Below are 449,221 nucleotides of genomic sequence, written 5' to 3'. Positions count from 1 at the left end.
AGCTTCCTACGCCCCTGCGGCTTCCGCTCCCCGCGGATCTCGAAGTCCATCGCACCCCTTGAGCTGAGGTGTTGCGACGACCGTTAGAACCCAAGCAGATGGGCAGCGGGGTCTTCCGTTGCTACGTCCAGGCGTTGGCGCGGTGGGTGGGTGCGGCTGTCGTCGGGTCTTCGGGCCAGGGCGGCGGCGGGGGTATCGACCCCTGACATCGGCGCGGTAGCCGTCGTGCCAGAAGGACTCCCAATCACCGGTGACGGTGGCGGAGTGGAAGGCGGGGGGAGAAAGTTGGGGAAAAGTGGCGGCGCGGTCGGTGGGCCAAACTGGCAGGGACTGGTGGACACCTGCCGGGATGCTCCGAAACGACGGCATTGATCTGCGGGTCGGGCGGGGTCGTGGTGGGAGCGGGGCGTTGCCTCTCTCGGATCCGTACCTGCTCCGGGTCATGCAGGTTGTATCGGTGCGGTGTCAGCGGGTGAACGGGTTGATGCCGAGGATGCCGCCGAGCTTCCGCAGGCGGGTGGCGCGGGCATGGCCGACGCGTTGCATGATTGCCCCGGGAAGGGCCTGGTGGCGGGCCCAGTCGGGGTGTGCGCTGCACACCTGGAGAAGAGTGTCCAGGGCGGCGTCGTACTGGCGGGTGTCGGCTTGGGCGAGTGCGATGTCAAGGCCGAGCCGATTGCGGGCGGCCTGCGGCAGCGGGGACAGGTCGCCGAGGTTGCGGGCGAGCGCCAGGGCCTTGCCGGGATCGCCCATGACGGTGTGGATGCCGATGGCCTGCGCGGTGACCGTGGTCGGCCCGTAGCTGGTGCCGTTGACCATCACATCGCGGCCCATGCGGGCGGCAACCGTTTGTCCCTGGGCGAGCAGATCCTGGGCGCGGTCGGTGTCTCCGCGGCGGGAGGCAATGACGGCGGCGAAGGTAACGTGCCAGCCGTAGGTGGCCAGCCTCTCCAGATCCCTTTCCGCATAGTGCGGTTCGATCGACGCGAACGCTTCCTCGGCGGTGGTGGTGGCCTGGTCGAGGCGTGCATCACGCATGTAGAGCCAGGACCGGCCGCAGTCCACCATGGCGGCCCGCAGCGGGTCGGCGGCCTTGTGGACGTGGTGGCGGGCATGGCCGATCGCCGCGTAGGCCAGGTCTCGGGCGCCGTGGAACTGGGCGGTGTAGGAGGCGAGTCGGTAGGCGTCGGCGAGGAGGCCATGAGCGGCGCACTGCTCGCTGTCCGGGGCAGAGCGCAGGAGGGCGGCGGCCTCGGTGATGGCGGGGGCCGCGAGACTGCCGGCGCGGGTGTAGTCCCCGGCCCGGTAATCCGCCCATGCCCGAGCCAGATCGGCGCGCAGTACTGCGGCGTCCGGAGGTTCGACGTCGGTTCCGACCCCTGCGGCGGTGTCGTGCACGGTGCGGGAGAGCCCTCGCAGCATGGCCCTGTCGCCGATCAGCGAGGCCCTTCGGGGTGCCTGCTGTCCGAGGATCACCGACACGTCCGCATGCAGTGCGGCGGACAGTTTGAGCAGTGACGGCAGGCCGATGCTGCCCCCCTCCTTCTCGGCCTTGCGAACGGTCGGCACGGACACCCCGGCGGCCTCGGCGAGTTCTTCCTGCGTCATGCCTGCCCGCAACATCTTGATGCGCTGGCCGGTGGAGTAGTCGGACCACTGCGTCATGGGAGCCTCCGAAGGTGAGCGGCCTCAGAACGGACCGTACCCCCGCCACTCCGCTCCCGGTGCCGGAACGACCTGGCTGTCAGCCGTGTTGGCGGCAGCTCGGAGAGTGTCTGGGCTTCGAGGACGGCAGTGATGCCGAGCGCTTCGACGGCGACATGATCATGACGTTACCGCTGCTCGGTAGGATCGGCCATGACGCCCGGATGGCGCATCTACGGTGGGCCCAGGACGACGGTGTGTCCGATCGCTGTGGTCGACGAGGCCACCTCGCTACTCGCGATAGTCCTTCAGGGCTCTTATCCTCCTGCACATGAGCAACGGTGCCGGGAAGACGCCGCTCCACTCGGTGTCCGTCGCCGGAGTGGTGGTGCGCGAGGACGGCTGCGTGCTGGCGATTCGTCGGGCTGACAACGGAACTTGGGAACCCCCGGGTGGCGTGCTGGAACTGGGCGAGGCCATCGAGGACGGCGTGCGCCGCGAGATCTACGAGGAGACCGGGATCAAGGTCGGCGTGGAGCGGCTGACCGGCGTCTACAAGAACGTGAGCCGAGGGATCGTCGCCCTCGTCCTTCGCTGCCGACCGGAGAGCGAGGCGATGCGGCTCTCGGAGGAGTCGGTCGAGGTCGCTTGGCTCTCGCCGGCCGAGGTCTCCGAACGCATGGCCGAGGTCTATGCCGTACGTGTCCTGGACGGGCTTCGGGGCGACGCTGCGCCAAGTGTCCGGGCTCATGACGGTCGTCACCTGCTGTGACAGGCCAGGCGGCGGAGGTGGTGGGCCATGTCCAGGTGTGTCTAGGAGGGTGCCCCGGACGCTCCGCGGCGGACTCACTGGTTTTGGCCGCTTCCATGGTCGTCCCGACATCCGGAAGCGGTTGGCTGACTGGCGCTCCGGGGCGATTCTCGTGGTGCGCCAGCCACTGTTCGTTGTTCGGCCGCAGGTCCAACGCGCTGTGAAGGCTCAGAGCTCGGCAGGGAATCCCAGCAGAGCTGCGATCCGGGCGGGAGCGCCAGGCTGCCCGTCGGCGAGGATGGTGGTGATGCCGAGGGCTTCGGCCGGGGGCAGGTTCCTCGGGTGGTCGTCGACGAACAGGCAGGCCTCGCCGGGCAGTTCGAGTCGGTCCAGGGTGAGCTGGTAGATCGCCGGATCGGGCTTGGCCAGACCCTCCCGCTCGGAGATCACCGTCACGTCGAACAACTCCCACACGCCCAGGGCCTCGTACGGGTCGTACGGATCGAGGCCGAAGGAGTTGGAGAGCAGAGCGACCTTGAGGCCGGCCCGCCGTGCCGAGCGGGCGAGCGTGATCATGTCGTCGGCGGGCCGGACGCCCGACCATGCCCGGCCCATCAGGTTCTCGTGCTCCGGCACGCCGAGGATGGGAGCCACCCGCCGGTTCCACTCCGCCTGGCTCAGTCGGCCGGCTTCGAGTTCGGTGTACAGGCGGCTGGCTTCCGGCTCGTACCCGAGCGTCTGCCGCCACGCCCCGGCATCGAGGCCTTGCGCGAGGCACCACTCTCCGTGTGCGGGGCCGGCATTGGCGGTCAGTACGCCGACGAAGTCCAGGATCAGAGCTGCGAAGGGGAGTCCGGCCTCGCCGGGGCGAGTGACGGTCGGGGTGGTCAGTGTCATGCAGGGGTCGTCCTCTCCTGTCACTTCCGGGCGTTGAGGCGGCGGGTAGGTTCGGCGGTGGTGGGGTCTTCGGGCCAGGGGTGGCGGGGGTAGCGGCCCCTGAGGTCGGCGCGGACGGCGCGGTAGCCCTCGCGCCAGAAGGACTCCAGATCACCGGTGACGGCGGCGGGGCGGCCGGCGGGGGAGAGGAGGTGGATGGTCAACGGTATGCGGCCGGCGGCCAGGGTGGGGGTCTTGGTCCAGCCGAAGAGTTCTTGCAACTTGGCGGCCAGCACTGGGCGTTCGGTCGTGTAGTCGACTCGTATCTTCGAGCCGGACGGGACGGTGATGCGCTCGGGGGCCAGCTCGTCCAGGCGGCCGGCTTCACCGGTGGCCCAGGGGAGGAGGCGTTGGAGGGCAGCGGTCGTGTCGATCCTCGCGAGGTCGGTGCGGCGGCGGGCGCGGGAGAGTTCGGGCTCCAGCCACTCGTCGGCGCGGGCGAGGAGGGCCTCGTCGCTGACGTCCGGCCAGGGGGCGCCGATGGCACTGTGGAGGAAGGCGAGGCGCTCGCGCAGGTTCGACCGGAATGTCAGCAGGGTGCTCACTCCCTCGCGGGCGAGGCCTTCGAGGAGGGCAGACCGGACGAGCAAAGGGTCGGGGCGGTTGAGCGGCTTCTCGGCCAGCTCGATGGCGCCCAGTGACTCGACCCGGCGGGAGACGACTTCGCCCCGCCGGGTGTCCCAGTGGACCTCGGCACGGTTGCTGAGCAGCGGCGCCCCGGCGGCCAGGGCGGTGGCCTCGTCCAGCGCCGCCGCGTGCAGGATGCGCGCCGAGTGCGACCCCGCCGGGCGGTCGGCTACGGCGACGGCGAGCCAGGGCAGGGCGCCGAGCACGGTGCCGGGGGCGAGTTCGGCGGCTGTGCCGGAGGCCATCAGGTACGGGCTGCGCTCGCCGGGGGCGGGCCGTTCGACGCGGGCGCGGGCGATCCGTTCCGGGAAGGCGAGGGCGACGACGAGTCCGGCGGCGGCCGCGTCGGGCAGGTCGGTGGCGGGTTCGTCGGAGGTGGCGCGGAGCAGGCGGCGGACTTCGTCGCGCCAGCGGCCGGCGTACGGGTCCTTCGTGGACCGGACGGTCCGCCAGACCGCGCCGAGGTCGTCGCCCATTGCCCGCGGCGGCTCCTCGGAGAGCAGTGCGACGACCTCGGCCGCCCGTCGCGCTCCGACCGCCGCCGCCCCGTCGACGAGGGCGCGCCCCAGTCGGGGGTGCAGCCCGGTGCGGGCGAGCCGGACGCCACGCGGCGTGGCCCGCCCGTCCGGGGAGACCGCGCCGAGGGCAGTCAGGGTCTGTCGGGCGGCGGCCATCGCCCCGGCGGGCGGGGCGTCGGGCAGGGCGAGGCCGGTGGCGTCCGGGTCGCCCCAGCAGGCGGCCTGGAGGGCGAAGGGGGTGAGGTCGGCGAGCGCGATCTCGGGGGTGGGGAAGCGGGCGGCGAGGGCGTCCTCGGCTTCGTTCCAGCAGCGGTAGACGGTGCCGGGGGCCTCGCGCCCGGCGCGGCCGGCGCGTTGGCGGGCGGCGGCGAGCGAGGCGCGGACGGTGACCAGTCCGGCCAGGCCGCGGGCGTGGTCGGTGCGGGGCTCGCGGGCCAGTCCGGCGTCCACCACGACCCGGACGCCGGGCACGGTGAGCGAGGATTCGGCGACGGCGGTGGTGAGCACGACCCGCCGCGAAGGGGATGGGGTGAGGGCGGCGTCCTGGACGGCCTGCGGGGCGCGGCCGTGCAGTTGGAGGACATCAACGGAAGGCAGGCCGCCCAGCTGCCCGGCGACCCGGGAGATCTCGCCGACGCCGGGCAGGAAGCAGAGCACGTCCCCGTCCCGCTCGCTCAGCGCTCGCCGCACCACCGCCGCGACGTGGTCGAGCAGCGCCGGGTCGACCCGGGTGCCGTGGGCGGGCCGGACGGCGCGCGGCGGCGGCGCCCAGATGACCTCGACCGGGTGGGAGGTCCCGTGCGCCTCCACCACCGGGGCGCCGCCGAGGAGTTCGGCCCAGGCCTCGGTGTCGGAGGTGGCGGAGGCGCAGACCAGCCGCAGTTCGGGCCGCAGCGCCGCCCGGACGTCCAGCAGGAAGGCGAGCGCGGTGTCGGCGTCGAGGTGCCGTTCGTGGCACTCGTCCAGGACGACGACGTCCACGCCGGGCAACTCCTGGTCCCGCTGGAGGCGTTGCAGCAGGACGCCGGTGGTGACGACCTCGACGACCGTGTCCGGCCCGGTGCGGCGCTCGCCGCGCACCGTGTACCCGACCTCGCGGCCCACGGACGAGCCGAGCAGCCAGGCCATCCGCCGGGCGGCGGCCCGTACGGCGAGCCGGCGCGGTTCGGCGACGAGCACCCGCCGTGCGGGCCGGCCGTCGGCGAGCAGTCCGGCCAGGGCGAGCGGCACCAGGGTGGTCTTGCCGGTGCCGGGCGGCGCGGCGAGGACGGCGGTGCCGGGGCCGTCCAGCGCGTCGTGCAGGGCGGGCAGGGCGGTGCGGACGGGCAGTTCGCGCCAGGCCGGGTTCAGCAAGACATCAGCCCCGTTCGGCGACGAAGATCGCGGTCCCGGGGATCAGCCGCCCGCGCAGCGGGGACCAGCCGCCCCACTCCTGCTCCAGGCCGGCCGGCCACTCGGGCTCGACCAGGTCGACCAGCCGGAAGCCGGCGGCGACGAGTTCGCGGACCCGGTCGCCGATGGTGCGGTGGTGCTCGACGTAGGTGGCGCGGCCCTGTTCGTCCTGCTCGACGTAGGGGGTGCGGTCGAAGTAGGAGGAGGCCGCGGTGAGGCCCTCGACGCCGGGCTCGTCCGGGAAGGCCCAGCGGATCGGGTGGGTCACCGAGAACACCCAGCGCCCGCCGGGCCGCAGGACCCGGTGGACCTCGCGCATCAGGGCGGCGGTGTCGGCGCTGAACGGGACGGCGCCGTAGGCGGAGCAGGCGAGGTCGAAGGAGGCGTCGGCGAAGGGGAGGACGGCGGCGTCGGCCTGGACGACGGCGACGGGCGTGGTGCCGCGGCCGAGGTCGATCCGGCGGGAGTGCTGGAGCTGGCGGTAGGAGATGTCGAGGGCGACCGGCCGGGCGTCCCGGGCGGCCAGCCAGCGGGAGCACTGGGCGGCGCCGGCGCCGATCTCCAGCACGTCGCGGCCGGCGACGTCGCCGAGCAGGCGGGCGTCGGCCTCGTCCAGGCCCTCGGGGCACCAGGTGAAGCGGTCGTCGCCGAGGAACTCGCCGTGCTCGTCCTGGTACTCGTCGGCGTTGCGGTCCCACCAGTGCCGGCTGGCCCGGCTGCTCTCCCCGGTGCCGGCCGCGCGGCGCACCGCGTCGTCGCCCTCTTCCTCGACCTGCGCGGCGGAGGTGTCAAGATCGTGCAGGTCTGCTTGGGGGGTGGTGGCCACGGTGACAATGCCCATCGCGTAGGGTATGGAGTGCGGAAGCGCCGCTGCCGCGAACCGGCCCGTCAGGGTCCGGATCCTGGCGGTGGCATCCGGGGACGTGGCCCCTTCGGGCGCCGCCGCGAGGCGCGCATTCGGAGGATATGGCCTGATCCGTACCGGGCTCCACCGTCTTGCCGTCCTTCGGCATTGACCGTGCCTGGCCGTCCCCGTATGCTACAAGTTGCGCTGCGGGCCTGCGCGCCTCGGACGGAGCAGGTCGCGCTCGCATCTGTCGAAGACCCCACGGTCGCAAGACGGACGCCGGTTCTCGTTGTTACGGGACCACCGGTGTGCCGTGTTCTTGGCTGTCCGGCTTTCGGTGGGAGCGATACGGGCCCTCCGCGTGGCATTACCTACGACTTTCATGTCCGTACCGGAGCCCTTTTCCTAATGACGAGCCCCACCGACTCCTCCCTCAGCACCACCCCGCAGGTCGCGGTCAACGACATCGGCGACGCGGAGGCCTTCCTCGCCGCCATCGACGAGACCATCAAGTACTTCAACGATGGCGACATCGTCGAGGGCGTCATCGTGAAGGTCGACCGTGACGAGGTCCTCCTCGACATCGGTTACAAGACCGAGGGCGTCATCCCGTCCCGCGAGCTCTCGATCAAGCACGACGTTGACCCGCACGAGGTCGTCGCCGTCGGTGACAACATCGAGGCCCTGGTTCTCCAGAAGGAGGACAAGGAGGGTCGTCTCATCCTGTCCAAGAAGCGCGCTCAGTACGAGCGTGCCTGGGGCACGATCGAGAAGATCAAGGAAGAGGACGGCATCGTCACCGGTACCGTCATCGAGGTCGTCAAGGGTGGTCTCATCCTCGACATCGGCCTCCGTGGCTTCCTTCCGGCCTCGCTCGTCGAGATGCGCCGCGTCCGCGACCTCCAGCCCTACGTGGGCAAGGAGCTCGAGGCCAAGATCATCGAGCTGGACAAGAACCGCAACAACGTGGTCCTGTCCCGCCGTGCCTGGCTGGAGCAGACCCAGAGCGAGGTCCGCCAGACCTTCCTCACCACCCTGCAGAAGGGCCAGGTGCGCTCCGGCGTCGTCTCCTCGATCGTCAACTTCGGTGCCTTCGTGGACCTGGGTGGCGTCGACGGCCTGGTGCACGTCTCCGAGCTGTCCTGGAAGCACATCGACCACCCGTCCGAGGTTGTCGAGGTCGGCCAGGAGGTCACCGTCGAGGTTCTCGACGTTGACATGGACCGCGAGCGCGTCTCCCTGTCGCTGAAGGCGACCCAGGAGGACCCGTGGCAGCAGTTCGCCCGTACCCACCAGATCGGCCAGGTCGTTCCGGGTAAGGTCACCAAGCTGGTTCCGTTCGGTGCGTTCGTCCGCGTGGACGAGGGCATCGAGGGTCTGGTCCACATCTCCGAGCTGGCCGAGCGCCACGTCGAGATCCCGGAGCAGGTCGTCCAGGTCGGCGACGAGATCTTCGTCAAGGTCATCGACATCGACCTCGAGCGTCGCCGCATCAGCCTGTCGCTCAAGCAGGCCAACGAGGCCCTGGGTGCCAACCCGGCCGAGGTCGAGTTCGACCCGACCCTGTACGGCATGGCCGCCTCGTACGACGACCAGGGCAACTACATCTACCCGGAGGGCTTCGACCCCGAGGCGAACGACTGGCTGCCCGGCTTCGAGAAGCAGCGCGAGGAGTGGGAGCGCCAGTACGCCGAGGCGCAGTCGCGCTTCGAGCAGCACCAGGCGCAGGTCATCAAGAGCCGCGAGGCCGACGCCCAGGCCGCCGAGGAGGGTGGCGACGCCGTCGCCGCTGCCGCCGGTGGTTCCTACTCGTCCAGCAGCGACGAGGGCTCGGGCGCCCTGGCCTCCGACGAGGCCCTGGCCGCTCTGCGCGAGAAGCTGGCCGGCGGCCAGAGCTGAGGCTCTCGCTTCCCGCTAGCCGATAGCTAGACGGTGGGCCCCGCCCGGATTTCCGGGTGGGGCCCATTTGTTTTTCCCCATGCGCTTTCCGTCATTTGCTTTTCGCCCTGACTTATCACGCCCTGACTTATGTGTGGTTTATGTGAAGGAAAGTGTGAGATGGGGCTCATTGCCCATCTATAGGCCGTAGTTCGGGTTGCCCCTAGATTGAGGGGAGCCGCCCGAAAGGCTCCTCATGCGCACTCCCTCTCCCGCCGCCCCCACCGCCGTGGTCGGCGGCAGGCTCGCGGCCGTCGGCCGGTTCTGCTTCCGCCACCGCCGCTGGGTGCTCGGCCTGTGGGCCGTCGTCCTGGTGGTCGGCGTCCTGATCGGGGGCCGGGTCTTCGAGGGCTCGGTGGCCGGGGCCTCCTCCGCCAGCGCCGAGGCCGACCGGGGCGGTGCGGTGGTCGCCGCGGCCGACCCGGCCAAGGGCACCGTCACCGCCGTGGTGGACGGCAGGCCGGTGGACGATCCGCAGGTGAGGGCCGCCGTCGAGCGGGCCACCGCCGAGATCGCCGCCCTGCCCGGGGTCTCCTCCGCCCTCGACGCGTACGGCACCGGACCGGCGCCGGCCGCGCTGCGCTCCGCCGACGGGACGGCGAGCCTGGTCACCGTACGGATGGCCGACACCGCGAGCACCGCCCAGACCGACGCCGTCACCCAGCGGCTCGCCGCGCTGAACGGGGCGGGCGGCGCCCACGTCACGGTCGGTGGGGACCTGGTGCTCCAGCAGGAGGTCAAGAAGCAGACCGAGAAGGACACCCGGTTCGGCGAGCTGGTGACGCTGCCGCTCACGCTGATCGTCATGGTGCTGGTCTTCGGCGGGCTGGCGGCGGCCGCGCTGCCGGCGATCGGGGCGGTCGCCTCGGTGGGCGGCGCGCTGCTGGCGATGTTCGGGTTCAGCCGGATCATGGACATCGACACCAGCGTGCTGCCGATCGCCACGGTGCTGGGGCTCGGCCTCTCGATCGACTACGCGCTGCTCATGGTGAATCGTTTCCGCGAGGAACGCGGCCACGGCGCGGACATCGCCGCCGCCGTCGAACGGACCGCGGCGACCGCCGGACGCACCGTGGCCTTCTCCGGACTGACCGTCGCCGTCGCCCTCTCCGGCCTGTTCGTCTTCACCAGCCCGGTGCTCGGCGCGGTGGCCGCGGCCGGGGTGAGCGTCGTGGTGATCGCCGTCGCCGCCGCGCTGACCCTGATCCCCGCCCTGCTCGGCTTCGCCGGCGCGCGGATCAAGGCGCCCGCCGCGCCCGTGGCCGACGAGGGGTTCTTCAGCCGGACCGTGCGCCGGGTGCGCAAGCGGGCGGTCCTGGTCACGCTCGCCTCGGTGGCCCTGCTGCTGGCGGCCGGGGCGCCGTTCCTCCACGCCGAGATGCGCAGCTCCGGCGCCGCCGTCCTGCCCGCCTCCTCGGCCGGGCGGCAGGTCGCCGAGACGATCGACCAGCGCTTCCCGCAGGCCTCGGCCGCGCCGATCACCGTGGTGGTCGAGGGCGGGGCGCCGGTGGCGCAGGCGTACGCGGACGAGGTGGTCGCCAAGCTGCCCGGGGTGAGCGGGGTGCGGGCCGTGTCGCCGGTGGGCGACGCGGTCTCCACGATCGACGTCCTGGTGCCCGGGGACCCGCAGGGCGGGCAGGCCAAGCAGGTGGTCGAGGAGCTGCGGGCCGACCGCGGCGGGCTGACCACCTACGTCACCGGCGGTGCGGCCTCGGTGGTGGACTTCCAGGACGAGCTGCTCTCGCGCGGACCGTGGGCGCTGGGCCTGGTCGCGGCCGGGACGCTGGTGCTGCTCTTCCTGATGACCGGCTCGGTGGTGATGCCGGTCAAGGCGCTGCTGATGAACCTGCTCTCGCTGGGCGCCTCGCTCGGCGCGCTCACCCTGGTGTTCCAGGACGGCTGGTTCAGCGGGCTGCTCGGGTTCAGCCCGACCGGCGGGCTGGAGACCTTCATACCGGTGCTGGTCTTCGCCTTCGCCTTCGGGCTGTCGATGGACTACGAGGTGTTCCTGCTCGCCCGGATCAGGGAGCTGACCCTGCGCGGGCACGACTGCGTCCGGGCGGTGGAGCTGGGCGTGCAGCGCAGCGGTCGGATCATCACCTCGGCGGCGCTGCTGATGGTGATCGTCTTCGCCGGGTTCGCGCTCGGGGACATGCTGATGGTCAAGCAGATGGGCATCGCGCTGGCCGTCGCCGTCGCGGTGGACGCCACCCTGGTGCGGTGCCTGCTGGTGCCCGCCGCGATGAGCCTGTTCGGCGAGTTCAACTGGTGGGCGCCCGCCCCGCTGCGGCGGCTGCACCGGCGGTTCGGGCTGAGCGAGCACGTCGACCTGCCGGAGATCGGGGCGGCGGACGTCCCGGCGCCGCGGCCGGTGGTGCCGGCGGCGGAGAGCGGGTCGGTGCCGGAGATCGGGGCGGCGGTGGTCCCGGCGCCGAGGCCGGCCGACGGGGAGGCGGCGGCCCGCGACGGCCTGGTGGGCTCAGCCCAGCCGGCGTAGCAGGTCGACCGCGGCGCGGAGCCGGTCCCGTTCAGCGGGGTCGAGGCGGGACTCGATGGCGGTGGCGATCCGGTGTTCGCGGCGGGCGCGCTGGTCGAGCAGGGCGGTGCGGCCGGCCCCGGTGGCGGTGACGAGCAGCTTGCGGCCGTCGGTGGGGTGGGGCTGCTGGACGACCAGTCCGGCCTCGGTCATCAGCGCGACGGTGCGGGCCATCGACTGGTGGCGGACCCGCTGGAGGGCGGCGAGTTCGGCGACCGTGCAGGAGCGTTCGTCGCGGACCAGCAGGCCGAGGACGGCGGCCTGGTTCTGCGGCAGTTCATCGCTGTCGCGCAGGGAGCGGACCAGGCTGCCGAGGGCGGCGCGCAGGTCGGCGGCGAGTTCCAGGGTGTCCGGGTGCGGGGCTTCGCTGGTCATGGGGGAAGTCTATCGGCAAAATATCCAGCACTGCTGTACAGCCTTGCTGTAGGGTTTCGAGCATGCGAATCACCAAGTTCGGACATGCCTGCGTACGTGTCGAGCACGGCGGCAGCACGGTCGTCGTCGACCCCGGGAGCTTCACCGACCCCGCCGCCCTGGCCGGGGCGGACGCCGTCCTGATCACCCACGAGCACATGGACCACTTCGAGGAGTCCCGGCTGCGCGCCGCGCTGGAAGCCGACCCGGCGCTGCGGGTGTGGACCAACCGGGCCGTCGCCGACCAGCTGGACGGCGTGGCGCAGCGGGTCGGCGTGGTCGGCGAGGGCGACGCCTTCGAGGTCGGCGGGCTCGGCGTCTCGGTGCACGGCGAGTGGCACGCGGAGATCCACCGGGACCTCCCGCCGGTGCGGAACATCGGCTTCCTCTTCGACGGCCGGCTGTTCCACCCCGGCGACGCGTTCACCGTGCCGCCGCACGCCGTGGAGACCCTGCTGCTGCCGATCGCGGCCCCCTGGAGCAAGGCCTCCGAGGTGGTCGACTACGTCCGGGAAGCCTCGCCGCGCCGTGCGGTGCCGGTGCACGAGGCGGTGCTCAGCCCGATCGGGCTCGCCGTGCAGACCCGGCTGGTCGGGCCGGACGGGCCGGGGACGGGTGCGGAGCTGTTGGTGCTGGGGGAGGGCGAGAGCCTGGAGCTGGGCTGACCGGGCCTGTGCTCGACCGGATCCGGGCTTCGCCGGGCCTGTTCGGATCGGAGCCGGGCCTGTTCGGGTCGGAGCCGGGCCGACCGGGCCTGGGCCGGCCGGGCCTCTGCTGACGGGTTCGAGGGGGCACCGGTAGCCTGACGCCATGCTGAAGATCGGACTGACGGGCGGCATCGGTGCGGGCAAGAGCGAGGTGTCCCGGCTGTTCGCCGCGCACGGCGCGGTGATCGTGGACTCCGACGTGATCGCCCGCGAGGTGGTCGCCCCCGGAACGGACGGTCTGGCGGCCGTGGTCGCCGAGTTCGGACCGGGGGTGCTGCGGGAGGACGGCTCGCTGGACCGTCCGGCGCTCGGCGCGGTCGTGTTCGCCGACCCGGAGCGGCTGAAGGCGCTGAACGCGATCGTCCACCCGCTGGTGCGGACCCGCTCCGCCGAGCTGGAGGCGGCGGCCGCGCCGGACGCGGTCGTGGTGCACGACGTGCCGCTGCTGGCCGAGAACGGCCTGGCGCCGCTGTTCGACCTGGTCGTGGTGGTGGACGCGGCCGACGACGTGCGGCTGGACCGGCTGGTGCGGCTGCGCGGGATGGCCGAGGAGGAGGCCCGGGCCCGGATGGCCGCGCAGGCCTCCCGGGACGGGCGGCTGGCGATCGCGGACCTGGTGATCGACAACGGCGGCGGCCTGGCGGAGCTGGAGGCGCGGGTGGCCGAGGTCTGGGCGGAGCTGGTGCGGCGCGCGGCGGCCTGACGCCGGGTCGGCCCCCGGTGGCCGATCGGGGCGGCCGGCGCCCGGCGGACCGAGTGGCCGGGAAGGGACTGGTGGAAGGCTCCGGCGGGAGGGGAGCATGGCGGAATGGATGATCGTTTCTCGCCCGCGCCGCCGCTCGCCGGACAGCCTCCCGCCGGACAGTCTCCCGCCGAACAGCCGCTCGTCGGAGCGCCCGTGGTCGAACGGCTCGCGCAGTACGGCCGCGCCGAGCAGGCTGAGATCCTCGGCCCCGGGGACGACCCGTACGGCGTCGCGTACACGGGGCTGACCTTCCGCCCCAAGGAGATCCACTTCGGCATCCGGGCCGCCGACGGCCGGCTCGTCGCCCACACCGGACTGGTGCCGCTGCCGCTCACCGTGGGCGGCACCGACCTGGCCGTGATGGGCGTCGGCGGGGTCTGCGTCGCGCCCGACCGGCGCCACGGCGGCCTCGCGCAGGCCGTGGTCGGGGCCGCCCTCGACCACGCGCGCACGCTCGGCCACCGGTACGCGCTGCTGTTCTGCCGCCCGCCGCTGGCCGCGTTCTACCGGGGGCTCGGCTTCCGGGAGGTGGCCGAGCGGGTGACGGTGGAGCAGCCGGAGGGGCGGCTGGCGGAGATGCCGCTGCGCACCATGTGGGCGCCGCTGGCCGTCGGGGCCGGGTGGCCGGAGGGGCCGGTGCGGCTGCGGTCGCTGCCGATGTGAGACGCGCTCGCGCATGAGGCGCGCTCAGGTGCGGGGCTTGATCAGGCCGTTGTGACCGTTGTGACCGTCGCGGCCGGGGTGCCCGCGTCCGCGTCCGCGTGCGTCACGGCGGCGCCGGCCAGGGCACGGATCATGGGGTGCGCCCGGGTGCCGTCGCCGGACAGCTCGGGCTGGAAGAGCGAGGCCAGGAAGAACGGGTGGCCGGGCAGCTCCAGGACGCGCACCTCGCCCGACTCGTCCGCGCCGCTGAACCGCAGGCCGTGCGCGGCCAGCCGCTCCAGGTAGGCGCCGTTGAGTCCGTACGCGCAGTGGTAGCGCTCCAGGGTGCGGGTGGCGCCGAGGACCCGCTCGGCGAGGCTCCCCGGGGTGACGGTGACGGCCCCCTCGTGGCCGACCAGCGAACAGGCCAGCGGGACGATCACCTGCTGCTCCGCGTCCGGGTGGTCCTCGCCGTTCACGGCCCCGGCCAGGCCGCAGACGTTCCGGGCGTACTCCAGCACCGCGTGCTGGAACCCGGCGCAGGTGCCGAGGAAGGGGATGCCGCGCTCGCGGGCGGTCCGGACGGCGGCCAGCGCGCCGACCTCGCTGCGGTACGGGCTGCCGGGCAGCAGCCAGACCGCGTCGAAGCCGTCCAGGGCGCCGGGCGCGGCGGCGTCCCCGGTCGGGATCCAGTAGGCGTCCAGGACGAGGTGGTCGTGCTCGGCGAGGGCGTCCAGCAGGCCGGGGATCCGGGCGTGCGAGCGGACGGCGGGGGAGCGGTCGCCGACGAGGGCGACCCGGGGGGTCTGATGCGTCATGCGGCTATCCTGACCCCGCACCCGAGATCAGCGCCAACGATGATTCCTTAAGCTTCGATCAGAACGGTTGATGTCCACCGTGGACCCGCAGCAGCTGCGCACCTTCGTCACCGTCGCCCGCCTCGCCTCCTTCTCGGAGGCGGCCCGGGAGCTCGGCTACACCCAGTCCGCGGTCTCCCAGCAGATCGCCGCGCTGGAGGCGGACCTCGGGACCGCGCTGCTGCTCCGCCGCCCGGTCGGCCCGACCGGGGCCGGGCAGCGGCTGCTGGAGCACGCCGCACCGCTGCTGGTCCGGCTGGAGGCGGCGCGCGCCGACGTCGCACGCCTGGCGGGCGCGCCGAACACCCGGCTGGTGCTCGGGGCCACCGCGCTGGCGGTCGGTGCGGCACTGGGGCGCGCGCTCGGCGAGGTGCGCCGCGCGTACCCGCGGGCGGAACCGGTGGTCCGGGTCCTCGCCCAGGACGTGCTGCCCGCCCAGGTCGCCACCGGCGAGGTCGACCTCGCCCTGGTCGACGGACTGGCCGCGCCCAGCGACCCGCTGCCGCTGCCCGACGTCGGCCCGCTGCGTACCGTCGCGGTGGCCGAGCGGCCGGTCGCCGTCGCGCTGCCCGTCGGCCACCCGCTGGCCGGGCGCGCCGGCCTCGCGCTCGCCGACCTCTCCGCCGCCCGCTGGCTGGACGCCCCCGACCTCACCCCGCCCGCGGCCCGGCTGCGCGCGGCCGCGGGCGTCGACGGCTTCCGGCCCGCGACCCGCTACCAGGGCACCGACCTGCACGGACTGCTCGCGCTGGTGGCGGCCGGGCACGGGCTCACCCTGCTGCCCGAGCCGGTGCTCGCGGCGGCGCCCGGGGTCGGGTACGCGCCGATCGCCGCGCCCCGGCTGGTGCACCGCACCGAACTCGTCCACGGCAGCCTGCCGGAGGGGCCGGCGGCGCTGCTGGCGCGGCTGCTGGAGTCGTCCCGGGGCTAGAGGTCTGCGGCCTTGGAAATCGGTTGCGCGGGCCAATGGTGCCGATGGAATGATCAGGCGATGAGCACCGGAATCATCATCAGACAGGTACGGGTCGAGGATTGGCAGCGGGCCCGGGACCTCCGGCTGGACGCGCTGCGGGACCCGGTCGCGGCCGTGGCCTTCCTGGAGGTCTACGAGCAGGCCGTCACCAAGCCCGACGAGTTCTGGCAGGACCGCACGACCCGGGCGGCGACGGACCCGCACGCGGCGCAGTTCATCGCGGAGGCCGAGGACGGGCGCTGGCTCGGCAGCATGACCGGCCTGGTCGAGCCGGCCGGCGGGAACGGCGCCCTGGAGGGCGACCTCGTCGAGGTCGACCAGGTGCACGTGGTCGGGGTGTTCGTCCGCGCGGAGGCGCGGGGCACCGGGCTGGCGCTCGACCTGATCCGGACCCTCCAGGAGTGGGCGTGGTCGCTCACCGGGCCCAGGATCGAGCGGGTGCGGCTGTTCGTCCACGAGGACAACCCCCGGGCCGAGGCGATGTACCGGAAGGCCGGCTTCGAGCCCTCCGGGGTGACGCTGCCGGCGCCCGACGGCCTGGCCGGCCGGGAGGTCGAGCTGGCGGTCCTGCGGGGCTGACCGCACGGCCGGGAGGCGGGGGCGGGGAGACGGGGGCGGGGCGCTCGCGCGGGGTCCTCGCACGGGGCGCTCGTCGGGGCGCGGTTGTAGAGACGCGGTCACCAGGCGTTCACGTCACGGATCTGACGGTGGTCGGCCGGGTGGTGCTGTCATGAGCACAGTCGCCCGGCGAGAGGCCGGGCCGGACCAGGAGTGCTTCCCCCATGATGCTCCGTCACCGTCTCACCGTCACCGCCTCGGCGGCCGCCCTCGCCGCCGCCGGGCTCGCCGCCGGCACCGCGCAGGCCGCCGCCCCGGCCCACGGCACCGCCCAGAAGGCCCGTACGCTCGCGGCGAGTTGTTCGCAGGCGTACCTGCCGCTGCCCGACCCGTCCTGCACCCCCGGTGCGTACAACCCGGACGTCACCCAGGCGACCATCGGCCAGACCATCTGCGTCTCCGGCTGGACCGCCACCGTCCGCCCGCCGACCAGCTACACCAACGCGCTGAAGGTGCAGCAGATCGCGGCCTACGGCTACGCGGACACCAGCACGGCGGACTACGAGGAGGACCACCTCGTCCCGCTGGAGCTCGGCGGCGCCCCGCGCGACCCGGCCAACCTGTGGCCCGAGCCGCGCTACGGCAGCCAGCCGGCGCAGAGCAAGGACTCCGTCGAGACCAAGCTCAAGAACGCGGTCTGCGGCGGCCGGGCCGGCCTCGACGACGCGCGCGCCGCGATCGCGAAGGACTGGACCACCGCGCTCAGCGTCCTGGGGCTGTGAGCCCGGGCCTGATCTGATCGGGCCGCCCGGTCCGTCCGCCCCCGTCCCGGTCCTCGGGAGGGGTCGGGCGGACCGGGCGCGCGCTGGACGTCAGCGCCCGTCGCAGCCGGGGAGCGCCTCGCACATCGCCGCCGTCATGCCGGTGCCGACGGCCTTGTCCTCGGGGGCCTTCCAGGCGTCCTTGGGCTGGGCACCGGCCTTGGTGGTGGCCCAGACGGCCAGCTCGCTGACCGTACCGCCGTCGCCGACCACGTACTCGTGCAGGGTGACGGTGCCGCCGTCGGCCTGCGGGACGGTCAGCACGGCGGCGAAGTACGGCGCGTCCGGGGCGCTTTCGACCTTCACGGTGGCGCCGGGCGCGGTCTTGGCACAGGACTTGAGCGCCTCCGCCAGGCGCGCCTCGGCCATGTTGGTGGACTGCTTGGCGGCGCTGCTGTGGACCGGGTCGCCGTGGAACAGCAGGGTCTGCTGGGCCGCCCAGCGGTCCCCGCCGAAGCCGACCTCGGACTTCGCGGCGGCGGTGCCCGTGAACAGCGGCTCGTCGTCCTTGGCGATCGCGGCGCGGCACAGCTCCAGGCCCTTGAACTGGACCGGCCCGGAGACCTGCTTGGCGTTGGCCGCCAGCGGCGTGTAGTGGTAACTCTCGTCCATCGGGATGTTCTTGGTGTCCATCCAGGCCTTGTCCGGGATGCCCTTGTCGGAGCCGGCGGGCTTGGTGGGGTTGGTGCTGGGCGTGGGGGCCGCGGCGGGGAGGGCGGTCTGGCCGCCGTCCCCGTTGTCGGGCCCGCAGGCGCTGAGCGCGCCCAGGCAGACGAGGGCGGCGGCGGTGGCGGTGACGACTCTGGTGGTGCGCAACTGACTGTTCCTCGGGTGTCCGGTGGCGTGGAACGGGGTCGGCCGCGCACCGCCCTGCCGTTGGGGGCGAAGGGCGGGGTCGGCCGCGGGCCGCTGGTGCGCGGCGCCGGCCGTCCGTCCTCGCCGCCCGCGCGACGCGCGGTCGCGGGCACTCGGCATGGCGGGCCTCCCCCTGTGCGTTAGGGCCGTCGGCTCCTCGGCCCGCCGCCCGCCTCGGAGATGAGGGGCGGTCAGGGTCGTGGCGGCGCATCGGCGGCGGTCGAAACCTATGCCACCGAACGGCCGCTCGCAAAGCCGGGTTCCGGCCGGAGGCCCGGATTCCCTTTGGGGTTGATGGGTCCTGTGGGGTGGGTGGGGTCAGGTGGCGGACGGCGTGCGGGGGATCCCCGGGGCGCGCGACCGGCACCGCGCGCGGGCCGGGTGCGGCACATCCGGGCTGGTGGGGACGGGTGTGCCGGGCCCGGCGACCGGCGGCGAAGGGGTGCGCGAGGTCAACAGCCGGAGCTGAACCGCGCGACGGGCGGCGGCCGTCGAACGGGGAGGAGGGAGCGCGCCGTTATGCGGGTGAGCCGTTACGCATGGGTGCCGTTACGCATGGGTGCCCGGGACGCCGAGCTGCTGGGCGAGCCAGGGGAGGGCCTGGGCGAAGGACGCGGCACCGGTCTGCCAGGTGTGCCTGCCGGAGCCGACCACGTTCACGGTGCGGATGCCGTCCTTCCGGGCCGCCGACTCCAGGGCCTTGGCGGAGTCGATCTGGCCGTGCTCCTCGTCGCCCTGGGCGAAGTAGCCGGAGACGCCCTGGTACTTGGGGTGGTGGGCGAGCACGGTCAGCGGGTCGTGGGCGGCCCAGGCCGCGGCGTCACCCCCGTACAGCTCCTGGACGGTGTGGTCCTTGTCGCCGGTGGACGGGCCCTTGTCGCCGGAGAAGTCGCCGAAGTGGGTGAAGACGTTCGGGTGCTCGACGGTGAGGTCGACCGCGCAGGTGCCGCCCATCGACCAGCCGGCCACGCCCCACTTGTGCGGGTCGGTGGCGGCGTTGAAGGTCTTCTGGACGAACGGCGGGACGTCCTTGAGCAGATGGCTCTCGGCCTGGCCGTGCGGGCCGTCCACGCACTCGGTGTCCACCCGGAAGCCGCCGGTGGCGTCCACGAACACCAGGATCGGGGCGAAGCCGTTGTGCCGGGCGGCGAAGGCGTCGGCGGTCTTCACGGCGTTGCCCGAGCGGATCCAGTTGTCGGGCGCCGCGAACTCGCCGCCGATCATCTCCAGGACAGGCAACTTGGGCCGGGTCTGGCTGCGGAACCAGGCGGGCGGCAGGTAGACCAGCTCCTGGCGGTGGGCGAAGCCGCCGGCGGTGTCCGGTATGTCGACCTGGACGATGCGGCCCGTGCCCGTCCGGCCGTGGATCGACTTCAGCTCGTCCAGGGTGATCTGCTCCGGCAGCGGCTGCCCGCCGAGCTCGCCGATCGCGTCGTCCAGCGTCGGGTAGTAGCCGGTGGCGATGTTCACGCTGTTCGCCGCGCAGAACAGCGCCAGCAGCACGGTCGGCGCCACCAGCGCCCGGCGCCACCACCGCGCGCCGCGCCAGCCGAAGCCGAGCACGCACAGCGCCGCCACCGCCACCCCGCTCCACAGCCAGACCCCGAACGGGACCGGGTCGGTGATCCCGCCCAGCGTCAGCACGGCGACGGCGCCGGCCGCGGTGAGCGCCAGCGCCGTCCCGAGCGCGATCGGCCCCCGCCTCCGCAGCCACGCCCGCTCCCGTCGGGCGGCGGTGGCCAGGAGCAGCGCGAGGGCCGCCGCCTGGACCGTCCACGGGAACCAGCCGTCGAGCAGGGAGACGTTCATAGGGCCGGAGGCTAGGGGCGGAGGATGAGAGGCTGGTTAGAGGCTGGCAGTTCGCTGGAAGAGCGCTGTGAGGAGGAAGGGGACGCCGAAGGCCTCGAAATCCGGGCCGTGCGCCGCCATCGGGCGGATCTCCAGCGGCTCGAACTCGCGGAACAGCGACCGCAGTTCGGCCGACGAGTAGGCCAACCCGCCCTCCAGCGAGCCGAGCCGGTAGAGCTCCTCGTCGGGCCGCTCGGAGCCCATCGCCCCGGCCGCGAAGGCGGTGACGGCGAAGTGCCCGCCCGGGGCGAGGACGCGGTCCAGGAGGGCCAGGTAGCCGACCCGGCGGTGCGGCGGCAGGTGGTGCAGGCAGCCGGAGTCGTAGACCAGGTCGTAGGAGTCGCAAGGGAGTTGGACCTCGAAGATGCTCGCCCGGTGGAAGCGCGGGCGGGCTCCGGGGCCGGCCTCGCGGGCGCGCTCCTCGGCCCAGGCGAGGGCGGTGGCGGAGAGGTCGACGGCGTCCACCTCGAAGCCGAGCGAGGCCAGGTGGATCGCGTTGCGGCCAGTGCCGCAGCCCAGGTCGAGCACCCGGCCGGGGGCCGGCGGCAGCAGGCCGGAGTCGAGCCAGGAGACCAGGTTCTCGTCCGGCTTCGGCGCGAAGAACGGGCGCTCGGCGGACCGGTCCTCGTAGAACCGGTCCCAGAACGGTTCGGCCGGCCGGAAGAAGCCGTCGAGGAGGGCGAGGACGTCTTCGGTGGTGCGGATCGTACGGTTCATACGGCCGAGCGTAGGACGCTTGGAGGGCGGACGCGATCGTGGCAAAAGCCGCTGGGTGGTGGGCTGTTGGGGGCACTCTGGTTCTGGTGTGGACGGGTGCCTCGGGGGCGTGGAGGAGGGCGGCGTCGCTGTCGCCGGAGGCCGGGACAGGCCGTTTCCGGCGGGCGGGGAGAGGCCCCGGGGAGGGGGCCGACATCACGCTTCGATCAAGGATTCCCGGCAGGGATTCCCAGGCTTCCGCCAGTGAGGTGGTGTACGTTCGAAAAGTTTTGCCCGCTCCACGCTCCGCCCACCACGCCCACCGCCGACTCGGAAGACGTTTGCCTGCCGTGATACAGCCGACGACCGCTCCGTCGCACGAAGCCCGACCGACCCGCCCCTCCCACCGGAGGCGGGCGACCGCCCTCGCCGCCGCCGCGCTGGCCGCCACCCTCCTCGCGGCCGGGTGCAAGGCCTCGGCCGACGAAACGTCGTCGGCGGCGACGCCGATTCCGATCCCGAGCGTGGTCGGAATGCACGGGGACAAGGCCAAGGACACCCTCCAGCAGCCGGACGCCCGGGCCGCCAAGACCGTGACGTTCCAGGACGTCCACGCGGGCGAGTCCCACGCGCGGTCCGTCCTCATGCCGAGCCACTGGAAGGTCTGCTCCCAGCAGCCGGCCGCCGGGGAACCCTCGGCGAAGGACACGACGGTGACGCTGTCCGTGGTGAAGAACGAGGAGGACTGCCCGGGAGGCGCCGCGCCCGCCCCGGCGGACCCGGCCCCGGCCCCGGCCTCCCCGACCGCGACCGCACCGGCCGATCCGGCGGCACCGAGCGCCCCTCCGGCGACCCCCGCCCCGGCCGCCCCTGCTGCCCCCGCCGCCCCGCCCGCCCCGGCCCCGGCCCCGACGCACGCCCCGCCGGCGCCGCAGCCCGCCGCACCCTCGGAGCACCAGGCGTCAGCCTGCACCACGGATTCCAAGGGCAACTGCATAGTCCGGGGTCGCATCTGCCCCAACAGCGCCCACGGCGACACCGGCAGCGACGCCAACGGCCGTGTTCTCACCTGCCGGGACAACAACGGCTGGCGCTGGGAGTAGCCACCCGACTTAGCCGGGGCGGCTTATCGGCCGCCCCGGCTCGGTCGCGCGCTACGGCACCCGGCCGACGGCGGCGGTCGGCTCGTCGAGGAAGACGAGCTGTTCCTCACCGGTGATACGGAGCCCGAACCGGTCCGGGCCCGGCCGGTTCTGCTTCTCCCACCAGGCGTGGGCGTCCTCGATCTCGGTCCAGAGGCGGCGCGGGCCGTACTGCCGGACGGCGAAGCGGTCCTCCTGCCGGCCGTCGTGGTCGACGGCGGCCCACGAGCGCGCGTCCGTCGTGGCCACCCAGAGCCGGGAGGCCACTCCTTCGGCATCCGGCTCGTGCTGCCAGGCCGTCCACACGTCGCCGAGCTTCAGCCCGAGGGCGAACCGCGCGTCCAGGTCCTCGCCGCTCACCTGCCACGGTGAGAGCCGGGTGGTGGACTCCTCGGGTTCGTGGTCGTCACGGACGATGTCCCGGAAGATGCGCAGGTCGATCCGCTGGCCGCGCATCAGCATGAACGAGGCGTCCGGGCTGAACCGCCCGGTCGCGCGCCCGCCTTCGACGGTGAGGGTGAGCAGTCCCCAGGAGAGCATCGGGCTCTCCCACGGCGTCACGATGGTGCCGCCGGGGCGGGTCTGCTCGATCCACGCCGTCGGCACCCGGCTGACCGAGCAAGTGGAGACGACCCGGTCGTACGGCTGCCGCCGGGCCCAACCAAGGGCTCCGTCCCCGCAGACGACCTCCACGTCCACGCCCGCCGCGTTCAGGGACGAGTGGGCCCGCCAGGTGACCGCGGGGTCGATCTCGATCGAGACGACACGGCCGGGACCGGCCCGGTGCGCGAGCAGAGCCGCGTTCCAGCCGGTGCCGGTGCCGACCTCCAGGACGGTCTGGCCGGGGCGGGCATCGAGTGCTTCGAGCATTCGCACGACCATCGCCGGTGAGGACGCCGAGGACGACGGCCAGGCGTCGGAGCCGTCGGCCGGCTCCACGCCGTCGTTGACCTGGGTGACGACCGGAGCGTTGTCGTAGGCGGCCGCGAACCAGCGGTCGGGCTCGGAGCGGATGTCGCACGGTTCGAGGTCGCCGCTGTCGTCGGAGAGCCAGATCCGCTCCGGGAGGAAACGGTGGCGCGGGACCGCCGTGATGGCGTCCTTCCACTCCGACGGGACGGGACGACCGAGCTCTTCGCTGATGGCCCGCAGCAGGCCGCGCGAGGCGGCCTGCTGCGGGTGGAGGCTCTCCGTCACTTGTCCTTCTTCTCGTGCTTCGGGGCGGGCGCCGGGCGCGAGGTGTCCTTCGACGGCTTGTCCTTGCCCGGGTCCTGGTCGCCCGCGTGCTTCCCTGCCACCCCGATCGCGGATCCGCGGTGGCCACTGCTGCGGGTGTGCGGCCCGGTGGGCCGGTACCGGTCCGGCGGACGCGGTGTCGTCGGCCTGGGCTCGGACTTCGGTTTCGGCTGCGGTGGGTCGGTGACCTGCAAGGCACTGCTCCGCTCAGCTCGTAGGAGTGACAAGGCCTCTCCTTGCGCTCGTGGACGCTCCGCATGGCGGAGCACTCATGACGCTACGGAGCAACAGATCGCTCTTTCAAAGAAGTTGCGCCATCTTGCGCCGATTCACCCGAGTGCGTCGACCGCCGAGGTGATGACCTGCCGAGCCTTCGTGCCGTAGACGGCCATTCCTGCCAGGGCGGTGTAGGTGCGCAGGTAATCGGCGATCTCGTGAGGTCGTGTGATGCGCAGATACCCGGAAGTCAGCTCGACGGCGACCTCGGCCTCGTCGAACATGTAGAAGTCCTCGACCGGAAGTTGGGATCGGTGGCAACCGGTGGGGATGACGCCCAGGCTGACGAAGGGGCTGGCGGCCGCTGTGATGAGGTGGTCGAGTTGGTCCGCCATCGTCCTGGCGTCGCACACGGCGGCGCGGAGCACGTACTCTTCGACCAGCAGCCCGAGTCGATGCCGGCCGGAGAACAGCATGCGCTGGCGGTCCAGCCGCGCCGCCACGGCCTCCTCTACGTCATCGACGGGCACTCGGTCGCGTTGGATCGAGCGCAGTACGGCAGCGGTGTAGTCGGTTGTCTGCACCATGCCGGGAATGACTCGGCTCGCGTACACACGGAAGACCTCGGTGCGCTGGTAGAGCGTGCCGACGGACTCCTGCGCGGCCCGCAGCCCGGCGTGCTCCATCCGACGCCACTCGGTGTACATCGATTCGACGGCGCGGGCGGTGGCGATGACGTCAGGGAGCTGCTCCTCGGCATCGCACGCAGTGCACCAGGCGCGGAGATCGTCCTCGGAGGGTGCGGACTTGCCGCTCTGGATACGACTGGTCTTGGCGGGGTGCCACCCGCACCGGGCAGAGAGCTCCTCGCCGGTGAGTCCGGCGTCCTTGCGGATCACGACCAGCCGATTGGCGAGGGCCTTGCGGGCCTCGACGACACTGGACGACGGAGACGACGACATGTGATGGACTGCCCGGTGCTGACGGTGGATCAGACAGCGTACTGCGCGTGCGGCCTGGCGCGATCCCACACCGCTTCGAATGCCGTGGTGACCTGCCTCACTGTGGCAGGGTCCTCGGTGAACTCGTGGCCCGCCCAGTCGCCGTCGCCGGTGAACCAGTGGAAGAGGACCAGGCGGTCATCGATCAGCCAGAGATCATTTCCAGGCAGCGAGAGATCGGACGCCAAGCGACGGGGGAGCCAGCGCACGTGCTCGCCGAGGGCGATGTTGTGCCGTTCGGTGATGGCGTGTTCCCAGCGGATGTAGTCGGTGACGGGTTCGGAGACGATCCGGGCGCGACGCATCGCCACGCCCCGAGCCACGGTCTCCTTCACCAGCTCGGCCCAGGCCTGGTACTCCGCTGGGAGCTCGTAGGCGTCGGGTCGGTCGACCGGTAGTCCCGCGCGCCAGTCGGCGAAGACAGGGTCGTCCGCATAGGAGTCCCGCATCTCCAGGTGGACCGCCGAGCGCTCAGCGCTCCGCAGCAGGGCGCCAAAGTCCGGCACGTTCTGCGTCATCGCACACCTTCCGCAAAGCCGGAATCATCCGGACAGGGACACGGACGACGCCCTCGTGGTTCGGGACGCCGGCAGGGTGATCAGGAGCCCACTCGGTCTCGGTGATGGTGCGGAGCATGTCCGGGGAGGGGAGCCACCCCTGTACGACGATCTCCGCGGCTTCGTCTTCGAGCCAGACCGTCGGAGAGCCACCGTTTGGCGAGTCCGGGTCGATCCCGATGAGGCGAAGTGTCATGACTGCCCCTTCCGTGAAGTCGGTTGCAAGTCCGTGTGAGTGACACCGTGTCGTGACGCCGCTACAGACGTCAAGTGAGGGTGGCCTCGTGCTCGGCACGAGGCCACCCGAAAAATGACGGTCGGATACCTGCCGGAATGCTCTCGCCGAGCGGGATGCCGGCGAGCCGGGATCAGACGGTGTACCTGTCGTGGTCGATTCCGCGCTCCCAGACGGCCTCGAAGGCCGAGGCGCAGAGAGCCAGGGTGTGAGAGTCGGTGCTGACTTCGTCGTCCACGAAGTCGCCCTCGCCGCTGAAGTGGTGGACCAGGAGGTACTGGCCGTCGATGAGCCAGAAGTCGTTGCCCGGGAGCGCCAGATCGGTCGTCTGGCGGCGGGGGAGCCACCGGACCTGTTCGCCGGAAGCGAGGTTCCGGAACGTGATCTCGTGCTCGAAGCGGATGTACTCGCTCGCCGGTTCCGAGGCGATGCGGGCTCGTCGCACGTCGACTCCGCGACCGGTGGTCTCCTCGATCAGCTGTAGCCAGGGGCTCCACCATGACGAGCGGTCGGCCGGATCGTCCCGGTGCCCGCTGAGCCAACGGAGGAACAATGGGTCGTCGCGCATGTAGCCGTCGCGCATCTCCAGGTGGAGCGCCGACCTGGTGCAGCTCCGCAGTAGATCCTCAAGCGTGGGGGCCGCCACCGTTCACCTCCGGGAAGGACTGCATCGTGTGCCTGGGGAATTCGAGCACGGTCTTGCCGTGCGACGCAGCGCGCTAGGAGGCGGGCGGCCCCGCGGGGTGTGCGGGGCCGCCCGGGGGAGGCGGGTCAGGGGGTGGTGGGGAAGTCGTTGGTGCGGATGCCGGTGAGGAAGGACTGCCAGGCTTCGGGGGTGAAGCCGAGGGCGGGGCCGTGGGGGTCCTTGCTGTCGCGGACCGGGACGGTGCCGGTGATGCTGTCGGCGACCTCGACGCAGTCGTCGTTGGGGTTGCTGGCGGTTGCCTTCCTCCAGCGGGTGGGGAGTGCGGAGGCGACAGGGAAGTGGGTCACTTGAGCGTTTCTCTCTTCTGTGCGATGAGGTTGCGTGACTGGTCCAGATCCAAGGCGGTTGCCATGATTTCGTCGAACGCCGCTCGATAGATGTCGACTTGGTCCGGATCCTCCACCCAGTCGCTGCTGAGCATTCCGCTGAGCAGGACCAGGTCGAGATCGCGCTGTCGAAACTCCAGGAGTGCGAACGGCCCGGTCATTCCGGGGTGCGGCGGAGCCATGGCCGGCATGATCTGGACTTTGATGTTGGGGAGTTGGCTGAACTGGAGCAGCTTGTCCAACTGGTCGGCCATCACGCCCGGGGCGGCGCTCATCGTCAGGGCCGATTCATGGATCACGGCCCACAGCTTCAGCGGGTTCTCGGACCGGGTGAGGACGGACTGCCTGTTGATCCGGACTTCGACGCGCTCTTCGACGCTGGGCTTGTCTATCACGCCACTGGCGATGATGGCGTGGGCGTAGTGGCGGGTCTGCAGGAGTCCGGGGATGTAAGCGGACTGGTAGGACTTGTTGCCGACGGCCGTCTCTTCGAGGCGGATCAGATCCGTGTAGAGCGGGTTCAGCTGCTCGTAGCCGGCCATCCAGCCGGGCCGGCGCTTGTCCCGGAGGATCTCGACCAGGACCTCCTTGAGCTCCGGGTCGCACTCGTAGAAGTCGAGCAGCGCCCGGACGACGTCGGGCTTCAGCTGGACCCGGGCGTTCTCGTACCTGCTGAGCTTCACCAGGTTGACGCCGTCGACCTTGCTGGCCACCTCTTCGGCCGACAGGTTCTTCAGCTCGCGGAGCCTCCTCAGCTCGGCGGCGATGCGTCGATACCGCACGGCTGGCACTGCGACTGCCATCTACGTAACCCCTCCAGGACGTTCAGCTACCAGTGTGCATGCGAGTGGTGACGGTTCGCCACCACCGACTGGAGCGTAGGGCAGGCACCTTGCTGCCAGGGATGAAAGTTTTCATATTTAGCTGATCTGCCTTGCGATGCACTCTCGATTTACTGCATGCTGTGCGTGACCGAGTGATGGCTATGTGTCACAGGCTTGTCGCGTGACTGTGCCGCACTCTCGTTTTGGCGCTTCGTCCGATGCGTACGGGCTGCCATGTCGGCTGCTCGACCTTCTCCGCTCCATGCCTGGAAGGTGATTCGCCATGTCCACCCCCACCAGTGCCGCCTCTGACGCCTGGCTGCCGCGCAGCCGGCGCTCGCCCGGCAAGGCTCGCCACCTCCTCTCCTCCCTCCTCTCCGCCTTCCCGGGCGGGGAGCGGTTCCATGACCCCGGGCTCCTGGTCGTCTCGGAGCTCGTGACCAACGCCCTTCTGTACGGGACGCCGCCCGGGCACCGCATCTACCTCGCGCTCGACGTCGACTCCACCCGCCTTCGGGTCGAGGTGCACGACGCCATGCGCGACCGGCCGCCTGTCCTTGTCGCGCCCGGCCTCCATGTCGAGGCCGGGCGCGGTCTGCACCTCGTCAAGTCCATCGCCAAGTCGTGGGGTTGCAGCCCGCGTGAGCCGATCGGCAAGATCATCTGGTGCGAGGTGGCCGCATGAGGGCCGATCGCGACATCCGAGTGGAGATCCCCGGGCTCCGGCCGTCGGACGTCCACACCCTCAATCCCGGGACCCTCGCGATGATCTGGGACGCGATCCGCCGCGTCCCGATGCCCCGCTTCGAGTACTGGCGGCTGGAGCGCCGCCTCACCGGCCCCTGTGCCGAGCGGGATGCCATCCGCGACCTCGCCGAAAACCCGGTGGTCGTCATCCCGGTCGGCGACCGCGAGGTGCGGATCCGCTGGGCGAACTCGCCCACCGGGGAGCCCTTGTGATCGACCGCATCCTGGGCTGGTGGTTCCTGCGCTGCTCCCGCACGCGCCTCGCCCGGCTCCTCCGTGCCGAACGGCGGCGTCTCGAAGCGGAGTTGGCGTACTGGCTGCCCGAGGCCTCGGCCACCTTCCGGCGGCGGATCCTGGCGGCGATCGAGGCTGAGCGGTTGCCTCGGTAGCCCGTGTCCCTGCGTGCTCGTGGCCGTTCCGGCTGTGAATGGCCCGGCTGATCCCCCCGGCCTTCGCCGGTCAGTGGGGGATCAGGCGGTGCAGGAGGCGGACGTACGGGCTCCAGTGGGCGGGGTGGGGGACGGTGCCGCCGACTGCCCGTACCGCCCGGTCGAGGCAGTCCTCCAGGAGGGCGTCGTGCAGCCAGCGGAAGGCGAGGGGCCAGGCGAGCAGGGCCGGGCCGTGCAGGCGCATGGCGATGGTGTGGCGGAGGACGGTGGTGTCGCCCGCCGGGTGGACGGTGAACTCGTGGTGGCCGTCGAAGCCGCGCGGGCCGTCGAAGCGGAAGCGCACCCACTGGCCCGGTGCGTAGTCGGAGACGGTGTAGCGGACCGGGCCGTGGCCGCCGGTGGCGCCGGGGGCGAGCGGGCGGTCGAACCGCATCCGGGGCCAGCGCGGGCCCGGCCAGAGCCGGTCGTCCGGGCTCGCGAGGCTGTCGATGAGGGCGCCGACGGTCTCCGCCGGTGCCGGGACGGTGCGTTCGTGGATGTTGAGCACGGCCATGCCGGGGCTCCCCTCCTGGTTTTGGATGATCCCCTCCAATTGAATTGGAGAGTACTCTCCACTACATGCCCAGGCCACCCCGCCATGACGAATCCGCCCTCCTCGACGCCGCCGTACGGCTCGCGGCCGCCGGTGGGCCGGCCGCCGTCACCATGTCCGCCGTCGCCCGGGAGAGCGGTGCGCCCAACGGCTCCGTCTACCACCGCTTCCCCCAACGCGCCGCCCTGCTGGCCGAGTTGTGGCTGCGGACGGTCGGGGAGTTCCAGGACGCCTGCCTGCCCGCCATCGACGCGCACGAGGAGCCGCACCTCGCGGCGGGCGCGCTCGCCCGGCAGGTCGTCGCCTGGTGCCGGGCCCACCGGGAGCGGGCCGTCGTCCTGCTGCACGGCCCGGAGGCCTTCGGTCGGGCGGAGTGGTCCGAGGAGCAGCGGCTGCGCGACCGGCAGGGCGGCCTCCGGGTGCGGGAGGCCCTGGCCGGGCTGGCCGGGCGGCTCGGCGCCGCCACGCCGCTGGACCTCGACCGGGTCACCCTGGCCGTCACCGGCCTGCCGCTCGCAGTCGTCCGCGGTCCCCTGCACGCCGGTGCGCCGCTGCCGCCGCACGCGGAGGAGCTGGCCGAGCAGTCCGCGATCGCCCTGCTGCGGGGCGCCGCCTAGGATCGGTGGATGATCACCGTTCCGGCCGGCCGCGTCACCCTCTCCGACCGTCGTACCCAGCGCAGTTGGGCCGTCGACGTGGCCGCGTACGAGCTGGCGGCCTGTCCGGTGACCCGTGAGCAGTACGAGGGGGCGAGCGGCGACCGGCGGCCCGCGCACAGCGTCTCCTGGTTCGACGCCGTCCACTACTGCAACGAACTCTCCCGGCGCGAAGGCCTCGCCCCCGCCTACCGGGTGGACGGCGAGGAGGTCTCCTGGGACCGCGCCGCCGGCGGCTACCGGCTGCCCACCGAGGCCGAGTGGGAGCACGCCTGCCGCGCCGGTACGGACGGCCCGCGCTACGGCCCGCTGGACGAGATCGCCTGGCACCGCGGCACCTCGGACGAGCGGCCGCACCCGGTGGGCGAACTGCTCCCCAATGCCTACGGGTTGTACGACCTGCTCGGCAACGTCTGGGAGTGGTGCTGGGAGCGCTACGACCCCGAGGTGTACGGCGACTACCGCGTCCTGCGCGGCGGCGGCTGGTTCGACGAGCACTGGAGCTGCCGCGCCTCCGTCCGCCGCCGCAGCCACCCGACCCTGCGGATCGACGACGTCGGATTCCGGCTCGCCCGCTCGATCGTCAGGTGAAGGCGGCGCCGACGTCGTGCCCGGCGCGGTGAATCGCGAGGCGATGGGACAGACGCGGGGCAGGCGCGCGGAATTTCCGACGGAATGAGGAACCGGTGCCACCGGATCCTGCGTTGACGCCGACATGAGCGAAGAAAGCGTCACCCTGCGCCCGATGGTCGAGGCCGACCTCGGCGCCCTCGAGGAGCTGGTGAACGATCCGCAGGCGCTGGGTGAATTCCAGTGGTACGGCTGGCGGGACCCGCAGCGGCACCGTCGTCGCTGGGCGGCGAGCGGGCTGCTGGAGGACGAGCAGGTGATGCTCGCGGTCGTCGTCGACGGCGCGTTCGGCGGCTTCGTCGCCGCCAACCGCAGCGGGGTGCGGCCGTCCGCCCCGTACTGGAGCCTGGGTGTGCAGCTGGTGCCGGGGGCACGCGGGCGGGGGATCGGCACCCGGGCACAACGGCTGCTGGTGGACTACCTGTTCGCGCACTCGCCGGTGATGCGGCTGGAGGCGGACACCGAGGCGGGCAACTTGGCGGAGCAGCGCGTCCTGGAGAAGCTCGGCTTCACCCGGGAGGGCGTGCAGCGCGCGGTGACCTTCCGCGGCGGCGAGTGGCGCGACGTCGTCCGGTACAGCCTGCTGCGCACCGACCCGCGTCCCTGACACGCGTCGCAAAGTGTCCGCAAAACGTCCCTAGGAAACCCCGAACCACTCCTCGGCGAGGGCGTCCAGCGTCCGCGCCGAGGGCTTCAACTCCCGGAGGTACCACGGCAGGTTGCTGTAGACGTGGAGCAGCGTGTACGCCATCAGCAGGTGCGGGTCCACGGCGCGGCCGTAGGCGTCCAGCAGGTGGCCGAGCAGGTGCGGGTCGGCCCGGGTGGTGAAGAGGCCGACGGCGACCAGGTCGTAGGCCGGGTCGCCGATCATCGCGGGCTCGAAGTCGAGCAGGCCGGTGAGGCGCCAGTCGTCGGCCGGGTCGGTGAGCAGGTGCTCGCGCATGAACTCGGTGTGCAGCAGCGCGCGGCCGGGGGCGGTGGGGAGCGGGGCGGCGGCGAGGAAGTCCGGGATCTGCTCCAGCCACTCCTCGGCCAGCCCGCGCTCGCGCTGGCGGTCCACCGCGCCCGCCCGTTGGCGCGCGAGGAAGGCCGGCCAGTCGCCGGGCCCGAGGGTGTCGGCGAGCGGTTCGGGGTCGAGGGCGTGCAGGGCGGCGAGCGCCTCGCCGCAGCGGCGGGCGATCCGTTCGCGGTCGGGCCGCGGGATGCGCGGCCAGGCCGGGGCGAGGCCCTGCCCGGGCAGCCGGGACATCAGGAGGTAGCGCCAGCCGTTGGCGTCCTCGCCGGCCTGGTGGAGGGTCGGGGTGGGGATCGGCAGGGCGCCGTCCAGTTGGGTGAGCACGCGCTCCTCGACGATGCCGTCCCGGGCGCCGGCTGCCGGGAACAGCTTGAGCACGAGCGCGTCGCCGACCGCGTACACCGGGACGGAGCCCTCCGGGAAGCGCTCCAGGGGCAGGCCGGCGAGGCCCAGCCGGGCGCAGAGCGCCTCCGCGCCGGGGCGCATCACCGTCTCGTCGGGGACGACCGCGTCCCACTCCTCGTCCGTCAGCACCAAGGGCAGCACGGCGGCACCGTAAGCAGGCGGGCACCCGTGGCGCAAAGGCTTTTCAGCACCGGCTCCGGCGGTCAGCGCCGGCTCCGGCGGGTGCCGCAGGCCTCGACGGCCGGCGGGACCGGCTCGGGCCCGGTGTCCGGGTCGCGGGTGAGCAGGTAGCGGGCGCCGGGGCCGGCCTCGCCGGCGCGGTCGGCGGCGTTGTAGAGGGCGCAGCGGGTCAGCGAGAGGCAGCCGCAGCCGATGCAGCCGGTGAGCTTGGCCTTCAGCCGCTCCAGTTCGGCGATCTGCTCGTCGATCCGGCTCTGCCAGGACCCGGCGACCCGGTCCCACTCGGTGCCGCTGGGGGCCGGGCGTTCGGGGAGGCGGTCGAGGGCGACCCGGGCCTCGTCCAGGGAGAGGCCGACCCGCTGGGCGGCGCGGATGAAGGCGATCCGGCGCAGCGTGCCGCGGGTGTAGCGGCGCTGGCCGCCGGTGGTGCGGGTGGCCTGGATCAGGTCGAGGCTCTCGTAGTAGCGCAGCGCGGAGGGGGCGAGTCCGCTGCGGTCGGCGAGTTGGCCGATGGTGAGCAGGTCGGTGTGGTGCGGGCCGGGGGTCCGGCGGCCGTCGGAATGGGCGGTCATGGGAGCCCACTGTAACCGCTTGACCTCAAGCTGGCTTTAAGTTGCACCATCGTGGTCATGACGACGAACGCGACTGCGGGCACCGCCACCGGGGCCCGGTTCGAGGACCTTTCGGCCCTGATGGGCCTGATGACCGGCGACGAGAAGCACGGCCCCGCCGCCACCTCCACCCTGGACGCGCTCTGGGTGCTGTACGACCGGGTGCTGCGGGTCACCCCCGCCACCGCCGAGGCCCAGGACCGGGACCGCTTCCTGCTCTCCAAGGGCCACGGCCCGATGGCCTACTACGCGGTGCTGGCGGCCAAGGGCTTCATCTCCCCGGAGGTGCTGCCGAGCTTCGGCGGCTACGACTCGCCGCTCGGCCACCACCCGGACCGCACGCTGGTCCCCGGCGTGGAGATCGCCTCCGGCTCGCTCGGGCACGGCCTGCCGCTGGCCGTCGGCACCGCGCTCGGGCTGCGGGCGCAGGGCCTGACCGACCCGGCGGTGTGGGTGCTGGTCGGCGACGCGGAGTTCGACGAGGGCTCCAACGCCGAGGCGGTGGCCTTCGCCGGGGCGTACGGACTGGACCGGCTGCACGTGGTGGTGATCGACAACTCCTCGGCCACGCACGGCTGGCAGGGCGGCCTCGCCCAGCGGTTCGCGGCCGAGGGCTGGTCGACCGCGACGGTGGACGGCCGCGACCACGAGGCGCTGCACCGCGCCTACACCGCCGAGCACCCGGGCCGCCCGCACGTGGTGGTCGCCCGGGTCGAGCCCAAGGACTCCTGAGCGGGCGGCCCGCCCCCGCCGGACCCGACCACCGACCACCGACCACCCCAGTAACGAAAGGCACTTCACCGATGGACACCATGCGCGACCGCTTCGTGGACGTCACCACCCGCCTGCTGGACGAGGACCCCCGGCTGGCCGTGGTGCTCGCCGACATCACCGCGGCCGCCTTCGCCCCGGCCCAGGAGCGCCACCCGGACCGGGTCGTCAACGTCGGCATCCGCGAGCAGCTGCTGGTCGGCGCGGCCGGCGGCCTGGCCCTCACCGGGATGCGCCCGATCGCCCACACCTTCGCCAGCTTCCTGATCGAGCGGCCCTTCGAGCAGGTCAAGCTGGACCTCGTCCACCAGGGCGTCGGCGCCGTGCTGGTGAGCGCGGCGGGCTCGTACGACTGGCCGGCCGGCGGCCGTACCCACATGTCCCCGGGCGACGTCGCCCTGCTGGACACCCTGCCGGACTGGACGGTCCACGTCCCCGGCCACCCGGACGAGGCCGAGCGGCTGCTGCGCCACGCCTACGCGGACGGCGACCGCAACGTCTACGTGCGGCTCTCGGGGCACCAGAACGCGGCCGCGGTGCCGGTCGAGCCGGGCCGCTTCGCCACCGTCCGGACGGGCTCGCGCGGCGTGGTGCTCGCCGTCGGGCCGATGCTGGACGCGGTGCTCGCGGCCACCGGGGGCCTGGACGTCACCGTGCTGTACGCGGCGACGGTGCGCCCCTTCGACGCCGCCGGGCTGCGCGCGGCGCTGGGCGACCGGGCGGACGTGGTGCTGGTCGAGCCGTACCTGGCGGGCACCTCCGCCAACGAGGCGCACGAGGCGCTCGCCGACCGCCCGCACCGGGTGCTGGGCCTGGGGGTGCCGCGCGAGGAGCACCGGCACTACGGCTCGATCGAGGAGCACCTGGCCGCCTACGGCCTGGACGCCCCGTCGCTGCGGGAGCGGATCGGCACCTTCCTCTGGTAGCCGGCCGGGTGAGCCGGTCAGGTCGGCCGACGGCTCAGGTCAGCACGATCGCCACCGCGTCCGCCGCCACCCGCACCGCCGTCCCCTCCAGTTCCGCCGCCCCGAAGGCCGCGACCACCTCGCGCCCGGCGGCCCCCAGCGGCAGTGCGGCCTCCCGCGGCCCGAGGTTGACGGCGATCCGGTACGGCCCCCGGTGCACCACCAGCAGGCCCGCCGCCTCGTCGTACGTCGCCCGCACCGCGCCGAGGTCGGGGTCGGACAGTTCCGGCCGCTCGCGCCGCAGCCGGATCAACTGCCGGTACCAGGCCAGGAGTTCGCTGTGCGGGGCGCGCCGGAGCTCGGTCCAGTCGAGGACCGAGCGCAGTACGGTGGCGGGTTCCTGCGGGTCGGGGACGGCCTCGGCGGCCCAGCCGTGCTCGGCGAACTCCCGCCGCCGGCCCTGTCGGACGGCCTCGGCGAGGTCCGGGTCGGTGTGGTCGGTGAAGTACTGCCAGGGGGTGGCGGCGCCCCACTCCTCGCCCATGAAGAGCATCGGGGTGAACGGCGAGGTGAGCACCAGGGCCGCGCCGCAGGCGAGCCGGCCGGGGGAGAGGCCGGCCGAGACGCGGTCGCCGAGGGCCCGGTTGCCGACCTGGTCGTGGGTCTGGAGGTAGCCGAGCAGCCGGTGGCCCGCGTCGAGCGGGGTGAACGGGCGCCCGTGGGTGCGGCCGCGGAAGGAGGACCAGGTGCCGTCGTGGAAGAACCCCCGGGTGAGCGTCCGGGCGAGGGCGGCGAGCGGCTCGCGGGCGAAGTCCCGGTAGTAGCCGTGGGATTCGCCGGTGAGCGCGCAGTGCAGGGCGTGGTGGAAGTCGTCGCTCCACTGGGCGGTGAGGCCCTGCCCGCCCGCCTCGCGCGGGGTGGTGGTGGCCGGGGTGTTGCGGTCGGACTCGGCGACCAGGAACAGCGGCCGGTTGGTGGCGACCGCCAACGTCCCGACCTCGGTGGAGAGTTCCTCCAGGAAGTGGACGGCCCGGTCGTCCGCGAGGGCGTGTACGGCGTCCAGCCGCAGTCCGTCGATCCGGTAGTCGCGCAGCCAGGCCAGCGCGCTGCCGATCAGGTAGGCGCGCACCTCGTCCGAGCCGGGCGCGTCCAGGTTGACCGCCGCGCCCCACGGGGTGTGGTGCCGGTCGGTGAAGTACGGCCCGTACGCGGGAAGGTAGTTGCCCGACGGGCCGAGGTGGTTGTGGACGACGTCCAGCACCACGCCGAGGCCCTTGCGGTGGGCGGCGTCCACGAAGCGCTTGAGCCCCTCGGGTCCGCCGTAGGGCTCGTGGACGGCCCAGAGCGAGACCCCGTCGTAGCCCCAGCCGTGCTTGCCGGGGAACGGGCAGACCGGCATCAGCTCGACGAAGTCCACCCCCAACTCGACCAGGTGGTCCAGGTGTTCGGCGGCGGCCTCGAAGGTGCCGCGGGGGGTGAAGGTGCCCACGTGCAGCTCGTACAGCACCGCGCCGGGCAGTGCCCGGCCGTGCCAGCCGGTCCGCGACCAGCGGAACCCGGCGTGGTCCACGGCGCGGCTGGGCCCGTCCGGGCCGTACGGCTGCCGGGCCGAGCGCGGGTCGGGCAGCGGCGGGCCGTCGTCCAGCCGGAAGGCGTAGTCGCCCGCCGGGGCCTCGCCGGACCACCAGCCGTCCCGGTCCGGGCAGCGGGCCAACTCGTGGGCCGTGCCGTCGACTTCGACCCGTACCCGGGTGACGGCGCGGGGCGCCCACACCTGGTAGACCGGCATCAGCCCCTCCTCGTCAGCAGCGCCACCGGCAGCGCCGTCAGCAGCTCCGCGACCGGTACCGCGCCCGCCGGGAAGCCCCGCCCGGTCAGCTCGTCCGTCCACGGCCCGCCCGCCGGCAGCTCCAGCACGGTGTCGCGCCAGCCGCCGGCCCGCTCCAGCCCGTACGGCAGCCGGGTGACGGCGGTGACCACGTCCGCGCCCCGGGCGAAGGCCAGCAGGTGGTCGCCGGCCGGGCCGGTGGCGGCCAGCGGGCGGTAGGAGCCGAGCGGCCGGGAGCGGCGCAGGTGCAGCGCGGTGGCGGTGAGGTGCAGCTTCTCCCGGGCGAGGTCGCCGGGGCGCGGCGCGGCCGCGTCGGTGAGCCGCACGGCCAGCGCGCCGAGGTCCACCACGCCCCGGTTGTCCGGGTCCACCAGGGTGTACAGCGGCTCCTCGCTGCCCTGGTAGAGGTCCGGCACGCCCGGCACGGTGAGGTGCAGCAGCGCGGCGGCCAGGGTGTTGGCGCGGGCGTACCGGGCGAGGGCGTGCACGGCACCCTCGACCCGGGGGAGCAGCCCGGGGTTGCCGTGGACGGAGCGGGCGCGCTGCTCCAGGGCCCGCTCGTAGCGGGGGTCGGGGGCGGTCCAGGAGGTGTGCAGCTTGGCCTCGCGGACGGCCTTGAGCAGGGCGGCGACCAGCCGGTCCGGGTCGATCGGCCAGGCGGCGACCAGGGTGTGCCAGAGCAGCCAGTCGGCGTCCCGGTCGAGGCCGGGCGCGGCGGGGCCCGCCGCGGTGGACCAGGCGTCGACCTCGGCGGCCCAGGCGTCCGGCCGCTCGGCGAGCACGGCGAGCCGGGCCCGGGCGTCGGCGCTGCGCTTGGTGTCGTGGGTGGAGAGCACCGTCATGCCGTGCGGCCAGGTGCGCTCCTGGGCGCGGCACCAGTCGTGGAACTCCGCCGGGTGCAGCCCGGGCCGGGCCGGCTCGCCGCCGACCTCGTTGAGGCCGGGCAGGGCGTTCCAGCGGTAGAAGGCGGTGTCCTCGACGCCCTTGGCGGCCACCGCGGCGGCGGTCTGGGCGAAGCGCGCGCAGAACTCGTCCTTGTCCGCGCCGCGGCCCAGCTCCCCGAGCGCGAGCGCGGCCACCAGCCGGTCGGTCGGGTCGGCGGAGTCGTCCAGGGCGGCCCGCAGCTGCCGCGCCGAGGCGGCCGGGACGGCCTCGCCGGGCCGGGCGTACGGCCGGTACGCCGGGTAGCCGGTGAGCAGCCGGCCGAGCGCCGCGCGCAGCTGCCCCGGCGCGTGGTCGGCGTGCGCGGGCTCGGCGGCGCCGATCCGCAGCGCGATCCGGACCAGCCGCTCGACCTCGGCGGCGAGTTCGCCGTCCGGCCCGGTCATGTCGGCCCGCCCGCGCCGGGCCTCGGCGACCGCGGGGTGCGGGTCCGCGCAGAGGTCCCGGACCGGGCCGCCGTGCAGGAAGGACTCGTACGCCCCGGCCAGCCGGCAGGCGCCCGCGTGGTCGAGGAGCACGCCGTCGATCCGGCGCAGCGCGTCGTAGCCGGTGGTGCCGGCCACCGGCCAGTCCTCGGGCAGCCGCTCCTCGCCGGTGAGGATCTTCTCGACCACCACGTACGCGCCGCCGGTGGCGTCGGCCAGGCGCCGCAGGTAGCCGCGCGGGTCGGCGAGCCCGTCCGGGTGGTCGATCCGGAAGCCGTCCAGGACGCCGTCGGCGTGCAGGGCGAGCAGGACGGCGTGGGTGGCGGCGAACACCTCCGGGTCCTCGGCGCGCAGCGCGATCAGCTCGTTGACGGTGAAGAAGCGCCGGTAGTTGAGCTCGGTGCGGGCCAGTCGCCACCAGGCGAGCCGGTACCACTGGCGGGCGAGCAGCTCCTCCAGCGGGAGCCCGGCGGTGCCGGGGCGCAGCGGCAGCTCGTGCTCGTGGTAGCGCAGGGTGTCGCCGTCCACGGTGAGCCGGTCCAGCACGGCGCCGAGCCGGTCGCCGAGCAGCGGCAGCAGCACCCGTCCGCGCCCGGGGGCGTCGGCGGGGCCCGGCTGGGCGGTCCAGTCGATGTCGAACCAGTGCGCGTACGGCGAGTCGGGCCCGTCGCGCAGCACCTGCCACAGCGGCCGGTTGAGCCGTTCGGGGGCGGGCACGGCCATGTGGTTGGGCACCACGTCGGCGATCAGGCGCAGGCCGTGGCGGTGCGCCTCGGCGGCCAGCGCGCGCAGCGCCGGTTCGCCGCCGAGCTGCTCGCTGATCCGGGTGTGGTCGACGGTGTCGTAGCCGTGGGTGGAGCCGGGGACGGCCTCCAGCAGCGGGGAGAGGTGCAGGTGGGAGACGCCGAGGGCGGCCAGGTAGGGGACGGCGGCGGTGGCGTCGCGGAGGGTGAAGCCGGGCTGGAGCTGGAGGCGGTACGACGACGAGGGGACGGCGGCGGCCGGGCGGGGCTGCGCGGGCTCGGCGGCGGGGGTCATAGCTCCATAGGTACCCGGGGAGGCCGCCGCCAAGACCCGCTGCTGACCCGAACAGGTGACCGCCCCGGCCGTCCGACGGCGCCGCGCGCCCCCGTACGAGCCGGTCCGGGGCCGCCGTCACCGTGCTACGCGGGCCGTTGCAGCACCATCAGCGAGCGGTCGGTGAGCCAGAGGGAGTCCCCGGCCTTGACCCGGGCGCCCGTCCCCGGGGCGGGCAGCCGGGACCGGGCGGTGTCGACCACGACCTGCCACTCCTGCCCGTGGTCGGCGGGCACGGTGAACTCCAGCGGCTCGAAGTGGGCGTTGAACAGCAGCAGGAAGGAGTCGTCGACGATCCGCCCGCCGCGCCGGTCCGGTTCGGAGATCGCGTAGCCGTTGAGGAAGACGGTCAGCGACTTGGCGTAGCTGGCGCCCCAGTTGCGCTTGGTCATCTCCTCCCCGGCCGGGGTGAACCAGGCGATGTCGGTGAGGTCGTCGAACCCGCCGACGGCCGGCCCGCCCGGGCCTTGCGGGCCGGGGCCGTGCCCGCCCCGGCCCGGTACGGCGGAGGCGGGCCCGGCCGCCCACGGCCGCCCGGACACCGGCCGGCCGTGGAAGAACCGCCGCCGCCGGAACACCGGGTGGTCGCGGCGCAGCCAGATCATCCCCTGGGTGAACTCCAGCAGCCGCGCCTGCGGCCCGTCGTCCTCCGGCCAGTGCACCCAGGTGAGCTCGTTGTCCTGGCAGTAGGCGTTGTTGTTGCCCAGCTGGGTGCGGCCGAGCTCGTCGCCGTGCGAGAGCATCGGCACGCCCTGGGAGAGCATCAGGGTGGCGATGAGGTTGCGCTGCTGGCGCGCCCGCAGCTCCTCGACGGCCGGGTCGGCGGAGGGGCCCTCGACGCCGCAGTTCCAGGAGCGGTTGAAGGACTCGCCGTCCCGGTTCTCCTCGCCGTTGGCCTGGTTGTGCTTCTCGTTGTACGAGACCAGGTCGCGCAGGGTGAAACCGTCGTGGCAGGTCACGAAGTTGATCGAGGCGATCGGCCGGCGGCCGTCGTCCTGGTAGAGGTCGGAGGAGCCGGTGAGCCGGGAGCCGAACTCGGCGAGGGCGGCGGTCTCGCCGCGCCACAGGTCCCGCACGGTGTCCCGGTACATGCCGTTCCACTCCGTCCACAGCGGGGGGAAGTTGCCCACCTGGTAGCCGCCCTCGCCGAGGTCCCAGGGCTCGGCGATCAGCTTGGCCTGGGAGACCACCGGGTCCTGCTGGACCAGGTCGAAGAAGGAGGAGAGCCGGTCCACCTCGTGGAACTGCCGGGCGAGGGTGGCGGCGAGGTCGAAGCGGAAGCCGTCGACGTGCATCTCGGTGACCCAGTAGCGCAGCGAGTCCATGATCAGCTGGAGCACGTGCGGGCTGCGCATCAGCAGGCTGTTGCCGGTGCCGGTGGTGTCCTCGTAGAAGCGCTGGTCCCGGGCGAGGCGGTAGTAGGAGACGTTGTCCAGGCCGCGCAGCGACAGTGTCGGCCCCAGGTGGTTGCCCTCGGCGGTGTGGTTGTAGACGACGTCCAGGATCACCTCGATCCCGGCCGCGTGCAGCGCCTTGACCATGGACTTGAACTCCTGCACCTGCTGGCCGCGGTCGCCGGTGGAGGAGTAGGAGGAGTGCGGGGCGAAGAAGCCGACGGTGTTGTAGCCCCAGTAGTTGGCCAGGCCCAGGTCCCGCAGCCGGTGGTCGCGGACGAACTGGTGCACCGGCATCAGCTCGATCGCGGTGACGCCGAGCTTGGCCAGGTGCTCGATCACCGCCGGGTGGGCCAGGCCCGCGTACGTCCCGCGGATCTCCTCGGGGATGCCCGGGTGCAGCCGGGTGAGGCCCTTGACGTGGGCCTCGTAGATGACGGTGCGGTGGTAGTCGGTGCGCGGTGGGCGGTCGGTGCCCCAGTCGAAGTACGGGTTGATGACCACCGAGTGCATGGTGTGCGGGGCGGAGTCCAGGTCGTTGCGGCGCTCGGGGGCGCCGAAGTGGTAGCCGTAGACCGACTCGTCCCAGTCGATGTGGCCGCTCATCGCCTTGGCGTACGGGTCCAGGAGCAGCTTGGCGCTGTTGTGCCGCTGGCCCAGGCCCGGGTTGTACGGGCCGTGCACGCGGAAGCCGTAGCGCTGGCCGGGCTGGATGCCCGGGAGGTAGGCGTGCCGGACGAAGGCGTCCGTCTCGCGCAGCTCGACGGCCGTCTCGGAGCCGTCCTCGGCGATCAGGCACAGCTCGATCCGGTCGGCGCTCTCGGAGAACACCGCGAAGTTGACGCCGGCCCCGTCGTAGGTGGCGCCGAGCGGGTAGGGAGTACCGGGCCAGACCTGCATGACTCCTCAACTTCCTTGCTGCCGACGGAAACTGACGTGTAGTCCGATGAATGGCCCGGCCGTCCGCCCGGACCCGGACGCTCTCTTCCCGGCCGGACGGCCGGGCATGTGCGCAAGCGTGCGCCGTGACGCACGGCACAGTCGCCGTGACGCGCGGCACAGCGCATACTCCCCGAGCCCTCCCCCGGCGTCCGGGAGATCCGGCCCGGGTTGGGCCGAACGAGCGCCCGTCGGGCATTCGTGTGAAGAGTGCTCCCGGTGGTGCGGGAGAGCCCCCGGGCATCCGGCTGCGGGCGGCTCGCGACGGGCAGTACCCTTGATCGTCCGGCCGCCTGGGCCGACTCCCGACAGCCCGTCAACGGTCCCCGCGCCCGCGGGGGTCGGTGCGGCGACCAGATGAGGTGGCGCATGGTGTTCCCCGCCGGCGGCCGCGGCACCGGGCCCGACGGGCCCGGCCGGGGCGCGGCCCGCAGCGAGGCGCCCACGGTGGTCATGCGCCCCACCCTGACCGGCCGGGCCCTGGTGCCCGCCCAGAGCGGCCCCGTCGAGATACCCGCCCTGGCCTGGTCGGCCGCCGAGTGGGAGGACGCCTACCAGCGGGTCCGGCTGTCCGGCCGCGCCTACGTCTGGCTCAACCTGGTCGAACAGCGGCTGCGCGCCCTCGTCGACGAGGTGCTGCACCCGATCTACGCCCCCGCCCACGGCGAGGACTGGGTCACCGCCGCCGCAGGCCCGGCCGGCGAGGAGTGGGCGCACCGGGCCGGTGCCGTGCGCGAGGTCAGCCGCCGCAAGGGCTACCTGCTCGACCCCGCCGACGACGACCCGCTGGTCTTCCTCACCCTGCCCCAGCTGCGCGAACTGATGGTGCAGCACTGGCCCTGCTTCGAGCCGTACCTCGCCGACCGGCGCGAGATCGAACTGGCGCTGGACGAACTGGAGGTGGCCCGGCACGTCGTCTCCCGCAACCGGGTGCTCACCCAGACCGTGCTGGCCCAGACCGAACGCGCCGCCGCCCGGCTGCTGGCCGTCCTGGACGGCGGCGCCGGCGGGGTGCCCGCCGACGTCGTCGAGTCCCTGGTGGCCGGCCGGTACGCGGACGTCGTCGCCGTCCACGCCGACCGGGTCCGGCTCCAGCGCGACCTGCCCGTCGAGGACCTGCTGGACGGCGCCCGGCGCCTGGACGCGCTCGGCATCGGCCTCGGCATGCTCTGCCAGAACTACACCGGCAAGCGACTGGTGCGGCTGGCCGGCGAAGGCTGCCGGGTCCGGCTGCTCTTCCTCAACCCGGCGAGCAGCGCCGTCCGCCGCCGCGAACGCGAACTCGGCCTCGGGCGCAGCGAGTTGTCCCGCTCCATCGAGATGAACATCATGCACGTACGGCGGGTCCGGGCCCGGCTGCGGGACCAGGGCGGCTTCGAGATCCGGGTCTTCGACGAGACCCCGCGCTTCACCGCCTACCTGGTCGAGGGCCCCCGCACGCCCGGCCAGGCGGGCGGCCGCCGCCAGGGCCGCGACCTCGGCGTCATCCAGCCCTACCTGCGCCGCGCCCGCGGCATGGAGTCCCCGGCCCTGGTGCTGCGCGGCGGCGCCGGCCAGCAGCCCGGCGGCACCGAGCCCGGACTGCTGGAGGTCTACCGCGAGGAGTTCGAGGGCATCTGGGCCGACTCCCGGTCCGTCTCCTAGGCCGGTTGGTCGGGGCGGCGGCGCGGCTGCCAGACTGCGGGCCGTGAACAGCGACCCCGCCTGGAGCCTGCGCCCCGCCACCCCCGACGACCTCGAACCCGTCACGGACCTCAAGGCCCGGGTCATGCGCGCCGACCTGGAACGCCTCGGCCGCTGGGACCCGGCCCGCTCCCGCGAGCGGGTGCGGGCGTCCTTCTCGACCAGGTACACCTCCGTACTCCTGGTCGACCGGGCCTTCGCGGGCTGCGTCACCGTCCGCCCCGACGAGCGGGGCGGACGCCACCTGGAGCTGTTCTACCTGGCCCCGCACCTCCAGGGGCGGGGCCTGGGCTCCGCGGTCCTGCGCCACCTCCTCGCCGAGGCCGACGCCGCCGGAGAACCGTTTCGCCTCGTCGTCCTCCGCGGCAGCGCCGCCCAGCGGCTGTACGAACGCCACGGCTTCACCGTCGTCCACGAGGACCCGGTCGACGTCCACCTGCACCGCCCCGTCGGCGGGACCGGAGTCCGCGAAGCCGAAGCCCGCGCCGAAGTCCACGTCGGGGCACGGCGGCTGACGGCGTAACCGACGGCGTAACTGACGGCGTAACTGGCGGCATAACGATTCCCCCAAACGTCCTGGTCAGGGCCGTGACCCCCGTGGTAGGTGTAGCCCCCGTGAAGATCACGGGGGAGAGCGGGGCCGTACTGCGCCTCGACGACGTACACCGCACCTACGGAACCGGGCCGGAGGCCGTACGGGCACTCAGAGGGGTGGACGTCGAGTTCGCCCGCGGCGGGTTCACCGCCGTCATGGGCCCCTCCGGCTCCGGCAAGAGCACCCTGCTGCAGTGCTGCGCCGGCCTCGACCGGCCCGACAGCGGCCGGGTCACCCTGGACGGGACCGACCTCTCCGGGATGGGCGAGACCGAACTGACGGTGCTGCGCCGCGAACGGATCGGCTTCGTCTTCCAGGCCTTCAACCTGGTCGGCTCGCTCACCGCCGAACAGAACGTCGGCCTGCCGCTGCGGCTGGCCGGCCGCCGACCCGACCCCGCGCAGGTGCGCCAGGCCCTCGCCCAAGTCGGCCTCGGCGAGCGCACCGGACATCTGCCCTCCCAGCTCTCCGGCGGCCAGCAGCAGCGCGTCGCCATCGCCCGCGCCCTGATCACCCGGCCCCGGATGCTGTTCGCCGACGAGCCGACCGGCGCCCTCGACTCCGCCAGCAGCCGGGACGTCCTCGCCCTGCTGCGCGACCTCGTCGACCGCGAGGGCCAGAGCACCGTCATGGTCACCCACGACCCCGTCGCCGCCGGCTACGCCGACCGCGTCCTCTTCCTCGCCGACGGCCGGATCATCGACGACCTGCCCCGCCCCACCGCCCAGCAGGTCGCCGAGCGGATGACCGCCCTGGAGACGGCGGCATGACCTCACCGCTCACCCTGCTGCCCGTCGCCGCCGCGAGCCTGCGCCGCCGCAAGGCCGCCTTCGTCGGCTCCTACGTCGCCCTCACCCTCGGCGTCCTGCTCGTCGCCACCACCGGCAGCCTGCTGAACGAGACCGCCGGCGACGACTCCCCGCTCGGCGCGCCCTCCCTGCACAAGGTGCTCCAGTTCACCGCCGCGATGGCCGCCTTCGTCGCGGTCTTCGTCGTCGCCGGAACCTTCGCCTTCGCCGTCGCCCAGCGCCGCCAGGAGATCGCGATGCTGCGCGCCGTCGGCGCCACACCGCGGCAGATCGTCCAGCTGATCACCGGCGAGGCCGCCGTCGTCGCCCTCGCCGCCGCCGTCAGCGGCTGCCTGCTCTCACTGCCCGGCGCCCCCGCCCTCGCCGCCTGGCTGGCCGCCCGCGGCGCCGCCCCCGACGGGTTCACCGCGCGCCCCGCCGCCGGGCCGATGCTGCTCGCCGCCGCCGTCGGCCTGCTCGTCGCCCTGCTCGGCGCCGTCACCGCCGCCCTGCGGGCCGGCCGGGTGCGCGCCGTCGAGGCGCTCGGCGACGCCGCCGCCGACCGCCGGGTCATGACCCCGCTGCGCTGGACCGGCGCGCTGCTCGGCCTGACCGCCCTGGCCGCCACCGTCGGCTACTACCTGGCCGCGCCCACCCTGCCCGCCGCCCCCGGCGACCAGCCCGCCGACCCGCAACTCGCCTCCCAGTGGGTCCTCGGCGCCGACCTGCTCGCCATCACCGCGCTCGCCCTGTTCGCACCGGCCGTCGTACCGCCGCTGCTGCGGCTGCTCAGCGCCCCGCTCACCCGGGCCGTCGCCGCCGCCCCGCTGCTCGCCCGGCAGAACGCCCTCACCGCCGTGCGCCGCACCGTCTCCACCGCCACCCCGGCCTTCCTCACCATCGCGCTCACCGGCACCGTGATCGGCTCCACCGCCGCCTTCGCCGACGCCATGACCGCCCAGAACCGGGCCACCGCCGCCGCCCGGTACGTGCTGCGCCCCGCCGCCGCCCCGCTGCCCGCCGACGCCGCCCGCCGGCTCACCGCCGCCCGGCCCGACCTGCACGCCACCGCCACCACCGCCACCGTGGTCACCGGCCTCGGCGCCGCCACCGCCGCCTTCGACGACCACGGCGAGGACTCGCCCGCGAGCGTGCCCTCCGCCGCCACCGTCGTCGACGGCGACCTCGCCACCGCCTGGACCCTGCCCGCCGTCGACGGCAGCGCCGCCGACCTGCACGGCGCCACCCTCGCCGCCTCCACCGACCAGGCCCGCGGCCACGGCTGGAAGCTCGGCGACCAGGTCAACCTGCGCCTCGCCGACGGCACCGTCACCAGCCTGCGGCTCGCCCTGGTCTACCGCACCCAGCTCGGCCTGGACGAGGTCCTGCTCAGCGGCGAGGCCGCCGCCGGCCACCTCGCCGACGCCCGCCCCGCCGCCGTCCACCTCGACGCCGAACCGGCCGACCGGCTCGGCGGCACCCTCACCGACGCCCGCGACCCCGGACCCGACCCCGGCGCCCACTACGCCTGGATCGCCACCACCACCATCCTCGGGCCCGCCCTGCTCTACGCGCTGATCGCCATCGTCAACACCATGGTGATGAGCACCGCCGACCGCCGCCGCGACTTCGCCGTCCTGCGGCTGGCCGGGACGGTGCGCCGCCAGGTGACGTGGATGGTCGCCCTGGAGGCCGTCCTGGTCGTCGCCACCGCCGCCCTGCTCGCCCTCGCCGTCACCGCGCTCACCCAGTACGGCACCACCGCGCTGCTCGACCACCGCGTCCTGGCCGGCCAGGCCGCCGTCCCCCTCCGCCTGCCCTGGACCCCGCTCGCCGCGAGCACCCTCCTGTGCCTGCTGCTCGCCGTCGCCTCCAGCGTCCTCCCCACCCGCCTCGCCCTCCCCACCCGGCCCCGCTAGCGCGCCGCCCAACGGCCCTACAGGGCCGGGCGGTTGCCCCTCCCGGAGGCCTCCCGGACCGGCGCGGCGGGCCGTCCGGCGGGCCGCGCCCACGGCTCCCCGCGGGACGGGTTGTCGGTGGGGCGGGTGATGATAGGGGCTGTTTCGAGAGGCAGGACGGAAGGACACACCTGATGAGCTGGTGGCAGCAGCCACTGGTCGGCTTCGACCTGGAGACCACGGGCACCGACCCGGCCGTGGACCGCATCGTCACGGCCGCGCTCGTGGACACCGTCGGGGCCGCCCGGGTGGACGCCGCGCACTGGCTGATCGACCCGGGGGTGCCGATACCCGCCGAGGCGGAGGCGATCCACGGGATCGGGGACGAGGTGGCGCGGAGCAAGGGCAGGCCGGCGAAGGAGGCGGTGGAGGAGATAGCCGCCGCGCTGTGCGAGCGGATCGCCGCCGGGCGGCCGGTCGTGGCGTTCAACGCGCCGTTCGACCTGTCGCTGCTCGACGCCGAGCTGCGCCGGCACGGGCTGGCGACGCTCGCCGAGCGCCTCGGGCGGCCGGTCGGGCCGGTGCTGGACGCGCTGGTGATCGACCGGGCCGTGGACAAGTACCGCAAGGGCTCGCGCACCCTGCAACGGGTCTGCGAGCTGTACGGGGTGGAGCTGACGGATGCCCACGAGGCGGGCAGCGACGCGCTGGCCGCCGTCCGGGTCGCCGTCGCGCTGGCCGGGCGCTACCCGGCCGAGGTGGGGGCGGTGCCGCTCGCGGAACTGCACCGTCGGCAGATCGACTGGTACCGGCAGTGGGCCGAGGGCCTCCAGGCCTGGCTGCGCCGCGGCAAGGACCCGCAGGCGGTGGTCGACCCGCGCTGGCCCGCCCGGTGAGGCCCGCCGGCCGCGTCCCCGACCTCACGGGACGGAGCACCTAGGCCCGCGGTCGGACACCCTCCGGCGGGGGCACGATGGCGGCCTCGGCGGTGTCCGGCGCGAGCGGGTCGTAGCGGACGGTCATCAGCTGTCCGACCCTCGGCGCGAGGTAGGCCTGGATGCGGATCGCGCAGACCAGGCTGCGCTGGACGCCGTCGGGGGTGGTGTAGCCGACGGTGAGCCGGAACTGGGGCTGGGCGTAGCCGCTGGGCTCGCCGGGTTGGACGGCGGTGACGGTGCCGGCGGTGCTCACCCCGTGGGCGGCGAGCCGGTCGGCGACCGTCCGGGCGGCGCGGTACGCGCGGTGCTGCGCGCGGAGCCGGGACTCGGAGTGGACGACCAGCGGCAGGGTGAGCGCCGCCAGGATCACGAGGGCGGGCAGGGCGGGCCGGTACGGTCCGCCGGGGCCGAAGGCCGCGCCGAGCGGCCCGAGCAGCAGGGCGAGGAACAGCACGCCGCCGGGGGGAAGCCGGTTCGGGGCCCCGGCTCCGGGGGAGCGGCCGACCCGGCCCGCCGCCAGCATGCCGGTCAGCCAGCAGAACAGGGCGCCGGCCCAGTACGCCTGGGTGGCGGCCGAGCCGAGGCAGAGCTGCTGGGTGCAGGTCTCCGGCTCCTGGTAGGCGACCACCCCGGCCGCGAACAGCCGGCCGGCCACCGCGCACAGCGCCAGCAGGAGCAGTGCCGCGACCGCCCGGCCGAAGCCCAGGCGCGGTTCCAGGTACGGGAGTTGCTTGCTCGACGGGGGACCGGCAGTCATGCCCGGAGGCTAGTGCGACGGCCGGGGCGGGCGGTACGCGCGCCCGCGGTCCGGTCGGTGAACGAGGGGGAAACTCCGCGGCGGCGGGCCCCGACGGCCCTACGCGGCCGGGAAGTCGAAGGTGTAGCCCTGGGTGACCAGCCAGGGCAGCAGCTGCTTGAGCGCGGCCACGGTCTGGCCGCGGTCGCCGCCCCCGTCGTGCATCAGGACCACGCCGCCGGGCTTGAGCTGCTTCTGCACGGCCGAGACGATCGCCGGCGTCCCCGGGCGGGCCCAGTCGCGCGGGTCGACGGACCAGCCGAGCGAGGACATCCCGAGGCTCGCGGTGATGTGCTCGTTGTCGGCGTTGAAGCCGCCGCCCGGGGCGCGGAACCAGCCGACCTCGGTGCCGGGGCCGCCCGCCTGGAGGATCATGTTCCGGGCGGCGGTGATCTCGTACGCGGCCTTGTCGTGGGGGAGCTTGGCGAAGGGCTGCGGGTGGTGGACGCTGTGGTCGCAGAGCCGGTGTCCGGCGGCCAGGATCCGCTTGACCATGGCGGGGTTGGCGGCGGCGTTCTGGCCGATCTGGCAGAAGGTGGCCTTGGCGTGGTACTGGGCCAGCAGGTCGAGGATCTGGCCGGTGGCGGGGCCGGGGCCGTCGTCGAAGGTGAGTGCGACGGTGCGGCCGCCGGAGGCGGTGGAGCCGATCACGGTGCCCGCCCCGGTGTGCGGGGGCGGCGCGGCGGGCGAGGACGGGTCGCCGGCCGGTGCGGTCGGGGTGGCCGGTGCGGTGGGCGTGGCGGAGAGAGGGGTGCCGGTGGCCGCGGTCGGGTGCGGCTTGGCCGGCGCCGACGGGGAGGAGGGGGAGGAGGGGGAGGCGGCCGGGGAGCCCGCGCCCGGCGGTACGGCGTCGGAGCCGGGGGTCGGCGTGAGGGCGGTCGCCGCCGTCCCGCTCGGCCGGGCGTCGGCCGGGGACGGTGTCCCGGAGGTCGCCGCCGCGCTCGGCGGCTGGAGCGCCCCGCTGGCGGTCCCGCACGCGGCCAGCCCCAGGGCGGCGGCCACCGCGGCACAGCCCGCGAGCAGCCGGCGCCGGGATCGGGACAGTCGGTTCGGGGCGGAGGGGCGGCGGGCGGTCCGGTGCATGGCGGCGGCTCCTGAGGTGCGAGTACGGTGCCGATCTCTCGGGTCAGGATGACTGTCCGATAGGACGCCGATCGTACGTGCACCGGTTGCCGACCGGACCGAACCGCCGTAAGAGTCTTCTCACACTCGCCCCGGTGGCGGCCCCGCGCCGCCGCGGGTACCGGAGGCGCCCGTCAGAACGGGTACCAGCGCACCTCGGTGGCCCCGTCCCGCAGCGAGTCGACCCGGCGCCGGAACTCCTTCAGCGCGGCCGGGTTGCTGGCCGCCTGCTGCGCCACCCAGGAGGCGCTGGCCGTCTCCCGGGCGCCGCGCAGCACCGTGAAGCCCGGCCACTCGCGCACGTCCCAGCCGTACGCCTCGGTGAACGCGCGGTACTCCTCGGCGGGCACGCCGTACCGGTCCTGGCTGAGCGCGAGGACCACCAGGTCGTGCTCGCGCAGGTCGTTCGCCATGAACTCCAGGTCGAGCAGCACCGGCCCGTCCGGGCCGACGTGGATGTTGCGCGGCAGCGCGTCGCCGTGGATCACCCCGGGGTGCAGCCGCGGGACGAGGTCGGGCAGGGCGGCCTCGAAGGCGTCGCGGCGGTGGCGCAGGAAGGCGACGTCCGCCGGGTCGACGTGACCCTCGGCGGAGGCCAGCCAGCGCTCGACCGGGGCCAGCAGGTCGCGCCGGCCGAGCGTGAAGGGCGGCGGTGGCAGCTGGTGCAGGGCGCGCAGCAGCGGGGCGAGGTCGACCGGGCGGGCGGGCCGGACGGCGGGCGCGAGCCGGTGCCAGAAGGTGACGGGGTGGCCGTCGGCCAGCTGCGGCTCGGGCGCCACCGCGTCGTACGGGCGGACCACCGGCACGTCCTGGCCGGCCAGCCAGTGGGCGAGCGCCAGCTCCCGGTGCGCCCGGTCGTACAGCTCGGGACCGCGGCCGACCTTGGCGACCACGGCCGGGTCGCCGAGGTCGAAGACGGCGTTCTCGCCGAGCGCGAGCAGTGTGGCCCCGTCGGGGGCGGCCAGCCCGGCCGACTCGCAGGCCTGGGCGAGGAGCAGCCGGGCGCGGCCCTCGTCGAAGGGGATCATGACTGGGGTTCCCATTCCGCCGACGTTCATCCGGGGGACCCCGGACGGTGATCATCATGACGCACGGACGCCGGGCCCCGCGCGCTGCGGGGCCCGGCACCGGACGCGTCGGGCGGGTGGGACAAGCCGGACAGGTCGGACGGGTCGGGGAGGCCGGGGGCCGGTGGCGGGGGCTCAGACCCCGGCCCGGCGGTGGCGGGCCCCCTCCGTCGGCCCGACGGGTTGGGCGGGCAGGCCCCGGTCGGCGCCGGCCGGCGGGACGGGCTCGCCGTGGGAGAGGTCCGGCAGCCAGTTCAGCCAGCGCGGCAGGTACCAGTTGCGGTCGCCCAGCAGGGTCATCACCGAGGGCAGCAGCACCCCGCGGATCACCGTGGCGTCGATCAGCACCGCGACCGCGAGGCCGACGCCCATCTGCTTCATCACCTGCATGGACAGCGAGCCGAAGACCGAGAACACCGCCACCATGATCACCGCGGCGCTGGTGACCACCCCGGCCGTGGAGCGGATGCCGTCGGCGATCGCGGCCCGGGTCGGCAGGCCGCGGTCGTGGCCCTCCTTGATCCGGGAGACCACGAACACGTGGTAGTCCATCGAGAGCCCGAAGAGGATCACGAAGAGGAACAACGGCACCCAGGACTCCACCGCGCCGACCCCGGCGGTGCCCAGCAGCGAGGCGCCCACGCCGTGCTGGAAGACCAGCGTCAGCACCCCGTACGCGGCGCCGACCGAGAGCAGGTTGAGCACCACGGCGGTGGCCGCGACGACCGGGGAGCGGAAGGTGGTGAGCATCAGCAGGAAGGCGAGGACGACCACGAAGCCGAAGACCAGCGGCATCGAGTCGCCCATCTTCCGGTTGAAGTCGTACGACCCGGCGGTGTCGCCGGTGACCGGGGCCTCGGTGCCGGGCACCGAGAGGACGGTGGCGGGCACCAGCTCCTCGCGCAGGGTCCGCAGGGCGTCGTTGCTGGTGGCGTCGTTGCCGGTGCCGTTGAGCGGGATGTCGACGGTGGCGACGTTCCTGTCGGCGTGCACCGTGACCTCCACCGGTCCGTGCATCCGCCCGCTCGCCAGGGCCTTCGCCTTGAGGTCGGCGATCGCGGCGGTCATCGCGGGGGAGTCGATGTCGGCGGCCTTGATCACGACGGTGGCGGGGGCGGGGCTGCCGGGGAAGGCGGCCTCGATCTTCTGCGAGGCGGCGACCAGGGCGTTGCCCGCGGGCAGCTGCTGCTGGAAGGTCAGCTTGGCGGTGTGCATGGTGAGCAGCGGCACGGCCAGGGCCAGCAGGAAGGCGCCGGCGAGCAGGGTGGCGGCCAGCGGGCGGCGCAGCACCGGGGTCAGCACCGCGTTCCAGAAGCGTCCGCCGGTCCGTGCGGCGTCCGGGCGGCGCAGCTTGGCAAGGAACGGCACCCGGCCCTTCTCGACCCGGTCGCCGAGCATCGACAGCAGCGCGGGCAGCACGGTGAGCGAGCCGAGCACGGCGGTGATCACGACCAGGATGGTGGCGAAGGCCATCGCCTTGAAGGTGGCGATCCCGGTGAGGAACATCCCGGCCATGGCGACCACCACGGTGACGCCGGAGACCAGCACCGCCCGGCCGCTGGTGGCGGCGGCCACGGCCAGCGCGGTGGCGGCGTCGCGCCCGGCGGCCCGCTCCTCGCGTTCGCGGCGCAGGTAGAAGAGGCAGTAGTCGACGCCGACGGCGAGGCCGACCAGCAGCATCACCGAGGAGGCGTCGCCGCTGGTGTGCAGGAAGCCGCTGCCGAGCGCGACCAGTCCGGCGGCCGCGACGAAGGCGGTGAGCGCGAGCACCACCGGCAGCACGGCGGCGACCAGCGCGCCGAAGGCGACCAGCAGGATGCCGAGGGCGAGCGGCACGGCCGTCCACTCGGCGCGGGCGAAGTCGTTCCCGACCTGGTCCCGCATCCACTTGCCGGAGCTGGCGTCGCCGAGCTGGACGACGGTGAGGTCCGGGTGCTGCCTCTGCACACCGGCCACCGCGTCCAGCACCGGCTGGACCTGGTCGGCGGCCTCGGTGCGGTCGCCCTTGAGGGTCAGCGTCACGAGCGCGGAGTGGCCGTCGGCGGAGACCGCCTTGGTGTCGTACGGCGAGCGGACCTCGGCGGCCCGGCCGGTGCCGTTCACGGCGGCGACCACCTGGCCGACGGCGGTGCGGAACTCCGGGTCGTCGGCGGTGCGGGTGGCGCTCTGGACCAGGACGGTCTCGCCGGCCGGGCTCTTCAGCCCGGCCTCGTCGAGGATCCGCGCGGCCCGGGAGACCTGCCCGGGGACCGACTCGGCGTCGGTGATCTTGACGCTGCCGTGGGCGGAGCCGAGCGCGGCGGCCAGGACGACGAAGAGCAGCCAGCCGAACACGGCGGTCTTGCGGTGCCGGGCGCTCCAGGCGCCCATCGCGGCCGCCAGGCCGAGTCTGGACTTCACGGGCTTCACGGTGGTTTCCCCCCTGGGAGAGCGGCGGTCGTCGCCGGACGGGAGCGGCGGGGGCCCTGGGTCGGGGGACCGCCGGTCTGGGGTGCGCCGGCTGCGCTCCGGCGTCCCGATCGACAGTAGGGAAGCCGGTCCTGACGGGTAATCCGGCTGGCGGGTGGCCGTTTCCTGGTGCTTCCTTCGGGGCCCGGGTGGGGTTTTCCCTACCCTCCGACCCCGAGATCTCCTCCTGGGGGGTAGGGGATGCTCCTCCACCCTGAGGGGGAGATGACTCCACCCGGAGCACGAGGTCAGGAGGGGTGCGTCCGGGAGAGACTGGGCCGGGGCCGCTTCGGGCGGCCCGACGGGGGTTGAAGCACACGGGGGCTCCTTGCCGGGCGGCAAGCAAGTACTCGTAGGATGATGCCCCAAACCTACTTACCTGCCGACCGGCAAGGGAGTGCCCTCGGCACTCCCCGCGCCGGTCCTGCCGTCGCCCAGCGTCCCGTCCCCCAAGGGCTGCGGTGAACCATGCCCAGGAGGCACACGAGCATGTTCCACCGACTAGGACAATTCGTCGTACGCCGCCCCTGGTGGGTGATCGGCGCATGGCTGATCGCCGCGGTCGCGATCGTCGCGACCGCCCCGCCGCTGAAGGCGAACACCGACGAGGCCGCCTTCCTGCCCAAGCACTACGAGTCCATCCAGGCCGCCGAGCTCCAGCAGAAGGCCTTCCCGTCCAACATCTCGCCCTCCGCGCTGCTGCTCTTCGAGCGCACCGACGGCGGCAAGCTGGACGAGGGCGACGCGGCGACCATGGCCAAGGTCACCCAGGGGCTGGCCGACAAGAAGATCCCGCTGGTCGAGCTGGTCGTCCCGGTCTCTCCGGCGTCCTACTCCCAGGACCACAAGTACGCGATGTCGATGGTCTCCATCGACAAGACCAAGATGCAGTCGGACGAGTTCACCGACGCCGCGAAGAAGCTCCGCGACGAGGGCACCGCGCTCGCCTCCGGCAGCACCCTGAAGTTCCAGGTCGGCGGCCCGGCCGCGATGAACCTGGACCAGAAGGACGCCGGCAAGACGGCCGGCATGCTCATCGGCCTCGGCACGGTCGTGATCATCCTGCTCACGCTCGGGATCATCTTCCGCAGCCCGATCATCGCGCTGCTGCCGATCCTCTCGGTGATCATCTACTCGATGGTCGCCAACGGCCTGATCGCGGACGCCAGCAAGCTGTTCGGGCTCAAGGCCGACAACTCGATGGAACAGATCCTCACCGTCGTGCTCTACGGCGTCGGTACCGACTACTTCCTGTTCCTGATGTTCCGCTACCGCGAGCGGCTGCGGGCCGGTGACGACCGCAAGCAGGCCGTCGCCAACGCCGTCGGCCGGGTCGGCGAGGCGATCGCCTCCGCCGCCGGTGCCGTCGTGGTCGCCTTCGCCGTGCTCGTCCTGTCCAGCCTCGGCATGTTCAAGGCGCTCGGCCCGTCGCTGGCCATCGCGGTGGCCGTCACGGCGATCGCCTCGGTCACCCTGGTGCCCGCGATCCTCTGCCTGATCCCCGAGAAGGTCCTGTTCTGGCCCTCCAAGGCCTGGCAGCGCGAGCCGTCCAACGCCCGCTTCGCCGCGATGGGCCGCAGCGTCGGCCGCCGCCCGGGCGCCGCCGCCCTGCTCTCCGGCCTGGTGATGGCCGGCCTCGCGGTCGCCGCGCTCGGCTACCAGGGCACCTTCGACATGGCCGGCAGCTCGATGCCGAAGACCAAGGAGTCGATGGTCGTCCAGGACACCATGATCAAGGCCTACTCGGCCGGTGCCGCCGACCCCGCGCACATCTACCTGACCAGCCAGAACGGCAACAAGATCGACGTCGCCGGCCTCAAGGGCTACGTGGCGGACCTGGGCAAGGTGGACGGCGTCTCCAGCGCGGCCCTGCCGGACCCGGAGCACGGGGTCAGCAAGGACGGGCTCACCGCCGACATCACCGTCGTCCTCAAGGACGAGGCGGCCAGCAACAAGGCCATCGACACCATCGGCGAGGTCCGCAAGGTCGCCCACGACCACGCGCCCGCCGGCACCAAGGCCTACGTCGCCGGCACCACCTCCGTGTACAAGGACATCAACACGGCGATGGCCCACGACTACAGCCTGGTCTTCCCGATAGCCGCCGTCCTGATCATGGTGATCCTCGGACTGCTGCTGCGCAGCGTGGTCGCCCCCTGGTACCTGATGGCCTCGGTCGGCCTCGGCTTCGGCGCCACCCTCGGCGCCACCACCCTGCTGTTCCAGAACATCAAGGGCGAGCAGGGCCTGATGTTCATGCTGCCGATCCTGATCTACCTGTTCGTGGTCGCGCTCGGCACCGACTACAACATCCTGATGATCGCCCGACTGCGCGAGGAGGCCCAGGAGGGCCGCAGCCCCCGCGAGGCGGCGAGCCAGGCGATCAGGCACGCCGGCCCGACGGTGGCCGCCGCCGGGTTCATCCTGGCCGCGACCTTCGCCACCATGCTGCTGGCCGGCAACACGATGATGAGCGAGATGGGCTTCTCGATCGCCATCGGCATCCTCATCGCGGCCTTCGTGATGGCGATGTTCTTCACCCCGGCGCTCACCGCGCTGCTCGGCCACCGCGCCTGGTGGCCCGGCCACGCGGACGCCCCGGGCCACGGCCACGGCCACGGTCACGGCGAGGGCCCGGCCCCGGTGGCCGGCGCCCACGGGATGCCGGAGCCGGCCGGCCGGCGCTGAGCCGACCGGGTCGGTGTGAACGGTGCCCTGACCCGGCCCTGACCGGGTCGGTACGAACAGGCGGCGCCCCGCTACGGCGGGGCGCCGCTGCCCCGTTTCCGAGGCCACCAAACGTGATCTCCTGGGCGGGAAAATCCCCGGTCAACCCCCGTGCCACCGTGCTACAGTCGAAGCAGTTGCAGTTTTGGTTCCCATGAACGTGGTGTGCGCCTGCTGGTACCAACCGACAGGCGCATTTGTTTTGTCCGGTGTTTCAGTCTCCGGATGGGGATCGCGGCTACCACGGGGATCCACGAGGTGTGGATCCCTGATGCCCCCAGGATTTAGAGGAGACGGTTATGGCTACCGGCACCGTGAAGTGGTTCAACAGCGAGAAGGGCTTCGGCTTCATCGAGCAGGATGGTGGCGGCGCCGACGTGTTCGCCCACTACTCGAACATCGTTGCCCAGGGCTTCCGTGAGCTGTTCGAGGGCCAGAAGGTCGAGTTCGACGTCACCCAGGGCCAGAAGGGCCCGCAGGCCGAGAACATCCAGATCATCGGCTGACGTCAGCCTCCACGCTGACTCGCGATCATCGCGAAGCGGGGGCCCGCACCGCACGGTGCGGGCCCCCGCTCATGCCGCCGTACGGCCGGGGCGGCGCACTCCATGCATCCGACGGCCGACTCCAGCCCGCAGCCCGGGCTGTAGACCGACGGACGGAGAATCCGTGACCACCCCTGCCCGCTCGCCGCGCGACCGCGGCCCCCGCACCACCGACCAGGCCCGCCGCACCGCCGGCGGCGACCGCCCGCGCAAGCCGCGCGGCCGCAGCGGCGCCCCCAAGCAGGCCCGCCCCGCCGCCGCCCCCGAGGCCACCGACTTCACCGTGGTCCAGGGCACCCCGGCCCGGCCCCCGGCGGCGTCCTTCGCCGAGCTGGAGATGCCCAAGGCGATCCTCTCCGCGCTCGGCCGCCAGGGCGTCACCGAGCCCTTCCCGATCCAGGCCGCCACGCTGCCCGACTCGATCGCCGGGCGCGACGTCCTCGGCCGCGGCCGTACCGGCTCCGGCAAGACCCTGGCCTTCGGCCTCCCGCTGCTCGCCCGCACCGCCGGGCGCCGCGCCGACGCCCGGTACCCGCTGGCGCTCGTCCTGGTGCCGACCCGCGAGCTGGCCCAGCAGGTCACCGAGGCGCTCACCCCGTACGCGACCGCCGTCAACCTGCGGATCACCACCGTCGTCGGCGGCATGTCGATCAACAAGCAGGCCAACGCGGTGCGCCGCGGCACCGAGGTCCTGGTGGCCACCCCGGGCCGGCTGGACGACCTGATCGGGCGCGGCGACGTCAACCTCTCCGACGTCGCGATCACCGTCCTCGACGAGGCCGACCAGATGGCCGACATGGGCTTCCTGCCGCAGGTCAGCAAGCTGCTGGAGCAGGTCGCCGAGGGCGGGCAGCGGATGCTGTTCTCCGCCACCCTGGACCGCAACGTCGACCGGCTGGTCAAGCGCTTCCTGACCGACCCGGTGACCCACTCGGTCGACCCCTCGGCCGGCGCGGTCACCACCATGGACCACCACGTCCTCCAGCTGGAGCAGGCCGACAAGGCCTCCGCCACCGCGCACATCGCCTCCCGCGACGGCCGCGTGATCATGTTCGTGCACACCAAGCACGGCGCCGACCGGCTGGCCAAGCAGCTGCTCGCCAACGGCGTGAAGGCCGCCGCGCTGCACGGCGGCAAGTCCCAGCCGCAGCGCAACCGGGTCCTGGACCAGTTCCGGGACGGCCACGTCACCGCGCTCATCGCGACCAACGTCGCCGCCCGCGGCATCCACATCGACGGCCTGGACCTGGTCGTCAACGTCGACCCGCCGGTCGACCACAAGGACTACCTGCACCGCGGCGGACGCACCGCCCGGGCCGGCGAGTCCGGGACGGTCGTCACCCTGGTGCTGCCCGAGCAGCGCCGCGAGGTCAACCGGCTGATGACGACGGCCGGCATCCGCCCGACCGTCACCAAGATCCGCCCGGGCGACGCCGACCTCACCCGGATCACCGGCGCCCGCACCCCCAGCGGCGTGGCCGTGACGCTGGCCGTACCGGTCACCGCCGACCAGGCCGCCGGGGCCAAGGGCGGCGCCGACAAGCCCGCCGGGGCCAAGTCCGGCACCCCCCGCCGCCGGCCCGGCAAGCGCTCCGCGCTGCCCGCCGACGTCGACATGAACGGCAACCCGCGCCGCCCCCGCCCCAAGCAGCGCATCGGCGGCGCCGCCCAGGGCGAGCGCCCGCAGGCGGCCGGCTTCATCGGCCGCTCCTCGGGCCGCGCCAAGCCCGGCAGCGGCACCAAGTCCGGCTCCAACTACGGCACCGGCCGCCAGCGCCGCAAGGCCGACTGACGGCCGTCCCGGCCGCGCCGTACGGGCCCCGCACACCCCCTCGCAGCAGGGGGCGTGCGGGGCCTCCGGCTTTTCCGGGACCGGCGCCGTGCCGTGCCCCCGGCGAAACTGCCGCCCGGACCGACCGCCCAGCTCAGCCCCGGCGCACCCGGCAGCTGCCGGTGCCCTGCCGGTTGACGGCCGACCGCGCACCCCCGAGTCTCTGACGCGGCCCACACATCCGACGCCCCGTCACCACGGAGGCGCGGATGGTGAGTCCACGTGATCCCCCCACTCGGAAGGACGACCGTCCCATGCGCCGAACCTCCGCCCTGCTGACCACCGCCCTGCTCGCCGGGGCCGCCGCCCTGGCCGCCCCGGCCACCTCCGCCCAGGCCGCGCCGGCCTGCGGCGCCTGGGCCTCCGCCTGGAACGCCGTCGGCAGCTGTACCGGCCTCGACCCGATGCAGACCTGGACCGTGACCGCCAACTGCCTCTACTGGAACTCCAACCACACCGTGCAGTTCTCCCGCCCCGCCATCGGCGGCATCGCGATCGGCGACGGCACCATGTCCGCGTCCTGCGGCATCGGCGACAGCGTCCAGTTCCCGCGCGTCGTCCTCGGCGCCGTCCCGCCGGCCGGCCCGACCGGCCAGATCTCCGGCTACGCGAGCAAGTGCGTCGACGTGAAGGGCGCCAACGTCGGCAACGGCACCGCCGTCCAGATCTACGACTGCAACGGCTCCGTCGCGCAGAAGTGGCGGATCGGCGTCGACGGCACGATCCGCGCCCTCGGCAAGTGCATGGACGTCTCCGGCGGCAACACCGGCAACGGCACCAAGGTCCAGATCTACGACTGCAACGGCAGCGGCGCCCAGCAGTGGCAGGCCCGCCCCGACGGCTCGCTCCTCAACCCGCAGTCCGGCCGCTGCCTGGACGACCTCGGCTTCTCCACCGACAACGGCAACCAGCTCGGTATCTGGGACTGCAACGGCGCCGCCAACCAGAAGTGGAACCTCCCGGCCTGACGCCCGAGCCGGCCAGGGCGTACGGCCCGTCCGTGCGCGCTGCCGGTGCTCCTGGCCGCCGTCACTCGCCCGAGTGACGGCGGCTTGAGTCGTGCATGGCGTTTGCAACACGCTGCTGCTCGTGTGCCGGACGAGGTGGAGGTGACGCATGGCCGACAGCGCCGCGGATCCCGAGGCGATCGCCGAGTACTACGAGACGCACGAGCTGACCGAGGACGAGATCATGAGCGCCGAGCCGGGCGAGCCGGTGGCGGCCGAGTCGGTGATGATCACCACCTCGCTGCGGCTGCCCAAGCCGGTGATGGACGAGGTCCGGCGCCGGGCGCGGGAGCGGGGGCTGAAGCCGACGGCGATCATGAGGGAGTGGATCGAGGCCGCCATCGCGGACGTGGACGAGCCGGTGCCGCTCAGTGTGATCACCGCGGCGGTGGCGGAGTACCAGCACCGTCGGGCGTCGTGAGGGTCAGGCGGTGAGGGCCGGGGTGGTGTCCGCGGCGTGGCGGGCCTGGTCGTAGCGGCGGAGGAGGAGGGCCGCCAGTTCGGGGGACGGGCCGAGGACGTCGGCCACGAGGTCCGCGCCCGCGTCCTCGGCGGCGGCCGCGATGCGGTCGGGGAGGAGGCCGGGGGCGAGCAGGTAGGGGGCGACGGCGGTGCGTTCGGCGCCGGCGGTGCGCAGGGCGGCGAGGGCGTCGGGGACGCGGGGGCCGGCGGCGGAGGCGTAGGCGACCTCGACGGCGGCCCAGCCGCGGGTGCGGCGCCACTCGGCGGCGACGGCACGGGTCGCGGCGTCGGCGGCCGGGTCGGAGGAGCCGGCGGCGGCCAGGACGACGCCGGTACGGGCCCGGGCGGCGGGTGAGCCGACCGAGAGGCCGGCCTCGGCGAGGCGGCGGTCCAGGGCGGCGAGCAGCAGGGGGGAGGGGCCGAGCACGTCGGCGACCGGCAGCCGGGAGCCGGCGGCGCGCAGGGCGGCCGGGATGTCGTGCTTGGCGTGGAAGGCCCGGTTGAGCAGCAGCGGCACCGCCACCGCGTCCGCGAGCCGTCCGACCACCTGGGGGATCCGCGGCGCGCAGTGGTCCAGGTAGGCGGTGGCGACCTCGGTGCCGGGCCGCTGGGCCCGCACCTCCTCCACGAGCGCGGCCACCGTCGCGGCGTGGCGCGGGTCGCGGCTGCCGTGGGCGATCAGGAGGAGGGCGGGCATCAGCGCTGCCTCACTTGCCGGTGGCCAGCAGGCCGCGGTTGCGCAGCACCCGGCGTTCGACGGGGGTGAAGACGAGGAGTTCGATGGCGATGCCGACGAAGAGGATGAGGATGATGCCGAGCAGGACGCCGGACATGTCGGAGAACTCGCGCTGGTCCTCCAGGAAGCGGCCGAGGCCGCGGCCCAGGTCGGGGGAGGAGGCGACGAGTTCGGCGGCCATCAGGGAGCGCCAGGAGAAGGCCCAGCCCTGCTTGAGGCCGGCGAGGTAGCCGGGCAGGGCGGCGGGGATGAGGACGTGCCGGGCGCCGGTGAGGCCGGTGGCGCCGAGGGTGCGTCCGGCCCGCAGGAACAGCGGGGGGACCTGGTCGATGCCGGCGACCAGGCCGTTGGCGATGGAGGGGACGGCGCCGAGCAGGATGACGGCGTACATCATCGAGTCGTTGATGCCGAGCCAGATGACGGCGGCGGGCACCCAGGCGACCGAGGGCAGCGACTGCAGGCCCTGCAGGACGGGCCCGATGGCGGTGCGCACCGGTCTGATGCGGGCGACGACGAGGCCGATCGGGGTGCCGATCACCACGGCGAGGAGGAAGCCGGACAGGCCGCGCCAGACGCTGGTCCAGATGATCGAGAACAGCGTGCCCTGGTACCAGAGGTCCTGGGCGGAGCGCCACACGTCGGCGGGGCTGGGCAGCTTGTAGGAGGAGGTGAGCTCCAGGCTGTACGCGCCCTGCCAGAGCGCGAGCACGACGAGCACGCCGATGAGCGGCGGCAGGGCCTTGCTGCGCAGGGCCTCGCCGAGGGAGCCGCGCTGTGCGGTGACGGCGTCGAGGGCGTCCAGGCCGGCGCCGACGCCCGCGGTGTCGGCGGTCCTGTCGTTCCGGTCGTGCTTGTCGTTCCTGTCGTTCTTGTCCAGGACGGGGGTGGTGTCAGTGCTGGCCATGGCGACGGATCTCCCCACGCAGTTCTTCGGTGATCTCGATGGACAGGTCGGCGACGCCGGCGGACTCGATGCGGCGCGGCTGGGGCAGGTCGATGTGCCATTCGCGGGCGACCCGGCCGGGGCGGGAGGAGAGCAGGACGACCCGCTGGGCGAGGCGGACGGCCTCGCGGACGTTGTGGGTGACGAACAGGACGGTCAGCTGCCGTTCGGCCCAGATCCGGGTGATCTCGTCGTGGAGGACGTCGCGGGTGATGGCGTCGAGGGCGGCGAAGGGCTCGTCCATGAGCAGGACCTTGCTGCCCTGGGCGAGGGCGCGGGCCATGGCGACGCGCTGGCGCATGCCGCCGGACAGCTCGTGGACGCGCTTGCCGTACGCGCCGTCCAGGCGGACGAGTTCGAGCAGCCGCTCGGCTTCGGCGCGGCGCTCGGGGCGGGCGACGCCGGCCAGCTTGAGGGCGAGTTCGATGTTCCTGCCGGCGGTGAGCCAGGGGAAGAGCGCGTGCTCCTGGAACATCAGCGCGGGGCGGCCGCCGGGCACCTCGATGCCGCCGGCGGTGGGCCGGTCGAGGCCGGCGACGAGGTTGAGCAGGGTGGACTTGCCGCAGCCGGAGGCGCCGAGCAGGGTGACGAACTCGCCGGGGGCGACGTCGAGGGTGATGTCGTCCAGGACGTGGGTCTGGGCGCCGGGGCGGCCGAAGGACTTGTGCACGTGCGAGATCCGGACGGCGGGCGCACCGCCGTGGGCGTCGGCGCCGGGGGCGTCCGCCGAGGTGGTCAGTGCCGGGGTCATCCGGGCACCTCCTGGATGAGTGGTCTGGCGAGGTCGGGGCCGTGGCCCGGGCCCCGCCCGTCCCGGTGGGCATCGATCGGGGATCGACCGGGCGGGCGGGGGCCGGACCGCGGAGTCGTGACGAACGGCCTTGCTGCGGGCGCTACTTGGCGCCGAGTCCGGCGTCCGCGACGGCGGGCCGGCCCTCCGCGGCGAGGACCTTGTTCAGCAGGGTGAGGTCGTAGATGCCGTTCAGGTTGGGCTTCTTGAGGAGCCCGGCGGTGACGGCGTGGTCGGCCTCGGCCTGGAGGGTGTTCGCCAGCGGGTCGTCCAGGAAGTCGATGTCGGCCCAGGCCGGGTCGAGGATGGCGGGCTCCAGGGAGTTGCCGGCCTCCTTCTTGATCGCCTCGTTGGCGTCGGCCTTGGCCTTGTCGGAGTTGTCCTTGATGAAGGCGTTGGTCTTCACCGAGCCGCGCAGCACGGCCTCCACCACGTCCGGGTGCTCCGTGAGGAACTTCTGCGAGACGATGATGTTGGTGATCACGAACTTCTTGTCGGGCCAGACGTCCTTCTCGTTGAGCAGGACCTTCGCGCCGAGCGTGACCAGCTTGGAGGCGGTGGGCTCGGGCACCCAGGCGGCGTCGATGGAGCCGGACTTGTACGCGTCGGGGGTGACCTTGTTGTCGGTGCGCACGACCGAGACGTCGCCGGCGCCGGTGGCCGCGTCGACCTTGTAGCCCTTGCCCGCCAGGTAGTTGAGCAGGGCGACGTCCTGGGTGTTGCCGAGCTGCGGGGTGGCGATCTTCTTGCCCTTGAGGTCGTCCAGGGTGGCGATCTTCTCCGGGTTGGCGACCAGCTTGACGCCGCCGGAGGCCGAACCGCCGATGATCTTCAGGGACTTGCCGTCGGACTTGGTGTAGCCGTTGATCGCGGGGGAGGGGCCGATCCAGCCGATGTCGATGGAGCCGGCGTTCAGCGCCTCGATCTCGGCCGGGCCGGCGTTGAAGACCTGGGTCTTGACCTGGGTGGCGCCGAGCTCCTTCTGGAAGAAGCCCTCCTGGAGGCCGACCAGCGGGGTGCCGTGGGTGAGGTTGGCGAAGTAGCCGATCTTCACCGTGTCCGCGGACAGCTTCGCGCCGGAACTCCCGGCGGTGGCAGCGGTGTTGGCCTTGGCGTCGGAGGACTTGTCGTCCGCCTTGGAGCCGTAGCTGCAGGACGACAGCAGGGCCGCCACGGTCAGGCCGGCCGCGGCGGCGGCCGCGGAGCGTCTGATCCGCCCGGCGTCGGGGCGGGTGCGGGTATGCGGGAGGGCCGGGTTCGGTGCCATGGCGAGAGTCCTGTTCGCGGACGGACCGTCAGGAGGCGGTCTCGGACGGACGGTTGGAAGGTGGTGCGCGCGGCAGCGGTGTGCCGGGGGCAAGCCGGGCGGCTGTGGGGGGAGACAGCCCGGTGACAGGGCGTTCTCAGCCCCGTCGGCCCGCACATCGGGTCAGGCCGCCCTGGCCGCTGCCGAGGACGCCGCTGCCGATGCGGCCGCCTTCCTTGTCCATGCCCGAGAACGCCTCGCTGGGCATCAGACCCAGTCCTCCTCGTCGGGTGTGCCGGTGGTGGGTACGGTGGCGAAGGCCTCGCCCGCCATGCCGGCGGTGAGGGTGGTGCCGTCGGCCGGGTCGATGAGCAGGAACGACCCGGTGCGGCGGTTGTCGGAGTAGCCGTCCAGGGCCAGCGGCTCGGCGGTGCGCAGGACGACCCGGCCGATGTCGTTGACGTTCAGCCCGTCGGGGGCGGGGCGCTGTTCCAAAGTGTCGATGTCGATCCGGTAGGCGACGTCCTTGACCAGCGCCCGCACGGTGCGGGTGGTGTGCTTGAGGAGGACCTTGTCGCCGGCGCGCAGCGGCCGTTCGCTGAGGTGGCTGACGGTGGCCTCGATGTCCTTGGTGGGGACGGGCACGGGCCCGGCGGCGATGAGGTCGCCGCGGGAGACGTCCAGGTCGTCGGCGAGGCGGACGGTCACCGACTGCGGGGCCCAGGCGGCGTCGGCCTGGCGGCCGAGGGCGTCGATCCCGGCGACGGTGGTGGTGTGGCCGGACGGCAGGACCGTGACGGTGTCGCCGACGCGCAGCACGCCGGACGCCAACTGGCCCGCGTAGCCGCGGTAGTCGGGGTGCTCCTCGGTCTGCGGGCGGATGACGTACTGGACCGGGAAGCGGGCCGGCTCGGCGCCCGGGTCGCTGCCGACCGGCACCGTCTCCAGGTGCTCCAGCAGGGTCGGGCCGCCGTACCAGTCCATGTGCGCGGACGGCTCGACGACGTTGTCCCCGGCGAGGGCGGAGATCGGGACGGCCAGCACGTCCTTGACGCCGAGCGAGGCGGCGTAGGCGGTGAACTCGGCGGCGATGGCGGCGAACACGGGCTCGGCGTAGTCGACCAGGTCCATCTTGTTGACGGCGAGGACGACGTGCGGCACGCGCAGCAGGGCGGCGACGGCGGCGTGCCGGCGGGTCTGCTCGACGACGCCGTTGCGGGCGTCGACGAGGACGACGGCGAGTTCGGCCGTGGAGGCGCCGGTGACCATGTTGCGGGTGTACTGCACGTGCCCGGGGGTGTCGGCGAGGATGAACCGCCGGCGGGGCGTGGCGAAGTAGCGGTAGGCCACGTCGATGGTGATGCCCTGTTCGCGCTCCGCGCGCAGGCCGTCGGTGAGCAGGGCGAGGTCGGGCGCCTCCTGGCCGCGGCTGCGGGAGGCGTGCTCGACGGCCTCCAGCTGGTCGGCGAGCACCGACTTGGAGTCGTGCAGCAGCCGGCCGACGAGGGTGGACTTGCCGTCGTCGACGGAGCCAGCGGTGGCGAAGCGCAGCAGCGAGGTGGCGTTGGTGGCGGTGCTCATTAGAAGTATCCCTCGCGCTTGCGGTCTTCCATCGCGGCCTCGGAGAGCTTGTCGTCGGCCCGCGTCGCACCGCGCTCGGTGAGGCGCGAGGCGGCGATCTCGGCGATGACGGCCTCGATGGTGGTGGCGTCGGAGTCGACGGCGCCGGTGCAGGACATGTCGCCGACGGTGCGGTAGCGGATCAGCCGCCGCTGGACCGGCTCGTGCTCCTTGGGGCCGCCCCAGTCGCCGGCGGTCAGCCACATGCCGCTGCGGGCGAAGACGTCCCGCTCGTGGGCGTAGTAGATCTCCGGCAGCTCGATGCCCTCGCGCTCGATGTACTGCCACACGTCGAGCTCGGTCCAGTTGGACAGCGGGAAGACCCGCACGTGCTCGCCCACCGCGTGGCGGCCGTTGTAGAGCGACCACAGCTCGGGGCGCTGGCGGCGCGGGTCCCAGGCGCCGAACTCGTCGCGCAGCGAGAAGACGCGCTCCTTGGCGCGGGCCTTCTCCTCGTCGCGGCGCCCGCCGCCGAACACCGCGTCGAAGCGGTTCGTCTCGATGGCGTCCAGCAGCGGCACGGTCTGCAGCGGGTTGCGGGTGCCGTCGGGGCGCTCGCGCAGGACGCCGCGGTCGATGAAGTCCTGGACGTGGGCGACGTGCAGGCGCAGGCCGTGCCGCGCGGCGACGCGGTCGCGGTAGTCGATGACCTCCGGGAAGTTGTGCCCGGTGTCGACGTGCAGCAGCGAGAAGGGGACGGCGGCGGGCGCGAAGGCCTTGAGCGCCAGGTGCAGCATGACGATGGAGTCCTTGCCGCCGGAGAACAGGATCACCGGGCGCTCGAACTCCCCCGCGACCTCGCGGAAGATGTGCACCGACTCGGCCTCCAGCGCGTCCAGGTGGGACAGCGCGAAGGGCCCCCCTGAATTCTGGTTGGGGTCGCCGGCGGTGCGGACCGGGCTGTCGGTCTCGGTGGTCATGCCAGACCCCTCTCGGTCAGGAAGGCGTGCAGCTCGGCGGCGGACTCGGCGACCGCGCGGCCCCGGGTCTGGAGGCGCAGCTCCGGCCGCTCCGGGGCCTCGTACGGGTCGTCCACGCCGGTCAGGCCGGAGATCTCGCCGGCCGCCTGCTTCGCGTACAGGCCCTTGACGTCCCGTTCGGCGCACAGCTCGACCGGGGTGGCGACGTGGATCTCCAGGAACTCGGTGCCGGCCGCCGCGTGCCGCTCGCGCACCGCGGCGCGGGAGTCCGCGAACGGGGCGATCACCGGGGCGAGCACCTTGACGCCGTTGGCCGCCAGCTTCTCGGCGACGAAGCCGATCCGGGTGACGTTGGTGTGCCGGTCCTCGCGGGAGAAGCCGAGGCCCTTGGAGAGGAACTCGCGGATCTCGTCGCCGTCCAGGACCTCGACCTTGTGGCCCTCGGCGCGCAGCCGCTCGGCGAGGGCGAAGGCCAGGGTGGTCTTGCCCGCGCTCGGCAGCCCGGTCAGCCACACGGTGGCGCCGCGCTCGCACGGGGCGGCCGTGCGGGCCGCCTCTGCGGCTCCGTCGGCGGCCAGGGTGTCAGCTGTCACGGTTCTTTCCTTACACGAGGATGGACGGACGATCAGAACGGATCGAATCAGAGGTGGATGCCGCACTCGGTCTTGCCGGAGCCGGACCAGCGGCCGGCCCGGGCGTCCTCACCCTCGCCCGGCTTGCGGGTGCAGGACAACGGGGAGCAGCCGATCGAGGTGTAGCCCTCCCACAGCAGCGGGTTGAGCAGCACGCCGTGGGCGGCGACGTAGGCGTCCACGTCCTCCTGGGTCCAGCGGGCGATCGGGGCGATCTTGACCTTGCGGCGCTTCGGGTCCCAGGACACCACGGGGGTGTTCGCCCGGGTCGGCGACTCGTCGCGGCGCAGCCCGGTCGCCCAGGCGTCGTAGCCGGCCAGGCCCCGGTTGAGCGGCTCGACCTTGCGCAGCGAGCAGCACAGGTCCGGGTCGCGGTCGTGCAGGGCCGGCCCGTGCTCGGCGTCCTGCTCGGCCACCGTCCGCAGCGGGGTGAGCGTGATGACGTTGACCGGCATGGTCGCGGCCACCGCGTCGCGCGTCCCGAGGGTCTCCGGGAAGTGGTAGCCGGTGTCCAGGAACACCACGTCCACCCCCGGGAACACCGAGGACGCCAGGTGGGCCACCACCGCGTCCTCCATCGAGGAGGTGACGCAGAACCGCGCGCCGAAGGTGTCCGCGGCCCACCGCAGGACCTCCTGCGCGGTGGCCTCCTCCAGCTCGCGGCCGGCCCGGACGGCTATCGCCTCGTGGTCAGTCGCGGTGCTGCTCATGTGACGTACCCCCGTGGTTGGTCGGTGACAGCAGGCCGAGGAACTTCAGCTGGAAGGCGCGGCGGCACCCGTGGCACTCCCAGGCGCCGTGCCCGGCCTCGGAGGGGCGCAGGTCCTCGTCCCCGCAGTACGGGCAGAAGAAAGGGGCAGCGCGCTCGCTCACGACAGCTGCTCCTCGGTCGCCCGGGCCGCCCACTGGGCGAAGCGCTCGCCCTCGGTGCGGTCGGCCTGGTAGCGGGTCAGCACGCGCTCGACGTAGTCGGGCAGGCCCGCGCTGGTGACCTTGAGGCCGCGGACCTTGCGGCCGAAGCCGGCCTCCAGGCCGAGTGCGCCGCCGAGGTGGACCTGGTAGCCCTCGACCTGCTCGCCGTGCTCGTCGGTGACCAGCTGGCCCTTGAGGCCGATGTCGGCGACCTGGATGCGGGCGCAGGCGTTCGGGCAGCCGTTGATGTTGATGGTCAGCGGCTCGGCGAACTCCGGCAGGCGCTGCTCCAGCTCGTCGATGAGCGTGCGGCCGCGCTCCTTGGTCTCGACGATGGCGAGCTTGCAGTACTCGATGCCGGTGCAGGCCATGGTGCCGCGGCGGAACGGCGAGGGGGTGACCCGCAGGTCGAGCGCCTCCAGGCCGGCCACCACGGAGTCGACGTGCTCCTCGGTGATGTCGAGGACGATCATCTTCTGCTCGGCGGTGGTGCGCACCCGGTCGCTGCCGTGGGCGGCGGCGAGGTCGGCGATCCGGCCGAGCAGCTTGCCGTCGACCCGGCCGACGCGCGGGGCGAAGCCGATGTAGTAGCGGCCGTCCTTCTGCCGGTGGACGCCGACGTGGTCGCGCCAGCGGGCGGCGGGCTCGGCCGGGGCGGGTCCGTCGAGCAGCGGGCGCTCGAGGTACTCCTCCTCCAGCACCCGGCGGAACTTCTCCACGCCCCAGTCGGCGACCAGGAACTTCAGCCGGGCGCGGTTGCGCAGGCGCCGGTAGCCGTAGTCGCGGAAGATGCCGATGACGCCGCCGTAGACGTCCGCCACCTCGTCCAGCGGGACCCACGCGCCCAGCCGCACGCCCAGCTTGGGGTTGGTGGACAGGCCGCCGCCGACCCACAGGTCGAAGCCGGGCCCGTGCTCGGGGTGGACCACGCCGACGAAGGAGACGTCGTTGATCTCGTGCGCGACGTCCAGCAGCGGGGAGCCGGAGACCGCGCTCTTGAACTTGCGCGGCAGGTTGGAGAAGTCCGGGTTGCCGATGAAGCGGCGCTGGATCTCCTCGATGGCGGGCGTGCCGTCGATGATCTCGTCCTCGGCGATGCCGGCCACCGGGGAGCCGAGGATGACGCGGGGGGTGTCGCCGCAGGCCTCGGTGGTGGACAGGCCGACGGCCTCCAGCTTCTGCCAGATCGCCGGGACGTCCTCGATCCGGATCCAGTGGTACTGGATGTTCTGGCGGTCGGTCAGGTCGGCGGTGCCGCGCGCGTACTGCTCGGAGACCTCGGCGACCGCCCGCAGCTGGGGGACGGTCAGCCGGCCGCCGTCGATGCGGACCCGGAGCATGAAGAACTCGGCGTCCAGCTCGTGCGGGTCCAGGATCGCGGTCTTGCCGCCGTCGATGCCCTCCTTGCGCTGGGTGTAGAGCCCCCACCAGCGCATCCGGCCGCGCAGGTCGGCGGGGTCGATGGAGTCGAAGCCCCGGTGCGCGTAGATCGTCTCAATACGTGTCCGCACATTGAGACCGTCGTCGTCCTTCTTGAACTGCTCGTTGGCGTTCAGCGGGGTGTAGTGGCCCATGCCCCACTGGCCCTCGCCGCGGTGGCGGGTCACCTTGCGGGCCGCTGCGGGGCGCCGCTCGGCGGCGCGGTCGGCCGTGGGCTCGACGGTCTCGGGGGAGGTGGCCATGGTGAAGTCCTTCTGGGCGGATGGCGCTGCTGCCGAATGGGTCGCGGGGCGTGTCCGGCCGTGCGGTACCGCTCTGACCTGCGGATTTCAAGGTCTTGAGGGCGGTGGCCGGGACCGGGCGGGCGCCTGCGCATCCGCTGCGGCGGGGATGGCGGGAAGGTCGGCGCCGGGTGCGGTGGTGCGGCGGAGACGGGGGGCTCAGGTCACCGGACAGATGGCGCTGGACACGCGAAGGAGATCGACGTGGAGTCGACCTACTAGGGTGGTTCCGGCGCTAGGCATGGCAAGAGATTCGCACGGCGCGGGACTCGCGGTCCACTAACATCCAGATACTGGACTCTGAGGTTTCGTCATGTGGGACATCCGGATGTTCCCGCCGCTCCCCGCCCGGACGTCCGGCGACGCGCCCCCACCCCGCCCGGCCACGCGCCCGTACCCCCGGGGAGATCAACCGCCGGGCCCCGGCCCGATACGGTTGGCCCTGTGCAAGCAGCAGGCGATACGAGCAGAGCGAACGCCGAGCGGCCCTCCCGGCGGCGGGGCAAGGGCTCCCGGCGCGCGGCCAAACAGGCCACCTGGCGCCGCACGGCGTGGGAACTGATCAGGGACACCACCAACACCTGCGTCGAGTACCGGGTCACCGGGCTCGCCGCGGAGGCGGCCTTCTTCACCCTGCTGTCGATCCCGCCGCTGCTGCTCGGGCTGGCCGGCACCCTCGGCTACCTCGACGAGTTCGTCGGCGCGGGCACCATCGCCGGGCTCAAGAAGAGCATCCTCTCGGCCTCCGGGACGGTGCTGTCGGACTCCTCCGTCAACGAGGTCGTGGTCCCGCTGCTGGACGGGGTGTTCGACCGCACCCGGCCCGACCTCGTCTCGATCGGCTTCCTGCTGTCCCTGTGGTCCGGCTCCAGGGCCCTCTACATCTTCATCGACACCATCACCGTCATGTACGGGCTCGACGGCAAGCGGGGCATCGTCAAGACCCGGCTGATGTCGCTCAGCCTCTACTTCGGCGCCCTGGTGATCGGCTCGCTGGTGCTGCCGCTGCTGATGGTCGGTCCGGGACTGCTGGAGAACGCCGTACCGGGGGTGTCGGGGCTGGTCGGCGCGCTCTACTGGCCGGTCGCCATCGTGCTGCTGACCGTCTCGCTGACCACCCTCTACCACCTGGCCGTCCCGGTCTCGACCCCGTGGCGCGAGGACATCCCCGGCGCCCTGGTCGCCCTGGTGGTGCTGGTCTTCTGCAGCGTCGGCCTGCGGGTCTACCTGGTCAGCTCGGTCGAGGGCCCCTCGGTGTACGGCTCGCTGGCGGCGCCGGTGGCCGTCCTGCTGTGGATCTTCGTGGTGGCGCTCGCGGTGCTCATCGGCGCCGCGATGAACGCCGCGATAGACCGCCGCTGGCCCACCCTGGAGACCGCCGACGCGCGCGCCGAGAACGAGCGCGCCCACGAGGAGGCCGCCGCCGCCGTGGTCCGCGAGGTCGCCGCCCGGCGGGCCGCCGAACGGGCCCGGCGCGCCCGCGAACTCGGGCTCGCCGAGGGCGTCGAGGAGGAGTGGGGCGAGGACGAGGGCGAGGACGTGCCCTCCGAGTACCCGGAGCGGTGGGCCGACGTGCTGGCCGCCGACAACGTGCGCGGCCGGCTCACCGCCCGCGGCGGGCCGCACCACCGGCCCGGGCCGCCGCCGCCGGACAGCGACCGGCCGGCCGGGCCGCCGCAGGCGGGCGGGGCGGGGGCAGGGCAGCCGGGGTCGGGCGCTGGGCCTGGGCCTGGACCTGGGCCGGGTTCGGGGCCGGGGGCGCCGTCCGGGCCGGGGCTGGGGCCGGTGCCGCCCGGGCAGCAGGTGCCGGGGTACCCGCCGAGGCCGCCCCGGCCGCCGTGGGAACAGCGGTAGGCGGGGCGGACGGACGGTGACGGCAGGGCCTCTCCCGCGGGTGCGGGGGAGGCCCTGGTGCGTCGGGGCGTGGGGTGCGCCGCGGGTGCGTCGTGGGTCGGGCGGTGGGTCGGGCGGTGGGTCAGGGGGCGGACGGGTTCGGCGGGTGGCCGTACGCGGGGCGCAGCTCGGTCGGGGCGGAGGGGTCGGCGGCGCCGGGGGTGGAGGAGAGCGGTCCCGCCGGGGTCGGGTCCGTCGGGCGCTGGGCTGACGGGTCGTGCGGGGCGTCGGGGTCGGTGGGGCCGTACGGGCCGGGCGCGGACGGCTCGGCCCGTACGGACGGCTCGGCCGGGCGGGCCTGGGCCGGGAGCGGCTCGGGGGAGGGCTGGGCCGGGTCCAGGGCGGTGCGCCCGGAGGAGTCGCTCAGCTTGATCAGCAGCGCCACCATCAGCCAGTTCGCCAGCAGCGACGAGCCGCCGGCGGCCAGGAACGGCAGCGCCTTGCCGGTCAGCGGGACCAGCCCGCTCACCCCGCCGACCACCACGAACACCTGGAGCGCCAGCGCCGCCGACAGACCGGTGGCCAGCAGCTTGCCGAACGGGTCGGTCAGGCCGATCGCGGTGCGCAGGCCGCGCTGGACCAGCAGCACGTAGACCAGCAGGATCGCCGTCACCCCGGCCAGGCCCAGCTCCTCGCCGATGGTGGTGAAGATGAAGTCGCTGCGCCCGGCGAAACCGATCAGCCAGGGCCGCCCCGAGCCCAGGCCGGTCCCGGTCATGCCCCCGGTGCCCAGGCTGAACAGCGCCTCGGCGGGCTGCTCGGAGATCGCCATGTCGTGCACCGGCTTGTAGTAGTCGAGCGGGTGCAGCCAGGCCTCGACGCGGCCGTGCACATGGGGCTCCACCGTCCCGACCACCGCCGCGCCGCCGACCGCCATCAGCAGGCCGAGCACCACCCAGCTGGTGCGCTCGGTCGCCACGTACAGCATGACGATGAAGACGCCGAAGAAGATCAGCGAGGTGCCCAGGTCGCGTTCGAAGATCAGCACCAGCAGGCTGACCACCCAGATCGCCAGCACCGGGCCGGCGTGCCGGCCGCGCGGCAGGGTCAGCCCCCAGACCTTCCGCCCGGCCAGCGCCAGCGCGTCCCGGGAGGCCATCAGGTACCCCGCGAAGAAGATCGTGATCGCGACCTTCACGAACTCGTCCGGCTCGAAGGAGAGCCCGAACAGCCGGATCCAGCGCTTGGCGCCGAAGCTGTCGCCGGGGGAGAGCACCGGCGCGGCCAGCAGGATCAGCGCACCCGCCATCAGCAGGTAGACGTAGCGCTGGAAGAAGCGGTGGTGCTTGACGAAGACGATCAGCGCGAGCGCCGCCGCCACCGAGATGAACACCCACATCAGTTGGGAGGGCGCCGCCGGGAGCTTCTGGTAGTCGCCCTTGGCGGCGTGCGCGGCCTTGTAGCTGAAGTCCAGCCGGTCCAGCAGCACCAGCCCGAAGCCGGTCAGGAAGACGCCCAGCGGCAGGATCAGCGGATCGGCGTACGGGGCGAACCGGCGCACCGCCAGGTGGGCCGCCCCGGCCAGCGCGCCCAGCGACAGGCCGTGCACCAGCAGCCCGGGCGGCATCCTGCCGGTGAGCGCCAGGTCGGCGTCGATGTGTCCCGCCAGACAGACGGCCACCGCGAGGGCCAGGAGGCCCAGTTCGATGTTGCGGTGGCGCGCCGCCAGCCGGCGGCCGTCGCCGCGTGCAGTGGTTCGCACCCTTGTCATCCCCTTGTCGGCCACGTGGCGGGTCTCGCCGACGGGGCATCCTGCCAGACGTTTGTGTCTTCGCCCGCGGTTGCGGAAAAGAGGGGACGGAGGGCAGAACTTTGCCTGGGCAAAGCTTTGTTGGGGCTTGGTAAAGCTTTGTTCAGGCCCGGGTATAGAGGCGGGCCCCGGGTGCGGCGGGGGCGCGGCCGAGGGACATCATGGCCGGGCGCCGGGGTGCTCCGGTGTCGGGGTTCCCGATCGGCGGGTTCCCGGCCGATGGGTTCCCGACCGATGGGATTCGCGACAGGCGGGGACCACCGGGACGAGCGAGGTGAGCGGGCGGATGGGCGCGGTGCTGGACGGCGCGATGGGTGCTCCGGTGGGCGGCCTGGTGGGCGGTCCGGTGGGCGGTCCCGCCTCGGTGCTCGCCTACAGTGGCCCGCCGCCGTGGCAGTGGTCCGACCTGGCGACCTCCTGGACGGCCGAGCCGCTGGTGCTCGCGCTGTCGGTGCTGCTCGGCGCCTGGTACCTGGCGGCGGTGCGCCGCGTCAACCGGGCCGGCGGGGCCGGGAGCGGGAGTGGGGCTGGTTCCGGGGTCGGGGCCGGGTCCGCCGGCGGGCGCTGGCAGCCCACCCGTACCGCCGCGTTCCTCGGCGGGCTGCTGCTGTGGATCTGGTGCACCTGCTCCGGCCTCGGCGTGTACGACCGGATCCTCTTCACCGACCGGGCCGTGCAGGTCGTGCTGCTGCTGATGGTCGTCCCGCTGCTGCTGGCGCTCGGCGCGCCGGTCTCGCTGCTGGTCGAGGCGGCGCCGGCGGCCCGGCGGGAGCGCGTCCTGCGGGCGCTGCGCAGCCGGCCGTCCAAGGTGCTGATGTTCCCGGCGGTCTCCACCGCGCTGCTGATGGCGCCGCCGTGGCTGCTCTACTTCACGCCCTGGTACGAGTGGTCGGTGTCCAGCGGGCTCGGGAACGTGGTGCTGCACCTGGCGCTGGTGCTGCTCGGCCTCGCGTACTTCTGGCCGCGCCTGCAGCTCGACCCGGTCGGGCACGAGTACCCGCACCTGGTCGGGCTGTTCATCACCTTCGCCGAGGTGATCTTCGACGCGGGGCTCGGGATCGTGCTGATCTACGGCGGGCACCTGGTCGCCGAGCACTACTACCTGGCGCTCGGGCGGCCGTGGGGGCCGAGCCCGGCGCAGGACCAGACCTGGGGCGGCAACGCGTTCTGGGTGCTGGGGGACCTGGTCGGGCTGCCGTTCCTGGCCGCCCTGGTGCGGCGGATGGTGGTGCAGGGGCGGGAGGAGACCGAGGCGGTGGACGCCGAGCTGGACGCCCGCTTCGCGGCGGCGGCCGAGCGGGCGCGGGAGACGGGGCAGCCGGAGGAAGAGGAGACCGGGATGCGGCCGTGGTGGCTGGACGACCCGAACCTCAAGCACCGGTACGGGGGGTAGAGCGCGGCGGGGGCGGGTGTCTGGTGGCGGGGTGGCCGGGTCTGGCAGGGGTGGCCGAGTTTGGCGGGGTGGCCGGGCAGCCGGGTGGCCGGGTCTGGCGGGGTGGCCGAGCGGCTGTTCGCGGCGGGCCAATTATGGCCCTTCGAGGCCTTCCCGACGGCCTCTTGCCCGCATTTCCGCAGGTCAAAAATAGGTTGGCCGGGATCCCCCGCTCCGCTAGCGTGTGACACATCCGGTTCGGGGGCCATTGGGCCGCCCGAGGAGTAGAGAGCAGGAGGTGAACCCCGTGGTCGTTGTCGCCCCGATAGCTGCCCAGGGCAGCACTCGCGTTCACCTCCTTTTCCCGGCCGCCGGCTGAGCCCTTCGCGCCAGCCGTAGCCCGCCGGGACATCTCCTCCCGAAGGGCCACTGCGTTGTTCAACGCTGCCTCCGTTCCGTCGTTCTCCTCTTCTTCCTCCTCTTCCTCGACCTCCGCTGACGTCTCCGGGCTGACCGGCTACGGCTGGACGGCCGAGCTCGCGGAGCTGTTCACCCCGTTCGGCGAGGCCGGGCTGCTCCCGGCGCGGATCGTCCGGGTCGACCGCGGCCAGTGCGATGCCGTCATCGCCGACCCGGAGACGGGCGAGCCACGCACCGTCCGGTTCGACACCCGGCCGGTGGGCGACGCCGACATGATCAACTGCCCGTGCACGGGCGACTGGGCGGCCGTCGACCTGTACGCCCAGCCGATGGCCTCCGTCGCCGCGCTGCTGCCGCGCTCCACCGCGATCATCCGCAAGGTGGCCGGCAAGCGCTCCGACGGCCAGGTGCTGGCCGCCAACGTCGACACCGTGCTGATCGCCTCCTCCCTCGCGACCGATCCCGACCTCGGCCGGATCGAGCGCTTCCTCGCCCTGGCCTGGGAGTCCGGCGCCGATCCGCTGGTCGTCCTCACCAAGGCCGACCTCGTCGACGACGCCGACTTCATCCGGGCCGACGTCGAGGCGGTCGCCCCCGGGGTCACGGTGGTCGTGGTGAGCGCCGAGACCGGCGAGGGCATGGACGTGCTCCGTGCCTGTACCCCCGGCACCACCGCGGTGATCGGCCAGTCCGGTGTCGGCAAGTCCACGCTCACCAACGCCCTGGCCGGCTCCTCGGTGATGACTGTCCAGGAGGCCCGCGAGGTCGACCAGAAGGGCCGCCACACCACGACCACCCGCGAGCTGATCCCGCTGCCCGGCGGGGGCGTGCTGATCGACACCCCCGGGCTGCGCGAAGTCGGCCTCTACGGTGGCGAGGGCGTGGACCTGGCCTTCGCCGACATAGCCGAGCTGGCCGAGGACTGCCGCTTCCACGACTGCGGCCACCACACCGAGCCCGGCTGCGCGGTGCGGGCGGCGCTGGCCGACGGCACCCTGCCGCAGCGCCGGATGGACAGCTACCTCAAGCTCCAGCGCGAGAACGAGTGGATCGCCTCGCGGTCGGACGCCCGGGTGGCCAAGGCGCGGCTGAAGAAGTGGAAGACGATCAACAAGTCGATGCGAGCCGCGGGAGGTCCGGTGAAGCGCTGAACCCCGACACCGGCCGGCCGTCGCGCCGCGGCCGCCGGCCTCCGCCGGGCCCACCCGGTTCAGCGGAGGTCGGCCGCCAGGCGGAAGCTCTGCAGGACCACCGGAGTGCTGTCGTCCACGGTGAAACCCGGGTCGTCGAGGGCGTCGAGCATCTCCGGACTGCGCCAGAACCGCTCGTGCACCGCACGCCACTCGGCCACGCTGGTGCACCCCTCGCCCTCGTCCAGGGCGTGCTGGAGGTCGACCTCCGCGAGCGGGACCACCCGGACGTCCGTGGTCTCGATCACGGCGACCCTGCGGCCGTCCGAGTCGAGGACCGCGGAGAGCTCACCGGGCAGCGGCAGGGGCTCGCCCTCGTGGTCGTAGTCGGCGACCAGGCCGGTGGTGCTGGTCTTGGCGCCGTCGAGGATCGCCGCGACCAGCTGGTCCCGCAGCGGGCCGGGGAACGCGAACTCGGCCGGAGGCAGGGCGACGACGCGCGGGTCGTCCGGACCGGTGTAGGAGTGCTGCTCGCTCATGCCGCGAGGGTAACGGCGGGACGGCTGGCGGGCCCGCGAATTTCGGGCCCGGGGCTCTCGGTGCCCGGCCGCTGGAGCCCGGGGCCGGGAGCCCAGGCTCCTGCTGCCCGGTGCCCGGCCGCTGAAGCTCGGTGCCTGGTGCCTGGTGCCTGGTGCCTGGTGCCCGGTGCCTGGGCTCGGTGCCCGGTGCCTGGGCTCGGTGCCCGGTGCCTGGGCTCGGTGCCCAGGTGCCCAGGCCCAGGCCCAGGGCGTGCAGGGGTGCCGTGCCGTGCGGGTGGTCTCGGGCGCGGGCGGGCGAATGGGCGGGTCGGCAGGCTTCCGGGCCAAGGCGCCATGGGCTGCTGGGCCGATGGGCCATGGGGTGAGGTGGTGGGTGGGCGGGCGGGTGGTGGGGAGGGTGGGGGCGGGGGGAGGGGGAGGGCCCCCCGAAGCAGGGATCGGCGACGATCAACGGTGATGTCCGATTCCCGCCAGTCACCCCCCGCCCAGTGCCGCAAACTGGACAACGTGATCGACGACGACATCCGGTACCGAGCCGTGGACAGCCGCGACTCCCGCTTCGACGGGGTCTTCTTCACGGCGGTCACCTCCACCGGCATCTACTGCCGTCCGAGCTGCCCCGCCGTGACCCCCAAGCGGGTCAACTGCGTCTTCTACCCCAGCGCCGCGGCCGCCCAGGGGGCGGGCTTCCGCGCCTGCCGCCGCTGCCGGCCCGACTCCGTGCCGGGCTCGCCCGAGTGGAACCAGCGCGCCGACCTGGTCGGCCGGGCGATGCGCCTGATCGGCGACGGCGTGGTGGACCGCGAGGGCGTCGCCGGCCTGGCCGACCGCCTCGGCTACAGCTCCCGCCAACTGCAGCGCCAGCTGACCGCCGAGCTGGGCGCCGGCCCGATCGCGCTGGCCCGCGCCCGTCGCGCGCAGACCGCCCGCCTGCTCCTCCAGACCACCGAACTGCCCGTCACCGACATCGCGTTCGCGGCCGGCTTCGCCTCCGTCCGCCAGTTCAACGACACCGTGCGGGAGGTCTACGACCGCACCCCCAGCGGCCTGCGCGCCGAGGTCGCCGCCGGTCGCCGCATCGCGACTCCGGCCGGCGGTCTCACCCTGCGCCTGGCCTACCGCGGTGCGCTGGACAGCGAGCACCTGATCGACTTCCTTGCCCTGCGCGCCGTCCCCGGCGTGGAGGAGGTCGTCCCCGGCGCGCGCCCCGGCGTGCGCGTGTACCGCCGCACCCTCGCGCTCCCGTATGGCCACGGCATCGCCGAGGTCGAGGGCCTGGCGCCGGGCGAGCCGCCCACCCGGGGCTGGCTGGACTGCCGCCTGCTCCTCGCCGACCTGCGCGACCTGCCGACCGCCGTCCAGCGCCTGCGCATCCTCTTCGACCTGGACGCCGACCCGCTCGCGGTCGACGAGCAGCTCGGCGCCGACCCGCTGCTCGGCCCGCTGGTCCGCGAGCGCCCCGGGCTGCGCTCGCCCGGTCACGTGGACCCGCACGAGCTCGCCGTCCGCGCCGTCCTCGGCCAGCAGATCACCGTCGTCGCCGCCCGTACCCTGGCGGGACGGCTCGCGGAGAAGTACGGCACCGCGCTGCCCGAGCCCAGCGGCGGTCTGCGCCTGCTCTTCCCGACCGCGGCGGCCCTGGCCGCCGCCGATCCGGAGGACTTCGCGATGCCCGCCGCCCGCCGTCGCGCGCTCATCGGCCTGTGCGGCGCGCTGGCCGAGGGCACGGTCCGGCTCGACAGCGGGGTCGACCGGGAGGAGGCCGCGGCCGGCCTGCTGGACCTGCCCGGCATCGGCCCGTGGACGGTCGGCTACCTGCGGATGCGGGCCCTGGCCGACCCCGACGTCTTCCTCCCGAGCGACGTGGGCGTCAAGCACGGCCTGCTCCGCCTCGGCGCCGCCGGGGACCCGAAGTCCGCCGCCCGCGCCGCCGAGTCCTGGGCCCCGTGGCGCTCCTACGCCGTCCACCGGCTGTGGGCCGGCCCCGCGATCACCGGCCCCGCAGGCACCGGGACCGCAGACACCGGCCCCGCAGGCACCGGGACCGACACCGACATGAGCACCAGCATCAGTACCAGCGACACCAGTAGCACCAGCACCGGAACGGAGATCGGACGAGCATGAGCACCACCGTCTACACCACCATGGAGAGCCCCTTCGGCCGGCTGCTGCTCAGCGGGGTGCTGCCGGAGGGCGGCGGACCGGCCGCGCTGGCCACCGTCACCGTGCCCGGCCAGAAGTACGCGCTGGCCGAGCCCGCCGACGACTGGGTGCGCGACCCCGCGGCGCTCGCCGAGCCCGTCGCCCAGCTGACCGACTACTTCGCCGGCAAGCGCACCGGCTTCGACCTCCCGCTCGCGCCCGAGGGCACCGAGTTCCGCCGCAGGATCTGGGCCGCGCTGGACGAGATCCCGTACGGCACCACCGTCACCTACGGCGAACTCGCCGAGCTGGCCGGGCAGGAGCCGCGCATGGTCCGCGCGGTCGGCGGCGCGGTGGGCGCCAACCCGCTGCTGATCGTCCGGCCCTGCCACCGGGTGCTCGGCGCCGGTGGCGCGCTCACCGGCTTCGCCGCCGGCGTGGACCGCAAGCGCTGGCTGCTGGACCTGGAGGGCGGCACCCTGTTCTGACCGCCGGCGCCCCAAGGCCCCTGCCCCAGTAGACCCCGAGGGCTCAACTCCGAAGGTCCACCCGCCAGTTGTTGCTCCGCATGAACCGCCCGGGCGGGAACTCGAAGTCCGTCTCGCCGAGCAGTGTGAACCCCGCCTTCGCGCAGACCGCGTTGGAGGCGGGGTTGTCCACCGAGGGGAAGGCGTGGAGGTGGGGGTGCGCGGCCTCGCGGCGGGCGGCCGCGACCGCCGCGCGGGTGGCGGCAACCGCGATGCCCCGGCCCTGGAAGCCGGGCAGCACGTTCCACCCCATCTCGTGGACGGTCCGGCCCTCCCACGTCCGGGTGCCGTAGCCGACCGTCCCGACCGCCTCGCCCTCGGGCAGCAGCACGATCCGGTACATGCAGCCGAGTCCGGACGGGACGAAGTCCAGGTAGCGCCGGTGCCGTACGAGCAGCCGCTCCTCGCTCTCGGGCCCGCCGACGTGCTTCTTCATCTCCGGTGTGTTGACCCGGCGCAGCAGTGCGAGGTCGTCGTCCGTCCAGGGCTCGATGCGTACGTCCGCGGTGGTCATGCCGGGGACGGTAGCGCCGGACGGGCCCCGGCGACCAGTGATTTCCGGCCGGCCGGCTTCCCGCAGGGCGGTTTCCCGCAGGCCGGTTTCCCGTCGGTGGCTTCCTAGCTGGCGGCGGGCCCCTGCTCGGGCCCGGTGCCCGGTTGGGCGAGGGCGCGGGCGAGCTGTTCCAGCGCGGGCAGCGCGTCGACGACCGCCGTGCGGTCGGCCGGGTCGAGGGTGCCGAGCGCGGCGGCGATCCGGCGTTCGTGGGCGTGCTGCCAGTCGTCCAGCTGTCGGCGCCCGGCCGGGGTGAGGGCGATCCGGGCGGTGCGGCGGTCGCCGGGGTCGGCCTGGCGGTCGACGAAGCCGGCGTCGAGCAGCTTGCCGACCAGTCCGCTGACGGTGTTGGGCGCGAGCCGCTGTCGCGCGGCCAGTTCGCCGACCCGCAGCGGTGCGGCGGCCAGGGTCTGGAGGAGTTCGACCTGCGCCATCGGCAGGGACTCCCACGGGTAGTCGGTGCGGATGCTGCTGCGCAGCGCGCGGCGCAGCCGGGTGACGGTGTCGGTCAGCCGCCGGGCGTGCTCGACCGCCGGGTCGGGACTTCCGGTGGCGGGGTCGGGAACGTGTGGTGACGACGGCATGGCGGACAGCGTATCGCCTGGTACGGGGCGGTTCGGCGGCCGGTTCGGGCCTCGGGGCCGCACTGTGTTGCGGCTCTGTTGCGGGCCTCGCGGCGGGGGTCCCTCCGGCACCGTCCGTACCGTGGGACGGCTCCTGTCGCAGAGCGAGCTGCTCGTAGAAAGAACATATCTGTATCCGATATATTCGTGTCATGAATGCCACTGCCCTTGCCGCGAGGCTGCTCACCGAGCGGCCCCGGCCGCGTGGCATAGCCGGCTGGCGCCACGCCCACTGGCTCGCCGTCGGCACGGTCTGTCTCGGAGCCTTCCTCGGCCAGCTCGACGCCAGCGTCATCGCCCTGGTCTTCCCCGCCCTCGGCCGCCACTTCGGCGCGGGCTTCGCCGCCGTCGAGTGGGTCGCCCTGGCCTACCTGCTGGTCCTGGTCGCCCTGCTGGCCCCGATCGGCTGGCTCTCCGACCTGGTCGGCCGCAAGACGATGTACATCGGCGGCTTCGCGGTCTTCGGCCTCTCCTCGCTGGGCGCCGGATTCGCCGGCGGCCTCTGGGTCCTGGTCGGCCTCCGCGCCGTCCAGGCGGTCGGCGCCGCGATGATGCAGGCCAACAGCGTCGCCCTGGTCGCGCGCGGCGTCCCCGGGCACGCGATGCGGCGCGCGCTCGGCATCCAGGCCTCCGCCCAGGGCCTCGGCCTGGCGCTCGGGCCCATCCTCGGCGGGATGCTGGTCGAACACGCCTCGTGGCGCTGGGTTTTCTGGGTCAACGTGCCGATCGCGGTGTTCGGCATCCTGGCCGGCTGGTACCTGCTGCCCCGCACCCGGACGACCGGCGCCCCGACCGATGCCCCGGCCGCCGTACCGGGCCCCCGCGAGGGCCGGACCGGCACCCACCGGACAGCCGCCCACCGGACCGCCCCCCGCGAGGCCGCCCGCTTCGACCTCCCCGGCCTGCTGCTGCTCACCGGGGCGACCACCACGCTGCTGCTCGCCCTGTCCACCGCCTCCGGACTGCCCCTGCCCGGCTGGGCGGTGGCCGCCCTGCTGCTCGCCTCCGCCGTCCTGGCCCTGGCCCTGGTGCGCCAGGAGCGGCGGGCCGCCCGGCCGATCCTGGCGCCCGGGCTGGTCAACACCCCGGGCGTGCGCTCCGGCCTGGTGGTGGCGCTGATCGGCTACCTGCTGCTGTTCTGCCCGCTGGTGCTGGGCCCGGTGCTGCTCACCGGCGCGGGCGTGTCGACGGCCCACGCGGGCCTGGTGGTCACCCTGCTGCCCGCCGCGTTCGCCTTCGCCGCGACGGTCGGTGGCGGGTGGCTGCCCCGGGGCTGGTCGGACGTGACCAGGTGCCGCTTCGGCGCGCTGCTCACGGCCGTCGGACTGCTGCTGTTCGCCGTGCTGCCGGCCTCGGACGCGGTGGCGCTCCCGCTGCTGGTCGCCGGTTACGGGCTGGGCCTGCTGCTGCCCGCCAACAACGCCCTGGTGATGCGGGCGATCCCGGCCCAGTGCTCGGCGGTCGGCGGCGGCATGGTCAACATGGCCCGCAGCCTCGGTACGGCGCTCGGCATGGCGCTGTCCGTCCTCGGTGTCCACCTGGCGGGCGCCGCGTCCGGTGGGCGGACGGTGCTGCTCGCCCTCGCCGCCGTCGCGGCCGCCGCCGCGCTGCTCACCCGGCCCGTCCGCACCCGAAGGACCGGACCCTAGGCGTCCGTACGGGCGTTCAGGGTGTCCTGGGCGCGGTTGAGGCCGCGCCGGACCAGGGTCTCCAGGGCGTCCGCGCAGCGGTCCAACTCACCCGGCATGGCGGCCAGTTCCTCCTCCGAGAACTTCTTCAGCACGAAGTCCCCGACGCTCCGGCCCTTCGGGGGGCGGCCGATGCCGAAGCGCAGCCGGACGAAGTCCCGGGTGCCGAGCACCTCGCCCACCGAGCGCACGCCGTTGTGGCCGCCGGGGCCGCCGCCGCGCTTGAGCCGGGCGGAGCCGAAGGGGAAGTCCAGGTCGTCCTGCACGACCACCAGCCGTTCGACCGGGACGCCGTGGCGGCGCAGCAGCGCGGCCACCGGGCGTCCGGACAGGTTGATGGACCACCACAGCGGCTTGGCCAGCAGCACCCGGTGGCCGTCGATGCCGATCTCGGCGGTCAGGCCGGCGAGCCCGCTCCGGCGGAAGCGGGCGCCGTGCCGTTCGGCGAGCCGGTCCACGGCGAGGAAGCCCGCGTTGTGGCGGGTGAGCCGGAACCAGGGGCCGGGGTTGCCGAGTCCGGCGATCAGCCAGGGGGCGTCGGGGGTCATGCGGGGGTGCTCCGAAGGGGGTTCTGAAGGGGGCGGGGAAGAACGGCGGACGGCCGGGGCGCGGCCGGGACGGTACGGGACCGTCCCCGCCGGCGCCCCGGCCGTCCGGGGAACGCGCGGAACGCGCGGAACAGGTGGAACAGGTGGAAGAGACCGGACAGGCCGAGCGGGGCGACCGCTCAGGAGGCGGGCACGCCGGGTTCGGCGCCGCGCTCCTTGAGCATGTCGGTCATCAGCTGGAGCTCGGAGGTCTGGGCGACCACCATCGACTGCGCCAGCCGCTTCTCGGTGTCGTTCCGGGCCTTGTCGACATAGCCCTGGGCCATCTCGACGCCGCCCTTGTGGTGCTCGATCATCAGCTGGAGGTAGAACACCTCGGCGTCCCGCCCGTTGAGCGTGCGCAGCTTCGCGATCTGGGTGTTGGTGGCCATGCCGGGCATCAGCGAACCGTCGTGGGCCTGGTAGTCGTGGCCCATCTTCATCCACGCCATCGGCGTGGCGGTCGAGTGCTGGGACAGCCCCCACTGGTCCAGCCAGCCCATCATCATCCCGCGCTGGTTGGCCTGGGTGTTGATGATGTCGAAGGCCAGGGTGCGGGTCGGCTCGTCGGCGGTGCGGTCCCGGACGACGAACGACAGGTCCACCGCCTGCTGGTGGTGGGTCGCCATGTCGCGGGCGAACCCGGCCTCGGGGGAGTCGTCGGCCGGGACGGACAGCGTGGACGAGCCGGACGCCGAGGTCCCGCTCGCCACCAGGGCCGGCACCCCGAGCGCCAGCGCCACGGCGGCGGCCAGCGCGGCCGGCCACCACAGGCGACGGCGGCGCGGGGCCGCGCCCTCCTCCGTACCGTCCAGGTCGTCCGGGCGGTCCGCGTCGGCGGTCACATCTGCCCCATGGTGCAGGAGGCGCCCGGCTCCTGGGTCTGCTTGCCCTGGACGTACTTGGTGAAGAACTCCTCCACCCGCGGGTCGCTGGCGCTGTCCACGGTCAGCTGGGTGCTCCAGGCGTTCAGGGTGATGGTGCCCTGCTCGTCCGGGTACGGGCTCATCATCGAGTACGGGGTCTTCTTGACCTTGTCGGAGAGGGTCTTGATGTCGTCCGGGGTGGCCTTGCTGTTGTACGTCACCCAGACCGCGCCGTGCTCCAGCGAGTGGACGGCGCGCTCGTTCTCGAGCGGCTGGTCGTAGACGTGGGCCATGCAGTCCGCCCAGATGGCGTTGTGGTCGCCGCCGACCGGCGGGGTCATCGGGTAGGTGACCTTGTCCTTGACGTGGGTGCGGCTCAGCTCGCCGAAGGTCTTCACGCCCGGGATGTCCGCGTTGGCGGCGGCCTGCTTGTCCTTCTTCTTCTGGTTCTGGTCCATGACGATCCAGGTGCCGGTGGCGATCGCACCGACCACCAGCACACCGGCCACCACCGAGGCGACGATCTTGTTGCGGCGGTCGCGGCGCTGCTCGGCGGCGCGCAGCTCGGCGATCCGGGCACGGCGGTCGAGGCCGTCCTGCTTGCCGCCGGGCTTGTTGGACTGCTTGGAGGAGGAACCCATGGTGGTCGTCCTTGTCCCCGCCGCACCGGTCGGTGGCGGCGGTCAGGTGGAGTGAGAGGAGGGACGGATCCGTCGGCGGCTGCGCCGGCGGTGGGTTCCGCTCAGGACCGGTGGACCTGGAGTTCGTGCAGGTCGGGAACCGGGTGCGCGCCGTCCAGCAGGCCGGCGGGCACCACCCGGGGCTGCGCGTCGGGCGCGGTCGGGGTCAGCGGTGACACGGCGGGCTGCGGCTGCGGCGGCGGGTTCGGCAGCTGGGCGTCCTGCGGGCAGTACGGGTGGCTGGAGCAGCCGTTGTTGCGCGGCGGCTGGCCGTCGGCGGTGCAGAGGATCCAGTGCCCCTGCTCCTCGGCCGTCCGGTGGTGGTCCGAGGGGTTCGCGGACTTGGCGACCTTCGCGGCACGGCCGGTGTAGGAGGCGTGCCCGGTGGCGACCTGGACGCTGACCACGCTGACCACCGTGACGGAGCCGGCCGGGGCCGCGGCCGCCGTCGGATGGCCGGAGCCGTCCACCGCCTTCGCCTGGCCCGCGCACGGCAGCAGCGTCAGCAGCGCGACGAGCAGCAGGACCAACAGCCCACCTGCCGGGCGGCCCGCGGATGCGGCCCTCCCCGGTCGGGGCGAACTGGGGGCCGACGCGGTCATGCGCACATTTAATCAGCCGAACGAGTGATGCGATGCCCCCCACCGGCCCCCATTTTCGGCGGCCCGTACGCCCGGATGACCAGGAAACACCCTGCTCCGGACACATCCGGCAAGCACGGACGGAACGGAAGCGGACGAACGGATGACGCGCCCGGGACCGGGCTCGCGAACCGGCAGGTGAGCGCGGTGGCCGGGACTTTCCGGTGGGTGACCGGTTGTCGCCGAAACCCGGACAGGGTCCTCGCGGGTGGAGAACAATGTCGTCAGCCCGGCCCGCCCGGGGGCGGCGCGACCACGGAACGACCAGGAGCCGCCAGATGAGCAAGCAGGGTGCACCGGCACAGCCGCACCGGCCGGACGACGGCTGGTGGGACGCCGTCTACGACGGTCCGGCGGGCACCCTCCCGGACACCCCGCACGCCGACCCGGGGGACGGCAGCGTGGACGACTGGTTCGACACGGCGGTCGGGCTCATCGGGCAGCAGCGGTCGGCGGAGCCGGAGGTGCGGCCGGAGCCGGAGCCGGAGCCGGTACCTGAGCCGGAGGTGGCGGCTGCGGCGGCTGTGCCGGAGGTCGAGGTCGGGGCTCCCGCGGAGCCTGACGGTTCGGAGGGCGCGGACAACCGGGACAGCATCGACGACTGGTTCGACACCGCGGTCGGCGTGATCGGCGGGGCGGAGGGGATCGGGCTACAGCGGACCTCCTCCGAGACCCACCACGTCCCGGCCCCTGCCTTCGCCGAGGACGCGCCGAAGCCCGCGCCGGAGCCGGAGGTACAGCCGGAGCCGGTACCTGAGCCCGAGCCGGTACCTGAGCCGGAGGCCGTACCGGTCCCGGACCCGGTCTCGCTGGAGAAGCCCACCCCGCCGCCCGCCCCCGAACCGGAGCCCGAGCCGGAGCCTGAGCCCGAGCCGGAGCCCGAGCCGGAGCCCGAGCCGGAGCCCGTCGTCGCCGAGGCGCCGGCCGAGCCGGAGACGGCGGAGCAGCCGGAAGCCCCCGCGCCCGTCCCCGACCCCCGCCTGGCCATCCGCGCACCGCTCGCCGACGGCGGCGCCGCCGTCCCGCACGTCGGCGAGCGCCCGCCGACCTACGGACCCGAGCCGACGGCCGTACCCGAGGCGGACCCGGGCGCACTGCGCGCGCTCGTACCGGACACCGTGCTGGACGGCGCCCAGTACGGGCCGTCCGTGCTGCGCGCCGCCTCCGTCCGGGGCGACTCCGCGCGCTACCGGGGCGAGCCGCGCCGCGACGCCCTGCTGGTCACCCGGTTCGGCGAGGGCCCCGACGGCCTGCTGCTCGCCGTCCTCGGCGGCTTCGACCGTACGGGCGGCCCCGAGGAGGAGGCGCTCACCGCCGAGGCGGTCGCGGCGGCCACCGGGGAGGCGTGCCACCAGCTCGCGGCCGCGATCGGACGCAGCCGGGCCGGGCTGGCAGCCGACCTGCGCGCCGGCGCCCGCGACCGGCTCCGCTACGGCCTCCAGCGCCTTGCCACCGGTGCCGCCGCCCCGCTGCGCGCCCTGGTGCCCCGGGAGGAGGAGGACGCGCCGTCCCCGGCGCTGCTGCACTGCCTGCTGGTGTCGCTGGACCCGGAGGCCGGCTACCGGGCGGCCTTCGGCGTCGGCCCGGGCGGGCTCTACCTGCTGCGCTCCGGCCACTGGATCGACGCCTACGCGGCCCGCCTGCTGCACCACCCGGACGGCCAGCCGCCGGTCCCCGAGGCCCCGGTGCCCGGTCCGCGCCCGTTCCGCTTCCGGCTCGTCCCCGTGACGCCGGGCGACATCCTCCTGCTCTGCACCCCCGGTCTCGCCCGCCCCATCGCCGACGAGCCGGCCGTCGCCCACTTCCTCTCCACCCACTGGACCCACCCCCACCCCCCGGGCACCGTCGACTTCCTCCGCCAGGTCCAGGTCCGCGCCAAGGGCTACGCCGACGACCGCACCGCCGCCGCCGTCTGGACCGAGTGACCGGGGAGGGCGGCGGCGGGATGCGGAGCGGCGGGGTGCGGTCCCGGGCCGGTCAGGCCGGCAGCCGGCCGTCGAGGAGGAAGGCGGTGAGCGGGTCGCGGATCCGGGGGTCGGTGAAGTCGACGCCGTGCCCGGTGGCGTCCACCGTGACCATCGCCGCCCGGTGGCCGAAGGCCGACCGGACCTGACGGGCCCCGGAGTACGGCGTCGAGGCGTCGTAGCGGTTCTGGAGCATCAGGATGTTCCGCGGCCCGTCCGGGTTCGGGCGCACCGGCGGTTCCTCGGGGCGGTAGTGCCAGAACGCGCAGGGCCAGACGTTGCCGGACATGCCGGCGGTGAGCGGGTAGCGCTGCCGGTCGGCCGCGGTGCGGGCGGCGTAGACGGCGGGGTCGCGGGGCCAGGCGGAGTCGCCGCAGATCACCGCGGACTGGGCGGCGACGAAGTTGTCCGGGATGACCGACGGGAGGCCGCTGCCGGGGGAGCCTCCCGGCGGCGGTGCGGTGCGGGTGGCGGCCATCCGCAGCACCGTGGCGGCCAGCGGGTAGTAGCGAGGTTTGGTGAGCGAGGCGTAGACGACGGCCCGAAGGGTGTTGCCGGTGAGGGTCCGGCCGTCGGGCAGGCCGAACGGCGCGCGGTCGAGCTCCTCGGCGAGCCGCAGGTAGGCGGCCCGTACGGCTTCGGGGGTGGCGCCCAGGTGGAGGGTGTCGTCGCGGGCGGCGAGGTACCGGGCGAGGGCCGGGAAGGCCTCCTCGGTGCCCTCGCTGAACAGGCCGATCGCCTGCTGCTCCCCGCCGGGGGCGACCGTGCTGTCCAGCACCAGGTGCTCGGCGCGGGTGGGGAAGAGGCTCGCGTAGACCTGGCCGAGGTAGGTGGCGTAGGAGGAGCCCAGGTAGGAGATCCGGTGGACGCCGAGGGCGGCCCGGATCCGGTCGAGGTCCCGGGCGGAGTCGGCGGTGGTGATGTCGGCGAGGTACGGGCCGCTCGCGGCGGCGCAGGCGTCGGCGATCCGCCGGGCCAGGTCGAGGTTGGCGGTGATCGAGCCGTCGGGGGCGGGGAAGGGGTAGTTGAGTTCGGCGGCGCGCTCCTCGGCGGGCAGGTCGCAGTGCACGGGGGTGCTGTTGCCGACGCCGCGCTCGTCGAAGCCGATCAGGTCGTAGGAGCGCAGGACGTCGGGCGGCAGGAAGGCGGTGGCCTCCCCGGGGTAGTCGAGGCCGGAGCCGCCCGGTCCGCCGGGGACCACCACGAGGTCGCTGCGGCGGTGGGCCGGGTCGGCGGTGCGGATCCGGGAGACGGTGAGCGTGAGGGTCCCGGCGCCGGGGTGGCGGTAGTCGCGGGGGACGCGCAGCGTGGTGCACCGCTGGCGCGGGTCGCGGGGGAAGGGCGTGCCGTTGGCGTTGGGGGTCGGGGCCGGGCAGGGCCCCCAACGGAGGGCGGTGGGCGCGGCGTCGGCGTCGGCCGTCGGCGGGGCGACGGCCGCGGGCAGGAGCAGGAGGGAGAGCAGCAGGCCACCGGTCGCGGCCGTGCGGCGCAGGATCGCGGTCATGCTCTGACGGTAGGTCGGCTCGGCGGCCCCGGCTTCGGAGCGGGGGTGGAGGTCGGCGGCCGGTTCTCCACCCGCCGTTCTCCACCCGGTGGTTGAGCCGAAGCCGAAGCCGAAGCCGGATCCGGGGCCGGGGCCGGGCCGGGGCCGGAACCGGAGCCGGTCAGGCCGCGGGGCCGCTCAGGTGCGCAGGAGGATGCCGGTGACGGCGGTGGCCTGGGTGAGGGCGGTGTCGCGGTGGGCGTCGGGGAGGCCGATGGCGACGGGGACGGCGAGGCCGTCGAGCAGGGCGCGGATCTGGGCCGCGCGGTCGGCGGCGGGGCCGGGGGTGAAGCGGCCGGTGGCGGTGCCCTCCTCGATGAGGGCGACCAGGTCGGCCTGCCAGGGGGCCTCGATGTCCTGCTGGCCCTGGCGGATCTCGGCGCTCGCGGGGGAGCGGCCCCACACCTCGACCCAGAGGATCCAGCGCGGGTCGCCCGCGCCCTCCGGCAGGTAGAGGCGCAGGTAGGCGTCGAGGCGCTGCCAGGGGTCGAGGGTGTGGTCGGCGAGGGCCTCGCGGCGGCGGGCGCCGAGCTGGTCCTCGCTCCAGCGGAGGGTCTCCAGCAGCAGCTGGTCCTTGCTGCCGAAGTAGTAGAGCAGGTGTCCGGCGCTCATCTGGAGCTGTTTGCCGAGCCCGGCCATGGTGAGCTTGGCGAGCCCGTGTTCGGCGATCGCGGCCCGGGCGGTGGCGAAGACCTCCTCGCGGGGGCGGGCCGGCCGGCGCGGGCGGGGGTCGGCCATGTGGGGTTCTCCTCGGTGGGCCGGAACGCGGGAAGGCGGCGCGGGGCTCGGGAAGCGGCGCGGAACGCGGGAAGGCGGCCCGGGCGGGGGCGTACGGCCCCCGCCCGGGCGGGGCGTCAGAGCGCCTTCGGCTGCTGCTGGGTGATGCAGTGGATGCCGCCGCCGTTGGCGAAGATCTCGCGGGCGTCGACGAGTTCGACGGTGCGGCCCGGGTAGGCCTCGGCGAGGATCGCGGCGGCCTCCTGGTCGCGCGGGTCGTCGAAGGCGCACAGGACGACGGCGCCGTTGGCCACGTAGTGGTTGATGTAGGAGTAGTCGACCGGCTCGCCGTCCTCGTCCAGCAGGACGGTGGGGGCGGGCAGTTCGAGGACCTCCAGCGGCCGGCCCTGGGCGTCGGTGGAGGCGCGCAGCACGGCGACCAGTTCGCGGCAGACCTCGTGGTCCGGGTGCGAGGGGTCGGGCTGGACGTGGGCGACCACGACGCCGGGGCGTACGAAGGAGGCGACGATGTCGATGTGCCCGCGGGTGCCGAACTCGTCGTAGTCGCGGGTGAGTCCGCGCGGCAGCCAGATCGCCTTGGTGGTGCCGAGGAAGGCGTGCAGCTCGGCCTCGACCTCCTCCTTGGTCCAGGTCGCGTTGCGGCCCTCGCCGAGCTGGACGGTCTCGGTGACGAGGACCGTGCCCTCGCCGTCGACGTGGATGCCGCCGCCCTCGTTGATCAGCCGGGAGGCGAAGCGCTGGACGTCCGTCAGTTCGCTGATGTGCTCGGCGATGTGCTGGTCCTTGTCCCAGCGGGCCCAGGACTGGGCGCCCCAGCCGTTGAAGATCCAGTCGGTGGCGGCCAGCGAGCCCTTGCCGTCGATCAGGAAGGAGGGGCCGATGTCGCGCATCCACGCGTCGTTCAGCGGGCGCTCGACGATCTCGACCTTCTCGGAGACGTACGTGCGCGCCTGCTCGGTCTCGCCGGTGTTGACGATCAGCGTCACCGGCTCGTACCGGACGATGGTGTCGGCGACGGCGGCCCAGGCCTGGCGGGCGGCGTGCAGCTGCTCGGGGCCGTCGAAGGTGGGGTTGGTGGTGGGGAAGGCCATCCAGGTGCGGTCGTGCGGGTGCCACTCGGCGGGCATCCGGTAGCCGAGGGAGGCGGGCGTGGCGGTGGTCATCGTGAAGTCCTAAGCGGTCAGAGGAAGTAGAGGCGGCTGAGGGAGACGCTGTCGGCGGGCTCGGAGCGCAGCGGCGAGCCGTCCAGGGAGACCAGGCCGGTCTCGGTGACCTCGACGTGGCCGATGCGGGCGTTGCGCACCATGTCGCGCGGTCCGATGCCGCGGGTGTTCCGTACGCCGACCCGGCGGCGGCGGGTGGGCAGCCCGTCGGCGGCCTGGTCGAGGTAGGCGCCGTCGGCGGCGGCCTGGGCGACGAAGGCCACCGAGATGTCGGCGGCGGTCGCGCCGTGGGCGCCGAACTGCGGCCCCAGGACGAGCGGTTCGCAGCGGTCGGTGGAGGCGTTGGGGTCGCCGACCACGCCGTAGGCGGGGAAGCCGGCCTTGAGGACCAGCTGGGGCTTGGCGCCGAAGTGGTCGGGGCGCCACAGCACGATGTCGGCGAGCTTGCCGATCTCGATGGAGCCGACCTCGTGGGAGAGGCCGTGGGCGATGGCCGGGTTGATGGTGAGCTTGGCGATGTAGCGCAGCACGCGCTCGTTGTCGTCGCCGCTCTCCGTCGTCCCGTACGAGCCGGCGCCGTCGAGCGGGCCGCGTTCGGCCTTCATCTTCCCGGCCATGGCGAAGGTGCGGCGCACGGTCTCGCCGGCCCGGCCCATGCCCTGGGCGTCGGAGGAGGTGATGCCGATGACTCCGAGGTCGTGCAGCACGTCCTCGGCGCCCATGGTGCCGGCCCGGATGCGGTCGCGGGCCATCGCGGCGTCGCCGGGCAGGTCGGGCTTGAGGTCGTGGGCGGAGACGATCATGTCGTAGTGCTCGCCGAGCGCGTCCCGCCCGAACGGCAGCGTCGGGTTGGTGGAGGAGCCGATGACGTTCGGCACGCCCGCCATCTTCAGCACGTTGGGGACGTGTCCGCCGCCGCAGCCCTCGATATGGAAGGCGTGGATGGTCCGGCCTTCGAGCACCTTGAGGGTGTCCTCGACCGAGAGGCACTCGTTCAACCCGTCGGTATGCAGGGCGACCTGGACGTCGTACTCCTCGGCGACCCGCAGCGCGGTGTCCAGGGCGCGGGTGTGCGCGCCCATGTCCTCGTGCACCTTGAAGCCGGACGCGCCGCCCTCGGCCAGCGCCTCGATCAGCGGGGCCTCGTCGGAGGACGAACCGCGGCCCAGGAAGCCGATGTTGACGGGCCAGGCGTCGAAGGAGTTGAAGGCGTGCCGCAGCGCCCAGGGGGAGTTGACGCCGACGCCCCAGACCGGGCCGAACTCCTGGCCGATGATGGTGGTGACGCCGGAGGCCAGCGAGGCCTCCATGATCCGCGGCGAGAGCAGGTGGACGTGGGTGTCGACGGCGCCGGCGGTGGCGATCAGGCCCTCGCCGGAGACGATCGTGGTGCCGGTGCCGACGACCACGTCGACGCCGTCGAGGGTGTCGGGGTTGCCGGCCCGCCCGATCGAGGCGATCCGGCCGCCGATCAGGCCGATCGAGGTCTTGCGGACGCCCTGGACCGCGTCGATCACCAGCACGTTGCTGATCACCACGTCGCAGGTGTCGCGGACGGCGGCGGGCTTGAGGTGCAGGCCGTCCCGGGCGGTCTTGCCGAAGCCGGCCAGGAACTCGTCGCCGGGCGCCTGGGAGTCGGACTCGACCCGGACGATCAGTCCGCTGTCGCCGAGCCGGACCCGGTCCCCGGCGCGCGGGCCGTGCACGGCGATGTAGTCGTGCGGGGTGATCGCGCTCACGAGGGCACCTCCGCGTCGTCGAAGCCGGTCAGGTAGCCGGTCGCGCGGGCCTTCGCCAGGGCGGCCTCCTTCGCGCCGGGCGCGTCCAGCGGCCCGTCCACGAGCCCCGCGAAGCCGATCGCGACCCGCTCTCCGCCGATCGGCACCAGGCCGACCTCGACGGTGGCGCCCGGGTCGAAGCGCACCGAGGAGCCGGCCGGCACGGCCAGGTGGGTGCCGTAGGCGGCGGCCCGGTCGAAGGCCAGCCGGGGGTTGGCCTCGAAGAAGTGGAAGTGCGAGGTGACCGAGATCGGCACCCCGGAGGTGTTGTGCACGGGGAGCAGCAGCGTCTCCTCGACCGGGTCGTAGCCGGCGCCGTCGCCGATCAGCGCGCCGCCGGGGGCGTCGTCGCCGAGCGAGCCGGCGCCCTTGAACGGGTCGGTGACGACGGCGAGGCGGGTGCCGTCCTCGAAGACCGCCTCGACCTGGACGACGGTGACCACGTCCGGCACGCCGGGCAGCACCTCGTCGGCGGTGAGCACGGAGCGGCCGGCCTCGATGGCCTCGGCGAGGCGGCGGCCGTCGCGGGCGGCCTCGCAGACGGTGTCCGCGATCAGGGCGGTGGCCTCGGGGATGTTGAGGCGCACGCCCCGGGCGCGGCGGGCGCGGGCCAGTTCGGCTGCCGTGAAGATCAGCAGCCGGTCCCGCTCGGTGGGGGTCAGTCGCACGGTTCCTCGCTCGCGGTCGCCGGGAAGGGGGTCGGCTCGGGTCCTCGGGGGCTGTCGGGATCGATGTTAGAACGGCGTTCAAACACCTCGGGGCCATTGAACCCGCAGCGGGCCGCCCTGTCCAGCGTTGCCGCTCCGCGGGCGTTCGGCCCGCCGGGCGGGGGGCGGGGGTGAGCGGGCGGGAGCGGGGGGCGGGGGCGAAGAGGTCCGGGTGGGCCGGTGCCCGGACCCCGGCGCGCGGCGGGAGCGGGGCAGGGGGCGCGTGGTCGGGCGCACGGTCGGTACGGGCGCCGGGTGTGCGCGGGATCGGGTGGGGGCTTCTTCGAAAACAGCCTCTGCGCTTCGCAAACCTGTCCGGCGCGGGCAGTTGGATCACGCGAACCACCCCGTGCCCCTTTCACCCCACGTGATCGGACGCACACTGTTGCAAACGCCGTCAACTGGGCATGAGGATGAGTGGTCAGAACGAGGGGGCCACCCGGCCGGCGGGGGATCCGGAGGCGGGGGCCCGGATTTCAGGGCGGGGGCATGTGTTGATGGACGGTCAGTCGCGATTCCCGCGGCAGCGGACGAGTTCCGGCGACGCCTACCGGTCCGGGCCGGTCCAGGCGCCGGTCGCCGGCACCGGGACGACCCTGCCGGGTGCGCCGGCACCGGGGTGTGCCGTGCACCGGAGACTGCACCTCACGCTCGATCCGGCGGATCTCGTCGGGGTGGGCGCGGTGCGGCGGCGGTTGCGCTCGGCGCTGAGCCACTGGGGGGTGCCGGAGCTGTCCGACACCGCCGAGCTGCTCTCCTCCGAGCTGGTCACCAACGCGCTGCTGCACACGGGCAAGGGCGCGGTGTTCGACGCGGAGCTCGGGTCGGACCACCGGCTGCGCATCGAGGTGCAGGACGGCACCAGCAGACTGCCCGGGCGGCGGCGCGATCCGGAGGGCGAGTACGCGACCTCGGGGCGCGGCCTGCTGCTGGTGGAGGCGCTCGCGGACTCCTGGGGCGTGCAGCTGCGCGGCGACGGCAAGGTCACCTGGTTCGAGCTCGCCATGCCCTGAGCCCCGCCTCCGGGCGGCGTGCTCCGGGCCGTGCGTTCCGGGCCGTGTGTTCCGGGTCGGCGGCAGGACGTACGATTGTTCGCCGTCGATTGATTCGCTGTCGAAGGAAGCCCAGAACAGAAGGCGGAACGGAAGATTTCCGGCCCGTTGGCATTGCCGCTCGGCCGAACATTGGCCAGGATGGTGGGAATGTGTGTCCACGTGCGGGAAGCAGCGGGGAGACCGAACCTCGACTGGCGACCGTCCGTCGCACCGTCCTATCCAGCACGACCCATCACAACGCCACGCGGCCCGTCCGGACGGTCGGCGCGGTCCGCCACGGCAGCGGCAGGAGCAGCATGCCCACTGAGCCCGAGTCGCCGGGGCCGGCGCTTCCTCCCGGCGCGGCGCCCGTCGTCGAGCCGCGAACGGTGGCGCCGCGAGCCGTAGAGCCGAGGACCGTGGAGCCGCGCACCGCCCGGCCGAGAGCCGTCGAGCCGCGTGTCGCCGAGCAGCCGGGCGCCCCGGAGCCGCGCACCTCCGCGCAGCCCGCCGCCGGCCCCACCACCACCGGGACGGGCCGGGCCCGGCCGCCCGCCCAGTCCTCGCGCCGCGGCTCCGCGGTGCGCCCGTCCCCGAGCCTCGCCGCCGCCCGGCTGGCGCCCGTGCTGTCGGGCGGCCTGCCGCCGTCCTCCGCGGACACCATGCCGGACTGGCTGGAGCCCGCGATGGCGGCCAACGGCATCGGCTCCTTCGACTGGGACATCCGCCGCGACGTCCTGGAGGGCGACCAGCGGGCCTGTGCGATCGTCGGACTGGACGCCCTCGGGCAGAGCCGCTTCGACCGTACGGCCGCCTCCTTCCTGGCCATGCTGCACCCCGAGGACGCGCCCGTGGTGCGCCGCCGGGTCGAGCGCGCGGTGTCCGAACTGGGCCAGTGCGGCGCCTACTACCGGACGGTCGGGGCGAACGGCGGCATGCGCGCGGTGCGCTTCCGCGGCCGGGTGCTCGCCGACGCCTTCGGCCGGGCCTCCCGGATGGTCGGCTTCGTCTGGGACGCCACTGTCGAGCTGCACAAGCGGGACCACGCCGACCGGATGGCCCTGCTGCGCGAGGAGCGCTCCCGGTTCATCAAGGAGGCGGCGCGCGCCCTCTCCGAAGCCGTCACCGTGCGTGACGTGGCCCGGGTGTTCACCGAACTGCCGCTGCCCGGACTGCCGCCGGACGGCCTGGTGCTGGCCTCCTTCGAGGCCGGACGGGCGCAGATCCTCGGCGCCTCCGGCTACCGCTCCGACTCGCTGGCGGTCTGGGACCGCACCGTGCTGCCGCCCGGCCACCCGGCCGCCGAGGCGCTGCGCCACCGCGCGCCGGTCTTCGTCTCGACCCGCGAGGACTTCCGCGACGGCTACCCCGAGGTGTGGGAGCAGACCAGCCGCACCGGCCGGGGCTCCTGGGCGTACCTGCCGCTGGTGGCCAGCGGCCGGGCGATCGGCGTCTGCGTGGTCAGCTTCGACGACGAGCGCGAGCTGGACGCCGACGAGCGGACCCTGCTGACCACGCTGGGCGGGCTGGTCGCCCAGTCGCTGGCCCGGGCCCGGCTGCACGACGCCGAGCACGAGCTCGCGGCCGGCCTCCAGCGGGTGATGCTGCCGCGCACCGTCCCGTCCGTCCCGGGCGTGACCACCGCCGTGCGCTACATCGCGGCCGGCTCCGGCCTGCAGATCGGCGGCGACTGGTACGACGTGGTGCCGCTGCCCGGCGGACACGTCGGCCTGGTGATCGGCGACGTCCAGGGCCACGACGTGCACGCCGCCGGGATCATGGGCCAGCTGCGGATCGCGCTGCGCGCCTACGCGGCCGAGGGCCACCCGCCCGCCGCCGTGATGGCCCGCGCCTCCCGCTTCCTCGCCGACCTGGACACCGACCACTTCGCGACCTGCACCTACGCCGAGGTCAACGTGGACTACGGCGTGGTCTACGCCGTCCGGGCCGGTCACCTCGACCCGCTGGTGCGCCGCGCGGACGGCACCGCCGCGGTGGTGCCGGTGGCCGGCGGGCTGCCGCTGGGCATCGACCCGGACCAGGAGTACCGGGTCACCCGGTTCAGCCTGGACCCGGGCGAGACCGTGCTGCTCTGCACCGACGGCCTGGTCGAGGCGCGCGGCATGGACCTGGACGAGGGCATCGCCCGGCTCGCCCGGGCGCTCGCCCGCCCGCTGCCGGACGCCGGGCAGGCCGCCCGCGACCCGCTGGAGGAGCTGGCCGAGCGGATCGCCTCCCAGGCCGCCGACTCCAGCGAGCGCGAGGACGACATAGCGCTGCTGCTCCTGCGCTGGGACGGCCCGGCCGGCGGGCTGGCCGCCCAGCAGCTGCGCCGCCGGATCGGCCAGGCCGACCTGGCGCGGGTCGCCGAGGTCCGGGCCGAGCTGCGCGACGCGCTTCGCCGCTGGGGCGTGGCCGAGTTCATCGACACCGCCGAGCTGCTCTCCTCCGAGCTGGTCACCAACGCCATCCGGCACACCGACCGGGACGCCATGTTCACCGCCCGGCTCTACCGGGAGCCGGAGGCGGACGGCGGCCGGGCCCGGCTGCGGGTCGAGGTGGAGGACGAGTCGGACCTCTGGCCGACCCGCCGGACGCCGGGGGAGCAGGCCTCCTCCGGGCGGGGTCTGATGCTGGTCGAGGCACTCGCGGACTCCTGGGGCGTGGAGCCGCGCGGCTCCGGCAAGCGGATGTGGTTCGAGCTCAGCGGGACGTCGGCGGCCTGAGCCCCAGGCCCCGTCTCCGTACTCCGGGGGCGTCGGGGCGCCGACGGGGGAGCGGTCAGCCGAACTGCTGCTCCAGGTCCTTCAGTTTGCGTTCCATCTCGTCCAGCCGGGGCAGCGTGACGGTGTCCTCCTCCAGGGTGAGGTCGATGGTGCGCCGCTCCGGACGGGCCGGCAGGCCCGGCTGGACGACCGTGCCCTCGGCCGGTTCCACCTCGCGCGGACCGGCGGGGCGCTCCACCTCGGGACGCTCGGCCCCGACGCGTTCCGCCGGCACCCGTTCCGTCGACACCCGTTCCGCCGACACCCGCTCCGTCGAGACGCGTTCCACGCCGGGGCGGTCCGCCGCGGCGGCCGTCGCGGGCTCCGTGCCGGACCCCAGCCGCCGCGCCGTGCCGCCGCCGCGCCGCCAGGCGCTGTGGGAGCGGTTGATCGCCCGGATCTCGGCCCGTTCCCGGCGCCCGGCGAGCTTGCGGCGCTGCTTCTCGTCGGTGCGCTCCCGCTTGTCGTCGCGCACCTCCTCGACCGCCTCGTCCAGGCTGCGGACGTTCTCCAGCAGCATCAGCGACCAGGCCGCGTAGGTCTCGCGCGGGGCGCGCAGCCAGCGGACGATGCGGATCTGCGGCAGCGGGCGCGGCACCAGGCCCTGCTCGCGCAGCGCGGCCCGGCGGGTCTGCTTGAGCGCCCGGTCGAACAGGATCGCCGCGGAGAGGGACATGCCGGAGAAGAACTGCGGGGCGCCGGCGTGGGTCAGGCCGCGCGGGGCGTGCACCCAGTTGAACCAGGCCGAGGCGCCGGCGAAGAGCCAGACCAGCAGCCGGGAGCCGAGCGCGGCGTCGCCGTGGCTGGCCTCGCGGACGGCGAGCACCGAGCAGAACATCGCGGCGCCGTCCAGGCCGAACGGGACGAGGTACTCCCAGCCGCCGGACAGGCCGAGGTTCTGCACGCCGAAGCCGACCAGGCCGTGGAAGGAGAGGGCGGCCGCGACGCCCGCGCAGCAGAACAACAGGGTGTAGGAGGCGCCGCCGTACAGGGATTCCTTGCGGCGGCGCCGTTCCTCGGACCGTTCCCAGGAATCCGTGCCGGCGGTGGAGGAGGCGGACCCCCGGCTGCGGAGCAGGGCCACCAGGAGTGCGCTGACCAGCAGCCCCACGACCACGGTGATCGCCCATCCGAGCGGTATGTCGGACAATTTCATCGCCGAAACCAGCCTCGCTTTCCTGCGTCGCTTTTCTGCGTCGTGACGGCGGGGACCATCATGGCGGACGCGCGGCGAGGAAATGGCCGATTCGCCGTCAATGCGCTGAGGAGAGGGATTTCTGACCCGGTTACCATCGCATTGTCATGCGAATTTGAAGCGGGCTTTTCCCGGAATCGCGGGCTTTTCGGACCTGATATCGGACAGGTTTTCGTCAACGCCGCGTGACGCGCGGACAGCCGCCGCACATGTCCTTCGGATCGGCGGTGTAGACGAGGCAGCAGCTGGCCCGGGACCGCTCCAGGACCGGAGCGCCACCGCCCCCGGGCGCCGGGGGCGCGAATCCGGCGCCCGGGATGAAGGGGGCCGGGGCCGGAGCGGGGCGGTCGCCCGCGCCGGGCGTGCGCGCGGGGTCGGGGGGCCCGCCGGGCGCCAGCAGCGCGGACAGTTCGGCGCGCGCCCGCTCCTGCTCCCCGAGCAGCCCGCCCGCGTAGCAGAGCCCCTCCACCACCGCGTCGGTGGCCATCGCCCACAGCACCCGGGGCCCGCGCCGCGCCTCCGGGCCGAAGGCGGTGAGCACCGGGGCCAGGAAGGCGCCCAGCGCGGACCGCAGGGCGGCGGCCAGCGCCGCCTCGTCCGGCACCGTCCGGGCCCACTCCGGGCCGACGGCCGTCCCGGGCTTCGAACCCGCCCCCGACCCGGCCGCCGGGTCGTCCGGAAGGCAGGCGAACTCCGCCGGGCGGACGGTCAGTTCGACCGCGTCGGGGCGCCGGCGCAGCGCGACGTCCCCGAGGCCGAGCAGCGGGACGCGCCGCTCCAGGAACCACGGCAGCGTGAACAGCAGCGAGACCGGCCAGACGAAGCGGTGCAGCCCGAAGCCGGCCGCGACGTCCGGGCGCAGCGGCTGCCCGTAGCGGGTGAGGCCCTGCCGGGCGTCGTGGGCGATCAGCTCGCGCACCGCCTCGGGGCGGGCGGCGAGGTCGGCGACGGGCAGCCAGCCGCCGCCGCGCCGGGGCGGGGCGCAGCGCACCGTCAGGACGGGGGTGAGTCCGGACAGCCGGTGGTACGAGGGGGCGCCCGGGGCGGTGGGGGCGGGGGTGCGCGCCCCGGTGGCGCGGGGGACGCGCGGCCTGGGGCCGGGCCGGGTGCTGCTCGCGGTCATGGACGGCCCCATCGGGTCGACCGGGGCGCCCATGGTCCGCCCGGCGGTGCCCGGCCGGGTGGTGGCGGCGCCGGACGCGGCCGGACCGGGGCATGGCGGTGCCCGGGGAACGGCAAGGCGACCTGGCCGGGGTACTGCTCCCCCCGGCCAGGTTAGCCTCACCTTAGCTGATCGTCCCCCCGGTCTCGCTGGTGATGCGCCCGTCCGGGGGAGCACCGGTTGTGCGGAGGGCGTTCAGCTGGCGCGCGAGCCAGACCGGCACGCCGCCCAGGGCGTCCACCAGCCGGGTCGCCTCGGCCCGCAGTCGCGCGGCCTCGGGCGGCTCGGACACTTCGGCGAGCGCCGCGAGCGCCGGCGCCACCCCCACCGTGAAGCCGAGTTGCTCGCGCAGCCGCAGGGAGGCGTCGAAGCCCTCCCGGGCGTTCCCGCGCTCCCCGCGCGAGAGCGCCAGCGCGGCCAGGTGCCGCCAGGTGTACGAGCGCAGCAGCTCGTCCCCGCGCTCGCCGGCGCCCTCGTGCGCCCGCCGGTAGGCGATCCAGGCGGCGCTGCGGTCGCGCAGCAGGTTCTCGGCGACCAGTCCGCGCCGGAAGTCCAGCAGCGGGCGGCCCGGGGCGTCCGGCGGCAGCAGGGCCGAGGTGCGGCCGAGCGCCGCCTGTGCCTCGTCCAGCCGGTCGCGCGGGCCGAGGACGCTCGCCACGTACGCGAGGAAGCCGCGGGCGCAGGCGGCGGCCGCGCGCTGCTCGGTGCCGGAGGCCAGGGCCTCCGCCAGGCGCAGCGCCTGTTCCGCCTGGGTCCAGTTCGCGGCGGTGAACAGGCACTGCTCGATGAGGAGTTCGGCCCGCCCCAGGGCCGCGTCCGGGTCGTGCTCGGCGGTCGGTCGCAGTAGTTCGGCGGCCTCCTGCCAGCACCCCCGGGACCTCAGCCGCCACACGGTGTCACCCGGCTCCTCCGCTGCCGCCCGCCCCCGCCCCTCCGGGTTGCTCGGGTCCCATCCGTGCTCCGACAACGCCACCTCCTTGTGTGCGCCATCCGGCATGGGCACGGACCTGCCCCTGAGGCCCTGTCGCCACGACCCGCACGCATGGCGACGACAGGGCGAAAGGCCCGCGCTGTGGCGGCAATTCAACACGGGGGTGAGCTTGTGCACCAGATCACGAGCGAAGGTTGTTGCTTTTGGAAGAGAAATGATCTAGGGGTGCGCGAGGGAAAGGGGCCGGAGGGGGCCGGTGGGGCGGCCCGGCGGGGCCGCCCGGTGGGTCAGGAGGTCCAGCCGGTCTCCATCAGGGCCTCGGCGGCGCCGTTCGCGGGCTGCGGCACGCCCGCCAGGTCCAGGCTGAACAGGGCCACCAGCAGCTGTTCGCCGCGTACGGTGGCCTGGTGCGAATAGCCCGCGAGGGTGAACATCGCGGCGGCCATCTCCTCGGCGTGCAGGGTCTGGAGCCAGAGGCACTCGACCGACTTCACGTCGGCGGGCTCGGTCCAGGTGTCCACCTGGGCGACCATCCGGCCGCCCAGCAGGGTGACCCCGTCGCGCTCCTGGGACTCGGTGAGCTCCAGGTCGTCGAAGCCGAGCCACTCCAGGTAGCGGGCGGCGGTGAACACCGCGTCCTGCGAGGTGCGCACCGGGTGCGGGCGGAACGGCGCGCGGTGGCGGAACGGGCGGGAGCGGCCGGTCGGGGACGGTGCGGGCGGGGCCGGGGCGGGGGCGTTCGCCGGGTGGGCCGGGAGCGGGCGGGCGGCCTGCGGGCCGGGGGCGGCGAGCGGGGCGGCGGTGCCGGTGCCCAGGCGGGTGGCGCGGTCCACCGGCAGCCGGACGGTGGCGCCGCAGTTGCAGGTGAACTCGGGCTGCGGCCACTGGTCGGAGCGGCCGCAGTGCGGGCAGCGCATGCTCAGCCAGGAGTCCTCCCAGGACCGGAAGCGCACCTGCACCGGCACTCCGCCGCGCAGCAGCGGCACCTTGAGCGAGGCCCCGCACGGACAGGGGAGGGAGGGCGGTTCGTAGAGGTGCTCGCGGCGGCAGGCGGGGCAGCGGATCGCCCGGGCGCCACCGCCGGGCCCCGTCCGAGCGGGGTCGTGTCCGGTGAAGTCGTCGGGCAGTCCGGCCATCGCGGGCTCCGTCCGTCGGTGTCGGGTGGGTGGGACGTCTCCCATGCTCCCCGAAATGTCCGGCGCAGGACGCGGAATGGGGCAATCCTCAGGGACGGATCAGGGGATCCTGCCTGCTCGGGTAGGGAAGGAATCCTTCCGGAGGGGGATGCCCGGCGGGGCGGACCGGGACGTTCAGCCGGCGGACCAGCGGGCCAGGTCGGCGGGGGTGTCGAGGTCGTCCGGGGCGGCGACGTCGGCGCACTCGACCAGGACGAGCTCCGCCGCGTGCGCCGCCAGCAGGGCGCGGGCCCCGGCGTCGCCGCGGGCGCCCGCCGCCGCCTCGGCGAAGTGCCGGGCGCCGATCAGCACCGGGTGTCCGCGCCGCCCCTGGTAGGCCGCGGCGGCCAGTTCGGCGCCCGCCCGGTGGGCGGCCAGCAGCCGGGCCACCGCGGCCGGGGTGACGCCGGGGGTGTCCACCAGCATCACCAGCGCCGCCGAGGCGTGCGGCGGCAGCGCGGCCAGGCCGGCCCGCAGCGAGGAGCCCATGCCCTGTGCCCAGTCCGGGTTGCCGACCAGTCGGCAGCCCGGCAGGTGCGCGGTGGCCCGGACCCGTTCGCCCGCCGCGCCCAGCACCACCGTGACCTCCGTGCAGCCGCCGGCCCGGACCACCGCCACCGCGTGCTCCACCAGCGGCCGGCCCCGGTACCGGAGCAGTGCCTTGGGCCGCCCGCCGAGGCGCCGCCCGCCGCCGGCGGCGAGGACCAGGGCGGCGACCGGGCCCGGTCCGGCGGGTGTCGGCGCTGTCTGCATGGGGCCAGCCTGCCCGGTCGGGGCCGGGGCGCGCATTGTGGGAAGCCACAAGCGGAGGCGGTGCGCGGCGGCCGCGCCCCGGCGGTTCGGCCGCTGGCCGGGGCGGGCCCGGCCCGCCTGTACTGGGCCGATGAACACCGCCCCGTACAACACCGCCCCGCGCACCGCGCCTCCGTACGACACGCGACCGCACGACACCGAGGCCCGCGACCCCGCCCCGCCCCCGCTGGTGGACCGCTTCGGCCGGGTCCACACCGATCTGCGGGTCTCGCTGACCGACCGCTGCAACCTGCGCTGCACCTACTGCATGCCGGCGGAGGGGCTGCCCTGGCTCGGGCGCGCCGGGCTGCTGGGGGACGACGAGGTGGTCCGGCTGGTGCGGATCGCGGTGGAGCGGCTGGGGGTGCGGTCGGTCCGGCTGACGGGCGGGGAGCCGTTGCTGCGGCGGGGGTTGGCGGGGCTGGTCGGGCGGATCGCCCCGCTGGGGGCCGAGGTGTCGTTGACCACGAACGGGATCGGGCTGGCGCGCGCGGCGGCCGGGCTGGCGGCGGCGGGGCTGGGGCGGGTGAACGTCAGCCTGGACACGCTGCGTCCGGAGCGCTTCGCCGCGATCACCCGGCGGGACCGCATCGGTGACGTGCTCGCGGGGCTGGCGGCGGCGAGGGCGGCCGGGCTGGGGCCGGTGAAGGTGAACGCGGTGCCGGTGCGCGGGGTCAACGACGACGAGATCGTGGAGCTGGTGGAGTTCGCCGTCGGGCACGGGTACCGGATGCGGTTCATCGAGTCCATGCCGCTGGACGCGCAAGGGGCGTGGGACCGTTCGGCGATGGTGACGGCGGCGGAGGTCCTGGCGGCGCTGGGGGAGCGGTTCGACCTCGTCCCCGTCGGCCGGTCCGGCAACGCCCCGGCGGAGGAGTGGCGGATCGCCGGTACGGACGTGGTCGTCGGCGTGATCGCCTCCGTCACCCGGCCGTTCTGCGGCGGCTGCGACCGGGTGCGGCTGACGGCGGACGGGCAGCTGCGCGCCTGTCTGTTCGCGACGGAGGAGTCGGACCTGCGGGCGCTGCTGCGCGGCGGGGCGGACGACGCGGCGATCGAGGCGGCCTGGCGGGCCGCGGTGGCGGGCAAGGGGCCCGGACACGCCGTCGGCAGCGCGGAGTTCGTCCGGCCCGACCGCCCGATGTCCGCCATCGGCGGCTGACGGCGCGGCCGGGGCTGGGGCCCGGACCAGGGCATGAGCGGGTGTGAGCTTCGACATGCTCGGCGGGATCGCGTGGCGTCGGCTTGACCTGCCCCCGGGCGGCTGGTCTGCTGGCTTGCCGTCAACCCGCCCCTGACCTCCGGAGTTCCCCGTGCCCGCCCGCCGCTCCACCCTGTCCGCCGCCACCGTGTTCCTGATATGCGCGCTCGCGCTGGTCGGCTGGCTGATCGGCGGCCGCGACCACAAGTCGACCGGCCCCAAGGCCAACGGCGGCACCGCCGCTGCCGGGGCCACCGGCACCAGCCCGCTGCAGAACCCGGACGGCACCAAGCCCGGCCTGGCGCCGCTGACCACCCCCGAGGAGCAGAAGGCCGGGCGGGACGTCATCGCCAAGGTCACCACCGCCGCCGTCGGCACCAAGGACGGCTACGACCGCAACGAGTTCGGCCCCGCCTGGACGGACAACGTCGAGGGCGTCCCGTTCGGCGGCAACAAGTGCGACACACGCAACGACCTGCTGGCCCGCGACGGCACCGCCGTCGAGCACAAGGACGGCTCGGACTGCACGGTCACCGCGATGACCATCTGGGACCCGTACACCGGCAAGAGCGTCCAGTGGACCAAGCAGCAGGCCTCCAAGATCCAGATCGACCACGTGATGCCGCTCTCCTACGACTGGCAGATGGGCGCCAGCAAGTGGGACAAGGCCAAGCGCGTCCAGATCGCCAACGACCCGCTGAACCTGATCCCCGCCGACGGCTCGCAGAACGCCTCCAAGGGCGACTCCGGCCCGGCCTCCTGGCTGCCCGCCAACACCGAGATCCGCTGCTCCTACGCGGTGCGCTTCGCCCAGGTCTCGCTGAAGTACCAGCTGCCCGTCACCGAGGCGGACAAGAAGACCATGCTCCAGCTGTGCGGCGGCTGACGAAGCGTCAATCCCAGGCCTCGAAGGGCGGGCGCGGTGTGCCCCCGGTGACGGCCGGGCGCGGGCCGGGTGGTATTCGTGGGCGGTGGCCCCGATGATCTCCCCGCTCCCCCGGTCGGCCGGGCGCGCCGTGCCCGCCCTCGCCGCCGCCCTCGCCCTCGCGCTGTCGAGCGGCTGCACGGGCTCCGCCCGTCCGGCCGTCCGGCCGCCGCTGGACGAACGGGTCGCGGCCACCGCGGCCCCCGCCCTGCGCGCGCTCTACGACCAGCGGATCGACTGGCGGAGCTGCCCCGGCGAGGACGACGGCGACCAGGACGCGGCCGCCGTGCGGTGCGCCACCCTCAAGGTCCCGCTGGACTACGCCGACCCGGGCGGCCGCACCGTCGACGTCGCCCTCGCCAAGGTGGCCGCCGCCGACCCGAAGCGGCGGCTCGGCGCCCTGCTGCTCAACCCCGGCGGCCCCGGCAACTCCGGTGTCGACATGGTCCGTTGGGGCTGGCAGAGCTACCAGGGGCCGCTGCACGACCGGTACGACCTGGTCGGCTTCGACCCGCGCGGCGCCGGCGACACCACCCCCGTCCACTGCCTGGACGACCGCACCCGCGACCAGTGGAACGCCACCGACGACCCGGCCTACGACCACGCCCGGATCCTCGCCGAGGCCTGCCGCGCCCGGTATGCCGACCTGCTCCCGCACCTCGGCACCCGCGACACCGCCCGCGACCTCGACGTGCTGCGCGGCGCCCTCGGCGAACGCCGGCTGGACTTCCTCGGCTTCTCCTACGGCACCCACCTCGGCGCCCGCTACGCCGAGGAGTTCCCCGACCGCACCGGCCGGCTCGTCCTCGACGGCGCCGTCGACCACAGCGCCCCCGCGGCGCGGCTCGGCATCGAAGCCGCCGTCGCCGCCGAGACCGGGCTCCGGGCCTTCGCCGCCGCCTGCGCCACCGAGGACGGGGCGGCCTGCCCGCTCGGCGCCGACCCGGCCGCCGCCCCGCAGCGCCTCGCCCGCTTCCTCGACGGCCTGCGCGACCACCCGCTGCGCGCCGCCGACGGCCGGACCCTCACCGCCGCGCTCGGCTGGGTCGCCGCCCTGGACGTCCTCTCCGACGGCCGCCGCTCCTGGCCCCGGCTGCGCGAGGCCCTCGAACCGGCCGTCACCCGGGGCGACGCCGACGGCCTGCTCGCCCTCGCCGACGGCGCCGACGGCCGCGGTGAGGACGGCCGCTACCGGACCCCGGCCGACGCCTTCGCCGCCATCTCCTGCGCGGACGGCCCGCCGCCGCCCACCGAGGCGGAACTGCGCCCGGCCCTCGCCGAACTCGCCGCCCGCGCCCCGCTGACCAGCGGGCACGACCCGGTCGGCACCCTGCTCGAAGCGGACTGCCGCTCCTGGCCGTACCGTCCGGCCGAGCCGCCGCGACCGGTCCGGGCGCCGGGCAGCGCCCCGCTCCTGGTGATCGGCTCCACCGCCGACCCGGTCACCCCGTACGCCTGGGCCGAGCGGCTCTCCGCCGGGTTGGAGCACGGCGTGCTGCTCACCCGGGAGGGCGACGGGCACACCGCGTACGACAAGAGCGGCTGCGTCCGGGCGGCCGTGACGGCGTTCCTGGTGGACGGGCGGCTGCCGGCGGCGGGCACCCACTGCGGGTCGGACTGAGGGCGCCAGGGTCCGGCTGAGCTCGGCGGGGGTCGGCCGGGGACAACGCGGAGGGGGCGTGCCGCTTTCGCGCGGCACGCCCCCTCCGGGGTCGCGGCCCCCCGGTCAGGAGGTGGGGGCCGTCAGGTCGTAGAAGGTGGTCGAGCCGATGGTCTTCGCGGTGAAGTGGGCGGTCACCCAGGACTCGATCTGGGCGGACTCGCTCTGCTGCCCGCCCTCGCCGCCCGCGCCGCCGCCGAAGCCGCGGCGGGAGCCGCCCGCGCCGATGAACCAGTGCACCTTGCCCTCCTGGACGTACTTCTGGAAGCCGGCCAGGGTCAGCGAGGGGTCGGTGCCGTTGAAGCCGCCGAGGGCCATCACCGGTTCGCCGGTGGCGAGTTGGTAGCCGGCCGCGGTCTGCGAGCCGATCGCGGCGGCCGCCCAGGTGTAGTGGTCGGCGTTCTGCTTGAGCATGGCGGCGACCTCGTCGGTCACCTTGGGGCCGTCGAGCAGGCCGCCCATGCCGCCGGGGGGCGGGCCGCCGGCCGTGCCGCCGGGGCTGTTCGTGCCGTCGGTGCCGGTGCCCTCGGGATCCTGGGTGCCGGGGAGGCCGGTGCCGCCGCCGGTGCCGCGCTCGTGGCGGCCGTTGGCGCGGTCGCCGCCGTTGCCGGTGCCGCCGCCCGGGAAGCCCTGCCCGGGCGCGAAGCCCTGCTGACCGCCCTGACCGCCCTGACCGCCCTGACCGCCCGCGAAGGCCCCCTGGCCACCCGGAGCACCCGGGCCGCCCTGGCCGAACCAGTGCCCGTTGCCGTTGCCGGTGCCGCCCGGGAAGCCCTTGCCGCCTCGGTGCCCCATGCCGCCCGGCCCGGACCCGCCCTTCACGCCCGGCCCGGCGGTCACGATCGAGCCGGTGTGCGGGGAGTCCACGGTGTCCACCGCGTACGCGGCCGGACCGCCGAGCGCCGCCGCCAGGCCCACCAGGCCCGCCACCGAGGCGATCCGCGCGCCGGCCCGGCCGGAGACCCGCCCGACGAACGGCCCGGCCGCCAGCGCGGCCGCCGCGAGCAGTCCGCCGGCCAGCACCGCCCAGCGCAGCCACGGCAGGAAGCCGGAGCTGCGGCCGAGCAGCACGAACGCCCAGACCGCCGTCACCGCGAGCGTCCCGGCCAGCACCAGCGCCCAGGGCACCCGGTGCCGCGCCCGCCACAGCCCGTCCACGCCCATGCCGACCAGTGCCGCGACGGCCGGGGCCAGCGCCACCGTGTAGTACTGGTGGAAGATCCCGGACATGAAGCTGAAGACCAGCGCGGTGGAGAGCAGCCAGCCGCCCCAGACCAGGAAGGCCGCGCGGGCGGTGTCGGCGCGGCCGTAGCGGCGGGTCGCCCAGAGGCCGGCCAGCAGCAGGATCAGCGCGGCCGGCAGCAGCCAGGCGATCTGCCCGCCGATGTCGGTGCCGAACATCCGGGTCAGGCCGGTCTGGCCCCAGCCGCGACCGCCGCCGGGAGCCGCGCCGCCCGGCAGGTCGACCCCGGCCGGCATCCGGGCGCCGCCGCCCACGCTGCCGCGCTCGTTGCCGTCGACCCGGCCGAGGCCGTTGTAGCCGAAGGTGAGCGAGAGGAAGCTGTTGTCCTGCGAGCCGCCGATGTACGGGCGGGCCGAGGCGGGCATCAGCTCGACGACCGCCACCCACCAGCCGCCCGAGACCAGCAGTGCCGCGCCCGCGAGCAGGGTCTGCCGCACCCGCCGCCAGAGGCCGGTGGGTGCCACCACCAGGTAGATCACCGCGAAGGCGGGCAGCACCAGGAAGGCCGCCAGGGTCTTGGTGAGGAAGGCGAGGCCGAACATCACCCCGGTGAACACCAGCCACCGGGTGCCCGCCGCCTCGACGGCCCGGACCATCCCGTACGCGGCCAGCGTCAGCAGCAGCACCAGCAGCGCGTCCGGGTTGTTGAAGCGGAACATCAGCGCCGCGACCGGGGTGAGCGCCAGCGCGGCGCCCGCCAGCAGGCCGCCGAGCGGGGAGAAGCGCCGGCGCACCGTCGCGTACAGCACGCCGACGGTGGCCGCGCCCATCAGCGCCTGCGGGGCCAGCACCGACCAGGAGGAGAGGCCGAAGATCCGCGCCGAGAGCGCCATCGGCCACAGCGAGGCCGGGGGCTTGTCGACGGTGATGAAGTTCGCCGCGTCCGAGGAGCCGAAGAAGAAGGCCTTCCAGCTCTGCGAGCCGGCCTGCACGGCGGCCGAGTAGAAGGAGTTGGCCCAGCCGGAGGCGCTCAGGCCCCACAGGTAGAGGACGGCGGTCGCGGCCAGCAGCGCCAGCAGGGCCGGGCGCACCCAGCGCGGGTCGTCAGCGCGCCCGCGCCAGGCGCGGGCGGGGAGGGTGCGCAGCCGGTCGGGCCAGGTGGCGAACCCCTTGGGGCCGGCGGGCGGCAGGGGCTGTTCGGGGAAGAGCGGCGCCGGGTCCGGCCGGACCGGGTCCGGCCGCGGCACCTCCGGCGGCGGGTAGTGCGCGGCCTCGGGCCACGGTTCGCCGGCCGGAGGGGAGTAGCTGCTCGTGGTCATGCGCCATACCGTCGGTGGCGTGCCTGAGAGAACCGTGAGACGGGAGTGTGAGGCGCGTGTGATCTGGAACGTCAGGCGGATGGCGGTACGGCGAGGTGCTTGCCCAGCCACTCCAGGGCCGGGGGGATCTCCCTGGTCCAGGTGTGGAAGTTGTGGCCGGCGGTGTCCAGGGTGATGGAGGACATCGTGGTGGGGGCCTTGAAGGCCGCGATCATGGCCTTGGTCTCGTCGTAGTTGTTCTCGTCGTACGCGGTGGTCAGCAGCAGGTTGACCGGGGCGGGCGGCTGGTTCTTCAGCCGCCACAGCAGGTCGTTCTCCTGCTTCAGCCGGTCGTTGCCGCCGAACAGGTCGCCGGTGGTCGCGTCGTGGGCCGCGTCGTAGTAGCCGGAGAGCGCGACCGCCGAACGGTAGGCGTCGGGCTTGCGCAGCGCGAACTTGAGCGCGCAGTAGCCGCCGGTGGAGTTGCCGATGACCGCCCGGCTGGCCGGGTCGGTGCCGATCCGGTAGGTGGTGGCGAGGGCCTTGGGCAGGTCGCTGGTGAAGAAGGTCTCCACCTGGGGGCCGTTCGGCACGTCCACGCACTCGGTGTCCCGGTCGCCGACCAGGGTGGGGCGGGTCATCACCAGGACGGTCGGCGGCAGCTTCTTCTGCTCGATCGCGTTCAGCGTGGACGCCGGGTACTGCATCAGCGAGATCAGCTTCTCCGGGGTGCCCGGGTAGCCGGTGAGCACCAGGGCCATCGGGAAGCGCTGCTTGGCGTAGTCCGGCTGGAAGTACTGCGGCGGCAGGTAGACGTACGCCTCGGTGGTCAGGCCGCTGCCGGCTCCTTTGACGTCGACCTTCTGGATCAGGCCGGAGCGCTCCGGGTCCGAGCCCTGCGCGGAGTAGAACTTCTGCTCGCCGGTGACGGCCACCCCGGAGGCGTTGGGCTGGTGGTCGACCACCGTGCCGAGCCCGCCGCTGGTGCCGAGCAGGTCCGTCCAGGAGCTGTAGAAGCCGAAGTAGCTGTTGGCGATCAGGCCCATCGCGGCCAGCACCGACACCTGGGTGGCCAGGAACGCCCCGAGCCGGCCCAGCCACGCCTTCCAGCCCTTCCCGCCGAACCGCGGCCAGAGCCACATGGTGGCGGCGAAGACGGCGATCGCGAGGAGCGAGGCGATGATCTGGAGGGGGAGTCCGGTGAGACTGAGCACGGGCCCGATCGTAGTTGACCTCCGGAGACGGCCTCGGAGGGCCCCTCGGAGGTGACCGCCGGGTAATGGGTTGACGGGGTCGTTCGTGCTCGGGACCATGTGTGACCGCACGGCTGCGCGGTGTGCGCGCGGTCCGGCTACCCGGGGGTGGGGCATGAGGTTCACGGGGTCCGAGAGGTTCGTGGGGAAGGCCGGTCTGGCCGTCGGCACGGCGCTGGTGCTGGCGGCCTGCTCCGGTGGCGGGGGTGGTGGTTCGGCGGGTGGCTCGTCCGCGCCCGGGGCGGCGGGGACGGGGGTCTCGGCGAAGCCGACCGCGACGCCGACGCCGACCCCGACCCGGGCGCCGTACGGCCCGGTGCTCAGCGCGAGCGTCGACCCGGTCACCGTCGCGCTCGCCCAGGTGGCCGGCGCCAAGGACCTGGGCGACCTCGACACCGTGCTCGGCGGCATCGTCACCAGCGCGCAGGGCGCCGCCAAGTCCCTGAGCGTGGCGGACGAGCCGCCCGGGGTGACGGCGGCGCGGAAGGAACTGGTGGCGGCGCTGACCTCGCTCGCCACCGACGCCGGCAAGGTCCGCAGCGACATCAAGTTCCACGACGTCTGCGCGCTGAGCTCGGCCGAGGCCGAACTGGGAGCCTCCCAGGGGCTGGCGGCGGTGTCGGCGGCCCTCGTCACGATGACCGCGGCCGGCTACCAGACCACCTTCGCCGTCCCGCCGCTGCCCCAGCAGCAGTCCCGCGCGCTGGACAACGGCACCATGGTCCGGAAGGGGAAGCTGCGCGGCGAGGGCGTGTTCAAGGTCGAGAACGGCGGCAAGGTGGACGCCGTGGTGTCGCTCGCGCTGAACGGCAAGGCCGTGCACTCGGTGTTCGTCGGCAAGGGGCAGCACGCCAGTGTCGACGGCGTGGAGGACGGGACGTACGAGGTCTACGTCTCCGGGGGTGCGGACTGGGACTCCGACGCCAAGGGCTTCACCCAGAACTGCCAGTTCACCAAGTTCGAGGACACCTTCCCGTTCGAGACCGGCCGGACCGCGACCTCCTGGGAGATCACCCTCCAGCCGGTGGCCGACGGCAACGCCAAGACCAACGACGTGGACCCGAACGCCTTCCCGCAGCCGTAGCCGTAGCCGCAGCCGTACCCGCAACCGCAACCGCAGCCGCAGCCGTATCCACTGCCCCGGCCCGTAACGGGCATACCGGGACGGGTCGTTGCCGTCGGATGGCACGGCCCGTGCCGGGCAGTGGCGAGTTCGGTCACACTCCTTGACCTCTTGAAGTGGCCATGGCACTTTCATGCGGCGCGGGCGTCGGCGACCAGTCGTACACCCCGCGATCCCCCACAAGGAGAGCCATGTTCAAGAGACTTGTCGCGGTGGCCGGTACGAGTGCCGTCGTCGCGGGCGGGCTGGCCTTCGCCGCCGCCCCCGCGCACGCCGTCCAGGCGGCCGACCTGACGTCCACCATCGCCCTGAGCAACTGCTCGGCCTCGCTGGTCCGTTACCCCACCTCGGCGGCCGGCGACCGGGCGCTGATGCTCACCAACGGACACTGCCTGCCGACCATGCCCTCGGCCGGCCAGGTCATCCAGAACACCACCGCCAGCCGCAGCGGCACCCTGCTGGACGGCGCGGGCAACAGCCTGGGCACCGTCCAGGCCGACAAGCTGCTCTACGCGACCATGACCGGCACCGACGTCGCCCTCTACCAACTCACCGACACCTACGGGTCGATCAGCTCGAAGTACGGCGCCACCGCGCTGACGATCAGCGACGCCCACCCGACCGACGGCGCGTCGATGTACATACCCTCGTCGTACTGGAAGCAGGTCTGGAACTGCTCCGTCAACGGCTTCGTGCCGACCCTGCGCGAGGACGCCTGGACCTGGCACGACTCGCTGCGCTACAGCTCCGGCTGCAACACCACGCACGGCACCTCCGGCTCGCCGATCGTCGACTCCGCCAGCGGGCGGATCATCGGCATCAACAACACCGGCAACGACGACGGCGGCATGTGCACCCTCAACAACCCGTGCGAGGTGGCCGCCGACGGCACCACCAAGGCCTACAAGGGCCAGAGCTACGGCGAGGAGACGTACTGGTTCACCACCTGCCTGAACTCCTCCACCCGGGCCATCGACCTCAACGTGGCCGGCTGCCTGCTCACCAAGCCGGCCGGCAGCGCCGTCTCGGTGACCAACCCGGGCAACCAGTCCACCGCCGTCGGCGGCGCGGTGAGCCTCCAGATCAACGCCTCCGGTGGCACCGCCCCGCTGTCCTACGCCGCGAGCGGCCTGCCCGCCGGGCTGTCGATCAACTCCTCCACCGGCGCGATCACCGGCACCGTCTCCACGGCGGGCAGCTCCACCGTCACCGTCACCGTGACGGACGCCGCCGGCAAGTCGGCCTCCACCAGCTTCACCTGGGCCGTCTCCACCGGTGGCGGCGGCTGCACCCCGGCCCAGCTGCTGGGCAACGAGGGCTTCGAGTCGGGCACGGCCACGCCGTGGACGACGTCGAGCGGTGTGGTGGACAGCAGCGCCTCGCAGGCGGCCCACAGCGGCTCCTGGAAGGCGTGGCTGAACGGCTACGGCTCCACCCACTCGGACTCGCTGTCGCAGACGGTGAGCATCCCGGCGGGCTGCAAGGCGACGCTGAGCTTCTGGCTACACATCGACACCGCCGAGTCGGGCACCACCGCGTACGACAAGCTGACTCTGTCGGTGAACGGCACCGCGCTGAAGACCTACTCCAACGTGGACGCCGCGGCCGGCTACCAGCAGCGCACCTTCGACCTGTCGGCCTACGCGGGCCAGACGGTCACCGTGAAGTTCGCCGGGACCGAGGATGCCTCGCTCCAGACCAGCTTCGTGATCGACGACACCTCCATCCAGACCAGCTGACGCCAACGCCCGGGCGCCGGTGGCCAGTTCGACGGCCACCGGCCTCCGGGCACGGGCACCGGCCTATGCTGGTGGGATGATCAAGCCGATTGAGCTGGTGATTTTCGACTGCGACGGCGTCCTGGTGGACAGCGAGGTGATCGCCGTCCGGGTGCTGGTGCGGCTCGGCGAGGAGTACGGCTGGCCGCTGACCGAGGCGGAGGCGATCGAGCTCTTCGTCGGACGGTCCGAGGCGGCCAACCGGGCCACGGTCACCGAACGGCTCGGCGGCGAGACGGCGACGGTGTGGAGCAAGCGCTTCGTCGAACTGCACGCCGAGGCGGTGGACGCCGGACTGACCCCCGTGGACGGCCTGCCGGAGGCGCTGGCCGCGATCACCCTGCCCACCTGCGTGGCCTCCAGCGGCACCCACGAGAAGATGCGCCACACCCTGGGCCGGACCGGCCTCCACGACCACTTCGCCGGGCGGATCTTCAGCGCCACCGAGGTCGAGCGCGGCAAGCCCGCACCCGACCTCTTCCTGCACGCCGCCCGCTCGATGGGCGTCGACCCGGCCGCCTGCGTGGTGGTCGAGGACAGCCGCCCCGGCGTCGAGGCCGCCCGCGCCGCCGGGATGCGCGCACTCGGCTACGCGGGCGGCGTCACCGCCGCGGAACGGCTGGCCGGGCCGGGCACCGTGGTCTTCGACGACATGCGCGAGCTGCCCGCCCTGATCGCGGCGGGCGCGGTCCGCCAGGGCTAGCCGCCGCCCTCCGGGCGGCCGTCGGTCCGGCGGCAAATCGGTTGCCGGGCGCGGCCCGTGGCTGGCAGGGTCGGTCGCTATGGCCTCCTCCCACAAGTTGCACGCCGACGAACTGGACATCGACGAGGCGCTGGTGCGCCGGATGGTCGCCGAGTGCTTCCCGCAGTGGGCCGGTCTGCCGGTCGAGCCGGTGGAACCGGCCGGGACCAGCAACGCGATGTACCGGCTCGGGGCGGAGCTGGTGGTGCGCGTCCCGCGGATCCCCGGGGTGGTCGAGGAGATCGCCAAGGAGGACGTCTGGCTGCGGCGGCTGGCCCCGCGGCTGCCGGTCCCGGTGCCGGTCCCGCTGGCCGTGGGCGGACCGGTCGACGGTTGCCCCTGGCCCTGGTCGGTGCTGCGCTGGCTCGACGGCACCACACCGGTGCCCGGCCGGATCGCCGAACCCGGGGCGCTGGCGCGGGATTTGGCGGACTTCGTGACCGCGATGCGCGGGATCGACCCGGCCGGCGCCCCCGCCGCCTACCGCAGCGAGTCGCTGGCGGACCGGGACGCCGGGACGAGGAAGGCGATCGCGGCCGTGCCGGACCTCGTCGACGCTGCTGCCGCGACCGCCGCCTGGGAGCGGGCCCTGGCGGCCCCCGCGCCCACCGGCCCGCCGGTCTGGCTCCACGGGGACCTCCAGCCCGGCAACCTGCTGGTGTCCCCGGACGGCCGGCTGAGCGCCGTCATCGACTTCGGCTGCGCGGGCCTCGGCGAACCGGCCGTCGACCTGATCCCCGCCTGGTACGTCCTGCCCGCCGCCGCCCGTGAGACGTTCCGCGAGGCTGCGGCCCCCGACGACGCGGCCTGGGACCGCGCCCGCGGCTGGGCCCTGTCCGTCGCGCTGATGGAAGTCTCCTACTACCGGGACAGCGACCCGCGGATGACCGCCATCGCCCGCCACGTCATCGCCGAGGTGCTGGCCGACCACGCGTAGGCGTACGGGCCGCTCCCCGCCCGCGAGGCGACGGGTGGGGAGCGGGCCGGGCCGCCAGCAGGTCAGCCGATCGACAGCCAGCCCGAGTACGTGTCGGTCAGCACCAACAGCCCGGTGTCGCCGTCGTAGAGGGCGTTGTTCAGCTGGATGTGCCCCGTCTCGCGCATGTCGTAGTTGCACTCCGCCCAGTGGCCGACGCCGAGGGCGTTGCGGCACGCGCCGGTGCGGCCGTAGTCGGTGCTCCACCGGCCGACGGCGGAGAAGCCGTCCTTTGCGGTGTCGAGCACGAGCACCTTGTCGCCGGCCTTGTCGAAGCAGGTCTTGACCCCGGGGCTGGTGATGCACGGCAGGCTGGCCGCCGTGATCGCGGACTCCGACATGGTGACGGGCGTCCCGATCGTGCGCGGGTCGTCCTGCGGCGCGGCGACGGCCTGACCGCCGCCGAGGCCGGTCAGCGCGAGCGCCAGGGCGGCGAGGCCGATGACGGCGGCGGAGCGCGGGTTCCTGCGGAGTCCGTTGCTGGACATGGATGGTCCCCCTTCGAGGGTGTCGGTGTGTTCGCGTCCACCACCTGATCCCCCGCGGTGGACACAGCATCAGCTTGCCGAGACCCCAGGGGGGTTGTCGTTAGCAGCCGGTCCACGTCCGCTTCGCTCAGCGTCCACCCGCGGCCGTCGCGGCGGCGCCGTGCCGGAAGTCGCGGGGCGGCAGCCCGTACGCGCCGCGGAAGGCGCGGCTGAAGTCGGCGGCGCGGGGGAACCCGCAGCGGGCCGCGATGACGTGGACGGGGGTGGCGGCCAGGGCCGGGTCGGCGAGGTCGCGGCGGGCCCGTTCGAGGCGCTGGTGGCGGATCCAGGCGGCGACGGTCTCCTCCTCGCCCTCGAAGAGGCGGTGCAGGTAGCTGACCGAGATGTGGTGCGCGGCGGCGACGGCGCCGGGGTCGAGGTTCGGCTCGTGCAGGTGGGCGCGGATGAAGGCCCGGATCCGCTGGACCAGCGCCCGGCGCCGGCTCTCCGGCGGTACGGCGTCCTCGGCGTCGAGGTGGTGGGCGAGCAGCGCCGACACCAGGTCGAGGGCGACGGTGCCCAGCCGGGGTGCGTCGCCGGCCCGGTAGGCGCCGGGGTCGGCGGCGATGCCGGCGAGCAGTTGGACGAGCAGGGCGCCCACGCCCGTGCCCCCGGGCATCCGGCGGGCCGTGAGCGTGCCGATCCGGTCCGGCGACAGCGGCAGCGCCTGCCGGGGCACGGTCAGCCAGCCCCCGCGGACCCGCTGGCGCGGATCGTCGGTGCTCGCCTGGAGGAGGAGGGGCCGGGCGCTGTCCTGCAGGACCACGTCGTGCGGGCGGTAGGCGCCGAGGCCGTCGGAGCGGACCGCGGTGGCGGAGTCGCCGAACGGGAGCGAGAACAGGTACAGCTCGGGGTCGGTGGACGAGCGGATCAGGCGTGGTGACCGCCTCGCGGCGAGCGGCGGGTGCTCCATCGTCCAGAGCGCCACGTCGCCGAGCGGCAGGATGTGCACCTCGGACCGGAAGTCGGCCCTGTGCTCGGTGCGGACGTCGAACGGCGCGATCAGCCGGACGAGTTGCTGCTGCCAGTACTCGAAGCGGTCCCGCGGTTCCACGTCCTCGGTCCGGTACACCGACTCGGTCAGCATGCTCGCCCTCCCCTGGCTCGCCTTCCCCGTCCCGGCATTCTCACACCGCCGACGGATCCGGCCCGGGGAAGGAGGGGAGCGGCCGGCGGGGCCGCCCGAAGAGAGCAGGCCTGAAGAGCGGCAACAGCCGGCGGCCAACTCCCGCACGGCCTGCGGGATCTCGGCGACGGTGACGGTCGACATCGGCAGGTCGGCAGCCGAGCAGCGCTTCACCCCACCATCCGGCGCCGCTACCGCTGCGCAGGAAGTCGGCCCCACCGACTTCCTGCGCAGACGATGAGCGAACCAAGTCAAGGCCGAGGTCGGAACCTCGGCGAACGTGAGAAATCGCCAGAATCGATGATCTGACCGGAGTTCAGTGAATCCAGAGTCGGCGGCATGCATGCGGGATCGCTTCGCTACGGGATGACCAGCTGAGCCCGTTGCCGCTTCGGCCTGGCCGAAGCGGCAACGGCACCACCACACCTGTGCAGGAAGTCGGCGGGGCCGAAGTCAACCGTGGCTTTCAGGACTCCGCCGGAACTCGGCGCTCCGGGGCCAGTACCTGCCACCGTCGGACGGCCATGCCTCTCAGCGGCAGCATTCCGAGCTTCTCGTAATACGCGCGCAGCGGCTCGTCGCAGGTCAGGTCCACGGAGTACAGATGTTCCGCCTCGGCGAGGACCCGCCGGACCAACTGCCCGCCGATGCCTTTCCCCTGGTATTCGGGCAGGACCTCCAGCCACGGGATGAAGCCCGTGAGGACTCCGTCGCTGATCATGTTGACGAAGCCCACGACGCGCCCCGTCCCGGCATCCAGGGCAACCACGACCCGGTAACTGCCCTTGAGCACGGCAAGGTGCTGCGCGGCCGTCGGCGGTGCGGGCCAGCCTACGAAGAACCCGGAAAGGTCCTGCTCCGCAAGACCGGAGAGATCGGTGCTGTAGTTGATCACCGGCGCATCCTGTCAGAGCGAAGTACGCGTTCTGGAGGAGACCGTCAGCCACGGCTGTCCGCGACCGCGATGTCAGCGATGCTCCGTACCGGGGCGTGGAGAGCCGGTCTTCGAGAAATCGTCGACAGCCAGGCTGCGTTGGCCCTGATCGCGAGAGTCGGCATGACGCACAACGCGCCGCCCGGATCACCATCCGGACGGCGCGTCACACAGGGCGAACGTTGCTTGATGCGGCACTCGGCCGACGACGGTTCGGGTGGTGTACGTCTCCCGTGACTCTTTCCCGGTTTCCGACATAACGTCGGAAACCGGGCGTGTTCGATGCGGGTAGCATGCGGCCAACGCCTTGTCTGATACCGGGAGTTGGCTTATGAGCACACTGGTGGTGGGGTCGCGGGCCAGTCACCTGGCACGGGCTCAGGTCAGGGAGTTCCTGGCGCCGCTGCGGGAGCGCTTCCCCGGCGTGGTGTTCCGCCGGCGAGTGATCACGGAGGCCGGTGATCAGGACCGCAGGTCGGCCCTGAGGGACGTCTCGGAGCGTGGCGGCGGCTCGGCGTTCTCGGTGAACCAGGTGAAAGCGCTGGTGTCCGGTGAGGTCGACGTGATCGTGCACTCGCTCAAGGACCTGCCCACTGCGAACCCGCCCGGCCTGATCCTCCTGCCCCCACCCACCCGTGCGGACGTGCACGACGCCCTGTGCGGCTCGACGCTGGCGGACCTTCCGTACGGGGGCAGGATCGGGACGTCGGCGTCGCGCCGGATCGCCCAGCTGCTGCACGTCCGTCCGGACTTGGTGCCGGTGGAGATCCGAGGGAACGTCCCGACCAGGCTCGGCAAGCTCAGGACCCAACAGCTGGACGCTGTCGTCCTGGCGGCCGCCGGGATCAAGCGGCTCGGCCGCGGCGACGAGATCAGCGAGATCCTGCCGGTCGGGCTGTTTCCGCCGTCTCCCGGGCAGGGCGCGCTGGGCATCCAGATCCGGGAGGACAACGAGTGGGCCCGCGAGGTCCTGGCCGGTTCCGGTGACCCGGTGACCGACGCGGAGGTCCGGGCCGAGCGGGCGATGCTGGCGGAGCTCCACGGCGGATGCTCGGTGCCGGTCGGTGCGTTCGGCAAGGCCGACGGCGACGTGCTGACCCTGCACGGGCAGGTCACCTCCGTGGACGGCGGGCGGCAGGTGGAGGCCCGGCTCTCCGGCCCGGTGAGCGAGCCGGAGAAGCTGGGCGCGCTGGTGGCAGGCCTCCTGCTGGACCAAGGCGCGGAGGGCATCCTGGCGGAGGTCCGGCCCACTGCCGCCGCTTACTGATCGTTTCAAAGTGAGGCCCGGCCTGCTCGATGTCCCGGGTGGAGGCACCTGTTCACTTGTCGTGGGAGCCCTATGCTCGCGGAGACGGCAGAACTGGGTGATGGGGGACGAGATGGACCGTGTGCCTGGTGGTCCGCTGAGGAGTGTCCTTTCGGAGGCGGAAGTTCGGTCCTTCGAGCGTGACTACGGGGTGGCCCTCCCCGCGGATTACCGAACGTTCTTGATGACCATCGGCGACGGTGGCCCGGGGCCCTACCACGGCATCTGGGCGCTGAGCAGGTCGTACGGCCCGAAGGACGAAGCCTGGTGGCCGGGATACCTTTCGACGCCGTTCCCGTTCACCCGGGCGGTGGGCCCGGACGACCTCGAAGACGACTACGACGAGGACGGGATCGTTCCGGGCTCAATGATCATCTCGGACATGGGGTGCGGCGCGTTCGTCCGACTGGTGGTCACCGGAGCGGCCAGTGGCCAGGTCTGGTTCGACACCCTGGGGATAGACGACAGGTTGACCCCCGGCCCAGCCTTCGGGGACTGGTATCGGACGTGGGCGACGAGCGTGGTCCCAAGCTGACGCGGTCTGGATGCGTAGCTGCTCAAGCTGCACGGAGGCGTCGGAGGCAGATGAGACTGCAGGCCAGTTCGAGTAGGCCCTGGTGGAGATCCGCGCGGCGTTCGTAGCGGATGCGCAGGCGCTTGAACTGACGGCATCCCCGGCTCCAGCAGCAGCATGTCCGCCCCCTCGTCGAGGAGGGCGAGTCCGGTGTCGACGGCGGTCTCCGGACTGCGAGGGCTGATCCGGAACGGGCGGCGGGCGGCGGGGGTGGGGACGGCCCGCATGGTGGTGCGGTAGCCCTCGTAGAGGGCGGAGTCGACGATCAGGTGCGGCATGGTCGCCACGTCCCGGTGACCGGCCTCGTCCAGCGCCTGCCGCACGGCCCGGGTGGTACCCCGGGTCATCGCGGCAAGGCCGACGATGTCGGCGCCGGCCCCGGCCTGGATGACGGCCTGGGCGGCGGTCAGCGCGGCCGTCGTTTCCAGATTGATCCGGGCGCCGACGGTCAGGTGGCACTCGCCGGTGTCGGTGTGGCCGCACAGGCAGTTCTCCGTCATCACGGCCATGCCGGGCTCGGTGTCCTTGACGGCGCGGATGGCCCGCACCATCAGGCTGTCCGACGCGACGGCACCGGCGGCCCGCTCGTCGCGGCGCGGACTGTTGGCGAACACCTCCACCGAACGGATGCCGACGGCGGCCAAGTCCCCCACGGCCTGCGGGATCTCGGGGACGGTGATGGTCGACAGCCGAATAGCGCTTCACCCCACCAGGCAGCGCCGCTGCGGCTGCGTAGGAAGTCGGCCGGGCCGACTTCCTGTGCGCGGCGAGGCGATCCGCCGGGCGGGTCCGGCGGCCGATCAATGTCGTCGGGCGGGCCCGCCCGACGACAAGAGAAGGCGAGGGAAGCACCCCGCTTTCCGTCCCTTTCAGGAACCCGCAAGAGCAACGGCGGCCCCGGCCACGCATGGCCGGGGCCGCCGAAACCACCGCCGAGCAGCACTCGCTTCACCCCATCATCCGTCGCCGTTTCGGCCTGGCCGAAACGGCGACGGGCCCCTCCTGCACAGGAAGTCGGCGGGGCCGACTTCCTGTGCTTACGGGTGGGTTGCCCGGGTGCGGCAGTGGGTGAGGGCGTAGGTGATGCGGCGGTCGGAGGGGAGCGTGGTGGCGAGGAGTTCGCCGGCGGTGACGAGGGTGCTCCAGTAGAGGGTGGGGTCGCCGGTGCGGGGAAGGGGGTGGGCGGCGGTGAGGGAGAGGTAGGCGGTGGCGAGGTTGCCGGTGGTGAACCAGCGCTGGAGGCCGTGCCGGTGACCGGGGCGGAGGCTGCCGTGGGCGTCGACGGCGGTGAGGAGGTGGTCGACGACGGCGAGTTCGGTGTCGGTGAGGGACTTGGGGACGTCGAAGACGCCGAGGGCTTCGAGGAGTTCGCCGGTGTCGGTCTCGCTGGCGGGGTGGTGGTCGGCGAGGAGGGCGTCGTAGCACTCGGCCAGGCGGCGGGTGGTTTCGGCGTGGGGGATGTCGAGGGCGAGGCAGACGGCGCGCGCGACGGGCAGGGGCGGGTGGCCGAGGCGGGCGATGAGGGCGTAGGTGGCGGCGGGGGTGGCGCCACGGGAGAGGGTGTGCCGGGCGAGGGTTGCGAGGTGCATGGGGAGTCGGGCTTTCAGGCGGTGGCGGGGGCGATGTGGGCCCAGAGGAACTTGCCGATGCCGTACGGGCGGGAGGCGCAGCCCCAGCGCTCGGCCAGCTCGTTGACGAGGTAGAGGCCGCGCCCGTGCTCGTCGTCAGGCGCGGCGGTGCGGACCGAGGGGCGGCTGCTACCGGCGTCGTGTACCTCCAGTCGCAGCCGGGAGCCGGTGAGGGCGAAGCGGACTTCGATGTGGCAGTCGTCGGGTCCGTCGGAGTGCTGGACGGCGTTGGCGAAGAGTTCGCCGAGGAGCAGTTCGGCGGTGTCGCGGTAGCGGTCCCCGGAGGGCAGACCGGAGAGGTAGGCACGGATCAAGTACCGGGCCAGGGGCGCGGATTCGGCCCGGGAGGAGAGCCGGGCGACGAAAGCCCGGGGGCGACGGGAAGTGGGCATGAGGGAGCACCTTGGAAGCAAAGGAGAGGGGGTCATCCACGTCATCGTTGGTGATCTGCCAGCGATAGACAGTCAATTGCCCATGGCAGTAGCAGGTTCGCCACCGGGCGGTTGTCTGATCTGCTCGTGTCCCGGTTCGGGCGATCCGAGGGCGTAGGTCTGAAGCCGGCGCGCTCGCCGGTCGGGATGAACCCCGTTTTGCGGAGGACGTGACCGGAGGCGGGATTGTATGGGTGCCCGGCCCAGGTACTTCGTCGACTCCGCGCTGTAGATCCGGAGCAGGGCTTCCTCGTCGCCGGGGCCCAGCTCCCGCAGCTCGATCATCCGTCCACCGATTCGATGAGCTCGGCCAGTTCGGCGGCGGTGGGCCGCTCGTCGGGGGCGGCCAGCAGGACGCAGCGCAGCCGGGCCTGGAGGGCGGGCCAGGGCATCGCGGTGGACATCGGGATGGCCCGGTGGGCGATGGCCTTGCGGATCTCCTCCACGGGCGTGCCCTTGGGGAGGCCTGCGGTGTCGTAGTCCAGCGGCCACGTGCCGGTGGTGCAGGTCCACAGAGTTCCGGCGAGGGCGTAGACGTCGGCGGTCTGGGTCGTGGTGACGGGCTGGGGGCCGTTGATGATCCGGGCGGCCAGTTCGGGCGCGGTGAGGTGGATCATCGTGCCCTCGAACGTCGGCCACGGGGTGCTGTCGATCCTGCGGGACCAGGCGAAGTCAATGAGGCGCACCTTGTCTTCGCCGTGGATGCCGTGCGCGGGCTGAAGGTCGCCGTGCACCCACCCGTCGGCGTGGAGGTCCGCGACGGCGCGGCACAGTTCGACGGCGGCGGCGAGGGCTTCGTCCTTTCCGCCGTCGCCCTTGCGCACGGGGCGGAAGACCTGCCAGGTGGAGGGGCCGGTCAGCCAAGGGGTGACGTACCAGATGCCGTCGGCGAAGCGGCCGGCGGTCACGGTGTAGCCGGGGAGCTGGTCCAGCACGGAGGCTTCGCGGGCGGTGACCTCGGCGGCCCCGCCGGTGCCGAGCTTGATGCTCGCGGAGCCGCGCGGACCGCTGGCCTTCCACACCGCCGATCCCCGGCGGTTGCTGACCTCCGTCAGCTCGACCGGCCCACAGAAGGCCTCCGCCGCCCTCAGCGCTTCGCGGGCCTCGGCAAGGAACTCGCCCATTCTCGAACTGCCTTCCATTCACAAGGGATGTGCTCGAACACGTCGCGGCCGTCGTCGGCCGAGACCGCCAGCGCCGCCGCGAGGTCGGGGGTGGTCTCCAGGAATCGCGGGTCCAGCGGCCGTACGCCCGCCCGTACCGGGAGGAACGAGAAGGGCGGCGGCGGGATCCGCTGCCCGCGCTGGCCGGACTCGACGGCGCCTTGGGGGAACTTGCCGAACATGACCCCGACCGGGGCGTACAGGTGCTTCAACGCCCAGTGCGGCCAGGCCATCAGCTCGCGGTGGTCCGCGCCTTCGCAGTGCCCGCGCAGCACGACGTTCTCGCACGCGAGGAGACCGAGCGGCCCTGGAGCCAGCCGGTGGTGGCGTGTGCAGTGGCGCGCTGGATCGTGGTCATCTTGGCCTCTCGATGTCTGCTGCGCAGGAAGTCGGCCAGGCCGACTTCCTGCGCTTACGGGTGGGTTGCGCGGGTGCGGCAGTGGGTGATGGTGAGGGTTCCGGTGGTGAACCAGCGGGTGGGGCCGTGGTGGTGGCCGGAGCGGAGGCTGCCATGGGCGTAGGTGGCGGCGGGGGTGGTGCCACGGGAGAGGGTGTGCCGGGTGAGGGTCGTGAGGTGCATGGGGAGTCGGGCTTTCAGGCGGCGGCGGGGGCGATGTGGGCCCAGAGGAACTTGCCGATGCCGTACGGGCGGGAGGCGCAGCCCCAGCGTTCGGCCAGCTCGTTGACGAGGTAGAGGCCACGCCCGTGCTCGTCGTCAGGCGCGGCGGTGCGGACCGACGGGCGGCTGCTACCGGCGTCGTGTACCTCCAGCCGTAGCCGGGAGCCGGTGAGGGCGAAGCGGACTTCGATGTGGCAGTCGTCGGGTCCGTCGGAGTGCTGGACGGCGTTGGCGAACAGCTCGCCGAGGAGCAGTTCGGCGGTGTCGCGGTAGCGGTCCCCGGAGGGCAGCCCGGAGAGGTAGGCCTGGAGCAAGTACCGGGCCAGGGGAGTGGATTCGGCCCGAGAGGAGAGCCGGGCGACGAACATGCGAGGACGACGGGACGTGAACATGGGGGTACCTCGGAGGGGCGGGGCGGGAGCATGCGAAGGAAGTGCGACGTACGCCAGGCCTGCCGCCGATCGGGGGTTTGGACACCCGACCGGGGCGGGGCGTGCTGCAAGCGGGGAGAGAGCCGTCTCCGAACTCACGAGGCCCGGCGGGCCCGGGGGTCGGCGGTCGGGGCGAACTCTGCCCAGCCGGCCGCTGCGGTGGCCAGGGCGTTCCGTCGGAGGCGGTCCTCGGCGGATCTGCGCGGCCCGGGTGTCGGCGTCTGGGCAGGACACGAAGGGCGGGGTGCGGCGGCCATCGCGGGCTCCAAGGGATGCGGCAGTGGTGTGTGCGAGCCCGGACCCGACCGGGCTTGCACCCCGAGGCGTCGCTTCTCGGGGTGCTGAGCACCACGATGCCGCTGCTGGAAGGCCTTGAATTTCACCAGAAGTGAAAGATCGTCATATGCCCGTTCGGGTGATCCAGGTTGACAGCCGCAGACTCCGGCGGCTAGCGGAGCGTGACAGTGCGGTCACGGTCTCGCGGGCGAGCGGATGCCGGGATACCTGGTCGGGTGCGACCGCGTACGCGGCGTCGAGCTGGTCGAGTGCGGCCTCCGGTCGGGCCATCCATCGGTAGGCACGGGCCAGGTCGATGTGGTGGTGCCCGATCCTGGTCGGGGCCCATCCGGCGGGGAAGCGCAGCCCCTTCGCGGCGGCCACCGCCCGGTCGTGCTCGCCGGCCTCCACCAGGGTCATCACCCGGTGCACCCGCACGTTGGTGGGCCCGAAGTGCAGCGACAGGTCCGGCTGCTCGCCGGTCCGGGCGGCTACGTGTTCAGCCTCGTCCAGATGGTGCTGCATCAGGTCCTTCTGTCGGGCGCGGGCGGCGACCACGGCCGAGCCGAGGTGCAGTTGCCCGGTGGTGACCAGTGCGCTCGGAGTCTTGGCGTCGGTCCCCTCCAGGTGGCCGCGGCCGGACTCCTGGAGGCACCGGCAGGCCGCGAGGTCGCCGACGCGCAGGTAGGCGGTGACCCGCAGGTACTCGCGGGCGGCCCGTAGCGCGGGTGCCTGGTCGCCGGCCCGCTCCGCGGCCCAGTCCATCCGGGCCAGTGCGGTCGCGGACAGGTCGCTCAGCCCGATGGCGATCCCGACCGAGTGCCCGCACCGGTAGGCCTCCGCCAGCAGGCCCCACGCCTGCCGCTGCTGCTCACCGGTGAACTCGTGCGCGGCCGTGTGCAGTTCGACCAGCAGGCCCGGCAGCATCGCCACCATCGGCTTGTACTTCGCGGCCTGGGCCAGCGTGTTCACCTGTCGTACCGCTGCCCGAAGCGCGGGCAGGGCGCGAGGCCGAACGGCCTCCTGCGGCGGCAGGTCGTACAGATCGAGCACCGTACGGATCGGGCCCATCAGCGGGACCAACGGGTCATCTGCCGTCCCGTCGCTGTACGGGGGCGGTTGGAGGTCGCCGGGCTCAACTCCCAAAGCCCTGGCCACCGCTGCCACGAACTCCGGCGTCGCCGGCTTGTGCCCGGCCACCACCTTCGTGAGCAGGCTGTACGAGACGTGAGCACGATCAGCGAGTTGCCGATGGCTCAGGCCTCTCACATCTTCGTAGGCGGCGATGCGCTGGCCGGTGCTGATTCCGTCCGGAGGTGCCACGCTGGCCCCATCTCGTGAATTCCTTGAACCCTGCATAGGGGACCGTACCCTCGAACTCGCCTGGTCACAGATCATTCGGTCAAACAACGTTGACGTTGGTCGGCTGGTGCGCGGCCGGGTTCCATGAGATAGCTACTTCCGCCGGCCAGTCGACGGATACGGTGTCAGGACTGATCGACGTGGGGAGCCTCGGCGGCCCAGTCCGTCGCGGCGATGACCGAACGGATCAGGGTCCTGGACGACCAGTTGCGGACGTCCTCACCGGCGTCCGCCCGCAGGTACCGCGAACGGTACGGGAGGCCATGACATGAGCAGCGACGAACCGGGCGTGCCCGTGCAGGCCGCACCCGCTCCCACGGGTGAGGACTACTCGGGGGTCTGGGTCAGCCATTACGAGTTCTTCAGCAGCAGCCGGGAGAACACGTTCACCGGCCTGCACCACGTCGTCCTGTCCCAGAGCGGGAACCGGATCACCGGCCGGTCGCTCCCCGGTGCGTCGTCCAATCCCGACTCGCCGCTGTCGTTCGACCTCACCGTCGACCGGAACGTCGTGACGGGCTCGTGGGTGGAGCAGACCGCACAGGACGGCTACTACCAGGGGGCCAGGTACCACGGCGCCATTCAGCTGCTGGTCGACCCGACCGGGCGCCGCATGGCCGGCAAGTGGGTCGGCTTCGGCAAGGAGTTCGACGTCAACACCGGGCCCTGGGAGCTGCGCCTACTGGAGAAGTCCATGGCGGATGAGGTCTTGAGTCGCTACAGCGTGCCGCCGGAGGCGTAGCGCGCCTCACCACGCTGGTATGGCGAGCCCCTGTGTCGATTTGATGGTGACGGCCTTTCGCGGTGGCCCGTCGAGAGTCGGAGTCTGTGCACTACGGTCTGTGGGTAGGCGGTTACCGCAGCAGCCGATCCGGCAGCGAAGGGCAGTCATGACGGACGACAAGCAGGCGAGGGGCACCGCGAGCTACCTGTTCGAGGCGGGCATGCTCAAGCGGGCGAAGCGCCAGGGCTGGTGGATCGCCGGCGTCAAGGATCCCGAGTCGATCGCCGAGCACTCGTTTCGGACGGGTGTCATCGGCGCGGTGCTCGCGATGATGGAGGGTGCCGACCCGGCCAAGGTCGCCCTGCTGTGCCTGTTCCACGACACCCAGGAGACCCGGGTCAGCGATATCCCGCACATCAGTCGGCGCTACCTCACCGCCGCGTCGAACGAGCGGGTGACCGCCGACCAGGTCAGCGCCGCTCACCCGGCCGTCGTTGCCGGACTCCAGGCCCTCGTGGAGGAGTACGAGAACGCCGAGAACCTGGAAGTCACCGTCGCCCACGACGCGGACAAGCTGGAGTGCCTGATCCAGGCCGTGGAGTACCGCGAGCAGGGCTACCGGAATGTGCAGCCGTGGATCGACAGCAGCCTCGGCAGCCTCAAGACCGAATCGGCCCACGCCCTCGCCGAAGCCGCGCTGACCATGACGTCCCTGGAGTGGCAGAAGGTCTACCTCGCGTGACGCCACCGACACTCGTCTTCGACCGCTTCTCGGCGCTTGACAGTGCCATCTGACAAAGGAGTTACGCATGTCGACTGATGGGCGGATCTTCCGCGAAGCTTGGATCGCGGGCGTGTCGAAGCACTACCCGGGTGAGCCGAAGGCGGGCTATGTCGCCCCGTGGGAGGAGACTCCCGAGTGGGAGCGGGAGTGCGCCGCTGCCGTGTTCGGCCAGGTCCGGGACTTCATCAGTGTGAGCGGCGGCAACACGTCCAAGCTCTCCCGGGAGCAGAAGGGCCGCTTCGTCGCGACGTGCTGGATCGCTCAGATCCACAAGCACATCGAGAACCCGAAGCCGGGCTATGTCGCCGACTGGGTCGACCTGCCGTCGTGGCAGCAGGAGACCGATGCGGACATCTTCGAAGCGATCGAACGCGCCCATTCCTGAACACCGTGCTCGGCGTGGGAAGTCGGCCCCGCCGACTTCCCACGCAGAAGGTAGGGGCGTGCGTGATGTGGGGGCTTGGGCTTCACGCTCGAACGGTTCGCACTCTTCGTAGTCGCTGTGCTACTTTCCGCATCATCAACAGAACATAGGAGACCCCGGCGGTGCTGTAACACCCCGGGGTCTGGCACCAGGAGCAAGGACTCCAGATGCGGATTCATCGTAGCGTTCATTCGCGCGCGTTCAGCGTGCTTCCAAACGGCCTGTTGCAGGACCGGCGGCTCAGCTATACCGCTCGTGGCCTCCTCGCCGACCTGCTCTCCCGCCCCGACGGGTGGCGGGAGGACGGGCGGCAGATGGCGGACAGCAGTCCGCAGGGGCGGGGCGCCGTCCGGCGGGCCCTCAAGGAGCTGAAGGACGCCGGGTACTACCGGGTCGACAGGGTCCGGATGGCCGACGGGACGGTCCGGTCCGAGGCCCACGTCTTCGACACCCCGCAGTCGGCACCGGCTGTCCCCCGCCCGGCCTCCGGTGGAGGGAGTTCCGGCCGCGCTGTCACCCCTCCCGTAAAGGACCCGGGGCAAGAACCCACCCTCCCGGATGAACGGACGCGGGCCGCCGTGGCCACCCTGTTCCGGGTGATCCGGCCCGAACCCCGCCTGCGCCTCGGCGAGGCCGAGGCCCGCGCGCTGGCACCACTCGTCACGCAGTGGCTGGAACGGGGCTGCGACGAAGCCGAGTTGGCCCACGCCCTGCTCCCCGGACTGCCGCAGCCAGTGCACTCCCCGGTGGCGATCCTCCGGGACCGCCTGCAACGGAAGCTGCCACCGGAACGCCCTGAAATCCCACCGGCCTCGTACGCCGAGTGCGGTCGCTGCCACGACCCGGTGCCCCGCCAAGGCATTTGCCGTGCCTGCGCGGGCTTGGGCACGAGAACCGTCGCCGTCGGCACCGGGGCCGGGGCCACCCCCGGAGGCGTCGCCCGCGCCCGCGCCGCTCTGCGCGGGTGGCCCGGGCGGCCGGTCGCCGCGAACTCCTAGCTGGCGAAGCCGCCTTCGGGGCGGATGATCTCCAGGTTGGTGCCGTCCGGGTCGTTGAAGTAGGCGACCCGGGTGCCGAGCGCGGCGTCCGGGGTGACCTCGCCCTCGATGAAGGTGTAGTCGTCGCCGAGGAAGTCGTAGCCGGCGTCCTTCATCCGCGTGTACACGGCGTCGAAGTCGTCGACCCGCAGGCAGAGGTGCATCGAGCCGGGCCGGTTGGCCACGCCGCCGGTCCGCTCGCCGACCGGCTCCTGGAACTGGATGAGGTCGATGCCGAGGCTGTTGTCCAGGTTGATCGTGGCGTAGCGCAGCTTCGCCACGGGCAGGCCCTGCGACTTCCCGAACGGCACGCTGTGCATGGTGCCCTGTGCGACGGGCTCCCGCCCGGTGAGGGCCGTGTAGAAGGCGATCGACGCGTCCAGGTCGGAGACCGAGATGCCGACGTGGGCGGCGAGGGTGAGGTTGATCGGGGTGCTGGAAACGGCCATGGTCGTCCCTCTCGTTCGCGCCCCGTGGCCCCCGGTTTCGGGGTGGGCGGCGCGGGGCGGAGTGCTGGAGAAACCGGTCCGCTCACCATTGTCCCGGTGCCCGCCGACCGCGCACCTCAGGGCGGCGGTCGGGGTTCAGGGGCCGGCCAGGGCGGCGTCGACCGCCGCTTCGGCGTGCAGCCGGGTGGTGGGGAAGACGGGGACCGGGCTGTCCTCCGGTCGGACGAGCAGTTCGATCTCGGTGCAGCCGAGGACGATCCCTTCCGCGCCCCCGGCCACCAGTTCTCCGATCACCCGCCGGTAGGCCGCCCGGGACTCCTCGCGGACCAGTCCGACGCACAGTTCCTCGTAGATCACCCGGTGGACCAGGGCGCGCGAGTCGGCTTGCGGCACCTGGACGTCCAGGCCGCCCGCCGCCAACCGGCCGCGGTAGAAGTCCTGTTCCATGGTGAAGGCCGTCCCGAGCAGCCCGACCCGCCGCAGGCCCGCTGCCCGGACGGCCGCCGCCGTGGTGTCGGCCAGGTGCAGCAGGGGGACGGAGACCGCCGCCGCGACCTGGTCGGCGACCTTGTGCATGGTGTTGGTGCAGATCAGCAGCAGGTCGGCGCCGGCCGCCTCCAGTGACCGGGCCGCGTCGGCGAGGACCTGGCCGGCCTCCTCCCACCGGCCGGCCGTCTGCAGTCGCTCGATCTGCGCGAAGTCGACGGAGTAGAGCACGAGTCGGGCGGAGTGCAGTCCGCCGAGGCGCTCGCGGGTGAGTCGGTTCAGCAGGCGGTAGTACTCGGCGGTGGATTCCCAGCTCATGCCGCCGATCAGGCCGATGGTCTTCATGGGGCCATTTATAAGTCGGAATCGAAATACAAGGCAAGTGCATAAGTAAATCTTTGATCAGCTCTCCCGGGGCACCCGGTGCTGCCACTCCCGGGCGAACACCTCCGATCCGCCCTCCAGCGCCCGCAGTTGGACGATGCTGAGGAAGTGCCCGGCGTCGCAGCGCAGTTGGGTACGGGTCTGGACGGTGACGTCCCAGCCGATGTCGGGGCGCTCCAGGCGGACGGTGTGGTCGGTGCGGGCCTGGGCGCTGAGCGGGGCGCCGGTGAGCACGCGGTAGGCGGTGACGGTGTGTTCGTCGCGGACCAGGCCGTCGGGGTGGGTGCGGGTGCCGTCGGTGGCGGGGGAGAACTCGGCGCGCCACTCGTGGCGGCCGATGTCGTGCACGGTGAGGTGCTCGGGCCGGGCGGTGAGCGGTTCGGTGAGGTGGACGGCGAGCGGTTCGGGCAGTATCGGGGGTTCGAAGGTGACGGGCCGGGTGCCGACGTCGGCGGCGAGGTGGCGCACCGGCAGGCTGAGGGTGGAGCGTGACGGGTCGACGCCGTACCCGGTGTCCTCGGCCGGGGGCCACACCCAGGGCCAGTAGACGGAGGAGAGGGCGAGCCGCAGCCGGTGCCCGGCCGGGATGGTCGAGGCGCAGGCCGCGAGTTCGACCTCGGCGTCCGGGCCCCCGGCGGCGAGGACGCCCCGGGTGACCAGGTCCGAGGTGCCGTCCGGGCCGACCGCGCACAGCCGGACGGCCACCTGGGCGGGCGCGTCGTCCTCGCGCAGCCGCAGCCGTACGGTCGGGGTGCCGAGCAGTTCGACCGGTTCGGGCAGCGGCTGGGAGTCGAAGCAGACCGAGCGGCCGTCCTCCTCCCGCTGGTCGGGCGGCTGGTCGGCGGGGCGGCCGTGCGGGACGTAGGCGCCGGCGTTGAGGCCGGTGTGCTGCGGGGAGCGGACCCGGACGTACCGCTCGTCGGAGGCGGTGCCGGCGGTGCGCAGCGGTCCGTCCAGGCCGTAGTGGATCGCGCGGACGTCGGGGGAGGGCCAGGCCTCGTCGCCGGTCCAGCGGGTGGTGAGCCAGCTGCGCAGGGCGGGTTCCTGGAGGGCGTCGGTGTCGACGCCGCGCAGCCAGTGGTCCCACCAGCGCAGGGTGTCGGGCAGGGCGGCCTCGGGCAGGCCGTGCGGCCAGGGGCCGATCAGGGCGCGCGCGGTGGGGGACTCGGCGAGCAGCCGCAGCACGAAGGAGCAGGACGGGTCGCCCCAGCCGGCCACCGCGAGGGTGGGCACGGACACCGGGACGGTGCTCTCGCCGGCCGCGAGCCAGTCGTCGACGGGCGGGTTCAGGGACTCCAGCCGGGCCAGCCAGGCGGCCCGCCAGGCATCGCCGACGTACCGCGGGTCGGGCGGCAGGGCGGCGTCGGCGACCAGGGCGGTGAGCCGGGTCTGCAGGTCGGCGGCGAGTACGGCGCCGCCGGTCCGGTGCCCGCCCTCGGGGCAGGCGGTGACCACGGCGCCGACGGTCTCGGGGGTCCGGGCGGCGAGCCGCAGCGCGGTGGTGCCGGCCGTGCCGACGCCGAGCAGGCCGAGCCGTCCGTTGCACCAGGGGCGGCGGGCGAGCCAGTGGACCACGGCGGCGCCGTCGGCCAGCTCCTGGTCGCCGCCGGGTTCGCCGGGGACGCCCTCGGAGTTGCCGTGCCCGCGGGTGTCGACCCGGACGGCGGTGTAGCCGTGGCCCGCGTACCAGGGGTGGCGGCGGGCGTCCTCGGCGGCGGTCCGGTCGGTGAGGCGGCCGCCGGAGTACTCCAGCAGGGCGGGGCCGGGCTCGTCGCCGACCGGCCGCCACAGCCGGGCGGCCAGCCGCGTGCCGTCGGGCAGCGGGACGCGCAGGTCCTCGCGGGTGGTGTGGAAGGGGTAGGACGGCATCGGCCGCTCCTGTCGGTCCCGGGCCGGTGGAGCACCGGCGGGCCCGCGGCGCGTACGGACGGGGTGCCGCTCCGTACGAGCGCGCCGCGGGCGTCGGTACTCCGACAGTAGGGGAGGCAGCGGCCCTTTTCCTGGCGAGCAGCCCTGGCGGGGGCACCCCGGGGCCGAGCCGCCCCGACCCGGGGCGCGGCCGGTCAGGCCTTGCTGAGCCAGGCGGTGGCGTTGAGGGCGAGGGCGGCGTCGGTGCCCGCCGGGTCGTCCCAGCCGTTGTACAGGGTGTTGCCGGACTGGCCGGTGCCGTCGTCGATCGGGGAGCTGTCGCCCCAGACCGCGACCCGGCCGGAGCCGAAGGTGCTGGTGACGAAGAAGGCGCCGGTGTTGCCGCTGTAGCCGGTCCGGTAGACCAGGCCCTTGACGTTCGGGTTGTCGGCGGGCTTGAGGGTGAAGGTGGTGCCGTTGCGCAGGATCGAGCCGGTGACGGTGCCGAAGGGGCCGTGCAGCACCGGGTCGGTCGCGTCGTTGACCGCGCGCGGGTTGTCGGTGGTGATGTTGAGCAGGTCGACCGAGAAGCCGAAGGGGTCGTTGTTGTTCACCCCGTTGCTGGTCAGCAGGTCGTTGATGATCTTCGGGGAGTCCCAGCCGTCGTTGTTGCGGTCGCTGTTGACGTGGTCGGAGACCAGGAAGAGCCCGCCGCCGTTCTGGACGAACTTCATGATCGCGGTCTTCTCGCTCGCGCTGAACCGGATGTTGGGCTCCGGGATCACGAAGGTGTCGAAGTTGGCGAGGTCGAGCGCGGCGCCGGTGCCGTAGCTGATGGTGGAGCCGGCCGGGAGGGTCTTCAGGCTGTACTGGCCGGTCTTCTGGAGGGCGACGCCCCAGGCGGAGAGGGCGCCGGTCCAGCTCTTCTCGGTGGTGGGGTTGGCGTTCTGGGCCAGCGGGTCGGGCTGGCTGGTGCTGATGATCCAGTCGGCGTTGCCCGCGGTCTCGGCCTTGCTGTTGTCGAACAGCACCCGGTGCGGGGTGGCGCCGGCTCGGGTGGTGGGGGCGGTGGGGCCCGGTGCGGCGGTGGCGACGGGGGTGGTGAGACCGGCCGCGAGCAGCGCCGCACCGGGCAGGGCCGCGGCGGTTCGAATACGGATCGTCATGAGCCGTTCCTCCGTGGGGAGTTGAGGGGTCGGCGCGCAGGTTTTCGCGCGTAGAACGGGAGTATCCGCGCGTAGAGCGCACGGTGAAAGCCCTGGGAGGTTACGAAGCCTTGTACGGGTGGTGACGATCTCCGGGGGTCGATCGGAAGTCGGGGGAAGCCGGGGGGAAGCGGTGTGAAAGCGGGGCGGAAACGGTGCGGAAGCGGGGGGAGACGAATCCGTAATTGCGCATGACTTGCAACTGCGCGCGTCAAGGCGGAAAGATGGCCCAGCTTCGACCGCCCGACCGAAAGGACACGACGATGACCGCCCCCCGCTGGCGCGACCGGCTCACCCGTGAGGAGTGGATCCGCCTGGCCGGAATGGGCGGATTCATCCTCGCGCTGCACGTCGTCGGCTGGTTCACCCTGCTCGCGCTGGTCGAGCCCGAGCACTACACCGTCGGCGGCCAGGTGTTCGGCGCGGGCATGGGCCTGACCGCCTACACCCTCGGCATGCGGCACGCCTTCGACGCCGACCACATCGCCGCCATCGACAACACCACCCGCAAGCTGATGGGCCAGGGCAAGCGGCCGCTGTCGGTCGGCTTCTGGTTCTCGCTCGGGCACTCCTCGATCGTCTTCGGCCTCTGCGCGCTGCTGGCCTTCGGCATCCGCTCGCTGGCCGGCCAGGTGGAGTCCGACGACTCGACGCTGCACGAGATGACCGGCCTGATCGGCGTCACCGTCTCCGGCACCTTCCTGCTGCTGCTCGGCCTGATCAACCTGGGCGCCTTCAACGGCATCCTCAAGGTCTTCCGCCGGATGCGCCTGGGCGACTACGACGAGGCGGAGCTGGAGCGCCAGCTGGAGCGGCGCGGGCTGATGAACCGCATCCTCGGCAGGGTCACCAGGGCCGTCACCAAGCCCTGGCACATGTATCCGGTGGGCCTGCTGTTCGGCCTGGGCTTCGACACCGCCACCGAGGTGTCCCTGCTGGTGCTGGCGGGCGGCGCGGCGGCCTTCTCGCTGCCCTGGTACGCGCTGCTCACCCTGCCGATCCTGTTCGCGGCCGGGATGAGCCTGCTGGACACCATCGACGGCTCGTTCATGAACTTCGCGTACGAGTGGGCCTTCTCCAAGCCGGTCCGCAAGATCTACTACAACCTGACCGTCACCGGGCTGTCGGTGCTCGTCGCGCTGGTGATCGGCTCGATCGAGCTGATCGGCCTGCTCGGCGAGAAGCTGGACATCACCAGCGGCCCGATCGCCTGGATCGGCGGGCTGGACCTCAACTTCGTCGGTTACGCGATCGTCGGACTGTTCGTGCTCACCTGGGCCGCGGCGATCGCCTACTGGAAGCTCGGCAACGTCGAGGAGAAGTGGTCGGCCGGGCTGGCCGCCGCCTCGGCCACCGGCTCCGGCTCGGCCTCCGGCTCCGCCTCCGCGAAGTCCGAGTAGCGCGCGCACGAGAACCGAGGGGCCGGTGACCGGGGTCTGGTCACCGGCCCCTCGGGGCTTTTCCGACGGCACCGTTCCCCGCGCCGCCCCGCCGCTACTTCAGCGCGGCGAGCACCGCCTGCGCCATCACCTGCTCGCCGGTCGCGTTCGGGTGGAACGGCACGGCGGGCGAGCCGGGCAGCGCGCCCTCGATCCAGCGGTCGTCCGAGCAGACGTCGTGCCCGAGGGTCGGCGTCGCGGTGTCCACGTAGGTCGCGCCGTTCGCGGCCGCGGTGGACTTCAGGGCGGCGTTCAGCTTGTCGAGCACCCCGTGCATGTACTCGACGTCGCCCGGGGTGACGGGCTGGCGCAGCACGCAGGTCGAGCCGTCGGCGGGCAGTACGGACGGGTAGCCGACCAGCAGCACCCGGGCCCCGGGCGCCTTGGTGTGGATGCGCTTGAGGGTGTCGGTCAGCTGCGGGGTGATGGTGGTGCGGATCCGCTCGGCGAGGTCGTCGGTGCCGTACTGCCAGGACATGGTGCTCCAGTCCCAGTGGCCGTGGTGGTAGACGTCCTTGCAGGGCGTGCCGAACGGGTTGACGACGGCGCCGGCGATGCAGGTGGCGACCAGTTCGCCGAGGCCGAGGTCGCTGGCCGCGAGGTCGTTGCCGCCGATCCCCAGGGTGACCAGGTCGGTGTCGGCGGTCACCGCGTCCAGCTGCGGGTCGTTGACCCGGATGAAGGCGTCGTACTGGGGCTGCGTCATCGCCTTGATCTTGGCCGCGGCACAGGTGACGTCGGTGTACCGGCCGGCCTTGAGGGCGCCGGCGACCAGGTGGCCGTAGTTGCGGTCGGAGCGCAGGCACAGGCCGGCCGACTGGCCCGGCACTCCGGCGCCGGCGGCGTAGGAGTCGCCGAGCGCCACGTAGTGCCCGGGCGCCTGGGTGGCGGCTTGGGCGGTGGTGGAGGTGAGCGCGAGCGCGGCGCCGAGGGCGACGGCGGCGAGGGTGGTGGAATTCCGGAGGTGCCGGGATTTCCGGGCAGGACGGAGCACGGTTCCTCCTGGGGGAGAGAAACGACGGGTGGGGGTTCGTGCGGAGCCGGACTACGGCTACTCGCAGGTAAGTTACTGCCGTGTTTCCCGGACGTCCATGGTTCGCGCGGAAATCGCCGACATTCCGTCAGATGTGGTCGAACGGTGTCGAACGGCATTTCGCATTTCGCTCCACCGGGTATCGCTCGGCAATCGCGCGGGTATCGCCCGGCCGTCGACGGCAATTCCGAAACGGCGTGGAGCGGAATTCACGCCGGCGGTTGTTACCCGCCGGTTGACCGGACGTCACCGCAGGCCGCAGTATCGGGCGCACAGCGACGGCGCGTCCCGGGCGCGCCGCCACCGCGAGCCGCCACGGAGGACTGCGCATGGCCCTGGACGCCGACGTCATCGTCATCGGGGCGGGCCTCGCGGGCCTCGCCGCCACCGCCGAACTCGCCGACGCCGGACGGAAGGTGATCCTGCTCGACCAGGAGCCCGCGGCCTCCCTCGGCGGCCAGGCGCACTGGTCCTTCGGCGGGCTCTTCCTGGTCGACTCGCCCGAGCAGCGCCGGATGCGGATCCACGACTCGCACGCCCTCGCCCGGCAGGACTGGTTCGGCACGGCCGGCTTCGACCGCCCCGAGGACGCCTGGCCGCGCCGCTGGGCCGAGGCGTACGTGGACTTCGCGGCGGGCGAGAAGCGCTCCTGGCTGCACGGCATGGGCGTGCGGTTCTTCCCGGTGGTCGGCTGGGCCGAGCGCGGCGGTCAACTCGCCGACGGGCCGGGCAACTCGGTGCCGCGCTTCCACATCACCTGGGGCACCGGACCGGGACTGCTCGCTCCCTTCGTCCGGCGGGTCCGCGCGGCCGCCGCCCGCGGCCTGGTGGACCTGCGCTTCCGGCACCGGGTCACCGGGCTGTCCGCCACCGCGGGCGCCGTCGACACCGTCACCGGCGAGGTGCTGGTGCCCAGCCCGGCGGGCCGGGGCGAGGCCAGCTCGCGCGAGGCGGCCGGCGGCTTCGAACTGCGCGCCCAGGCCGTGATCGTCACCTCCGGCGGCATCGGCGGCAACCACGACCTGGTCCGCAAGGCCTGGCCGGCCCGGCTCGGCACCCCGCCCGCCAGGCTGCTCTCCGGGGTGCCCGCGCACGTGGACGGACTGATGCTGGACGTCGTCGGCCGGGCCGGCGGCAGCCTGATCAACGGCGACCGGATGTGGCACTACACCGAGGGCATCGAGAACTGGGACCCGATCTGGGCCCGGCACGGCATCCGCATCCTGCCCGGCCCGTCCTCGCTCTGGCTGGACGCCCGCGGCCGGCGGCTGCCCGTCCCGCTGTTCCCCGGCTTCGACACCCTCGGAACGCTCGAACACATCATGACCACCGGGTACGAGTACACCTGGTTCGTGCTCAACCAGCGCATCGTCGAGAAGGAGTTCACCCTCTCCGGCTCCGAGCAGAACCCCGACCTGACCGGGAAGTCGGTGCGCGGCGTGCTCGGACGCGCGCTGCCCGGCGCCCCCGGCCCGGTCCAGGGACACCTGCGGCACGGACGGGACTTCGTGGTCGCCGGGAACCTCGCCGACCTCGCCCGGGGCATGAACGCCAGGACCGCCGAGCCGCTGATCGACCCGGACGAACTGCGCCGCACCGTCGAGGACCGCGACCGGCAGCTGGCCAACCCCTTCGCCAAGGACCTCCAGGTCACCGCCATCCACGGCGCCCGCCGCCACCTCGGCGACCGGCTCATCCGCACCGCCGCCCCGCACCGCATCCTCGACCCGGGCGCCGCCCCGCTGATCGCCGTCCGGCTGAACATCCTGACCCGCAAGTCGCTGGGCGGCCTGGAGACCGACCTCTCCTCCCGGGTGCTGCGCCCCGACGGCGAGGTGCTGCCCGGGGTGTACGCGGCCGGCGAGGCCGCCGGGTTCGGCGGCGGGGGTGTGCACGGGTACCGCTCGCTGGAGGGCACCTTCCTGGGCGGCTGCCTGTTCTCGGGCCGCACGGCGGGCCGGGCGGCGGCGCAGGCGGTCGGGTAGCGGCGCCCCCCGGCCCCTGCTACCGGGCCTGCGGCATGTCCCTCAGCCGGACAGGGGAGGGCCCCGGCGGTCGGAAGGCGGTACCGGACCGGCCCCTGGGGGAGGACACTGGTAGCGGTCCCGCCCGCACGAGACGTTCGGAGGAACGGTGAGCGCAGCACCCCTGCACGGTCACCACGACAGCCGCCAGCCCGTCCCCCGCACCCAGGACGGCGTGGCCGCGGCCCTGCCGCCCGCGCAGCGCATGGAGTTCTACCGGGAGATGGGCGAAGCCGACATCGAGACGATCGGCGGCGTACTGAAGCGGTGGTGGCTGCGGGCGGAGCTGTACCGCGACCCGGAGGGCGACCGGATCCACGCCGCCGTCCAGGCCGGCACCGCTCCCGGCACCTCCGCTTCCGCGGTCCTGCGCCGGCTCGGGGCCCGGTGAGCGGCTACGACGAGTTCCCGGACGACGACGACCCGATCACCGTCTCCCCGGCCGTGGAGGAGTTCCTCGGCGACCCTGGCACGCCGGCCGACGTGTTCTCGGCGGTGGTGGCCTTCCTGGTCGACCTGCGGGAGGATCCGTTCCCCCGCCTGAGCATGCCGGTGCCCGGCCGGCCCGGGATGCACTCGGCCCCGCTGCGCCGGGACCTCGGGCTGGTGGAGTACGCGGTGAACGAGGACGCGGACCCGCCCCGGGTCTACGTCTCCCGTGTCCTGCGAGCGGACTGACCGGCCCGCCGTCGGCGAGACCGAGGGCCGGCCGGTCGGGAACCGGCGGTCAGGGCCTGGCTGCGTAGTGCTGGTCGACCGGGCGCCGACGGGTGGCGACGGCGTCAGAAGGTGGCCGGCGGCTCCAGCCCCAGCGGCCGGGCGGCCCGGCCGCGGACGGCGAAGACGATCGCCGCGATCAGGCCGATGACGGCCAGCAGCAGCCCGAGCGCGGCCACGACGAGCGCGCCGGCGAGCTTGCCGGGCAGGGCCTCGGAGTCGGCGCCGCTGTGCCACACCACCCGCTCGCCGACCTTGGCGAGGTCGACGGTGCCCTGCTGGTCGGCCAGGTTGATCCGGGAGTCGAAGGCGTCGCCGCGGACGTCCCCCATCAGGAAGGCCCGGCCCGGCGGGACGGTGACGTCGAAGTCGAGGTAGCAGGTGTGGACCTGCCGGGCCGGCGGCTCGTCGACCGGCTTCCCGTTGAGGCTGAACTGCCCGTTCACGCAGGCGATGCGGTCGCCGCCCAGGGCCATGGCCCGCTGGATGACGATGCCCTGCAGCGTCCAGGGGGAGTCGACGGCGTAGACCTCGCCGTGGCGCACGTCCGCGGGCTGGACCCGTTCGGTCCAGAGCCCGGTGCCCGACCGCAGCTCCGGCGACATCGTGTCGCCCGTCATGCGGTGGTAGCCGTAGCCGGAGCCGACCACGGCGAACCCGAGCACGGCGCACAGGACCCCGACCACCCCCACGGCCACCGATATCCATGTACCGCGGCGGCCCCTTCGCTTCGGCATCAGGCCGTCCTCCCCTTGTTGTTCGTGAGTCGTGTGGTGGCCCGTGGGCCGTGCGCATCCTAAGGGTCTGGGATGCCCGCTGGCCTGCGGGTACAGTGCGGGGGCCGGTGCGGAGCGCGCCGCCGACCACGAGGGGGAGCAGAGCCGATGAGCCGCCGAGAGCGCGACGGTGCCCGGGACCGCAAGCGGGGCGCCGGTGCCCCCGTGACCGTGACGGTCTGCCGGGGCTGCTGCTGTGGCACCGAGGCCAAGCACCCCGGGGTGGACCACGCGGGCCAGTACGAGCGGCTGCGGACGGCGGTGGGTTCGGCGGGCCGGGTCCGGGCGGTCAAGTGCCTGGACGTGTGCACCCAGTCGAACGTGGTGGTGGTCGGCCCCTCGGCGGAGGGCCGGGCGGCGGGCGGCCGGCCGGTCTGGCTGGGCTTCGTGCTGATGGACGACATGATCGACGAGATCGGCGCCTGGGTGCGCGCGGGCGGCCCGGGCCTGGCCGATCCGCCGGGGCTGCTGGACCTCCAGCTGATCTCGGTGTCCCGGCGGGTCCGCGAGGGCCTGCCGGAGTGAGGACGGGTCTGCCGGAGTGAGGTCGGGCCCCGGCTGAGGTCAGCCGTTGGTCCTACAGGATGATCGTCGGATCATGTCTACCCGGGCCGAACCCGGGTCGGCCCGGGTGCCTTCACCACTACCATGACCGGTGGTGTCGGGCCCTTCCGGACGGCGCCGAGCCGTTTCCGCGCGAGGGAGGAAGCCGATGACGACGGTCTGCCGCATCTGCGCGGGCACCGGCCGGACCGCCGGCCTCAGCTGCCGGACCTGCCAGGGCACCGGCACCACCGAGGTGGGCGGCGGGGGCGGCAACTGCTTCCTCTGCGACGGCACCGGCGTGTACGTGCGCTACCGGGTCGACGCGACCGGCGCCAAGCACGCCTACCGGGACGAGATCTGCCGCACCTGCGACGGCACCGGCAACCGGACCGCCACCCAGTGGGACGAGCGCTCCGGCTGACCAGGCCCGAACGCTGTCCGCGCTTCCGCCGACGCCCGCTCAGGCCACGGGGCGGATGGGGGCCATGATGCGGCGTCGGAACGGTGCGGACACGGCCTTTGCCAAACCATGGTCGAACATTGGTGTTCGAATGGGCGGTACGCTGCGACCCGTTCACCCGGCGTCCGTGCGCGATCAACGCGCCGCTGGAAGAGTCCCGCGCATGGATATCCCCAACATGGGCGTGCCGGCCAAGCTTGCCGACCGCATGAGCATGGCCGAGCAGCACGAGTACCTGCGGGCCCGCTTCTCCCGCCGCCGGATGCTGCGCGCCGGTGCCGTGACCGTGGGCGCCGTCGCCGTCGGTGGCGCGCTGGGCAGCGGCACGGCCTTCGCCGCCCCGGCCGGCCCGCAGCTGCTGACCGGTGGCACGACCAGTGGCATCGACGGCTCGCTGGTCGCGCCGATCGGCCGTCACCTCCAGTTCGGCCCGGAGCCGGACACCCAGTTCCGCATCTCCTGGCAGGTCCCGGCCCCGGTCAAGAAGCCGTTCCTGCGCTTCGGCAAGACCCCGTGGGAGCTGAGCCACAAGGTCCAGGCCGAGGTCCGCGCCCTGCACACCCCGGCGCTGACCCCGAACAGCCAGCCGGTGGACCAGTACTACCTGCACGTGGCGCTGGAGGACCTGCGCCCCGACACCACCTACTACTACGGTGTCGGCCACGAGGGCTTCGACCCGGCCGCGCAGCAGCAGATCTCCACCCTGCACACCTTCCGCACCGCGCCGTCCCGCGACCACCGCTGGGGCAAGGTGTACGAGCCGTTCACCTTCACCGCCTTCGGCGACCAGGGCGTCAGCGCGCACGCGGCCGGCAACGACCACATCATCAAGGCGCAGAACCCGGCCTTCCACCTGCACGCCGGCGACATCTGCTACGCCGACCCGGCCGGTTCCGGCACCGACCCGGACAAGTCCGTCTTCAACGCGAAGACCTGGGACGACTTCCTGGTGCAGACCGAGACGGTCGCCGCCGAGATCCCGTGGATGGTCGCGTACGGCAACCACGACATCGAGGCCTGGTACTCGCCGAACGGCTACGGCGGCGAGAACGCCCGCTTCTTCCTGCCGAACAACGGCCCGGACCCGCGCCAGGTGCCCGGCGTCTACACCTTCCGCTACAAGAACGTCGGCGTCATCTCGCTGGACGCCAACGACGTCTCCTACGAGATCCCGGCCAACCTGGGCATCTCGGCGAACAAGCAGACCAAGTGGCTGGAGCGCACCCTCAAGGACCTGCGCAACGACGAGACCATCGACTTCGTCGTGGTCTTCTTCCACCACTGCGCCTTCTCCACCACCGTCGCGCACGCCTCCGAGGGCGGTGTCCGCGAGGCCTGGGTGCCGCTGTTCGAGAAGTACCGGGTGGACCTGGTCATCAACGGCCACAACCACATCTACGAGCGCACCGACGCGATCCTCGGCAACAAGGTCTCGAAGCAGGTGCCGAGCGGCGCCACCATCGAGCCGGCCAAGGACGGCGTGGTCTACGTCACCGCGGGCGCGGCCGGCCGCAGCCTGTACAAGTTCGACGTGCCGGACACCTACGAGGGGCACGAGAACCACCAGGACGAGGTCAAGACCTACTACTGGAGCAAGGGCAAGGTGAAGACCCCCGAGACCATCCAGTGGTCGCGGGTGCGCTACACCGGCTACTCCTTCATCAAGGTCGACGTCACCCCGAAGCACCTGGGCCAGAAGTCGGTCATGAAGGTCACCGCGCTGGCCGAGGACGGCACGCAGATCGACAACTACACGATCCTGCGCACGGTCGGCGAGGGCTGGGACTCGGACCGGGACGACGACGGCCAGGGCGGCGGTTGGGGCTGGTAGTCCCCGCCGGTCGCGACGGTGCCCCGGCGAGGGTGACGGGGCCCGGCGGTCGTGACGGTGCCCCGGTGTCGGACGTGGGTCCGACACCGGGGCACCGGTGCGTTCAGCGCCGGGGGCCGTACATGATGACGGCGACCCCGGCCAGGCAGATCAGCGCGCCCAGCACGTCGTAGCGGGTCGGCCGGAAGCCGTCCACGGCCATGCCCCACAGCAGCGAGCCGGCCACGAACACCCCGCCGTACGCGGCCAGCACCCGGCCGAAGTGGCTGTCCGGCTGCAGGGCCGCGACGAAGCCGTACGCGCCGAGCACCACCACGCCCACCCCGGCCAGCCACCACGGCCGTTGCTCGCGCACGCTCTGCCAGACCAGCCAGCAGCCGCCGATCTCGGCGAGGGCGGCGAGGACGAACAGGGCGATGGAGCGCAGGACGGTCACGACCCAGAGCCTAGGCGGTCAGCTCTGCCGGTACGTCGCGAGGAAGCGCCCGATCCGGTTGATGGCCGTCTCCAGGTCGTCGGCCCGGGGCAGGGTGACGAAGCGGAAGTGGTCCGGGCGGGGCCAGTTGAAGCCGGTGCCCTGGACGACGTGGATCTTCTCGCGCAGCAGCAGGTCCAGCACGAACCGCTCGTCGTCGACGATCCGGTGCACCGCCGGGTCCAGCCTGGCGAAGGCGTACAGCGCGCCCTTGGGCTTGACGCAGCTGACGCCGGGGATCTCGTTGAGCGCCTTGACCGCGATGTCGCGCTGCTCGGTGAGCCGGCCGCCGGGCAGCACCAGGTCGTTGATGGACTGGTGGCCGCCGAGCGCGGCCTGCACGGCGTACTGGGCGGGCACGTTGGGGCACAGCCGCATGCCGGAGAGCATGGTCAGGCCCTCCAGGTAGTCGGTGGCGTGCTGCCGGGGCCCGGAGACGACCAGCCAGCCGCTGCGGAAGCCGGCCACCCGGTAGGCCTTGGAGAGGCCGTTGAAGGTGAGGGTGAGCACGTCGTCGGCGAGGGCGGCCAGGCAGTGGTGCTCGGTGTCGTCGTAGAGGATCTTGTCGTAGATCTCGTCGGCCAGCACCATCAGGTGGTGGCGGCGGGCCAGGTCGAGGATGCCCTCCAGCAGTTCCTTCGGGTAGACCGCGCCGGTGGGGTTGTTGGGGTTGATGACGACGATCGCCTTGGTGCGGGCGGTGATCTTGGCGGCGATGTCGTCCAGGTCCGGGTACCACTCGGCCTGCTCGTCGCACAGGTAGTGCACGGCCTTGCCGCCGGCCAGCCGGACCACGGCCGTCCAGAGCGGGTAGTCGGGCATCGGCACGAGCACCTCGTCGCCGTCGTCCACGAGCGCGGTGACGGCCATCTGGATCAGCTCGGAGACGCCGTTGCCGAGGTAGACGTCGTTGACGGTGACGCCCTCGACCCCGCGCTGCTGGTAGTACTGCACCACCGCGCGACGGGCCGGCAGGATGCCGCGCGAGTCGCTGTAGCCGTGCGCCTTGGGCAGGTTGCGGATGATGTCCTGGAGGATCTCCTCGGGCGCCTCGAAGCCGAAGGGGGCGGGGTTGCCGGTGTTCAGCCGCAGCACGCTGTGCCCGGCCTCCTCCAGGGCGTTGGCCTGGTCGACCACCGGGCCCCGGATCTCGTAGCACACGTCATTCAGCTTGCTGGACTGTCGAAACTCCATCTGCGGCCTCCCGACCGTCACCACCGCTCCGTTGCTTCAGCTTTGTTCTACCAAGTGAGTACTTGGAAAGTCCAACCTCTTGGCTATGCTGATCCGCATGTCACGCCGAAGCTACGACCAGTACTGCGCCGTCGCCCGCGCCCTGGACGCGGTGGGGGAGCGCTGGAGCCTCCTGATCGTCCGTGAGCTCCTCGGCGGCCCGCGCCGCTACACCGACCTGCACGCCGACCTGCCCGGCGTCTCCACCGACATCCTGGCCGCCCGGCTCAAGCAGCTGGAGGGCGACGGACTGATCGCCCGCCGCCGACTGGAGCGGCCCGCCAACGCGACCGTCTACGAGCTGACCGGGCGCGGCCGCGAACTGCGGCCGGTCGTCGAGGCGCTGGGGGAGTGGGGCCTGGCCGCCCTCGGCGAGCAGCGGCCGACCGACGCCGTGCGCGAGCACTGGTTCATGCCCCGGAAGGCGGGCGAGGAGGCGGGCGAGGAGGCGGGCGAGGAGGCCGGCGAGGAGGCGGTGGCCGTGACGGGCTGACCGTCGCGGTTGCCTGAATGGGGCGGCGGCAAGGCCCCCGTCGCCGACCGCCGCCCCGTGGGCTCAGGATGGCCCGGGCCGATAAACGAACGATCGGCGTGTGATGAGCGCCGAGGTTCGCCGGTGGTCGCCGGGGACCGTCGGGGGTCCGCCGGAGCCGCCGGGGCCCGCTGTGGTTCCGGACGGGCACGCACGTACGATCGTCGGATCGTCGAACCGCCGGAGTCATCCCGGGAGAGCGGAGGCCAGCCCGTGCCCACCCCCTACCGCAGCTACGTCGCCCTCGGCGACTCCTTCACCGAGGGCATGTGCGACGACCTGCTGCCGGACGGCCACTACCGGGGCTGGGCCGACCGGGTCGCCTCGGCACTGGCCGCCGAGCACGCGGAGCACGCCGAACGCTCTGGGCACGCCGAAGGCTCTGAGCAGGCCGAGCGCGCCGAGCCGGAGTCCGCGGGCACCGGCTTCCGGTACGCCAACCTCGCCGTCCGCGGCAAGCTCATCGGCCAGATCCACGACGAGCAGCTCGCCCCCGCCGCCGCGATGGGCGCCGAGCTGGTCACCCTGGCCGGCGGCCTCAACGACGTGCTGCGCCCCGGCTGCGACATCGACGCCGTCGAGCGGCTGCTCGGCCGCTGCGCCGACGGGCTGCGCGCCACCGGCGCGACCGTCGTGCTGTTCACCAGCACCGACCCGACCCGCAGGATGGCGGGCGGCGCCCGGCTGCTGCCCGCGATCCTGCGGATGAAGGCCTTCGTCCAGGAACTGGGCCGGCAGGACGGCTTCGTCGTGGTCGACCTGTTCTCCGCGCCCTGCTTCGACGACCGCCGGCTGTGGGCCGAGGACCGCCTGCACCTGTCGCCCGAGGGGCACCGCCGGGTCGCCGAGGGCGTGCTGGAGGCGCTCGGCCGCCCCGCCGCCTTCGACTGGCGCGCCCCGTTGCCCGCCGCCGCCCCGGCCGGCCGCGGCGAGCGGCTGCGCGAGGACGCCCGCTGGCTGGGCACCCACGTCGGCCCGTGGATCGGCCGCCGCCTCACCGGCCGCTCCTCGGGCGACGGCCGCCCGGCGAAGCGGCCGGAGCTGCTGCCGTACCGCTGAGGCCCGCCGCCCGGGTGCCACGGGCCCCGGCCTACTCGGTGTCGTAGACGCCTGGCGCGTCGAGGACCAGGCTCGCCATCGGGGCGTGGGTGGCCCAGCCGAGCGCCGTGTAGAGCGCCTGCCCCTCCGGGGTGCCGACCAGCACGCCGGTGCGCGCGCCCCGCTCGTGCGCGGCGGACTGGAGCGTCCGCATCACCAGGGCGCCCAGGCCCCGGCGGCGGTGCTCCGGCGCGGTGGTGATCTGGTCCGGTACGGCCACGGGGCCGGCCAGGCCCGCCTGGCCGCGGGCGGCGAGGTGCCCGTCCCCGGTGCGCACCAGTGCCCGGAGGATCCCGCCCCGCTCCCAGGTGGTCACGGTGTACCCGGCCGGGGCCTCGGGCCGCTCGGGGACGAGCGGGACGCTCATCAGGAAGCCCGGCGCGTCCAGCCGCCACCGTTCGTCCAACCAGGGGCGCACGGTGGCGTCCTCGGCGAACAGCTTCAGCCAGGTGGTCGGCGCGGTGACGGTCTCGCCGAGCTTGCGGACCTCGGCCTCGGTCGGCTCCGGCAGCACGTGCCGGCCGACCTCGCCGACCGGCGCGCCGACGTCGATGCTCCAGCCCCAGGGCTGGTCCACCGGCTCGGCGGAGCCGCGCGAGACGGCCCAGCCCGAGATCCACATCCGGACCAGTTCCCTGATGTCCGGTTCCCGCATGGCGCCCACCCCCGTGTGTAATGGTCTCTAATGTGCTGGGCAGCTTACCGGCGCCGAGGGCCGTCTGCCCAGTAGGATTCCGGGGTTCACCGCGCCGACCGGCGCCCCGCTGCTGGAAGGACCCCGGAACGTGCGCGAGACCGAGTCGCCGCAGGACCAGACGGCGGCCGCGCCGACCCCGCCACCGACCCCGCAGCCGACCGCGCTCCGGGCCGACTGCGGCAGCTGCTTCGGGCTCTGCTGCGTCGCCCTGCCGTTCGCCGCCGGGTCCGACTTCGCCATGAACAAGCAGGCCGGCAGCCCCTGCCACAACCTCCAGACCGACTTCAGCTGCGGCATCCACGTGCGGCTGCGCGACAAGGGCTTCCAGGGCTGCACCGTCTACGACTGCTTCGGTGCCGGGCAGCGGGTCTCCCAGGTGACCTTCGGCGGCCGCAGCTGGCGCGAGGAGCCGGACAGCGCCAAGGCGATGTTCGACGTCTTCCCGGTCGTGCGGCAGCTGCACGAGCTGCTCCGGTACCTCACCGAGGCGCTCACCTTCGCCCCCGCCCAGCCCGTCCACGACGAACTGCGGCAGGCGCTGGCGGAGACCGACCGGCTGGCCGGCGGCACCCCCGAGGAGATCCTCGCCGTCGACGTCCCGGCCCACCGGCAGCGGGTCAGCGAGCTGCTGCTGCGGGCCGGCGAACTGGTCCGCGCGGCCGTCCCGCGCCGCCGCGAGCTCCGCGGCGCCGACCTCTTCGGCGCCCGCCTGCGCGGCGCCGACCTGCGGGGCGCCAACCTGCGCGGCGCCCTGCTCGTCGCGGCCGACCTCTCCGGCGCGGACCTGCGCCTCGCCGACCTGGTCGGCGCCGACCTGCGGGACGCCGCCCTGGCCGGCGCGGACCTCAGCACGGCCCTCTTCCTCACCCAGGCCCAGCTCGACGCCGCCCGCGGCGACGCCACCACCCGCCTCCCGGCCGGCCTCACCCGGCCCGCCCACTGGCCCGAGACCGCCCCGGCTCCCGCCGCGGGCGCCGGGGCCGGGCCCCGTGCGGGCAAGGGCGGCGGCCGCCCCGGTCGGAGCGGCCGCCGGCGCTGAGGCGCTACTGGCCCACCCGGCCGTCCACGCACTCGCGCAGCAGGTCGGCGTGGCCGCAGTGGCGGGCGTACTCCTCGATCCGGTGCACCTGCAGCTCCCGGATCGAGAGCCGGTCCTTCCCGACCCGCTCGCCCAGGTCCTGGTACCCGGCCAACGCGGCGTCCAGCGCGGCCTGTTCGCGCTCCAGGTCGTGGAACGCGGCGTCCACCACGGCCTGCTCGCCGACGGCCCCGTCGAAGTCCGCGTCCCGCCCGCCGTACAGCTTGGGCAGCGGCTCGCCGTCGGTGATCCAGTTCCGCCAGTCCCGTTCCACCCGGGCCAGGTGCCGGACCAGGCCGAGCAGCGACATCGTGGACGGCGGCACCGAGCGGCGGGCCAGCTGCTCCGGGGCCAGGCCGTCGCACTTCATCCGCAGGGTCAGCCGGTAGTTCGTCAGGTAGTCCTGGAGGGTGGCGAGTTCGCCGTCCGGGCTCGGGCCCTCACTGTTGCGGGGGTCGTCGTCCGGGTCGGCCCACATGTCGGGGTAGACGGTCGCCTCGGTCCATCGCACGGGTTGCTCGGTCATGCCCGGCATCCTCCTTCGCAACCACCCCCGGCCGCCACCGGGTTATCGCACCCCCGGCCCCCGGAGCAGCCGCTCGCCCTCCGCCCCGAAGACGGCCCGGAGCACGGTGGCGACGTCGGCCTCCGGCACGGCGGCGCGGACCTCCGCCAGGACGCCCGGGAACCCCTCGTCGTCGATCACGCCCTGGTGCTCCCGGCGCAACCGGCGGACCAGCGCGACGAGTTCGGGGCGCAGCCGCATCCAGACGCGGACGGCGTCGACCTCCTCCTCGACCAGCCGCAGGAACCAGCGCATCACCTCGTACGGGATGTCGACGGCCCGCCCCCGCGGGTCGAGGCTGATCGTCGGCTCCCGCGCCTGGTCCTCGTCGGGGACGACCGCGGCGACCAGGGCCCGCGGGACCGCCCTGAGCCGCAGCTCCAGGAAGTAGGCGTCGTCGGACGGGTCGTACCCGGTGGTGACGCTGTAGTCCGGATCGGGGCTCGGCGCGGGCATGGTGGGCATGCTGCCAGGCGCCGCTCCCGCCGGGCGAGGGCGTTTTCGGGGGCGTCCGCGCACGGGACGTCGGACCGGCCGACCTCCCGTGCGGGGTGGCGGGGCTCAGGCGGTCAGCAGACGGGCGCGCAGGGTGTCGATCTGCGCGCGGTCGATGCCGAGGACGCCGGTGAGGTAGGCCCCGACCGAGCCGTGGCGGTCGGCGAGGTCGGCGAGGGTGAGCCGGATGACGGCCTCCGGGGCGCGCCCGTAACCGGGCCAGCGCAGGGTGCGGCCGGGGTGGGCGGCGTGCCACTCGGCGACGAAGTGCGCGGTGGCGAGCTCGGTGAGGGCGAAGTCGGCGGCGATGTCGTCCTCGCCGACGCCGAGCAGGGTGAGCAGCAGGGCGGCGATCAGCCCGGTGCGGTCCTTGCCGGAGGCGCAGTGGAAGACCACCGGGGCCTCGGCGGCCGTGATCACGTCCAGCGCCTGGCGGATCTCCTTCACCCCGTCCTCGGCGACCTCGGCGAAGCGGTCGGCGAGGTGGCGCCAGGGGTCGACCTCCGGGTCGATCTCGGCCTGGTCGTAGGGGCGGTGCTCGATCGAGAGGTTGTGGTACTCCAGGCCCTCGAACCCGGGCACCCGGCCCTTGGCGTCGATCTCCCAGGGGTAGCGGAGGTCGATCACGGTCCGCACGCCGAGCGCCCGGAGCCGGTCCAGGTCGGCGGGGGAGCCGAGCTTGCCGAGCGAGTCGGAGCGGTACACCAGCCCCCACCGGACGGACCGCCCGCCGGCGCCCGGGTAGCCGCCCAGGTCGCGGAAGTTGTGCAGGGCCTCGAACTCGATGTGACGTGTGGTCATGCGCGGCACTCTAACCAGCGCGTCAAGCGCCGCCGGGCCGGGGGAGCGGCGGCGGCCGGCCCGGGCGCCGTCGACTGTCAGTGGCGTCGGGCAGGATCGGCACGTCGGCACGTCGGCGGGACGGAAGGGGCACCATGGCGATCACGAACCAGCGGGTGGCGGAGCACGAGTTCCTGATAGGGCTGTACGAGGACCCGTACTTCCCCGATCACGTCCTCGACCGGGGCAAGGCGATCCTGGTGCTGCTGTGCGAGCGGATCGAGGCCGAGCGGCCGGCGGACCTGGCGGCCCTGTACGTGCTCACCCACGCCGCGACGGAGGAGTTCAACCTCCTGGAGGCGGAGTTCGAGGCGGCCGGGAGCGAGATCGAGACGTGTGCGCGGGAGGAGATCGGCGAGGCCTTCTGGGCCGTCGCGCTGGCCTACGGGTTCACGGACGCGGATTCCGAGGAGCTGATCGCGACCCGGGAGTGGTGACGGGCACCGCCCGGCCCTACACGCTGCGGTCGGCGAGGACCTCGCGGACGACGTGGCGGGCGTTGGCGGTCAGGGCCTGGTCGGTGTGGCGGTAGTACGGGATCGTCACCAGGGCGAGGGAGAACGCCCAGGCGCGGCCGCGGGCCCACATGGCCTCGTCCGCGTGGAGGGCGGCGCGGAAGGCGGGGCGGGCGGTGGCGGGCAGCAGGTTCCAGGCGGCGATCAGGTCGGCGGTCGGGTCGCCGACGCCCATCAGGGCGAAGTCGATGACGGCGGCGAGCCGGCCGGCGCCGGTGAGCAGCAGGTTGCCGGGGGTGAGGTCGCCGTGCAGCCAGACCGGCGGGCCGGCGTAGTCGGGCAGTCGAAGTGCCTTGTCCCACAGGGCGGTCGCGGCCTCGGTGTCGATCGAGCCGGAGAGCTGGGCGATGGCCGCGCGGGTGGCGCCGTCGCGGGAGGCGAGCGGGACGCTGCGCTGGGAGACGGGGGCGTCGGCCGGGTCGACGGCGCGCAGGGCGTTGACGAAGCCGGCCAGGTCGCGGGCCAGCGCCTGGGGTGCGGCCAGGGCGTGGACGACCGGGTTGGCGCCGTCCAGCCAGTGCAGGACGGACCACTCCCACGGGTAGCCGGCGGCGGGCCGGCCGACCGCGAGCGGTGCCGGGACGGGCAGCGGCAGCCGCGGGGCCAGCCGGGAGAGCCACTGCTGCTCCCGCCGCAGGCCCCCGGCGGCCCACTCCACCCGGGGCAGTCGGACGGCGAGTTCGGGCCCGAGGCGGAACATCGCGTTGTCCGCCCCGGAGGTGGCGGCGGGGGTGACCGGGAGGCGCTCCCACTGCGGGAACTGGGCGGCGATCAGCCGCCGCACCAGGGCCGCGTCGACCACCGGCCCGTCGGGGTGGATCCGGGTGGCAGCGCACATGCCCGGCAGCGTACAGCTCCGGTCGTCGCCGTTCAGCCGGATTGCCGAACTGCTCACATTCCGACGGTCGTTCGAACCGGAACGCGCGATTTCGGCCACCCGGCGACGGCCCTGACGGCCCTGACGGCCCCGACGGCCCCGACGGTCACCCGAAGGTGATCCGCACCCCGATGGTGCCGCCCTTGCCGAAGCGCAGCACGTTGGCGGTCAGCGCCACCGCGCACAGCAGGCCGTACTTGCGCCGCAGCAGCTTCCGGTAGGCGGGCGCCCGGTCGGGGTCCAGCACCGCGGTGGCCGGCACCTGGGCGCCGAGCAGGTTCCCGCGGATGTCGCTGGGCCCGACCAGCACGTCCGAACGGTTGCGCAGGCGCTTGACCTTGCCGGTCTTGGTGACGGTGGTGAAGACCAGCGCGTCCCCGTCGCGCGCGACCCACACCGGGGTGGCGACCGGAGTGCCGTTCCTCCGGTAGGTGGTGAACAGCAGGTACTTGGCGGCGGCGAGCCGCTCCAACTCGGCGGCGGCATCCAGAGTGTCCATGCCCGCCAGCCTAGGAAGCCGCAACTGGGCCCCGCTCAAGCCTCGGTGGAGCCCCGGGGCCGTCAGCCGGAGGCGCGCGCCACGCCCGGCCGTCCCGGGGGCGGCCGGTCGGTGTCGTCGGCACCTGCCAGAATGCAGGGCGTACGGCGCAAGCACTGATGGAGAAGGTGACCGGCTTCGTGACCACGCCAGTCGAACAGGTGGCCCGGCAGGCCCAGCAGGCGATCGAGCGGAAGATCGCCGAGGAGCTGGGTGTCCGCGAGGGGCAGGTGAAGGCGGCCGTCGATCTGCTCGACGGCGGCTCGACCGTGCCCTTCGTGGCCCGCTACCGCAAGGAGGTCACCGGCTCCCTCGACGACGCCCAGCTGCGTGCCCTGGAGGAACGGCTGCGCTACCTGCGCGAGCTGGAGGACCGCCGGGCGGCCGTGCTGGAGTCGATCGAGGCCCAGGGCAAGCTGGACGACGCGCTGCGCGCCCGGGTGCTCGCCGCGGACTCCAAGGCCCGCCTGGAGGACATCTACCTGCCGTTCAAGCCGAAGCGGCGCACCAAGGCGCAGATCGCCCGCGAGGCGGGCCTGGAGCCGCTGGCGGACACCCTGCTGGCCGACCCGGGGCAGGACCCGGCCGCGCTGGCCGCCCAGTACCTCAACGAGTCGGTGGCGGACGGCGCCGCGGCCCTGGAGGGCGCCCGGGCGATCCTGGTCGAGCGCTTCGGCGAGGACGCCGACCTGGTCGGCTCGCTGCGCGAGCGGATGTGGACCCGCGGCCGGCTGGTCGCGAAGGTCCGCGACGGCAAGGAGGGCGACGGCGCCAAGTTCGCCGACTACTTCGACTTCGCCGAGCCGTACACCCGGCTCCCCTCGCACCGCATCCTGGCGATGCTGCGCGGCGAGAAGGAGGAGGTGCTCGACCTCGACCTCTCCCCGTACGACGGCGAGTCCGAGGGCGACCTTCCGGGCGAGAACGACTACGAGCAGCGGATCGCCGCCCGCTTCGGCATCGCCGACCGCGGCCGCCCGGCCGACAAGTGGCTGGGCGACACCGTCCGCTGGGCCTGGCGCACCCGCGTGCTGGTCCGGCTCGGCATCGACCTGCGCGCCCGGCTGCGCGCCGAGGCCGAGGAGGAGGCGGTGCGGGTCTTCGCCGCCAACCTGCGCGACCTGCTGCTCGCCGCCCCGGCCGGCACCCGCGCCACCATGGGCCTGGACCCGGGCTTCCGCACCGGCGTGAAGGTCGCCGTGGTGGACGCCACCGGCAAGGTCGTCGCGTACGACACGATCTACCCGCACCAGCCCGCCAACAAGTGGGACGCGGCCCTGGCGACGCTGGCGGCCCTGGCGAAGAAGCACGACGTCGACCTGGTCGCGATCGGCAACGGCACCGCCTCCCGGGAGACCGACAAGCTCGCCGAGGACCTGCTGGGGCGCCACCCCGAGCTGAAGCTCACCAAGGCGATGGTCAGCGAGGCCGGCGCCTCGGTCTACTCGGCCTCCGCGTTCGCCTCGCAGGAGCTGCCGGACCTGGACGTGTCGATCCGCGGCGCGGTCTCGATCGCCCGCCGGCTCCAGGACCCGCTGGCCGAGCTGGTCAAGATCGACCCCAAGTCGATCGGCGTCGGCCAGTACCAGCACGACCTGAGCGAGGTGAAGCTCTCCCGCTCGCTGGACGCCGTGGTCGAGGACTGCGTCAACGCCGTCGGGGTGGACGTCAACACCGCCTCGGCGCCGCTGCTCACCCGGGTCTCCGGGGTCACCGGCACGCTGGCCGACAACATCGTCGCGCACCGCGACGCCAACGGCCCGTTCCGCACCCGCCGGCAGCTCAAGGACGTCTCCCGGCTCGGCCCCAAGGCCTTCGAGCAGTGCGCGGGCTTCCTGCGCATCCCCGGCGGCGAGGACCCGCTGGACGCCTCCAGCGTGCACCCCGAGGCCTACCCGGTGGTGCGCCGCATCCTGGCCGCGACCGGCGGGGAGCTGCGCGAGCTGATCGGCAACGGCGAGCGGCTGCGGGCGCTGCGCCCGGCGGACTTCGCCGACGACACCTTCGGCGTGCCGACCGTCACCGACATCCTCGGCGAGCTGGACAAGCCGGGCCGCGACCCGCGCCCGGCCTTCCGCACCGCGACCTTCAAGGAGGGCGTCGACAAGATCGGCGACCTGGAGGTCGGCATGGTGCTGGAGGGCGTGGTCACCAATGTCGCCGCCTTCGGCGCCTTCGTGGACGTGGGCGTCCACCAGGACGGGCTGGTGCACGTCTCGGCGCTGTCGAGGAACTTCGTCAAGGACCCGCGTGAGGTGGTCAAGCCCGGCGACATCGTCAAGGTCCGGGTGCTCACGGTGGACGTGCCGCGCAAGCGGATCGGGCTGACCCTGCGGCTGGACGACGAGGTCGGGCGCGAGCGCGGCGGGGACCGCGGCGACCGCGGCGACCGCCAGGCCCGCCCGCCGCGCCAGGAGCGCCGGGGCGCCGGCCAGGGCGGCCAGGGCGGTCAGGGCCAGGGCGGTCGCGGCGGCCAGGACCGGCGCGGCGGCGGTCAGGGCGGCGGCGGTGACCGCGGCGGCTCCGGCGGCGGTGCGCCGGCCAACAGTGCCATGGCGGACGCGCTGCGCCGCGCGGGCCTGACCGGCGGCGACGGCGGCCGCGGCGACCGGCGCTCCGGGCGGCGCTGAGCGGCTGAGCGGAGCCGAACCGGCACCCGGAACCCGACAGCGGCAGCGGCCGGGGCCGGTGGACGTCACGGTGCGTCCACCGGCCCCGGCCGTCCGTGCGGGTCAGGCCAGGAGCTTGTCCTTGGCCTTCTGGTACTCCTCGTCGGAGATGGCGCCCTTCTCCTTCAGGGCCGCCAGTTTCGCCAGGTCGTCGACGTGGCTGCCGCCACCGCCTCCGCCGCCCGCCGGTGCCGTTCCGGCGGCGTCCCGGATGTAGGACTTGAACGCGGCCTCGGACCGCTCCGCCTGTTCGACGTCCCGCTTGCCCATCGACTGCCCGCGGGCGATCAGGTAGGCGAGGACGCCGATCAGCGGCAGGATGATCACCAGGACCAGCCAGCCGGCCTTGGCCCAGCCGCCGAGGTCGTGGCTGCGGAAGATGTCCGTGATGATCTTGAACAGCAGGAAGAACCAGAGGATCCAGAGGAACAGCTCCAGCATCGTCCAGAAGATGTGGAGTGCCGGGTAGTCCACGGCCAGCAGTTTGGTGTCCATGGCCGAGTCATATCACCGCAAAACGGACATGGCCTGCTGCTGTTCGGCTGTTCCGGTGGTCTTCCGTCCCAGTGGGAATATCCCGGCGGGGAGCGGTTTCAGCCCAGCCCGGCCCGTCGGCGCAGCTCCACCGCCAGCGCGACCAGCTCGCCCCACCAGGCGTCGTGCCCGGCCAGCAGCAGCCGCTGGGCCTCCGCGGGCGGCACCGGACGGACCTCGACCACCTGCTCGCCGTCCGCCGGGTTGGTCGGCGCGGAGTCCAGCGCGACCTCGCCCCAGCCCCACAGCCAGGCCTTCTCCGGGTGCGGCTGCCACGGCCGGTACGGCACCGGGTCCTCGGTGCGGCAGCGGTGCGCGCCCAGCCAGTGCGGCTCGCCGAGCAGCCGGGCGCCGGCCTCCTCGCGCAGCTCCCGGGCCAGGCAGGCGACGATGCCCTCGTCCTGCTCCCGGGTGCCGCCGGGCAGGAACCAGTGGTCCCGGTCGTCCCGGCAGAGCACGACCTGACCGTCCGCGAAGCCGACCAGGTGGATGTTGGTGACCAGGGCGTCCGGCGGCGGCTCGGTGGAGAACTGCGCGTCGAAGCGGCCCCAGCTCCAGTACTGCGGCGCGTGCAACGCCGGGAACAGGGCGGCGAGTTCGGCTGATCTGGCAGAGGTGTCGGTGCGCTCCGTGGTATCGGTCATCAGGAGATCGTAGTGCCGGTCGGGAAACGGCGGGGGACGGTCGGATGGACGAGCGCGATGTCGGAGGTGGAGATGGCGCGCGGCCGGCGCGGACGCGCCCCTTCGGCCGGTGCTCCGACCCAACTGCCCAGCGAGATCTCGGCGGTGATGCCCGGTCCGAAGCCCGCGATCAGCCCGGTGGTGCCCTCGGGCACGCCGCCGTCGGCGAACAGCCGGGCCAGGGCGTCGAAGACGACGGCGCTGGCGATGTTGCCGCGCTCGGTGAGCGTCGCCCGGCTGTAGCGGAAGGTGGCCGGCTCCAGGCTGAGGAAGCGGCACAGGTCGTCCAGGATGCGCGGGCCGCCCGCGTGCACGATGTAGAAGCCGAGCCCGGAGACGTCCCAGCCGTGTTCCCCGGCCAGGCCGCGCAGCGCGGGCGCGAGCAGCTCCATGGTGCCGGGCACCCGCCGGTCCAGCTGGAAGTGGAAGCCGGTGTCCTTCACCCCGTACGAGATCCAGTCCTCGGTGTGCGGGACGAGGTGCGAGCCGTTGCGCTCGACCTGCACGCCGTGCCCGCCGTTCCCGCGCATCACCACGGCGGCGACCGCGTCGCCGAACAGCCCGTTGGAGAGCAGCGAGCCGACGTCGAGGTCGGTCGGCTGGTAGCAGAGCGAGCAGAACTCGCAGGCGACGATCAGCACGTTGGCGCCCGGGTAGGCGCGGCAGAAGTCGTGCGCCCGGTTGACGGCGGCGCCGCCGGCCGCGCAGCCGAGCTGGGCGATCGGCACCTGGCGGGTGTCGGAGCGGAAGCCCATGGTGTTGATCAGCCAGGCGGTCATCGACGGCATCATGAAGCCGGTGCAGGACACGTAGACGATCAGGTCGATGTCCCGGGCGGTCAACTCGCCGTGGGCTAGGGCGCGTTCGACCACCTCGGGGACGCGCCGCTTGGCCTCGCGCTCGTACACCTCGTTGCGGACGGTGAAGCCCGGGTGGGCGAGGGTCCGCTCGATCGGCTGGACCAGGTGCCGGGTGCGCACCCCGGTGTTCTCGATCAGCCGCAGTGCCAGGCCGAGTCGGGGGTGGTCGGCGTGCAGGGTGCGGGCCAGGGCGAGGGTCTCGTCGAGGGTGATGACGTGCTCGGGTACGGCGATGGCGGGGCGGCAGAGTGTTGCCATGGGTACGGGTCTCCCCTGGGGGCCTGGTGGCAGGCATGGTGGATGCGTGGAGCGGTGCGGACGCCGCGGCGGCCGTGGGCGGCGGGCGGCGGCGGGTGGTGGTGACGGGTGGCGGCGGCAGGCGGGGAGTCGGCTACCAGGCCACCGGCAGGGTGCGCGGGAAGCGCCAGATCGAGCCGGAGTTCCAGTCGAGTTCGGACGGCTCGACGGCCAGCCGCAGGCCGGGGAAGCGGCGCAGCAGGGTGCCGATGGCGACCTGCAGCTCCATCAGGGCCAGGTGCGAGCCGAGGCAGCGGTGCTGGCCGTACCCGAAGGTCATGTTGACGGGCCCGGCGTCGCGGTCGAGGTCGAGTTCGTCGGGGCGCTCGTAGGCCGCCGGGTCCCGGTTGGCGGTCAGGTAGGAGACGTGCACGGCCTCGCCGGCCCGGATCAGCACGCCGCCCAGTTCGACGTCCTCGGTGGCGACCCGGGCGATGCCGACGCCCTGGCGGAACGGGATGAAGCGCAGCAGCTCCTCCAGGGCGCGGGGCAGCGTCTCGGGCCGGGCGCGCAGCTTGGCGAGCTGCTCGGGGTGGGTGAGCAGGGTGTAGGTGAGGTTGCCGAGCTGGTAGGTGCTGGTGTCGTGGCCGGTGACCAGCAGGACCATCGCCATGACGGTCAGCTCGTCCGGGGCCAGCAGTTCGTCGCCGTCGCGGGCGGTGGCCAGGGCGCTGATCAGGTCCTCGCCGGGGCGGGCGCGGCGCTCGGCCGTCAGCCCGGTGAAGTAGTCGCGCAGCGCGCTCTTGGCGGCCTCCTGGCCGTCCCGGCTGCCGGGGCCCATCCGCATCATCGCCACGGCGTGGCCGCGCAGTTCGGCGCGGTCGGCGGCGGGGATGCCGAGCAGTTCGCAGATGGTGGTGAGGGGAAGGCGGCCGGCCAGGAAGTGCATCAGGTCGGCGGGGGCGCCGTGCTCGGTCATCTCGTCGAAGTAGCCGTCGACGGTCCGCTGGGTGGCCGGGCGCATCCGTTCGACCTGGCGGTTGGTGAAGCCCTGGGCGACGAGCCGGCGCAGCCGGTTGTGGGCGGGCGGGTCCATCAGGTTGATCGCCTCGGCCTGGGCGATCGGGGCGGGCGTCATCCGGGGCAGGTCGCGGCCGATGCCGGCGGCGCGGCTGAACCGGCGGTCGCTGGTGACCACCTTGACGTCCTCGTAGCGGGTGGCCAGCCAGGCCTCGCCCTCGCCGTGCGGCAGCCGGATCCTGGCGACCGGGGCCTCGGTGAGCAGTCGCTTCAGGAGGGGGTCGAACTCCAGGCCGTCGGTGTGGTGGAAGGGGCAGTCCCACACGGGGGCGGTGGTGGTCACGGGCCGGTCCAAGTGTTCTCGTCATGCCGGGGGGTGGCGCCCGAGGTGGTGGTCACGTTCGGGCGTGGACATGCAGATGGTGCCCCATGAACTGGCAAAAAGGAGAACGTGGTGAAGAGAGTTAACTCCAAGGAGTGAGATTGGGCTGATATTCATGCCAATCAGCATGAGGTCAAGGGAAGTTGACGTTCAGTCGGCGCCGCCCGGCGCGACCAGCCCGGTCTCATAGGCGAGCACCACCGCCTGCGCCCGGTCCCGCAGGTTCAGCTTGGCGAAGATCCGGGCCACATGGGTCTTCACCGTCGACTCGCTGAGCGTCAGTTCGCGGGCCAGCTCGGTGTTGGACAGCCCGCGCCCGAGCAGCGTCAGCACCTCCGCCTCGCGCGGGGTGAGCGGCGCGAGGTCGCGGTGCAGCGCCGGGCCGTCGGCGCCCGGGGCCGGGCGCGGGGCGCCGGCCGCGAACCGCTCGACCAGGCGCCGGGTGATCGAGGGGGCGAGCAGCGCGTCCCCGGTGTCCACCAGCCGTACGGCGGCGGCGAGGTGGGCGGAGGTGACGTCCTTGAGCAGGAAGCCGCTGGCCCCGGCGGACAGCGCGGCGTAGACGTAGTGGTCCAGGTCGAAGGTGGTCAGCATGATCACCCGGCAGCCGGGCACCTGGGCCAGGATGCGCCGGGCGGCCTCCAGGCCGTCCGTGCCGGGCATCCGGATGTCCAGCAGCGCCACGTCCGGGCGGTGCAGGACGGCGGCGGCCACCGCCTCGGCGCCGTCCGATGCCTCGGCGACCACGTCGATGCCGCGCGCGGTGAGGATCATCCGGAAGCCGGTGCGGACCAGCTCCTGGTCGTCGGCGATCACCACCCGGGGGCGGCGCTCCTGGTCCTGGGGCACGTTCTCCTCCGTCACGGCCGGTCCAGCGGGATGCGGGCGCGGACCCGGAAGCCGCCGCCGAGCCGGCGCCGGGCGTCCAGGTCCCCGCCGTACACCGCGACGCGCTCGCGCAGGCCGATCAGCCCGCGCCCGGCGCCGTCCGGCCTCGGCCCGTCCGGTGCGGCTCGTCCCCCTGACGCGGCGGCCGCCCCGGAGAGCACGCTCGGACCGCTGTTGAGCACCTCCACCCGCAGGTAGTGGTCCGCGTAGCGCACCGTCACCTCCGCCGTCACCCCGTCCCCGTGCTTGAGCGCATTGGTCAGCGCCTCCTGGATGATCCGGTACGCCGTCACGTCGATCCCGCCCGGCAGCGGTCTCGGCTCGCCCGAGACCCGCACCTCGACCGGCAGCCCGGCGAAGGCGAACCGGTCGATCAGCGGGCTCAGCCGGCTCAGGCTGGGCTGCGGCGCGAAGCCGTCCGGCGCGGGCTCCTCGCTGCCGTCCGCGGCGGGGGCCAGCAGGCCGAGCAGGTGCCGCAGCTCGGTCATCGTGTCCCGCCCGGCCGCCTCGACCGCGGCCATCGCGGCCGCCGCCTCCGCGGGCATGGTGGCCAGCACCTCGCGCGCGGCCCCGGCCTGCACCACCATCAGGCTCACGTTGTGGCTCACGATGTCGTGCAACTCGGCGGCGATCCGCGACCGTTCGGCCTCCACGGCGGTCCGGGCGGCGCTCTCCCGCTCCCGTTCCAGCAGCCAGCCGCGCTCGCCGATGGCCGCCCGGTGCAGCCGCCGCGCGCGGGCGAGCGCCACCGCCAGCCAGCCGGCCGCCGTGCCCGCCGCAGCGGCCGTCGCGACGGCCGCCCACTCCCACCCCGTTCCCCACACGGCGACAGCCTCCCAGGTCACCGCATGATCCACATCATCCGGGGGTGCCGCCCCCGTACATCCCGGGTACTACGGCCGCCGCGGTTACACCCGGGGTGGGACGTGCCGGCGGCGGCCCCGCGCCTACGGTCGTCCACCATGAGCAACGACCACGACGGGACCTCCCGGCCGGACGACGCGCAGGTCGTCGTCGAGCTGTCCGGGGTGCACAAGGAGTTCGGCGACGCCAAGGCGCTCGACGGCGTCGACCTGCGGATCCGCGCCGGCGAGGCGGTCGCCGTGATGGGCCCCTCGGGGTGCGGCAAGTCCACCCTGCTGAACATGGTGGCCGGACTGGACCGGCCCACCGCCGGCACCGTCCGGGTGCAGGGCCAGGACCTCGGGCGGCTGAACGAGAACGGGCTGGCCCTGTTCCGCCGCCGGCACGTCGGCATGATCTTCCAGTTCTTCAACCTGATCGACGACCTCCCGGCCCTCGACAACGTCGCCCTGGCCGCCCAGCTGACCGGCACCGGCGCCCGCCAGGCCCGCCGCCGGGCGCTGGAGCTGCTGGACGAACTCGGCGTCGCGCACCGCAAGGACGTCTACCCGGCCACGCTCAGCGGCGGCGAGCGCCAGCGCGTCGCGGTGGCCCGCGCCCTGATGAACCGCCCGGCCCTGCTGCTCGCCGACGAGCCCACCGGCGCCCTGGACAGCCGCTCCGGAGAGCAGGTGATGGACCTCCTGATCGACCTCAACCAGATCGGCCAGACTCTGCTGATCGTCACCCACGACCCCGCCCTGGCCACCCGCTGCGCCAGCCGGCTGGTCGAGGTCGCGGACGGCCGGGTGGCCGGCGACCGGATGCTGGAGGCGTCCGCATGACCGGCGCCGTCTGGCGTGCCTCCCGGGCGGCCGTGAAGCGCCGCCGGGTGCAGACCATCGTGATCGGTCTGGTCGTCTTCTGCTCCACCACGACCGTGCTGCTCGCCCTCGCGGTGATCAGCGCCGCCCGGGCCCCCTTCGACGACGCCTTCTCCCAGCAGCGCGGCGCCCACGTCGTCGCGACCTTCGACCCGGCCGGGGCCACGCCGGAACAACTGGCCGCCACCGCCCACCGGCCCGGCGTCGAGGCCGCCGCCGGGCCGTTCGACCAGGCCGTGGTGGAGATCCCCACCGACTGGGTCGGCAGCCCGCCCGGAGCGCTCACCCTGGTCGGCCGCTCCGACCCGGCCGGCCCGGTGGACCGGGTGCAACTGCTGGGCGGCCGCTGGGCGAGCAAGCCCGGCGAGGTCGTCATCAACGAGCCGTTCGGCGGCTTCTCGCCCGCCAACCTGGACTACCCGCTGCCCCTCAGCGGCGGCCGGACGCTGACCATCGTCGGCTACGCCACCAGCATGAGCCAGAGCGCGGGCGGCTGGGTCACCCCCGAACAGGCCGCCGACCTGCACCCCAGCGCCCGGCAGATGCTCTACCGGTTCTCCGACGCCTCCGACGAACAGCGGCTCACCTCCGCCCTGGCCACCGCCACCGAGGGCCTGCCGAAGGACGCGCTCACCAACGTCCAGTCCTACCTGGTGCTCAAGGACGCCTTCTCCGCGGGCGCCGACGCCTACCTGCCGCTGATGACGGTCTTCGGCGTGCTCGGCCTGGTCGTCGCCGCGCTGATCGTCGGCAACGTGGTGAGCGGCGCGGTCGTCTCCGGCTACCGGCACATCGGCGTGCTGAAGGCGATCGGCTTCACCCCGCGCCAGGTGGTCACCGTCTACCTGACCATGGTCTCGGTACCCGCCGTCGCCGGCACCGTCCTCGGCACCGCGGCCGGCTGGGTGGCGGCCCACCCGATCCTCCAGTCCGCCTTCTCCGGGATCACCACCGGCACCGCCGTGATCGAACCGGCCGGCTGGCTGCCCGCCGCCACCCTGGTCAGCGTCCCGCTGCTGGTGGTTCTCGCCGCCCTCCTCCCCGCCTCGCGCGCCCACCGGCTGTCCGCCGCCCAGGCCATCTCGGCCGGCAGCGCACCGCGCGCCGGGCGCGGACTGAAGGTCCAGCGCCTGCTGAGCGGCACCCGCCTGCCGCGCGCCGTCAGCCTCGGTCTCGGCCAGCCCTTCGCCCGCCCCGGCCGCACCGCGCTCACCATGTCGGCGATCGTGCTCGGCGTGCTCACCGTGACCGTGACGTCGGGACTGGGCACCACCCTGACCAGGCTGGTGGGCCACAACGACGGCCACACCCACGTCAGGGTGCAGACCGCCCACTTCGCGGGCAACAAGACCGAGCCCCGGCTCACCCCCGCCCAGACCGAGACGATGCTGCGGACCACCCCCGGCGCCGACCAGGTCCACGTCCGCGGGCTGGTCAAGGTCGGGCTGGTCGGCTTCACCCAGCCGGTCTTCGCCGACTTCCTCAGCGGCGACGGGATCACGGACCAGCTGCAGCGCGAGGTGGTCAGGGGCCGCGCGGCGACCGGGCCGAACGAGATCGAGGCCGGGCCCTCCTTCCTCCGGGAGCACGGACTCAGGCTCGGCGACCGGCTCACCCTCGACCTCGACGGCCGCCGGCTGACCGTCACCGTCGTCGGCGAGGTGGTCCAGGGCAACGCCCGGGCCTTCACGTCCAACGACCTCACCCGGGCCGCGCTCACCGACGACCCGCACGCGGTCGAGTACGACATCAGCCTCGCCGAGGGCGCCGACGCCCAGGCGTACCAGCGGGCCGTGACGGCCGCCGACCCGAGCCTCTCGGCCCAGGTGTTCGCGCCCGACCCGTCCGGCCCGATCGTCGCGGTGATCAGCTTCGCCACGATCTTCACCGTCCTGCTGTCGGTGGTCGCCGCACTGGGCGTCTTCAACACCCTGCTGCTCACCATCCGCGAGCGCCGCCGGGACCTCGGCATGCTCAAGTCGATCGGCATGACACCCCGCCAGGTGGTGACGATGACGATCACCTCGGTGGCCTGGCAGGGCGTGGTCAGCGCGCTCATCGGCGTCCCGGCCGGCATCCTGGCGCACCGGCTGCTCATCGAGAACGTCGGGAGCATCCTCTTCCCGGAGTGGACGATGGACGTCTGGAGCGCCCCGCTGCTCACCGGCGTCGGCGTCGCGGGCGTCGCCATCGCCGTCCTCGGCGCGCTCGTCCCGGCCCGTTCGGCCGCCCGGCTGCCGATCGCCGAGGTGCTGCACAACGAGTGAGTCCGGGGTGGGCGGAGGGCTGGTCGGATCATCCGACCGGCCCTCCGCCGTGCGCGGGTCCGCCGCGTTCCCGTCACGGAACTGACGCATGCTCAGTCCGTGCCGTGAGGACGCCTATCATCTGCGCCATGGCCACCGCTGAGCTGATCCGCATCGTCTCCCGCTCCTCGCCCATGGCACTGGCCCAGGTCGAGCGGGTCCGCACCGAACTCGCCGCCCTGCACCCGGGGCTGCGCACCCAGGTGGTGCCCGTCACCACCTCGGGCGACCGCTGGACGGGTGATCTCGCCGCCCTCGGCGGCAAGGGCGCCTTCACCAAGGAGGTCGACGCCGCGCTGCTCGCCGGGGAGGCCGACGTCGCCGTCCACTGCCTCAAGGACGTGCCCGCCGACCGACCGCTGCCGGCGGGCACCGTCTTCGCCGCCTACCTGCGCCGCGACGACATCCGCGACGCCCTCGTCCACCCCGGCGGCCTGCCGCTGGCCGCCCTCCCGCCCGGCACCCGGATCGGCACCTCCTCCGTCCGCCGGGTCGCCCAACTCGCCGCCTCCCACCCGCACCTGGAGTGCCTCCCGATCCGCGGCAACGCCAACAGCCGGCTCGCCAAGCTGGACGCCGGGGACGTCGACGCGCTGCTGCTCGCCCTCTCCGGCCTGGAGCGGATCGGCGAGCAGGCGCGGATCACCGAGGTGCTCGGCATCGAGGCGATGTGCCCGCCGATCGGCGCCGGCATCCTCGTCCTGCAGTGCCGCGAGGGCGACACCGCGACCATCGAGGCGGTCACCGGCCTCGGCCACCACGACACCTGGCGCGAGGCGGCGGCCGAGCGGATGTTCCTGCACGCGCTCCAGGGCCACTGCAACAGCCCGATCGCCGGGTACGCCAGGGCCGAGCGGGACGGCCGCCTCTCGCTGCGCGGCCGGGTCTTCACCCCGGACGGCAAGCAGGTGCTGGACGCCCACGAGTGGGCGGGCGCGCTCAGCCCGGAGGACCTCGGGACGTCGGTGGCGCTGGCGCTCAAGCGGCAGGGCGCGCAGGAGCTGATCTCCTCGATCCCGCACTGAGCGGCTATTCCGCTTCGGCCGCGGCCCGTTCGATGATGCCGGCGATCACCTCGGTCTTGGCGTCGGCGTAGTTCTGCAGGTACTCCCAGGACTGCTCGGCCAGGGCCCGCTTGGCGTCGGCGTACAGCTCGCGGTCGCCGCGGTGGCGGCGCAGCCGGTCGCGGAAGCGCAGCATGCGCCCGATCTCGGGGCATCCGGCGGACAGCACGTGCAGGTTGGCGTAGTCGGCGCTGGGGTCGATGGCGTACCGGCGCAGGACGCGGTGCTCGTACCAGTCGGGTTCGCGGACGGCGAGCCGGTAGCCCAGGGCTTCGAGGGCGGGCACGTAGGCCGCCTCGTCGGCGGAGTCGGGCACGATCAGCAGCATGTCGACGACCGGTTTGGCGGGGAGGTCGGGCACGGAGGTGGAGCCGACGTGCTCGATCCGGTGGTCGAGGTGGGCCAGGGACTCCGCCATGCCCGCGGCCTCCCGCTCGTAGGCCGCGGGCCACCGCGGGTCGTGGTCGCGCAGGACGATCCGGCCGTCGGGCCTGGTGGGCGCACCCAGGTTGGCCGCCTCGATCTCCTCGGTGGTCATGGGGACGCGCGGGATCTCCTGCTCGGGCACGGCCGGCTCCTGTTCCTCGGGTGCTGGTCAAGGGGGTCCTCGTCGGGGACCGACCCAGTAGACCAGGACGCGTCGGCTTTCGCGCGGCCGTCGGGTCGGGGCCGCGTCGGCTTCCGCGCGGTCGCCTGACGGTCCGCGCGGTGAGCGGATGGTGACGCTCCGGAGGTTTTTCTCCTCCGGGTGAGAACCGGCCGGGTGCGCGGGGCGTCCGTTTGAGGCGTGATCAGTGCGGTGCTCGGCGGGATGCCGATGTTCTGGCCCGGGTTGCTGCTCTCGCTGGTGCCCGCGGCCCTGTTGAACCGGCCGGTGGGGCGGTTGCTGCGGGCCCACTGGGTGGTGGGCTTCGTCCTGCTGCTCGGGCTCGGCGGGGTGGTCGTGGCGACCCTGCTGCCGGAGGCGTTCCGGCTCTCGGAGGGCGCCGTCCGGCACTGCGCCGTGGCGGGCGGCCGGCCGCGGTCGCCGTACGAGCTGCTGCACGTCCGGCACATCGAGCTCAAGCTGGCGACCTACGCCCCGGTCGGCTTCGCGGCGGCGCTGGCGGGCCCCCGGCGGCGGGCGGCGGCGCTGCTGGGTGCGGCGGTGCTGCCGTTCGCGGTGTCGGCGGTGCACTACGCGCTGCCGGCGATCGGGCGGGCCTGCGACGTGCAGGACGTCTGGGACGGGGTGCAGGGGGTCGCCTTCGGAGCGGCGGCGGGGTTGGCGGCCGGGCCGCTGGTGCGGGCGGTGCGGGCGCGTTCGCGGGCCGTCTGACGGCCTGTCCATCCGGCGGTCTACTGGTCGAGGAGCGGGAAGAGCCGGGTGACGGCGGCGACCGGGCGGGCCCCGGCGGGGCGGGCGGCCGGGTCGGTCTCGCGGCCCCGGTAGCGGGCCAGCATCCGGCGGACCTCCTCGCCGACGGCGGCCAGTTCCTCGGGCGTCAGGTAGACGACGGCGCTGAAGGCCTCGTCCTGCCGCCACTCGGCCGGGGCCTCGGCGCGCCGGGCGAGCCAGCGCTGGTAGCTCTCGTCCTCCAGGCCGCGCGCCAGCTCTCCGAACCCGCCTTCCACGGCCTCCGGTTGGGTCGTCGGCAGCCGCCAGGGCCGGGCCCGCCCGTCGGTGGCCGGGGCCTCCTCGATCAGCCCGTACCGGGCCAACTGCCGCAGGTGGAACGAGCAGAGGCCGGAGCTGAGGCCGAGCCGGGCGGCGGCCTCGGTGGAGGTGACGGTGCCGTGCTCGCGCTCGGCGAGCAGGTCCAGCAGTGCGGTGCGGACGGCGTGCTCGGGGAGGGGGCCGGTTCTGACGAGGTCTTCGGTCACTTTGCAAAGTCTGCTACTTTGCAAAGTCAGACCGCAAGTACCGTCTCTCGAAGGAGTGCCCTCCCGTGTCCGAGCTGCGCGAACGGCCGACCGTCCTGCGGATCACCGAGGTGGGGGAGGAGATCCTGAGCCGCACCTGCCGGACCGCCACCGAGGAGGACTTCGGCAGCGAGCGCCTGGCCCGGCTCATCGACGACATGTTCGCCACCATGCACGTCGCCGACGGCTGCGGCCTCGCCGCCAACCAGGTGGACGTCGACCTGCGCCTGTTCGTCTACGACTGCCCCGACGACGACGGCGTCCGACACACCGGCCACGTGCTCAACCCGGTGGTCGACGAGCAGGAGCCCGGCCGCGCACTGATCGAGGAGACCGAGGGCTGCCTCTCCGTCCCCGGCGCGAACACCAAACTCGCCCGCCCCGCCCGCACCGTGGTGCGCGGCGTCGACCAGCACGGCGACCCCGTCGTGATCGAGGGCACCGGCTACTTCGCCCGCTGCCTCCAGCACGAGACCGACCACCTGAACGGCGGCCTCTACATCGACCGCCTCTCCGCCCGCGACCGCAAGCGCATGCTGAAGCAGACCGCCGACCGCCGGGAGAAGGTCTTCGCCGAACGCGCCACCAGGGCTGCCAAGATGGCGCGGTGAACGAACCCGCGCACCTCGCCGCCGTCCGCGCCTCGTACGACGCCGTCGCCGCCGACTACCTCCGCCTCGTCGTCCCGCCGGAGGGCATGGACCCGGTGTCCCGCGCCATGCTCGCCGCCTTCGCGGAGCTGGTACGGGAGTCGGGCGGCGGCGAGGTCGCGGACCTCGGCTGCGGCCCCGGGCGGGTGACGGCGTACCTGTCCGGCCTGGGGCTGCGGGCCTTCGGGGTGGACGTGTCGGGCGAGATGGTCGCGCTCGCCCGCCGGGTCTACCCCCGACTGCGCTTCCTGCACGGCTCGATGGACGCCCTCGACCTCCCCGACGGTGCCCTCGGCGGCATCCTCGCCTGGTACTCCGTCCACCACACCCCGGCCGCGCAACTTCCCCGCCTCTTCGCCGAGTTCGCCCGCGTCCTCGCACCCGGCGGCCACCTCCTCCTCGGCGGCCACGTCGGCGAGGCCCAACTGCTGCGCCCGACCCAGGCGTACGGCCACCCGGTGTCGTACGCCTCGCACCTCGTCCCGACCGGGCGCCTCGCCGAACTCCTCGAACAGGCCGGCTTCACCGTCACGACCCGCCTCGAACAGCCGCACCCGCAGCGGGAAAACCGGTCCCACGCCTGTCTGCTGGCCCAGGCGCCCGGCCGGCGCTGAGCCCGGACATCGGCGCGGCCCGCCGGACCAGGGAGAGCGTCGGCGGCTGACACACGCCGGATTGGACCCGTACAGAGTGGATCTGTCGGGTGGGGCCAGGAGGCAGCGGGTACGCCAACGGCCCGCCGCCGGGAAGGCGGTGGGCCGTTTGGGGGAGCTCTGGTCGGTCAGACCTCGGTGGTGGCGGCGAACTTCACGAAGGCCGCCCACGTGGCCGGCTCGAAGGCCAGCTGGGGGCCGCTCTTGTCCTTGGAGTCACGCACGTGGACGGTGCTGGGGGTCTCGGCGACCTCGATGCACTCTGCGCCCTCGTTGCTGCTGTAGCTGCTCTTGAACCAAGCCAGCTCGGCCATGTTCATCGCTCTCCCAGGATCATTTCGATCAAGGCCAATGACGCCCTCATGTTGAGCGCCTGCCCCCTGAGGGTGCCGTACCGTGCAGCCATCTTACGGACTTCTTCCGGCTCCGTGATCAGCCTGTTGACGTGCTGGACTTCCACATACGCGATCGGCGGCCGTCCGGGAGGGGTGAGGAGCGTGAAGGGCCCGCCCATGCCCGCGTTCTCGGGTGCGTCGAGCGGCATGATCTGCAGCTCAAGGCCGCGGATTTCCGCTACTTTGAGAAGTCGTTCGAGCTGCTCTCGATGCACATCCCAACCTCCGATCGGGCGCCGGAGGACGCTTTCGTCGATTACCCAGCTCATGGTTGGCAAGGGCCACCGGGTGAGGATTTCCTGGCGAGCGAGCCGTGCCGCAACCCACGTGTCGATCTGCCCCACCGAGAGCCACGGCCTGCGCATCTCGTAGAGCGCCCGCATGTGAGCTTCGGTCTGAAGCAGTCCAGGAATGAGCAGGGTGCTGTAACTGTGGATCTCCAGGGCCCTGCCTTCCTCCTGGGTGAAGGCCTTGTTGTAGGCGGGGTGCCTCTCGGACACGCGCACCTTCGCCTTCATCACGTCGTCCGCGACGACCTTGAGCAGCCCGCCTGCGTCAAGGGCGTCGTCCACCACCGTCAGGTACTCGATCCTCGGGGTCCGCACGCCCCGCTCCACGGCCCCGACGTGGTCTTCGCTGTAGCCGGTGGTCTTGGCCAGCTGCTTCTGCGTGATTCCCGCCCGCTCGCGGAGGAGTTTGATCATCTTCCCGACCGCGCTGTAGAACTCCGCGACGCCGTCGAAGCCCTCCGCCGTCTCGCCGTCCTCGAAGACGGTTCCCTCAAGGCTCATCGCAGTCCATCTCTTTCGATCTTGGGTCGACCGGCAGGCCAACTATGTGCACCCGTACAGATACTCTCTGTGTCCGCCGGGCTGCTGGCCAGCGTACGTCCGCCCGACCACGCTTTACTCCCATGACGACCGAAACCCCCCTCGAAGACCCCCGGTCCCGTACCGCCCTCTTCGCCGCCACCCCCAAGGGCGCCGCCATCTGTCGACGCCTGGCGAGGCGTCAACTCACCCACTGGGGGCTGGACTCCACGCACACCGAGCCGTTCCACTGCGCGCTGCTGATCGTCACGGAGCTGGCCGCCAACGCGATCACGCACGGACGCGTTCCGGGGCGCGGGTTCGAGCTTCACCTCTCCCTCACCACCTCCGTGCGCCGGGGCACCACCCTTCGCATCGAGATCAGCGACCCCCGGGGTGACAGACTCCCCGTCCTCCCCACCGTCCACACCCCCAGTGCCCAGACCGGGCGCGGCCTCACCCTCATCGACGCCCTCAGCCACCGCTGGGGCACCATCCCCCGCCACCCCAACTCCAAGACCGTGTGGGCCGAACTCGACCTCGTCGCGCCCGCCGCGCCCGATGTCCCCGATGCCCCCGATGTCCCCTGAACCCCGCGATAGCCCAACACCCCACTGAACCAACAGGAGTGGGAAGTCGACCCCTCCGACTTCCCACTCCTCTCCCTTCCTCGCCGACGCCCACCGCCGGTCCGGGGACATCCCAGGTTTGTGGGATACCCCCAGGTCGAGGGGCATTGCCAGGATGTGGCGCACGGAGCCGACCACTCCGGCCGGGCTCCGTCGGAGCGTCCGGCCGTCTCGAAAGAGGGATCCACACCCATGAAGATCCGCCGACTTGTCGCCGCCTCGGCCGTTGCCGCCGTGCTGGCCCCGGTGCTCGTCCTGGCCACCGGGACCCAGGCGAACGCCTACCCGCGGCAGCTGTCGAAGAGGGAGCAGTGCACCGCGGCGTGGAACGTCAACTACTGGTCCGGCGGCGCGTCCTTCGCTCGCGGCCAGTGGGCCGCCTGTATGGCGGGCTGACCGTCTCCCGCGGCCCCCGGCCCCGGCCGGGGGCCGCGACCCACCGGCCGCTGTCGTCCGGTGTATCGGTGACGCCGGCGCCCCCGTGCTCCGGTCCACCGCGGGGACCAGCCCGACAAATTCGCTGTCCGGTGGCCGGAGTGCCGTGATACACAATCCGGCGTGCAGAACATAGTGGAGTTTCCCGAGGTCCTGAGGCTGATCGAGGACCGGTCGGCCGCTTTCCGCGCCGCGATCGCGGCCGCCCCCGACCTCGACGTCCAGGTCCCGACCTGCCCGGACTGGACGCTGCGTGAACTGGCGCAGCACCTCGGCGACGGCCGCCGCCGCCAGGCCGCCATCGTCGCGGCGGGCCCGGGTGCCGAGCCCCCGGCGAAGACGTCCCCGAAGGGCGCCCCGACCGCGCCCCGTGACCGCGAAGCCCTGGACGCCTGGCTCGCCGAGTCGACCGGGCTCATGCTCGACGCTCTGCGCGAGGCCGGTCCGGACCGCGGCTGCTGGACCTGGTGGGGCCGTTCGCAGGCCCCGGAGACCAGCGGAGCCCTGGCCCGGCACCAGATCCAGGAGATCGCCGTCCACACCTACGACGTCCAGCTCATCCTGGGCGCCGCACAGCCGCTGCCGGCGGACGTCGCGGTCGAGGGCGTCGACGAGTTCCTGACGACCGTCTCGGCGACGACCGTCCCCTGGCCGTTCAAGCCGGCGACCATCGACCTGCACGCGACCGAGGGCCGCTCCTGGCGCCTGACCCTCGACGCCGACGGCGTCCGCTGTGACGGCCTCGCCGCCGACGCGGAGCCGGGCGACATGGTGATGCGCGGGGCGGCGAGCGACCTGGTCCTCTACTTCTACGACCGCATCCCGCTCGACAGCCTGGACAACTCCGGCACCACCGAGCCGATGGAGCAGCTCGCGGAGTGGGACCCGACCGCGTAGAGGCGGCATCCGGTGGGCTGGCAATCGGTGAGAGGGCGGGCGATGGCCGAGGCGTGGGACCGACTGCGGGCGATCATGGGGGAGCCTGTGTACGCCCCGGCGCGGGTTCCGTGGGAGTTGGCGCCTGCCGAGCTGGGGGTCCAACTGCCCTCGGACTACCGGGCGTTCATCGACCTGTACGGCGGGGTGAACCTGAACGGCGAGTGGGGTGTGTACACGCCGACGGAGACGCCGGTCCACGCCGGCGAGCCGACCGGTCTGGCGGGATGGCGCTTCAGGACCGACACCGATCTCCGCGATCAGCTCGAAGGCGAAGAGGTGTGGTGGGAGCTGCCGGGCCCCACCCCGGTGTTCCCGGACCCGGGCGGCCTGCTGCCCTGGGGCTGGAACAGCAACCACAACCAGTGCTGCTGGCTGACCACCGGTCCGGACCCCGAGCAGTGGCCGGTGGCGGTGTTCTACGAGGACCGGCTCGACCACTTCGACGGTGGTTTCGCGGAGTTCCTGGTCACCGTGCTGACCGGCGGCTACGCGGCGGAGGACGAGTTGCTGGTGCGCGCGGACCCTGCCGTGTGGGGGCCGCAGCCGGCCCGGCCCCTCTGGTCGCCGAAGGGGGACTGGGCGGGCAGGAACTGGGGCGCCGAGTGGGGGATCGACGGATTCCTCACGGCGCCCGGGTCGACGGAGATGCCCTGGGTCAGGACGTGAGGGCGCCGCACGCACGCGCACCGCGGACGGGAGGCGGTTCCCGGTGAAGCGCCCTCATTGGCAGCCGTACTGGTGGCGGCTGCGGTTCCGTGCGGACGGCGAGCCGGAGTTCGCGGTGCTGGGGCCCGAGCCGGTCAGCCGGGTTCCGAACGACGCGCTGAGGAACGTGCCCCTGGAGGTGTGGGCGGACGCCCTGCTGGAGGAGGCGCCCGACGAGCTCGACGACCTGCGTGGCGACCTGCTCCTGGAGTGCTTCACGGAGCCCGCCCCCACGGAGGGCACCCCGCCGGTGTACTCGCGCCAGGTCCGGCTGCCGGGCCCCGCCCTGCCTCCGTACCCCGGGAGACGGCTCTCCTGAGCCACCGCCCCGGCGCCACTCCCCGGCCGTGGAGCGCTGCGTCGCTCGTGCTGAGGACGATCGTGGACCGGGGAGGTCTCAGGCCGGCGGGTGTCGGTCCCCGGTCGTACCGCTGGGGCCGGGTCCGTTTCCGGGTGGCGCGGTCGGTGCCACGCGCTCCCGTAGTTCTCGCAGGTCCGCCGGGGTGTTGACCGCGCACCAGTAGCCCTCGGCGCGGTACCCCGCCAGCTGCCGCAGCCGCACCAGGTGCGGCAGGGTCGTGGTCGCGTGGTCTCCCCGGTCCGGCAGCAGGGGGACGACCCCGGGCGCGAAGGCGTACACGCCGCCGTTGACCGTGCAGGCGGGTGGGGGCGGTGCGGCGAGTTCGGCGACCCGGCCCAGGGCGTCGCAGCGGACCGTGCCCCGGGGCAGCCGGGGCGGGACCAGGGCGACCGTGGCCAGCGCCCCGCAGCGCAGGTGGTGGGTGCCCAGCGGGGTGAGCGGGAAGTCGGCCCAGATGTCGCCGTAGACGGCGAACCACGGTTCCCGCGGCGCCGGTAGCGCGCGGGCGGCGAGCTTCAGCCCGCCGCCCCGGCCCAGCGGGGTGGACTCCACGACCACGGTGGTGCGGACGGGCAGGGGCGCCGTGCGGACGTAGTCGGTGATCACCTGGGAGCGGTAGCCGGCCGAGACGACCACCGTCTCCACGCCCGCGTCGGCGAACCGGTCGAGCTGGTGGCGCAGCAGCGGTGCGCCGTCGACCTCGACCATCGCCTTGGGGCGCAGGTCCGTGTGCGGGGCGAGCCGTCTGCCGCGTCCGCCTGCCAGGATCACGGCTTGGCGGATCGGGAAGCACGTGTCCGGCGATGGCATTCCCGACCTCCCGGGAGCGACGGCACGGCTTCGGAGCCCCGGCCGCGCGGTGCGGACGGAGCGTACGAATGCGACGAGGGTGGCCCCGACGCGCCGCTGGAGAGGCAACCGATCCGATCGCCGTGAAGTCACGCCGATGAGCGGGTGATCGGTGTGATCGGTGCTCCCGTCCTGCGGAGTGATCGGTCGGGTCCTCAGATGTTCGAGTCGGACTCCGCCCACAGCCTCCTGTGTCGCGCCTCCGGGTGAACCCTGACGGAAGATCAGGGGACGGCGGCTCCCCGCCCCTGATGCCCCGGGCGAGCGGGATCGGAAGACTCGTCGTCCGGGCCGGGAACCACTGGCCCGGACGACGACCAGTCTGGAGCCGGACCGCACGTGAACGCGCACACGAACCGCAACCGTTGGGCCGTCGTGGCCGCCTCCGCCGCCCTGGCGGCCGCGCTGACGGCCGCGCTGACGGTCGGGGCGGGCACGCCCGCCCTCGCCACCACCTCCGCCGCCACCGTGTCGGCGACGGCGGCGAGCCCGTCCGCGCTGTCGCCGTTGGACCCGGCGGCGCTCCGGGCCGCCCTCGCCCAGCGGCCCGCCGCCGACGTCTCCGCCGGGTTCGTGCGGGTCACCGGCTCCGGCGGGAGGTTCGAGGGCAGCTCGGCGGAGGGCGGGGCGGCCGTGGACGCGCGCGGGAGGTTCCGGATCGGGTCGATCTCGAAGGTCTTCACCGCCACCGTCGTCCTCCAACTCGCCGCCGAGGGCCGGATCGACCTCGACGGCAGCGTCCGGCGGTACCTCCCGGACCTCCCCGCCCAGTTCGGGGCGGTCACGGTCGGGCAGCTGCTCAACCACACCAGCGGACTGCCCACCGGCGACAACACGTACTGGGGCGACGGCACCACCGGCTGGTTCGCCGAGCACCGGCTCGACGCACCCACCCCCGAGGAGATCGTCGCCTCGACGGCCGGGCAGTCGTTGGCCTTCGACCCCGGCACCGCCCAGCAGTACAACGGCATGAACACCTTCGTCGCCGGGCTGGTCGTCGAGAAGGTCACCGGCCACCGCTACGCCGAGGAGCTGCGCCGGCGGATCATCGGCCCGCTCGGCCTGCGCGACACCTCCCTCCCGGACGCCGACGACCCGGCGCTGCGGCGCCCCGCGACCCGCCCGTACCTGACCGTCCCCGACGCCGACGGCGGCTCGCACCGCGTGGACGTCACCGAGCAGAGCCCGTGGCCCTGGGCCGAGGGCGGCATGATCTCCAGCGCCCCCGACCTGGACCGCTTCATGACCGCCCTGTTCCGGGGCCGCCTCCTCCCGCCGGCCCAGCAGGAGGAGCTGTTCACCGTCCCGGAGGTGCCCGTCGCTCCGGGCAACCGCTACTGCCCGGACGACACGGCGTGCCTGAGCATGGGCCTCGTGCGCCTCGCCTCCGGCGGCGTCGTGGCCTGGGGCAAGACCGGCTCCCGGCCCGGTTCCACCAGCGGCGTCTTCGCCACCCGCGACCTCTCCCGGACGGTCGTGTACTCGGTCGACCCGACCACGCTGAAGGGCACCGAGACCCCGTACGCCCTCGGGCTGCTGAAGTCCGCCTTCGGGTTGGGGTCCATCAGCTGACGGCCCGTCTCCGACCTTGGGCGGACGGGCGGCTGGCTCGCGCGGGGGAGGGGGACGGGCCGAGCGGTGGACGTGCGGCGGGGGCGGTGTCCGGGAGCGTGGACGCATGCTGAAGACCATCCCGGTGGGCGACACCGAGCGCCCCGTTCCCCGGTGGGCCCTGCGGCTCGCCAAGGCCCTCCCGTTCATCGTGCTGCCGCACTGCCTGTGGCGGCTGCCGTTCGCGTTCGACTTCCGGATGGGCACCGTCGACCCGCAGGCCCCGGCCTACGTCTGGTGGGCCGCCCCGTACGTGATCGGTCTGAGCGTGCTCACCGAGGCGCTGACGCTCCTGACCCTGGGGCTGGTCAGCGGTTGGGGCGAGGTGTTCCCGCGCTGGGTGCCCGTGCTGCGGGGCCGCCGGGTGCCGCCGCTCGCGGCGGTCGTCCCGGCCGTGCTCGGGGGGCTGGTCCTGGCGGCCCTGTTCGACGGGATGCCGCTCGGCTGGCTGGGGGTGTTCGAGGAGGTGGGCTACAGCAACGGCTGGTGGCTGCTCCTGGGGCGGGTCTGCACCTCGACGGCGATGTTCTGGGGCCCGATCACCCTCGCCCTGGCCTGGGCCTACCACCGCCGCCGTCGCCCCGCCGCCGCTCCGGCCCGTTGACGCCCGGCCGCGGGCGGGCCGCCGTGCGCGGGAAGTCGGCCCGGCCGACTTCCCGCGCTTCCGCGGCGGGCGGCTCAGTGGGTGCGGTAGTACTCGGCGACGGCGGAGAACGCCTCCTTCGGGTCCCAGGGCAGGCCGGGGTAGGTGATGCCCGTGCGGTCCTCGTAGGTCCTGACGACGCCGTAGCTGGCGAGGTCGAGGTCGTCGCGGGGGTCCCCGTCCGGGCGGTGGACGTGGTCGTAGAGGGCGAAGGTGAAGACGAAGGCGGCGTCGATGCCGCCGGCGTCGAAGGCCTCCAGCAGTTCCCGGACGTACGCGGCCTGCCCGGCCTCGTCCCGCTCGTAGACGCCGTCCAGCCGGACCGGGCCCCCGTCGGCGTACTCGACGATGTCCAGGCCGTTCGCGCCCCGGTCGCCGGCGCCGCGGAAGGTGGCGGAGCCGAACTCGGTGACGGCGACCGGCTTGCCCTGGGCGGTCAGCTCGCGGACGCCGCCGGCGAAGCGGTCGGCGGTCTCGGCGGAGCGGTACAGGTCCAGGGAGACCAGGTCGAAGGGCTCCCAGTCGACGCGCTCCAGCGGTACGGCGGCGTACGTGACGCGCCCGCCGAAGCGGGCCCGGACGGCGGCCACCGCCTCGGCGAGGAACGCGTTGACCCGGCCGCTCACCGCACCGAGGTGTTCGCGCACCTGCTCGGGCCGGGCGAGCAGGGCGAGGCGCTCGCCGATGCCGGAGCCGGGCAGGAATCCCGGGTTCATCAGGCTGAGTTCGGCGCCGGTGACGAACACCACCTCGGCGCCGCGCCGCCGCAGCCGCTCGGCGCGCTCGGCGCAGTCGGTGAGGAGCGCGAGCATCGCGTCGGCGGTCAGTTCCAGCGGGTAGGGCGAGAACCAGGCCTCCAGGCCCAGGTCGGCGGCGTGGCCGGCGGCGAGCTCGATCCGCTCCGGGTCGCCGCCCATGATGCGGACCGCGGTGCAGTGCAGGTCGTCCCGGATGATCCGCAGCTCACGCTCGACCGCCTCGGAGTCGAACCAGGCGCGGGAGTACGCCCCGTCCCTGATGAAGCCGGTGTCGTAGCTGATTCCCTTGGTGCGCACGTTCTTCCGCCTTTCCGGCGAGAGAGAATTTACGGTACGGCCAGTACCGTAGTTGCCGACGGGCCGGCACGGCAAGAAGGATGGGGAGGGTATGGGCGGTATCGGCGGGCGGACTGGGCGGAGCGAGGGCATGGCCGGGCAGACGCGGCGGCGCGGAGCGGCGCTGGAGGAGGCGATCCTGAGCGCCGCGGTCGAGGAGCTCACCGGGGCCGGGTACGCCGGGCTGACCATGGGCAAGGTCGCCGCCCGCGCGGGCACCAACAAGAACGCCATCTACCGCCGCTGGCCCAACCGGCTGGCACTCGGCATCGCCGCGTACAAGCAGCTCGCGAAGACCGCCCCGCTCCCCGACACCGGTGAACTGCGCGGCGACGCCCTGGAGTTGCTCCGCCAGGCGAACCGCCACTGGAGCTCCCCGCTGGGCGCCGTACTGCGCGAGCTGCTGGCCGCGGCCGGCGGCGCCACGGAGTTCCTGGCCCAGTTGCAGGACCAGTCCGGCGACGCCGTGGCCGCGCCCTGGCTCACCGTCCTGGGCCGCGCCGTCGCCCGCGGCGAGGCCGCCCCCGAGGTGCTGCACCCCCGGGTGGCGACGGTGGCGATGGTGCTGCTGCGCAACGAGTTCATGGCGCGCGGGGTGCCGACGGCGCCGGACGACGTGCTGGTGGAGATCGTCGACGAGGTGTACCTGCCCCTGGTGCGCGGGCGCGGCCAGGGGCGGCAGCGGGGCTAACGGCCGCGGTTCCCCTCGGTGTTCGCCTCGGCGTTCCCGCTGGCGTTCCCCGTGAGCAGTGAGTCGGCGAGCCGCTCCGCGGTGCCCGCGTCCAGTGGCCCGTGCCCGAGCAGGAAGCGGTACCAGAACACCCCGTAGACCTGGTCGGCGATGAGGTCCGGATCGGCGTCTGCGGACAGTTCGCCGCGCTCGCGTCCCCGGGTGAGGAGTTCGCGCAGCGCGTCGCGGCGGGTGGCGGTGAAGCTCCGCATCAGGTCGGCGAGGTGCGGGTCGCGCGCGGCCTCGCGGGCGACGGTGCGCAGCGCGGGGGCGGTGGTGTCGCGCTGGGCCGCCTCGAAGGTGGTGCTGACGAAGGCCCGCAGGTCGGCGCGCAGGTCGCCGGTGTCGGGGCCGGACACGTCCTGGTCGGCGCGGTCGGTGAGGGCGTCGAGCAGGACGGCGCCCTTGGAGGGCCACCAGCGGTAGACGGTCTGCTTGCCGACGCCGGCCGCGCGGGCGATGGCGTCGATGGTGACGGGGGTGCCGTCGGACTCGGCGAGCAGGCGCAGCGCGGCGTCGAGGATCGCGCGGTGGGCGGCCTCGTTGCGGCGGCGTCCGGTGTGCGGGCGTGCCGCCGGGGCGGCCTCGGCGCCCTCGGTGCCCTCGGTCTCGCTCATCGTGCTCCCTCTCCTCCGGCGTGCCTCTCCCCGATCCCCCTTGACAAGACTATCAGTCTCGACAACCATCATTTCCGGAACCGACAGTCTCGACAAGTCGAAAGGCCCCACCACCATGAGCACTGCGTCAACCCCCTTCGCCGGACAGCGCGTCGTCGTGATGGGCGGCAGCTCGGGCATCGGCGAGGCCACGGCCACCGCCTTCGCCGCCGACGGCGCCGAGGTCGTGGTGACCGGCCGCGACCGCGACCGGCTGGACGCCGCCGTCGCCCGGATCGGCGGCAAGACCACCGGGCACCCGCTGGACGCGACCGACCCGGCCGCCCTCGCCGCCTTCTTCGCCACGACCGGCCTGGTCGACCACCTGGTCGTCGCGGTCAGCGGCGCCGCCGGCGCCGGCCCGTTCGCCCAGCTCGACCTGGCCGAACTCGCGGCCGGCTTCGACGCCAAGTTCTGGCCGCAGGTGCGCGTGCTCCAGGCGGCGCTGCCGTACCTGCGCGAGGACGGCTCGGTCACCCTGATCACCGCCGCCTCGGCCCGCGCCGCCTTCCCCGGCACCGCCGGACTGGCCGCCATCAACGGCGCGCTGGAGGCGATGGTGCCGCCGCTGGCCGTCGAGCTGGCCCCGCTGCGGGTCAACGCCGTCTCGCCCGGCGTGATCGACACCCCGTGGTGGGACCGCGTACCGGCCGAGCAGCGGGCCGCGCTGTTCGAGGGCCTCGCCGCCACCACCCCGGTCGGCCGGGTCGGCCGGGCGGAGGACGTCGCCCGGGCGATCCACCTGCTGGCCGCCAACGGCTTCGTCACGGGCGTGGTGCTCGACTGCACCGGCGGGGCGAACCTCCCGACCGGCCGCTGAGCCGGCCGCTGGGCTGCGCGGAGCCGGCGGTGCTGTCACAGCTCACCCGTACGGTTCGACCGTGAACGTTCCCGAGGTCATCCCCATCAGCCACCGGCCCGACTACCGCACCGACACCATCGGCCGCTGGCAGGGCGGCCAGTTCCTCGCCTCGGCGCTCGGCCTCGGCGCCGGCCGGTACTACGCCGTCCTGCACCGCTTCGACGCCGCCGGCCGCCACCTCGACTCGCGGATACACCCCGCCGGCGAGGCGCCGCAGGCCAGGCTGCTGCTGGCGGAGTGGCTCGACGCCCTGCCCGGCCGCGAGTACGGGGACATCGCGATCGCCCCGTTCGCCGTGCACGTCGACGGCGAACTGTTCGGCCTGGTGCGCGAGGACTACGAACCGGACGAGGTGGACGACGAGGAGGATCGGGTCCACTTCGAGCTCTACCCCGACGGCCTGGGCTTCGACGCCCCCTGGTGCGGCTGCTACGACACCTGAGCCGCCCCGGGGCGCGTCACCACTCCGCCTCCCGGTAGGCGGGGCCGGTGGCCGGCCGGCCACCGGGCGCGTGGTCGACTGCCCGGCGGCCGGCGGCCGGTGCGCTCAGCCCGCGTACTGGCCGAGGATCTTCGCGAACTCGTACGGCTGCTGCGGGATGTTGGTGCACTTGGACAGCGAGCCGCCGGTGCAGGCGTTGGCGTCCCGGGTGGCGTCCCAGAAGGAGAGCATCCCGAGGTGGTTCTGCCGGGCGAAGGCCACCAACTGCTGGGCGTCGGCCTGGTTGTAGACCTGGTGGTCGTCGTTCTCGCCGATCATCGGGGTGACGCCGACCATGGCCCACAGCTGGGCGTCGGTCTTCGCCGGGTAGAGCGCCTTGAGCTGGCCGAACAGCGACTGGGCGGCCTGGACGGCGGCGTTGCCGTAGTCCGTCCCGCTCCGGTAGTAGTCCATCGCCATGATGTTGACCAGGTCGACGGCGACCCCGGCGTCCCGGGCGGACTTGACGATGGCGACGCCCTCGGAGGTCAGGCCCTCGGGCAGGACGGGCAGGGTGAAGGAGACCCTGAGGCCCGGGTGGGCCTGCTGGAGCCTGGCGAGGGCGGCGGAGCGGCGGTCGTTGGCGGCGGTGTCGGCGATGGCCGCGCCCTCGATGTCGAAGTCGACGTAGCGCAGGTTGTAGGCGCTCACCACCGCGTCGTACTCGGCGAACAGCGAGTCCACCGTGGTGCAGGCGGCGGCGAGTTCGGTGCCGGCGGCGCCGCCGAAGGAGACCTTGACGTCGCCGCCGGCCGCGCGCAGCGCGTCCACCTGGTCCTTGGCCCAGGCGGTGCGCGGGTCGTAGGCGTTGAACCAGCTGGCCTTGCAGCCGACGCCGGTGACGAAGCCCATCGTGTAGCCCTTGAGGCCGGCGGCCTTGGCCAGGTCGGGCATCGAGGGGGTCGGCCAGGCGCCCATGTCGATGAACGGGGCGACCGGGAGCGCGACGTTCGGCGCCGGGGTGCCCGGGCCGCCGGTGGGCGTGCCGGTCGGGGTGCCGGTCGGGCTCGGCGGGGTCGAACTCGGCGGCGGGGTGGTCGGGTTGCCGCCGCCCGGGCCGGTCAGGGCGATGTCGTCGGCGAGGTAGCCGCCCTGCCCGTACCAGCCGTGCAGGTACACGGTGACGCTGGTGGTGGCCGCCCCGGTGGTGAAGCTGGTGGACAGCTGCTGCCAGTCGGCGCCGCCGGCGGTCCAGGTGGCCGGGTCGGTGACGCCGCTGCCGGTGGCGCCGAGGTAGACGTACCGGCCCTGCACCCAGGCGCTGAGCGTGTACGTGGTGTTGGGCTGGACGCTGACGGTCTGGCCGCACTGCGCGGTGTCGCTCGCGCCCACCGCCCCCTTGAGCGCGTACGTCCCGCTGTGCGCGCCGGAGTCGACCACGCTCCCGGTGCCGGCCGAACAGCTCCACGGGCCGAGCGCGCCGCTCTCCAGCCCGCCGTTGGCGAGCAGGTTGCCGTCGGCGGCCCCGGCGTTCCCGGCGAGGACGGCCAGGCCGCCGGCGGCGAGCGCGGTGGCGGCGGCGAGGCTCAGCAGGGTGGTCCGGCGGGCGGGGCGGCGGTGCGTGGGGGCGTGCTGGGGCGCGCTGGGCATGGGGGTGCCTCTCGGGACGTGGGGGCCGCCCGCGCCGCGAGGGGGAGGCGCGGGGCGGGCGGCGGCCTGGGGTGGTCCGGGGTGGGGGAGCGCGGTGCTGAGCATCAAACTGGACTAGACCAGCTGTGCACGTCAAGCATTTCCGGGCCTCGGACGCCCCGTCAGGGACAGGTTTTAGGAACGGTTAAGACGATGCCGGGCGGCGGTCGCGGCGGGCCCGGGGATGAAGGGGCTTGACCTTGAGTGCACTCCAAGGTGAAAGCTGAAGGCGTTGATCACGCACCACCACGCGAACACCGCGGCCACCCCACGGGAGCCGCGGAGACCACGACGGGAGCACCACCATGCGCAACGCTTCGTTCGGCACGAGCGGCCCGGAGATCGGCGTCATCGGTCTCGGCTGCATGGGCATGACCTGGGCCTACACCGAGCGGGACCGGGACGACGAGAAGTCGGTCCGGGTGATCCGGCAGGCGCTGGACCTCGGCGTCGGCCTGATCGACACCGCCGACATGTACGGCCCGTACACCAACGAGGAGGTGGTCGGCGCCGCGCTGGCCGGCCCGTACCGGGAGCGCGCCTTCCTGGCCACCAAGGTCGGCATCGTGCCGGGCGGCGCGGGCCAGCAGGAGCGCAACGGCCGGCCCGAGCACGTGCGCCGCTCGATCGACGAGAGCCTGCGCCGGCTGGGCACCGACCACGTCGACCTCTACCAGCTGCACCGGGTCGACCCCCAGGTCCCGATCGAGGAGACCTGGGGCGCGTTCGCCGAGGTCGTCGCGGCGGGCAAGGCCCGGAGCATCGGCCTCTCCGAGGCGGGCGTCGAGGAGATCAAGCGGGCGCAGAGCGTGCACCCGGTGGCCTCGGTGCAGTCCGAGCTGTCGCTGTGGACCCGGGACGCGCTGGCCGAGGTGCTGCCGTACACCGAGGAGCAGGGCATCGCCTTCCTGCCGTTCTCGCCGCTCGGCCGGGGCTTCCTGACCGGCGGGATCACCTCCATCGAGGAGCTGCCCGCCGACGACTTCCGCCGCCGGCTGCCGCGCTTCCAGCACGACGCGCTGCGGGCCAACCTGGCGCTGGTCGGGAAGGTCCGGGCGGTCGCCGAGCGGATCGGCGCCACCCCGGCGCAGGTCGCGCTGGCCTGGGTGCTGGCGCAGGGCCGGTACGTCTTCCCGATCCCGGGCACCAGGACGCCGCGCTACCTGGTGGACAACGTGGGGGCGGCCGGGATCGAGCTCTCGGCGGCGGACCTGGCCGAGCTGGACGCGCTGCCGGCCGCGACCGGCGAGCGCTACTGACGGCGGCGCTGCCCCCGTACCCGCGCCGTCAGCGCTCCCGCACCCACACCAGCTGCCGTCCGGTCTCGCCCGGAGCCCGGACGGCGGCCTCCGCGACCCGGTCCAGCCGGTAGCCGAGCTTGCGCGGGACGGCCGCGCTGGCGCCGTTCGCCCGGTCGCAGCGGATCTCCACCCGGGTGATCCCGGGCAGGGCCAGCGCGGCCTCGGTCAGCGCCCCGGCCGCGGTGGTGGCGATGCCCCGGCCGACGTGCCCGGCGGCGACCCAGTAGCCGATCTCCAGCGCGCCCGGGCCGATCCGCCCGTGCAGGCCGAAGGCGCCGATCACGCCGCCGGGCTCGGCGTCCAGGCCGGCCAGGTACATGAAGTCGGTGCCGGCCTCCCAGGCGGCCGCGCCGGCCCGGGTCAGCTCGGCGGTCCGGGCCCGGGAGGGGGCCTCGGCCGCCCACTCCATCCAGGGCCGCAGGTGGTCCAGGTTGGCGCGGACGGCCTGGTTCAGCGCCGCCGTGTGGCTGCTGCGGCGGCGCCGCAGCCAGAGGCCGCCGGGCAGCCGCAGCCGTTCCGGCGGCCGCCCGGCGGTCGCCTCCACCAGCGGTGGGGCGAGGCCGCAGGGCCGTGGCTGTGCTTGGCTCATGGCGGCGATTATGTCCTTGGCCGGGACCTGTCACCATCGGATATCCCTCTGGTGGCGGGCGCGTCCCCCTGGTGGCGGGCGCGCCCGGCCGCACCCCGGCGCGTCAGAGCCGGACCATCACCTCGTCGAGCTCCTTGCGCCGCAGGTCCGGCACGCGCGCCCCCTCGGCCGGGTAGCCGACCGGGATGACGTACGCGGCGCGTTCCTCCGCCGGGCGGTCGCACACCTCGTTGAGGAACTTCATCGGGCTCGGGGTGTGGGTCAGCGTGGCCAGGCCGGCCTGGTGCAGCGTGGCCAGCAGGAGCCCGACCGCGATCCCCACCGACTCCTTGGTGTAGTACGGGCGCGGCGACTCGGGGCCCTTGTGCACCTCGAACACCACGATCACGGCCGGCGCGTCCTCCAGGAACGGCTTGCGCCAGTCGGTGCCGATCGGGGCGAGCGCGGCCAGCCACTCCTCGGACGCCCGGTGGCCGTAGAACTCGCGCTCCTCGGTCTCGGCCGCCTCGCGCAGCCGCCGCTTGCGCTCCGGGTCGGTGATCACCACGAACCGCCAGGGCTGGACGTGCGCGCCGCTGGGTGCGGTGGAGGCGGTCCGGACCGCCCATTCGACCACCCCGTCCGGGATCGGGCGGGTGGAGTAGTCGCGGACGGTCCGGCGCTGCGCCATCACGTCGTGGAAGGACCTGCTGCGGGCCTCGGCCTCGTGGGCGGGCACCGTCATGGGGGTGAGCGGGACGGTCGGGTGGGACGTCCCCGCCACGGCGCTGTCAGTGCTGTCAACCATGGCGCACAGCACAGCACATGACGGCCCCTCCGGGAGGGGGTTTCCGGGAAGAGGTAGAGACCAATCCCCGGAGACCGATCCCGGAGGCCGATCCCCGGAGACCGATCCCCGGAGGCCGATCCGGCCGGCGGCCGATCCCGCTCCCCGGGCCCGGCAACCCCTACAGCTCGTGCGCCCGCCCGTCCCGGACCTCGATCCGCCGGTTCACCGCCACCGTGTCCAGCATCCGCCGGTCGTGGGTGACCAGCAGCAGGGTGCCGGTGTACGAGCCGAGCGCGGACTCCAGCTGCTCGATCGCGGGCAGGTCCAGGTGGTTGGTGGGTTCGTCCAGCACCAGCAGGTTGACCCCGCGGGCCTGCAGCAGCGCCAGCGCGGCCCGGGTGCGCTCGCCGGGGGAGAGGGTGCCGGCCGGGCGCAGCACGTGCACCGCCTTGAGGCCGAACTTGGCCAGCAGGGTGCGCACGTCCTCCGGCGCGAGCTCCGGCACGGCGGCCGCGAAGGCCTCCAGCAGCGGCTCCCCGCCGAGGAACAGCCCGCGCGCCTGGTCCACCTCGCCGACCACCACGCCGGAGCCCAGCGAGGCGCTGCCGCCGTCGAGTTCGAGCCGGCCGAGCAGGGCGGCCAGCAGCGTGGACTTGCCCGCGCCGTTGGCGCCGGTGATGGCGACCCGGTCGGCCCAGTCGATCTGCAGGTCCACCGGGCCGAAGGAGAAGTCGCCGCGCTTGGCGACGGCCGCGCGCAGGGTGGCCACCACCGAGCCGGAGCGCGGCGCGGTGGCGATCTCCATCCGCAGCTCCCACTCCTTGCGCGGCTCCTCGACCACGTCCAGCCGCTCGATCATCCGCTGGGTCTGCCGGGCCTTGGAGGCCTGCTTCTCGGTGGACTCGGTGCGCTTCGCCTTGGCGTTCTTGTCGTTGTCGCTGCTCTTGCGGCGGGCGTTGCGGACGCCGTGCTCCATCCAGTTGCGCTGCATCTGGCCCCGGGCCTCCAGCGAGGCCTTGGTGTCGGCGTACTCGTCGTACTCCTCGCGGGCGTGCCGACGGGCCACCGCCCGCTCCTCCAGGTACGCCTCGTAGCCGCCGCCGTACAGGTTGACCTGCTGCTGGTGGAGGTCCAGCTCCAGCACCTTGGTCACGGTGCGGGCCAGGAACTCGCGGTCGTGGCTGATCAGCACGGTGCCCGTGCGCAGGCCCTTGACGAAGGACTCCAGTCGCTCCAGGCCGTCCAGGTCGAGGTCGTTGGTGGGCTCGTCGAGCAGGAAGACGTCGTAGCGGGAGAGCAGCAGCGAGGCGAGGCCGGCCCGGGCGGCCTGGCCGCCGGACAGGGCGGTCATCGGCAGGTCCAGCGAGACCTTCAGCCCGAGCGAGTCGGCGACCTCCTCGGCGCGCTCCTCCAGGTCGGCGCCGCCGAGGTCCAGCCAGCGCTCCAGGCCGACGGCGTACGCGTCGTCGGCGCCCGGCCGGCCCTCGACCAGGCCCTCGGTGGCCTCGTCCAGCGCGGCCTGCGCGGCCGCCACACCGGTGCGGCGGGCCAGGAAGTCGCGCACCGACTCGCCCTCGCGCCGCTCCGGCTCCTGCGGCAGGTGGCCGACGTTGGCGCTCGCCGGGCTCAGCCGCAGCGAGCCGCCCTCGGGGGTGTCCAGGCCGGCCAGCAGCCGCAGCAGGGTCGACTTGCCGGCGCCGTTCACGCCGACCAGGCCGATCACGTCGCCGGGGGCGACGACCAGGTCCAGGCCGGAGAAGAGGGTGCGTTCGCCGTGGCCGGCGCTGAGGTCCTTGACTACGAGTGTGGCGCTCATGATGAGCCCGATTGTAGGAGGAGCCGGGCGTCCGGCCGAAAAGACGGGGGCCGCGGCCGTCGCGGCCGCGGCCCCCGGATCACCGCTCAGCGGGTCACCGCGCCGCTCGGAAGACCACTCGGCCTTCGTCGGAGCGGGTCACTCGGCCTTCTTCACTTGGCCTTCTTCGAGAAGTACTCGAACATGTGCTGGGCCACGTCCTCCAGGTACGGACCGGCCTCGTAGGTGTTCGCGCCGTTGCCGATGGAGGTGTCGCTGACCAGGGCGGGCTTGCCGTCCTTGGTCGCGTACCAGCCGCCGCCGCTGCTGCCGCCGGTCATGTTGCAGCCGATCAGCAGCATCGCCGGGCGGCTCGGGTCGCCGGTCTTCTTGGACGGCTTGCCGCCGTCGCAGTGCTCCAGCTCCACGCCGTCGAAGGGCTTGCCCTCCGGGAAGCCGTAGTTGCTGACGGCGCCGACCTGGTCACGCGGGGCGTTGAACCAGAGCGGGACGGAGCCGCCGACGGTCTCCTCCAGCGACTTGCCGCCCGGGCTGGGGTTGGCGACCTTCACGATGCCGAAGTCGTACTGGCTCCACGGGCCGCCCTTCTCCGGGTCGGCCTCCGCGGCCCACTGCGGCGAGACCATGCCGGAGGTGGCGGTCCACTCGCCGTACGGCTCGGCGTCCTCCAGCTTGGCCTGCTTGTTGCCGTTGCTCAGCACGCCGTTGCTGTTGAAGGCCGGGGCGAAGGTGATGTCGGTGTAGTACTTGTTGCCCTTGCCGCCGTGCAGGCAGTGGCTGGCGGTCCACACCAGGTTGCTCTTGCCGGGGTTGGCCGGGTCGGAGACGACGGTGCCGGAGCACACGTAGTCCTCGTTGCCGTCCTTGAAGAAGATCTTGCCGTTGACGTGCATGTTCTTCGGGAACGGGTGCGCCACGGGCTTGGCCGGGACCATCGCGGGCAGCTGGTCCGCGCCGCCGCCACCGCCGGGCTGGGCCGCGGTGGGCTGGGCCGTGGGCGCGGCCGAGGCCGAGGCGGGCGCGCTGGTGGCCGGCGCGGCGCCGGTGGGCTGCGCGGGCGGCTGGGTCCCCTCCGGGGCGGGCTGCGGCAGCGGCTTCGGCTTGGCGTCCAGCAGCTTCTGCAGGGTCCAGTAACCCTTGACCGCCGGGGTGATCACGTTGGCCTGGGCCCACTTGTCCCAGTCCTCCAGCTTCCAGGTCTTCAGCTCTTCGAGCGTCGGAAGCTTGATCGGAGCCGCGCCCGGCGTACCGGAGGCGCCGGCCGTGACGCCGGGAGCCGCGGTCACGGCCGGGTCGGCGTTGTCGGGGCCGCACGCGGTGGCGACCACCATGGTCAGCGCGACGACGGAGGCGCCCAGGACGGCACGGCCCGGCCGGGATATCGGTGACATGAGTTCAAATCCCCCTGTTGACTACCGCCATGCGGCCCGTTCCCCGGGTGCGGCCCCACTCGGCCGCAGGCATGGCAGGTGAGGAGTCTGCCATGCGTCCGGGGGACTCCCGAATTCCGCACCGGACCGGGACGGGGCCGTCACCGGATGGGCACGGGATCGGCACCGGGGGCCCGTCGCGGGGCGGTCCCGGGGGGTGCGCTCGGCGGGTCGCGCGGTGGTCCCGGCGGGCCCGGCGGCCGGTAAATCGGTTGCACGCCCCGGGCGGGCTGCCTAGCGTGGTCCGGGTCATCAGCCAGACAAGGAGAAGGCCGTTGCTCTACTGAGGTCCCGGGACACCGCCCCCGCCGCGCAGGCCCTGCTGCCGTCGCGCGGTGCGCGAGTGTGCGACCTCAGTCACGGCCCGTGGCACTCCTCTGCGTGACGCCACCCCTTCGTTCCCCCGGCCGTGCCCGGTTTCCGCACCCGCGGTGTCTCCCCGTGTTGCTCACCACCCCTTCGGCAACCACCCCGGGAGGCCTGTATGGCACACCACCCCACCACCACCGCCGTCCTCTGCACCGAGCTCTCGTTCGAGTGGCCCGACGGCAAGCCCGTCCTGGACGGCTTCCAGCTCGCCGTCGGCCCCGGCCGCACCGGCCTGATCGGGCTCAACGGCGCGGGCAAGTCCACCCTGCTGCGGCTGATCGCGGGCGAGCTCGCCCCGACCGGCGGCACCGTCCGGATCGACGGCGAACTCGGCTACCTGCCACAGGGGTTGACGCTCGACACCACCCTGCGGGTGGACGAGGCGCTCGGCATCCGCGCCGCCCGCGAGGCCCTGCACGCCATCGAGTCCGGCGACACCGACCAGCGCCACTTCGACGCGGTCGGCGACGACTGGGACGTCGAGGAGCGCGCCCGCGCCACCCTCGACCGGCTCGGCCTGCACCGCCTCGGCCTCGACCGGACCACCGGCGAACTCTCCGGCGGCGAGGCCGTGCTGCTGCGGCTGGCCGCCCTGCTGCTGGCCCGCCCCGACGTCCTGCTGCTCGACGAGCCCACCAACAACCTCGACCGGGCTGCCCGCGAGCGGCTCTACGAGACGGTGGCCGGCTGGAACGGCGTGCTGCTGATCGTCAGCCACGACCGCGAGCTGCTCCGGCACGTCGACCAGATCGCCGACCTCCGGGATGGCGAAGTCACCTGGTACGGCGGCAACTTCGAGGAGTACGAACGCACCCTCGCGGCCCAGCAGGAGACGGCCGAGCGGCTGCTGCGCAACGCCGAGGCCGACGTCCGGCGCCAGAAGCGGGACTTGGCCGAGGCCCGCATCCGGCTGGACCGCAGCGCCGCGTACGGCAAGAAGCGCTCGGTCACCCGCAACGACCCGCACATCTTCGCCGGGATGCTCAAGCGCAAGGGCCAGGAGACGGCCGGCCGGCTCCAGGGCATGCACACCGAGCGCCTGGAGGAGGCCAAGGCCCGGCTCGACGCGGCCGAGGAGGCCGTCCGGGACGACGCCGAGATCCGGATCGACCTGCCGCGCACCGCCGTCCCGGCCGGGCGCACCGTGCTCACCCTGGACAGGGTCCGGCTGCCCCACGGCACCACCGCCGACCTCGACCTGCGCGGGCCCGAGCGGATCGCCCTGGTCGGCCGCAACGGCGCCGGCAAGACGACGCTGCTGCGCACCATCGCGGGCGAACTCGCCCCGCCGGCGGGGGAGGTCATCACCCCGGTGCCGCTGCGGCACCTCCCGCAGCGGCTCGACCTGCTGGACGAGGAGCGCTCCGTCGTGGAGAACGTCAAGCTGTTCGCCCCCACCGCCGGGGACAACGCGGTCCGCGCCCGGCTCGCCCGCTTCCTGTTCCGCGGCGCCCGGGCCGACCAGCCCGCCGCCACCCTCTCCGGCGGCGAGCGGTTCCGGGCGACGCTGGCCGCCCTGCTGCTGGCCGACCCGCCGCCGCAGCTGCTGCTGCTCGACGAGCCGACCAACAACCTGGACCTCGCCAGCGTCCGCCAGCTCACCCAGGCGCTGTCCGCGTACCGGGGCGCGCTGATCGTGGCCAGCCACGACCTGCCGTTCCTGCGCGGCCTGGGCCTCACCCGGTGGCTGGAGCTGGACGGCGAACTGCGGACGGTGGGGCCGATGTAGCGCCTACTGCTGCTCCTGCCGTTGCTGCTCCTGGTCGTTCTCGGCGTTCCCCTGGTCGCCGTGGTCGCCCTGGCTGCTTTGGTTGCCTTGGGCGTCCTCGGTGAGCATCCGGCGGGCCGTGCTCAGGGCCGAGTCCCTGAGCGCGGCCAGCTCGTCCGGGGTGAACACCGGCGTGCGGACGTTCGGCGGGATGCCTGGGCCGTCGAAGGTACTGCCGTTCCTGGTCAGGTACTTCTCGTTCGGCAGGACGGCCATGAACTCCGGCGAGAGCGACTTGATCATGATGTCGGAGAAGACGCCCTGGGTGTTCTCGCCGACCCGGAGCACCCGCGGGGAGCGGCCCGTCATGGCCTGGGTGAAGGTCTCCGCGGCGCTGGTGGAGATCGAGGAGGTGAGCACCGCCACCGGCCCGGTGAAGTGCCCGCCCGCCGACGGCCGTACGGTGATCGGCTCGGGCCGGGTGAACTTCGTCGGGTCGGCCGGGTCGTTGCGCGCCACCTTCCGGTAGGCGACGTACGGGCGGTCGGTGAGCCGGGCGGCGATGTGCAGCCCGAGCGCGTCCGAGCCGCCGCCGTTCAGCCGCACGTCGACGACCAGGCCGGTGGGCCGGTCCGGGCCGGCCAGCACGGCGTCCAGCGCCCGGTCCAGCTCGTCGACCTGGCTCCGGAAGTCGCCGTCGGTGTAGCCGTCGAAGCTGCTCACCCGGAGGTAGCCGAGGCCGTCCGGGAGCCGGCCCACGCCGAGCCGGCCGCCCGCGAACTGCTGCTCCGGGCCGGTGAGCTGGGCGGCCGAGGCCTGCAGGGCCCGCGCGGTCAGCTCCGGGGTCTGCACCGTCGAATCCGGCCGCTGCCCGCCGAAGACCTCCTTGGCGTGCCCGTCGACCACCCGGGCCAGCCCGGTGTGCGCGTCGCCGAGCGGGCGGAGCATGTCCGTGAAGACGTCCTGCAGCCGGTCGGCGGTCGTCGCCGGAGTGATCGTGGGCCGCTTCTCGTCCCGGACGGCGTGCCAGTCGATGCCCTTGGCGGCGAAGAACGGGTAGTTCTCCTCGAAGTCCTCCCAGAACCGGTCGAAGACCGCGAGCGGGTCGTTGGGAGCAGGCCGCGCGCACAGCGGCGGCAGGGCGTCCAGGCGGGTGAGCGACTTGGTGCCGACCCCGCTCTCCTCGCGTTCCACGGCCTGGTTCCGGCCCTTGGGGGTGAGCGTCATGGCGAGGTTGCCCACGGTGTAGCGGGTGGTGCCGTCCGGGCCGGGCGCCGAGGCCTGCGTCCCGGTGACCCACCCGGGCAGGCAGCTGTGCGCGGTCACGTCGTAGGTGGTGACCCGGCCCCCGGAGACCGCGATCAGCAGGCCGTAGCCCTCCGTCCGCCAGACCCCCTCCAGCGGGTTCCCCCGCCCTTCCTGCGCCGCGGCCGCCCCCGGTGCCGCCAGCCCCACCGCCGTCGCGAGTGCCAGTGCCGCGGCCGCGGTCCTGCCGACGCCGCTTCCGGTCCTGCTGCGCGCCGTTCCCGTCGTGCGTCCTGTTCCCGTCCTGCGCGCCGTTCCCGCCGTGCGCGTCATCCGTGACCTGCGTGCCATTCCTGACCTGCGTGTCATCTCCGGCCTCCGCCGAAACCCCGGTCTCCCCCGCGGAACCCCTCCGCCACCGCTCCCCGTCGACGCTACGGCCGGCCCCACCGCCCGGGCGTCATCCGACGAGCCGCACCCGCTTCCTCCTCCGGGCGCACCGGCTTCCTTCTCCGGGCCGACCCGGAGCCGGGCGCAATGGTCCTCGGCGGTCTCGACAGCGACCGTTTTGACTGCGGGTGAAAAACCGCCGTCCGCGGCCCCAACTACCCGTCGCTCCAGTACCATCGGCGGCATGCCTGCGCTCACCATCGAGTACACGGAGCACGAGCTCGCCGCGATCCGCGAGGCCGCCGCCGCGGACGGCAAGACCGTGAAGGCCTACGTCCACGACCTGAGCGTGCGCGAGCAGCAGCGCCGGGTCTTCGTGGACCACGCGGTGGCGTTCTGGAAGGCGCACCGGGCCGAGTTCGACGCCGCGTTCCCCGAGGACGCGCCCGCCGCGTGAGCGACGGGGGAGCGTGAACTCCCGGGGCTATGCCTGCGGCGTCGACCGCAGCCTTCCCGCGATCCGCGTCCCGAGCCGGTCCAGCCCGACGACGAGTGCGGCGAGCGCCACGAACTCGACGGTCAGCAGGGCTATCTGGCCCCAGACGTAGCCGTAGCCCTTGGTGGTCGGGTCGAAGAAGAAGTACGGGTAGGGCATCGGGTAGTCGTCGAACAGCGCGTTGCGGGTGAGCACGATCGCCGCGTAGCCGAGCGGGAAGCCCAGCCAGAGCGGGATGTCCTTCCACGCCGAGGCGTTGCGCGGCTTGAGCACCAGCCAGTCGGCGATCACCATCACCGGCGTCACGTAGTGCAGGAAGAACGACGACCAGTGCGCCAGCTTGTCCGGCCCGCTGACCAGCCCGGGCAGCGGGTTGGCGCCGTGTTCGAGCAGGATGTGCGAGACCAGCCCGGTGATCAGGATGTACAGCGTGGCGGCGCCGCGCAGCCGGGGCGCGGGCGCGTCCACGGTGCCGCGCTTGAGCATCCAGTACACCGCGCCGATGAAGTAGCCGAACACGATCACGTTGCTCTGCACGGTGAAGTAGACCAGCGGCGCGGTCCCGAGGGTCAGGCCGAGGCCCGCCGAGAGCACGATGCCCATGCGCCACCAGAGCGCGGGTCGGGTCCGGACTGTCATGCGGCCACCAGTTCGTTCCAGGCGATACGGGAGGTATCGGACGTCGAGGGGGAAACCCGCACTCTACTCGCTGGTACCGATCGGATGGAATCCACGTTCGAGGCGCTCGGGCGTACCGGGGGCACGGGGGGATGGTCGCGGTGGATCCTGAGCAGGCGTCAGCCCGGCAGCACGAAGCCCGACTCGTACGCCGCGATGACCGCCTGGGTGCGGTCCCGCGCGCCGAGCTTGGCCAGCACGCTGCCGACGTGCGTCTTCACCGTCTCCTGGCTCACCACCAGCTGCCGCGCGATCTCGCCGTTGTTGAGCCCGGTGGCCATCAGCCGCAGCACCTGCCCCTCCCGCTCGGTCAGCCGCCCGATCGGCCCCCGGTCGCCCGACCCGGCCTCCCGGCGCCGGTCCGCGCCGTGGCGCAGCGCGAGGTCGCGGACGGCCGCCGGGAACAGCAGCGAGTCGCCGCGCGCGACCAGCCGCACCGCCTGCACCATCTCCTCCGCCCGGGCCCGCTTCAGCAGGAACCCGGCGGCGCCCGCGCGCAGCGCGTCGTACACGTGGTCGTCGTGCTCGAAGGTGGTGACCACCAGGATGCGCGGCGGCGGGGCCATCCCGTTGACCAGCTGTTCGGTGGCCCGGATGCCGTCGATGCCGGGCATCCGGACGTCCATCAGCACCACGTCCGGGCGCAGTTCGCGCACCAGTGGAACGACCTCGGCCCCGTCGGCGGCCTCGCCGACGACGGTGAGGTCCGGTTCGCTGTCGATCACCACCCGCAGGCCCAGGCGGACCAGCCGCTCGTCGTCCGCGATCACCACCCGGATGCCGTCGGCGCCCTGCCGTGCACCCTCGTCCACGGCGTCGTACCCCATCTCGTTCATGTCCTCGTTCACGTCGCCCCTCCCACCGGCAGCCAGACGGCCAGCCGCCACGTCGTTCCGTCCCCGTCCGGCCCCGCCGCGCTGCCGCCGTGCAGGGCCGCCGCCCGCTCGCCGATCCCGCGCAGCCCGCGCCCGCCGCCGGGGCGGCTCGGCCGGGCGGGGCCGAGCGGATTGGTCAGGTCGATCTCCAGCCGGCCGTCGGCGAGCCGGACCCGCAGCCCGGCCGGGGCGGGCCCGGCGTGGCGCAGCACGTTGGTCAGGCCCTCCTGCACGATCCGGTACGCCTCGCGGGAGACCGGCTCGGGCAGGCCGGCCAGCCCGGGCGCCAGCTCGGCGTCCACCGCCACCCCGGCGCGGCCGAGCTGGCGCAGCAGGTCGTCCAGCCCGGCGAGGGTCGGCCCGGCGGGCCCGGCGGCCTCCGGGTCCTCCTCGCGCAACAGCCCCAGTACGGCGTCGAGTTCGGCGACGGCCGCCCGGGCGGTCTCCTCGATCGCCGCGAGCGCCTCGGCGGCGAAGTCCGGGTTGCTGCGCAGCACCCGGGCGGCGGCCGAGGCCTGGATGCCGACGGCGCTGAGCGCGTGGCCGACCGAGTCGTGCAGCTCGCGGGCCAGCCGGTTGCGCTGGGCGAGCACGGTGGCCCGGCGCTCGGCGGCGGCCACCCGCTCCTCCGGGGTCGGGCCGAGCAGGGCGGGCGCCCAGCGGGCGAGCAGCGCGCCGCAGACGGCGTTGGTGCCGACGATCAGCAGCAGAACGCCGAGACCGAGGGCCGGGCCGGTGACCAGCCAGCCGGGGAAGTGCCGCTCCCACATCCGGACGAACTCCCTGGTCCCCGCGAAGCCGCAGACCAGCACCACCGCGAACGGGGTGCCCGCCAGCGTCATCCCGGCGACCACCCCGCCGAACAGGACGTGCAGCACGTACCAGAGCGCGGTGCGCCACCGGGCGCCCCAGGAGCGGGCCGGCCCGGTGGCCAGCTCCTCCGGCCGGGCCGCCGAGCACAGGGCCCGCGCCGCCGCGCCCTCCAGTCCCCGCACCATCGGCACCAGCGCGGTGACGGCGGCCATCGGCAGCGAGGTGAGCAACGACAGGACGTAGAGCAGCAGTTGGCGTCCGGGCGGCTGGTTCGGGTTGAGCGCCCCGTACAGCACCACCGACAGCATCCAGTACGGCATCAGCAGCGCGCCGCCCAGCACCAGGTGCACCCAGCGCAGCCGGGCCCGCCGGCCGACCGACGCGCCCGCCGCACGCCGCAGCCGGACGCCCACCTCTCCCGTACGCCGCAGTCGCATGCCCACCCCCGTGATCACCCGCGCGACTCTACGGCAGCGGTGCGCCGGAGGGTGCCGCGTTCGGTGAGCGCGACCGCCCCGACCGCCAGGACCAGCACCGCGGCCACCACCTGGGCACCCTGGACCAGGGGCGTCAGCCCGGGGACGGCCGTCCGCAGCTCGGTCACCCGGGTCGTCGTCGCCCCGAAGGCCACCAACTGCCAGGCGCCCCAGCCGAACAGCGAGCCGGCCGCCGTCCAGACCACCAGCAGCGGCCCGAGCAGCCGGCGCCCCGGACGGACCCGGAAGACCAGGACCAGCAGCGCGGCCGCCGCGGCCACCGCCATCACCGCGGTCACCCCGTTCATCACTGCCACGCCCCGGGACCGGCCGTCCACCAGGTCCTGCGGCACTCCGGCGGTGCCGCCGAACGCCCAGTAGACCCGGGCCGCCGCGACACCCGCGGCGAGCAGCGCGGCGACGCAGGCGAGGACGCGCTGCACGGTCAGGGTGGGGGAGTCCGGCAGGTCGCCGATCCGCTCCCGCAGCAGCCCGGCCCAGCGCTGGCGGGCGTACAGCACGAAGGCGGTGATCAGCGCGAGGCCCTGGACGGCGAAGCCGCCGTACACCACGGGGAAGACCCAGCCGCCGAGGCCCTTGTCGTCCGGGTCGGCGCTTTCCGGCCCCAGGACCAGGAGGCTCAGCAGGTACAGCGGCAGCGCGACCAGGATCGTGCCGAGCAGACCGGTCGCCACCCACATCGGGAACGCCACCAGCCCGGCCGGCGCCCGCCGCCCCCACGGCCGGACGAACGCCAGCGCCAGGGCCACGGCGATCGCGTCCATGCCGAAGGTCAGCAGGTTCACCAGCCACAGCCGGTCCATCTCGCCGGGATCGCCCGCCCCCACCGGATGCCCGGTCAGCCACAGCAGCTTCAGCGTCAGGTACGGCCCGGTCGCCGCCACCGCCGTCCACGCCGCCCCGGCCCGCACCACGTGCTCGTTGATCCTCATGCCCCCACGGTCCCGCCGGGCCGGGCGCCGGGGCCTCCGCCCGGGGCGCGATCCCGCTCCCCCTGGCGGGGGATCTCGGCGGGCGGGGGATCCTCCGGGGGGCCTCTCCGGGCGGCGGGCTCCGGTCTCAGGCCATCCGGTGGATCACCCGGTCCTCCTCGTCGGTGCGGCCGTCCGGGTCGGCGACCAGCCCGAGCCGCTCGGCGAGCCGGCGCGAGGGCAGGTTGTCCGCGTGGATCAGGGCGACCACCGGGACCCCGGGGTGGCGCGGCAGCGCCTCCGCCATCGCCGCCCGGGCCGCCTCCGCCGCGTACCCGAGGCCCCAGGCGGACGGCCGGAACCGGTAGTAGAGGTTGAACACCCGCTCCCCGTCCAGGGTGTGCAGGTAGAGCCCGGCGAACCCGATCACCGTCCCCGGGTCCTCCCGGGTGGCGACGGCGCAGTACCCCACCCCGTCCCGCACCCAGTCGGCGACGAACCCGTCCAGCATCTCCCGCGCCTGGACGAGCTCCCGCTGCGGCCCGTGCGGGTTGTACCGGTTGGTCTCCGGATCCCCGTGGATCGCGAACACCGCCCCCACGTCCCCCTCCCGCGGCCGCGTCAGCACCAGCCGCTCGGAGACGGCGACGACGGTGCGGGCGGTGTGGTCGGTACGGTCGGTGGTGGTGGTGCTCATGGTGCTCCCCCATGTCTCACGTAATAGGTCCATCGCAAGATAGACCATTACCCCGACACCCGCCCGCCCATTTCCGCCCGCTACAGGATCGGCTCACACCCGATCGCCTGGCCGCCGGCCGTGAGGAACTGCTTCCAGGCCTCGTCGGAGGTGGAGAACAGGTGCCCCAGGTGCCTGATCGCGCCGATCCGGAAGTAGACGGGGCGACCGTGGCAGGTCACCACGATCTCGTCCCGGGGGAGGGACCCCACCCAGCGGGCACGGCCGAACGCCGGCCTGGTGTCCCGGTCGGTGGCCTCCGGCCGGAGCCGGGACTCGGTGGCGATGACGAGGGAGGAGGTGCTCCCGTGCGCATCCTCAGGCGTGATCTCGCAGGTCCACAGGGGATCGGATCCGACGGTCACGGCCTCCCTGTAGCGCTTGTCGGGCGAGCGCTGGACGGAGACCCCCGGCAGGCCGCAGACCGCGTCGCCGTCGGGCTCCCGCTCGGTGGCGGCCGGGGCCAGCTCGTGCAGGACGGGCAGCGGCGTCTTGCCGCAACCGCGCTGGTCCGCGATGCGGTCGGCCGCCGACACGGCGAGCCGGGCGAGCTTCAGCGGGTCGGGATCCTTCCCGGAGTACGCGGTGACCCTGGCCCAGAGCCCGTTGGGGCAGCCCTCGGGGAGCAGTGCCCACGCCTCGTCGCCACGGACGGCGCCGACCGCGCCACCGTTCGCCGAGGCGGCGAACGTCCGGGCGCCGGGAGGGATCGGGAGGTGGAACACGTCCTTGCTCTCGCCGAGGGACACCCGGATGTTCCGGTCGTCACCGAACATCCCGCCGGCCACCTGCACGGTGCAGACCGCCGTGCCGCGGCTGACGTTCCCCTCGTACGGCTCCGCGCTGACCTTGCCCGACCCGAGCGCTTCGTTCACCGCCCGTGAGCTCACCACCTCGTCGCACACGCTGTCCGGCCCGAACCTGTTGGTCATGTCGTCCGCCAGCAGCGCCCACCCGGCGACCCCCAGCCCGGCCACCAGCCCGACCGCCGCCACTGCCATGACCCCGGCCCGCACCCGCAGCCCCCGCGTGGTGAACCCCCGCCGGTCGAGCGCCGCGTCCATCCGCCCGACCGGGCCGCTGGCGGAGCCGTTCTTGTCTTCCATGGTGTGTCGTTCCCCGGTTGCTGCTCGGTCGGTCGGATTCAGGCGTGCTCCTGCGGGCGGCCGGTCATCAACCGGCCGCCCGCAGGAGGGGAGGCGTCACAGGATCGGCTCACAGCCGATCGCCTTGCCACCGGCGGTGAGGAACTGGCGCACCAGGTCGTCCTGGTCGGGGAAGAGGTAGCGCTTCTCAAGCTGAGAGGAGTACCCGCCGGTGACGGTGAAGAAGACGTCCTTGCCCTGACAGCTCGTGACGAGCGTTCCGCCGGCCACCCACTGGGCCCGACCCAGATCGGAGGCCGTACCGTTCTTCCGACCCAGGGCGGTTGTCTGCGGCTCGGTGGTGATCGCGAACTGCTGCACCCGGCTATCGCGTCGCGGGTCCCCGCCGATCGTGCAGGACCAGATCGGGGCGGTGGCGGTGGTGACCTGCTGTGGCATGCGCCACCGGGCCTCGGGGTTCTTCGCGGGTGCGAACCCCGGCAGGCCGCAGAGGTTGGCCCAGTCCGGGTCCGAATCGATGCCCTTCTCCGACAGGCTCGCCGGTGCCGGGGGCACCCCGTTGCCGCATCCGCGCGCCTTGGCCACGTCGTTGGCGAGGGCTACGGCCAGCCGGGCCCTGGTCTCGTCCTGGCCGGTCTCACTGGTGCGGACCTCGGCTCGAACGCCCTTCTCGCACCCCTCGGGGAGTACGGCCCATGCGACGTCCGGCGTCACCGAACCGGCAGAGTCACCGGAGAACAGCCGGGCGTCCGAGGAGGCCAACGCGCCCGGACCGTCATCGGTGTTGTGGGTGATGGTGAACTGTGCGACCGCCGTGGAGGTCTGGAACAGGCCGGAAGTGACCCTGGTGGTGCAAGTGTTCCCGGTGTAGTCCTCCGTGGCGGAGTAGCGACCCTTGCTCTCACTGATCCGCCCCGACCCCAGCAGGTGGTGCACCTGGTCCGCGGTGACCGCCCCGTCGCACACACTGCCCGGCCCGCCGAGGTTCGTCAGCCGGTACAGCCCGAACCCTGCCGCCCCTACCGGAACGAGGGAGAACGCCACGAGTACGACCGCCAGCCGTACCCGCAGCCCCCGCGTGGTGAACCCCCGCCGGTCGAGCGCCGCATCGACGCGCCGGGCGAGGCCTGTGGCGGAGCCGTCGGGCTTGTCGTCGTCCTTCGTTTCCACGATGTGCTGTCCCCTGTGTGTTGCTCGGTCGGCCGGAATCACGCGTGCCTGCGCGGGCGGACGGTCGCGAACCGGCCGCCCGCAGGAGGAATCAGAGGATCGGCTCGCAGTCGATCGCCTTGGCACCGGCGGTGAGGAACTGTTCCCAGGTCGTCTTGCCGATGAGGTCCCGGAAACCGTCCACTTCGAACCGGAAGCGGGTGGGCCGTCCCTGGCATGTCGCCATGACTTCGTGTTGCCCGACCCAGTGGGCTCGGCCGAAGGCCGGGCCGGGGTCGAGGGTCCACGGCTGGACGAGGCGCGGATCGGTGCCGATGGAGAAGGTGATCGCGGACCTGAGGTCCGCGTCCGAGTGGATCCTGCAGGCCCACAGCGGATCGGTCGCGTTGGTCACGGTCTCCTGATAGACGGGGCCACCGGGAGTGTCGGGCATCGTCAGCCCCGGCAGGCCGCAGACGGCGTCGCGGTTGAGGGGGCGGTCCGCACCCGCCGGGGTGAGCTCGCGCGGTGCGGGGAGCGGCGCCCCGCCGCAACCCTGTTGTGCCGCGACGCGGTTGGCCACCGCGGTGGCGAGCCCGGCGAGCTTCCGGGCGTCGGAGGACCGGGACTTGACGGTGGCCCGCTGCCCGTTGGCGCAGTCCTTCGGGAGCAGTGCGAAGCCGTACGACGACTTGTGCACGGCGCCGGCCGCGCCTCCGTTCGCCGAGGCGGCGAACAGCTGGGACTCCGCGTCGTACTTGAACCTGGCGAGGTCTCCGGCCTTGGGGAGCTCGATGACGGCGAACCGGTCGTTGCCGAAGATCCCGTTGCTCACCATCGCCGCACAGGACGCGCCGGGGGTGTCCAGCTTCCCGTCGCCGTACATCGTGGAGCTGACCTTGCCCCACCCGAGCGCGTCGTTCACTTCGTCCGCGCTCACCGCGCCGTCGCACACGACGTCCGGCCCGGACATATTGGTCAGGTTGTCCGCCAGAAAAAATCCCGCCCCGGCCGTGACCGCCGCCACCCCCGTCATGGCAACCAACGCCTGCACTCGCAGCGGCCGGGTGGTGAACCCCCGTCGGCCGGGCGCCGCATCGACGCGCCCGGCCAGGCCTGCGGTGGAGCCGTCAGGCCTGTCGTCGTCCTTGTTGTCCACGATGTGTTTCCCCCTGCGTGTTGCTCGACCGACTGGATCCCTGTTTGCCGCCGCGGGCGGCCGGTCGCGACCCGGCCGCCCGCGGGAGGCGTCACAGGATCGGCTCGCAGCCGATCGCGTTTCCCCCGGCTGTGAGGAACTTGCGGGCCAGATCGTCCTGGTCGGGGAACATGGAAGGCGTTTGGTAGTCGCCGTTCAGAGTGAAGAAGACGTCCTTGCCGTGGCAGATGACGACGAGCGTGCCGCCGGCGACCCAACGGGCCCGCCCGATGGCGGACACCTCCTTGCCGTCCTTTTGGGTCAGGGCGGTGGTCTGTGGCTCGGTTGTGATCGCGAAGTACTTTGACCAGCTGTTGTGCATCGGGCCGCTGCCGATCGTGCAGGACCAGATCGGGGCGAACGCGGTAGTGGCCTGCTGAGAGACGTCGAGCTGCGCCTCGGGGTTCTTCGCGGGCGCGAATCCGGGCAGGCCGCAGAGATTGGCCCAGTCCGGGGCCGTCTCGGCCCCCTTCGCTGACAGGTTCTCCGGCGCTGCCGGTCTCCGGTCCCCGCATTTGCGTGCCTCGGCAGCCGCGGCCGCGAACGTCACGGCCAGACGGGCTCTGGCTTCGTCGTGACCCGTCTCGCTGGTTCGGATCTCGGCGCGCAGGCCCTTCTCACACCCCTCGGGGAGTACTGCCCATGCCGCGTCCGGCGTCACCGAACCGCTCCGGTTGCCGGAGAACAGCCGGGCATCAGAGGCGGCCAACACGCCTGGGCCATCCTTGGAGTTGCGGACGACGGTGAACCGCACGGTTTTCTCGGTCGTTTCGAACAGGCCGGAGCGGACCGAGGCAGAGCAACTGTTCCCCGGGGAGCTCTCCGCCGCCGCGTACCCCTTCCTGTGCTCGCTGATTCGTCCGGAGCCCAGGAGGTCGTGCACTTGGTCCGACGTGGCGGCCCCGTCGCACACGCTGTCCGGCCCGCCGAGGTTCGTCAGCCGGTAGAGCGCGAAGCCCAGCGCTCCGATCGGGACGAGGGAGAGCGCCATCAGCACCGCCGCCAGGCGCACCCGCAGCCCGTGGGTGGTGAAACCCCGCCGTTCGAGCACGACATCGACTCTGTCGGCAAGCCCTGTGGTGTCGTCGGAGCGTCCGGCCCTGCCATTGGTTCCCACGGTGCTCACGCCTTGCCGAATACGGTGCGATAGGTGTCGTTGACACTGGAGTTGTAGGCATTTCCTGCCTTTTCCTGGAGCTGGCGTGGAACACTGCCGTCACGGTCCAGGGCGTCGGACCCGTATCCTGACATGACCATCTTGTAAGTGATCATCTCGTCCAACTGTTGCCGTCCCGCTGAGAAATGGGAGCTCACATTGCCTTCGAGCTTTCCAGTGATTGCCGCGTTGGCGGCATCGGCGTATTTGGCTGTTCCGATGTCGACGTAGCGCTGTGCGATGTCGCCCACCCCCGGAATCAAATTCACGGGCGTGCCGAGCAGGTGGTAGTTCATCTTCGCCTGCCAGTTATTGGTCCCCTTCTCGGAGTCCGCGTGGTCGACGGCGGCGTCGGCGTACACCGCATCGAGCGCGCCGAGTGCCGAGGCGGCGTTGTGAACGAAGGACTCCAGTTCGGGCGTCGCATGGCCTGTCCGGCCAGGCATTGCAGCGTCACGGTCGAACTCGTTCAGACGGCGGGCGATCTCCTGGGTCTCGGCATGCTTGATGACGGCGAGAGACTCCGGGTCCTCGGCGGAGCCCCGGACAAGTCGCAGGAGCTGCTCACGGGTGACGGTGAGCCCATCGGGTTGGGACGGTCCGTGCAGCTTCTGCTTCCCGAGGATCTCGTGCACGTCCGCTGAGTAGTCGGCGATCATGTCGGCCATCGGTCGGCGGAGTCCGGCCGGAAGGGACGTCTTGTCTCCGGGGCCGTTGCCGGCGAACGACTTCATCGTCTCGTCCATGATCTGCGACATGACCTTGTCGTGCGGGCGGACGACCGGTTGGTCGCTGTGCGGGTCCCGACCGGTCGTGGCCGCTTCCAGGGCGTAGCCGAACGCGGTACGGGACGGGGTGAAGTCGGCGGGGATGTTCTGTTCGCCCCCTTGGAAAGGCCACTTCCGCTCGTGCAGCAGGTAGTCCAGGTTCTTGCTCTTGCCGGGATCGAAGAACTCCTTCGATGCCTCGGGGTTGTGGCTGAACGCATTCATCAGGCCGCCCATCGGATCGGTCTGGTTGGCCCGGCCGTTCCAGTTCGGGCCCCAGAGTTCCTCGCCCTTGGCCTTGCTGTTGCGCTCGAAATCGACCAGGTCATTGCCGACCTTGGACAGGAACGCCTTGTCGTACTTGCCGCCGGCTCCCATCAGCGCAGTCAGGGCCGGGTAGTTGTCGTTGTATCCCGCCGCGGACCCCCCGGGGCGGCGGGCGGCGGCCAGCAGCCCGTCCTCCCAGGCCTTGCCCATTCCGCCGTCGCGGGTGGCGGTGGCGAGCACGGTTGACAGCCCGGCGTAGACGTCCTGGTAGCCCTGGGTGTTGTGCTTGCCGTGGGCGAGGCCGTCGTAGACCCTGCTGTACTCCAGCAGGGCGTCGGGGCCGGTCTTTCCGCCGTAGTTGAGGCCGTTGAGCAGGGTGGTGGAGAAGTCCTTGTTCTCCGCATTGGCGGCCATGAGGGCCTGCAACTGCTTGAGCTGATCGTCGGAGAGGCTGCCGGCCTTGGCCATGAGGTCCTTGGCCCGGTTGGCGTCGGCGACCGGGCCGCCACCGTAGGGGGTGGGGTTGAAGGACGTGGTGCTGGTACCGATGTCGCCCTGGAGCGCGACGCTTGCCCGTTGGTCTGCGGCGGCGGCCTTCTCGACGGCCTTCGTCAACCGGGCCGCGATGGCCTCCGCTTTGGCCCTCAGTCCTTGGGCCAGCTTCTCGCCATCGGTGTCGTTCCGAGCCTCCTTCGGCAGGGTCCAGTTGACCTGGCCGTCTGCGGAGACGGTCATGTTCTCGGTTTGCGCGTCATGGATGGCCGTGTCGAGGTCGCGCCGGGCGGCGGTGAAGTCCTCGGCGGCGGTCTTCATGATCGCGGCGAGGGCGGTGGCGACGGCAGAGGCCTGCTTGAAGTCGCCGTCCATGCCCTGCATGGCCGTCGTCGCCGCGTCGGCGGCATCGCCCTTCCAGCCGGCCCGCTGGGCGGTGCTGGTGAGGTCCTTGGTGACCCGGCCGTCCAGAGCGGTGAGGGCCTTGGCCACGCCGGCCCAGGCCTCCGCGGCGTCGCTGACCCCGGAGAAGTCGGCCTCGTGCAGTTCCTTGAAGGACACCATCTGTGCTTTCCCCTCTCCTGGCTAGCGGGTCGCGCCGAGGTCGGCGGCGGTCCTGGCCTCGTTGTCGCCGTAGAACCGTTGGGTCTTGTCGAGGTTCGCGGCGGTGCTGCCGAGCTTGTCGTGCAGGGTCTTGCACTGCTGCAGCCACCGTTCGGTGCTGCCGGTGAGGGCACCGCCGAAGGAGAAGCCCCGGATCTTGGTCGACGCGGTGCTCGCGTACTCGGTGAGGCTGTGCGCGCCGGGGCCGGCCTTGCCGTTGGCGCTGTCGAGGTCGGTGGCGATCTGCCGCGCCATTCCGGCCGAGGCGTTGAGTTCGTGCGGGGTGTCCAGCTGGGTGGTGCCGAGGGCGGGCGGGATCAGTACGGGGTTGACACCGTTGGGCGGGGCCGGATTGGAGTACGGCGACTTCGACGCGTACGTGGACGCCGGGCCCGGTATCGGGTCCTTGGCCGGTGCGACCGGTCCGGTGACGAAGTTCGGGTTGCCCATGTGCGCGGAATCCTCCCCAATCGGCAAAGCGGCCGCTCCCCTGCGGCATGACGACCGTACAGGGAGCCTCCGTCAGTGCACCGACCCACCCTCCGTGATTCCGTGGGCGCGGGGAGTGGCCGGGTTCACCGGGCGTGGGTCGAGGGGGAATTGGCGGCTCGGCGCGGGCGTGGAGGTCTTGTTACCGGCGGGTCGCTTGCCTATCATCCCGAGTGTGACAGCTTTACTGTCAAACCCGTCGGGAAGGGTTCAGCAGCCAGTGGGTGACGCGAGCAGGGCGCCGGAGGCCGGGGGGCCGTTGGCGGGTGTGCGGGTGGTGGAGCTCGCCGGGATCGGGCCGGGGCCGTTCGCGGCGATGCTGCTGGGGGACCTCGGGGCGGACGTGGTGCGGGTGGACCGGCCGGAGCCGTCGCCGCTCGGTACGGACCCGGCGTACGACCTCAGCAACCGCAACAAGCGTTCGGTGCTGATCGACCTGAAGTCCCCGGAGGGCCCCGGGCGGGTGCTGGACCTGGTCGAGCGGGCGGACCTGCTGATCGAGGGCTACCGGCCGGGCGTCGCGGAGCGGCTCGGGGTCGGCCCCGAGGCGTGCCTGGCGCGCAATCCGGCGCTGGTGTACGGGCGGATGACCGGCTGGGGGCAGCACGGCCCCCGGGCGGCGACGGCCGGGCACGACCTCGGGTACGCGGCGGTCGCCGGGGTGCTCGGGATGGTGGCGGCGCCGGGCGGGGCCGAGGAGGCCCCCGGTATCCCGGCCAACCTGCTGGGCGACTACGCGGGCGGCTCGCTCTACCTGGTCGTCGGCCTGCTCGCCGGGCTGCACCACGCCCGCGCCACCGGCGCCGGGCAGGTGGTCGACGCCGCGATCGTGGACGGCGCGGCGCACCTCGGCTCCATGCTGTGGGGACTGCTCGCGGCCGGCCACTGGCAGGACCGCCGGGGCGTCAACCTGCTGGACGGCGGCGCGCCGTTCTACGCGGTGTACCGGGCGGCCGACGGCGGCCACCTGGCCGTCGGCGCGCTGGAGCCGCGCTTCTACGCGGAGTTCGCCCGGCTGCTGGAGCTGGGCCCGGACGCGCCCGGCCAGTACGACCCGGCCCGCTGGCCCGAACTGCGCGCCCTGATCGCCGCCCGCTTCGCCACCCGGACCAGGGCCGAGTGGGAGGCCGTCTTCGCGGGCTCCGACGCCTGCGTGGAGCCTGTCCTGACGATGCGTCAGGCATCGGCGGACGCCCACCTGTCGGCGCGCGGGACGTACGTCGAGGCGGACGGCGTCACCCAGCCGGCCCCTGCCCCGCGCTTCTCCGCCACCCCGGGCGCCCTGCGCCGCCCGCCGGCCCGGCCGGGCGCGGACACCGCCGAGGTGGCCCGCGACTGGGGCGTCCCCGCCCTCGACCCTGACGTACCGGCCCCAGGGGCCGGCGGTGCCTTCCCCAACTCCACGGCAGAGCAAGGAGAGTAGCGTTGCAGCGCGAGATCTTCACCGAGCAGCACGACGACTTCCGGGCCACCGTGCGGGCCTTCCTGGCCAAGGAGGTGCTGCCGCACTACGACCGCTGGGAGAAGGCCGGCATCGTCGACCGCTCCGCCTGGCTAGCGGCCGGCCGCCAGGGCCTGCTCGGCCTGGCCGTCCCCGAGGAGTACGGCGGTGGCGGCACCCCCGACTTCCGCTACGCCGCCGTACTGGCCGAGGAGTTCGCCCGGGCCGGCGCGTCCGGACTGGCGATCGGCCTGCACAACGACATCATCGGCCCGTACCTCACCTCGCTCGCCACCGAGGAGCAGAAGCGCCGCTGGCTGCCCGGCTTCTGCTCGGGCGAGCTGATCACCGCGATCGCGATGACCGAGCCCGGCACCGGCTCCGACCTCCAGGGCATCCGCACCCAGGCGGTCGACCAGGGGGACCACTTCCTGCTCAACGGCGCCAAGACCTTCATCTCCAACGGCATCCTCGCCGACCTGGTGGTCGTGGTCGCCCGCACCACCCCCGAGGGCGGCGCCCACGGGCTGAGCCTGCTGGCCGTCGAGCGCGGCACGCCCGGTTTCGAGCGCGGCCGCAACCTCGACAAGATCGGCCAGAAGGCCCAGGACACCGCCGAGTTGTTCTTCGAGGACGTCCGGGTGCCGAAGGAGAACCTGATCGGCGAGCTCAACGGCGGCTTCGTCCACCTGATGCAGAACCTCGCCCAGGAGCGGCTCACCATCGCCGCCGCGGCGATCGCCGGCGCCGAGTACCTGGTCGAGATCACCACCGACTACGTCAGGCAGCGCGAGGCCTTCGGCCGTCCGCTCGCCAGGCTCCAGCACGTCCGCTTCGAGATCGCCGAGCTGGCCACCGAGTGCGCCGTCACCCGCGCCTTCGTGGACCGCTGCATCACCGAGCACAACCGCTGGGCGCTCACCCCGGCGGACGCCTCGATGGCCAAGTGGTGGGCCACCGAACTGCAGAAGCGCACCGCCGACCGCTGCCTCCAACTGCACGGCGGCTACGGCTACATGAGCGAGTTCCCGGTCGCCCGGGCGTTCACCGACGGCCGCATCCAGACCATCTACGGCGGTACCACCGAGATCATGAAGGAGATCGTCGGCCGCTCCATCCTCGGCTGAGCGCCTCCGTCCTTCCGAGCCCCCAGAGTCCCCGCCCCGAACAAGCCCCCCGCCCCGAAAACCCGCTGAAAGGCGTTCCCACCGTGACCACCGAAGCGTACGTCTACGACGCGATCCGCACCCCGCGCGGCCGGGGCAAGGCCACCGGCTCGCTGCACGGCACCAAGCCGATCGACCTGGTCGTCGGCCTGATCCACGAACTGCGCGGCCGCTACCCCGGGTTGGACCCGGCCGCGATCGACGACATCGTGCTCGGCGTGGTCAGCCCGGTCGGCGACCAGGGCTCCGACATCGCCCGGATCGCGGCCATCGCGGCCGGCCTGCCCGACACCGTCGCCGGCGTCCAGGAGAACCGCTTCTGTGCCTCCGGCCTGGAAGCCGTCAACCTGGCCGCCGCCAAGGTCCGTTCCGGCTGGGAGGACCTGGTCCTGGCCGGCGGCGTGGAGTCGATGTCCCGGGTGAAGATGGCCTCCGACGGCGGCGCCTGGTTCGCCGACCCGATGACCGCGTACGAGACCGATTTCGCCCCGCAGGGCATCGGCGCCGACCTCATCGCCACCATCGAGGGCTTCTCCCGCACCGACGTGGACGCCTTCGCCGCCGAGTCCCAGGCCCGCGCCGCCAAGGCCCAGGCGGACGGCCTGTTCGACCGCTCGGTCGTCCCGGTCCGCGACCGCAACGGCCTGGTCGTGCTGGAGCGCGACGAGTTCATCCGCCCCGGCACCACCGTCGAGACCCTGGCCGGCCTCAAGCCCTCCTTCGCCGCCATCGGCGAGGCCGGCGGCTTCGACGCCGTCGCCCTCCAGAAGTACCACTGGGTCGAGGCCATCGACCACGTCCACCACGCGGGCAACTCCTCCGGCATCGTGGACGGCGCCGCGCTGGTGGCCATCGGCAACCGCGAGGTCGGCGAGCGGAACGGGCTGCGCCCGCGCGCCCGGATCGTCTCCGCCGCCGTCTCCGGCTCCGAGCCGACCATCATGCTCACCGGCCCCGCCCCGGCCACCCGCAAGGCGCTCGCCAAGGCCGGGCTCACCGCCGCCGACATCGACCTGGTCGAGATCAACGAGGCCTTCGCCGCGGTCGCGCTCCGCTTCATCCGCGAACTCGGCTTCCGCCACGACCAGGTGAACGTCAACGGCGGCGCGATCGCGCTCGGCCACCCGCTCGGCGCCACCGGCGCGATGCTGCTCGGCACCGTGGTCGACGAACTGGAGCGGCGCGACCTGCGCTACGGCCTGATCACCCTCTGCGTGGGCGGCGGCATGGGCATCGCCACCATCGTCGAGCGCATCTGAGCCCACGCGTCGCCCGCCGCCTCCCTTCGTGGGACGCGCTGCGCGTGGTACCTCCCTCTGCAGACCGGTAGACCTGGAGAACTTGATGAGCGACACCACCACCATCCGCTGGGAGCAGGACCAGGACGGCGTGGTCACCCTCGTCCTCGACGACCCCACCCAGTCCGTCAACACCATGAACGAGGCCTTCACCGCCGACTTCGAGACCGTCGTCGGGCGGCTCGCCGCCCTGGCCGCCGCGGACGCGCTGCGCGGCGTGGTGATCGCCTCCGGCAAGAAGACCTTCTTCGCCGGGGGAGACCTGCGGATGCTCTCCGCCGCCCGACCCGAGGACGCCGAGGCCGTCTTCGAGAAGTCGATGCGGATCAAGCGCGCGCTGCGCACCCTGGAGACCCTCGGCAAGCCGGTCGTCGCCGCCGTCAACGGCAGCGCGCTCGGCGGCGGCCTGGAGCTCGCCCTCGCCTGCCACCACCGGATCGCGCTCGACACCCCGGCCAGCCGGATCGGCCTGCCCGAGGTCACCCTCGGCCTGCTGCCGGGCGGCGGCGGAGTGGTCCGTACGGTCCGGCTGTTCGGCATCACCGACGCCCTGCTGAAGTTCCTCCTCCAGGGCCGCCAGTACCGCCCGGCGCAGGCGCTGGAGCACGGACTGGTGCACGAACTGGTCGACACCCCGGAGGAGTTGACCGCCCGCGCGAAGGCCTGGATCGAGGCCAACCCGACCGCCGTCCAGCCCTGGGACGTCAAGGGGTACAAGATCCCCGGCGGCACCCCGGCCACCCCGGCCTTCGCCGCCAACCTGCCCGCCTTCCCGGCCAACCTGCGCAAGCAGCTCAACGGCGCGCCCTACCCGGCCCCGCGCAACGTCCTGGCCGCCGCGGTGGAGAGCGCCCAGGTGGACGTCGACACCGCGATGACGATCGAGGCCCGCTACTTCACCGAGCTGGCCTGCGGGCAGACCAGCAAGAACATGATCCAGGCGCTCTTCTTCGACATGCAGGCGGTCAACTCCGGCGCCGGACGCCCGAAGCACGTCGAGAAGCGGCCGGTCCGCAAGGTCGCGGTGCTCGGCGCCGGGATGATGGGCGCGGGCATCGCCTACGCCTGCGCCAAGGCCGGCATCGAGGTCGTGCTCAAGGACGTCGGCATCGAGGCCGCCGAGCGCGGAAAGGCCTACTCCGAGGGGCTGTTGAACAAGGCCGTCGCGCGCGGGCGCTCCACCGAGGCCGACCGCGACGAGCTGCTGGCCCGGATCACCCCCACCGCCGAGGCCGCCGACCTGGCCGGCTGCGACGTGGTGATCGAGGCGGTCTTCGAGAACACCGAGCTCAAGCACAAGGTGTTCCAGGAGATCGAGGGCGTGGTCGGCCCCGACACGCTGCTCTGCTCCAACACGTCCACCCTGCCGATCGGCCTGCTCGCCGAAGGCGTCGAGCGCCAGGGCGACTTCATCGGGCTGCACTTCTTCTCGCCGGTCGACAAGATGCGCCTGGTCGAGATCATCCGCGGCCCGCGCACCGGCGACGAGGCGCTGGCCCGCGCCTTCGACCTGGTCCGGCAGATCGACCGCACCCCGATCGTGGTCAACGACTCCCGCGGCTTCTTCACGTCGCGGGTGATCGGCCAGTTCCTCAACGAGGGCGTCGCCATGGTCGGCGAGGGCATCCACCCGTCCAGCATCGAGCAGGCCGCCGCCCAGGCCGGCTACCCGGCCAAGGTGCTCTCCCTGATGGACGAGCTGACCCTCACCCTGCCGCGCAAGATCCGCGACGAGTACCGGCGCTCGGTGGAGGCCGTCGGCGGCAGCTGGACGCCGCACCCGGCCGACGCGGTGGTCGACCGGATGGTCGACGAGTTCGGCCGCCCGGGGCGCAGCGGCGGCGCGGGCTTCTACGAGTACGGCGAGGACGGCAGGCGCGGGCGGCTCTGGCCGGGGCTGCTGGAGCACTTCTCCGGTGCTCCGGCCGGTGCTCCGGGGGACGCCCCGGGGGACGTCCCGTTCGAGGACCTCAAGGAGCGGATGCTGTTCAGCGAGGCGCTGGACTCGGTGCGCTGCCTGGAGGAGGGCGTGCTGACCTCGGTCGCCGACGCCAACGTGGGCTCGATCCTCGGTATCGGCTTCCCGGCCTGGACGGGCGGCGTGTTCCAGTACATCAACGGGTACGAGGGCGGCCCGGCCGGCTTCGCGGCCCGCGCCCGCGAACTCGCCGCCGCGTACGGCGAGCGGTTCGCGCCGCCGGCGCTGCTGGAGCGGGTCGCGGCCGAGGGGCGGACCTTCACGGACTGACCGGTCGGCCTGCTGACCTGCTGACCTGCTCGGACCTGGGTGAGGCCGTGGCCCGTACGGCCTCACCCGGGTTCCACGCCCGACTCCAGGCCCGATTCCTGGTCCGACTCCCGGCTCAGCTCCTCGCCCAGTTCCTCCCGCAGCGAGCGCTGGAAGGCCGTGACCAGCGCCTGCGCCACCATCGGCTGGATGTGGTCCGTCAGCGCCCGCATCCGGGCCAGCTCGGCGGGCGCGGGCTCGCTCTCCCGGTAGGGCTTCCACACCGTCTCGCGGAACAGCCGCTGCAACTCCCGTGCCGTCGCCCGGCTGTGCTCCAGCACCACCGCCCGGGCGGCCAGCAGCGTCTCCAGCGGGATCGGCACGTCCAGGATCCGCACGCCCAGCGGCAGCAGCCCGGGATCCACCCGGAACACGTCCGGATCCCGCGTCCGCTCCAGCGCCCCCATCGCGGCGAGCCGCTCGACCTGCCCCTCCGTCAGGCCCCGCCCGGCCCGCCGCTCCAGCTGCGCCCGGGTGACCTCCTCCGGGGCCTCCGGCGTCCACGACGCCACCAGCGCACGGTGGATCGCCAGGTCCAGCGGCGTACTGTCCTCCGGCAACCGCGCCAGGTACCGCTCGATCGCGGCCAGCGTCAGGCCCTGCCGCTGCAACTCCTCGATCAGCTCCAGCCGGTCCAGGTGCGCCGCCCCGTACAGACCCACCCGCCGCGGCCCCAGCTCCGGCGGCGGCAGCAGCCCCTTCGTCCCGTAGAACCGCACCGTCCGCACCGTCACCCCGGCCCGCGCCGCCAGCTCGTCCACCGTCAGCCGCACTCCGCCCCCCACCCCGCCCTGCTCCCCCATCCGCCGCCTCCTGCGCTGGCACACTCCTGCTGTGACAGCAGCAGTGTGACAGTGGTGGGCGGGCCGGTCCACCGATGCGGGCGGCAGGCGGCAGGCGGCAGGCGGCAGGCGGCGGGCGGCAGGCGAGCGGCGGGGGTGTGCGGGAGTGCGGGCGCGTGCGGACGCGTGGGGGCGCTGACGCCGACGCCCCTGCCGTCCGCCGGGGGACCGGCTTCGGGCAGGGGCGTCGAGCAGGGGTGTCGGGAATGGGGCGTCGGGGTTGCGGCGGTACCGGGGGTCAGGCGAGGGCGGCGTGGTGGCGGCGGGTGACCTCGGGGTGGGCCCTGGTGTAGCCCTTCCACTCGTTGAGGCCGAAGTCGGCGAAGAGCGGGTTGGCCGGGTCGGCGGTGGCGCCGGGGGCGTGGTGGGCGAGCGGGAAGTCCAGCGGCTCGATGTGGGCGTCGAGGCGGGGGTTGTAGAAGAACGGCACCGAGAAGCGCTCGCGGGCGCCGACCGGGCTCACCACGCGGTGGTTGGTGGCCTTGAGGTAACCGTCCGTGGCCACCTCCAGCAGCTCGCCGAGGTTGACGACGAAGGCGCCGTCGAGCGGCGGGACCTCGAGGAAGGTGCCGTCCGCGCGCTCGACCTGGAGGCCGCCGACGGTGTCCTGCAGCAGCAGGGTGATGAAGCCGTAGTCCTTGTGGGCGCCGACGCCCTGGCCGGCGCCGTCCGGGGCGGTGCCGGGGTAGCGGACCAGCTTGAGGCGCAGGTGGGGGTGGCCCGCGAAGGCCTCGTCGTAGAAGTCGGGGCGGGCGCCGATCGCGGCGAGGAGTTCGTGCAGCAGGCGGCGGGCGACCGCGCCGAGGTGGTCGATCCAGCCGAGCGCGGCGGTGCGCAGCTCGGGGAGGGCCTCGGGCCACTGGTTGGGCCCCTCCAGCCACCAGTACGGGGGCTCGCCGCTGCCGGGGACGTGCGGGGGCAGCTCGGCGCCGATGTCCAGCTGGTCGCGCCAGTCCTGGCTGCCGCCGGTGCGCTCGTCGCCGGTGCGGGTGTAGCCCCGGTAGTGGGGGGAGTTGAGGTTGCTCACGGCGAGCCGGTCGGCCTCGGGGAGGGCGAAGAAGGCGCGCATGGCCCGGGCGAGTGCGGCCGTCTCCTCCGGGGTGACGCCGTGGCCGACCAGCTGGAAGAACCCGACGCCGGTGGCCGCGGCGCGGAGCTCGTCGTGCAGGCGGCGGCGGTCGTCCGGGCTGCCGTCGGCGAGCGAGAGGTCGATCACCGGGAGGGCGTCCGCCGAGGGGGCTTCCGCCGAGGGGGAGCCGGTGCCGGTGCCGGTCTCGGATATGGGCGTGTACTGCTGCGTCATGTGTGACATCCGCTGGGTCTCGTCCCGACTGGTCCCGGTGGTCGACCGGGGGCGGCCGGAGCTGTGCCTGGTGCGGCGGGTGCTCCGGGGCCGGGAGGTGGTGGCGGCCGGGCAGGGGTCGCCGTTGAGGGTGGGTGGCGCGAGGTTCAGCCGGAGCGTCGACAGGACATGGTCGTCACGCGGAGCAGGTCCACGTGGCGGCGGCGAACAAGGATGAGCACCCCACCAGCCTAATTGACCCGTTCTGCGGCAGGCGAGCCCCCTGCAGCGGAGGGCCACTCGCTATTTGTCGGTGATCTATCAAGTTGTGGGGCGGTGGCGCCGGAGTGCGGGCGGTGGCGGCTCCTTTCGGGAGTCGTTCGGGAGTCGTTCAGGAGTTGTTGAGGTAGGCCAGGACGGCCAGGACCCGGCGGTTGTCGTCGTCGGAGGGCTGGAGGTCGAGCCGGACGAAGATCGACGCGGTGTGCTTGGCGACGGCCCGCTCGGTGATCACCAGCTGCTGGGCGATCGCCGCATTGGACCGGCCCTCCGCCATCAGTCCGAGCACCTGCCGCTCGCGCGGGGAGAGCGTGGAGACCGGGCCGGCCGAGGAGTTGTGGGTGAGCAGCCGGGTGATCACCTCCGGATCCATCGCGGTGCCGCCCTGGGCGACCCGCCGTACGGCGTCGATGAACTGGGTGCCGTCCATCACCCGGTCCTTGAGCAGGTAGCCGATCCCACCGGTGCTGCCGGCCAGCAGCTCGCGGGCGTACAGCTGCTCCACGAACTGCGACAGCACCAGGACGGGCAGGCCCGGGTGGGCCTGACGGGCCGCCAGCGCCGCCCGCAGGCCCTCGTCGGTGAAGCTCGGCGGCAGCCGGACGTCCACCACGGCGATGTCGGGCCGGTCCGCGGCCACCGCGGCGAGCAGCTGCTCGCCGTCCTCCACCGCCGCGGTGACCTTCATGCCGTTGGCCTCCAGCAGCCGGGTCAGTCCGTCCCGGAGGAGGAAGAGGTCTTCGGCGATGACAACGCGCACGGGATCTCCAGGTTCACGATGGTCGGCCCACCGGGCGGGCTGCTGATCGCGAGCACCCCGTCGAAGGCGGCCAGTCGGCGTTCGGTTCCGCTGAGGCCGGTCCCCCGGGACGGCTCGGCGCCGCCGCGCCCGTCGTCGGTGACCGATATCCGCAGCAGCCCGTCACTGTGCCCTATCTCGATCCACACCCGCGAGGCCCCGGCGTGCTTCACCACGTTGGCCAGCAGCTCCGTCACCGCGAAGTAGGCGGCCGACTCCACCGGGGCGGGCGCCCGGCCGGGCAGGCCGCCGGTGAAGCCGACCGGCAGCGGCAGGTCCAGCGCCGTCGCCCGCACCGCGTCGGCCAGGCCGCGGTCGGCGAGCACCGGGGGGTGGATCCCGCGGACCAGGTCCCGCAGCTCGCCCAGCGCCTTCACCGAGGACAGCCGGGCCTCGGCCAGCAGCGGCCCGAGGGCGTCCGGGTCGTCCTTCAGCTGCTCGGCCACGGTCAGCAGCATGCCCAGTGCGACCAGCCGGGCCTGCGCCCCGTCGTGCAGGTCCCGCTCGATCCGGCGCAGCTCGGCCGCGCCGGCGTCGATGGTGTCCGCCCTGGTCCGCGCGAGATGGCTGACCTGGCGGGCCAGCTCGGCCCGGCGGGAGGGCCCGAGCAGGGCCCGGGCGGCCTTCTCGTGGATCCGCAGGGCCGGCGGGGCGGCCCACAGGACGGCCAACGGGGCGATGGTCAGGCCCATCGAGTAGACGACGCCCAGGGCGAAGAACGGTCCGTTCCGGCCGAAGACCTCCAGGGCGACCGGGGTCAGCACGACGATCGCGGCGGTGAGCAGCACGGTGGCGCCGGTGAGCAGCGTCCAGGCGAAGTCCCGCCAGGTCGCCGGGTCGGTGAGCCAGCCGCCGGCCCGCAGTCGCGGCCAGGCCCCGGCGCGGACCGGCCGGCGGTACGGCACCGGTATCGGCCGCCCGCTCCACTTCCCGACGGTGCGCCTGCTCTCCGTCGCGATCCAGCGGGCGCCGAACAGCCCGAGCACCAGCAGTGCGGGCGCCAGCCAGACCGAACCGGACCGGCCGCCCGGCGCCGCACCGCCGTAGAGGTGGGCCGCCATCAGCGCTATCGTCCCCGGAGCGAACAGCGCGGCGCCGACCGCCCGGCCGCCGCCCCCGGTGGCCCAGCAGAGCGCCCACAGGGCGACCGGTGCCATCGGCACCGCCAGGATCAGCGGCCCGCCCGGGGTGAAGTCCCCGGGCTCGTCCGGACCGAACAGCGCGGTGGCCAGCAGGACCGGCCCCGCCAGCAGTGCGAGGAACCCCGTCACGGCCAGCGTCACCGCGTACCAGGCGCGCACCCCGTCCGCACACGCCCGGCCGACCCGCAGGGCCAGTCCGTTCAGCACTCCCGCGTCCATGACGCGCCCCCTCTCCCTTGCGCGGCCCCGCCCGGAGACCGCGGTGCCGCGGCCCGAAGCCGCGGTTCCGAAGCTGTCGTTCCGGGGCCCCGCGGACCCCGGTTCCGATCTTTCGCTGGGTCAGTCTGCCCGGCCGGGGCCCCTGGTGCTCTAGGCCTGAACACCCAGTTCGGGGTGTATCTGGATACACCCCGCAGAGGCCGTCCAGACGGCTGTCGGCACCCCGCCGCCGATTCGTAGCGTGATGTTCCGTCAGTCGGCCCGGGCTTCCCGGGGCCGGACGCCGAACAGTGGAGGGCCCGTGAACGCGCCGATCATCCGGATCCGCGGCGTCAGCAAGACGTACGACCGATCCGACGCCGCCCGTCCCGCCCTGGCCGGGCTCGACCTGGAGGTCCGGGCCGGCGAGGCACTGGCCGTGCTCGGCCGTTCGGGCAGCGGCAAGTCCACCCTGCTGAACCTGATCGCCGGCCTCGACCGCCCGAGCGAGGGCGAGGTGGAGGTGGACGGCGTCGCCGTGCACCGGCTCGGCGAGGCCGAGCTGGCCGAGTACCGGCGGGCGCGGATCGGCATGGTGTTCCAGTTCTTCAACCTGCTGGACGACCTGACCGCGGAGGACAACGTGCTGCTCCCGGCCCAGCTGGCCGGGATGCGGCGGGAGCAGGCGCGGGCCCGGGCCGGGGAGCTGCTGGAGCGGCTGGGGGTGGCCCGGCACGCCAAGGCCTTCCCCGGCCGGCTCTCCGGCGGGGAGCGCCAGCGGGTCGCGGTCGCCCGGGCGCTGATGAACCGTCCGCCGCTGCTGCTGGCCGACGAGCCCACCGGGGCGCTGGACACCGCCTCGGCCGCCGACGTCCGCGACCTGCTGCGCGGGCTCAACGCGGAAGGCCAGACGATCCTGCTGGTCACCCATGACACCGCGCTCGCCGAGGCCTGCGCCGACCGGACGATCGAACTGCTCGACGGCCGGCTGGTCCGGGACACGGCGGCCGTGCCGGCACCGGGCGGTGGCCGATGAGCGCGCTCGGCAAGGTGGTGCGCGCCGGGGTCGGCCGGCGGCGGGTGCAGACCCTGGTGATGGTGCTCACCACGATGGTGTCCGTGACGGCGTGCATCCTCGCGCTCGGGCTGCTGGTCGCCGCCCAGGGCCCGTACCAGCGCTCCTTCGCCGACCAGCGCGGCGCCCACCTCAACGTGCTGTACGACCGGGCCAGGGCGAGCCCCGCCCAGCTCGCCGCGACGACCCACGCGCCCGGCGTGACGGCCTCGGCCGGCCCCTACCAGGCGGTCGCCGTCCAGCCGCGCTCCGGCCCCGATACCCGGATCCCGCCGGCCGGGAGCCCGCTGCCGCCGATGACGCTGGTCGGCCGCGCCCAGGACGGCCCGCTGGACGGCCTGCGGATCACCAGGGGCCGCTGGGTCGCCGGCCCCGGCGAGGTGGTGTTCCTGGACGGGCACTCGCCGCTGGCGGTCGGCGACAGCATGGAGTTCCCGGAGCTGCCGGGGCATCCGACGCTCAAGGTCGTCGGCCTGGCGGCCTCGGTCTCCTGGAGCGCGGACGGCTGGGTCGCCCCGGAGCAGGTGGCCGGGCTGACGGTGCCCGGCACGGAGCCCTCCGTCCAGTACCTCTACCGCTTCGCCCACGCCGGCGGCGACGCCGAGGTGGAGGCCGACCGTGCCGCACTGGCCGCCGCGGTCCCGGGCGGGGCGCTCGCCAGGGCCACCTCCTACCGGCCCGCCCAGGAGGAGGCGAACCGGACGGCCTCGACCTTCGTCCCGTTCGTCACGGCCTTCGGGGTGCTCGGCCTGGCCATGTCGGTGCTGATCATCGGAGTCGTGGTCAGCGGCGCCGTCAGCGCCGCCACCCGGCGGATCGGCATCCTCAAGTCCCTGGGCTTCACCCCGGCCCAGGTGGCGCGCGCCTACGTCGGCCAGGCGCTGATACCCGCCGGGGTCGGCACGGCGCTCGGTGTGCTCCTCGGCAACCTGCTGTCCGTACCGGTCCTCGGGCTGGCTCACAAGGCCCTGCGCGGCGGGCTGCTCGGCATCCCGGTCTGGGTGGACGTCGTGGTCGCGGTGGCGGCCCTGGGGGCGGTGGCGGGCACCGCGCTGGTGCCGGCGCTGCGGGCCGGGCGGCTGCGGACGGTGGAGGCGCTCGCGGTCGGCCGCACGGCGCCGGGCGCCAAGCGGGCAGCCGCCCGCGGCACGGTCGGCGGGGCGGGGGCGGTGGGCCCGGTGTCCCGGGCGCAGGAGCTGATCGGCGGGCTGCCGGTGCCACGGGCGCTCAGCCTCGGGCTGGCCTCCCCGCTCAACCGGCCGGGCCGCTCGGCGACCACCGGGGCCGCCGTGGTGCTCGGTACGGTCGGGGTCACCCTCTGCGTCGGCCTGACGCTCTCGCTGGGCTCGATCCAGGACGGTCTGGCGGCCGACCGCGCGGGCAAGGTGGTGGTCCAGACCCCGTTCGACGGCGCCGCGCCGTCCGCCGACCACGTGGACGAGGCGGCCGTGGCCAGGGCCGTCGACTCCTGCCCGGGCACCCGGGCCTGGTACAGCACCGTCCCGACCCCGGTCGCCCTGGCCGGCAGCACCGGGCGCTCCGAAGTGGTCGCGTTCAGCGGCGACACCTCCTGGAGCGGCTTCCAACTGGTCTCCGGCCGCTGGTTCCACGGCCCCGGCGAGGTCGTGGTGGCCGCCGCCACCCTGCGGGCCACCCAGGCGAAGGTCGGTGACACCGTCACCCTCACCGACCACGGACGCAGCACCCCGGCGAAGATCACCGGCGAGGTCCTGACCACCAACGACCTGGTGTTCACGGACCGGTCCACGCTGGCGCCGCTCGGCGGCGCGATCCACGCCGAGGCGCTCACCTTCCACATCGACCTCACCCCGGGCACCGATGCGCAGTCCTACGCCGACGGGCTGGACCAGGCCGTGAAGCCGCTGGGCCTGAGCGCCGACCCCGGAGAGGAGCACCTCAGCATCGTGGTGCTGGCGATGAACACCCTGGCGGGCACGCTCACGCTGCTGCTCTCCGTGGTGGCGGGACTCGGGGTGCTCAACACCGTGCTGCTGGACACCCGGGAGCGGGTGCACGACCTCGGGGTGCTCAAGGCGCTCGGGATGTCACCCCGGCAGACCGTCGGCATGGTGCTCACCTCGGTCTGCGGCAGCGGGCTGGCGGCCGGGGTGATCGGGGTCCCGATCGGCATCCTGGTGCACCACCGGGTGATGCCCGCGATGGCACGGGCCGCCGGAATCGGGGTGCCGGACGCCGACCTCGCCGTGTTCGCCCCGTCGGTGGTGGGGCCGCTGATACTCGGCGGCCTGGTGCTGGCCCTGCTCGGAGCCGTCCTCCCGGCCACCTGGGCGGCCCGCACCAGGACGGTCACGGCGCTGCGGACGGAGTGACGACGCGGGGGAGGGCCAGGAAACGAAACAAAACCCGGTACCCGGCCCCGTCTGGGAACCCCCCGTAAGGCTCCCAGACAGGGCCGGGCCGGGCAGGGCCGACCCAGGCCGTCCGATCAGGCCCGGCTCAGGCCCGGCTCAGGACAGCCGTGCCGCCGCGTACGCCTCCATGGCAGCACGCTGGTAAGCGGCCAGGCCCGGGGCGATGGCCTCGTACGCGGCGCTCCACTGCTCGTTCTCGGTGCAGGAGCGGGCGATCGCCAGGTACTCCTCGGTCGAGACGGACCGGAAGTCGTGGAGCAGCCGGTACTCCTCCTCGACCGTGCTCTGCACGGCCTCGGCGTCGGCCGGGTGGCCGGCGGCCTTCAGCTCCGCCAGGCGGATCATGCGGGCGGTCCGCTCGCGCTGCCCGGCCTCGATCTCGGCCGGGGTCATCGCGGCGGTCGCGCGCCGGGCCGCCTCGGCGTGCTCGGGGAAGTCGCGCAGGCTCGCGTCGACGTCGTCGGGCTGGATGCCCTCGAACAGGTTCTCGGGGCGGTTGATGGTCATGGGTGTGCCGTCCTTCTGGGAGCGTTCCAGGTCGGCGATCGTGCGGGAAACGGTGGCGGCCAGGGCGTCGAGCCGGTCGCGCTCGGCGACCAGCCGCCGGCGGTGGCCCCGCAAGGCCTCCAGCTCGTCCACCTGATCGCTCAGGATCCGGGCGATCTCGGTCAGCCCCACGCCCAGCGCCCGCAGTACCAGGATCTGTTGCAGCTGGAGCAGCTGCCGCTCCTCGTAGTAGCGGTGGCCGTTGGAGCCGATCCAGGCCGGGGGCAGCAGCCCGATCTCGTCGTAGTGCCGCAGGGTCCTGGCCGTCACACCGGACATCCGGGCCACCTCGGCGATGGGCCAGGCCATGGTTGCCTCCCTCGTTTCCACATCCCACGTTCGCGTGGACCAGGGCCGGTTCTCCGGCCCTGGTCACGACGGTAGAAGCTGCCGCTGCGGCAGCTTCAAGCCCGGGACTTCCGCGCTGCCCGCACGTTGTCGTACGGCCGCTCAGACCTCGCCGAACCAGTCCAGGGACTGCCCGTGCGGTCCGGTGAAGGCCACCGGCCGCTCGTCCAGGGCGAGCGCGAACAGCCCGGCGACGGCCGCCGGGCGGGGGAGGCGTCGGGCGACAGCCGGCAGCACCGAGACCGCCTCGTTGGAGATCCAGTGCCCGGGCAGTTCACGCATCGTCGCCGCGAACTCCTCCCGCTCCTCCGGCGGCAGGTACGCGAGCACCGCGCTGTGGAACACCACCGGCGTCGCCCCCGCCGGGGCCTGCGCGACCAACTCCCGTACCGTCGCGTTGAGATCGCCGCGCACCAGCAGCGGCGGTTCGGCCCGGGCGACCCGGACGGCGCCGCGCAGCCGCTCCAGCCGATGGGTCTGCTCGGGCCAGACCAGCGACTCCAGCCAGCGCATGTCCTCCTCGGCCCGCACGTCCAACGGATTGAGGTCGATCCCGGCCCGCCACACCACCTCGGGCAGCCGTTCCCGCGGGGAGTCGGGGAGCGGCACCGGCCCGCTCACCACGCAGTCCAGCGTCACCGGGCTCGCGGCGGCGCCGAACTCGGCGACCAGGGCACCGGCCCCACGCTCATGTCCGTCCCCGTCCCCCTGCCCGTCCCCGTCCCGCTGCCCGTCCCCGTCCTGGTCCCCGGCCAGGTACCGGTACCGATACCGGTCCGGGTACAGGCAGAGCCCGGCCGAGGCGCCCACCTCGATCAGGGCGAGCGGCTGCGGCAGCGCGGCCAGCAGCGGCAGCAGGGTGGCGCAGCGGCCCGCCTCGTTGGTCTGCGTCCGCCGCTCCAGCATCGTCGCCGAGACCTCGGCCCACCGCTCCGCCGTCCAGTCACGGAAAGCCGGCCAGCCCTCCGTCACCGGCCCACCCAGGTGCCGGACCGCGCCGAACAGCAGGTTCGGCTGCCGCTTCACGGCCGGAAGCCCGTCCAGCAGTGCGCGCAACTGCCCCTCCCCGGCGACGCCTTCGGCCAGTTCCTGGTAGATCGGCGAGTTCCCGCGCGCCTCCCGCTCCGCGAACGCCCGGTAGAGCTCCTCCGTGTCGCCGCGCATCCCCCACCGGTCCTTTCGGCGCCTTCGCGAGTGATCGAATCGGCCCAGCCTACGCCCGGCCCGACGTGCCACCCGCTGACCCCAAGTGCTCTCCCGGACGGTGAAGCGGGAGTGGCGCGGTCCGTCGTGACCGTCGGGTGGTGGGGAGCTCACGGCCTTGGGAGCGACTGAGTTCGGGGCGTACCGGCCCGGCGGATCGGCCACCGGGTGACCGGCAGGTGGCCCGTCGGGCGAGCACGAGTTCGGTGTTGGGCCTGCGGTGAACAGCATCACCGTCTCCGATGACCTCCTGGAACGCCACTTCGCCGCCTTCGAGGAACCCAACGGCGAGGGCGAGCGCGTCATCGTCCAGGAACAGCTCCCCAGGCCGCTGCCCAGGGCTCGTCCGCGAGTTCGGCAGGCTCCAGCACGCGTCGGGCGCAAGGAGAAGGAGGGTGAACTACCGCTGCTGTCGGACGACTGCGGTGCCGGCGCCCAAGTCGACACCCAGGCGAGGCGGGGCGCCGGCGTGGTCGTCGTCCCGTAGGACCAGTTGAGTCCGCCGCTGCTCGATCTGCACGCGCTTGTTGGCATTGAAGAAGGCGTGCAACTCCTCGGTCGCGGTGACGCCAAGGCCGAGTCCGCTCGTTCGCGTCCGAGTAGTCAGACGGCGGCACAACCATCGCGGGCTGCCCGATCGCACCACGAGATGCCGGATCGAGGCCAGTGTGAAGGGCACGATCACCAGTACTGCCATGAGGAGCAGACCCGCCATCATCACCATGTCGGTCCAACGCGTGGAGGTGACACGTCCGTTCCTGGCCGTTGCCGCCGTCCACGGCGGCGGCCGACCGGGCTTGTCGCCCACCGGCGGCAACGGCTCCTGGGTGCTCAGCCGAGCAGGCCGCCCATGTGGCCGTCCTCGGCGAGTAGCCGCCAGGAGCAGCCGGGCGAGGCGAACGCCTCCGGGTCGACGGCCTCCACCAGCCGGTCCACCACCGCGCTCAGCAGCGCCTGCGGATCGAACACCGACCACGTCTCCCGGGCCCGGCCGTAGTCCCAGCGGTCCCATTCGGCGCGCAGCCGCTCGTACGTCCAGAGGGCGTAGAGCAGGGCGGACAGGTCGCGGTTGAGGTAGGCCTCGGGGTGGCCGTCGTCGTACCAGTCCGGCAGCTCCAGCCGGCCGGTGGCGCCGTCCAGGGCGATCGTGAGGTCGGTCGGCCAGTCCCCGAGGGCGAGGAAGTCCCGCTGGTACGGGCGTTCCTCCTCGCCGTCGAAGTACTCGGGGTAGGCCTCGCCCATGGTGACCAGCGGTTCCTCGCACACCCCGAACATCGCCCCGCCCAGCGGCAGGCCGACCTCGGTCAGCAGCCGCCGGGTCGGCTCGTGGACCAGGGCGGCGGGCAGCTCGGCGGGCCGGAAGCGGTGCACCCGGCCGGGGCCGCCGTCCTCGTCCGTCAGCGCGGCCAGCTCCGCCACCAGCTCCGGGGCTATCGCGTACGCGGGCCCGCCCGGACCGCCCGGCAGGGCGCCCCAGCCCAGCGCCCGCACCAGCAGCGCGGTGCCCCAGTGCGGGGGCGGTGCGGAGCCGTCGCCGAACAGGCCGGGATCGATCTCCCGCATCCGCCGTTCGGCTCCTGCCAGCACCTCGGCCAGGACGGCCGGCCCGCGCCGCCCGTCCAGCGCCTCAGGGCGCAGCGCCGCCTCGGCCACCGTGTCGACCTCGCGCACCAGGCCCGCCAGGGCGGTCAGGCCGGAGGCCAGCAGGTCGCGGCGCGGGCCGCCGTTGTCCAGGAACACCTCACCGGTCACCCCGTCCAGCAGCACCAGGCTGCCGCCGGCGGCGAACGGCGTGCAGTACTCCGTCTCCCCGAGGACGAACAGCCGCTCCGCCTCCGCCGGGAGCGCCGTCAGCTCCCCGCCCCGGAGCGCCTCGAAGTCCAGGAACGCCCCGGCCGCAGGCAGCCCCTCCCGCACCAGGAACTCCCGGCTCCCCGCGTGCACCACCCCACCCGGCAGCTCCGCCACCCGCTCACACCTCACGTGCCCCCACCCTTTCCCGGCCTGCCCCGTGACCCACAGACCCTAGCGGTCCGGCCTGACAGTGCTGAGGTGCGCTGTGGGTGGGGGCGGTGGGGTGCGGTGGCCCGCCCGGGTCACGGCAGCGCGACCTCGTCGACGTTCCAGTGTTCGGGCAGGTCCGCGTCGCAGAAGGCGCAGGCGTAGTGCTCCTCGCGGACGAGGTTGCAGTTGCCGCACCGCGGGCAGCGGCGGAAGACCGCGGCGTGGGTGAAGGCGCCGGGGTGCGGGAGTCCGACGAGGGTGAGGGCGGCGGCGACGGCGGGCCAGGAGGTGGTGTCGGGGCAGTAGTCGGTGGAGTGGTTGCCGACCGTCTCGACCTCCCAGCCGTCCCGCGAACGCCGGAACCCGATCTCCCCGGCGCTCAGCACCAACTCACCACCCGCGCAGGCCACATGCTCGCTACGGCGCGGAGCGAGCCGCAGTGTGCCGCCGAGGCCGACCACGAAGGTGAACGGCTCCGCGAGCTCCGCCGCCGTCCGCTCCGCCCGCTCCTCCGCCCAGGCGGCGAACTCGCCTGCTGTCCGTACCGGTTGGCCGCGTCCGGTGCCCGTCCCGCCGTCGTCCCCCGGCCACAGTTCCGGCGGTCCCACGTACCGGTACGCCCGTCCGAAGCCGTCCGCCGTCTCCGTCGCGACTCCCCGTTCGGTCAGCCGCACTCGCCAGTACGCCATCTCGACGGCCGTCCCGCTCAGGCCGAAGTCCCGCAGCTCGTCGAGGAGTTCCCGGGTCTGCCGGAGTGGGAGCCCCGAGCCCTCGCGGAGCACCCGCAGCGCGGCCAGGGTGGCCGCCGGGTCGGTGGGCGGTGCGGAGAGCCGGAGCCGGGCCGGTCCGTGGGTGGTCAGCAGCGCCTCGCGGATGTCCCGGGGTGCGGCCTCCTGGCCCCAGTCGCAGCAGACGGCTACGCACCGAGGGCAGAACCGCTCGGCGTCCCACCGCAACTCCCGCCCGTGCAGCAGGGACTGGCCGACGCTGCGGACGGCGTTGCCCCCGCAGTCCGGGCACCGGACGGCCGTCCTCACACCCTGTCCCTCGTCCGTCACGCCGGATGCCCCCATGCCCCCATGTGGCCCTGCCCCTGCCCCTGCCCCCGATGTCCGACACCCTACGGCGCCCCGCACCCGCCACCCCCGGGCCCGTAGAGTGCGAGGATGAAGCGCTATCTGCTGACCGGTACCCCGGGGGCCGGGAAGACGGCGGTCCTGCGGTGGTTGGAGTGCGCGGGCTACCCGGTGGTCGAGGAGGCCGCCACGGACGTCATCGCGCTGCGGCAGGCCCAGGGCGTGCCGGAGCCGTGGACGGACCCGTCGTTCGTGGACGCGGTGGTCTCCCTGCAGCGGCAGCGGCAGGAGGGGGCCGTCGGCGGGCCGGGGGAGGTGCGGTTCTTCGACCGCTCGCCGGTGTGCACGTACGCCCTGGCGGTGTACCTCGGTCATCCCGTGACCCCTTTCCTCGCCCGGGAGTTGAATCGCATCCGGGCGGAGGAGGTGTACGAACGCGAGGTGTTCTTCGTGGAGAGCCCGGGCTTCGTCACCCCGACTGAGGCGCGGCGCATCTCGTACGAGGAGTCGCTGCGGTTCGAGCGGATCCACCGGGAGGCCTATGCCGGGTTCGGGTACGTGTGCGTCCCGATCGCCCCGGGGCCGCTCGCCGACCGGGCGGCGGCCGTCGTGCGGCACGTCGGCGCGCCCGCCCGGCACGGAGGCTGAGATCCCCGGCCGCTCCTCCGCCCTCCCGGCGCTCTCCGGCTCAGGCGATGCTGCCCTCCTCCCGGCGCTCTCCGGCTCAGGCGAGGCCGCCGGCCTCCCGGGCCGCCCGCTCCACGCGGTCGTGGTGGGCCCGCCACCAGTCGGTGTCGCCGGGGGCGGTGTTGGCGCCGTCGGAGCGCTGGCCGGTGGCGCCGTCGACGAGTTCGCGGACCAGGTCGGCGTGGCCGACGTGGCGGTGGGTCTCGGCGATCATGTGGACGAGCACCCGGTGCAGGGTCTGCTCGTGGCGGGCGCCGAACGGCACCTTGCCGACGGCGTCCAGCGGCAGGGCCTCGATGGTGGCGTCGGAGTGCGCCCAGACCCGCCGGTAGCGCCCGACGACCTCCTCGGTGCTCTCGTCCGCCCGCGCCCACAGGTCGCCGTTCGGCTCGGTCTGGCCGGTGATCCACACCGGGGCCGGCTCGGGGAAGGGGCGGCCGAAGGTGTCGCCGAAGTACAGCGCCTCGGCGCCGGTGACGTGCTTGACCAGGCCCAGCAGGTTGGTTCCGGTGGGGGTGAGCGGGCGGCGCAGGTCGTACTCGGAGAGGCCTTCGAGCTTCCAGAGCAGGGCGTCGCGGGCGTCCTGGATGTAGATCCGGAGGTCGTTCTTGTCATCTGCAGTGGTCATGGGATCAGTCTGTTGATCGCATGATGCCTGTCCATTGATTTCCGGTCCCACCCGCCCCGGCCAGGCGTCAACCCGTGCCACGATCAAGCCTGTTCACCCGAAACAGACCTGTGAGGAGCAGCCATGACCGGCGACGCCTGGTCCTGGGACGAGACGCTGTTCGCCGGAACGGCCGCCCACTACACCCGGGGCAGGCTCCCGTACGCCCCTGGACTGGCGGAGGCGCTGGCCGGGGCGCTGGGGCTCGACAGGCGGGGGCGGTTGCTCGACGTGGGGTGCGGGCCGGGCACGCTGGCGCTGGGGCTGGCCCACCTGTTCGGCGAGGTCGTCGGGGTGGACCCGGACGCCGGGATGATCGCCGAGGCGCGTCGCGTGGGCGCCGAGGAGCCCAAGGCCACCTGGGTGCGGGCCAGGGCCGAGGAACTGCCGCCGGGCCTCGGCACCTTCACACTGGCGGTCTTCGGCCAGTCCTTCCACTGGATGGACCGCGACCTGGTGGCGGCGACCGTACGGCGCATGCTGCGGCCCGGCGGTGCCCTGGCGCACGTCTCGGACCTGAAGGGCGAACCGCGTCCCACCGAGGGGCTGCCGCACCCGCCGGTCCCGTACGCCGCGATCGACGGGCTGGTCCGGCGCTACCTCGGCCCGGTCCGCCGCGCCGGGCAGGGGCTGCTGGCGCACGGCACGCCGGGCGACGAGGCCGCCGTCCTCGCCCGGGCGGGCTTCGCCGGCCCGCAGCGGATCGTCGTCCCGGGCGGACGACCGCTGGAGCGCACGACCGACGACGCGGTCGCGGGCGTCTTCGCGCTCTCCTCCTCGGCCCCGCACCTCTTCGCCGAGCGCCGTCCGGCCTTCGAGGCGGACCTCCGCCGCCTCCTCGCCCGGACCTCGCCGTCGGGGCTCTTCTCGGAGCGGCAGCCGAGCAGTGAGGTGTTCATCTGGCGCACCACGGAAGAGCGTTGACGGTCCGGGGCCGTCAACGCTCCCACAGGGGAGGATGGAGAGGAGGAGTGGAGAGCGGTCAGCGGACCACGTCGAGGACCTGCTTCTGGATGCCGTTCCCGTAGGCCCCGTACTCGACCAGCTTCAGCTTCTGGGCGTCCTTGTCCGTCGTGCTGAACAGGCGCTTGCCGGCGCCGAGCAGCAGCGGGAAGACGAGCAGGTGGTAGCGGTCGATCAGGCCGGCGTCCGAGAGGGCGTGGTTCAGGGTGGCGCTGCCGTGGACGATGATCGGGCCGCCCTCGGTCTCCTTCAGTGCGGCGACCTCGTCGAGCGAGCGCAGGATGCTGGTCTCACCCCAGTTCGACACCAGGTCGGCCTCGGTGAGGGTGGTGGAGACGACGTACTTCGGCAGCGTCTTGTAGTGGGCGAACTCCGCCATGTCCGGCCACACCGGGCTGAACGCCTGGTAGCTGGCCCGGCCGAGCAGCATCGCGGTGGCCTCCTCCTGCTCCCGCCCCTTGATCTCGAACGCCTCGGGGAGGAACTCGATGTCCTTGAAGGTCCAGCCGGAGTTGCGGTAGCCGGGTTCGCCGCCGGGGCCCTCGACGACGCCGTCGAGCGAGATGAAGGCGGTGCTGATCAGGGTGCGCATGGGTGGTACCTCGGTTCTCGTGCGGTTCTGCTTCTGTCGGATCTGAAGGAGGTCTCAAGGAGATCTGAAGGTCTGATGGCCCGAAGGTCCGAAAGGTCAGGTGAGAGCGCCGGTCAGCCACCGCTGCCAGGCGGCCTCGGCCTCGCCCCCGGTCCCGGCTTCACCCCCGGCCCCGCCCGGAGTCGGGCCGAAGAGGTGGTGGAACATCAGCACCAGGCCGGAGCCGTGGTGGAAGGTGTAGAGCCCGTCGGCGGTGCGGACCTCGAAGCGCTCGTCGTCCGCCCAGACCACCTCGCCGTCCAGCGGCGGCAGGCCCGCCGGTTCGCCGTGGACCCGGGTGCCCGCGGCGACCGGGAGCGGCAGCGACAGGGCGCGGGCGAGGAGGGCCCGGACCTCCGGTTCCGTGCGTCCGCCCGACGGTGCGGCGGCGAAGACGGGGACGGCGGTACGGCCGGGGAAGTGGGTGAGGTACTCGCGGAGCGTGTGGAGGTGGAAGGGCCAGCCGCGGCGCAGCGCGTCGTACTCGTCCTGCCAGTCGTCGCCGAGCAGGCCGCTGTGGACGACGCGGAGCACGGTGGCGCCGCCGTCCCGGCCCTCGATCAGGTACTCGAAGGCCATGAACCGGCCGTCCTCGCCGGTGGCCGTACGGGTGGCCAGGCGCTTGCCGGGCTGGTAGGCGGTGACGACCGCCTCCGCGCGGTGGCCCCCGGTCTCCATGACGGCGGTGCCGCCCTCGCGCGGGTCCAGCTCGTTGCGGCCCATGAACCAGGAGTCGATCCCCGGTCCGGTGGCGATCGCCTCCCAGACCTGTTCCGGGCTCGCCGGCAGGGAGGTCTCCAGCTCGATCTCGAACGGGTGGGTCATCGTGGGTCCTCCTGGTCCGCCCGGGTGACGGCCTGTTCCGTGCCGGTCCCGTCCTGTTCCGTGCCGGTCATGTCCTGCTCCGCCCCGGTCCCGTCCTGCTCCGCCCCGGGGCCGGGCTGGGCGGCGGGGATCTGGTGGAGTCCGACGATCACCCGGTGGCTGCGGCCCCCGGGGGCGGACTCGTCGTGGTAGCGGCTGACGAGGGTGGCCACGGACTGGGCCAGTTCCTCGGCGAAGGCGGCCCGGTCGGCGGCGGAGGCGAACCGCACCTGCGCGTCGATACCGAAGCTGGCGACCCGCCGGCGGGCCCGGGAGGCGCCGGTCAGCAGGGCCCCGACCTCCTGCACCAGCCGGGAGCCGAGCGCCAGCAGCCAGCGGGCGGAGAGCTGGTCGGGGGAGCGGGCGGGGTCCGGGCTCACGGCGGCCAGGACGCTGGGGGAGATCACGTAGGAGGCCGCGGTGGCGCGGTACACCCGTTCGGTGACGTTGCCCTTGCGGCGTTCCTCGTCGAGTTCGACGAGGCCGTGCCGCTCCAGTTCCTTCAGGTGGTAGTTGACCTTCTGCCGGGGCAGGCCCAGCCGGGCGGCCAGCATGGCGGCCGAGGCGGGCTCGGTCAGGGCGGCGAGGAGGCGTGACCGCAGGGGGTCCAGCGAGGCCTCGGCCGCGGCGGGTTCTTCGATCACGGCGACTTCCAGCACCGTTCCAGCATCCGTCCGACAAAAAAATTTGTCAAGGAAAGAAGGTTTGTCGGTAGTCCGGTCGGACGAACGGTGTCGCCCGTCCGGTGCCGGAGCCTCCGGCGGCCGCGCCGAGGTGCGCAGCCCCGCGCCGCGATCCGCGCAGCCCCGCCGAGGCGGGACAGCGGAGAGTGACGGGCGGGTGGTCGGATCGGACTTGAATCTTTGCGAACGAATGTTCGATCCTGGGGGTGTGCCCGTTTTCGAACCTTTTTTCGAATCAACCGCCGAGCAGACCGCACGCCCCGTGCTCCGCCCGGTGGCGTCCCCGGCTGCCGTGCCGGGAAAACGGGGGCAACAGGGGGAGGACGGGGAGCAGAGGGCGGGGCGGGGGCTGCTGCCGGTGCCGTCCGCCCTCCGGGAGGTGCTGCCCGAGGCCGGGCTGCGCCGGGGGACGGCGGTGTCGGTGGCGGGCGGGGACACCGGGCTGCTGCTGGCGCTCGCCGCCGGGGTGAAGGAGAGCGGGGGCGGCTGGGCCGCGGCGGTCGGACTGCCGGACCTGGGGCTGGCCGCCGCCGAGGGGTACGGGCTGGACCTGCGCCGGCTGCTGGTCGCGGACGACCCGGGGTCGCACTGGGCCGAGGTGGTCTCGGTGCTGGCCGGCGCGGTCGAGCTGATCATGCTGCGCCCGGACGGGCCGGTGCCGCCGAAGCTGGCCGCCCGGCTGGCGGCGGTGCTGCGGCGCAGCGGCTGCGTGCTGCTGGTCGCCGGACCGTGGCCGGGCGCGGCACTGCGGCTGGCGGTGCGCTCCGGGCGCTGGTTCGGGCTGGGCGACGGCCACGGACAGCTCGTCGGCCGGCAGGTGGAGGTGGTGGCCGAGGGCCGCGGCTCGGCGGTGCGCGGCCGGACGGCCCGGCTCTGGCTGCCGGACGAGTACGGCGCGGTGCGTCCGCTCCAGGAGCAGCCGCAGCCGGTGGCGGAACCCACGGTGATACCGGCGGCGGAGCCGATGGCACCCCGCGTGGCGGCGGTGGTCTGAGGTGACGGCCGAGACAGCGATGGCATCCGGGACGGCGGACGACAGGACCCCCCGGGTGCTGGTGGTCTGGTGCCCGGACTGGCCGGTGGTGGCCGTCACCGGCGACGACCCGGTCGCGGTGACCGAGGGCGGGCGGATCCTCGCCTGCTCGGAGGGTGCCCGGGCGGCCGGGGTGCGGCAGGGGCAGCGGCTCAAGCTGGCCCAACGGCTCTGCCCGGAGCTGGAGTTGCGCGACCGCGACCCGGAGGCGGAGACCCGCCGCTTCGAGCCGGTGGTCGCGGCGGTGGAGGCGTTCACGCCCCGGGTGGAGGTGATCCGCCCGGGCCTGTGCGCGATCCCGGTGAAGGGCCCGGGCCGCTACTTCGGCGGCGAGGAGGCGCTGGCCGCCAAGGTCGGCAGGGCGGTGGCGGACGCCCTCGGGCAGCCGCTCGTCCCGGACGCTGTCCCGGGCGCGCCGGCCGTCGAAGAGCGGCAGCCCATCGCCCCTCCACCGGCCGCCACCGCCCCCCGGGCCCGGGTCGGCGTCGCCGACGGCCTGTTCGCCGCCGTGCTCGCCGCCCGGGCCGGGGTGCTGGTCCCGGCCGGACGGACGGCGGAGTTCCTCGCCCCGTATCCGGTGAGCGCGCTGGGCGACGAGGCGCTGGCCGAACTGCTCGGGCGGCTCGGCCTGCCCACCGTCGGGGCCTTCGCCGCGCTGCCGGCCGAGTCGGTCGCGGACCGCTTCGGCCCGTCCGGGACGGTCGCGCACCGGCTGGCCCGGGGTTTGCAGCCGCGTCCGCTGGTGCCCCGCGACGAGGAGCCGGACCTCGCCGTCGAGCAGCGCTTCGACCCGCCGGAGCCGTCGGCCGAACCGCTGGTGTTCGTCGCCCGCGCGCTGGCCGAGCAGCTGCACCAGCGATTGGCCGGGGCCGGGCTGACCTGCCGCCGGGTGGCCGTCGAGGTGGCCTGCGCGGACGGCCGGACGGCCTCCCGGCTGTGGCGGCACGAGGGCCGGCTGTCCGCGACGGCGCTGGCCGAGCGGGTCCGCTGGCAGCTCCAGGCCTGGCAGGGCGCGGGCACCTTCACCAGCACAGGCGACGGCGACGGTAACGGGGAGGGCAGGGAGGACACCGGCTTCACCCTGCTCCGGCTCGCCCCCGACGGCCTCTCCCCGGACCAGGGCCGCCAGCTCGCGCTGTGGGGCCAGGCCGTCGCGGACGACCGGGTGGAGCGGGCGGTCGCCCGGGTGCAGGCGGTGCTCGGCCACGCCGGGCTGCGCCGGATCGAGCCGGGCGGCGGGCGCGGCCCGGGCGAGCAGGCGGTGAAAGTGCCGTGGGGCGAGCCGTACGAGGCGGCGGTGCCGGCCGACGCGCCGTGGCCGGGGCGGCTGCCGGAGGTGTGGCCCGCCGTGGTGCTGCGGGAGCCGGCGCCGGTGCGGGTGCTGGACGGGGCCGGGCGGCCGGTCACGGTGGACGGCCGGGCGGGGGTGTCGGCCCGGCCGGCCCTGGTCGTGGTCCGGGGCCGGGAGGAGCGGGTGGACGGTTGGACCGGGCCCTGGCCGGCGGTCGAGTACTGGTGGGACCAGTCGCTGGCCCGGCGCCGGGCACGGTTCCAGGTCGTGGTGGAGGGCGGCCGGGCGCTGCTGCTCACCGTGGAGGGGGGTGCCTGGTACCTGGAGGCCGGCTACGACTAGCGGCCCCGGCACCCGAACGGAGCAGGCCCGCAAGGGCAGGGCCGAAGGGAGCGGGCCGAGAAGGCCGAGTAGGCGAGCAGGGGGGAGCAGGACGAGCACGAGAACGACGAAGGCAACTCCCGATGGGCTTCACCAGCCACCCCACGCTCCCCTGGAGCGAGCTGCACCGCCGGCTGACCGGCGCGGCGCCGGACCGTACGGTCGTCCCGCTGCGCCGCCCCGCCCCGGCTCCCGAACGCGCCGCACCGGAGCAGCCCGCCGCACCGGAGCAGCCCGCCACCCCCTGGGCCGAACTGCACGTCCACTCCGCCTTCAGCTTCCTGGACGGCGCCAGCGACCCGGAGGACCTGGTCGCCGAGGCGGTCCGGCTCGGCGTGGAGACCCTCGCGATCACCGACCACGACGGCCTGTACGCCGCCGTCCGGCTCGCCGAGGCGGCCCGGGGCACGGGCCTGGCCACCGTGTTCGGCGCCGAGCTGACGATCCGCGACGGCGGGACGGGCCGCGACGGCGGGACGGAGGAGCACCTCCTGGTCCTCGCCCGCGACCCGGCCGGCTACCGCCGCCTCTCCGCCGCGATCGCCGCCGCCCAGCTGGCCGGCGGCGCCAAGGGCAACCCGGTGTACGACCTCGGGGCGCTCGCCGGGGCGCACGGCGGCCACTGGGCGGTGCTCACCGGCTGCCGCCTCGGCCGGGTCCCCGCCGCGCTCGCGGGGAGGAACGGCCCGGACCAGGGCGAGGCCGAGCGCCGGCTCCGCACCCTCGCCGAGGCGTTCGGCCCGGAGAACGTCCACGTCGAGCTGATCGACCAGTGGCTGCCCGGCGACGACCGGCGCAACGACGCCCTCGCCGCCCTCGCGGCGAAGGCGCGGCTCCCCGTCGTCGCCTCCACCAACGCCCACCACGCCGGCCCCGCCCAGGGCCGCCTCGCGCAGAGCCTCGCCGCCCTGCACGAGCGCCGCACCCTCCAGGACGCGGTCGGCTGGACCAGCGCGGCCGGCACCGCGCACCTGCGTTCGGGCCGGGAGATGGCCGGCCGGCTGGCCCGCTTCCCCGGGGTGCAGCGGGCCACCGCCGAACTCGGCCGGGCCTGCGCCTTCGACTTCGCCCGGCTGGACCCGGAGCTGCCCGGCTTCCCCGTCCCCGCGGGCGGGACCGAGATCGGCCACCTGCGCGCCCTGGTCGCGGCCGGCGGCCCGGCCCGCTTCGGCTCCGGCAACGCGGCCGCCCGCCGTCAGCTCGCCAAGGAGCTGGACGTGATCGAGGACCTCGACCTGGCCGGCTACTTCCTGATCGTGCACGACATCGTGGACTTCTGCCGGAGCCGGGACATCTGGTGCCAGGGCCGCGGCTCGGCCGCCAACTCGGCGGTCTGCTACGCCCTCGGGATCACCGCCGTCGACCCGGTGCACTACAAGCTGCTGTTCGAACGCTTCCTCTCCACCGCCCGGGACGGGCCGCCCGACATCGACCTGGACATCGAGAACCGCCGCCGCGAGGAGGTCATCCAGTACGTCTACGGCCGCTACGGGCGCGAGCACGCCGCCCAGGTCGCCAACGTGATCACCTACCGGCCCCGGCTGGCGATCCGCGACGCCGCCCGGGTGCTCGGCTACCCGCAGGGGCAGGTGGACGCGTTCAGCCGGCAGACCGACTTCCGCTCCGCCCCCGGCGCGGACGCCGTCATCCCCGCCGACGTGCTCCGACTCGCCGCCCAGCTCCACGGTCTGCCCCGCCACCTGGGCATCCACTCGGGCGGCATGGTGCTCACCAAGGAGCCGATCGGCGAGATCTGCCCCACCGAGTGGGCCCGGATGCCCGGGCGCTCCGTGCTCCAGTGGGACAAGGAGTCCACCGCCGGCGCCGGGCTGGTGAAGATCGACCTGCTCGGCCTGGGCATGCTCGCCGCCCTGCACGACGCCTGCGACCTGGTCGCGGAGCACCACGGCCTGCGCTACGACCTGGCCACCATCCCGGACGACGACAAGGGCGTGTACGCGATGCTGCGCCGGGCGGACACCGTCGGGGTGTTCCAGGTCGAGTCCCGGGCCCAGATGGCGACTCTGCCCCGGCTCAAGCCGGACCACTTCTACGACCTGGTGGTCGAGGTGGCGCTGATCCGCCCCGGCCCGATCCAGGGCGGCTCCGTCCACCCGTACCTGCGCCGCCGCGCCGGGGCGGAACCGCCCGGCTGCCCGCACCCGCTGATGGAGAACGCCCTCGGCAAGACCCTCGGGGTGCCGCTGTTCCAGGAGCAGATGATGCAACTCGCCATCGACTGCGCCGGGTTCACCCCGGAAGAGGCCGACCGGCTGCGCCAGGCGATGGGCGCCAAGCGTTCGCACGAGCGGGTCGCCCGGCTGCGCGAGCGGCTGCTCACCGGGATGGCCGAGCGCGGCATCCCGGCCGAGGTGGCGGAGGACGTCTACGGCAAGATCGAGGCCTTCTCCAACTACGGCTTCCCGGAGAGCCACGCGATCAGCTTCGCCTACCTGGTGTACGCCAGCGCCTGGTTGAAGCACCACTTCCCGGCGGCCTTCACCTGCGCCCTGCTGGCCAACCAGCCGATGGGCTTCTACTCGCCGCTCAGCCTGGTCGCGGACGTCCGGCGGCACGGCGTGCGGGTGCGCGGGGTGGACGTCAACGCCAGCGGGGCGCGGCCCACCCTGGAGCCGTACCGGGGGCCGACCCCGAAACCGCCGCTGACCGCCGGGCGCCCGCAGCCGGCGATCCGGCTCGGCCTGGAGACGGTGCGCGGCATCGGCACCCCGCAGGCCGAGGCGATCGTGGCCGGGCAGCCGTACGCCGACCTGGAGGACTTCGCCCGCCGCACCGGCCTGCCCGGTCCCGCCCTGGAGGCGCTGGCGACGGCGGGGGCCTTCGACTGCTTCGAACTGACGAGGCGTCAGGCACTGTGGGCGGCAGGGGCGTTCGCCGGGATCTCGGATGGCCTGATCCCCGGCACCACCCCCGGGACCGAGGCGCCGGAGCTGCCCGGCATGAGCCCGGTCGAGGAGACCATCGCCGACCTGTGGGCCACCGGCACCTCCGCCACCAGCCACCCGCTCCAGCACCTGCGCGCCCGGTTGGAGCACGGCGGCGCGCTCAGCGCCGCCCAACTCCCGGATGTGCCACCGGGAACGGAGGTGGTGGTCGGCGGCCTGGTCACCCACCGGCAGCGGCCGCCGACGGCCGGCGGGGTGCTCTTCCTCAGTCTGGAGGACGAGACCGGGCTGATCAACGTGATCTGCAACCGCCCGGTCTGGGAGTCCCAGCGCCGCACCGCCCTGGACCGGGCCGGGCTGCTGGTGCACGGCCGCGTCGAGCGCGACCGCGGTGCGACCAACCTGGTTGCCACCCGGCTCACCCCGCTCCGGATCGGCCTCTGAACGGGGCGGGCCGGCATGCTTCCGCGGACCCGCGCGCCGGTGCGCGTCCCGCGGGCGTCCCACCGCCCCGGAAGGTTCCGTCCTACCGCCGGGATGAGCGGTACGCCTTGCCGTCAGGCGAATGTGACGTCACGTCAGGCGACGGGGTAGCCGATCTCCGCGAGGTCGACGGCGAGCTCCTCCTCGTCGATGTCCGGGTTGAGCGCCGCCAGCACGGTCGGGGTGAGCGGGCGCAGCGCCAGGACGTGCTCGATCGCGGCGAGGTCCAGCTCGTGCTCCGGCTCGAAGTACTCCGTGGCCCAGGCCCGGTACCCGGCGGCCGAGCCGTCCAGCAGCAGGTCGAAGAGGCCCTCCGCGCCCCGCTCGGCGGCCGCGCCCCGCCAGGCGCCGTCCTCGTGGGCGCGCCAGAAGCAGCGGGTGACCGTCGGCCCGTCCTCGTCCCCGAAGGCGGGCTCCTCGGCGAAGCGGCGGAACTCCTCGGGCACGGCCGCGAGCAGCTCCGGGGCGTTGGGCGCCTCGTGGTCGAAGCCGCGCCCGTAGGCGCCGACGGGGGAGAAGACCAGGCACCAGTCGTCGCCCTCGCCGTCGCGCATCGAGGCCAACTCCTCGCCCTCGTCCCAGGAGGCGTCGAAGGAGTGGTACCGCGCCTCCCAGTCGTCGGGGCTGAGGATCGCGTCGAGCGTGGCGAGGGCGCGGCAGCGGTCGCGCAGGTCGGGGATGGCGGGCAGTCGGTTGAGCAGGTCGTCCATGGGCGCCATTCAACCAACCCCGGCGGTCCGCCCGCGCCCCGGGCCGCCGTGCCTTGCCTGGTGCGCCGCCCTACGCCCCGGGCTGCCGCCCCTTGCCCGGCGCCCCGGCGAAGACCTGGGCGATCGGGAGCCAGGCGGTGGCGACGGGCCCGGTGGCGGTGAGGGCGAGGTCGTCCCGGTGCCGGCGCTGGGTCACCAGCAGGCAGAAGTCCAGGGCGGGGCCGGCCACCACGTCCCGCGCCCCGGCCGGGCCGATGGACCAGGACCCGCCGTCGGGCGCGGTCAGGTCGAGCCGGACCGGGCGCTCGGGCACGGCCAGTCCGTGCAGGGTGAAGGCGAAGCCCAGGGTGCGCAGCCCCAGGTGGGCGATGTGCCGCAGCCGGTCGGTGGGCTCGCGGGTGGCGCCGAGCGCGTCCGCGACGTCCTGGCCGTGCGCCCAGGTCTCCATCAGCCGGGCGGTCGCCATCGAGGCGGGCTTCATCGGCGGGCCGAACCATGGCAGTCGGACGTCGGCCGGGGCGGCGGCGAGCGCGGCCAGCACCTCCGCCCGCCCGGTCCGCCAGCGGGCGAGGAGCGCCGCGGGTCCGGCGGACAGTCCGGCGCGGGCGCCGTCCTCGACCGGGTCGGCGCCGGCCGCCAGCAGCTCGGTGAAGTGCCCGCCGAGCGACGCGCCGAAGCCCTCCGGGTCGCGCGCGGCCAGGGCCGTCCAGTCGTCGGTCCAGGCCAGGTGGGCGATCTGGTGCGCCACCGTCCAGCCCTCGGCGGGGGTCGGGCGGGCCCACTCCTCGGCCGGCAGCCCGGCGACCAGGTCGTCCAGCACCGCGCTCTCGGCCCGCAGGTCCGCCAGCAGGCCGCCCAGCACGTCGCCCGGCGCGTTCGGCTCGGTCATCGGCTCCCTTTCCGGTCACGGCAGTTGCTACCCGCCGGTAGCGTACGGCCGGACACTACTCCCGGCCCGGCGGCGGCGTCCGCCACTCCACGAAACACGCACGTCAGGACTCTCGCCACCGGCCGCACCGCGTGTGACAATTCCGCGATGACCAGGGCTGCGGACCCCCATCCTGCGCACCCCGTCGCCGACGCCGCGCGACCCGAGGACCCCGAACTCGCCGCGCGCGCCGCCGAGCTGGTGCGGGACGCCGTGCTCGGCGACCTCGCCCGCCGGGTGGTGGCCGAGTGCGGCGCCGACGTCGGCCTGGTCGGCGTGCCCGAGCCGCTGCCCGGCAGCCGTCCCGGCAGCGAGGGCATGGTGCTGCGGCACTGGGCCGGCACCCGGGCCGACCTGCTGCACGACGTGCCCGTCCCGGCCGGACTAGGCCTCGGCGGCCGGGCGCTCGCCGAACGCGCGCCCAGCTGGGTGCCCGACTACCGCGCGGCGACGACCATTTCGCACCACTACGACGCGGCCGTGGCCGCCGAGGACCTGTACGCGATGCTCACCGTCCCGCTGATGGACGGCGACACCGTGCACGGCGTGGTGTACGCCTCGCTGCGCGCCGTCGTCCCGTTCGGGGACGTGCGGATCTCCGCGGTCGGCACCCTGGCGAAGGCGGCGACCCGGGCACTGGCCGGGGCCGCCGCCTGGAGCCGCGAACGGCCCGGTGGAAAGCCCTGCGAGCAGTCCTGCGGAAAGCCCTTCGACAAGCCCCGGACGGTCGCCCCCGTACCGCCGTTGACCCCGCGCGAGCACGAGGTGCTGCGCTGGGCGGCGACCGGCCGGACCAACCCGGAGATCGCCGCCCGACTGGGCCTGACCTGCAACACGGTGACGGGCTACCTCAAGTCCGCGATGCACAAGCTCGGCGTCCGCAACCGGACCGAACTCGCCCTCGCGGCGAGGGAGTCGGGGCTCGTCGGTTGACGGGCCCCCGGCGTGGCCTCAGTTGACCCGGCGCTCCCGCCCGGTCCAGTACGGCTCGCGCAGCCGGAACTTCTGCAGCTTCCCGGTGGCGGTGCGCGGCAGGGCATCCCGGAACTCCACCGTGGTGGGCGACTTGTAGCCGGCCAGCCGCTGCTTGCAGTGCGCGATCAACTCGGCCTCGGTGACGGCCTCGTGGCCCTCCCGGAGCACCACCAGCGCCTTCACCGTCTCGCCCCACTTCTCGTGCGGCACCCCGATCACCGCCGTCTCGGCGACCGCCGGGTGGTCGTACAGGCAGTCCTCCACCTCGATCGAGGAGACGTTCTCCCCGCCGCTGATGATGACGTCCTTCTTGCGGTCGGAGATGGTCAGCAGGCCGTCCGTGAGGGTGCCGCCGTCGCCGGTGTGGAACCAGCCGTCCCGCAGCGCCTCGGCCGAGGCCTCCGGCTGCTGCCAGTAGCCGTCCAGCACGGTGTTGGAGCGCACCAGCACCTCGCCGGACGCGTCCACCCGCAGCCGGGTGCCGAGCGCGGGGGAGCCGGCCTGCACCAGCTTCTCGGCCCGCTCGGCGGCCGGCAGCGCGTCCCACTCGGCCCGCGAGCGGTTGACCGTGACCACCGGGGAGGTCTCGGTCAGGCCGTAGAGCTGCATGAACTCCCAGCCCAGCTGCTCCTCGACCTGCTGGATCACCGAGGTCGGCGGCGGGGCGCCGGCCACCACCAGCCGCACCCGGTCCCGGCCGGGCACCGGGCCGTCCCAGTCGGCGGCCGCGTCCAGCACCATCTGGACCACGGCGGGCGCGCCGGACAGGAAGGTCACCCCGTGCCGCTCGACCCGGCGCAGGATCTCCGCGCCGTCCACCTTGCGCAGCACGATGTGCCGGGCGCCCAGGCCGGTGAGCGAGAACGGCAGGCCCCAGCCGTTGGCGTGGAACATCGGCAGGGTGTGCAGGTAGACGTCCCGGTCGCCGGCCCCGTAGTGCAGGGCCATCAGTGTCGCGTTCAGCCAGACGTTGCGGTGGGTGAGCTGAACGCCCTTGGGGCGGGCGGTGGTTCCGCTGGTGTAGTTGATGGTGGCGGTGTCGTTCTCGTCCACCGCGTACCGCCGCGGGGTGGCGTCGGTGTCGTACAGCACGGCGTCGCTGGCCGCGCCCAGCACGAACTTGTGCTTGGCCACCACCCCGTCCAGGGCGTCGGCGACCTCGGGGTCGACCAGCAGCACGGAGGCGCCGCTCTGCTCGACGATGTACGAGACCTCCTCGGCCTTCAGCCGGAAGTTCACCGGTACCAGCACCCGGCCGTACCCGCTCACCCCGAAGAAGGAGGTCAGCAGCCGGGCCGAGTTGTGCGAGACGATCGCGACCCGCTCGCCCGGCCCGACACCGAGCCGGTCCAGCCCGGCGGCCTGGGCCCGGGCCAGTTCGGCGACCCGGCGGTAGCTCAGCTCGCCCCAGGATTCGGCCGGCTGCACGGGCTCGTCGACGATGCCGACCCGGTCGCCGTAGACCAGCTCGGCCCGGTCGAGGAAGTCCATCACGGAGAGTGGAATCTGCATGGGGCCACTGTCCTCCCCCGCCCGCCCCCTGCACACCCCCGATCGGGGGTGTCACCCGTCCGCGTCGGCCCCGTCCGCGCTCACCCCGGCCGCCGCCAGCGCCGCCGCCAGCCGGTCCCGGGCCTCCGTCTGGGCGGCGATCCGGCGCTCCAGCACCGCCAGCCGCCGCCGGGCGATCCCCAGCACCTGCTCGGACGGCCGGACCGCCAGCACGTCCCCGTCCAGGCAGCCCAGCAGCGGGCGGACGTCCTCCAGGGTGAGCCCGGCGGCCACCAGCGCACGGATGTTGCGCACCCGGACGACCGCCGGCTCGCCGTACTCGCGGTAGCCGTTCGGCGCGCGCTCGGAGTCGATCAACCCGGCCTGCTCGTAGTGCCGCAGAGCGCGCGCGGTACTGCCGGTCCGGGCCGCCAGCTCGCCGATCCGCACCGCCACCCGTCCCCTCCCGGTCAGCCCACCAGTGCGCCGCCGTCCACCGGCAACACTACGCCGGTCACGAACGAGGCCTGCGGCGAGGCGAGTCGGGTGATCGCCCAGGCGACCTCCTCGGGGCGGCCGATCCGGCCCAGCGGGGTGTGCTCGATCTGCCACGTCCGGATCGCCGCCCGCTGCTCGGGGCCGTACCCGGAGTGGTCGCCGATCGGGGTGTCGACCGCCCCGGGTGCCACCGCCACCACCCGGATCCCGCGCGGCGCCAGCTCCACCGCCCAGCTGCGGGTGACCGTCTCCAGCGCCGCCTTGGTCGCCGCGTACACCGAGTTGCTCGGCCAGCCGCGCTGCCCGACGGCGGTGCTGACGTTGACCACCACGCCCCGGCTCCCGCTCAGCGCCGGCACCGCGGCCTGGCCGAGCAGCACCGGGGCGACCAGGTTGGTCGCCAGCAGCGCCTCGACGCCCGCGCGGTCGAAGCCGCCGATCCCCTGCCCGCTCCGTACGATCGCCGCGTTGTTGACCAGCACGTCCAGCCGCCCGAACCGCTCCAGTGCCGCCCGGACGATCTCCTCCGGTGCCCCGGGCCCGGTCACGTCCGCGGCCAGCGGCTCGATCAGTGCCGGGTACGCGGCGGCCGTCGCGGCCAGTGGCTCCGGTCGCCGCCCCACCGCCAGCACCCGCGCCCCCTCGGCGGCGAAGGCCAGCGCCGTCTCCCGCCCGATCCCCGTCCCGGCCCCCGTGACCACCACGACCCGGTTCCGCGTCCCGCTCTCGTCGTCCATGGGCCCACCCTCCGACCCTGCCGCCAGCGTCAGGGTCAAGCGGGAACGGCGGAGCCGTCGGGTCGGTCCGCCAGGACGCCGCGCACCCGGGCCCACCCCGCCCGCCACCCGGGCCCGGGCGGGGGAGCCCGGGCCTCCGCCCGCCGAGCCCGGCGCGAACAGCGGGCCCGGGGCCGCGCCGACCGGGCCCTCCGGCTGCTAGGAAGGTCGCAACATACGGTTCACCCACGGGGAGCACAGCCATGAACGACCAACGGCCCGGCACGCTCTACGAGGCCGTCGGCGGCATCGACGTCCTGCGCCGGCTCAGCCGGACCTTCTACCGGGGCGCCCTCGCCGACCCCCTGCTCGCGCCGGTCTTCGCCGACTTCACCCCCACCCACATCGAGCACGTCGCGGTCTGGCTGGCCGAGGTGTTCGGCGGCCCGACCGGCTACACCGACCGACTGGGCGGCCACCAGGCGCTGCTCCGCGCCCACCTGGGCCTGGCCGTCACCGAGGAGCAGCGGCTGCGCTGGATGGAGCTGATGGCCGAGGCCGTCCGCGCGGAGCTGCCCGGGGACGAACTGCTGCGCCGCCGGGTGCTGGAGTACTTCGACTGGGGCACCCGGATCGCCGAGGACGTCTCCGGCTCCCCGGCCGGCACCGACCTCGGCGATCCCGGCCCGACCCCGCGCTGGGGCTGGGAGGGCCTCAAGTGACCGCCGCCCTGACGGCCGACGGCCTGCTGCTGCGCCCCTTCGAGGACGCCGACGCGCCGGCCCTGATCGAGGCCTACCGGGACGCGACCCTGCGCCGCTTCACCCGGACCCCGGTCGGCGACGCCGAGGAGGCCGCGCACTGGCTGCGCCTCCAGGAGGAGGGCCGTGCGGCGGGCACCCGGTACAGCTTCGCCGTCCTGGACGGCGCCGAGCTCGTCGCCAACGTCGCTCTCAAGTACCCCGCCCCCGGCGGGGAGACGGCCGAGGTGGGGTACTGGACGGCGGCCCCGGCCCGCGGCCGGGGGGTGGCCCCGCGCGCGGTGGAGGCCCTCACCGCCTGGGCCTTCGCCACCTTCGCCGAGGGCGGCCTGCGCCGGATCGACCTGCTGCACCAGGTGGACAACCCCGCCTCCTGCCGGGTCGCGGAGAAGGCCGGCTACCCGTTCGTGGAACTGCTCCCGCCCTTCCCGCCCTTTCCGCTGGACGGCCACCGGCACTCCCGCAAATGGCTGGACGAACCCGAACCGCGCAGGTCAGAGTAGGCGGATGGCATCTCTGGTACGACATGTGACGATCGATTGCGGCGACGCGCACGCCCTGGCCTCCTTCTGGGCGCAGGCGCTGGACGGCACCCTGGGCGAGGACGACAACCCGTGCGACGAGGAGGCGGTGGTGAACTCCGCCGGCGCCTCGCTGCTCTTCATCCGGGTGCCCGAGGGCAAGGCGGCGAAGAACCGGGTCCACCTCGACCTCCAGCCGCAGGACCGCAGCCGGGACGAGGAGGTGGAGCGCCTGGTCGCCCTCGGGGCGACCGTGCTGGCGGACCACCGCCTCCCGGACGGCAAGGGCTGGGTCACCCTCGGGGACCCGGAGGGCAACGAGTTCTGCATCGAGCGCAGCCAGGCCGAGCGGATCGCCACCGGGAGCGCCTGACCGGTCGGATCAGTCCGGCCACTCGCCCATGGCCGCCCGCCAGGTCCACGAGGACTTGCGCGGGCGGCCGTTCAGTTCCCCGCGCCCGGTGCACCAGAGCAGGACCTCCGCCGGGTGGGCATCCGGCTCCCGCGGTGCGTGCGGGAAGAGCCGGTCGAGCGCGAAGCGGCACGGTTCGGCGGGCGGCTGCCAGGGCAGGCCGAGGCCGCGGGTGATGTCGTGGGTGTGCAGCAGGGTCTCGGCGACGCCCATCGCGGCGAAGCCGAGCGGTTCGCAGGGCCCGTGGTGGTAGGCGCGCAGCTCGGGCGGGGCGGCGTCCAGGGCGGTGGCGAGGAGGTGTCCGGCGGCGGTGACCACGGTGAGCACCTGGGCCGGGTCGGCCTCGGGCCGGACGGTGAGGTCCAGCGGCAGGTAGCGGTCGCGGGGGCGGGCGGCGAGCTGGCCGGCGTAGGCGAGCAGGTCGTGGGCGATGTGGGCGGCGGTGTCGCGGCAGCTCCACTCCAGGAGTCCGGCGGGGGCGTCCCAGTCGCGGTTCCCGGTGTGCGGGGCGAGGACGGCCAGGGCGGCGTCCAGGGCGGTTCGTACGGCGTCGCCGTTGGCGGTTCGTACGGCGTCGCCGTTGCGCATGACCACTCCTTCGACGGGGTGTCCGGGGCGTCCGGGGCGTCACACGATAGGCCCAGTGCCCCGGCTCGCGCCGGGAGTTCGTCCGATAATCGGTCCTGTCCGGCGCGTCCGGCGTCCGGCGCGTCCGGCGTCCGGCGCCCTGCGATCCAGCGTCCCGCGGTCCGACGCCGCCCCACCCGCGAGCACCCAGGCAGGTACCCATGGCCAGAATCGCCGTGATCGGCGCCGGCGGCACCATCGGCAGCGCGGTCGTCAGGGAGGCGGCGGCGCGCGGGCACGAGGTCACCGCGGCGGTCCGGGACCCGGACCGCTACCGGGGCGCGGCCGCCGCCGTGGAGCGCGCCGACGTGCTGGACCCGGCGGACGTGGCCCGGGTCGCGGTCGGCCGGGACGTCCTGGTGAGCGCCGTCGGCGGCGGCGACGGCCCGGGCCACCAGGCGCTGGTCGAGCCCGCCGCCCGCTCCCTGGTCGAAGGCCTGCGCACGCTGGGCGGCGCGGCCCCCAGGCTGATCGCGGTCGGCGGGGCGGGCAACCTGGAGACCGCGCCGGGCGTGCGGGTCTGGGACGCCCCGGGCCTGCCGGAGCCGCTCCTCCAGATCATGCACGCCCACGGCGCGGCGCTGGACTACTACCGGACGGTCTCCGACCTGCGCTGGACGGTGCTCAGCCCGGCCGCCGAGATCGGCCCGGGGGAGCGGACCGGCCGCTACCGCACCGGGCTGGACCAGCTGCTCACCGATGCCGAGGGGCGGAGCCGGATCTCGGTGGCGGACTACGCGGTCGCCCTGGTGGACGAGATCGAGCAGCCCGAGCACATCGGCGAGCGGTTCACCTGCTGCTCCCTGTGAGGGCTGTGAGGGGTCCGGCAGGCGGGGCGTTCGAAGGGGAGGGGTTCACCCCAGCTGGATCGAGCGCTTGGCCAGGCCCATCCAGAACCCGTCGATGACGCTGCGCTGGCTGTCCAGGTCGGCCTCGCCGGCGCCGAGGGTGACGAACAGCGGGGCGAAGTGCTCGGTGCGCGGGTGGGCCAGGCGTCCGGCCGGGGCCTTGTGCTCGAAGTCGAGCAGCGCGTCGAGGTCGTGGGCCTCCAGGGCGCGCCGGCCCCAGTCGTCGAACTCGGCCATCACCGAGGTGATCCGGCCGTCGCTGCTGAGCGCCCGCAGGTTGTGGGTGAAGAAGCCGCTGCCGACGATCAGCACGCCCTCGTCGCGCAGCGGGGCGAGCCTGCGGCCGATCTCCATCAGCCGCTGCGGGTCGAGGGTGGGCAGCGAGACCTGGAGCACCGGGATGTCGGCGTCCGGGTACATCTCCACCAGCGGGACGTACGCGCCGTGGTCGAGCCCGCGGTCGGGGATGTCCTGGACGGGCGTGCCGGGGGCGCGCAGCAGCTTGCGCACGCGCTCGGCGAGGTCCGGCGCGCCGGGGGCGGCGTACCGGACCCGGTAGTAGTGCTCGGGGAAGCCCCAGAAGTCGTAGACCAGCGGGACGGTGGTGACGGCGCCGAGGGCGAGCGGGGCCTCCTCCCAGTGGGCGGAGACCATCAGGACGGCCTTGGGCCGGGGCAGGTCGGCGGACCAGGCGGCCAGCTCGCCCGGCCAGACCGGGTCGTCGGCCAGCGGCGGCGCGCCGTGCGACAGGTACAGGGCGGGCATGCGCTCAGGGGCCGCGGTGCTCATGGCGTCCTCCTCGGGGCCGTTCGACCGGCAGGTAGTCCGACAGGTAGTTCAAATTTGAACCTTTACGGAACCGACGGTACACCTTCGTTCGAATTTGAACAACAGGAGTAGGCTTCACCCCATGTCCACACTGAACGAACCCCGCTGGCTGGACCCGGACGAGGCGGCCGCCTGGCGGGGCTTCGTCGTCGCGAGCAACCTGCTGAACCGGCGGCTGGAACGCCAGCTCAAGGACGACTCCGGACTCTCCCACCAGCAGTACGAGATCCTGGTGCACCTGTCCGCCGCCCCCGGCGACTCGCTGCGGATGACCGAGCTCGCCGACAAGCTGGTCACCTCCAAGAGCGGCCTGACCTACCAGGTCACCCAGCTGGAGCGGGCCGGCCTGGTCGCCCGCCGCTCCTGCCCCAGCGACGTGCGCGGCGTCATCGCCGAACTCACCGACCAGGGCCGCGAGGCGCTGCGCCAGGCCGCGCCCGGGCACGTCGCCCTGGTGCGCGAACTGCTGATCGACGTGCTCAGCCGCGAGCAGCTCGCGGTGCTCGCCGAGGGGCTCGGCGCGGTCAGTGCCCGGCTGCGCCAGGACGAGACCCCGTAGGACCGGCCCCGCCGGCAGCCGCCACCCGGGCTCAGGGCCCGCACCTGCGAGTGGAAGTCCGCCTGATCCATCGCATCTGCGAATGCTCCGGCTACTGCTCGGGTACTCCTCCACCCGGGCCGCGGCGCCGTGGCCCGGGAGGAGGGAGCACCCATGACCCCGGCGAGACCCACCGTCCGACTGCACGGCCACCTCGACCGCCCCGCCGAGCTGACGGTGGCGCAGCTGCGTGCCCTCCCCGCCCGCCGGGTCGAGGTCAGCTTCGACTGCCGGACCGCGGGCGAGCAGCGCCACGGCTACGAGGGCCCGGCGCTGCTGGACGTGCTGCGCGCGGCCCGGCCCCGGATCGACTTCTCCGGCCGCAAGCAGCGGCTGCGCTTCCTGCTCTCGGTGGCCGGCGCCGACGGCCACCGGGCGGTGGTCTCCTGGGCCGAGATCGACCCGGACTTCGGCGGCCAGCAGATCCTGCTCGCCACCAGCATGGACGGCGCCCCGCTGGACGCCGCCGGTCCGCAGCTCGTCGTCCCCGGCGACCACTGCGGCGCCCGCTACGTCAGCGCCGTCACGGCCGTCTGGCTCGGCCCCCTCGGCGACCCGGCGCGCCCCACCGCCTGACGCCCGGGCGCCCGCCTCGCGCGCGTGCGGCCCCGGCCCCGAGGCCGCACGCCGGAAGGGGCCGGACGGCGGGTCGAAAACACTCGCCGGAGCCGGGTTTCCGTGCCAACATGCCCCATATGGGGACGATTCTGCACGGCACCTTGGTCACGCTCCGCCCGGCCACCGGGGAGGACATCCCGGCGCTGGCGGCCATCCGCGGCACGCCCGAGGTGTTCGAACGCTGGCGTGGCGGTGACGACCTGGCCGACGAGGTCGCCAACGACCTGGAGTCGCCCGGCACCGAGACCTTCGCGATCGACCTCGGCGGCAAGGTGGTCGGCGCCATCCAGTGGTACGCCAACAACGACGACGAGTACCGGCACGCCGGGATGGACCTCTACCTCGACCCGACGGTGCACGGCCTGGGCCTGGGCACCGACGCCGTGCGCACGATGGCCCGGTACCTGGTGCACGACCACCACTACCATCGGCTGGTGATCGACCCGGCCGCGGACAACCTCGCCGCGATCCGCTGCTACACCAAGGTCGGCTTCCGCACCGTCGGCACCATGCGCCAGTACGAGCGCGGGCCGGACGGCACCTGGCACGACAACCTGCTGATGGACCTGCTCGCGGACGAACTGCTCGAAGGCTGAGGCGCCCGCGCCGTCCCCGACGCCAGCCCCGCGCCGCTGCCCGGCCGGTCCGGGGTCGCCCCCCGGCCTCAGCCCCGCGCCGTCCCCGGCGGGCAGCCGCAGGAGCGCCGGACCACCAGCTGGGCCGGAAAGGTGCGGGCGCCCTGGGCGCGGTGCTCCGGCCCGCCGAGGACCAGTTCCACCGCCGCCCGGGCCATCTCGTCCTGCGCCGTGGTGACGGTGGTCAGCGCGGGCCCGGCGATCACCGCCTCGGCGATGTCGTCGAAGCCGGCCACCGCGAGGTCCTCCGGCACCCGGATGCCGAGGTCGTCGGCGGCCCGCAGCAGGCCGATCGCCTGGTCGTCCGTCGTGCAGAACACGGCGGACGGCCGGTCGGGACGGGCGAGCAGGGCGAGTGCCTCGGCGTGCGCCCGGACCCGGTCGAACGGCGCCGGGGTGAGCCGTCCCTCGGTGGGCAGCCCGGCCTCCTCCAGCGCGGCGAGCCAGCCGGCCGTCCGCCCGGTGACCGGGTCGTGCGGGCTGAGCGCGAGGGTGCCGCCGAAGCAGTGCACCTCGGCGTGCCCGTGCCCGAGCAGGTGGCGGACCACCTCGCGGGCGCCGCCCTGGTCGTCCGCGACCACGGCGACGCCGCCGGTGCTCTCCGCCCGGTGGTGCAGCAGCACGACCGGGGTGCCGTCGGCCACGTCGAAGCCGGTCAGCCCGGGGGTGGCCGGGTCCTGGGTGACCAGGACCAGACCGTCCACCTGCATCCCGAGGAAGGCGCGGATGTAGTGCGCCTCGCGCTCGTCGGCGTAGTCGGAGTTGCCGATCAGCAGCAGCCGGCCGTGCTCGGCGGCGGCCTGCTCGACGGCGTGCGCGAGCCCGGCGAAGAAGGGCTGGCGGGCGTCCGGGACGACCATCCCGAGCAGGTCGGTCCGCCGCCGGGCCATCGCCTGGGCGACCCGGTTCGGCCGGTAGCCGAGCTCCTCGACCGCCGCGAGCACCCGCGCCCGGGTCGCCGCCGCCACCGGCCGCGGCCCGTCGTTGATCACATAACTCACGACCGCCGTGGACGTCCCCGCCACCCGCGCCACATCGTCCCGTGTCACCCTCGCCATGACCGTTGAGCCTACACAGCCCCTCCGACCAGCGTCTTTGCCGAGTCTCGGGCCCGCCCGATCGGCCCTCTGCGGTTGCGCCCCGGCCGCGGCCGCCCGGAGGGTGGCGGGACAGGCGGCACCCGCCGCCGCCGACCGTGGAGCAGGCCGATGAACAGGCCGATGGGCGCGCCGCCGCACCGGCGGGCCGTCCGGCGCACGCGCCCGGCGGCCCGGCCGCGGGTCCGCGTCCACGCCCGGGCGCGCGGCGCGGGCACCGCTCCCCGGCCGAAGGTCAGGCCCTGGCGCGCGTACGCCGTGGTGGCGGCGATCGTGCTGTCCGTCGTCGCCGGGCTGCTGCTCTACCTCGACGAACGCTCCAGCCGCGGCCGCGTCCAGGTGGTCGGGACGGTGCCCGGCCCGGACTTCCTGGAGGTCGACGTGACGCTCCAGCGGGTGGACGCGGCGGCGCAGACGCTCACCGCGAAGGTCCTGGTCCACCCGCACGGCGCCCTGGAGCAGCCGGACAGCCTGCTGGTCCCGGCCCGGGACGTGGTGCTGGAGACCACCTCGCTGGAGCAGACCGTGCTCAGGTACCCGGCCGGGCAGCAGGTCGCCTCCAGCGCGGTGGCGTTCAGCCTCCTCGACGGCCGGGTCACCGACTACCCCTTCGACCACTACCACGCGCTGATCGGCTTCCAGGCCACCGCCGGCGGGCAGCCCGTCCCGGTGGTGATCGGCGTGGAGGAGGCCGACCCCTTCTTCGTCTTCAAGCAGGCCGAGCAGCAGAGCGAGGGCGGCGCCGTCGTGGTGACCGAGCGGATCAGCCGCTCGCGCAGCACCTTCATCCTGGCCTGGTTCATGATGGCCGCGATGTGGGCGCTGGCGCTGTCCGTGCTGGTGGCGGCCTGGCTGATCGTCCGCCAGCGGCGCGGCATCGTCTGGCCCGCCCTCGGCTGGATGGCGGCCACGCTGTTCGCCCTGGTCGGCATGCGCAACGCCGCGCCCGGCAGCCCGCCGATCGGTTCGCTGCTGGACTACGCGGCGTTCTTCTGGGCGGAGCTGCTGGTCGCGGTCGGCCTGACCATGGTCGTGGTGCGGGGCGCCCGGATCGAGGGCGGGCACCGGGAGTAGCGGGTGCCCGGGCGCACGTGTCCGGCGGCCCGGCCACCCGGCTCAGGGGTTCGGAGGTTCAGGGGTTCTGAGGCCCGGAGGCTCAGGGGTTCAGGCGTCGGGCACGACCACCGTCAGCGAGGTCTCCTGGAGCCGGAAGCCCAGCGACTCGTAGACCCGGCGGGCCGGGTTGCCCTCGGACACCACCAGCGTCACGTCCGCGAGCCCGCGCTCGGCGGCGTCCCCGACGGCGCGGCGCAGCAGGTCGGCGCCGAGGCCGCGGTAGCCGCGCTCCGGGTGGCGGAAGACGTCGCCGATCCAGGGCAGGCCGTCGCGGTCGGTGAGGATCAGCCCGGCGACCACGCGGTCCTCGGCGTCCACGGCGAGCAGGCTGGACGGCAGCACCGGGCCGATGACCTCGCCCTCCAGCAGCGGGGTGATCCGCTCGGCCACCACCCGGGCGTCCTCGCCCGGGTAGAAGTCGACGTGGTCGGGGGCGAAGGCGGCCCGCCAGGCCTCGTACAGCTCCTCGGGCGCGCGGTCGCAGGGCACCGCCCGCAGGCCCTCGCGCAGCGGCGTCCCGGCCCAGTCGGCGGGCGGGGGGTCGGCGCGCAGGTCGCGGCGGAAGGTGTGGGCGTGCCGCAGCACCCGCGCGCCGTGCGCCACCAGCTCCTGCCCGAGCCCGGGCGGGCCGGAGACCACCCAGCCGGGCAGCTCGGCCCGGACGAACGCGGCGGCGTCCACCGACTCGTCCAGGACCTCCAGCAGGTCGGCCCAGGGCCGGCCCTCCCGCTCGTCCAGCAGGTAGCGCAGCACCGGCTCGCCGTCGGTACCCCGCCTGACCACCCAGTCCTCGGCCATGGCCCACCCCACAATCGCGTGATCGTTCGTCGGCGGCCATGTTCACCGAGGCCCCGGCGTCCGGCAACCGGTTATTTCCGGCCACCACCGCGTCGGGCCGTCATCGTGCCAGGGGCCGTCACTGAGTCAGGCCACCACCGCGTCGGGCCGGCACCGCGTCAGGCAGCCACCGGGTCAGGCCACCACCGCCGCCCGGACGCAGAGCACGTCCGGCAGGTGGGAGACCAGCAGGGACCAGCTCTCGCCCTCGTCCCGGCTGCCGTACACGTCGCCGGTCCGGTTGCCGAAGTAGATCCCGGCCGGGTCGGCGTCGTCGGTGCGCAGGGCGTCGCGCAGCACGATGCCGTAGTGGTCCTCGCCGGGCAGGCCGTGGGCGAGCTGCTGCCAGCTGGTGCCGGCGTCGGTGGTGCGGAAGACCCGGCAGCGGCGGCCGGGCGGGATGCGGTCGTCCGAGCCGCCGAGCGGGAAGACGTAGGCGGTGTCGGCCCGGCGGGGGTGGGCGGCCACGGCGAAGCCGAACTCGGCGGGCAGGCCGTCCACGATCGAGCGCCAGCTCGCGCCCCAGTCGTCGCTGCGGTAGACGCCGCCGTGGTTCTGGAGGTAGAGCCGGTCCGGGTGGACCGGGTCCGGGGCGATCTTGTGCACGCACTGGCCGAACTCCGGGTACTGGCTCTCCTCCGGGAGGAACTCGGCGCGCAGGCCGGTGTTGGAGGGCTGCCAGCTGTCGCCGCCGTCCTTGCTGCGGTAGACGCCGCCGCTGGAGACGGCGACCAGCAGCCGCTGCGGGTCGCGCGGGTCGGTCAGGATCGTGTGCAGGCCCTGGCCGCCGTAGCCGGCGCCCCACTGCGGCCGCTGCGGGTGGTTCCAGAGCGCCTCGACCAGGGCGAAGGTCTCGCCGCCGTCGGTGGAGCGGAACAGCGCGGCGGGCTCGGTGCCCGCGTAGACGACGCCGGGGGCCTCCGCCCCGGCGGGCTGGAGCTGCCAGACCCGGGTGAGCGAGGCGCCGGTGGACTCCGGGAAGCGGATGGCCGGCCGCGGGGGCTCGTACCAGCTGGCGCCGAGGTCGTCGGAGCGCCAGATCGACGGCCCCCAGTGGCTGCTGTCGGCGCCGGCCAGCACTCTGGTCCGGCCGTCGCGGCGGTCGACGGAGACGGAGTAGATCGCGTTCATCGGGAAGTGCGGCCCGCTGAACTCCCACGTCAGCCGGTCGCGGCTGCGGCCGAGAAAGAGGCCCTTCTCGGTTCCGACGGCCAACAGCACCTCGGTCATGTCTCACACCACCTGGTCACGAGCAACGGCCCCCCGGGACGGCCCCCGAGTGCCAGTGTCCCGCCGTCCACCGGTGGTCACATCTCGCCGCGCCGACCGCCCGGGAGGCCGTCCGTGCCGGGGGTGCCGCTACCCCCGGCAGTCCTCCAGCAGCCGCAGCCAGACCTCGCTGATCGTCGGGTACGAGGGCACCGCGTGCCAGAGCCGGTCGATCGGCACCTCGCCGACCACCGCGACGGTCGCCGAGTGCAGCAGTTCGGCGACCCCGGGGCCGACCAGGCAGGCGCCGACGATCACCTGCCGGTCCAGGTCGAAGACCACCCGGGCCCGGCCGCGGTAGTCGTCGGCGTACAGCGAGGCCCCGGCGACGGAGCCGATCTCGTGGTCGACGGTCCGCACCCGCAGTCCGGCGGCCTCGGCGGCGGCCCGGGTCAGGCCGACGGCGGCGACCTCGGGCTGGGTGAACACCACCTGGGGCGCGCCCGCGAGGTCGGCGGACGCGGAGTGCGCGCCCCAGCGCGAGGTGTCCAGCGGGCGCCCCTCGGCGCGGGCGGCGATCGCCGCGCCGGTGATCCGCGCCTGGTACTTGCCCTGGTGGGTGAGCAGCGCCCGGTGGTTGACGTCCCCGACGGCGTAGAGCCACGCGCCGTCCACACCCTCCGCGCCGTCCACGCCGAGCACCGTGCAGCTGTCGTCCACCTCCAGCCAGCCGCCCGGCTTCAGGCCGACCTGCTCCAGCCCGATGTCGGCGGTGCGCGGGGCCCGGCCGGTCGCGTACAGCACCTCGTCGACGGTCAGCGTCCCGGTCCCGCCCTGGCCGTCCCCGCCCTTTCCGTCCCCGTTCCGGCCGTCCCGGGCGGCGAGGGTGAGGGTCACCGGCCCGGAGCCGTCCGCCCGCTCCAGCGCGGTGACCTCGGTGCCGAAGCGGAGGTCCACCCCGGCCGCCCGCAGGCCCTCCGCGACCAGCTCGCCCGCGAACGGCTCCATCCGCGGCAGCAGCCCGTCACCGCGGACCAGCAGCACCACCTCGGAGCCGAGCGCCCGCCAGGCGGCGGCCATCTCCACCCCGACCACCCCGCCGCCGACCACCGCCAGCCGCCCGGGGACGGTCTGCGACCCGGTCGCCTCCCGGTTGGTCCACGGGTGGGCCTCGGCGAGCCCCGGCACGTGCGCGGGCAGCACCGGGCGGCTGCCGGTGCACACCGCGACGGCGTGCCGGGCGGTGAGCACCCGCTCGCTGCCGTCCTCGGCCTCCACCGTCACCGTCCGCACCCCGGCCAGCCGGCCGTGGCCGCGCACCAGCTCGATGCCGGTGCCCCGCAGCCACTCCACCTGGCCGTCGTCCTTCCAGTCGGAGGTGAAGGAGTTCCGCCGGGCCAGCACCGCGGCCGGGTCCAGCCGCCGGTCGCCGACCGCCTCCCGGGAGCCGGCCACCGCGCGGGCGTCGGCCAGCGCGGCCACCGGCCGCAGCAGCGCCTTGCTCGGCATGCAGGCCCAGTACGAGCACTCGCCGCCGACCAGCTCGGCCTCCACGATCACGGTGCGCAGCCCGGCGGCGACCGTCCGGTCGGCCACGTTCTCGCCGGTCGGGCCGGCCCCCAGGACGATGACGTCGTACTCCTCGGCGGTGCTGGTCATGCCCTGTCCTCCGTCGTCTCGATGGCCGCCCCGGCCCGCCGGGCGGGGGCGGCGGGCGTGCGCCCACGGGTGTCGAGCGGCCGGTCGCGCCCGACCCCGGGCCCGCCGCTGCCGCCTGCGGTTCCGTACCCGAGCGTGACCCGCCCCGCCCACCGCGGCCACTTCTCGCGCCGGTCGCGCGAGCGCGGGACGCGTGGGGCGAGAGGGGAGCGCGGGGTGAGCCGGGCGCGGGAGCCGAGCCGGGCACGCCGCGGGCCGGCCGGCCCCGGACCGCCGTCCGGCCGGAACTCCGGCACGGCGTCCGGCGGTTCGGTCCGGCTGGGCTGCTCGCGCACGGGTGCTCGCTCCTCGCTCGGGTACGGCGTGGGCCCCATCCTGCCGGTCCGGGCGCGGTTGCGCGACGGACGGACACGCCGAGGGCGCCGTGGGACGCACCACCGGGCACGGACGGGACAGGGTGAGGAGACGGACCGGCGGGTTCAGAGCGCGGCGAGCTCCGCCAGCAACGCCGCCGTGTCGGCCGGGCGGGAGAGCATCGGCCAGTGCCCGGTGGGCAGTTCGCGCAGCTCCCAGTTCGGCCCGGACATCCCGGCGAAGTACGGGTGCCCGGCGGCGATCAGCTCGCGCACCTGGGAGAGCGGGAAGGAGCAGGAGACCAGCGCCTGCGGCAGTGCTGCCCCGGCGCCGGTCAGCCGCAGCCGGTCCCGGAACGCCCCGGCCGGGTGCGGGGTGGAGCGGGAGCGGATGGACGCGAGGGCGGCCTCGTCCAGCCCCGCCGTGCTCGTGCCCTGCTCGCCCAGGTACTCCCAGGACGGCAGCGGGAGGCGGCCGTCGACCACCGAGGCCTCGGCCGTCTTCTGGTAGTCGGGCTGCCAGAGGTCGTACACCGACGAGCCGTCGATCAGCGGGCCGCTGTCCAGGTAGACCACCCGGCGGATCCGCTCCGGCATCCGGTCCGCGAGCCCGCCCACCGGGGCACAGGCGCCGCTGTGGGCGACCACGACGACATCCGACAGGTCCTCCCGGACCAGCAGCCCGGCGAGGTCGGCGATGTGGTCCTCCAGGCCGAACTCGCCCTCCTCGCCCGCGCGTTCGCCCACTCCGGGCAGGCTGACGGCGTACACCCGGTGCCCGGCCGCGCGCAGCGGCGCGGCCACCTCGTCCCAGGCCCAGGCGCCGATCCAGAATCCGGGGACCAGTACGAACGTGCTCATGGCGGATCGCTCCTTCGTCGGTGGGAAGTCCGGGGAGGCCGCGACGAGCCGTGGACGTCTCGACGGGCGGCCCGCGAGGGGCTCCGTCGAGGCGGGGCCTCCTCCACCGCCGACTCTAGGATCGGATCCGGACAGAAGTCGCCCGGATTTCCGCCGAGGAAAGGAGTGCGCGCGATGGAACACCCGGTCAGCCGCGTCCTCGCCCTGCTGGAACTGCTCCAGGACCGCCCCGGCCTGACCGGCGCCGACCTGGCCGCCCGGCTCGACGTGGACGAGCGCACCGTCCGCCGCTACGTCGCCCGGCTGACCGAACTCGGCATCCCCGTCGAGGCCGACCGCGGCCGCTACGGGGGCTACCGCCTGCGGCCCGGCTACCGGCTGCCGCCGCTGATGCTCACCCCGGACGAGGCCGCCTCCGTCGTGCTCGGCCTGCTGGCCGGCCGCAGCTCCGGCCTGTCGGTGGGGGAGGAGGCCACCGGGACGGCCCTCGCCAAGATCCAGCGGGTACTGCCGCAGCCGCTGCGCGAGCGCGTGGCGGCCGTCGAACAGACCCTCGGACTGACCGCCGCCCCCGCCACCGGCCCCGGCCCGGCCGCCGCCGCGCTGTTCACCCTGGCCGAGGCGGCCCGCCGCCGTCGCCGGGTGCGGCTCGCCTACCGGGACCGGGAGGACCGGCCCAGCGAACGCGACTTCGACCCGTACGGGCTGGTCTTCCACTCCGGGCGCTGGTACACCACCGGGCTCGACCACCGCAGCGGCGAGCCGCGCACCTTCCGGCTGGACCGGATCACCCGGGTCGAACAGGGCGAGGCCGGCTTCGAGCCGCCGGAGGACTACGACCCGGTCCAGCGGGTGGTGGAGTCGCTGGCCGGCGCGCCCTGGCGGCACCGGGTGGAGGTCGAGCTGCGGACCACCTTCGCCGAGGCCCGCCGCCGGCTGCCGCCCGCCGTCGGCACGCTCACCGAACTCGCCGAGGGCCGGGTGCTGCTGCGGGCCCGGGCGCAGAACCTGGACGGCGTCGCGGTGCTGCTGGCCGGCCTCGGGTGGCCGTTCACCGTCCGGGAACCCGCCGCACTGCGCGCCGAGGTGCGGGCGCTCGCGGACCGGCTCGCCGCCTGGGGCGCCGAGCCGTCGTGACGGCGGGTGCGGCGGCGGACGGCTCTGGGGAGCGGGCATGCCGAGGGCCCGGGGAGCTTCGACTCCCCGGGCCTTAGGGCCTGTCTTCGGACGTCCGGATCAGGCCTGGCCGCCGGCCGCCCGCTCCTCGGCGACCTTGCGCTTCACCTCGGTCATGTCCAGCTCGCGGGCCTGGCCGATCAGGTCCTCGAACACCGCCTCCGGCAGCGCACCGGGCTGCGAGAAGACCAGCACGCCCTCACGGATGATCGCCAGCGTCGGGATCGACTGGATGTCGAACGCGGCCGCCAGCTCCTGCTGCGCCTCGGTGTCCACCTTGGCGAAGACCAGGTCCGAGTGGCGCTCGGCGGCCTTCTCGTACACCGGGGCGAACTGGCGGCACGGCCCGCACCACCCGGCCCAGAAGTCGATGAAGACGAAGTCCTTGCCCTCCGGGCCCGGGACGATCTCGTCGAAGTTCTCCTTGGTCAGCTCGACCGTGTTGCTCATCTCGTGATTCCTTCCCTTCCGGACGTGGCGGTTCAGGCCATGTGCCCGCCACAACCGTCCCGGTCGGCGGGGTATTCCGGCGGCGTTCCGGCGGTTGCCGGAGCCAGGGAGTGAGCAGCCGGCGGCCGCCGCCCGTACGGAAGGGTGTCCGGTCCGTTCCGACCCCTTCCCCCCGAGGGAGGCACCCCATGCGCAGCACACTCCGCACCCGGCGGACGCTCGCGCTGACCGCGTCCGGCATCGCGGCGGCCGCCCTGATCGCCGGCTGCGGATCGTCCGGCGGCTCCTCCGGTCCGTCGAGCAGCCCGAGCAGCCCGAGCAGTCCGGGCACCCCGGCGGCCGTCACCCTGCAGACCGCCCAGGACCCGAAGCTGGGCACGATCGTCACCGACAGCGCGGGCTTCACGCTCTACCGCTTCGACCAGGACCGGAACAGCCCGCCGGAGTCCTACTGCAACGGCAGCTGCGCCGTCATCTGGCCGCCCGAGCACGCCGACGGCAACGGCAACGTCACGGTGAAGGGCATCGACAGCAAGCTGGTCGGCACCGTCACCCGCGACGACGGCACCAAGCAGGTCACCCTGAACGGCTGGCCGGCCTACCGCTACTCGCCGGACACCAAGCCCGGCGACACCAAGGGCCAGGGTGTGGCCGGCACCTGGTTCGCGCTGACCCCGACCGGCGGCAGGGCGGGCGCCGCGAACTCCGGCCCGATGAACCCGACGCCCGGCACCCCGGCACCGGGCAACCCGACGCCCAGCACCCCGGGCTACTGACCGGCTCCGATGACCGGTCCCGACGACCGGCTCCGACCGCCCTCGCCCAGGAGGCCCGGGTGCGCAACGATGAAGTGGTGACCGAGGAGCACCCCGTCGGCCGCACCGGCGGCCACGACACGGGGGCGCCGGACGAGGACCTGATGCGCGCCCTGTACCGGGAGCATGCCGGTCCGCTGTTCGGGTTCGTGCTCCACCTGGTCGCCGGGGACCGGCAGCGGGCCGAGGACGTCGTGCAGGAGACCCTGCTCCGCGCCTGGCGCAACATCCACCGGCTCGACCCGGAGGCCGGCTCGCTGCGGCCCTGGCTGGTCACCGTCGCGCGGCGGATCGTGATCGACGGCCACCGCGGCGCCATGGCCCGGCCGCGCGAGGTGGACGCCTCGGCACTGGAGCAGCTGCCCGCCGAGGACGAGATCGACCGGGCGCTGCGGATGATGACCGTCGCGGACGCGCTCGGCGACCTCTCGCCCGTGCACCGGGAGATCATCGTCGAGACCTACCTGAAGGGCCGTACGGCCAACGAGGCGGCCGCCGAACTCGGCATCCCGGCCGGGACGGTGCGCTCGCGGGTGTTCTACGCGCTGCGCTCGCTCAGGCTCGCGCTGGAGGAACGGGGAGTGACATCGTGACCAGGCACCCCGACCGCGATCCCGGCCCCGGCTCCGGCCGAGCGCCCGGCGGCCCGGTGCACATCGACGCCGGCGCGTACGTCCTCGGCCTGCTGGAACCCGCCGAGCGCGCCGCCTTCGAGCAACACCTCGCCGACTGCCCGCAGTGCGCCGAGCAGGTGACCCAACTCGGCTCGGTGGAGCCGCTGTTGGCCGAGTACGCGGCCACCGCGCGGGCGGCCGGGGCGGACCCGGCCGGTCCCGCTCCGCAGCCCGACCCCCGACTGCTGGACCGGCTGGTCGCCGAGGTCGGTGCCACCCGGCGGCGGGGCCGGGTGCGGCGGCTGGTGCTGGCCCTGGCCGCCACCGCGATGGTGGCGGCCGGCCCCGCCGTCACCGCCGCGGTGCTCACCGCCGACAACACCCCCGCCGTGGTCGCGGTGGCCGAGCAGTTCAGCGCCACCGACCCGGGCACCGGCGCGCACGCGACCGTCGGCCTGGACGGCACCACCTGGGGCACCCAGGTCAGCCTGCAACTCTCCGGCGTCCAGGGCCCGTTGACCTGTCGACTGGTCGCCGTCTCGCACACCGGCGAGCAGCAGACGGTCACCACCTGGTCCGTCCCGGCGGGCGGCTACGGCAACGGCGGCGGGGGCGGCGACGGCACCGTGCGCACCACCGGCGGCGCGGCCTTCCGACTGGCGGACATCGACCACTTCGAGGTCCGCGTCCAGGACGGCGGCGCGCTACTGGTCGCGATCCCCGTACACCACCCCTGACCCCCAGTGGATCGTGTACGACTCCAACCGCTCCACCCGGGCCGAGCCCCGGACACCCGGCCAGTACGGGCTCGGCTCGCCACCGCCGGTCATGTGCTCCCGGCCCCGGATCCGGCTCCAGCCGGTCCGCAGCGCCGGCTCGAAGCTGTGCCACCGCCCGCAACCGCAGGGCGTCAGCACCCGCGCGCAGCAGCGGCACAGCTCGGCCCGGCCGTGGCCGTGACCGTCGCCGCGGTCGTCGCCGGGGCCGGTCGGGAGCGGCACCGGCGGGCCCTGCTCCCCACAGGCCGGGCAGCCGGGCAGTACGGCACCGTCCAGCAGCGCGTTCTGCCGCCGGACGTAGTCGGGCAGTCGCAACGGCGGGTGCAGGAACGGGTCGTGCTCCCAGGCCGCGTTCGGCGACCCCCACCAGCGCACGTGCCACCAGGCCGTCTCCGGAGGCAGCCGCCGCCCGGCCCGCTTCTGCGCCCGGCGCCGCTCCGCGTACTCCTCGGCCCTGGCCCGCCACAGCTCGCGCGCCTCGTGCAACTCGTCCACCGCGCGGACCAGGGCGTCCGGGTCGGCCTCCAGGAAGCGCGGAATCCGGGCGCTGACGGTGAGGTGGTGGTACGTCGCCCGCAGGCCGTACGGGGCGAAGCGGGTCAGGCAGGTGCGCAGCGCGCTGTGCCGCCGGTACGGCGGGAGCGAGGCGTCGTGCACCCGGGCCCGGTGGGTGTGGAAGCTGGTCATGACGGCGGCTTCAGGTCCAGGGCTCTGGCGAGCGCGGCGGTGACGGCGGCGGCGTGCCCGGGCAGCTGCCGCTCGGCCCAGCCCGCCGCGAGCGCGAGGAAGTCGCGCAGGTCCCGCTCGGCTCCGGCGAGCAGCCGGCGCAGTTCGTCCACCGGCAACTCGACCACCGGGCCCTCGTCGCCCTCGGCGTCCTGGGTCAGCCGGACCACCCGGCCGACGCACTCGGCCCGGGCATCGGGGTCGTGGCCGAACCAGGCGGTGCCGGACCCGTCCGTGACGTCCAGCCACTCGCGCCAGTCCTCCAGCCCGTTGCAGCAGCCCGGCCTGAAGACGGCGCCGGTGGCGGAGTCGGTCACCACCAGCCCGCCGGGGGCGTACGGGTGCGACTCGGTCAACAGCGCGTGCAGGAACGCGCCCAACGGGTCCGCCGACCGGGGACCGGGCCCCTCGGCCTGCCCGGGGTCGGGCTCGACGTCGTTGCAGTCCGCCAGCCGCCACACCGCCGTGCCCACCTCGTCCGACGTCAACCGCCCGTCCAGCGCGAGATCCCCGTACGGCCCGAGCTCGGCCGTCGGCCAGAGCGTGAAGCCGTCGGAGGCGAAGATCTCCAGGACCGGTCGCATCGACATCATCCGCCGATCATCCCGAACACACCCCCGCCCCGACCAGCCGTTTTACGCCCCGCCCCCGTCCTGGACCCAGCCGGCCTCCGCCACCACCTGCTCGGCCTCGGCCACCCACCTCGCGGCTGCCGTCCAGCCGGCCCGCCCTCCGACCGGCCTCCGCCACCCACCTCGCGGCTGCCGTCCAGCGGGCCCGCCCTCCGACCGGCCTCCGCCACCACCTGCTCGGCCTCGGCCACCCACCTCGCGGCTGCCGTCCAGCCGGCCCGCCCTCCGACCGGCCTCCGCCATCGCCTGGGCGGTCTGCGCCGCGATGTGGGCCAGTGAGGGCCCGCGGTTTCGGGTGGAGCGCCAGCCAACCAGCCTTTGCCGTCGGGTGGTTGTGTTCGACCTGATCGCCATCCGACCGGCGTCCGCGAGGCGCTCGGGTGGCCCTGCCGACCAGTTGGAGTTCCCTGCCATCGCCTGGGCGGTCTGCGCCGTGAGGTGGGTGAGTGTGGGCTGGCGGTGTCGGGCGGAGCGCTGCCCCAACCGGCCTCCGCTGCCCGGCGGCCGTCGTCCAGTCGGCCTTCACCATGGCTCGGGTGGCCCTGCCATCCAGCCGATGCCCGCCACCACCGCCCGACCGGCCTTTGCTGTTGGGCGGTTGTGCTCGAACGGCTCGCCATCCGACTGGCCTCCGGGAGGCGTTCGGGTGGCTCTGCTGCCCAGCCGGATCCCTCCGCCGTCGCCCCGGTGGGCGGTGCCGCACCGCGGGCCGGTACGAGCCCACACCGTCGGGCGGCTATGGGTTGGGCGCGCGGGGGCTGTGGGTTGGTGAATGGGTGGGCCAGGTGGACTGGTTGGTGGATGGTGGTGGCGGTGAGATGCCCCTCCAGGCGGTCTGCGCCGCGCTGCGGGCCAGTTGCGGGCCTTCGGTTTCGGGCAGAGCTTCTCCCGACTGGCCTCTGCCGTCGGGTGGTTGCCGCTGGACCGGGCCGCCGTCCGGCTGGCCTTCGCGAGGCGCTCGGGTGGCCACTCCGCCATCGCCTGGGCGGTCTGCGCCGCGATGTGGGTGAGTGTGGGCCCGAAGTGTCAGGCGGGCTGGTTGATGACGGTGGTGGCGAGCGGGGGTGTGTCGGGGGGATCGGGGGGTGATGGCGGTGGGGCGCTGGTCAGGTGGCCTGGGTGGCGATGCGGGTGAGGACGCGTCCGCAGTGGTGGGCGAAGGCGCGTTGGGAGAGGGGGAGGAGTGGGCCGGCGAGGCGGGCGTACCAGGCGACGGGGCGGCTGAAGGCGGTGACGGAGAAGCGGACTTCGCCGTCGGGGGTGAGTGCGACCAGGAAGGTCTCCTCGCCCTGGGCCAGGTGGCCGGTCCGGGTGCCGTAGGTGAAGCCGTACCGGTCCGGGCCGTCGATCGTGGCCAGGACCCGGTTGGGGGCGCCGGCCCGCAGGGGGCCGAGGCCGATGGCGCAGTGCACGGCGACGCCGGGGGCGGCGCGGTCGGCCGTCGCGTCGATGCGGACGCCCGCGAGCCGGTGCATCCGCCAGTCGAGCAGGGCGGCGCCGGCGGCTTCCAGGGCGGGGCGGCCGTGGCCGATGAGGGCGCTGTGCCGCATGTGGTTGTAGCCGGCGGGGAGGTGGCCGGTGCGGCTGGCGCCCTGCTCGGGGTAGCTGTAGTCGTTCATCGGGGGGTCTCCGTCATGTCGGTCCGGGTGGCGTCGGTCCGGTCCGCGGTGATCCGGCGCCAGGCGAGCAGCGCGCAGAGGGCGAAGCCGAGCGCGTTGCCGACGCCGTGGGTGGCGGCCATCCAGGTCAGGGTGGGGTGGGGGAGTCCGGCGGCCCGGCCGAGTGCCCACCACAGGGCGAGCAGCATGGTGAGCGCGAGGACGGCCGAGGAGGCGGCGAGCAGCCGGGCGGTGGTCCGGTCGCGGGTGCGGGGGCGCAGGTCGCGCCAGGTGACCAGGCCGACCAGCCACATTCCGGTGGTCAGGACGGCGGCTCCGGCGAACTGCCACCAGTTGCCGAGGAAGTAGCCGGCCAGCACCAGCAGGGTGCCCGCCGGGACGCTGAGGGCCGCGCAGCGGGCCGGGGCGGAGCCCGGGCGGGCGGCGCGGCAGACCAGTCCGGCGACCAGGGCGGCGGTGAACCCGGCGTAGTGGAAGTGCGGGACGGTGAGCGCCAGGATGTGCGGTTCGAAGCCGAACAGCGGGTAGCCGGACCGTTCGGCGACCAGGGCGACCCCGGCGACCGAGGGTGCGGCGAGCGCGGTGAGCACCGCGACCTCGGCGGGTGCGAGCGAGCGGGTGCGGGCCAGCCGCAGGGGGGCGTGCAGGGCGACGGCCAGGGTGCCGAGCGCGTAGAGCAGGGCGCAGCCGGTGGCGAGGCCGCCGCCGCGGGGCAGCCAGAGCGAGAGCGCGCCGGGGACGGCGGCGAGCGGCCAGAGCCGGCGGATCCGGGCGAGGCCGGGCTCGTCGACCAGGGCGAGGCCGAGCGGGACGACGGCTCCCATGCCGAGCAGGACCAGCAGGTCGACCAGTTCCGTGGTGCCCGGGCCCATCGCGGACACGGCCGTCGTGAGCACAGCCATCGTGGACACACCCCCTTGAACGCGTTCAAATAGCTTGCGCCGCCGACTCTACGCGGCTGAGTTGAACGTGTTCAACTCAGCGCCGATGTCGCTCCCGGTGCCGCTCCGGCCGGCTGGCCTGGTGTTCACGGTGGGTGCGGCGCACTCTGGAGGGGTAACCGATGGAGGTGATCCGCCATGCAGACTCTGGTCGGTTGGCACATCGAGATGGAGTTCCGCGAAGAGGGGGCACGGACCAGCGCCGCCGCACTGCTGCGGCTGCGCGACGGGAGCGAACTGCGCGCCCACGGCTACAGCAGCCGCCACCCCTCCGACCCGGAACAGCTGAGGGTCGGCGAGGAGATCGCGGGGGCCCGGGCGCTCAACGAGCTCGCCTCGCAGCTGCTCACCAAGGCCCATGCCGAGATCCAGGAGGTCAGTCCGGTCCCGACCCACCCGCTGTCGTGACCTCCCGCCCGCTGCCAGCAGTCGCGTCGAGGTGCCGGAAAGCGGCGAGTGCCGGGGCAGACCTTCTCAAGGCCCCGGCACTCGACGGAGGTTGACGACCGGACGCGACGGCCCGTCAGTTGACGCAGTAGGTGGCCGGCGGTAGCCACTCCGGCCCGACCAGCCGCTGTTCCAGTTCGTTCAGCGTGATCCGGATGCCGACCGTCCCGGCCAGCCCCACCCGGAACCGGCTGCGGGCGAGCGCGATCAGCGCCGTCAGGCCGTACTTGTTGATCAGCGAGGTGCGGTAGCGGGCGGTGTCGTCGGCGTCGCAGAGCCGGGCCCGGGCCGGGATCCGGCGGCCGGTGGGGCGCCCGTGGGCGTCGCAGGGGCCGATCAGCACCCGGGGGTGGCGGCGGATCCGTTCGGCCTCGCCGGAGTGGGCCGGGGTCCAGACCCCGAGGGCCGTGCCGTCCTGCACCACCCAGAGCTGTGACTCCAGCCGGCTGCCGTCCTCGCCGAAGGTGGTGAGCAGGAGGTACCTGCTGTCGGCGATCCGGTCGGTCGGGTCGCTGCGGTCGACCCGGTCGGTCCGGTCGCTTCGGTCGGTTCGGTCGTGCACCTGTCCTCCCTGTGCCATCGGGGGGTGCGGGTCAGTGCCCGTGGCCCTCGGTGATCTCGTGGAACTCCTCGGCGGTGGGCTTGGGGATCCGGCCGCCCTCGCCGTGGAACCCGCGGGAGAGCCGGGTCCGGGTGCGGGTGAGCACCCCCGCCGGGCGGGCCACTCCATTCTCGTCCACCGGGGCGGGCAGTTCGAGGGGGCGGGGCTGTTCGTGCGCCGTGAGCCGGTGCAGTTCCCGCGGTGTGAGCCGGGCGTGCACTTCGGTGAACTCGCCGTGCGGCAGGCGCTTGATGACACCCGTCTCGCGGCCGTGCAGCACCTTCTCCCTGTCGCGGCGCTGGAGGCCGAGGCACCAGCGCTTGGTGAGGACGAAGACGGCGACCGGGACGGCGAAGAAGCCGACGCGGGCGGCGTACGTGATGGAGTTGAGCGACAGGTGCAGGTGGGTGGCGATCAGGTCGTTGCCGCCGGCGGCCAGGGCCACCAGATAGAGGCTGATCCAGGCGGCGCCGAGCGCGGTGCGGACGGGCGCGTTGCGCGGCCGGTCGAGCAGGTGGTGCTCCCGCTTGTCGTCGGTCACCCAGTTCTCGATGAACGGGTAGACGGCGATGGCGCCCAGGACGAGCGGGAACAGCGCGAACGGGATGAGCACCCCGAGGTTGAGGGTGTGTCCCCACAGTCCGATCTCCCAGCCGGGCATGATCCGGATCAGGCCCTCGGCGAAGCCCATGTACCAGTCGGGCTGGGCGTCGGTGGAGACCTGGTCGGGACGGTACGGGCCGTACGCCCAGATCGGGTTGACGGTCGCGATCGCGGCGACCAGCGCGACGATGCCGAAGACGAGGAAGAAGAACCCGCCGGCCTTGGCCAGGTAGACCGGCATCAGCGGCATGCCGACGACGTTCTTCTCGGTCCTGCCGGGGCCCGCCCACTGGGTGTGCTTGTGGTAGAAGACCAGGATCAGGTGGGCCACCAGCAGGCCGAGCATGATGCCCGGGATCAGCAGCACGTGGATGGTGAAGAACCGCGGCACGATGTCGTGGCCGGGGAACTCCCCGCCGAACAGGAACATCTGGATGTACGTGCCGACCAGCGGCACGGCGAGGATCGAGCCCTCGATGAACCGGATGCCGGTGCCGGAGAGCAGGTCGTCGGGCAGGGAGTAGCCGAAGAAGCCGTCCAGCATGCCGAGGAAGAGCAGCAGGAAGCCGAACACCCAGTTGATCTCGCGGGGCTTGCGGAAGGCGCCGGTGAAGAACACCCGCATCATGTGGACGAACATGGCGGCGACGAAGACGATCGCCGCCCAGTGGTGGATCTGCCGGATCAGCAGGCCGCCGCGCACCTCGAAGCTGATGTCCACGGTGGAGGCGTAGGCCTCCGACATCGGGACGCCCTTGAGCGGCACGTACGAGCCGGCGTAGACCACCTCGCCCATGCTGGGCTTGAAGAACAGTGTCAGCCAGACACCGGTCAGGATGATGATGACGAAGGTGTAGAGGCAGATCTCGCCCAGCATGAAGGACCAGTGGTCCGGGAAGATCTTCCGCAGGTTCGCCCTGGCCAGGGAGTAGATCCCCAGCCGGCCGTCCGCCCAGTCGGCGGCCCGCTGCCCCCGCCCAGGGCTCTGATTCCGGGTCATGTGCACGCACCTCGGTCCGAAGGAAGCGGGGAGGAGTCCCCGGTTCGCACTGGTGCCCACGATAACCGGGGGGTAATCCCCATTTCCATTCGGGGTGGTCGGTGCGCCGAAGGGCGGCGGGTCCTAGGCGGTCGGTGGTTCCACCCGGGCGTACGCCTCCGGCGGGATCGGGAAGCGCCTCAGCAACTCCTCCATCCAGGCGGTCGGATGGGTGGCCGGAGCCGCGCCGCCGGGCAGGGCGCGCGCCTTGCGGATGCCGTCGAGCAGCGCCTCCACCGCGGCCTCGGTGGTGTACCGCTCGGAGACCCAGCGGCGGCCCGCCCGCCGCACCTCGTCCTGGCCGGGCAGGTCGAGCAGTTCCAGGGCCCGGTCCGCCAGCCGGTCCGTTTCGAGCTCCGGGATCCGCCACGCGGACGGCGAGTCGAACAGTTCCGCTCCGCCGCCGCCGGCGTAACCGGTCACCAGGCAGCCGCTGGCCATCGCCTCGGCCGGCGGCAGGCCGAAGCCCTCGCCCTCGGGCGCTCCCAGCGCGATGAACACCGAGGTGTCCGACAGCACGCGGGCGACCTCCTCGTGCGGAACCGCGTGGATGTCGTACAGCTCGACGCCCCTGGACCGCGGGTCGGCGTGGAGCAGACGGTGGAGCAGCGTGCTCTCGACCGGGCGCTTGCGGGACATCCACGCGATGCGCCGGACCCGCCCGGTCGACGCCGGCCGGAACAGCCCGGTGTCGACGGTGTTCGGCACCAGGTGCGGTTCGAACCCGGGCAGGGCGCGGCGGAGCATGTCGGCGCCCGCCTTCGAGACCGTCCACAGGGCCGGCCGGGCCGACCAGCCCGGGTACGGGCCGGGGGCGGGGCAGGTCAGGAAGTGGACGTAGTGCCCCTGCGAGTAGACGACCTTGCGGCCGCCGGGAGCCGGGTCGCGGCCCGGGAGCACGCTGACCTCGGGCAGCACGAGGACGTCCTCGGGGCCGAGGTCCAGGGTCATCCCGGACAGTGTCGGCACGTCGTCGTCGAACCACGTGTAGCGGAAGCCCGGTGTGGGCGTCCAGCGGTACGCCTCGACGCCGGCGGCCCGCAGCAGCGCGACCTGTTGGTTCAGGACGCGGATGCCGCCCAGCGGGAACTGGAACTCGAATGACGCGTAGACGACTCGGCCGGTCACCGAACCTCCCTGACGAACCAGCGACTTGAGCGGAACAGGTCCCCACGGATCCAGGGACCCACGGACCTCCGGATCCCCGGACCCCCGGATCCAGGGAACCAGGGAACCAGGGATCCGGGACTACTGCAGGTGCTCCTCGATCTCGGCGATCAGCCCGTCCTCGAAGCGGAAGTAGGTGGTGGCGTGGACCCGGCTGCGGGTGCCGTCCGGCGCCTCCAGCACCAGGACGTGCTGCTGGAGCACCTCGTCGGGCTTGTGGAAGCGGCGCACGACCTCGTACCGCAGGGAGTCGACGGTGGCGAAGAACGCGGCGATCCGCTCCAGCCGGGCGTCGATCGGCCGGGTGCCGTCGCCGTCGTTCTGCCACACCGTGGCGCCGGGGGTGCACAGGGCCCGGAAGCCGGCGAGGTCGCGTGCCTCCAGCAGCCGCAGTCCGGCGTCCACCGTCGCGTCGAGGTCCTGGTCCATGGGCTTCTCCGTTCAGTGCGGGCGGGGAGGGGAGGGGTGCCGGTCGAGCAGGCCGAGGCCGCGCAGGTCGGTGACGTACTTGGCGACGAGGGCGGGGGACAGCCGCGGCACGTCCCGGTCGGGCCCGATCCCGGCCGCCCGGACGGCCTCCCGGAACCGCGGGGCCGGGGCGGGCTGGTCCTCGCCCGGCTGCTCGAAGGCGTGCAGCAGGGGCAGCACTGAGTGGGTGCGCTGCCGTTCCGGCAGGGCCCGGACCGCTGTCGTGAAGCGGGCGAACCAGTCGTCGTAGTCGTCGATGCGCCGGATCGGGTGGCCGTCCTCGACCAGCCAGTCCACGAGGGTGTCCAGTGAGGCGCCGTCGTCGTGCGGGTTCCAGGCGTTGTAGGTGCGGTAGCCGTCCGGGCCCGGGGTGCCCAGCGCGGTGACCGCCTCGGCGAGGAAGTCGACCGGGAGGCCGTCGTACCGCGCGGGCGTGCCGCCGCGGTGGAACGACCGCGGTGCGATCCCGGTGGCCACCAGGCTGAGGACCAGCCGGGTGAACACGTCGGGCACGTTCAGCTGCCCCGGGTAGCTGCTGTGCGCGAGGATCATGCCCGACCGGAACGTGGTGACCGGCAGGCCGTACCGTTCGTGGGCCTCCCGCAGCAGCACCTCGCCCGCCCACTTGCCCGCGGCGTACCCGTCGGCGTAGCCGCGGCCGAGGCGGCGGCGCGGGATCGCCACCCGGACGTCGGCGTCCTCGTCGAGCGCGGACGGCCCGGCTCCGCCGCGCACGGCCACGGTGGACAGGTAGGTGACGGGCTTGAGGCGCTCGGTGAGCGCCAGCCGGACCAGTTCGGCGGTGCCCGCGACGTTGGGGCCGAACAGCTCGGCGTAGGGCAGCACGTGGTTGACCAGCGCGGCCGGGTGGACGACCAGGTCCACCGACTCGGCCAGCCCGTTCCACACCGCCCGGTCCAGGCCCAGGCGCGGTTCGGCGAGGTCCCCGGCGAGGACGGTCAGCGTGCCGGCGGCCAGTTCCCGGTACAGCCGGGCCGCCTCGCCCCCGTCGCCGAAGGCCCGGTCGAGCCGCTCGGCCGCGTCGGCGGGCGTGCGGCCGCGGACGAGGCAGACCAGCCGGCCGCCGGACGGGGCCAGCCGGCGGAGCCACTCCAGGCAGAGGAAGCGGCCGAGGAACCCGTTGGCGCCGGTCAGTAGGACGGTCCGGGGGGACTCCGCGGGGCCGGGCAGGCCCGGCGCGGCGGCCAGGGTCGGGGTGTCGATGAACCGGTCCGGGGTGAGGTCGCGGGCCCGGACCTCGGTCGCGCCGCCGCCGTGCACGGAGGCGGCCGTGGGCCTGCTCCCCGGGGCGGTGCGCCGGGCCTCGACGTACGCCGCCACCCCGGCCAGGTCGGTGGCCGGGCCGAGGACGACGCCGACCGGCACCTCGACGTCCAGGACCTCCTTCAGGAGGGTGGTGAAGGACAGCGCGGAGAGCGAGTCGCCGCCGAGCTCGGTGAACCGCGCGCCGGTGTCCGCGCCGGCGTCGGCCCGGCCCAGGACGGCGCGCACGGCCCGGTTCACGGTCTCCTGGACCGGCCGGTCGGCACCGGTCCGGCGCAGTTCCCGCAACTGCCGGCCCTGTTCGTCGGCGAGTTCGGCGTAGCGGCGCTCCAGGGCCGCGCCGTAGCGTTCATGGAGCCGGGGGCGCAGCAGCTTGTGGCTGTCGGAGAGCAGGCCGTTGGCCGGGCTGAAGGGCTCGGTCTCGACGAGGAAGTCCCGGGGCACCTCGTACGGGTTGAGCCCGTTCTCCCGGGCGGTGCGCCGCAGTTCCCGGTCGATCAGCAGCTTGAGCGCGGCCGGGTCGCCGTCGGCGCGGGCGATCGCCTCCGGGGTGGGCACCACCACGGCGAGCAGGTGGGAGCGTTCGCTGTTGCCGTACACGAAGACCTGCCGGACCAGCGGGCTGCCGAGGAAGACGCCCTCCAGCCGGGAGACGGTGACGAACTCGCCCTGGGACAGCTTGAGCACGTCCTTGGTGCGGCCGACGTAGACCAGCCGGTCCGGTCCGACCTCGGCCATGATGTCGCCGGTGCGGTAGTAGCCGTCCTCGTCGAAGACGGCGGCGGTGAGCTCGGGCCGGCGGTAGTACCCGGGGATGGCGGCGCTCGTCCTGAGCAGCAGCTCGCCGCGCGGGTGCGGCCGGTCGGTGCCGAAGCAGCCCAGCTCCGGGACGTCGACCAGCTTGTAGTCGAGGACGGGCGGGCGCTGCACCACGGTGTCCAGCAGCACCCCGCCGGCCTCGGTCGAGCCGTAGCCGGTGTACAGGTGCAGTCCCAGGCAGGACTCGACGAACTCCGCGACCTCGGCGGACAGCGGCGCCGTCCCGCAGAAGGCCTTCGCCACCCGCCCGCCCAGGACGGTCTCCCGCAGGTGGGCCTTGACGGCCGCGTCGACGTCGCCGGGCTCGCCGGCCCGCCGGTCGAGCTCGCCGCGGTACCGCTGGAAGAGCATGTCGCAGATCCGGGGGACCATGGTCAGCTCGGTGGGCCGGACCAGCGCGATGTCCTCGAACAGGGAGGACAGGTCGCTCCTGGCGGTGAAGCAGCCCAGGCCGCCCCGGGCGAGCGTGCCCAGCACCGACATCCGGCCCGCCTGGTGGCTCTGCGGCATGTAGTGGACGACGACGGACGGCACGTCGGCGGGCCCGTAGACGAATCCCCACCACGCGTTGCGGGCGAGGCGCTGCGGGTACATCGCCCCCTTCGGGGCGCCGGTGCTGCCGGAGGTGTAGAGGAGCAGGGCCAGCGGGTCCTCGCCCGGGGCGGGGACGTGCAGCGGGGGGTCGGGCAGCAGGGCGCCGCGCCCGACCGCGGCGCTGAGCGTGTCGAGCACGGCGGTGCCGCCGGCCTCGGCCAGCCGCCGGGCGGCGGCCTCGACGGCGGCGCGCTCGGCGGGGACCCCGGGGTGGTGGTCGAACACCAGGAGGCGGCGGACCGACGGCTGCCCGAGCACCGCGGCGACGGCGGTGTCCAGCCGTTCGACGCTGGTGGCGAGGAGCCGCGGCCCGGTCTCCGCGACGATCGGCGCCAGCTGGGAGAGCGGCGCGCTGGCGTGCAGCGGCACGGAGACCAGGCCCAGGTGGACGCCGGCCAGGTCGACGGTGGCGTGGTCGGTGCTGCTGAAGCCGAGGACGCAGATCCGGTCGCCCGGGGCCAGCCGGTACCCGGGCTCGTGCGCCCAGGCCCCGGCGAGCGCCCGGACGCGCGCCCACAACTCCCCGTAGCTGACGGTGTCGTACCTCGGGAGCAGCCGCCCCGTCGCGTGGTCGCGGGCGCGTTCGCCGAGGGCGGGCCGGTCCCGGTAGGCCGCCATGACGGTCGCCATGATCTCGGCCGGGCTGGTGGCCGGATCGGCGAGCGCCGCCCGTACGGCCTCCGACTGCCCCGTCGCGCCCGGCCCTTCCGACTGCCCCGTCGCGCCCGGACGGTGGCCGGCCCCGGCCGTGGCGGAGCTCACCAGGCGACCGGCAGGGCGTCGGCCCCGCGGATGAGGCGTTCGGTGCGCCAGCTGATCCGCTCGGGCGGGACGGCGAGGTGCAGCCCCGGCAGACGGCGGACCAGGGAGCCGAGCACGGTGCGCAGTTCCATCCGGGCGAGCTGCGCGCCGAGGCAGTGGTGCACGCCGTGCCCGAAGGTGACGTGCGGGGACGCGCTGCGGTGGAAGTCGATGCGGTCGGGCTGCTCGAAGACCTCCGGGTCCCGGTTGGCCAGCCCGAGTTCGGCGACCACGGCGTCGCCAGCGCGGATCTTCTGCCCGCTGAGCTCCAGGTCCTCGACGGCGATCCGGGTGAACCCGGCGGTGGCGCTGATCGGGACGACCCGGGAGAGCTCCTCCACCGCGCCGGGGATCAGACCGGGATCGGCGACCAGCTCCCGCCACAGCTCGGGGCGGGTCAGCAGGGTGTAGACGAAGTTGCCGATCTGGTTGGCGGTGGCCTCCTGGCCGGCGGAGAGCAGGCTGACCCCGAGGCCGACCAGCTCCTCCTCGGTGAGCGCGTTCTCCTCGCCCTCGACGGAGGCCAGTTCGCCGAGCAGGTCGGCGGTGGGGTGGACCCGGCGTTCGGCGACCAGGCCCGCCAGGTAGTCGTTCAGGTGCCCGCGGTCGCGGGCGGACAGCTCGGGGTCGGAGAGCGTCAGCAGGCCGTCGACCCAGGAGTTGAACCGGTCGCGGTCGGCGAGCGGTACCCCGAGCAGTTCGCAGATCATGGTGACCGGTAGCGGCCAGGTCAGGGCCTTGGTCAGGTCGGCCGGCGAGCCCGACGCGATCATCGCGTCCAGCAGCTCGTCCACGATCTCCTGGGCGCGCGGCCGCAGCGCCTCGACCCGGCGGAGGGTGAACGGGTTGGCCACCCGGCGCCGGAGCCGGGTGTGCTCGGGCGGGTCCATGCTCAGCATCGAGGTGCGGGGGAGGCCGGCCGAGACCGTGCGGGGCACGTGGTCGCCGACCGCCTCGGCGCGGCTGAACCGGGGGTCGGCCAGCACGGCGCGGACGTCGGCGTAGCGGCTGACCAGCCAGGCGTCCCCGCCGAACGGCAGACGGACCCTCAGCACGGGCTGCTCGCCGCAGACCGCGGCCAGCTCCGGGTCGATGTCGAGCCGGTGCGTCGGGCCGAACGGATAGGCGCGGGGCCCGTCGTCCGTCGCGGTCATGTTGTCAGTCCTTCCGGTCCCGGGGGCGGTCACAGTGCCGCGATCCGCCCGCCGTCGATGACGAGGTTGCTGCCGGTGATCCAGGAGGCGCGCGGGGACACCAGGAACCCGACCGCCTCGGCGATGTCCTCGGTGCGCCCGATCCGGCCGAGCGGGATCCCCTCGGCCCAGTCCGCCGTGTCCGTCCCGAGCCCGAGGTAGTCGGCGATCCCGTCCCGGGCCTCGTCCGCGCCCGGCGTCATGACGTTCCCGGGGGAAAGCGCGACGACCCGGATGCCGTCCGGCGCCAGTTCGGTCGCCAGCCCTTTGTGGTAGACCTCCAGGGCGGCTTTCGCGGCGGCGTAGTGCAGGATCACCGGATAGGACGAGACGGTGGCGATCGAGGACATGTGGACGATGACGCCGCCGCCTCCCGAACGCATCGCGGGGACGAGTGCGGAATTGAGCCGGACGGCGGAGAGGAAATTGATGTCGACGGTGTACTGCCAGTCCTTCTCGATGTCCAGCGCGCTCTGGAAGGTCCGGCAGCCGCCGGCGTTGTTGACCACGATGTCCACGCCGCCGAGGATTTCCAGCGCGGTGTCGGCGAATTCCCGGACACCGGCCGCCGTGCTGAGGTCGGACGGTACGAAGGCGGATTCGGCCGGGGTGTCCCCGGTCGGTTTGCGCGCGGTGGTGACGACGGTGGCGCCGCTCTCCAGCAGCTTCCGTGCGATGCCGGCGCCGATGCCGCGGCTTCCGCCGGTCACCACCGCCCGCTTTCCGGCCAATTCTCGTTCCATTCCGGTTCCGCCGCCTCTCCCTGGTCGGAAAACCTGTCCGCGACGCCTTTCGGCAGAAGAGACGCTTTTCGGCGTACGGGCGGGTACGGCCCGGTGCCGGTGCGGAAGGGCGGCGCGGAACCACCGCGGACCACTATCCGCGACCCGCTTCGGCAAGGTCAAGAAGATTGTGTCGATGCAGTGCATCGCCTGGCGCGGTGCAGAAAGGCGGTCGGCCGCCGGGCGGGCCGATGCCGCTGGACGCCGGGAACGATAGCCCCGATAATCGTCGAATTGCCGACGCACGGACCTCCGGTATGAGACGGACGGAAACACCGCCGCGGCGCGGCGGGATATCGCCCGGGGCGTCCGGCCCGGAATTCAGACGAACTCGGGAGGAACAATGGCGGGCTTGGGAGAGCCGTTCACCGTGGGCGACCTGACGGTCCCGAACCGGATCGTGATGGCGCCGATGACCAGGATGAAGTCCCCCGGAGGGGTGCCGGGCCCGGACGTCGCGGAGTACTACGCCCGCCGTGCGGCCCACCGGGTGGGGCTGATCGTCACGGAGGGCACCTACATCGGCCGCCCCGCCGCCGCGGCCTACGACGGGGTCCCCCACTTCCACGGCGAGGAGGCGCTGGCGGGCTGGTCCCGGGTGGTGTCGCTGGTCCACGCGGCCGGCGGCCGGATCGTCCCGCAGCTGTGGCACACCGGGGTGCAGCGCCCGGGCACCGAACCGCCCGCCGAGGGGCCCTCCGGGATCGGCCTGGACGGCGGCCCGGCCGGGCGGGCCATGAGCCAGCAGGACATCGACGACGCCGTGGCCGCCTTCGCGCGCGGCGCCGCGGACGCCGAGCGGCTCGGGTTCGACGGGGTCGAACTGCACGGCGCGCACGGCTACCTGATCGACGACTTCCTGTGGCACGGCACCAACCGCCGCACCGACCGCTACGGCGGCGACCCGGCCTCCCGGGCCCGGTTCGCGGCCGAGGTGGTGCAGGCCGTCCGGGCGGCGGTGAGCCCCGGGTTCCCGGTCCTCTTCCGGCTCTCCCAGTGGAAGGTCGGCCGCTACGACGCCCGGATCGCGGAGAGCCCGGAGGAGCTGGAGCAGCTGCTGACCCCGCTGGCCGAGGCGGGGGTCGACGCCTTCCACGCGTCCACCCGCCGCTACTGGCTGCCCGAGTTCGAGGGCAGCGACCTGAACCTGGCGGGCTGGGCGCGCAAGCTCACCGGCAGGGCCGCCGTGACGGTCGGTTCGGTCGGCCTGGACCGCCAGTACGGCGAGGGCGTGTTCACCGACGGCTTCACCCGGCCGGCCGGGCTCACCGGCATCGAGGAGCTGGTCGAGCGGCTGGAACGCGACGAGTTCGACCTGGTCGCGGTCGGCCGGCCGCTGCTGGCCAACCCCGACTGGGCGGAGCGGGCGCTCGGCGGCGGGCTGGCCGGGGCGGTCCCGTACGACCCGTCGGTGCTCGCGACCCTGGTCTGACCACCGGACCGTCTGACCGGCTGACAGAAGGAGGGCCGGGGCCCCGGGGGGGGGCCCGGGGCCCGCCCCCCCGGGGGCCCCCCCCGCGGCGGGGGGCCCCCCCCCCCCCACCGGGGGGGCCCCCCCCCCCCGCGGGGGGGGGGGGGGGGGGGGGGCCCCCGCCGGGGGGGCGGGGGGGGGGGGGGGGGGGGGGGGGGGGGGGGGGGGGGCGCGCCCCCCCCCCCCCCCCTCCGGTGTCCCCGGCCGGCGGCGGGGACACCGGCCCCGCTACCGGCTGGCCACGACCTCCCGGAGGGCCGCCACCCAGTCGTCCGCCATCCACCGGGCCGTGGCCTCCTCGAACAGCCGGGTGTCGTACTTCAGGAAGGCCTTGTAGCCGTCCTCGTCCCGGTAGACCTCCAGGGCGAGGGGATACTCCCCCGGGTAGGGCAGGTCGTCGAAGGCCCGGAGGTCCAGGTCGCCGGGAGCGGTGGGCGCCCCGTTGGTCAGCAGCTCCGCGCCGTCGAAGTTCTGGAACAGGAAGTTGGTCCGCACCAGCGGTCCGTCCCCGTCGCCCCGGGCCCGGACGATCTCGGCCAGCGGGTAGGCGCCGTGCTCGATCCCGGCCAGCACCCGGCGGTGGAGGGAGCGGAGCAGCCCGGCGACGTCCTCCGTGGCGGTGGACCGGATCGGCAGGCAGTTCGCGAACTGGCCGACGACGTCCTGGAACCGCTCCTCGTAGCGGGCGGCCGTGGTGACCCCCGCGATCAGGTCGTCCTGGCCGGTCACCCGGTGGAGGAAGCGGGTGTAGCCGGCGAGCAGCACGGTCGAGGCGCTGACCCGGTGGCTCCTGGCCGTCGTGGCGACCGCGTCGGCCAGCTCCCGCGGCAGCCGGGTCACGACCACGTCCGCGCGCGGCAGCCGCCCCGGGACCGGCGGGCGGTCGTACGGCAGGTCCAACCGCCCGTCCGCGCCGGCCAGTTCGGCCAGCCAGTGGTCCCGGTGCCGCTGCCCGCGCGGGCCGGCCAGCAGCTCCTCCTCCCAGGCGGTGTAGTCGCCGAACTCGGCGCTCCGCAGCCGTCCCCGGCCCCGGTAGGCGTCCTTGAGGGTGCGGACCAGCAGGGCCGTCGAGGTCCCGTCCAGCAGGATGTGGTGCGCGGTGACCAGCAGGAGCCGGCGGCCGTCGGGCAGGGCGGCCAGGTGCGCCCGGACCAGCGGACCGGCGGCCAGGTCGAAGGGCGCGCCGACCAGTTCGCGCAGCGCGGCCAGCCGGCCGTCCCGCGTGGTGGGTGTGAGGTCGACCCGTTCGAAGGACGGGCCCCGGGCCGGATCGACGTCCAGGTACGGGACGCCGTCCCGCTCGGCGACCACCGCGCCCAGCAGCGGGTGGATCCGGGCCTGCTCCCGGACCGCGCGTTCCAGCGCGGCCTCGTCCGGGTCGCCGTGGACCTCGAACAGGAGCGGGAGGTGGTAGGCGACGGAGTCCGGGCAGCGCACCTGGTCCTGGTACATGGTCAGTTGGCCGCGGGACAGCGCCCAGCGCCGGCCGGGTTCACCGGTGCTGCCGGTGGTGTCGGTGGTGTCGGGGGCGTCGGTGGTGTCGGGGGCGCCGGCCAGGCGGGCGCAGAGGGCGTCGACGCTCTCGGCCTCGAACAGCAGGGTGGGGGAGACGTCCTCGCCGAAGTCCTCGCGCAGGGCGTTGGTGAGCTGGAGGACCAGGATCGAGTCCAGGCCGTAGTCGGTGAGCGGGGCCGAGGAGTCGATCCGCTCGGCCGGGATGCCGAGCACGGTCGCCGCCTTGGCCAGGACCAGCGCGGCCGGATCGGCCGGCGGCCGGGCGGGCAGGGTGTCCACCGGCCGGGTGTCCACCGGCCGGGCGGGCCGGGCGTCGACGGGCCGGCTGTCGACGGGCCGGGCGGGCCGGGGGTCGACGGCGGGCGCCTGCGGTCGGGGGTCGACGGCGGGCGCCTGCGGTCGGGGGTCGACGGAGGGCGCCTGCGGCCGGGTCGGCGGGGTGTCGACGGCCCGGGCCGGCGAGCGCCGGTCGGGCGCCGCGGACGTCTCCCGTCCGCCTCCCGCCGGTGCCGCCGATGCAGCCGGCACCCGCTGCCGGGCCACCCCGTCGCTCTCCGCCGCGATCACCTGCTGCCCCAGCGGGAGCGCCCGGGACACCGGGAACACGACGGTGCGGAAGCCCTCACCGGCCAGCACGTCCCGCCAGTTCCCGGGCGACAGCGCAGGCGAGCCGGGGATCCGCAGCGACCGGTCGTCGAACAGCCACCAGCCCTCCAGCAGGCCGAAGGTCACGTGGCTGAACAGGTCGAACGCCGAGAGCTCGTTCAGCAGCAGCCAACCGCCGGGCCGCAGCGCGGCCTTGGCGTTGCGCAGGGTGTTGCGGGTGTCCTTGGTCGCGTGCAGCACGTTCGCGGCGATGACCAGGTCGAAGGCGCCCTCGGCGACCTCCTGCCCGGCCAGCGGCCGTTCGATGTCGAGCAGCCGGCAGTCCAGGTACGGGACCTCCGGCCCGTACGAGGCCCGGGCGTGGTTCAGGAAGGCCTTGGAGACGTCCGTGTAGACGTAGCGCTCGATGCTGTCCCGGTACGGCTGGAGGGCGGCGAACATCCCCACGCTGGTGCCGCCGGTGCCCGCGCCGACCTCCAGGATCCGCAGCCGGGCGCCCGGGTCGCGGCGCAGCCGGTCGGCGACCAGGCCGGCGGCGGTGGCGGCCATGGCGCGGTTGAACAGGTCGGCGGCGCGGTTGTCGCGGTAGCAGCCCTCCACCAGCTCCATGGAGCCGCGCGGGAACATCACGTCGGTGGGCCGGACGCGGCCGGTCAGGATCCCGGGCAGGGCTCCGAGCATGGCCGCGGCCAGGCGCAGCTCCGCCGCCCGGTCGGGGTCCGCGGACCACCGGGCGCACTGCCGCTCCCACCGGGCCAGCACCTGGTCCGCGGGCTCCGCCGGCGCCAGGAGCCGCTGGGCGTGCTCCCACCACTGGGCGTACTGCGGCAGGACCGCCGCGCGGTCGACGTCGGCCAGCTGGGCGGCGAGGACCTTGGCGAGCCACGGGTCCCGCTCGGCCCGCCGCCACCGGACGACCTCGTCCAGGGCGGCGTCCGTCTCGTCGACGCCGGCCGGCAGCGTGCCGGGGCGCGGCAGGACGGCCGGGCCGTGCGCGGAGACCCGGGTGGCGCGGTCGAAGTTGGGCAGGGTGTTGCGCCGGTCGGTGCGGACGTAGGCGAGCTGCCGCTGCGGGCCGCCGAGCAGGGCGGCCAGGGCGGCGAGCCCCTCCGGCGGTTCGATGGACACCAGCCCGACCCGGGTCATCCGCTCCCGGTAGAACTCGGAGGTGACGCTCCCGAGACCGCCCCACCAGCCCCAGTTCATGACCCGGACCGGGGTGTCCCAGTGCTGCCCGAGGGCGTGCGCGTAGGCGTCGCTGAAGGTGCAGCCGGCCGCGTAGTTGCCCTGGCCGGCGGCGGTCGTGAAGGACTGCATGGAGGACAGCAGGACCGCGAAGTCGAGCGGTTCGCCGTCGAAGGCCTCGGCCATGGCGGTCGTCACGTCGACCTTGGCGGCCAGCGCGGCGCGCAGGTCGGCCTCGTCCATCCGCGCGACGGTGCTGTCCCGCAGCACCAGCGCCGCCTGGACGACGCCGTGCACCCGGGGGTGGCGGCGCCTGACCTCGGCCAGGACCCGGCGCAGCGCGGCCGGGTCGCCGGCGTCGGCCTGGAGGTAGCGGACGTGCTCCGGTCCTCCGGCGGAGCGGATCCGGTCCGCCACGGTGGCGTCGTGCGCCCGGCGGCCGATCCAGGTGACGTGGGCGCCGTGGTTCCGCACGACGTGCCGGGTCCACGCGGAGCCCAGCCCGCCGGCGCCGCCGATGACGACGTACACGCCGCCCTCCCGGTACACCGGCCGCTCCGGGGCCTCGCACGGGGCCCAGCGGCGGGCCAGCCACTGGCCGGTCCGCCGGACCCAGGCGTCGTCGGGGGACTGGGCGGGCAGGGCGGTGAGGTCCGCCGGCCAGCCGGAGCCGTCCAGGTCGACGCGGCGGACGGTCCAGTTGCCGTACTCCCGGCCCAGCGAGCCGAACAGGCCGTGCAGCCCGGCGTGCGCGGGCTGGACCTCGTCGTCCGCGTGGGTGGCGAGCGCACGGGTCGTCACCAGGGTGATCCCGAGCGGCCTGGCGTCGTAGCCCGCCGCGACCAGCGCCTTCACCAGGCGGAACGCGGCGACCACCCCGTCCTCCTGCGCGGCGGTGTAGCCGGCGGCGTCGGTGGGCGCGAGGTCGGCCTCGGGGGCGGCCCACACCAGGTGGTCGACCGGTCCGAGTCCGCGCAGCGCGGCGGTGGCCTCCTCGACGCTCGCCGAGGCCGGCAGCGGCCAGTGCAGCGCGCCGTCGAGCGGGGCCGGGCCGCCGACGACCAGGACGCGGTCGGCGCCGGAGGGCACCGGGGGGCCGTCCGCGGGGATCGGGTCCCAGACCGGGGCGTAGAGGGCCGGTTCGACGGCGGTTTCGACGGCGGCCTCGACGGCGCCTTCGACGGCGGGCTCGGGCCGGTCCGCGCCGGCCGTTCCGGTACGGGCCTCGGGGCGGGGTTCGGTGCGGCTCCCGGTCCGGCGGGAGCTGTAGCCGACCAGCCGTACCCGGACCTCGCCGTCCTCGTCCACCAGATCGATGTCGAGCCGGCCGAGCGGCCCGGCCGCCAGGCCCCGCACCACGGCCGTCATGGCCGGGGTGCAGGGGGCGAACAGCTCGAGCCGCTCCAGCGCGAACGGCACGGCGGTGTCCCGCAGTTCGGTCAGGTGCGCCGCGACGGTGGCCTGGATCGCCGAGTCCAGCAGGGCCGGGGTGAGCGCGCCCGGCTCGGCCGCGTCGGGCAGGACCAGGTCGGCGAGCACCGTGTCGGGGCCCACGTGCGCCTGCCGGACGGCCCGCAGGCTCGGGCCGTGCTCGATGCCCATCGACCGCAGGGCCTGGTGGATCCGTTCGCCGGGCACCGTCTCCGGGCACCGCGCGCGCAGCGCGGCGAGGTCCACCCGGGCCGGGCGCGGGGCGTCGGAGGGGGCCAGCGTGCCCTCACTGCGGACCGTCCCGCCGGTCGACAGCGTGAACCGCCGGCCGCCGCGGGCGTCGGTGCGCAGGTCGACCAGCACCTCGACGGGTTCCGGCCCGACCTCCAGCGGCCGGACCCACGTCACGTTGGTCATCCGGACGCGGGTGCCGCCCAGGGCCCGACGGGCCAGTTCCAGGTGGGCGACGGCGGGCAGGATGTGCCGGCCCTGCACGACGTGGTCCCGCAGCAGCCCGTCCGTACGGGACAGCGTGACGCGGTCGCGGCCGCGGCCCGCCGCCGGCCCGTGCCGGTCCGGGGCGAACGGGTAGGTCGGCAGCGGGACGAGGCGTCCCCCGGCCGGGGCCGGCGCGTCCCCGACCGGACGGGCGGGCGCGATGCCGTCGAGCACCGCGACCAGTTCGGCGGTGTCGCCCGCCAGGCACTCGAAGCGGTGCTCGAACCGCTTCCGGCCGACCCACAGCGTGTGGGCGAGGTCGCGCAGCTCCACCGAGGGGTGGGCGCGCAGGTGCGCCGCGAGCCGGCGCCGCTGCTCGGCGAGCTGCTGCTCCGTCCGGGCGGACAGGACCACGGGGTGGTCCGCCCTCGGCGCCGGGGGCCGCTCGGCCGACGGCGCCTCCTCGATGACGACGTGGGCGTTGGTCCCGCTGGCCCCGAAGGAGCTCACCACGCCGCAGCGCGGGCCGCCGGCGGGGGCCGCCCAGTCACGGGTCCGGGTGTTGACGTAGAACGGGCTGCCGGCCAGCGGGACCGCCTCGTTGGCGGTCTCGAAGTTCAGCGCGGCGGGGATCCGCCGGTGCCTGAGCGCCAGCAGGACCTTCAGCACGCCCGCGATGCCGGCGGCGAACTGGGCGTGCCCGATCGTGGTCTTCACCGAGCCCAGCGCGCAGTACTCGGCGCGGTCGGTCCGGGCGCGGAAGACCCGGTCCAGGGCCCGGAACTCGATCGGGTCGCCCAGCGGCGTGCCGGTGCCGTGCGCCTCGACCAGGCCGATCCGCTCCACGTCGACGCCGGCCCGCTCGTACAGCCCGCTGATCAGGCTCTCCTGGGAGACCGAACTCGGGGCGGTGATGCCGTTGGTGGCGCCGTCCTGGTTGACCCCGACGGCGGTGATCACGCCGTGGACGTGGTCCCCGTCGGCCAGCGCGTCGGCGAGCCGCTTGAGCACCACCACCCCGACGCCCTCACCGGGGACGAAGCCGTCCGCCCGGTGGTCGAAGCTGTGGCAGCGCCCGCTCGGGGAGAGCATCCCCGCGCGGCCCGCGAGCCCGTACAGCCGCGGCGTGGACTGGACGAACACCCCGCCGGCCAGGGCCATCGAGGTCTCGCCGGACCAGAGGTCCTTGCACGCCAGGTCGAGCGCCACCAGCGAGCTGGAGCAGGAGGTGTCGACGGCGATCGCCGGGCCCTTGAGGTCCAGGGCGTAACTGACCCGGCTCGGGATCACCGAGGCCATGTTGCCCCACAGGGCCTGCGCCGGCGCGTCCCCGTCGAGCAGCTCCAGGTAGTCCCCGGCCCAGGCGCCGACGTACACGCCGCACGGCCGCCGGTCCATCCGGCCGGCGTACCCGGCGTCCTCCAGGGCCTTCCACGACTCCTCCAGCAACAGCCGCTGCTGGGGGTCCATCGCGGCGGCCTCGGTGCCGGAGATGTTGAAGAACAGCGCGTCGAACTCGTCGATCCGGTCGAGGAACCCGCCCCGGGTGCACGCGCTCAGGCCGTCGAGGCGGAAGCGGGTGGCGTCGGTGACCAGGTCGTCCCCGTTCTCCAGCCGCGTCCACAGCTCGTCCAGCGAGCCGGTGCCCGCGAACCGGCCGCTCATGCCGACGACCGCGATCGGGCCGCGGTCCACCGGGCCGGGGGCGGCCACCGGCTGTCCGGTGGCGGGACGGCGGTCGGTGACCGGGGCGCCGCCGTCGGCGGCTCCGGCGTTCGGCGCGGCGTCAGGCGCGGCGTCGAGCGCGGCCGAGGGCCGGGCCGCGCCGCCGGTCCGGGCGGGCACCATGGCGTCCCGGTGCTCGGCGAGCAGGTGCGCGGCCAGCCGGTCGACCGTGCTGTGGTCGAAGACCACGGTGGTCGAAAGGTCCAGCGAGAGCGCGGTGTTGAGCTCGTGGACCAGCCGGACGGCGAGGATGGAGTCCAGGCCCAGATCGGCGAACGCCGACCCGTCGAGGACCTCGCCGGCCTCCATCGCGAGGGCGGCGGCGACCTTCTCCCGCACCAGCGCGGGCACCAGCCCGTCCAGGTCGGCGGGTTCGGCCGGTTCGTCAAGACCGGCCAGGTCGTCCAGGTCGACCGGTTCGGCGGCCGCGGGGGGAACGGGTGCCGCGGGGGGAACGTCCCCGGACCGGGCCAGGTCGCCGATCCAGAACCGTTCCGCGGCGAACGGATAGGTGGGCAGGGCGATGGTCCGCCGCGCCTCCCGGTGCGTGCTCCGCCAGTCGATCGCGACGCCGGACGCCCACAGGGCCGCGACCTTGGACAGCTCCCCGGCGGCGCTCCAGCGCCGGACGAGCAGCTCCTGGAGCTCGCCGTCCGCGGTGAGTTCCGCGAGCAGCCCGTCGGGCGCCGTCCCCGCGCTGCCCCGGAGCCCCCGGCCCTCGCGCAGCGCGTCCCGCAGCTCCCCGGTGGAGGAGACCACGACCGCGTACCGCTCGGCCATCGCCTCCCGTCCCACCTGGAGGGTGTACGCGAGGTCGGCCAGCGGGGTGTCCGGGGCCCGGTCGAGGAACGCGGCCAACCGGTCGACGGAGGCGGCGAGTCGGTCGGGGGTCCGGGCGGAGAGGACGACGACGTGTTCGGCGCCGTCCTCGGTGCCGTCTGCGGGTTGCACGGGGTACTCCTCGACGATCACGTGCGCGTTGGAGCCGCCGGCACCGAAGGAGGACACCGCCGCGATCCGCGGGCCCTCGCTGTGCCAGGGCGCCGCTTCGCGCTGGAGCCGGAAGGGGGACGACCCGAAGTCGATGTTCGGGTTGGGCTGTTCGGCGTTCAGGGTGGGGACCAGTTCCCGGTGCCCGAGCTGCAGCAGCACCTTGGTGAGGCCCGCCACGCCGGCGGCGGCCTCCAGGTGTCCGATGCCGGACTTCACCGAACCGAGCGCGCAGTACTGCCGGTCCTCGGTGTCCTGCCGGAACGCCGCGGCCAGGCCGGCGACCTCGATCGGGTCGCCCAGCTCGGTGCCGGTGCCGTGTGCCTCGACGTACCCGACCTGCCGCGCCGAGACGCCGGCCCGGTCGAGCACCTGACGGATCAGCGCGGCCTGGGCGGTCGGGCTCGGCACGGTGTAACCGGTGCTGCGCCCGCCGTGGTTGACGCCGGTGGCGCGGATCAGGCCCAGCACCCGGTCCCCGTCGGCCAGGGCCCGGGAGAGCGGCTTGAGCAGCACGCAGCCGACGCCCTCGCCCGGGACGAACCCGTGGCCGCCGGCGCCGAAGCTGCGGCAGTACCGGTCGGGCGAGAGCATGCCGGAGCGGCACAGCTCGACGTAGTCCAGCGGGTGGGTGTAGACGTTCGCGCCGCCGGCCAGGGCGACCTCGCAGGCGCCGCTGCGGAGTTGCTCGCAGGCCTCGTGGATCGCGGTCAGCGAGGCCGAGCACATGGTGTCCACGGTCAGGCTCGGCCCGCGCAGGTCGAGCAGGTAGGACACCCGGGCGCTCAGCGAGGCGAACGAGAGCCCGGGGACGACGAGTTCACCCGAGGGCAGCCGGCCCGCAGGGTGCCGGGCGTGCCCGACCTTGGTGACGCCGGCGAACACCCCGACCCGGTGGTCGTGCTGCTCGGCGAGGCGGGCGCGGGTGTACCCGGCGTCCTCCAGCACCTCCCAGGCGGCCTGGACGAACAGCCGCTCCTGCGGGTCCATCGCGTAGGCGTCGCGCGGGGCGATGCCGAAGAACCTCGGGTCGAAGTCGGCGAAGCCGTCCAGGAACCCGCCCCACTTGCTGTAGCTGCGCCCGGTGGTCGCGGCGGTGGTGCGGTCGGGTTCGAAGAAGCCGTCCAGCGGCCACCGGTCGATCTCGCGGACGCTGTCGCGGCCGGCCCTGAGGTTCTCCCAGAACTCGCCCAGGTCGGCGGCGCCCGGGTAGCGGCCGCTCAGCCCGATGACGGCGATCGGCTCGTCGGGGCCGGCGGCGCGCCCGGCGGCACGTCCGACGGCGGGTTCCCCGGCGGGGACGGTCCGTCCCGAGGGGGCCGCCGGGGCGGGCCCGGTCGCCCGCTCCGGTACGGGTTGCGGTACGGGCTCCGGGCGGCGTGCGCCGCCGAGCCGGGCGGCCACCGCCCGCAGGTTCGGCTGCTCGTAGAACAGGGTCGAGGAGGCCTCGGGGTAGAACGGGGCCAGCGCACGGTTGAGCTGGATCACCATCACCGAGTCGAGACCGATGTCGACGAACGGCCGGTCCGGGTCCACCGCCTGCGGGGGCAGCTTGCTGACCTCCGCGAAGACCTCCCGCAGGTGGTCCAGCACGGCGCGGTCCGCGGTGCGGCCCCCGGACGGTGCGGGCGCGGGCGGAGCGGCAGCGGCAGGAGCAGCGGCCGGGGCGGGCGAGCCGTGGTGCACCCACACCCGGTCCGCCCCGGTGTGCCAGGCGTCGACCAGGGCGGCGAGGCCCGTCGGCGTCGGCATCGGTACCAGCCCCCGGTCCTCCCGCAGGTAGGCCAGGGTGCGGTCGTCGACGGTCATGCCGCCGTCCTGCCACAGCGGCCAGGCCACCGAGAGCGTCCGGCCCCGCCGTTCCCCCCGGGCGACGGCCGCGTTGCGGGAGGCGGCGAACTCGTCGAGGAAGGCGTTGGCGGCCGCGTAGTCGCTCTGCCCGGGGTTGCCGGTGACGGCGGCGCCGGAGGAGTAGGCCAGGACGAACTCCAGCGGGCAGTGCGCGGTGGCCCGGTCGAGGTGGACGAGGCCGTCCGCCTTGGCGCCGAGCACCTCCTCCCACTGCGCCGCGGTCTTCTCCGCGAGCAGGGCGTCGCGGACCACTCCGGCGGCGTGCACCACCCCGGTGACCTCGCCCGCCTCGGCGACGAGGTGGCGGACCTCCTCCCAGCGCGAGAGGTCGGCCCGCACGTAGCGCGCGACCGCGCCGGCCTGCCGCAGGTCGGCCAGCAGCGCCTCCACCCGCTCGTCGGCCGGCGACCGGCCCGCGAGGATGAGGGTGGGCCGTCGGACGTCGGCGGCGATCCGGCGGGCCGTCGCGGCGCCGATGCCGCCGGCGCCGCCGGTGACGAGGTAGACGCCGCCGTCCCGCCACGGCGGGGCGGAGCCGGTGGCCGGGGGAGCGGCGGGGGTCCAGCCGAGGGTCTGCCGGACGCCGTGGCGGTAGCGGACGAGGTCGTCCGCGCCGTCGGCGTTCTCCGCGACCGCGGTGGCCGGGGAGACGCCCGCGGCGCCGTCCAGGACGATCACCTGGCTGAGGACTCCCGGGTCCTCCTTGGCCACCGAGCGCAGCAGGCCGGCCAGGGCCGCGGTGTCCGTGACCACCTGGACCAGCACCGTGCCGTCCCCGGCCGCCAGGCCCCGGACGGTCTCCAGCAGCTTCCAGGACAGGTCGCGGAACCGGCTCTCCGGCCGCTGTTTGGCGGTCTCCAGCCGGATCGCCCCGGGGACGTCGCCGTCGACCCCGCACAGCACGACCGCGCGGCGGTCGTGGCGGCGGCCCGGCGCGGCGGGGGCCGGAGCCCAGGCCGGGACGGACAGGACCGTGACGGCCTCCGGGGCGGCGGCCGCTTCGGTGTCCGGTGCCGCGACGGGCGCCTGGGCGGGCGCCGGGGCGGGCTCGGCCTCCGGGTGCCAGAAGCGGTCCCGGGCGAAGGGGTACCCGGGCAGGTGCACCCGGCCGGGCGTCGCTCCGCCGGTCCAGGCCGACCGGTCGAGGGCCTCGCCCGCGATCCAGCGCTCCGCCGGACCGGCGGCCTCGCCCCGGTCGCCGGTGGCGACGAACGCCCGCAGACGGTCGGCGAGTTGGGCCACGCTGGACACCGTCCAGGCGATCCGCTCGGCCATCTCCTCCCGGCCGGCCAGCAGGGTCCAGGCGACCGAGCGCAGGGACACCCCCTCCGACCGCTCCAGGAAGGCCAGCAGGTCCCGGGCCCGGTCGGTCAACTGCCCCGGGGTGCGCGCCGAGAGCGGCACCACGACGTCCCCGGCGGGCTCCTCCCGGCCGGCCCGGACCGGGACGTACTCCTCGACCACGACATGGGCGTTGACGCCGCCGAAGCCGAAGCTGCTCACCCCGGCGCGCCTCGGCCCGTCCCGGCCGTCGCGGTCGCGCGGACGCGGCCAGGGCTCGTTCTCCCGGACCAGGTGGAAGGGCCCGTCGTCGAGTTCGACGAACGGGTTGACCCGCCGCAGGTGCCGGTTCGCGGGCAGCACCCCGTGCCGGAGCGAGAGCAGCACCTTCAGCAGCCCGGCGATGCCGGCGGCGGACTCCAGGTGCCCGATGTTGGTCTTGACCGAGCCCAGGCCGCACGCGCCGTCGTCGCTCCGGCCGAGCCGGCGGAAGGCCGTGCGCAGCGCGCGGACCTCGACCGGGTCGCCGAGGGCCGTGCCGGTGCCGTGGGTCTCGATGTAGCCGATGGTGTCCGGGTCGAGGTCGCCGACGGCCGCGGTGACCAGCTCGGCCTGGGCGTCGGCGTTCGGCGCGGTGAGCGAGTTGGCCCGTCCGCCGTGGTTGTAGGCGCTGCCCCGGAGCACGCCGAGGATCGCGTCGCCGTCCCGCTCGGCCGCCGCCAGCGGCTTGAGGACGACGGCCCCGACGCCCTCGCCGCGCACGTAGCCGTTCGCGTCGGCGTCGAAGGTGCGGCACAGGCCGTCCGGGCTGAGCATCCCCGCGCGGTGGGCGCTGACGAAGGTGCCGGCGTCGAGCAGGACGTTCACCCCGCCCGCGATCGCCAGGTCGCAGGCGCCGGACCGGATGGCCTCCATGGCGCGGTGCACCGCCACCAGCGAGCTGGAGCAGGCGGTGTCGATGGGCTCGCTCGGGCCGCGCACGTCGAGCAGGTAGGAGATGCGGTTGGCCAGGATCGAGTGGTTGGTGCCGGTCGCGGTGAAGGCGTCCGGCCGCACCCCTCGGGTGCTGAGCAGGGTCGCGTAGTCGTTGTTGGTGACGCCGATGAACACCCCGGTGTTGGAGGGGAGTTCGCTCGGGCGGTGGGCGCTGTCCTCCAGTGCCTGCCACACCGTCTCCAGCACCAGCCGGTGCTGCGGGTCCATCAGTTCGGCCTCGCGCGGCAGGATCCGGAAGAACGCCGCGTCGAAGGCGTCGACCTCGTCGAGGGCGCCCATCCGCCGGGGGAAGTCCAGGGCGGTGATGGCCCGGCGCTGCTCCTCGTCGTAGCGGTCCAGCGGGAAGGCGGTGACGGAGTCCCGCCCGGCCAGCAGGTTCGCCCAGAACTGGGTGAGGTCGCGGGCACCGGGGAAGCGTCCGGCCGCGCCGATCACGGCGATCGGCGTGTCCGGGGCCCTCCCGGGCCGGTCCGGGAGGGGCCGGCGCCCGGTGGCGGGGGCCGTCACGGAGGTTGTCACGGGGGTCGTCACGGCGGCGGTCACGGGGACGGCTGCCGGGACGGTCGCGGGGCGGGCCGCCGGGCGGCGCGGCGCGGCCGAGGCCCCGTGCTCCGCGACCAGGTGGGCGCCCAGCGCCTCCAGGGTGCTGAGGTCGAAGAACACGGCCGGGCTGACCTTGGCGCCGAAGCGCTCCTCGATCTGCTTGGCGAAGTAGACCAGCGAGATCGAGTCGAAGCCGAACTCGTCCATGCCGGTCCGGGGGTCGAGCTCCTCCGGCTCGAACTTCAGCAGCCCCGCCGCGATCTCGCGCAGCACCTCCACGACCCCGTCCGCACCCGTCGGTCCGGACGTGCCCTCCGCCGGCGCGGGAGTACCCGGCTCGGGGCGGAGTACGGCGGGCCGGGGGGCCCGGCGGGCCGCCGGTGGCGTCCCCCCGGTGCCGCACAGCACGCCCTCCAGCGCGCCGAGCACCTCGCCCGAAGCGTCGGCCAGGAGGATCCGGTCGGCGCCGAGGAGGACGTGGGCGACCGGCCCGCCGGACCGGACGGCGATCCGGTCGATCCGGTGCGGCGCGACCCGCTGCCAGTCCGGGTGCCCGGCCCGGCGGGCCGTCCACTGCACGCCCAGGGCGATCGCCGCGAGGACGGACGGTTCGACGGTCACGTTCCGCCGGACGTGGTCCTGCTGGACGCCGGGGCGGGACAGGTGCAGGACGGTGCCGCCGTCCGGGGCGGCGGACACCGCGTCGACGGCGCAGGAGGCGGCCCGGGGGACGACGCCGCCCTCGGCCAGTTCGGCCAAGAGGCCCGCCCGGTCCAGCACCTGCCGCAGGCCGGTGAGGTCGATCCGGCCGGTGGGCGCGTCGGCCGCCCGGACGGTGAACTCGACGGCCGGCGGCCCGTCCCCGGCCCGCACCAGGCCGTGGCCGTCGGCGAACTCCGTGACGAGGCGGTCGGTGGCCGACCAGTCGACCGGCCGCAGCACCCGCAGGTCGTGGACGGCCGGCTCGGCCGCGTACCCGCTGACCCTCGCGGTGGCGAGCGCGAGGTCCACGGCGAAGGTGGACACCACGACGGGGAGCCCGTCCTGGCGGTAGGTGTAGTCCTGGAGGTCGTCGAGCCGCAGGTCCGCGGTGTAGCGCAGGCCGTGGACGTCGGACTCGTTGCGCCCCAGGAAGGGGTGAAGCCGCTCGCGGTGGGCCAGCGGGGCGAGCACGGTCGGCGCGTCCTCGTCCACCTCGACCCAGCAGCGCACCCGGTCGAAGGGGTACGGGGGCAGCGGGACCCGCCGGGCCGCGGGCAGCCGGTCCCAGTCGACGCTGCGGCCCGCGAGCCAGGTCCGGGCGATCTCGTGCTCCGGGAGGTCCCGGCGGCCCGCCGCCCAGCCGTCCAGGGCGGCCAGGGCGGCCGCCTTGTCGGCGGCCACGAAGGCCCAGCGGTGCGGCAGTTCGTTCCTGCCGACCCGCAGGGTGAAGGCGATGTCGGGGAGGTCGGCCTCGCGGGCCCCGGCGAGGTGGTCGCGGAAGACGGCCAGATGGCGTCCGAGGGCGTCCTCGTTCATGGCGGAGAACACGAACAGCTGCTCGCCGAAGGGCTCCTGGCGCTCCGGCCGCGGCGGGTACTCCTCCAGGATGATGTGGGAGTTCATGCCGCCGGCGCCGATCGAGGTGAGGCCGGCCCGGCGCGGGTGGGTGACCTCCCGGCCGTCGACCGTGGTGACGACCGGCTGCCAGTCGGCGAGGGTCTGCTGGACCCGGAACGGGGTGTCCGCGAAGTCGATGTCCGGGTTGAGCTCCGTGCTGTGCAGCGACGGCACCAGCTTGCCGTGCCGCAGCTGGAGCAGCACCTTCGCCAGGCCCACCATCCCGGCGGCGGCGAGCAGGTGGCCCATGGTGGCCTTGACCGAGCCGAGGGCGCAGAACTGCCGGTCCTCGGTGTACTTCCGGAACGCCGAGGTGAGGGCGCGGACCTCGATCGGGTCGCCCAGGGCGGTGCCCGAGCCGTGGCCCTCGACGTAGCCGATCGTCCTCGGGTCGATCCCGGCGTCCTCGACGGCCTTCTCGATCGCGCGGGCCTGCATGCCGGGGCTCGGCACGGTGAAGCCGTTGCGCACACCGGCGTTGGACAGGGCGGTGCCCTTGATCACGGCGTACACGTGGTCGCCGTCGCGCTCCGCGTCGACCAGCGGCTTGAGCACCACCGCGCCGACGCCCTCGCCGAGGATGGTGCCGTCCACGCCGACGCCGAAGCTGCGGATCACGTCGGAGGTGCCGGTGGTGAAGTGCTCCTGCGAGGAGGTGATCAGGTTGTACGGGTGCAGCAGCAGGTTGATGCCGCCCGCGACCACCATCCGGCACTCGCCGGCCCGCAGCATCTGCACGGCCTGGTGGACACAGGTCGAGGAGGCCGAGCACATGGTGTCCACGAAGATCGACGGCCCGGTCAGGCCGTAGAAGTAGGACAGCATGTTCGGGATCGTCCCGGTGTAGCTGCCGCTCTGCGGGGCGCCGCGGGTGAGGCTGTTCTGGAAGCCGTACAGGTTGTAGTGGTTGCTCATCGTCCCGACGAGCACGCCGACGTCGCCCTGGTAGCGGCGCCGGATGGTCTCCCGGGAGTAGCCCGCGTCCTCCAGCGCCTGCACGCCGGCCTGGAGGAACAGCCGCACCTCCGGGGACATCTGCTCGGCCTCGCGCTTGGAGATCCGGAAGTACCGGGGGTCGAAGGCGTCGATGTCGCGCAGGAAGGTCCCGGTCCGGATCACGCTCTTGCCGGGCACGGCCCGGTCGCTGTCGTGGACGACGTGGTGGTCCCAGCGGTCGGCGGGGACCTCGGTGAAGCTGTGCCGGCCGTTCTCCAGCAGCTCCCACAGCTCGTCGAGGGTGTCGGCGCCGGGGTAGCGCCCGGAGACCCCGATGATCGCGATGTCGTGCCGGTCGTCGCGGTCCCGGCGTGGGCCGGACGGCTCCGCGCGGGCCTCGGGGGCCTCGACGGCAGAGACGGCGCTGACGGCGGCAGGGGTCCGGACGGGTACCTCGACCGGCTCCGGCTCGGGTTCGGCCCGCGGCGCCGCCTCGCCGAGGACGGCCTCCAGCTGCTCCCGCCGGGACTCCACGAAGTGGGCGGCGACGTCGGCGATGTTGAGGTACTCGAAGAAGATGGTCTTGGACAGCGGCCCGAACAGCTTCTCCAGCTCGGCGGTCACGCCCATGATGCTCAGCGAGTCGATGCCGTACGCGACGAGGTCGGTGGCCGGGTCGAGGTCCTCCGGCCGGTGCCGGAGGACCTCGGCGACGATCCGCCGCAGCAGTTCCTCGGTCCGCTCGGTCAGGTCCCCGCCGTCGCCGCCGGGTACCGGGCCGGCGGGTGCGGCGGTCCGAACCGGTGTGCCCGGTACGGCGGTTCGGACCGGTGAGGCGGGCCGGGCCGCGAGCGTGGCGCCCGCGCCGTAGCCGACCACGACGTGCGCCGGGGCGTCGGCGCGCAGCGCCCCGCCGAGCGCGCGCAGCCCGTCCTCGGTGGGCAGCGGCTCCCAGCCCCGCTCGCGGCGCATCGCCTCCCGGCCGGCCGCGTCCATCGTCATGCCGCCGTCGGCCCACAGCGGCCAACTGACCGCGACGGTACGGCCGGTGCGCTCGCCGGCGTCGACCAGGGACTGCCGGTGCGCGGCGAACGCGTCCAGGAAGGCGTTGGCCGCGGCGTAGTCGGACTGGCCGGGGTTGCCGTACACCCCGGCGACCGACGAGAAGAGCACGAAGTGGTCCAGGTCGAGGTGGCGGGTGGCGGCGTCGAGGTTGAGCGCGCCGCGGATCTTCGGCGCGCCCACCGTGCGGACGTCGGCCAGGTCCTTGCGCACCAGGTACTGGTCGCGCAGGACGCCGGCCGCGTGGACGACGCCGTCGAGCGAGCCGTGGTCGCGCAGGATCGTCTCGACCGCGGCCCGGACCTCCTCGGCGTCGGCCACGTCCACCGGGAGGTGGTGGGCGTCGACGCCGTCGGCGCGCAGCTCGGCGAGCGGGCCGGTGGCGGACCGTCCGCTGAGCACCACCGTGGCTCCGGCGCGGCCGAAGTAGCGGGCCAGGTGCGGACCGAGGCCGCCCAGGCCGCCGGTGATCCAGTACACCCCGCCGGTCCGCAGCTCCGGGACGGCCGGGCCGGCCGCGAGCGGGGTGTCGACGGGCTCCAGCACCTGCCGGACCCCGTCGGCCCGGCGGCGGACCTCACTGTCGGCGCCCTCGTCCGCGCACTCCTCGGCGACGATCCGCTCGATCGTCGCCGGGTCGGCGCCCTCCAGGCCGTCGACGCGCACCACCCGGCCGGTGACCAGCGGGTTCTCCAGGGCCACCGTGCGGAACAGGCCCGCCAGCGGCCGGTGGAAGTGCGCCGGGACCCGCCCGTCGACCAGCACCACGAACCGGTGCTCGGTGGTGGGCCGGGTGAGCAGCAGCTCCCGGACGGCGGCGAACACCGTGTCCGTCACGGCCTCGACACCGTCGGCCGGGGCCGAGGGGGCGACGCCCGGCAGCTCCGGGGTGTGCGGGGTGCGGGCCGGGCCGCCCGGGACGGCCGGCCGGTCCGTCCACCGGGTGGTGGCGGTGACGACGCGCGGGCCGGTGCCGGTGCCGGTGGCGCGCTGGGCGAGCCCCCGGACCGTGGCGTGGACGGTGCCCTCGTGGTCGCACAGGTCGATGTCGAAGGTGGCCACCGCGCCGGAGCCCCCGGAACCGCCGGTCCGCCGGATCCAGGCCCAGCTCTCGGCCGGGCACGGCCCGTGGACCAGGACCTCGTCCAGGGCCAGCGGCAGGGTCGGCCCGGCGGTGTCCGGCATCAGCGTGACGGAGACCTGGAAGGCCGCGTCCAGCAGGCTCGGCGGCAGCAGGTGTCCGGCTCCCTCGGGCTCGGTCGGCCGGATGCGGGCGAGTGCCCCGTCCGGGCCGGTGCGCAGCTCCCGCAGCGCGCGCATGGCCGGGCCGTACTCCAGGCCCTGGGCGCGCAGCCGCCGGTGGACGGCGTCGGGCTCGGCCGGGTCCGGGCAGGAGGCGCGCAGCGCGGCCAGGTCGAGCGGGGCCGGCGGCGCGGCCGGGACGAGTGCGGCGCGGCCGGTGCCGTGCTCCGTGCCGTCGCGTACGAACGCGACGGCGATCCCGTGGTCCCCGGGCGTCAGTTCGACCTGGACGTCGACGGGTTCCTCGTCGACGGTGATCGGCCGCACCCAGGCCAGGTCGTGCAGCCGGACGGTCCCTGTCCCGGTGGCCGAGAGCGCCACGGCGGCCCGGGCCATCTCGACGTAGGCGGCGGCGGGCAGCACCCGCCGGCCGCCGACCCGGTGGTCGTCGAGGAAGGGCTCGGCGCCGGTGAACGTCGAGGTGTAGCGCTGCTGCGCCAGGTCGGAGGTGTTGCGGTGGACGAGGGGGTGCAGCTGCCCGGTGGCGGCGGGGGCGACGGGCTCCGGCACGCGGTACCAGTGCCGGTCCCGCGCGAACGGGTAGGTGGGCAGCCGCACCCGCTGGGCGCCGGGGTGGTGCGGCCAGCTCGCGTCGCCGCCCGCCAGCCAGTCGGCGACCGCCGTCATGAGCTCGGGGCCGGCGCCGGCGGGGTTGGCGGCCTCGCCCGCCGGGAGCTCACCGGACACCAGCGTCCCCAGCGCGGCCACGAGCTGGTCCCGGTCGGCGACGACGAGCGCGGCCCGGACGGCCAGCGGTTCGCGGCCCACCCGCAGGGTGTGGGCGATGTCGGCCGGCGACTGCTGCGGCAGCAGCGCGGACTCCGGCGCGAGCAGGTGCTCCCGCAGCAGTCCGGCGAGCACCCGCAGCCGCTCGGGGCTGCGCGCCGACAGCGGCACGACGTACGGGCCCGGCGCGCCGGCCGAGGAGGTGCGGCGGTGCGGTTCCTCCATCAGCACGTGGGCGTTGGTCCCGCCGAAGCCGAAGGAGCTGACGCCGGCCCGGCGGGGCGCGCCGTCCGCGGCCGGCCAGGGCCGGGTCCCGTCGACGATGTAGAAGGGGCTGCCGGCCAGGTTGATCAGCGGGTTCAGGTTCCGGAAGTTGACGGTCGCGGGCAGCACCCCGGCCGTCATGGCGGCGACGACCTTCACCATGCCCGCCACCCCGGCGGCGGATTCCAGGTGCCCGATGTTGGTCTTGACCGAGCCGATGCCGGTGGTGTCCGGGTCGGGTTCGGTCCCGGCGGTCTCGTGCAGGTTGCGGAAGGCGCGCTTGAGGCCGACGATCTCGATCGGGTCGCCGACCGGGGTGCCCGGCCCGTGCGCCTCGATGTAGCCGACGGTGCCGGGCGCGACGCCCGCCCGGGTGTAGACGTCCTCGATCAGCGCGGCCTGGGCGGTCGGGCTGGTCACGGTCAGCGAGTTGGTCCGGCCGCCGTGGTTGGTGCCGACGCCCTTGATCACCCCGTGGACCGGGTCGCCGTCCGCGATCGCCCGGGCGAGCGGCTTGAGCAGCAGGACCGCCCCGCCCTCGCCCCGGACGAACCCGTCGGCGCCCTCGTCGAAGGCCTGCGCCCGGCCGGTGGGCGAGAGCATGCCGGCCTTGCTGAAGGCCACGAAGTGCTTCGGGGACCAGCACAGGTTGACGCCGCCGGCCAGCGCCAGGTCGCAGCCCCCGTTGTTGAGCGCGGTCACGGCCTCGTAGACGGACACCAGGGAGCTGGAGCAGGCGGTGTCGTTGGTGATGCTCGGGCCGTGGAGGTCGAAGTGGTAGGAGAGCCGGTTGGCGACGATCGAGTACGCCGTTCCGGTCGGGAAGTAGGCGTCGGTCGCCACGTCGTCGCGTTCGATGAGTTCGGCGTAGTCGGCGTGGCAGACGCCCATGAAGACCCCGGTGCGGCTGCCCGCGAGCTCGCTCGCGCGGTAGCCCGCGTCCTCGACGGCCTTCCAGGCGAGTTCGAGGGCGAACCGCTGCTGCGGGTCCATCGTCTCGGCCTCGCGCGGGGAGATGGCGAAGAAGGCGGCGTCGAAGCGGTCCGCGTCCTCGATGAACCCGGCCCAGATGCTGTTGGTCCGTTCGCCGCCGTTGCGCGGGTCCCCGAAGTAGCGTTCCTTGGACCACCGTTCGGCCGGGACCTCGGTGATCAGGGAGCGTCCGGCGGCGAGGTGGTCGAAGAGCGTGGCGAGGGTGTCGGCCCCGGGGAAGCGCAGGGCGAGTCCGATGATGGCGATGCCGTCGGTGGTCACCGGGCCTCCTTTCCGGTCCGGACGGCGTGGCGCCGGTCCACGGTCACTTTCAGGTCGAGCGCCGGGGCGGCCGATCCGCCGTTCCGGCCGGCGCCGTCGAGCACGAACTGCCGGTGGAGCACGGCGGTGGTGAGCAGGTAGACGAAGGCCTGGTCCTCCTTGGTGCTCACGTCCTCGGCGGGCGACGCCATGACGCGGTCCGTCAGGCGGCGGGCGAACCGCTGGTCCAGGAAGTCGAGCTTGCCCAACTCGGTGTCGGACAGGAGGAGTTCCAGGTAGTCCGGGCGGTGCTCCTTGAACACCTCACTGCCCGGGGCGCGGTAGGGCTGCTTGGGGCGGTCCGTGGTCCACTGCGGCAGCTCGGCGCGGAACGCCTTCTTCAGGACGGCCTTCTCGTTCCACCCGTCGTCGAAGCGGAGGTTGACCGCGGAGGCGGCCCGGACCACCGCCGGGTCGAGGAACGGGCAGCGGTTCTCCACGCTGTGCGCCAGGGCGACGCGCTCGCCCTGGGTCGAGAGCAGGAAGCCGGGCAGCAGGGTCTTGTACTCCAGCCACTGGGCCTTCTGCACCGCGGACATGGCCTGGTAGCCCGGCGCCCGGGCGACCAGGTCGAGCAGGTCGGCGAACGGGTCCTCCCGGGAGGCGAGCAGCCGGGCCGCGAACCTGCCGTTCTGGTACCGCAGTTCGTGGGAGAACAGGCCGGGCAGCCGCTCGGTGGCGAACTGCTGGTAGAGGCCGAGCAGGTGGCCCTGGTGGGCCGGGCCGAAGTGCGACAGCTCCGGGTGCAGGGTGGCGAGTCCGGCGCGCCGCTCGGCGTCGGTGAGCCCGTGCCAGCGTTCGCGCAGCATGGTCTCCCGGAACAGGGAGTAGCCGAGGAAGGCCTCGTCGGAGCCCTCGCCGCTGAGCACGGTCTTGATGCCCGCGTCGCGGACGTGGCGGGAGAGCAGGAACATCGGGACGAAGGAGGTCCGGAAGGCGGGCACCTCGGCGTGGTACACCGCCGACGGGAGGTTGTCGGCGATGTCCGCGCCGGTGACCGGGAGGGCGGAGTGCAGGGTGCCGAGGTGCTCGGCGACCAGCAGCTGGCTGTCGGACTCGTCGAAGTTCTTGTCCCGGAAGGCCACCGAGAAGGTGCGGACCTGGTGCCGGGACAGCTGCGTGGCGAGGCTGGTGACCACGGAGGAGTCGAGGCCGCCGCTCAGGTAGACGCCGACCTCCACGTCGGAGCGCAGGCGCAGCTCCACCGCGGTGCGCAGGCTCTCCCGGACGAACGCGACCGCTTCCGGCTCGGTGCCGTCGAAGCCCGGTACGTCGAAGGAGAGTTCCTCGTACGCGCGCGGCGAGCGCAGGCCGCCGCCGGCCTCCAGGTAGCAGCCCATGGGCAGTTGGCGGACGCCGGCGAACGGCGTGCGGTCGGGCAGCGGCGTCCACACCGCGTAGATCGACGCGAGGTCCGGCGGGGAGAGCTCGAAGCGGAAGCCGGGGAACGCGCCGAAGGCCTTCGCCTCGGAGGCGAACAGGAGGGCGCCGCCGTGCTCGGCGTAGTACAGCGGGCGCTTGCCGTACCGGTCGCGGGCCAGGACGAGCCCGCCGGTGGCGGTGTCCCTGATCGCGAGCGCGAACGGGCCGTTGAAGCGGGCGAAGCAGGCCGGGCCCCACTGGATCCAGGCCTGGAGGGCGACTTCGGTGTCGGAGTGGTCGGTGCGGAACGGGCGGCCCAGGCCCTCCAGTTCCGCGCGCAGTTCGACGTGGTTGTAGATCTCGCCGTTGAAGCAGATCCAGTAGCGTTCCGTCGGGTCCGCCATCGGCTGGGCGCCGTCGGCGGGATCGACGATCGCCAGCCGTACGGTGCCCATCGCGAGCCCGTCGTCCAGGTAGTAGCCGGCCTGGTCCGGTCCGCGGTGGCGGATGGTCGAGAGCATCGAGGTGATGACCTCGTCGGGTGCTCCGGTCAGTGGTGGGTCCGCGAGGAACCCGGCGATTCCGCACATGGCAGTCCCCCTATTCCCCGGCGAGCTTCTTCTGGACGAATTCATCGATCGCGTTGAGCGATACGAGGACGTTCATGAGGATCTCGTCGCCGTCGAGGGCCAGCGAGAACTCGGACTCCAGGAAGCGCATCATCCTGACGTAGCCGAAGGAGTCGATGACCCCGGCCTTGAACAGGTCGGTGTCCGGGGTGGTCTCATCGTCGAACTCGAAGAGGAAGCGCTCCTCCAGGTACGTCCGGATCGTGTCCGTCGTCGATTCCATCGTTCAGGCTCCAGACGTGATTTTGTCGACCATGCGGGTGAGGGAGGTGCCCCCGATCTCGGTGAACTCCACGTCGTCGTCCCGGTCGAGGAGACTTCGTACGCAGTTGGTCCAGCGCACCGGGGCGACGAGCTGTTCGGCCAGCAGCCGGGCGGTCTCCTCCGGCCGGTGCGGCCGGGCGGTGACATTGGAGACGACCGGGGTGCGGGGTGCGGCGAATGCGAAGCCGGTGAGGAATTCCGCGAAGCGCACGCGGGCCGGCTCCATGTAGCGGGAGTGGAAGGGCGCGCTCACCCTCAGGCGGGCGACCCGGATCCCGTTCTCCTCCAGGCATTCGACCGCGGCGGCCAGCACGGGGGGAGTGGCCGCGATGACGAGTTGTGACGGGGTGTTCAGGCCGGCGATGTCGACGCCGTCGATCCCGTGCTCGGCGAGGAGCTCCAGCAGCCGTTCCTCGGGGGTGTCCAGGACGGCGGCCATGCCCCCGTCGGAGGCCGCGGCCATGAGCTCGCCGCGCTTGGCGACCAGCCGGAGCCCGGTCTCGAAGTCGAACACCCCGGCGGCCAGCAGGGCGTTGTACTCGCCGAGGCTGTGCCCCAGGTAGACATCCGCCGGGCGGTCCTCCCGGTGGGTGCGCTCGAAACCGTGCAGGGCGTTGACGACGAAGATCGCCGGCTGGGTGTACTCGGTCCGGCCGAGCAGGCCGTCCGGGTCCTTGGTGCACAGGGTGGCGAGGTCGTACCCCAGCAGGTCGGAGGCGAATCCGACCAGTCCTGGGTAGCGTTCGAGGACCTCGGCGCCCATTCCCTTGTGCTGGCTGCCCTGGCCGGCGAAGAGCATGGCGAACACGGCATTCCTCCGACGGGTGTCGCGGGGATGAGGGGGTGTGGCGAGAAGGGGGCGCGCGCCCGGTCTCACAGACGGCAGGTCGGGACGACCGACCTGAGCACGTTCAGGACCGCGCGGCCGCGCCGGTCGAGGGCGAGGCCGGGGGCGGCGGCCACGCCGAGCGACGCGGTCGGCGCGTCCCCGGCGAGTTCGACCGAGCGGATCCGGCCGCCGTCCAGCGTCGTGGCCCGGTGGGCGCGCTGGTGGACGAGGGCGAACCCGCACCCGGCGGCCACCAGGCCGCGGACGGTCTCCGGCCCGGTGGCGGTGACCACCGGTGGCAGCGGGACGCCGACGTCGGCGAAGAACTTCTCGAAGTGGAGCAGCAGCGGCGGGTCGTCGAGGGCGACGAACGGCCGCTCGGCGAGCTCGGCCAGGCGGACGGGGCCGGCCCGGCCGCACGGGTCGTCGTCCGCGACGAGCGCCCGCATGGGCAGCTCGGCCAGCGGGACGAACCGGGAGCCGCCGCTCAGGAAGTCGTAGGTGACGGCCAGTTCGCACTGCCCGTCCCGGAGCAGGGCCAGCAGCCGGTCGGCCGGTTCCTCCCGGGTGGTCAGCCGCAGGCCCGCGTGGCGTTCCGCGGTGATCCGGTGGGTCTGGGGGAGCAGGAACGGGGCGACCGGGGTGAGGAACCCGACGCCGAGCCGGCCTTCGATGCCGCCGGCCAGCGCGTCCCCCTGCTCCTGGAGGCTCCTGGCCTGTCCCAGCAGCGCGCGGGCGCCGAGGAGCAGGTCCCGCCCGTTCGGGGTGAGGGTGACCCCGCGGGCGTGGTGGCGCAGCAGCAGCTGCACGCCGAGTTGGCGTTCCAGCCGCATGATGGCCGAGGAGACGGTCGATTGCGAGGCTCTGAGCTTCTCGGCCGCTTCCGAGATGTTTCCGAGTTCGGCCGATTCCACGAAATAGCGCAACTGCGTGAGGCTGAAGTCCAGGCGGTCGGTCATTCTTCACGTCCGGAGTGATTTCTCGGTCGGTCGGATCGTGTGGGCGCGGTTCGCGCGCGTTCCGGCCGCTTCAGGTCCGGTGCGCGTTCCGGGGCGATCGTCTGGGCGTACGCGGCGCGGTTCCGGCGCCGGGACAGTGGAACCGTGGCAGGCGGTACCGGTCGTACGTGTGCGATGGCGACATGGCGGGGCTCTTCTCTGGCTTCGGGAGCGAGGAGAACACTGTCGAGCGGGTATCGCGAAACGCTGTGTGTCATGCGCGTGTCAAGAAAGTAAAAAGCGCAGGCCGGAGGGTCGTGGCCAGGAGTGTGCAGGAAGGTTCAAGGGTGCACACGGAACGAAGCGCTTCGCTCACCTTAGGCGACAGGTTGACCGTGGAACAAGGTCGCCCTGGGGCCGGGATGTGAGGAACTCGCGGGCGTATCCGGTGGGCCGGATTCCGCGGGCCGGACCGTACGGGGGCGTCCGAGGCCGGACCGTCCGGGACCGTCCGGGGTCGGATCGTCCTGGGGTGTCCCGGGCGGAAACGGCGAGCGGCCCGCCCGGTGTCGTGGAGGACACCGGACGGGCCGCGTACGCACCCGAGCAACCCCTGCGCGTCAGTGCACCAGCACCGGCACGTCGTTCTCGGCCGCCGAGCCCGCGTCCGAGCCCGTCGAGGCACCCGGCCGGCCGGCGTTGATGAAGGTGAAGGCGACCACGCCGGCCGCCACCAGGATCCCGAAGGACACCCAGATCGCGGTCGAGAAGCCGTGCACCATGCCCTGGAACTGCAGCACCTTGGCGGCCTCCGGCGAGGCGGCGGCCGCGGCGGTGGCGTGCGAGGCCAGCCAGCCGGTGGTCGCGCTGGCCGCGATGGTGTTCAGCAGCGCGGTGCCGATGGCGCCGCCGACCTGCTGCGAGGTGTTGACCATCGCCGAGGCCACACCCGCGTCGCGCGGCTGGACGCCGTGCGTGGCGAGGCTCATGGCGGGCATGAACGCGGTGCCCATGCCGAGGCCCATCAGGACCAGGCCCGGCAGGATCAGCGCCGGGTAGGAGGTGTCCAGGCTGATGTGGGTCAGCAGGAACATGCCGGCCGAGGCGACCAGGAAGCCGGGCGCCATCAGGTAGCGGGCCGGGACCCGGGTCATCAGCCGGGCGCCGATCTGGGTCGAGCCGGTGATCATGCCCGCCACCATCGGCAGGAAGGCCACGCCGGTCAGCACCGGGCTGTAGCCGAGCACGATCTGCAGGTAGTAGGTCAGGAAGAGGAACAGACCGAACATGCCGATCACGGCCATGCCCAGCGACAGGTACACCCCGCCGCGGTTGCGGTCGAGCACCACGCGCAGCGGCAGCAGCGGGGCCTTGACCCGGAGCTCCACCAGCACGAAGGCGGCCAGCAGCACGGCGGCCGCGACGAACAGGCCGATGGTGGTGCCGGACGACCAGCCGTCCGACTCGGCGCGGGTGAAGCCGTAGACCAGCGAGACCAGGCCGGTGGTCACCAGCAGAACGCCGGGGACGTCCAGCCGGTTGCGGTTGCGGCCCTCGGCGGGCTCGCGGATCACCATCACGGCGCCGACGGCGGCCACGATGGCGAACGGGATGTTGACGAAGAAGGTCCAGCGCCAGTTCATGTACTCGGTGAGCAGGCCGCCGAGGATCAGACCGATGGCGCCACCGCCACCGGCGATCGCACCGTAGATGCCGAAGGCCTTGGCGCGCTCCTTGGCCTCGGTGAAGGTCACCGCGAGCAGCGACAGCGCGGCCGGCGCGAGCAGCGCGCCGAACACGCCCTGGAGTGCGCGGGCGCCCAGCAGCATCGCGGTGTTGGCCGCGGCGCCGCCGAGCGCGGAGGCCAGGGCGAAGCCGGTCAGGCCGACGATGAAGGTCCGCTTGCGGCCCCAGAGGTCCGCGATCCGGCCGCCGAACAGCAGCAGCCCGCCGAAGGCCAGCGCGTAGGCGGTGATCACCCACTGGCGGTTGCCGTCGGAGATGCCCAGGTCCCGCTGTGCGGACGGCAGGGCGATGTTCACGATGGTCGCGTCGAGGACGACCATCAGCTGGGCGAGGCCGATGAATATCAGCGCCTTCCAGCGCCGGGGATCGGGCAGCGTCGCCGGTCGGGCGGCGTCGGTTCGAGACATGGGGGTACTCACTTCACGGTGCGTGTGGTGTGCGTGAACGGTCGGGTGCCGTGCGGCGGGCACGGCGGGTCGCCGCACCGGGAGGGTGCGGTGGCAGGGCGCGCCGGGGCACGGCGGCGCGCGCCCGGACGGCTGGTACTGGTCGGGCCCCTACAGGCAGGGGGTCGGTACTGGTGGGTCGGTCAGTTCTGGGGCTGGAAGTCCTCGAAGGTCGCGGCCCGGCCGGGCAGCACCGAAGGAGCCGGTGCGCGCAGGCCGTCCAGGAAGATCTGCAGGTGCCGGTGGACGAAGTCGTCGAGCAGTCGGCAGGCGGTGTTCGGCAGTGGCCGGGTCAGCTGGCTCATCGCGATGAACAGGTCACCGTGGTCGACGTCCGACCGCAGCTCGCCCGCGGCCCGGGCGCGCTCCATCAGCCCGCCCACGGCGGCCTGCAGGCGCTCCCGGATCTCGGTCAACTCCGGGTCGTACAGGTCGACATGGTTGCTGAACAGGGTGCACAGACCGCCGACCTTCTCCCCGACGGACGCGTGCGCGAACCGCTGGAGGGCGTCGAACGGCCCACTGCCGTCAGGGGCGTCCGCCTCCGCCGTCGCCGTCTCGGCGAGGGCCAGGATGCGGTTCTTGACGAGCACCGCCACCTCGCGGATCAGCGCCACCCGGTCCGGGAAGTTCCGGTACAGCGTGGCATTGCCGACCCCCGCCCGCTTCGCGATCTCGTCCAGCGGCGCGTCCGCACCGTACTCGACGAACGCCTCCCGGGCCGCCAGCACGATCCGCTCCCGGTTCCGGCTCGCGTCCGCACGCAACTTCGGCGTACGTGCGCTCCCCGCGGGACGGACCGACTCGGCGGTGGTGGTCACGACGACTGCTCCTCATCAGGATACCGGGGAAAATCTCCCCGCTTCTTCCAACGTACTCGGAAACGGGGAATCCGTCCCCGGAATTTCCCCTCACCATGTGACCTGCGTCACACAATCCCTCTGCTCTCGGGCAGGGATGTCACACCCCGGCCCTACGGTCGCGGTATGTGCACGGCTCCTGACGCACCGCGCCGATCGCAGATGCGACCCGAAGAGTTCGAGGAACTCGCGCGCCTGGCTTTCCGGGCGCTCGAGGGTCTCCAGTTGGAGTTCCTCGGCGGGCGACTGGGAGTGAAACCGAGGTCGGGCGGCACCCACGGCTGTGTGATCGAGTGGCTGGTGCGGAGCTGCTTCCAGGCGCGGCCGGAGCTGTGGCTGCACAGCCATGGCCTGAGGATGCGGGGAACCGACGGCGGACGGGTCCATCCCGATGGCACTCTGGCCCCCGCCGAGGCCTTCGTCGGGCAGGGGGAGTGGGTCGATGCGGATCGCGTGCTGATGGTGGTCGAAGTGACCGATGCGGACGTCGACGCCGATCGGCGCGCCCGGGTCGAGAAGCCCCGCGCCTACGCCGAGGCCGGCATCCCCGTCTACCTGCTGATCGACCGGGACTCCGCGGAGATCATCGTCCACAGTCAGCCCGACGGCGTCCGCTACGAGACCGTTCACACCCTGCCGTTCGGCAAGGCCGTCCGCCTCCCCGACCCGGTGGGCATCTCCCTGGACACCGAGCCCCTCAAGAACTGGGTGCGCTGATCCCGGGCATGGCTTCCCCGGGGCGGTGAGGGTGGCGCCCTAGGCTGTGGGCGTCCCGGGCGGCCGGTGGGCCGTGGGAGTCGGGAGGGGCCCGGCGGCCGGGTGGGCGGAGGAGGTTCGCGATGGGCAGCGGTGAGACGGTCGCCCGGGTGCGCTGTGTGGCGGCCGTGCCGTGCTGGGTGAGCCTGATGGCCCCGGATCTGGAGGACGCGAAGAAGTTCTACGGCCCGCTGCTCGGCTGGGAGTTCGAGCCCGGGCCGGACCGCTTCGGCCCGTACGTGCACGCGGTGACCGGCGGGGAGGCGGTGGCCGGGCTGGGCGTCGCCGGTGTCGGGGCGGTTCCGCTCGCGTGGACCAGTTACTTCGGGACGGAGAGCGCCGACGCCGCCGCCGACGCGGTGCGGGAGCGCGGCGCGACCCTGGCGGTCGGCCCGCTGGCCTTCGACGCCGGGCGGGTGGCCTTCGCGGCGGACCCGGCGGGCGCGGTGTTCGGCATCTGGGAGGGCCCGCCGGGCCGGGCCCGGAAGCTGGACCTGCCCGGGGCGCCGGTCTGGATCGAGCTGCGCACCCCGGACCCGTTCGCGGCAGCGCTGTTCTACGGCGAGGTGTTCCGCTGGGACGGCCGCGACCCGGAGCGCTTCGACGTCCGCTGGGAGCACGACCGGGTGGTGCTGCGCGCCGAGGGGCACAGTGTCGCGGCGCTGGCCAAGGAGCAGGCCGGCGGCCCGGCCGGGATGCCGCCGCACTGGGAGGTGTCCTTCGCCGTCCCGGACACGGACCGGGCGGTGGCCCGGGCCGCGGAGCTGGGCGGCGGGGCGCTCGGGCCGGCCTTCGACTCCCCGTACGGGCGGGTGGCCCGGCTGCGGGACCGCGAGGGTGCCCGGTTCGCGGTGATCAGCCCGAAGCATTGATCCGGCCCGGAGGAATGATCCGGCCTGAAGGAATGAGCGGGCTCGGAGGGACGGGCCGGCGGGAGCGCTGATCAGTCCGGGGCGTCCAGTTCGGCCCGCTCCGCCCGCAGCCGGTCGCCCAGCGCGGTGCGGGCGGCCGCGGGCAGGGCCTTGCGGGCGGCCGGGAACAGCTGCTCCTCCTCCCCGCGCAGGTGCCGCCGCAGGGTTTCGGCGAGGCCGCGCAGCAGGGTGTCGAAGGCCGGTTCGGCCGGTCCGAGCCCCTGGAGGTCGGCGAGGTACTGCCCGATCGCCAGGTGGTCGTGGATGCTGCGGAAGACCAGGGCCCCGCCGTCGGGCACGTCGTGCTGCACCACTGGGAAGAGGTGTTCCTCCTCGGCGGCGCAGTGGGTGAAGAGGAGGTCGGTCAGCCGGGCCACCAGCTCGCCGCGTCCGGGGTCGCCGGCCGGTGCGGCCTCGATCCGGTCGAGCAGTTCGGTGACCGCCCGGTGGTCGGCGGTGAACTCGCCGAGGATGTCAGGCCTGCGGCTCATGGCCCGCCCGCCTCTCGCACGGAAGACTTCCCCCGCTGTCTTCCAGTATCCGGCGCCGGGCCGTCCGGCCGGAGGCACGCGCCGCTCACCCCCCGTCGAGCCCGCTCACCCTCCGTGGGTCCCGCTCACCCCCCGTCCCGCCGCCCGGTGAGGGCGAGCAGCCGGGTCTGCGGGTCGGCGTCCTCGGGCACCGGCAGCGGCGGGTCGAAGAGCCCGCTGCCGGAGAGGTCCCCGTACCCGGCGAACTCGCCGAGCGCGAACCCGACGAGCCCGTCGGGGAGCCGGGTGTGCCGTCCGATGCCCTCGGCGAGGTCCCAGGAGTGGATCACCAGGTCGGTGGTGAGCTGGTCCAGGTAGTACTGCCCCGAGGTGTCCCCGAAGGAGAGGTGGACGGTCAGCTCGGTGGCGCCCGGGACGGCCCAGGCCTCCCGGGCGGCCGCGGCGGCGTCGGTCCAGGCGGTGACGGGGTCGTCGCCGAGCACGTCGCCGTCGAAGCGCTCGCCGACCTCGCCGACGGTGGCGCCCATCAGCAGCTCGGGCACCCAGAGCTGTTCGCCGGTGAGGTGGTTGACGAGGTCGCGGACGGACCAGTCGCTGCACGGGGTGGGGGAGTCCCACTGTTCGGGGGTGATCAGTCGGACGCGCTCGCCGAAGGCGTCCAGCGCCTCGGGGTACGGGGTGCCGGTCCGGGTCTCCCGTCGGTGCTGCCTGTGGTGGGCCATGTCTCCACCCTCTCCGGCCGGGGCGGGGCCCGCGAGTCGCCGACGGCCCGTCAGTTGTTCAAATTCGAACTTCGGGGTACGGTCGGTGAAGCGGCGGTTCAAATTTGAACAATGGCGCCGGGTGACGATCCCTGCCTGCCGCACCACCACAACCCTTGACCGTGTCCGGCCGCGCCGGACGACGACCGAACCCCGATCGATGGAGACGCGCATGCCGAGCAGCAGCCCGAGCACGACCGCCGCCACCACCACCGTCAGCCCGACCCGGGACACCGCCGGGTCCGCGACGACCTCCCCGCACGCCTACGACGCTGGACTCCTGCTCCTGCGCCTGGCCCTCGGCCTGACCATGGCCGCGCACGGCAGCCAGAAGCTGTTCGGCTGGTTCGGCGGCGGCGGGATCGACGGCACCGGTCAGTTCTTCACCATGAGCGGCTACCCGGCCGGCAACGCCATGGCCGTGGTGGCCGGCCTCACCGAGACGCTGGGCGGACTCGCCCTCGCCGTCGGCCTGCTGACCCCGCTGGCGGGCGCCGCGATCGTCGGCACGATGGTCAACGCGATAGCCGTCACCTGGGGCGGCGGCTTCTTCGCCCCGAAGGGCAGCGAGTACGAGCTGCTGCTGACCGCCGGTGCCGCCGCGCTCGCCCTGACCGGCCCCGGCCGCTACGCCGTGGACCGCTTCCTGCCGGTGCTGCGGGCGCACCGCCTGGCGTACGGCGCGGCCGCCGTCGTGGTCGGCCTGGTGACGGCGGGCGTGATCCTGCTGCTCCGCAAGTAGCCGGAATCCGGCGGTAGTCGGTTCCACCGATCCGCGGGCCCGAAGGGCATGGCGACGACGACGTCGCCATGCCCTTCCGCTTTTCCGGATGGGTAGGGCTTGGGTAAAGGCCTTCACAATGATGTGTGATGTGTGCAATATTACATGGCACATCCCCACTGTTTCCACGACGGACCCGCCCCACGGGTCCCGTCGCGGACGGTCCTCGCTCCCCCGTAGGCCGCGCCCCAAATCGCGGCCGATGACGGCCCGGAGGCCCCCACGTGAATGGCCAACGCTTACTGCGAGTCCCGCGGTTGGCACGACTGTTGACGCTCGTCCTGTCCCTGTTCCTGGCGGTCGGCCTGTTCGCCCCGCTCAGCCAGGCCGCCCCCGCCGGCCCCACCCCCGGCGGAACCACCCCCGGCGGCACCCCCGCCGGTACGCCCACGGGCACGGCGCCCGCCCACCTGGCGCCGCCGCCCGCGATCGGCGAGAGCCGCGCCGACACCACCCCGGCGAAGCCGGACGGCCGCAAGCGCCTCAGCCCCGAGGACCTGGTGCCCCAGTCGCCGACGGCCCCGCTCACCGGCCTGCCGACGGCCGGGCAGCCGCAGGCCAAGGCCTTCGGCCTGGACGCGGCCGCCGCCCGGCCCTGCAACGTCGGCGACTTCACCAGCCGTACCGGCAGCGCGCTGGTCCAGCAGATCAAGTCCGTCGACCTCCAGTGCGTCAACTCGCTGTTCAAGATCGGCCGCGGCGACGCCGCCAACGCCTTCCGCGAGTCGCAGATGGTCACCGTGGCGAACGCGGTGCGCGACGCCGCCAACGGCTACCAGGGCAACGACAGCGGCTCGATCGCGGAGCTGATGCTCTACCTGCAGGCCGGCTACTTCACGCAGTTCTACAACCCCGACGTGGTGGGCCCCTACGGCAGCGGCCTGAAGGACGCCTCCCGCGCCGCGCTGGACGCGTTCTTCGCCAACCCCCGTTCGCGGGACGTCACCGCGGACAACGCGAGCCCGCTGGCCCGGGCGGCCACGCTGATCGACAGCATCAAGGACAGCGCCCGCTACCTGCCCGTCGTCAAGCGCCTGCTGTCCGACTACGACAGCGCCACCTGGAACCCGAACGGCATGGTCTACGCGGTGACCCCGGCGCTCACCGCGCTGTTCGCCGGCCACTGGGAGGCCGACTTCCTCCCCGCCGTCAAGGCCGACCCGAGCGTGCTGGACGCCCTGTTCACCTTCATCTCCCGCAACCAGGGCCTGCACGGCGGCACCTACGGGCGGACGGTCTACGAGGCGACCAACGAGCTGACCCGCTTCATGCAGTACCCGGACCTGCTGCCCCGGCTGCGCCCCTACGCGCGGGCCCTGGCCCAGCAGTCCGCCCCGACCGGCCCCACGATGTACCAGCGCGGCTCGGTGACGCTCGCGGTGAACTGGTGGGACAAGGGCAACTGCTCGTACTACGGCACCTGTGACGACCCGGCGAAGTTCAAGGCCGCCAACCTGACGGTGAAGCACAGCTGCAGCCCGAGCATCGTCATCCTGGCCCAGGCGCTGGACGCCACCCAGCTGAACACCGCCTGCACCAGCCTGAACGGCCAGGACGCGTTCTTCCACGCGGTGGCCAAGGACAACGGCCCGGTGAAGGACGACAACAACAAGACGATCGAGGTCGTGGCCTTCCACTCCTCGCTCGACTACCAGGTGCTCGCCGCGGTCATCTACGACATCAACACCAACAACGGCGGCATGTACCTGGAGGGCGACCCGGCGGCGGTCGGCAACCAGCCGCGCTTCCTCTGCTACGAGGCCGAGTGGGCCCGCCCGTCCTTCGAGATCTGGAACCTCAACCACGAGTACACCCACTACCTCGACGGCCGGTTCAACGTGTACGGCGACTACGACGCCGGCCAGGTCCAGCCGATCGACTGGTGGGTCGAGGGCTTCGCGGAGTACGTCTCCTACTCGTACCGCAAGGTCGTCAACGACGGTGCCATCGCGGTCGCTTCGCAGCACGCCTACCGGCTGAGCGAGCTGTTCGACACCGTCTACGCCACCAGCAGCCAGGACCGGGTCTACCGCTGGGGCTACCTGGCCGTGCGCTACATGCTGGAGCAGCACCGCTCGGACCTGGACGCGGTCCTCGCCAAGTACCGCGCCGGTGACTGGAACGGCGCCCGCGCCATCCTGAAGACCACCATCGGCACCCGCTACGACGCCGACTTCGACAGCTGGCTGACCAAGTGCGCCGCCGGCGCCTGCGCCACCGACACGCCGGGCCAGCCGCAGCTGCCGGAGTGCGCGGGCAACGACGTCCGGCTGCTCTCGGCCAACTGCGTGCGCGGCAACGTCGCGGCGACCACCGGCAACTACGCGCACTTCTACCTCCTGGTGCCGGCCGGCACCAAGCAGATCAAGGTCACCAGCAAGGGCGGCACCGGCAACGGCGACCTCTACTACAACCCGACGAGCTGGGCCTACACCAACGCGTACGTCACGCGCTCGGCGGGTCCGGACAACGCGGAGACGCTGACCGTCACCAACCCGCCGGTCGGTGGCTACGTCTTCTTCAGCCTCTACGCCCAGCAGGGCTTCAGCGGGGTGAGTGTCACGAGCGAGATGTGAGCCGACCCCGGCTGACCCCAGACAGGTGACCGCCCCGGGCGGAGCGCTACGGCGCCCCGTCCGGGGCGGGTCTGTTGACGGACCGTCACCACGATCCCTCCGTGAATTCCCCGCAAACTGCGCACAACGCCCCGGGTTCCCAAGGCCATGTGAGATGTGCCATGGTACATGTCACACCCCCCACCGTGCCCGACGGAACCGCTCCCCACGCGGCGCCGTCACCAGCGGTCCTCGACACCCCCCACCGGCCGCGCCCCAAATCGCGGCCGACGACGGCCCGGAGGCCCCCACGTGAGTCCTTCACGTCTGCTGCGACTCCCGCAGCTGGCACGATTGCTGACGCTCGTCCTGTCCCTGTTCCTGGCGGTCGGCCTGTTCGCCCCGCAGTCCCAGGCCGCCCCCGCCACCCCCACCCCCGGCGGCTCGCCCGCGCCCGTCCCCACCGGGCCGGCCCCGCAGCCCGCCACCGGCGCAGCCGAACGAGCCGACAGCGGGCAGCAGTTGGCCTCGGTCGACCAGCGCGCCCCGCTCTCGGTCGACACCCGGCCGGCCGAGGTCCGGCCGACCGCCAAGGCCCTCAGCCTCGGCGCGGCGGCCGAACAGGCCTGTACCGTCGGCGACTTCAGCGGCCGGACCGGCAGCGACCTGGTCCAGCACATCAAGAGCGCGGACATCAACTGCATCAACAGCCTGTTCCAGCTCACCGGCGGCGACGCGCGCGGCGCGTTCCGCGAGGAGCAGATGAACACGGTGGCCTACGCGCTGCGCGACGCTTCGGCCAACTACCCCGGTGACAACAGCACTTCGGTCGAGCAGCTGGTGCTCTACCTGCGCGCCGGCTACTTCGTGCAGTGGTACCACAAGGAGGACGTCGGCGAGTACGGCGCCGGCCTCAAGACCGCGATCCAGTCCGGGCTGGACGCCTTCTTCAACAGCGCCCACTCGCGCGACGTCGCCTCGGGCAACGCGCCCATCCTGGGCGAGGCCGTCACCCTGATCGACAGCGCGCAGGAGAACGTCCGCTTCCTGCCGGTGGTCAAGCGGCTGCTGGGCGACTACAAGGCCGACACCTGGAACCCGGCCGGCATGGCCTGGGCGGTCAACCCGGTGTTCACCGTGCTGTTCCGCGGCCACCAGGTGCCCGGCTTCGACGCGGCCGTCGAGGCGGACCCGAGCGTGCTGGACGCGCTGTCCGACTTCGCGACCCGCAACAACGCCCTGCTCGGCGACAGCTTCGGCGTGCTGGTCTACAACGCGACCAAGGAGCTGACCCGCTTCCTGAAGGACACCGCCCTCCAGGCCAAGGTCCGTCCGCTGGCCAAGACGCTGGTCGAGAAGTCGGAGCCGAAGGGCCGCACCGTCTACCAGTGGGCCGCGGTCGCGGAGGCGGTCGACTACTACGACCAGGGCAACTGCTCCTTCTACGGCACCTGTGACAAGTCCGCCCAGCTCAAGGCCGGCGTGCTGACCGTGAAGCACACCTGCAGCCCGAGCATCACGCTGCTCGCCCAGGCGCTGGACGCCACCCAGCTGAACACCGCCTGCACCAGCCTCAACGGCCAGGACGAGTACTTCCACTCGGTGGCCAAGGACAGCGGCCCGGTCAAGGACGACAACAACAAGACGATCGAGGTCGTGGCCTTCCACTCCTCGCTCGACTACCAGGTGCTCGCCGCCGCGATCTACGGCATCGACACCAACAACGGCGGCATGTACCTGGAGGGCGACCCGACCAAGGCCGACAACCAGCCGCGCTTCCTCTGCTACGAGGCCGAGTGGGCCCGTCCGTCCTTCGAGATCTGGAACCTCAACCACGAGTACACCCACTACCTCGACGGCCGGTTCGACATGTACGGCGACTTCGAGGCCGGCATGAAGACCCCGACCGTCTGGTGGGTCGAGGGCTTCGCGGAGTACGTCTCCTACTCGTACCGCAAGGTGAACAACGACGGCGCCATCGCGGCGGCCGCCCGTCACACCTACAAGCTGAGCGACCTCTTCGACACCGGCTACGGCGACCAGGACCGGGTCTACCGCTGGGGCTACCTGGCCGTCCGCTACATGCTGGAGCAGCACCGCTCCGACCTGGACGCGGTCCTCGCCAAGTACCGCACCGGTGACTGGGACGGTGCCCGCACCATCCTGAAGACCACCATCGGCACCCGCTACGACGCCGACTTCGACAGCTGGCTGACCAAGTGCGCGTCCGGCGGCTGCGCCACCGACGGCAGCGGCAACCCGCCCACCACGCCGGGCACCCCGCTGCCCGAGTGCACCGGCACCGACACCCGGCTGCTGGCGGCCAACTGCACCCGCAGCAACGTCGCGGCCACCACGGGCAACTACGCGCACTTCTACCTCCTGGTGCCGGCCGGCACCAAGCAGGTGAAGATCACCACCAGCGGCGGCACCGGCAACGGCGACCTCTACTACAACCCGACGAGCTGGGCCTACACCGACACGAACACCGCGCGGTCGACCGGCCCGGACAACTCCGAGACGCTGACCGTCACGGACCCGCCGGCCGGCGGCTACATCTTCTTCAGCCTCTACGCCCAGCAGGGCTTCAGCGGGGTGAGCGTCACGAGCGAAATGTGAGCCGAGTACGGCGAACGGACAGGTGACCGCCCCGGGCGGAGCGCTACGGCGCCCCGCCCGGGGCGGGTCCGTTCCGTACGGGCGCCCTACGCGCCGACCCGCACCAGCGCCAGGGTGATGTTGTCCGGCCCGCCGGCCTCGATCGCCGCCTTCCACAGCTCGAACGCCGCCCTGCCGTCCGAGCGGTCCGCCCCCTCGAACGACCGCTCCAGCAGCCCGGCCAGCTCCTCCTCGGGCACCGGGTCGGTCAGGCCGTCGCTGCACACCAGGTACCGGTCCCCGGCGGTCAGCGGCACGGCCCGGACGTGCGGCTCGACGAAGGTGAGCCCGAGCGAGCCGCCCAGGGTCTGGGTGACCACCGAGGTGGTGCGCCGTCCGGGCGGCAGCGGCGGGCTGTCGTCCACGCTCACCCGGCGCAGCCCGTCCCCGGTGATCCGGTAGACCCGGCTGTCGCCGACGTTGAAGGCCAGCGCCCACTCGGGCAGCAGTACCAGCCCGGCGACGGTGGTGCCCATCGCGGCGAGCTCCGGCTCCTCGGCGGCGGCCGCGTAGACGGCCCGGTTGCAGGCCAGGAGCTCCTCGCGGACGGCCTCCTCGCCGTCCAGCGCGCCCCCGTCGGCGGCGAGCCGGCGGGCGACCAGGGCACTGGCCACCTCGCCGCCGGGGTGGCCGCCCAGGCCGTCGGCGACCGCGATCACGCAGGGCGGGCCGAGCGGGAAGAGCAGGGTCTGCGGGTTGGTGGTCACGGTGGCGCAGAGCGTCCACGGCCCGACCGTGAGGCTGTCCTCGTTGTGCTCCCGCACCAGGCCCTCGTGGCTCAGCGCGCTCACCGCGATGTACGGACCCATCGTCCGCCGCCCTTCCGGAGCCTTCCCTGGCCGCCCGCGCCTTCCATTGTCGTCGCTGGGGAGGGGGGACGACGAGGGGGAGCGGGGGAGGGGGAATAACGGGACCCACCCGGATGCTAAGGTGGTTGAAAGTTGGACTACCTGGGATGTGGTGATCAGCATGCAGTTCGGAATCTTCTCCGTCGGCGACGTGACGACCGACCCGACCACCGGCCGCACCCCGACCGAGCACGAGCGGATCAAGGCGATGGTCGCCATCGCCCGCAAGGCCGAGGAGGTCGGCCTGGACGTCTTCGCGACCGGCGAGCACCACAACCCGCCGTTCGTCCCGTCCTCGCCGACGACCATGCTCGGCTACATCGCCGCGCAGACCGACCGCATCATCCTCTCCACGTCGACCACGCTGATCACCACCAACGACCCGGTGAAGATCGCCGAGGACTTCGCGATGCTCCAGCACCTGGCCGAGGGCCGGGTGGACGTCATGATGGGCCGCGGCAACACCGGCCCGGTCTACCCGTGGTTCGGCCAGGACATCCGCCAGGGCATCCCGCTCGCGATCGAGAACTACGCGCTGCTGCACCAGCTGTGGCGCGAGGAGGTCGTCGACTGGCAGGGCCGCTTCCGCACCCCGCTCCAGGGCTTCACCTCCACCCCGCGCCCGCTGGACGACGTCCCGCCGTTCGTCTGGCACGGCTCGATCCGCAGCCCCGAGATCGCCGAGCAGGCCGCCTACTACGGTGACGGCTTCTTCGCGAACAACATCTTCTGGCCCAAGGAGCACTTCAAGAAGCTGATCAACCTCTACCGCGAGCGCTTCGCCCACTACGGCCACGGCACGCCCGAGCAGGCGGTCGTCGGCCTCGGCGGACAGGCGTTCATGCGGAAGAACTCCCAGGACGCGGTGCGCGAGTTCCGTCCGTACTTCGACAACGCGCCGGTGTACGGGCACGGGCCCTCGCTGGAGGAGTTCACCGAGCAGACCCCGCTGACCGTGGGCAGCCCGCAGGAGGTCATCGAGAAGACCCTGACCTTCCGCGAGTCCTTCGGCGACTACCAGCGCCAGCTGTTCCTGATGGACCACGCCGGCCTGCCGCTGAAGACGGTGCTGGAGCAGCTGGACCTGCTCGGCGAGGAGGTCGTGCCGGTGCTGCGCGAGGAGTTCGCCAAGGGCCGCCCGGCCGGGGTGCCGGACGGGCCGACCCACGCCGCGCTGGTCGCGGCCAAGGACGAGAAGGACGAGAACACCGTGGAGGTGGCCAAGTGACCGCGTTCAAGCTGGTGGTGGTGAGTGCCGGGCTGAGCAAGCCGTCCTCGACGCGGCTGCTGGCCGACCGGCTCGCCGACTCGACGGTGCGCCGACTCGCCCTGGAGGGGCGGGAGGCGGAGGTCACCGTGGTCGAACTGCGGGACCTGGCGGTGGAGATCGCCAACAACCTCGTCACCGGCTTCCCCGGCGCCGGGCTGCGCGCGGCGATCGAGGCGGTCACGGAGGCGGACGCCCTGATCGCGGTGACGCCGATCTTCACGGCCTCGTACAGCGGCCTGTTCAAGTCCTTCTTCGACGTGGTCGACAACGACGCGCTCACCGGCAAGCCGGTGCTGATCGCCGCCACCGGCGGCACGCCCCGGCACTCGCTCGCCCTGGAGCACGCCGTCCGCCCGCTGTTCAGCTACCTGCGCGCGGTGGTGCTGCCGACGGCCGTCTACGCGGCCACCGACGACTGGGGCGCGGCGGGGGACGGGCTCACCGACGGCCTGCCGCGCCGGATCGACCGGGCGGCGGGCGAGCTGGCGGCCCTGCTGGCCGGGCGGGCCCCGGCGGCGCCGGCGCTGCCCGACCAGGTGGTGCCGTTCGCCGAGCAGCTGGCGGCCCTGCGGGTCTGAGCCGGCCTCGGCCCCCGGTCGAACGGCCCCGTCGGGACAGCCTCCCGGCGGGGCCGTTCGGCGCGTCCGCTCGGCGGGCCCGTCCGGTGAGCCCGTCCGGCGGGGTCGTCCGCCGATGCCGTTCGGATGCGCGTCGGCCGTGCCGGATTGTCCGCTTTGCGGTGTAATCATTCCCATGATCAGATTAGTGCTGGTCCGTCCCCCGTTCGGCGTCCCCGCACCGCGGCGGGGGCGGCTGCCGTGAGCCTGCTGCGGGAGAACCCCGTCCTCGCGCTGTTCGTCTGCCTGGCGCTCGGCTACCTGCTCGGCAAACTGCGCGTCGGGCCGATCCAACTCGGCGGAATCTGCGGCACGTTGATCGTCGCCATGCTGATCGGCAGCCGGCACGTCAGCGTCAACGCCGACGTCAAGAACGTCGCCTTCGCCCTGTTCATCTTCTCGCTCGGCTACATCGCGGGCCCCCAGTTCTTCGCCAACCTCAACGCCAAGGGCCTGCGCTTCGCGGTGCTCTGCGTCATGGAGGCGGTGCTGGTCGTCGGAATGGCCTACGGCATCGGCAAGGCCTTCGACCTGGACGTCGGCACCGCGGCCGGCATCCTGGCCGGGGCGGCCACCGAGTCGGCCGTGGTCGGCACCGCCCAAGAGGCGATCGCCAACCTCTCCGGCATCAGCGCCGACCAGTCCGCCCAGCTGCAGAACCACGTGGCCGCCGCCTACTCGGTCTGCTACCTCTTCGGCCTGGTCTCCATCGTGCTGCTGACCAGCCAGATCTTCCCGCTGGTCATGCGGATCAAGCTGCCCGAAGCCTCCCGGGAACTGTGGGAGGGGCTGCGCGGCGGCAAGGGCGCGCCGGCCGCCGACGAGCAGCCCGCACTGCCCCCGCTGGTCGGCCGTACCTACCTGGTCTCCCAGGGCGAGGGCTCGGCCATCGCCCGGGTCGAGGAGGTCCAGCCCGGCCTGGTCACCGTCGAGGGCGTCCGGCGGGACGGCCGCACCCTCCACCCCGACCGGGACTTCCGGCTGCGCCGCGGCGACCTCGTGCTGCTGGTCGGCCGCCGCGAGGCGGTCATCGACACCGGCCACGAACTGGGCCCGGAGACCTCCGGCGTACCCGGCCTGGACAGCCCGCTGGTGGTCCGCGACATCGTCCTCACCAACCGGGACTTCGTCGGCCGGACGGCGGGGGAGCTGGCCGAGGAGCAGCCGTCCACGACCTCCGGGATCTACCTGACCGACATCCAGCGGGTCGACCAGCACCTGCCCGCGATCGCCGACACCGAGCTGCACCGCGGCGACACCGTGACCGTCACCGGCGCCCGTTCGGCCGTCGACCGGTTCGCCGCCAAGGCCGGCGTCGGCATCCGCAAGGACGCCATCGACTACATCTACATCAGCCTCGGCATCTGCGTCGGCGTGCTGATCGGCCTGGTCACCGTGCACGCCGGGAACGCCGCGCTCTCGCTCGGCACCGGCGGCGGCTGCCTGGTCTCCGGTCTGGTCTTCGGCTGGCTCCGGGCCCAGCGGCCCACCTTCGGGGCCTATCCGCCGGTCGCCGCGCAGACCGCCAAGGACCTCGGGCTCTCCGTCTTCATCGCGGTCACCGGCCTGGCCGCGGGCCCGGACGCGGCGGCGCTGCTCAAGGACCACCCGGTGCTGCTGCCGCTGTCCGGCATCCTCATGGTCACCGTCCCGGCCGTGCTCTCGCTGTTCGTCGGCCGCAAGCTGCTGAGGATCGAGCCGCCGATCCTGGTCGGCGCCATCGCCGGCCAGCAGTGCAGCACCCCGGCGATCACCGCCGTCACCAACGTCGCGCAGAGCAGCATCCCGATGCTGGGCTACACGATCACCTACACCATCTCCAACTTCCTGCTCCCGCTCACCGGACCGATCCTGGTCGGCATGCTGGGGAGCTGACATGACGGACCGTCACATCATCGCGTCGAGCGCCGGCGCCGCCGCCGTGCGGCGAGGAGAGCCGTCCGGGGCGCCGCCGCCGTCGCCCTGCCGGGCCGAACGCCCGTCCTCCCGAGGAGAGTCGAGAACGCCATGACGAAGCCCACGACCGGCCGCGAGGAGATCCGCCGACTGGCCCGGCTCAGCCCCTTCGAGCTCAAGGCCGAGTTCGTCCGGCTCGCCGAGGCCTACCAGCGCGACGAGCCCGGGCAGAAGGGCAAGTCCACCGCCCACATGCTCAACGCCGGTCGCGGCAACCCGAACTGGGTCTGCACCGGCCCCCGCGAGGCCTGCCTCGCGCTCGGCCACTTCGCGCTGGCGGAGAGCCGCCGGGTCTGGACCGCCGACGACCTCGGCGGCATGCCGGAACGGTCCGGCATCGCCGGCCGCTTCGACGCCTTCGTCCGCGGCCACCCCGGGCTTCCCGGCATCGAGCTGCTCCGGCGCAGCGTCGAACTCGCCGTCGACCGCTTCGGGTTCGAGCGCGAGGCCTTCCTCCACGAGCTCGCCGACGCGAGCATCGGCGACAACTACCCCGTCCCCGACCGGATGCTGGTGCACGCCGAGCGGATCGTCCGCGGCTACCTCCAGGAGGAGCTGATGGACCGGCGGCCCCCGTCGCCGCAGCAGCCCGAGCTGTTCGCCACCGAGGGCGGCACCGCCGCGATGTGCTACGTCTTCGACTCGCTGACGAAGAACGGCCTGCTGCACAAGGGCGACCGGATCGCCCTGATGGTGCCGGTGTTCACCCCGTACATCGAGATCCCCGAACTGGACACCTACGGCTTCGAGGTGGTCCGGATCCAGGCCGACAAGCTGGTCGAGACCGGGGTGCGGGAGTGGCGCTACCCGGCGGACGAGGTCGCCAAGCTGGCCGACCCCGGGATCAGGCTGGTCTGCCTGGTCAACCCGAGCAACCCGCCCTCCCTGGCGCTGTCCCGGCAGGTCACCGACCAGATCAAGCAGATCGTGGCCACCACCAACCCCGACCTGATGATCGTCACCGACGACGTGTACGGCACCTTCGTGGACGGCTTCCGCACCCTGGCCGCCGAACTGCCCCGCAACACCCTGCTCGTCTACTCGTACTCCAAGCACTACGGCGCCACCGGCCACCGCCTCGGGGTGATCGGCCTGGACCGGGACAACGTGATCGACGACCTGATCGCCGCCCTCCCCGCGGAGTGGAAGGAGCGCCTCGCGCGCCGGTACGGCACGCTGAGCCTGGAACCCGGGAAGCTCCGCTTCATCGACCGGCTGGTCGCCGACTCCCGGCAGGTCGCGCTCAACCACACCGCCGGGCTCAGCCTGCCGCAGCAAGCCCAGATGGTGCTCTTCTCGCTGTTCGCGCTGCTGCCCGAGGGCAAGGCGTACAAGGCGCGGGTGCAGGGCATCGTCCGCCGGCGGCTCGGCCTGCTGATGGAGGGCTCCGGAATGAAGATCGCGGACGACCCCGGGCGGGCCGGCTACTACGTCGAGCTCGACCTGCTGGCCGAGGCCGAACGGGTCGCGGGCAAGGACTTCGCGACCTTCCTGGAGAAGAACTACGAGCCCACCGAACCGCTGTTCCGGCTCGCCGAGCAGACCGGCGTGGTGCTGCTCAACGGCGGCGGCTTCGACGGGCCCGAATGGTCCGTCCGGGTCTCGCTGGCGAACCTCGACGACCTCGACTACCTGAAGATCGGGCACCACCTCAAGCAGATCTTCGCGGACTACCGCGCCGAGTGGGACGCCTCCCGGGCGTCCTGAGAAAAGCCACGACGACGAGGAGAACCACCACCATGCAGGCCGAATCGCAAGCCGTCCTCTCCCCGCTGACCAGCGCGGCCGTCTTCCTGGTCCTCACCGTCGAACCCGGCCGGGAGGCCGCCGTCCGCGACCTGCTGCCCGAACTCGCCGGACTGCGCCGCGCGGTCGGCTTCCGGGCCCCCGACGGCGGCCTCACCTGCGTCACCGGCATCGGCTCCGAGCTCTGGGACCGCCTCTTCACCGGCCCCCGCCCGGCCTCCCTGCACCCCTTCCAGGAGGTCGCCGGCCCCCGCCACCGTGCCCCGGCCACCCCCGGCGACCTGCTGCTGCACCTGCGGGCCGAGCGGATGGACCTCTGCTTCGAACTGGCCGCGCAGCTCACCGGCCGGCTCGCCGGGGCCGCCACCGTCGTCGACTCCGTCCAGGGCTTCAAGTACTTCGAGGACCGCGACCTGCTCGGCTTCGTCGACGGCACCGAGAACCCGGAGGGCCGGGCCGCCGAACGCGCGGCCCTGGTCGGCGCCGAGGACCCGGGGTTCACCGGCGGCAGCTACGTCCTCGTCCAGCGGTACGTGCACGCCATGGACAAGTGGAACGCGCTGAGCGTCGAGCAGCAGGAGGGGGCGGTCGGCCGCACCAAACTCGACGACATCGAACTGTCCGACGACGCCAAACCCGCCGACTCGCACGTGGCACTCACCGTCATCACCGGCCCGGACGGCGAGGAGCGGAAGATCGTCCGCTTCAACATGCCGTACGGCACCTTCGGCTCCGCGGACCGCGGCGGCGAGTCCGGCACCTACTTCATCGGCTACGCGGCCGACCCCGGGGTGACCGAGCAGATGCTGCGCAACATGGTCGTCGGCAACCCGCCCGGCACCACCGACCGGCTGCTCGACTTCTCCACCGCCGTCACCGGCGGGCTGTTCTTCGTCCCGACCGCCGACTTCCTCGACTCCCCGCCCCCGGCGCCCTCGGCGGCCCCCGCCTCCCGCCCCGGGGACGGCTCGCTCGGCATCGGCAGCCTCAAGCAGACCCCCTGACAGACCCTTTGAACAGGACCCCGCCCATGGACAACCTCCACCGCGACCTCGCCCCGATCTCCGCCGCCGCCTGGGAGGAGATCGAGGAGGAGGCCCGCCAGACCTTCAAGCTCCACATCGCCGGCCGCCGCGTCGTCGACCTCAACGGCCCCGAGGGCGCCACCCTCGCCGCCGTCGGCACCGGCCACCTGACCGCCATCGACCCCCCGACGGACGGCATCCAGGCCCGCGCCCGCACCGCCCAGCCGGTGGTCGAGCTACGCGTCCCCTTCACCGTCCGCCGCGACGCCGTGGACGACGTCGAACGCGGCTCCCGGGACTCCGACTGGCAACCCGTGAAGGACGCGGGCCGCAAGCTCGCCCTGGCCGAGGACCGCGCCGTCTTCGAGGGCTACCGCGCGGCCTCCATCGACGGCATCCGTGCCGCCTCCACCAACCCGCCGGTCCAACTTCCCGAGGACGTCCGCGAATACCCGGAGGCCGTCAGTCGCGCCCTCACCGCCCTCCGCCTGGCCGGAGTCGGTGGCCCCTACTCACTCCTGCTCGGCGCCGCCGCCTTCACCGCTGTCAACGAGACCAGCGACCACGGCTACCCGGTCCACAACCACCTCGCCCGCCTCCTCGACGGCGAGATCATCTGGGCCCCGGCCATCGAAGGCGCCTACCTGCTCTCCACCCGAGGCGGCGACTTCGAACTCCACCTCGGCCAGGACGCCTCCGTGGGCTACCTCTCCCACGATGCCGAAACGATTCAGCTCTACCTTCAGGAGACGCTGACGTTCCGCGTGTACACGGGAGAGGCGGCCGTCGTCCTACGCGGCTAGCACCAGATCGCGATCGATTCGAGGAACTGGCAATCCGTGTGGGTGGTGTGCATGAACATGTTCATTTGGTTCGTACTTTCTAGGTTTGCTCGATCATTTTGGATCCCCGGGTGAATGAAGTCAATCAGATGACTGCGCGATGATCAAACCGGAATCCGAAAGGCACACCTGTGTTCGGTAGTGTGCGATTATCGGACTATTCTGATCCGAGTTCGGCGATCGCCGATCGAGCTCGCTCGGCCTCGTCCTCGATGTCGACCTGCTCGGCTAGGGCGAGGGCCGCTGTCAGGTGCGTGAGGGCGGCAGGCGGGTTTCCGGCTGCCGTCTCGTAGTGGCCCAGACCGCGCAGTGCGGCCGCCTCCTCGCGGGCGGCACCGATGGAACGCGCCAGCTCAAGGGCGAGCGTGTGCTGCTCCAGTGCCTCCTCGATCCGGCCGGCGGCGAGCAGGCACTGGCCGAGACCGTTGCGGCCGGCGGCCTCGTGGCGGACGGTGCCGGTTTCACGGAAAGTCGTCAGGGCCGACCGGTACAGCGCGAGTGCGCTATCGAGCTCTTCGGGAACTTCCATTGTCTCGGCGAGATTTGTGCGGGCGATGGACAGTTCCAACTGAGGGACGATGCCATCGCCGAAATTCAGAATGCGTTCGAATATGCCCCGGGCCAAATAATCCCGCCCGGCACTTAGGTGCACCTCTCCGATGTTGTTCAGCGTCCGGAATTCGAGGAGCCGGTCACCGAAGGTCCGGGCCAGCGATAATGCGTTTTCGTAGACTGTGAGTGCTGATGCCTCGTCCCCCAGTGACCGGTGCAGAATCCCGATGTTGACCAGGCAGCGGGCGATGTTCCACTGGTCATTCTGCTCCTCTCGAATGGCCAGTACTTCTTGTAGGATCGCCAGGGCTTCGTGGAGCCGGGTCCGGTCCCAGTGCAGTCGGCCGAGCAGGTTGAGGGCGTTCGCCGCCGCGTCCAGGTCGCCCTCCGCCCGGGCGAGGCCGAGTCCGCGTTCGAGGGCCTCGGTCGCGGGCTCGTATCGGGAGGCGTTGGCGAGCGTTGCGCCCAGATCGATCAGGGCCCGGGCTTCCTGTCGATCGTTCGCCTGCGACCGCCAGTGGGCCACGGCTGCCCGGTGCAGGTCCTGGGCCTCGCTCCAGTACGCCTCGGCGTCCAGGTGGCCGGCCAGGACGTGGGTGAGCCAGGCGCCGCGCTCGGCGAGTCCGACCCGGGGTGCGTGCGCAATCAGGGCTATCAGTCCGGCGTGTTCGGCATCCATCCAAGTCCGGGCGGATTCAGGTGACTTCAGATCGATATGGCACAACAGGTCTGCCATGTCGCCGAGTTGTTGATCGTCGGGAAGTCTGGTTCTCGATCTGTGCGGGTAGAGCAGGAGGTCCGCGCGGTCGGCGGCGTGCAAGGAGAAGCGGAGAAGTCGCTCGGCCGCCGCCTCCCGTTGATTCTCTTCCAGTCCCAAGACTTCCGCGAACTCGCGTAGAAGATCGTGTAGTTCATAGCGGTCGGGCGAAATCTCGATGATCAGGTGGCTGTTCAACAACGCCTCCAGGATCTCGTCCGTTTCGTCGATCTTCCAGCCGAACAGGGCCGCAGCCGCAGGTACGCCGAAGTCCGGTCCCGGATAGAGCGCGAGCAGGCGGAAGGCCAGTCGCTGCCTGCCGGAGAGATAGCGGTACGACAGCTCGAAGACCTGGGCGATGCTGGCCGAGTTGGCGCGGATCTCCGCGAGCCGACCGTGCTTGCGGGAGAGCCGCCGGGCGAGGTGGCCCAAGGTCCAGGACGGGCGTGCCTTGAAGCGGCTCGCGGCCAGTTCGATCGCGAGGGGCAGATGGCCGCAGCGCTCGACGATGTCGATGATGCGTTCGGTGTCCGTCGAACGCTCGGGGCCGACCACGTTGGTGAACAGGGCCACGGCGTCGTCCACTGTCAGCACGTCCAGGAACACCGGCCGAGCGTCCGGGAGCTCCGTCAGCCGCTGGCGGCTGGTGACGAGTACCAGGGCGGACGGGGCGGGCGGCAGCAGCGGGCGGACCTGAGCGGCGTTCGAGGCGTCGTCGAGGATGACGACGGCGCGGCGCGAGGACAGCGCCTCGGCGCACAGTGCGAAGACCTCGTCGGCGTCGAGCGGAATGGTGCTGGCGGGCACTCCCAGGCGTCTGAGCAGCAGGGCGCCTGCGGCCTCCGGGGTGAGCGGCGGCTGGTTGCCGACGTGGGCGCGCAGGTTGAGGTAGACGTAGCCGTCCGGGAAGTGCTCGCGCATCAGGTCGGCGGCGTGCAGGGCGAGGGTGGTCTTGCCGACCCCGGGCATGCCGAGGATCGCCGAGACGGTGACGACGCCGCCGCGGGCGAGCCGGGTGTCGGGTCCGGGCAGGACGCGGCGGAGGTCGTCCTCCCGGCCGATCAGCCGGTGCCGCCCGGGGACGTCGGCGGGCGGTACGGCCTGGGGGGCGGGGGTCAGTACGGCCTCGTTCCGTACCGGCGGCCCGGGGAGCGGGTCGCCGTGCAGGATGAGCTGGTGGAGGCGGGTGAGCGGTTCGCCGGGCTCGGTGGCGAAGTGGGCTCGGAGCAGTCGGGCGACGGCGGGGTAGACGGCCAGCGCGTCGGTCTGTCGGCCGACGGCGTAGAGCGCGGTCATCAGGTGGCCGGCGAGGCGTTCGTCGGTGGGGCGGTGCTCGCGCAGGGCGGTGAGTTCGGGGATCAGTTCGGCGAAGTGGCCGATGCGCAGGTCGATCTCGATCCGGCGCAGCGTGGTGGTGAAGTGCTGGTCGGCCATGGCGGCGCGGGTGTTCTGGGCCCAGGTGCCGGGCAGGCCGGCCAGGGGTTCGCCGCACCACAGGTTGGTGGCGCGGCTGAGCACGGTTCTGGCCTGGTGGTCCTGTCCGTTCTCGGCGAGTAGTCCGGCTTGGTCGGAGAGGTCCAGATATCGGTGCCAGTCAATCAGCAGTGGGTCCGCCCGCAGAATGTACGTGTGCGATTGGGTGTCGATCGTGGGCACGTCCCCGGTGGCATTCGCCCCCGAGGCCTGCGCCGCCCGCCGCAGTAGTGCGCGCAGGTGGGAGACGTGGCTGTAGAGGCTGGTCAGTGCGCTGGGCGGAGGTTCCTCGCCCCACAGTCGGTATGCGAGCGAGTCGTGGGAGAGCGGCCTTCCGACCTCCAGGGCCAGGGCGGCCAGCAGTTGCCGTCGCTTGTCGGACGGAATCGCCAATGGCTCTCCGTTCACCGACAGTTCAACTGAACCGAGGAGATGAACCTTCATCGTGACGTCCCCCGCCGGTTGGCTACCAGCTTGCTGTGTCGCGGGTGAGCATCGCATGCGTCCGGGGCAACCGGCTATACCACTGTGGGGTTCCGGGGCCGTACTTTTGGGAATAATCTCGACTTGACGATACGTCATGTGATAGCGCCGCACCGATAATTCGTCCGAGGCTGGGGGGCCAGTGACAGGATCGACCGTGCTCGGCGGGTGCCCGTGAACGACGTCAACCTGCCGTACGGAGTGGTACGGAACTCGCTGGCCGGTGCCGCGACGGTCTCCGGCCCGGTGGTGCAGGCCGGCGCGATCCACGGCGGGTTGCACCTGCACGGGTCGTCGGCGTTGCCGACGCCGCGGCAACTCCCGCCCTGCCCTCGCAGGTTGGTGGGGCGGGAAGCCGATCTGGAGGCGCTGGACGATTCCTTGGCCGCCGAGGCGGCGTCGGCCGACGTCACCGTGGTGGTGACCGGTCCGGCCGGGGTCGGGAAGACGGCGCTGGCCGCGCAGTGGCTTCGCGGCCTGGCCGGCCGTTTCCCGGACGGCCAGCTCTACGCGGACCTGCGCGGTTACGCACCCGGAGGCCCCGCCGACCCCGCCGAGGCCCTGGGCGGTTTCCTGCGGGCCTTCGGGGTCTCCCCGGTGCCCGGGAGCATGGCGGAGGGTGCCGCGCTCTGGCGCTCGCTGGCGGCGGGGCGCCGGATCGCGGTGCTGTTGGACAACGCCTCGACGGCTGCCCAGGTGCGGCCGCTGCTGCCCGGTTCGGACCACACGGTGGTCGTGGTGACCAGCCGCCGCCGGCTCACCGGGCTCGGCATCGACGGCGCGGTGTTCCGGTCCTTGGGCCCGCTCGCCACGGAGGCCTCCGCCGAGATCCTTGCCGAGCGGGTCGGCCGGAGCCGGGTGGTGGACGAGAGCGATGCCGCCGCCGAGGTGGTGGACGCCTGTGGCGGGCTGCCGTTGGCGATCTGCCTGGCGGCCGCGCGGATCGCGGCCCGCCCGGTGCAGTCGCTCGCCGCGACGGCCGAGATCCTGGGGCGCGGCGCCGACCGCCTCGGGGCGTTGCACGCGGACGGCGAGGCGGTGCGGGACCTGCTGGACGCCTCCTACGACGTGCTGCAGCCGGATGCGGCCCGGTTGTACGGGCTGCTCGGACTGCTGCCGTTCGCCGAGTTCACCGTGGAGGCGGCCGCCGTGGTGGCGGACGTGGACCGGGTGGCGGCGGACCGGCTAGTGGACGAACTGATGGACGTCCACCTGCTGGAGGAGGTGCTGCCCGGCCGGTTCCGCTTCCACGACCTGGTCCGGCTGCACGCCCAAGGGCACGGCGCCGGACTTCGCGACGCCCAGGTCGGCCGCGCCGCCACCGACAGGATCGTCGACTGGTACCTCGCCTCGACGACCGCCGCCGAGGCGGTCGTCTCCCCGAGCCACCGCACGCTGCCGCGCGAGTACCGGACCCTGCCGGTGCACCCGGCCCGGGAGTTCGCCGACGACACGCAGGCGCTCGGTTGGCTCGACGAGGAGCGCGACCGCCTCGCCGACCTGCTGCGCTGGGCGCCCGGCTGCGGCCGGAACGCCGCCACCTGGCAACTCGCCGACGCCATGTGGCCGTTGTTCCTCCGGCTGCGTCCGGCCCGGCTCTGGGTCGAGGCCCACCGGATCGGCCTGCGTGCGGCCCGGGCGGACGGCGACCGCCGTGGCGAGCTGCGCATGCTCACCTCCGGCGGGAACGGTCTGCGGAACGCCGGCGAGGCGGCCGAGGCGGCTCGTTGGTTCAATGAAGCACTCGACCTCGCAGGGGAGTTGGCGCAGCCGCTGGCACAGGCCGACGCGCTGTACGGGCTCAGCCAGACTCACCGGATGACCGGGCGTCTGGACGAGGCCGCCGACTGTCTGCGCGAGGTGGTCCGGATCCGGGAGGCCCAGGACTACCTGCGGGGCTCGGCACTGGCCCGGCTGGCGCACGGGGAGGTGCTGTTGCTCGCGGACCGGGCGGCGGAGGCCGTCACCTCCATCGAGCGGGCGCACCGCGAGTTGGCCTCGGTCGGGGACGACTACGAGGCGGCCCGGGCGATCGCCTTCCTCGGGGTGGCCCATACGACGCTGGGCGGGTACGACCGTGCCGACCGCTGCCTCCAGGAGGCGCTGGCCGGCTTCCGGGCCCGGCTGTCGGGGCATTGGGAGGCCCGGACGCTGGAGTTCGCCGGAGAGCTGGAGGAGCGGCGCGGCCGCCCCGCCGCCGCGCGCGCCCGGTTCGAGGAGTCGCTGGCCCGCTACCGGGAACTCGCCGCGACGGCGGAGGCGGCCAGACTGGCCGACCGCCTCGCCGCCTACGACACGGAATCCGGCCCCCCGGCTACACCCGGCCGCCCGGCCGGTCCACGGCCCTGAAACAGGACCGCGGGAACACGGGGGAATGCCACCCGAGCACGTCGACCCGGGCCAGTTCGGCCAGCCGGCGGCCGAGCGTGAGCCAGGCGTGGGCCATCGAGCCGACGGCCAGCGGCGGGACAGGTTCGCCGGCCGCCAGGGCCGGCTGCAGGACCAGCGGCGCCCCGTCCCGGGCCAGGAGCAGCAGTGCTCCGGCGCGGTGCTCGGCGGTGGCCAGCGCACAGCCCGGGTAGGTGGCCAGGACCGCCCTGAGCCGGGCGAGGACGCCGTCCGTCGTCAGCCGTCCGGCGTGCAGCACGTCCGCCTGGTGGCGCCAGCGTGCCGCCGAAGTCCGGGTGAGGTCGAGCGCGAGGTGCTCGTCCACGTATCCGGGACCGGCCGCTGCGGGCCCGGCTCCGGCGGGCAGTTCCGCCGCCAGCAGCCCGTGCACGGTGCCGACGGCCGAACTCACCTGCGCCTCGAACAGCACCGCGGTCCGTCGGACGTCCATCGGCCCGGCCCCGGTCTCCGCCCGAGCGGGCCGTTCCACCCCGGTGGGCCTGGTCGCCCCCGCGACCGACGCCAGCCGCACCCTGTGCACCGCCGCGCTCATCCGTCCCGCCGCGACCCGGCCGCCGCGATCGCGTCCAGCGGGTCGGGCAGGTGCAGCGGCTCCGGGCCCGGGACGTGGGCGGGCTGGCCCAGCCTGAGGACGCGGTACAGCAACCGACGGGCGTTGCGGTCGAAGCGGCCGGGCTCGGAACTGATCCGGGCGGCGATGGCGGCGTACTCCTCCGGGCGGTACTGCTCGGCGGCGTAGCCGAGCTGGTCGACGAGGGGGTGTCCGGGGGCGAGTGCCGGAGCGGTGGCGGCCAGCTGGGCGGCCGGCGACCGCGGGTTGACGTGGCGGTGGGGGTACTCGGCGAGCAGGACGGGAGCGCCGGTCATCGCTCCGTACAGGGTGACCGAGCCGTGGTCCCCGATGATGAAGTCGGCGGCGACGAGCAGCGGCCGCCAGTCCGTCTCGGGCGGGATGACCGTGACGGCCCCGCGTGCGGTGGCCCTCGCCCAGGAGTGCACGGCGTAGGAGCCGTGCGCGGCGGCGATGTTGGGGTGCGTCAGCAGGACGGTCCGGTAGCCGTGCTGGGGCAACTCGGAGGTCAGCCGGGGCAGCACGGCGTCGAGCCGGGTGAAGAGCGAGCCGTTGCCCCAGGTGGAGGAGACCAGCACCAGCTTCTCCTCCGGCCGCAGTCCCAGTGCTGCCCGGTAGCGCTCCCGGTGCGGCACCGCGGCGGCGATCCGGTCGTAGCAGGGGTCGCCCACCACTTCGGCGATCGGGACGGCCTCCGGGCAGGTGCGCCGGAGTTCGAGCAGTTCCTCCTCGTGGGCGAGCGCGAAGGAGGCGGGGACGAGCCGCCCCTCCCAGCACAGGTAGTCCGGGCCGAGGCCGATGGCCGCCCGCTCGCCGTCCGGCGTGCTGCGCCGGGACAGTTTGATGTTGCCGGCGCCGTGAGGCAGCCGGACGACCGGGCCGTGCAACTGCTCCATCCCCTGGGAGCCGGCGGCCAGGATCAGGTCGAACTCCTGCCGGACGGCCTGCTCCCACGGCAGGACCGTGCCGCCCAGTGCCCGGAGGACCTCCGTGGCGCCCCTGTTGAACACGTGCGGTGCCACCGTGAACTGCACGTGGACCCGCAGGTCCGAGGCGAGCAGCGAGTAGAAGTCGTGGAGCCGTTTCGCGTACACCATGGTCTGGGCGACCACCAGCACCTCCTTGCGGTCCTGCAGCGTCTCCCACGGCCCGTTGTTGCTCCAGGCCGTGCTGCCGCGTTTCCCGCGGGGTGGCGTGGTGTCCTGTTCCCCGTGTACCAAGGTCATCCTTCTCCCCCTCCTTGATCCCAGGTCCGGCCCTCGACGGGCCCCGTGGCCGATGGTCCCCGGACGCCCTGGCGGAATCCATGAGGGGATCTGGCGGGTGCTTGCGGAAACCTTGTGTCCGCTTTCCGCGCCCGTTCGTCCGGCCCCGGGAGCGGGAAGGGTACTGAGTTCCTTTACGAGGGGTACTGAGTGCCGTATTCTCTCCGTGGAGCCTCTGACGCCAGTCGACGGGAGTCGACACGGTCTGCCGGTCCAGGTGGCGCTTGCGGTGCGCGGGTCGTGCCCGGGCCGGACTTGGCACTCAGTACCCTCGGCATGCCTGAGGCCATGGATCAGTGCACCCGTGCACCCGTGACAGGAGAACCGCTCATGAGCTTGAGGATCGTCGTCTGTGTGAAGCACGTCCCGGACGCGACGGGTGACCGTCGTTTCGCGGACGACCACACCACCGACCGGGAGGGTGTGGACGGCCTCCTGTCGGAGCTGGACGAGTACGGCGTGGAGCAGGCGCTGCGGATCGCGGAGGCGAACGAGGGCGCCGAGGTGACGGTGCTGACGGTGGGGCCGGACGACGCGAAGGACGCGTTGCGCAAGGCGCTGTCGATGGGTGCGGACAAGGCCGTGCACGTGAACGACGACGACATCCACGGTACGGATGTGGTCGGGACGTCGGCGGTGCTGGCGAAGGCGCTGGAGAAGGCCGGGTTCGACCTGGTGATCGGTGGCATGGCGTCGACGGACGGTTCGATGGGTGTGCTGCCGGCGCTGCTGGCGGAGCGGCTGGGTGTGCCGCAGGTGACGCTGCTGTCGGAGGTGTCGGTCGAGGGCGGCGTGGTGAAGGGCCGTCGGGACGGTGACGCGGCGACGGAGCTGGTGGAGGCGGCGCTGCCGGCGGTGGTCTCGGTGACGGACCAGTCGGGTGAGGCCCGGTACCCGTCGTTCAAGGGGATCATGGCGGCGAAGAAGAAGCCGGTGCAGTCGTGGGACCTGGACGACCTGGGCATCGAGGCGGACGAGGTCGGTCTGGCGGGTTCGTGGACGGCGGTGGAGTCGGTGGCGGCGCGTCCGGCGCGGACCGCGGGCACGGTCGTCAAGGACGAGGGCGAGGGCGGCAAGTCGCTCGCGACCTTCCTCGCCGACCAGAAGTTCATCTGAGCCGCCCCCACCCCCCGACCCAGCGAATACACGGAGACATTGAGCAATGGCTGAGATTCTCGTCCTGGTGGACCACGCCGACGGCGCGGTGCGCAAGCCGGCCCTGGAGCTGCTGACCCTGGCCCGCCGTATCGGTGAGCCGTCCGCCGTCGTCCTGGGCGCCGGTGCGGCCGCGGCCGGCATCGCGGCGAAGGCCGGCGAGTACGGCGCGGCGAAGGTGTACGTCGCCGACGGCGCGGAGTTCGCCGACCAGCTGGTCGTCCCGAAGGTGGACGCGCTGGCGCAGATCGCCAAGGCGAACGACGTGGCCGCGGTGCTGGTGACGTCCTCCGGCGAGGGCAAGGAGGTGGCCGCGCGCGTCGCGCTGCGGATCGGCTCCGGCATCATCACCGACGCCGTCGACCTGCGCGCCGGCGACGAGGGCCCGATCGCCACCCAGTCGGTGTTCGCGGCCTCGTACACCGTCGACTCCCGGGTGAGCAACGGCGCGCCGGTCATCACCGTCAAGCCGAACGCCGTCACCCCGGAGGCCGCCCCGGCCGCCGGCGCGGCGGAGGACGTCGCCGTGGCGTTCACCGGCAACGCCGCCAAGGTCGTCTCGCGCACCCCGCGGGTGTCCTCCGGCCGTCCCGAGCTGACCGAGGCCGCGATCGTGGTCTCCGGTGGCCGTGGCGTCGGTGCCGCCGAGGGCTTCGGCGTGGTCGAGGAGCTCGCGGACGCGCTGGGCGCGGCCGTCGGCGCCTCGCGCGCCGCGGTGGACGCCGGCTGGTACCCGCACAGCAGCCAGGTCGGCCAGACCGGCAAGCAGGTCTCCCCGCAGCTGTACGTGGCCAACGGCATCTCGGGCGCCATCCAGCACCGGGCCGGCATGCAGACCTCGAAGACCATCGTGGCCGTCAACAAGGACCCCGAGGCCCCGATCTTCGAGCTCGCCGACTACGGCGTGGTCGGCGACCTCTTCGAGGTGCTGCCGCAGCTCACCGCCGAGGTGAAGGCCCGCAAGGCCTGATCCCGGTCCGCCTGACAGTGAGGGCGTGGCACCGAGTGGTACTCGGTGCCACGCCCTCCGTCGTCTCCCGGCGGCGCCTTCGCGCGCCGCCCGTCCCGGTCACGCCTCCGTCCGGGCCGTGAACCTCTCCGCGACGCCGGTCACTCCGCGACGAAGGCCGCGAGGTGCTGGGTGAAGCCGCCCTGGGTGGGCGGCAGCGGGCGCGGCTCGGTGTCCTGCACCGGCGGCGGCTCCTCGACCGGCAGCAGCCGCAGCTCCGGCTGGTCGGAGTCGGGGGAGGAGAGCAGCCGCACCCGGGTGCCGACCGGGACGGTGCTGCGCATCCCGTCCACGATGCACCAGACGTCGAAGCCCTCCGCCATGCGGATCAGCGACTTCTGACGGACCAGCGGCGTCCGGGCCTGTTCGACCGCGCAGCGCCGCACCACGCCGGTGCCCTCGCTGGGCTCCAGCCGCAGCTCGGTGGAGCCGCAGGTGGGGCAGAGCAGCCGTTGGAAGGTGGGGTTGTTGCACCACGCGCAGCGCTGGAAGTACAGCGTCGTGCTGCGGGTGTCGGCATCGATGGCTGAGTGGACCACGCTGTCATCTCCCTGCGCTCGGACCGGCTTCGTGCGGTGGAACCGTGGCGGAACCGCGGCGGGTGTACGCCAGAAGTTCGGCACGAAAAGGATAGGGAACTCAGTGCCGTCAAGGGAAGGCACTGAGTTCCCTTTTTGCCGCGCGCATGCATAATGAAGGGTACTGAGTACCGTCGTGAAACAGGAGTGGCGATCATGAGCCAGGACTTCGATCTCTTCCGGATCTCCGAGGAGCACGGGATGCTCCGTGAGGCGGTGCGTTCGCTGGCCGAGGCGAAGATCGCTCCGTTCGCGGCGGAGGTGGACGAGCAGGGGCGGTTCCCGCAGGAGGCGTTGGACGCGTTGCGGGGGAACGACCTGCACGCGGTGCACGTGCCGGAGGAGTACGGCGGTGCGGGGGCGGACGCGCTGGCGACGGTGATCGTGATCGAGGAGGTGGCGCGGGTGTGCGCGTCGTCCTCGTTGATCCCGGCGGTGAACAAGCTGGGGTCGCTGCCGGTGCAGCTGTCGGGTTCGGAGGAGTTGAAGGCGAAGTACCTGGGGGCGCTGGCGCGGGGCGAGGGGATGTTCTCGTACTGCCTGTCGGAGCCGGAGGCGGGTTCGGACGCGGCGGGGATGAAGACCCGGGCGGTGCGGGACGGGGACTTCTGGGTGCTGAACGGTGTGAAGCGCTGGATCACCAACGCGGGGGTGTCCGAGTTCTACACGGTGATGGCGGTGACGGATCCGGAGAAGCGGTCGAAGGGCATCTCGGCGTTCGTGGTGGAGAAGGGCGACGAGGGGGTGTCCTTCGGTGCGCCGGAGAAGAAGCTGGGCATCAAGGGGTCGCCGACGCGTGAGGTGTACTTCGACAACGTGCGGATCCCGGCGGACCGGATGATCGGCGCGGAGGGCACGGGTTTCGCGACGGCGATGAAGACCCTGGACCACACCCGCGTCACCATCGCCGCGCAGGCGATCGGGATCGCGCAGGGTGCGCTGGACTACGCGAACGGGTACGTGCGGGAGCGCCGGCAGTTCGGGAAGGCGATCGCGGAGTTCCAGGGTGTGCAGTTCATGCTGGCGGACATGGCGATGAAGCTGGAGGCGGCGCGGCAGTTGACGTACGCGGCGGCGGCGAAGTCGCAGCGGGGGGACGCGGGCCTGACGTTCTTCGGTGCGGCGGCGAAGTGCTTCGCGTCGGACGCGGCGATGGAGATCACGACGGACGCGGTGCAGTTGCTGGGCGGGTACGGGTACACGCGGGACTACCCGGTGGAGCGGATGATGCGGGACGCGAAGATCACGCAGATCTACGAGGGGACCAACCAGGTCCAGCGGATCGTGATGGCCCGCAACCTCCCGTAACGCGCACACACAGGCACCGACGGCCGGTCCCGGGAGCGGCCCGGCCGTCGGCGCCGACCCCGCGCACGGATGTTAGGTTCCGGTGGATGAGCGAGAAGGAAGAGCAGGACCAGCCCATGAATGACGGGCCCTCGAAGCCGGCGATGCGCGAGGCGCTGGTGGCCGCGGCCTTCGAGCTCTTCCTGGAGCGCGGCTTCGAACAGACCACCGTCGACGACATCGTCTCGCTGGCCGGCGTCGGCCGGCGCTCCTTCTTCCGCTACTTCCCGGCCAAGGAGGACGTGGTCTTCCCCGACCACGAGCGCAGCCTCGCCGAGATGACGGAGTTCCTGGAGTCCGGCACCGGCGAGGAGGACCCGGTCAAGCACGCCTGCGACGCCGCCCGCCTGGTCCTGCGGATGTACGCCGAGCAGCCCTCCTTCTCCGTCCAGCGCTACCGGCTGACCCGCAAGGTGCCCGGCCTGCGGGCGTACGAGCTGTCCGTGGTCTGGCGCTACGAGCACACCCTCGCCGCCTACCTGCGCGGCCGCTTCGCCGACCGCCCGGACGGCCCCCTGCGCGCGGACGTGATCGCCGCCGCCGTCGTCTCCGCGCACAACCACGCCCTGCGCACCTGGCTGCGCTCGGGCGGGAAGAGCGACTGGGTGGCCGAGGTGGACGCGGCGATGGCCTTCGTCACCGGCACCTGGGGCGACCGCCCGGCCGAGGCCGCCGCCGAGGGCGAGTCCGACGACGTCGTGGTGCTGGTCGCCAGCCGCCGGGCGCCGCTGTGGCGGATGGTCCAGAGCATCGAGAGCGCGCTGGGCACCGACGCCCGCTGAGGCCCGACGCGCGGGCCCGGCGAGGAGCCCCCGCCCCGCCCACCCCGTCCCCGACCGTCACCCGGACGGCGCAGCCGCGCCCGCCGCGGCCCCGGCTGACGGCCCGTGCGCCGTGCGCGGCTCCCGGCGCCGGGCGAGACTCGGTCGCAGGACGGGGCCTCCCGGGCGGCGGGCGGCCCGGGAGCGCGAGGGAGCGGCGATGCCGACGACGTCCCGGCAGCCGGGCAGCGGCCCGACCCTGCACGAGGTGCTGCTGCACAAGGGCTACCCGCGCCTGCTGCTGATCTCGGCACTGGTCGGCATCCCGGTCTCGCTGGCGGCCTTCGGCTTCGTCGGCCTGGAGCACGAACTCCAGCACTGGGTCTGGGAGAGCCTGCCGGCCGCGGTCGGCTACGGGCGCGCCCCCTGGTGGTGGCCGCTGCCCGCGCTGCTGCTGGCCGGCCTGCTGCTCGCCCCGGTCGTGACCCGGCTGCCCGGGCGCGGCGGCCACGTCCCGGTGGACGGGCTGGGCGGTCCGCCCACGCCGCCGGTCGCCGTCCCCGGCGTGGTGCTGGCCGCGCTCGCCGGTCTGCCGCTGGGCGTGGTGCTCGGCCCGGAGGCACCGCTGATGGCGCTCGGCGGCGGCCTCGCCCTGCTCGCCGTCCGGTCCGCCCGGCGGGCCGAACAGCCGCAGCTGGTGGCGGTGTTGGGGACGGCGGGGGCGGCGGCCGCGATCTCCACCATCTTCGGCAGCCCGCTGGTGGCCGCCGTGATGCTGATCGAGGCGGCCGGGCTGGGCGGCCCGCAGCTGATCGCGCTGATCCTGCCCAGCCTGCTGGCCGGCGGGGTCGGCGCGCTGGTCTTCACCGGCTTCGGCCACTGGACCGGCCTGGCGATCGGCGCGCTCTCGCTGCCGCACGTGCCGAAGAGCGGGGTCCCGGACGCGGGTGACTTCCTCTGGGGCATCCCGCTGGCCGTCGCGATCGCCGTGGTCTGCGTGGCCGGGCAGACCGTCGGCCGCCGGGTGAAGACCCTCACCACGACCGGCACCGCCCGGCAGACGGCTCTGCGCACCGTGCTGTGCGCGGTCGCCGTCGGCGGCTGCCTCGCCGCGTACGCCCTGCTCACCGGCCGCTCCCCGGAGGAGGCCGCGCTCTCCGGGCAGGCCACCCTGGGCACGCTCGCCGCCGACCCGGCCGCCTGGCCGGTCGGCGCGCTGCTCGCCCTGGTGCTCTGCAAGGGGCTGGGCTGGTCGATCGCCCTCGGCAGCCTGCGCGGCGGCCCGATCTTCCCGGCGATCCTGCTCGGCGCGGCCCTCGGTACGGCCTGCGCGCCGCTGCCGGGCTTCGGTGCCGCGCCCGCCCTGGCCGTCGGCCTCGCGGCCTCCGGTGCCGCCGTCACCGGCCTGCCCGTCACCAGTACCGTCCTGGCGGCGGCCCTGCTCGGCGGCGAGGCGGCGAACTCGATGCCGCTGCTGATCGTGTCCACGGTGGCGGCCTTCATCACCGCGGAGGCGCTGCGCGGCCGGCCGAAGCGGGAGGCCGCCCCGGCCGGCCGCACGGAGGGCTCCGGGGTCAGCTGACCTCCGCACCCGGGCCGTCCGGGACCGCGGTCAGGTACTGCTCGATCTGCTGCTGGTTCTCCACCAACCGCAGGCACAGGTGCCGCAGTTGGGCCAGCTCCTCGGCGCTGAAGCCGCGGAAGACGGCGGCCATCGCGCGCTCGGTGGGCGCCCGGAACTCCTCCAGCCAGGCCAGCCCCTCGGCCGTCGCGGTGACCAGCACCGCCCGGCGGTCGTTCGGGTCGGGGGAGCGGCGGGCCAGACCCTCCCGCTCCAGGGTGTCCACCAGGCCGGTGGCATTGCGCGGGCTCACCCCGCCGGCCCGGGCCAACTCGCCCACCGTCAGGCCCGGTTCACCCCCTCCGTCCGCTCCACCCGCCCTGCTCGCGGCACCGAGCCGCACCAGCACGTCCAACGCCCCCGCGCTCAGCCCCCGTCCTCGTGATCCGTGCGCCCGCAGCTTCTCCACCGCGTGGAACGCCGAGCGTGCGGCGGCCGCCGCCTCCAGCGCCAGGGTGTCCCCGCCCTTGGTGAACACGCCCATGGCCGTCCGCACCCTGCTGTCGTACAGCCGGCCCTCGGCATCCCGCCCCAACGGGCCGGCCGCCGCTTCCTCCGATGTATGTACTTGCTTCATAATGAAGTCATTCTGCATTGTGCGGCGCGCCTGTCAAGGGGGTGGTCCGTCAACTCGCCCGCCGAGGGCGGGACTTCGATGGGAGCCGGACGTGCGATCCGCGAGAGTGCGTCGGTCGCCCGAGCCGCCAGCCAACCGTTCCCGTACGCCGGAGCCGCGTATCGGCCCGTTCGAATGACGCTGCCGAGGGACGGGGCGGGACGGGCGGTGCGGCGGCGGTCCGTGGCGGGGGGCCGTGGCGGGGGCCGATCGGGACGAGGGGTGACGGGGGAGTGCTCCAGCCGACTGATCCTGCGAGATAGGCATACGAACTGTATTTCCGCTGGTGGGATCGGCGATTCTGACGGGGCGTGAGGCCGGACGGGTCGCGGCGCCGGTTGCGGCGGGGTGCGGGCCGTGGCTGTCTGAATCGCGGCGGGGCCGACCGGCGCCGCCACTCGATCCAGAAACTCCGTGGAGGAGATTTTCATGCGTGCTCTCAAGCGAGTCGTGGCTGTCGGCGCCCTCACCGTTCCGCTGGTCCTCGGCTGCGCCGGCCTCGCCTCGGCCGGCACTGGAGGCATCGACGCGAACTACGGCAAGGGCTACTTCACCGCCAACGAGAACGGCGCCGGTCTCGCGGCCCTCGAATCCCACGTCGGCCCCGATGGCGTCTCGCACGAGGACTTCTGGATCTGGGCGGACGACAGCGGCGTCACCGGTTCCTTCACGGGTTCGGGTGCCACCTTCGTCGACCCGGCCGCGGCCCCCGCCGACGCCCCGGCCGCCGCGGTCGCCGCGCCCGCCGCCGCCCCGGCTGCGGCTCCTGCCGCCGCTCCGGCCGAGGCTGCCGCCCCCGCTGCCGCCCCGGCCGAGGCCGCGGTTCCGGCCGAGGCCGCCGCTCCGGCCGCTGCCAACGAGGGCTGACCGAGCCCTGCCACCTCGGGCGTGACCCGCACCGTCCCGTCGGGCCAGGCCCACCCGGATGCCCGGCCGGTTCCCACCGGCCGGGCATCCGCCCGTGGCGGTCGCACCACAGCGGTGACCCGCGCCACAGGGGCGATCCGCACCGGAAAAGCAGAAAGGCCCCAGATCAACTGGGGCCTTTCTTTCGGTGTCCGAGGGGGGACTTGAACCCCCACGCCCGATAAAGGGCACTAGCACCTCAAGCTAGCGCGTCTGCCATTCCGCCACCCGGACTAGGTGTCGTCCTCGCGGCTTCCGATCTCTCGTCCGTCGCGCTGACAGATGTAACTGTAGCAAAGATCGGCTTGGGGTCCCAAAACGGTTTCCGGCGGGCTCCCGGCGGGCGGGTCCGACGGGTGGCGGGGGCAAGGGGCGGCGTGTGGCGGGGGCGTGACCAGCGGGTTTCGGGAACGTGCGGGGGCTGGATCGGGATCGGGGGCTGGGGGAGGATGGGCGGACGTGCTCGTACGGCCCGGGTGCAGGTCCTGGGGGTGGCGCGCTGGTGCGTCGGTGCGGGCCCAAGACGCGAGGAGTGACCGTGAGCGAGCGGAGCGAGTCGGCGGCGCCGAAGGTGACGGCTGAGTCGGAGGTCGCCGAGATCTGTCGCGATCTGATCCGGATCGACACCAGCAACTACGGGGACGGATCCGGCCCGGGGGAGCGGAAGGCGGCCGAGTACGTGGCCGAGCAGCTCGCCGAGTTCGGGCTGGAGCCGAAGATCTTCGAGTCGGCCAAGGGGCGGGCCTCGACCGTGGTCCGGATCGAGGGCGAGGACCGCTCCCGTCCGGGTCTGCTGATCCACGGCCACACCGACGTGGTGCCGGCCAACGCGGCGGACTGGACCCACGACCCGTTCGGCGGTGAGATCGCGGACGGCTGCGTCTGGGGGCGCGGCGCGGTGGACATGAAGGACATGGACGCGATGACCCTGGCGGTCATCCGCGACCGGCTGCGCACCGGGCGCAAGCCCCCGCGCGACATCGTGCTGGCCTTCCTCGCCGACGAGGAGGCCGGCGGCACCTACGGGGCGCGCTTCCTGGTGGACAAGCACCCGGGGCTGTTCGAGGGTGTGACCGAGGCGATCGGCGAGGTCGGCGGCTTCTCCTTCACGGTCAACGACCAGGTCCGCCTCTACCTGGTGGAGACGGCCGAGAAGGGCATGCACTGGATGCGCCTGACGGTCGAGGGCCGGGCCGGCCACGGCTCGATGGAGAACGACGACAACGCGATCACCGAGCTGTGCGAGGCGGTGGCCCGGCTCGGCCGGCACCAGTTCCCGCTGCGGATCACCAAGACCGTCCGGGCCTTCCTGGACGAGCTGTCGGACGCGCTCGGGGTCGAGCTGGACCCGGAGAACATGGACGAGACGCTGCGCGTGCTCGGCGGCATCGCCAAGATGATCGGCACCACGCTGCGGAACACCGCCCAGCCGACCATGCTCGGCGCCGGCTACAAGGTCAACGTGATCCCCGGTCAGGCCACCGCGCACGTGGACGGCCGCTTCCTGCCCGGCTACGAGGAGGAGTTCCTGGCCGAGCTGGACAGCGTGCTCGGCCCGCGCGTGAAGCGCGAGAGCCTGCACTCGGACAAGGCGATCGAGACCGGCTTCGACGGGGCCCTGGTCGAGGCGATGCAGACCGCGCTGCGGGCCGAGGACCCGATCGCCCGCGCGGTGCCGTACTGCCTGTCGGGCGGGACGGACGCCAAGTCCTTCCAGGACCTGGGCATCCGCTGCTTCGGCTTCGCGCCGCTCCAGCTGCCGCCGGAGCTGGACTTCGCCGGGATGTTCCACGGCGTGGACGAGCGGGTGCCGGTGGACGGGCTGAAGTTCGGCGCCCGGGTGCTGGACCGTTTCATCGACGCCTGCTGAGCCGTTCCGCGCGGCGGTGCCCGCGCTGATCAGGTGACTGGGTCGGCCCGCTCCCGGAGTTCCGGGGGCGGGCCGACCGCATTGTCCGAGCTGATGATTGTGGGACAGGAAGAAAGAGATCGACAGAAGCGATTCTGCTCGGAATTCCAGGCCGATCATGTGTGCGAGATCTCACCGTTGCGGGTGAATGGGAGATCCACTCCGTACCCCGTTTGCCGCAGCGTCGTTCATCCCTGTGCAGCCCGCCGAACGGGTTGCGTTGTCCATACAGGAGGAATGATGAAGGTCAAGAAGATCGCCGCTGTCGCCGCCGCCACCGGTGGCCTGGTGCTCGCCGCCGCCGGTGTCGCGTCCGCTCAGGGCGGCGCCGCCGCCGAGGGTGTGGCCGCCGGTTCCCCGGGTGTCGTCTCGGGCAACCAGATCCAGGTTCCGGTGCACATCCCGGTCAACTTCTGCGGCAACACCGTGAGCGTCGTGGGCGTGCTGAACCCGGCGTTCGCCAACCACTGCGCCAACTTCTGAGTCGACCTCCGGGCCGTCGGGGCCTGTTGAGCCGACTCACGCGAGCCCCCGGGCGGCGGACGCGCCGCGCCGGGGGCGTTCGCGTCCGCGCCGGGGGCGTTCGCGTCCGCGCCGGGATACCGGATACACGGGATCCGACACGATCACTCGATCGAGTGAAGCGGGGTTTCGTTGCTCAACCTCCCCGTTGGCCTCTCGTTAACCCGTGTGCAGCCGAAGCCCTTGCGTGATTTACGGATATACGGAAATTCCGACTTTTTTGCAAGGTTCATGCCAAGGTCGACACGTCGTCTCGAAATGTCAGGGGAAAACATGAGGAAAGTAGCCAAGAAGGGGATCCTCACGGCCGTGGCCACCGGCAGTGTGCTGGCCTCGACCGCCGGCTACGCCTACGCGGGGGGCGCCGACGCGCAGGGGGTGGCCACCGGTTCACCCGGTGTCGTCTCGGGCAACTCGGTCCAGGTGCCGATCGAGGTGCCGATCAATGCCTGCGGCAACACGATCGATGTGATCGGCTTGCTGAACCCGTCCTTCGGCAACCGCTGTGCCAACGTCGGCGGCGGCGGCCATCAGGCGTCCAAGCCCGTCCATGGCGGCCAGTCCGGCGCCACCGGCGCCGGCCGTACCGACAGCTCCAGTGCCAGTGGGAGCCAGGGTGCCACGGCTCCGGCCAGCACCCTTCCGGCCAGTACTCTGCCGGCCAGTACCCTCCCGGCGAGTGCCGTCCCGGACGCCGCGGGTCCGGCCACCAAGGTTCCGGGTGCCGATGGCACGGGTGTCGACGTCCCGGGTGCCGGCGCCTCCGGTGTCGCCGCCAACTCGGCGGGCGTGCTCTCGGGCAACAGCGTCCAGGCGCCGGTGGACGTTCCGGTCAACGCCTGCGGCAACTCGGTGAACGTGGCCGGCGTCGGCAACCCGGCCTTCGGCAACGACTGCGCCAATGTGGAGAAGGTCGAGAAGGTCACCCCGACGCCGCCGGCCGAGGGCTGCGTGGAGACCTGCCCGACCCCGCCGCAGACCTCCTCCGAGGAGGTGACGAGCGTCGCGCGCACCGGCGTGGCTCCGGCCACCTCCGCGTCCGCCGCCGTGGCGCCCGCCGCCAAGCCGGCGCCGTCCGCCCAGCTGGCCACCACCGGTGCCGGCAACGTCGAGCTGCTCGGGGCCGCCGGCCTCGCGATGCTGCTCGGCGGCGGCGTGCTCTACCGCCGGGCCCGGGCCGGCGCCCGCTGACACGGCGGGCGGGGAACCAGGGCGCGCGCTGAACGGGACCGGTGCGCGCCCGCCCCCGGGCGTACCTGAGGAACGACGCATCCGCGGCCGCCGAGCGAACGGGCGGCCGCGGACGCGTGAGGGCTCGCTGCCGCCCGGGGCCGCGGTGCCCCGCCCGTCACCAGTTCCGGACCTGCCGGATGATCCGCCGCTTCAGCCGGACCGTCCGGCTGCCGTCGGGGAACAACCGCAGCCGGTCGAGCTCCCAGTGCCCGTACTCGGCGTGCTCGGTGAGCAGTTGGCGCGCCGCGTTGCGCGTGGTGCCGCGCGGCATGCGCAGGGACTGGTACTCGTACTCCGGCTGCCGGACCGGCTTCCGTGGGGTCAAAACGCTCCTCCTGGGGATCACCTTCAGGCAAGCCTACGGCCTGCCCCGGACAGTCGGCCCGGGTATTTCCGGCCGTCCTCCCGTGCGCGGGCGACGGTCGGAACGGGTGCGGCCCCGGCCGCCGACTGACAGTGCATCAGTCCTGTTGCCACTGTGGAGGGGATACCCCGATCCCGGCGCGCGAAGCGGCAGCCGGACGGCCTCGGCGGGCCCGGCGTGCGCCCTCCGCGCCCGCTTCGCGCCGGTGGCGCGTGGGGACGAAGCGGGACGGATCGGACATCAGGGGGGAAGTTGCGGTGAAATCGCGGGTGTAGGTGACAACCGCTGTGCGTGGCGACACCGCGGGGAGATAGCGTCTGCACCATGTCTGATGCCGCGCAGCCCACCATTGCCGAGGTACGCGCCGCCGCTGAGGCGGTCAAGGCCGCCATCGACCGTCATCTGGAAGCGGTGTCAAGCCCCAACGCAGCCGATGATCCCGCCGTCACCGCCGCCTACGAGCAGCTCGCGACGGCGGCCATCGCCTACGACCAGCTCCTGTACGAGGCCTACGACGAGGTCACGCCCTTCGAGATCCCCGGGGACGAGGGCCCCGGCGGGTACCACGGCCCCGAACAGCCCGAGGCGATCAGCGTGTTGATCCGCCGTGACTACCACGTCGTCGACCCCGAGCGGCTGCGTGCCCAGGCCGAGCGGCTGGACGAGTCGCTGACCCCGGGCGGCGCCGGCGCGGGCGGGGTGAACGCCGCGATCGGCGTGCTGTTCGGCGAGTACGAGCCCGACGAGATCGCCGCCCGCAGTGAGGAGTTCGGCCTGGAGGAGGCCGACTCGACGCTCTGGGTCGCGGCCACCGAGCCGACCGAGCCGGGCGAGTGGCTGCCCGAGCCCTTCGAGCACGCCGACCCGCAGCTGCTGATCTGCCGGTTCGACGTGAGCGAGGTCTACGACGACGAGGACCCGGACGACTGACGCGGACAGGACGACCGACGCCGTGCAGGACGGCCGACGGGCGGGCCCGGGAACACCGGGGCCCGCCCGTCGTGCGTTCCGGCCGGCGGCCCGTCGGAGCGGGGCCGGCCGGAACGCCGGTCAGTACGCCGAGGCGGCGTTCTCGGCGAGGACCGCCCGCAGCCGGGTGGTGCGCGACTGCGCCTGGCGCTCGGCGACGGCCTGGACGAGCGCCGGGCCCGCCGCGTGCACCACGGACAGGTGCCGCTCGCCGCGGCCGAAGGCGGTGTAGACCCACTGCCGGGTGAGCGCCTGGGCGGCGTCCTCCGGGACCACCACGACCGCGCCCGGCCAGCGCCGGCCGACCGCCTGGTGGACGGTCAGTGCCCAGCCGTGCCGCAGCCGGGCGGCCTCGGCCGGCGGGACGGTCCGGTGCGAGCCGTCCGCGTACTCCAGGTGCAGACCGGTGGCGTCGCCGTCCAGCACCCGGGCCGGGCGGGTGACGCCGGGGGTGGGGGAGTCGACTACCCGGTCGCCCGGGTCGAAGCCGCCGAACCGGCCGGGGCCGGGGTTGAGCCGGGCCTTGGCGGCGGCGTTCAGCGCGCGGGTGCCGGCCGGGCCGCCGTGGCCCGGGGTGAGCAGCACCACCTGCTCGGCCGGGATGCCCAGCGCGCGCGGGATGGAGTCGGTGAGCAGCTGGACGGCGCGGTGGACGGCCTCGCCGGCGTCCTTGGCGGTCAGGATGACCACCTCCTTGTCCGGCGCCTCGACGGGCTGGAGCTCGCCGATGCCGACACCGGAGACCAGCTCGCCGATCGGGCCGAAGTCCGGGGTGCGGGAGGCGACCGCCGGGCAGGCCTTGGCGGCCAGCAGGTCGGCGAAGACCCGCCCGGGGCCGGCCGACCAGAGCTGCCCCGGGTCCCCGCTGAGCACCAGTCGGGTGCCGTCGGCCAGCGACTCCAGGACGACGGCGGCCAGGTCGACGTCCAGCAGCGGGGCGTCCAGCACGACCAGCAGGTCCAGGGCGAGCGTGCCGTCCGGGGCGCGGCCGGGGCCGGCGGCGCCGGAGAGCAGCTCGGCGAGGGTGACCACGGGGGCCCCGGCGCCCGCCTCGGCGAGTGCGGCGAGGGAGTCCCGCCCCTGGTCCGTCCAGGTGGCGGCCCAGGCCCGCAGCCCGAGGCCGCGGGCGGCGGCGACCAGCGCGGCCGGCTCGGCGCGGGCCGCCTCGCCGCCGGTGTGCAGCACCAGGGCGTGCTCGGCGACGGCCTTGATCAGGGCGGTCGCGGAGGAGGACGAGGCGGCCTCGGCGGCGGCCGCCCAGGCGGCCGGGCCGGGGGCGGCGGGGGGCTGCTGGGCGGAGCCCTCGGCGGCCTCCGCCCCGGCCTCCGCGTCCTCGGAATCGGCGGCCTCCCCGGGCTGCTCGGCGTCCTCGCCCGGCACGAAGGTGGCCATCAGCTGGAGCAGCTTCTCGGCGAGGCTGTCCTCGGCCATCGCCAGCCCGGCCAGGGCGAGCAGCGTCCGGGTCGGCGCCTCGTCCTCCTCGTCGCCCCCCGCCGCGTGCGCCTCGGGGCCAGCCAGCTCCTCCTGGAAGGAGAGCACCCGCCCGTCCTCGACGGCGGCCTGGATCGCGGTGGCCGGCTCGGGCATCCGGAGCCGGTCGAGCCCGACCGCCACCTCGGCCAGCTCCAGGGCGGAGTGCCCGCGCAGCGCCGCCTGCTCCAGCAGCCACGGCACCAGCGCCCGGGCGCGGCGCTCGTCGCCCGGGCCGGCGCCGGCGCCGAGCAGCTCCCGGGCGAAGCCGTCCGCGTGCTCGGGCCGGACGCCGGGCAGGCCCAGCACCGCCCACGGGTCCTCGCGCAGCCGTGCGGGCGCCTCCTCGCCGAGTGCGGCCACGGCGGCGGCCGCCAGGTCGGCCGGGGCGCCGCCGGCGGTCAGCACCTCGACGGTGGCGCGGAGCACCTCCTCGCGCTGCCGGTCGGACACCACCGGGGCGGGGGCGGCCGGGGCGGGGACCCGGGCTGGAGCGGGGGCGGCCGGGACCGGGGAGGCCGGAACGGGGGCGGCCGGGACCGGGGCCGCAGCGGCCGGCTCCGGCTCGCCGGGCTCCGACCCTCCGGGCTCCGGGGCCTCCTCCGTCGGATCCTCCTCAGCCGGGGCTTCCGCCATCGAGGCCTCCGCCCGGGCGGCACCCGCCCGTGCGGCACGGTCCGCGGCGTCCTCCGGCTGCATGCCGCGGATCCGCTGGGCCAGCTCCGCGAACTTCGCGGCCTTCGCCTCCGGGGTCAGCTTGGCCCCGGCGGTCACCTCCGGAGCGCCGTTCCCCGTGTCAGTCATCGTCGTCCGCTCCAAAGGTCACTCCACTGCAGGTTCTGCTCGACGACCCGGGCCGGTGGTCACAGCTCCGTCCACCCCTGGTCCGGGTAGTGGTGCACCGGCGACGAGATGTCGTCCAGCGCACCACGGATCTCATCCGGAAGCGTAAGCGCCTCCACCGACAGCGCCGACTGCAGCTGGGCCACCGTCCGGGCTCCGACCAGGGCGCTCGCCACCCCGGGCCGGTCCCGGACCCAGGCCAGCGCGACGGCCAGCGGGGTGCTGGCGAGTCCGTCGGCGGCGGTGGCGAGGGCGTCCACGATCCGCCGCGAGCGCTCCCCGAGGTACGGCTGGACGAATCCGGACAGGTACGGCGAGGCGCCGCGCGAGTCCTGCGGGACGCCGTGCCGGTACTTGCCGGTGAGCACCCCGCGCCCGAGCGGCGAGCCGGCCAGCACCCCGACCCCGGCGTCCAGCGCGGCGGGCAGCGCCTCCCGCTCGATGCCGCGCTGGAGCAGCGAGTACTCCAGCTGCGCCCCGGCCAGCGGCACCCGCCCGTGGTGGGCGTGCTGCCAGGCGGCGGACTTGGCGAGCTGCCAGCCGCTGAAGTCGCAGACCCCGACGTAGCGGGCGCGCCCGGAGGAGACGGCGATATCGAGGGCGCTGAGCGTCTCCTCGACCGGGGTCACCGGGTCGAAGGAGTGCACCTGCCACAGGTCGACGTAGTCGGTGCCGAGCCGGCGCAGCGAGGCGTCCAGGGCGGCGAGCAGGTGGCCGCGCGAGCCGTCGAAGCGGCGGGCGGACTCGGGGACGCTGCCGGCCTTGGTGGCGATGACGAGTTCGGAGCGGGGGACCAGGCTGTCGGTGAGCCGGGAGATCAGGTACTCGGCGCCGCCGTCCGCGTACACGTCGGCGGTGTCGACCAGGTTGCCGCCGGCGTCGACGAACTCCTTGAGCTGCTCGGCGGCCTCCTGCTCGTCGGTGTCGCGGCCCCAGGTCATGGTGCCGAGGCCGAGTCGGGAGACCTGGAGGCCGGTACGGCCGAGGTGACGCTTTTCCATCGGACGGGCCTTCCACTGGCCGGTGGCCCCGGGAGCCCCGGCGGCCCTGTGAACGCGCAGGTGGGGAGAGCGCTCCCCACGTCGGCTGAGCGTAGCGGCCGGTGCGCGGAGAGAGGTGCAGACCCGCAGAACGATCAACAGCACCGGTGTGACCGGATCCACCCCTACCCGTCAGTAGCGTGTTCGGTGCGGGCACGGTTACCCTCGCGACCAACCCCAACCCACTGGAAGGTGCGGCAGATGCGACTCGGGATCAACCTCGGCTACTGGGGACTCGGCATGGACGCCGACAACATCGCCGTGGCCCAGGAGGCGGACCGCCTCGGCTACTCCGTCTGCTGGGCGGCGGAGGCGTACGGCTCGGACGCCGCGACGGTGCTCAGCTTCGTCGCCGCGAAGACCGAGCGGATCGACGTCGGCTCGGCCATCTTCCAGATCCCGGCGCGCACCCCGGCGATGACCGCGATGACCGCCGCGACCCTGGACACCCTGTCCGGCGGCCGGTTCCGGCTCGGCCTCGGCGTCTCCGGCCCGCAGGTGTCCGAGGGCTGGTACGGGGTGAAGTTCGACAAGCCGCTCGCCCGCACCCGCGAGTACGTGGAGATCATCCGCAAGGCGATGTCCCGCGAGCGCCTGGTGCACGAGGGCGAGCACTGGACGCTCCCGCTGCCCGGCGGCCCCGGCAAGCCGATCAAGCTCACCGTGCACCCGGTGCGCGAACACATCCCGCTGTACATCGCCGCGATCGGGCCCAGGAACCTGGAGCTGACCGGCGAGATCGCCGACGGCTGGCTCGGCATCTTCTTCTCGCCCGAGCACGCCGCGCTCTCCCTCGACCCGCTGACGGCCGGCCGCGCCAAGGCCGGGAGGACGCTGGAGGGCTTCGACCTCTGCCCGACCGTGAACCTCGCGGTCGGCGAGGACATCAAGGCCGGTGTCGACGCCCTGCGCTCGTACGCCGCGCTCTACATCGGCGGCATGGGCAGCAAGGAGAAGAACTTCTACAACCAGCTCGCCCGGCGGATGGGCTACGAGCAGGCCGCCGACGAGGTCCAGGAGAAGTACCTCGCCCGGGACCACGCGGGCGCCGCGGCCGCCGTCCCGCACGACCTGATCGACGCCACCTCGCTGATCGGCGACACCGCCCGGATCGCCGACCGGATGCAGGCCTACGCCGAGGCGGGCGTCACCACGCTCACCCTGGCCCCGGCCGGGTTCACCCTGGACGAGCGGATCCTGGCGCTGCGCACCGGTGTCGAGGCGCTGGAGCGCGCCGGACTGGCCTGACCGGGGCCGGGTGTCCGAGCGGCCCGACCGCCTGCGGTCCGACCACCGGAGCTACAGCCAGTCGTGCCGCTTGAACACCCGGTGCAGCACCAGGCAGACCACCGTCATCAGCACCAGCACCGCCGGGTACCCCCAGATCTGGTGCAGCTCCGGCATGTGCTCGAAGTTCATCCCGTAGATGCCCGCGATCATGGTCGGTACGGCGGCCAGCGCCGCCCAGGCCGAGATCTTCCGCATGTCGTTGTTCTGCTGGACGCTGACCTGCGCCAGGTTGGCGTTCAGGATGTCGGACAGCAGCCGGTCCATGCCGTCCACCTGGTCGTTCACCCGGGCCACGTGGTCGGCGACGTCCCGCAGGTAGGGCGCGGCCTCGGGGCGGACGAAGCGGGCGCCGCGCTCCAGGGCCAGCATCGGCTCCAGCAGCGGGCCGGTGGCCCGGCGCACGGACATCACCTGGCGCTTGTAGCCGTAGATCCGTCCGGCGGTGTCGCGGTCGACCCGGGAGGGGGAGAAGATGTCCGCCTCCAGTTCGTCCAGGTCGGTCTGGAGCCCCGCGGCCACGTCCATGTAGCCGTCGACGATCGTGTCGCAGACCGAGTGCAGCACCGAGCTGGGCCCGTACCGCAGCTGTTCGGGGTCCTGCTCCAGGGCGGCCCGCAGTCCGCCGAGCGGGCTGTCCTCGCCGTGCCGGACGGTCATCACGAAGTCCGGGCCGAGGAAGACCATCACCTCGCCGACCGTGACGACGTGCCCGCCGGGGTGGTAGCCGAGGGTCTTCAGCGCGACGAACAGCGAGCCCTTGTACGCCTCCACCTTGGGGCGCTGGTGGGCGCTGACGGCGTCCTCGACGGCCAGCGGGTGCAGCGCGAACTCCTGGCCGACGCGGTCGAGTTCCTCGGCGGTGGGCTCGAACAGGCCTATCCAGACGAAGCCGTCCGGACCGGCCGCGCGGGCGGCGGCGAGTGCGCCGGCCAGGTCCTCGGGGGCCTCGATGCGGCGGCCGTCGTGGTAGGCGGCGCAGTGGACGATCATGCGGGCCATTGTCACCCGAGCGGGGCCGCCCGGCACGGATCCGGGGGATTCCGGTCCACCGGCCCCCGGCGGCCGGGGCGGTGGCGGACCCGGCCGCCGCGGGCCGGACGGGCGGGAAATCCGGTCTCCACGGCCGGGCCCGGAGGCCGTAGGCTGACCCCATGCCCACCCTGCTGCTCGTCCGTCACGGCCGCTCCACCGCGAACACCGCCGGAATCCTGGCCGGTTGGACCCCCGGCGTGGACCTCGACGACACCGGCCGGGACCAGGCCGCCGCGCTGGCCGGCCGACTGGCCGGCATCCCGCTGGTGCGGGCGGTCAGCAGCCCGCTGGAGCGCTGCCGGCAGACGCTGGAGCCGCTGCTGGCGGTCCGGCCCGAGCTCGGGCCGCCGGCCGAGGACGAGCGGCTGGGGGAGTGCCACTACGGCGAGTGGACCGGCCGTCCGCTGGCCGAGCTGGCCAAGGAGCCGCTCTGGCGCACCGTGCAGGACCACGCCGCCGGGGCCGCCTTCCCCGGCGGGGAGTCGCTGCGCGAGCTGAGCCACCGCACGGTGGACGCGGTGCGCGAGTGGAACCGGAGGATCGCGGACGAGCACGGCGAGGACGCGGTCTGGATCGCCTGCTCGCACGGGGACGTGATCAAGGCCGTGGTGGCCGACGCGCTCGGGCTGCACCTGGACCACTTCCAGCGGATCAGCGTCGAGCCCTGTTCGGTCACCGCCATCCGCTACACCCCGCAGCGGCCCTTCGTCTTGCGGATGGGCGACACCGGCGACCTCGCCTCGCTCGCCCCCCGGCCCGGCCCGGCGGCGGCCACCCCGGCCGGCGACGCGGTGGTCGGCGGCACCGTCTAGGCCGCGCCGCCGACGGGCCGTCCGGGGAGGCGCCGTCCGCGGCGGCACCGTTCGCTTCCCCGGGTGCCACCCCGCCCGCGGCCGTCGGCTCGGCTCCCCGGCCGGAGCCCGAAGGTCGTAGGGTGACTAGCGAGTCCATCCGGCCGCGGCCCGCCCCCGGCGGAACCGCGCCGACCGACACGATCCGGAGCGAGAGCGTGCCCCGTCAGGTCTTCTTCTACGACCAGCCCGAACGGTTCGTGGCCGGCACCGTCGGCCAGCCCGGCGCCCGGGCGTTCTACCTTCAGGCCAGCGCCCGGGGCCGGATCACCAGCGTGCTGCTGGAGAAGACCCAGGTCGCGGCGCTCGCCGAGCGCATCGAGGAGGTCCTGGACGAGGCGCTGCGGCGCAGCGGCGGCGACACGTCCATCCCGGCCGCCGCCCCGAACGACCTGCTCGACACCGCGCCGCTGGACCTCCCGCTGGAGCAGGAGTTCCGGGTCGGCACCATGGCCCTGGCCTGGGACAGCGTGGACGCCTGCCTGGTGGTCGAGGCGCAGGCGCTGGTCGAGGAGGAAGAGGAGGAGGACGCCGCCGAGGCGGCCTTCACCGACGACGAGAACGGCCCGGACATGCTGCGGGTGCGGCTGTCCGGCGCGATGGCCCGGGTCTTCGCCAAGCGCGCGCTGGACCTGGTCGCGGCCGGCCGCAAGCCCTGCCCGTTCTGCAACCTGCCGCTCGACCCGGAGGGCCACCTGTGCCCGCGCGCGAACGGCTACCGGCGCTGAACACCGACACCCCGCCGCAGGCCGACCCGTCGGCCGCCGCCGCGCTGGCCGCCGACGTGCCCACCGCCCTCGCGCTGCTGCGCCAGGGCGGGCTGACGGTGCACGGGCGGCTCACCGACGCCTCCAACGCCGCGCTGTACTGCACGGTGGCGCACGGCTCGCTGAGCGCGCAGGCCGTCTACAAGCCGGTGGCCGGGGAGCGCCCGCTGTGGGACTTCCCGGACGGCACGCTGGCCGGCCGCGAGGTCGCCGCGTACGAGCTGTCCGCCGCGACCGGCTGGGCGCTGGTCCCGCCGACCGTGCTGCGCGACGGCCCGCACGGGCCCGGCATGCTGCAGCTGTGGGTCGAGCCGGACCCGACGGCCGAGCCGCTGCTCGCGCTCCAGGACCCGCGCGGCCCGGAGGCGGGCTGGCTTCCGATCGTCCGGGCCGAGGTCGAGGGCGGGCGGACGGCCCTGCTGGTGCACCACGACGACCGGCGGCTGCGCCGGCTCGCCGTCCTGGACGCGGTGCTCAACAACGCCGACCGCAAGGGCGGCCACCTGATCCCGGCCGCCGACGGCCGGGTGTACGGCATCGACCACGGCGTCACCTTCAACACCGAGGACAAGCTGCGCACCCTGCTCTGGGGCTGGGCCGGCGACCCGCTGCCCGCCGAGGCGCTGGAGGTGCTGGCCCGGCTGGCCGAACAGCTGGACGGCGAGCTCGCCGAGCGCCTCGCCCCGCACCTGACGGCGGCCGAACTGGACGCCACCCGGGCCCGGGTGGCCGCGCTGCGCGGCTCCGGCCGGCACCCGCTGCCGCCCGAGGACTGGCCCGCGATCCCCTGGCCGCCGGTCTAGGGCGGGGCTTCGGCGGGTCCGAACCGGTGCCCGAACCGGTGTCCCGGAGCGCCGGTGGTCCGGACCGCTCGTCGAAAACGGCGGCAGATGGTCTGGACCTGTCCCCGGAACAGGTCGCACACTGCTCCGATGGATGTGCGACGGACGACCCCCACCCCCCGAACCACGCCGGACCTGCCGTTGCACCGGTTACAGGTCCCGCTGCCCCAGCTGCTCCCCTTCGCCATCGGCAGTTTCGACGCGATCGGCCCGCTCTCCCGGGCCGGCTTCCCCCACCGGCACTCGTTCTACGAGATCGTCCACGTCACCGGCGGCCACGGCGCCCACGTCCTGGACCTCGTCCACCGGCCGCTGGCGCCACCGCAGTTGTGCGTGATCACGCCCGGCCAGGTGCACTACTGGGCGGACGCCGAGGAGCTGGTCGGCCGGGTCGTCCTGTTCAACGAGGACTTCCTGCTCGGCCACCCCCAGGACCTCGCCGCCCTGCGGGCGCTGGCCACCCGCCCGGCCCTCGCGCTCGGCGACCAGGCCGACGCGGTCGCCGCGCTGCTCGCCGACATGGAGTACGAGTACCGGACCAGGGGGCCCGGCTACCAGGGCGTGCTGCGGGCCAGCCTGCACATCCTGATCGTCCGGGCGCTGCGCGCCTGCGCCCCGGCCGACCGCCCGTCGGTGCCCGGCCGCCCGGCCGAAGTGGCCGCCGCCTTCACCCGGTTGATCGCCCGGCCGGGCGGGGTGCGGCACTCGGTGGCCTCCACCGCGCAGGAACTCGGCGTCTCCCCGGGGCACTTGCAGACCCTGGTGAAGCAGGCCACCGGCCGGACGCCCGGCGGTCTGATCCGCCGCCAGCAGACCCTGGAGGCCAAACGGCTGCTCGCCTGCACGGACTTGACGATCCGTCAGGTCGCCAAGGAGGCGGGCTTCGTCGACCCGGCGTACTTCTGCCGGTTCTTCCGCCGGGAGACCGGGATGACCCCGGGGGAGTTCCGGTCCAGGGTCGACGGAAATCACCACGATCCCCGGATCATGTCCATCGCGGTCGCACCGGACGGCCCGTAACTTTGCTGGTGGCCACCGGTGGCCGGTCCGGCGCGCACGGACGGGCGGCCGGTCCGGCCCTTGTCATGCCCCCACCATGGCAAGGGCCGCCCCCACCCCCCGCCTCACGATAAGGAGACGGCGCATGCCCACGCCCGACGGCATGATCAGCCGCAAGACCGTCCTCAAGGCCGCCGCCGCGCTCGGGGCCGCCCCGCTGCTCGTCGGCGGCGGGGTCGCACTGGCCCGGGACCAGATCGGCTCCGGCGAGCCGCTCGCCCTCACCCCCGAGTGCCACGACGGCGACGCCCCCACCATCGAGCAGACCGAGGGCCCGTACTTCAAGCCCAACTCCCCGCTGCGCAGCTCGATGGTCAACGACGGCCCCGGCACCCGCCTGGTCGTCAGCGGCTACGTCTTCGGCCGGGCCTGCCGGCCCATCTCCGGCGTGCTGCTGGACTTCTGGCAGGCCGACGACGGCGGCAACTACGACAACAGCGGATACACCTTCCGCGGCCACCAGTTCACCGACGCCAACGGCGCCTACAAGCTGGACACCATCGTGCCCGGCCTCTACCCGGGCCGCACCCGGCACATCCACGTGAAGCTCCAGGCCCCCGGCCGCTCGATCGTCACCACCCAGCTGTACTTCCCGGGCGAGCCGCGCAACAACACGGACACCATCTACGACGCCCGGCTGCTGATGAACGTCCGGCAGAACGGGTCGACCCGCGAGGGCAGCTACGACTTCGTGCTGAACGTGGCGCAGACCCCGGGCACGCCGAGCCCCACGCCCACCCCGACCTCCACCTCCACCGGTGGCCCGACCACGCCGCCCGGCGGCAGCTGGGCCGCGGGCACCTCGTACAACGCGGGCGACCGCGTGACCTACTCCGGCGTCTCCTACACCTGCCTCCAGGCGCACACCGCCATGGCCGGCTGGGAGCCGCCGAACGTGCCGGCCCTCTGGCAGCGGTCGTAGCGGCTCCGGCCGCTCCACCCGAGGAGCCGGGCGCCCGGTCGGCGGCAGGGCCGACCGGGCGCTCACCCATGCCCGGAGCCGGGTGCGGGGGGCGTACACCACGCGTTCCGACAGCGCCGGATCCGTGCAATACCAGTCGGGAAACTGTCGGGCAACGGTAGGAAACGAATCCAGTCGATCTTTCGTACTGGTTAGGCTTTCAAATGTTCGCAAGGTTAAAGTTGTTTCCATGCATGCCTGGCCCGCCTCCGAGGTTCCCGCCCTGCCTGGTCAGGGGCTCCCCCTCCGTATCCACGACACCGCAGCGGGCACAGTCCGGGAGGTCGTGCCGCAGGACGGCACCGCCCGGATCTACGTCTGCGGCATCACGCCCTACGACGCGACCCACATGGGCCACGCCGCCACCTACAACGCGTTCGACCTGGTGCAGCGCGTCTGGCGGGACGCCGGTCACGACGTCCTGTACATCCAGAACGTCACCGACGTCGACGACCCGCTGCTCGCCCGCGCGGTCGAGACCGGCCAGGACTGGACCGCCCTCGCCGAGCGCGAGACGGCCCTGTTCCGCGAGGACATGACCGCGCTGCGGATGCTCCCGCCGGCCCACTACATCGGCGCCGTCGAGTCGATCCCGTGGATCGTCCCGATCGTGCAGAAGCTGCTGGCCTCCGGCGCCGCCTACCACGTCGACGGCGACATCTACTTCTCGGTCGACGCCGACCCGCGCTTCGGCGAGGTCTCCGGCCTCACCCGCGAGGCCATGCGCCCGGTCTTCGCCGAGCGCGGCGGCGACCCTGACCGCCCCGGCAAGCGCAACCCGCTGGACGCCCTGCTCTGGCTGGCCGCCCGCCCGGGCGAGCCCGCCTGGGACACCGAGCTCGGCCACGGCCGCCCCGGCTGGCACATCGAGTGCGTCGCCATCGCCCTCCGGTACCTCGGGATGTCCTTCGACATCCAGGGCGGCGGCAGCGACCTCTCCTTCCCGCACCACGAGATGGGCGCCGCGCACGCCCAGGTCGCCACCGGCGCCCACCCGTACGCCCAGGCGTACGTGCACGCCGGCATGGTCGCCCTGGACGGGCACAAGATGTCCAAGTCCCGCGGCAACCTGGTCTTCGTCTCGGCGCTGCGCCGCGAGGGCGTCGACCCGGCGGCGATCCGCCTGGCGCTGCTCTCGCACCACTACCGGGCCGACTGGGAGTGGACCAAGAGCACCCTGGACGAGGCCGTCGAGCGCCTCGCCCGCTGGCGCGCCGCGGTCTCCCGCCCGGACGGCCCCTCGGCCGAGCAGCTGCTCGCCGAGGTGCGCGAGGCGCTCGCGAACGACCTGGACGCGCCCGCCGCGCTGGCCGCGGTCGACCGCTGGGCGGACCGGCAGGAGACCGAGGGCGGCACCGACATCGGCGCTCCCGGCCTGGTGACCCGCACCGTGGACGCCCTGCTCGGCGTCGCGCTGTGACCCGGGTGCGGTAGCCCCGGCGCCGGGGCCACCGCACCACACGCCGAAGGGGCGTCAGGACCACGCGGTCCCGACGCCCCTTCGGCGTGTGCGGTACGGGCTACTCGTCCTCGGCGCCGTCCTGGCTCTCCCGGGCGCCGCCCGGCGCCTCCGGATCGGCCGGCCGCTCCGCCGTGGCGTGCCCGGCCACCGGCTTCTCGCCGGTCGGCCCGACGTTCTCCCGGCGGCGCAGGTAGCGCTCGAACTCGCGGGCGATGGCGTCGCCGGAGGCCTCCGGCAGCTCCGCGGTGTCCTGCGCCTCCTCCAGCTGCTGGACGTACTCGGCCACCTCGCTGTCCTCGGCGGCCAGCTGGTCCACGCCGAGCTGCCAGGCCCGGGCGTCCTCGGCGAGCTCGCCCGGCGGGATGCGCAGGTCCAGCAGGTCCTCGAGCTTGTTGACCAGGGCCAGGGTGGCCTTCGGGTTCGGCGGCTGCGAGACGTAGTGCGGCACCGCGGCCCACAGCGTCACGGCCGGCACCCCGGCGTGGGTGCAGGCCTCCTGGAGCACCCCGACGATGCCGGTGGGCCCCTCGTAGCGGCTCTCCTCCAGGTCCAGCCGACGGGCCAGGTCCGGGTCGGAGGTGACCCCGCTGACGGGCACCGGGCGGCTGTGCGGGGTGTCCCCGAGCAGGGCGCCCAGGATCACCACCAGTTCGACGCCCAGCTCGTGGGCGAAGCCCAGCAGCTCGTTGCAGAACGAGCGCCAGCGCATGCTCGGCTCGATGCCGCGGACCAGCACGACGTCCCTGGTCGTCGGCTCCGTCACCCGGATCACCGAGAGCCGGGTGGTCGGCCAGGTGATCCGGCGGATGCCGCCGTCCAGCCAGACCGTGGGCCGGTTGACCTGGAAGTCGTAGTAGTCCTCCGCGTCCAGTGCGGCGAACACCTTGCCGTTCCAGGTCTCGTCGAGGTGTGCCAGAGCCGCGGAGGCGGCGTCGCCCGCGTCGTTCCAGCCCTCGAAGGCGCAGACCATCACCGGGTCGATCAACTCGGGAACATCTTCCAGCTCGATCACCCAGCGTCTCCCTCCGGTCGGCGGTCGGACCTGCGCCGCCCCGGCTGGCCTGCCGGGGCGCCGACGGGCCGGCTGCCGACTGTCGAACCTCTCGTCTCCCATGGAACGCCTCGCTCCATGGTCCCTACCTGCCCAGCCTACGGGCTTTGATGCGCACCGCGGCCGGGCACCGGGACAGTCTGGGGGAGCGGACCGCCGGGATCCACCGGATATCGGCGGCGCCGGAGCTGACGGTCCGTCAGGCGTTCACCAGGGGCGGAGCGTGTTCGACCGGCGACGCGCTGTGCCCGCCGCCGCCCGGCGCACGGGCCCGCCGGGCGCGCTACTCCGGGTCCACCCAGCCGTCGCGGTACGCCGTCCAGTGCTCGGGCAGCGCGGCGAAGTCCACGTACAGCGCGACGCCGAAGCCGGCCCGCCGCCGGTCCTCCCGGCCCAGGCCCAGCCGGACGCCCCGGACGGCGGCCCGGACGGTCTCGGCGTCGCCCCAGTGCCCCCACTTGTCGTCCCAGAAGAACGGCAGGCCCATCAGCAGGTCCACGTCGGCCGGGGTGGCCCGCAGGGCGAGTTCGGTCTGCCGGGCGACGTAGCCGCCGTACAGCGGCTCGGTGGGCATCGAGGTGTCGTAGCTCATCACCGCGATCTGGTCGACCCGGCGGGCGGTCTCGGTGAAGTACGCCTGGTCCCACCACTTGCCGTGGTCGGTGAGCAGGATCCCGGCCGTGTGCAGGCCGGGGACCGGGTCGATCTGCGGGGCCGCCACCGACAGTTTGGCGCCGCGCCCCGCGGTGACCGGGCGGACCTGGTCGAGCAGGGCCAGCCAGCCCGCCGAACCGGGGCGGATCGGCTCCATGTCGAAGTGCACCCCGTCGAAGCCGAGGTCCAGCACCTGGCGGGCGGAGGCGGTGACCCGGTCCCGGGTCGGGCCGTCCTCCAGGTCCAGGGCGTCCTTCTCCGGCTTGACCTCGTCGCCCAGCCAGCCCTGCAGCCGTACGCCGGGCAGCTCCCGGTGCACGGTGTCGGTGAACCAGCGGCCCCGGGGGTGGACGGCGGGCGGCAGCGAGCCGTCGTGCTCCAGCGGGCCGGTGTGCACGTAGAGGTCCCGGATGCCGGTGCCGGCCAGTAGCCGGCCGAGCGCGGCCACGTCGGCCTCGGTCCTGCGGCCGTCCACCCAGGCGTGGCCGAGCCAGAGCGCGTCCCGGCCCCGGGTGCGGGCGTCGGCGGCGGGCTCGCCGGTGTAGTGCAGCCGGAACAGTACGAACACCGAGCCCAGCGCGGCGGCCGGCACGGCCGCCACCAGCACCAGGGCCAGCAGTGACCGGCGCCACCACGACCACGCCCGCCAGCGGTCGCGCAGCACGCGGAACGGGGCCGTCAGGGCCCGACCGGCTCGCTGCGCGGAGGTCCCGAATCGGGCCACGCGCTTGCTCCCCCCTTGCGGTCGAACGCTCAGGATACGGAATGGAACGGCGGGCCGACCCGTGGGCCGGATACCCTGGCCACGTGCGGGCCCGAGCAAGCGGGTCCGCAAAGCCGACAGCCGTCGCACCAGGGAGAAGCCCATGGCCACAGCAGCCACCCCGTCCATCACTCAGCAGAACCGTGCGAACGCGCTGCGTGAAGCGCTCGCCACCCGGGTGGTGGTCGCCGACGGTGCCATGGGCACCATGCTCCAGGCGCAGGACCCGACGCTGGAGGACTTCCAGAACCTCGAAGGCTGCAACGAGGTCCTCAACACCACCCGCCCGGACATCGTCCGGTCCGTCCACGAGGCCTACTTCGGGGTCGGCGTGGACTGCGTGGAGACCAACACCTTCGGCGCCAACTTCAGCGCCCTCGGCGAGTACGAGATCGCCGAGCGGATCTTCGAGCTGTCCGAGTCCGGCGCCCGGATCGCCCGCGAGGCGGCCGACGCCCACGCCGCCGCCGACGGCCGCACCCGCTGGGTGCTCGGCTCGATCGGCCCCGGCACCAAGCTGCCGACGCTCGGCCACGCCCCGTACGAGACGCTGCGCGACGGGTTCCAGCAGAACGCGGCCGGCCTGATCGCCGGCGGCGCCGACGCGCTGCTGGTCGAGACCAGCCAGGACCTGCTGCAGACCAAGGCCGCCATCCTGGGCTCCAAGCGGGCCCTGGCCGAGGCCGGCCTGGACCTGCCGGTGCTGGTGCAGGTGACGGTGGAGACCACCGGCACCATGCTGCTCGGCTCGGAGATCGGCGCCGCGCTCACCGCGCTGGAGCCGCTGGGCGTCGACTACATCGGCCTCAACTGCGCCACCGGCCCGGCCGAGATGAGCGAGCACCTGCGCTACCTGGCCAAGAACGCCCGGATCGGCCTGTCCTGCATGCCGAACGCGGGCCTGCCGGTGCTCGGCAAGGACGGCGCCCACTACCCGCTCTCCCCGGCCGAACTGGCCGACGCCCACGACGTGTTCACCCGCGAGTACGGCCTCTCGCTGGTCGGCGGCTGCTGCGGCACCACCCCCGAGCACCTGCGCCAGGTGGTCGAGCGGGTCCAGGGCCGCCCGATCGCCCCGCGCGACCCCCGCCCCGAGCCCTCGGCGGCCTCGCTGTACCAGGCCGTGCCGTTCCGCCAGGACACCTCGTACCTGGCGATCGGCGAGCGCACCAACGCCAACGGCTCGAAGAAGTTCCGCGAGTCGATGCTGGCCGGCGACTGGCAGGCCTGCGTGGAGATCGCCCGCGACCAGATCCGGGACGGCTCCCACCTGCTGGACCTCTGCGTGGACTACGTCGGCCGCGACGGCGTCGCCGACATGAAGGAGATCGCCGGCCGGCTGGCCACCGCCTCCACCCTGCCGATCGTGCTGGACTCCACCGAGCCGCAGGTGCTGCGGGCCGGCCTGGAGGCGCTCGGCGGCCGCGCGGTGCTCAACTCGGTCAACTACGAGGACGGCAACGCCCCGGACTCGCGCTTCGGCCGGATCGCCTCGCTGGCCCGCGAGCACGGCGCCGGCCTGATCGCGCTGACCATCGACGAGGAGGGCCAGGCCCGCACCGCCGACAAGAAGGTCGAGATCGCCGAGCGGCTGATCGCCGAGCTCACCGCCGACTACGGCGTCGACGAGGGCTCGATCCTGGTCGACTGCCTCACCTTCACCCTGGCCACCGGCCAGGAGGAGTCCCGCCGGGACGGCATCGAGACCATCGAGGCGATCCGCGAGCTCAAGCGCCGCCGCCCGGCCGTGCAGACCACGCTGGGCCTGTCCAACATCTCCTTCGGCCTCAACCCGGCCGCCCGGGTGGTGCTGAACTCGGTCTTCCTGCACGAGTGCGTGGAGGCCGGCCTGGACTCGGCGATCGTGCACGCCTCCAAGATCCTGCCGATCTCCCGGATCCCCGAGGACCAGCGCGAGGCCGCCCTCGACCTGGTCTACGACCGCCGCCGGGACGGCTACGACCCGCTGCAGCACCTGCTGGAGCTGTTCGACGGCGTCTCCTCGGCCTCGGTCAAGGCGTCCAAGGCGGAGGAGCTGGCCGCGCTGCCGCTGGACGAGCGCCTCCAGCGCCGGATCATCGACGGCGAGCGCAAGGGCCTGGAGGCCGACCTGGACGAGGCGCTGGCCGGTCGGCCCGCGCTGGAGATCATCAACGACACCCTGCTGTCCGGCATGAAGGTGGTCGGCGAGCTCTTCGGCTCCGGCCAGATGCAGCTGCCGTTCGTGCTCCAGTCCGCCGAGGTGATGAAGACCGCGGTGGCCCACCTGGAGCCGCACATGGAGAAGTCCGACAGCGAGGGCAAGGGCACCATCGTGCTGGCCACCGTCAAGGGCGACGTCCACGACATCGGCAAGAACCTGGTCGACATCATCCTGTCCAACAACGGCTACAACGTGGTCAACCTGGGCATCAAGCAGCCGGTCTCGGCGATCCTGGACGCCGCGCAGGAGCACAACGCGGACGTCATCGGGATGTCCGGCCTGCTGGTGAAGTCCACCGTGATCATGAAGGAGAACCTGGAGGAGCTGAACCAGCGCAAGCTGGCCGCGAGCTTCCCGGTGATCCTCGGCGGCGCCGCGCTCACCCGGGCCTACGTCGAGCAGGACCTGCACGAGATCTACGAGGGCGAGGTCCGCTACGCCCGGGACGCCTTCGAGGGCCTGCGGCTGATGGACGCGCTGATCGCGGTCAAGCGCGGCGTGCCCGGCGCGGCCCTGCCGGAGCTCAAGCAGCGCCGGCACGCCCGGGTCGAGGTGGAGGAGCCGGAGCCCGAGGTCAACCTCGGCCAGATCCGCTCCGACGTCGCCGTCGACAACGCCGTGCCCGTCCCGCCGTTCTGGGGCGACCGGATCGTCAAGGGCATCCCGTTCGCGGACTACGCCTCCTGGCTGGACGAGGACGCGCTGTTCAAGGGCCAGTGGGGCCTGAAGGCCTCCCGGGCCGGCGACGGGCCGTCCTACGAGGAGCTGGTGGAGACCGAGGGCCGGCCGCGGCTGCGGGCCTGGCTGGACCGCCTGCAGACCGAGGGCTGGCTGGAGGCCGCCGTGGTCTACGGCTACTACCCGGCCAACTCCAAGGGCGACGACCTGATCGTCTTCCACGAGGACGGCACCGAGCGGACCCGCTTCACCTTCCCGCGCCAGCGGCGCGGGCGCCGGCTCTGCCTGGCCGACTTCTTCCGCCCGGAGGAGTCCGGGGTGCGGGACGTGGTGGGCCTCCAGGTGGTCACCATGGGCAACCGGATCTCCGAGGCGGCCAACGAGCTGTTCGCCGAGAACTCCTACCGGGACTACCTGGAGCTGCACGGCCTCTCGGTGCAGCTGGCCGAGGCGCTGGCCGAGTTCTGGCACGCGCGGGTCCGCTACGAGCTGGGCTTCTCCGGCGAGGACCCGCAGGACGTCAAGGACATGTTCGCGCTCAAGTACCGCGGCGCCCGCTTCTCGCTCGGCTACGGGGCCTGCCCCGAGCTGGAGGACCGGGCCAAGATCGCCGAGCTGCTGAAGCCGGAGCGGATCGGCGTGGTGCTCTCCGAGGAGTTCCAGCTCCACCCGGAGCAGTCCACCGACGCGATCGTGATCCACCACCCGGAGGCGAAGTACTTCAACGCCCGGTAACCCCCGGTTCCCGCCGCATTCGCTCTTTCCGGACGAAGCGGGCGTATCCTTGATGATCCTGAACGGGCCGGTCCGCTCACCTGCGGGCCGGCCCGTGCCTTCCCCGGGGCCGCCCGGGCCTGCCGGAAGGACCCCCGCCATGACCACCAGCCCCACTGCCACGCGCATCCTCGACCACGGGGACGACCGCGGGCTCCAGGCGGTGCTGCTGGACATGGACGGGACGCTGGTGGACACCGAGGACTTCTGGTGGCAGGCCGAGGCCTCGCTCTTCGCCGAGCTGGGCCACGAGCTGGACGAGGCGGACCGCGCCCACGTGGTCGGCGGTCCGATGGCCAGGGTGATGGAGTACCTGGTCGCCCGGACCGGGGCGGACATCGCGCCGGCGGACCTCGGCGTGCTGGTCAACCAGCGCTTCGTCGACCTGCTGGCGGGCGGCGTGCCGCTCATGCCGGGCGCCGAGCGGCTGCTCAACACCCTTGCCGCGCACGGCATCCCGGCCGCCCTGGTGTCCGCCTCGCACCGGCACGTGATCGACATCGTGCTGCGCTCGCTGGGCGCCCACCACTTCGCCTTCAGCATCGGCGGGGACGAGGTGCCGCGCACCAAGCCGTTCCCGGACCCGTACCTGGAGGCGGCCCGGCGGCTGGGCGCGGAGCCGGCCCGCTGCGTGGTGGTCGAGGACACCCCGACCGGGGTGCGGGCGGGCGAGGCGGCCGGCTGCCCGGTGATCGCGGTGCCCTCGGTGGCGCCGGTCGAGCCGGCTCCGGGGCGGCTGGTGGTGTCCTCGCTGGAGCAGGTCGACCTCGACCTGCTGCGCTCCCTGGTCGCCTCGCGGGTGTGATTGTCGTCTCATTGCGAGACGGCTCTACTCGCCGGTACGAGGCCCGGCGAGCCCCCGGACCGGCGCTGCCGGGGGAGAAAACGGTCATTGGCTGACAACTCGTCGGGCGCGTGGTGATGCCCTCAACGACCGTGTCCCAAACGTCATCTGCACGGGTACCGGTCGTGCGTGTTCGATATGGCACGCTACTCCAGTTCGTGCCACCCAGAAGGACGCGCCTCGTGAAGACTTCAGCTGAACGCCTGGCAGTACTCGGTTGCGCCGGCCTGGTCGCCGTGTCGGTGGCGGGCTGCGGATCGGTGACCGACGTGGTCAAGGGGGACAGCGGCAAGTCCATCACCATGGGCACCAGCCAGCTGACCGGTGTCCTGGACCCGGCCGCCGCCTACGACTCCGGCTCCTGGCTGCTGCTGCGCAACACCTTCCAGTCGCTGCTCACCTTCCAGGCCGCCGCCAGTGCGCCCTCCCCGGACGCCGCGCAGTCCTGCGAGTTCACCAGCGCCGAGGCCACCGAGTACCACTGCACCCTGAAGCCCGGTCTGAAGTTCTCCAACGGGCACCCGATGACGGCCCAGGACGTGGTCTTCTCGATCGAGCGCACCAAGAAGATCAACGACCAGAACGGCCCGGTCGAACTGCTGGACTCGATCAAGTCCGTCGAGGCCAAGGGCGACAACGAGGTGCTCTTCCACCTCTCCGCGCCCGACGCCACCCTGCCGGCCAAGCTGGCGAGCCCGGCCGGCGCCATCGTGGACCACCAGGTCTACCCCGCCGACAAGGTCGTCCCCAACGACAAGCTGATCGGCTCCGGCCCGTACCGCATCGACTCGGTCGAGAACCTGAACGGCGGCAAGCAGCTGGGCAAGGTCGTGCTGTCGGCCAACGACAAGTACGGCGGCGAGGCCAAGCTCCGGAACAGCAAGTTCACCGTGCGGTACTTCGACAAGGCCGAGGACCTGAAGACCGCGCTGGACAAGAGCGAGATCGACCTCACCGACAACAGCCTGGAGCCGAACACCGCCGCCCAGGTCCGCTCCGACCAGCAGGGCGGCAAGGCCGACCTCCAGGTGACCGAGGGCGACAGCAACGACACCCGTTCGCTGGTCCTCAACACCAAGGACCCGCTGATGAGCAACGTCGCGGTCCGCCAGGCCGTCGCCCAGATGATGGACCGCAAGGCGCTGGCCCGCGACGTCTTCGCCCGCACCGTCCAGGCGCTCTACTCCATGGTCCCGGCCGGCCTGCCCGGCCACACCACGGCCTTCTTCGACCGCTACGGCGACCAGGACGTGAACAAGGCCAAGAAGATCCTGGCCGACGCCAAGGTCCAGACCCCGGTCAAGTTCACGCTGACCTGGTCCCGTTCGCGGGCCGGCAGCAACGAGGCCGAGACGCTGAAGAAGCAGCTGGAGACCGGCGGCCTGTTCCAGGTGACGCTCGCCCAGGAGCCGGACTGGGACTCGTACCGCAAGGGCTGGGCCGAGAGCAAGTACCAGGCGTACATCATCGGTTGGTTCGCCGACTACCCGGACCCGGACAACTACCTCGCCCCGCTGCTGATCAACGGCGGTGCGTACCACCACGGTTGGGACGACCCGCGGATCAGCGGCCGGCTGGTGCCGGAGGGCCTCAAGCAGACCGACCGCAGCGCCGCGGCCGGCACCTACGCGCAGATACAGCAGATCGAGGCCGAGAACGTGCCGCTGATCCCGCTGTACCAGAACAAGTCCTTCTTCGCGGCCCGCTCGTACGTCACCGGCGTCGAGTCCACCGTCGACACCACCGGCTACTTCCGTTTCTGGGAGATCAGCCGGACCAACAAGTAGCGCCCGCAGGACGGCGGCCCGCCCGCTTCCCCGTCGGTACGGGGGAGCAGGCGGGCCGCCGTGACGTTTCTGCCGCCCTGGGGCCGCTAGCGGCCCGCTACAGGGCGCCCGGGCGCACCAGCCCGCTCTCGTAGGCGTACACCGCCGCCTGCACCCGGTCGCGCAGCTGGAGCTTGGTCAGCACATGGCCCACGTGGGTCTTCACGGTGGTCTCGCTGACGAACAGCTCGGCCGCGATCTCCGCGTTCGACAGCCCGCGCGCCACCAGCTTCAGCACCTCCAGCTCACGCTCGGTCAGCGCGCCCAGCGCCTGCGGCGGCGCCTCGTCGCCCGAGGGCAGCTTGGTGGCGTACATGTCCAGCAGCCGGCGGGTGATGCTCGGCGCCAGCATCGCCGCGCCGTCCGCGACCACCCGGATCGCCTGCACCAGCTCCTCGGCCGGGACGTCCTTCAGCAGGAAGCCGCTGGCGCCCGCGCGCAGCGCCTCCACCACGTACTCGTCCAGGTCGAAGGTGGTCAGCACCAGCACCTTGGCCGGGCCGTCGCGCCCCGGGCCGGCGATCCGGCGGGTCGCCTCGACGCCGTCCATCCTGGGCATCCGGATGTCCATCAGCACCACGTCGGGCTGCAGCGCCCGCACCTGGTCCAGCGCCTGCTGGCCGTCGCCGGCCTCGCCGACCACCACCAGGTCGGACTCGGCCTCCAGAATCATCCGGAAACCGGTGCGCAGCAGCGGCTGGTCGTCGACCAGCAGCACTCGGATCGTCACCTAGGACTCCTTGCTCATCGGATCCCCCGTGGGATCGCTTTCATCCGACGTACGGGCCAGCGGCAGCGGGTACGGCGGCGGGGTGCCGCCGAACTCCGGGCAGCTGGCCTGGTGGTCGCACCAGTCGCAGAGGCGGTTGCGGGTCGCCGGGAAGTCCCCGGTGGCCACCGCGTGGCCGATCCGCTCCCACAGCGCCCGGAGCTTGCGCTCCACCGCGAGCAGGTCCGCCTCGTCCGGGTCGTAGCTGACCACGTCCCCGCCCCCGCCGAGGTAGACCAGCTGGAGGCGCTTGGGGAGCACGCCCTTCCAGCGCCACACCACCAGGGCGTAGAACTTCATCTGGAACATCGCCTTGCCCTCGAAGTCCCGCGAGGGCGCCCGGCCGGTCTTGTAGTCCACCAGCCGGACCTCGCCGGTCGGGGCGACGTCCACCCGGTCGATGTAGCCGCGCAGCAGCAGCCCCGAGTCCAGGGCCGTCTCCACGTACAGCTCCCGCTCCACCGGGTGCAGCCGGGTCGGGTCCTCCAGCCGGAACCACTGGCCGACCAGCTTCTCGGCGTCCGCCAGCCAGCGGGTGAGCGCCGCACCGTCCGGGTCGTCCGGGAACAGCGAGCCCAGCTCCGGGCGCTCGCCCAGCAGCCGCTCCCACTGCGGGCGCAGCAGGCCCAGCGCCCGGTCCGGGGTCCGCTCGGCCGCCGGGCTGTCGAACAGCCGCTCCAGCACCGCGTGCACCAGCGTGCCCCGGGTCGCCGCCGAGCTCGGCGGCTCGGGCAGCCGGTCGATCACCCGCAGCCGGTACAGCAGGGGACAGGTGAGGAAGTCCCCCGCTCGGGACGGGGAGAGCCCGGTCGGGGGTGCCGCCGGGCGCCCGGCGGCACTGCTGGTCTGGGTGTGCTGCATGGCTACGACCCTATTGCCCTTTGCTGTCATCCCGCTGCCACGGTGCTGCCACAGCCGCCGGTGAGTGGGTATGAAGGCAGAAGGAGGGCCGCGCAGCGCCGGGGGGCCGCGATCACGTAGCGTGGGCGCACCGGGCACGACGGGGGAGACGACCGAAGGGATCACGGTGAGCGACAGCAGGGGGCAGCAGCCCTCCGAACAGCCACCGCAGGCGGGCGACGGGCGCCCGGCCGCGCCGCCGCCCGAGCGCCGCGGCGGAATCCTGATGGGCCGGCCCTTCGGCGTGCCCATCTACGTCACCCCCTCCTGGTTCGTCATCGCCGCGCTGATCACCTGGGTGTTCGGCGGGCAGCTGGGCGACGTGCTGCCCGACCTCGGCGGCGCCCGCTACCTGGTCGCGTTCTTCTTCGCGGTCGCCTTCTACGCCTCCGTCCTGGTGCACGAGCTCGCCCACACCCTGGTCGCACTGCGGTACAAGCTCGGGGTGCGGCGGATCCAGCTCCAGTTCTTCGGCGGGGTCTCCGAGATCGAGAACGAGGCGGAGAGCCCCTGGCGGGAGTTCTGGCTGGCCTTCGTCGGCCCGCTGCTCTCGCTGCTGCTCGGCGGCGTGTTCTACCTCGGGGTGCGGGCGGTGGAGCTGTCCACCGTGCCCGGGGTGCTGCTCACCGGCCTGATGGTCTCCAACCTGGTGGTCGCCGCGTTCAACCTGCTGCCCGGCCTGCCGCTGGACGGCGGCCGGATGCTGCGCGCGGTCGTCTGGGCGATCACCGGCCGGCCGATGACCGGCACGGTGGCCGCCGCCTGGGTCGGCCGCGGGCTGGCCGTCGCCGTGCTGATCGGCCTGCCGCTGCTGAGCGCCGCCCGCGGGGTCGAGCGCACCACCACCGACACCCTGGTGGACGCGGTGCTGGCCGCGGTGCTCGCCGCGATCATCTGGAACGGCGCCACCGGCAGCCTGCGCAACGCCCGGCTCAAGGAGGTGCTGCCCTCCCTGCGGCTGCGCGAGCTGGCCCGGCGGGCCGTCGAGGTCACCGCCGACACCCCGCTCGGCGAGGCGCTGCGCCGCGCCCGCGAGGCCGGGGCCGGCGCGGTGATCGTGGTGGACGGCCGGGGCGAGCCGATCGCCCTCGTCCGGGAGTCCGCCGTCCGCTCGGTGCCCGAGCACCGCCGCCCCTGGGTGGCCGTCGGCCCGCTCGCCCGCGACCTCGAACCCGGGCTGCGGCTGGACGCCGACCTCGGCGGCGAGGACCTGCTGAGGGCCGTCCAGGCCACCCCGGCGGGGGAGTACCTGGTGGTCGAGCCGGACGGCCGGGTGTACGGCGTGGCCGCGCTCAGCGACATCGAGCAGCGGCTGACCGCCGCCGTCTCCGGCCGCTGATCATGGTGGTAAGGCGGAAGGCTCCGCTTCCCTTAGGATTGTCCGCATGTCCGAACCGACCGGTGCCGCCCGCCGACGCGGGCCCTTCCAGGTCGGGGACCAGGTCCAGCTGACCGACCCCAAGGGTCGCCACTACACGTTCACGCTCCAGGCCGGGAACCAGTTCCACACCCACAAGGGTGCGTTCCCGCACGACGAGCTGATCGGCGCCCCCGAAGGCACGGTCGTGCGCACCACGGGGAACGTCCCGTACCTCGCGCTGCGCCCCCTGCTCCCCGACTACGTCCTGTCCATGCCGCGCGGCGCCGCCGTGATCTACCCCAAGGACGCGGGGCAGATCCTGGCGATGGCCGACATCTTCGCCGGCGCCCGCGTCGTCGAGGCCGGCGTCGGCTCCGGCGCGCTCTCCACCTACCTGCTGCGCGCCGTCGGCGACACCGGCATGCTGGCCTCCTACGAGCGCCGGCAGGACTTCGCCGACATCGCCCAGGGCAACGTCGAGCGCTACTTCGGCGGCCCGCACCCGGCGTGGAAGCTCACCGTCGGCGACCTCCAGGACAACCTGGTCGAGACCGACGTCGACCGCGTCATCCTCGACATGCTGGCGCCCTGGGAGTGCCTGGACGTCGCCTCCAAGGCGCTCGTCCCCGGCGGCCTCATCTGCTGCTACGTGGCCACCACCACGCAGATGTCGAAGACCGTCGAGGCGCTGCGCGACCACGGCACCTTCACCGAGCCGCAGGCCTGGGAGACCATGGTCCGCACCTGGCACCTGGAGGGCCTGGCGGTCCGCCCGGACCACCGGATGATCGGCCACACCGGCTTCCTGCTCACCGCCCGCCGCCTGGCGGACGGCGTCGAGCCGCCGCTGCGCCGCCGCCGTCCGGCCAAGGGCGCGTACGGCGAGGACTACGACAACGGGACGCCCGAGCCCACCCTCCAGGAGCGCGCCGCCGCCCGCAAGGCCGCCCAGGCCACGGAGGCGGACCAGCCCGACCTGGGCTGAGCCCCGAACCCACCGACAAGGGGTGGTACGAGCACACCGCTCGTACCACCCCTTTCGCATTCCGCCGACCACGGTGTGGGACGATGCTGGCTCACGCCTTGGCTCTTGGAGCGCTGGAGGGGACGCCTGGTGGAGACCGCGGTCGGGACGACGGCGACGGTTGGACAGCAGACACCGCGGGGCCGTTCCGGGCCCGGGCACGCGCGCACCGTCCCCTGGCACTGGGCCGTCGCCCTGGCCGGCTGCGGCGCGGTGGTGGCGGCCGCGCTCGCGGCCTCCCCGGCGACCGGCACCCCGGTGCCCGCGCACGGCACCCCCCAGGCCCTCGCCGCGAGCGCCGCCCCCGACCCGGCCCGGGCCCAACTCCCGCTGGACTGCGGCCCGTTCCCGGTCAAGACGGCGCTCAGCGTGCCGGCCCGGCTCGGCGACGGACGCCCCGGCACGGTGGTCGCCGCGCACTGCGCCACCGAGACCGGCACCCCGCCGGACGCCGTCTACCTGCTCGGCTTCGGCCCGGGCGGGCGCCCCGAGGTGGTGGCCACCCTGCTCCCCGAGCGCGAGAACCTCACCGTGAGCCGGATCGCGGTGCGTTCGGACGGCGCCATCACCGGCCACGCGCAGGGGTATTCGAGCGAGGACGTGCCGCGGTTCCGGCCCGACATCTCGCTCGACCTCACCTGGACGCAGCGGAGCGGCGGCTGGGAACGCTCCCAGACCGCCGCCCCGCTCCACCAGGCCTGAGCCCGGCCCGTCCTACTCCGCGTCGGGGCCGTACACCTCGACCCGGTCGGCGACCCGGCGCACGTGGATGCAGTCGCCGGGGCACTCCTTCGCCGAGTCCACCACGTCCTGAAGGATCGTCAGCGGCACCGGGGCACTCTCCCCGGGCTGCTGGCGCAGCTCGTCGTCCGGCCCCTTCACGTAGGCCAGCCCGTCGATGTCGAGCTCGAAGACCTCGGGCGCGTACTGCACGCAGATGCCGTCACCGGTGCACAGATCCTGGTCGATCCACACCTCCAGCGCCTCGGCCGCCGCCGTCTGCTCGGTCACCGACATGGTCCCCTGCCGTTTCTGTCCCGGGTCGCCCCTATTCCTGGAGCAATCCCGCCATTCGTACAACGATCGGACCTCGACTTGTGGTCGCGATCGGATATCACTTCGCTCGACGATACATCTGGCCCGCTTTGGGTGGTGCGCGGTGGGTATCCCCCTTAGCAGAGGGGAAGCACGCTGGGGCGAAGATCGGACACGCCCGTTCCATCTTTCTTGATCTAGGGGTTTACGGACCCCTGGTCCCAGGTAGGGTCTGGAAGCGTCCAGCTCCCCGGAGGAGGTGAGGACCGTGGCAGCCCACGATGACGACTACAACCGCAGCACCGGCAGGCCCGCTCGTGGTTCCGACGAGGCCGCTCAGGTCTCGTACCTTGAGCAGGAAATCGCCGTGCTGCGCCGCAAGCTCGCCGACTCGCCGCGCAATTCGAGGATCCTCGAAGAGCGGATCGTCGAGCTCCAGACCAACCTGGCGGGCGTGACCGCCCAGAACGAACGGCTCGCCTCCACCCTGCGAGAGGCCCGCGACCAGATCGTGGCCCTCAAGGAGGAAGTGGACCGGCTGGCACAGCCCCCGGCCGGCTTCGGCACCTTCCTCGACGCGAACGAGGACGGCACCGCGGACATCTTCACCGGCGGGCGCAAGCTCCGCGTGAACGTCAGCCCGAGCGTCGCCCTCGACGAGGTGCGGCGCGGCCAGGAAGTGATGCTCAACGAGGCCCTCAACATCGTGGACGCGATGGCCTTCGAGAACATCGGCGAGATCGTCACCCTCAAGGAGCTCCTGGAGGACGGCGAGCGCGCCCTGGTGCTGGGGCACACCGACGAGGAGCGGGTGGTGCGCCTCGCCGAACCGCTGCGCGGGCTGACCATCCGGTCCGGGGACGCCCTGCTGCTGGAGCCCCGCTCCGGCTACGTCTTCGAGGTCGTCCCGAAGTCCGAGGTCGAGGAGCTGGTCCTCGAGGAGGTCCCGGACATCGACTACCGCCAGATCGGCGGCCTGAGCAACCAGATCGAGCTGATCCGCGACGCGGTCGAGCTGCCGTACCTGCACGCCGACCTCTTCAAGGAGTACGAGCTGCGCCCGCCCAAGGGCGTGCTGCTCTACGGCCCGCCCGGCTGCGGCAAGACGCTGATCGCCAAGGCGGTCGCCAACTCGCTGGCGAAGAAGGTGGCCGAGGTCACCGGACGCCCCCAGGGGAAGAGCTACTTCCTCAACATCAAGGGCCCCGAGCTGCTCAACAAGTACGTGGGCGAGACCGAGCGGCAGATCCGCCTGGTGTTCCAGCGGGCCCGGGAGAAGGCGGGCGAGGGCACGCCCGTCATCGTCTTCTTCGACGAGATGGAGTCGCTGTTCCGCACCCGCGGTTCCGGCGTCAGCTCGGACGTGGAGAACACCATCGTCCCGCAGCTGCTCGCCGAGATCGACGGCGTGGAGGGCCTGGAGAACGTCATCGTCATCGGCGCCTCGAACCGCGAGGACATGATCGACCCGGCGATCCTGCGGCCCGGCCGCCTGGACGTCAAGATCAAGATCGAGCGCCCGGACGCCGAGGCCGCGAAGGACATCTTCTCCAAGTACCTCAAGGACTCGCTGCCGTTCCACCCGGACGACCTCAAGGAGCACGAGGGCTCCGTCGAGGCCACGGTGGTCGCGATGATCCAGTCGGTGGTGGAGCGGATGTACTCCGAGACCGAGGAGAACCGCTTCCTGGAGGTCACCTACGCCAACGGTGACAAGGAGGTCCTGTACTTCAAGGACTTCAACTCCGGCGCGATGATCCAGAACATCGTCGACCGCGCGAAGAAGATGGCCATCAAGGACTTCCTCGACCACGGTCAGCGGGGCCTGCGCGTCTCCCACCTGCTCGCCGCCTGCGTCGACGAGTTCAAGGAGAACGAGGACCTCCCGAACACCACCAACCCGGACGACTGGGCCCGCATCTCCGGCAAGAAGGGCGAGCGGATCGTCTTCATCCGCACGCTGGTCACCGGCAAGCAGGGCGCCGAGTCCGGCCGCTCGATCGACACTGTCGCCAACACGGGGCAGTACCTGTAAGCACGCGGTTGTCCGGGCCGGCAGCGGTCCCCGGAGCTGTACGCACACCGTCCGGCTGTGGCGCCTCGCGGCCCCGCAGCCGGACGGCGCGTCTCCGGGCCCGCCGTTCGGCGCCGGGTTCTAGGCTCGACCCACCGTGCGCGGGCAGAGGCCCGGCACCGGTGTTGTTCGGCGGTACGTCAGAGTGCTCCGCCCGTCGGGGGCGGTGCACCGGGCAAGGAGGGCCGCATGACCGTACGGCGCGTGATGGGCATCGAGACGGAGTACGGGATCTCCGTGCCCGGGCACCCCAACGCCAACGCCATGCTCACCTCGTCCCAGATCGTCAACGCGTACGCGGCGGCGATGCACCGGGCACGGCGGGCCCGCTGGGACTTCGAGGAGGAGAATCCGCTGCGCGACGCACGGGGGTTCGACCTGGCCCGCGAGGTCGCGGACGCCAGCCAGCTGACCGACGAGGACATCGGCCTCGCCAACGTCATCCTCACCAACGGGGCCCGGTTCTACGTGGACCACGCTCACCCCGAGTACAGCTCGCCCGAGGTGACCAACCCGCGCGACGCCGTGCTCTGGGACAAGGCCGGCGAGCGGATCATGGCCGCCGCCGCGCAGCGCGCGCTGGAACTGCCCAACGGGCAGACCATCCACCTGTACAAGAACAACACCGACAACAAGGGCGCCTCCTACGGCACCCACGAGAACTACCTGATGAAGCGGGCGACACCGTTCGCCGACATCGTCCGCCACCTCACCCCGTTCTTCGTCTCCCGCCAGGTGGTCGCCGGCGCCGGCCGGGTCGGCATCGGCCAGGACGGCTCGGCGCACGGCTTCCAGCTCAGCCAGCGGGCGGACTACTTCGAGGTCGAGGTGGGCCTGGAGACGACGCTCAAGCGCCCGATCATCAACACCCGGGACGAACCCCACGCCGACGCCGAGAAGTACCGCCGGCTGCACGTGATCATCGGCGACGCCAACCTCTCCGAGATCTCCACCTACCTCAAGCTGGGCACCACCGCGCTGGTGCTGTCGATGATCGAGGACTCGTTCATCGCCGCCGACCTCGCCGTCGACCAGCCGGTGCGCACCCTGCACCGGGTCTCCCACGACCCGACGCTCAAGCACCTGATCACCCTGCGCAACGGGCGCAAGCTCACCGCCGTCCAGCTCCAGCTCGAGTACTTCGAGCTGGCCCGCAAGTACGTCGAGGACCGCTTCGGCACCGACGCGGACGAGCAGACGGTGGACGTGCTGACCCGCTGGGAGGACGTCCTCGGCCGGCTGGAGCGCGACCCGATGTCGCTGTCCCGGCAGCTGGACTGGGTCGCCAAGCGGGAGATCCTGGAGGGCTACCGCAGCCGGGACGCCCTGGAGTGGGACAACCCGCGGCTGCACCTGGTCGACCTCCAGTACAGCGACGTACGGCCGGAGAAGGGCCTCTACAACCGCCTGGTGGCCCGCGGGCGGTTCGAGCGGCTGCTCACCGAGGGCGAGGTCGAGCGGGCCGTCTCCAAGCCGCCGGACGACACCCGGGCGTACTTCCGCGGGCGCTGCCTGGAGCAGTACGCGGAGCACGTCGCGGCGGCCTCCTGGGACTCGGTGATCTTCGACCTGCCCGGCCGGGACTCGCTGCAGCGCGTGCCCACCCTGGAACCGCTGCGCGGGACCCGCAACCACGTCAAGGAGCTGCTGGACCGCTGCCGCACGGCCGAGGACCTGCTCCGGGTGCTGTCCGGCGGGTAACTTTTCGATCACCATGGGTGAACGTCCGCCGAATGGGAATCATCCGGGGTGGCAGCGGGTGTTGGACAGGAAGCGCCACCGGCAAACCGGGAGCGGCAGTCGCACCTTGTGTATAGGGTCGGTGCAGCAAGCAACGACCCAACCGTGCCAGACGAATCGAGCGGGGTGAGGGAAATGGCGAGCAAGGACACCGGCGGCGGCCAGCAGCGGGCGAACCGCTCCTCCGAGGAGGTCGAGGAGCAGGCCGCGGAAAGCCAGAATTCCGAGGACCTCAAGGAGCGCCAGGAAAAGCTGAGCGACGACGTCGACGCGGTTCTGGACGAAATCGACGAGGTCCTCGAGTCGAATGCCGAGGATTTCGTTCGCGGATTCGTCCAGAAGGGCGGGCAATAGCCCGGTCCGGGCATTCCGAATTCACGGTCGCGACCGATCGGGGCGGCCGGGCGGCGAACACCGCCCGGCCGTCCGGCACCGGCCCCTCCACCCGTGGACAGTGATCGTCGGGCGGGTAGGGTGCGGGCAGCGCGCGCTTCAAGCTACCTGGAAGGAATCGTGTGGAAGCCAACACTCGTGGCACCGGGCGTCTACCGGCTGCCTTCCTGACCCCGGGGTCGTCCTCGTTCCTCGACTTCCTCGCCGAGCACAAGCCGGAGATGGTCCCCGGGCTCCGGGGGCTCCCCGAGGGCGTCGTGGTCGAGGCCCCGCACGGGACCACGCTGGTGGCCGCGATCTTCGACGGCGGCGTCGTGATCGCGGGTGACCGCCGGGCGACGATGGGCAACGTGATCGCCCAGCGGGACATGGAGAAGGTCTTCCCGGCCGACGAGTACAGCGCGGTCGGCATCGCCGGCACCGCCGGCCTCGCGGTCGAGATGGTCCGGCTGTTCCAGCTGGAGCTGGAGCACTACGAGAAGATCGAGGGCGCCACGCTCTCCCTGGAGGGCAAGGCCAACCGGCTCACCACCATGATCCGGGGCAACCTGGGCATGGCGATGCAGGGCCTCGCGGTGGTGCCGCTGTTCGCCGGCTACGACCTGGACCTCGGCCGCGGCCGGATCTTCAACTACGACGTCACCGGCGGGCGGTCCGAGGAGCGCGGCTTCGCCGCCACCGGCTCGGGCTCCGTCTTCGCCCGCGGCTCGCTGAAGAAGCTCTACCGCGACGGCCTGACGGCCGACCAGGCCGCCACCCTGGTCGTCCAGGCCCTGTACGACGCGGCAGACGACGACTCCGCCACCGGCGGCCCGGACCTCGCCCGGAAGATCTTCCCGATCGTCTCGCTGATCACCGAGGACGGCTTCCGCCGGCTCACCGACGCGGAGGTGACGGAGATCGTCGTCGCCATCACCGACGAGCGCCTGGACCGGCCCAACGGCCCGCAGGCCCCGCTGATCTAGCCATCACCTCACAGGAAAGGGACGACCGCCGGTGTCGACACCGTTCTACGTCTCGCCCCAGCAGGCCATGGCGGACCGCGCGGAGTACGCCCGCAAGGGCATCGCGCGCGGCCGCAGCGTGGTCGTGCTCACCTACGCCGACGGCATCGTCTTCGTCGCGGAGAACACCTCCAGGGCGCTCCACAAGGTCTCCGAGATCTACGACAAGATCGCCTTCGCGGCGGTCGGCCGCTACAACGAGTTCGAGAACCTGCGCATCGGCGGCGTCCGCTACGCCGACCTGCGCGGCTACTCCTACGACCGGGCCGACGTCACGGCCCGCGGCCTGGCCAACGTGTACGCCCAGACCCTGGGCACCATCTTCTCCTCGGTCGGCGAGAAGCCGTACGAGGTCGAGCTGATCGTGGCCGAGGTCGGCCGCACCCCCGACAACGACCAGATCTACCGGCTCACGCCGGACGGTTCGGTCGTGGACGAGAAGAACTACGTGGTGGTCGGCGGCAACGCCGACTCGATCGGCAACTACCTGGGCCAGCGCCACCGCGCCGGCATCGGCCTCACCGAGGCGGTGAAGCTCGCCGTGGACTCGCTCGCCCGCGACCCCAACGGCGGCAGCCCGCGCGGCCTCACGCCGGAGCAGCTGGAGGTGGCGGTCCTCGACCGCCAGCGGTTCCAGCAGCGCAAGTTCAAGCGGATCCTGGGCAACCAGCTGGGCCGGCTGCTCGACGGGGACCAGTCCGCGGAAGCGGACGACGAGGACAACCCGGCGGACGGCACGCCGGTGTAGCAGTGCCTGTGGAGTCCCGGACGGCGGCCCTGCCGCCGTCGTTCGGGACTCCGGTGCCCCTGCGGCGGCCCAGTCGTCGTGGAGGCGGTTTCGGACAGCTCCGACAGAGAATGGAGTGCTCATGGACCGCCGGATTTTCGGGCTGGAGAACGAGTACGGCGTGACCTGCACGTTCCGCGGGCAGCGACGGCTGTCCCCGGACGAGGTGGCGCGGTACCTGTTCCGCCGGGTCGTCTCCTGGGGCCGCAGCAGCAACGTCTTCCTGCGCAACGGCGCCCGCCTCTACCTCGACGTCGGCTCCCACCCCGAGTACGCCACCCCCGAGTGCGACGACGTCGTCGAGCTGGTGACGCACGACAAGGCCGGTGAGCGCATCCTCGAGGGGCTCCTGGTGGACGCCGAGCGTCGGCTGCACGAGGAGGGCATCGCCGGGGACGTCTACCTCTTCAAGAACAACACCGACTCGGCCGGGAACTCCTACGGCTGCCACGAGAACTACTGCGTGGCCCGGCACGGGGAGTTCTCCCGGCTGGCCGACGTGCTGATCCCGTTCCTGGTCACCCGGCAGCTGATCTGCGGCGCGGGCAAGGTGCTCCAGACCCCGCGCGGCGCGGTGTTCTGCGTCAGCCAGCGGGCCGAGCACATCTGGGAGGGCGTCAGCTCCGCCACCACCCGCTCGCGCCCGATCATCAACACCCGGGACGAGCCGCACGCGGACGCCGAGCGCTACCGCCGGCTGCACGTGATCGTCGGCGACTCCAACATGTCGGAGACCACGACGCTGCTCAAGGTCGGCTCCACCGACCTGGTGCTGCGGATGATCGAGGCCGGCGTGGTGATGCGCGACCTCACCCTGGAGAACCCGATCCGGGCGATCCGCGAGGTCAGCCACGACCTCACCGGCACCCACCAGGTGCGGCTCGCCAACGGCCGGGAGGCCAGCGCGCTGGACATCCAGGAGGAGTACTACACCAAGGCCCTGGAGTTCGCGGACCGCAAGGGCATCAACACCGGCACCGTCGCCCGGGTCCTCGACCTGTGGGGCCGCACCCTGGAGGCCGTCCGCAGCGAGCGGCTGGACGGGGTCGCCCAGGAGATCGACTGGATCATGAAGTACAAGCTCATCGAGCGCTACCGCGAGAAGCACCAGATGAGCATGTCCAACCCGCGGGTGGCGCAGATCGACCTCGCGTACCACGACATCCACCGCCGCCGCGGCCTGTTCTACCTGCTCCAGGGCAAGGGCCAGGCGCAGCGGGTGACCACCGACCTCAAGACCTTCGAGGCCAAGTCGATCCCGCCGCAGACCACCCGGGCCCGGCTGCGCGGGGACTTCATCCGGCGGGCCCAGGAGCAGCGCCGGGACTTCACGGTCGACTGGGTGCACCTGAAGCTGAACGACCAGGCGCAGCGCACGGTGCTGTGCAAGGACCCGTTCCGTTCGGTGGACGAGCGGGTGGAGAAGCTGATCGCGGGGATGTAGCCCCCGGCCGTGTGATCAAGGCGGCGACCGGCCCCGGTGGTGTCTACCGGGGCCGGACGCGTGCCGGGCATACGCTGTCCGTCGAGTCAGGAGAGCCGACTTCGACCGACAGTTAGGACCACCGTGCGCCGCACCGCCGGTTTGCTTCTCACCCTGCCGTTGCTGCTCGCGGTCGCCTGCAGCAGCTCGCCCAAGGCGGCGGGCCCGGTGACGCCGTCTGCGGCGAGCGCCGCCCCGACGGTGCCCGCGCCGGTCGGCGAGGCGTCACCGATGCCCACTCTTTCGGGTGGCGGGTTCGGCAGCAAGGCCACCATCACCATCCCCGAGGGCCAGCAGCCCGGCGGCCAGTTCGTGGTGAACACGGTCAGCGAGGGCGACCGGGCGACCGTCAACAAGGGCGACTGGGTGACGGTCAACTACACCGCCAGGGACTGGACCACCGCCAAGGACCTGCCCAGTTCGTACGACGCCAACGGCAAGCCGCAGCTCTACCAGGCCGGCAGCGGGCAGCTGGTGCCGGCGCTGGACCAGAGCGTGATCGGCAAGAAGGTGGGCAGCCGGCTGCTGGTGGTCGCCCCGCCGGCGGCGGCCTTCGGCGAGCAGGGCTCCACCCAGCTGGGCGTCAACAAGGGCGACACCGTGGTGTTCGTGCTGGACATCATGGAGAGCCTGCCGCCGGACTCCACGCTGACCGGGGCGATGGCCGAGCCGGCCGCGACGATGCCGCAGGTCAAGGACAACGGCAAGGCGCCGGCCACGATCACGATCCCGACCGGGCAGGCCGCGCCCACCGACCTCCAGCAGGCGGTGCTGATCAAGGGCGAGGGCAAGCAGGTCAAGAGCGGGCAGACCCTGGTGGTGCAGTACACCGGGGTGCTCTGGGCCAACGGCCAGCAGTTCGACGCCTCCTGGACGCACGGCGGCGCGCAGGCGGTGCAGATCGGCACCGGCAGCGTGATCGAGGGCTGGGACAAGGGCCTGGTCGGGCAGAACGTCGGCAGCCGGGTCCTGCTGGTGGTGCCGCCGGCGCTCGGCTACCAGGACAAGGCGCAGGGCTCGGTTCCGGCGAACTCGACCCTGGTCTTCGTGATCGACATTCTCGAAGCGGTCTAGGAAGTCACCGGGGGGATTCCGTACGCTTGGGCGGACGCTCGTACAACGAAGCGTCCGCCCTCATCCTGAGCTGTCATACTGCCCACGCACTGTGGCAGGCGCCGCCCGGCGCCGAGGTCCGGGGCGGGCGGTGCGACGGCAGGCCGGCGTGCCCACGCCGGGCGCAGACCTGGAAGACCTCGTGGCGAGATGGATGGGGAGTCATGACTGAGAAGACGCCGAGCCCGGGCGGGGCCGGCACCGCGGCGAACGACAGCTCCGCGGGTGACCCGGCCGCCTCTCGTCCCGGCGGTCCGGTTGGCGGGGACCGCGAGTCGATCGTCGTCCCCCCGGCGATCCTGGCGCAGCAGGCGGGCTGGGCGCAGCCCGGCGAGGCGCCGCGCGCCGCGGGCGGGACCAAGACGGACGACGCCCCGCAGATCTTCGCCTCCAACGTGCGCAAGTCCGACACGTCGGAGGCCGGGTACGACGAGAACCCGCCCGGCGTCGGCAAGCTGGGCGTGATCCTCGGCACGGTGATCGCCCTGCTGCTGGTCGGCAGCGGCGTCACGCTGTACATGGTGAACAAGGACGGCTCCAAGGACAGCGCCGCGGCCAAGCCGGACGCGGCCAAGAGCGCGCCGCCCACGCCGACCGCCGACCCGGTGCCGCCGATCAAGGACAGCGCCAAGGTGCTGCCGACGGTCGCCGGCGACTTCGGCAAGAAGGCCGACATCCAGATCCCGGGCGAGGCCTCCGACGGCTCCTTCGTGGTGAAGGTGCTCACCGAGGGCACCGGCGCCAAGGTGGAGAAGAACTCCTGGGCCTCGGTGGACTACACCGCCAAGGACTGGAACACCGGCAAGGACATCCCGAGCTCGTACGACGCCAACGGGAAGCCGCAGATCTTCCAGGCCGGGACCGACTCGCTGATCCCGGCGCTGGACCAGGCCGTGATCGGCAAGAAGGCCGGCAGCCGGCTGCTGGTGGTGGCCCCGCCGGCCGCAGCGTTCGGCGCCCAGGGCAAGGCCGACATGTCGATCGGGCCCAAGGACGACCTGGTCTTCGTGATCGACATCCGCAACGCCAACGCGCCCGACGCCGTGGTGAGCGGTACCGTCACCCCGCCGCCCGCGGACTTCCCGCAGGTCAAGGACAACGGCAAGAAGCCGGCCGAGATCACCCCGGTCGCCGGGGCGAAGGACCCGACCGAGCTGAAGTCGCACGTCCTGATCAAGGGCACCGGGCCGAAGGTGGAGAAGGGCGAGAAGGTCGTCGTCCAGTACACCGGCGCGCTGTTCTCCAGCGGCAAGGTGTTCGACTCCTCGCTCAGCAAGGGCCAGGCGTTCACCTTCCCGGTCGGCGGCGGCCAGGTCATCCAGGGCTGGGACCAGGGCCTGGAGGGCCAGACCGTCGGCAGCCGGGTCGAGCTGGTGATCCCCGCCTCGCTGGGCTACGGCGACAAGGGCCAGGGCGACATCCCGCCCGGCGCGACGCTGGTCTTCGTGGTGGACATCCTGGACGCCGGTCAGGGCTGATCCACTTTCGGGTGACAATGGTGCACGTGTGACCTTCGGGTCCGGCCGCGTGGCCGGTCCCCAACGGGCGGCGGGCGCCCGTACCGTGGTCCGGGACGAACGGACCGGGTGCGGGCGTCCGCCGCTTGGTCGTGACAGCAGAGCGAATGTGAGAAGAGGGACTGTGAGCGTCAACCTCAACGAGAAGCCCGAGATCGACTTCCCGATCGGCGACGCCCCGACGGAGCTGCAGATCCGCGACATCGTCGTGGGCGACGGCGCGGAGGCCAAGCCGGGCCAGAACGTCAGCGTCCGGTACGTCGGTGTGACCTTCGAGACCGGCGAGGAGTTCGACGCCAGCTGGAACCGGAGCCCCAACGAGTTCCGCTTCCCGCTGGGCGGCGGCCGGGTCATCAAGGGCTGGGACCAGGGCGTCGTCGGCATGAAGGTCGGCGGCCGCCGCGAGCTGACCATCCCGTCGCGTCTGGCGTACGGCGCCCAGTCGCCGACCTCGGCGATCCCGCCGCACTCGACCCTGATCTTCGTGGTCGACCTGCTGGCCGTCTGAGCCCGCTCGTGCCGTGGGCCGGACCCCACCGGGGGCCCGGCCCACGGGCGTGTCCGGGGGCGTTCGGGGAGGCCGCTTTTGCCGTGCGTACCGCTACCGGTACGGTCGGTCCCGCCGGGTGGTGATCGCCCGGTTGGCGCACCCCGCGCGCGGCGCGGCACACCGGAAGGGTCAGCGATGGCGATCGCGAAGGCAGAGCGGCTGATGAATCTCGCCCTGTGCCTGATGAACACCAGACGTCCGCTCTCCAAGAAGGAGCTGCGGGAATCCATCGAGGCGTACCGCGAGGCCTGGCAGAACAGCAGCGAGGACGCCTTCAACCGGATGTTCGAGCGGGACAAGGACGACCTGCGCGAGCTCGGCCTGGTGATCGACGTGGACGAGAGCACCCTGGACGGCGAGCTCGGCTACCTGGCCCGCGCCGACCGCAACCGGCTGCCCGAGATCGCCCTGGACGCCGAGGAGGCGGCCGCGCTGACCCTGGCGGCCCGGGTCTGGCAGCAGGCCAAGATGTCCGGTGCGGCCAGCGGCGCCCTGCAGAAGCTGCGCGCGGCCGGGGTGCCGTTCGCCGAGGCCGAGGGCCGGACCGCCCTGGAGCCGCGCATCCCCGCCCGGGAGGCCGCGTTCGAGCCGCTGCTCACCGCCGCCCGGGACCGCCGTCCGGTCACCTTCGAGTACCGCAAGGCCGGCGCCGCCGCCGTCGAGCAGCGCAGCGTCGAGCCGTGGGCGCTGGAGTGCTGGCGCGGGCACTGGTACCTGGCCGGGTACGACCGCGACCGGGGCGACGCCCGGGTGTTCCGGCTCAGCCGGATCACCGGCCGGGTGAAGGCGAAGTCCGGGGCGTTCCTCGGCGCCGTGCCCGAGCACGTGGACGTCCGGGCCACCGTGGCGAAGTTCGCGGGCGAGGGGGCGACCGCCACCGCGACCGTCCGGGTCCGCCGGGGCGCCGGCTTCCCGCTGCGGACCAAGGCGCTGGGCAGCACCCGGGTGGACGAGCTGTGGGACGAGCTGGAGATCCCGTACGGCAACGGGCTCGGCGCGGACCTGGCCGAGTTCGGGCCGGACGTGCTGGTGCTCGGGCCGGAGGAGCTGCGGGCGGATGTGGTCGACCGGCTGCGGGCGGTCGCGGGTTTCGAAGGAGTGGGCGCGTGAGCAACGCCATCGACCAGACGCGACGGATGCTGTCGCTGGTCACCTACCTGCGCGAGCGGCCCGGGGCCGAGGTCGCCGAGGTGGCCCGGGCGTTCGGGATCAGCGAGCGCGAGCTGATCGCGGACCTCAACGTGCTGCCGATGTGCGGCACCAGCTTCCGCGGCGGCGACCTGCTCGACATCGACACCGACGGCGAGCGGATCTGGTGGCACAACGTCGACGACGTCGCCCAGCCGCTGCGGCTGGCCGCCGACGAGGCGACCGCGCTGCTGGTGGCCGCCCGCGCGGTGGCCGGACTGCCGGGCCTGCGGGCCGGGGACCGGGAGGCGCTCACCCGGGCCGTCGCCAAGATCGAGAACGCGGCGGGGGAGAGCGCCGAGGGCAGCGCCCGGGTCGGCGTGACCTTCGAGGCGGAGAGCCACGTCTTCGCCGACATCGACCGCGCGCTCAGCGAGGGCCGCCGGCTCTGGCTGCGCTACTACTCGCACGGGCGCGGCGGGATGACCGAGCGCGAGGTCGACCCGATCCGGCTGCTCACCGAGGGCCACACCTACCTCGAGGCCTGGTGCCGGACCTCCGAGGACCACCGGATGTTCCGGCTCGACCGGGTCGCCGAGATCCGCGTCCTGGACGTCCCGGCCGACCCGCCCCGGCGCGAGCCGCGCGACCTGAGCGGCGGGCTGGTCAATCCGGCGGCGGACGACCCCGAGGTGGTCGTCGAGGTCTCCTCCGGCGGCCGCTGGGTGGCCGAGTACTACACCCACGACCGGGCCGAGGAACTGCCCGACGGCGGGCTGCGGATCACCCTGCGCAGCGCCGACCCCTCCCAGCTGCGCCCGCTGGCGCTGCGGCTGGGCCGGGACGGCCGGATCGTCTCGCCGCCCGAGCTCGCCGAGCAGGCGCGCTCGGCCGCGCGGGAGGCGCTGGCCGCCTACGGGGAGGGGCGGGTCTGAGCGGTGGAACCCGGGACCAGATTCAAGGTGTACTGCTCCGAGTGCCGGGAGAAGGTGGAGCTCCCGGCCGAGGACTTCCGCCTGACCCTCGGTCGCACCCCGGCCCAGGCGCACTACAGCTTCGGCTGCCCGCGGTGCGGGGCGGCGGTGCGCAAGCCGGCCGGGGAGAAGATCGTCGAGGCGCTCACCGGGGCCGGGGTGCGCACCATGCGGCTCGTCCCGGCCGAGGGGTAGTACGCGTATAGGCTGGGGCGCATGTCCTGGATGCTCGTCGCCGCCGTCCTGCTCGCCACCGCGGGCCTGCTGGTCCTCGGGGTCCTCGCGATCCGGCTCTGGCTGGACGTGCGGGCGCTGGCCAAGGGCGTGGACGCGGCCTCGCGGGCGCTGGCCGCGGCGGCCGGGGACCTGGCGGACGCGGTGCCCGCCCAGGGCGCCCCGGCGGGGGAGCGGAGCGTCCCCGCCGCATAGCACGGTCGGGACCGCGGTGGTACGGGGGCTGCTGCGCGCGGGCGGGGGCGGGTTACGCTCTCAGTTGGCTCCTGAACCGTGTACCGGGGGCCGCTGTCCTGTTCGGGCGGCCGTCGTCGTGGCGTCATCCGCAGCGGTTACCATCCGCAGCGGACGGCCCGTCGGGCCGCCATGACTGAAGGTGGTCGCGCATGCGCATCTCGATGACCGCGATCGTGGTGATCGTGATCCTCGCCATCGTGCTGTTCGGAGCCAAGCGGCTCCCGGACCTGGCGCGCTCGCTGGGCAAGTCGATGCGGATCCTGAAGAGCGAGGCGCAGGCGATGCGCTCGGACGGCGAGTCCGAGCAGCCGTCCCGGCCCGCCCCGGCTCCGGCCCCGGTCGACGGTGCCGCGGCCAGGACCGTCCAGGCCGCTCCGGGCGCGTCGGCCACGGCCCGTCCGGTGACCGGGCCCGCCGCCGGGGCCTCCGCGCCCGACGGCGACCGCCCGCACTGAGCGCGGCGCACGTGAGGCACCTGACGCCCGCCGCGCACACCGTGTGCGCGGCGTTCGCGACCACGGAGGCCCGCCGACCGGCGGGCCCCGACGCACGAGTTGAGGACCGGGGTTGAGCAAGCTCTCCAAGGCGCCGAAGGCGTCAAAGGATCCTGAGGGGCGGATGGCCCTCGCCGACCACCTGAGGGAACTGCGCAACCGCGTGGTCAAGTCGGTCCTGGCGATCGTGCTGATCACCATCGTGGCGGCGGTCTACCACAAGCAGATCGAGGACTTCCTGCTGCAGCCGCTGCCGCGGTGCGAAACCCTGGAGCTGGCCAAGCACTACCACGGCAAGTGCGCCCAGGTCTCCAACATCGGTCTGACCGCCGGTTTCACCTGGATGCTGAAGGTGGCCCTGACGGCGGGCGTGGTCGGGACCGTGCCGATCTGGCTCTACCAGGTCTGGGCCTTCGTGGCGCCGGGCCTGCACAGGCACGAGAAGAAGTACACGGTCGTCTTCCTGATCTGCGGGACGCCGCTGTTCCTGGCCGGTGTGGCCGTGGCCATCCTGGTGCTGCCGACCACGGTCGACGTGCTGCTCTCGTTCACCCCGAACGACACCACGCCGATCCTGCCGCCCGAGGACTACTTCGACATCGCCACCCGGATGGTGCTGGTCTTCGGCCTGGCCTTCGAGTTCCCGCTGCTGCTGGTGATGCTGAACATGGTCGGCGTGGTCGGCGGCAAGCGGCTGCTGGGCTGGTGGCGCGGCATGGTCATGGGCATCACGGTGTTCGCGGCCTTCGCCACGCCGAGCGCCGACCCGCTGAGCATGCTGGCGCTGGCCGCGCCGATCTGGGCGCTGTACTTCATCGCGGTGGCGATCGCGATCTTCAACGACAAGCGCAAGGCGCGCCGCAACCCGGACTCCGGGCTGGACGACGAGGAGGCCTCGCACCTGGACCTCTCGGTGCAGCCGGTGGCCGGTGCGGAGTCCGTCCAGGCCTCGGCGGCCCCGGCGGCCGGCGCCTCGGTGCCGGCGTCCCGCCGCGAGGAGATGGACGACATCACGTGAGTCGGTAGGGCCTGAGGGAGCCCCGGTCCGCCGCTGCCGAGCGGTGGGCCGGGGCTTTCCGCTGGTCGGGGCGGTTCCGGGTTTCGGCGGGTGGTCTTGGCAGCTCGCATGGCATGTGACATATTACTGGCGTGCTGAAGACCGAGACACCTCCCCTGGACGTGGTCGTGGTCGGCGCCGGTGTGGTCGGCGCCGCCTGCGCCTACTACGCCGCCCGCGCCGGGCTCGCCGTCGCCGTCGTGGACCGCGGGCCCGTGGCCGGCGGCACCACCGGCGCGGGCGAGGGCAACCTGCTGGTCTCCGACAAGGAGCCCGGCCCCGAACTCGACCTCGCCCTGCTCAGCACCCGGCTCTGGCGCGACCTCGCCGAGCGGCTCGGCCCGGCGATCGAGTACGAGCCCAAGGGCGGCGTGGTGGTCGCCTCCACCGCCGCCGGGCAGGACGCGCTGCGGGCCTTCGCCGACGGGCAGCGCGCCGTCGGGGTCGAGGCCGAGGAGGTGCCCGGCGAGCGGCTGCGCGAACTGGAGCCGCACCTGGCCGAGGGCCTGGCCGGCGGCTTCCACTACCCGCAGGACGCCCAGGTCCAGCCCGCCCTCGCCGCCGCCCACCTGCTGCGCGAGGCCCGCCGGATGGGCACCGAGCTGATCACCGGGGAGAGCGTCACCGCCGTCGACCGGGGCCCGGACGGCGCCGTGCGCGGTGTACGGACCGACCGGCGGCACCTGGCCGCCCCCGCCGTGGTGAACGCGGCCGGCACCTGGGGCGGCGAGGTGGCCGCGCTGGCCGGGGTGCACCTGCCGGTGCTGCCCCGCCGCGGTTTCGTGCTGGTCACCGAGCCGCTGCCGCGGGTCGTGCGGCACAAGGTCTACGCCGCCGACTACGTGGCCAACGTGGCCAGCGGATCGGCCGGGCTGGAGACCTCCGCCGTGATCGAGGGCACCCCGGGCGGGCCGGTGCTGATCGGCGCCAGCCGTGAGCGGGTCGGCTTCGACCGCACGCTCTCCCAGGAGGTGCTGAGCCGGCTCGCCGCCCAGGCCGCCGCCCTCTTCCCGGTGCTCGCCGACGTCACCGTGCTGCGCGCCTACCGGGGCTTCCGCCCGTACCTGCCGGACCACCTGCCGGCCATCGGCGCGGACCCCCGGGTGCCCGGGCTGTACCACGCCTGCGGGCACGAGGGGGCCGGCATCGGGCTGGCCCCGGCGACCGGGCTGCTGATCAGCGAGCAGCTCACCGGCAAGCAGCCGGAGCTGGACCTCGCGCCGTTCCGGGCGGACCGCTTCCCGGCCGAGTGACGGCGTGACGGCCCGGCCGCCTGCGACCGAGGCCTGTGTGAGATTCCTTCCTGGACCCGTGAGATTGGAGAGGCCGCCGATGCGCCGCCGCACCCCCGCCGGGCTGGTCGAGGCCGAGCCCGGGCCCGCCCACCACATCGAGTTCGACGGGCGGCCCGTCCCCGCGCTGCCCGGGCAGTCGATCGCCGCCGCGCTCTGGGCCGACGGCGTGCTCGCCTGGCGCACCACCCGGGTCGGCGGGAAGCCGCGCGGGGCGTTCTGCGGGATCGGCGCCTGCTTCGACTGCCTGGCCACCGTGGACGGCCGCCCCAACCAGCGCACCTGCCTGCTGCCCGCCGAGCCCGGCACCACCGTCACCACCCAGGAGGGCCACGGCCGTGCCGACCTCGCCGTCTGAACCCCTCGACGCCCCGCCGTACGACCTCGTGGTGGTCGGCGCCGGCCCGGCCGGGCTGGCCGCCGCCGTCACCGCCGCCGACCTCGGGCTGCGCTGCGCCCTGCTGGACGGCGGGCAGAGCACCGGCGGGCAGTACTACCGCCACCCGGCGCCCGGCCTCGGCGCGGCCCGGCCGGACCGGCTGCACCACCACTGGTCCGCCTACACCGGGCTGGCCGACCGGCTCGACGCGCACGGGCGCGCCGGGCGGGCCGACTTCCGGGCCGGGCACCAGGTCTGGGCGCTGGAGCGCACCGGGGACGGCTTCGCGGTGCACGTCACCCGCGGACCGGAGAGCGCCGACCGGGCCACCGTCCTGACCCGGTCGGTGCTGCTCGCCACCGGCGCGTACGAGCGGCAGCTGCCGTTCCCCGGCTGGACCCTGCCCGGGGTGGTCACGGCGGGCGGCGCCCAGGCCATGCTCAAGGCCGGCCTGGTGCTGCCCGGGAAGCGGATCGTGGTGGCCGGCAGCGGCCCGCTGCTGCTCGCGGCGGCCTCCTCGCTGGTCACCGCCGGGGCCGAGGTGCCCGCCGTGGTCGAGGCCACCGCCTACCTCGGGTACGCGCGGCGCCCCGGCGTGCTGGCGGCCGTCCCCGGCAAGCTGGTCGAGGGCGCCGGGCACGGCGGTGCGCTGCTGCGGCACGGCGTACGGCTGCGCCCGCGCAGCGCGGTGGTCGAGGCGCACGGGACGGACCGGGTCACCGGCGTCACGGTGGCCCGGCTGGACGCCGACTGGCGGCCGGTGCCCGGCACCGGGCGGCGGATCGACTGCGACGCGCTCGCCGTCGGCCACGGCCTGCTGCCGCAGATCGACCTGGCCACCGAGCTCGGCGCGCGGACCGTGACCGGGCCGGACGGCGCGGTCGCGCTGGAGGTCGACGCCCGGCTGCGCACCAGCGTGCCCGGCCTCTGGTCGGCGGGGGAGACCAACGGCGTCGGCGGCGCGGACCTCGCGCTCGCCGAGGGCGAGCTGGCCGCGCACGCGGTGGCCGGGGAGCGGCCCGCGGCCGCGCTGCTGCGCCGCCGCTCCCGGCTGCGGGCCTTCGCCGACCTGATGGCCGCCGCGCACCGGCCGGGCCCCGGCTGGACCGGATGGCTGCGTCCGGACACCGACGTCTGCCGGTGCGAGGAGGTGCCGGTGGCGGCGATCCGGGAGGCCGTCGAGGACCTGGGCGCGGGCGATCCGCGCACCGTGAAGCTGCTCACCCGGGCCGGGATGGGCTGGTGCCAGGGCCGGATGTGCGGTCCGGCCGTGGCCTGCCTGGCCGGCCCGGGTGAGCCGGGGCCGGACCGGCGGCCGCTGGGCTGCCCGGTGCCGCTCTCCCAGCTGGCGGCGGGGCCGAACCCGGAGGCGTAGGGCGTGCCCGACCGCTCGCGTCGGGCGGGAACGGTCGGGCACGCCCCCGGGGTCCGTCGTCGAAGGACGGGCCGGGGACCTTGTCTCCGGCTCGTCCACTCTAGTAAAATGTCACACCTCATCAAGGAGCTCATGTGTCCATCACCCAGCACGACAGCACCCGTCCCTGGCGCGGCATCATGGTCGCCACCACGCTTCCGCTGCGCCCGGACCACTCCGTCGACTACGACGCCTACGCCGAGCACGTCCGCTGGCTGATCGACTCCGGCTGCGAGGGCGTCGTCCCCAACGGCTCGCTGGGCGAGTACCAGACGCTCACCGCCGAGGAGCGCGCCAAGGTCGTCGAGGTCGCCATCGAGGCGGCCGGCGACGGCTCCCGGGTGATGCCCGGCGTGGCCGCCTACGGCAGCGCCGAGTCCCGCCGCTGGGCCGAGCAGGCCGCCGAGGCCGGCGCCGGCTCCGTCCTGCTGCTGCCGCCGAACGCCTACCGGGCCGACCACGCCTCGGTGCGCGCCCACTACGCCGAGGTCGCCAAGGCCGGGCTGCCGATCGTGGCGTACAACAACCCGATCGACACCAAGGTCGACCTCGTCCCCGCGCTGCTCGCCCAGCTGCACGCCGAGGGCTCGATCGTCGCGGTCAAGGAGTTCAGCGGCGACGTCCGCCGGGCGTACGAGATCGCCGAGCTGGCCCCCGGGCTGGACCTGCTGATCGGCGCCGACGACGTGCTGCTGGAGCTGGCGCTCGCGGGCGCGGTCGGCTGGATCGCCGGCTACCCGAACGCCCTGCCGGCCGCCTCGGTCGCGCTCTACGACGCCGCCGTCTCCAAGGACCTGGAGAACGCGCTGCCGCTGTACAAGTCGCTGCACTCGCTGCTGCGCTGGGACTCCAAGACCGAGTTCGTCCAGGCCATCAAGCTCTCGATGGACATCGCCGGGCGCCCCGGCGGCCCGGTGCGCGCCCCGCGCCTGCCGCTCGTCCCGGAGATCGAGGAGGCCGTCCGCGCGGCCACCGAGAAGGCGCTGGCCGACGGCCTGGTCTGACACCGGAGCGATCCCGGGCCTCCGGGCCGGCTGCGGCGGCAGTCGGCCCGGCCTACCCACCAACCATCCGAACCTGTACGGGAGTTGTGACCCATGCGCAGCCGTCACGTGTTCCACGCCGTCGACTCGCACACCGAGGGCATGCCGACCCGGGTGATCACCGGCGGCTTCGGCGTCATCCCCGGCGCCACCATGGCCGAGCGCCGGGTGCACTTCCAGGAGCACCTGGACCACTTCCGCACCCTGCTGATGTACGAGCCGCGCGGCCACGCCGCGATGAGCGGCGCGATCCTCCAGCCGCCGACCCGGCCGGACGCCGACTTCGGCGTGCTCTACATCGAGGTCTCCGGACTGCTGCCGATGTGCGGGCACGGCACCATCGGGGTCGCCACCGTACTGGTCGAGACCGGGATGGTCCCGGTGGTCGAGCCGGTCACCACCGTACGGCTGGACACCCCGGCCGGACTCGTGGTCGCCGAGGTGAAGGTCGAGGACGGCGCCGCCAAGGCGGTGACCATCCGCAACGTGCCCTCCTACTCCGTCGCCCTGGACCGCAAGGTCGAGGTGCCCGGCTACGGCACGGTGACCTACGACCTCGCGTACGGCGGCAACTACTACGCCATCCTGCCGCTCGCCGAGTTCGGGCTGCCCTTCGAGCGCGAGCGCAAGCAGGAGATCCTGGACGCCGGCCTGGCCATGATGGACGCGATCAACGCGGGCCCGGACCGGCCGGTGCACCCGGAGAACCCGTCCATCCACAGCTGCCACCACGTCCAGCTGCTCGCCCCCGGCTCCACCGCCGAGCACTCCCGGCACGCGATGGCCATCCACCCCGGCTGGTTCGACCGCTCGCCCTGCGGCACCGGCACCTCGGCGCGGATGGCCCAGCTGCACGCGCGCGGCGAACTGCCGCTCGGGCGGGACTTCCGCAACGACTCCTTCATCGGGACCACCTTCACCGGGCGGCTGGTCGAGGAGACCGAGGTGGCCGGGCTGCCCGCGGTGGTGCCCACCGTCACCGGGCGGGCCTGGGTCACCGGCACCGCCCAGTACTTCCTCGACCCGAGCGACCCGTTCCCGGCGGGCTTCCTGCTCTGACCCCTCCTTCCTCCTTCGTCCCCGTACCTCCCCCCGAAGGGCTGCTGGCCGTGACCATCACCTCGTACAACCCCGCCGACCCCGACGACCTCGTGGTCGCCGTCGAGGAGCCCGGCGCCGAGGCCGTGCGGGCCGCCGTCGGGCGGGCCCGGGCGGCGCAGGGCGACTGGCTCGCCGCCGGGGCGGGCGCCCGGTCGGCGGCGCTCGGCCGGATCGCGGACGCCGTGGAGGCGCACGCCCACGAGCTGGCCGCGCTGATCGTGCGCGAGGTCGGCAAGCCGCTGGCCGAGGCGCTCGGCGAGGTCGCCCGCACGGCGGCGATCTGGCGCTACTACGCGCAGGCGCCGTACGCGCCGTCCGGTGCGGTGCACGAGACCGCCGCCGGCCCCGGGCTGCTGCTCACCCGGCGCCGCCCGTACGGGGTCGCCGGGCTGATCGCGCCGTGGAACTTCCCGCTGGCGATCCCGACCTGGAAGGCCGCGCCGGCCCTCGCCGTCGGCAACGCGGTGGTGCTCAAGCCGGCCCCCGAGGCGACGGCCTGCGCGCTGCGGCTGGCGGAGCTGGCCGGGCTGCCCGAGGACGTGTTCACGGTGCTGCCCGGCGGGGCGGAGGAGGGCGCGGCGCTGGTCGACGCCGCCGACGTGGTCTCCTTCACCGGCTCGACCGGCGTCGGCCGGGCCGTGGTGCGGGCCGCGACCGACCGCGGGGTGCCGGTGCAGGCCGAACTCGGCGGGCTGAACGCCGCGCTGGTGCTGCCGGACGCCGACATCGCGCAGGCCGCCGGGCACATCGCCGCGGCCATCGCCGGGTACGCCGGGCAGAAGTGCACCGCCACCAGCCGGGTGATCGCGGTCGGCGCCGCGTACGAGCCGCTGCGCGAGGCGCTGGTCAAGGCGCTGGCGGCGGTCGACGACGCGGTCTGCGGGCCGGTGATCAACGCCGGGGCGCGGGAGCGGCTGACCGGGGCCGTCTCCTCGGCCGTCGAGGCCGGGGCGAGCGTGCTCACCGGCGGCGGGGTGCCCGAGCGGACCGGCTGGTACGTCGAGCCGACCCTGCTCGCCGAGGTGCCGGCCGAACACCCGCTGGCCCGCGAGGAGTTCTTCGGCCCGATCGCGGTGCTGCACGCCGCGGCCGACCTGGACGAGGCCATCGCGCTCGCCAACGACACCCCGCACAGCCTCTCCACCTCGGTGCACACCCGCAGCCTGGACGTGGCGCTGGCCGCCGCCGACCGGCTGGACGCGGGCATGATCCGGGTCAACGCGCCGTCCAGCGGCGTCGACTTCCACCTGCCCTTCGGCGGGGCCAAGGGCGCGAGCCACGGCGACCGCGAACAGGGCCAGGCCGCCCTGGACTTCTACACCGTCAGCCGGACCGTCAGCGTGCTGCCGGGCGGAGGTGCGCTCTGATGTTCGTACGGACGGTCGACTACCACACGGCCGGCGAGCCGTTCCGGATCGTGCTGGACGGCGTGCCCCCGATCCCCGGCGACACCGTCGCCGAGCGCCGGGCCATCGCGCTCGGCGCGGGCGGGAGCGCGACCGCGCCCCGGCCCAGCGCGCTGGACGAGGTCCGGCAGCTGCTCAGCCGGGAACCGCGCGGCCACGCCGGGATGTACGGCGGCTTCCTGGTCCCGCCGGACGACGACGAGGCGCACCTGGGCGTGCTGTTCTGGCACAAGGACGGCTACTCCACCGCCTGCGGGCACGGCACCATCGCGCTCGGCGCCTGGGCGGTGGACTCCGGACTGGTGGCCGCCCCCGCGGACGGCGTGGCGCGGGTGCGGATTGACGTGCCGTCCGGCCGGGTCACCGCCCTGGTGCACCGCGCCGGCGGGCGGACCACCGGGGTGACCTTCCGCAACGTGCCCAGCCGGGTCACCGCGCTGAAGCTCCCGGTGGAGACCTCGCGCGGCACCGTGGAGGTCGCCGTGGCGCACTCCGGCGCCTGCTACGCCTCGGTGCCCGCGGCCGCTCTCGGGCTCGCCGTGGAGAAGCAGCAGCTGCCCGAACTCACCGCCCTGGGGCGGGAGATCAGGGCCGCGCTGGCCGGCTCGGAGGCGGTCGCCCACCCGACGGACGCCCGGCTGTCGGGCGTCTACGGGGTCATCCTCCACGACGAACTCCCCCCGGTGGACGGGGTGCTGAACCAGCGCAACGTCACCGTCTTCGCGGACGGCCAGATCGACCGCTCGCCCTGCGGCTCCGGCACCTCCGCCCGGCTCGCGGTGCTCGCCGCCGAGGGGCGGCTGGCCCCGGGCGAGCCGCTGCGGCACGAGTCGATCATCGGGACGGTCTTCAGCGGGCAGGTCCTCCCGGGCGGCGACCCGCAGGGCGAGGGCGTGGTCACCGAGGTCGGCGGGACGGCCTTCCGCACCGGCGAGCACGGCTTCGTGCTGGAGCCGGACGACGACCTGGGAGCGGGGTTCCTGCTGTGACCACCGTGCGTGCGACCGAAGCCGTGAAGCCAACCGAAGTGCCCGGCGCGGCGGTTGTGTCGCTCCAGTACGCCGTGCCGGGCACCGGCGGGGTCGGGCCCGCCGGGGCGGTGGGGGCGATCGAGCGGGTGCTGCTGGACGGGTTCGACCCGGAGGCGGCACCCGCCCGGTCGGCCGTACCGGTGCCCGCCGGCGAACTGTTGATGATGCCGGCCGCCGCCGGGCCGTACGCCGGCGTGAAGATCGCCGGGGTCGCGCCCGCCAACCCGTCGGCCGGACTGCCCCGGATCACCGGCAGCTACCTGCTGCTGGACGGGCCCACCCTCCAGCCGCTCGCCCTGCTGGACGGCGCCGCGCTCACCGCGCTGCGCACGCCCGCCGTCACCGCGGCCGCGCTGCGGCGGCTGGCCGTGCCGGAGGCCGAGCACCTGGTGCTGTTCGGCTCCGGGCCGCAGGCGTACGGGCACCTGGACGCCCTGCTCGCCGTCCGGCCGCTGCGCCGGCTCACCGTGGTGGCGCGCAGCGCCGAACGGGCCGGGGCGCTGGCCGATTACGGGCGGAAGCTCGGGCTGGCGTCCGAGGTCGGCGACCCGCGCGCGGTCCGCGAGGCGGACCTGGTGGTCTGCTGCACCACCGCGCGCACCCCGCTGTTCGACGGCGCCCTGGTGCCCGCCCACGCGGCGGTGGCGGCGGTCGGCTCGCACGAGCCGGACGCCCGGGAGGTGGACGAACTGCTCGTCCAGCGCGCCGAGTTGTACGTCGAGGCGCGTACCGTCGCGGAGCGCGAGGCCGGGGACCTGCTGATGGCGGGCGTGGCCGGGCGGCAGCTGTGGAACCTCGCCGAACTGGTGCGCGGCGACGCGCTGGTGCCCGACGGGCGGCCGCGGTTCTTCAAGAGCGTCGGGATGGCCTGGCAGGACCTGGCCGTCGCGGCGGAGGTGTACCGGGCCGTTTCCTAGCGGTTCAGTCGCCCAGGAAGACGAGCCAACTGCCCGGGGTGGCGGCGCAGTTGGCGAGCAGGTTGCGCAGTTCGCGGACGGCCGCCCGCTGCTCCCCGGTGGTGCAGCGGGCGAGCAGGGCGGTGGCCTCCTCGAAGGCGGCGCCGGCGTCCTGCTCGTTGAACGGGGTGTCCCCGTACGGGTCGATCCGGCCGAGCCGGTGGCGGGTCGGATCGGTGTGCCGTGCCAGGGCGGAGGTGAGGGCCTCGCCGGGGCTCGACAGGTGCAGCAACCTGGCGCTGGTGCGGCGGCCGCCGTTCGGGCGGCCGTCGTACAGCGCGATGTCGATCGACACGGCGTTACTCCTGGTGGTGGTCGGGAGTTGTGGAGCCGGAGCCGGTGCAGCGGGATGGGATCCCCCGCTGCACCGGCTCCTCATGTTTTCCGGACGTTTTCCGGCAGGCTCCCGGGCTGGCGGGCGGGCGGTCCGGTTCCGCGCGTCAGGCCCGGTCGTCGGCGTAGGCGGTGAGCAGGCGGGCCAGGTGCTTGCCGGTGACCAGCAGCGGCTCCTCGCTGCGGGCGACCTGGGTGGCGAGCTCGGCGCCCTCCAGGGTGCTGATCACGGTGCCGGCCAGCTCGCGGGCGTCCTGCTCGCCGATGCCGGCGGCGAGCAGCCGTTCCGCCACGACGGCCCGCCAGTGGGCGAAGGCCTCGGCCACCGCCTCCTCGATCACCGGCACCCGGCCGATCGTCTCCAGGGCGGTGCTGGTGATCGGGCAGCCGTCCTGCCAGTCGGACGCGCGCAGTTCGGTGGCGAGCAGCCGGGTGCAGGCGGTCATCGCCTCGCCCAGGTCCGGTGAGGAGCCGAGCCCGGCGTGCAGCATGACGGCGAACTCCTCGTCGCCGTGCCGGATCGCCTCGGCGGCCAACTCCTGCTTGCCGCCCGGGAAGAAGTGGTAGACGGAGCCGAGGGTGGCCTCGGCCTCGCGGGAGATCTGCTTGATCCCGGTGCCCTCGTACCCCTGGCGCTGCAGCAGCCGGGAGGTGGCCCGGACGATCCGCTCCCGGGTGCCGGGCTTCGCTTCGGCCTGCGCGCCGTCCTTCGGTGCGGCCTTCGTCGGGGCCTTCGCCGGGGCCTTCGCGGCGACCCTCACGGCGGCCTTCGGGTCGGCCTTCGCGGGGGTCTTCTCGGGCGTCTTCACGGCGTGATCCTAGCCGAGATTCTGAGTAGAGCGTTCGTTCCAGTCCTGTGCTAGCGTCGGCTCCGGCGCTCTGGATAGAGCGTTCGTTCTAGGCATTCGTCCAGTGGAGGGGAACACGCATGTCCGTGGAGCAGCAGGCGAGGCGATCCGTGACGGTGATCGGGCTCGGCCCGATGGGGCAGGCCATGGCCCGGGCGTTCCTGGACGCCGGGTACGCCGTCACGGTGTGGAACCGCACGGCCGCGCGGGCCGACGAACTCGTCGCCCGGGGCGCGCAGGCGGCGCCCAGCGCGGAGGCGGCGGTGGCGGCGAACGAACTGGTGGTGCTCAGCCTCACCGACTACGACGCCGTGTTCACCGTCCTGGAGTCGGTCGAGCCGGCGCTGAAGGGGAAGGTGGTCGCGAACCTCAGCTCGGACACCCCCGGACGGGCCCGCGAGGCCGCCCGCTGGCTGGCCGAGCGCGGCGCCGGACACCTGACCGGCGGGGTGCAGGTGCCGCCCTTGGGCATCGGCAGCCCCGAGTCGTCCACCTTCTACAGCGGCCCGGTCGAGCTGTTCCGGCGGCACCGGGCCGCCCTGGAGGTGCTCACCGGGGCCGACTACCGGGGCGACGACCCCGGGCTGGCCCAGCTGTACTACCAGATCCAGATGGACCTGTTCTGGTCCTCGATGGTCGGCTACCTGCACGCCACGGCGGTCGCCGAGGCCAACGGCATCACCGCCGAGGAGTTCCTGCCGTACGCCCTGCCCACCGCCGCGCTGCTGCCGCGGATGATCGAGTTCTACGCGCCGCGGATCACCGCCGGGGACCACCGCGGGGACGTCGACCGGCTGACGATGGCACTCGCGAGCATCGAGCACGTCCAGCACACCGCGGAGGACTCCGGGGTGGACGGCGCCCTGCCGGCCCTCCTCGCGGAGGCGGTCCGGCGGGGTGTGGCGGACGGGGACGGTGCGGCCAGCCTGAGCACCCTGGTGGGGCGGTTCCGCCGGGCGTAGCCCTCCGGGTGGACCTCCGTGCGGATCTTCGTACGGACCTCCCGGGCGGACCGGAAGATCGTGTGCCGTCGGCCGTTGTCACGGCCGACGGCCGCTGTCACCATGGCGTTCGGCAGGACGAGGGGCCGGTGCGGCGGGTCGGTGACGGGTGTTCGAATCACTGGCTGTTGCGCACGCAACGTAACGTGACATTGTACGCTGGTGTTCTGCACCCACCCGGAGGAACACCATGGCCGACCTCAAGTCCCGCACCCTGATCTCCGTACAGGAGCGGCTTCGCGACCAGGTCGCGCACGCACTCCGGGCAGCCCTGATCTCCGGCGAACTGCGCCCCGGCGTCGTCTACTCCGCCCCCGCGCTCGCCGCCGACTTCGGCGTCTCCGCGACCCCCGTCCGCGAGGCCATGCTCGACCTCGCCCGCGAGGGCCTGGTCGAAGCCGTCCGCAACAAGGGCTTCCGGGTCACCGAGCTGACCGACCGCGACCTCGACGACTTCACCGAGATCCGCGCCCTGATCGAGGTCCCGACCGTCGGCCGGGTGGCGCGCACCGCCACCAAGGAGCAGCTGGAGCGGCTGCGCCCGCAGGCCGAGGCGATCGTCGCGGCGGCCCGCAAGCACGACCTGATCGGCTACCTGGAGGCCGACCGCCAGTTCCACCTCGACCTGCTGGGACTGGCCGGCAACTCGCGGCTGGTCGAGGTCGTCGGCGACCTGCGCAAGCGCTCGCGGCTCTACGGCCTCAACCGGCTCGACGAGCGCGGCGAGCTGGTCTCCTCGGCGGAGGAGCACCTGGAGCTGCTCGACCTGCTGCTCGCCGGCGACGCGGCCGGGGCCGAGGCCTGCATGACCCGCCACCTCAGCCACGTCCGCTCCCTCTGGGCCGGCGAGGAGAAGCCCGCCGAACCGGAGCCCTCGGCCCTGCGCCTGCGGTCCGGCCGGGGCTAAACCGCTCGTTCGGGTGAAGACTGAGGATCGGGCGCCGAAAGGCGTGCCGGTTCTACGATGATGCTCTCGACATCGGCAGCCAGGAGGAAATCCATGTCCGCCGCAGCAGTGGAAGAGCCCATGGAGCAGCCGACGCTGCTCGAAGCCGCTGAGCTGATCTCCAACCAGTTCACCGGGCACCGGGTCGAGATCGTCGGGAGCCAGATCACCGTGACGCCGCCGCCGAACGCTTCGCACAGCAAGTCGCTGAGCCGCCTGATGCGCGTGCTGTTCCAGGCCGGCCTCGATGGAGGCGGGACCGAAGTCCTTCAGGGCGTCGGGATCTGGCTGCCGGATGGGCCGTCGGACTATGCGATTCCCGATCTGGTGGTTGTCGACGCCGATATCGACGATCACCTGATCGAGTACAACTGCTACGACCCGGCCGTCTTCCGGCTCGTTCTGGAAGTCACCTCGTCCAACCACAGCGATGACTTGAAGAGGAAGCCTTTCGTCTACGCGTCTGCCGGCGTGCCCGTCTACGTGATCGTGGATCGCGCGAATCAGCGAGTCATGGTGCTCACCGATCCGCGGGACGGCGAATACCGGGTGCACGCCGTCCACCACCCCGGGCAGTCCTTCACCCTGCCGGAGTCGATCGGAGCGTCGGTGACGCTCTCGGTGGACGACGTGCTGACGGCCAAGAAGTAGGTCAGAGCGCCGCCGCCGGGAGGGTCAGCCGTCCGTCGTGGACCTCGGCGATCTGGTCGACGGCCGTCAGGTGGGTGCGGTCGTGGGTGACCAGGACGGTGGCGGTGGCCCGGCGGTGGGTGAGGTCGGTGATCAGGTCGAGGACGGCGGCGCCGCGTTCGTGGTCGAGGGCGCTGGTGGGTTCGTCGACCAGCAGGACGGTGGGGTCGTTCATCAGCGCGCGGGCGATGTTGACCCGCTGGCGCTGGCCGCCGGAGAGCTGGTGCGGTCGGCGGGCGGCCTGGTCGCGCAGGCCGACGGCGTCGAGGAGTTCCAGGGCGCGGGGGAGGGCGCCGCGCGGGGGGCGGCCGTCGAGGTGGGCCATCACCTGCAACTGCTCCACGGCGGTGAGCGAGGGCAGCAGGTTGGCCTGCTGGAAGACGATGCCGATCCTGGTGCGGCGCAGCGCGGTGAGGTCCGCCCGGCTGAGGCCCGCGGTGTCGGTGCCGTCGACGACGACCTGTCCGGAGTCCGGGGTGATCAGGGTGGCGGCGACGGCGAGCAGGCTGGACTTGCCGGAGCCGGAGGGGCCGACGACGGCGGTGAGCGTGCCCTTGGGGACGGTCAGCGAGACCTCGTCGAGTGCCGTGAGCCGGCCGTCGCCGTCCGGGTAGGTGAGGGTGATGCGGTCGAGGACAAGACTCATCGGGCGCTCCCGAGGGCGGTCAGCGGGTCGACGGAGGTGATCCGGCGGATGGACAGGGCCGCGCCGATCGCGCCGAGGGCGATCATGACGGCGGCGGGCAGCAGGACGGTCGGGGCGTCCAGGACGAAGGGGACGGCGGAGCCGATCAGCGCGCCGAAGCCGGACGCGATCGCGGTGCCGACGACCGTGCCGAGCAGCAGCAGGAGGACGGCCTGGCCGAGGGCGTCGCGCAGCAGGTAGCGGGTGGAGGCGCCGAGGGCCTTGAGGACGGCGATGTCGCCGCTGCGCTGGATCGTCCAGACGGTGAAGAACGCGCCGATCACCAGGGCCGAGATGGCGAACAGGAAGCCGCGCATCAGCTGGAGGGAGCCGTTCTCGGAAGTGTAGGAGCCGATCGCGGCGAGGGCGTCGTCGCGGGTGCGGGTCTCGGTGCCGTGGCGGGCGTCGGCGGCGGCCAGGTCGGCGCCCTTGGCGGTGTCGAGCGCGATGACGGTGGCGTGGCCGGCGCCGCCGGGGGCGGCCTGCTGCCAGTCGCCGAGGCTGGTCCAGATCACCGGGGTGTGGCTGTACGCGGCGTCGCCCTCGACGGCGGCGACCCGCAGCGGGTGGCCGGCCAGGGTGAAGTCGGCGCCAGGGGTGAGGCCGCCCAGGTTCTCGGCGGCGGTCTTGGACAGTACGGCCTGGCCGGGGGCGATTCGGCTGCCCTGCGGGGCGAGTGCGGAGCCGTCCGGGACGCCGAAGGCGGAGAGTGCGGCGGTGCGCTGTCCGGCGGCGGCCTTGGTGGTGGTGATGCCGATCGGCTGGGCGGAGGTGACGCCGGGCTCGCGGGCCCAGGCCTGCCACTGGTCGGGGGTGACCTGGGAGTCGGTGAAGGAGAGCTTCTGCCCGTCGGCCGGCTTGCCGAAGACCAGGTGGTCGGCGGGCAGGCCGGTGATCGCGGAGATGTTCTGCCGACCGAGCCCGGCGGTCAGCCCGGACAGCAGGCCGACCAGCACGGTGATCAGCACGATGACGGTTCCCATCAGGGCGAACCGCCCCTTGGCGAACCTCAGGTCCCTCCAGGCGACGAACACGACGGGGCCTTCCTCTGGGCAGGTGGTTTCGACACTTCCACCGTCCTGGACGGGAGGGGTCCGGGGCATCGCGCCGGGGATTGCATCCTGGGCATCAAAGGGGAGAGCCCGAGTTCAACCTTTTGATTGATGCCGGGTGCCGGGCTCGGAACTTAGGCTGGACGGATGGCGACCGAACGATCCAGAACCACCCCCGTCGCCCGCGTCCTCCAGGTCTGCCTGCACCTGCTCGTGGCGGGCCTGCTCGCGCTCGCCGTCGCCCGGGCCGTCCTCGTCGACCGGGGCGGCGATCCGGCCGCCGTCGCCGCCGCGGCCACCGCGATGGCCGCCGTCTACACCGTCGGGCCGCAGCTGGCCGCCGTGCGCCGCTCCCGGCGGGCGGCCGCGCTCTGGCTGGCGCTGCTCGGCGTCACCTGGGCGGGCGTGCTGATCACCACCCAGGACGGCGTCTGGCTGGCCTTCCCGCTGTACTTCCTGGAGCTGCACCTGCTGGGGCGGCGCGGCGGGCTGGTCGCCGTCGGGCTGACCGCCGCCGCGTCGATCGCCGCGTGGTCCTGGCACCAGCACAGCTTCAGCTTCGCCGCCTCGATCGGGCCCGCGCTCGGCGCGGCCGTCGCCACCGCCACCGTGCTCGGCTACCAGGCGCTGTACCGGGAGAGCGAGGAGCGCCGCCGGCTGATCGACGAGCTGACCGCCGCCCGCGCCGACGCCGCCGCCGCCCACCACGCGGCCGGGGTGCTGGCCGAGCGGGAGCGGCTCGCCCGGGAGATCCACGACACCCTCGCACAGGGCCTCAGCTCCATCCAGCTGCTGCTGCGGGCCGCCCAGCGGGCCCTGCCGGAGCGCACCGAGACCGCCGCCGGGTACGTCGAGCAGGCGCGGCAGGCCGCCCAGGACAACCTGGACGAGGCCCGCCGGTTCGTCCGGGCGCTCACCCCGCCCGCGCTGGACGGGGACCCGCTGCCGGTCGCGCTGGAGCGGCTGTGCGCGACGACGACGGCGCAGAGCGGCCTGCCGGTGAAGCTGCACGTCTCCGGCGCCCCGGTCCGGCTGCCGGCCGCGGAGGAGGTCGCGCTGCTGCGGATCGCGCAGTCGGCGCTCGGCAACACCGTCCGGCACGCGGGGGCCGCGCGGGCCGAGGTGACACTCAGCTACATGGAGGGTGAGGTGGCACTGGACGTGTACGACGACGGGGCCGGATTCGACCCGGCGGCGGTCGCCGGCCGCACCGGCGGGGACGGCGGCTTCGGGCTGCCGTCGATGCGGGCCCGGGCGCGGGCGCTCGGCGGCGGCTTCACGGTGGAGTCGGCGCCCGGGCAGGGCACGACGGTGGCGGTGCAGCTGCCGGTCACCCCGGAGGCCGGCCAGTGATCCGGCTGCTCATCGCCGACGACCACCCGGTGGTGCGGGCCGGGCTGCGGGCCGTGCTGGAGTGCGAACCGGACTTCGCGATCGTGGCGGAGGCGGCCACCGCCGAGCGGGCCGTCGAACTGGCGGCCGAGCCGGGCGTGGACGTGGTGCTGATGGACCTCCAGTTCGGGCCGGGATCGGCCATGAACGGGGCGCAGGCCACCGCGGCGATCACCGCCCGGGCGGGCGCGCCGCGGGTCCTGGTGGTCACCACGTACGACACCGACGCGGACACCCTGCCCGCCCTGGAGGCGGGCGCCACCGGCTACCTGCTGAAGGACGCGCCGCCGGAGGAGCTGGCCCAGGCCGTCCGGGCCGCCGCGGCGGGGCGCAGCGCGCTGGCGCCCAGCGTGGCGGACCGGCTGCTGGAACGGATGCGGACGCCCGCGGCGGCGCTCAGCGCCCGGGAGACCGAGGTGCTGGGGCTGGTCGCGGACGGGCTGACCAACCAGCAGGTCAGCCAGCGGCTGCACCTGAGCCAGGCCACGGTGAAGTCCCATCTGGTGCACATCTACACCAAGTTGGGCGTGGACTCGCGCACGGCGGCGGTGCGCGAGGCACGGCGGCTGGGGCTGATCCGCTGAGCGTAGGGTGGGGGTGTTCCGTGCCCGTGGCAGCGTGAGGAGCGCCTGATGACCGTCCGTCTCGACGAGCTCGCCGTACCGGTGATCGCCGCCCCGATGGCGGGCGGGCCCTCGACGCCCGAACTGGCGGCGGCGGTGAACCGGGCCGGCGGGCTCGGGTTCCTGGCCGGCGCCCTCAAGACCGCCCAGGCGATGGCCGAGCAGATCGCGGCGGTACGGAAGTCGACCGACCGGCCGTACGGGGTGAACCTCTTCGTGCCGGGCACGCCCGGGGACGCGGCGGCCGTCGCGGCGTACCGGGAGCGGCTGCGCCCCGAGGCCGAGCAGTGGGGCGTGACCCTGCCGGAGGAGATCGGGCCGGACCGCGACGACTGGGAGGCCAAACTCGCCCTCCTGCTCGCCGACCCGGTGCCGGTGCTCTCGTACACCTTCGGGCTGCCCACGGTCGAGGAGGCGGCGGCGGTGCGGGCGGTCGGCACGACCCAGGTCGCCACCGTCACCACGCCCGAGGAGGCGCGGGCGGCGCAGGCCCTCGGGATGGACGCGCTGTGCGTGCAGGGCCCGGAGGCGGGCGGCCACCGGGGCACCCACCGGGTGACGGACCGGCCCGGGGAGCTGCCGCTGCTCGAACTGCTGCCCGCCGTACGGGAGGTGACGGCGCTGCCGCTGATCGCCGCGGGCGGACTCGGCGACGGCGCGGCCGTCGCGGCGGCACTACGGGCGGGGGCGGTGGCAGTGCAGCTGGGCACGGCGCTGCTGCGCTCGGACGAGTCCGGCGCCTCGGCCGCCCACCGGGCGGCGCTCGTCGAACTCCCGGAGACGGCCGTCACCCGCGCCTTCACCGGCCGCCCGGCCCGCGGCCTGCGCAACGGCTTCATCGACCGCCACGGCCCGTACGCCCCGCCCGCCTACCCCGAGGTCCACCACCTCACCGCCCCCCTCCGCGCCGCCGCCGCCCGCCGCGGCGACACCGACGCCATGCACCTCTGGGCCGGCACCGCCCACCACCTGGCCCGCACAGGCCCGGCCGAGCGGATCGTCGCCGACCTGTGGCAGGCAGCGCGCGGGTAGCCGGTCGGGGGCGCGCAGGACCCGGCGTGTTGTCCCTCGCAGGGGTGGATTGAGCGGGAAAGCGCGCGGTAACGTATAAGGGCAAACTTAATTTGGTTCCATGTGGGAGATCACACTCATCGGTCCGGTGAACGACTGGTTCCTGGACATCGCTGTCAAGGACCCGGACACGGCCGACCAGATCGCCGACGCGATCGAGTTGCTCGCCAGGAGGGGGCCACTGCTCGGGCGCCCGCTGGTGGACCGGATTCATGGAAGCAGGTTGCACAACCTGAAGGAGCTCCGGCCCGGCTCGGCGGGGCGCTCCGAGGTTCGAATGCTCTTCGTCTTCGATGTCGAACGGGAGGCCGTCATCCTGGTCGCCGGCGACAAGAACGGGGAGTGGTCCCGGTGGTACGACATCAACATCCCGCTGGCGGAGGCTCGCTATGAGCAGTACGTCGAGGAGAAGGACAAGGGAGCGTGAGCATGACGAGCCGTAGTTGGACCGAGGTGTGGGCCGAGGCGCAGCGGATCAACCCCTGGTTGGCTTCGCCGGAGGCGGAGGCCGATCGGGCACGGATCCGAAAGGAGAACCTGGCCCGGATCCGCGGCTACGAGCTGGCCGAGATGCGGAAGTCGGCCGACCTCACCCAGAAGGAGGTGGCGGAGCTGATGGGAGTGAGTCAGGCGCGGGTGTCCCAGATCGAGCACGGGCAGGTGGACAGCCTGGACAACCTGCGGGCGTATTCGGCGGCGATCGGCGGCGAGGTCGAGGTGATGATCCGGCGGGGGGAGCGGACGATCAAGGTGGCTTGACCGTCCGCTCCTGGCGGCCTCCTCAGGAGAGCAGGGTCGCCATCCAGGACTCGACGTCGGTGGCGGTCCTCGGGAGGGCGCCGGACATCAGGTGGGCGCCGTCGGGGGTGATGACGAGGTCGTCCTCGATGCGGATGCCGAGGCCGCGGAGTTCGGCGGGGAGGGTCTCGTCGTCGGGCTGGAGGTAGAGGCCGGGTTCGACGGTGAGGACCATGCCCTCCTCCAGGGTGGCGTCGAGGTAGCGGTCGGCGCGGGACTTGGCGCAGTCGTGGTAGTCGAGGCCGAGCATGTGGCCGCTGCCGCAGAGGGTGTAGCGGCGGTAGAGGCCGTTGTCCTCGGCGAGGGCCTCTTCGGCGGAGACGGGCAGGACGCCCCAGTCGGCGAGGCCTTCGGCGATGACCCGCATGGCGGCGCGGTGGAAGTCGCGGAACCGCGCGCCCGGGCGGAGGGTGGCGATGCCGGCGCTCTGGGCGGCGAGGACGAGGTCGTAGGCCTGGCGCTGGACCGGGGTGAAGGTGCCGCTGAGCGGCAGGGTGCGGGTGATGTCGGCGGCGTAGAGGGTGTCGGTCTCGACGCCGGCGTCCAGCAGGAGGAGGGAGTTCGGGTCGAGGGCGCCGTCGTTGCGGATCCAGTGCAGGACGCAGGCGTGGGCGCCGGAGGCGGCGATGGTGGTGTAGGAGGTGCCGTTGCCCTCGGCGCGGGCGCGCAGGTCGAAGACGCCCTCGATCCAGCGTTCGCCGCGGTGGTGGCGCAGTGCGGTGGGCAGGGCGCGGACGACGTCCTCGAAGCCGGTGGTGGTGTGGTCGACGGCCAGTTGCAGCTGTCCGACCTCCCATTCGTCCTTGATCAGGCGCAACTCGGAGAGGACGGCGGCGAGTTCGCCGTCCCGCCGGCCGTCGGCGGGCCGTCCGGTGGCCTCGTCGACGAGCGGGTCGGTGCCGGCCAGGACCCGGGTGGGGGGCTGGGGGCCGGTGAGCAGTTTGCCGAGGTCGTCGAGGTGTTCGGTGCGTACGCCGGTGAGTCGGGCGGCTTCGGCGAGGTCGGGCCGGGAGCCGACCCAGAACTCGCCGTAGCGGCGGTCGCGGTAGAACTCGCCGCCGTCGCGCGGTGAGCGCGGGCGCAGGTAGAGGACGGGCTCGTGGCCTTCGGGGCCGGCCGGTTCGAGGACGAGGACGTGGTCGGCCTGGTCCTCGCCGGTGAGGCCGGTGAGCCAGACGTACGCGCTGTGCGGGCGGAAGCGGTAGTCGAGGTCGTTGCAGCGGACCTTGAGCCGGCCGGCCGGGACGATCAGCCGTTCGCCGGGGAAGGCGGCGGAGAGCCGGGCGCGGCGGCCGGGGAAGCGGTCGTGGCCGGGGACGCGCCGGTCGGCGGGGAGCGGGGTGGCGGCCCAGCTGGTGGCCATGAAGGAGGCGAGGGCGGGGGAGACCGGGAGGTCGTGGCTCCCGGTGTTGAGGCCGGTCGGGGGAAGGGTCACCGGTGAACTCCTTGGCGGGGCGGGGGAGATGCTGGCACGGACACAGCTCGGTAACGGGAGCCGTCACCTCTTGTGCAGTGCAATTTCACATTACTATGTTACGGGTCACACAGCGCAGCGGCCAGATCCGGCGGATCGGGCCCCCCACAGCGGAGTTGCAACATGACCAGGCGCACCCACGCCGCCCTCGCGGCGGCCCTCGCGGCGACCCTCACCCTCGGCCTCGGGGCCTGCTCCAACGACAAGAGTGACGGCGGCAGCGACGCCGCCCCCTCCGACGGCAAGGGCCCGGGCGCCGCGTCCGGCTCGGTCATCGGCGGCACCCCTGCCAAGGGCGGCACCCTCACCGTCCTGACCAACCAGGACTTCGCCCACCTCGACCCGGCCCGCAGCTGGGTGGTGCCGCACATGGACTTCGGCACCCGGCTGATCTACCGCACCCTGACCACCTTCAAGGCCGAGCCGGGCGCGGCGGGCAGCGAGATCGTCCCGGACCTCGCCACCGACCTCGGCAAGTCCTCCGACGGCGGCAAGGTGTGGACCTTCACCCTCAAGGACGGCCTCAAGTACGAGGACGGCTCGCCGATCAAGGCCGCCGACATCAAGTACAACGTCGAGCGGTCCTTCTCCCCGGACCTCACCGGCGGCCCCGACTACGCGATCCAGTACCTGGCCGGCGGCGAGAACTACAAGGGCCCGCTGAACGGCGAGCACCTGGCGAGCATCGAGACCCCGGACGACAAGACGATCGTCTTCCACCTGAAGCGCCCGGTCGCCGAGTTCTCCTCCACCGTCTCGCTGCCGACCTTCTCCCCGGTGCCGCAGTCCCAGGAGAAGGGCACCCAGTACGACGCCCGGCCGTTCTCCTCCGGCCCGTACAAGATCGAGACCTACGACCGCGGCAAGCAGCTGGTGCTGGTCCGCAACACCAACTGGGACCCGGCCACCGACACCGTCCGCAAGGCCTACCCGGACAAGGTCGTGGTCACCGAGGGCATCAAGGGCGGCCAGGCCGACGACCGGATCATCGCCAGCGACGGCGCCGACGCCAACGCGATCAACATGCCGTGGATGGCGCACGAGACCGTCGCCAAGGTGCTGCCCAAGCCCGACGTCAAGTCCCGCATGGCCGCCGAGGTCACCGGCTGTACCGACATGCTGTACATGAACACCTCCAAGGCCCCCTTCGACGACCCGAAGGTGCGCGAGGCGATGATGTGGGCGGTCGACCGCGAGGGGCAGGTGACGGCCTTCGGCGGCCCGGCGATGGCCGACGTGGCGACCTCCTACCTGCCGCCCTCGCTGACCGGCGGCGTCAAGTCCGACCCGCTGAAGGTCCCGGCGGCCGGTGACCCGGAGAAGGCCAAGAAGCTGCTCCAGGAGGCGGGCAAGAGCGACCTCAAGGTCTCGCTCACCGTCTCGCTCGGCGACAAGAGCCGCGCCGAGGCGATCCAGCAGTCGCTGTCCAAGGCCGGCGTCCAGGTCACCATCAACACCACCGACCCGTCCGCCTTCCAGGACACCGTCGGCGACATCAAGAACGCCCCCGACCTGACCATCAGCGGCTGGTGCCCCGACTACCCCTCCGGTGCGACCTTCCTGCCGTTCCAGTTCGACGGCCGCACCATCAAGGAGAAGGGCAACCAGGGCAACCTGAGCCAGTTCAAGGACCAGGCCACGATGGACCGGATGGACCAGATCGCGGCCATGACGGACGTCAACGAGGCCAACAAGGCCTGGCAGCAGCTGGACCAGGACCTGGCGAAGAAGGCCCCGGCCGTCCCGCTGATCTGGCAGCGCCGCCCCCTGCTGGTCGGCACCAACGTGGCCGGCGCCTTCGGCAACCAGGGCTACGCCGGGATGCTCGACCTGGGTGCCATCGGCCTCAAGGACCCCGCCAAGGGCAAGTGAGGGGCCGGCAGCGATGAGTACCACCACTGAGCCCGCCGCCGTGGCCGACGCCACGGCGGGGGGCGCCAAGAAGAGCGCCGGGCGCGGGCCCTGGCGGCTGGTCTGGGACCAGCTGTGGGCCAAGGGCTCGGCCCGGTTCGGGCTGATCACCGTCGGCGTGCTGATCCTGGTCACCGCGCTGGCCGGACCGCTCAGCGCCCTCGGCGGCTGGACCCCGGAGGAGTTCGACAAGCGCGCCGTCGACCCGTACCTGGGCGGCGTGCCCCGGGGCGACTTCGGCGGCATCAGCGCCCGGCACTGGCTGGGCGTCGAGCCGGGCAGCGGCCGCGACCTGTTCGCCCGGGTGCTGCACGGCGGTCAGGTGTCCCTGCTGATCGCGTTCACCGCGACCGCCGTGGTCGTGATCGCCGGCACCCTGGCCGGCATCGCGGCGGGCTACTTCGGCGGGCGCGTCGACACCCTGCTGTCCCGGCTGATGGACCTCACGATGTCCTTCCCCTCGCTGATCTTCATGATCGCGATGATGTCGGTGGCCAAGGACGTCAACCGGATCCTGCTGATCACCCTGGTGATCGGGCTGTTCACCTGGCCCGGCATCGCCCGGGTGGTGCGCGGCCAGACCCTCTCGCTCAAGCACCGCGAGTACGTCGAGGCCGCCAAGGTCGGCGGGGCGCGCTCCTGGCGCATCCTCACCCGCGAGATCCTGCCGAACGTCTCCGGCCCGATCATCGCCTACACCACCCTGCTCGTCCCCGGCATGATCGCCACCGAGGCCGCGCTCAGCTACCTCGGCGTGGGCGTCCGCCCGCCGACCGCGTCCTGGGGCCAGATGATCGCCGAGAGCATCGTGCACTACGAGACCGACCCGACCTACTTCCTGATCCCGACCGCCTTCCTGTTCGTCGCCGTGCTCGCCTTCACCCTGCTCGGCGACGCGCTGCGCGACATCCTCGACCCCCGGGGAGGCCGGTCGTGATCCTCTACCTCGGCCGCCGGCTGCTCGGCGTGGCGGGCATCCTGCTCGCCATCTGCGCCATCACCTTCACCATCTTCTACCTGCTGCCCAACGACCCGGCAGCGGCCGCCTGCGGCAAGACCTGCAGCCCCGAGCGGCTCGCCGACGTCAAGTCGGCGATGGGCCTGGACAAGCCGGTCTGGGACCAGTTCCTCGCCTACCTCGGCGGCATCTTCGCCGGCCGCGACTACGGCTCCGGCCCCAGCGCGGTGCACTGCGGCTTCCCCTGCCTCGGCTACTCCTACGAGTACGGGCTGCCGGTCTGGGACCTGCTCACCGACCGGCTGCCGGTCTCCATCTCGCTGGCCCTCGGCGCGGCCGTGCTCTGGCTGGTCCTCGGCCTCGGCGCGGGCGTCACCTCGGCGCTGCGCAAGGGCAGGCCGATCGACAAGACCCTGATGGTGCTGTCCGTCGGCACCGCCTCGCTGCCGGTCTACTTCACCTCGATCATGCTGATCTGGGGCCTGGTCAGGACGGCCGGCGTGCTGCCCTACCCCTCGTACCACAAGTTCACCGAGAACCCCTTCGAATGGGGCTCCAACCTGCTGCTGCCGTGGATCGCGCTGGCCCTGCTGTACGCGGCCATGTACGCCCGGCAGAGCCGCAACTCGATGATCGAGGCGATGGCCGAGCCGTACATCCGCACTGCCCGGGCCAAGGGCCTGCCGCCGCGGACGGTCACCGTCAAGCACGGGCTGCGCTCCGGGATGACGCCGATCCTGACCATCTTCGGCATGGACCTCGGCGGCCTGCTGGCCGGCGCGGTCATCACCGAGTCGATCTTCGGTCTGCCCGGCGTCGGCCGGCTGTTCTACGACGGGCTGGCCCGTTCCGACCAGCCCGTGATCCTCGGCGTCACCCTGCTCGCGGCCTTCTTCATCGTCGCGGCGAACCTGCTGGTCGACCTGCTCTACGCGTTCGTCGACCCGAGAGTGAGGTACTGATGACCAGGCTGTTGGAGGTCGAGGACCTCAAGGTCGCCTTCGACACCCCGCGCGGCACCGTCCGCGCGGTCGACGGGATCTCCTTCGCCGTCGAGGCCGGTCGCACCCTCGGGCTGGTCGGCGAGTCGGGCAGCGGGAAGTCCGTCACCTCGCTCGCCGTCATGGGCCTGCACCGCGGCGCCGCCGTCACCGGCTCGATCCGGCTGAACGGGCAGGAGCTGAACGGGCTCGGGGAGCGGGAGCTGGGCACCGTCAGGGGCCGCCGGATCGCGATGATCTTCCAGGACCCGCTGTCCAGCCTGCACCCCTTCTACACCGTCGGGGAGCAGATCGCCGAGCACTACCGGGTGCACTTCAAGGCCAACCGCAAGGCCGGGCGGGCCAAGGCGGTGGAGATGCTGGCCGAGGTCGGCATCCCGGAGCCGGCCCGCCGGGTCGACGAGTACCCGCACCAGTTCTCCGGCGGCATGCGCCAGCGCGTCATGATCGCCATGGCGCTCGCCTGCGAGCCCGAGCTGCTGATCGCCGACGAGCCCACCACGGCGCTCGACGTCACCGTCCAGGCGCAGATCCTCGACCTGATCGCCCGGATCCAGCAGGAGCGCGGCCTCGGCGTCGTGATGATCACCCACGACCTCGGCGTGGTCGCCCGGGTCGCCCACGAGGTGCTGGTCATGTACGGCGGCCGGGCCGCCGAACAGGCCCCGGTGGACCGGCTGTTCGCGCAGCCCGCGCACCCGTACACGCGCGGCCTGCTGGACTCGCTGCCACGCCTGGACGACACCGACGACGCCCCGCTGCGGGCCATCCCCGGCAGCCCGCCGTCGCTGATCGCCCCCGCCCCCGGCTGCTCCTTCGCCCCGCGCTGCGCCCGCACCACCGCGGCGTCCGCCGAGGAGCACTCCCGCTGCCTGGCCGAGCGCCCCGTGCTCGACCGGCTCGCCCCCGGCCACCAGGCCGCCTGCCACCTGCCGCTGGTGCCGGAAGGGGTGCTGTGATGACCACACCGTCGACGAAGGACGCGGCCGGACCGCTGCTGTCCGTACGGGACCTGGTGAAGACCTTCCCCGGCCGGCGGAGCCGCACCGGGCGCCCCGGTGCGCCGGTCCGGGCGGTGGACGGGGTGAGCTTCGACGTCGGCGCGGGCGAGACGCTCGGCCTGGTCGGCGAGTCCGGCTGCGGCAAGTCCACCACCGGGCGGATGATCGTCCGGCTGCTCGACCCGACCTCGGGCACCGTCACCTTCGACGGCACCGAGATCGGCGGGCTCTCCCAGGCCCGGCTGCGGCCGCACCGGCGCGACCTCCAGATGGTCTTCCAGGACCCGTACTCCTCGCTCAACCCCCGGCAGACGGTGGCCCGGATCATCTCCGAGCCGCTGCTCGTCCAGGGCGAGAGCGCGGCGGCCGCGCGCAAGCGGGCCGCCGAGCTGATGGAGCTGGTCGGGCTGATCCCCGAGCACCTGGACCGCTACCCGCACGAGTTCTCCGGCGGCCAGGCCCAGCGCATCGGCATCGCCCGCTCGCTGGCCACCTCGCCGCGGCTGGTGATCGCCGACGAGCCGGTCTCCGCGCTGGACGTCTCCATCCAGGCCCAGGTGGTCAACCTGATGGAGCGGCTCCAGCAGGAGCTCGGGCTGGCGTACGTGTTCATCGCGCACGACCTCTCGGTGGTCAAGCGGGTCTGCGACCGGGTCGCGGTGATGTACCTGGGCCGGATCGTGGAGATCGGCGACAAGGCCGAGGTGTACGGCAGCCCCGCGCACCCGTACACCAGGGCGCTGCTGTCCGCCGTCCCGCTGCCCGACCCGGAGGCGGAGCGCACCCGGGAGCGGATCGTGCTGCTCGGCGACCCGCCGAGCCCGGCCGACCCGCCGCCCGGCTGCACCTTCCACCCGCGCTGCCCGAAGGCCCAGGACCTGTGCCGGACCGAGCGGCCGCTGCTGCGGATCGCCGGGCCCGGCGAGCGGCAGGCGGCCTGCCACTTCCCGGAGGTCTGAGCCGCACAAGCCCCCGGTCGGACGCGGCGGGGAACCCTGCGAGGGCCGCGTCCGGCCGGGTTCCAACCCCTTCCCCGCCCGCGCGTCGACGGCGTCCCACGCGTCGACGGCGCCTCACTCCTCGATGGCGTCCCACGCGTCGACGGCGTTTCACTCCTCGACGGGCAGCAGGCCCTCCTCCGGCAGCAGCCGGCGGGGGCCCGGCCCCTCGGCGGCCAGCTCGTCCCCCGGGTTGAGCACCCGGCAGCGGCGCAGCGACACGCAGCCGCAGCCGATGCAGCCGGTCAGCTCGTCCTCCAGCCGCTCCAGCTCGGCCCGGCGGGCGCGCAGCTGCTCGGCCCAGCGCCGGGAGATGCGCTCCCAGTCGTGCTTGCCGGGCATCCGGTCCTCGGGCAGGCCGGTGAAGACCTCGGCGACCTCGGAGAGCGGGATGCCGAGCCGCTTGGCGACCAGGATGAGCGAGATCCGGCGCAGCACGTGCCGCCGGTAGCGCCGCTGGTTGCCGGCCGTGCGCTCGGAGGAGATCAGCCCCTGGTCCTCGTAGAAGCGCACCGCCGAGGTGGCGATCCCGGCCCGCCGGGCCACCTCCCCGACGCTCAGCAGGTCGACCGGCGCGGTGGTCATGGCGACTCCTCGGTTCCTTCGGCTTCCTTGACTTCAAGTTCCCTTGAAGTCCTAGCGTACCGGACGTGACCGAATCATCTGCCGTAGTGACCGACACCTCCCCTGCTGAGCAGGGCAGTTACGCACCGGAGTCGCAGTCCGCCGGGGCCGCCGCCGGGTGGCGCGAACTCTTCTCCCGCCGGTACGCCGCCCCCGCCTCGATCCTGGCCGGCGGCGTCGCGCTGTACGCGATGAACCTCTACTTCACCGCCGCGCTGATGCCCTCGATCGTCGCCGACATCGGCGGCGAGCGGTACTACGCGTGGGTGGCCACCGGCTTCCTGATGGCCGCCGTGATCGCCTCGATGCTGGTCAGCCGGCTGCTGGAGCGCCTCGGCGCGGCCCGGGCCTACGTCCTGGGCTTCCTGGTCTTCGGCGCCGGCGCCGTGGTCAACGCGCTCAGCCCGTCGATGGCGGCGCTGATCCTCGGCCGGGTGGTGCAGGGCCTCGGCGGCGGGCTGGTGGCCGGGCTCGGCTACGCGGTGATCCGCAGCGCCCTGCCCGAGCGGCTGTGGACCCGCGCGGCCGGACTGGTCTCCGCGATGTGGGGCGTCGGCACCCTGGTCGGGCCGTCGCTGGGCGGGCTCTTCGCCCAGCTCGGCGCGTGGCGCGGGGCGTACGTCCTGCTGCTGGCCGCCGCGCTGGTGCTGGCGGTGCTGGCCCGCCGGGTGCTGCCCGGGCGCTCCGGCGCGGGTCGGGGCGGCGGCCCGGTGCCGCTGCCCTCGCTGCTGCTGCTCACCCTGGCGGCGGCCGTCTTCAGCGTCAGCTCGACCGTGCCGTCCGGCTGGCCGACGGCGCTCTGCCTGCTCGCCGGACTGGCGCTGCTGGTGGGCTTCGCGGTGGTCGAGCGGCGCTCGGCGGCGACGGTGCTGCCGCGGCAGACCTACCGGCCCGGCAACCCCCTGAAGTGGCTCTACCTGACCGTCGCGGTGCTCTGCGCGGGCGTGGTGACGGAGAACTTCATCCCGCTGTTCGGCCAGCAGCTGGGCGGCCTCGGCCCGCTGGTGGCCGGCTTCCTCGGCGCCGCCACCTCGGCCGGCTGGACCGCCGCCCAGCTGTTCAGCGTCGGGATCGAGTCGGCCCGCGGCCGGGCCCTGGCGATCCGGGTCGCCCCGCTGGTGCTGGTCGGCGGCCTGCTGGTGTACGGGCTGTCGCAGACCGGGCACGCCTCCGGGCTCCGGGTGCTGCTCTGGGCGGTGGCGCTGTTCGCCGCCGGCACCGGGATAGGCCTGGCCTTCCCGCACCTGAGCGTGGCCGCGATGCGCAGCAGCAGCGACCCGGCCGAGGGCGGCAAGGCGGCCGCGGCGATCAACACCACCCAGCTGATCGCCTTCTCGGTGACCTCGGCGCTGGCCGGCACCCTGGTCAACCTGGGCGGGGACAGCCCGGTCGACTCGGCCCGGTACATGACCTTCGGGATCGCCGCGATCACCGTCCTGGGGGTGGTCACCGCCGCGCGCACCGCGCGCAGCCTGGGGCGCTGACCCCGGGTACCCGGCTAGCCTCGGGCGCATGAGCAGGCCCCGGGCGCATGAGCAGGCCCCGGGCGCACGAGCAGGCCCCGGGCACACGAGCAGGCCCCGGATCCCTTTTCGTCGGGGGGATCCGGGGCCCTTCACGTACCGGTCAGGAGGCCGGGCCCACCCGGACGGTGGTGATCCTGCCGCCCTGGGACTCCCGGACGACCTCGATCTTCGTGTTGGTGTCCGGGACCTTCACCGTCAGCTGCGGCGTGGCCGGGTCGCCGTACACCCCGGTGCGGTCGTTGAACACCGGGACGGCCGGCTTCGACGGGACGCGCACCGCGACGCCGCCCTTGTGCAGGGTGAACGCCGTGGTCGGCTTGAGCGAGAAGGTCGCGTCGTAGGTCTGCGCCCGCCCGTTGACCAGCGTCCCGTCGGCGAAGCGGATCGGCGCCGGACGGGCGTCGATCGGCAGGATCAGCCCGCCGCCGGGGTGGTCCTTGGTGTTGTTGTCACCGTACGAGGTGTCCCACAGCCAGATCAGGACGCCCTCCTGGTACGGGTAGTTGTCCACCACGTTGGCCTTGCCCGCGACGCCGCTGTAGCCGAAGTTGTACGGGCCGGTCTTCAGGAACTCGCCGTAGCCGGTGTAGCGGCGGTTCTCGGCGAGGTACGCGCGCGGGTGCTGCTTGACGGCGGTGCGGCCGTCGATGACCGTGAAGCCGCCGGCCGTCCAGCCGTTCGCGCCGTTCTCGGCGCCGTCGGCGAACAGCACGGCGGCGCCGGCGGTGGCCTTGACGGCGTCCACCAGCACGCCCCGGCCGTGGGTGTTGCCGTCCGAGGTGACGTGGAAGCGCAGCCGGACCTGCTGGCCGAGGTAGCCGTCCAGCGGGATGTGCAGCTGCTTGTAGCTGCCGGAACTGCCGCTCAGCCCGGGGGTGTTGGCGCTGGTGTTGCCGATCGGGGCGCCGTCCACGGTGCCGCCGAGGGAGGTCCAGTGCTTGCCCTGGTCGGTGGAGGCCTCGACGGTCAGGAAGTCGTAGTCCTGCTCGGTGTCGTACCAGACCGCCGCGTCCAGGGCGGCCGGGCCGGCGGCGGTGCGCAGGTCGACGTCCCGGGCCAGGGAGTTGTCGAGGTTGTCGCCGGTGTCGCTCCACCACTGCCGGCCGCCCTCGTACGGGTCGGCGAGGTCGGTGCGGGTGGTGCCGTCCGGCAGGTGGACCAGGACGGCCTGGGCCTGGTCGGTGTTGTAGCTGCTCACCCCGAGCGCGTGGGTGGAGCGGGTGGCGGCCTGCGCCTCGTCGTAGTCGAGCCAGCCGAACTGCAGCTTGCTCCAGGCGTCGAGGTCGCCGGGGTAGCCGCCGGTGGTGTTCGGACCCTTGCCCAGGTAGGAGCCGGAGGACATCAGCGACCAGAAGTTGACGCTGTTGTCACCGCCGTTGGTGGGGTACAGGTCGGGCAGGCCGAGGTTGTGGCCGAACTCGTGGGCGAACAGGCCGACGCCGCTGTTCTCGCCAGCCTGGACGTAGTCGTAGACGTACAGGCCGGTGTCGCCGACGGGGGCGCCGCCGATCTTGTTGCCCTCCGGACCGGTCTGCCCGGTCGCGTCCGGGAAGGTCCAACTGCGGTGCGCCCACAGCGCGTCGGCGCCCTGGGCGCCGCCGCCCCAGGTCTCGTCCACGCCCGCGTGCACCACGACGACGTTGTCCAGGTAGCCGTCCGGCTGGGCGAACTCACCGTTCTTGTCGTGGTCGTAGCGGTCGTAGACGTCGTACTGGGCGAGCTGCGCCTTGATGTCGGCGGCGGAGCGGCCCTTGGCGACCTCGCCGTCGTACCAGGCCTTCACGGCGTCCCGGATGAACTCCTGGCCCTGGGTCCAGGCGCCGGAGCCCTGCGGGCCCTTGTTGCTGCCGTAGCGGGCCTCGTTGTACGGGACGGTGACCCAGTCGCTGACGGTGCCCTCGACGTCGTACCGGCCGGAGGACTGGGTGCGGTAGTAGTTGCGCATCGACACCGCGCCGGGCGTGTCGTCGAAGAACATCTTCTGGTAGTAGCCGCGGTCGAAGTCCTGCGACCACAGGGTGTGGTTGTCGTCCTTGCCCGGCTTGGGGATCTGGTTGTGGGCCGGGCCGGGGGTGCCGCCGTAGCGGGGCTGGCCGTTCCACTGGGTGGTGTTGTCGACCTGGTCGCCGAACTGGGCGAGGATCACGAAGACCTTGTCCGTGCGCTGGTGCGCGAGCTGGACGTAGTCGTTGCCGACCTTCACCTTCGCCGGGGCCCGCTTGCCGGCGGCCTTGGCGACGGTGCCCTTGTTGAGCTGTTCCAGGGCCTTGCCGCGCAGCGCCTGGCGCTCGCGCTCCTGGGGCGCGAGCGGGGCCGGCGGGGCCTCGGCGCCCTGTTGGGCGTCGGCGGACGCGGCGGCGAGGGTGGCGGGGGTCGGGGGTGCGGCCTGGGCGGGGGTGCCCAGCAGGGTGGCCGCTATCGCACTCGTGGTGAGTGCGGCGGCGAGGGCCGCGGACAGTCTGCGCAACTGACCGGTCCTTTCCGGGGGATGGGGGTGCCTCGGTCATCGGTAGGTGAAGCGCAGGTAATATTTCACATGTCACGGGTTACGTGAAAGAGGTGTGCGGCAAGCGGAAGGGCGCCGCACCCGGAGGTGCGGCGCCCTTCGACTGCCGGGCCGTCACCCGGCGGCCCCGACGCCGCTGCGGATCAGCCCAAGGAGGCCCGCAGGAAGGCGAGTTCGGCCTGGGCCAGCTGCTCCAGCAGCCCGCCCGGGGTCATGTGGGTGGCGCCGGGCAGCGGCAGCACGTTGTGCGGGCGGCCGGCCCGGGTGAGCGCCTGGGAGAGCAGCAGGGTGTGCGAGGGGTGGACGTTGTCGTCGGCCAGCCCGTGGATCAGCAGCAGCGGCCTGCTCAGGCCGGGCGCGTCGGGGAGCAGGCAGTCGTCGGCGTAGCCCTCCGGGTTCTCCTGCGGCAGGCCGAGGTAGCGCTCGGTGTACGCGGTGTCGTAGAGCCGGAAGTCGGTGGGCGGGGCGCCCGCGCAGGCGGCGTGGAAGACGTCCGGGCGGCGTAGCACGGCGAGCGCCGCGAAGTAGCCGCCGTACGACCAGCCGCGCACGCCGACCCGGCCGAGGTCGAGGTCCGGGTGCCGCTCGGCGAGCGCGTGCAGCGCGTCGACCTGGTCGTCCAGCGCCACCTGGGACATCCGCCGGAAGATGGTGCGGGAGAAGTCCGGGGAGACGAACGGGGTGCCGCCGTTGTCGACGGTGACCACCGCGAAGCCCTGGTCGGCCCACCACTGCTTGAGCTGCCAGCGGCGCGGCTCGGCGGCCACCGCCTGGTAGCCGGGCCCGCCGTAGACGTCCAGCAGGACGGGCAGCCGGGTGCCGGGGACGTGGCCGCGCGGGTACACCACGGCGCTGGGCAGGGCGCGTTCGGTGACCCGGGCGAGCTGCGGCTCCACCCGGTGGGGCAGCGGCTCGCTGAGGTCGGTGAGCGCCAGCTCGTGGCCGTCGCGGCTGATGACGCGCCGGAAGCCGTCGGCGGTGGCCGAGGTGAGCAGCAGGGTGTCGGCGGCGGCGAGCGCCGAGTGCAGGCCGGGGCCGGAGGCGAGCGGCTCGGGTGCGCCGCCGTCCGGGTCGACCAGGTGGACGTACTGGTCGAACGGGTCGCCCTCGCCGGTCTCGCAGAGCAGCCGGCCGTGCAGCCGGCCGACGACCCGGCGGATCTGCAGGCCGGTGGTGTCCAGCGGCTTGCCGTCCAGCGCGAGGCCGCGGGCCTGCGGGGTGTCGTGGACGGTGAGCAGCCGGCCGTCGGCCAGCCGGGCGGGGGTGCCGGGCAGGTCGTCCACCCAGAACTCGTCGGTGGTGCGGGAGAGTTCGGCGGTGTCACCGGTGGCCGGGTCGGCGCTCAGCAGCAGCACGTTCTGCTGCAGGCGGTCGGCGACGGTGAGCAGCACCTCCTCGGTGGAGGCCCAGGAGGCGGCGCAGAGGTACGGGAACTCCTCGGTGTCCCAGCGCAGTCGGACCCGGGTGCCGTCGAGGCCGAGCACCCAGAGCTGGACGTCCGCGTTGGGGCCGCCGGCCTGCGGGTAGGCGAAGTCCTCGGGGGCCTCGCCGGGGTGCGCCGGGTCGGCGAAGTACCGTCGGGGGACGGCGGATTCGTCGACCCGGGCGGCCAGCAGCGCGCCGCCGTCCGGGCGCCACCAGTGGCCCCGGTGGCGGCCGAGCTCCTCGGCGGCGGCGAACTCGGCGACGCCCCAGCGGGCGCCGTCGGCGGGGGAGAGCGGTTCGAGGCCGGGGGTGACGTACAGGGCGTCCTCGGCGACGTAGGCGACGCGCTGTCCGGTGGCGTCCGGCCGGGGGTCGAACGCGGGCCCGGCGACCGGGAGTTCGTCGCTGGTGCCGGCGGTGGTGTCGGTGCGGAACAGCCGGCCGTCCAGGGTGAAGACAGCGGTGGCGAGGTCGGCGGTGGCGGCGTACGTGCCGATCCCGGCGGCGACCAGCCGGCTGCGCTCGCGCAGCCGGCGCTCGACCACGGGCAGGTCGTCGCGCCGGCCGGTGCGGCCGGGCAGCAGCGCGGCCGGGTCGGCGACCAGCCGCTCCTCGCCGGTGGCGGTGTCGAGCAGGTGGAGGCGGTCGACCGGATCCTCCGGACCGCTGGAGCGGAGGAGCAGCAGCCGGGTACCGTCCTCGGCGAAGGTGTACGCACGCGGCGCGCCGAAGGTGAACCGACCGGTACGGGCGCTGAGGGCAAGGAAGGCGTCGGTGATGGTCACGGCCCGATGGTGGTCGCGCGGTGCGTGTCCCGACCAGTAGTCTGTCATGTGAAATGTCACACACCAGTGTGCGCCAGTGAGCGGAGGAAACCGTGATCGAGGACCTGCGGACCGTCGAACCCCCGGCGCCACTGCCCGCCGCCGACGGGCTGTTCAGCGTGTCGCCGCGGACCGCGCACCTGAACCACGGCTCCTTCGGCGCGGTGCCCGTCCCCGTCCAGCGGGCGCAGGACCGGCTGCGCACCGAGCACGAGCAGGACCCGGACGGCTTCTTCGCCGACCTCCCGGCCCGGATCGCCGCCGCCCGCGCCCTGATCGCCGCCGAACTCGACACCGACCCGGACCGGCTCGCGCTCGTCTCCAACGTCACCGAGGCGGTCGCGATCGCCCTCGACAGCATCCCGTTCGCGCCCGGCGACCGGATCCTGGTCACCGACCACGGCTACGGCGCGGTGACCCAGGCCGCCGCCCGCAAGGCCGCCGAGACCGGCGCCGAACTCGTGGTGGCCCCCGTCCCGCTGGACGCCCCCGACGAGCAGGCCGTCCGGGAGGCGGTGCTCGCCGCCGTGGACGGCCGCACCACCGTCGCCGTCCTGGACCAGCTGACCTCGCCCACCGCCCGCCTGGTCGCCGGCCCGGCCCTGCTCGCCGACCTGCGCGCCCGCGGCGTGACCACGGTGGTGGACGGCGCCCACGCCCCCGGCATGCTGCCCGCCCCGATCGACCCGAACGCCGACTTCTGGTTCGGCAACCTGCACAAGTGGGCCTTCGCCCCGCGCGCCACCGGGGTGCTCGCCGTCCGCCCCGAGTGGACCGGCCGGGTGCGCCCGCTGGCACTGTCCTGGGAGCACGACAAGGGCTTCCCGGGCAACGTCGAGTGGCGCGGCACCTGCGACTACACGCCCTGGCTGGCCGCCCCGGCCGGCTTCGAGCTGCTGCGCGGCCTCGGCCACCCGGCGGTGGCCGCCCACAACACCGCCCTCGCCGCGTACGGCCGCCATGCGCTGACCGAGCGGGCCGGCCTGGCGCCGCTGCCCGCGACGCCCGGGGTGTGGATGCGCACCGTCCGGCTGCCGGCCGGGTACGGCGAGACCGAGCCGCAGGTGAAGGCGCTGATGGCCGAGGTGTGGCACCGCTTCGGCACCCGGATCGCCGTCCGCCCCTGGGCCGGCGGCGGGGTGCTGCGGGTCAGCGCGCAGCTGTACAACCGGCCGGAGGAGTACGAGCGGCTGGCCGACGGGCTGGCGGAGCTGCTGAAGGGCTAGGCGCGGCGGTCCTCCCGTGTCGTGGTGGCTCGGACGACGACGGTAGGGAGCCGTCACCGGCCTCCACCAGGAATGACCGGAGACGATCGGGTCTGACTCCGTCCCGATCACTTGAAGACATTTGCAACTATGGATCTGAGAGGGAACTGATCCCGGGAGTGTGCCGAGGGAGTGAATCCGTCGCACGGAAAAACGGTGCTATCGATGTCAGTCCACCCGGGTAACCTCTCGCTGAGATGCGAGATCACACCAATCACACCCGGACGGCGATGAACACCCCCGATCCAGAGCCCCAGGACGACCAGGAGCTCAGCCCCGCCGAGGCGTACGCGGCCAGCCGTCGCCGGGCGCAGGAGCAGGCCACCGCCCTGTACGGCTTCCAGCAGCTGTACGACTTCCCGCTGGACGACTTCCAGCTGGAGGCCTGCGAGACGCTGGAGGCCGGCTCCGGCGTCCTCGTCGCCGCCCCCACCGGCTCCGGGAAGACGATCGTCGGCGAGTTCGCCGTGCACCTGGCCCTGGCCGCGGGCCGCAAGTGCTTCTACACCACGCCGATCAAGGCGCTCTCCAACCAGAAGTACGGCGACCTGGTCAAGCGCTACGGCGCCGCCAAGGTCGGCCTGCTCACCGGCGACAACACCGTCAACGGCGACGCACCCGTGGTGGTGATGACCACCGAGGTGCTGCGCAACATGCTCTACGCGGGCTCCAGCACCCTCGACGGCCTCGGCTACGTCGTGATGGACGAGGTGCACTACCTCGCCGACCGCTTCCGCGGCGCCGTCTGGGAGGAGGTCATCATCCACCTCCCCGAGTCGGTCACCCTCGTCTCGCTCTCCGCGACCGTCTCCAACGCCGAGGAGTTCGGCGACTGGCTGGACACCGTGCGCGGCGGCACCAAGGTGATCGTCTCCGAGACCCGCCCCGTGCCGCTGTGGCAGCACGTGATGGCCGGCAACCGGATGTACGACCTGTTCGCCGACCCGGACCGCGACGGCCGCCCCAAGCACAGCCTGAAGAACCCCGGCAAGGCCGTCAACCCCGAACTGGTCCGGCTCGCCCGCTCCGAACTCGACCGCAACCCGCGCGACCGCTTCGGCCGCGGCCGGGGCCGCTCGATGCCCAACGGCCGTCCCGGCCGGGTCTGGACGCCGGGCCGGGTGGACGTCATCGACCGGCTCGACGCCGAGGGCCTGCTGCCCGCGATCACCTTCATCTTCAGCCGGGCCGGCTGCGAGGCCGCCGTCCAGCAGTGCCTCAGCTCCGGCCTGCGGCTCAACAAGGACTCCGACCGCGCCCTCGTCCGGGCGTTCGTCGAGGAGCGCTGCGCCGACATCCCCGACGAGGACCTGCACGTCCTCGGCTACTTCGAGTGGCTGGACGGGCTGGAGCGCGGCATCGCCGCCCACCACGCCGGGATGCTGCCCCGGTTCAAGGAGGTGGTCGAGGAGCTCTTCGTGAAGGGCCTGGTCAAGGCCGTCTTCGCGACCGAGACCCTGGCGCTCGGCATCAACATGCCCGCCCGCTCGGTGGTCATGGAGAAGCTGGTCAAGTGGAACGGCGAGACCCACGCCGACATCACCCCCGGCGAGTACACCCAGCTCACCGGCCGGGCCGGGCGGCGCGGCATCGACGTCGAGGGCCACGCCGTGGTGCTGTGGCAGCGCGGCCTCGACCCGGAGGCGCTGGCCGGCCTGGCCGGCACCCGCACCTACCCGCTGAAGTCCTCGTTCCGGCCCTCGTACAACATGGCCGTCAACCTGGTCTCCCAGTTCGGCCGGCACCGCTCGCGCGAGCTGCTGGAGACGTCCTTCGCCCAGTTCCAGGCGGACCGCTCGGTGGTCGGCATCGCCCGCCAGGTCCAGCGCAACGAGGAGGGGCTGGAGGGCTACCGCGAGTCGATGACCTGCCACCTCGGCGACTTCGACGCGTACATGGAGCTGCGCCGCAAGCTCAAGGACCGCGAGAACGAGATGGCCCGCGAGGGCAGCAGCCAGCGCCGCGCGGCCGCCGTCGAGTCCATCGAGCAGCTCAAGCCGGGCGACGTCATCCACGTGCCCACCGGCAAGTTCGCCGGCCTCGCCCTGGTCCTCGACCCGGGCCTGCCGCCGGTCAACCGCTCCGGCCGGGGCGGCCCGCGCCACCCCGACTACCAGGACGGCCCGCGCCCGGTGGTGCTCACCGCCGAGCGGCAGGTCAAGCGGCTCGCCATGATCGACTTCCCGCACCCGGTCGTCGCCGTCGACCGGCTGCGCATCCCCAAGTCCTTCAACCCGCGCAGCCCGCAGTCCCGGCGCGACCTCGCCTCGGCGCTGCGCACCAAGGCCGGCCACCTGGAGCCCGAGCGGTTCCGGCGCGGCCGCGCGGCCGCCGCCGACGACCCGGAGATCACCCGGCTGCGCACCGAACTGCGCCAGCACCCCTGCCACGGCTGCTCCGACCGCGAGGACCACGCCCGCTGGGCCGAGCGCTACCACCGGCTGCACCGCGACACCGAACTGCTGGAACGCCGGATGCGCTCGCGCACCCACACCATCGCCCGCACCTTCGACCGGGTCTGCGGGCTGCTCACCGACCTCGGCTACCTCAGCGGGGACACCGTCACCGACGACGGCAAGCGGCTCGGCCGGCTCTACGGCGAACTCGACCTGCTCGCCTCCGAGTGCATCCGCGAAGGCGTCTGGAGCGGCCTGGCCGCCGCCGAACTCGCCGCCTGCGCCTCGGCGCTGGTGTACGAGGCCCGCCAGGCCGACGACGCCGGCGCCCCCCGGGTGCCGGAGGGCGCGGCCAAGGAGGCGCTCGGCAAGATGGTCCGGATCTGGGGCCACCTCGACGCCCTGGAGGAGCAGCACCGGATCAACACCGCCGAGGGCGTCGGCCAGCGCGAGCCCGACCTGGGCTTCGCCTGGGTCGCCTACCGCTGGGCGCTCGGCCACAACCTCGACCAGGTCCTGCGCGACGCCGACATGCCGGCCGGCGACTTCGTCCGCTGGACCAAGCAGCTGATCGACGTCCTGGGCCAGATCCAGGACGCCGCCGGCGAGGACGTCGAACTCCGCAAGACCGCCCGCAAGGCCGTCGACGGCCTCCGCCGCGGCATCATCGCCTACTCCTCCGTCGGCTGACCGCAGCACCCCCGCAAGGGCCCGCCCGCTCACCCACCCGAGCGCGCGGGCCCTTCCGCATCCCCGCCGACGAAGGGAACGGGAAGCCGCTGCCGCCCCACGGCCCCGGCGCCTCCCCAAGGATCAATTCGGGTGGGATGCCGCCAGGCCTGCGGCCTTGGCGGCCGTGCCCCCCCCCCCCCCCCCCCCCCCCCCCCGGGGGGGGGGGGGGGGGGCGCCCCCCGGGGGGGGGGGGGGGCCCCCCCCCCACCCCCCACCCCCCACCCCCCACGCGGCTTCGGCTTCGCCTCGCCGCTGGGCCTCCTGCGTAGGAAGTCGGCCCAGCCGACTCCCTACGCAGAAGAAATGCCCCTGCCCCCGCCGATGGCAGGGGCAGGGGCTTTCCGATGACGGAAGCGACACCGGGTTGGTGAGGGGTGCGTAGGAAGTCGATACGGTCAACTTCCCATGGAGAAGAGGAACTCGACTGCCACGCTGAACCCCGGCGCCCTCGCTCCACCCGAGCGAGGGCGCCGAACACCTCTCATGCCATTTCGAGGGCCGCTTTCACCTTGTCGGGCCCGTGCACCATCAGGCTGTGCACTGCGCTGACCTGCCGGGCACCGGCCCACACGCCCGTGCTCGGTACGCCGAACTGTCGCAGCTCGACCCGTCCAGCCGTGAACAGGTCCGGCTCGACGTACCTGCTGCCGCCTGTGCCGCACAGGTACGTATCCGCGCCGACTGCCTGACACAGGTCCACGAGGCGCTGCGTCCGCCCGGAATCGGCGGACAGGGTGCTGCTGCGTACCGTCGCTCCTGACCAGCCGAGGACACGGAGCAGTAGCAGGGTGGATTCTTCGGCGATCTCCGCCATCCGGTCGGTACTCCTGAAGAGCGTCAGGAGTCCCAGTAGGTCCGTCGCCAACCGGGGCCAGAAGGGACTGACCCCGTAATGCCGGCGAAGGACGTGTTCCACCCGGCGGATGCTGCGCGGGGCGTCGACGGTGCGGGCGTCGCGGATCAGTGTCGATCTTCCGTCCGGCAGGTGCGTGGGGACGGACAGCCACCGGGCCGGGCCAGTGCCGTCGACCGGCCCCATCCTGGCCCGGTGCTGGTAGTCACGGCGGCTGAACTGGACATCGTCGAGGACCACCCAGACGTCCGCGGCGGCCAGCTTCGCCACGGTGGACAACCGGGGGAGGAAGTTGGGTTGGTGGACAGCGCACACCAGCCCGGGGGGCGGCGCCGCGTCAGTTGAGCGTCTTGCTGTCGAATCCGTCGGCCAGAAGCCGCTGGTACGCATCATGAACCGTCTCCGGAACCTCCTGGGCAACGGCGAACCCGCGCCTCGGGTACTCGATCACCCGCTGGAGGTCGCCCACGAGGCTGTCGATCACGAGCTTGTCGTCGCCGATGCTTTTCACGTAGTCGTTCAGGCTCATCGGGGTCGAGGCGCACACCACCTCGGCCTCCGGCCACACCTTGCGGCACGTCGCGAACGCCCGGCGCTCCATGTACGGCATGGTCACGAGCAGCACCGACCGTGCCTCGATGCCGGCGGCCTCCAGGACGTCACGGGAGAACTGGATGTTCTGCCCGGTGTTACGCGCGCGGGGCTCCTGGTGGATCGCATGCTCGGGGACCCCGAGGGCGATGGCGTGCTCGGTGAAGTGCACGGCCTCACCTCGGGGGAAGAGCTCCGGCCGGGACGGATTCGGCCCGCCCGTGAACACGATCCTCCGCACCAGGCCGTCCAGGTACAGGGCTGCCGTCTCGGCCGCCACTCCGAGGTCGTGGCAGCCCAGACCGATCGCCACATCGCACGGCCGCCGCTCGTGCCCCATCTGGTGGTATTCCCAGATCAGCGTGGCGTCCGCCCACTGTCGGTCGGTGATCTCGCGCTGCTGAGTGTCCGCCACGTTCTTCTCCTGCTCACTGAAGGCACCGTTCCCGCTGGAATCCGGACCGGATGCCTCGGATGCTCCTTCGCTGGTGGGTCATACCGTACTTGTCCGCCATCACCTCGGCCCTTTCCAGCAGGGCGAGCCCCTCCCCGGCAGTCGCGCGGTCGGTCAGCAGAATGTGCCCGTGCGCGGTGGTCAGCCGGACGTCCTGCATCGGTGCCGAACCGTTGGTGTTCGTCCTCGCCACCTCGATCAACCGGACCGCCTCCCTGAGATTCCCTGCACCGCGGTACGCGAGAGCAAGCTTCTGGTTGCCTGTCGCCCAGTCCTCCACCTCACCCAGGTTCTCGAACGCCCGGATCGCCGACTCGGCGATGCCGATGGCCTGTTCGTGCGAGCCCTGCTTGTCGAGCGAGGTTCCCACCCATAGGGCCGCCCGAGTCCGATCCCGTGCGCTGAGGCGAACGTCACCGGAAAGGTCCGAGTATCGATCCGCCGCAGCCGAGAGCTGTCCGGACATCTCAGTCACCACGGCCAACGCCAGGTCCAACTGAGCCGTCCGCCTGGGGATGTCGAGCTGGGTGTACAACAATCGGGCCTTGGCGTACGAGGCCGACGCTGACAGCGGGCCGAGCAGTGCACCCTGATCACGGCGGAGGTCGCCCACCAAGGCCGTCGAGCGGGCCAACAAATAGAGGCCGCGGTCGTCGAGTTCGACCGTCGGCCAGCGTGACCGCCAACGTTCCAGCAGGACTCCCGCTGATGCGAACTCCTGCCGGGACGCCGCCAGAACCGCCCTCTCGATGTCCTCCGCCCACGACTCGTACTCCCATGCCCGCGGCCCGGCCTGGATCTCCGCGAGCACCGGAGCGCCGACCTGTTGCGCCACCAGTGCCTCGAATCGCATACGAGCATCGGGATCGCACTGGCGCAGCACTGTGTCGAAGATCGCCTGGGTATCCGGCCTCGGCCTGGTACTCACCCCCAGCTTCTCCCAGTTCGACACCGCGCGGACCGACATGCCCAACTGCGCTGCCCAGTCCCGGACGGACTTGCGGCACGCCAGCCGCAGAGCCCTCGCTTCGAGCCCGGTCCACACGATCACTGCCGCCATTGCCATACCTCCGCTCCGGGGTGCCATCGAAGCACCGCAGGTCGTGATGGTGCGGCGAAACTGCCACGGAACTGCCACGGCACGCGATTCCGCGACGACGGAGCCTCCCGCAGTCTGGAAGCCGACAACCCCGCTGACCGGAAGGAACCGTCCAGCATGCTCACCGAGCAACTATCGGTCCCACCGCCCGTCGTCATTGGGCTGCTCCGCACAGCGGTCGCTGCGGGGCTACCTCGTAGGCGAGCTCTGACCGGGGTCCTCGACGCCTTCTGCGAGCGGCAGGAACTCCACCTCGTCGATGTGATCACCGATGAGGGCGCCGAGCCGGACGCTCTCATCGCCGGCATCGAAGAGCAGCGCGATGTGTACGCCGTCGTGTTGCCCACGATCGCGCACCTCGGCGACCAGGCTGCCGCGGACAGACGGCGCAAGCACCTTGAGGACGTCGGCATACGCCTCTTGGTCACTCGGGCCTAGAAAACTGCCCCTCCCGGCCCCTGGTGCGGCGAGTATCCGCGAACACGCGATGACTGACCATCACTCGCCACCCCCGCCAATAGCCCGGGACCGCCTCCCCACGTCCAGCCCGGAGGAACAGCCATGCACCGCGTCCTGGAGATCAGTGCCACGGTCACCACCGCGTCCCTCGGCGCGATGCGCGACCTGATGTCCGAGGAGGTCGCGAGAGTCGGCATCGTCCTCGACGAATCCCGGGCGTACGCGCTTCGCGTGTGTTCGTCGGAGTTCATCGACAACGCGATCAAGCACGCCACCGGTCGAGGACCCGGCGGTGAAGCCGAGCTGTTGATCGAGATCGACGTCGACTGGGAACGGGACCGTCTACGAATCACCGTCACGGACCCGAGCGTGGTCGAACCGGCGATGAACAGCAGCATCGACGACCTCGACGCGACCAGTGGCCGCGGACTGGTGGTCGTCGACGGTTACGCGGACGACATCGGATGGCACCAGCGGATCGACCTTCAGGGGCGGCCCACCGGCTGGTCCGTCTGGTTCGAACTCGACGTGGAACCGGCGACCTTCGGCCAGGCCACCGCCGCTGAGGCGGAAGTGCAGCCGAAGGCCGTCGTGCGGCCCCCCGAGCGTTGCCTGATGGTCGGCCCCGGGCACGCACCCGGGAATACGCCGAGGCCGAACCGGCCGGCACAACGGCCTGGGGAACGCACCGTCGTGCCGACAGCCGCGAGCCGACGTCTCCACGGGCCGGGCCGGGCCGCCACTCCCGTCCACCCTTCCACTCCGTACCCGAGGACTGCTCCATGAGCGTCGGAACGCGAACCAGAAAGCTGCTCAAGACCATCAGCCCCGCCCGCAGACTGGACATCGCGGCCTCCTACGAGGCCCTGACGCAGGCCTGCGTGGCCACCGGCGACGACCCCGCGAAAGCCGAACTGCTCAGCGACAGCCCGAACCACCTGTGGTCGCTCGGCTCGCGCTCGCGCGCACTCGCCATCGTCCACCCGGACGTGGAGGAGGCCTGGGCGCTCATCAAGGGCGCGCAGTTCCTCCGGGAGCACCTGCTCCCCGTCACCTCCGCCTACTACACCGAGGTCCGCGCGGCCGTCGACGGCCAGGCCGTGACCTTCTGGCAGGACCCGGGGAAGCCGAGCGCCGACACGTCCCTCTCCGCGTGGGTGACCGCCCTCACCCACCGCATCGACCCCGGGACGGCTCCGTGGCTGCGGGAGCACGACCCGTTCGCCCACCTGCTGGACGGCTTGGACGACGCGCCGCTGGACGAGTCCGCCCGCCGGTTCCTGCGTGAACGCGCCGCCCAACTGCGAGAAGAGTGGGACTACCTCGACTGGCCGACACCGGAAACCGTCGTCCTCGGCGCCCTCGGCATGGTCCCCTGCCATGACGACGGAGTCCACGTCGGACTCCTGCTGCGCCGCCCGCTCCGACGAGGCCATCGAGAGTGGGACCTCGTCGCCGCCCGCTGGCGCTCCGAACTGCTCACCGGCCCGCGTCAGGACCACCGCACCTACGCCGACACCTACCTCTCCTACGAGCGGGAGGATCGGCTCCCGGACCACCCCTACATCGGAGCCTGGTCCGGCTACCAGGTCGTACGCGACATCGTTGTCCTCAGTGCGGCGATGAACACGGTCCGCCGCGCCCATCTCGACGCCAACATCCGCCAGGAGGCCGCCCACCGCATCGCGTGCCTGCGCGGCGCCCACCCGGTCCCGTGGAACTGGGGTCCGCGATGAAAGCCCGAACCAGGAAACGGAGTTCACATGGACGTGACCCGAGGATTCTTCATCACCATCGACGGTCTCAGCGCGAGCGGGAAGACCACGGTCGCCCCGCTGGTCGCGGCCCTCGTTGACGGCGTCCACCTCACGGACGACACCTTGCCGACCTTCCCCCGCATGCGTGCGGAGGTGGACGCCGCCGACATCCTGGCGGCGCGGTTCCACTGGTGGATGATGGCCAATCACATCAAGTCCGAGACCGCTCGCGCGGTTGTCGGGGCGGGCCGGACCGTGGTGGTCGATTCCTACTTCCCGCGCACCATCGCCACGCACAGGGCGATGGGTCACGACTGCGCGCCGGAGTACCCGGAGGGAGTCCTCCTCCCGCATGTGCCGATTCTGCTGGAGGTGGGCGAACGCGTCCGCCAGGAGCGGCTTCGGCGGCGGGCCGAGCTGGGAACGCTGAGTTCCTGGCACCGGCGGGAGGAGCCGAACGTGGCCGAAAGCTCCCGCGTGTACCGGGCGTTCGGGCTGCTGCGGGTCGACGGCACCGACCGCACGCCTGCCGAGGTGGCTCGCAGCATCGCCGATACCGTGCGCTCGTATGCCTGTGTCGCTCCGAGGAAGGCAATTCCCCATGACCGCAACTGAGTTCGAAGCGAAGATCCTCGACATCGATCCGGAGGAGATCCGCGTGCTCCTGACCGGGGCCGGGGCCGAGCACGTGGTCGACCGCTTCCAGCGCCGCTACGTCTACGACATCCCCGGCCGGCCGGGAGCATGGGTCCGGCTGCGTGACACGGGCACCGACGTCACCCTGTGCGTCAAGGAGATCCACTCCGACGCGATCGACGGCGTGACCGAAACGGAGACGACCGTCGGTGACTTCGACGCCGCGAACACGCTCCTCGGCAAGCTCGGCTACCAGCCGAAGGCGTACCAGGAGAACCGTCGGTCCTCCTGGACGCTCGGTGGCGCGGCCATCGAGATCGACCACTGGCCGCTGATTCCCCCCTACCTGGAGATCGAGGGCGACAGCGCCGAACACGTCCACGCGACCGCCCTCGCGCTCAAGCTCCCCCTGGAGGAGCTGACGAGCGAGAACACCACCAAGGTCTACCGCCGGTACGGGATCGACATCGAAGCGATTCCCCGGCTCACGTTCGAGTGACAGGAGACAAGCCTTGTCAGCTACCCATCGTCCGGCGATCAGGGTCGTCCGGGACAGGACGATCCGCATCAAGGTGATCGACGACTGCGGGCTGGCCTGCACGTTCTGCCACAACGAGGGAACGCCGGTCACCGCCGACAATCGAGGCCGCGCCGAACTGCCCTTCGTCGCGGGCCCGGGCAGGACCGGGCGTGTGTCGATCTACAGCGAGACGAACGGGGTCGGCTTCCTTGCCGCGAGGATGGCCCCGGACGCGTCCTTCCGGCGGGCGGTGTGAACCGTGGCGAGGGCGTTCGACGCCCACGAGGTTCACCTCACGGGTGGGGAGCCCACCCTTCACACGGAGGTGCCCGCGCTGGTCGCGGCACTCACCGGCATGGGGTTGAGCGTCGGGATGACCAGCAACGGGGAACGCGGCCGGCAGGTGATGGCGGAGTGCTCTGCGGCCGGACTCGGCCGAGTCAACGTGTCGGTCTTCGGCACGACCGCCGCAGAACTCCGGGTCGTTCAGTCCGAGCGCTTCAGGATGCCGGGTCTGGCCGAGGCGAAGATCCGGGCGGCGGAGCAGACCATCCGTGCCGCCGTCTCCAACGGCGTGAAGGTCTCCGTGAACATCGTCGTCCCCGGAATGGCCCACGTCGGCCGGGTCGTCAACCTGGTCGAGTCGTACGGCCAGTTCGCGGACGTGCGGATGCTCACCAGCATCCAGGACGGGCCGGAGTCGGTCGCGGCGATCTCCGAAGTGCTGGCCCGGGTCGGCGCGGAACCGGTGCTCCGGACGTTCACCGCCGGGACCTCCGACGAGCGCACCCTCTACCGGGCGCTCGGCAGCCGGGCGGTGTACGTCAAGCGGCTGCTGCCCGTGCGGCTCCCCGACACCTGCGCGTCGTGCCGGTTCAACAACGACACGGACTGCGAGGAGGGCTACTACGGCATCCGCCTGTACCTCACCGATCAGGGGGAGTACATGGTGGGCGTCTGCATTCAGCGGATGGACCTCTGCGTGCCCGTGGCCGAGTTGCCGAAGAGCGGGATCGTGGAGGAGGTACTGGCCTTCAAGGACGCCGAAGTCCGAAGGCTGACGCGCGAGTACGGTGCCGCCGCCTGAGTGGTCGGCCCCGGCGACATGGCTTTGCGGCCTCGCTCGGGTCGAGCGAGGCCGCTGGGCTCCGAAACTGTTGGGCTGACACCTGCCCTTCGGCCTCGTCCTCCAGGGTGCCAACTGCGTGGACTCCGAGATCCTCCTCGCCGCCGCCTACGCGGCGCGGACGTCCCCGACTTCGCAGTCCTGCTGACCACGGAGCCCGACACCGCACAGGCCATCCTGGAAGCGGTATCGCACCGGACGATCAACACCGAAATCCCGTACGGGAGTTAGAGAGAACATGAGCACAATCAGCGACATCGGCCCTGCCCCGCTCCCGATCGTGGACGTCCACGTCGTCCTGCGCACCCCGGACGGCAAGATCCTGCTCTCCCAGCGCGGCGGCCCCTACGGCTACGGCCAGTGGCACGCCCCCAGCGGCAAGCTCGACCCCGGCGAGAAGCCCGCCCACGGCGCCGCCCGCGAACTGCGGGAGGAGACCGGCATCACGACCGCCCCGGCCCACCTCCGCCTCGCCTACACCGTCCTGCACCACCAGGACTCCGCGCCCCTGCGCCTCGGCCTGTTCTACCTCGCCACCGCGTGGCAGGGGGAGCCCGTCAACCGCGAGCCCGAGAAGTGCCTGGACCTGCGCTGGTTCGCCGAGGACGACCTGCCCGACGACCTGATCCCGTACCCCGCCGCAGGCATCCGCGGCGCCCTCACCGACCTCGGCGGCCTCGCCCACCACGGCTGGCCGGCCGCGTAGCGGTCGGCCGGTAGGGCAGGGGCCCGCGCGTTCGAGGCGAACGTGCGGGCCCCGGGGTGGAATCGGGGTCAGCGGGTGGCGAGGGATTCCAGGAGGCGGTCGAGGGAGGTGCCGAGGCCCCAGCGGGTGGAGAGTTCCTCCAGGGTCATGGGGTAGAGGGGTTCGCGGGGGAGGGTGGGGTCGAAGTCCGGGAGGGGGGCGTCGGGGGCGACGCGGACGACGGTGGGGGCGACGTCGAGGTAGGCGGCGCCTTCGACGATGTTGCGGCGGCGGGCCGGGGTGAGCTTGGAGCCGAGGTCGAGGGCGGCGGCGCGGATGGTCGGGAGGTCGCCGTACTCGTTGATCAGTTGGGCGGCGGTCTTCTCGCCGATGCCCTTGACGCCGGGCAGGCCGTCGGACGGGTCTCCGCGCAGGGCGGCCATGTCGGCGTACTGGGCGCCGCGTACGCCGTACTTCTCCTGGAGCAGCGCGTCGTCGGTGACCTGGAGGTTGCCCATGCCCTTGACCGGGTAGAGCACGGTGATCCCGCGGGCGTCGTCGACCAGTTGGAAGAGGTCGCGGTCGCCGGTGACGATCTGCACCGGGCCGGTGGCGCGGGCGGTGAGGGTGCCGATCACGTCGTCCGCCTCGTAGCCGGGGGAGCCGACCCGGGCGATGCCGAGGGCGTCCAGCACCTGCTCGATCACCGGGACCTGCGGGGCCAGGGTGTCGGGCACCTCCTCCTCGCCGTCCTCGGCGGCCTCGGCGACCCGGTGGGTCTTGTAGGAGGGGACGAGGTCGACCCGCCACTGCGGGCGCCAGTCGGCGTCCATGCAGGCGACCAGCTGGTCGGGCCGGTGGTCGTGGACCAGCCGGGCGATGAAGTCCAGCAGGCCGCGGACGGCGTTGACCGGCTCACCCTGCGGCGAGCGCAGGGTGTCCGGTACGCCGTAGTAGGCCCGGAAGTACAGGCTGGCGGAGTCGAGCAGCATCAGTCGCGGTGCGGTCACGTCTCAGATCATGCCGTACGGCGGTGACGGACCGCCGGTTCTCAGTGCTCGTGCGGTCCGGCGCGGTGGACCGGGCCGTGGGAGTCGGCGCAGTGCTCGGCAGCGGAGGAGGCGGCGGAGGCGCCGTTGGGGGCGGCGGTGGAGTCGGGCGGGGTGGCGATCTGCAGCAGCGCGCCGGCCTCGTCCTCGCCGACGTGGTCGACCTGGAGGGTGGAGTGGGTGATGCCGTACTCGTCCGAGAGCCGGCGCTGCAGGGAGCGCCGCACCGCGTGGCAGTCGCCGCCGGGGGTGACGAGGATGTGCGCGGACAGGGCGGGCTGGCCGGAGGTGATCTCCCAGATGTGCAGGTCGTGGATCTCCTCGACCAGCGGTTCGGTGACCATCCGGTCGGCGACGGCGTCCGGGTCGATCCCGGCCGGGGCGGCCTCCAGGAAGATCCGCCCGGAGTCCCGGACCAGCGCGATGCCGGCCTTGAGCATCAGTGCGACGACGATCAGCGAGGCGATGGCGTCGGCCCGGGCGAAGCCGGTGGTCAGCACGATCGCGCCGGCGACGGCGGTGGCGATGAAGGCGTACAGGTCGGTCAGGACGTGCTGGAAGGCGCCTTCGACGTTCAGCGAGCTGCGGTTGGCCTTGGACATGCACCAGGTGGCCGCGAGGTTGACGACGATCCCGATCAGCGCGGTGATCAGCACCAGTGAGCCGGTGACCTGCGGCGGCTCGAGCAGCCGGGTGACCGCCTCGTAGCCCAGCCAGGCCGACAGCACCAGCAGGGTGACCCCGTTGGCCTGCGCGGAGAGGATCTCGGCGCGCTTGAGGCCGTAGGTGTAGCCGCCCCGGGCCGGGCGGGCGGCGAGCCGCATGGCGATCAGCGCGAGCACGATCGAGGCGGCGTCGGTGAGCATGTGCGCCGCGTCCGAGATCAGGGCCAGGGACTGGGCGGCGAAGCCGACCACGACCTCGCCGGCCATGAAGACGACGATCAGGGCGAGGGCACTGAGCAGCCAGCGGCGGTCCGCGTCGGCGGCGACGCCGTGCGAGTGCCCGCCGTGCCCTCCGGAGCCGTGGGAGTGCCCCCCGGAGCCGTGGGAGTGCCCCCCGGAGCCGTGGGAGTGCCCGCCGGAACCATGCGCGTGCCCCCCGGAGCCGTGCGAGTGCGAGGGCGAGTGCCTCTGGTCATGCGCATGATCATCGTGCGAGTGCTCGTGCCCGGCCATGGAAGTCCTCTCTGGGCGCACGGGTGGGAAAGGGGGCGCGATACGACCGCCCCGCAACCGAAGTGAACCGCAGAATCGACAAAGATCCAAAGGTTGTACTGGTGACCGTTGTCGTTCCCGTCCGGGCGGCCGGATCCGGCTCACTCCGCACCCGGCCGGCCTCCCGAACTCCCGTTCCCCCGCGCCCAGTTGATCTACCCCAGCGCCATCGCGTCGAGGACCGCCGCGGTGGCCGCCCGGACCAGGGCCCGCATCAGCCGCAGGTCGTCCCCCTGCTCCGGGTGCCACTGCACCCCGAGCGCGAACCCCGGCCCCTCCACCGCCTCCACCGTCCCGTCCGGTGCGTGGGCGCTCACCCGCAGGCCCGCCCCCACCCGGTCGACGGCCTGGTGGTGGAAGGTCGGCACCTCCAGCTCGCTCTCCGGCAGCAGCCCGCCCAGCAGCGTCCCCGGCACCGGCCGCACCAGGTGCGAGCCGTAGCACCCGGGCGAGCCGCCGTGCACGTCCACCGGCACCACGTCCGGCAGGTGCTGCACCAGCGTCCCGCCGCACACCACGTTCAGGACCTGCATCCCCCGGCAGACCGCCAGCAGCGGCATCCCCGCCGCCAGCGCCGACCGCAGCAGCGCGACCTCCCAGGCGTCCCGCTCCGGCGAGTCCACCTCCGTCGCCGGGTGGGCCGGCTCCCCGTAGTACGCCGGGTCGATGTCCGGCCCGCCCGCGATCACCAGGCCGTCCAGCCGGGCCAGCACCTCCGGGGCGCGCTCCGGGACGTCCGGCGGCAGCAGGACCGCGATCCCGCCGGAGTCCCGGACCTGCGCGGTGTACCGCTCGGGCAGCAGGGCCACCCGGCGGCCCCGCCAATCGCTCCAACTCGCGTCCACCAGGTAGGTGCTGACGCCGATCAAAGGCCTGCGATCCATGGCGCGCATTCTCCCCCCGGAGCACCTGATCGACCGTCAGCCACGCGCGTCGGCGCGCCACGGGCGCCCGACACCCACCCGCCCTCTTCCGCCCCGCGAGTCGCAGGCCGTACGGTTCGCTGTGACCGTTTGATCTCGAAGAGTGATCGAGGAGGAGGGTTCGGTATGTCCGAAACGCCCGAACGGGCCGCCGCGGGCTCGCCGCCCCGGCCGCCGCTGACCCTGGACCGGCTGCGCGCCCTGGTGGACACCGGCGAGGTGCACACCGTCGCGCTCGCCTTCACCGACATGCAGGGGCGCCTCCAGGGCAAGCGCTTCGCCGCCCGGTTCTTCCTCGACGAGGTGGCCGAGCACGGCGCCGAGGCCTGCGACTACCTGCTGGCCGTCGACGTCGACCTGAACACCGTGGACGGCTACGCCTTCTCCTCCTGGGCCACCGGCTACGGCGACTTCGCGATGCGCCCCGACCTCGGCACCCTGCGGCTGACCCCCTGGCAGCCCGGCACCGCCCAGGTCACCGCCGACCTCGCCCGGCACGGCGGCCACCCGGTGGACGCCGCCCCGCGCCAGCTGCTGCGCCGCCAGATCGCCCGGCTCGCCGAGTACGGACTGGCCGCCGACATCGGCACCGAGCTGGAGTTCCTGGTCTTCCGCGACACCTACGAGCAGGCCTGGCTGGGCGGCTACCGCGGCCTGACCCCGGCGAACCTCTACAACGTGGACTACTCGATGCTGGGCACCGCCCGGGTCGAGCCGCTGCTGTCCCGGATCCGCACCGAGATGGCCGGCGCCGGCCTGGTGGTGGAGTCCGCCAAGGGCGAGTGCAACCTCGGCCAGCACGAGATCGCCTTCCGCTACGCCGACGCCCTCACCACCTGCGACCAGCACAGCGTCTACAAGACCGGCGCGAAGGAGATCGCCGCCCAACTCGGCTGCGCGCTCACCTTCATGGCCAAGTACGACGAGCGCGAGGGCAACAGCTGCCACATCCACCTCTCGCTGCGCGACGCCGTCGGCGCCCCCGCCTTCGCCGACCGGGACGGCCGGATGACCGACACCATGCGGCACTTCCTGGCCGGCCAGCTGGTCGCGCTGCGCGAGTTCAGCCTGCTGTACGCGCCGAACATCAACTCCTACAAGCGCTACCGCCCGGGCTCCTTCGCCCCGACCGCCGTCGCCTGGGGCCGGGACAACCGCACCTGCGCCTACCGGGTGGTCGGCCACGGCCCCGGCCTGCGGATGGAGAACCGGGTACCGGGCGGCGACGTCAACCCGTACCTCGCGGTGGCCGGGATGATCGCGGCCGGCCTGCACGGGCTGCAGCGCAAGCTGGACCTGCCCGCGCCCTGCCTCGGCAACGCCTACGCGGTCGAGGAGTACGCGCGGGTGCCCGGCTCGCTGCGCGAGGCCGCCGGGCTCTGGGCGGACAGCGCACTGGCCCGCGAAGCCTTCGGCGACGACGTGGTCGAGCACTACCTGAACATGGCCCGGGTCGAGCAGTCCGCCTACGACGGGGCGGTCACCGACTGGGAGCGCTACCGATCCTTCGAACGGATGTGAGCCGTGACCGAGCCGAACGCGACCGCCGGGAGCAGCACGGTCCGCAACCCCGCCACCGGAGAGGTGCTCGCCACCGTCCCCGACACCACCCCCGAGCAGTTGGACGCGGCCGTCCGGCGCGCGGTGAAGGCCCAGGCCGGCTGGGCGGCGCTGGCCCCCGGTGAACGCGCCCGGCTGCTGCGCCGGTTCGCCGACCAGGTCGAGGTGCACGTCCCGGAGCTGGCCGCCCTGGAGGTGGCGGAGGCCGGCCACCTCCAGGCCAACGCCCGCTGGGAGGCCGGCAACGTCCGGGACCTGCTGGAGTACGCCGCCGGGGGAGTGGAACGGCTGACCGGCCGGCAGATCCCGGTCCCCGGCGGCCTGGACGTGACCTTCCACGAGCCGGTCGGCCTGGTCGGGGTGATCGCGCCGTGGAACTTCCCGATGCCGATCGCCGCCTGGGGCTTCGCCCCCGCCCTGGCGGCCGGCAACGCCGTCCTGCTCAAGCCCGCCGAGGCCACCCCGTTGACCGCTCTGCGGCTGGCCGAACTCGCCCTCGCGGCGGGCCTGCCCGAGGGCCTGTTCCAGACCGTCCCCGGCGCGGGCGCCACCACCGGACGGGCCCTGGTGGACCACCCGGCCGTCCGCAAGATCGTCTTCACCGGCTCGACCCTCGTCGGCAAGGAGGTCGCCGCCCGCTGCGCCGCCCGCGCCAAGCGGGTCACCCTGGAGCTCGGCGGCAAGAGCCCCAACATCGTCTTCGCCGACGCCGACCTGGCGCGCGCCGCCGACCCGCTCTCCTTCGCCGACAACAGCGGCCAGGACTGCTGCGCCCGCAGCCGGATCCTGGTCCAGCGCGAGGTGTACGAGGACTTCCTCGCCCTGCTGCTGCCCGCCGTCGACACCCTGCGCACCGGCGACCCGACCGACCCGCAGACCCAGCTCGGCCCGCTGATCTCGGCCGCCCAGGTCCGCCGGGTGTCCTCCTACCTCACCCCCGACCTGCCGGTGCTGGCCCGCGGCAAGGTCCCGGACGGGCCCGGCTACTGGTACCCGCCGACGGTGGTCGCCCCCGAGGACCCGGAGGTCCCGGCCGTCACCGAGGAGATCTTCGGCCCGGTCGCCGCCGTCCTGCCGTTCACCGACGAGGCCGACGCGCTGCGGCTGGCCAACGCCACCCGCTACGGCCTGTCCGGCTCGATCTGGACCAGGGACGTCGGCCGCGCGCTGCGCCTGGCCCGGGGCGTACGGGCGGGCAACCTGTCGGTCAACTCGCACTCCTCGGTGCGCTACTGGACGCCCTTCGGCGGCTTCGGCGAGTCCGGGGTGGGCCGCGAGCTGGGGCCGGACGCGCTACGCCACTTCACCGAGACCAAGAACGTCTTCATCCACAGCGAGGAGTGACAGCCCGATGAGCGAGAAGCACGCCGCGCCGGACGAGCCCGTCTGCCGACGGCTGGTCGGCCGCACCGCCGTGGTCACCGGCGCGGGCAGCGGGATCGGCCTGGCCGCCGCCCGCCGGCTCGCCTCGGAGGGCGCGAAGGTGGTCTGCGCCGACCTCGACGAGGAGACCGGGCGGGCCGCCGCCAAGGAGGTCGGCGGGCTGTTCGTGCACACCGACGTCACCGACCCGTACATGGTCGAGGCGCTGTTCGACGAGGCGTACGAGACCTGCGGCAGCGTGGACGTCGCGTTCAACAACGCGGGCATCTCGCCGCCCGAGGACGACTCGATCCTGACCACCGGCCTGGACGCCTGGCGCAGGGTCCAGGAGGTCAACCTGACCTCGGTCTACCTGTGCTGCAAGGCCGCGCTGCCGTACATGCGCCGGCACGGGCGGGGCTCGATCATCAACACCGCCAGCTTCGTGGCCCGGATGGGCGCGGCCACCTCGCAGATCTCCTACACCGCCTCCAAGGGCGGGGTGCTGGCGATGTCCCGCGAGCTGGGCGTGCAGTTCGCCCGGGAGGGCATCCGGGTCAACGCGCTCTCGCCGGGGCCGGTGGACACCCCGCTGCTGCGCGAGCTGTTCGCGAAGGACCCGGAGCGGGCCGCCCGCCGGCTGGTGCACATCCCGCTCGGCCGGTTCGCCCGGGCCGAGGAGATCGCCGCCGCGGTGGCCTTCCTGGCCAGCGACGACTCCTCGTTCATCACGGCGAGCGAGTTCCTGGTGGACGGCGGCATCTCCGGGGCGTACGTCACACCGCTGTAGCCGTCCGCGGGCTCGGCGGTCGGGCCGCACAAGGGCCGCAGTCGGGGTTCTCACCGGAATCTCATCGAAAACGGCGGGAATTCCGGGCCGCGCTGATTTCGCGTTTATCCGGCTGCCTTTAGATTCTCTACCGTGAGCGAGCAGATTCCCGCCGGGTGGTACCCGGACCCCAAGAACACCACCGGCGACCCGAGGCCGCAGCGGTGGTGGGACGGCAAGGGCTGGACGGCCGACACCCGGCCCGCACCCTCGGACGCCCCGGCACCGCAGGCTCCGGAGGCGGAGCCGACGGCCGCCGCGGCCCCGGGGCCGGGAGCGGCCGGGCAGACCACGGTGCTGGAGGGCGAGGTGCTGGAGAGCGGCCCGACCGTCCGCTACCCGGAGCCGCCGCCCTTCGGCGCCGCCTACGGCTCGCCCGCCGGGCCGCCGCGCAAGGCCCGCCGCAAGCCCTCCAAGCTGGTGCTGGCGACCACCGTCGCCGCCCTGCTCGGCCTGGCCGTCGGCGCGGGGGTCACCTACCTCGCGGTGGACGGCCACAGCGACCGCGCCCCGCGCAGCGCCCGCCCGGCCCCGCAGGGCGGCGGCTACGGCCCGTGGGGCGGCCTCCCGGGCTTCGGCGACCCCGGCAACGGCGGGGGCGGGGACAGCAAGGGCGGCAACGGGGGCAACGGCGGGAACGGCGGGAAGGGCGGCGGCGGGAACGGCAACGGCGGCGGCAAGACCCGCCCGAGCACCGACCAGGCGATCGACGTGGTCAACAAGCTCACCCTGCCGGTCCCGGACGGCTGGGAGGCCGGCACCACCACCGACGGCTACGCCATGCTCAGCGTCGGCTCGTACACCTGCGTGGACGGCAAGAACACCTGCTCCCTCGGCGGGGCCAACACCGGCCGGATCGACGGCGGCGGCACCGACGCCCAGGCGGCGGCCAAGGCCGACATCGCGGCGGCCGCCAAGGCCGCGTACGGCGACGTCACCGGGCACCAGGAGCTCAAGTCCGAGGCCGTGAAGGTCAACGGCCAGGACGGCTACCTGGTCCGCTGGAAGGTGGACGCGCCCAAGGGCAACAACGGCTACGTGCAGACCGTGGTCTTCCCGTCCGCCGACGGGAAGTCGCTGGTCTCGGTGCACTTCGGCTTCGACATCGCCGACAAGTCGCCGGACGTCGCGGTGATGGACACCATCGTCAAGGGCATCACCGACTACAAGGGCAAGCTGCCGACCATCCCGGGGCTGCCCGGCTCCGGCGGCTCCGGTGCGGGCGCCAGCGGCGCCGGGGGCACCACCACCTGAGCACCGCGCTCCTCACACGGCGGCGGGGCCCCCCCGGGGGGCCCCCCCCGGGGGGGGGCCCCCCCGCGCGGGGGGGCGGGGGGGGGGGGCGGGGCCCCCGGGGGGCGGGGGGGGGGGGGGGCCCGGCGCGCGCCCCCGGGGGGGGGGGGGCCCACCCCCCCCCCCCCCCCCCCCGCCCCCCCGGGGGGGCCCCCCCCGGGGGGCCCCCCCGGGGGGGGCCCCGCCGCCGTTCGCTCGTACGCGGGGTGGTGCCGCGGGAACCGGGCCGGACGGGGGTGTGGCCGGCCCGGTCCCGCGCCCGGCGTCAGGAGTCGCGTCGAACAGCCTCGACGCGACGGCGCCGGAGCACCATGCCGGCCCAGCCGACGCTGATCGCGGCGGCACCCGCGAGCAGCAGCGGACCGGTGGCCGAGGTACCGCCCACGGCCGCCGAGGCGGTCGGGATCAACTGGCCGGCCGGGGAGTCCGGGTCCCCGCCGTGGCCGTGGTGGGCGACCGTGGACTTGGAGGCGTCGGCCGCGATCTGGGCGTCGCTGGGCGCGGCCGGGGCCTGGGCGGTGAGCGCCGACGCGGCGGTGGCGGAGGCGCCGAAGTCGACGTCGGAGCAGGCGTAGAAGGCCTCCGGGCTGTCGCTGCGCTGCCACACCGTGTACAGCACCTGGCGGCCGGTGCGCTGCGGCAGGGTGCCGGAGTAGCTGTAGGAGCCGTTGACGGCGTTGCGGTCGACCTGCACCTTGGCCACCGGGGTCGGGTCGAGGTCCGACCACTTCAGCGGCTTGGTGGGGTCGTAGCCCGCCTTGGTGATGTAGACGGTCTGGGTGCCGACGTGCGGCGCGGTGGTGCGGAACTGGAAGGTGAAGGCGCCGGACTTCACCGCGGTGGCCGGCCAGTCGGTGCGCGGCCAGTCCAGCGCCGCGTACTTGTCGCGGTTGGCCGAGCAGAGCTTGCCGTCCGGGATCAGCGCCTGGTGGTTGCCGTTGGCGTTGGCGATGTTGACCTCGTTCCAGTCGTACAGCGGCTGGGTGCCGCTCGCGGCGACGAGGTCCTTGCAGATCTGGGACACCGGGTGCTCGGGGCCCTCGGCGTAGCAGGCGGCGACCCGGCTCACGGGGTTGGTCATCGTGCCGTGGGCGCTGGCGGTGCCGGCGGTGGCACCGGCCACCGCGACGACCGCGGCGCCGATCACGCCGACGGACAGGGCACTTCGCTTGATGGACATGGGGTGGGGACTCCTTGACCGTCGTTCCGGGCGTGCGTGGGGGAACGGGCACGCCTGCCCGTTCGGGAGCCGCCGGCCCGGCGCGCGGCTCCCGGCCAGAGCGTAGGATTGGTCTGGACCAGAAGGCAATAGCCGCGCGTACTGTGCTTGTTGACGGACTGTAGGCCCCGGAGCAGGACAAAGGCCCGACGGACGGCCGTGGTTAGCCGTTCCATCGGGCCCCGTTAAGGCTCCGGAAAGGTCAGTGCCGCATGTCGTGGATGATGCCGGCCTGGATCACGAGATCGCTGTTGACGGTCGAGCTGCCGCTGATGGTGTTGATGATGTAGGTCCCGCCGGGCGCCTTCTCGAACTGCCCGGGCAGGAACTCCCGGAGGATGTCGAAGAGTTCCTCGGCCGCCTGCGGGTTCGTGCGGAACAGCGCGCGCAGCCGGTTGCGAAGGGCGGCGGCCTGGTCGGCCAGGACCTCCTCGTCGCCGTCGGCCTCCAGCACCTCGGCGCGGATCACCTCCAGCTCGGCGCTCGCCTCCTCGTCCCGCTCGCCGCGCCCGAACAGCCGGGCGATCCGCGAACTGGCCTGGTTCCAGGCGGCCGTGGCCATCAGTCCGGCCACCGAGGTCGCCCCGGACCTCACCATCTCCTGCACGAGCTCGGCGTCCATGCCGCCCCCTTCACGTTCGCAGTGTCGCCACCACGGTAGGGCAAAGGCGGACGAAGCGTCAGAGGAACGTCTTCCCCTCGCCCCGGTACGTCGGCACCGTCCGCACGACCCGGTCGCCCTCGACCAGGTGCAGCTCGGCGAAGCGCTCGCACAGCTCGCCCGCCTTGGCGTGCCGGAACCAGACCCGGTCGCCGATCAGCAGGTCGTCCGCGGCCGAGCCGAGCAGCGGGGTCTGCACCTCCCCGGCGCCCTCCATCGGGTCGTAGCGCAGCCCGGCCGGCAGGTACGGCACCGGCGAGCGGTCCGGGCCGGCCGCGCCGGAGGCCGGGTAGCCGCCGCCGAGCACGGTCACCACGCCGAGGCCGGGGCGGCGCACCACCGGCTGGCCGAACAGCGCGGCCGGGCGGCCCCGGAAGGAGCGGTAGTTGTCGAACAACCGCGGCTGGTACAGCCCGGAGCCGGCCGCCACCTCGGTGACGGCGCGTTCGGCCACGGTGGACTCCACGCTGCCGGTGCCGCCGCCGTTGACGAACTCCAGGTCGGCCACCTGCCGCAGCCGTCGGACCGCCGCCGCGCGCCGCTCGGCCAGTTCGGTCCGGGACCTGGCCTGCATCAGCCGGATCAGCTGCGAGCGCACCGGCCGGCCGGGCACCCGGTCGCCCACCCCGGCGACGTGTCCCTCGTACGCCATCAGGCCGACCACCCGGAAGCCCCGGCGGCGCTGGACGAGTTCGGCGAAGGCGCCGAGGTCCTCGGGGGTGCGCAGCGGCGAGCGCCGGGCGCCGACCCGGACCCGGCCGCCGAGCAGCTGCAGCGAGGTGTCCAGCTCCAGGCAGACCCGCACCTCGGCGTCGCCGCCGCGGGCCGCGTCGATCAGGTCCAGCTGGGCCGGGTCGTCCAGGACGACGGTGATCTCGCGGGCGGCCTCCGGGTCGGCGGTCAGTTCGGCGTAGCCGGCCCGGTCGGCGGAGGGGTAGGCGAGCAGGATGTCGCGGATGCCGGTGCGGGCCAGCCAGAGCGACTCGTCCAGGGTGAAGCTCATCACCCCGAGGAAGCCGTCCACGGCCAGGGCCCGTTCCAGCAGCGCCCGGCAGCGGATCGACTTGCTGGCCAGCCGGATCGGCTTGCCGCCGGCCCGGCGGACCAGGTCGGCGGCGTTCGCGTCGAACGCGGCGAGGTCCACGACGGCCACCGGCCCGTCCAGGTGGGCGGTGGCGCGGTCGTACCGGAGGCGGTCGGAGACCGGGGCGGGTGCGGTCGCGGGCGCGTCGAGGATCACCATGGCCGCAGGGTGCCACACCGCGCTACCGGTGGGTAGGCCCCGTGCGCGGGGAGTGTGCAGGGAAATGGGGCCGCTCGCGCGCGGTGGCATAGGGTCGGGCGGGTGGACCGCAAAGACTTCTCCAACCCGGCGTTCGTCGGCAAGAGCATCCCGAATCCCGGCTTCTCCGACGACGACGGCACCGCCGACCAGGCGCTCACCGAGGCCCTCGCCCGCTGGTCGCAGGACCGCGCGGCCGAGCCGGAGGTGCTGGCGGCGCTGACCCCCACCCGGCTGATGGTCCCGATCGTCGCGATCCTCGGCGAGGTCGAGGTGGACGCGAACGGGCACCGGCACGAGAAGACCAGCGACATGGCCGTCCCGGTGCTGGAGGCCCCGGACGGGCGCCGCGCGCTGCCGGCGTTCACCTCGCTCGACTCGCTCGCCCGCTGGCGCGCCGACGCCCGCCCGGCGCCGACCGCGGCCCCGCAGGCCGCGATGGTGGCCTTCTCGGAGCGCGCCGACACCCTGCTGATCGACCCGGCCGGGCCGGTGCCGTTCCTGCTGAGCGGTGCCCGGCTGCGGGCGCTGGCGGAGAACCGCGCGTTCCTGCCGCCGGTCCGGGACCCGGAGGTGCGCGAGGCGGTCCGCGGGCTGCTGGCGGCCGAGCCGCAGGTGGTCACCGGGCTGCTGGCGGCCTCGGAGGACTCGGACGGGGTGCTCGCGGTGGTCTTCGACCCGGCGCTGGACCAGGCCGGGCTGCAGGCGGCCGCCCAGCGGGTCGGACAGGCCGTGGCCGCCGACCCGGTGCTGCGGGTGCGGCTGGACCGGGGGCTGGACCTCGCGGTGCTGCCGGCCGGTGCGGAGCTGCCGGGGGAGCCGCTCTACAAGCGGTAGACGTGAGAAAGGAGCGGCACACGTGTGCCGCTCCTTTCCCCGTCCGGACGTCAGGAGTAGACCGGCCCGGTGAACTTCTCGCCCGGCCCCGCGCCCGGCGCGTCCGGGACGACGGACGCCTCGCGGAACGCGAGCTGGAGCGAGCGCAGCCCGTCCCGCAGCGGCGCGGCGTGGAAGTTGCTGATCTCCGGGGCGCCGGCGGTGACCAGCCCGGCGAGCGCGGTGATCAGCTTGCGGGCCTCGTCCAGGTCCTTGTCCTTGTCGCCGCCCTCGGCGAGACCGCACTTGACCGCGGCGGCGCTCATCAGGTGCACGGCGACGGTGGTGATCACCTCGACGGCCGGGACCTCGGCGATGTCGCGGGTGAGGTCGTCGAAGCCGATCGCGTCGTCGTCCGCGCCGGGGTTCTGGGTGGGCTCGCTGCTCAAGGGTGGCTCGTTCCGTTGTGCCGTGTGGGTACACGTGGAGCGTACAAGGGGGTCCGCGCCGGGGCGGAATAGCGTTCGACCGCGTGACGCTGTAAGCTTCGAGACTGACCGGCCGGGATCCCGTATGGGCACTCGGCCAGCAAGTGGAGGCTCCACTGAGGAGGCCCGAGAGGGCAACCGCGAAAGTCTCCCACCTTGTCGGCCTCGCGGCCGACGGGTCCCGGTCCGCGACGGGCGCCCCTGGCGCCGAGTCGCCGCAGCGCCCCTCACCGGGCGCAGCCCCCGGTTGTGTGGAGCCCCGCTTGTACCGAGCGGGGCTTTTTTCGTGTGGCGGTGTACGTAGCCGGACAGCGCAGCACGAATGAAGCCCCGCCCAGTGGTCGAGTCCACTACGTGCGACCGCCGTCCGACGGCCGCATCGCAGAAGGTGCAACCGAGGAGGCCCCATCAGCACCGAGCCCCGCATCAACGACCGGATTCGCGTCCCCGAGGTGCGACTCGTCGGTCCCAGCGGCGAGCAGGTCGGCATCGTGCCGCTTGCCAAGGCGCTGGAGCTCGCGCAGGAGTACGACCTCGACCTGGTCGAGGTCGCGGCGACCGCCCGGCCGCCGGTGTGCAAGCTCATGGACTACGGCAAGTTCAAGTACGAGTCGGCCATGAAGGCCCGTGAGGCGCGCAAGAACCAGGCGCACACGGTCATCAAGGAGATGAAGCTCCGGCCGAAGATCGACCCGCACGACTATGACACCAAGAAGGGTCACGTCGTCCGGTTCCTCAAGCAGGGCGACAAGGTCAAGATCACGATCATGTTCCGCGGTCGTGAGCAGTCCCGCCCCGAGCTGGGCTTCCGTCTGCTCCAGCGGCTCGCCGACGACGTCCAGGACCTGGGCTTCGTCGAGTCCTCGCCCAAGCAGGACGGCCGTAACATGATCATGGTTCTTGGCCCGCACAAGAAGAAGACCGAGGCGATGGCCGAGGCCCGCGCCCTCGCGGACGCCCGCAAGGCCGAGCGTCAGGGCCGCACCGGCGGCCCCGACGCCGCTGCGGACATCGAGGACGAGGACGTCGTGACCGACGTCGAGGACGTCGTGACCGAGGCCGAGGACGCCCCGGCCGAGGCGCCGGCCGTCGAGGCCGACGCTCCGGTCGAGCAGCCGGCCGCCTCCCAGGGCGCCTGAGCCCTCACCGGCCAGGAGGCCCGGGAGACCGGCCCCCAGGGTGACGGGGCGTCCCGCCCGGTCACCGCAGATCCATCCAGTTCACGCCCGCGCGGCGCACGTCGCGCGGGCGCGGACGGGACTGACGAGGAGATACGGCGAAATGCCGAAGCAGAAGACGCACAGTGGCGCCAGCAAGCGCTTCAAGATCAGTGGCTCTGGCAAGGTGCTGCGCGAGCGCGCCGGCCGCCGCCACCTCCTGGAGCACAAGCCCTCGACGCTGACCCGCAAGCTGGCCGGGACCGTCGAGCTGGCCCCCGCTGACGCCAAGAAGATCAAGAAGCTTCTCGGCAAGTGATCGCCCTCCCGCCCGGCGCGAGCCGTGAGCGGGGCAGCTGATCCTTCCCGACCCATTCGAATGACGGACCACGTGAAGTAGTCCGTGGTCCAACCCAAGGAGTAATCAAGTGGCACGCGTCAAGCGGGCAGTCAACGCCCACAAGAAGCGCCGGGTCATCCTGGAGCGCGCCAGCGGCTACCGTGGCCAGCGTTCGCGCCTGTACCGCAAGGCCAAGGAGCAGGTCACCCACTCGCTGGTCTACAACTTCAACGACCGCAAGAAGCGCAAGGGCGACTTCCGTCAGCTGTGGATCCAGCGCATCAACGCTGCGGCCCGTGCCAACGGCATCACCTACAACCGCTTCGTGCAGGGCCTGAAGGCCGCCAGCGTCGAGATCGACCGCAAGATGCTGGCCGACCTGGCCGTCAACGACCCGGGTGCGTTCGCCTCCCTGGTCGAGGTCGCCCAGAAGGCGCTGCCGGCCGACGTGAACGCCCCGAAGGCCGCCGCGGACGCCGCCTGATCTTCCGAGATCGGTTGAGCTCTGACCGGACCCGCAGGCTCGCCTGCGGGTCCGGTCCTGCTTTCGCCCCCCTCCTTCAGCGCCCTCAGAGATCGAGACCATGCCGAGCACCGACACCCCCCTGCTGACCTCCCTGCGCTCGCCGCGCGTCGTCGCCGCCCGCCGGCTGGCCAAGCGAAGCCAGCGCGGCAAGGAGCGCCGCTTCCTGGTCGAGGGCCCGCAGGCCGTCCGGGAGGCCGTCGCCTTCGGCAGGCTGCCGGGCAGCGGCGAGCACGCCGTGGTCGAGGTCTACACGACCCAGGAGGCCGCCGAGCGGCACGCCGGCATCGTCGAGGCCGCCCTGGCGGAGGGGCTGCCGGTGCTGACCGCCACCGACGAGGTGATCGCCGACATCTGCGACACCGTGACCCCGCAGGGCATCGTGGCGCTCTGCCGCTTCATCGACACCCCGTTCGACGAGGTGCTCAGGGCCCGCCCCAAGCTGGTCGCGGTCCTCGCCCACGTGCGCGACCCCGGGAACGCCGGCACGGTGCTGCGCACCGCCGACGCGGCCGGCGCGGACGCCGTGGTGCTCACCGACGCCTCGGTGGACCTCTACAACCCGAAGGCCGTCCGGGCCTCCGTGGGCAGCCTGTTCCACCTGCCGGTGGCGGTCGGCGTGCCGGTCGAGGAGGCCGTCGGCAGGCTGCGCGAGGCCGGTGTCCGGGTGCTCGCCGCGGACGGCGCGGGGGAGCGGGACCTGGACCAGGAGCTGGACGAGGGCACGCTGGGCGCGCCCGGCGCATGGGTGTTCGGCAACGAGGCGTGGGGGCTTCCGGAGGAGACCCGCGCGCTCACCGACGAGGTCGTGCGCGTTCCGATCCACGGCCACGCCGAGAGCCTCAACCTGGCCACGGCCGCGGCCGTCTGCCTGTACGCCTCGGCCCGGGCGCAGCGTTCGCCCGGCGGCTGCCGCTCGAACGCCTGACGTACCCGGGGGCGCACCGGGATCTCCCCGTTGCAAGCCCTACTACACCCGCCTGGGAGACGCTAGGGTCTGCCTCTGTGGGGGGAACGGCACGGTGGGTAATCGGGGAGGCAACCCATGGTCGGCAGCGGGCCAGAGCTCGACCCGGACGACCTGCCGGACGGCCTGGTGGTCGCCGACGCGCTGGGCCGGGTGGTCTGCTTCAACCGGGCCGCGGCCCGGCTCACCGGCGTGCTCCCGCAGGCCGCGCTCGGCAGCGGGCTGGAGGACGCCCTCCCGCTGGAGGACCTGGACGGCCGCCGCTGGTGGCAGCTGACCGACCCGTACGGCGGCCTGGCCATCCGCACCGGCCAGCCGGAGCGCAACCTGCTGCTGCCCGGCGGGCGTGAGGTGCTGGTCTCCGCCCGGTACGTGCGCGGCGCCCCGGGCGGGCCGCTGGAGCGCCTGGTGATCGCGCTGCGCGGCACCGAGGCCCGGCGCCGCACCGAGCGCAGCCACGCCGAGCTGATCGCCACCGTGGCGCACGAGCTGCGCTCCCCGCTGACGAGCGTCAAGGGCTTCACGGCGACGCTGCTGGCCAAGTGGGAGCGGTTCACCGACGGGCAGAAGCGGCTGATGCTGGAGACCGTGGACGCCGACGCGGACCGGGTCACCCGGCTGATCGCCGAGCTGCTGGACATCTCCCGGATCGACGCCGGCCGGCTGGAGCTGCGCAAGCAGGTGGTGGACCTGGCGGCGGCGGTGCGCCGGCACGTCGAGCGCAAGGTCGCCACCGGCATCCCCGAGGACCGCTTCGACATCCGGATCAGCGAGCCGCTGACCGTCCTGTGGGCCGACCCGGACAAGGTCGACCAGGTGCTGGCCAACCTGCTGGAAAATGCGGTGCGGCACGGTGAGGGAACTGTCACGATCGAGGTGGCACCGGCCAAGGAGGTCGTCGAGGCGCCCGTCTGGGAGCGCAACGGCACCCCGCCCCGCATCGTGGAAGGTACGGCGGTCACCGTGAGCGACGAAGGCAGCGGCATCCCCGAGGAGGCGGTGCCGCGGGTCTTCACCCGCTTCTGGCGCGGCTCCAAGCGCGGCGGTACGGGCCTGGGCCTCTACATCGTCAAGGGCATCGTGGAGGCCCACGGCGGCTCGATCCGCGTCGACCGCGCGCCCGGCGGCGGCGCCCGGTTCCGATTTATCCTGCCCGCCGGGGTGCCCGACTTCATGCTCTGAGAAAGTGCGTGAACGCCAAGCACAGCCTGCTTCGGGATCCCGAGCAGGTCGGACGTCGTTCCCCCCGGACGGGCTTCGCGGCAGCGGTGATACACGCTGCGACTACACTCGACCTTTGGCGTTGGCCCAAAGACCTTGAGCACGGACGAGCAGGAGCACGGGAAAGATAGAGATGTCGGCACCCAACAAGTCGTACGACCCGGTCGAGGTCGAGGCCCTCAAGCCCGAGGTGGTGGAGCAGGCGCGGGACGAGGCGGTCGCCGCGTTCGCCGCCGCCGGCTCCCTGGACGAGCTGAAGCAGGCCAAGGTCGCCCACACCGGCGACCGCTCCGCGCTCTCGCTCGCCAATCGCGAGATCGGGGCCCTGCCCCCGCACGCCAAGGCGGCCGCCGGAAAGCTGATCGGTCAGGCCCGCGGGGCCGTCAACAAGGCCCTCGCCCAGCGGCAGGCCGAGCTGGAGGCGGAGCGGGACGCCCGCGTGCTGGTCGAGGAGGCGGTGGACGTCACGCTGCCGTACGACCGCGCCCCGCGCGGCGCCCGGCACCCGCTGACCACCATGGCCGAGCGCATCGAGGACACCTTCGTCGCGATGGGCTACCAGGTCGCGGAGGGCCCCGAGGTCGAGGCCGAGTGGCTCAACTTCGACGCCCTCAACCTGGGCCCGGACCACCCGGCCCGCTCGATGCAGGACACCTTCTGGGTCCAGGCCCCGGACGGCTCCGCCGACTCCGGCGTGGTGCTGCGCACCCAGACCTCCCCGGTCCAGGCCCGCACCATGCTCGACCGCGAGCCCCCGCTCTACGTGGTCTGCCCCGGCCGGGTCTACCGGACGGACGAGCTGGACGCCACCCACACCCCGGTCTTCCGCCAGGTCGAGGGCCTCGCGGTGGACGAGGGCATCACCTTCGCGGACCTCAAGGGCACCATCGAGGTGCTGGTCGAGAAGCTGATCGGCGGCGGCCTGGAGCTGCGCTGGCGCCCGTCGTACTTCCCGTTCACCGAGCCGAGCGCGGAGATCGACCTCCAGTGCTTCGTGTGCCGCGGCGAGAGCGTCGGCAACCCGGACCGCCCGTGCCGTACCTGCTCCTCCGAGGGCTGGATCGAGCTCGGCGGCTGCGGCGTGGTCAACCCGCGGGTGCTGGTCGCCTGCGGTGTCGACCCGAACCGCTACAGCGGGTTCGCCTTCGGCCTGGGCCTGGAGCGGATCCTGATGAATCGTCACAACGTCGCCGACATGCGCGACATGGTCGAGGGTGACGTCCGCTTCACCCTCCCGTTCGGGATGGAGATCTGATGCGCGTCCCGCTTTCCTGGCTGCGCGAGTACGTCGACCTGCCGGCCGGCGAGACCGGCCGTGACGTCGCGGAGCGCCTGGTCCGGGCCGGCCTGGAGGTCGAGACCGTCGAGCAGATCGGCGCGGACTTCAAGGGCCCGCTGGTGGTCGGCGAGGTGCTCTCCATCGAGGAGCTGTCCGGCTTCAAGAAGCCGATCCGGCACTGCTTCGTGAACGTCGGCGACGCCAACGGCACCGGCGACCCGCAGGAGATCGTCTGCGGTGCGACCAACTTCGCCGTCGGCGACAAGGTCGTGGTCGTGCTCCCGGGCGCCGTCCTGCCCGGCCCGTTCCCGATCGCGGCCCGCAAGACCTACGGCCACACCTCGGCCGGCATGATCTGCTCCGCCCGCGAGCTGGGCATGGGCGACGACCACAACGGCATCATCGTGCTCCCGCCGGAGTACGAGCCCGGCACCGACGCCATCGAGCTGCTCCAGCTCGTCGACGAGGTGCTCGACATCGCCGTCACCCCGGACCGCGGCTACTGCCTGTCCATGCGCGGTGTGGCCCGTGAGGCCGCCGCCGCGTACGGGCTGCCGCTGGCCGACCCGGCGCTGCTCGACGTGCCGCCGGCGAACTCCTTCGGCTACCTGGTGAAGGTCAACGACCAGACCGGCTGCGACCGCTTCGTGGCCCGTACGGTCGTCGGCGTCGACCCGAACGCCAAGTCCCCGATCTGGCTGCAGCGCCGGCTCCAGAAGTCGGGCATCCGCCCGATCTCGCTGACCGTCGACATCACCAACTACGTGATGCTGGAGGTCGGCCAGCCGCTGCACGCCTACGACAAGCAGCGCGTGGACGGCCCGATCACGGTCCGCCGGGCGGCGCAGGGCGAGACCCTCACCACCCTCGACGGGGTCGAGCGCAAGCTCTCCGCCGAGGACCTGCTGATCTGCGACAACAGCGGCCCGATCGGCCTGGCCGGCGTGATGGGCGGCGCCTCCACCGAGATCCTCGACCCGGCCGCAGGCCCGGGCACCACCGAGGTGATCATCGAGGCGGCGCACTTCGACGCGGTCGCCATCGCCCGCAGCGCCAAGCGGCACAAGCTGCCCTCCGAGGCGTCCAAGCGCTTCGAGCGCGGCGTCGACCCGGAGGCCACCCGCGCCGCCGCGCAGCGCGCCGTCGACCTGCTGGTCCTGATCGCCGGCGGCACCGCCGAGGCCGGGGTCACCGACATCGCGGCCCCGCACCCGGTGCGGACCATCACCATCGCCGCCGACCTGCCCGACCGGGTGGCCGGCACCGGGTACGGCCGCGAGACCGTCACCCGGCGCCTGCAGGAGATCGGCTGCTCGGTCTCCGGCGCCGACGTCCTGGAGGTCACCCCGCCGACCTGGCGGCCCGACCTCACGGACCCGTACGACCTCGCCGAGGAGGTCATCCGGCTGGAGGGCTACGACAACGTCCCCGCCCGGATGCCCAACGTCCCCCCGGGCAAGGGTCTGACCGAGGCCCAGCGGGTGCACCGTCGGATCGGCGTCGCGCTGGCCGCGGCCGGCTACGTCGAGGTCAACAACTACCCGTTCCTCGGCGAGCCCGCCTTCGAGGCGCTCGGCCTGGAGGCGGACGACCGGCGCCGCCGCACGGTGAAGCTGGTCAACCCGCTGAACGACGAGGAGCCGGCGCTGCGCACCACGCTGCTGCCGGGCCTGCTCGGCGCGCTGCGCCGCAACGTCGGCCGGGGCAACACCGACCTGGCGGTCTTCGAGACCGGCACGGTCTTCCTGCCCAAGGACGAGCTGAGCGTGGCCCCGCGTCCGGCGGTCGACCACCGGCCCAGCGACGAGGAGCTGGCCGCGCTGGACGCCGCGCTGCCGGACCAGCCGCGCCGGATCGCCGTCGCCCTCGCGGGCGAGCGGCTGCCGTCGGGCTGGTGGGGCAAGGGCTCCCAGGCCTCCTGGGCGGACGCCGTCGAGGCGGCCCGCACGGTGGCCCGTGCGGCCGGCGTCGAACTGACCGTCCGCCAGGGCCAGTTGGCGCCGTGGCACCCGGGCCGCTGCGCCGAGCTGCTGGTGGCCGGCACCGACCGGGTGGTCGGCCACGCCGGTGAGCTGCACCCGCGGGTGGTCAAGGCGCTCGGGCTGCCGGCCCGTACCGCCGCGATGGAGATCGACGTCGACCTGCTGACGGCGGACGGCGCCGAGCGCGTCAACGGCCCGGCGGTCTCCGGCTTCCCGGTGGCCACCCAGGACGTCGCGCTGATCGTCGACACCGCCGTCCCGGCGGCCGAGGTCGAGGCCGCGCTGCGGGCCGGCGCGGGCGAACTGCTGGAGGCCATCCGGCTGTTCGACGTGTTCACCGGCGAGCAGGTCGGCGAGGGCAAGAAGTCGCTGGCCTACGCGCTGCGCTTCCGCGCGGTCGACCGCACCCTGACCGCCGACGAGGCCACCGCCGCCCGTGAGGCAGCCGTCGCCGAGGCCGTCGCCCGCACCGGCGCGGTGCTGCGCGGCGCCTGACGCGGCAGCGCCCGAGGAGGGCCCCGCCCCGGACCACGAGTCCGGGGCGGGGCCCTCTCCGTTTCCCCGGTGTTGTCCCGGCCGTTTCCCCGGCTCGCCCGGACGGTCGCCCGGACGGTCGCCCGGACGTCGCGACCCGGCCGCCGGCCTTCAAGATCTCTTGAAGAGGTTCGGTCAAAACCCTTGCGGGAGCCGGGCCGAGAGCGTTTCCTTTTTCTCGTTAGGAAAGTTTCCTAACCCCACGAGGAATCGGAGCGTCCCATGCGCCCTCAGCCCCGTCGTGCCCTCCGCATCGCCCTCGCCGCCGCCCTGGTGGCCGCGCCGCTGACCGTCGCGGCCACCTCGGCGGCCCAGGCCGCCCCGTCGCCCGCCGCCGCCGTCCAGCTCAAGGGCGTCGGGCTGGACGACCCGCACAAGAAGGACATCGCCATGCAGCTGGTGTCCAGCGCGGAGAACTCGTCGCTGGACTGGAAGGCCCAGTACAAGTACATCGAGGACATCAAGGACGGCCGCGGCTACACCGCCGGCATCATCGGCTTCTGCTCCGGCACCGGTGACATGCTGGACCTGGTCCAGCACTACACCGACCTCAAGCCCGGCAACATCCTGGCCAAGTACCTGCCGGCCCTGAAGAAGGTCAACGGCAGCGAGTCGCACGCCGGGCTGGGCTCCGCGTTCGAGAAGGACTGGGCCACCGCCGCCAAGGACACCGTCTTCCAGCAGGCCCAGAACGACGAGCGCGACCGGGTGTACTTCAACCCCGCCGTCAACCAGGCCAAGAGCGACGGCCTGCGCGCGCTCGGCCAGTTCGCCTACTACGACGCCATCGTCATGCACGGCCCGGGCAACAGCTCGGACAGCTTCGGCGGCATCCGCGCCGCCGCCCTGAAGAAGGCCAAGACCCCCGCCCAGGGCGGCGACGAGGCCACCTACCTCAAGGCCTTCCTGGACGCCCGCAAGGTGGTCATGAAGAAGGAGGAGGCGCACTCCGACACCAGCCGGGTCGACACCGAGCAGCTGGTCTTCCTCAACGCCAAGAACTTCGACCTCAACCCGCCGCTGAAGTGGAAGGTCTACGGCGACAGCTACGCCATCAACAGCTGACGCCGGCAAGGCGAAAGGGCCCGGCGGCTGGTTCACAGCCGCCGGGCCCCGCCGTTCGGTCGCGCCGGGGTGTCAGGCGCTCGCGGTGTAGTCGTAGAAGCCCCGGCCGGACTTGCGGCCCAGCAGGCCCGCGTCGACCATCCGGGAGAGCAGCGGGGGAGCGGCGTACAGCGGCTCCTTGTACTCGTCGTACATCGACTCGGCGATCGAGACGATGGTGTCCAGGCCGATCAGGTCGCACAGCCGCAGCGGGCCCATCGGGTGGGCGCAGCCGGCCTCCATGCCCTTGTCGATGTCGGAGGCGGTGGCCACGCCGGTCTCGAACATCCGCACCGCGGACAGCAGGTACGGCACCAGCAGCGCGTTGACCACGAAGCCGGCCCGGTCGCGGGCGCGGATCGGCTCCTTGCCGAGCACCTGGGAGGCGAAGGCCTCGACCCGCTCGGTGGTGGTCGCCGAGGTGGTCAGGGTCGGGATGACCTCGACCAGCTTCTGCACCGGCGCCGGGTTGAAGAAGTGCAGGCCGATCACCTGCTCCGGGCGGGTGGTGGCGGCGGCCAGCTTCACGATCGGGATCGAGGAGGTGTTGGAGGCGAGGATCGCGTCGCGGCGCTCGACCACCCGGTCCAGGGTCTCGAAGATCTTGACCTTGACGTCCTCGCGCTCGGCGACGGCCTCGACCACCAGGTCGCGGTCGGCGAAGTCGGACAGCTCGACGGTGAAGGACAGCCGGGCCAGCGCCTCGTCCCGCTGCTCGGGGCTCAGCTTGCCCCGCTTGACCGCCGTCTCCAGGGAGTTGGTCAGCCGGGTGCGGCCGAACTCCAGCGCCTCACCGCTGGCCTCCGACACCAGGACGTCCAGCCCGGCCCGGGCGAAGACCTCGGCGATGCCCGACCCCATCAGACCGCAGCCGATCACTCCGACGCGCGCGATGTCACTCACTCAGTTGCCCTTCGACGGTGCTGGGGGTCGCCCAGCTTTCGGGTGGCCCAGCGAGCTGCTGGACGACGGGCCGGTGTGCCGGAATGGGTGCACCGGTCACCGCCCCGACGACGTTACTACTCCGTACCGGCCAGTAGGTCACCCCCTCCCCGGCGTAGTGCCAGGGTCGGGCTTCACCCGAACGAGTGAGGCAGCGGCCCCGGACCCGTGTGCCCGGGGCCCGCTCCGCCCGGCTGCCGACAGAATGCCGCAGACGGGGCCGGGGGCGGACGCGGACAGGGCCGGGGACGTGAAGGGAGCACAGGGTGTCGACGGGATCGCTCGCAGGACAGGTCGCCCTGATCACCGGCGCGGGCCGGGGCATCGGCCGGGAGCTCGCCATCGGCCTGGCCGCCGAGGGGATGTCCGTCGGCCTGGTCGGCCGCACCCACGAGACGCTGACCGACACGCTCAAGGAGTGCGTCAAGCGCGGCTCCCGGGGCGTCGCCGTGACCGCCGACGTCACCCGACCCGGCTCGGTGCGCGAGGCCGTCCGGCTGGTCGAGCGCGACCTCGGGCCGATCGACCTGCTGGTCAACAACGCCGGCCTGGTCGACCGCGCCGAGGTGCCGATCTGGGAGACCGACGCGAACCAGTGGTGGCAGGTGATCGAGACCAACCTGCGCGGCCCCTACAACCTGCTGCGCTGCGTGCTCCCCGGCATGGTCGCCCGCCGGAGCGGCCGGGTGGTCAACCTCAACTCCGGCTTCGCGCTGCGCCCGGACGGCAACTACACCGCGTACGCCACGTCCAAGGGCGCGCTGCTCCAGCTCTCCGACAACATGGCGGACTCGCTCGCCCGCAACGGCGTCGTGGTCCTCGACGTCAGCCCGGGCGCGGTGGCCACCGACATGACCGCCGCGATGCCGATGTTCAAGGAGACGACGACCTGGGGCTCCATCCCGTACATGGTCGCGGTCACCGTGGACGCCGCCCGGGGCCGCTTCGACGGACTGCACGGGCGGTTCATCCACGCCGGCCGGGACGACCTGGAGGAGCTGGTCAACCGGGCGGACGCGATCCGCGCCGCGGACGCCCGTACGCTGCGGCTGCGTCCGTACAAGGACGACGATCCGATGGTCTGACCTGGGGCGTCCCCTGGGGACCGTCAGACCGGTCCCGACCGCTCAGGCGCAGAGCTGGCTGGCGGTCACCGGCTTGAGCCCCGCCTTGGCCAGGCCGTCCAGGACACCGGGCAGCGCGTCCACCGTGCACTGGTGCCCCATGTGCAGCGCCACCACCGAGCCGCCGCGCACCGAGTTCAGCACCCGGCGCTGCAGCTCGGCCGCCGAGGGGTCGTTGTAGTCGCGCGGGTCGACGTCGAAGGACAGCACGTGCTCGTACCCGACCGCCTTGGCCTGCTCCCGCACCATCGGGGTGGCGTACTGCGCGGCGGAGGGCCGGAACCAGCGGCCGATCGAGCCGGTGAGCCGCTGCAGGCGCTCCGCGCACTGGGCGATCTCGGCGCGCGCCTGGTCCGGTGTCATGGCGGAGATGTTGAGGTGGTTCTGGGTGTGGTTGCCCAGCTCGTGGCCGCCGTCCAGGATCCGCCGGGCCATCTGCGGCTGCTGGTCGAGCCAGCTGCCGACGACCATCACGGTCAGCTTGGCGCCGCGCTGCTCGGCGATCTCCAGCAGGGCGGTGGCCAGTTTCGGGTCGCCGCTGCCGTGGACGGTGAGCGCCACGTTCTTCCCGGTGCGCGGCCCGTACGCGACCTCGACCGGGGTGCCGGGCGCGAGCGGCGGCAGCGCGGGCGGGGCCGGCGGGGCGCTGGGCTGGGCGGCGGCCGCGGCGGCGGTCGGCTCGGCGTCGGGCCGGGGCTCCGCCGGGGCGGTGGGCTCGGGGGAGGCCGGGCCCTCGCCGCCGTTCCAGGCCGGGTCGGTGGTGTGCTGCGGGTCCACCGTGCCGGGGTGCGCGGCGAGCGCCCCCGGGTCGGCCCGGCGGAGCGTGCCGGTGCCGCAGGCAGCCAGCAGCCCCCCGGTGGCGGCGAGGGCGGCGAGTCGGGCGGTGGTGCGCAGCACGCTGCGGCGGTCGGCAGTCATCGGCAGCCAGCATAGAGAGGACGGCTCGGGCGGGCGATCCGGGCCGAGCGTCCGGACCCTTCTTGACGTGCACACACTCCGTCACCGGGTGTTGCGTAAACCTGAACTCCCGCTGTTTCCACGGCGTGTCCTTGGATACGATCACCGCGCACCGCGTGAGGACGGGCGGTGGCCGAACTCTTCCGGCATGGCGCATTGGGGGCGGACAGGATGTACGAGGACAGCGCGGCGACCGGCCGGAGCACGGACACCGAGTGGGACTGGGGCAGGACCGGCGACTGGCAGCCGCCGAGCGAGCTGGACACCGGCGTCCCGCACACCGCCCGGATGTACGACTACTACCTCGGCGGCAAGGACAACTTCGAGGCCGACCGCAAGGCCGCCCAGGCCGCGATAGCCGCCTACCCCGCGCTGCCGCTGCTGGCCCGCACCAACCGGCAGTTCCTCGGCCGCGCGGTGGAGTACGTGGCCGGCCGGGGCGTGCGCCAGTTCGTCGACATCGGCACCGGCATCCCGGCGGTCGGCTCCACCAGCGAGGTCGCCCAGCGGGTCGCCCCGGACGCCCGGGTGGTGTACGTGGACAACGACCCGATCGTCGCCACCCACGCCCGCGCCCTGCTGGCCGGCCACCCCGCCGGGCACACCTCGGTGATCGAGGCCGACCTGCGCGACCCGGCCACGATCCTCGGCCACCCCGGGCTGGCCGGCGCCGTCGACCTCTCCCAGCCGGTCGCGCTGATGCTGGTCGCCGTCCTGCACTTCATCCGCGACGAGGAGGGCGCCCAGCAGATCGTCCGCACCCTGCGCGACGCGCTCGCCCCCGGCAGCGCGCTGATCCTCTCCCACGGCAGCCCCGACTTCGCCTCCCGCGAGAGCGCCGCCGAGGGCACCCGCATCTACCGCAGCGCCAGCGCCCCGCTCGTGCTGCGCCCGCGCTCCGGCGTCGAGCCCTTCTTCGGCGACTTCGACTTCGTCGGCCCCGGGCTCGTCCAGCTCCCGCTCTGGCGCCCCGTCGCGGGCCACGTGCCGACCTCCGAACTCCCCGAGGGCTGGCAGGACGTCTCCGCGTACGCCGGCGTCGCCTTCAAGCGGTAGCCGTCCGCTTCGAGCGGCAGCCGTTCGCGCGCCCGGTCCCGGCGCCTCCCTCCTACGCCGGGACCGGACCGTCGAAGGCTACGGAACCCCACTGACAACCCCTCACCCCCGCGGCTACCCTGCGGCGTGACCACCACCGCCCTGCCGCCGCTGCCCGCCGACGTCGCCGAACTGCTGCGGGCCGTCGACGCCCCGCCCCGCCTGGTCGCCCACCTCGCGCTGGTGCACCGGGTCGCCGAGGAGATCGCCGGGTTCTGCGCCCGCGAAGGCCTGGCCTTCGACCGCGCGGCCGTCCTCTACGGCGCCGCCACCCACGACATCGGCAAGACCGTCCACCCCGAGGAGCTCTCCGCCCCCGGCTCCCGGCACGAGCCCGCCGGGCACGCCCTGCTGCTCGCCCACGGCGTCCCCGAGCACCTCGCCCGCTTCGCCCGCACCCACGCGAGCTGGGACGAGCCGGGCACCACCGTCGAGGACCTGCTGGTCGGCCTGGCCGACAAGGCCTGGAAGAACAAGCGGGTCCAGGACCTGGAGGACCTGGTCGTCGACCGCCTCGCCGCCGCCGGCGGGAAGGAGCGCTGGGAGGCCTTCCTCGCCCTGGACGACCTGCTCACCCGGATCGGCGAGGACGCCCCGCGCCGGCTCGCCGTCCAGGCCGCCCACCCGGTACGGACCGGGTGAAAACGGCGCGACAGGCCCGGCCGGCCGGTGTTAGCGTCCGCGGCATGGAACCCCTGAGCGAGAACGAGATCCGCGCGTCCTTCGTCAACTGCTCCAAGGGCGAGGCCCGCCGGCTCCACCTGCCCCGGGGTCTGGCCGAACTGCCCTGGGAGCAGCTGGACTTCCTCGGCTGGCGGGACCAGGGCGCGCCCGACCGGGCGTACCTGGTGGCGCCGTACGAGGGCGAGCCGGTCGGCGTGACGCTGCGCTCCTCGGTGATCCGGCGCAGCCTGACCAAGACCAACGTGTGCTCGCTGTGCATCACCGCGCACGCCGGGTCGGGGGTCGCGCTGCTCGCCGCCCGCCGGGCCGGGGCGGCCGGGCGCGAGGGCAACACGGTCGGCACGTACATCTGCGCCGACCTGGCCTGCTCGCTCTACGTGCGCGGGCTGAAGAAGTCCACGCTGGTCACCCGGCCCGACGAGTCGCTGCCGCTGGAGGTGCAGATCGACCGTACGGTGGGCAACCTCGGCGGCTTCCTCGCCAAGGTGCTCGCCACCGCGGACGTCGCGTAGCGGCTCCGCGCCGCTCAGTGCCCGCGCAACTGGTCCAGGTCGCGGCGCTCCCGCTTGGTCGGCCGCCCGGCCCCGCGGTCCCGCGTCCCGGCCGCCGCGACGAACTCGCGCGGCGGCCGCGGCGGGCTGTTGTCGACCAGGCACTCCGCCGCGACGACGGCGCCGACCCGCTTGCGGATCAGCTTGCTCACCACCACGACCCGTTCGTGGCCCTCCTCGCGGAGCCGCACCTCGTCCCCGGGCTTCAGCGCCTGGGCGGGCTTGGCCCGCTCGCCGTTCACCCGGACGTGCCCGGCCCGGCAGGCGGCCGCCGCCAGCGCCCGCGTCTTGACCAGCCGGACCGACCAGATCCAGCTGTCCACCCGCACGCTTCCCTCGTGTTCAGCCATCCTGGGAGCCTACCCAAGGATGGCCTGCCCGCCCGCGGGCGGCGCCTCCTGGATCGCCCAGCCGTTCCCGTCCGGGTCGTTGAAGAACAGGAAGTTGTTCCACGCCTCACCGTGCCCGTCCACCCGGGCCCCGGCCACGAAGTGCTGGACCGGGCTGACCTGCACACCGCGGGCCACCAGTTCGGCGTGCGCCTTCTCGATGTCCGGCACCACCAGCTGGAGTCCCTTGACCGATCCGGGCGGCGAGTCGATCACCCCCTTGCCCACCACGATGGAGCAGGCCGAACCCGGGGGCGTCAGCTGGATCACCCGGATCCCGTCCCGCAACAGGGTGTCGTGGTCGACGGTGAACCCGGCCTGCTCCTCGTAGAAGAGCTTCGAGCGGTCCACGTCGGAGACCGGGACCACCACGACTTCGAGTTTCCACTCCATCGCCCTCACCTCTCTCGGCCGGGCCCTTCCAGTATCCGTCCGTAACCGCCCCCGGGACCGTCGGATAGCCTGAGAACACGATGAATCCCCAGACCACGCCCGCCGCGACCCCGCCGGACACCTCCTTCGCCACCCCGTGGGGCGCCTTCGCGCTCACCCGCTTCCCCGAGGACCCGCGTGAGCGGCTGCGGGCCTGGGACGCCGCCGACGAGTACCTGCTGCGCCACCTCGCGGGCGAGGCAGACAGCGCGGACGGCACCGCGACGGAGCTGGCCGGCCGGACGGTCGCCGTCCTCGGCGACCGCTGGGGCGCGCTGACCACCGCGCTCGCCGAGTACCGGCCGGTCCAGATCACCGACTCCCACCTCGGCCGGCAGGCCACCCTGGCCAACCTGGCCCGGGCCGGCGCCGCCGTCGACGAGTCCCGGCTGCTCACCACCCGTGACACCCCGCCGGAGCGGATCGACGTGCTGCTGGTGCGCGTGCCCAAGAGCCTGGCCCTGCTGGAGGACCAGCTGCACCGGCTCGCCCCCGCCGTCCACGAGGGCACCGTGGTGATCGGCACCGGCATGGTCACCGAGATCCACACCTCCACGCTCCGGCTCTTCGAGCGGATCCTCGGCCCGACCCGCACCTCGCTGGCCGCCCGCAAGGCCCGGCTGGTCTTCTGCACCCCGGACCGGGCGCTGGACCCCGGCCCCAACCCGTGGCCGCACCGCTACGCGCTGCCGCAGGACATCGGCCCCGCCTCCGGCCGTACGGTCGTCAACCACGCGGGCACCTTCTGCGCCGACCGGCTCGACATCGGCACCCGCTTCCTCCTCGCCCACCTGCCCGTCCCCGCCCCCGGCGCCCGGGTGGTGGACCTCGGCTGCGGCAACGGCGTGGTCGGCACGGCCGCCGCGCTGGCCGGGCCCGGCGCGGAGCTGGTGTTCGTGGACGAGTCGCACCAGGCGGTGGCCTCCGCCGAGGAGACCTTCCGCGCCAACCTGGGCCCGGACGCCCCGGCCGAGTTCCTGGCCGCCGACGCCCTGGCCCGGGACGTGGTCGCCCCCGGTTCGGTGGACCTGGTGCTCAACAACCCGCCGTTCCACTCCCACCAGGCCACCACCGACGCCACCGCCTGGCGGATGTTCACCGGCGCCAAGCGGGCGCTGCGCCCCGGGGGCGAGCTCTGGGTGGTCGGCAACCGCCACCTCGGCTACCACGTCAAGCTGCGCCGCCTCTTCGGCAACTGCCAACTCGTGGCCGGGAACCCCAAGTTCGTGGTGCTGCGGGCCGTCAAGCGCTGACCCGGGCGCCCCGCCCCGGCGGGGGTCCGGCATATCCTCCTTGCATGAATTTTCCGTCACGCGTATATTCATGCCAAGACTAAGGAGGAACGCCATGGCATTGCGAGTCGCCGTCGCCGGCGCGAGCGGTTACGCGGGCGGCGAGGTGCTGCGCCTGCTGCTCGGCCACCCGGAGATGGAGATCGGGGCGCTGACCGGCGGCTCGAACGCGGGCACCAGGCTGGGCCTGCTCCAGCCGCACCTGCGCCCGCTCGCCGACCGCGTCCTCGAGGCCACCACCCCCGAGGTGCTGGCCGACCACGACGTGGTGTTCCTGGCCCTGCCGCACGGTCAGTCCGCCGCCGTCGCCGAGGAGCTCGGCCCGAACGTCCTGGTGATCGACTGCGGCGCCGACTTCCGGCTCAAGGCCGCCGCCGACTGGGAGCAGTTCTACGGCACCGCGCACGCCGGCACCTGGCCCTACGGCCTGCCCGAACTCCCCGGCCACCGAGCCGCGTTGAAGGGCAGCAACCGGATCGCCGTACCCGGCTGCTACCCGACGGCCGTCTCCCTGGCGCTGTTCCCCGCCTACGCCGCGCAGCTCGCCGAGCCGGAGGCCGTGGTGGTCGCCGCCTCCGGCACCTCCGGCGCCGGCAAGGCCGCCAAGCCGCACCTGCTGGGCAGCGAGGTGATGGGCAGCGTCAGCCCGTACGGCGTCGGCGGCGTCCACCGGCACACCCCGGAGATGGCGCAGAACCTCTCCCCGGTCGCGGGCGAGCCGGTCACCGTCTCCTTCACCCCCACCCTCGTCCCGATGCCGCGCGGCATCCTCGCCACCTGCTCGGCCAAGGCCAGGCCCGGGGTGACGGCCCGGAGCCTGCGCGCCGCCTACACCGAGGCGTTCGCGGACGAGCCCTTCGTCCACCTGCTGCCCGAGGGGCAGTGGCCGCAGACCAGCAGCGTCTACGGCGCCAACACCGCCCTGGTCCAGGTCGCCCTGGACGCCGCCGCCGGGCGGATCATCGCGATCAGCGCGATCGACAACCTGGTCAAGGGCACCGCCGGCGGCGCGGTGCAGAGCATGAACATCGCCCTGGGCCTGCCCGAGGAGCTCGGCCTGCCCGTGAACGGAGTCGCACCGTGAGCAAGAGCACCAACGTCGGAGTGACCGCCGCCAAGGGCTTCCGGGCCGCCGGTGTGACCGCCGGCATCAAGGCCTCCGGCGCCCCCGACCTCGCCCTGGTGGTCAACGACGGCCCCTCGCTCGCCGCGGCCGGCGTCTTCACCGCCAACCGGGTCAAGGCCGCGCCGGTGCTCTGGTCCGAGCAGGTCCTCAAGGGCGGCCAGGTCTCCGCCGTCGTCCTCAACTCCGGTGGCGCCAACGCCTGCACCGGCCCGCTCGGCTTCCAGGACACCCACGCCACCGCGGAGAAGGCCGCCGCGGAGCTGGGCCTCAACGCGGGCGAGGTCGCCGTCGCCTCCACCGGCCTGATCGGCGTCCGGCTGCCGATGGACCTCCTGCTGCCCGGCGTCGCCCTGGCCGCCGGCGCGCTCGGCGAGGACGGCGGCGAGGCCGCCGCGATCGCCATCAAGACCACCGACACCGTGCACAAGACCGCCGAGTACACCAGCCCGGCCGGCTGGACGGTCGGCGGCATGGCCAAGGGCGCGGGCATGCTCGCCCCGAGCCTCGCCACCATGCTGGTCGTCCTCACCACCGACGCCGACCTGGACAGCGCCGCCCTGGACGACGCGCTGCGCGGCGCCACCCGCACCACCTTCGACCGGATCGACTCCGACGGCTGCATGTCGACCAACGACACCGTGCTGCTGCTCGCCTCCGCCGCCTCCGGCACCGTCCCGGACCGGGCCGAGTTCGCCGAGGCCGTCCGCACGGTCAGCGCCGACCTGGCCCGCCAGCTGATCGGCGACGCCGAGGGCGCGAGCAAGGAGATCCGGATCGACGTCACCGGCGCCGCCACCGAGGACGACGCGGTCGAGGTCGCCCGGACGATCAGCCGCAACAACCTGCTCAAGTGCGCCATCCACGGCGAGGACCCCAACTGGGGCCGGGTGCTGGCCGCGATCGGCACCACCTCCGCCGCCTTCGACCCGGACGGGCTGGACGTCGCCATCAACGGCGTCTGGGTCTGCAAGTCCGGCGGCGTCGGCGAGGACCGCGACCTGGTCGACATGAAGGGCCGCGAGGTCGTCATCACCGCGAACCTCAACGCCGGTACGGCGGGCGCCACGCTGTGGACCAACGACCTGACGGCCGACTACGTCCACGAGAACAGCGCCTACTCGACCTGATCCGCGCCGCTCCACCCGAGCCCGCCTGATCCGCGACATCCCCCCGGCCCGCGGCCGGGGGGACCCCCATCGACGAGGGAAACCCGTGCAGATCGCACCCAAGGGCGAACAGGCCCGCAACAACACCGCGTTGCCCAAGGCCATGACGCTGATCGAGGCGCTGCCGTGGCTGGAGCGCTTCCACGGCAAGACCGTCGTGATCAAGTTCGGCGGCAACGCCATGGTGGACGACAGCCTCAAGTCCGCCTTCGCCCAGGACGTCGTCTTCCTGCGCTACGCCGGGCTGCACCCCGTCGTGGTGCACGGCGGCGGCCCCCAGATCAGTGCCCAACTCGACCGGCTGGGCCTGGAGTCGAGCTTCACCAACGGCCTGCGGGTCACCACCCCGGAGACCATGGACGTGGTCCGGATGGTGCTGGCCGGCCAGGTGCAGCGCGAGCTGGTCGGCCTGCTCAACGAGCACGGCCCGTTCGCGGTCGGCATGACCGGCGAGGACGCCCACACCATGACGGCGGTCAAGCGCTACGCCGTGGTGGACGGCGAGCAGGTCGACATCGGCCTGGTCGGCGACATCGTCAACATCGAGGCCGGCGCCGTGAAGGCGATGATCGCCGACGGCCGCATCCCGGTCATCTCCTCGATCGCCCGCGGCACCGACGGCCACGTCTACAACATCAACGCCGACACCGCCGCCTCCGCCCTCGCGGTCGCGCTCGGCGCCGAGATGCTCGTCGTCCTCACCGACGTCGAGGGCCTCTACAAGGACTGGCCGGAATCCGACGACGTGATCAGCCAGCTCAGCGCGAGCGAGCTGGAGGAGCTGCTGCCCGAGCTGGCCAGCGGCATGCTCCCCAAGATGGAGGGCTGCCTGCGGGCCGTCCGCTCCGGCGTGGGCACCGCCCGCGTCCTGGACGGCCGGGTCCAGCACAGCCTGCTGCTGGAGATCTTCACCGACGAGGGCATCGGCACGATGGTCGTGCCGGACGACGAAACGACCGTGACCGGGGGACTGGCATGAGCGGCACGACTGGCACCGACAGCACGACCGGCGCGACGGGTACGACCGGCGCGACCGGTACGACGGGTACGACCCACAACGAGCAGCTCGCCGAGCGCTGGCAGCACGCCTTCACCGACAACTACGGCACCCCCCGCATCCCGCTGGTGCGCGGCGAGGGCAGCAAGCTCTGGGACGCCGACGGCAAGGAGTACACCGACCTGCTCGGCGGCATCGCCGTCAACGCCCTCGGCACCGCCCACCCGGCCGTCGTCGAGGCGGTGAGCCGGCAGATCGCCACCCTGGGCCACGTCTCCAACCTCTTCATGGCCGAGCCCACCATCGCGCTCGCCGAGCGGCTGCTGGAGCTGGACGGCCGCCCGGGCGGCCGGGTGTTCTTCTGCAACTCCGGCGCCGAGGCCAACGAGGCCGCCTTCAAGATCAGCCGGCGGACCGGCCGCACCCACCTGGTCGCCCTCCAGGGCGCGTTCCACGGCCGCACCATGGGCGCCCTCGCGCTCACCGGCCAGCCCGCCAAGCAGGACCCGTTCCGCCCGCTGCCCGGCGACGTCACCCACGTCCCGCTCGGCGACGTCGAGGCGCTGCGCGCGGCCGTCACCACCGAGACGGCCGCCGTCTTCCTGGAGCCCGTCCAGGGCGAGAACGGCGCGATCCCGCTGCCCGAGGGCTACCTGAAGGCGGCCCGCGAGATCACCCGGGCCACCGGCACCCTGCTGGTCCTGGACGAGATCCAGACCGGCGTCGGCCGCACCGGCCACTGGTTCGCCCACCAGGCGGACGAGGGCGTGGAGCCGGACGTGGTCACCCTGGCCAAGGCGCTCGGCGGCGGCCTGCCGATGGGCGCGGTGCTGGCCTTCGGGCCGGCCGCCGAGCTGCTCACTCCGGGCCAGCACGGCACCACCTTCGGCGGCAACCCGGTGGCCGCCGCGGCCGGGCTCGCGGTGCTGGACACCATCGAGTCCGAGGGCCTGCTGGAGCACGTCCGCAAGCTCGGCGAGCGGCTGCGGCAGGGCGTCGAGGCGCTCGGCGACCCGCTGGTCTCGCACGTGCGCGGGGCGGGCCTGCTGCTCGGCATCGTGCTCACCGAGCCGGTCTCGGCGCAGGTCCAGGCCGCCGCGCAGGAGGCGGGCTTCCTGGTCAACGCGGCCGTCCCGGACGCCGTCCGGCTGGCCCCGCCGCTGGTGCTGACCGAGCAGGAGGCGGACGCCTTCCTGGCCGCGCTGCCGGGCATCCTCCGGACGGTGCGCGAGGGCGCCCCGGCCGATGCGAATTGACCGTCGTCCGGGAGAATAATCACATGACCGCTTCCCACTCCGGCCCGTCCGCCGCAGGCCCGACGCCGCAGGTCCCGCAGACCCGCACCGCGCGCCACCGGCGGATCGTGGACCTGCTCACCCGCCAGCCCGTGCGTTCGCAGAGCCAGCTCGCCAAGCTGCTCGCCGACGACGGACTCGTGGTCACCCAGGCCACCCTCTCCCGGGACCTGGACGAGCTGGGCGCGGTCAAGATCCGCAACCGGGACGGCGCGCTGATCTACGCCGTCCCGGCCGAGGGCGGCGACCGCACGCCGCGCGCGCCGATGGGCGAGTCGGCCAGCGAGGGCCGGATGGCCCGGCTGGCCGGCGAGCTCATGGTCTCCGCGACGGCCTCCGGCAACCTGGTGGTGCTGCGCACCCCGCCGGGCGCCGCCCAGTTCCTGGCCTCGGCGATCGACCAGGCCGAGGTGTTCGAGATCATCGGCACCATCGCCGGCGACGACACCGTCCTGCTGATCAGCCGGGACCCGGCCGGCGGGCAGGCGCTCGCCGACCACCTCATGCAACTCGCCCAGGCGAAGGCGCAGTAGCACCTCGAACGCGCGAAACCCCGGCCGACGGAGACGGCGGTTTCCAGGGGTCGTTGCAACATGTGGTCGGTTTGATCAGGCCGCGACGAGTTTATGCAGGCGCTCGGCTGGGGTTTCCCAGCCGAGCG

At 73.4% G+C, this 449,221-nt stretch carries 404 protein-coding genes, 1 tRNA gene and 8 pseudogenes; 215 read left to right on the top strand and 198 right to left on the bottom strand.

The features are described 5' to 3' along the window. Nucleotides 1–465: 465 nt before the first annotated feature. Nucleotides 466–1,665, bottom strand: a complete 1,200-nt coding sequence (locus ACFY4B_RS05045) for a helix-turn-helix domain-containing protein (RefSeq protein WP_387966501.1) — start codon at nt 1,663–1,665, stop codon at nt 466–468. 298 nt (nt 1,666–1,963) lie between these two features. On the opposite strand from ACFY4B_RS05045, the gene ACFY4B_RS05040 reads away from it, so the two are divergent. Then, nucleotides 1,964–2,416, top strand: coding sequence for an NUDIX hydrolase (locus ACFY4B_RS05040; RefSeq protein WP_387966513.1), 453 nt, complete (start codon nt 1,964–1,966; stop codon nt 2,414–2,416). Between the two features lie 207 nt (nt 2,417–2,623). Here ACFY4B_RS05040 and ACFY4B_RS05035 read toward each other — a convergent pair whose 3' ends face one another. The 3 genes from ACFY4B_RS05035 to ACFY4B_RS05025 are packed head-to-tail and all read right to left on the bottom strand — an operon-like array spanning nt 2,624 to nt 6,709. Further along, on the bottom strand, nt 2,624–3,292 hold the full coding sequence (locus ACFY4B_RS05035) for an HAD family hydrolase (RefSeq protein WP_387966500.1): 669 nt from the start codon (nt 3,290–3,292) through the stop codon (nt 2,624–2,626). A 20-nt stretch (nt 3,293–3,312) separates the two neighbouring features. Next, nucleotides 3,313–5,829 carry an ATP-dependent helicase HrpB gene (gene hrpB, locus ACFY4B_RS05030; protein ID WP_387966498.1) on the bottom strand — a complete coding sequence of 839 codons (2,517 nt, stop codon included), beginning with the start codon at nt 5,827–5,829 and terminating at the stop codon, nt 3,313–3,315. Nucleotides 5,830–5,833: 4 nt separating this feature from the next. Continuing rightward, the gene (locus tag ACFY4B_RS05025) at nt 5,834–6,709 is read right to left on the bottom strand and encodes a class I SAM-dependent methyltransferase (RefSeq protein ID WP_387966497.1); all 876 of its coding nucleotides are present in this window, start codon (nt 6,707–6,709) and stop codon (nt 5,834–5,836) included. A gap of 414 nt (nt 6,710–7,123) precedes the next feature. On the opposite strand from ACFY4B_RS05025, the gene rpsA reads away from it, so the two are divergent. After that, entirely contained in the window at nt 7,124–8,614 is a 1,491-nt protein-coding gene (gene rpsA, locus ACFY4B_RS05020) for a 30S ribosomal protein S1 (RefSeq protein WP_049653883.1), read from the top strand. Nucleotides 8,615–8,849: 235 nt separating this feature from the next. Next, a complete protein-coding gene (locus ACFY4B_RS05015) occupies nt 8,850–11,150 on the top strand; it encodes an MMPL family transporter (RefSeq protein ID WP_387966496.1) in 2,301 nt (766 codons plus the stop codon). Here ACFY4B_RS05015 and ACFY4B_RS05010 read toward each other — a convergent pair. After that, nucleotides 11,133–11,564, bottom strand: coding sequence for a MarR family winged helix-turn-helix transcriptional regulator (locus tag ACFY4B_RS05010; protein WP_074000974.1), 432 nt, complete (start codon nt 11,562–11,564; stop codon nt 11,133–11,135). The genes ACFY4B_RS05015 and ACFY4B_RS05010 overlap by 18 nt on opposite strands. Before the next feature lie 62 nt (nt 11,565–11,626). Between ACFY4B_RS05010 and ACFY4B_RS05005 the strand changes: the two genes are divergently transcribed. The 3 genes from ACFY4B_RS05005 (at nt 11,627) to ACFY4B_RS04995 (ending at nt 13,718) form a co-directional block, all read left to right on the top strand. Further along, on the top strand, nt 11,627–12,268 hold the full coding sequence (locus ACFY4B_RS05005; protein ID WP_117487381.1) for an MBL fold metallo-hydrolase: 642 nt from the start codon (nt 11,627–11,629) through the stop codon (nt 12,266–12,268). 145 nt (nt 12,269–12,413) lie between these two features. Next, nucleotides 12,414–13,013, top strand: a complete 600-nt coding sequence (gene coaE, locus ACFY4B_RS05000) for a dephospho-CoA kinase (protein ID WP_049659638.1) — start codon at nt 12,414–12,416, stop codon at nt 13,011–13,013. Between the two features lie 105 nt (nt 13,014–13,118). Further along, the gene (locus ACFY4B_RS04995) at nt 13,119–13,718 is read left to right on the top strand and encodes a GNAT family N-acetyltransferase (RefSeq protein WP_387966495.1); all 600 of its coding nucleotides are present in this window, start codon (nt 13,119–13,121) and stop codon (nt 13,716–13,718) included. Between the two features lie 41 nt (nt 13,719–13,759). On the opposite strand, the gene ACFY4B_RS04990 is transcribed toward ACFY4B_RS04995, so the two are convergent. Next, the gene (locus ACFY4B_RS04990) at nt 13,760–14,515 is read right to left on the bottom strand and encodes a hypothetical protein (protein WP_387966493.1); all 756 of its coding nucleotides are present in this window, start codon (nt 14,513–14,515) and stop codon (nt 13,760–13,762) included. A gap of 70 nt (nt 14,516–14,585) precedes the next feature. Between ACFY4B_RS04990 and ACFY4B_RS04985 the strand changes: the two genes are divergently transcribed. The 3 genes from ACFY4B_RS04985 (at nt 14,586) to ACFY4B_RS04975 (ending at nt 16,867) form a co-directional block, all read left to right on the top strand. Then, nucleotides 14,586–15,485, top strand: coding sequence for a LysR family transcriptional regulator (locus ACFY4B_RS04985; RefSeq protein WP_387966492.1), 900 nt, complete (start codon nt 14,586–14,588; stop codon nt 15,483–15,485). Between the two features lie 60 nt (nt 15,486–15,545). Beyond that, entirely contained in the window at nt 15,546–16,106 is a 561-nt protein-coding gene (locus tag ACFY4B_RS04980) for a GNAT family N-acetyltransferase (protein WP_387966491.1), read from the top strand. 203 nt (nt 16,107–16,309) lie between these two features. Then, nucleotides 16,310–16,867: a hypothetical protein gene (locus ACFY4B_RS04975; protein ID WP_049658561.1), complete on the top strand. Its 558-nt coding sequence runs from the start codon at nt 16,310–16,312 to the stop codon at nt 16,865–16,867. A gap of 90 nt (nt 16,868–16,957) precedes the next feature. Here ACFY4B_RS04975 and ACFY4B_RS04970 read toward each other — a convergent pair whose 3' ends face one another. The 3 genes from ACFY4B_RS04970 to ACFY4B_RS04960 form a co-directional block, all read right to left on the bottom strand. Next, nucleotides 16,958–17,722 (bottom strand): hypothetical protein, encoded by a 765-nt coding sequence (locus ACFY4B_RS04970; RefSeq protein ID WP_049658563.1) that lies wholly within the window; start codon nt 17,720–17,722, stop codon nt 16,958–16,960. Between the two features lie 588 nt (nt 17,723–18,310). After that, entirely contained in the window at nt 18,311–19,570 is a 1,260-nt protein-coding gene (locus ACFY4B_RS04965; protein WP_387966490.1) for an alpha/beta hydrolase, read from the bottom strand. A 36-nt stretch (nt 19,571–19,606) separates the two neighbouring features. Next, nucleotides 19,607–20,326: a class I SAM-dependent methyltransferase gene (locus tag ACFY4B_RS04960; protein ID WP_387966489.1), complete on the bottom strand. Its 720-nt coding sequence runs from the start codon at nt 20,324–20,326 to the stop codon at nt 19,607–19,609. Nucleotides 20,327–20,655: 329 nt separating this feature from the next. On the opposite strand from ACFY4B_RS04960, the gene ACFY4B_RS04955 reads away from it, so the two are divergent. Further along, nucleotides 20,656–21,408, top strand: a complete 753-nt coding sequence (locus tag ACFY4B_RS04955; RefSeq protein WP_387966487.1) for a hypothetical protein — start codon at nt 20,656–20,658, stop codon at nt 21,406–21,408. Nucleotides 21,409–21,459: 51 nt separating this feature from the next. On the opposite strand, the gene ACFY4B_RS04950 is transcribed toward ACFY4B_RS04955, so the two are convergent. From ACFY4B_RS04950 to ACFY4B_RS04925, 6 genes are all read right to left on the bottom strand, one after another. Continuing rightward, nucleotides 21,460–22,644, bottom strand: coding sequence for a methyltransferase domain-containing protein (locus ACFY4B_RS04950; protein ID WP_387966486.1), 1,185 nt, complete (start codon nt 22,642–22,644; stop codon nt 21,460–21,462). A 368-nt stretch (nt 22,645–23,012) separates the two neighbouring features. After that, entirely contained in the window at nt 23,013–23,861 is an 849-nt protein-coding gene (locus ACFY4B_RS04945) for a helix-turn-helix domain-containing protein (RefSeq protein ID WP_387966485.1), read from the bottom strand. A gap of 29 nt (nt 23,862–23,890) precedes the next feature. Continuing rightward, nucleotides 23,891–24,418, bottom strand: coding sequence for a DUF6879 family protein (locus ACFY4B_RS04940; RefSeq protein ID WP_387966484.1), 528 nt, complete (start codon nt 24,416–24,418; stop codon nt 23,891–23,893). 407 nt (nt 24,419–24,825) lie between these two features. Further along, nucleotides 24,826–25,338 carry a DUF6879 family protein gene (locus ACFY4B_RS04935; protein WP_387966483.1) on the bottom strand — a complete coding sequence of 171 codons (513 nt, stop codon included), beginning with the start codon at nt 25,336–25,338 and terminating at the stop codon, nt 24,826–24,828. 125 nt (nt 25,339–25,463) lie between these two features. Further along, nucleotides 25,464–25,685 (bottom strand): DUF397 domain-containing protein, encoded by a 222-nt coding sequence (locus ACFY4B_RS04930; RefSeq protein ID WP_375873943.1) that lies wholly within the window; start codon nt 25,683–25,685, stop codon nt 25,464–25,466. Further along, nucleotides 25,682–26,527: a helix-turn-helix domain-containing protein gene (locus tag ACFY4B_RS04925; protein ID WP_387966482.1), complete on the bottom strand. Its 846-nt coding sequence runs from the start codon at nt 26,525–26,527 to the stop codon at nt 25,682–25,684. The genes ACFY4B_RS04930 and ACFY4B_RS04925 overlap by 4 nt, the downstream gene beginning before the upstream one ends. A 304-nt stretch (nt 26,528–26,831) precedes the next feature. Here ACFY4B_RS04925 and ACFY4B_RS04920 point away from each other — a divergent pair, with 304 nt between their 5' ends. Genes ACFY4B_RS04920 through ACFY4B_RS04910 form a run of 3 tightly spaced genes read left to right on the top strand, consistent with a single transcriptional unit; the run spans nt 26,832 to nt 27,684 of the window. Then, nucleotides 26,832–27,233, top strand: a complete 402-nt coding sequence (locus ACFY4B_RS04920) for an ATP-binding protein (protein WP_387966481.1) — start codon at nt 26,832–26,834, stop codon at nt 27,231–27,233. Then, nucleotides 27,230–27,508: a hypothetical protein gene (locus ACFY4B_RS04915; protein WP_387966480.1), complete on the top strand. Its 279-nt coding sequence runs from the start codon at nt 27,230–27,232 to the stop codon at nt 27,506–27,508. Before ACFY4B_RS04920 ends, ACFY4B_RS04915 begins: the two co-directional genes overlap by 4 nt. Further along, nucleotides 27,505–27,684 carry a hypothetical protein gene (locus ACFY4B_RS04910; protein WP_387966479.1) on the top strand — a complete coding sequence of 60 codons (180 nt, stop codon included), beginning with the start codon at nt 27,505–27,507 and terminating at the stop codon, nt 27,682–27,684. The genes ACFY4B_RS04915 and ACFY4B_RS04910 overlap by 4 nt, the downstream gene beginning before the upstream one ends. A 70-nt stretch (nt 27,685–27,754) precedes the next feature. On the opposite strand, the gene ACFY4B_RS04905 is transcribed toward ACFY4B_RS04910, so the two are convergent. Further along, on the bottom strand, nt 27,755–28,237 hold the full coding sequence (locus tag ACFY4B_RS04905) for an SRPBCC family protein (protein ID WP_387966478.1): 483 nt from the start codon (nt 28,235–28,237) through the stop codon (nt 27,755–27,757). A gap of 65 nt (nt 28,238–28,302) precedes the next feature. Here ACFY4B_RS04905 and ACFY4B_RS04900 point away from each other — a divergent pair, with 65 nt between their 5' ends. The 3 genes from ACFY4B_RS04900 to ACFY4B_RS04890 all read left to right on the top strand — a co-directional run bounded on the left by ACFY4B_RS04900 (nt 28,303) and on the right by ACFY4B_RS04890 (nt 30,169). Further along, nucleotides 28,303–28,893, top strand: a complete 591-nt coding sequence (locus ACFY4B_RS04900) for a TetR/AcrR family transcriptional regulator (RefSeq protein ID WP_387966477.1) — start codon at nt 28,303–28,305, stop codon at nt 28,891–28,893. Between the two features lie 9 nt (nt 28,894–28,902). Continuing rightward, entirely contained in the window at nt 28,903–29,523 is a 621-nt protein-coding gene (locus ACFY4B_RS04895; RefSeq protein WP_387966476.1) for a formylglycine-generating enzyme family protein, read from the top strand. Nucleotides 29,524–29,647: 124 nt separating this feature from the next. Then, nucleotides 29,648–30,169, top strand: coding sequence for a GNAT family N-acetyltransferase (locus ACFY4B_RS04890; protein WP_387966475.1), 522 nt, complete (start codon nt 29,648–29,650; stop codon nt 30,167–30,169). 30 nt (nt 30,170–30,199) lie between these two features. Here the strand turns inward: ACFY4B_RS04890 and ACFY4B_RS04885 are convergent, their stop codons facing one another. Continuing rightward, complete coding sequence (locus ACFY4B_RS04885) at nt 30,200–31,123, bottom strand: phosphotransferase family protein (RefSeq protein WP_387966474.1); 924 nt, start codon at nt 31,121–31,123, stop codon at nt 30,200–30,202. 62 nt (nt 31,124–31,185) lie between these two features. Continuing rightward, nucleotides 31,186–31,734, bottom strand: coding sequence for a redox-sensitive transcriptional activator SoxR (gene soxR, locus ACFY4B_RS04880; RefSeq protein ID WP_387966473.1), 549 nt, complete (start codon nt 31,732–31,734; stop codon nt 31,186–31,188). 57 nt (nt 31,735–31,791) lie between these two features. On the opposite strand from soxR (ACFY4B_RS04880), the gene ACFY4B_RS04875 reads away from it, so the two are divergent. After that, nucleotides 31,792–32,505: a thiamine pyrophosphate-dependent enzyme gene (locus tag ACFY4B_RS04875; RefSeq protein WP_049654931.1), complete on the top strand. Its 714-nt coding sequence runs from the start codon at nt 31,792–31,794 to the stop codon at nt 32,503–32,505. Nucleotides 32,506–32,576: 71 nt separating this feature from the next. Further along, nucleotides 32,577–33,470, top strand: coding sequence for a transketolase family protein (locus ACFY4B_RS04870; RefSeq protein ID WP_387966472.1), 894 nt, complete (start codon nt 32,577–32,579; stop codon nt 33,468–33,470). A 34-nt stretch (nt 33,471–33,504) separates the two neighbouring features. Here ACFY4B_RS04870 and treZ read toward each other — a convergent pair whose 3' ends face one another. The 3 genes from treZ to glgX all read right to left on the bottom strand — a co-directional run bounded on the left by treZ (nt 33,505) and on the right by glgX (nt 40,015). After that, complete coding sequence (gene treZ, locus ACFY4B_RS04865) at nt 33,505–35,238, bottom strand: malto-oligosyltrehalose trehalohydrolase (RefSeq protein ID WP_387966471.1); 1,734 nt, start codon at nt 35,236–35,238, stop codon at nt 33,505–33,507. Next, nucleotides 35,238–37,682, bottom strand: a complete 2,445-nt coding sequence (treY, locus tag ACFY4B_RS04860) for a malto-oligosyltrehalose synthase (protein WP_387966470.1) — start codon at nt 37,680–37,682, stop codon at nt 35,238–35,240. The genes treZ and treY overlap by 1 nt, the downstream gene beginning before the upstream one ends. 125 nt (nt 37,683–37,807) lie before the next feature. Further along, entirely contained in the window at nt 37,808–40,015 is a 2,208-nt protein-coding gene (glgX, locus tag ACFY4B_RS04855; protein WP_387966469.1) for a glycogen debranching protein GlgX, read from the bottom strand. A gap of 408 nt (nt 40,016–40,423) precedes the next feature. Between glgX and ACFY4B_RS04850 the strand changes: the two genes are divergently transcribed. The 5 genes from ACFY4B_RS04850 to ACFY4B_RS04830 all read left to right on the top strand — a co-directional run bounded on the left by ACFY4B_RS04850 (nt 40,424) and on the right by ACFY4B_RS04830 (nt 45,914). Beyond that, a complete protein-coding gene (locus tag ACFY4B_RS04850; RefSeq protein WP_063780326.1) occupies nt 40,424–41,698 on the top strand; it encodes an SAV2148 family HEPN domain-containing protein in 1,275 nt (424 codons plus the stop codon). Nucleotides 41,699–41,741: 43 nt separating this feature from the next. Next, nucleotides 41,742–42,260, top strand: a complete 519-nt coding sequence (locus ACFY4B_RS04845) for a GNAT family N-acetyltransferase (RefSeq protein ID WP_387966468.1) — start codon at nt 41,742–41,744, stop codon at nt 42,258–42,260. A gap of 98 nt (nt 42,261–42,358) precedes the next feature. After that, on the top strand, nt 42,359–43,102 hold the full coding sequence (locus tag ACFY4B_RS04840; RefSeq protein WP_387966512.1) for an ABC transporter ATP-binding protein: 744 nt from the start codon (nt 42,359–42,361) through the stop codon (nt 43,100–43,102). Continuing rightward, the gene (locus ACFY4B_RS04835; RefSeq protein WP_387966467.1) at nt 43,099–45,039 is read left to right on the top strand and encodes an FtsX-like permease family protein; all 1,941 of its coding nucleotides are present in this window, start codon (nt 43,099–43,101) and stop codon (nt 45,037–45,039) included. Before ACFY4B_RS04840 ends, ACFY4B_RS04835 begins: the two co-directional genes overlap by 4 nt. A 173-nt stretch (nt 45,040–45,212) precedes the next feature. Continuing rightward, complete coding sequence (locus ACFY4B_RS04830; RefSeq protein WP_049659490.1) at nt 45,213–45,914, top strand: exonuclease domain-containing protein; 702 nt, start codon at nt 45,213–45,215, stop codon at nt 45,912–45,914. A 40-nt stretch (nt 45,915–45,954) separates the two neighbouring features. Here the strand turns inward: ACFY4B_RS04830 and ACFY4B_RS04825 are convergent, their stop codons facing one another. The 4 genes from ACFY4B_RS04825 to ACFY4B_RS04810 form a co-directional block, all read right to left on the bottom strand. Further along, nucleotides 45,955–46,713 carry a DUF3592 domain-containing protein gene (locus tag ACFY4B_RS04825; RefSeq protein WP_049659488.1) on the bottom strand — a complete coding sequence of 253 codons (759 nt, stop codon included), beginning with the start codon at nt 46,711–46,713 and terminating at the stop codon, nt 45,955–45,957. Between the two features lie 99 nt (nt 46,714–46,812). Then, nucleotides 46,813–47,835 carry a polysaccharide deacetylase family protein gene (locus tag ACFY4B_RS04820; RefSeq protein WP_387966466.1) on the bottom strand — a complete coding sequence of 341 codons (1,023 nt, stop codon included), beginning with the start codon at nt 47,833–47,835 and terminating at the stop codon, nt 46,813–46,815. Between the two features lie 173 nt (nt 47,836–48,008). Further along, nucleotides 48,009–48,917, bottom strand: coding sequence for a phosphotransferase enzyme family protein (locus ACFY4B_RS04815; RefSeq protein WP_234348599.1), 909 nt, complete (start codon nt 48,915–48,917; stop codon nt 48,009–48,011). Between the two features lie 159 nt (nt 48,918–49,076). Continuing rightward, nucleotides 49,077–51,311: an MMPL family transporter gene (locus tag ACFY4B_RS04810; protein ID WP_107086578.1), complete on the bottom strand. Its 2,235-nt coding sequence runs from the start codon at nt 51,309–51,311 to the stop codon at nt 49,077–49,079. Nucleotides 51,312–51,878: 567 nt separating this feature from the next. Between ACFY4B_RS04810 and ACFY4B_RS04805 the strand changes: the two genes are divergently transcribed. From ACFY4B_RS04805 to ACFY4B_RS04785, 5 genes are all read left to right on the top strand, one after another. After that, nucleotides 51,879–54,077: an MMPL family transporter gene (locus ACFY4B_RS04805; RefSeq protein ID WP_380738717.1), complete on the top strand. Its 2,199-nt coding sequence runs from the start codon at nt 51,879–51,881 to the stop codon at nt 54,075–54,077. Between the two features lie 338 nt (nt 54,078–54,415). Next, complete coding sequence (locus tag ACFY4B_RS04800) at nt 54,416–54,622, top strand: cold-shock protein (RefSeq protein WP_049657493.1); 207 nt, start codon at nt 54,416–54,418, stop codon at nt 54,620–54,622. Nucleotides 54,623–54,785: 163 nt separating this feature from the next. Further along, a complete protein-coding gene (locus ACFY4B_RS04795; RefSeq protein WP_074001000.1) occupies nt 54,786–56,453 on the top strand; it encodes a DEAD/DEAH box helicase in 1,668 nt (555 codons plus the stop codon). A gap of 293 nt (nt 56,454–56,746) precedes the next feature. Beyond that, a complete protein-coding gene (locus ACFY4B_RS04790; protein ID WP_053112563.1) occupies nt 56,747–57,460 on the top strand; it encodes a ricin-type beta-trefoil lectin domain protein in 714 nt (237 codons plus the stop codon). A gap of 148 nt (nt 57,461–57,608) precedes the next feature. Further along, complete coding sequence (locus ACFY4B_RS04785) at nt 57,609–57,920, top strand: hypothetical protein (RefSeq protein ID WP_117487358.1); 312 nt, start codon at nt 57,609–57,611, stop codon at nt 57,918–57,920. Nucleotides 57,921–57,923: 3 nt separating this feature from the next. Here ACFY4B_RS04785 and ACFY4B_RS04780 read toward each other — a convergent pair whose 3' ends face one another. The 11 genes from ACFY4B_RS04780 to ACFY4B_RS04730 all read right to left on the bottom strand — a co-directional run bounded on the left by ACFY4B_RS04780 (nt 57,924) and on the right by ACFY4B_RS04730 (nt 67,724). Next, nucleotides 57,924–58,658: a sirohydrochlorin chelatase gene (locus ACFY4B_RS04780; RefSeq protein WP_387966465.1), complete on the bottom strand. Its 735-nt coding sequence runs from the start codon at nt 58,656–58,658 to the stop codon at nt 57,924–57,926. Nucleotides 58,659–58,668: 10 nt separating this feature from the next. Further along, nucleotides 58,669–59,601 (bottom strand): ABC transporter permease, encoded by a 933-nt coding sequence (locus ACFY4B_RS04775; protein WP_074001002.1) that lies wholly within the window; start codon nt 59,599–59,601, stop codon nt 58,669–58,671. Next, nucleotides 59,588–60,391, bottom strand: coding sequence for an ABC transporter ATP-binding protein (locus tag ACFY4B_RS04770; RefSeq protein ID WP_049655033.1), 804 nt, complete (start codon nt 60,389–60,391; stop codon nt 59,588–59,590). The genes ACFY4B_RS04775 and ACFY4B_RS04770 overlap by 14 nt, the downstream gene beginning before the upstream one ends. Before the next feature lie 142 nt (nt 60,392–60,533). Beyond that, nucleotides 60,534–61,697: an aliphatic sulfonate ABC transporter substrate-binding protein gene (locus ACFY4B_RS04765; RefSeq protein WP_049655034.1), complete on the bottom strand. Its 1,164-nt coding sequence runs from the start codon at nt 61,695–61,697 to the stop codon at nt 60,534–60,536. Between the two features lie 246 nt (nt 61,698–61,943). Further along, nucleotides 61,944–63,257, bottom strand: coding sequence for a sulfate adenylyltransferase subunit 1 (locus ACFY4B_RS04760; RefSeq protein WP_074001004.1), 1,314 nt, complete (start codon nt 63,255–63,257; stop codon nt 61,944–61,946). Next, nucleotides 63,257–64,216, bottom strand: coding sequence for a sulfate adenylyltransferase subunit CysD (cysD, locus tag ACFY4B_RS04755; RefSeq protein WP_259316546.1), 960 nt, complete (start codon nt 64,214–64,216; stop codon nt 63,257–63,259). Before cysD ends, ACFY4B_RS04760 begins: the two co-directional genes overlap by 1 nt. After that, the gene (gene cysC, locus ACFY4B_RS04750; protein WP_049655048.1) at nt 64,213–64,794 is read right to left on the bottom strand and encodes an adenylyl-sulfate kinase; all 582 of its coding nucleotides are present in this window, start codon (nt 64,792–64,794) and stop codon (nt 64,213–64,215) included. The genes cysD and cysC overlap by 4 nt, the downstream gene beginning before the upstream one ends. Before the next feature lie 62 nt (nt 64,795–64,856). Then, nucleotides 64,857–65,558, bottom strand: a complete 702-nt coding sequence (locus ACFY4B_RS04745) for a phosphoadenylyl-sulfate reductase (RefSeq protein WP_117487354.1) — start codon at nt 65,556–65,558, stop codon at nt 64,857–64,859. Further along, nucleotides 65,539–65,721 carry a hypothetical protein gene (locus tag ACFY4B_RS04740; RefSeq protein WP_030060859.1) on the bottom strand — a complete coding sequence of 61 codons (183 nt, stop codon included), beginning with the start codon at nt 65,719–65,721 and terminating at the stop codon, nt 65,539–65,541. The genes ACFY4B_RS04745 and ACFY4B_RS04740 overlap by 20 nt, the downstream gene beginning before the upstream one ends. Then, on the bottom strand, nt 65,718–67,442 hold the full coding sequence (locus ACFY4B_RS04735; protein ID WP_387966464.1) for a nitrite/sulfite reductase: 1,725 nt from the start codon (nt 67,440–67,442) through the stop codon (nt 65,718–65,720). Before ACFY4B_RS04735 ends, ACFY4B_RS04740 begins: the two co-directional genes overlap by 4 nt. Before the next feature lie 198 nt (nt 67,443–67,640). Next, entirely contained in the window at nt 67,641–67,724 is an 84-nt protein-coding gene (locus tag ACFY4B_RS04730) for a putative leader peptide (protein ID WP_310593185.1), read from the bottom strand. Between the two features lie 201 nt (nt 67,725–67,925). Here ACFY4B_RS04730 and ACFY4B_RS04725 point away from each other — a divergent pair, with 201 nt between their 5' ends. After that, nucleotides 67,926–69,335, top strand: coding sequence for a YihY/virulence factor BrkB family protein (locus tag ACFY4B_RS04725; RefSeq protein WP_387966463.1), 1,410 nt, complete (start codon nt 67,926–67,928; stop codon nt 69,333–69,335). Nucleotides 69,336–69,456: 121 nt separating this feature from the next. Here ACFY4B_RS04725 and ACFY4B_RS04720 read toward each other — a convergent pair whose 3' ends face one another. Next, a complete protein-coding gene (locus tag ACFY4B_RS04720) occupies nt 69,457–71,085 on the bottom strand; it encodes an FtsW/RodA/SpoVE family cell cycle protein (protein WP_387966462.1) in 1,629 nt (542 codons plus the stop codon). Between the two features lie 313 nt (nt 71,086–71,398). On the opposite strand from ACFY4B_RS04720, the gene ACFY4B_RS04715 reads away from it, so the two are divergent. Next, a complete protein-coding gene (locus ACFY4B_RS04715) occupies nt 71,399–72,517 on the top strand; it encodes a cytochrome c oxidase assembly protein (protein WP_387966461.1) in 1,119 nt (372 codons plus the stop codon). A 413-nt stretch (nt 72,518–72,930) separates the two neighbouring features. Then, nucleotides 72,931–74,067 carry a ribosome small subunit-dependent GTPase A gene (gene rsgA, locus ACFY4B_RS04710; RefSeq protein ID WP_387966460.1) on the top strand — a complete coding sequence of 379 codons (1,137 nt, stop codon included), beginning with the start codon at nt 72,931–72,933 and terminating at the stop codon, nt 74,065–74,067. A 59-nt stretch (nt 74,068–74,126) separates the two neighbouring features. On the opposite strand, the gene ACFY4B_RS04705 is transcribed toward rsgA, so the two are convergent. Then, nucleotides 74,127–74,585, bottom strand: a complete 459-nt coding sequence (locus ACFY4B_RS04705; RefSeq protein ID WP_117487350.1) for an ASCH domain-containing protein — start codon at nt 74,583–74,585, stop codon at nt 74,127–74,129. Nucleotides 74,586–75,041: 456 nt separating this feature from the next. On the opposite strand from ACFY4B_RS04705, the gene ACFY4B_RS04700 reads away from it, so the two are divergent. Both ACFY4B_RS04700 and ACFY4B_RS04695 read left to right on the top strand, forming a co-directional pair. Next, complete coding sequence (locus ACFY4B_RS04700) at nt 75,042–76,709, top strand: DNA-3-methyladenine glycosylase 2 family protein (RefSeq protein WP_387966459.1); 1,668 nt, start codon at nt 75,042–75,044, stop codon at nt 76,707–76,709. After that, nucleotides 76,706–77,215, top strand: coding sequence for a methylated-DNA--[protein]-cysteine S-methyltransferase (locus ACFY4B_RS04695; RefSeq protein WP_387966458.1), 510 nt, complete (start codon nt 76,706–76,708; stop codon nt 77,213–77,215). Before ACFY4B_RS04700 ends, ACFY4B_RS04695 begins: the two co-directional genes overlap by 4 nt. 43 nt (nt 77,216–77,258) lie before the next feature. Here ACFY4B_RS04695 and ACFY4B_RS04690 read toward each other — a convergent pair whose 3' ends face one another. Together ACFY4B_RS04690 and ACFY4B_RS04685 are read right to left on the bottom strand one after the other, a co-directional pair. Further along, nucleotides 77,259–77,768: a GNAT family N-acetyltransferase gene (locus ACFY4B_RS04690; RefSeq protein ID WP_117487347.1), complete on the bottom strand. Its 510-nt coding sequence runs from the start codon at nt 77,766–77,768 to the stop codon at nt 77,259–77,261. A 104-nt stretch (nt 77,769–77,872) separates the two neighbouring features. Continuing rightward, nucleotides 77,873–78,391 (bottom strand): MarR family winged helix-turn-helix transcriptional regulator, encoded by a 519-nt coding sequence (locus ACFY4B_RS04685; RefSeq protein WP_387966457.1) that lies wholly within the window; start codon nt 78,389–78,391, stop codon nt 77,873–77,875. 191 nt (nt 78,392–78,582) lie between these two features. Here ACFY4B_RS04685 and ACFY4B_RS04680 point away from each other — a divergent pair, with 191 nt between their 5' ends. Continuing rightward, nucleotides 78,583–80,079, top strand: a complete 1,497-nt coding sequence (locus ACFY4B_RS04680) for an MFS transporter (protein WP_387966456.1) — start codon at nt 78,583–78,585, stop codon at nt 80,077–80,079. Here the strand turns inward: ACFY4B_RS04680 and pth are convergent. The 4 genes from pth to ACFY4B_RS04660 all read right to left on the bottom strand — a co-directional run bounded on the left by pth (nt 80,076) and on the right by ACFY4B_RS04660 (nt 82,781). Beyond that, on the bottom strand, nt 80,076–80,666 hold the full coding sequence (pth, locus tag ACFY4B_RS04675; RefSeq protein ID WP_375873911.1) for an aminoacyl-tRNA hydrolase: 591 nt from the start codon (nt 80,664–80,666) through the stop codon (nt 80,076–80,078). The two genes, ACFY4B_RS04680 and pth, sit on opposite strands and share 4 nt — an antisense overlap. 179 nt (nt 80,667–80,845) lie before the next feature. Next, on the bottom strand, nt 80,846–81,520 hold the full coding sequence (locus ACFY4B_RS04670; protein ID WP_049656114.1) for a DUF305 domain-containing protein: 675 nt from the start codon (nt 81,518–81,520) through the stop codon (nt 80,846–80,848). A 26-nt stretch (nt 81,521–81,546) separates the two neighbouring features. Further along, nucleotides 81,547–82,212, bottom strand: coding sequence for a DUF3105 domain-containing protein (locus ACFY4B_RS04665; RefSeq protein ID WP_074001014.1), 666 nt, complete (start codon nt 82,210–82,212; stop codon nt 81,547–81,549). 101 nt (nt 82,213–82,313) lie between these two features. Further along, complete coding sequence (locus ACFY4B_RS04660; RefSeq protein WP_074001015.1) at nt 82,314–82,781, bottom strand: hypothetical protein; 468 nt, start codon at nt 82,779–82,781, stop codon at nt 82,314–82,316. A gap of 389 nt (nt 82,782–83,170) precedes the next feature. On the opposite strand from ACFY4B_RS04660, the gene ACFY4B_RS04655 reads away from it, so the two are divergent. Next, a complete protein-coding gene (locus tag ACFY4B_RS04655) occupies nt 83,171–84,817 on the top strand; it encodes a hypothetical protein (protein WP_387966455.1) in 1,647 nt (548 codons plus the stop codon). A 52-nt stretch (nt 84,818–84,869) separates the two neighbouring features. On the opposite strand, the gene ACFY4B_RS04650 is transcribed toward ACFY4B_RS04655, so the two are convergent. From ACFY4B_RS04650 to ACFY4B_RS04630, 5 genes are all read right to left on the bottom strand, one after another. Then, entirely contained in the window at nt 84,870–86,360 is a 1,491-nt protein-coding gene (locus ACFY4B_RS04650) for an alpha/beta hydrolase (protein WP_387966454.1), read from the bottom strand. Nucleotides 86,361–86,537: 177 nt separating this feature from the next. Then, on the bottom strand, nt 86,538–87,137 hold the full coding sequence (locus ACFY4B_RS04645) for a TetR/AcrR family transcriptional regulator (protein WP_387819459.1): 600 nt from the start codon (nt 87,135–87,137) through the stop codon (nt 86,538–86,540). Between the two features lie 116 nt (nt 87,138–87,253). Beyond that, on the bottom strand, nt 87,254–88,300 hold the full coding sequence (locus ACFY4B_RS04640) for an agmatine/peptidylarginine deiminase (protein WP_074001019.1): 1,047 nt from the start codon (nt 88,298–88,300) through the stop codon (nt 87,254–87,256). Nucleotides 88,301–88,317: 17 nt separating this feature from the next. After that, nucleotides 88,318–90,039, bottom strand: a complete 1,722-nt coding sequence (locus ACFY4B_RS04635; RefSeq protein ID WP_387966453.1) for an urease subunit alpha — start codon at nt 90,037–90,039, stop codon at nt 88,318–88,320. After that, a complete protein-coding gene (locus tag ACFY4B_RS04630; RefSeq protein ID WP_049658208.1) occupies nt 90,036–90,746 on the bottom strand; it encodes an urease subunit gamma in 711 nt (236 codons plus the stop codon). The genes ACFY4B_RS04635 and ACFY4B_RS04630 overlap by 4 nt, the downstream gene beginning before the upstream one ends. Nucleotides 90,747–91,411: 665 nt before the next feature. Here ACFY4B_RS04630 and ACFY4B_RS04625 point away from each other — a divergent pair. Continuing rightward, nucleotides 91,412–91,798, top strand: coding sequence for an ATP-binding protein (locus ACFY4B_RS04625; RefSeq protein WP_049658213.1), 387 nt, complete (start codon nt 91,412–91,414; stop codon nt 91,796–91,798). A 338-nt stretch (nt 91,799–92,136) separates the two neighbouring features. Then, nucleotides 92,137–94,545, top strand: coding sequence for a SpoIIE family protein phosphatase (locus ACFY4B_RS04620; protein ID WP_387966452.1), 2,409 nt, complete (start codon nt 92,137–92,139; stop codon nt 94,543–94,545). Between the two features lie 55 nt (nt 94,546–94,600). Here the strand turns inward: ACFY4B_RS04620 and ACFY4B_RS04615 are convergent, their stop codons facing one another. The 5 genes from ACFY4B_RS04615 to ACFY4B_RS04595 form a co-directional block, all read right to left on the bottom strand. Continuing rightward, on the bottom strand, nt 94,601–95,740 hold the full coding sequence (locus tag ACFY4B_RS04615; protein WP_387966451.1) for a DUF2637 domain-containing protein: 1,140 nt from the start codon (nt 95,738–95,740) through the stop codon (nt 94,601–94,603). A 214-nt stretch (nt 95,741–95,954) separates the two neighbouring features. Continuing rightward, nucleotides 95,955–96,902, bottom strand: coding sequence for a (2Fe-2S)-binding protein (locus tag ACFY4B_RS04610; RefSeq protein ID WP_387966450.1), 948 nt, complete (start codon nt 96,900–96,902; stop codon nt 95,955–95,957). A gap of 163 nt (nt 96,903–97,065) precedes the next feature. Continuing rightward, a complete protein-coding gene (locus ACFY4B_RS04605) occupies nt 97,066–97,938 on the bottom strand; it encodes a hypothetical protein (RefSeq protein WP_049660965.1) in 873 nt (290 codons plus the stop codon). Nucleotides 97,939–98,159: 221 nt separating this feature from the next. Then, nucleotides 98,160–99,008, bottom strand: a complete 849-nt coding sequence (locus ACFY4B_RS04600) for a hypothetical protein (protein WP_241852729.1) — start codon at nt 99,006–99,008, stop codon at nt 98,160–98,162. A gap of 174 nt (nt 99,009–99,182) precedes the next feature. Continuing rightward, nucleotides 99,183–99,800 (bottom strand): NTP transferase domain-containing protein, encoded by a 618-nt coding sequence (locus ACFY4B_RS04595; RefSeq protein WP_380778506.1) that lies wholly within the window; start codon nt 99,798–99,800, stop codon nt 99,183–99,185. Nucleotides 99,801–99,930: 130 nt separating this feature from the next. On the opposite strand from ACFY4B_RS04595, the gene moaA reads away from it, so the two are divergent. From moaA to ACFY4B_RS04580, 3 genes are all read left to right on the top strand, one after another. Then, complete coding sequence (gene moaA, locus ACFY4B_RS04590; protein WP_387966449.1) at nt 99,931–101,001, top strand: GTP 3',8-cyclase MoaA; 1,071 nt, start codon at nt 99,931–99,933, stop codon at nt 100,999–101,001. Nucleotides 101,002–101,152: 151 nt separating this feature from the next. Beyond that, nucleotides 101,153–101,926, top strand: a complete 774-nt coding sequence (locus ACFY4B_RS04585; RefSeq protein ID WP_117487336.1) for an HNH endonuclease family protein — start codon at nt 101,153–101,155, stop codon at nt 101,924–101,926. Nucleotides 101,927–102,020: 94 nt separating this feature from the next. Further along, a complete protein-coding gene (locus tag ACFY4B_RS04580) occupies nt 102,021–103,586 on the top strand; it encodes an alpha/beta hydrolase (protein ID WP_387966448.1) in 1,566 nt (521 codons plus the stop codon). 105 nt (nt 103,587–103,691) lie between these two features. On the opposite strand, the gene ACFY4B_RS04575 is transcribed toward ACFY4B_RS04580, so the two are convergent. Further along, the gene (locus tag ACFY4B_RS04575) at nt 103,692–106,127 is read right to left on the bottom strand and encodes a glycosyltransferase family 39 protein (protein WP_387966447.1); all 2,436 of its coding nucleotides are present in this window, start codon (nt 106,125–106,127) and stop codon (nt 103,692–103,694) included. A 71-nt stretch (nt 106,128–106,198) separates the two neighbouring features. Next, complete coding sequence (locus ACFY4B_RS04570) at nt 106,199–107,320, bottom strand: esterase family protein (RefSeq protein ID WP_074001025.1); 1,122 nt, start codon at nt 107,318–107,320, stop codon at nt 106,199–106,201. A 154-nt stretch (nt 107,321–107,474) separates the two neighbouring features. Here ACFY4B_RS04570 and ACFY4B_RS04565 point away from each other — a divergent pair, with 154 nt between their 5' ends. The 5 genes and pseudogenes from ACFY4B_RS04565 (at nt 107,475) to ACFY4B_RS04545 (ending at nt 111,939) form a co-directional block, all read left to right on the top strand. Beyond that, on the top strand, nt 107,475–108,443 hold the full coding sequence (locus tag ACFY4B_RS04565) for a hypothetical protein (RefSeq protein WP_387819442.1): 969 nt from the start codon (nt 107,475–107,477) through the stop codon (nt 108,441–108,443). A gap of 161 nt (nt 108,444–108,604) precedes the next feature. Next, nucleotides 108,605–109,291: pseudogene (locus ACFY4B_RS04560) on the top strand (serine protease); the annotation flags it as partial. 204 nt (nt 109,292–109,495) lie between these two features. Then, a pseudogene (locus tag ACFY4B_RS04555) lies at nt 109,496–110,221 on the top strand (putative Ig domain-containing protein); the annotation flags it as partial. Nucleotides 110,222–110,297: 76 nt separating this feature from the next. Beyond that, nucleotides 110,298–110,963: an HAD family phosphatase gene (locus ACFY4B_RS04550; RefSeq protein ID WP_074001028.1), complete on the top strand. Its 666-nt coding sequence runs from the start codon at nt 110,298–110,300 to the stop codon at nt 110,961–110,963. A 79-nt stretch (nt 110,964–111,042) separates the two neighbouring features. Then, on the top strand, nt 111,043–111,939 hold the full coding sequence (locus ACFY4B_RS04545) for an aminoglycoside phosphotransferase family protein (protein ID WP_387966446.1): 897 nt from the start codon (nt 111,043–111,045) through the stop codon (nt 111,937–111,939). A gap of 62 nt (nt 111,940–112,001) precedes the next feature. On the opposite strand, the gene ACFY4B_RS04540 is transcribed toward ACFY4B_RS04545, so the two are convergent. The 3 genes from ACFY4B_RS04540 to ACFY4B_RS04530 all read right to left on the bottom strand — a co-directional run bounded on the left by ACFY4B_RS04540 (nt 112,002) and on the right by ACFY4B_RS04530 (nt 114,526). After that, complete coding sequence (locus ACFY4B_RS04540; RefSeq protein WP_387966445.1) at nt 112,002–112,466, bottom strand: hypothetical protein; 465 nt, start codon at nt 112,464–112,466, stop codon at nt 112,002–112,004. 127 nt (nt 112,467–112,593) lie between these two features. Continuing rightward, nucleotides 112,594–113,592 carry a helix-turn-helix domain-containing protein gene (locus ACFY4B_RS04535; protein WP_387966444.1) on the bottom strand — a complete coding sequence of 333 codons (999 nt, stop codon included), beginning with the start codon at nt 113,590–113,592 and terminating at the stop codon, nt 112,594–112,596. A 505-nt stretch (nt 113,593–114,097) separates the two neighbouring features. After that, on the bottom strand, nt 114,098–114,526 hold the full coding sequence (locus ACFY4B_RS04530; protein WP_387966443.1) for a GNAT family N-acetyltransferase: 429 nt from the start codon (nt 114,524–114,526) through the stop codon (nt 114,098–114,100). Between the two features lie 370 nt (nt 114,527–114,896). Between ACFY4B_RS04530 and hemC (ACFY4B_RS04525) the strand changes: the two genes are divergently transcribed. Next, nucleotides 114,897–115,832 (top strand): hydroxymethylbilane synthase, encoded by a 936-nt coding sequence (gene hemC / locus ACFY4B_RS04525; protein WP_387966442.1) that lies wholly within the window; start codon nt 114,897–114,899, stop codon nt 115,830–115,832. Nucleotides 115,833–115,932: 100 nt separating this feature from the next. Then, nucleotides 115,933–116,406, top strand: a complete 474-nt coding sequence (locus ACFY4B_RS04520) for an SMI1/KNR4 family protein (RefSeq protein WP_074001034.1) — start codon at nt 115,933–115,935, stop codon at nt 116,404–116,406. Between the two features lie 22 nt (nt 116,407–116,428). Here the strand turns inward: ACFY4B_RS04520 and ACFY4B_RS04515 are convergent. The 10 genes and pseudogenes from ACFY4B_RS04515 to ACFY4B_RS04470 form a co-directional block, all read right to left on the bottom strand. Next, nucleotides 116,429–116,533: pseudogene (locus ACFY4B_RS04515) on the bottom strand (IS5/IS1182 family transposase); the annotation flags it as partial. A gap of 61 nt (nt 116,534–116,594) precedes the next feature. Next, nucleotides 116,595–117,065: pseudogene (locus ACFY4B_RS04510) on the bottom strand (hypothetical protein); the annotation flags it as partial. 417 nt (nt 117,066–117,482) lie between these two features. Then, nucleotides 117,483–118,034, bottom strand: coding sequence for a hypothetical protein (locus tag ACFY4B_RS04505; protein ID WP_387966441.1), 552 nt, complete (start codon nt 118,032–118,034; stop codon nt 117,483–117,485). Between the two features lie 14 nt (nt 118,035–118,048). Then, nucleotides 118,049–118,465 (bottom strand): ATP-binding protein, encoded by a 417-nt coding sequence (locus ACFY4B_RS04500; protein WP_387966440.1) that lies wholly within the window; start codon nt 118,463–118,465, stop codon nt 118,049–118,051. A gap of 320 nt (nt 118,466–118,785) precedes the next feature. After that, nucleotides 118,786–119,628 (bottom strand): hypothetical protein, encoded by an 843-nt coding sequence (locus tag ACFY4B_RS04495; RefSeq protein WP_387966439.1) that lies wholly within the window; start codon nt 119,626–119,628, stop codon nt 118,786–118,788. Next, complete coding sequence (locus ACFY4B_RS04490; RefSeq protein ID WP_117487321.1) at nt 119,592–119,942, bottom strand: hypothetical protein; 351 nt, start codon at nt 119,940–119,942, stop codon at nt 119,592–119,594. The genes ACFY4B_RS04495 and ACFY4B_RS04490 overlap by 37 nt, the downstream gene beginning before the upstream one ends. A gap of 137 nt (nt 119,943–120,079) precedes the next feature. Further along, nucleotides 120,080–120,247 carry a hypothetical protein gene (locus ACFY4B_RS04485; RefSeq protein ID WP_387966438.1) on the bottom strand — a complete coding sequence of 56 codons (168 nt, stop codon included), beginning with the start codon at nt 120,245–120,247 and terminating at the stop codon, nt 120,080–120,082. 14 nt (nt 120,248–120,261) lie between these two features. Continuing rightward, nucleotides 120,262–120,678, bottom strand: a complete 417-nt coding sequence (locus ACFY4B_RS04480) for an ATP-binding protein (RefSeq protein ID WP_387966437.1) — start codon at nt 120,676–120,678, stop codon at nt 120,262–120,264. A 438-nt stretch (nt 120,679–121,116) separates the two neighbouring features. Next, the gene (locus tag ACFY4B_RS04475) at nt 121,117–121,965 is read right to left on the bottom strand and encodes a transcriptional regulator (RefSeq protein WP_387966514.1); all 849 of its coding nucleotides are present in this window, start codon (nt 121,963–121,965) and stop codon (nt 121,117–121,119) included. 162 nt (nt 121,966–122,127) lie between these two features. Beyond that, nucleotides 122,128–122,352, bottom strand: a pseudogene (locus ACFY4B_RS04470) (helix-turn-helix domain-containing protein); the annotation flags it as partial. 247 nt (nt 122,353–122,599) lie between these two features. Between ACFY4B_RS04470 and ACFY4B_RS04465 the strand changes: the two are divergent. From ACFY4B_RS04465 to ACFY4B_RS04450, 4 genes and pseudogenes are all read left to right on the top strand, one after another. Next, nucleotides 122,600–123,097 (top strand): annotated as a pseudogene (locus tag ACFY4B_RS04465) (XRE family transcriptional regulator); the annotation flags it as partial. 148 nt (nt 123,098–123,245) lie between these two features. After that, nucleotides 123,246–123,821 carry an HD family hydrolase gene (locus tag ACFY4B_RS04460; RefSeq protein WP_049650819.1) on the top strand — a complete coding sequence of 192 codons (576 nt, stop codon included), beginning with the start codon at nt 123,246–123,248 and terminating at the stop codon, nt 123,819–123,821. 67 nt (nt 123,822–123,888) lie between these two features. Then, on the top strand, nt 123,889–124,248 hold the full coding sequence (locus tag ACFY4B_RS04455; protein WP_074002200.1) for a hypothetical protein: 360 nt from the start codon (nt 123,889–123,891) through the stop codon (nt 124,246–124,248). 353 nt (nt 124,249–124,601) lie between these two features. After that, nucleotides 124,602–125,285 carry a hypothetical protein gene (locus ACFY4B_RS04450; RefSeq protein WP_387966436.1) on the top strand — a complete coding sequence of 228 codons (684 nt, stop codon included), beginning with the start codon at nt 124,602–124,604 and terminating at the stop codon, nt 125,283–125,285. Here the strand turns inward: ACFY4B_RS04450 and ACFY4B_RS04445 are convergent. The 4 genes from ACFY4B_RS04445 to ACFY4B_RS04430 all read right to left on the bottom strand — a co-directional run bounded on the left by ACFY4B_RS04445 (nt 125,282) and on the right by ACFY4B_RS04430 (nt 129,657). Then, a complete protein-coding gene (locus tag ACFY4B_RS04445) occupies nt 125,282–125,773 on the bottom strand; it encodes a VOC family protein (RefSeq protein WP_117487316.1) in 492 nt (163 codons plus the stop codon). The genes ACFY4B_RS04450 and ACFY4B_RS04445 overlap by 4 nt on opposite strands. A 135-nt stretch (nt 125,774–125,908) precedes the next feature. Next, entirely contained in the window at nt 125,909–126,604 is a 696-nt protein-coding gene (locus ACFY4B_RS04440; RefSeq protein ID WP_387966435.1) for an aspartate/glutamate racemase family protein, read from the bottom strand. A 57-nt stretch (nt 126,605–126,661) separates the two neighbouring features. Further along, a complete protein-coding gene (locus ACFY4B_RS04435) occupies nt 126,662–128,512 on the bottom strand; it encodes a CocE/NonD family hydrolase (protein WP_387966434.1) in 1,851 nt (616 codons plus the stop codon). 194 nt (nt 128,513–128,706) lie between these two features. Beyond that, entirely contained in the window at nt 128,707–129,657 is a 951-nt protein-coding gene (locus tag ACFY4B_RS04430) for a hydrolase (RefSeq protein ID WP_387966433.1), read from the bottom strand. 302 nt (nt 129,658–129,959) lie between these two features. On the opposite strand from ACFY4B_RS04430, the gene ACFY4B_RS04425 reads away from it, so the two are divergent. Beyond that, a complete protein-coding gene (locus tag ACFY4B_RS04425; RefSeq protein WP_375873883.1) occupies nt 129,960–131,096 on the top strand; it encodes a HoxN/HupN/NixA family nickel/cobalt transporter in 1,137 nt (378 codons plus the stop codon). 94 nt (nt 131,097–131,190) lie between these two features. Here the strand turns inward: ACFY4B_RS04425 and ACFY4B_RS04420 are convergent, their stop codons facing one another. Continuing rightward, the gene (locus tag ACFY4B_RS04420) at nt 131,191–132,129 is read right to left on the bottom strand and encodes an SGNH/GDSL hydrolase family protein (RefSeq protein ID WP_387966432.1); all 939 of its coding nucleotides are present in this window, start codon (nt 132,127–132,129) and stop codon (nt 131,191–131,193) included. A gap of 368 nt (nt 132,130–132,497) precedes the next feature. Between ACFY4B_RS04420 and ACFY4B_RS04415 the strand changes: the two genes are divergently transcribed. The 3 genes from ACFY4B_RS04415 (at nt 132,498) to ACFY4B_RS04405 (ending at nt 134,870) form a co-directional block, all read left to right on the top strand. Then, nucleotides 132,498–134,153, top strand: coding sequence for an FAD-binding dehydrogenase (locus ACFY4B_RS04415; protein WP_387966431.1), 1,656 nt, complete (start codon nt 132,498–132,500; stop codon nt 134,151–134,153). A gap of 148 nt (nt 134,154–134,301) precedes the next feature. Continuing rightward, entirely contained in the window at nt 134,302–134,583 is a 282-nt protein-coding gene (locus ACFY4B_RS04410) for a hypothetical protein (protein ID WP_387966430.1), read from the top strand. Continuing rightward, entirely contained in the window at nt 134,580–134,870 is a 291-nt protein-coding gene (locus ACFY4B_RS04405; RefSeq protein ID WP_049652761.1) for a hypothetical protein, read from the top strand. Before ACFY4B_RS04410 ends, ACFY4B_RS04405 begins: the two co-directional genes overlap by 4 nt. A gap of 104 nt (nt 134,871–134,974) precedes the next feature. On the opposite strand, the gene lepB is transcribed toward ACFY4B_RS04405, so the two are convergent. Then, on the bottom strand, nt 134,975–135,601 hold the full coding sequence (gene lepB, locus ACFY4B_RS04400; RefSeq protein WP_380781420.1) for a signal peptidase I: 627 nt from the start codon (nt 135,599–135,601) through the stop codon (nt 134,975–134,977). Nucleotides 135,602–135,793: 192 nt separating this feature from the next. Here lepB and ACFY4B_RS04395 point away from each other — a divergent pair, with 192 nt between their 5' ends. From ACFY4B_RS04395 to ACFY4B_RS04385, 3 genes are all read left to right on the top strand, one after another. After that, nucleotides 135,794–136,210 (top strand): hypothetical protein, encoded by a 417-nt coding sequence (locus ACFY4B_RS04395; protein WP_049652764.1) that lies wholly within the window; start codon nt 135,794–135,796, stop codon nt 136,208–136,210. A 187-nt stretch (nt 136,211–136,397) separates the two neighbouring features. Further along, nucleotides 136,398–136,652: a hypothetical protein gene (locus ACFY4B_RS04390; RefSeq protein WP_049652766.1), complete on the top strand. Its 255-nt coding sequence runs from the start codon at nt 136,398–136,400 to the stop codon at nt 136,650–136,652. A gap of 202 nt (nt 136,653–136,854) precedes the next feature. Further along, a complete protein-coding gene (locus tag ACFY4B_RS04385; protein ID WP_079272061.1) occupies nt 136,855–138,522 on the top strand; it encodes a metallophosphoesterase family protein in 1,668 nt (555 codons plus the stop codon). Between the two features lie 103 nt (nt 138,523–138,625). On the opposite strand, the gene ACFY4B_RS04380 is transcribed toward ACFY4B_RS04385, so the two are convergent. Together ACFY4B_RS04380 and ACFY4B_RS04375 are read right to left on the bottom strand one after the other, a co-directional pair. Then, entirely contained in the window at nt 138,626–138,958 is a 333-nt protein-coding gene (locus tag ACFY4B_RS04380; protein WP_380663970.1) for a YnfA family protein, read from the bottom strand. An 18-nt stretch (nt 138,959–138,976) separates the two neighbouring features. Beyond that, nucleotides 138,977–140,191 carry a pyridoxal phosphate-dependent aminotransferase gene (locus ACFY4B_RS04375; RefSeq protein ID WP_049652769.1) on the bottom strand — a complete coding sequence of 405 codons (1,215 nt, stop codon included), beginning with the start codon at nt 140,189–140,191 and terminating at the stop codon, nt 138,977–138,979. 97 nt (nt 140,192–140,288) lie between these two features. Here ACFY4B_RS04375 and ACFY4B_RS04370 point away from each other — a divergent pair. Both ACFY4B_RS04370 and ACFY4B_RS04365 read left to right on the top strand, forming a co-directional pair. Further along, nucleotides 140,289–140,708 (top strand): annotated as a pseudogene (locus ACFY4B_RS04370) (winged helix-turn-helix transcriptional regulator); the annotation flags it as partial. A gap of 267 nt (nt 140,709–140,975) precedes the next feature. Continuing rightward, nucleotides 140,976–141,821: an SGNH/GDSL hydrolase family protein gene (locus tag ACFY4B_RS04365; RefSeq protein WP_387966429.1), complete on the top strand. Its 846-nt coding sequence runs from the start codon at nt 140,976–140,978 to the stop codon at nt 141,819–141,821. Between the two features lie 31 nt (nt 141,822–141,852). Here the strand turns inward: ACFY4B_RS04365 and ACFY4B_RS04360 are convergent, their stop codons facing one another. Then, nucleotides 141,853–142,515 carry a GNAT family N-acetyltransferase gene (locus tag ACFY4B_RS04360; RefSeq protein WP_380782255.1) on the bottom strand — a complete coding sequence of 221 codons (663 nt, stop codon included), beginning with the start codon at nt 142,513–142,515 and terminating at the stop codon, nt 141,853–141,855. 130 nt (nt 142,516–142,645) lie between these two features. Here ACFY4B_RS04360 and ACFY4B_RS04355 point away from each other — a divergent pair, with 130 nt between their 5' ends. Next, entirely contained in the window at nt 142,646–143,596 is a 951-nt protein-coding gene (locus ACFY4B_RS04355; protein ID WP_074002212.1) for a pentapeptide repeat-containing protein, read from the top strand. Between the two features lie 4 nt (nt 143,597–143,600). Here ACFY4B_RS04355 and ACFY4B_RS04350 read toward each other — a convergent pair whose 3' ends face one another. From ACFY4B_RS04350 to ACFY4B_RS04340, 3 genes are all read right to left on the bottom strand, one after another. Further along, complete coding sequence (locus ACFY4B_RS04350; RefSeq protein ID WP_079272064.1) at nt 143,601–144,161, bottom strand: DinB family protein; 561 nt, start codon at nt 144,159–144,161, stop codon at nt 143,601–143,603. A 42-nt stretch (nt 144,162–144,203) separates the two neighbouring features. Continuing rightward, entirely contained in the window at nt 144,204–144,656 is a 453-nt protein-coding gene (locus tag ACFY4B_RS04345) for a hypothetical protein (protein WP_387966428.1), read from the bottom strand. Between the two features lie 105 nt (nt 144,657–144,761). After that, nucleotides 144,762–145,496, bottom strand: a complete 735-nt coding sequence (locus ACFY4B_RS04340) for a tyrosine-protein phosphatase (protein WP_387966427.1) — start codon at nt 145,494–145,496, stop codon at nt 144,762–144,764. 134 nt (nt 145,497–145,630) lie between these two features. On the opposite strand from ACFY4B_RS04340, the gene ACFY4B_RS04335 reads away from it, so the two are divergent. Continuing rightward, entirely contained in the window at nt 145,631–145,972 is a 342-nt protein-coding gene (locus ACFY4B_RS04335) for a DUF5713 family protein (protein ID WP_387966426.1), read from the top strand. A gap of 16 nt (nt 145,973–145,988) precedes the next feature. On the opposite strand, the gene ACFY4B_RS04330 is transcribed toward ACFY4B_RS04335, so the two are convergent. Beyond that, nucleotides 145,989–146,888 carry an aminoglycoside phosphotransferase family protein gene (locus ACFY4B_RS04330; RefSeq protein WP_074002215.1) on the bottom strand — a complete coding sequence of 300 codons (900 nt, stop codon included), beginning with the start codon at nt 146,886–146,888 and terminating at the stop codon, nt 145,989–145,991. Between the two features lie 145 nt (nt 146,889–147,033). Next, a complete protein-coding gene (locus ACFY4B_RS04325) occupies nt 147,034–147,426 on the bottom strand; it encodes a PPOX class F420-dependent oxidoreductase (protein WP_387966425.1) in 393 nt (130 codons plus the stop codon). Nucleotides 147,427–147,605: 179 nt separating this feature from the next. Here ACFY4B_RS04325 and ACFY4B_RS04320 point away from each other — a divergent pair, with 179 nt between their 5' ends. Next, nucleotides 147,606–150,095, top strand: coding sequence for a Tex family protein (locus ACFY4B_RS04320; protein WP_387966424.1), 2,490 nt, complete (start codon nt 147,606–147,608; stop codon nt 150,093–150,095). A gap of 102 nt (nt 150,096–150,197) precedes the next feature. On the opposite strand, the gene ACFY4B_RS04315 is transcribed toward ACFY4B_RS04320, so the two are convergent. From ACFY4B_RS04315 to ACFY4B_RS04290, 6 genes are all read right to left on the bottom strand, one after another. Continuing rightward, on the bottom strand, nt 150,198–150,629 hold the full coding sequence (locus ACFY4B_RS04315; protein ID WP_074002217.1) for an SHOCT domain-containing protein: 432 nt from the start codon (nt 150,627–150,629) through the stop codon (nt 150,198–150,200). Nucleotides 150,630–150,727: 98 nt separating this feature from the next. Further along, nucleotides 150,728–151,312 carry an NUDIX hydrolase gene (locus tag ACFY4B_RS04310; RefSeq protein ID WP_380743826.1) on the bottom strand — a complete coding sequence of 195 codons (585 nt, stop codon included), beginning with the start codon at nt 151,310–151,312 and terminating at the stop codon, nt 150,728–150,730. Further along, nucleotides 151,312–152,469: a type III polyketide synthase gene (locus ACFY4B_RS04305; RefSeq protein ID WP_387966423.1), complete on the bottom strand. Its 1,158-nt coding sequence runs from the start codon at nt 152,467–152,469 to the stop codon at nt 151,312–151,314. Before ACFY4B_RS04305 ends, ACFY4B_RS04310 begins: the two co-directional genes overlap by 1 nt. 133 nt (nt 152,470–152,602) lie before the next feature. Next, entirely contained in the window at nt 152,603–153,811 is a 1,209-nt protein-coding gene (locus ACFY4B_RS04300) for a cytochrome P450 (protein WP_380779027.1), read from the bottom strand. Between the two features lie 189 nt (nt 153,812–154,000). Next, on the bottom strand, nt 154,001–154,699 hold the full coding sequence (locus tag ACFY4B_RS04295) for a response regulator (protein ID WP_387966422.1): 699 nt from the start codon (nt 154,697–154,699) through the stop codon (nt 154,001–154,003). 11 nt (nt 154,700–154,710) lie between these two features. Next, nucleotides 154,711–155,583: a sensor histidine kinase gene (locus ACFY4B_RS04290; RefSeq protein WP_387966421.1), complete on the bottom strand. Its 873-nt coding sequence runs from the start codon at nt 155,581–155,583 to the stop codon at nt 154,711–154,713. A 117-nt stretch (nt 155,584–155,700) separates the two neighbouring features. On the opposite strand from ACFY4B_RS04290, the gene ACFY4B_RS04285 reads away from it, so the two are divergent. The 3 genes from ACFY4B_RS04285 to hemC (ACFY4B_RS04275) all read left to right on the top strand — a co-directional run bounded on the left by ACFY4B_RS04285 (nt 155,701) and on the right by hemC (ACFY4B_RS04275) (nt 159,796). Next, the gene (locus ACFY4B_RS04285) at nt 155,701–156,426 is read left to right on the top strand and encodes an ABC transporter ATP-binding protein (protein ID WP_049651382.1); all 726 of its coding nucleotides are present in this window, start codon (nt 155,701–155,703) and stop codon (nt 156,424–156,426) included. Continuing rightward, nucleotides 156,423–158,732: an FtsX-like permease family protein gene (locus tag ACFY4B_RS04280; protein ID WP_375875266.1), complete on the top strand. Its 2,310-nt coding sequence runs from the start codon at nt 156,423–156,425 to the stop codon at nt 158,730–158,732. Before ACFY4B_RS04285 ends, ACFY4B_RS04280 begins: the two co-directional genes overlap by 4 nt. Nucleotides 158,733–158,860: 128 nt before the next feature. Continuing rightward, the gene (gene hemC, locus ACFY4B_RS04275) at nt 158,861–159,796 is read left to right on the top strand and encodes a hydroxymethylbilane synthase (RefSeq protein ID WP_387966420.1); all 936 of its coding nucleotides are present in this window, start codon (nt 158,861–158,863) and stop codon (nt 159,794–159,796) included. A 4-nt stretch (nt 159,797–159,800) separates the two neighbouring features. Here hemC (ACFY4B_RS04275) and ACFY4B_RS04270 read toward each other — a convergent pair whose 3' ends face one another. Continuing rightward, nucleotides 159,801–160,403, bottom strand: coding sequence for a GrpB family protein (locus ACFY4B_RS04270; protein WP_387966419.1), 603 nt, complete (start codon nt 160,401–160,403; stop codon nt 159,801–159,803). A gap of 219 nt (nt 160,404–160,622) precedes the next feature. Between ACFY4B_RS04270 and ACFY4B_RS04265 the strand changes: the two genes are divergently transcribed. Continuing rightward, nucleotides 160,623–161,153 (top strand): hypothetical protein, encoded by a 531-nt coding sequence (locus tag ACFY4B_RS04265; RefSeq protein WP_049651385.1) that lies wholly within the window; start codon nt 160,623–160,625, stop codon nt 161,151–161,153. Between the two features lie 20 nt (nt 161,154–161,173). On the opposite strand, the gene ACFY4B_RS04260 is transcribed toward ACFY4B_RS04265, so the two are convergent. Continuing rightward, a complete protein-coding gene (locus ACFY4B_RS04260; RefSeq protein ID WP_387966418.1) occupies nt 161,174–161,698 on the bottom strand; it encodes an ArsR/SmtB family transcription factor in 525 nt (174 codons plus the stop codon). 65 nt (nt 161,699–161,763) lie between these two features. Here ACFY4B_RS04260 and def point away from each other — a divergent pair, with 65 nt between their 5' ends. Together def and ACFY4B_RS04250 are read left to right on the top strand one after the other, a co-directional pair. Beyond that, nucleotides 161,764–162,348, top strand: coding sequence for a peptide deformylase (gene def / locus ACFY4B_RS04255; RefSeq protein WP_049651387.1), 585 nt, complete (start codon nt 161,764–161,766; stop codon nt 162,346–162,348). Further along, nucleotides 162,345–163,001: a class I SAM-dependent methyltransferase gene (locus tag ACFY4B_RS04250; RefSeq protein ID WP_387966417.1), complete on the top strand. Its 657-nt coding sequence runs from the start codon at nt 162,345–162,347 to the stop codon at nt 162,999–163,001. Before def ends, ACFY4B_RS04250 begins: the two co-directional genes overlap by 4 nt. Nucleotides 163,002–163,168: 167 nt before the next feature. On the opposite strand, the gene ACFY4B_RS04245 is transcribed toward ACFY4B_RS04250, so the two are convergent. Both ACFY4B_RS04245 and ACFY4B_RS04240 read right to left on the bottom strand, forming a co-directional pair. Beyond that, nucleotides 163,169–163,360 (bottom strand): DUF397 domain-containing protein, encoded by a 192-nt coding sequence (locus ACFY4B_RS04245; RefSeq protein ID WP_387966416.1) that lies wholly within the window; start codon nt 163,358–163,360, stop codon nt 163,169–163,171. Further along, nucleotides 163,357–164,226 (bottom strand): Scr1 family TA system antitoxin-like transcriptional regulator, encoded by an 870-nt coding sequence (locus tag ACFY4B_RS04240; RefSeq protein ID WP_380779043.1) that lies wholly within the window; start codon nt 164,224–164,226, stop codon nt 163,357–163,359. Before ACFY4B_RS04240 ends, ACFY4B_RS04245 begins: the two co-directional genes overlap by 4 nt. Before the next feature lie 122 nt (nt 164,227–164,348). Between ACFY4B_RS04240 and ACFY4B_RS04235 the strand changes: the two genes are divergently transcribed. The 5 genes from ACFY4B_RS04235 (at nt 164,349) to ACFY4B_RS04215 (ending at nt 167,271) form a co-directional block, all read left to right on the top strand. Next, the gene (locus ACFY4B_RS04235; RefSeq protein ID WP_387966415.1) at nt 164,349–164,834 is read left to right on the top strand and encodes an ATP-binding protein; all 486 of its coding nucleotides are present in this window, start codon (nt 164,349–164,351) and stop codon (nt 164,832–164,834) included. Nucleotides 164,835–165,065: 231 nt separating this feature from the next. Further along, nucleotides 165,066–165,269, top strand: a complete 204-nt coding sequence (locus ACFY4B_RS04230; protein WP_049651392.1) for a hypothetical protein — start codon at nt 165,066–165,068, stop codon at nt 165,267–165,269. Nucleotides 165,270–165,431: 162 nt separating this feature from the next. Beyond that, nucleotides 165,432–166,205: a maleylpyruvate isomerase family mycothiol-dependent enzyme gene (locus ACFY4B_RS04225; RefSeq protein WP_387966414.1), complete on the top strand. Its 774-nt coding sequence runs from the start codon at nt 165,432–165,434 to the stop codon at nt 166,203–166,205. Between the two features lie 42 nt (nt 166,206–166,247). Then, nucleotides 166,248–166,913 carry an SMI1/KNR4 family protein gene (locus ACFY4B_RS04220; RefSeq protein WP_387966413.1) on the top strand — a complete coding sequence of 222 codons (666 nt, stop codon included), beginning with the start codon at nt 166,248–166,250 and terminating at the stop codon, nt 166,911–166,913. 43 nt (nt 166,914–166,956) lie between these two features. Further along, entirely contained in the window at nt 166,957–167,271 is a 315-nt protein-coding gene (locus ACFY4B_RS04215) for a hypothetical protein (protein WP_387966412.1), read from the top strand. 78 nt (nt 167,272–167,349) lie between these two features. Here ACFY4B_RS04215 and ACFY4B_RS04210 read toward each other — a convergent pair whose 3' ends face one another. After that, on the bottom strand, nt 167,350–168,123 hold the full coding sequence (locus ACFY4B_RS04210) for an NDP-sugar synthase (RefSeq protein ID WP_387966411.1): 774 nt from the start codon (nt 168,121–168,123) through the stop codon (nt 167,350–167,352). 378 nt (nt 168,124–168,501) lie between these two features. On the opposite strand from ACFY4B_RS04210, the gene ACFY4B_RS04205 reads away from it, so the two are divergent. Both ACFY4B_RS04205 and ACFY4B_RS04200 read left to right on the top strand, forming a co-directional pair. Then, a complete protein-coding gene (locus ACFY4B_RS04205) occupies nt 168,502–169,734 on the top strand; it encodes a serine hydrolase domain-containing protein (protein ID WP_387966410.1) in 1,233 nt (410 codons plus the stop codon). A gap of 106 nt (nt 169,735–169,840) precedes the next feature. Continuing rightward, nucleotides 169,841–170,377 carry a hypothetical protein gene (locus ACFY4B_RS04200; RefSeq protein ID WP_049651396.1) on the top strand — a complete coding sequence of 179 codons (537 nt, stop codon included), beginning with the start codon at nt 169,841–169,843 and terminating at the stop codon, nt 170,375–170,377. A 74-nt stretch (nt 170,378–170,451) separates the two neighbouring features. On the opposite strand, the gene ACFY4B_RS04195 is transcribed toward ACFY4B_RS04200, so the two are convergent. Further along, nucleotides 170,452–171,471 (bottom strand): hypothetical protein, encoded by a 1,020-nt coding sequence (locus ACFY4B_RS04195; RefSeq protein WP_387966409.1) that lies wholly within the window; start codon nt 171,469–171,471, stop codon nt 170,452–170,454. Nucleotides 171,472–171,601: 130 nt separating this feature from the next. Between ACFY4B_RS04195 and ACFY4B_RS04190 the strand changes: the two genes are divergently transcribed. Further along, on the top strand, nt 171,602–172,201 hold the full coding sequence (locus ACFY4B_RS04190; RefSeq protein WP_387966408.1) for a TetR/AcrR family transcriptional regulator: 600 nt from the start codon (nt 171,602–171,604) through the stop codon (nt 172,199–172,201). Here ACFY4B_RS04190 and ACFY4B_RS04185 read toward each other — a convergent pair. Then, on the bottom strand, nt 172,198–172,857 hold the full coding sequence (locus ACFY4B_RS04185) for a TetR/AcrR family transcriptional regulator (RefSeq protein WP_387966407.1): 660 nt from the start codon (nt 172,855–172,857) through the stop codon (nt 172,198–172,200). The genes ACFY4B_RS04190 and ACFY4B_RS04185 overlap by 4 nt on opposite strands. 115 nt (nt 172,858–172,972) lie before the next feature. Here ACFY4B_RS04185 and ACFY4B_RS04180 point away from each other — a divergent pair, with 115 nt between their 5' ends. Next, on the top strand, nt 172,973–173,716 hold the full coding sequence (locus tag ACFY4B_RS04180) for an SDR family oxidoreductase (RefSeq protein ID WP_387966406.1): 744 nt from the start codon (nt 172,973–172,975) through the stop codon (nt 173,714–173,716). Nucleotides 173,717–173,777: 61 nt separating this feature from the next. Then, a complete protein-coding gene (locus ACFY4B_RS04175; RefSeq protein WP_387966405.1) occupies nt 173,778–174,200 on the top strand; it encodes a hypothetical protein in 423 nt (140 codons plus the stop codon). Nucleotides 174,201–174,305: 105 nt separating this feature from the next. Here ACFY4B_RS04175 and ACFY4B_RS04170 read toward each other — a convergent pair whose 3' ends face one another. Next, nucleotides 174,306–175,829, bottom strand: coding sequence for a carbohydrate binding domain-containing protein (locus ACFY4B_RS04170; RefSeq protein ID WP_387966404.1), 1,524 nt, complete (start codon nt 175,827–175,829; stop codon nt 174,306–174,308). A gap of 344 nt (nt 175,830–176,173) precedes the next feature. Here ACFY4B_RS04170 and ACFY4B_RS04165 point away from each other — a divergent pair, with 344 nt between their 5' ends. Then, nucleotides 176,174–177,127: an aldo/keto reductase gene (locus ACFY4B_RS04165; RefSeq protein ID WP_049658731.1), complete on the top strand. Its 954-nt coding sequence runs from the start codon at nt 176,174–176,176 to the stop codon at nt 177,125–177,127. A 28-nt stretch (nt 177,128–177,155) separates the two neighbouring features. Here the strand turns inward: ACFY4B_RS04165 and ACFY4B_RS04160 are convergent, their stop codons facing one another. From ACFY4B_RS04160 to ACFY4B_RS04145, 4 genes are all read right to left on the bottom strand, one after another. After that, nucleotides 177,156–177,758, bottom strand: a complete 603-nt coding sequence (locus ACFY4B_RS04160; RefSeq protein ID WP_375875249.1) for a GNAT family N-acetyltransferase — start codon at nt 177,756–177,758, stop codon at nt 177,156–177,158. Nucleotides 177,759–177,861: 103 nt separating this feature from the next. Then, complete coding sequence (locus ACFY4B_RS04155; RefSeq protein ID WP_049658730.1) at nt 177,862–178,545, bottom strand: nitroreductase family protein; 684 nt, start codon at nt 178,543–178,545, stop codon at nt 177,862–177,864. Nucleotides 178,546–178,705: 160 nt separating this feature from the next. After that, complete coding sequence (locus tag ACFY4B_RS04150) at nt 178,706–180,343, bottom strand: ABC-F family ATP-binding cassette domain-containing protein (protein WP_074002235.1); 1,638 nt, start codon at nt 180,341–180,343, stop codon at nt 178,706–178,708. Between the two features lie 152 nt (nt 180,344–180,495). Beyond that, entirely contained in the window at nt 180,496–181,734 is a 1,239-nt protein-coding gene (locus ACFY4B_RS04145) for a hypothetical protein (protein WP_387966403.1), read from the bottom strand. A gap of 523 nt (nt 181,735–182,257) precedes the next feature. Here ACFY4B_RS04145 and ACFY4B_RS04140 point away from each other — a divergent pair. Continuing rightward, nucleotides 182,258–183,871: an ABC-F family ATP-binding cassette domain-containing protein gene (locus ACFY4B_RS04140; protein WP_387966402.1), complete on the top strand. Its 1,614-nt coding sequence runs from the start codon at nt 182,258–182,260 to the stop codon at nt 183,869–183,871. Nucleotides 183,872–183,874: 3 nt separating this feature from the next. Here the strand turns inward: ACFY4B_RS04140 and ACFY4B_RS04135 are convergent, their stop codons facing one another. Then, on the bottom strand, nt 183,875–185,428 hold the full coding sequence (locus ACFY4B_RS04135; RefSeq protein ID WP_387966401.1) for a S41 family peptidase: 1,554 nt from the start codon (nt 185,426–185,428) through the stop codon (nt 183,875–183,877). Nucleotides 185,429–185,729: 301 nt separating this feature from the next. On the opposite strand from ACFY4B_RS04135, the gene ACFY4B_RS04130 reads away from it, so the two are divergent. Further along, the gene (locus ACFY4B_RS04130) at nt 185,730–185,942 is read left to right on the top strand and encodes a hypothetical protein (RefSeq protein ID WP_074002239.1); all 213 of its coding nucleotides are present in this window, start codon (nt 185,730–185,732) and stop codon (nt 185,940–185,942) included. 27 nt (nt 185,943–185,969) lie between these two features. Here the strand turns inward: ACFY4B_RS04130 and ACFY4B_RS04125 are convergent, their stop codons facing one another. From ACFY4B_RS04125 to ACFY4B_RS04075, 11 genes are all read right to left on the bottom strand, one after another. Continuing rightward, nucleotides 185,970–186,620 (bottom strand): Pr6Pr family membrane protein, encoded by a 651-nt coding sequence (locus ACFY4B_RS04125; RefSeq protein ID WP_049658279.1) that lies wholly within the window; start codon nt 186,618–186,620, stop codon nt 185,970–185,972. 158 nt (nt 186,621–186,778) lie between these two features. After that, nucleotides 186,779–187,486 carry a response regulator gene (locus ACFY4B_RS04120; protein ID WP_380738498.1) on the bottom strand — a complete coding sequence of 236 codons (708 nt, stop codon included), beginning with the start codon at nt 187,484–187,486 and terminating at the stop codon, nt 186,779–186,781. Nucleotides 187,487–187,503: 17 nt separating this feature from the next. Next, on the bottom strand, nt 187,504–188,802 hold the full coding sequence (locus tag ACFY4B_RS04115; RefSeq protein WP_387966400.1) for a sensor histidine kinase: 1,299 nt from the start codon (nt 188,800–188,802) through the stop codon (nt 187,504–187,506). Then, nucleotides 188,799–189,776: a hypothetical protein gene (locus ACFY4B_RS04110; protein WP_387966399.1), complete on the bottom strand. Its 978-nt coding sequence runs from the start codon at nt 189,774–189,776 to the stop codon at nt 188,799–188,801. Before ACFY4B_RS04110 ends, ACFY4B_RS04115 begins: the two co-directional genes overlap by 4 nt. 127 nt (nt 189,777–189,903) lie before the next feature. Then, nucleotides 189,904–190,452, bottom strand: a complete 549-nt coding sequence (locus ACFY4B_RS04105) for a GNAT family N-acetyltransferase (protein ID WP_387966398.1) — start codon at nt 190,450–190,452, stop codon at nt 189,904–189,906. An 80-nt stretch (nt 190,453–190,532) separates the two neighbouring features. Further along, entirely contained in the window at nt 190,533–191,597 is a 1,065-nt protein-coding gene (locus ACFY4B_RS04100) for a hypothetical protein (RefSeq protein WP_387966397.1), read from the bottom strand. Nucleotides 191,598–191,693: 96 nt separating this feature from the next. Continuing rightward, nucleotides 191,694–192,767, bottom strand: a complete 1,074-nt coding sequence (locus ACFY4B_RS04095; protein WP_387966396.1) for a hypothetical protein — start codon at nt 192,765–192,767, stop codon at nt 191,694–191,696. A gap of 91 nt (nt 192,768–192,858) precedes the next feature. After that, a complete protein-coding gene (locus tag ACFY4B_RS04090) occupies nt 192,859–193,905 on the bottom strand; it encodes a hypothetical protein (RefSeq protein WP_387966395.1) in 1,047 nt (348 codons plus the stop codon). A gap of 91 nt (nt 193,906–193,996) precedes the next feature. Then, nucleotides 193,997–195,070, bottom strand: coding sequence for a hypothetical protein (locus ACFY4B_RS04085; RefSeq protein WP_387966394.1), 1,074 nt, complete (start codon nt 195,068–195,070; stop codon nt 193,997–193,999). Further along, nucleotides 195,067–197,190: a hypothetical protein gene (locus tag ACFY4B_RS04080; protein WP_387966393.1), complete on the bottom strand. Its 2,124-nt coding sequence runs from the start codon at nt 197,188–197,190 to the stop codon at nt 195,067–195,069. The genes ACFY4B_RS04085 and ACFY4B_RS04080 overlap by 4 nt, the downstream gene beginning before the upstream one ends. Before the next feature lie 21 nt (nt 197,191–197,211). Then, on the bottom strand, nt 197,212–197,679 hold the full coding sequence (locus ACFY4B_RS04075) for a hypothetical protein (RefSeq protein ID WP_387966392.1): 468 nt from the start codon (nt 197,677–197,679) through the stop codon (nt 197,212–197,214). A gap of 307 nt (nt 197,680–197,986) precedes the next feature. On the opposite strand from ACFY4B_RS04075, the gene ACFY4B_RS04070 reads away from it, so the two are divergent. The 4 genes from ACFY4B_RS04070 (at nt 197,987) to ACFY4B_RS04055 (ending at nt 203,871) form a co-directional block, all read left to right on the top strand. Continuing rightward, nucleotides 197,987–199,141, top strand: a complete 1,155-nt coding sequence (locus ACFY4B_RS04070) for a CaiB/BaiF CoA transferase family protein (RefSeq protein WP_387966511.1) — start codon at nt 197,987–197,989, stop codon at nt 199,139–199,141. A gap of 2 nt (nt 199,142–199,143) precedes the next feature. Beyond that, entirely contained in the window at nt 199,144–200,286 is a 1,143-nt protein-coding gene (locus ACFY4B_RS04065) for an acyl-CoA dehydrogenase family protein (protein ID WP_387966391.1), read from the top strand. Between the two features lie 83 nt (nt 200,287–200,369). Continuing rightward, on the top strand, nt 200,370–201,584 hold the full coding sequence (locus ACFY4B_RS04060) for an acetyl-CoA C-acetyltransferase (RefSeq protein ID WP_387966390.1): 1,215 nt from the start codon (nt 200,370–200,372) through the stop codon (nt 201,582–201,584). Nucleotides 201,585–201,669: 85 nt separating this feature from the next. Next, nucleotides 201,670–203,871 (top strand): 3-hydroxyacyl-CoA dehydrogenase NAD-binding domain-containing protein, encoded by a 2,202-nt coding sequence (locus tag ACFY4B_RS04055; protein WP_387966389.1) that lies wholly within the window; start codon nt 201,670–201,672, stop codon nt 203,869–203,871. 62 nt (nt 203,872–203,933) lie between these two features. Here the strand turns inward: ACFY4B_RS04055 and ACFY4B_RS04050 are convergent, their stop codons facing one another. From ACFY4B_RS04050 to ACFY4B_RS04035, 4 genes are all read right to left on the bottom strand, one after another. Further along, nucleotides 203,934–204,713 (bottom strand): MerR family transcriptional regulator, encoded by a 780-nt coding sequence (locus tag ACFY4B_RS04050; protein WP_387966388.1) that lies wholly within the window; start codon nt 204,711–204,713, stop codon nt 203,934–203,936. A gap of 277 nt (nt 204,714–204,990) precedes the next feature. Beyond that, the gene (locus ACFY4B_RS04045; protein WP_380775001.1) at nt 204,991–206,055 is read right to left on the bottom strand and encodes an isopenicillin N synthase family dioxygenase; all 1,065 of its coding nucleotides are present in this window, start codon (nt 206,053–206,055) and stop codon (nt 204,991–204,993) included. 370 nt (nt 206,056–206,425) lie between these two features. Then, nucleotides 206,426–207,073, bottom strand: a complete 648-nt coding sequence (locus ACFY4B_RS04040) for a response regulator transcription factor (RefSeq protein WP_049655241.1) — start codon at nt 207,071–207,073, stop codon at nt 206,426–206,428. Next, nucleotides 207,025–208,473: a histidine kinase gene (locus tag ACFY4B_RS04035; RefSeq protein ID WP_380738473.1), complete on the bottom strand. Its 1,449-nt coding sequence runs from the start codon at nt 208,471–208,473 to the stop codon at nt 207,025–207,027. Before ACFY4B_RS04035 ends, ACFY4B_RS04040 begins: the two co-directional genes overlap by 49 nt. A gap of 301 nt (nt 208,474–208,774) precedes the next feature. On the opposite strand from ACFY4B_RS04035, the gene ACFY4B_RS04030 reads away from it, so the two are divergent. Together ACFY4B_RS04030 and ACFY4B_RS04025 are read left to right on the top strand one after the other, a co-directional pair. Next, the gene (locus tag ACFY4B_RS04030) at nt 208,775–209,488 is read left to right on the top strand and encodes an ABC transporter ATP-binding protein (RefSeq protein ID WP_387966387.1); all 714 of its coding nucleotides are present in this window, start codon (nt 208,775–208,777) and stop codon (nt 209,486–209,488) included. Beyond that, nucleotides 209,485–211,878 carry an FtsX-like permease family protein gene (locus ACFY4B_RS04025; protein ID WP_387966386.1) on the top strand — a complete coding sequence of 798 codons (2,394 nt, stop codon included), beginning with the start codon at nt 209,485–209,487 and terminating at the stop codon, nt 211,876–211,878. The genes ACFY4B_RS04030 and ACFY4B_RS04025 overlap by 4 nt, the downstream gene beginning before the upstream one ends. Nucleotides 211,879–212,016: 138 nt before the next feature. On the opposite strand, the gene ACFY4B_RS04020 is transcribed toward ACFY4B_RS04025, so the two are convergent. Both ACFY4B_RS04020 and ACFY4B_RS04015 read right to left on the bottom strand, forming a co-directional pair. Beyond that, complete coding sequence (locus ACFY4B_RS04020; RefSeq protein ID WP_375875231.1) at nt 212,017–212,775, bottom strand: MerR family transcriptional regulator; 759 nt, start codon at nt 212,773–212,775, stop codon at nt 212,017–212,019. Nucleotides 212,776–212,916: 141 nt separating this feature from the next. Next, the gene (locus tag ACFY4B_RS04015; protein ID WP_387966385.1) at nt 212,917–213,978 is read right to left on the bottom strand and encodes a DUF2332 domain-containing protein; all 1,062 of its coding nucleotides are present in this window, start codon (nt 213,976–213,978) and stop codon (nt 212,917–212,919) included. 259 nt (nt 213,979–214,237) lie between these two features. Here ACFY4B_RS04015 and ACFY4B_RS04010 point away from each other — a divergent pair, with 259 nt between their 5' ends. Next, complete coding sequence (locus ACFY4B_RS04010; protein ID WP_387819898.1) at nt 214,238–214,504, top strand: hypothetical protein; 267 nt, start codon at nt 214,238–214,240, stop codon at nt 214,502–214,504. On the opposite strand, the gene ACFY4B_RS04005 is transcribed toward ACFY4B_RS04010, so the two are convergent. From ACFY4B_RS04005 to ACFY4B_RS03995, 3 genes are all read right to left on the bottom strand, one after another. After that, complete coding sequence (locus ACFY4B_RS04005) at nt 214,418–214,714, bottom strand: DUF6191 domain-containing protein (protein ID WP_387966510.1); 297 nt, start codon at nt 214,712–214,714, stop codon at nt 214,418–214,420. The genes ACFY4B_RS04010 and ACFY4B_RS04005 overlap by 87 nt on opposite strands. 134 nt (nt 214,715–214,848) lie before the next feature. Continuing rightward, nucleotides 214,849–215,985, bottom strand: a complete 1,137-nt coding sequence (locus ACFY4B_RS04000; protein ID WP_380738463.1) for an SUKH-4 family immunity protein — start codon at nt 215,983–215,985, stop codon at nt 214,849–214,851. A gap of 128 nt (nt 215,986–216,113) precedes the next feature. Beyond that, complete coding sequence (locus ACFY4B_RS03995; protein ID WP_387966384.1) at nt 216,114–217,079, bottom strand: hypothetical protein; 966 nt, start codon at nt 217,077–217,079, stop codon at nt 216,114–216,116. Between the two features lie 108 nt (nt 217,080–217,187). Between ACFY4B_RS03995 and ACFY4B_RS03990 the strand changes: the two genes are divergently transcribed. Then, nucleotides 217,188–217,745 carry an ATP-binding protein gene (locus ACFY4B_RS03990; protein WP_074002257.1) on the top strand — a complete coding sequence of 186 codons (558 nt, stop codon included), beginning with the start codon at nt 217,188–217,190 and terminating at the stop codon, nt 217,743–217,745. Nucleotides 217,746–217,821: 76 nt separating this feature from the next. On the opposite strand, the gene ACFY4B_RS03985 is transcribed toward ACFY4B_RS03990, so the two are convergent. Next, a complete protein-coding gene (locus tag ACFY4B_RS03985) occupies nt 217,822–218,412 on the bottom strand; it encodes a DinB family protein (protein ID WP_049653774.1) in 591 nt (196 codons plus the stop codon). Nucleotides 218,413–218,535: 123 nt separating this feature from the next. On the opposite strand from ACFY4B_RS03985, the gene ACFY4B_RS03980 reads away from it, so the two are divergent. After that, nucleotides 218,536–219,375, top strand: coding sequence for a class I SAM-dependent methyltransferase (locus tag ACFY4B_RS03980; RefSeq protein WP_387966383.1), 840 nt, complete (start codon nt 218,536–218,538; stop codon nt 219,373–219,375). A 58-nt stretch (nt 219,376–219,433) separates the two neighbouring features. Here the strand turns inward: ACFY4B_RS03980 and ACFY4B_RS03975 are convergent, their stop codons facing one another. The 3 genes from ACFY4B_RS03975 to ACFY4B_RS03965 all read right to left on the bottom strand — a co-directional run bounded on the left by ACFY4B_RS03975 (nt 219,434) and on the right by ACFY4B_RS03965 (nt 221,568). Next, nucleotides 219,434–220,006 carry a dihydrofolate reductase family protein gene (locus ACFY4B_RS03975; RefSeq protein ID WP_387819308.1) on the bottom strand — a complete coding sequence of 191 codons (573 nt, stop codon included), beginning with the start codon at nt 220,004–220,006 and terminating at the stop codon, nt 219,434–219,436. A 96-nt stretch (nt 220,007–220,102) separates the two neighbouring features. Then, nucleotides 220,103–220,870: an SRPBCC domain-containing protein gene (locus ACFY4B_RS03970; protein ID WP_387966382.1), complete on the bottom strand. Its 768-nt coding sequence runs from the start codon at nt 220,868–220,870 to the stop codon at nt 220,103–220,105. Continuing rightward, on the bottom strand, nt 220,867–221,568 hold the full coding sequence (locus ACFY4B_RS03965; protein ID WP_387966381.1) for an ArsR/SmtB family transcription factor: 702 nt from the start codon (nt 221,566–221,568) through the stop codon (nt 220,867–220,869). Before ACFY4B_RS03965 ends, ACFY4B_RS03970 begins: the two co-directional genes overlap by 4 nt. Before the next feature lie 382 nt (nt 221,569–221,950). Between ACFY4B_RS03965 and ACFY4B_RS03960 the strand changes: the two genes are divergently transcribed. The 3 genes from ACFY4B_RS03960 (at nt 221,951) to ACFY4B_RS03950 (ending at nt 227,647) form a co-directional block, all read left to right on the top strand. Then, a complete protein-coding gene (locus ACFY4B_RS03960; RefSeq protein ID WP_387966380.1) occupies nt 221,951–222,586 on the top strand; it encodes a hypothetical protein in 636 nt (211 codons plus the stop codon). A 1-nt stretch (nt 222,587) separates the two neighbouring features. Then, nucleotides 222,588–224,258, top strand: coding sequence for a DNA polymerase Y family protein (locus ACFY4B_RS03955; RefSeq protein WP_387966379.1), 1,671 nt, complete (start codon nt 222,588–222,590; stop codon nt 224,256–224,258). Nucleotides 224,259–224,380: 122 nt separating this feature from the next. Further along, the gene (locus ACFY4B_RS03950; protein ID WP_387966378.1) at nt 224,381–227,647 is read left to right on the top strand and encodes an error-prone DNA polymerase; all 3,267 of its coding nucleotides are present in this window, start codon (nt 224,381–224,383) and stop codon (nt 227,645–227,647) included. A 134-nt stretch (nt 227,648–227,781) separates the two neighbouring features. Here the strand turns inward: ACFY4B_RS03950 and ACFY4B_RS03945 are convergent, their stop codons facing one another. Continuing rightward, on the bottom strand, nt 227,782–228,396 hold the full coding sequence (locus tag ACFY4B_RS03945) for a hypothetical protein (protein ID WP_387966377.1): 615 nt from the start codon (nt 228,394–228,396) through the stop codon (nt 227,782–227,784). Between the two features lie 70 nt (nt 228,397–228,466). Further along, on the bottom strand, nt 228,467–229,285 hold the full coding sequence (locus tag ACFY4B_RS03940; RefSeq protein WP_387966376.1) for a TIGR03084 family metal-binding protein: 819 nt from the start codon (nt 229,283–229,285) through the stop codon (nt 228,467–228,469). A 147-nt stretch (nt 229,286–229,432) separates the two neighbouring features. Here ACFY4B_RS03940 and ACFY4B_RS03935 point away from each other — a divergent pair, with 147 nt between their 5' ends. Further along, nucleotides 229,433–230,257: a LuxR C-terminal-related transcriptional regulator gene (locus tag ACFY4B_RS03935; RefSeq protein ID WP_387966375.1), complete on the top strand. Its 825-nt coding sequence runs from the start codon at nt 229,433–229,435 to the stop codon at nt 230,255–230,257. 18 nt (nt 230,258–230,275) lie between these two features. On the opposite strand, the gene ACFY4B_RS03930 is transcribed toward ACFY4B_RS03935, so the two are convergent. The 3 genes from ACFY4B_RS03930 to ACFY4B_RS03920 are packed head-to-tail and all read right to left on the bottom strand — an operon-like array spanning nt 230,276 to nt 233,025. Further along, nucleotides 230,276–231,811: an AMP-binding protein gene (locus tag ACFY4B_RS03930; protein WP_074002268.1), complete on the bottom strand. Its 1,536-nt coding sequence runs from the start codon at nt 231,809–231,811 to the stop codon at nt 230,276–230,278. Nucleotides 231,812–231,862: 51 nt separating this feature from the next. Further along, nucleotides 231,863–232,240: a MerR family transcriptional regulator gene (locus ACFY4B_RS03925; protein ID WP_387966509.1), complete on the bottom strand. Its 378-nt coding sequence runs from the start codon at nt 232,238–232,240 to the stop codon at nt 231,863–231,865. Nucleotides 232,241–232,260: 20 nt separating this feature from the next. Continuing rightward, on the bottom strand, nt 232,261–233,025 hold the full coding sequence (locus tag ACFY4B_RS03920) for an SDR family NAD(P)-dependent oxidoreductase (protein WP_387966374.1): 765 nt from the start codon (nt 233,023–233,025) through the stop codon (nt 232,261–232,263). A gap of 242 nt (nt 233,026–233,267) precedes the next feature. Between ACFY4B_RS03920 and ACFY4B_RS03915 the strand changes: the two genes are divergently transcribed. Genes ACFY4B_RS03915 through ACFY4B_RS03905 form a run of 3 tightly spaced genes read left to right on the top strand, consistent with a single transcriptional unit; the run spans nt 233,268 to nt 234,659 of the window. Then, nucleotides 233,268–233,726, top strand: coding sequence for a group II truncated hemoglobin (locus tag ACFY4B_RS03915; protein WP_049654748.1), 459 nt, complete (start codon nt 233,268–233,270; stop codon nt 233,724–233,726). Further along, nucleotides 233,723–234,268 (top strand): GNAT family N-acetyltransferase, encoded by a 546-nt coding sequence (locus tag ACFY4B_RS03910; RefSeq protein WP_380738435.1) that lies wholly within the window; start codon nt 233,723–233,725, stop codon nt 234,266–234,268. Before ACFY4B_RS03915 ends, ACFY4B_RS03910 begins: the two co-directional genes overlap by 4 nt. A gap of 4 nt (nt 234,269–234,272) precedes the next feature. Beyond that, nucleotides 234,273–234,659 (top strand): VOC family protein, encoded by a 387-nt coding sequence (locus tag ACFY4B_RS03905; protein ID WP_049654752.1) that lies wholly within the window; start codon nt 234,273–234,275, stop codon nt 234,657–234,659. 9 nt (nt 234,660–234,668) lie between these two features. Here ACFY4B_RS03905 and ACFY4B_RS03900 read toward each other — a convergent pair whose 3' ends face one another. Next, entirely contained in the window at nt 234,669–235,286 is a 618-nt protein-coding gene (locus ACFY4B_RS03900) for a maleylpyruvate isomerase N-terminal domain-containing protein (RefSeq protein ID WP_387966373.1), read from the bottom strand. A gap of 200 nt (nt 235,287–235,486) precedes the next feature. Here ACFY4B_RS03900 and ACFY4B_RS03895 point away from each other — a divergent pair, with 200 nt between their 5' ends. Further along, complete coding sequence (locus ACFY4B_RS03895) at nt 235,487–236,134, top strand: NAD(P)-dependent oxidoreductase (protein ID WP_387966372.1); 648 nt, start codon at nt 235,487–235,489, stop codon at nt 236,132–236,134. Between the two features lie 45 nt (nt 236,135–236,179). On the opposite strand, the gene ACFY4B_RS03890 is transcribed toward ACFY4B_RS03895, so the two are convergent. Continuing rightward, nucleotides 236,180–236,962: a dioxygenase gene (locus ACFY4B_RS03890; protein WP_387966371.1), complete on the bottom strand. Its 783-nt coding sequence runs from the start codon at nt 236,960–236,962 to the stop codon at nt 236,180–236,182. A gap of 130 nt (nt 236,963–237,092) precedes the next feature. On the opposite strand from ACFY4B_RS03890, the gene ACFY4B_RS03885 reads away from it, so the two are divergent. The 3 genes from ACFY4B_RS03885 to ACFY4B_RS03875 all read left to right on the top strand — a co-directional run bounded on the left by ACFY4B_RS03885 (nt 237,093) and on the right by ACFY4B_RS03875 (nt 238,813). Then, entirely contained in the window at nt 237,093–237,560 is a 468-nt protein-coding gene (locus ACFY4B_RS03885) for a MarR family winged helix-turn-helix transcriptional regulator (protein WP_049654766.1), read from the top strand. A gap of 153 nt (nt 237,561–237,713) precedes the next feature. Beyond that, a complete protein-coding gene (locus tag ACFY4B_RS03880; RefSeq protein WP_074002275.1) occupies nt 237,714–238,175 on the top strand; it encodes a molybdopterin-dependent oxidoreductase in 462 nt (153 codons plus the stop codon). Between the two features lie 119 nt (nt 238,176–238,294). After that, nucleotides 238,295–238,813: a GNAT family N-acetyltransferase gene (locus ACFY4B_RS03875; protein ID WP_387966370.1), complete on the top strand. Its 519-nt coding sequence runs from the start codon at nt 238,295–238,297 to the stop codon at nt 238,811–238,813. A 68-nt stretch (nt 238,814–238,881) separates the two neighbouring features. On the opposite strand, the gene ACFY4B_RS03870 is transcribed toward ACFY4B_RS03875, so the two are convergent. After that, nucleotides 238,882–239,910: a LacI family DNA-binding transcriptional regulator gene (locus ACFY4B_RS03870; protein ID WP_387966369.1), complete on the bottom strand. Its 1,029-nt coding sequence runs from the start codon at nt 239,908–239,910 to the stop codon at nt 238,882–238,884. A gap of 150 nt (nt 239,911–240,060) precedes the next feature. Between ACFY4B_RS03870 and ACFY4B_RS03865 the strand changes: the two genes are divergently transcribed. After that, nucleotides 240,061–241,023: a DUF4436 family protein gene (locus tag ACFY4B_RS03865; protein ID WP_387966368.1), complete on the top strand. Its 963-nt coding sequence runs from the start codon at nt 240,061–240,063 to the stop codon at nt 241,021–241,023. Between the two features lie 90 nt (nt 241,024–241,113). Here the strand turns inward: ACFY4B_RS03865 and ACFY4B_RS03860 are convergent, their stop codons facing one another. The 5 genes from ACFY4B_RS03860 to ACFY4B_RS03840 all read right to left on the bottom strand — a co-directional run bounded on the left by ACFY4B_RS03860 (nt 241,114) and on the right by ACFY4B_RS03840 (nt 245,984). Next, on the bottom strand, nt 241,114–241,863 hold the full coding sequence (locus ACFY4B_RS03860; protein ID WP_074002276.1) for a GNAT family N-acetyltransferase: 750 nt from the start codon (nt 241,861–241,863) through the stop codon (nt 241,114–241,116). A gap of 174 nt (nt 241,864–242,037) precedes the next feature. After that, on the bottom strand, nt 242,038–243,132 hold the full coding sequence (locus tag ACFY4B_RS03855) for a glycosyl hydrolase (protein ID WP_074002277.1): 1,095 nt from the start codon (nt 243,130–243,132) through the stop codon (nt 242,038–242,040). A gap of 129 nt (nt 243,133–243,261) precedes the next feature. Further along, nucleotides 243,262–244,770, bottom strand: a complete 1,509-nt coding sequence (locus tag ACFY4B_RS03850; RefSeq protein ID WP_387966367.1) for a dihydrolipoyl dehydrogenase family protein — start codon at nt 244,768–244,770, stop codon at nt 243,262–243,264. Next, nucleotides 244,767–245,105: a hypothetical protein gene (locus ACFY4B_RS03845; protein ID WP_387966366.1), complete on the bottom strand. Its 339-nt coding sequence runs from the start codon at nt 245,103–245,105 to the stop codon at nt 244,767–244,769. Before ACFY4B_RS03845 ends, ACFY4B_RS03850 begins: the two co-directional genes overlap by 4 nt. Before the next feature lie 144 nt (nt 245,106–245,249). Beyond that, entirely contained in the window at nt 245,250–245,984 is a 735-nt protein-coding gene (locus ACFY4B_RS03840) for an alpha/beta hydrolase (RefSeq protein ID WP_117487248.1), read from the bottom strand. 174 nt (nt 245,985–246,158) lie between these two features. On the opposite strand from ACFY4B_RS03840, the gene ACFY4B_RS03835 reads away from it, so the two are divergent. Next, the gene (locus ACFY4B_RS03835; RefSeq protein WP_387966365.1) at nt 246,159–247,121 is read left to right on the top strand and encodes a helix-turn-helix transcriptional regulator; all 963 of its coding nucleotides are present in this window, start codon (nt 246,159–246,161) and stop codon (nt 247,119–247,121) included. Between the two features lie 99 nt (nt 247,122–247,220). Here ACFY4B_RS03835 and ACFY4B_RS03830 read toward each other — a convergent pair whose 3' ends face one another. After that, nucleotides 247,221–247,610: a co-chaperone YbbN gene (locus ACFY4B_RS03830; RefSeq protein ID WP_049655132.1), complete on the bottom strand. Its 390-nt coding sequence runs from the start codon at nt 247,608–247,610 to the stop codon at nt 247,221–247,223. 188 nt (nt 247,611–247,798) lie between these two features. Between ACFY4B_RS03830 and ACFY4B_RS03825 the strand changes: the two genes are divergently transcribed. From ACFY4B_RS03825 to ACFY4B_RS03815, 3 genes are read left to right on the top strand one after another with little or no spacing between them, the layout of a single operon-like run. Next, nucleotides 247,799–248,386 carry a hypothetical protein gene (locus ACFY4B_RS03825; RefSeq protein WP_375875209.1) on the top strand — a complete coding sequence of 196 codons (588 nt, stop codon included), beginning with the start codon at nt 247,799–247,801 and terminating at the stop codon, nt 248,384–248,386. A gap of 59 nt (nt 248,387–248,445) precedes the next feature. After that, nucleotides 248,446–249,018, top strand: a complete 573-nt coding sequence (locus ACFY4B_RS03820; protein ID WP_082345936.1) for a sigma-70 family RNA polymerase sigma factor — start codon at nt 248,446–248,448, stop codon at nt 249,016–249,018. Beyond that, entirely contained in the window at nt 249,015–249,776 is a 762-nt protein-coding gene (locus ACFY4B_RS03815) for a zf-HC2 domain-containing protein (RefSeq protein ID WP_387966364.1), read from the top strand. The genes ACFY4B_RS03820 and ACFY4B_RS03815 overlap by 4 nt, the downstream gene beginning before the upstream one ends. On the opposite strand, the gene ACFY4B_RS03810 is transcribed toward ACFY4B_RS03815, so the two are convergent. The 4 genes from ACFY4B_RS03810 to ACFY4B_RS03795 all read right to left on the bottom strand — a co-directional run bounded on the left by ACFY4B_RS03810 (nt 249,744) and on the right by ACFY4B_RS03795 (nt 253,697). Next, entirely contained in the window at nt 249,744–250,505 is a 762-nt protein-coding gene (locus tag ACFY4B_RS03810) for a hypothetical protein (protein ID WP_387966363.1), read from the bottom strand. The genes ACFY4B_RS03815 and ACFY4B_RS03810 overlap by 33 nt on opposite strands. Then, nucleotides 250,502–251,137, bottom strand: coding sequence for a hypothetical protein (locus ACFY4B_RS03805; RefSeq protein ID WP_387966362.1), 636 nt, complete (start codon nt 251,135–251,137; stop codon nt 250,502–250,504). Before ACFY4B_RS03805 ends, ACFY4B_RS03810 begins: the two co-directional genes overlap by 4 nt. A 1,145-nt stretch (nt 251,138–252,282) precedes the next feature. Beyond that, nucleotides 252,283–252,795 carry a DUF1990 family protein gene (locus tag ACFY4B_RS03800; RefSeq protein WP_387966361.1) on the bottom strand — a complete coding sequence of 171 codons (513 nt, stop codon included), beginning with the start codon at nt 252,793–252,795 and terminating at the stop codon, nt 252,283–252,285. Further along, nucleotides 252,792–253,697: a YndJ family protein gene (locus tag ACFY4B_RS03795; protein ID WP_387966360.1), complete on the bottom strand. Its 906-nt coding sequence runs from the start codon at nt 253,695–253,697 to the stop codon at nt 252,792–252,794. Before ACFY4B_RS03795 ends, ACFY4B_RS03800 begins: the two co-directional genes overlap by 4 nt. 177 nt (nt 253,698–253,874) lie before the next feature. Between ACFY4B_RS03795 and ACFY4B_RS03790 the strand changes: the two genes are divergently transcribed. Beyond that, complete coding sequence (locus tag ACFY4B_RS03790; RefSeq protein ID WP_049655118.1) at nt 253,875–254,144, top strand: DUF1876 domain-containing protein; 270 nt, start codon at nt 253,875–253,877, stop codon at nt 254,142–254,144. A 115-nt stretch (nt 254,145–254,259) separates the two neighbouring features. Here the strand turns inward: ACFY4B_RS03790 and ACFY4B_RS03785 are convergent, their stop codons facing one another. From ACFY4B_RS03785 to ACFY4B_RS03755, 7 genes are all read right to left on the bottom strand, one after another. After that, nucleotides 254,260–254,745: a PPOX class F420-dependent oxidoreductase gene (locus ACFY4B_RS03785; RefSeq protein ID WP_387966359.1), complete on the bottom strand. Its 486-nt coding sequence runs from the start codon at nt 254,743–254,745 to the stop codon at nt 254,260–254,262. Between the two features lie 31 nt (nt 254,746–254,776). After that, on the bottom strand, nt 254,777–256,387 hold the full coding sequence (locus ACFY4B_RS03780; RefSeq protein WP_380774948.1) for a cytochrome bc complex cytochrome b subunit: 1,611 nt from the start codon (nt 256,385–256,387) through the stop codon (nt 254,777–254,779). Nucleotides 256,388–256,510: 123 nt separating this feature from the next. Then, the gene (locus ACFY4B_RS03775) at nt 256,511–257,554 is read right to left on the bottom strand and encodes a glycosyltransferase (protein WP_117487241.1); all 1,044 of its coding nucleotides are present in this window, start codon (nt 257,552–257,554) and stop codon (nt 256,511–256,513) included. Nucleotides 257,555–257,674: 120 nt separating this feature from the next. After that, nucleotides 257,675–258,022, bottom strand: a complete 348-nt coding sequence (locus ACFY4B_RS03770) for a nuclear transport factor 2 family protein (RefSeq protein WP_049658964.1) — start codon at nt 258,020–258,022, stop codon at nt 257,675–257,677. A gap of 12 nt (nt 258,023–258,034) precedes the next feature. Beyond that, on the bottom strand, nt 258,035–261,520 hold the full coding sequence (gene car, locus ACFY4B_RS03765) for a carboxylic acid reductase (RefSeq protein WP_387966358.1): 3,486 nt from the start codon (nt 261,518–261,520) through the stop codon (nt 258,035–258,037). Beyond that, nucleotides 261,517–262,713 (bottom strand): cytochrome P450, encoded by a 1,197-nt coding sequence (locus tag ACFY4B_RS03760; protein ID WP_049658615.1) that lies wholly within the window; start codon nt 262,711–262,713, stop codon nt 261,517–261,519. Before ACFY4B_RS03760 ends, car begins: the two co-directional genes overlap by 4 nt. A gap of 29 nt (nt 262,714–262,742) precedes the next feature. Further along, on the bottom strand, nt 262,743–263,495 hold the full coding sequence (locus tag ACFY4B_RS03755; protein WP_074002290.1) for an oxidoreductase: 753 nt from the start codon (nt 263,493–263,495) through the stop codon (nt 262,743–262,745). A 382-nt stretch (nt 263,496–263,877) separates the two neighbouring features. On the opposite strand from ACFY4B_RS03755, the gene ACFY4B_RS03750 reads away from it, so the two are divergent. After that, nucleotides 263,878–264,966 (top strand): NADH:flavin oxidoreductase, encoded by a 1,089-nt coding sequence (locus ACFY4B_RS03750; protein ID WP_387819247.1) that lies wholly within the window; start codon nt 263,878–263,880, stop codon nt 264,964–264,966. Nucleotides 264,967–265,233: 267 nt separating this feature from the next. Here ACFY4B_RS03750 and ACFY4B_RS03745 read toward each other — a convergent pair whose 3' ends face one another. From ACFY4B_RS03745 to ACFY4B_RS03715, 7 genes are all read right to left on the bottom strand, one after another. Continuing rightward, entirely contained in the window at nt 265,234–284,709 is a 19,476-nt protein-coding gene (locus tag ACFY4B_RS03745; protein ID WP_387966357.1) for an SDR family NAD(P)-dependent oxidoreductase, read from the bottom strand. Continuing rightward, a complete protein-coding gene (gene asnB, locus ACFY4B_RS03740; RefSeq protein ID WP_387966356.1) occupies nt 284,706–286,700 on the bottom strand; it encodes an asparagine synthase (glutamine-hydrolyzing) in 1,995 nt (664 codons plus the stop codon). The genes ACFY4B_RS03745 and asnB overlap by 4 nt, the downstream gene beginning before the upstream one ends. Before the next feature lie 10 nt (nt 286,701–286,710). Beyond that, nucleotides 286,711–286,962, bottom strand: coding sequence for an acyl carrier protein (locus ACFY4B_RS03735; RefSeq protein ID WP_049651481.1), 252 nt, complete (start codon nt 286,960–286,962; stop codon nt 286,711–286,713). Between the two features lie 3 nt (nt 286,963–286,965). Further along, nucleotides 286,966–287,802, bottom strand: a complete 837-nt coding sequence (locus ACFY4B_RS03730; protein ID WP_387966508.1) for an ACP S-malonyltransferase — start codon at nt 287,800–287,802, stop codon at nt 286,966–286,968. A 74-nt stretch (nt 287,803–287,876) separates the two neighbouring features. Then, entirely contained in the window at nt 287,877–288,791 is a 915-nt protein-coding gene (locus tag ACFY4B_RS03725) for a LysR family transcriptional regulator (RefSeq protein ID WP_117487238.1), read from the bottom strand. 599 nt (nt 288,792–289,390) lie between these two features. After that, a complete protein-coding gene (locus tag ACFY4B_RS03720) occupies nt 289,391–290,923 on the bottom strand; it encodes an MFS transporter (protein ID WP_049651484.1) in 1,533 nt (510 codons plus the stop codon). Nucleotides 290,924–291,105: 182 nt separating this feature from the next. Continuing rightward, entirely contained in the window at nt 291,106–291,783 is a 678-nt protein-coding gene (locus tag ACFY4B_RS03715; protein WP_049651485.1) for a TetR/AcrR family transcriptional regulator, read from the bottom strand. 165 nt (nt 291,784–291,948) lie between these two features. Here ACFY4B_RS03715 and ACFY4B_RS03710 point away from each other — a divergent pair, with 165 nt between their 5' ends. Beyond that, the gene (locus ACFY4B_RS03710; protein WP_387966355.1) at nt 291,949–292,539 is read left to right on the top strand and encodes a Uma2 family endonuclease; all 591 of its coding nucleotides are present in this window, start codon (nt 291,949–291,951) and stop codon (nt 292,537–292,539) included. A gap of 122 nt (nt 292,540–292,661) precedes the next feature. Beyond that, nucleotides 292,662–293,450, top strand: a complete 789-nt coding sequence (locus tag ACFY4B_RS03705) for a VOC family protein (RefSeq protein WP_375875196.1) — start codon at nt 292,662–292,664, stop codon at nt 293,448–293,450. Between the two features lie 71 nt (nt 293,451–293,521). Here the strand turns inward: ACFY4B_RS03705 and ACFY4B_RS03700 are convergent, their stop codons facing one another. Together ACFY4B_RS03700 and ACFY4B_RS03695 are read right to left on the bottom strand one after the other, a co-directional pair. Continuing rightward, the gene (locus ACFY4B_RS03700) at nt 293,522–293,980 is read right to left on the bottom strand and encodes a hemerythrin domain-containing protein (protein ID WP_074002297.1); all 459 of its coding nucleotides are present in this window, start codon (nt 293,978–293,980) and stop codon (nt 293,522–293,524) included. A gap of 125 nt (nt 293,981–294,105) precedes the next feature. After that, nucleotides 294,106–294,702, bottom strand: coding sequence for a TIGR03086 family metal-binding protein (locus ACFY4B_RS03695; RefSeq protein WP_387966354.1), 597 nt, complete (start codon nt 294,700–294,702; stop codon nt 294,106–294,108). Nucleotides 294,703–294,913: 211 nt separating this feature from the next. On the opposite strand from ACFY4B_RS03695, the gene ACFY4B_RS03690 reads away from it, so the two are divergent. From ACFY4B_RS03690 to ACFY4B_RS03680, 3 genes are all read left to right on the top strand, one after another. Then, nucleotides 294,914–295,483: a DoxX family protein gene (locus ACFY4B_RS03690; RefSeq protein WP_049651490.1), complete on the top strand. Its 570-nt coding sequence runs from the start codon at nt 294,914–294,916 to the stop codon at nt 295,481–295,483. Nucleotides 295,484–295,779: 296 nt separating this feature from the next. Next, nucleotides 295,780–298,098, top strand: a complete 2,319-nt coding sequence (locus ACFY4B_RS03685) for a M9 family metallopeptidase (protein WP_387966353.1) — start codon at nt 295,780–295,782, stop codon at nt 298,096–298,098. A 291-nt stretch (nt 298,099–298,389) separates the two neighbouring features. After that, nucleotides 298,390–300,696 carry a collagenase gene (locus ACFY4B_RS03680; RefSeq protein WP_380780056.1) on the top strand — a complete coding sequence of 769 codons (2,307 nt, stop codon included), beginning with the start codon at nt 298,390–298,392 and terminating at the stop codon, nt 300,694–300,696. An 86-nt stretch (nt 300,697–300,782) separates the two neighbouring features. Here the strand turns inward: ACFY4B_RS03680 and ACFY4B_RS03675 are convergent, their stop codons facing one another. Then, nucleotides 300,783–301,544: a PP2C family serine/threonine-protein phosphatase gene (locus ACFY4B_RS03675; RefSeq protein WP_049651491.1), complete on the bottom strand. Its 762-nt coding sequence runs from the start codon at nt 301,542–301,544 to the stop codon at nt 300,783–300,785. Nucleotides 301,545–301,704: 160 nt separating this feature from the next. Here ACFY4B_RS03675 and ACFY4B_RS03670 point away from each other — a divergent pair, with 160 nt between their 5' ends. The 6 genes from ACFY4B_RS03670 (at nt 301,705) to ACFY4B_RS03645 (ending at nt 309,000) form a co-directional block, all read left to right on the top strand. Further along, nucleotides 301,705–302,811 carry an LLM class flavin-dependent oxidoreductase gene (locus ACFY4B_RS03670; RefSeq protein WP_074002597.1) on the top strand — a complete coding sequence of 369 codons (1,107 nt, stop codon included), beginning with the start codon at nt 301,705–301,707 and terminating at the stop codon, nt 302,809–302,811. Continuing rightward, complete coding sequence (locus tag ACFY4B_RS03665; protein WP_074002300.1) at nt 302,808–303,431, top strand: FMN reductase; 624 nt, start codon at nt 302,808–302,810, stop codon at nt 303,429–303,431. Before ACFY4B_RS03670 ends, ACFY4B_RS03665 begins: the two co-directional genes overlap by 4 nt. A 240-nt stretch (nt 303,432–303,671) precedes the next feature. Beyond that, nucleotides 303,672–305,345, top strand: a complete 1,674-nt coding sequence (aspT, locus tag ACFY4B_RS03660; RefSeq protein WP_387966352.1) for an aspartate-alanine antiporter — start codon at nt 303,672–303,674, stop codon at nt 305,343–305,345. Between the two features lie 132 nt (nt 305,346–305,477). Continuing rightward, entirely contained in the window at nt 305,478–307,133 is a 1,656-nt protein-coding gene (locus tag ACFY4B_RS03655) for a bifunctional aspartate transaminase/aspartate 4-decarboxylase (RefSeq protein WP_387966351.1), read from the top strand. 32 nt (nt 307,134–307,165) lie between these two features. Next, nucleotides 307,166–308,176: a Dyp-type peroxidase gene (locus ACFY4B_RS03650; protein ID WP_387966350.1), complete on the top strand. Its 1,011-nt coding sequence runs from the start codon at nt 307,166–307,168 to the stop codon at nt 308,174–308,176. 26 nt (nt 308,177–308,202) lie between these two features. Further along, nucleotides 308,203–309,000 (top strand): family 1 encapsulin nanocompartment shell protein, encoded by a 798-nt coding sequence (locus tag ACFY4B_RS03645; RefSeq protein ID WP_387966349.1) that lies wholly within the window; start codon nt 308,203–308,205, stop codon nt 308,998–309,000. Nucleotides 309,001–309,196: 196 nt separating this feature from the next. Here ACFY4B_RS03645 and ACFY4B_RS03640 read toward each other — a convergent pair whose 3' ends face one another. Beyond that, the gene (locus tag ACFY4B_RS03640) at nt 309,197–312,265 is read right to left on the bottom strand and encodes a tetratricopeptide repeat protein (protein WP_387966348.1); all 3,069 of its coding nucleotides are present in this window, start codon (nt 312,263–312,265) and stop codon (nt 309,197–309,199) included. A 213-nt stretch (nt 312,266–312,478) separates the two neighbouring features. Here ACFY4B_RS03640 and ACFY4B_RS03635 point away from each other — a divergent pair, with 213 nt between their 5' ends. Then, on the top strand, nt 312,479–314,653 hold the full coding sequence (locus tag ACFY4B_RS03635; protein WP_387966347.1) for an ATP-binding protein: 2,175 nt from the start codon (nt 312,479–312,481) through the stop codon (nt 314,651–314,653). On the opposite strand, the gene ACFY4B_RS03630 is transcribed toward ACFY4B_RS03635, so the two are convergent. Next, complete coding sequence (locus ACFY4B_RS03630; RefSeq protein ID WP_387966346.1) at nt 314,619–315,233, bottom strand: hypothetical protein; 615 nt, start codon at nt 315,231–315,233, stop codon at nt 314,619–314,621. The genes ACFY4B_RS03635 and ACFY4B_RS03630 overlap by 35 nt on opposite strands. An 8-nt stretch (nt 315,234–315,241) precedes the next feature. After that, nucleotides 315,242–316,510, bottom strand: coding sequence for a hypothetical protein (locus tag ACFY4B_RS03625; RefSeq protein WP_241852862.1), 1,269 nt, complete (start codon nt 316,508–316,510; stop codon nt 315,242–315,244). A 369-nt stretch (nt 316,511–316,879) separates the two neighbouring features. On the opposite strand from ACFY4B_RS03625, the gene ACFY4B_RS03620 reads away from it, so the two are divergent. Together ACFY4B_RS03620 and ACFY4B_RS03615 are read left to right on the top strand one after the other, a co-directional pair. Further along, the gene (locus tag ACFY4B_RS03620) at nt 316,880–317,665 is read left to right on the top strand and encodes an electron transfer flavoprotein subunit beta/FixA family protein (protein WP_380739819.1); all 786 of its coding nucleotides are present in this window, start codon (nt 316,880–316,882) and stop codon (nt 317,663–317,665) included. A gap of 46 nt (nt 317,666–317,711) precedes the next feature. After that, a complete protein-coding gene (locus tag ACFY4B_RS03615) occupies nt 317,712–318,674 on the top strand; it encodes an electron transfer flavoprotein subunit alpha/FixB family protein (protein ID WP_387966345.1) in 963 nt (320 codons plus the stop codon). 140 nt (nt 318,675–318,814) lie between these two features. Here ACFY4B_RS03615 and ACFY4B_RS03610 read toward each other — a convergent pair whose 3' ends face one another. Further along, nucleotides 318,815–319,252, bottom strand: coding sequence for a hypothetical protein (locus ACFY4B_RS03610; protein ID WP_074002309.1), 438 nt, complete (start codon nt 319,250–319,252; stop codon nt 318,815–318,817). Nucleotides 319,253–319,447: 195 nt separating this feature from the next. Between ACFY4B_RS03610 and ACFY4B_RS03605 the strand changes: the two genes are divergently transcribed. The 3 genes from ACFY4B_RS03605 (at nt 319,448) to ACFY4B_RS03595 (ending at nt 322,981) form a co-directional block, all read left to right on the top strand. After that, nucleotides 319,448–320,599 (top strand): acyl-CoA dehydrogenase family protein, encoded by a 1,152-nt coding sequence (locus ACFY4B_RS03605; RefSeq protein ID WP_387966344.1) that lies wholly within the window; start codon nt 319,448–319,450, stop codon nt 320,597–320,599. Between the two features lie 86 nt (nt 320,600–320,685). Next, nucleotides 320,686–321,420 (top strand): TetR family transcriptional regulator, encoded by a 735-nt coding sequence (locus tag ACFY4B_RS03600; protein ID WP_234348735.1) that lies wholly within the window; start codon nt 320,686–320,688, stop codon nt 321,418–321,420. A 199-nt stretch (nt 321,421–321,619) separates the two neighbouring features. After that, on the top strand, nt 321,620–322,981 hold the full coding sequence (locus ACFY4B_RS03595; protein ID WP_387966343.1) for a chloride channel protein: 1,362 nt from the start codon (nt 321,620–321,622) through the stop codon (nt 322,979–322,981). On the opposite strand, the gene ACFY4B_RS03590 is transcribed toward ACFY4B_RS03595, so the two are convergent. Further along, nucleotides 322,974–323,597, bottom strand: coding sequence for a MarR family winged helix-turn-helix transcriptional regulator (locus ACFY4B_RS03590; protein ID WP_387966342.1), 624 nt, complete (start codon nt 323,595–323,597; stop codon nt 322,974–322,976). The genes ACFY4B_RS03595 and ACFY4B_RS03590 overlap by 8 nt on opposite strands. Nucleotides 323,598–324,065: 468 nt before the next feature. Here ACFY4B_RS03590 and ACFY4B_RS03585 point away from each other — a divergent pair, with 468 nt between their 5' ends. Next, complete coding sequence (locus ACFY4B_RS03585) at nt 324,066–324,503, top strand: hypothetical protein (protein WP_387966341.1); 438 nt, start codon at nt 324,066–324,068, stop codon at nt 324,501–324,503. Nucleotides 324,504–324,691: 188 nt separating this feature from the next. Here ACFY4B_RS03585 and ACFY4B_RS03580 read toward each other — a convergent pair. Then, nucleotides 324,692–324,776, bottom strand: a tRNA-Leu gene (locus tag ACFY4B_RS03580). A 304-nt stretch (nt 324,777–325,080) separates the two neighbouring features. Here ACFY4B_RS03580 and ACFY4B_RS03575 point away from each other — a divergent pair. The 3 genes from ACFY4B_RS03575 (at nt 325,081) to ACFY4B_RS03565 (ending at nt 328,164) form a co-directional block, all read left to right on the top strand. Next, nucleotides 325,081–326,412 (top strand): M20/M25/M40 family metallo-hydrolase, encoded by a 1,332-nt coding sequence (locus tag ACFY4B_RS03575; protein WP_049659731.1) that lies wholly within the window; start codon nt 325,081–325,083, stop codon nt 326,410–326,412. Between the two features lie 279 nt (nt 326,413–326,691). Beyond that, nucleotides 326,692–326,934: a chaplin gene (locus ACFY4B_RS03570; protein WP_049659730.1), complete on the top strand. Its 243-nt coding sequence runs from the start codon at nt 326,692–326,694 to the stop codon at nt 326,932–326,934. 348 nt (nt 326,935–327,282) lie between these two features. Continuing rightward, complete coding sequence (locus tag ACFY4B_RS03565; RefSeq protein ID WP_387966340.1) at nt 327,283–328,164, top strand: chaplin; 882 nt, start codon at nt 327,283–327,285, stop codon at nt 328,162–328,164. A gap of 157 nt (nt 328,165–328,321) precedes the next feature. Here ACFY4B_RS03565 and ACFY4B_RS03560 read toward each other — a convergent pair whose 3' ends face one another. Next, the gene (locus tag ACFY4B_RS03560; RefSeq protein WP_037901221.1) at nt 328,322–328,531 is read right to left on the bottom strand and encodes a DUF5703 family protein; all 210 of its coding nucleotides are present in this window, start codon (nt 328,529–328,531) and stop codon (nt 328,322–328,324) included. Nucleotides 328,532–328,894: 363 nt separating this feature from the next. On the opposite strand from ACFY4B_RS03560, the gene ACFY4B_RS03555 reads away from it, so the two are divergent. Then, nucleotides 328,895–329,500 carry a hypothetical protein gene (locus ACFY4B_RS03555; RefSeq protein WP_049660402.1) on the top strand — a complete coding sequence of 202 codons (606 nt, stop codon included), beginning with the start codon at nt 328,895–328,897 and terminating at the stop codon, nt 329,498–329,500. Between the two features lie 120 nt (nt 329,501–329,620). Here ACFY4B_RS03555 and ACFY4B_RS03550 read toward each other — a convergent pair whose 3' ends face one another. Beyond that, nucleotides 329,621–331,813 (bottom strand): helix-hairpin-helix domain-containing protein, encoded by a 2,193-nt coding sequence (locus ACFY4B_RS03550; protein WP_387966339.1) that lies wholly within the window; start codon nt 331,811–331,813, stop codon nt 329,621–329,623. Between the two features lie 59 nt (nt 331,814–331,872). After that, on the bottom strand, nt 331,873–332,853 hold the full coding sequence (locus tag ACFY4B_RS03545; RefSeq protein WP_074002315.1) for an aldo/keto reductase: 981 nt from the start codon (nt 332,851–332,853) through the stop codon (nt 331,873–331,875). A gap of 240 nt (nt 332,854–333,093) precedes the next feature. On the opposite strand from ACFY4B_RS03545, the gene ACFY4B_RS03540 reads away from it, so the two are divergent. Beyond that, nucleotides 333,094–334,140: an LLM class F420-dependent oxidoreductase gene (locus ACFY4B_RS03540; RefSeq protein ID WP_117487218.1), complete on the top strand. Its 1,047-nt coding sequence runs from the start codon at nt 333,094–333,096 to the stop codon at nt 334,138–334,140. 51 nt (nt 334,141–334,191) lie between these two features. Here the strand turns inward: ACFY4B_RS03540 and ACFY4B_RS03535 are convergent, their stop codons facing one another. Continuing rightward, entirely contained in the window at nt 334,192–335,172 is a 981-nt protein-coding gene (locus tag ACFY4B_RS03535) for a magnesium and cobalt transport protein CorA (RefSeq protein ID WP_049650995.1), read from the bottom strand. A 161-nt stretch (nt 335,173–335,333) separates the two neighbouring features. Between ACFY4B_RS03535 and ACFY4B_RS03530 the strand changes: the two genes are divergently transcribed. The 6 genes from ACFY4B_RS03530 (at nt 335,334) to mshC (ending at nt 341,114) form a co-directional block, all read left to right on the top strand. Next, the gene (locus tag ACFY4B_RS03530) at nt 335,334–336,026 is read left to right on the top strand and encodes a histidine phosphatase family protein (RefSeq protein ID WP_049650989.1); all 693 of its coding nucleotides are present in this window, start codon (nt 335,334–335,336) and stop codon (nt 336,024–336,026) included. 197 nt (nt 336,027–336,223) lie between these two features. Next, nucleotides 336,224–336,793: a DUF3090 family protein gene (locus ACFY4B_RS03525; protein ID WP_049650988.1), complete on the top strand. Its 570-nt coding sequence runs from the start codon at nt 336,224–336,226 to the stop codon at nt 336,791–336,793. 44 nt (nt 336,794–336,837) lie between these two features. Further along, entirely contained in the window at nt 336,838–337,635 is a 798-nt protein-coding gene (locus tag ACFY4B_RS03520; RefSeq protein WP_387966507.1) for an SCO1664 family protein, read from the top strand. A 180-nt stretch (nt 337,636–337,815) separates the two neighbouring features. Continuing rightward, nucleotides 337,816–338,694 (top strand): AraC family transcriptional regulator, encoded by an 879-nt coding sequence (locus tag ACFY4B_RS03515; RefSeq protein ID WP_049650987.1) that lies wholly within the window; start codon nt 337,816–337,818, stop codon nt 338,692–338,694. A 124-nt stretch (nt 338,695–338,818) separates the two neighbouring features. Continuing rightward, complete coding sequence (locus ACFY4B_RS03510; RefSeq protein ID WP_387966338.1) at nt 338,819–339,655, top strand: carbohydrate-binding protein; 837 nt, start codon at nt 338,819–338,821, stop codon at nt 339,653–339,655. 229 nt (nt 339,656–339,884) lie between these two features. Further along, nucleotides 339,885–341,114 (top strand): cysteine--1-D-myo-inosityl 2-amino-2-deoxy-alpha-D-glucopyranoside ligase, encoded by a 1,230-nt coding sequence (mshC, locus tag ACFY4B_RS03505; RefSeq protein ID WP_049650985.1) that lies wholly within the window; start codon nt 339,885–339,887, stop codon nt 341,112–341,114. A 100-nt stretch (nt 341,115–341,214) separates the two neighbouring features. Here mshC and ACFY4B_RS03500 read toward each other — a convergent pair whose 3' ends face one another. Further along, on the bottom strand, nt 341,215–342,168 hold the full coding sequence (locus ACFY4B_RS03500; protein ID WP_049650984.1) for a PAC2 family protein: 954 nt from the start codon (nt 342,166–342,168) through the stop codon (nt 341,215–341,217). A 322-nt stretch (nt 342,169–342,490) separates the two neighbouring features. Further along, nucleotides 342,491–343,585 carry a hypothetical protein gene (locus ACFY4B_RS03495; RefSeq protein ID WP_220450037.1) on the bottom strand — a complete coding sequence of 365 codons (1,095 nt, stop codon included), beginning with the start codon at nt 343,583–343,585 and terminating at the stop codon, nt 342,491–342,493. 142 nt (nt 343,586–343,727) lie between these two features. Between ACFY4B_RS03495 and metH the strand changes: the two genes are divergently transcribed. The 3 genes from metH (at nt 343,728) to ACFY4B_RS03480 (ending at nt 349,910) form a co-directional block, all read left to right on the top strand. Beyond that, nucleotides 343,728–347,240 carry a methionine synthase gene (gene metH, locus ACFY4B_RS03490; RefSeq protein ID WP_387966337.1) on the top strand — a complete coding sequence of 1,171 codons (3,513 nt, stop codon included), beginning with the start codon at nt 343,728–343,730 and terminating at the stop codon, nt 347,238–347,240. A 139-nt stretch (nt 347,241–347,379) separates the two neighbouring features. Further along, on the top strand, nt 347,380–348,084 hold the full coding sequence (locus ACFY4B_RS03485; RefSeq protein ID WP_049650982.1) for an HAD family phosphatase: 705 nt from the start codon (nt 347,380–347,382) through the stop codon (nt 348,082–348,084). 221 nt (nt 348,085–348,305) lie between these two features. Then, nucleotides 348,306–349,910 carry an ABC transporter substrate-binding protein gene (locus tag ACFY4B_RS03480; protein ID WP_158077697.1) on the top strand — a complete coding sequence of 535 codons (1,605 nt, stop codon included), beginning with the start codon at nt 348,306–348,308 and terminating at the stop codon, nt 349,908–349,910. Nucleotides 349,911–350,007: 97 nt separating this feature from the next. Here ACFY4B_RS03480 and ACFY4B_RS03475 read toward each other — a convergent pair whose 3' ends face one another. After that, nucleotides 350,008–350,679 carry a response regulator transcription factor gene (locus tag ACFY4B_RS03475; RefSeq protein ID WP_049650980.1) on the bottom strand — a complete coding sequence of 224 codons (672 nt, stop codon included), beginning with the start codon at nt 350,677–350,679 and terminating at the stop codon, nt 350,008–350,010. Further along, on the bottom strand, nt 350,680–351,579 hold the full coding sequence (locus ACFY4B_RS03470; protein WP_049650979.1) for a RecB family exonuclease: 900 nt from the start codon (nt 351,577–351,579) through the stop codon (nt 350,680–350,682). It lies immediately after the preceding gene. A 166-nt stretch (nt 351,580–351,745) separates the two neighbouring features. On the opposite strand from ACFY4B_RS03470, the gene ACFY4B_RS03465 reads away from it, so the two are divergent. The 3 genes from ACFY4B_RS03465 (at nt 351,746) to ACFY4B_RS03455 (ending at nt 354,704) form a co-directional block, all read left to right on the top strand. Then, complete coding sequence (locus ACFY4B_RS03465; protein WP_049650978.1) at nt 351,746–352,957, top strand: site-2 protease family protein; 1,212 nt, start codon at nt 351,746–351,748, stop codon at nt 352,955–352,957. A 46-nt stretch (nt 352,958–353,003) separates the two neighbouring features. Next, the gene (locus tag ACFY4B_RS03460; protein ID WP_049650977.1) at nt 353,004–353,963 is read left to right on the top strand and encodes a tRNA (adenine-N1)-methyltransferase; all 960 of its coding nucleotides are present in this window, start codon (nt 353,004–353,006) and stop codon (nt 353,961–353,963) included. Nucleotides 353,964–354,092: 129 nt separating this feature from the next. Next, the gene (locus ACFY4B_RS03455) at nt 354,093–354,704 is read left to right on the top strand and encodes a hypothetical protein (protein WP_387966336.1); all 612 of its coding nucleotides are present in this window, start codon (nt 354,093–354,095) and stop codon (nt 354,702–354,704) included. 12 nt (nt 354,705–354,716) lie between these two features. Here the strand turns inward: ACFY4B_RS03455 and ACFY4B_RS03450 are convergent, their stop codons facing one another. After that, nucleotides 354,717–355,019, bottom strand: coding sequence for a ferredoxin (locus ACFY4B_RS03450; RefSeq protein ID WP_049651996.1), 303 nt, complete (start codon nt 355,017–355,019; stop codon nt 354,717–354,719). A gap of 286 nt (nt 355,020–355,305) precedes the next feature. On the opposite strand from ACFY4B_RS03450, the gene arc reads away from it, so the two are divergent. From arc to ACFY4B_RS03330, 24 genes and pseudogenes are all read left to right on the top strand, one after another. After that, complete coding sequence (gene arc / locus ACFY4B_RS03445; protein ID WP_049651997.1) at nt 355,306–357,072, top strand: proteasome ATPase; 1,767 nt, start codon at nt 355,306–355,308, stop codon at nt 357,070–357,072. Nucleotides 357,073–357,300: 228 nt separating this feature from the next. Next, nucleotides 357,301–358,812: a depupylase/deamidase Dop gene (gene dop / locus ACFY4B_RS03440; RefSeq protein WP_049651998.1), complete on the top strand. Its 1,512-nt coding sequence runs from the start codon at nt 357,301–357,303 to the stop codon at nt 358,810–358,812. A 174-nt stretch (nt 358,813–358,986) separates the two neighbouring features. Further along, nucleotides 358,987–359,205 carry a ubiquitin-like protein Pup gene (locus tag ACFY4B_RS03435; protein WP_049652012.1) on the top strand — a complete coding sequence of 73 codons (219 nt, stop codon included), beginning with the start codon at nt 358,987–358,989 and terminating at the stop codon, nt 359,203–359,205. 132 nt (nt 359,206–359,337) lie between these two features. After that, nucleotides 359,338–359,415: pseudogene (locus tag ACFY4B_RS03430) on the top strand (recombination endonuclease VII); the annotation flags it as partial. Next, complete coding sequence (gene prcB, locus ACFY4B_RS03425; protein ID WP_369808298.1) at nt 359,412–360,209, top strand: proteasome subunit beta; 798 nt, start codon at nt 359,412–359,414, stop codon at nt 360,207–360,209. The pseudogene ACFY4B_RS03430 and the gene prcB, both read left to right, overlap by 4 nt. Nucleotides 360,210–360,240: 31 nt before the next feature. Further along, on the top strand, nt 360,241–360,996 hold the full coding sequence (gene prcA, locus ACFY4B_RS03420) for a proteasome subunit alpha (RefSeq protein WP_049652000.1): 756 nt from the start codon (nt 360,241–360,243) through the stop codon (nt 360,994–360,996). Nucleotides 360,997–361,117: 121 nt separating this feature from the next. Then, the gene (gene pafA, locus ACFY4B_RS03415; protein WP_049652001.1) at nt 361,118–362,479 is read left to right on the top strand and encodes a Pup--protein ligase; all 1,362 of its coding nucleotides are present in this window, start codon (nt 361,118–361,120) and stop codon (nt 362,477–362,479) included. Nucleotides 362,480–362,602: 123 nt separating this feature from the next. Continuing rightward, on the top strand, nt 362,603–363,592 hold the full coding sequence (locus tag ACFY4B_RS03410) for an FKBP-type peptidyl-prolyl cis-trans isomerase (protein ID WP_074002320.1): 990 nt from the start codon (nt 362,603–362,605) through the stop codon (nt 363,590–363,592). 203 nt (nt 363,593–363,795) lie between these two features. Next, nucleotides 363,796–365,109, top strand: a complete 1,314-nt coding sequence (locus ACFY4B_RS03405) for an FKBP-type peptidyl-prolyl cis-trans isomerase (protein ID WP_049652002.1) — start codon at nt 363,796–363,798, stop codon at nt 365,107–365,109. A gap of 163 nt (nt 365,110–365,272) precedes the next feature. Then, entirely contained in the window at nt 365,273–365,656 is a 384-nt protein-coding gene (locus ACFY4B_RS03400; protein ID WP_049652003.1) for an FKBP-type peptidyl-prolyl cis-trans isomerase, read from the top strand. A gap of 177 nt (nt 365,657–365,833) precedes the next feature. Then, nucleotides 365,834–366,808, top strand: coding sequence for a YafY family protein (locus ACFY4B_RS03395; protein WP_049652004.1), 975 nt, complete (start codon nt 365,834–365,836; stop codon nt 366,806–366,808). 26 nt (nt 366,809–366,834) lie between these two features. Further along, nucleotides 366,835–367,761 (top strand): YafY family protein, encoded by a 927-nt coding sequence (locus tag ACFY4B_RS03390; RefSeq protein WP_181970795.1) that lies wholly within the window; start codon nt 366,835–366,837, stop codon nt 367,759–367,761. A gap of 3 nt (nt 367,762–367,764) precedes the next feature. Next, nucleotides 367,765–367,995, top strand: a complete 231-nt coding sequence (locus ACFY4B_RS03385; RefSeq protein WP_049652006.1) for a hypothetical protein — start codon at nt 367,765–367,767, stop codon at nt 367,993–367,995. 21 nt (nt 367,996–368,016) lie between these two features. Then, the gene (locus ACFY4B_RS03380) at nt 368,017–368,229 is read left to right on the top strand and encodes a hypothetical protein (protein ID WP_049652007.1); all 213 of its coding nucleotides are present in this window, start codon (nt 368,017–368,019) and stop codon (nt 368,227–368,229) included. A gap of 191 nt (nt 368,230–368,420) precedes the next feature. Beyond that, nucleotides 368,421–368,726, top strand: coding sequence for a Sec-independent protein translocase subunit TatA (gene tatA, locus ACFY4B_RS03375; RefSeq protein WP_387966335.1), 306 nt, complete (start codon nt 368,421–368,423; stop codon nt 368,724–368,726). A gap of 163 nt (nt 368,727–368,889) precedes the next feature. Then, entirely contained in the window at nt 368,890–369,783 is an 894-nt protein-coding gene (tatC, locus tag ACFY4B_RS03370) for a twin-arginine translocase subunit TatC (RefSeq protein ID WP_049652009.1), read from the top strand. A 131-nt stretch (nt 369,784–369,914) separates the two neighbouring features. Next, entirely contained in the window at nt 369,915–371,075 is a 1,161-nt protein-coding gene (locus ACFY4B_RS03365; protein WP_387966334.1) for an NAD(P)/FAD-dependent oxidoreductase, read from the top strand. A gap of 79 nt (nt 371,076–371,154) precedes the next feature. Then, a complete protein-coding gene (locus ACFY4B_RS03360) occupies nt 371,155–371,472 on the top strand; it encodes a (2Fe-2S)-binding protein (RefSeq protein WP_049652011.1) in 318 nt (105 codons plus the stop codon). Then, nucleotides 371,453–372,868, top strand: coding sequence for an NAD(P)/FAD-dependent oxidoreductase (locus tag ACFY4B_RS03355; protein WP_387966333.1), 1,416 nt, complete (start codon nt 371,453–371,455; stop codon nt 372,866–372,868). The genes ACFY4B_RS03360 and ACFY4B_RS03355 overlap by 20 nt, the downstream gene beginning before the upstream one ends. A 179-nt stretch (nt 372,869–373,047) precedes the next feature. Further along, a complete protein-coding gene (locus tag ACFY4B_RS03350) occupies nt 373,048–373,911 on the top strand; it encodes a dihydrodipicolinate synthase family protein (protein WP_181970794.1) in 864 nt (287 codons plus the stop codon). A 93-nt stretch (nt 373,912–374,004) separates the two neighbouring features. Further along, nucleotides 374,005–375,009, top strand: coding sequence for a proline racemase family protein (locus ACFY4B_RS03345; protein ID WP_049660310.1), 1,005 nt, complete (start codon nt 374,005–374,007; stop codon nt 375,007–375,009). Between the two features lie 50 nt (nt 375,010–375,059). Then, the gene (locus ACFY4B_RS03340; protein WP_375876043.1) at nt 375,060–376,418 is read left to right on the top strand and encodes an aldehyde dehydrogenase family protein; all 1,359 of its coding nucleotides are present in this window, start codon (nt 375,060–375,062) and stop codon (nt 376,416–376,418) included. After that, a complete protein-coding gene (locus ACFY4B_RS03335; RefSeq protein ID WP_387966332.1) occupies nt 376,418–377,446 on the top strand; it encodes a proline racemase family protein in 1,029 nt (342 codons plus the stop codon). Before ACFY4B_RS03340 ends, ACFY4B_RS03335 begins: the two co-directional genes overlap by 1 nt. Before the next feature lie 23 nt (nt 377,447–377,469). After that, entirely contained in the window at nt 377,470–378,405 is a 936-nt protein-coding gene (locus ACFY4B_RS03330) for an ornithine cyclodeaminase family protein (RefSeq protein ID WP_387966331.1), read from the top strand. A gap of 4 nt (nt 378,406–378,409) precedes the next feature. Here ACFY4B_RS03330 and ACFY4B_RS03325 read toward each other — a convergent pair whose 3' ends face one another. Further along, complete coding sequence (locus ACFY4B_RS03325) at nt 378,410–378,739, bottom strand: hypothetical protein (protein WP_049656450.1); 330 nt, start codon at nt 378,737–378,739, stop codon at nt 378,410–378,412. A 145-nt stretch (nt 378,740–378,884) separates the two neighbouring features. Continuing rightward, nucleotides 378,885–379,442, bottom strand: a complete 558-nt coding sequence (locus tag ACFY4B_RS03320; RefSeq protein ID WP_387966505.1) for a TetR/AcrR family transcriptional regulator — start codon at nt 379,440–379,442, stop codon at nt 378,885–378,887. 263 nt (nt 379,443–379,705) lie between these two features. On the opposite strand from ACFY4B_RS03320, the gene ACFY4B_RS03315 reads away from it, so the two are divergent. The 3 genes from ACFY4B_RS03315 to ACFY4B_RS03305 all read left to right on the top strand — a co-directional run bounded on the left by ACFY4B_RS03315 (nt 379,706) and on the right by ACFY4B_RS03305 (nt 382,223). After that, entirely contained in the window at nt 379,706–380,587 is an 882-nt protein-coding gene (locus ACFY4B_RS03315) for an NAD(P)-dependent oxidoreductase (protein WP_387966330.1), read from the top strand. Nucleotides 380,588–380,816: 229 nt separating this feature from the next. Next, nucleotides 380,817–381,533 carry a GntR family transcriptional regulator gene (locus ACFY4B_RS03310; RefSeq protein WP_049656453.1) on the top strand — a complete coding sequence of 239 codons (717 nt, stop codon included), beginning with the start codon at nt 380,817–380,819 and terminating at the stop codon, nt 381,531–381,533. Nucleotides 381,534–381,626: 93 nt separating this feature from the next. Further along, nucleotides 381,627–382,223, top strand: a complete 597-nt coding sequence (locus tag ACFY4B_RS03305) for a Uma2 family endonuclease (RefSeq protein ID WP_049656455.1) — start codon at nt 381,627–381,629, stop codon at nt 382,221–382,223. A gap of 1 nt (nt 382,224) precedes the next feature. Here ACFY4B_RS03305 and ACFY4B_RS03300 read toward each other — a convergent pair whose 3' ends face one another. Together ACFY4B_RS03300 and ACFY4B_RS03295 are read right to left on the bottom strand one after the other, a co-directional pair. Beyond that, the gene (locus ACFY4B_RS03300; protein ID WP_049656456.1) at nt 382,225–382,908 is read right to left on the bottom strand and encodes an ABC transporter ATP-binding protein; all 684 of its coding nucleotides are present in this window, start codon (nt 382,906–382,908) and stop codon (nt 382,225–382,227) included. Then, nucleotides 382,905–383,981, bottom strand: coding sequence for an ABC transporter permease (locus ACFY4B_RS03295; protein ID WP_387966329.1), 1,077 nt, complete (start codon nt 383,979–383,981; stop codon nt 382,905–382,907). Before ACFY4B_RS03295 ends, ACFY4B_RS03300 begins: the two co-directional genes overlap by 4 nt. A gap of 165 nt (nt 383,982–384,146) precedes the next feature. On the opposite strand from ACFY4B_RS03295, the gene ACFY4B_RS03290 reads away from it, so the two are divergent. The 5 genes from ACFY4B_RS03290 (at nt 384,147) to ACFY4B_RS03270 (ending at nt 387,844) form a co-directional block, all read left to right on the top strand. Beyond that, on the top strand, nt 384,147–385,352 hold the full coding sequence (locus ACFY4B_RS03290; protein WP_049656461.1) for a sensor histidine kinase: 1,206 nt from the start codon (nt 384,147–384,149) through the stop codon (nt 385,350–385,352). Then, nucleotides 385,349–385,975, top strand: a complete 627-nt coding sequence (locus ACFY4B_RS03285; protein WP_049656462.1) for a response regulator transcription factor — start codon at nt 385,349–385,351, stop codon at nt 385,973–385,975. The genes ACFY4B_RS03290 and ACFY4B_RS03285 overlap by 4 nt, the downstream gene beginning before the upstream one ends. A 48-nt stretch (nt 385,976–386,023) precedes the next feature. Further along, nucleotides 386,024–387,046 (top strand): nitronate monooxygenase, encoded by a 1,023-nt coding sequence (locus ACFY4B_RS03280; RefSeq protein ID WP_387966328.1) that lies wholly within the window; start codon nt 386,024–386,026, stop codon nt 387,044–387,046. Between the two features lie 100 nt (nt 387,047–387,146). Further along, on the top strand, nt 387,147–387,512 hold the full coding sequence (locus tag ACFY4B_RS03275) for a type II toxin-antitoxin system RelE/ParE family toxin (protein ID WP_074002325.1): 366 nt from the start codon (nt 387,147–387,149) through the stop codon (nt 387,510–387,512). A 2-nt stretch (nt 387,513–387,514) separates the two neighbouring features. After that, complete coding sequence (locus ACFY4B_RS03270; RefSeq protein ID WP_387966327.1) at nt 387,515–387,844, top strand: XRE family transcriptional regulator; 330 nt, start codon at nt 387,515–387,517, stop codon at nt 387,842–387,844. 22 nt (nt 387,845–387,866) lie between these two features. Here the strand turns inward: ACFY4B_RS03270 and ACFY4B_RS03265 are convergent, their stop codons facing one another. Further along, a complete protein-coding gene (locus tag ACFY4B_RS03265; protein ID WP_387966326.1) occupies nt 387,867–389,318 on the bottom strand; it encodes an aminopeptidase P family protein in 1,452 nt (483 codons plus the stop codon). 162 nt (nt 389,319–389,480) lie between these two features. Here ACFY4B_RS03265 and ACFY4B_RS03260 point away from each other — a divergent pair, with 162 nt between their 5' ends. Genes ACFY4B_RS03260 through ACFY4B_RS03240 form a run of 5 tightly spaced genes read left to right on the top strand, consistent with a single transcriptional unit; the run spans nt 389,481 to nt 395,187 of the window. After that, nucleotides 389,481–391,229 (top strand): ABC transporter substrate-binding protein, encoded by a 1,749-nt coding sequence (locus ACFY4B_RS03260; protein ID WP_049651592.1) that lies wholly within the window; start codon nt 389,481–389,483, stop codon nt 391,227–391,229. Between the two features lie 13 nt (nt 391,230–391,242). Then, nucleotides 391,243–392,205, top strand: a complete 963-nt coding sequence (locus ACFY4B_RS03255; RefSeq protein ID WP_074002328.1) for an ABC transporter permease — start codon at nt 391,243–391,245, stop codon at nt 392,203–392,205. Further along, nucleotides 392,202–393,188 carry an ABC transporter permease gene (locus tag ACFY4B_RS03250; RefSeq protein ID WP_049651590.1) on the top strand — a complete coding sequence of 329 codons (987 nt, stop codon included), beginning with the start codon at nt 392,202–392,204 and terminating at the stop codon, nt 393,186–393,188. Before ACFY4B_RS03255 ends, ACFY4B_RS03250 begins: the two co-directional genes overlap by 4 nt. Then, complete coding sequence (locus tag ACFY4B_RS03245) at nt 393,188–394,186, top strand: ABC transporter ATP-binding protein (RefSeq protein ID WP_049651589.1); 999 nt, start codon at nt 393,188–393,190, stop codon at nt 394,184–394,186. The genes ACFY4B_RS03250 and ACFY4B_RS03245 overlap by 1 nt, the downstream gene beginning before the upstream one ends. Next, nucleotides 394,186–395,187, top strand: a complete 1,002-nt coding sequence (locus ACFY4B_RS03240; protein ID WP_049651588.1) for an ABC transporter ATP-binding protein — start codon at nt 394,186–394,188, stop codon at nt 395,185–395,187. Before ACFY4B_RS03245 ends, ACFY4B_RS03240 begins: the two co-directional genes overlap by 1 nt. A 150-nt stretch (nt 395,188–395,337) precedes the next feature. Here ACFY4B_RS03240 and soxR (ACFY4B_RS03235) read toward each other — a convergent pair whose 3' ends face one another. Next, nucleotides 395,338–395,811 carry a redox-sensitive transcriptional activator SoxR gene (gene soxR, locus ACFY4B_RS03235; RefSeq protein ID WP_049651587.1) on the bottom strand — a complete coding sequence of 158 codons (474 nt, stop codon included), beginning with the start codon at nt 395,809–395,811 and terminating at the stop codon, nt 395,338–395,340. A 65-nt stretch (nt 395,812–395,876) separates the two neighbouring features. On the opposite strand from soxR (ACFY4B_RS03235), the gene ACFY4B_RS03230 reads away from it, so the two are divergent. Next, nucleotides 395,877–397,334, top strand: a complete 1,458-nt coding sequence (locus ACFY4B_RS03230) for an MFS transporter (RefSeq protein WP_387966325.1) — start codon at nt 395,877–395,879, stop codon at nt 397,332–397,334. 142 nt (nt 397,335–397,476) lie between these two features. On the opposite strand, the gene ACFY4B_RS03225 is transcribed toward ACFY4B_RS03230, so the two are convergent. Continuing rightward, nucleotides 397,477–399,843: an immune inhibitor A domain-containing protein gene (locus ACFY4B_RS03225; RefSeq protein ID WP_387966324.1), complete on the bottom strand. Its 2,367-nt coding sequence runs from the start codon at nt 399,841–399,843 to the stop codon at nt 397,477–397,479. 182 nt (nt 399,844–400,025) lie between these two features. Next, on the bottom strand, nt 400,026–402,092 hold the full coding sequence (locus ACFY4B_RS03220; RefSeq protein WP_387966323.1) for a prolyl oligopeptidase family serine peptidase: 2,067 nt from the start codon (nt 402,090–402,092) through the stop codon (nt 400,026–400,028). Between the two features lie 92 nt (nt 402,093–402,184). Between ACFY4B_RS03220 and ACFY4B_RS03215 the strand changes: the two genes are divergently transcribed. Both ACFY4B_RS03215 and ACFY4B_RS03210 read left to right on the top strand, forming a co-directional pair. Then, nucleotides 402,185–403,357: an aminotransferase class V-fold PLP-dependent enzyme gene (locus tag ACFY4B_RS03215; RefSeq protein WP_241852864.1), complete on the top strand. Its 1,173-nt coding sequence runs from the start codon at nt 402,185–402,187 to the stop codon at nt 403,355–403,357. Nucleotides 403,358–403,626: 269 nt separating this feature from the next. After that, complete coding sequence (locus ACFY4B_RS03210) at nt 403,627–406,482, top strand: RNA helicase (RefSeq protein WP_049651584.1); 2,856 nt, start codon at nt 403,627–403,629, stop codon at nt 406,480–406,482. 523 nt (nt 406,483–407,005) lie between these two features. Here ACFY4B_RS03210 and ACFY4B_RS03205 read toward each other — a convergent pair. The 3 genes from ACFY4B_RS03205 to ACFY4B_RS03195 are packed head-to-tail and all read right to left on the bottom strand — an operon-like array spanning nt 407,006 to nt 409,482. Next, nucleotides 407,006–407,692 (bottom strand): WbqC family protein, encoded by a 687-nt coding sequence (locus ACFY4B_RS03205; RefSeq protein ID WP_387966503.1) that lies wholly within the window; start codon nt 407,690–407,692, stop codon nt 407,006–407,008. A 22-nt stretch (nt 407,693–407,714) separates the two neighbouring features. Beyond that, on the bottom strand, nt 407,715–408,383 hold the full coding sequence (locus ACFY4B_RS03200) for a YdcF family protein (RefSeq protein WP_259316516.1): 669 nt from the start codon (nt 408,381–408,383) through the stop codon (nt 407,715–407,717). Between the two features lie 13 nt (nt 408,384–408,396). Continuing rightward, the gene (locus ACFY4B_RS03195) at nt 408,397–409,482 is read right to left on the bottom strand and encodes a hypothetical protein (protein WP_387966322.1); all 1,086 of its coding nucleotides are present in this window, start codon (nt 409,480–409,482) and stop codon (nt 408,397–408,399) included. Between the two features lie 156 nt (nt 409,483–409,638). Here ACFY4B_RS03195 and ACFY4B_RS03190 point away from each other — a divergent pair, with 156 nt between their 5' ends. The 8 genes from ACFY4B_RS03190 (at nt 409,639) to ACFY4B_RS03155 (ending at nt 414,725) form a co-directional block, all read left to right on the top strand. Then, on the top strand, nt 409,639–409,959 hold the full coding sequence (locus ACFY4B_RS03190; protein WP_387966321.1) for a hypothetical protein: 321 nt from the start codon (nt 409,639–409,641) through the stop codon (nt 409,957–409,959). A 123-nt stretch (nt 409,960–410,082) separates the two neighbouring features. Further along, the gene (locus ACFY4B_RS03185) at nt 410,083–410,766 is read left to right on the top strand and encodes an ATP-binding protein (RefSeq protein WP_387966320.1); all 684 of its coding nucleotides are present in this window, start codon (nt 410,083–410,085) and stop codon (nt 410,764–410,766) included. Beyond that, entirely contained in the window at nt 410,763–411,716 is a 954-nt protein-coding gene (locus tag ACFY4B_RS03180; RefSeq protein ID WP_387966319.1) for a hypothetical protein, read from the top strand. The genes ACFY4B_RS03185 and ACFY4B_RS03180 overlap by 4 nt, the downstream gene beginning before the upstream one ends. Before the next feature lie 27 nt (nt 411,717–411,743). Further along, nucleotides 411,744–412,352: an AAA family ATPase gene (locus ACFY4B_RS03175; protein WP_387966318.1), complete on the top strand. Its 609-nt coding sequence runs from the start codon at nt 411,744–411,746 to the stop codon at nt 412,350–412,352. Beyond that, the gene (locus ACFY4B_RS03170; RefSeq protein ID WP_387966317.1) at nt 412,339–412,872 is read left to right on the top strand and encodes a class IV adenylate cyclase; all 534 of its coding nucleotides are present in this window, start codon (nt 412,339–412,341) and stop codon (nt 412,870–412,872) included. Before ACFY4B_RS03175 ends, ACFY4B_RS03170 begins: the two co-directional genes overlap by 14 nt. Nucleotides 412,873–412,885: 13 nt before the next feature. Continuing rightward, nucleotides 412,886–413,149 (top strand): hypothetical protein, encoded by a 264-nt coding sequence (locus ACFY4B_RS03165; RefSeq protein WP_387966316.1) that lies wholly within the window; start codon nt 412,886–412,888, stop codon nt 413,147–413,149. A gap of 3 nt (nt 413,150–413,152) precedes the next feature. Continuing rightward, a complete protein-coding gene (locus ACFY4B_RS03160) occupies nt 413,153–413,980 on the top strand; it encodes a radical SAM protein (RefSeq protein WP_387966315.1) in 828 nt (275 codons plus the stop codon). A gap of 277 nt (nt 413,981–414,257) precedes the next feature. Next, on the top strand, nt 414,258–414,725 hold the full coding sequence (locus ACFY4B_RS03155) for an NUDIX domain-containing protein (protein WP_387966314.1): 468 nt from the start codon (nt 414,258–414,260) through the stop codon (nt 414,723–414,725). A 68-nt stretch (nt 414,726–414,793) separates the two neighbouring features. Here the strand turns inward: ACFY4B_RS03155 and ACFY4B_RS03150 are convergent, their stop codons facing one another. The 3 genes from ACFY4B_RS03150 to ACFY4B_RS03140 form a co-directional block, all read right to left on the bottom strand. Further along, the gene (locus tag ACFY4B_RS03150; protein ID WP_387966502.1) at nt 414,794–415,696 is read right to left on the bottom strand and encodes a 5'-3' exonuclease H3TH domain-containing protein; all 903 of its coding nucleotides are present in this window, start codon (nt 415,694–415,696) and stop codon (nt 414,794–414,796) included. Between the two features lie 59 nt (nt 415,697–415,755). Beyond that, nucleotides 415,756–416,931, bottom strand: a complete 1,176-nt coding sequence (locus tag ACFY4B_RS03145) for a cation diffusion facilitator family transporter (protein WP_387966313.1) — start codon at nt 416,929–416,931, stop codon at nt 415,756–415,758. Between the two features lie 194 nt (nt 416,932–417,125). Further along, the gene (locus ACFY4B_RS03140; protein ID WP_049649881.1) at nt 417,126–417,854 is read right to left on the bottom strand and encodes a gamma-glutamyl-gamma-aminobutyrate hydrolase family protein; all 729 of its coding nucleotides are present in this window, start codon (nt 417,852–417,854) and stop codon (nt 417,126–417,128) included. A 165-nt stretch (nt 417,855–418,019) separates the two neighbouring features. On the opposite strand from ACFY4B_RS03140, the gene ACFY4B_RS03135 reads away from it, so the two are divergent. The 4 genes from ACFY4B_RS03135 to ACFY4B_RS03120 all read left to right on the top strand — a co-directional run bounded on the left by ACFY4B_RS03135 (nt 418,020) and on the right by ACFY4B_RS03120 (nt 422,898). Further along, entirely contained in the window at nt 418,020–419,414 is a 1,395-nt protein-coding gene (locus ACFY4B_RS03135; protein ID WP_074002342.1) for a glutamine synthetase family protein, read from the top strand. 3 nt (nt 419,415–419,417) lie between these two features. Beyond that, nucleotides 419,418–420,797, top strand: coding sequence for an aldehyde dehydrogenase family protein (locus ACFY4B_RS03130; RefSeq protein WP_387966312.1), 1,380 nt, complete (start codon nt 419,418–419,420; stop codon nt 420,795–420,797). Between the two features lie 7 nt (nt 420,798–420,804). After that, nucleotides 420,805–421,605, top strand: coding sequence for a 3-oxoacyl-ACP reductase (locus ACFY4B_RS03125; protein ID WP_049649878.1), 801 nt, complete (start codon nt 420,805–420,807; stop codon nt 421,603–421,605). 132 nt (nt 421,606–421,737) lie between these two features. Further along, entirely contained in the window at nt 421,738–422,898 is a 1,161-nt protein-coding gene (locus ACFY4B_RS03120; RefSeq protein WP_387966311.1) for a DUF2510 domain-containing protein, read from the top strand. Nucleotides 422,899–423,202: 304 nt separating this feature from the next. Here the strand turns inward: ACFY4B_RS03120 and ACFY4B_RS03115 are convergent, their stop codons facing one another. The 3 genes from ACFY4B_RS03115 to ACFY4B_RS03105 form a co-directional block, all read right to left on the bottom strand. Next, nucleotides 423,203–424,117 carry a lytic polysaccharide monooxygenase gene (locus tag ACFY4B_RS03115; protein ID WP_387966310.1) on the bottom strand — a complete coding sequence of 305 codons (915 nt, stop codon included), beginning with the start codon at nt 424,115–424,117 and terminating at the stop codon, nt 423,203–423,205. A 241-nt stretch (nt 424,118–424,358) separates the two neighbouring features. Further along, nucleotides 424,359–424,778 (bottom strand): hypothetical protein, encoded by a 420-nt coding sequence (locus ACFY4B_RS03110; protein WP_049649875.1) that lies wholly within the window; start codon nt 424,776–424,778, stop codon nt 424,359–424,361. A gap of 58 nt (nt 424,779–424,836) precedes the next feature. Then, nucleotides 424,837–426,060 (bottom strand): amino acid deaminase/aldolase, encoded by a 1,224-nt coding sequence (locus ACFY4B_RS03105; RefSeq protein WP_387966309.1) that lies wholly within the window; start codon nt 426,058–426,060, stop codon nt 424,837–424,839. A gap of 102 nt (nt 426,061–426,162) precedes the next feature. Here ACFY4B_RS03105 and ACFY4B_RS03100 point away from each other — a divergent pair, with 102 nt between their 5' ends. Continuing rightward, nucleotides 426,163–426,936, top strand: coding sequence for an SseB family protein (locus ACFY4B_RS03100; RefSeq protein WP_074002346.1), 774 nt, complete (start codon nt 426,163–426,165; stop codon nt 426,934–426,936). Nucleotides 426,937–426,986: 50 nt separating this feature from the next. Here the strand turns inward: ACFY4B_RS03100 and ACFY4B_RS03095 are convergent, their stop codons facing one another. Then, on the bottom strand, nt 426,987–427,364 hold the full coding sequence (locus ACFY4B_RS03095) for a DUF1844 domain-containing protein (protein ID WP_049649872.1): 378 nt from the start codon (nt 427,362–427,364) through the stop codon (nt 426,987–426,989). 446 nt (nt 427,365–427,810) lie between these two features. Here ACFY4B_RS03095 and infC point away from each other — a divergent pair, with 446 nt between their 5' ends. The 8 genes from infC (at nt 427,811) to ACFY4B_RS03055 (ending at nt 436,471) form a co-directional block, all read left to right on the top strand. After that, complete coding sequence (gene infC / locus ACFY4B_RS03090) at nt 427,811–428,542, top strand: translation initiation factor IF-3 (protein WP_074002347.1); 732 nt, start codon at nt 427,811–427,813, stop codon at nt 428,540–428,542. Nucleotides 428,543–428,684: 142 nt separating this feature from the next. Beyond that, on the top strand, nt 428,685–428,879 hold the full coding sequence (rpmI, locus tag ACFY4B_RS03085; protein ID WP_030055648.1) for a 50S ribosomal protein L35: 195 nt from the start codon (nt 428,685–428,687) through the stop codon (nt 428,877–428,879). 109 nt (nt 428,880–428,988) lie between these two features. Beyond that, on the top strand, nt 428,989–429,384 hold the full coding sequence (gene rplT, locus ACFY4B_RS03080) for a 50S ribosomal protein L20 (RefSeq protein ID WP_030055649.1): 396 nt from the start codon (nt 428,989–428,991) through the stop codon (nt 429,382–429,384). Nucleotides 429,385–429,484: 100 nt separating this feature from the next. Beyond that, nucleotides 429,485–430,351: an RNA methyltransferase gene (locus ACFY4B_RS03075; protein ID WP_049649870.1), complete on the top strand. Its 867-nt coding sequence runs from the start codon at nt 429,485–429,487 to the stop codon at nt 430,349–430,351. A 117-nt stretch (nt 430,352–430,468) separates the two neighbouring features. Beyond that, nucleotides 430,469–431,572, top strand: a complete 1,104-nt coding sequence (locus ACFY4B_RS03070; RefSeq protein ID WP_049649869.1) for an ATP-binding protein — start codon at nt 430,469–430,471, stop codon at nt 431,570–431,572. A gap of 172 nt (nt 431,573–431,744) precedes the next feature. Then, nucleotides 431,745–432,866, top strand: a complete 1,122-nt coding sequence (gene pheS / locus ACFY4B_RS03065) for a phenylalanine--tRNA ligase subunit alpha (RefSeq protein WP_049649868.1) — start codon at nt 431,745–431,747, stop codon at nt 432,864–432,866. After that, a complete protein-coding gene (gene pheT, locus ACFY4B_RS03060; protein ID WP_387966308.1) occupies nt 432,866–435,367 on the top strand; it encodes a phenylalanine--tRNA ligase subunit beta in 2,502 nt (833 codons plus the stop codon). Before pheS ends, pheT begins: the two co-directional genes overlap by 1 nt. Before the next feature lie 261 nt (nt 435,368–435,628). Next, nucleotides 435,629–436,471, top strand: coding sequence for a chitosanase (locus ACFY4B_RS03055; RefSeq protein ID WP_049649866.1), 843 nt, complete (start codon nt 435,629–435,631; stop codon nt 436,469–436,471). A gap of 72 nt (nt 436,472–436,543) precedes the next feature. Here ACFY4B_RS03055 and ACFY4B_RS03050 read toward each other — a convergent pair whose 3' ends face one another. After that, the gene (locus ACFY4B_RS03050) at nt 436,544–437,413 is read right to left on the bottom strand and encodes a 3-hydroxybutyryl-CoA dehydrogenase (protein ID WP_049649865.1); all 870 of its coding nucleotides are present in this window, start codon (nt 437,411–437,413) and stop codon (nt 436,544–436,546) included. A gap of 305 nt (nt 437,414–437,718) precedes the next feature. Between ACFY4B_RS03050 and ACFY4B_RS03045 the strand changes: the two genes are divergently transcribed. Continuing rightward, nucleotides 437,719–438,537, top strand: coding sequence for an SDR family NAD(P)-dependent oxidoreductase (locus ACFY4B_RS03045; protein ID WP_049649864.1), 819 nt, complete (start codon nt 437,719–437,721; stop codon nt 438,535–438,537). Between the two features lie 42 nt (nt 438,538–438,579). Here ACFY4B_RS03045 and ACFY4B_RS03040 read toward each other — a convergent pair whose 3' ends face one another. Next, the gene (locus tag ACFY4B_RS03040) at nt 438,580–439,494 is read right to left on the bottom strand and encodes a polysaccharide deacetylase family protein (protein ID WP_117487182.1); all 915 of its coding nucleotides are present in this window, start codon (nt 439,492–439,494) and stop codon (nt 438,580–438,582) included. 210 nt (nt 439,495–439,704) lie between these two features. Here ACFY4B_RS03040 and ACFY4B_RS03035 point away from each other — a divergent pair, with 210 nt between their 5' ends. The 3 genes from ACFY4B_RS03035 to ACFY4B_RS03025 all read left to right on the top strand — a co-directional run bounded on the left by ACFY4B_RS03035 (nt 439,705) and on the right by ACFY4B_RS03025 (nt 441,824). Next, nucleotides 439,705–440,589 carry an SAM-dependent methyltransferase gene (locus tag ACFY4B_RS03035; protein WP_079272094.1) on the top strand — a complete coding sequence of 295 codons (885 nt, stop codon included), beginning with the start codon at nt 439,705–439,707 and terminating at the stop codon, nt 440,587–440,589. A 126-nt stretch (nt 440,590–440,715) separates the two neighbouring features. Next, a complete protein-coding gene (locus tag ACFY4B_RS03030; protein WP_049652076.1) occupies nt 440,716–441,270 on the top strand; it encodes a phosphohydrolase in 555 nt (184 codons plus the stop codon). 44 nt (nt 441,271–441,314) lie between these two features. Further along, on the top strand, nt 441,315–441,824 hold the full coding sequence (locus ACFY4B_RS03025) for an FBP domain-containing protein (RefSeq protein ID WP_387966307.1): 510 nt from the start codon (nt 441,315–441,317) through the stop codon (nt 441,822–441,824). A gap of 14 nt (nt 441,825–441,838) precedes the next feature. Here the strand turns inward: ACFY4B_RS03025 and ACFY4B_RS03020 are convergent, their stop codons facing one another. Together ACFY4B_RS03020 and ACFY4B_RS03015 are read right to left on the bottom strand one after the other, a co-directional pair. Continuing rightward, entirely contained in the window at nt 441,839–442,213 is a 375-nt protein-coding gene (locus tag ACFY4B_RS03020; RefSeq protein ID WP_049652074.1) for an RNA-binding S4 domain-containing protein, read from the bottom strand. 9 nt (nt 442,214–442,222) lie between these two features. After that, nucleotides 442,223–442,645 (bottom strand): VOC family protein, encoded by a 423-nt coding sequence (locus tag ACFY4B_RS03015; RefSeq protein WP_387966306.1) that lies wholly within the window; start codon nt 442,643–442,645, stop codon nt 442,223–442,225. A gap of 80 nt (nt 442,646–442,725) precedes the next feature. Between ACFY4B_RS03015 and ACFY4B_RS03010 the strand changes: the two genes are divergently transcribed. The 6 genes from ACFY4B_RS03010 (at nt 442,726) to ACFY4B_RS02985 (ending at nt 449,093) form a co-directional block, all read left to right on the top strand. Then, a complete protein-coding gene (locus ACFY4B_RS03010; protein WP_387966305.1) occupies nt 442,726–443,937 on the top strand; it encodes a methyltransferase in 1,212 nt (403 codons plus the stop codon). 94 nt (nt 443,938–444,031) lie between these two features. Further along, nucleotides 444,032–445,060: an N-acetyl-gamma-glutamyl-phosphate reductase gene (gene argC / locus ACFY4B_RS03005; RefSeq protein ID WP_049652071.1), complete on the top strand. Its 1,029-nt coding sequence runs from the start codon at nt 444,032–444,034 to the stop codon at nt 445,058–445,060. Then, nucleotides 445,057–446,229 carry a bifunctional glutamate N-acetyltransferase/amino-acid acetyltransferase ArgJ gene (argJ, locus tag ACFY4B_RS03000; RefSeq protein WP_387966304.1) on the top strand — a complete coding sequence of 391 codons (1,173 nt, stop codon included), beginning with the start codon at nt 445,057–445,059 and terminating at the stop codon, nt 446,227–446,229. The genes argC and argJ overlap by 4 nt, the downstream gene beginning before the upstream one ends. Nucleotides 446,230–446,371: 142 nt before the next feature. Further along, nucleotides 446,372–447,247 (top strand): acetylglutamate kinase, encoded by an 876-nt coding sequence (gene argB, locus ACFY4B_RS02995; RefSeq protein WP_049652078.1) that lies wholly within the window; start codon nt 446,372–446,374, stop codon nt 447,245–447,247. After that, nucleotides 447,244–448,521 carry an acetylornithine transaminase gene (locus ACFY4B_RS02990; protein ID WP_049652069.1) on the top strand — a complete coding sequence of 426 codons (1,278 nt, stop codon included), beginning with the start codon at nt 447,244–447,246 and terminating at the stop codon, nt 448,519–448,521. The genes argB and ACFY4B_RS02990 overlap by 4 nt, the downstream gene beginning before the upstream one ends. Before the next feature lie 23 nt (nt 448,522–448,544). Next, nucleotides 448,545–449,093, top strand: a complete 549-nt coding sequence (locus tag ACFY4B_RS02985; RefSeq protein WP_049652068.1) for an arginine repressor — start codon at nt 448,545–448,547, stop codon at nt 449,091–449,093. Nucleotides 449,094–449,221 lie beyond the last annotated feature (128 nt).

This window comes from Kitasatospora sp. NPDC001261 (genome assembly GCF_042896795.1).
In the GTDB taxonomy this organism is placed as follows: Bacteria; Actinomycetota; Actinomycetes; order Streptomycetales; family Streptomycetaceae; genus Kitasatospora.
Note: the sequence above shows the minus strand (reverse complement) of the source record. Positions and strands in the feature narration are given on the sequence as shown.

What these genes read in the sequence shown, in the direction of transcription:
- ACFY4B_RS05045 (WP_387966501.1), bottom strand. Translation starts at nt 1,665, where the DNA reads ATGACGCAGTGGTCCGACTACTCCACCGGCCAGCGCATCAAGATGTTG.
- ACFY4B_RS05035 (WP_387966500.1), bottom strand. Translation starts at nt 3,292, where the DNA reads ATGACACTGACCACCCCGACCGTCACTCGCCCCGGCGAGGCCGGACTC.
- ACFY4B_RS05025 (WP_387966497.1), bottom strand. Translation starts at nt 6,709, where the DNA reads ATGGGCATTGTCACCGTGGCCACCACCCCCCAAGCAGACCTGCACGAT.
- rpsA (WP_049653883.1), top strand. Translation starts at nt 7,124, where the DNA reads ATGACGAGCCCCACCGACTCCTCCCTCAGCACCACCCCGCAGGTCGCG.
- ACFY4B_RS05015 (WP_387966496.1), top strand. Translation starts at nt 8,850, where the DNA reads ATGCGCACTCCCTCTCCCGCCGCCCCCACCGCCGTGGTCGGCGGCAGG.
- ACFY4B_RS05010 (WP_074000974.1), bottom strand. Translation starts at nt 11,564, where the DNA reads ATGACCAGCGAAGCCCCGCACCCGGACACCCTGGAACTCGCCGCCGAC.
- ACFY4B_RS05005 (WP_117487381.1), top strand. Translation starts at nt 11,627, where the DNA reads ATGCGAATCACCAAGTTCGGACATGCCTGCGTACGTGTCGAGCACGGC.
- coaE (WP_049659638.1), top strand. Translation starts at nt 12,414, where the DNA reads ATGCTGAAGATCGGACTGACGGGCGGCATCGGTGCGGGCAAGAGCGAG.
- ACFY4B_RS04995 (WP_387966495.1), top strand. Translation starts at nt 13,119, where the DNA reads ATGGATGATCGTTTCTCGCCCGCGCCGCCGCTCGCCGGACAGCCTCCC.
- ACFY4B_RS04990 (WP_387966493.1), bottom strand. Translation starts at nt 14,515, where the DNA reads ATGACGCATCAGACCCCCCGGGTCGCCCTCGTCGGCGACCGCTCCCCC.
- ACFY4B_RS04985 (WP_387966492.1), top strand. Translation starts at nt 14,586, where the DNA reads ATGTCCACCGTGGACCCGCAGCAGCTGCGCACCTTCGTCACCGTCGCC.
- ACFY4B_RS04980 (WP_387966491.1), top strand. Translation starts at nt 15,546, where the DNA reads ATGAGCACCGGAATCATCATCAGACAGGTACGGGTCGAGGATTGGCAG.
- ACFY4B_RS04975 (WP_049658561.1), top strand. Translation starts at nt 16,310, where the DNA reads ATGATGCTCCGTCACCGTCTCACCGTCACCGCCTCGGCGGCCGCCCTC.
- ACFY4B_RS04965 (WP_387966490.1), bottom strand. Translation starts at nt 19,570, where the DNA reads ATGAACGTCTCCCTGCTCGACGGCTGGTTCCCGTGGACGGTCCAGGCG.
- ACFY4B_RS04960 (WP_387966489.1), bottom strand. Translation starts at nt 20,326, where the DNA reads ATGAACCGTACGATCCGCACCACCGAAGACGTCCTCGCCCTCCTCGAC.
- ACFY4B_RS04945 (WP_387966485.1), bottom strand. Translation starts at nt 23,861, where the DNA reads ATGTCGTCGTCTCCGTCGTCCAGTGTCGTCGAGGCCCGCAAGGCCCTC.
- ACFY4B_RS04940 (WP_387966484.1), bottom strand. Translation starts at nt 24,418, where the DNA reads ATGACGCAGAACGTGCCGGACTTTGGCGCCCTGCTGCGGAGCGCTGAG.
- ACFY4B_RS04925 (WP_387966482.1), bottom strand. Translation starts at nt 26,527, where the DNA reads ATGGCAGTCGCAGTGCCAGCCGTGCGGTATCGACGCATCGCCGCCGAG.
- ACFY4B_RS04920 (WP_387966481.1), top strand. Translation starts at nt 26,832, where the DNA reads ATGTCCACCCCCACCAGTGCCGCCTCTGACGCCTGGCTGCCGCGCAGC.
- ACFY4B_RS04915 (WP_387966480.1), top strand. Translation starts at nt 27,230, where the DNA reads ATGAGGGCCGATCGCGACATCCGAGTGGAGATCCCCGGGCTCCGGCCG.
- ACFY4B_RS04905 (WP_387966478.1), bottom strand. Translation starts at nt 28,237, where the DNA reads ATGGCCGTGCTCAACATCCACGAACGCACCGTCCCGGCACCGGCGGAG.
- ACFY4B_RS04900 (WP_387966477.1), top strand. Translation starts at nt 28,303, where the DNA reads ATGCCCAGGCCACCCCGCCATGACGAATCCGCCCTCCTCGACGCCGCC.
- ACFY4B_RS04895 (WP_387966476.1), top strand. Translation starts at nt 28,903, where the DNA reads ATGATCACCGTTCCGGCCGGCCGCGTCACCCTCTCCGACCGTCGTACC.
- ACFY4B_RS04890 (WP_387966475.1), top strand. Translation starts at nt 29,648, where the DNA reads ATGAGCGAAGAAAGCGTCACCCTGCGCCCGATGGTCGAGGCCGACCTC.
- soxR (WP_387966473.1), bottom strand. Translation starts at nt 31,734, where the DNA reads ATGACCGCCCATTCCGACGGCCGCCGGACCCCCGGCCCGCACCACACC.
- ACFY4B_RS04875 (WP_049654931.1), top strand. Translation starts at nt 31,792, where the DNA reads ATGACGACGAACGCGACTGCGGGCACCGCCACCGGGGCCCGGTTCGAG.
- ACFY4B_RS04870 (WP_387966472.1), top strand. Translation starts at nt 32,577, where the DNA reads ATGGACACCATGCGCGACCGCTTCGTGGACGTCACCACCCGCCTGCTG.
- treZ (WP_387966471.1), bottom strand. Translation starts at nt 35,238, where the DNA reads ATGCCGGTCTACCAGGTGTGGGCGCCCCGCGCCGTCACCCGGGTACGG.
- treY (WP_387966470.1), bottom strand. Translation starts at nt 37,682, where the DNA reads ATGACCCCCGCCGCCGAGCCCGCGCAGCCCCGCCCGGCCGCCGCCGTC.
- glgX (WP_387966469.1), bottom strand. Translation starts at nt 40,015, where the DNA reads ATGCAGGTCTGGCCCGGTACTCCCTACCCGCTCGGCGCCACCTACGAC.
- ACFY4B_RS04850 (WP_063780326.1), top strand. Translation starts at nt 40,424, where the DNA reads ATGGTGTTCCCCGCCGGCGGCCGCGGCACCGGGCCCGACGGGCCCGGC.
- ACFY4B_RS04835 (WP_387966467.1), top strand. Translation starts at nt 43,099, where the DNA reads ATGACCTCACCGCTCACCCTGCTGCCCGTCGCCGCCGCGAGCCTGCGC.
- ACFY4B_RS04830 (WP_049659490.1), top strand. Translation starts at nt 45,213, where the DNA reads ATGAGCTGGTGGCAGCAGCCACTGGTCGGCTTCGACCTGGAGACCACG.
- ACFY4B_RS04825 (WP_049659488.1), bottom strand. Translation starts at nt 46,713, where the DNA reads ATGACTGCCGGTCCCCCGTCGAGCAAGCAACTCCCGTACCTGGAACCG.
- ACFY4B_RS04820 (WP_387966466.1), bottom strand. Translation starts at nt 47,835, where the DNA reads ATGCACCGGACCGCCCGCCGCCCCTCCGCCCCGAACCGACTGTCCCGA.
- ACFY4B_RS04815 (WP_234348599.1), bottom strand. Translation starts at nt 48,917, where the DNA reads ATGGGAACCCCAGTCATGATCCCCTTCGACGAGGGCCGCGCCCGGCTG.
- ACFY4B_RS04810 (WP_107086578.1), bottom strand. Translation starts at nt 51,311, where the DNA reads ATGGGCGCCTGGAGCGCCCGGCACCGCAAGACCGCCGTGTTCGGCTGG.
- ACFY4B_RS04805 (WP_380738717.1), top strand. Translation starts at nt 51,879, where the DNA reads ATGTTCCACCGACTAGGACAATTCGTCGTACGCCGCCCCTGGTGGGTG.
- ACFY4B_RS04800 (WP_049657493.1), top strand. Translation starts at nt 54,416, where the DNA reads ATGGCTACCGGCACCGTGAAGTGGTTCAACAGCGAGAAGGGCTTCGGC.
- ACFY4B_RS04790 (WP_053112563.1), top strand. Translation starts at nt 56,747, where the DNA reads ATGCGCCGAACCTCCGCCCTGCTGACCACCGCCCTGCTCGCCGGGGCC.
- ACFY4B_RS04785 (WP_117487358.1), top strand. Translation starts at nt 57,609, where the DNA reads ATGGCCGACAGCGCCGCGGATCCCGAGGCGATCGCCGAGTACTACGAG.
- ACFY4B_RS04780 (WP_387966465.1), bottom strand. Translation starts at nt 58,658, where the DNA reads ATGCCCGCCCTCCTCCTGATCGCCCACGGCAGCCGCGACCCGCGCCAC.
- ACFY4B_RS04775 (WP_074001002.1), bottom strand. Translation starts at nt 59,601, where the DNA reads ATGGCCAGCACTGACACCACCCCCGTCCTGGACAAGAACGACAGGAAC.
- ACFY4B_RS04770 (WP_049655033.1), bottom strand. Translation starts at nt 60,391, where the DNA reads ATGACCCCGGCACTGACCACCTCGGCGGACGCCCCCGGCGCCGACGCC.
- ACFY4B_RS04765 (WP_049655034.1), bottom strand. Translation starts at nt 61,697, where the DNA reads ATGGCACCGAACCCGGCCCTCCCGCATACCCGCACCCGCCCCGACGCC.
- ACFY4B_RS04760 (WP_074001004.1), bottom strand. Translation starts at nt 63,257, where the DNA reads ATGAGCACCGCCACCAACGCCACCTCGCTGCTGCGCTTCGCCACCGCT.
- cysD (WP_259316546.1), bottom strand. Translation starts at nt 64,216, where the DNA reads ATGACCACCGAGACCGACAGCCCGGTCCGCACCGCCGGCGACCCCAAC.
- ACFY4B_RS04745 (WP_117487354.1), bottom strand. Translation starts at nt 65,558, where the DNA reads ATGAGCAGCACCGCGACTGACCACGAGGCGATAGCCGTCCGGGCCGGC.
- ACFY4B_RS04735 (WP_387966464.1), bottom strand. Translation starts at nt 67,442, where the DNA reads ATGGCCACCTCCCCCGAGACCGTCGAGCCCACGGCCGACCGCGCCGCC.
- ACFY4B_RS04730 (WP_310593185.1), bottom strand. Translation starts at nt 67,724, where the DNA reads ATGCCTAGCGCCGGAACCACCCTAGTAGGTCGACTCCACGTCGATCTC.
- ACFY4B_RS04720 (WP_387966462.1), bottom strand. Translation starts at nt 71,085, where the DNA reads ATGACAAGGGTGCGAACCACTGCACGCGGCGACGGCCGCCGGCTGGCG.
- ACFY4B_RS04705 (WP_117487350.1), bottom strand. Translation starts at nt 74,585, where the DNA reads ATGAGCGAGCAGCACTCCTACACCGGTCCGGACGACCCGCGCGTCGTC.
- ACFY4B_RS04700 (WP_387966459.1), top strand. Translation starts at nt 75,042, where the DNA reads ATGTCCGATTCCCGCCAGTCACCCCCCGCCCAGTGCCGCAAACTGGAC.
- ACFY4B_RS04695 (WP_387966458.1), top strand. Translation starts at nt 76,706, where the DNA reads ATGAGCACCACCGTCTACACCACCATGGAGAGCCCCTTCGGCCGGCTG.
- ACFY4B_RS04690 (WP_117487347.1), bottom strand. Translation starts at nt 77,768, where the DNA reads ATGACCACCGCGGACGTACGCATCGAGCCCTGGACGGACGACGACCTC.
- ACFY4B_RS04685 (WP_387966457.1), bottom strand. Translation starts at nt 78,391, where the DNA reads ATGCCGTCGTCACCACACGTTCCCGACCCCGCCACCGGAAGTCCCGAC.
- ACFY4B_RS04680 (WP_387966456.1), top strand. Translation starts at nt 78,583, where the DNA reads ATGAATGCCACTGCCCTTGCCGCGAGGCTGCTCACCGAGCGGCCCCGG.
- pth (WP_375873911.1), bottom strand. Translation starts at nt 80,666, where the DNA reads ATGACCCCCGACGCCCCCTGGCTGATCGCCGGACTCGGCAACCCCGGC.
- ACFY4B_RS04665 (WP_074001014.1), bottom strand. Translation starts at nt 82,212, where the DNA reads ATGGGTTCCTCCTCCAAGCAGTCCAACAAGCCCGGCGGCAAGCAGGAC.
- ACFY4B_RS04655 (WP_387966455.1), top strand. Translation starts at nt 83,171, where the DNA reads ATGAGCAAGCAGGGTGCACCGGCACAGCCGCACCGGCCGGACGACGGC.
- ACFY4B_RS04650 (WP_387966454.1), bottom strand. Translation starts at nt 86,360, where the DNA reads ATGACCGCGATCCTGCGCCGCACGGCCGCGACCGGTGGCCTGCTGCTC.
- ACFY4B_RS04645 (WP_387819459.1), bottom strand. Translation starts at nt 87,137, where the DNA reads ATGGCCGACCCCCGCCCGCGCCGGCCGGCCCGCCCCCGCGAGGAGGTC.
- ACFY4B_RS04640 (WP_074001019.1), bottom strand. Translation starts at nt 88,300, where the DNA reads ATGACCACCGCCACGCCCGCCTCCCTCGGCTACCGGATGCCCGCCGAG.
- ACFY4B_RS04620 (WP_387966452.1), top strand. Translation starts at nt 92,137, where the DNA reads ATGCCCACTGAGCCCGAGTCGCCGGGGCCGGCGCTTCCTCCCGGCGCG.
- ACFY4B_RS04615 (WP_387966451.1), bottom strand. Translation starts at nt 95,740, where the DNA reads ATGAAATTGTCCGACATACCGCTCGGATGGGCGATCACCGTGGTCGTG.
- ACFY4B_RS04610 (WP_387966450.1), bottom strand. Translation starts at nt 96,902, where the DNA reads ATGACCGCGAGCAGCACCCGGCCCGGCCCCAGGCCGCGCGTCCCCCGC.
- ACFY4B_RS04605 (WP_049660965.1), bottom strand. Translation starts at nt 97,938, where the DNA reads ATGCCGGATGGCGCACACAAGGAGGTGGCGTTGTCGGAGCACGGATGG.
- ACFY4B_RS04600 (WP_241852729.1), bottom strand. Translation starts at nt 99,008, where the DNA reads ATGGCCGGACTGCCCGACGACTTCACCGGACACGACCCCGCTCGGACG.
- ACFY4B_RS04595 (WP_380778506.1), bottom strand. Translation starts at nt 99,800, where the DNA reads ATGCAGACAGCGCCGACACCCGCCGGACCGGGCCCGGTCGCCGCCCTG.
- moaA (WP_387966449.1), top strand. Translation starts at nt 99,931, where the DNA reads ATGAACACCGCCCCGTACAACACCGCCCCGCGCACCGCGCCTCCGTAC.
- ACFY4B_RS04580 (WP_387966448.1), top strand. Translation starts at nt 102,021, where the DNA reads ATGATCTCCCCGCTCCCCCGGTCGGCCGGGCGCGCCGTGCCCGCCCTC.
- ACFY4B_RS04575 (WP_387966447.1), bottom strand. Translation starts at nt 106,127, where the DNA reads ATGACCACGAGCAGCTACTCCCCTCCGGCCGGCGAACCGTGGCCCGAG.
- ACFY4B_RS04565 (WP_387819442.1), top strand. Translation starts at nt 107,475, where the DNA reads ATGAGGTTCACGGGGTCCGAGAGGTTCGTGGGGAAGGCCGGTCTGGCC.
- ACFY4B_RS04550 (WP_074001028.1), top strand. Translation starts at nt 110,298, where the DNA reads ATGATCAAGCCGATTGAGCTGGTGATTTTCGACTGCGACGGCGTCCTG.
- ACFY4B_RS04545 (WP_387966446.1), top strand. Translation starts at nt 111,043, where the DNA reads ATGGCCTCCTCCCACAAGTTGCACGCCGACGAACTGGACATCGACGAG.
- ACFY4B_RS04540 (WP_387966445.1), bottom strand. Translation starts at nt 112,466, where the DNA reads ATGTCCAGCAACGGACTCCGCAGGAACCCGCGCTCCGCCGCCGTCATC.
- ACFY4B_RS04535 (WP_387966444.1), bottom strand. Translation starts at nt 113,592, where the DNA reads ATGCTGACCGAGTCGGTGTACCGGACCGAGGACGTGGAACCGCGGGAC.
- hemC (WP_387966442.1), top strand. Translation starts at nt 114,897, where the DNA reads ATGAGCACACTGGTGGTGGGGTCGCGGGCCAGTCACCTGGCACGGGCT.
- ACFY4B_RS04520 (WP_074001034.1), top strand. Translation starts at nt 115,933, where the DNA reads ATGGGGGACGAGATGGACCGTGTGCCTGGTGGTCCGCTGAGGAGTGTC.
- ACFY4B_RS04505 (WP_387966441.1), bottom strand. Translation starts at nt 118,034, where the DNA reads ATGCACCTCGCAACCCTCGCCCGGCACACCCTCTCCCGTGGCGCCACC.
- ACFY4B_RS04500 (WP_387966440.1), bottom strand. Translation starts at nt 118,465, where the DNA reads ATGCCCACTTCCCGTCGCCCCCGGGCTTTCGTCGCCCGGCTCTCCTCC.
- ACFY4B_RS04495 (WP_387966439.1), bottom strand. Translation starts at nt 119,628, where the DNA reads ATGGGCGAGTTCCTTGCCGAGGCCCGCGAAGCGCTGAGGGCGGCGGAG.
- ACFY4B_RS04485 (WP_387966438.1), bottom strand. Translation starts at nt 120,247, where the DNA reads ATGCACCTCACGACCCTCACCCGGCACACCCTCTCCCGTGGCACCACC.
- ACFY4B_RS04480 (WP_387966437.1), bottom strand. Translation starts at nt 120,678, where the DNA reads ATGTTCACGTCCCGTCGTCCTCGCATGTTCGTCGCCCGGCTCTCCTCT.
- ACFY4B_RS04460 (WP_049650819.1), top strand. Translation starts at nt 123,246, where the DNA reads ATGACGGACGACAAGCAGGCGAGGGGCACCGCGAGCTACCTGTTCGAG.
- ACFY4B_RS04455 (WP_074002200.1), top strand. Translation starts at nt 123,889, where the DNA reads ATGTCGACTGATGGGCGGATCTTCCGCGAAGCTTGGATCGCGGGCGTG.
- ACFY4B_RS04450 (WP_387966436.1), top strand. Translation starts at nt 124,602, where the DNA reads ATGGCGGACAGCAGTCCGCAGGGGCGGGGCGCCGTCCGGCGGGCCCTC.
- ACFY4B_RS04445 (WP_117487316.1), bottom strand. Translation starts at nt 125,773, where the DNA reads ATGGCCGTTTCCAGCACCCCGATCAACCTCACCCTCGCCGCCCACGTC.
- ACFY4B_RS04440 (WP_387966435.1), bottom strand. Translation starts at nt 126,604, where the DNA reads ATGAAGACCATCGGCCTGATCGGCGGCATGAGCTGGGAATCCACCGCC.
- ACFY4B_RS04435 (WP_387966434.1), bottom strand. Translation starts at nt 128,512, where the DNA reads ATGCCGTCCTACCCCTTCCACACCACCCGCGAGGACCTGCGCGTCCCG.
- ACFY4B_RS04430 (WP_387966433.1), bottom strand. Translation starts at nt 129,657, where the DNA reads ATGACGATCCGTATTCGAACCGCCGCGGCCCTGCCCGGTGCGGCGCTG.
- ACFY4B_RS04425 (WP_375873883.1), top strand. Translation starts at nt 129,960, where the DNA reads ATGACCGCCCCCCGCTGGCGCGACCGGCTCACCCGTGAGGAGTGGATC.
- ACFY4B_RS04415 (WP_387966431.1), top strand. Translation starts at nt 132,498, where the DNA reads ATGGCCCTGGACGCCGACGTCATCGTCATCGGGGCGGGCCTCGCGGGC.
- ACFY4B_RS04395 (WP_049652764.1), top strand. Translation starts at nt 135,794, where the DNA reads ATGAGCCGCCGAGAGCGCGACGGTGCCCGGGACCGCAAGCGGGGCGCC.
- ACFY4B_RS04390 (WP_049652766.1), top strand. Translation starts at nt 136,398, where the DNA reads ATGACGACGGTCTGCCGCATCTGCGCGGGCACCGGCCGGACCGCCGGC.
- ACFY4B_RS04385 (WP_079272061.1), top strand. Translation starts at nt 136,855, where the DNA reads ATGGATATCCCCAACATGGGCGTGCCGGCCAAGCTTGCCGACCGCATG.
- ACFY4B_RS04375 (WP_049652769.1), bottom strand. Translation starts at nt 140,191, where the DNA reads ATGGAGTTTCGACAGTCCAGCAAGCTGAATGACGTGTGCTACGAGATC.
- ACFY4B_RS04360 (WP_380782255.1), bottom strand. Translation starts at nt 142,515, where the DNA reads ATGCGGGAACCGGACATCAGGGAACTGGTCCGGATGTGGATCTCGGGC.
- ACFY4B_RS04350 (WP_079272064.1), bottom strand. Translation starts at nt 144,161, where the DNA reads ATGACCGAGCAACCCGTGCGATGGACCGAGGCGACCGTCTACCCCGAC.
- ACFY4B_RS04345 (WP_387966428.1), bottom strand. Translation starts at nt 144,656, where the DNA reads ATGCCCGCGCCGAGCCCCGATCCGGACTACAGCGTCACCACCGGGTAC.
- ACFY4B_RS04340 (WP_387966427.1), bottom strand. Translation starts at nt 145,496, where the DNA reads ATGACCACACGTCACATCGAGTTCGAGGCCCTGCACAACTTCCGCGAC.
- ACFY4B_RS04335 (WP_387966426.1), top strand. Translation starts at nt 145,631, where the DNA reads ATGGCGATCACGAACCAGCGGGTGGCGGAGCACGAGTTCCTGATAGGG.
- ACFY4B_RS04330 (WP_074002215.1), bottom strand. Translation starts at nt 146,888, where the DNA reads ATGTGCGCTGCCACCCGGATCCACCCCGACGGGCCGGTGGTCGACGCG.
- ACFY4B_RS04325 (WP_387966425.1), bottom strand. Translation starts at nt 147,426, where the DNA reads ATGGACACTCTGGATGCCGCCGCCGAGTTGGAGCGGCTCGCCGCCGCC.
- ACFY4B_RS04315 (WP_074002217.1), bottom strand. Translation starts at nt 150,629, where the DNA reads ATGGACACCAAACTGCTGGCCGTGGACTACCCGGCACTCCACATCTTC.
- ACFY4B_RS04310 (WP_380743826.1), bottom strand. Translation starts at nt 151,312, where the DNA reads ATGACCGATACCACGGAGCGCACCGACACCTCTGCCAGATCAGCCGAA.
- ACFY4B_RS04305 (WP_387966423.1), bottom strand. Translation starts at nt 152,469, where the DNA reads ATGGCAACACTCTGCCGCCCCGCCATCGCCGTACCCGAGCACGTCATC.
- ACFY4B_RS04285 (WP_049651382.1), top strand. Translation starts at nt 155,701, where the DNA reads ATGAGCAACGACCACGACGGGACCTCCCGGCCGGACGACGCGCAGGTC.
- ACFY4B_RS04280 (WP_375875266.1), top strand. Translation starts at nt 156,423, where the DNA reads ATGACCGGCGCCGTCTGGCGTGCCTCCCGGGCGGCCGTGAAGCGCCGC.
- hemC (WP_387966420.1), top strand. Translation starts at nt 158,861, where the DNA reads ATGGCCACCGCTGAGCTGATCCGCATCGTCTCCCGCTCCTCGCCCATG.
- ACFY4B_RS04245 (WP_387966416.1), bottom strand. Translation starts at nt 163,360, where the DNA reads ATGAACATGGCCGAGCTGGCTTGGTTCAAGAGCAGCTACAGCAGCAAC.
- ACFY4B_RS04240 (WP_380779043.1), bottom strand. Translation starts at nt 164,226, where the DNA reads ATGAGCCTTGAGGGAACCGTCTTCGAGGACGGCGAGACGGCGGAGGGC.
- ACFY4B_RS04235 (WP_387966415.1), top strand. Translation starts at nt 164,349, where the DNA reads ATGACGACCGAAACCCCCCTCGAAGACCCCCGGTCCCGTACCGCCCTC.
- ACFY4B_RS04230 (WP_049651392.1), top strand. Translation starts at nt 165,066, where the DNA reads ATGAAGATCCGCCGACTTGTCGCCGCCTCGGCCGTTGCCGCCGTGCTG.
- ACFY4B_RS04220 (WP_387966413.1), top strand. Translation starts at nt 166,248, where the DNA reads ATGGCCGAGGCGTGGGACCGACTGCGGGCGATCATGGGGGAGCCTGTG.
- ACFY4B_RS04210 (WP_387966411.1), bottom strand. Translation starts at nt 168,123, where the DNA reads ATGCCATCGCCGGACACGTGCTTCCCGATCCGCCAAGCCGTGATCCTG.
- ACFY4B_RS04200 (WP_049651396.1), top strand. Translation starts at nt 169,841, where the DNA reads ATGCTGAAGACCATCCCGGTGGGCGACACCGAGCGCCCCGTTCCCCGG.
- ACFY4B_RS04190 (WP_387966408.1), top strand. Translation starts at nt 171,602, where the DNA reads ATGGCCGGGCAGACGCGGCGGCGCGGAGCGGCGCTGGAGGAGGCGATC.
- ACFY4B_RS04185 (WP_387966407.1), bottom strand. Translation starts at nt 172,857, where the DNA reads ATGAGCGAGACCGAGGGCACCGAGGGCGCCGAGGCCGCCCCGGCGGCA.
- ACFY4B_RS04180 (WP_387966406.1), top strand. Translation starts at nt 172,973, where the DNA reads ATGAGCACTGCGTCAACCCCCTTCGCCGGACAGCGCGTCGTCGTGATG.
- ACFY4B_RS04170 (WP_387966404.1), bottom strand. Translation starts at nt 175,829, where the DNA reads ATGCCCAGCGCGCCCCAGCACGCCCCCACGCACCGCCGCCCCGCCCGC.
- ACFY4B_RS04165 (WP_049658731.1), top strand. Translation starts at nt 176,174, where the DNA reads ATGCGCAACGCTTCGTTCGGCACGAGCGGCCCGGAGATCGGCGTCATC.
- ACFY4B_RS04160 (WP_375875249.1), bottom strand. Translation starts at nt 177,758, where the DNA reads ATGAGCCAAGCACAGCCACGGCCCTGCGGCCTCGCCCCACCGCTGGTG.
- ACFY4B_RS04155 (WP_049658730.1), bottom strand. Translation starts at nt 178,545, where the DNA reads ATGGTTGACAGCACTGACAGCGCCGTGGCGGGGACGTCCCACCCGACC.
- ACFY4B_RS04150 (WP_074002235.1), bottom strand. Translation starts at nt 180,343, where the DNA reads ATGAGCGCCACACTCGTAGTCAAGGACCTCAGCGCCGGCCACGGCGAA.
- ACFY4B_RS04145 (WP_387966403.1), bottom strand. Translation starts at nt 181,734, where the DNA reads ATGTCACCGATATCCCGGCCGGGCCGTGCCGTCCTGGGCGCCTCCGTC.
- ACFY4B_RS04140 (WP_387966402.1), top strand. Translation starts at nt 182,258, where the DNA reads ATGGCACACCACCCCACCACCACCGCCGTCCTCTGCACCGAGCTCTCG.
- ACFY4B_RS04135 (WP_387966401.1), bottom strand. Translation starts at nt 185,428, where the DNA reads ATGACGCGCACGGCGGGAACGGCGCGCAGGACGGGAACAGGACGCACG.
- ACFY4B_RS04130 (WP_074002239.1), top strand. Translation starts at nt 185,730, where the DNA reads ATGCCTGCGCTCACCATCGAGTACACGGAGCACGAGCTCGCCGCGATC.
- ACFY4B_RS04125 (WP_049658279.1), bottom strand. Translation starts at nt 186,620, where the DNA reads ATGACAGTCCGGACCCGACCCGCGCTCTGGTGGCGCATGGGCATCGTG.
- ACFY4B_RS04120 (WP_380738498.1), bottom strand. Translation starts at nt 187,486, where the DNA reads ATGGGGTACGACGCCGTGGACGAGGGTGCACGGCAGGGCGCCGACGGC.
- ACFY4B_RS04110 (WP_387966399.1), bottom strand. Translation starts at nt 189,776, where the DNA reads ATGAGGATCAACGAGCACGTGGTGCGGGCCGGGGCGGCGTGGACGGCG.
- ACFY4B_RS04105 (WP_387966398.1), bottom strand. Translation starts at nt 190,452, where the DNA reads ATGAGCACCACCACCACCGACCGTACCGACCACACCGCCCGCACCGTC.
- ACFY4B_RS04100 (WP_387966397.1), bottom strand. Translation starts at nt 191,597, where the DNA reads ATGGAAGACAAGAACGGCTCCGCCAGCGGCCCGGTCGGGCGGATGGAC.
- ACFY4B_RS04080 (WP_387966393.1), bottom strand. Translation starts at nt 197,190, where the DNA reads ATGGTGTCCTTCAAGGAACTGCACGAGGCCGACTTCTCCGGGGTCAGC.
- ACFY4B_RS04075 (WP_387966392.1), bottom strand. Translation starts at nt 197,679, where the DNA reads ATGGGCAACCCGAACTTCGTCACCGGACCGGTCGCACCGGCCAAGGAC.
- ACFY4B_RS04055 (WP_387966389.1), top strand. Translation starts at nt 201,670, where the DNA reads ATGAGCGACACCACCACCATCCGCTGGGAGCAGGACCAGGACGGCGTG.
- ACFY4B_RS04050 (WP_387966388.1), bottom strand. Translation starts at nt 204,713, where the DNA reads ATGGGGGAGCAGGGCGGGGTGGGGGGCGGAGTGCGGCTGACGGTGGAC.
- ACFY4B_RS04045 (WP_380775001.1), bottom strand. Translation starts at nt 206,055, where the DNA reads ATGACGCAGCAGTACACGCCCATATCCGAGACCGGCACCGGCACCGGC.
- ACFY4B_RS04035 (WP_380738473.1), bottom strand. Translation starts at nt 208,473, where the DNA reads ATGGACGCGGGAGTGCTGAACGGACTGGCCCTGCGGGTCGGCCGGGCG.
- ACFY4B_RS04025 (WP_387966386.1), top strand. Translation starts at nt 209,485, where the DNA reads ATGAGCGCGCTCGGCAAGGTGGTGCGCGCCGGGGTCGGCCGGCGGCGG.
- ACFY4B_RS04020 (WP_375875231.1), bottom strand. Translation starts at nt 212,775, where the DNA reads ATGGCCTGGCCCATCGCCGAGGTGGCCCGGATGTCCGGTGTGACGGCC.
- ACFY4B_RS04015 (WP_387966385.1), bottom strand. Translation starts at nt 213,978, where the DNA reads ATGCGCGGCGACACGGAGGAGCTCTACCGGGCGTTCGCGGAGCGGGAG.
- ACFY4B_RS04005 (WP_387966510.1), bottom strand. Translation starts at nt 214,714, where the DNA reads ATGGCAGTACTGGTGATCGTGCCCTTCACACTGGCCTCGATCCGGCAT.
- ACFY4B_RS03990 (WP_074002257.1), top strand. Translation starts at nt 217,188, where the DNA reads ATGAAGCGCTATCTGCTGACCGGTACCCCGGGGGCCGGGAAGACGGCG.
- ACFY4B_RS03985 (WP_049653774.1), bottom strand. Translation starts at nt 218,412, where the DNA reads ATGACCACTGCAGATGACAAGAACGACCTCCGGATCTACATCCAGGAC.
- ACFY4B_RS03980 (WP_387966383.1), top strand. Translation starts at nt 218,536, where the DNA reads ATGACCGGCGACGCCTGGTCCTGGGACGAGACGCTGTTCGCCGGAACG.
- ACFY4B_RS03975 (WP_387819308.1), bottom strand. Translation starts at nt 220,006, where the DNA reads ATGCGCACCCTGATCAGCACCGCCTTCATCTCGCTCGACGGCGTCGTC.
- ACFY4B_RS03970 (WP_387966382.1), bottom strand. Translation starts at nt 220,870, where the DNA reads ATGACCCACCCGTTCGAGATCGAGCTGGAGACCTCCCTGCCGGCGAGC.
- ACFY4B_RS03950 (WP_387966378.1), top strand. Translation starts at nt 224,381, where the DNA reads ATGGGCTTCACCAGCCACCCCACGCTCCCCTGGAGCGAGCTGCACCGC.
- ACFY4B_RS03945 (WP_387966377.1), bottom strand. Translation starts at nt 228,396, where the DNA reads ATGGACGACCTGCTCAACCGACTGCCCGCCATCCCCGACCTGCGCGAC.
- ACFY4B_RS03940 (WP_387966376.1), bottom strand. Translation starts at nt 229,285, where the DNA reads ATGACCGAGCCGAACGCGCCGGGCGACGTGCTGGGCGGCCTGCTGGCG.
- ACFY4B_RS03935 (WP_387966375.1), top strand. Translation starts at nt 229,433, where the DNA reads ATGACCAGGGCTGCGGACCCCCATCCTGCGCACCCCGTCGCCGACGCC.
- ACFY4B_RS03930 (WP_074002268.1), bottom strand. Translation starts at nt 231,811, where the DNA reads ATGCAGATTCCACTCTCCGTGATGGACTTCCTCGACCGGGCCGAGCTG.
- ACFY4B_RS03920 (WP_387966374.1), bottom strand. Translation starts at nt 233,025, where the DNA reads ATGGACGACGAGAGCGGGACGCGGAACCGGGTCGTGGTGGTCACGGGG.
- ACFY4B_RS03915 (WP_049654748.1), top strand. Translation starts at nt 233,268, where the DNA reads ATGAACGACCAACGGCCCGGCACGCTCTACGAGGCCGTCGGCGGCATC.
- ACFY4B_RS03905 (WP_049654752.1), top strand. Translation starts at nt 234,273, where the DNA reads ATGGCATCTCTGGTACGACATGTGACGATCGATTGCGGCGACGCGCAC.
- ACFY4B_RS03900 (WP_387966373.1), bottom strand. Translation starts at nt 235,286, where the DNA reads ATGCGCAACGGCGACGCCGTACGAACCGCCAACGGCGACGCCGTACGA.
- ACFY4B_RS03895 (WP_387966372.1), top strand. Translation starts at nt 235,487, where the DNA reads ATGGCCAGAATCGCCGTGATCGGCGCCGGCGGCACCATCGGCAGCGCG.
- ACFY4B_RS03890 (WP_387966371.1), bottom strand. Translation starts at nt 236,962, where the DNA reads ATGAGCACCGCGGCCCCTGAGCGCATGCCCGCCCTGTACCTGTCGCAC.
- ACFY4B_RS03880 (WP_074002275.1), top strand. Translation starts at nt 237,714, where the DNA reads ATGACCCCGGCGAGACCCACCGTCCGACTGCACGGCCACCTCGACCGC.
- ACFY4B_RS03875 (WP_387966370.1), top strand. Translation starts at nt 238,295, where the DNA reads ATGGGGACGATTCTGCACGGCACCTTGGTCACGCTCCGCCCGGCCACC.
- ACFY4B_RS03870 (WP_387966369.1), bottom strand. Translation starts at nt 239,910, where the DNA reads ATGGCGAGGGTGACACGGGACGATGTGGCGCGGGTGGCGGGGACGTCC.
- ACFY4B_RS03865 (WP_387966368.1), top strand. Translation starts at nt 240,061, where the DNA reads ATGAACAGGCCGATGGGCGCGCCGCCGCACCGGCGGGCCGTCCGGCGC.
- ACFY4B_RS03860 (WP_074002276.1), bottom strand. Translation starts at nt 241,863, where the DNA reads ATGGCCGAGGACTGGGTGGTCAGGCGGGGTACCGACGGCGAGCCGGTG.
- ACFY4B_RS03855 (WP_074002277.1), bottom strand. Translation starts at nt 243,132, where the DNA reads ATGACCGAGGTGCTGTTGGCCGTCGGAACCGAGAAGGGCCTCTTTCTC.
- ACFY4B_RS03850 (WP_387966367.1), bottom strand. Translation starts at nt 244,770, where the DNA reads ATGACCAGCACCGCCGAGGAGTACGACGTCATCGTCCTGGGGGCCGGC.
- ACFY4B_RS03840 (WP_117487248.1), bottom strand. Translation starts at nt 245,984, where the DNA reads ATGAGCACGTTCGTACTGGTCCCCGGATTCTGGATCGGCGCCTGGGCC.
- ACFY4B_RS03835 (WP_387966365.1), top strand. Translation starts at nt 246,159, where the DNA reads ATGGAACACCCGGTCAGCCGCGTCCTCGCCCTGCTGGAACTGCTCCAG.
- ACFY4B_RS03830 (WP_049655132.1), bottom strand. Translation starts at nt 247,610, where the DNA reads ATGAGCAACACGGTCGAGCTGACCAAGGAGAACTTCGACGAGATCGTC.
- ACFY4B_RS03825 (WP_375875209.1), top strand. Translation starts at nt 247,799, where the DNA reads ATGCGCAGCACACTCCGCACCCGGCGGACGCTCGCGCTGACCGCGTCC.
- ACFY4B_RS03810 (WP_387966363.1), bottom strand. Translation starts at nt 250,505, where the DNA reads ATGACCAGCTTCCACACCCACCGGGCCCGGGTGCACGACGCCTCGCTC.
- ACFY4B_RS03805 (WP_387966362.1), bottom strand. Translation starts at nt 251,137, where the DNA reads ATGATGTCGATGCGACCGGTCCTGGAGATCTTCGCCTCCGACGGCTTC.
- ACFY4B_RS03800 (WP_387966361.1), bottom strand. Translation starts at nt 252,795, where the DNA reads ATGAACGACTACAGCTACCCCGAGCAGGGCGCCAGCCGCACCGGCCAC.
- ACFY4B_RS03795 (WP_387966360.1), bottom strand. Translation starts at nt 253,697, where the DNA reads ATGGCTGTGCTCACGACGGCCGTGTCCGCGATGGGCCCGGGCACCACG.
- ACFY4B_RS03790 (WP_049655118.1), top strand. Translation starts at nt 253,875, where the DNA reads ATGCAGACTCTGGTCGGTTGGCACATCGAGATGGAGTTCCGCGAAGAG.
- ACFY4B_RS03780 (WP_380774948.1), bottom strand. Translation starts at nt 256,387, where the DNA reads ATGACCCGGAATCAGAGCCCTGGGCGGGGGCAGCGGGCCGCCGACTGG.
- ACFY4B_RS03770 (WP_049658964.1), bottom strand. Translation starts at nt 258,022, where the DNA reads ATGGACCAGGACCTCGACGCGACGGTGGACGCCGGACTGCGGCTGCTG.
- ACFY4B_RS03760 (WP_049658615.1), bottom strand. Translation starts at nt 262,713, where the DNA reads ATGACCGCGACGGACGACGGGCCCCGCGCCTATCCGTTCGGCCCGACG.
- ACFY4B_RS03755 (WP_074002290.1), bottom strand. Translation starts at nt 263,495, where the DNA reads ATGGAACGAGAATTGGCCGGAAAGCGGGCGGTGGTGACCGGCGGAAGC.
- ACFY4B_RS03750 (WP_387819247.1), top strand. Translation starts at nt 263,878, where the DNA reads ATGGCGGGCTTGGGAGAGCCGTTCACCGTGGGCGACCTGACGGTCCCG.
- asnB (WP_387966356.1), bottom strand. Translation starts at nt 286,700, where the DNA reads ATGTGCGGAATCGCCGGGTTCCTCGCGGACCCACCACTGACCGGAGCA.
- ACFY4B_RS03735 (WP_049651481.1), bottom strand. Translation starts at nt 286,962, where the DNA reads ATGGAATCGACGACGGACACGATCCGGACGTACCTGGAGGAGCGCTTC.
- ACFY4B_RS03730 (WP_387966508.1), bottom strand. Translation starts at nt 287,802, where the DNA reads ATGCTCTTCGCCGGCCAGGGCAGCCAGCACAAGGGAATGGGCGCCGAG.
- ACFY4B_RS03725 (WP_117487238.1), bottom strand. Translation starts at nt 288,791, where the DNA reads ATGACCGACCGCCTGGACTTCAGCCTCACGCAGTTGCGCTATTTCGTG.
- ACFY4B_RS03720 (WP_049651484.1), bottom strand. Translation starts at nt 290,923, where the DNA reads ATGTCTCGAACCGACGCCGCCCGACCGGCGACGCTGCCCGATCCCCGG.
- ACFY4B_RS03710 (WP_387966355.1), top strand. Translation starts at nt 291,949, where the DNA reads ATGTGCACGGCTCCTGACGCACCGCGCCGATCGCAGATGCGACCCGAA.
- ACFY4B_RS03705 (WP_375875196.1), top strand. Translation starts at nt 292,662, where the DNA reads ATGGGCAGCGGTGAGACGGTCGCCCGGGTGCGCTGTGTGGCGGCCGTG.
- ACFY4B_RS03700 (WP_074002297.1), bottom strand. Translation starts at nt 293,980, where the DNA reads ATGAGCCGCAGGCCTGACATCCTCGGCGAGTTCACCGCCGACCACCGG.
- ACFY4B_RS03695 (WP_387966354.1), bottom strand. Translation starts at nt 294,702, where the DNA reads ATGGCCCACCACAGGCAGCACCGACGGGAGACCCGGACCGGCACCCCG.
- ACFY4B_RS03690 (WP_049651490.1), top strand. Translation starts at nt 294,914, where the DNA reads ATGCCGAGCAGCAGCCCGAGCACGACCGCCGCCACCACCACCGTCAGC.
- ACFY4B_RS03675 (WP_049651491.1), bottom strand. Translation starts at nt 301,544, where the DNA reads ATGGGTCCGTACATCGCGGTGAGCGCGCTGAGCCACGAGGGCCTGGTG.
- ACFY4B_RS03670 (WP_074002597.1), top strand. Translation starts at nt 301,705, where the DNA reads ATGCAGTTCGGAATCTTCTCCGTCGGCGACGTGACGACCGACCCGACC.
- ACFY4B_RS03655 (WP_387966351.1), top strand. Translation starts at nt 305,478, where the DNA reads ATGACGAAGCCCACGACCGGCCGCGAGGAGATCCGCCGACTGGCCCGG.
- ACFY4B_RS03650 (WP_387966350.1), top strand. Translation starts at nt 307,166, where the DNA reads ATGCAGGCCGAATCGCAAGCCGTCCTCTCCCCGCTGACCAGCGCGGCC.
- ACFY4B_RS03645 (WP_387966349.1), top strand. Translation starts at nt 308,203, where the DNA reads ATGGACAACCTCCACCGCGACCTCGCCCCGATCTCCGCCGCCGCCTGG.
- ACFY4B_RS03640 (WP_387966348.1), bottom strand. Translation starts at nt 312,265, where the DNA reads ATGAAGGTTCATCTCCTCGGTTCAGTTGAACTGTCGGTGAACGGAGAG.
- ACFY4B_RS03625 (WP_241852862.1), bottom strand. Translation starts at nt 316,510, where the DNA reads ATGACCTTGGTACACGGGGAACAGGACACCACGCCACCCCGCGGGAAA.
- ACFY4B_RS03620 (WP_380739819.1), top strand. Translation starts at nt 316,880, where the DNA reads ATGAGCTTGAGGATCGTCGTCTGTGTGAAGCACGTCCCGGACGCGACG.
- ACFY4B_RS03615 (WP_387966345.1), top strand. Translation starts at nt 317,712, where the DNA reads ATGGCTGAGATTCTCGTCCTGGTGGACCACGCCGACGGCGCGGTGCGC.
- ACFY4B_RS03605 (WP_387966344.1), top strand. Translation starts at nt 319,448, where the DNA reads ATGAGCCAGGACTTCGATCTCTTCCGGATCTCCGAGGAGCACGGGATG.
- ACFY4B_RS03600 (WP_234348735.1), top strand. Translation starts at nt 320,686, where the DNA reads ATGAGCGAGAAGGAAGAGCAGGACCAGCCCATGAATGACGGGCCCTCG.
- ACFY4B_RS03595 (WP_387966343.1), top strand. Translation starts at nt 321,620, where the DNA reads ATGCCGACGACGTCCCGGCAGCCGGGCAGCGGCCCGACCCTGCACGAG.
- ACFY4B_RS03590 (WP_387966342.1), bottom strand. Translation starts at nt 323,597, where the DNA reads ATGAAGCAAGTACATACATCGGAGGAAGCGGCGGCCGGCCCGTTGGGG.
- ACFY4B_RS03585 (WP_387966341.1), top strand. Translation starts at nt 324,066, where the DNA reads ATGCGTGCTCTCAAGCGAGTCGTGGCTGTCGGCGCCCTCACCGTTCCG.
- ACFY4B_RS03570 (WP_049659730.1), top strand. Translation starts at nt 326,692, where the DNA reads ATGAAGGTCAAGAAGATCGCCGCTGTCGCCGCCGCCACCGGTGGCCTG.
- ACFY4B_RS03555 (WP_049660402.1), top strand. Translation starts at nt 328,895, where the DNA reads ATGTCTGATGCCGCGCAGCCCACCATTGCCGAGGTACGCGCCGCCGCT.
- ACFY4B_RS03550 (WP_387966339.1), bottom strand. Translation starts at nt 331,813, where the DNA reads ATGACTGACACGGGGAACGGCGCTCCGGAGGTGACCGCCGGGGCCAAG.
- ACFY4B_RS03545 (WP_074002315.1), bottom strand. Translation starts at nt 332,853, where the DNA reads ATGGAAAAGCGTCACCTCGGCCGTACCGGCCTCCAGGTCTCCCGACTC.
- ACFY4B_RS03540 (WP_117487218.1), top strand. Translation starts at nt 333,094, where the DNA reads ATGCGACTCGGGATCAACCTCGGCTACTGGGGACTCGGCATGGACGCC.
- ACFY4B_RS03535 (WP_049650995.1), bottom strand. Translation starts at nt 335,172, where the DNA reads ATGATCGTCCACTGCGCCGCCTACCACGACGGCCGCCGCATCGAGGCC.
- ACFY4B_RS03530 (WP_049650989.1), top strand. Translation starts at nt 335,334, where the DNA reads ATGCCCACCCTGCTGCTCGTCCGTCACGGCCGCTCCACCGCGAACACC.
- ACFY4B_RS03510 (WP_387966338.1), top strand. Translation starts at nt 338,819, where the DNA reads ATGCCCACGCCCGACGGCATGATCAGCCGCAAGACCGTCCTCAAGGCC.
- mshC (WP_049650985.1), top strand. Translation starts at nt 339,885, where the DNA reads ATGCATGCCTGGCCCGCCTCCGAGGTTCCCGCCCTGCCTGGTCAGGGG.
- metH (WP_387966337.1), top strand. Translation starts at nt 343,728, where the DNA reads ATGGCCACAGCAGCCACCCCGTCCATCACTCAGCAGAACCGTGCGAAC.
- ACFY4B_RS03485 (WP_049650982.1), top strand. Translation starts at nt 347,380, where the DNA reads ATGACCACCAGCCCCACTGCCACGCGCATCCTCGACCACGGGGACGAC.
- ACFY4B_RS03470 (WP_049650979.1), bottom strand. Translation starts at nt 351,579, where the DNA reads ATGCAGCACACCCAGACCAGCAGTGCCGCCGGGCGCCCGGCGGCACCC.
- ACFY4B_RS03460 (WP_049650977.1), top strand. Translation starts at nt 353,004, where the DNA reads ATGTCCGAACCGACCGGTGCCGCCCGCCGACGCGGGCCCTTCCAGGTC.
- ACFY4B_RS03450 (WP_049651996.1), bottom strand. Translation starts at nt 355,019, where the DNA reads ATGTCGGTGACCGAGCAGACGGCGGCGGCCGAGGCGCTGGAGGTGTGG.
- dop (WP_049651998.1), top strand. Translation starts at nt 357,301, where the DNA reads ATGACCGTACGGCGCGTGATGGGCATCGAGACGGAGTACGGGATCTCC.
- ACFY4B_RS03435 (WP_049652012.1), top strand. Translation starts at nt 358,987, where the DNA reads ATGGCGAGCAAGGACACCGGCGGCGGCCAGCAGCGGGCGAACCGCTCC.
- pafA (WP_049652001.1), top strand. Translation starts at nt 361,118, where the DNA reads ATGGACCGCCGGATTTTCGGGCTGGAGAACGAGTACGGCGTGACCTGC.
- ACFY4B_RS03405 (WP_049652002.1), top strand. Translation starts at nt 363,796, where the DNA reads ATGACTGAGAAGACGCCGAGCCCGGGCGGGGCCGGCACCGCGGCGAAC.
- ACFY4B_RS03395 (WP_049652004.1), top strand. Translation starts at nt 365,834, where the DNA reads ATGGCGATCGCGAAGGCAGAGCGGCTGATGAATCTCGCCCTGTGCCTG.
- ACFY4B_RS03390 (WP_181970795.1), top strand. Translation starts at nt 366,835, where the DNA reads ATGCTGTCGCTGGTCACCTACCTGCGCGAGCGGCCCGGGGCCGAGGTC.
- ACFY4B_RS03380 (WP_049652007.1), top strand. Translation starts at nt 368,017, where the DNA reads ATGTCCTGGATGCTCGTCGCCGCCGTCCTGCTCGCCACCGCGGGCCTG.
- tatA (WP_387966335.1), top strand. Translation starts at nt 368,421, where the DNA reads ATGCGCATCTCGATGACCGCGATCGTGGTGATCGTGATCCTCGCCATC.
- tatC (WP_049652009.1), top strand. Translation starts at nt 368,890, where the DNA reads ATGGCCCTCGCCGACCACCTGAGGGAACTGCGCAACCGCGTGGTCAAG.
- ACFY4B_RS03360 (WP_049652011.1), top strand. Translation starts at nt 371,155, where the DNA reads ATGCGCCGCCGCACCCCCGCCGGGCTGGTCGAGGCCGAGCCCGGGCCC.
- ACFY4B_RS03350 (WP_181970794.1), top strand. Translation starts at nt 373,048, where the DNA reads ATGGTCGCCACCACGCTTCCGCTGCGCCCGGACCACTCCGTCGACTAC.
- ACFY4B_RS03345 (WP_049660310.1), top strand. Translation starts at nt 374,005, where the DNA reads ATGCGCAGCCGTCACGTGTTCCACGCCGTCGACTCGCACACCGAGGGC.
- ACFY4B_RS03335 (WP_387966332.1), top strand. Translation starts at nt 376,418, where the DNA reads ATGTTCGTACGGACGGTCGACTACCACACGGCCGGCGAGCCGTTCCGG.
- ACFY4B_RS03315 (WP_387966330.1), top strand. Translation starts at nt 379,706, where the DNA reads ATGTCCGTGGAGCAGCAGGCGAGGCGATCCGTGACGGTGATCGGGCTC.
- ACFY4B_RS03310 (WP_049656453.1), top strand. Translation starts at nt 380,817, where the DNA reads ATGGCCGACCTCAAGTCCCGCACCCTGATCTCCGTACAGGAGCGGCTT.
- ACFY4B_RS03305 (WP_049656455.1), top strand. Translation starts at nt 381,627, where the DNA reads ATGTCCGCCGCAGCAGTGGAAGAGCCCATGGAGCAGCCGACGCTGCTC.
- ACFY4B_RS03300 (WP_049656456.1), bottom strand. Translation starts at nt 382,908, where the DNA reads ATGAGTCTTGTCCTCGACCGCATCACCCTCACCTACCCGGACGGCGAC.
- ACFY4B_RS03290 (WP_049656461.1), top strand. Translation starts at nt 384,147, where the DNA reads ATGGCGACCGAACGATCCAGAACCACCCCCGTCGCCCGCGTCCTCCAG.
- ACFY4B_RS03280 (WP_387966328.1), top strand. Translation starts at nt 386,024, where the DNA reads ATGACCGTCCGTCTCGACGAGCTCGCCGTACCGGTGATCGCCGCCCCG.
- ACFY4B_RS03275 (WP_074002325.1), top strand. Translation starts at nt 387,147, where the DNA reads ATGTGGGAGATCACACTCATCGGTCCGGTGAACGACTGGTTCCTGGAC.
- ACFY4B_RS03270 (WP_387966327.1), top strand. Translation starts at nt 387,515, where the DNA reads ATGACGAGCCGTAGTTGGACCGAGGTGTGGGCCGAGGCGCAGCGGATC.
- ACFY4B_RS03260 (WP_049651592.1), top strand. Translation starts at nt 389,481, where the DNA reads ATGACCAGGCGCACCCACGCCGCCCTCGCGGCGGCCCTCGCGGCGACC.
- ACFY4B_RS03255 (WP_074002328.1), top strand. Translation starts at nt 391,243, where the DNA reads ATGAGTACCACCACTGAGCCCGCCGCCGTGGCCGACGCCACGGCGGGG.
- ACFY4B_RS03245 (WP_049651589.1), top strand. Translation starts at nt 393,188, where the DNA reads ATGACCAGGCTGTTGGAGGTCGAGGACCTCAAGGTCGCCTTCGACACC.
- ACFY4B_RS03240 (WP_049651588.1), top strand. Translation starts at nt 394,186, where the DNA reads ATGACCACACCGTCGACGAAGGACGCGGCCGGACCGCTGCTGTCCGTA.
- soxR (WP_049651587.1), bottom strand. Translation starts at nt 395,811, where the DNA reads ATGACCACCGCGCCGGTCGACCTGCTGAGCGTCGGGGAGGTGGCCCGG.
- ACFY4B_RS03210 (WP_049651584.1), top strand. Translation starts at nt 403,627, where the DNA reads ATGAACACCCCCGATCCAGAGCCCCAGGACGACCAGGAGCTCAGCCCC.
- ACFY4B_RS03195 (WP_387966322.1), bottom strand. Translation starts at nt 409,482, where the DNA reads ATGGCGGCAGTGATCGTGTGGACCGGGCTCGAAGCGAGGGCTCTGCGG.
- ACFY4B_RS03190 (WP_387966321.1), top strand. Translation starts at nt 409,639, where the DNA reads ATGCTCACCGAGCAACTATCGGTCCCACCGCCCGTCGTCATTGGGCTG.
- ACFY4B_RS03185 (WP_387966320.1), top strand. Translation starts at nt 410,083, where the DNA reads ATGCACCGCGTCCTGGAGATCAGTGCCACGGTCACCACCGCGTCCCTC.
- ACFY4B_RS03180 (WP_387966319.1), top strand. Translation starts at nt 410,763, where the DNA reads ATGAGCGTCGGAACGCGAACCAGAAAGCTGCTCAAGACCATCAGCCCC.
- ACFY4B_RS03175 (WP_387966318.1), top strand. Translation starts at nt 411,744, where the DNA reads ATGGACGTGACCCGAGGATTCTTCATCACCATCGACGGTCTCAGCGCG.
- ACFY4B_RS03170 (WP_387966317.1), top strand. Translation starts at nt 412,339, where the DNA reads ATGACCGCAACTGAGTTCGAAGCGAAGATCCTCGACATCGATCCGGAG.
- ACFY4B_RS03155 (WP_387966314.1), top strand. Translation starts at nt 414,258, where the DNA reads ATGAGCACAATCAGCGACATCGGCCCTGCCCCGCTCCCGATCGTGGAC.
- ACFY4B_RS03150 (WP_387966502.1), bottom strand. Translation starts at nt 415,696, where the DNA reads ATGCTGCTCGACTCCGCCAGCCTGTACTTCCGGGCCTACTACGGCGTA.
- ACFY4B_RS03145 (WP_387966313.1), bottom strand. Translation starts at nt 416,931, where the DNA reads ATGGCCGGGCACGAGCACTCGCACGATGATCATGCGCATGACCAGAGG.
- ACFY4B_RS03140 (WP_049649881.1), bottom strand. Translation starts at nt 417,854, where the DNA reads ATGGATCGCAGGCCTTTGATCGGCGTCAGCACCTACCTGGTGGACGCG.
- ACFY4B_RS03135 (WP_074002342.1), top strand. Translation starts at nt 418,020, where the DNA reads ATGTCCGAAACGCCCGAACGGGCCGCCGCGGGCTCGCCGCCCCGGCCG.
- ACFY4B_RS03125 (WP_049649878.1), top strand. Translation starts at nt 420,805, where the DNA reads ATGAGCGAGAAGCACGCCGCGCCGGACGAGCCCGTCTGCCGACGGCTG.
- ACFY4B_RS03115 (WP_387966310.1), bottom strand. Translation starts at nt 424,117, where the DNA reads ATGTCCATCAAGCGAAGTGCCCTGTCCGTCGGCGTGATCGGCGCCGCG.
- ACFY4B_RS03110 (WP_049649875.1), bottom strand. Translation starts at nt 424,778, where the DNA reads ATGGACGCCGAGCTCGTGCAGGAGATGGTGAGGTCCGGGGCGACCTCG.
- ACFY4B_RS03105 (WP_387966309.1), bottom strand. Translation starts at nt 426,060, where the DNA reads ATGGTGATCCTCGACGCGCCCGCGACCGCACCCGCCCCGGTCTCCGAC.
- rpmI (WP_030055648.1), top strand. Translation starts at nt 428,685, where the DNA reads ATGCCGAAGCAGAAGACGCACAGTGGCGCCAGCAAGCGCTTCAAGATC.
- ACFY4B_RS03075 (WP_049649870.1), top strand. Translation starts at nt 429,485, where the DNA reads ATGCCGAGCACCGACACCCCCCTGCTGACCTCCCTGCGCTCGCCGCGC.
- ACFY4B_RS03070 (WP_049649869.1), top strand. Translation starts at nt 430,469, where the DNA reads ATGGTCGGCAGCGGGCCAGAGCTCGACCCGGACGACCTGCCGGACGGC.
- pheS (WP_049649868.1), top strand. Translation starts at nt 431,745, where the DNA reads ATGTCGGCACCCAACAAGTCGTACGACCCGGTCGAGGTCGAGGCCCTC.
- pheT (WP_387966308.1), top strand. Translation starts at nt 432,866, where the DNA reads ATGCGCGTCCCGCTTTCCTGGCTGCGCGAGTACGTCGACCTGCCGGCC.
- ACFY4B_RS03055 (WP_049649866.1), top strand. Translation starts at nt 435,629, where the DNA reads ATGCGCCCTCAGCCCCGTCGTGCCCTCCGCATCGCCCTCGCCGCCGCC.
- ACFY4B_RS03040 (WP_117487182.1), bottom strand. Translation starts at nt 439,494, where the DNA reads ATGACTGCCGACCGCCGCAGCGTGCTGCGCACCACCGCCCGACTCGCC.
- ACFY4B_RS03035 (WP_079272094.1), top strand. Translation starts at nt 439,705, where the DNA reads ATGTACGAGGACAGCGCGGCGACCGGCCGGAGCACGGACACCGAGTGG.
- ACFY4B_RS03025 (WP_387966307.1), top strand. Translation starts at nt 441,315, where the DNA reads ATGGAACCCCTGAGCGAGAACGAGATCCGCGCGTCCTTCGTCAACTGC.
- ACFY4B_RS03020 (WP_049652074.1), bottom strand. Translation starts at nt 442,213, where the DNA reads ATGGCTGAACACGAGGGAAGCGTGCGGGTGGACAGCTGGATCTGGTCG.
- ACFY4B_RS03015 (WP_387966306.1), bottom strand. Translation starts at nt 442,645, where the DNA reads ATGGAGTGGAAACTCGAAGTCGTGGTGGTCCCGGTCTCCGACGTGGAC.
- ACFY4B_RS03010 (WP_387966305.1), top strand. Translation starts at nt 442,726, where the DNA reads ATGAATCCCCAGACCACGCCCGCCGCGACCCCGCCGGACACCTCCTTC.
- argC (WP_049652071.1), top strand. Translation starts at nt 444,032, where the DNA reads ATGGCATTGCGAGTCGCCGTCGCCGGCGCGAGCGGTTACGCGGGCGGC.
- argB (WP_049652078.1), top strand. Translation starts at nt 446,372, where the DNA reads ATGACGCTGATCGAGGCGCTGCCGTGGCTGGAGCGCTTCCACGGCAAG.
- ACFY4B_RS02990 (WP_049652069.1), top strand. Translation starts at nt 447,244, where the DNA reads ATGAGCGGCACGACTGGCACCGACAGCACGACCGGCGCGACGGGTACG.
- ACFY4B_RS02985 (WP_049652068.1), top strand. Translation starts at nt 448,545, where the DNA reads ATGACCGCTTCCCACTCCGGCCCGTCCGCCGCAGGCCCGACGCCGCAG.